Annotated in this window: 425 protein-coding genes, 2 tRNA genes, 3 rRNA genes and 4 pseudogenes (2 of these 434 running past the window's edge); 240 read left to right on the forward strand and 194 right to left on the reverse strand. The window is 70.1% G+C overall.

Features of this window, described 5'->3' with window-relative positions:
• From mfd to FHR33_RS30975, 16 genes are all read left to right on the forward strand, one after another.
• Positions 1-1,170: the end of a transcription-repair coupling factor gene (mfd, locus tag FHR33_RS30900; RefSeq protein WP_183655133.1), read on the forward strand. It extends 2,319 nt beyond the left edge of the window; the window shows 1,170 of its 3,489 coding nt (coding positions 2,320-3,489); its start codon lies beyond the left edge, outside the window; the stop codon is at positions 1,168-1,170.
• Between the two features lie 29 nt (positions 1,171-1,199).
• The gene (locus FHR33_RS30905) at positions 1,200-1,790 is read left to right on the forward strand and encodes a SurA N-terminal domain-containing protein (RefSeq protein ID WP_183655136.1); all 591 of its coding nucleotides are present in this window, start codon (positions 1,200-1,202) and stop codon (positions 1,788-1,790) included.
• Position 1,791: 1 nt separating this feature from the next.
• The gene (locus FHR33_RS30910; protein ID WP_183655139.1) at positions 1,792-2,706 is read left to right on the forward strand and encodes a nucleoside triphosphate pyrophosphohydrolase; all 915 of its coding nucleotides are present in this window, start codon (positions 1,792-1,794) and stop codon (positions 2,704-2,706) included.
• Between the two features lie 118 nt (positions 2,707-2,824).
• The gene (gene eno / locus FHR33_RS30915; RefSeq protein ID WP_183655142.1) at positions 2,825-4,102 is read left to right on the forward strand and encodes a phosphopyruvate hydratase; all 1,278 of its coding nucleotides are present in this window, start codon (positions 2,825-2,827) and stop codon (positions 4,100-4,102) included.
• Between the two features lie 144 nt (positions 4,103-4,246).
• Entirely contained in the window at positions 4,247-4,684 is a 438-nt protein-coding gene (locus FHR33_RS30920) for an FtsB family cell division protein (RefSeq protein ID WP_183655145.1), read from the forward strand.
• On the forward strand, positions 4,671-5,213 hold the full coding sequence (locus tag FHR33_RS30925) for a DUF501 domain-containing protein (RefSeq protein WP_183655148.1): 543 nt from the start codon (positions 4,671-4,673) through the stop codon (positions 5,211-5,213). The genes FHR33_RS30920 and FHR33_RS30925 overlap by 14 nt, the downstream gene beginning before the upstream one ends.
• Entirely contained in the window at positions 5,210-6,157 is a 948-nt protein-coding gene (locus FHR33_RS30930; protein WP_183655151.1) for a Ppx/GppA phosphatase family protein, read from the forward strand. The genes FHR33_RS30925 and FHR33_RS30930 overlap by 4 nt, the downstream gene beginning before the upstream one ends.
• Before the next feature lie 176 nt (positions 6,158-6,333).
• The gene (locus tag FHR33_RS30935; RefSeq protein WP_183655154.1) at positions 6,334-7,815 is read left to right on the forward strand and encodes a hypothetical protein; all 1,482 of its coding nucleotides are present in this window, start codon (positions 6,334-6,336) and stop codon (positions 7,813-7,815) included.
• An 88-nt stretch (positions 7,816-7,903) separates the two neighbouring features.
• Complete coding sequence (locus FHR33_RS30940) at positions 7,904-8,233, forward strand: PadR family transcriptional regulator (protein ID WP_183655157.1); 330 nt, start codon at positions 7,904-7,906, stop codon at positions 8,231-8,233.
• On the forward strand, positions 8,230-9,135 hold the full coding sequence (locus tag FHR33_RS30945) for a DUF1700 domain-containing protein (RefSeq protein ID WP_183655160.1): 906 nt from the start codon (positions 8,230-8,232) through the stop codon (positions 9,133-9,135). The genes FHR33_RS30940 and FHR33_RS30945 overlap by 4 nt, the downstream gene beginning before the upstream one ends.
• 74 nt (positions 9,136-9,209) lie before the next feature.
• Positions 9,210-10,250: a hypothetical protein gene (locus FHR33_RS30950; RefSeq protein ID WP_183655163.1), complete on the forward strand. Its 1,041-nt coding sequence runs from the start codon at positions 9,210-9,212 to the stop codon at positions 10,248-10,250.
• Positions 10,251-10,268: 18 nt separating this feature from the next.
• On the forward strand, positions 10,269-11,063 hold the full coding sequence (locus FHR33_RS30955; RefSeq protein WP_183655166.1) for a uracil-DNA glycosylase: 795 nt from the start codon (positions 10,269-10,271) through the stop codon (positions 11,061-11,063).
• A 116-nt stretch (positions 11,064-11,179) separates the two neighbouring features.
• On the forward strand, positions 11,180-12,508 hold the full coding sequence (locus tag FHR33_RS30960; RefSeq protein ID WP_183660397.1) for an NAD(P)/FAD-dependent oxidoreductase: 1,329 nt from the start codon (positions 11,180-11,182) through the stop codon (positions 12,506-12,508).
• Positions 12,509-12,557: 49 nt separating this feature from the next.
• Complete coding sequence (locus FHR33_RS52850; RefSeq protein ID WP_183655168.1) at positions 12,558-13,070, forward strand: ACT domain-containing protein; 513 nt, start codon at positions 12,558-12,560, stop codon at positions 13,068-13,070.
• The gene (gene def / locus FHR33_RS30970; RefSeq protein WP_221241320.1) at positions 13,067-13,582 is read left to right on the forward strand and encodes a peptide deformylase; all 516 of its coding nucleotides are present in this window, start codon (positions 13,067-13,069) and stop codon (positions 13,580-13,582) included. The genes FHR33_RS52850 and def overlap by 4 nt, the downstream gene beginning before the upstream one ends.
• 49 nt (positions 13,583-13,631) lie before the next feature.
• Positions 13,632-13,704 (forward strand) — tRNA-Leu (locus tag FHR33_RS30975).
• A gap of 202 nt (positions 13,705-13,906) precedes the next feature.
• Here the strand turns inward: FHR33_RS30975 and FHR33_RS30980 are convergent.
• Positions 13,907-14,581: a class I SAM-dependent methyltransferase gene (locus tag FHR33_RS30980; RefSeq protein WP_183655171.1), complete on the reverse strand. Its 675-nt coding sequence runs from the start codon at positions 14,579-14,581 to the stop codon at positions 13,907-13,909.
• 514 nt (positions 14,582-15,095) lie between these two features.
• On the opposite strand from FHR33_RS30980, the gene FHR33_RS30985 reads away from it, so the two are divergent.
• The 3 genes from FHR33_RS30985 (at position 15,096) to FHR33_RS30995 (ending at position 16,750) form a co-directional block, all read left to right on the forward strand.
• Positions 15,096-15,881, forward strand: coding sequence for a Bax inhibitor-1/YccA family protein (locus tag FHR33_RS30985; RefSeq protein ID WP_183655173.1), 786 nt, complete (start codon positions 15,096-15,098; stop codon positions 15,879-15,881).
• 161 nt (positions 15,882-16,042) lie between these two features.
• The gene (locus FHR33_RS30990; RefSeq protein ID WP_183655175.1) at positions 16,043-16,276 is read left to right on the forward strand and encodes a DUF4287 domain-containing protein; all 234 of its coding nucleotides are present in this window, start codon (positions 16,043-16,045) and stop codon (positions 16,274-16,276) included.
• 63 nt (positions 16,277-16,339) lie between these two features.
• Positions 16,340-16,750 (forward strand): PPOX class F420-dependent oxidoreductase, encoded by a 411-nt coding sequence (locus tag FHR33_RS30995; RefSeq protein ID WP_183655177.1) that lies wholly within the window; start codon positions 16,340-16,342, stop codon positions 16,748-16,750.
• Here FHR33_RS30995 and FHR33_RS31000 read toward each other — a convergent pair.
• The 4 genes from FHR33_RS31000 to FHR33_RS31015 form a co-directional block, all read right to left on the reverse strand.
• Positions 16,719-17,963 (reverse strand): beta propeller repeat protein, encoded by a 1,245-nt coding sequence (locus FHR33_RS31000; protein ID WP_183655180.1) that lies wholly within the window; start codon positions 17,961-17,963, stop codon positions 16,719-16,721. The two genes, FHR33_RS30995 and FHR33_RS31000, sit on opposite strands and share 32 nt — an antisense overlap.
• Before the next feature lie 312 nt (positions 17,964-18,275).
• Positions 18,276-19,493 carry an acetyl-CoA C-acetyltransferase gene (locus tag FHR33_RS31005; RefSeq protein WP_183655183.1) on the reverse strand — a complete coding sequence of 406 codons (1,218 nt, stop codon included), beginning with the start codon at positions 19,491-19,493 and terminating at the stop codon, positions 18,276-18,278.
• Positions 19,494-19,631: 138 nt separating this feature from the next.
• Positions 19,632-20,960, reverse strand: a complete 1,329-nt coding sequence (locus FHR33_RS31010) for an outer membrane protein assembly factor BamB family protein (protein ID WP_312895795.1) — start codon at positions 20,958-20,960, stop codon at positions 19,632-19,634.
• A gap of 36 nt (positions 20,961-20,996) precedes the next feature.
• Positions 20,997-21,977 (reverse strand): SGNH/GDSL hydrolase family protein, encoded by a 981-nt coding sequence (locus tag FHR33_RS31015; protein ID WP_183655186.1) that lies wholly within the window; start codon positions 21,975-21,977, stop codon positions 20,997-20,999.
• A gap of 128 nt (positions 21,978-22,105) precedes the next feature.
• Here FHR33_RS31015 and FHR33_RS31020 point away from each other — a divergent pair, with 128 nt between their 5' ends.
• A complete protein-coding gene (locus FHR33_RS31020; RefSeq protein WP_183655189.1) occupies positions 22,106-23,476 on the forward strand; it encodes a cystathionine beta-synthase in 1,371 nt (456 codons plus the stop codon).
• A 222-nt stretch (positions 23,477-23,698) separates the two neighbouring features.
• Here FHR33_RS31020 and FHR33_RS31025 read toward each other — a convergent pair whose 3' ends face one another.
• Together FHR33_RS31025 and FHR33_RS31030 are read right to left on the reverse strand one after the other, a co-directional pair.
• Positions 23,699-24,562, reverse strand: a complete 864-nt coding sequence (locus tag FHR33_RS31025) for an NAD(P)-dependent oxidoreductase (RefSeq protein WP_183655192.1) — start codon at positions 24,560-24,562, stop codon at positions 23,699-23,701.
• 163 nt (positions 24,563-24,725) lie between these two features.
• The gene (locus FHR33_RS31030; protein ID WP_183655195.1) at positions 24,726-25,868 is read right to left on the reverse strand and encodes a sensor histidine kinase; all 1,143 of its coding nucleotides are present in this window, start codon (positions 25,866-25,868) and stop codon (positions 24,726-24,728) included.
• Between the two features lie 138 nt (positions 25,869-26,006).
• Between FHR33_RS31030 and FHR33_RS31035 the strand changes: the two genes are divergently transcribed.
• From FHR33_RS31035 to FHR33_RS31045, 3 genes are all read left to right on the forward strand, one after another.
• Positions 26,007-26,201: a hypothetical protein gene (locus FHR33_RS31035; RefSeq protein WP_183655198.1), complete on the forward strand. Its 195-nt coding sequence runs from the start codon at positions 26,007-26,009 to the stop codon at positions 26,199-26,201.
• Positions 26,202-26,320: 119 nt separating this feature from the next.
• Entirely contained in the window at positions 26,321-27,460 is a 1,140-nt protein-coding gene (locus tag FHR33_RS31040; protein ID WP_183655201.1) for a cystathionine gamma-synthase, read from the forward strand.
• Positions 27,461-27,639: 179 nt separating this feature from the next.
• The gene (locus FHR33_RS31045) at positions 27,640-28,317 is read left to right on the forward strand and encodes a DUF2306 domain-containing protein (RefSeq protein WP_246452240.1); all 678 of its coding nucleotides are present in this window, start codon (positions 27,640-27,642) and stop codon (positions 28,315-28,317) included.
• Here the strand turns inward: FHR33_RS31045 and FHR33_RS31050 are convergent.
• From FHR33_RS31050 to FHR33_RS31060, 3 genes are all read right to left on the reverse strand, one after another.
• The gene (locus FHR33_RS31050) at positions 28,307-28,963 is read right to left on the reverse strand and encodes a response regulator (RefSeq protein ID WP_183655207.1); all 657 of its coding nucleotides are present in this window, start codon (positions 28,961-28,963) and stop codon (positions 28,307-28,309) included. The two genes, FHR33_RS31045 and FHR33_RS31050, sit on opposite strands and share 11 nt — an antisense overlap.
• Positions 28,960-30,099, reverse strand: a complete 1,140-nt coding sequence (locus FHR33_RS31055) for a sensor histidine kinase (RefSeq protein WP_183655210.1) — start codon at positions 30,097-30,099, stop codon at positions 28,960-28,962. The genes FHR33_RS31050 and FHR33_RS31055 overlap by 4 nt, the downstream gene beginning before the upstream one ends.
• Positions 30,100-30,170: 71 nt before the next feature.
• Positions 30,171-30,602, reverse strand: coding sequence for a DUF2269 family protein (locus FHR33_RS31060; protein ID WP_183655212.1), 432 nt, complete (start codon positions 30,600-30,602; stop codon positions 30,171-30,173).
• A 262-nt stretch (positions 30,603-30,864) separates the two neighbouring features.
• Here FHR33_RS31060 and FHR33_RS31065 point away from each other — a divergent pair, with 262 nt between their 5' ends.
• Positions 30,865-31,287 carry a DUF6292 family protein gene (locus FHR33_RS31065; RefSeq protein WP_183655215.1) on the forward strand — a complete coding sequence of 141 codons (423 nt, stop codon included), beginning with the start codon at positions 30,865-30,867 and terminating at the stop codon, positions 31,285-31,287.
• A 3-nt stretch (positions 31,288-31,290) separates the two neighbouring features.
• Here the strand turns inward: FHR33_RS31065 and FHR33_RS31070 are convergent, their stop codons facing one another.
• Entirely contained in the window at positions 31,291-31,545 is a 255-nt protein-coding gene (locus tag FHR33_RS31070; protein WP_183655218.1) for a hypothetical protein, read from the reverse strand.
• Positions 31,546-31,718: 173 nt separating this feature from the next.
• Here FHR33_RS31070 and FHR33_RS31075 point away from each other — a divergent pair, with 173 nt between their 5' ends.
• Genes FHR33_RS31075 through FHR33_RS31085 form a run of 3 tightly spaced genes read left to right on the forward strand, consistent with a single transcriptional unit; the run spans position 31,719 to position 33,408 of the window.
• Positions 31,719-32,492, forward strand: coding sequence for a GntR family transcriptional regulator (locus FHR33_RS31075; protein ID WP_183655220.1), 774 nt, complete (start codon positions 31,719-31,721; stop codon positions 32,490-32,492).
• Positions 32,493-32,999: a GNAT family N-acetyltransferase gene (locus FHR33_RS31080; RefSeq protein WP_183655222.1), complete on the forward strand. Its 507-nt coding sequence runs from the start codon at positions 32,493-32,495 to the stop codon at positions 32,997-32,999.
• A 19-nt stretch (positions 33,000-33,018) separates the two neighbouring features.
• Positions 33,019-33,408, forward strand: coding sequence for a DUF6292 family protein (locus FHR33_RS31085; RefSeq protein ID WP_183655225.1), 390 nt, complete (start codon positions 33,019-33,021; stop codon positions 33,406-33,408).
• Here the strand turns inward: FHR33_RS31085 and FHR33_RS31090 are convergent.
• Genes FHR33_RS31090 through FHR33_RS31100 form a run of 3 tightly spaced genes read right to left on the reverse strand, consistent with a single transcriptional unit; the run spans position 33,405 to position 37,753 of the window.
• Complete coding sequence (locus FHR33_RS31090) at positions 33,405-35,426, reverse strand: vWA domain-containing protein (RefSeq protein WP_183655228.1); 2,022 nt, start codon at positions 35,424-35,426, stop codon at positions 33,405-33,407. The two genes, FHR33_RS31085 and FHR33_RS31090, sit on opposite strands and share 4 nt — an antisense overlap.
• 27 nt (positions 35,427-35,453) lie before the next feature.
• The gene (locus FHR33_RS51995; RefSeq protein ID WP_183655231.1) at positions 35,454-36,305 is read right to left on the reverse strand and encodes a hypothetical protein; all 852 of its coding nucleotides are present in this window, start codon (positions 36,303-36,305) and stop codon (positions 35,454-35,456) included.
• Between the two features lie 56 nt (positions 36,306-36,361).
• Positions 36,362-37,753, reverse strand: coding sequence for a sigma 54-interacting transcriptional regulator (locus tag FHR33_RS31100; RefSeq protein ID WP_183655234.1), 1,392 nt, complete (start codon positions 37,751-37,753; stop codon positions 36,362-36,364).
• 153 nt (positions 37,754-37,906) lie between these two features.
• Between FHR33_RS31100 and FHR33_RS31105 the strand changes: the two genes are divergently transcribed.
• Together FHR33_RS31105 and FHR33_RS31110 are read left to right on the forward strand one after the other, a co-directional pair.
• Positions 37,907-39,067 (forward strand): FIST signal transduction protein, encoded by a 1,161-nt coding sequence (locus FHR33_RS31105; protein WP_183660400.1) that lies wholly within the window; start codon positions 37,907-37,909, stop codon positions 39,065-39,067.
• Positions 39,064-40,020 carry an ROK family protein gene (locus FHR33_RS31110; RefSeq protein ID WP_183655236.1) on the forward strand — a complete coding sequence of 319 codons (957 nt, stop codon included), beginning with the start codon at positions 39,064-39,066 and terminating at the stop codon, positions 40,018-40,020. The genes FHR33_RS31105 and FHR33_RS31110 overlap by 4 nt, the downstream gene beginning before the upstream one ends.
• A gap of 35 nt (positions 40,021-40,055) precedes the next feature.
• Here the strand turns inward: FHR33_RS31110 and FHR33_RS31115 are convergent, their stop codons facing one another.
• Genes FHR33_RS31115 through FHR33_RS31140 form a run of 6 tightly spaced genes read right to left on the reverse strand, consistent with a single transcriptional unit; the run spans position 40,056 to position 45,866 of the window.
• Positions 40,056-41,231, reverse strand: coding sequence for an ABC transporter permease (locus tag FHR33_RS31115; protein ID WP_183655239.1), 1,176 nt, complete (start codon positions 41,229-41,231; stop codon positions 40,056-40,058).
• Positions 41,231-41,914, reverse strand: coding sequence for an ABC transporter ATP-binding protein (locus FHR33_RS31120; RefSeq protein WP_183655242.1), 684 nt, complete (start codon positions 41,912-41,914; stop codon positions 41,231-41,233). The genes FHR33_RS31115 and FHR33_RS31120 overlap by 1 nt, the downstream gene beginning before the upstream one ends.
• Positions 41,907-43,682, reverse strand: a complete 1,776-nt coding sequence (locus tag FHR33_RS31125) for a peptidoglycan-binding protein (protein ID WP_312895796.1) — start codon at positions 43,680-43,682, stop codon at positions 41,907-41,909. The genes FHR33_RS31120 and FHR33_RS31125 overlap by 8 nt, the downstream gene beginning before the upstream one ends.
• Positions 43,683-43,737: 55 nt before the next feature.
• Positions 43,738-44,625, reverse strand: coding sequence for a hypothetical protein (locus FHR33_RS31130; protein ID WP_183655245.1), 888 nt, complete (start codon positions 44,623-44,625; stop codon positions 43,738-43,740).
• Positions 44,622-44,939, reverse strand: coding sequence for a PadR family transcriptional regulator (locus FHR33_RS31135; protein WP_246452242.1), 318 nt, complete (start codon positions 44,937-44,939; stop codon positions 44,622-44,624). Before FHR33_RS31135 ends, FHR33_RS31130 begins: the two co-directional genes overlap by 4 nt.
• A 54-nt stretch (positions 44,940-44,993) precedes the next feature.
• Positions 44,994-45,866, reverse strand: coding sequence for a hypothetical protein (locus tag FHR33_RS31140; protein WP_183655251.1), 873 nt, complete (start codon positions 45,864-45,866; stop codon positions 44,994-44,996).
• Positions 45,867-46,151: 285 nt separating this feature from the next.
• On the opposite strand from FHR33_RS31140, the gene ilvA reads away from it, so the two are divergent.
• Complete coding sequence (gene ilvA / locus FHR33_RS31145) at positions 46,152-47,366, forward strand: threonine ammonia-lyase (RefSeq protein WP_183655254.1); 1,215 nt, start codon at positions 46,152-46,154, stop codon at positions 47,364-47,366.
• Positions 47,367-47,470: 104 nt separating this feature from the next.
• On the opposite strand, the gene FHR33_RS31150 is transcribed toward ilvA, so the two are convergent.
• Both FHR33_RS31150 and hppD read right to left on the reverse strand, forming a co-directional pair.
• Positions 47,471-48,916, reverse strand: a complete 1,446-nt coding sequence (locus tag FHR33_RS31150) for a M1 family metallopeptidase (RefSeq protein WP_183655258.1) — start codon at positions 48,914-48,916, stop codon at positions 47,471-47,473.
• Between the two features lie 271 nt (positions 48,917-49,187).
• Positions 49,188-50,288 carry a 4-hydroxyphenylpyruvate dioxygenase gene (hppD, locus tag FHR33_RS31160; RefSeq protein ID WP_183655265.1) on the reverse strand — a complete coding sequence of 367 codons (1,101 nt, stop codon included), beginning with the start codon at positions 50,286-50,288 and terminating at the stop codon, positions 49,188-49,190.
• Positions 50,289-50,355: 67 nt separating this feature from the next.
• On the opposite strand from hppD, the gene FHR33_RS31165 reads away from it, so the two are divergent.
• Complete coding sequence (locus tag FHR33_RS31165) at positions 50,356-50,841, forward strand: Lrp/AsnC family transcriptional regulator (protein WP_183655268.1); 486 nt, start codon at positions 50,356-50,358, stop codon at positions 50,839-50,841.
• A gap of 100 nt (positions 50,842-50,941) precedes the next feature.
• On the forward strand, positions 50,942-53,110 hold the full coding sequence (locus FHR33_RS31170; protein ID WP_183655271.1) for a transglycosylase domain-containing protein: 2,169 nt from the start codon (positions 50,942-50,944) through the stop codon (positions 53,108-53,110).
• Here the strand turns inward: FHR33_RS31170 and FHR33_RS31175 are convergent.
• Entirely contained in the window at positions 53,090-55,090 is a 2,001-nt protein-coding gene (locus FHR33_RS31175) for a thioredoxin domain-containing protein (protein ID WP_183655274.1), read from the reverse strand. The two genes, FHR33_RS31170 and FHR33_RS31175, sit on opposite strands and share 21 nt — an antisense overlap.
• Before the next feature lie 94 nt (positions 55,091-55,184).
• Here FHR33_RS31175 and FHR33_RS31180 point away from each other — a divergent pair, with 94 nt between their 5' ends.
• Positions 55,185-56,330, forward strand: a complete 1,146-nt coding sequence (locus tag FHR33_RS31180; RefSeq protein WP_312895797.1) for a hypothetical protein — start codon at positions 55,185-55,187, stop codon at positions 56,328-56,330.
• Positions 56,331-56,432: 102 nt separating this feature from the next.
• Here the strand turns inward: FHR33_RS31180 and FHR33_RS31185 are convergent, their stop codons facing one another.
• From FHR33_RS31185 to mca, 3 genes are read right to left on the reverse strand one after another with little or no spacing between them, the layout of a single operon-like run.
• Positions 56,433-56,711, reverse strand: a complete 279-nt coding sequence (locus tag FHR33_RS31185) for a GNAT family N-acetyltransferase (RefSeq protein WP_183655280.1) — start codon at positions 56,709-56,711, stop codon at positions 56,433-56,435.
• Entirely contained in the window at positions 56,708-56,839 is a 132-nt protein-coding gene (locus FHR33_RS52000; protein WP_281388192.1) for a hypothetical protein, read from the reverse strand. Before FHR33_RS52000 ends, FHR33_RS31185 begins: the two co-directional genes overlap by 4 nt.
• Positions 56,840-56,872: 33 nt before the next feature.
• The gene (gene mca / locus FHR33_RS31190; protein WP_183655283.1) at positions 56,873-57,757 is read right to left on the reverse strand and encodes a mycothiol conjugate amidase Mca; all 885 of its coding nucleotides are present in this window, start codon (positions 57,755-57,757) and stop codon (positions 56,873-56,875) included.
• Positions 57,758-57,892: 135 nt separating this feature from the next.
• On the opposite strand from mca, the gene FHR33_RS31195 reads away from it, so the two are divergent.
• The 10 genes from FHR33_RS31195 (at position 57,893) to FHR33_RS31240 (ending at position 66,064) form a co-directional block, all read left to right on the forward strand.
• Positions 57,893-58,309: a DUF4307 domain-containing protein gene (locus FHR33_RS31195; RefSeq protein ID WP_183655286.1), complete on the forward strand. Its 417-nt coding sequence runs from the start codon at positions 57,893-57,895 to the stop codon at positions 58,307-58,309.
• A gap of 100 nt (positions 58,310-58,409) precedes the next feature.
• Complete coding sequence (gene greA / locus FHR33_RS31200; RefSeq protein WP_183655289.1) at positions 58,410-58,910, forward strand: transcription elongation factor GreA; 501 nt, start codon at positions 58,410-58,412, stop codon at positions 58,908-58,910.
• 11 nt (positions 58,911-58,921) lie between these two features.
• Positions 58,922-60,196: a C40 family peptidase gene (locus FHR33_RS31205; protein WP_183655292.1), complete on the forward strand. Its 1,275-nt coding sequence runs from the start codon at positions 58,922-58,924 to the stop codon at positions 60,194-60,196.
• 62 nt (positions 60,197-60,258) lie between these two features.
• Complete coding sequence (gene abmR / locus FHR33_RS31210; RefSeq protein ID WP_183655294.1) at positions 60,259-60,822, forward strand: ATP-binding transcription factor AbmR; 564 nt, start codon at positions 60,259-60,261, stop codon at positions 60,820-60,822.
• Positions 60,823-61,012: 190 nt separating this feature from the next.
• Positions 61,013-62,803: a phosphoenolpyruvate carboxykinase (GTP) gene (locus FHR33_RS31215; RefSeq protein ID WP_183655297.1), complete on the forward strand. Its 1,791-nt coding sequence runs from the start codon at positions 61,013-61,015 to the stop codon at positions 62,801-62,803.
• 174 nt (positions 62,804-62,977) lie between these two features.
• Entirely contained in the window at positions 62,978-63,952 is a 975-nt protein-coding gene (locus FHR33_RS31220) for a TIGR04222 domain-containing membrane protein (RefSeq protein WP_183655301.1), read from the forward strand.
• 3 nt (positions 63,953-63,955) lie between these two features.
• Entirely contained in the window at positions 63,956-64,789 is an 834-nt protein-coding gene (locus FHR33_RS31225) for an MbnB/TglH/ChrH family RiPP precursor modification enzyme (RefSeq protein WP_183655304.1), read from the forward strand.
• Complete coding sequence (locus tag FHR33_RS31230; protein WP_221241322.1) at positions 64,786-65,283, forward strand: SCO6045 C-terminal-like domain-containing protein; 498 nt, start codon at positions 64,786-64,788, stop codon at positions 65,281-65,283. Before FHR33_RS31225 ends, FHR33_RS31230 begins: the two co-directional genes overlap by 4 nt.
• A gap of 38 nt (positions 65,284-65,321) precedes the next feature.
• The gene (locus FHR33_RS31235) at positions 65,322-65,726 is read left to right on the forward strand and encodes a YbaB/EbfC family nucleoid-associated protein (RefSeq protein ID WP_183660403.1); all 405 of its coding nucleotides are present in this window, start codon (positions 65,322-65,324) and stop codon (positions 65,724-65,726) included.
• Positions 65,723-66,064 carry a hypothetical protein gene (locus FHR33_RS31240; RefSeq protein ID WP_183655307.1) on the forward strand — a complete coding sequence of 114 codons (342 nt, stop codon included), beginning with the start codon at positions 65,723-65,725 and terminating at the stop codon, positions 66,062-66,064. Before FHR33_RS31235 ends, FHR33_RS31240 begins: the two co-directional genes overlap by 4 nt.
• A 92-nt stretch (positions 66,065-66,156) precedes the next feature.
• On the opposite strand, the gene FHR33_RS31245 is transcribed toward FHR33_RS31240, so the two are convergent.
• Together FHR33_RS31245 and FHR33_RS31250 are read right to left on the reverse strand one after the other, a co-directional pair.
• Positions 66,157-66,720, reverse strand: coding sequence for a type VII secretion system-associated protein (locus FHR33_RS31245; protein ID WP_183655310.1), 564 nt, complete (start codon positions 66,718-66,720; stop codon positions 66,157-66,159).
• A complete protein-coding gene (locus FHR33_RS31250) occupies positions 66,717-67,817 on the reverse strand; it encodes a scabin-related ADP-ribosyltransferase (protein ID WP_183655313.1) in 1,101 nt (366 codons plus the stop codon). The genes FHR33_RS31245 and FHR33_RS31250 overlap by 4 nt, the downstream gene beginning before the upstream one ends.
• A gap of 134 nt (positions 67,818-67,951) precedes the next feature.
• Here FHR33_RS31250 and FHR33_RS31255 point away from each other — a divergent pair, with 134 nt between their 5' ends.
• From FHR33_RS31255 to phoH2, 4 genes are all read left to right on the forward strand, one after another.
• The gene (locus FHR33_RS31255) at positions 67,952-68,785 is read left to right on the forward strand and encodes an amidohydrolase family protein (protein ID WP_183655316.1); all 834 of its coding nucleotides are present in this window, start codon (positions 67,952-67,954) and stop codon (positions 68,783-68,785) included.
• 18 nt (positions 68,786-68,803) lie between these two features.
• Positions 68,804-69,361, forward strand: a complete 558-nt coding sequence (locus FHR33_RS31260; protein WP_183655318.1) for a hypothetical protein — start codon at positions 68,804-68,806, stop codon at positions 69,359-69,361.
• 60 nt (positions 69,362-69,421) lie between these two features.
• On the forward strand, positions 69,422-70,189 hold the full coding sequence (locus tag FHR33_RS31265; protein ID WP_183655321.1) for an isoprenyl transferase: 768 nt from the start codon (positions 69,422-69,424) through the stop codon (positions 70,187-70,189).
• A 234-nt stretch (positions 70,190-70,423) separates the two neighbouring features.
• A complete protein-coding gene (gene phoH2, locus FHR33_RS31270; protein ID WP_183655325.1) occupies positions 70,424-71,737 on the forward strand; it encodes an RNA 5'-3' helicase PhoH2 in 1,314 nt (437 codons plus the stop codon).
• 6 nt (positions 71,738-71,743) lie between these two features.
• Here phoH2 and FHR33_RS31275 read toward each other — a convergent pair whose 3' ends face one another.
• From FHR33_RS31275 to FHR33_RS31285, 3 genes are read right to left on the reverse strand one after another with little or no spacing between them, the layout of a single operon-like run.
• A complete protein-coding gene (locus tag FHR33_RS31275; RefSeq protein ID WP_183655328.1) occupies positions 71,744-72,277 on the reverse strand; it encodes a hypothetical protein in 534 nt (177 codons plus the stop codon).
• A complete protein-coding gene (locus FHR33_RS31280) occupies positions 72,274-73,695 on the reverse strand; it encodes an ATP-binding protein (protein ID WP_183655329.1) in 1,422 nt (473 codons plus the stop codon). The genes FHR33_RS31275 and FHR33_RS31280 overlap by 4 nt, the downstream gene beginning before the upstream one ends.
• Positions 73,692-74,366 carry a response regulator gene (locus FHR33_RS31285; protein WP_183655332.1) on the reverse strand — a complete coding sequence of 225 codons (675 nt, stop codon included), beginning with the start codon at positions 74,364-74,366 and terminating at the stop codon, positions 73,692-73,694. The genes FHR33_RS31280 and FHR33_RS31285 overlap by 4 nt, the downstream gene beginning before the upstream one ends.
• Positions 74,367-74,699: 333 nt before the next feature.
• Here FHR33_RS31285 and FHR33_RS31290 point away from each other — a divergent pair, with 333 nt between their 5' ends.
• A complete protein-coding gene (locus FHR33_RS31290; protein ID WP_312895798.1) occupies positions 74,700-75,341 on the forward strand; it encodes an aggregation-promoting factor C-terminal-like domain-containing protein in 642 nt (213 codons plus the stop codon).
• A 61-nt stretch (positions 75,342-75,402) separates the two neighbouring features.
• Positions 75,403-77,391, forward strand: a complete 1,989-nt coding sequence (locus tag FHR33_RS31295; RefSeq protein WP_183655335.1) for a glycosyltransferase family 2 protein — start codon at positions 75,403-75,405, stop codon at positions 77,389-77,391.
• Here FHR33_RS31295 and FHR33_RS31300 read toward each other — a convergent pair.
• The 9 genes from FHR33_RS31300 to FHR33_RS31340 all read right to left on the reverse strand — a co-directional run bounded on the left by FHR33_RS31300 (position 77,376) and on the right by FHR33_RS31340 (position 88,175).
• Positions 77,376-78,374 carry an alpha/beta fold hydrolase gene (locus tag FHR33_RS31300; protein WP_183655338.1) on the reverse strand — a complete coding sequence of 333 codons (999 nt, stop codon included), beginning with the start codon at positions 78,372-78,374 and terminating at the stop codon, positions 77,376-77,378. The genes FHR33_RS31295 and FHR33_RS31300 overlap by 16 nt on opposite strands.
• Entirely contained in the window at positions 78,371-79,642 is a 1,272-nt protein-coding gene (locus FHR33_RS31305) for an MFS transporter (RefSeq protein ID WP_183655341.1), read from the reverse strand. The genes FHR33_RS31300 and FHR33_RS31305 overlap by 4 nt, the downstream gene beginning before the upstream one ends.
• Positions 79,643-79,695: 53 nt before the next feature.
• Entirely contained in the window at positions 79,696-81,537 is a 1,842-nt protein-coding gene (locus FHR33_RS31310; protein ID WP_183655343.1) for a helix-turn-helix domain-containing protein, read from the reverse strand.
• Complete coding sequence (locus FHR33_RS31315; protein ID WP_183655346.1) at positions 81,522-82,274, reverse strand: 3-hydroxybutyrate dehydrogenase; 753 nt, start codon at positions 82,272-82,274, stop codon at positions 81,522-81,524. Before FHR33_RS31315 ends, FHR33_RS31310 begins: the two co-directional genes overlap by 16 nt.
• Positions 82,275-82,349: 75 nt before the next feature.
• Positions 82,350-82,736 (reverse strand): hypothetical protein, encoded by a 387-nt coding sequence (locus FHR33_RS31320; protein WP_183655349.1) that lies wholly within the window; start codon positions 82,734-82,736, stop codon positions 82,350-82,352.
• A 482-nt stretch (positions 82,737-83,218) separates the two neighbouring features.
• Positions 83,219-84,610 carry a class II fumarate hydratase gene (locus tag FHR33_RS31325; protein WP_183655352.1) on the reverse strand — a complete coding sequence of 464 codons (1,392 nt, stop codon included), beginning with the start codon at positions 84,608-84,610 and terminating at the stop codon, positions 83,219-83,221.
• 43 nt (positions 84,611-84,653) lie between these two features.
• Positions 84,654-86,369 carry a serine/threonine-protein kinase gene (locus tag FHR33_RS52005; protein ID WP_183655354.1) on the reverse strand — a complete coding sequence of 572 codons (1,716 nt, stop codon included), beginning with the start codon at positions 86,367-86,369 and terminating at the stop codon, positions 84,654-84,656.
• Between the two features lie 35 nt (positions 86,370-86,404).
• Positions 86,405-87,496, reverse strand: coding sequence for a serine/threonine-protein kinase (locus FHR33_RS31335; RefSeq protein ID WP_183655357.1), 1,092 nt, complete (start codon positions 87,494-87,496; stop codon positions 86,405-86,407).
• A gap of 70 nt (positions 87,497-87,566) precedes the next feature.
• A complete protein-coding gene (locus FHR33_RS31340) occupies positions 87,567-88,175 on the reverse strand; it encodes a superoxide dismutase (RefSeq protein ID WP_183660405.1) in 609 nt (202 codons plus the stop codon).
• A 615-nt stretch (positions 88,176-88,790) separates the two neighbouring features.
• Between FHR33_RS31340 and FHR33_RS31345 the strand changes: the two genes are divergently transcribed.
• A complete protein-coding gene (locus tag FHR33_RS31345; RefSeq protein WP_183655360.1) occupies positions 88,791-88,979 on the forward strand; it encodes a DUF5999 family protein in 189 nt (62 codons plus the stop codon).
• 581 nt (positions 88,980-89,560) lie between these two features.
• On the opposite strand, the gene FHR33_RS31350 is transcribed toward FHR33_RS31345, so the two are convergent.
• Together FHR33_RS31350 and FHR33_RS31355 are read right to left on the reverse strand one after the other, a co-directional pair.
• Positions 89,561-91,213, reverse strand: a complete 1,653-nt coding sequence (locus FHR33_RS31350; RefSeq protein WP_183655363.1) for a fumarate hydratase — start codon at positions 91,211-91,213, stop codon at positions 89,561-89,563.
• Between the two features lie 63 nt (positions 91,214-91,276).
• Positions 91,277-92,158, reverse strand: coding sequence for a DMT family transporter (locus tag FHR33_RS31355; protein WP_183655366.1), 882 nt, complete (start codon positions 92,156-92,158; stop codon positions 91,277-91,279).
• 67 nt (positions 92,159-92,225) lie between these two features.
• Here FHR33_RS31355 and pdxR point away from each other — a divergent pair, with 67 nt between their 5' ends.
• The 8 genes from pdxR to FHR33_RS31395 all read left to right on the forward strand — a co-directional run bounded on the left by pdxR (position 92,226) and on the right by FHR33_RS31395 (position 100,122).
• Positions 92,226-93,566 carry a MocR-like pyridoxine biosynthesis transcription factor PdxR gene (gene pdxR, locus FHR33_RS31360; protein WP_183655369.1) on the forward strand — a complete coding sequence of 447 codons (1,341 nt, stop codon included), beginning with the start codon at positions 92,226-92,228 and terminating at the stop codon, positions 93,564-93,566.
• 38 nt (positions 93,567-93,604) lie between these two features.
• Positions 93,605-94,543, forward strand: coding sequence for a Gfo/Idh/MocA family protein (locus FHR33_RS31365; RefSeq protein ID WP_183655372.1), 939 nt, complete (start codon positions 93,605-93,607; stop codon positions 94,541-94,543).
• Positions 94,540-95,391 carry a TIM barrel protein gene (locus tag FHR33_RS31370; protein ID WP_183655375.1) on the forward strand — a complete coding sequence of 284 codons (852 nt, stop codon included), beginning with the start codon at positions 94,540-94,542 and terminating at the stop codon, positions 95,389-95,391. The genes FHR33_RS31365 and FHR33_RS31370 overlap by 4 nt, the downstream gene beginning before the upstream one ends.
• The gene (iolC, locus tag FHR33_RS31375) at positions 95,388-96,314 is read left to right on the forward strand and encodes a 5-dehydro-2-deoxygluconokinase (protein ID WP_183655378.1); all 927 of its coding nucleotides are present in this window, start codon (positions 95,388-95,390) and stop codon (positions 96,312-96,314) included. The genes FHR33_RS31370 and iolC overlap by 4 nt, the downstream gene beginning before the upstream one ends.
• Positions 96,307-97,170 (forward strand): Cgl0159 family (beta/alpha)8-fold protein, encoded by an 864-nt coding sequence (locus FHR33_RS31380; RefSeq protein WP_183655381.1) that lies wholly within the window; start codon positions 96,307-96,309, stop codon positions 97,168-97,170. Before iolC ends, FHR33_RS31380 begins: the two co-directional genes overlap by 8 nt.
• Entirely contained in the window at positions 97,167-97,982 is an 816-nt protein-coding gene (iolB, locus tag FHR33_RS31385; RefSeq protein WP_183655384.1) for a 5-deoxy-glucuronate isomerase, read from the forward strand. The genes FHR33_RS31380 and iolB overlap by 4 nt, the downstream gene beginning before the upstream one ends.
• A complete protein-coding gene (gene iolD, locus FHR33_RS31390; RefSeq protein ID WP_183655387.1) occupies positions 97,982-99,799 on the forward strand; it encodes a 3D-(3,5/4)-trihydroxycyclohexane-1,2-dione acylhydrolase (decyclizing) in 1,818 nt (605 codons plus the stop codon). Before iolB ends, iolD begins: the two co-directional genes overlap by 1 nt.
• A 92-nt stretch (positions 99,800-99,891) precedes the next feature.
• Positions 99,892-100,122, forward strand: coding sequence for a hypothetical protein (locus FHR33_RS31395; RefSeq protein WP_183655389.1), 231 nt, complete (start codon positions 99,892-99,894; stop codon positions 100,120-100,122).
• 9 nt (positions 100,123-100,131) lie between these two features.
• Here the strand turns inward: FHR33_RS31395 and FHR33_RS49275 are convergent, their stop codons facing one another.
• The gene (locus FHR33_RS49275) at positions 100,132-100,662 is read right to left on the reverse strand and encodes an MFS transporter (RefSeq protein ID WP_221241325.1); all 531 of its coding nucleotides are present in this window, start codon (positions 100,660-100,662) and stop codon (positions 100,132-100,134) included.
• Between the two features lie 229 nt (positions 100,663-100,891).
• Between FHR33_RS49275 and FHR33_RS49280 the strand changes: the two genes are divergently transcribed.
• A complete protein-coding gene (locus FHR33_RS49280; RefSeq protein WP_221241326.1) occupies positions 100,892-101,323 on the forward strand; it encodes a hypothetical protein in 432 nt (143 codons plus the stop codon).
• 62 nt (positions 101,324-101,385) lie between these two features.
• Entirely contained in the window at positions 101,386-101,979 is a 594-nt protein-coding gene (locus tag FHR33_RS52855) for a TetR family transcriptional regulator C-terminal domain-containing protein (RefSeq protein WP_183655392.1), read from the forward strand.
• Positions 101,980-102,041: 62 nt separating this feature from the next.
• On the opposite strand, the gene FHR33_RS31410 is transcribed toward FHR33_RS52855, so the two are convergent.
• Positions 102,042-102,716 carry a DUF998 domain-containing protein gene (locus tag FHR33_RS31410; RefSeq protein ID WP_183655394.1) on the reverse strand — a complete coding sequence of 225 codons (675 nt, stop codon included), beginning with the start codon at positions 102,714-102,716 and terminating at the stop codon, positions 102,042-102,044.
• Positions 102,717-102,835: 119 nt separating this feature from the next.
• On the opposite strand from FHR33_RS31410, the gene FHR33_RS31415 reads away from it, so the two are divergent.
• On the forward strand, positions 102,836-103,663 hold the full coding sequence (locus FHR33_RS31415) for an aldo/keto reductase (RefSeq protein ID WP_183655397.1): 828 nt from the start codon (positions 102,836-102,838) through the stop codon (positions 103,661-103,663).
• A gap of 329 nt (positions 103,664-103,992) precedes the next feature.
• Here FHR33_RS31415 and FHR33_RS31420 read toward each other — a convergent pair whose 3' ends face one another.
• Positions 103,993-104,754, reverse strand: coding sequence for an ABC transporter permease (locus FHR33_RS31420; protein ID WP_183655400.1), 762 nt, complete (start codon positions 104,752-104,754; stop codon positions 103,993-103,995).
• Positions 104,751-105,656 carry an ABC transporter ATP-binding protein gene (locus tag FHR33_RS31425; protein ID WP_246452244.1) on the reverse strand — a complete coding sequence of 302 codons (906 nt, stop codon included), beginning with the start codon at positions 105,654-105,656 and terminating at the stop codon, positions 104,751-104,753. Before FHR33_RS31425 ends, FHR33_RS31420 begins: the two co-directional genes overlap by 4 nt.
• A 55-nt stretch (positions 105,657-105,711) precedes the next feature.
• On the opposite strand from FHR33_RS31425, the gene FHR33_RS31430 reads away from it, so the two are divergent.
• Entirely contained in the window at positions 105,712-106,347 is a 636-nt protein-coding gene (locus tag FHR33_RS31430) for a DUF1707 SHOCT-like domain-containing protein (protein ID WP_183655402.1), read from the forward strand.
• A gap of 67 nt (positions 106,348-106,414) precedes the next feature.
• On the opposite strand, the gene glpX is transcribed toward FHR33_RS31430, so the two are convergent.
• A complete protein-coding gene (glpX, locus tag FHR33_RS31435) occupies positions 106,415-107,446 on the reverse strand; it encodes a class II fructose-bisphosphatase (protein ID WP_183655405.1) in 1,032 nt (343 codons plus the stop codon).
• Positions 107,447-107,528: 82 nt separating this feature from the next.
• Between glpX and FHR33_RS31440 the strand changes: the two genes are divergently transcribed.
• Together FHR33_RS31440 and FHR33_RS31445 are read left to right on the forward strand one after the other, a co-directional pair.
• Positions 107,529-108,137, forward strand: coding sequence for a TetR/AcrR family transcriptional regulator (locus tag FHR33_RS31440; protein ID WP_183655408.1), 609 nt, complete (start codon positions 107,529-107,531; stop codon positions 108,135-108,137).
• An 11-nt stretch (positions 108,138-108,148) separates the two neighbouring features.
• Complete coding sequence (locus tag FHR33_RS31445; RefSeq protein WP_183655410.1) at positions 108,149-108,703, forward strand: DUF4245 domain-containing protein; 555 nt, start codon at positions 108,149-108,151, stop codon at positions 108,701-108,703.
• Between the two features lie 22 nt (positions 108,704-108,725).
• On the opposite strand, the gene FHR33_RS31450 is transcribed toward FHR33_RS31445, so the two are convergent.
• A complete protein-coding gene (locus FHR33_RS31450; protein WP_183655413.1) occupies positions 108,726-109,175 on the reverse strand; it encodes a DUF6463 family protein in 450 nt (149 codons plus the stop codon).
• Positions 109,176-109,502: 327 nt separating this feature from the next.
• On the opposite strand from FHR33_RS31450, the gene FHR33_RS31455 reads away from it, so the two are divergent.
• Positions 109,503-110,051, forward strand: a complete 549-nt coding sequence (locus tag FHR33_RS31455; RefSeq protein ID WP_312895799.1) for a TetR/AcrR family transcriptional regulator — start codon at positions 109,503-109,505, stop codon at positions 110,049-110,051.
• Between the two features lie 140 nt (positions 110,052-110,191).
• On the opposite strand, the gene FHR33_RS31460 is transcribed toward FHR33_RS31455, so the two are convergent.
• Entirely contained in the window at positions 110,192-110,779 is a 588-nt protein-coding gene (locus tag FHR33_RS31460; RefSeq protein ID WP_183655416.1) for a TetR/AcrR family transcriptional regulator, read from the reverse strand.
• Between the two features lie 84 nt (positions 110,780-110,863).
• On the opposite strand from FHR33_RS31460, the gene FHR33_RS31465 reads away from it, so the two are divergent.
• Entirely contained in the window at positions 110,864-111,274 is a 411-nt protein-coding gene (locus FHR33_RS31465; protein WP_183655419.1) for a nitroreductase family deazaflavin-dependent oxidoreductase, read from the forward strand.
• Here FHR33_RS31465 and FHR33_RS31470 read toward each other — a convergent pair.
• From FHR33_RS31470 to FHR33_RS31480, 3 genes are all read right to left on the reverse strand, one after another.
• On the reverse strand, positions 111,271-111,504 hold the full coding sequence (locus tag FHR33_RS31470; RefSeq protein ID WP_183655422.1) for an exodeoxyribonuclease VII small subunit: 234 nt from the start codon (positions 111,502-111,504) through the stop codon (positions 111,271-111,273). The two genes, FHR33_RS31465 and FHR33_RS31470, sit on opposite strands and share 4 nt — an antisense overlap.
• A gap of 863 nt (positions 111,505-112,367) precedes the next feature.
• Complete coding sequence (gene xseA / locus FHR33_RS31475; RefSeq protein ID WP_183655424.1) at positions 112,368-113,588, reverse strand: exodeoxyribonuclease VII large subunit; 1,221 nt, start codon at positions 113,586-113,588, stop codon at positions 112,368-112,370.
• A gap of 27 nt (positions 113,589-113,615) precedes the next feature.
• Positions 113,616-114,998, reverse strand: coding sequence for a hypothetical protein (locus tag FHR33_RS31480; RefSeq protein WP_183655426.1), 1,383 nt, complete (start codon positions 114,996-114,998; stop codon positions 113,616-113,618).
• Positions 114,999-115,099: 101 nt separating this feature from the next.
• On the opposite strand from FHR33_RS31480, the gene FHR33_RS31485 reads away from it, so the two are divergent.
• Positions 115,100-116,059: a 4-hydroxy-3-methylbut-2-enyl diphosphate reductase gene (locus FHR33_RS31485; protein ID WP_183655428.1), complete on the forward strand. Its 960-nt coding sequence runs from the start codon at positions 115,100-115,102 to the stop codon at positions 116,057-116,059.
• A 76-nt stretch (positions 116,060-116,135) separates the two neighbouring features.
• Here the strand turns inward: FHR33_RS31485 and FHR33_RS31490 are convergent, their stop codons facing one another.
• Both FHR33_RS31490 and FHR33_RS31495 read right to left on the reverse strand, forming a co-directional pair.
• Positions 116,136-116,660, reverse strand: coding sequence for a DUF6542 domain-containing protein (locus FHR33_RS31490; RefSeq protein WP_183655430.1), 525 nt, complete (start codon positions 116,658-116,660; stop codon positions 116,136-116,138).
• Positions 116,661-116,699: 39 nt separating this feature from the next.
• The gene (locus tag FHR33_RS31495) at positions 116,700-117,956 is read right to left on the reverse strand and encodes a DNA recombination protein RmuC (protein ID WP_183655432.1); all 1,257 of its coding nucleotides are present in this window, start codon (positions 117,954-117,956) and stop codon (positions 116,700-116,702) included.
• A gap of 96 nt (positions 117,957-118,052) precedes the next feature.
• On the opposite strand from FHR33_RS31495, the gene FHR33_RS31500 reads away from it, so the two are divergent.
• From FHR33_RS31500 to FHR33_RS31560, 13 genes are all read left to right on the forward strand, one after another.
• Positions 118,053-118,784 (forward strand): hypothetical protein, encoded by a 732-nt coding sequence (locus FHR33_RS31500; RefSeq protein WP_183655434.1) that lies wholly within the window; start codon positions 118,053-118,055, stop codon positions 118,782-118,784.
• An 11-nt stretch (positions 118,785-118,795) separates the two neighbouring features.
• Positions 118,796-119,872, forward strand: a complete 1,077-nt coding sequence (ychF, locus tag FHR33_RS31505) for a redox-regulated ATPase YchF (protein WP_183655436.1) — start codon at positions 118,796-118,798, stop codon at positions 119,870-119,872.
• Between the two features lie 153 nt (positions 119,873-120,025).
• Entirely contained in the window at positions 120,026-120,328 is a 303-nt protein-coding gene (locus FHR33_RS31510) for a hypothetical protein (protein ID WP_183655437.1), read from the forward strand.
• 588 nt (positions 120,329-120,916) lie between these two features.
• Positions 120,917-121,666, forward strand: coding sequence for a conjugal transfer protein (locus FHR33_RS31515; RefSeq protein ID WP_312895800.1), 750 nt, complete (start codon positions 120,917-120,919; stop codon positions 121,664-121,666).
• Positions 121,667-121,731: 65 nt separating this feature from the next.
• Entirely contained in the window at positions 121,732-121,989 is a 258-nt protein-coding gene (locus tag FHR33_RS31520) for a hypothetical protein (RefSeq protein WP_183655442.1), read from the forward strand.
• 101 nt (positions 121,990-122,090) lie between these two features.
• On the forward strand, positions 122,091-125,336 hold the full coding sequence (locus FHR33_RS31525; protein ID WP_183655444.1) for a TcpE family conjugal transfer membrane protein: 3,246 nt from the start codon (positions 122,091-122,093) through the stop codon (positions 125,334-125,336).
• A gap of 132 nt (positions 125,337-125,468) precedes the next feature.
• On the forward strand, positions 125,469-127,943 hold the full coding sequence (locus FHR33_RS31530; RefSeq protein WP_183655446.1) for an ATP-binding protein: 2,475 nt from the start codon (positions 125,469-125,471) through the stop codon (positions 127,941-127,943).
• Positions 127,940-130,210: a type IV secretion system protein gene (locus FHR33_RS31535; RefSeq protein ID WP_183655449.1), complete on the forward strand. Its 2,271-nt coding sequence runs from the start codon at positions 127,940-127,942 to the stop codon at positions 130,208-130,210. The genes FHR33_RS31530 and FHR33_RS31535 overlap by 4 nt, the downstream gene beginning before the upstream one ends.
• Positions 130,211-130,212: 2 nt before the next feature.
• A complete protein-coding gene (locus FHR33_RS31540; RefSeq protein ID WP_183655452.1) occupies positions 130,213-130,857 on the forward strand; it encodes a hypothetical protein in 645 nt (214 codons plus the stop codon).
• A complete protein-coding gene (locus tag FHR33_RS31545; RefSeq protein WP_312895801.1) occupies positions 130,854-131,945 on the forward strand; it encodes a C40 family peptidase in 1,092 nt (363 codons plus the stop codon). The genes FHR33_RS31540 and FHR33_RS31545 overlap by 4 nt, the downstream gene beginning before the upstream one ends.
• 31 nt (positions 131,946-131,976) lie before the next feature.
• The gene (locus tag FHR33_RS31550) at positions 131,977-132,366 is read left to right on the forward strand and encodes a (deoxy)nucleoside triphosphate pyrophosphohydrolase (RefSeq protein WP_183655455.1); all 390 of its coding nucleotides are present in this window, start codon (positions 131,977-131,979) and stop codon (positions 132,364-132,366) included.
• Positions 132,367-132,656: 290 nt separating this feature from the next.
• Entirely contained in the window at positions 132,657-135,380 is a 2,724-nt protein-coding gene (locus FHR33_RS31555) for a hypothetical protein (protein ID WP_183655457.1), read from the forward strand.
• Positions 135,381-135,478: 98 nt separating this feature from the next.
• Entirely contained in the window at positions 135,479-137,407 is a 1,929-nt protein-coding gene (locus tag FHR33_RS31560; RefSeq protein ID WP_183655460.1) for a hypothetical protein, read from the forward strand.
• A gap of 334 nt (positions 137,408-137,741) precedes the next feature.
• Here the strand turns inward: FHR33_RS31560 and FHR33_RS31565 are convergent, their stop codons facing one another.
• The 7 genes from FHR33_RS31565 to FHR33_RS31595 all read right to left on the reverse strand — a co-directional run bounded on the left by FHR33_RS31565 (position 137,742) and on the right by FHR33_RS31595 (position 145,371).
• Complete coding sequence (locus FHR33_RS31565; RefSeq protein WP_183655462.1) at positions 137,742-138,497, reverse strand: succinate dehydrogenase/fumarate reductase iron-sulfur subunit; 756 nt, start codon at positions 138,495-138,497, stop codon at positions 137,742-137,744.
• Positions 138,494-140,362, reverse strand: a complete 1,869-nt coding sequence (locus FHR33_RS31570; RefSeq protein ID WP_183655464.1) for a fumarate reductase/succinate dehydrogenase flavoprotein subunit — start codon at positions 140,360-140,362, stop codon at positions 138,494-138,496. Before FHR33_RS31570 ends, FHR33_RS31565 begins: the two co-directional genes overlap by 4 nt.
• A 12-nt stretch (positions 140,363-140,374) precedes the next feature.
• Positions 140,375-141,163, reverse strand: coding sequence for a succinate dehydrogenase subunit SdhC (sdhC, locus tag FHR33_RS31575; protein WP_183655466.1), 789 nt, complete (start codon positions 141,161-141,163; stop codon positions 140,375-140,377).
• 161 nt (positions 141,164-141,324) lie between these two features.
• Positions 141,325-141,774, reverse strand: coding sequence for a response regulator (locus FHR33_RS31580; protein WP_183655468.1), 450 nt, complete (start codon positions 141,772-141,774; stop codon positions 141,325-141,327).
• Positions 141,771-143,285, reverse strand: a complete 1,515-nt coding sequence (locus tag FHR33_RS31585; RefSeq protein WP_183655470.1) for a sensor histidine kinase — start codon at positions 143,283-143,285, stop codon at positions 141,771-141,773. Before FHR33_RS31585 ends, FHR33_RS31580 begins: the two co-directional genes overlap by 4 nt.
• A 3-nt stretch (positions 143,286-143,288) precedes the next feature.
• The gene (locus FHR33_RS31590) at positions 143,289-144,440 is read right to left on the reverse strand and encodes a SpoIIE family protein phosphatase (protein WP_312895802.1); all 1,152 of its coding nucleotides are present in this window, start codon (positions 144,438-144,440) and stop codon (positions 143,289-143,291) included.
• On the reverse strand, positions 144,388-145,371 hold the full coding sequence (locus tag FHR33_RS31595; RefSeq protein ID WP_183655474.1) for a LysR substrate-binding domain-containing protein: 984 nt from the start codon (positions 145,369-145,371) through the stop codon (positions 144,388-144,390). The genes FHR33_RS31590 and FHR33_RS31595 overlap by 53 nt, the downstream gene beginning before the upstream one ends.
• Positions 145,372-145,513: 142 nt before the next feature.
• Here FHR33_RS31595 and FHR33_RS31600 point away from each other — a divergent pair, with 142 nt between their 5' ends.
• Genes FHR33_RS31600 through FHR33_RS31610 form a run of 3 tightly spaced genes read left to right on the forward strand, consistent with a single transcriptional unit; the run spans position 145,514 to position 148,925 of the window.
• Positions 145,514-146,269, forward strand: a complete 756-nt coding sequence (locus tag FHR33_RS31600; protein WP_183655476.1) for a succinate dehydrogenase cytochrome b subunit — start codon at positions 145,514-145,516, stop codon at positions 146,267-146,269.
• Positions 146,266-148,188, forward strand: a complete 1,923-nt coding sequence (locus FHR33_RS31605; protein ID WP_183655479.1) for a fumarate reductase/succinate dehydrogenase flavoprotein subunit — start codon at positions 146,266-146,268, stop codon at positions 148,186-148,188. Before FHR33_RS31600 ends, FHR33_RS31605 begins: the two co-directional genes overlap by 4 nt.
• A complete protein-coding gene (locus FHR33_RS31610) occupies positions 148,185-148,925 on the forward strand; it encodes a succinate dehydrogenase/fumarate reductase iron-sulfur subunit (RefSeq protein WP_183655482.1) in 741 nt (246 codons plus the stop codon). The genes FHR33_RS31605 and FHR33_RS31610 overlap by 4 nt, the downstream gene beginning before the upstream one ends.
• A gap of 59 nt (positions 148,926-148,984) precedes the next feature.
• On the opposite strand, the gene FHR33_RS31615 is transcribed toward FHR33_RS31610, so the two are convergent.
• Entirely contained in the window at positions 148,985-150,394 is a 1,410-nt protein-coding gene (locus tag FHR33_RS31615) for an MFS transporter (RefSeq protein WP_221241327.1), read from the reverse strand.
• Positions 150,395-150,464: 70 nt separating this feature from the next.
• Between FHR33_RS31615 and FHR33_RS31620 the strand changes: the two genes are divergently transcribed.
• Positions 150,465-151,073: a TetR/AcrR family transcriptional regulator gene (locus tag FHR33_RS31620; RefSeq protein WP_183655484.1), complete on the forward strand. Its 609-nt coding sequence runs from the start codon at positions 150,465-150,467 to the stop codon at positions 151,071-151,073.
• A 7-nt stretch (positions 151,074-151,080) separates the two neighbouring features.
• On the opposite strand, the gene FHR33_RS31625 is transcribed toward FHR33_RS31620, so the two are convergent.
• Both FHR33_RS31625 and FHR33_RS31630 read right to left on the reverse strand, forming a co-directional pair.
• A complete protein-coding gene (locus tag FHR33_RS31625) occupies positions 151,081-153,231 on the reverse strand; it encodes a P-loop NTPase fold protein (RefSeq protein ID WP_183655486.1) in 2,151 nt (716 codons plus the stop codon).
• 73 nt (positions 153,232-153,304) lie between these two features.
• Entirely contained in the window at positions 153,305-153,754 is a 450-nt protein-coding gene (locus FHR33_RS31630; RefSeq protein WP_183655488.1) for a hypothetical protein, read from the reverse strand.
• Between the two features lie 100 nt (positions 153,755-153,854).
• Between FHR33_RS31630 and FHR33_RS31635 the strand changes: the two genes are divergently transcribed.
• Both FHR33_RS31635 and FHR33_RS31640 read left to right on the forward strand, forming a co-directional pair.
• Positions 153,855-155,543, forward strand: a complete 1,689-nt coding sequence (locus FHR33_RS31635) for an ABC transporter ATP-binding protein (protein ID WP_183655490.1) — start codon at positions 153,855-153,857, stop codon at positions 155,541-155,543.
• A 1-nt stretch (position 155,544) separates the two neighbouring features.
• Positions 155,545-157,302, forward strand: a complete 1,758-nt coding sequence (locus tag FHR33_RS31640) for an ABC transporter ATP-binding protein (protein WP_183655492.1) — start codon at positions 155,545-155,547, stop codon at positions 157,300-157,302.
• On the opposite strand, the gene FHR33_RS31645 is transcribed toward FHR33_RS31640, so the two are convergent.
• Positions 157,303-158,364, reverse strand: coding sequence for an alpha/beta hydrolase family protein (locus FHR33_RS31645; protein WP_183655494.1), 1,062 nt, complete (start codon positions 158,362-158,364; stop codon positions 157,303-157,305).
• Between the two features lie 110 nt (positions 158,365-158,474).
• On the opposite strand from FHR33_RS31645, the gene FHR33_RS31650 reads away from it, so the two are divergent.
• The 3 genes from FHR33_RS31650 (at position 158,475) to FHR33_RS31660 (ending at position 160,848) form a co-directional block, all read left to right on the forward strand.
• Positions 158,475-159,578 (forward strand): sensor histidine kinase, encoded by a 1,104-nt coding sequence (locus tag FHR33_RS31650; protein ID WP_183655497.1) that lies wholly within the window; start codon positions 158,475-158,477, stop codon positions 159,576-159,578.
• A complete protein-coding gene (locus FHR33_RS31655) occupies positions 159,575-160,222 on the forward strand; it encodes a response regulator (RefSeq protein WP_183655500.1) in 648 nt (215 codons plus the stop codon). The genes FHR33_RS31650 and FHR33_RS31655 overlap by 4 nt, the downstream gene beginning before the upstream one ends.
• 134 nt (positions 160,223-160,356) lie before the next feature.
• Complete coding sequence (locus tag FHR33_RS31660; RefSeq protein WP_183655503.1) at positions 160,357-160,848, forward strand: hypothetical protein; 492 nt, start codon at positions 160,357-160,359, stop codon at positions 160,846-160,848.
• Positions 160,849-160,872: 24 nt separating this feature from the next.
• On the opposite strand, the gene FHR33_RS31665 is transcribed toward FHR33_RS31660, so the two are convergent.
• The 3 genes from FHR33_RS31665 to FHR33_RS31675 all read right to left on the reverse strand — a co-directional run bounded on the left by FHR33_RS31665 (position 160,873) and on the right by FHR33_RS31675 (position 163,799).
• The gene (locus FHR33_RS31665; RefSeq protein WP_312895803.1) at positions 160,873-161,220 is read right to left on the reverse strand and encodes a type II toxin-antitoxin system PemK/MazF family toxin; all 348 of its coding nucleotides are present in this window, start codon (positions 161,218-161,220) and stop codon (positions 160,873-160,875) included.
• A complete protein-coding gene (locus tag FHR33_RS31670) occupies positions 161,207-161,437 on the reverse strand; it encodes a DUF8778 family protein (RefSeq protein ID WP_183655509.1) in 231 nt (76 codons plus the stop codon). The genes FHR33_RS31665 and FHR33_RS31670 overlap by 14 nt, the downstream gene beginning before the upstream one ends.
• A 295-nt stretch (positions 161,438-161,732) precedes the next feature.
• A complete protein-coding gene (locus FHR33_RS31675) occupies positions 161,733-163,799 on the reverse strand; it encodes a S9 family peptidase (protein ID WP_183655512.1) in 2,067 nt (688 codons plus the stop codon).
• Between the two features lie 104 nt (positions 163,800-163,903).
• Between FHR33_RS31675 and mshB the strand changes: the two genes are divergently transcribed.
• Positions 163,904-164,809 carry an N-acetyl-1-D-myo-inositol-2-amino-2-deoxy-alpha-D-glucopyranoside deacetylase gene (gene mshB, locus FHR33_RS31680; RefSeq protein ID WP_183655515.1) on the forward strand — a complete coding sequence of 302 codons (906 nt, stop codon included), beginning with the start codon at positions 163,904-163,906 and terminating at the stop codon, positions 164,807-164,809.
• Between the two features lie 11 nt (positions 164,810-164,820).
• The gene (locus FHR33_RS31685) at positions 164,821-165,249 is read left to right on the forward strand and encodes a DUF6113 family protein (RefSeq protein WP_183655518.1); all 429 of its coding nucleotides are present in this window, start codon (positions 164,821-164,823) and stop codon (positions 165,247-165,249) included.
• Between the two features lie 67 nt (positions 165,250-165,316).
• Here the strand turns inward: FHR33_RS31685 and FHR33_RS31690 are convergent, their stop codons facing one another.
• Positions 165,317-166,246 (reverse strand): hypothetical protein, encoded by a 930-nt coding sequence (locus tag FHR33_RS31690; protein ID WP_183655521.1) that lies wholly within the window; start codon positions 166,244-166,246, stop codon positions 165,317-165,319.
• 75 nt (positions 166,247-166,321) lie between these two features.
• On the opposite strand from FHR33_RS31690, the gene FHR33_RS31695 reads away from it, so the two are divergent.
• A complete protein-coding gene (locus FHR33_RS31695) occupies positions 166,322-166,771 on the forward strand; it encodes a hypothetical protein (RefSeq protein ID WP_183655524.1) in 450 nt (149 codons plus the stop codon).
• Between the two features lie 24 nt (positions 166,772-166,795).
• Positions 166,796-167,791 (forward strand): MBL fold metallo-hydrolase, encoded by a 996-nt coding sequence (locus FHR33_RS31700; RefSeq protein ID WP_183655526.1) that lies wholly within the window; start codon positions 166,796-166,798, stop codon positions 167,789-167,791.
• Here the strand turns inward: FHR33_RS31700 and FHR33_RS31705 are convergent.
• The 8 genes from FHR33_RS31705 to FHR33_RS53670 form a co-directional block, all read right to left on the reverse strand.
• Complete coding sequence (locus FHR33_RS31705) at positions 167,781-170,297, reverse strand: penicillin acylase family protein (protein WP_312895804.1); 2,517 nt, start codon at positions 170,295-170,297, stop codon at positions 167,781-167,783. The genes FHR33_RS31700 and FHR33_RS31705 overlap by 11 nt on opposite strands.
• Positions 170,298-170,416: 119 nt before the next feature.
• Positions 170,417-171,784, reverse strand: a complete 1,368-nt coding sequence (gene cysS, locus FHR33_RS31710) for a cysteine--tRNA ligase (protein ID WP_183655528.1) — start codon at positions 171,782-171,784, stop codon at positions 170,417-170,419.
• 39 nt (positions 171,785-171,823) lie between these two features.
• Positions 171,824-173,638 carry a sigma factor-like helix-turn-helix DNA-binding protein gene (locus FHR33_RS31715; protein WP_183655530.1) on the reverse strand — a complete coding sequence of 605 codons (1,815 nt, stop codon included), beginning with the start codon at positions 173,636-173,638 and terminating at the stop codon, positions 171,824-171,826.
• 51 nt (positions 173,639-173,689) lie between these two features.
• Complete coding sequence (locus tag FHR33_RS31720) at positions 173,690-175,495, reverse strand: UvrD-helicase domain-containing protein (protein WP_183655532.1); 1,806 nt, start codon at positions 175,493-175,495, stop codon at positions 173,690-173,692.
• Positions 175,496-175,499: 4 nt separating this feature from the next.
• Positions 175,500-177,965 carry a hypothetical protein gene (locus tag FHR33_RS31725; protein ID WP_183655534.1) on the reverse strand — a complete coding sequence of 822 codons (2,466 nt, stop codon included), beginning with the start codon at positions 177,963-177,965 and terminating at the stop codon, positions 175,500-175,502.
• A gap of 225 nt (positions 177,966-178,190) precedes the next feature.
• A complete protein-coding gene (locus FHR33_RS31730) occupies positions 178,191-178,946 on the reverse strand; it encodes a class I SAM-dependent methyltransferase (RefSeq protein WP_183655536.1) in 756 nt (251 codons plus the stop codon).
• 107 nt (positions 178,947-179,053) lie between these two features.
• Positions 179,054-180,100 carry an ABC transporter substrate-binding protein gene (locus FHR33_RS31735; RefSeq protein ID WP_183655538.1) on the reverse strand — a complete coding sequence of 349 codons (1,047 nt, stop codon included), beginning with the start codon at positions 180,098-180,100 and terminating at the stop codon, positions 179,054-179,056.
• Positions 180,101-180,117: 17 nt separating this feature from the next.
• Positions 180,118-180,366 carry a putative acetyltransferase gene (locus FHR33_RS53670; RefSeq protein ID WP_428834784.1) on the reverse strand — a complete coding sequence of 83 codons (249 nt, stop codon included), beginning with the start codon at positions 180,364-180,366 and terminating at the stop codon, positions 180,118-180,120.
• A gap of 57 nt (positions 180,367-180,423) precedes the next feature.
• Here FHR33_RS53670 and fdxA point away from each other — a divergent pair, with 57 nt between their 5' ends.
• The 3 genes from fdxA to FHR33_RS31750 are packed head-to-tail and all read left to right on the forward strand — an operon-like array spanning position 180,424 to position 182,462.
• Positions 180,424-180,750, forward strand: coding sequence for a ferredoxin (gene fdxA / locus FHR33_RS31740; protein ID WP_068901325.1), 327 nt, complete (start codon positions 180,424-180,426; stop codon positions 180,748-180,750).
• A 3-nt stretch (positions 180,751-180,753) separates the two neighbouring features.
• A complete protein-coding gene (gene dapC, locus FHR33_RS31745) occupies positions 180,754-181,824 on the forward strand; it encodes a succinyldiaminopimelate transaminase (protein ID WP_183655541.1) in 1,071 nt (356 codons plus the stop codon).
• Between the two features lie 11 nt (positions 181,825-181,835).
• A complete protein-coding gene (locus FHR33_RS31750; RefSeq protein ID WP_183655544.1) occupies positions 181,836-182,462 on the forward strand; it encodes a DUF4178 domain-containing protein in 627 nt (208 codons plus the stop codon).
• A gap of 86 nt (positions 182,463-182,548) precedes the next feature.
• Here the strand turns inward: FHR33_RS31750 and FHR33_RS31755 are convergent, their stop codons facing one another.
• Positions 182,549-183,346: a hypothetical protein gene (locus tag FHR33_RS31755; RefSeq protein ID WP_312895805.1), complete on the reverse strand. Its 798-nt coding sequence runs from the start codon at positions 183,344-183,346 to the stop codon at positions 182,549-182,551.
• Between the two features lie 37 nt (positions 183,347-183,383).
• Here FHR33_RS31755 and FHR33_RS31760 point away from each other — a divergent pair, with 37 nt between their 5' ends.
• From FHR33_RS31760 to FHR33_RS31775, 4 genes are all read left to right on the forward strand, one after another.
• Positions 183,384-184,217, forward strand: coding sequence for a 2,3,4,5-tetrahydropyridine-2,6-dicarboxylate N-succinyltransferase (locus FHR33_RS31760; protein WP_183655549.1), 834 nt, complete (start codon positions 183,384-183,386; stop codon positions 184,215-184,217).
• 220 nt (positions 184,218-184,437) lie between these two features.
• The gene (gene dapE / locus FHR33_RS31765) at positions 184,438-185,502 is read left to right on the forward strand and encodes a succinyl-diaminopimelate desuccinylase (RefSeq protein ID WP_183655552.1); all 1,065 of its coding nucleotides are present in this window, start codon (positions 184,438-184,440) and stop codon (positions 185,500-185,502) included.
• A gap of 423 nt (positions 185,503-185,925) precedes the next feature.
• Entirely contained in the window at positions 185,926-186,720 is a 795-nt protein-coding gene (locus tag FHR33_RS31770; RefSeq protein WP_183655555.1) for an LOG family protein, read from the forward strand.
• A gap of 11 nt (positions 186,721-186,731) precedes the next feature.
• Positions 186,732-187,316, forward strand: coding sequence for an LOG family protein (locus FHR33_RS31775; protein ID WP_183655558.1), 585 nt, complete (start codon positions 186,732-186,734; stop codon positions 187,314-187,316).
• 578 nt (positions 187,317-187,894) lie between these two features.
• Here the strand turns inward: FHR33_RS31775 and FHR33_RS31780 are convergent.
• Positions 187,895-188,176: a hypothetical protein gene (locus tag FHR33_RS31780; RefSeq protein WP_183655561.1), complete on the reverse strand. Its 282-nt coding sequence runs from the start codon at positions 188,174-188,176 to the stop codon at positions 187,895-187,897.
• 28 nt (positions 188,177-188,204) lie between these two features.
• On the opposite strand from FHR33_RS31780, the gene FHR33_RS31785 reads away from it, so the two are divergent.
• Positions 188,205-189,563: a hypothetical protein gene (locus tag FHR33_RS31785; protein ID WP_183655563.1), complete on the forward strand. Its 1,359-nt coding sequence runs from the start codon at positions 188,205-188,207 to the stop codon at positions 189,561-189,563.
• Positions 189,560-190,120, forward strand: a complete 561-nt coding sequence (locus tag FHR33_RS31790) for a DNA-3-methyladenine glycosylase I (RefSeq protein ID WP_183655566.1) — start codon at positions 189,560-189,562, stop codon at positions 190,118-190,120. The genes FHR33_RS31785 and FHR33_RS31790 overlap by 4 nt, the downstream gene beginning before the upstream one ends.
• Before the next feature lie 932 nt (positions 190,121-191,052).
• Here FHR33_RS31790 and FHR33_RS31795 read toward each other — a convergent pair.
• From FHR33_RS31795 to FHR33_RS31815, 6 genes and pseudogenes are all read right to left on the reverse strand, one after another.
• Positions 191,053-193,314: a DUF2264 domain-containing protein gene (locus tag FHR33_RS31795; RefSeq protein ID WP_246452245.1), complete on the reverse strand. Its 2,262-nt coding sequence runs from the start codon at positions 193,312-193,314 to the stop codon at positions 191,053-191,055.
• Between the two features lie 2 nt (positions 193,315-193,316).
• Positions 193,317-195,593: a polysaccharide lyase 8 family protein gene (locus FHR33_RS31800; protein WP_221241330.1), complete on the reverse strand. Its 2,277-nt coding sequence runs from the start codon at positions 195,591-195,593 to the stop codon at positions 193,317-193,319.
• A gap of 278 nt (positions 195,594-195,871) precedes the next feature.
• Positions 195,872-197,131 carry a M60 family metallopeptidase gene (locus tag FHR33_RS31805; protein WP_376773302.1) on the reverse strand — a complete coding sequence of 420 codons (1,260 nt, stop codon included), beginning with the start codon at positions 197,129-197,131 and terminating at the stop codon, positions 195,872-195,874.
• A pseudogene (locus FHR33_RS53430) lies at positions 197,130-197,183 on the reverse strand (twin-arginine translocation signal domain-containing protein); the annotation flags it as partial. The pseudogene FHR33_RS53430 and the gene FHR33_RS31805, both read right to left, overlap by 2 nt.
• Before the next feature lie 99 nt (positions 197,184-197,282).
• On the reverse strand, positions 197,283-198,329 hold the full coding sequence (locus tag FHR33_RS31810) for a LacI family DNA-binding transcriptional regulator (protein WP_183660411.1): 1,047 nt from the start codon (positions 198,327-198,329) through the stop codon (positions 197,283-197,285).
• Between the two features lie 34 nt (positions 198,330-198,363).
• Positions 198,364-199,374, reverse strand: a complete 1,011-nt coding sequence (locus tag FHR33_RS31815; protein ID WP_246453245.1) for a hydroxyacid dehydrogenase — start codon at positions 199,372-199,374, stop codon at positions 198,364-198,366.
• Positions 199,375-200,569: 1,195 nt separating this feature from the next.
• Here FHR33_RS31815 and FHR33_RS31820 point away from each other — a divergent pair.
• The 6 genes from FHR33_RS31820 to FHR33_RS31845 are packed head-to-tail and all read left to right on the forward strand — an operon-like array spanning position 200,570 to position 209,073.
• Positions 200,570-201,565: an ABC transporter permease gene (locus FHR33_RS31820; RefSeq protein WP_221241333.1), complete on the forward strand. Its 996-nt coding sequence runs from the start codon at positions 200,570-200,572 to the stop codon at positions 201,563-201,565.
• Positions 201,566-201,578: 13 nt separating this feature from the next.
• Positions 201,579-202,439, forward strand: coding sequence for a carbohydrate ABC transporter permease (locus FHR33_RS31825; protein WP_183655575.1), 861 nt, complete (start codon positions 201,579-201,581; stop codon positions 202,437-202,439).
• 38 nt (positions 202,440-202,477) lie between these two features.
• On the forward strand, positions 202,478-204,145 hold the full coding sequence (locus FHR33_RS31830) for a type 2 periplasmic-binding domain-containing protein (protein WP_183655578.1): 1,668 nt from the start codon (positions 202,478-202,480) through the stop codon (positions 204,143-204,145).
• A 44-nt stretch (positions 204,146-204,189) separates the two neighbouring features.
• Entirely contained in the window at positions 204,190-205,581 is a 1,392-nt protein-coding gene (locus tag FHR33_RS31835; RefSeq protein WP_183655580.1) for a M1 family metallopeptidase, read from the forward strand.
• Positions 205,578-207,791 carry a right-handed parallel beta-helix repeat-containing protein gene (locus tag FHR33_RS31840; RefSeq protein ID WP_183655583.1) on the forward strand — a complete coding sequence of 738 codons (2,214 nt, stop codon included), beginning with the start codon at positions 205,578-205,580 and terminating at the stop codon, positions 207,789-207,791. Before FHR33_RS31835 ends, FHR33_RS31840 begins: the two co-directional genes overlap by 4 nt.
• A gap of 55 nt (positions 207,792-207,846) precedes the next feature.
• Positions 207,847-209,073 carry an alpha-L-fucosidase gene (locus FHR33_RS31845; protein WP_183655585.1) on the forward strand — a complete coding sequence of 409 codons (1,227 nt, stop codon included), beginning with the start codon at positions 207,847-207,849 and terminating at the stop codon, positions 209,071-209,073.
• Here the strand turns inward: FHR33_RS31845 and FHR33_RS31850 are convergent.
• Both FHR33_RS31850 and FHR33_RS31855 read right to left on the reverse strand, forming a co-directional pair.
• Positions 209,070-209,846 (reverse strand): enoyl-CoA hydratase-related protein, encoded by a 777-nt coding sequence (locus FHR33_RS31850; protein WP_183655588.1) that lies wholly within the window; start codon positions 209,844-209,846, stop codon positions 209,070-209,072. The genes FHR33_RS31845 and FHR33_RS31850 overlap by 4 nt on opposite strands.
• Positions 209,843-210,619: a PaaX family transcriptional regulator gene (locus FHR33_RS31855; RefSeq protein ID WP_183655591.1), complete on the reverse strand. Its 777-nt coding sequence runs from the start codon at positions 210,617-210,619 to the stop codon at positions 209,843-209,845. The genes FHR33_RS31850 and FHR33_RS31855 overlap by 4 nt, the downstream gene beginning before the upstream one ends.
• A gap of 178 nt (positions 210,620-210,797) precedes the next feature.
• Here FHR33_RS31855 and FHR33_RS31860 point away from each other — a divergent pair, with 178 nt between their 5' ends.
• Together FHR33_RS31860 and FHR33_RS31865 are read left to right on the forward strand one after the other, a co-directional pair.
• Positions 210,798-210,965 (forward strand): DUF3117 domain-containing protein, encoded by a 168-nt coding sequence (locus tag FHR33_RS31860; protein WP_020545024.1) that lies wholly within the window; start codon positions 210,798-210,800, stop codon positions 210,963-210,965.
• Positions 210,966-211,063: 98 nt separating this feature from the next.
• Positions 211,064-212,443: a leucyl aminopeptidase family protein gene (locus tag FHR33_RS31865; protein ID WP_312895806.1), complete on the forward strand. Its 1,380-nt coding sequence runs from the start codon at positions 211,064-211,066 to the stop codon at positions 212,441-212,443.
• A 27-nt stretch (positions 212,444-212,470) separates the two neighbouring features.
• Here FHR33_RS31865 and FHR33_RS31870 read toward each other — a convergent pair whose 3' ends face one another.
• Positions 212,471-213,109: an O-methyltransferase gene (locus FHR33_RS31870; protein ID WP_183655595.1), complete on the reverse strand. Its 639-nt coding sequence runs from the start codon at positions 213,107-213,109 to the stop codon at positions 212,471-212,473.
• Between the two features lie 161 nt (positions 213,110-213,270).
• Here FHR33_RS31870 and sigE point away from each other — a divergent pair, with 161 nt between their 5' ends.
• The 5 genes from sigE to FHR33_RS31895 all read left to right on the forward strand — a co-directional run bounded on the left by sigE (position 213,271) and on the right by FHR33_RS31895 (position 217,382).
• On the forward strand, positions 213,271-213,912 hold the full coding sequence (gene sigE, locus FHR33_RS31875) for an RNA polymerase sigma factor SigE (RefSeq protein WP_183655597.1): 642 nt from the start codon (positions 213,271-213,273) through the stop codon (positions 213,910-213,912).
• 1 nt (position 213,913) lies between these two features.
• Complete coding sequence (locus FHR33_RS31880; RefSeq protein ID WP_183655599.1) at positions 213,914-214,435, forward strand: anti-sigma factor family protein; 522 nt, start codon at positions 213,914-213,916, stop codon at positions 214,433-214,435.
• On the forward strand, positions 214,432-215,391 hold the full coding sequence (locus FHR33_RS31885; RefSeq protein ID WP_183655600.1) for a sigma-E factor regulatory protein RseB domain-containing protein: 960 nt from the start codon (positions 214,432-214,434) through the stop codon (positions 215,389-215,391). The genes FHR33_RS31880 and FHR33_RS31885 overlap by 4 nt, the downstream gene beginning before the upstream one ends.
• 72 nt (positions 215,392-215,463) lie before the next feature.
• Positions 215,464-216,915, forward strand: a complete 1,452-nt coding sequence (locus FHR33_RS31890; RefSeq protein WP_183655601.1) for a S1C family serine protease — start codon at positions 215,464-215,466, stop codon at positions 216,913-216,915.
• Positions 216,916-217,022: 107 nt separating this feature from the next.
• On the forward strand, positions 217,023-217,382 hold the full coding sequence (locus tag FHR33_RS31895) for a sec-independent translocase (protein WP_183655602.1): 360 nt from the start codon (positions 217,023-217,025) through the stop codon (positions 217,380-217,382).
• A gap of 65 nt (positions 217,383-217,447) precedes the next feature.
• Here the strand turns inward: FHR33_RS31895 and FHR33_RS31900 are convergent, their stop codons facing one another.
• On the reverse strand, positions 217,448-218,587 hold the full coding sequence (locus tag FHR33_RS31900; protein WP_183655604.1) for an Mrp/NBP35 family ATP-binding protein: 1,140 nt from the start codon (positions 218,585-218,587) through the stop codon (positions 217,448-217,450).
• A gap of 61 nt (positions 218,588-218,648) precedes the next feature.
• Here FHR33_RS31900 and FHR33_RS31905 point away from each other — a divergent pair, with 61 nt between their 5' ends.
• Entirely contained in the window at positions 218,649-219,089 is a 441-nt protein-coding gene (locus FHR33_RS31905) for a MarR family winged helix-turn-helix transcriptional regulator (protein WP_246452246.1), read from the forward strand.
• Here the strand turns inward: FHR33_RS31905 and FHR33_RS31910 are convergent.
• Together FHR33_RS31910 and FHR33_RS31915 are read right to left on the reverse strand one after the other, a co-directional pair.
• Positions 219,061-219,528 carry a DUF1003 domain-containing protein gene (locus tag FHR33_RS31910; protein WP_183655608.1) on the reverse strand — a complete coding sequence of 156 codons (468 nt, stop codon included), beginning with the start codon at positions 219,526-219,528 and terminating at the stop codon, positions 219,061-219,063. The genes FHR33_RS31905 and FHR33_RS31910 overlap by 29 nt on opposite strands.
• On the reverse strand, positions 219,518-220,714 hold the full coding sequence (locus tag FHR33_RS31915) for a magnesium transporter MgtE N-terminal domain-containing protein (RefSeq protein ID WP_434094313.1): 1,197 nt from the start codon (positions 220,712-220,714) through the stop codon (positions 219,518-219,520). Before FHR33_RS31915 ends, FHR33_RS31910 begins: the two co-directional genes overlap by 11 nt.
• Positions 220,715-220,796: 82 nt before the next feature.
• Here FHR33_RS31915 and FHR33_RS31920 point away from each other — a divergent pair, with 82 nt between their 5' ends.
• Entirely contained in the window at positions 220,797-221,729 is a 933-nt protein-coding gene (locus tag FHR33_RS31920; protein WP_183655613.1) for an EamA family transporter, read from the forward strand.
• Positions 221,730-221,734: 5 nt separating this feature from the next.
• On the opposite strand, the gene FHR33_RS31925 is transcribed toward FHR33_RS31920, so the two are convergent.
• Entirely contained in the window at positions 221,735-223,393 is a 1,659-nt protein-coding gene (locus FHR33_RS31925) for a serine/threonine protein kinase (RefSeq protein WP_183655616.1), read from the reverse strand.
• Positions 223,394-223,403: 10 nt separating this feature from the next.
• On the reverse strand, positions 223,404-223,754 hold the full coding sequence (locus tag FHR33_RS31930) for a hypothetical protein (RefSeq protein WP_183655619.1): 351 nt from the start codon (positions 223,752-223,754) through the stop codon (positions 223,404-223,406).
• Between the two features lie 269 nt (positions 223,755-224,023).
• Here FHR33_RS31930 and FHR33_RS31935 point away from each other — a divergent pair, with 269 nt between their 5' ends.
• A complete protein-coding gene (locus tag FHR33_RS31935; RefSeq protein WP_183655622.1) occupies positions 224,024-224,962 on the forward strand; it encodes an HpcH/HpaI aldolase/citrate lyase family protein in 939 nt (312 codons plus the stop codon).
• Positions 224,963-224,992: 30 nt separating this feature from the next.
• Here the strand turns inward: FHR33_RS31935 and FHR33_RS31940 are convergent, their stop codons facing one another.
• Both FHR33_RS31940 and FHR33_RS31945 read right to left on the reverse strand, forming a co-directional pair.
• On the reverse strand, positions 224,993-225,532 hold the full coding sequence (locus FHR33_RS31940; protein WP_183655625.1) for a DUF6529 family protein: 540 nt from the start codon (positions 225,530-225,532) through the stop codon (positions 224,993-224,995).
• Positions 225,529-226,224, reverse strand: a complete 696-nt coding sequence (locus FHR33_RS31945; RefSeq protein ID WP_183655627.1) for a hypothetical protein — start codon at positions 226,222-226,224, stop codon at positions 225,529-225,531. The genes FHR33_RS31940 and FHR33_RS31945 overlap by 4 nt, the downstream gene beginning before the upstream one ends.
• A 98-nt stretch (positions 226,225-226,322) precedes the next feature.
• On the opposite strand from FHR33_RS31945, the gene FHR33_RS31950 reads away from it, so the two are divergent.
• Together FHR33_RS31950 and FHR33_RS31955 are read left to right on the forward strand one after the other, a co-directional pair.
• A complete protein-coding gene (locus tag FHR33_RS31950) occupies positions 226,323-227,405 on the forward strand; it encodes a CPBP family intramembrane glutamic endopeptidase (protein ID WP_183655629.1) in 1,083 nt (360 codons plus the stop codon).
• Positions 227,406-227,598: 193 nt separating this feature from the next.
• Positions 227,599-230,946 (forward strand): beta propeller repeat protein, encoded by a 3,348-nt coding sequence (locus FHR33_RS31955; RefSeq protein WP_183655632.1) that lies wholly within the window; start codon positions 227,599-227,601, stop codon positions 230,944-230,946.
• 9 nt (positions 230,947-230,955) lie between these two features.
• Here FHR33_RS31955 and FHR33_RS52860 read toward each other — a convergent pair whose 3' ends face one another.
• Complete coding sequence (locus FHR33_RS52860; protein WP_312895807.1) at positions 230,956-231,345, reverse strand: NUDIX domain-containing protein; 390 nt, start codon at positions 231,343-231,345, stop codon at positions 230,956-230,958.
• Positions 231,346-231,419: 74 nt separating this feature from the next.
• Between FHR33_RS52860 and FHR33_RS31965 the strand changes: the two genes are divergently transcribed.
• From FHR33_RS31965 to FHR33_RS31980, 4 genes are all read left to right on the forward strand, one after another.
• Entirely contained in the window at positions 231,420-232,049 is a 630-nt protein-coding gene (locus tag FHR33_RS31965) for a DUF6758 family protein (protein ID WP_183655635.1), read from the forward strand.
• A gap of 39 nt (positions 232,050-232,088) precedes the next feature.
• Positions 232,089-232,703, forward strand: coding sequence for a MarC family protein (locus FHR33_RS31970; RefSeq protein WP_183655638.1), 615 nt, complete (start codon positions 232,089-232,091; stop codon positions 232,701-232,703).
• Between the two features lie 402 nt (positions 232,704-233,105).
• Complete coding sequence (locus FHR33_RS31975; protein ID WP_183655641.1) at positions 233,106-233,813, forward strand: MBL fold metallo-hydrolase; 708 nt, start codon at positions 233,106-233,108, stop codon at positions 233,811-233,813.
• Positions 233,814-234,650, forward strand: coding sequence for a RecB family exonuclease (locus FHR33_RS31980; RefSeq protein WP_312895808.1), 837 nt, complete (start codon positions 233,814-233,816; stop codon positions 234,648-234,650).
• A 39-nt stretch (positions 234,651-234,689) separates the two neighbouring features.
• Here the strand turns inward: FHR33_RS31980 and FHR33_RS31985 are convergent, their stop codons facing one another.
• The 3 genes from FHR33_RS31985 to FHR33_RS31995 all read right to left on the reverse strand — a co-directional run bounded on the left by FHR33_RS31985 (position 234,690) and on the right by FHR33_RS31995 (position 238,732).
• The gene (locus FHR33_RS31985) at positions 234,690-235,607 is read right to left on the reverse strand and encodes an oxygenase MpaB family protein (RefSeq protein ID WP_183655644.1); all 918 of its coding nucleotides are present in this window, start codon (positions 235,605-235,607) and stop codon (positions 234,690-234,692) included.
• Positions 235,608-235,700: 93 nt separating this feature from the next.
• Positions 235,701-236,576, reverse strand: a complete 876-nt coding sequence (locus tag FHR33_RS31990) for an alpha/beta fold hydrolase (protein WP_183655646.1) — start codon at positions 236,574-236,576, stop codon at positions 235,701-235,703.
• Positions 236,577-236,674: 98 nt separating this feature from the next.
• Positions 236,675-238,732 carry a DEAD/DEAH box helicase gene (locus FHR33_RS31995; RefSeq protein ID WP_221241339.1) on the reverse strand — a complete coding sequence of 686 codons (2,058 nt, stop codon included), beginning with the start codon at positions 238,730-238,732 and terminating at the stop codon, positions 236,675-236,677.
• Between the two features lie 334 nt (positions 238,733-239,066).
• Here FHR33_RS31995 and FHR33_RS32000 point away from each other — a divergent pair, with 334 nt between their 5' ends.
• On the forward strand, positions 239,067-239,711 hold the full coding sequence (locus tag FHR33_RS32000) for a ferritin-like fold-containing protein (protein ID WP_183655648.1): 645 nt from the start codon (positions 239,067-239,069) through the stop codon (positions 239,709-239,711).
• A 269-nt stretch (positions 239,712-239,980) separates the two neighbouring features.
• Here FHR33_RS32000 and FHR33_RS32005 read toward each other — a convergent pair whose 3' ends face one another.
• The 5 genes from FHR33_RS32005 to ligD (FHR33_RS32025) form a co-directional block, all read right to left on the reverse strand.
• Positions 239,981-240,211, reverse strand: a complete 231-nt coding sequence (locus FHR33_RS32005) for a DUF3107 domain-containing protein (protein ID WP_183655650.1) — start codon at positions 240,209-240,211, stop codon at positions 239,981-239,983.
• A gap of 85 nt (positions 240,212-240,296) precedes the next feature.
• Entirely contained in the window at positions 240,297-240,917 is a 621-nt protein-coding gene (locus FHR33_RS32010; protein WP_183655652.1) for a TetR/AcrR family transcriptional regulator, read from the reverse strand.
• Between the two features lie 87 nt (positions 240,918-241,004).
• A complete protein-coding gene (locus FHR33_RS32015; RefSeq protein ID WP_246452247.1) occupies positions 241,005-241,193 on the reverse strand; it encodes a hypothetical protein in 189 nt (62 codons plus the stop codon).
• Positions 241,194-241,237: 44 nt separating this feature from the next.
• The gene (gene ligD, locus FHR33_RS32020) at positions 241,238-242,110 is read right to left on the reverse strand and encodes a non-homologous end-joining DNA ligase (protein WP_312895809.1); all 873 of its coding nucleotides are present in this window, start codon (positions 242,108-242,110) and stop codon (positions 241,238-241,240) included.
• The gene (ligD, locus tag FHR33_RS32025) at positions 242,107-243,024 is read right to left on the reverse strand and encodes a non-homologous end-joining DNA ligase (protein ID WP_246452248.1); all 918 of its coding nucleotides are present in this window, start codon (positions 243,022-243,024) and stop codon (positions 242,107-242,109) included. Before ligD (FHR33_RS32025) ends, ligD (FHR33_RS32020) begins: the two co-directional genes overlap by 4 nt.
• Before the next feature lie 61 nt (positions 243,025-243,085).
• Here ligD (FHR33_RS32025) and ku point away from each other — a divergent pair, with 61 nt between their 5' ends.
• On the forward strand, positions 243,086-243,913 hold the full coding sequence (ku, locus tag FHR33_RS32030; RefSeq protein WP_183655663.1) for a non-homologous end joining protein Ku: 828 nt from the start codon (positions 243,086-243,088) through the stop codon (positions 243,911-243,913).
• A gap of 130 nt (positions 243,914-244,043) precedes the next feature.
• Here the strand turns inward: ku and FHR33_RS32035 are convergent, their stop codons facing one another.
• Positions 244,044-244,367 (reverse strand): hypothetical protein, encoded by a 324-nt coding sequence (locus FHR33_RS32035; protein ID WP_183655666.1) that lies wholly within the window; start codon positions 244,365-244,367, stop codon positions 244,044-244,046.
• Between the two features lie 296 nt (positions 244,368-244,663).
• On the opposite strand from FHR33_RS32035, the gene FHR33_RS32040 reads away from it, so the two are divergent.
• The 9 genes from FHR33_RS32040 (at position 244,664) to FHR33_RS32080 (ending at position 254,735) form a co-directional block, all read left to right on the forward strand.
• The gene (locus FHR33_RS32040; protein ID WP_312895810.1) at positions 244,664-245,563 is read left to right on the forward strand and encodes an alpha/beta fold hydrolase; all 900 of its coding nucleotides are present in this window, start codon (positions 244,664-244,666) and stop codon (positions 245,561-245,563) included.
• 41 nt (positions 245,564-245,604) lie between these two features.
• On the forward strand, positions 245,605-246,786 hold the full coding sequence (gene moeZ, locus FHR33_RS32045; protein ID WP_183655672.1) for an adenylyltransferase/sulfurtransferase MoeZ: 1,182 nt from the start codon (positions 245,605-245,607) through the stop codon (positions 246,784-246,786).
• A gap of 227 nt (positions 246,787-247,013) precedes the next feature.
• A complete protein-coding gene (locus FHR33_RS32050) occupies positions 247,014-247,733 on the forward strand; it encodes a hypothetical protein (RefSeq protein ID WP_183655675.1) in 720 nt (239 codons plus the stop codon).
• The gene (locus FHR33_RS32055) at positions 247,727-248,929 is read left to right on the forward strand and encodes a S8 family serine peptidase (protein WP_183655678.1); all 1,203 of its coding nucleotides are present in this window, start codon (positions 247,727-247,729) and stop codon (positions 248,927-248,929) included. The genes FHR33_RS32050 and FHR33_RS32055 overlap by 7 nt, the downstream gene beginning before the upstream one ends.
• A 95-nt stretch (positions 248,930-249,024) precedes the next feature.
• Entirely contained in the window at positions 249,025-249,942 is a 918-nt protein-coding gene (locus tag FHR33_RS32060) for a hypothetical protein (RefSeq protein WP_312895811.1), read from the forward strand.
• Positions 249,918-251,102: a S8 family serine peptidase gene (locus FHR33_RS32065; RefSeq protein ID WP_221241341.1), complete on the forward strand. Its 1,185-nt coding sequence runs from the start codon at positions 249,918-249,920 to the stop codon at positions 251,100-251,102. Before FHR33_RS32060 ends, FHR33_RS32065 begins: the two co-directional genes overlap by 25 nt.
• 37 nt (positions 251,103-251,139) lie before the next feature.
• Positions 251,140-251,475, forward strand: coding sequence for a hypothetical protein (locus tag FHR33_RS32070; RefSeq protein WP_183655681.1), 336 nt, complete (start codon positions 251,140-251,142; stop codon positions 251,473-251,475).
• On the forward strand, positions 251,469-251,789 hold the full coding sequence (locus tag FHR33_RS32075) for an MGMT family protein (RefSeq protein WP_183655684.1): 321 nt from the start codon (positions 251,469-251,471) through the stop codon (positions 251,787-251,789). Before FHR33_RS32070 ends, FHR33_RS32075 begins: the two co-directional genes overlap by 7 nt.
• 93 nt (positions 251,790-251,882) lie before the next feature.
• Positions 251,883-254,735: a CDP-glycerol glycerophosphotransferase family protein gene (locus FHR33_RS32080; protein WP_246452249.1), complete on the forward strand. Its 2,853-nt coding sequence runs from the start codon at positions 251,883-251,885 to the stop codon at positions 254,733-254,735.
• A 224-nt stretch (positions 254,736-254,959) separates the two neighbouring features.
• On the opposite strand, the gene FHR33_RS32085 is transcribed toward FHR33_RS32080, so the two are convergent.
• Both FHR33_RS32085 and FHR33_RS32090 read right to left on the reverse strand, forming a co-directional pair.
• On the reverse strand, positions 254,960-255,439 hold the full coding sequence (locus FHR33_RS32085; RefSeq protein ID WP_183655686.1) for a hypothetical protein: 480 nt from the start codon (positions 255,437-255,439) through the stop codon (positions 254,960-254,962).
• A 241-nt stretch (positions 255,440-255,680) separates the two neighbouring features.
• Positions 255,681-256,625 (reverse strand): GNAT family N-acetyltransferase, encoded by a 945-nt coding sequence (locus FHR33_RS32090; RefSeq protein WP_183655688.1) that lies wholly within the window; start codon positions 256,623-256,625, stop codon positions 255,681-255,683.
• Between the two features lie 223 nt (positions 256,626-256,848).
• Here FHR33_RS32090 and FHR33_RS32095 point away from each other — a divergent pair, with 223 nt between their 5' ends.
• The 4 genes from FHR33_RS32095 to FHR33_RS32115 all read left to right on the forward strand — a co-directional run bounded on the left by FHR33_RS32095 (position 256,849) and on the right by FHR33_RS32115 (position 266,363).
• On the forward strand, positions 256,849-257,007 hold the full coding sequence (locus FHR33_RS32095) for a hypothetical protein (protein ID WP_183655690.1): 159 nt from the start codon (positions 256,849-256,851) through the stop codon (positions 257,005-257,007).
• Positions 257,008-257,072: 65 nt separating this feature from the next.
• Complete coding sequence (locus FHR33_RS32100; protein ID WP_183655692.1) at positions 257,073-258,683, forward strand: DUF885 domain-containing protein; 1,611 nt, start codon at positions 257,073-257,075, stop codon at positions 258,681-258,683.
• 409 nt (positions 258,684-259,092) lie between these two features.
• Complete coding sequence (locus tag FHR33_RS50755) at positions 259,093-263,094, forward strand: UvrD-helicase domain-containing protein (RefSeq protein WP_312895812.1); 4,002 nt, start codon at positions 259,093-259,095, stop codon at positions 263,092-263,094.
• Complete coding sequence (locus FHR33_RS32115) at positions 263,088-266,363, forward strand: ATP-dependent helicase (RefSeq protein ID WP_183655693.1); 3,276 nt, start codon at positions 263,088-263,090, stop codon at positions 266,361-266,363. The genes FHR33_RS50755 and FHR33_RS32115 overlap by 7 nt, the downstream gene beginning before the upstream one ends.
• On the opposite strand, the gene FHR33_RS32120 is transcribed toward FHR33_RS32115, so the two are convergent.
• From FHR33_RS32120 to FHR33_RS32135, 4 genes are read right to left on the reverse strand one after another with little or no spacing between them, the layout of a single operon-like run.
• Positions 266,326-267,381 carry a type III PLP-dependent enzyme domain-containing protein gene (locus FHR33_RS32120; RefSeq protein ID WP_183655695.1) on the reverse strand — a complete coding sequence of 352 codons (1,056 nt, stop codon included), beginning with the start codon at positions 267,379-267,381 and terminating at the stop codon, positions 266,326-266,328. The genes FHR33_RS32115 and FHR33_RS32120 overlap by 38 nt on opposite strands.
• A complete protein-coding gene (locus FHR33_RS32125) occupies positions 267,378-268,901 on the reverse strand; it encodes an IucA/IucC family protein (protein ID WP_183655697.1) in 1,524 nt (507 codons plus the stop codon). Before FHR33_RS32125 ends, FHR33_RS32120 begins: the two co-directional genes overlap by 4 nt.
• A 50-nt stretch (positions 268,902-268,951) precedes the next feature.
• Positions 268,952-270,481: an IucA/IucC family protein gene (locus tag FHR33_RS32130; RefSeq protein WP_312895813.1), complete on the reverse strand. Its 1,530-nt coding sequence runs from the start codon at positions 270,479-270,481 to the stop codon at positions 268,952-268,954.
• Complete coding sequence (locus FHR33_RS32135; RefSeq protein WP_183655700.1) at positions 270,466-271,575, reverse strand: ATP-grasp domain-containing protein; 1,110 nt, start codon at positions 271,573-271,575, stop codon at positions 270,466-270,468. Before FHR33_RS32135 ends, FHR33_RS32130 begins: the two co-directional genes overlap by 16 nt.
• 157 nt (positions 271,576-271,732) lie before the next feature.
• On the opposite strand from FHR33_RS32135, the gene FHR33_RS32140 reads away from it, so the two are divergent.
• The 6 genes from FHR33_RS32140 (at position 271,733) to FHR33_RS32165 (ending at position 277,418) form a co-directional block, all read left to right on the forward strand.
• Complete coding sequence (locus FHR33_RS32140; protein ID WP_183655702.1) at positions 271,733-272,005, forward strand: hypothetical protein; 273 nt, start codon at positions 271,733-271,735, stop codon at positions 272,003-272,005.
• A gap of 9 nt (positions 272,006-272,014) precedes the next feature.
• A complete protein-coding gene (locus FHR33_RS32145; RefSeq protein ID WP_183655704.1) occupies positions 272,015-273,370 on the forward strand; it encodes a sensor histidine kinase in 1,356 nt (451 codons plus the stop codon).
• Positions 273,367-274,029 carry a response regulator transcription factor gene (locus FHR33_RS32150; RefSeq protein WP_183655706.1) on the forward strand — a complete coding sequence of 221 codons (663 nt, stop codon included), beginning with the start codon at positions 273,367-273,369 and terminating at the stop codon, positions 274,027-274,029. Before FHR33_RS32145 ends, FHR33_RS32150 begins: the two co-directional genes overlap by 4 nt.
• A gap of 97 nt (positions 274,030-274,126) precedes the next feature.
• Complete coding sequence (locus FHR33_RS49285; protein WP_221241342.1) at positions 274,127-275,020, forward strand: class F sortase; 894 nt, start codon at positions 274,127-274,129, stop codon at positions 275,018-275,020.
• Positions 275,021-275,121: 101 nt separating this feature from the next.
• The gene (gene nudC / locus FHR33_RS32160; RefSeq protein ID WP_183655708.1) at positions 275,122-276,096 is read left to right on the forward strand and encodes an NAD(+) diphosphatase; all 975 of its coding nucleotides are present in this window, start codon (positions 275,122-275,124) and stop codon (positions 276,094-276,096) included.
• A 74-nt stretch (positions 276,097-276,170) separates the two neighbouring features.
• The gene (locus tag FHR33_RS32165; RefSeq protein ID WP_183655710.1) at positions 276,171-277,418 is read left to right on the forward strand and encodes a cryptochrome/photolyase family protein; all 1,248 of its coding nucleotides are present in this window, start codon (positions 276,171-276,173) and stop codon (positions 277,416-277,418) included.
• A gap of 56 nt (positions 277,419-277,474) precedes the next feature.
• Here FHR33_RS32165 and FHR33_RS32170 read toward each other — a convergent pair whose 3' ends face one another.
• Together FHR33_RS32170 and FHR33_RS32175 are read right to left on the reverse strand one after the other, a co-directional pair.
• The gene (locus FHR33_RS32170; RefSeq protein WP_183655713.1) at positions 277,475-277,717 is read right to left on the reverse strand and encodes a mycoredoxin; all 243 of its coding nucleotides are present in this window, start codon (positions 277,715-277,717) and stop codon (positions 277,475-277,477) included.
• A gap of 71 nt (positions 277,718-277,788) precedes the next feature.
• Complete coding sequence (locus FHR33_RS32175) at positions 277,789-278,553, reverse strand: alpha/beta hydrolase (protein WP_183655716.1); 765 nt, start codon at positions 278,551-278,553, stop codon at positions 277,789-277,791.
• A gap of 262 nt (positions 278,554-278,815) precedes the next feature.
• Here FHR33_RS32175 and FHR33_RS32180 point away from each other — a divergent pair, with 262 nt between their 5' ends.
• From FHR33_RS32180 to FHR33_RS32195, 4 genes and pseudogenes are all read left to right on the forward strand, one after another.
• Complete coding sequence (locus FHR33_RS32180; RefSeq protein ID WP_183655717.1) at positions 278,816-280,864, forward strand: ATP-dependent DNA helicase UvrD2; 2,049 nt, start codon at positions 278,816-278,818, stop codon at positions 280,862-280,864.
• 541 nt (positions 280,865-281,405) lie between these two features.
• Positions 281,406-282,309: pseudogene (locus FHR33_RS32185) on the forward strand (acyl-CoA thioesterase).
• Between the two features lie 107 nt (positions 282,310-282,416).
• A complete protein-coding gene (locus FHR33_RS32190) occupies positions 282,417-282,695 on the forward strand; it encodes a hypothetical protein (RefSeq protein ID WP_183655719.1) in 279 nt (92 codons plus the stop codon).
• A gap of 121 nt (positions 282,696-282,816) precedes the next feature.
• Positions 282,817-283,086 (forward strand): WhiB family transcriptional regulator, encoded by a 270-nt coding sequence (locus FHR33_RS32195; protein WP_183655721.1) that lies wholly within the window; start codon positions 282,817-282,819, stop codon positions 283,084-283,086.
• A 504-nt stretch (positions 283,087-283,590) separates the two neighbouring features.
• Here FHR33_RS32195 and FHR33_RS32200 read toward each other — a convergent pair.
• The 4 genes from FHR33_RS32200 to FHR33_RS32215 form a co-directional block, all read right to left on the reverse strand.
• Complete coding sequence (locus FHR33_RS32200) at positions 283,591-284,340, reverse strand: hypothetical protein (protein WP_183655723.1); 750 nt, start codon at positions 284,338-284,340, stop codon at positions 283,591-283,593.
• A gap of 559 nt (positions 284,341-284,899) precedes the next feature.
• Positions 284,900-285,769, reverse strand: a complete 870-nt coding sequence (locus tag FHR33_RS32205) for a GNAT family N-acetyltransferase (protein ID WP_312895814.1) — start codon at positions 285,767-285,769, stop codon at positions 284,900-284,902.
• A 152-nt stretch (positions 285,770-285,921) separates the two neighbouring features.
• The gene (locus FHR33_RS32210) at positions 285,922-286,308 is read right to left on the reverse strand and encodes a VOC family protein (protein WP_183655727.1); all 387 of its coding nucleotides are present in this window, start codon (positions 286,306-286,308) and stop codon (positions 285,922-285,924) included.
• Complete coding sequence (locus FHR33_RS32215; RefSeq protein WP_183655729.1) at positions 286,305-286,595, reverse strand: ArsR/SmtB family transcription factor; 291 nt, start codon at positions 286,593-286,595, stop codon at positions 286,305-286,307. The genes FHR33_RS32210 and FHR33_RS32215 overlap by 4 nt, the downstream gene beginning before the upstream one ends.
• A 241-nt stretch (positions 286,596-286,836) precedes the next feature.
• On the opposite strand from FHR33_RS32215, the gene FHR33_RS32220 reads away from it, so the two are divergent.
• Positions 286,837-287,742, forward strand: coding sequence for an LLM class flavin-dependent oxidoreductase (locus FHR33_RS32220; RefSeq protein ID WP_183655732.1), 906 nt, complete (start codon positions 286,837-286,839; stop codon positions 287,740-287,742).
• Between the two features lie 232 nt (positions 287,743-287,974).
• Here FHR33_RS32220 and FHR33_RS32225 read toward each other — a convergent pair whose 3' ends face one another.
• The gene (locus FHR33_RS32225; RefSeq protein ID WP_183655735.1) at positions 287,975-288,673 is read right to left on the reverse strand and encodes an MBL fold metallo-hydrolase; all 699 of its coding nucleotides are present in this window, start codon (positions 288,671-288,673) and stop codon (positions 287,975-287,977) included.
• A gap of 107 nt (positions 288,674-288,780) precedes the next feature.
• On the opposite strand from FHR33_RS32225, the gene FHR33_RS32230 reads away from it, so the two are divergent.
• On the forward strand, positions 288,781-289,725 hold the full coding sequence (locus FHR33_RS32230) for a LysR family transcriptional regulator (RefSeq protein WP_183655739.1): 945 nt from the start codon (positions 288,781-288,783) through the stop codon (positions 289,723-289,725).
• Between the two features lie 132 nt (positions 289,726-289,857).
• Here FHR33_RS32230 and FHR33_RS32235 read toward each other — a convergent pair whose 3' ends face one another.
• A complete protein-coding gene (locus tag FHR33_RS32235) occupies positions 289,858-291,186 on the reverse strand; it encodes an ABC1 kinase family protein (RefSeq protein ID WP_221241343.1) in 1,329 nt (442 codons plus the stop codon).
• Positions 291,187-291,270: 84 nt separating this feature from the next.
• Positions 291,271-292,656: a thiamine biosynthesis protein ThiF gene (locus FHR33_RS32240; RefSeq protein WP_183655742.1), complete on the reverse strand. Its 1,386-nt coding sequence runs from the start codon at positions 292,654-292,656 to the stop codon at positions 291,271-291,273.
• Between the two features lie 182 nt (positions 292,657-292,838).
• On the opposite strand from FHR33_RS32240, the pseudogene FHR33_RS52025 reads away from it, so the two are divergent.
• The 4 genes and pseudogenes from FHR33_RS52025 to FHR33_RS32255 all read left to right on the forward strand — a co-directional run.
• Positions 292,839-293,039: pseudogene (locus FHR33_RS52025) on the forward strand (enoyl-CoA hydratase/isomerase family protein); the annotation flags it as partial.
• Between the two features lie 67 nt (positions 293,040-293,106).
• Positions 293,107-293,544: an enoyl-CoA hydratase/isomerase family protein gene (locus tag FHR33_RS52030; RefSeq protein WP_312895815.1), complete on the forward strand. Its 438-nt coding sequence runs from the start codon at positions 293,107-293,109 to the stop codon at positions 293,542-293,544.
• 153 nt (positions 293,545-293,697) lie between these two features.
• Complete coding sequence (locus FHR33_RS32250) at positions 293,698-294,129, forward strand: M48 metallopeptidase family protein (RefSeq protein ID WP_312895816.1); 432 nt, start codon at positions 293,698-293,700, stop codon at positions 294,127-294,129.
• A complete protein-coding gene (locus tag FHR33_RS32255) occupies positions 294,126-294,710 on the forward strand; it encodes a glycosyltransferase family protein (RefSeq protein ID WP_183655748.1) in 585 nt (194 codons plus the stop codon). The genes FHR33_RS32250 and FHR33_RS32255 overlap by 4 nt, the downstream gene beginning before the upstream one ends.
• On the opposite strand, the gene FHR33_RS32260 is transcribed toward FHR33_RS32255, so the two are convergent.
• The 3 genes from FHR33_RS32260 to FHR33_RS32270 are packed head-to-tail and all read right to left on the reverse strand — an operon-like array spanning position 294,697 to position 297,498.
• Positions 294,697-295,671 carry an endonuclease/exonuclease/phosphatase family protein gene (locus FHR33_RS32260; protein WP_312895817.1) on the reverse strand — a complete coding sequence of 325 codons (975 nt, stop codon included), beginning with the start codon at positions 295,669-295,671 and terminating at the stop codon, positions 294,697-294,699. The two genes, FHR33_RS32255 and FHR33_RS32260, sit on opposite strands and share 14 nt — an antisense overlap.
• Positions 295,672-295,693: 22 nt before the next feature.
• Positions 295,694-296,254: an NUDIX hydrolase gene (locus FHR33_RS32265; RefSeq protein WP_183655751.1), complete on the reverse strand. Its 561-nt coding sequence runs from the start codon at positions 296,252-296,254 to the stop codon at positions 295,694-295,696.
• Positions 296,251-297,498 (reverse strand): zinc-dependent metalloprotease, encoded by a 1,248-nt coding sequence (locus tag FHR33_RS32270; RefSeq protein ID WP_312895818.1) that lies wholly within the window; start codon positions 297,496-297,498, stop codon positions 296,251-296,253. The genes FHR33_RS32265 and FHR33_RS32270 overlap by 4 nt, the downstream gene beginning before the upstream one ends.
• 79 nt (positions 297,499-297,577) lie before the next feature.
• Between FHR33_RS32270 and FHR33_RS32275 the strand changes: the two genes are divergently transcribed.
• The 5 genes from FHR33_RS32275 (at position 297,578) to FHR33_RS32295 (ending at position 303,329) form a co-directional block, all read left to right on the forward strand.
• Complete coding sequence (locus FHR33_RS32275) at positions 297,578-298,651, forward strand: NAD-dependent epimerase/dehydratase family protein (RefSeq protein WP_183660427.1); 1,074 nt, start codon at positions 297,578-297,580, stop codon at positions 298,649-298,651.
• Positions 298,648-299,073: a molybdenum cofactor biosynthesis protein MoaE gene (locus FHR33_RS32280; RefSeq protein WP_183655754.1), complete on the forward strand. Its 426-nt coding sequence runs from the start codon at positions 298,648-298,650 to the stop codon at positions 299,071-299,073. The genes FHR33_RS32275 and FHR33_RS32280 overlap by 4 nt, the downstream gene beginning before the upstream one ends.
• A gap of 9 nt (positions 299,074-299,082) precedes the next feature.
• On the forward strand, positions 299,083-300,129 hold the full coding sequence (locus FHR33_RS32285; RefSeq protein WP_183655758.1) for a YlbL family protein: 1,047 nt from the start codon (positions 299,083-299,085) through the stop codon (positions 300,127-300,129).
• A gap of 144 nt (positions 300,130-300,273) precedes the next feature.
• Entirely contained in the window at positions 300,274-303,207 is a 2,934-nt protein-coding gene (locus FHR33_RS32290) for a UPF0182 family membrane protein (protein ID WP_183655761.1), read from the forward strand.
• 45 nt (positions 303,208-303,252) lie between these two features.
• Positions 303,253-303,329: transfer RNA gene (locus FHR33_RS32295), tRNA-Met, on the forward strand.
• Between the two features lie 113 nt (positions 303,330-303,442).
• On the opposite strand, the gene FHR33_RS32300 is transcribed toward FHR33_RS32295, so the two are convergent.
• Positions 303,443-304,093 (reverse strand): class I SAM-dependent methyltransferase, encoded by a 651-nt coding sequence (locus FHR33_RS32300; RefSeq protein ID WP_183655765.1) that lies wholly within the window; start codon positions 304,091-304,093, stop codon positions 303,443-303,445.
• A gap of 488 nt (positions 304,094-304,581) precedes the next feature.
• Between FHR33_RS32300 and FHR33_RS32305 the strand changes: the two genes are divergently transcribed.
• From FHR33_RS32305 to FHR33_RS32315, 3 genes are read left to right on the forward strand one after another with little or no spacing between them, the layout of a single operon-like run.
• On the forward strand, positions 304,582-305,325 hold the full coding sequence (locus tag FHR33_RS32305; RefSeq protein ID WP_183655768.1) for a group II truncated hemoglobin: 744 nt from the start codon (positions 304,582-304,584) through the stop codon (positions 305,323-305,325).
• Positions 305,326-305,335: 10 nt separating this feature from the next.
• Complete coding sequence (locus tag FHR33_RS32310) at positions 305,336-307,801, forward strand: DUF4118 domain-containing protein (protein ID WP_183655771.1); 2,466 nt, start codon at positions 305,336-305,338, stop codon at positions 307,799-307,801.
• Entirely contained in the window at positions 307,798-308,466 is a 669-nt protein-coding gene (locus tag FHR33_RS32315; protein ID WP_183655774.1) for a response regulator, read from the forward strand. The genes FHR33_RS32310 and FHR33_RS32315 overlap by 4 nt, the downstream gene beginning before the upstream one ends.
• Here the strand turns inward: FHR33_RS32315 and FHR33_RS32320 are convergent.
• From FHR33_RS32320 to FHR33_RS32330, 3 genes are read right to left on the reverse strand one after another with little or no spacing between them, the layout of a single operon-like run.
• Positions 308,463-308,687, reverse strand: a complete 225-nt coding sequence (locus tag FHR33_RS32320; protein WP_183655776.1) for a hypothetical protein — start codon at positions 308,685-308,687, stop codon at positions 308,463-308,465. The two genes, FHR33_RS32315 and FHR33_RS32320, sit on opposite strands and share 4 nt — an antisense overlap.
• Positions 308,688-308,741: 54 nt before the next feature.
• Positions 308,742-308,933, reverse strand: coding sequence for a hypothetical protein (locus FHR33_RS32325; protein ID WP_183655779.1), 192 nt, complete (start codon positions 308,931-308,933; stop codon positions 308,742-308,744).
• A gap of 49 nt (positions 308,934-308,982) precedes the next feature.
• Entirely contained in the window at positions 308,983-309,381 is a 399-nt protein-coding gene (locus FHR33_RS32330; protein ID WP_183655782.1) for a hypothetical protein, read from the reverse strand.
• A gap of 526 nt (positions 309,382-309,907) precedes the next feature.
• On the opposite strand from FHR33_RS32330, the gene FHR33_RS32335 reads away from it, so the two are divergent.
• The 5 genes from FHR33_RS32335 (at position 309,908) to FHR33_RS32355 (ending at position 316,302) form a co-directional block, all read left to right on the forward strand.
• Positions 309,908-311,430: ribosomal RNA gene (locus FHR33_RS32335) — 16S ribosomal RNA — on the forward strand.
• 358 nt (positions 311,431-311,788) lie between these two features.
• A 23S ribosomal RNA gene (locus tag FHR33_RS32340) occupies positions 311,789-314,897 on the forward strand.
• Positions 314,898-314,970: 73 nt separating this feature from the next.
• A 5S ribosomal RNA gene (gene rrf, locus FHR33_RS32345) occupies positions 314,971-315,087 on the forward strand.
• The 16S, 23S and 5S rRNA genes sit together here, the layout of an rRNA operon.
• Before the next feature lie 88 nt (positions 315,088-315,175).
• The gene (locus tag FHR33_RS32350) at positions 315,176-315,418 is read left to right on the forward strand and encodes a hypothetical protein (protein WP_183655785.1); all 243 of its coding nucleotides are present in this window, start codon (positions 315,176-315,178) and stop codon (positions 315,416-315,418) included.
• 458 nt (positions 315,419-315,876) lie between these two features.
• Complete coding sequence (locus FHR33_RS32355; protein ID WP_221241344.1) at positions 315,877-316,302, forward strand: hypothetical protein; 426 nt, start codon at positions 315,877-315,879, stop codon at positions 316,300-316,302.
• Here the strand turns inward: FHR33_RS32355 and FHR33_RS32360 are convergent.
• Entirely contained in the window at positions 316,257-316,721 is a 465-nt protein-coding gene (locus FHR33_RS32360) for an Lrp/AsnC family transcriptional regulator (protein ID WP_183655791.1), read from the reverse strand. The genes FHR33_RS32355 and FHR33_RS32360 overlap by 46 nt on opposite strands.
• Before the next feature lie 127 nt (positions 316,722-316,848).
• Here FHR33_RS32360 and FHR33_RS32365 point away from each other — a divergent pair, with 127 nt between their 5' ends.
• Positions 316,849-317,742, forward strand: a complete 894-nt coding sequence (locus FHR33_RS32365; RefSeq protein ID WP_183655794.1) for a phenylalanine 4-monooxygenase — start codon at positions 316,849-316,851, stop codon at positions 317,740-317,742.
• Here FHR33_RS32365 and FHR33_RS32370 read toward each other — a convergent pair.
• The 5 genes from FHR33_RS32370 to pstS are packed head-to-tail and all read right to left on the reverse strand — an operon-like array spanning position 317,718 to position 322,179.
• The gene (locus FHR33_RS32370; protein ID WP_183655797.1) at positions 317,718-318,416 is read right to left on the reverse strand and encodes a response regulator transcription factor; all 699 of its coding nucleotides are present in this window, start codon (positions 318,414-318,416) and stop codon (positions 317,718-317,720) included. The genes FHR33_RS32365 and FHR33_RS32370 overlap by 25 nt on opposite strands.
• Positions 318,416-319,192: a phosphate ABC transporter ATP-binding protein PstB gene (gene pstB, locus FHR33_RS32375; RefSeq protein WP_183655800.1), complete on the reverse strand. Its 777-nt coding sequence runs from the start codon at positions 319,190-319,192 to the stop codon at positions 318,416-318,418. The genes FHR33_RS32370 and pstB overlap by 1 nt, the downstream gene beginning before the upstream one ends.
• A gap of 15 nt (positions 319,193-319,207) precedes the next feature.
• On the reverse strand, positions 319,208-320,083 hold the full coding sequence (pstA, locus tag FHR33_RS32380) for a phosphate ABC transporter permease PstA (protein WP_183655803.1): 876 nt from the start codon (positions 320,081-320,083) through the stop codon (positions 319,208-319,210).
• On the reverse strand, positions 320,080-321,060 hold the full coding sequence (gene pstC, locus FHR33_RS32385) for a phosphate ABC transporter permease subunit PstC (protein ID WP_183655806.1): 981 nt from the start codon (positions 321,058-321,060) through the stop codon (positions 320,080-320,082). The genes pstA and pstC overlap by 4 nt, the downstream gene beginning before the upstream one ends.
• 3 nt (positions 321,061-321,063) lie before the next feature.
• Positions 321,064-322,179: a phosphate ABC transporter substrate-binding protein PstS gene (pstS, locus tag FHR33_RS32390; RefSeq protein WP_183655809.1), complete on the reverse strand. Its 1,116-nt coding sequence runs from the start codon at positions 322,177-322,179 to the stop codon at positions 321,064-321,066.
• 121 nt (positions 322,180-322,300) lie between these two features.
• Here pstS and FHR33_RS32395 point away from each other — a divergent pair, with 121 nt between their 5' ends.
• Both FHR33_RS32395 and FHR33_RS32400 read left to right on the forward strand, forming a co-directional pair.
• Positions 322,301-322,765, forward strand: coding sequence for a low molecular weight protein-tyrosine-phosphatase (locus FHR33_RS32395; RefSeq protein WP_183655812.1), 465 nt, complete (start codon positions 322,301-322,303; stop codon positions 322,763-322,765).
• Positions 322,746-323,528: a fructosamine kinase family protein gene (locus tag FHR33_RS32400; protein WP_376773261.1), complete on the forward strand. Its 783-nt coding sequence runs from the start codon at positions 322,746-322,748 to the stop codon at positions 323,526-323,528. Before FHR33_RS32395 ends, FHR33_RS32400 begins: the two co-directional genes overlap by 20 nt.
• A gap of 16 nt (positions 323,529-323,544) precedes the next feature.
• On the opposite strand, the gene hisN is transcribed toward FHR33_RS32400, so the two are convergent.
• Complete coding sequence (gene hisN / locus FHR33_RS32405) at positions 323,545-324,327, reverse strand: histidinol-phosphatase (RefSeq protein ID WP_183655815.1); 783 nt, start codon at positions 324,325-324,327, stop codon at positions 323,545-323,547.
• Between the two features lie 84 nt (positions 324,328-324,411).
• On the opposite strand from hisN, the gene FHR33_RS32410 reads away from it, so the two are divergent.
• Positions 324,412-324,855: a DUF4442 domain-containing protein gene (locus FHR33_RS32410; protein ID WP_183655817.1), complete on the forward strand. Its 444-nt coding sequence runs from the start codon at positions 324,412-324,414 to the stop codon at positions 324,853-324,855.
• A gap of 1 nt (position 324,856) precedes the next feature.
• On the opposite strand, the gene rsgA is transcribed toward FHR33_RS32410, so the two are convergent.
• The 3 genes from rsgA to FHR33_RS32425 form a co-directional block, all read right to left on the reverse strand.
• The gene (gene rsgA, locus FHR33_RS32415) at positions 324,857-325,876 is read right to left on the reverse strand and encodes a ribosome small subunit-dependent GTPase A (RefSeq protein WP_183660429.1); all 1,020 of its coding nucleotides are present in this window, start codon (positions 325,874-325,876) and stop codon (positions 324,857-324,859) included.
• A gap of 52 nt (positions 325,877-325,928) precedes the next feature.
• On the reverse strand, positions 325,929-327,203 hold the full coding sequence (gene aroA, locus FHR33_RS32420) for a 3-phosphoshikimate 1-carboxyvinyltransferase (RefSeq protein ID WP_183655819.1): 1,275 nt from the start codon (positions 327,201-327,203) through the stop codon (positions 325,929-325,931).
• Between the two features lie 79 nt (positions 327,204-327,282).
• Complete coding sequence (locus FHR33_RS32425) at positions 327,283-328,311, reverse strand: NAD(P)-dependent alcohol dehydrogenase (protein WP_183655821.1); 1,029 nt, start codon at positions 328,309-328,311, stop codon at positions 327,283-327,285.
• A 51-nt stretch (positions 328,312-328,362) separates the two neighbouring features.
• Here FHR33_RS32425 and FHR33_RS32430 point away from each other — a divergent pair, with 51 nt between their 5' ends.
• Positions 328,363-329,109 carry an SOS response-associated peptidase gene (locus FHR33_RS32430; RefSeq protein WP_183655823.1) on the forward strand — a complete coding sequence of 249 codons (747 nt, stop codon included), beginning with the start codon at positions 328,363-328,365 and terminating at the stop codon, positions 329,107-329,109.
• 153 nt (positions 329,110-329,262) lie between these two features.
• The gene (locus FHR33_RS32435; protein ID WP_183655826.1) at positions 329,263-329,595 is read left to right on the forward strand and encodes a TraR/DksA family transcriptional regulator; all 333 of its coding nucleotides are present in this window, start codon (positions 329,263-329,265) and stop codon (positions 329,593-329,595) included.
• On the opposite strand, the gene FHR33_RS32440 is transcribed toward FHR33_RS32435, so the two are convergent.
• Positions 329,592-330,341, reverse strand: coding sequence for a class I SAM-dependent methyltransferase (locus FHR33_RS32440; protein WP_183655829.1), 750 nt, complete (start codon positions 330,339-330,341; stop codon positions 329,592-329,594). The two genes, FHR33_RS32435 and FHR33_RS32440, sit on opposite strands and share 4 nt — an antisense overlap.
• A gap of 264 nt (positions 330,342-330,605) precedes the next feature.
• Between FHR33_RS32440 and FHR33_RS32445 the strand changes: the two genes are divergently transcribed.
• The 7 genes from FHR33_RS32445 (at position 330,606) to FHR33_RS32475 (ending at position 336,822) form a co-directional block, all read left to right on the forward strand.
• Complete coding sequence (locus FHR33_RS32445) at positions 330,606-331,211, forward strand: sigma-70 family RNA polymerase sigma factor (RefSeq protein WP_183660430.1); 606 nt, start codon at positions 330,606-330,608, stop codon at positions 331,209-331,211.
• Entirely contained in the window at positions 331,208-331,474 is a 267-nt protein-coding gene (rsrA, locus tag FHR33_RS32450; protein ID WP_183655832.1) for a mycothiol system anti-sigma-R factor, read from the forward strand. The genes FHR33_RS32445 and rsrA overlap by 4 nt, the downstream gene beginning before the upstream one ends.
• Before the next feature lie 36 nt (positions 331,475-331,510).
• A complete protein-coding gene (locus FHR33_RS32455; protein WP_246452250.1) occupies positions 331,511-332,221 on the forward strand; it encodes an NAD-dependent epimerase/dehydratase family protein in 711 nt (236 codons plus the stop codon).
• 177 nt (positions 332,222-332,398) lie between these two features.
• Complete coding sequence (locus FHR33_RS32460; RefSeq protein WP_183655838.1) at positions 332,399-333,754, forward strand: HD-GYP domain-containing protein; 1,356 nt, start codon at positions 332,399-332,401, stop codon at positions 333,752-333,754.
• 67 nt (positions 333,755-333,821) lie between these two features.
• A complete protein-coding gene (locus FHR33_RS32465; RefSeq protein ID WP_183655840.1) occupies positions 333,822-335,087 on the forward strand; it encodes an HD-GYP domain-containing protein in 1,266 nt (421 codons plus the stop codon).
• Positions 335,088-335,209: 122 nt separating this feature from the next.
• Positions 335,210-336,571, forward strand: coding sequence for an acetyl-CoA carboxylase biotin carboxylase subunit (locus FHR33_RS32470; RefSeq protein WP_183655842.1), 1,362 nt, complete (start codon positions 335,210-335,212; stop codon positions 336,569-336,571).
• A 38-nt stretch (positions 336,572-336,609) separates the two neighbouring features.
• Positions 336,610-336,822 (forward strand): biotin/lipoyl-binding carrier protein, encoded by a 213-nt coding sequence (locus FHR33_RS32475; protein ID WP_183655844.1) that lies wholly within the window; start codon positions 336,610-336,612, stop codon positions 336,820-336,822.
• A gap of 9 nt (positions 336,823-336,831) precedes the next feature.
• On the opposite strand, the gene FHR33_RS32480 is transcribed toward FHR33_RS32475, so the two are convergent.
• A complete protein-coding gene (locus tag FHR33_RS32480) occupies positions 336,832-337,209 on the reverse strand; it encodes a thioesterase family protein (RefSeq protein WP_183655847.1) in 378 nt (125 codons plus the stop codon).
• Positions 337,210-337,439: 230 nt separating this feature from the next.
• Here FHR33_RS32480 and FHR33_RS32485 point away from each other — a divergent pair, with 230 nt between their 5' ends.
• A complete protein-coding gene (locus FHR33_RS32485; RefSeq protein ID WP_183655849.1) occupies positions 337,440-339,023 on the forward strand; it encodes a protein kinase domain-containing protein in 1,584 nt (527 codons plus the stop codon).
• A gap of 16 nt (positions 339,024-339,039) precedes the next feature.
• Here FHR33_RS32485 and FHR33_RS32490 read toward each other — a convergent pair whose 3' ends face one another.
• Entirely contained in the window at positions 339,040-340,686 is a 1,647-nt protein-coding gene (locus FHR33_RS32490; protein WP_183655852.1) for an acetolactate synthase, read from the reverse strand.
• 44 nt (positions 340,687-340,730) lie between these two features.
• Positions 340,731-341,504 (reverse strand): SAM-dependent methyltransferase, encoded by a 774-nt coding sequence (locus tag FHR33_RS32495; protein WP_183655856.1) that lies wholly within the window; start codon positions 341,502-341,504, stop codon positions 340,731-340,733.
• 74 nt (positions 341,505-341,578) lie between these two features.
• Between FHR33_RS32495 and FHR33_RS32500 the strand changes: the two genes are divergently transcribed.
• Positions 341,579-342,190: a hypothetical protein gene (locus tag FHR33_RS32500; protein WP_183655859.1), complete on the forward strand. Its 612-nt coding sequence runs from the start codon at positions 341,579-341,581 to the stop codon at positions 342,188-342,190.
• 4 nt (positions 342,191-342,194) lie between these two features.
• On the opposite strand, the gene FHR33_RS32505 is transcribed toward FHR33_RS32500, so the two are convergent.
• Positions 342,195-342,914, reverse strand: coding sequence for a GntR family transcriptional regulator (locus tag FHR33_RS32505; protein WP_183655862.1), 720 nt, complete (start codon positions 342,912-342,914; stop codon positions 342,195-342,197).
• 381 nt (positions 342,915-343,295) lie between these two features.
• Between FHR33_RS32505 and FHR33_RS32510 the strand changes: the two genes are divergently transcribed.
• Positions 343,296-344,807, forward strand: a complete 1,512-nt coding sequence (locus FHR33_RS32510; RefSeq protein ID WP_183655865.1) for a sensor histidine kinase — start codon at positions 343,296-343,298, stop codon at positions 344,805-344,807.
• A 79-nt stretch (positions 344,808-344,886) separates the two neighbouring features.
• Here the strand turns inward: FHR33_RS32510 and FHR33_RS32515 are convergent, their stop codons facing one another.
• Together FHR33_RS32515 and FHR33_RS32520 are read right to left on the reverse strand one after the other, a co-directional pair.
• Positions 344,887-345,141: a WhiB family transcriptional regulator gene (locus FHR33_RS32515; protein ID WP_183655868.1), complete on the reverse strand. Its 255-nt coding sequence runs from the start codon at positions 345,139-345,141 to the stop codon at positions 344,887-344,889.
• A 278-nt stretch (positions 345,142-345,419) separates the two neighbouring features.
• Positions 345,420-346,355 (reverse strand): diacylglycerol/lipid kinase family protein, encoded by a 936-nt coding sequence (locus FHR33_RS32520; protein ID WP_183655870.1) that lies wholly within the window; start codon positions 346,353-346,355, stop codon positions 345,420-345,422.
• A gap of 255 nt (positions 346,356-346,610) precedes the next feature.
• Between FHR33_RS32520 and FHR33_RS32525 the strand changes: the two genes are divergently transcribed.
• Positions 346,611-346,985: a hypothetical protein gene (locus FHR33_RS32525; RefSeq protein ID WP_183655872.1), complete on the forward strand. Its 375-nt coding sequence runs from the start codon at positions 346,611-346,613 to the stop codon at positions 346,983-346,985.
• Here the strand turns inward: FHR33_RS32525 and FHR33_RS32530 are convergent.
• The 3 genes from FHR33_RS32530 to sodN form a co-directional block, all read right to left on the reverse strand.
• On the reverse strand, positions 346,982-347,761 hold the full coding sequence (locus FHR33_RS32530) for an RNA polymerase sigma factor SigF (protein ID WP_183655874.1): 780 nt from the start codon (positions 347,759-347,761) through the stop codon (positions 346,982-346,984). The two genes, FHR33_RS32525 and FHR33_RS32530, sit on opposite strands and share 4 nt — an antisense overlap.
• A gap of 17 nt (positions 347,762-347,778) precedes the next feature.
• Positions 347,779-348,189 carry an ATP-binding protein gene (locus tag FHR33_RS32535; RefSeq protein ID WP_183655876.1) on the reverse strand — a complete coding sequence of 137 codons (411 nt, stop codon included), beginning with the start codon at positions 348,187-348,189 and terminating at the stop codon, positions 347,779-347,781.
• Positions 348,190-348,308: 119 nt separating this feature from the next.
• Positions 348,309-348,710: a superoxide dismutase, Ni gene (gene sodN / locus FHR33_RS32540; RefSeq protein ID WP_221241347.1), complete on the reverse strand. Its 402-nt coding sequence runs from the start codon at positions 348,708-348,710 to the stop codon at positions 348,309-348,311.
• A 75-nt stretch (positions 348,711-348,785) separates the two neighbouring features.
• Here sodN and FHR33_RS32545 point away from each other — a divergent pair, with 75 nt between their 5' ends.
• The gene (locus tag FHR33_RS32545) at positions 348,786-349,082 is read left to right on the forward strand and encodes a S24 family peptidase (protein ID WP_183655878.1); all 297 of its coding nucleotides are present in this window, start codon (positions 348,786-348,788) and stop codon (positions 349,080-349,082) included.
• Here the strand turns inward: FHR33_RS32545 and FHR33_RS32550 are convergent.
• A complete protein-coding gene (locus FHR33_RS32550; protein WP_183655883.1) occupies positions 349,052-349,468 on the reverse strand; it encodes a CGNR zinc finger domain-containing protein in 417 nt (138 codons plus the stop codon). The two genes, FHR33_RS32545 and FHR33_RS32550, sit on opposite strands and share 31 nt — an antisense overlap.
• Before the next feature lie 154 nt (positions 349,469-349,622).
• Here FHR33_RS32550 and FHR33_RS32555 point away from each other — a divergent pair, with 154 nt between their 5' ends.
• The 3 genes from FHR33_RS32555 to FHR33_RS32565 all read left to right on the forward strand — a co-directional run bounded on the left by FHR33_RS32555 (position 349,623) and on the right by FHR33_RS32565 (position 353,279).
• Complete coding sequence (locus FHR33_RS32555) at positions 349,623-350,813, forward strand: NAD(P)-dependent malic enzyme (protein ID WP_183655885.1); 1,191 nt, start codon at positions 349,623-349,625, stop codon at positions 350,811-350,813.
• 133 nt (positions 350,814-350,946) lie between these two features.
• A complete protein-coding gene (locus FHR33_RS32560) occupies positions 350,947-352,305 on the forward strand; it encodes an NsdA family TPR-like regulatory protein (RefSeq protein ID WP_183655888.1) in 1,359 nt (452 codons plus the stop codon).
• 194 nt (positions 352,306-352,499) lie between these two features.
• On the forward strand, positions 352,500-353,279 hold the full coding sequence (locus tag FHR33_RS32565; protein ID WP_183655891.1) for a hypothetical protein: 780 nt from the start codon (positions 352,500-352,502) through the stop codon (positions 353,277-353,279).
• 43 nt (positions 353,280-353,322) lie between these two features.
• Here FHR33_RS32565 and FHR33_RS32570 read toward each other — a convergent pair whose 3' ends face one another.
• The 4 genes from FHR33_RS32570 to FHR33_RS32585 all read right to left on the reverse strand — a co-directional run bounded on the left by FHR33_RS32570 (position 353,323) and on the right by FHR33_RS32585 (position 359,630).
• Positions 353,323-354,864 (reverse strand): trypsin-like serine peptidase, encoded by a 1,542-nt coding sequence (locus tag FHR33_RS32570; RefSeq protein WP_183655894.1) that lies wholly within the window; start codon positions 354,862-354,864, stop codon positions 353,323-353,325.
• Positions 354,865-355,063: 199 nt separating this feature from the next.
• Entirely contained in the window at positions 355,064-356,674 is a 1,611-nt protein-coding gene (locus FHR33_RS32575; protein ID WP_183655897.1) for a trypsin-like serine peptidase, read from the reverse strand.
• Between the two features lie 452 nt (positions 356,675-357,126).
• The gene (locus FHR33_RS32580; RefSeq protein WP_183655900.1) at positions 357,127-358,725 is read right to left on the reverse strand and encodes a trypsin-like serine peptidase; all 1,599 of its coding nucleotides are present in this window, start codon (positions 358,723-358,725) and stop codon (positions 357,127-357,129) included.
• 350 nt (positions 358,726-359,075) lie between these two features.
• Complete coding sequence (locus tag FHR33_RS32585; protein ID WP_183655902.1) at positions 359,076-359,630, reverse strand: TetR/AcrR family transcriptional regulator; 555 nt, start codon at positions 359,628-359,630, stop codon at positions 359,076-359,078.
• 84 nt (positions 359,631-359,714) lie between these two features.
• Here FHR33_RS32585 and FHR33_RS32590 point away from each other — a divergent pair, with 84 nt between their 5' ends.
• A complete protein-coding gene (locus FHR33_RS32590; protein ID WP_183655904.1) occupies positions 359,715-360,233 on the forward strand; it encodes a carboxymuconolactone decarboxylase family protein in 519 nt (172 codons plus the stop codon).
• A complete protein-coding gene (locus FHR33_RS32595; RefSeq protein WP_183655906.1) occupies positions 360,230-360,418 on the forward strand; it encodes a hypothetical protein in 189 nt (62 codons plus the stop codon). The genes FHR33_RS32590 and FHR33_RS32595 overlap by 4 nt, the downstream gene beginning before the upstream one ends.
• A gap of 48 nt (positions 360,419-360,466) precedes the next feature.
• Here FHR33_RS32595 and FHR33_RS32600 read toward each other — a convergent pair whose 3' ends face one another.
• The 4 genes from FHR33_RS32600 to FHR33_RS32615 all read right to left on the reverse strand — a co-directional run bounded on the left by FHR33_RS32600 (position 360,467) and on the right by FHR33_RS32615 (position 364,743).
• Positions 360,467-361,360, reverse strand: coding sequence for a hypothetical protein (locus FHR33_RS32600; protein ID WP_183655908.1), 894 nt, complete (start codon positions 361,358-361,360; stop codon positions 360,467-360,469).
• 96 nt (positions 361,361-361,456) lie between these two features.
• Positions 361,457-361,978, reverse strand: coding sequence for a hemerythrin domain-containing protein (locus FHR33_RS32605; RefSeq protein ID WP_312895819.1), 522 nt, complete (start codon positions 361,976-361,978; stop codon positions 361,457-361,459).
• Positions 361,979-362,211: 233 nt separating this feature from the next.
• Positions 362,212-363,369, reverse strand: coding sequence for a trypsin-like serine peptidase (locus FHR33_RS32610; RefSeq protein WP_183655912.1), 1,158 nt, complete (start codon positions 363,367-363,369; stop codon positions 362,212-362,214).
• A 306-nt stretch (positions 363,370-363,675) separates the two neighbouring features.
• A complete protein-coding gene (locus FHR33_RS32615; protein ID WP_183655915.1) occupies positions 363,676-364,743 on the reverse strand; it encodes a trypsin-like serine peptidase in 1,068 nt (355 codons plus the stop codon).
• Between the two features lie 317 nt (positions 364,744-365,060).
• Here FHR33_RS32615 and FHR33_RS32620 point away from each other — a divergent pair, with 317 nt between their 5' ends.
• Positions 365,061-365,348 (forward strand): SSI family serine proteinase inhibitor, encoded by a 288-nt coding sequence (locus FHR33_RS32620; protein WP_183655917.1) that lies wholly within the window; start codon positions 365,061-365,063, stop codon positions 365,346-365,348.
• 16 nt (positions 365,349-365,364) lie between these two features.
• Here the strand turns inward: FHR33_RS32620 and FHR33_RS32625 are convergent, their stop codons facing one another.
• The gene (locus FHR33_RS32625) at positions 365,365-366,867 is read right to left on the reverse strand and encodes an MFS transporter (RefSeq protein WP_183655920.1); all 1,503 of its coding nucleotides are present in this window, start codon (positions 366,865-366,867) and stop codon (positions 365,365-365,367) included.
• Between the two features lie 23 nt (positions 366,868-366,890).
• On the opposite strand from FHR33_RS32625, the gene FHR33_RS32630 reads away from it, so the two are divergent.
• Together FHR33_RS32630 and FHR33_RS32635 are read left to right on the forward strand one after the other, a co-directional pair.
• Positions 366,891-367,229, forward strand: a complete 339-nt coding sequence (locus FHR33_RS32630) for a YciI family protein (RefSeq protein ID WP_221242233.1) — start codon at positions 366,891-366,893, stop codon at positions 367,227-367,229.
• A complete protein-coding gene (locus tag FHR33_RS32635) occupies positions 367,226-368,389 on the forward strand; it encodes an RNA polymerase sigma factor (RefSeq protein WP_183655925.1) in 1,164 nt (387 codons plus the stop codon). The genes FHR33_RS32630 and FHR33_RS32635 overlap by 4 nt, the downstream gene beginning before the upstream one ends.
• A gap of 30 nt (positions 368,390-368,419) precedes the next feature.
• Here FHR33_RS32635 and FHR33_RS32640 read toward each other — a convergent pair whose 3' ends face one another.
• Entirely contained in the window at positions 368,420-369,538 is a 1,119-nt protein-coding gene (locus FHR33_RS32640) for a trypsin-like serine peptidase (protein ID WP_183655928.1), read from the reverse strand.
• Between the two features lie 275 nt (positions 369,539-369,813).
• On the opposite strand from FHR33_RS32640, the gene FHR33_RS32645 reads away from it, so the two are divergent.
• The 4 genes from FHR33_RS32645 to FHR33_RS32660 all read left to right on the forward strand — a co-directional run bounded on the left by FHR33_RS32645 (position 369,814) and on the right by FHR33_RS32660 (position 374,080).
• Positions 369,814-371,247, forward strand: coding sequence for a TLP1 C-terminal extension domain-containing protein (locus FHR33_RS32645; protein WP_183655931.1), 1,434 nt, complete (start codon positions 369,814-369,816; stop codon positions 371,245-371,247).
• Between the two features lie 77 nt (positions 371,248-371,324).
• Positions 371,325-372,197 (forward strand): hypothetical protein, encoded by an 873-nt coding sequence (locus tag FHR33_RS32650; protein ID WP_183655934.1) that lies wholly within the window; start codon positions 371,325-371,327, stop codon positions 372,195-372,197.
• A gap of 9 nt (positions 372,198-372,206) precedes the next feature.
• The gene (locus tag FHR33_RS32655; RefSeq protein ID WP_183655938.1) at positions 372,207-373,163 is read left to right on the forward strand and encodes a zinc-binding dehydrogenase; all 957 of its coding nucleotides are present in this window, start codon (positions 372,207-372,209) and stop codon (positions 373,161-373,163) included.
• 77 nt (positions 373,164-373,240) lie between these two features.
• On the forward strand, positions 373,241-374,080 hold the full coding sequence (locus FHR33_RS32660; RefSeq protein ID WP_183655941.1) for an oxygenase MpaB family protein: 840 nt from the start codon (positions 373,241-373,243) through the stop codon (positions 374,078-374,080).
• On the opposite strand, the gene FHR33_RS32665 is transcribed toward FHR33_RS32660, so the two are convergent.
• From FHR33_RS32665 to FHR33_RS32700, 8 genes are all read right to left on the reverse strand, one after another.
• Positions 374,069-374,788 carry a PadR family transcriptional regulator gene (locus FHR33_RS32665; RefSeq protein WP_183655944.1) on the reverse strand — a complete coding sequence of 240 codons (720 nt, stop codon included), beginning with the start codon at positions 374,786-374,788 and terminating at the stop codon, positions 374,069-374,071. The two genes, FHR33_RS32660 and FHR33_RS32665, sit on opposite strands and share 12 nt — an antisense overlap.
• Entirely contained in the window at positions 374,785-375,585 is an 801-nt protein-coding gene (locus tag FHR33_RS32670; RefSeq protein WP_183655947.1) for a DUF4097 family beta strand repeat-containing protein, read from the reverse strand. The genes FHR33_RS32665 and FHR33_RS32670 overlap by 4 nt, the downstream gene beginning before the upstream one ends.
• Before the next feature lie 80 nt (positions 375,586-375,665).
• Positions 375,666-375,845: a DUF6104 family protein gene (locus tag FHR33_RS32675; protein WP_183655950.1), complete on the reverse strand. Its 180-nt coding sequence runs from the start codon at positions 375,843-375,845 to the stop codon at positions 375,666-375,668.
• Positions 375,846-376,139: 294 nt separating this feature from the next.
• Positions 376,140-379,781 carry a multifunctional oxoglutarate decarboxylase/oxoglutarate dehydrogenase thiamine pyrophosphate-binding subunit/dihydrolipoyllysine-residue succinyltransferase subunit gene (locus FHR33_RS32680; RefSeq protein ID WP_183655953.1) on the reverse strand — a complete coding sequence of 1,214 codons (3,642 nt, stop codon included), beginning with the start codon at positions 379,779-379,781 and terminating at the stop codon, positions 376,140-376,142.
• Positions 379,782-379,985: 204 nt separating this feature from the next.
• Positions 379,986-380,630, reverse strand: a complete 645-nt coding sequence (locus FHR33_RS32685) for a B3/B4 domain-containing protein (RefSeq protein ID WP_183655955.1) — start codon at positions 380,628-380,630, stop codon at positions 379,986-379,988.
• Positions 380,631-380,693: 63 nt separating this feature from the next.
• A complete protein-coding gene (locus FHR33_RS32690; RefSeq protein WP_312895821.1) occupies positions 380,694-383,174 on the reverse strand; it encodes a glycoside hydrolase family 9 protein in 2,481 nt (826 codons plus the stop codon).
• Between the two features lie 106 nt (positions 383,175-383,280).
• On the reverse strand, positions 383,281-383,886 hold the full coding sequence (locus FHR33_RS32695; RefSeq protein ID WP_183655957.1) for a response regulator transcription factor: 606 nt from the start codon (positions 383,884-383,886) through the stop codon (positions 383,281-383,283).
• Positions 383,883-384,971: a sensor histidine kinase gene (locus tag FHR33_RS32700; protein WP_221241349.1), complete on the reverse strand. Its 1,089-nt coding sequence runs from the start codon at positions 384,969-384,971 to the stop codon at positions 383,883-383,885. The genes FHR33_RS32695 and FHR33_RS32700 overlap by 4 nt, the downstream gene beginning before the upstream one ends.
• A 70-nt stretch (positions 384,972-385,041) precedes the next feature.
• Between FHR33_RS32700 and FHR33_RS32705 the strand changes: the two genes are divergently transcribed.
• The 3 genes from FHR33_RS32705 to FHR33_RS32715 all read left to right on the forward strand — a co-directional run bounded on the left by FHR33_RS32705 (position 385,042) and on the right by FHR33_RS32715 (position 387,173).
• A complete protein-coding gene (locus FHR33_RS32705) occupies positions 385,042-386,100 on the forward strand; it encodes an MBL fold metallo-hydrolase (RefSeq protein WP_183655959.1) in 1,059 nt (352 codons plus the stop codon).
• Positions 386,101-386,163: 63 nt separating this feature from the next.
• Positions 386,164-386,676, forward strand: coding sequence for an NADPH-dependent FMN reductase (locus FHR33_RS32710; protein ID WP_183655961.1), 513 nt, complete (start codon positions 386,164-386,166; stop codon positions 386,674-386,676).
• Positions 386,673-387,173: a flavin reductase family protein gene (locus tag FHR33_RS32715; RefSeq protein WP_183655963.1), complete on the forward strand. Its 501-nt coding sequence runs from the start codon at positions 386,673-386,675 to the stop codon at positions 387,171-387,173. Before FHR33_RS32710 ends, FHR33_RS32715 begins: the two co-directional genes overlap by 4 nt.
• A gap of 16 nt (positions 387,174-387,189) precedes the next feature.
• Here the strand turns inward: FHR33_RS32715 and FHR33_RS32720 are convergent, their stop codons facing one another.
• Positions 387,190-388,248 (reverse strand): NAD(P)H-dependent amine dehydrogenase family protein, encoded by a 1,059-nt coding sequence (locus FHR33_RS32720; RefSeq protein ID WP_183655967.1) that lies wholly within the window; start codon positions 388,246-388,248, stop codon positions 387,190-387,192.
• Between the two features lie 182 nt (positions 388,249-388,430).
• Here FHR33_RS32720 and FHR33_RS32725 point away from each other — a divergent pair, with 182 nt between their 5' ends.
• The 7 genes from FHR33_RS32725 to FHR33_RS32755 all read left to right on the forward strand — a co-directional run bounded on the left by FHR33_RS32725 (position 388,431) and on the right by FHR33_RS32755 (position 396,279).
• Positions 388,431-389,303: an SDR family oxidoreductase gene (locus FHR33_RS32725; RefSeq protein ID WP_183655970.1), complete on the forward strand. Its 873-nt coding sequence runs from the start codon at positions 388,431-388,433 to the stop codon at positions 389,301-389,303.
• 165 nt (positions 389,304-389,468) lie between these two features.
• A complete protein-coding gene (locus FHR33_RS32730) occupies positions 389,469-390,626 on the forward strand; it encodes an ROK family transcriptional regulator (protein WP_183655972.1) in 1,158 nt (385 codons plus the stop codon).
• Positions 390,620-392,104 carry a sugar ABC transporter ATP-binding protein gene (locus tag FHR33_RS32735; protein WP_183655975.1) on the forward strand — a complete coding sequence of 495 codons (1,485 nt, stop codon included), beginning with the start codon at positions 390,620-390,622 and terminating at the stop codon, positions 392,102-392,104. Before FHR33_RS32730 ends, FHR33_RS32735 begins: the two co-directional genes overlap by 7 nt.
• Positions 392,104-393,075 carry an ABC transporter permease gene (locus FHR33_RS32740; RefSeq protein ID WP_183655978.1) on the forward strand — a complete coding sequence of 324 codons (972 nt, stop codon included), beginning with the start codon at positions 392,104-392,106 and terminating at the stop codon, positions 393,073-393,075. The genes FHR33_RS32735 and FHR33_RS32740 overlap by 1 nt, the downstream gene beginning before the upstream one ends.
• Entirely contained in the window at positions 393,072-394,136 is a 1,065-nt protein-coding gene (locus FHR33_RS32745; RefSeq protein ID WP_183655981.1) for a substrate-binding domain-containing protein, read from the forward strand. The genes FHR33_RS32740 and FHR33_RS32745 overlap by 4 nt, the downstream gene beginning before the upstream one ends.
• Positions 394,136-395,278 carry a Gfo/Idh/MocA family protein gene (locus tag FHR33_RS32750; protein WP_183655983.1) on the forward strand — a complete coding sequence of 381 codons (1,143 nt, stop codon included), beginning with the start codon at positions 394,136-394,138 and terminating at the stop codon, positions 395,276-395,278. Before FHR33_RS32745 ends, FHR33_RS32750 begins: the two co-directional genes overlap by 1 nt.
• Positions 395,275-396,279 (forward strand): sugar phosphate isomerase/epimerase family protein, encoded by a 1,005-nt coding sequence (locus FHR33_RS32755; RefSeq protein WP_183655985.1) that lies wholly within the window; start codon positions 395,275-395,277, stop codon positions 396,277-396,279. Before FHR33_RS32750 ends, FHR33_RS32755 begins: the two co-directional genes overlap by 4 nt.
• 177 nt (positions 396,280-396,456) lie before the next feature.
• Here FHR33_RS32755 and FHR33_RS32760 read toward each other — a convergent pair whose 3' ends face one another.
• The 4 genes from FHR33_RS32760 to FHR33_RS32775 all read right to left on the reverse strand — a co-directional run bounded on the left by FHR33_RS32760 (position 396,457) and on the right by FHR33_RS32775 (position 399,246).
• Positions 396,457-397,344, reverse strand: coding sequence for an alpha/beta hydrolase (locus FHR33_RS32760; protein ID WP_183655987.1), 888 nt, complete (start codon positions 397,342-397,344; stop codon positions 396,457-396,459).
• 25 nt (positions 397,345-397,369) lie between these two features.
• Positions 397,370-397,867, reverse strand: coding sequence for a nuclear transport factor 2 family protein (locus FHR33_RS32765; protein ID WP_183655990.1), 498 nt, complete (start codon positions 397,865-397,867; stop codon positions 397,370-397,372).
• Positions 397,864-398,316 (reverse strand): nuclear transport factor 2 family protein, encoded by a 453-nt coding sequence (locus FHR33_RS32770; RefSeq protein WP_221241350.1) that lies wholly within the window; start codon positions 398,314-398,316, stop codon positions 397,864-397,866. Before FHR33_RS32770 ends, FHR33_RS32765 begins: the two co-directional genes overlap by 4 nt.
• 249 nt (positions 398,317-398,565) lie before the next feature.
• The gene (locus FHR33_RS32775) at positions 398,566-399,246 is read right to left on the reverse strand and encodes a formylglycine-generating enzyme family protein (RefSeq protein ID WP_312895822.1); all 681 of its coding nucleotides are present in this window, start codon (positions 399,244-399,246) and stop codon (positions 398,566-398,568) included.
• 364 nt (positions 399,247-399,610) lie between these two features.
• On the opposite strand from FHR33_RS32775, the gene FHR33_RS32780 reads away from it, so the two are divergent.
• Complete coding sequence (locus FHR33_RS32780) at positions 399,611-400,537, forward strand: NADP-dependent oxidoreductase (protein WP_183655994.1); 927 nt, start codon at positions 399,611-399,613, stop codon at positions 400,535-400,537.
• 4 nt (positions 400,538-400,541) lie between these two features.
• Positions 400,542-401,480, forward strand: a complete 939-nt coding sequence (locus FHR33_RS32785) for an AraC family transcriptional regulator (RefSeq protein WP_183655996.1) — start codon at positions 400,542-400,544, stop codon at positions 401,478-401,480.
• Positions 401,481-401,548: 68 nt separating this feature from the next.
• Here FHR33_RS32785 and FHR33_RS32790 read toward each other — a convergent pair whose 3' ends face one another.
• The 3 genes from FHR33_RS32790 to FHR33_RS32800 are packed head-to-tail and all read right to left on the reverse strand — an operon-like array spanning position 401,549 to position 403,271.
• Positions 401,549-402,631, reverse strand: a complete 1,083-nt coding sequence (locus tag FHR33_RS32790) for a Zn-dependent alcohol dehydrogenase (protein WP_183655998.1) — start codon at positions 402,629-402,631, stop codon at positions 401,549-401,551.
• A gap of 5 nt (positions 402,632-402,636) precedes the next feature.
• A complete protein-coding gene (locus FHR33_RS32795) occupies positions 402,637-402,828 on the reverse strand; it encodes a ferredoxin (protein ID WP_183656000.1) in 192 nt (63 codons plus the stop codon).
• Complete coding sequence (locus FHR33_RS32800) at positions 402,825-403,271, reverse strand: pyridoxamine 5'-phosphate oxidase family protein (protein ID WP_183656001.1); 447 nt, start codon at positions 403,269-403,271, stop codon at positions 402,825-402,827. Before FHR33_RS32800 ends, FHR33_RS32795 begins: the two co-directional genes overlap by 4 nt.
• Positions 403,272-403,354: 83 nt before the next feature.
• On the opposite strand from FHR33_RS32800, the gene FHR33_RS32805 reads away from it, so the two are divergent.
• Complete coding sequence (locus FHR33_RS32805) at positions 403,355-403,972, forward strand: class I SAM-dependent methyltransferase (protein ID WP_183660435.1); 618 nt, start codon at positions 403,355-403,357, stop codon at positions 403,970-403,972.
• Here the strand turns inward: FHR33_RS32805 and FHR33_RS32810 are convergent.
• The 4 genes from FHR33_RS32810 to FHR33_RS32825 form a co-directional block, all read right to left on the reverse strand.
• Positions 403,969-404,931: a DUF1702 family protein gene (locus tag FHR33_RS32810; RefSeq protein WP_183656002.1), complete on the reverse strand. Its 963-nt coding sequence runs from the start codon at positions 404,929-404,931 to the stop codon at positions 403,969-403,971. The genes FHR33_RS32805 and FHR33_RS32810 overlap by 4 nt on opposite strands.
• Positions 404,932-405,129: 198 nt before the next feature.
• Positions 405,130-406,158 (reverse strand): prenyltransferase/squalene oxidase repeat-containing protein, encoded by a 1,029-nt coding sequence (locus FHR33_RS32815; protein ID WP_183656003.1) that lies wholly within the window; start codon positions 406,156-406,158, stop codon positions 405,130-405,132.
• Positions 406,155-406,862: a class I SAM-dependent methyltransferase gene (locus FHR33_RS32820; RefSeq protein ID WP_183656004.1), complete on the reverse strand. Its 708-nt coding sequence runs from the start codon at positions 406,860-406,862 to the stop codon at positions 406,155-406,157. Before FHR33_RS32820 ends, FHR33_RS32815 begins: the two co-directional genes overlap by 4 nt.
• The gene (locus FHR33_RS32825) at positions 406,856-408,100 is read right to left on the reverse strand and encodes a glycosyltransferase family 4 protein (RefSeq protein ID WP_183656006.1); all 1,245 of its coding nucleotides are present in this window, start codon (positions 408,098-408,100) and stop codon (positions 406,856-406,858) included. The genes FHR33_RS32820 and FHR33_RS32825 overlap by 7 nt, the downstream gene beginning before the upstream one ends.
• A gap of 232 nt (positions 408,101-408,332) precedes the next feature.
• On the opposite strand from FHR33_RS32825, the gene FHR33_RS32830 reads away from it, so the two are divergent.
• Both FHR33_RS32830 and FHR33_RS32835 read left to right on the forward strand, forming a co-directional pair.
• Entirely contained in the window at positions 408,333-409,337 is a 1,005-nt protein-coding gene (locus FHR33_RS32830; protein WP_183656008.1) for a GDP-mannose 4,6-dehydratase, read from the forward strand.
• 89 nt (positions 409,338-409,426) lie between these two features.
• On the forward strand, positions 409,427-410,215 hold the full coding sequence (locus FHR33_RS32835; RefSeq protein WP_183656010.1) for a type IV toxin-antitoxin system AbiEi family antitoxin: 789 nt from the start codon (positions 409,427-409,429) through the stop codon (positions 410,213-410,215).
• On the opposite strand, the gene FHR33_RS32840 is transcribed toward FHR33_RS32835, so the two are convergent.
• The 3 genes from FHR33_RS32840 to FHR33_RS32850 are packed head-to-tail and all read right to left on the reverse strand — an operon-like array spanning position 410,216 to position 411,733.
• Positions 410,216-410,626: a PTH2-like family protein gene (locus tag FHR33_RS32840; RefSeq protein ID WP_183656012.1), complete on the reverse strand. Its 411-nt coding sequence runs from the start codon at positions 410,624-410,626 to the stop codon at positions 410,216-410,218.
• A gap of 53 nt (positions 410,627-410,679) precedes the next feature.
• Entirely contained in the window at positions 410,680-410,997 is a 318-nt protein-coding gene (locus FHR33_RS32845) for a DMT family transporter (protein ID WP_183656015.1), read from the reverse strand.
• A gap of 4 nt (positions 410,998-411,001) precedes the next feature.
• Positions 411,002-411,733 (reverse strand): SDR family NAD(P)-dependent oxidoreductase, encoded by a 732-nt coding sequence (locus tag FHR33_RS32850; protein WP_183656018.1) that lies wholly within the window; start codon positions 411,731-411,733, stop codon positions 411,002-411,004.
• A gap of 85 nt (positions 411,734-411,818) precedes the next feature.
• Between FHR33_RS32850 and FHR33_RS32855 the strand changes: the two genes are divergently transcribed.
• Both FHR33_RS32855 and FHR33_RS32860 read left to right on the forward strand, forming a co-directional pair.
• Positions 411,819-412,394: a TetR/AcrR family transcriptional regulator gene (locus FHR33_RS32855; RefSeq protein WP_183656021.1), complete on the forward strand. Its 576-nt coding sequence runs from the start codon at positions 411,819-411,821 to the stop codon at positions 412,392-412,394.
• Between the two features lie 683 nt (positions 412,395-413,077).
• Complete coding sequence (locus tag FHR33_RS32860) at positions 413,078-413,941, forward strand: helix-turn-helix transcriptional regulator (protein ID WP_312895823.1); 864 nt, start codon at positions 413,078-413,080, stop codon at positions 413,939-413,941.
• Positions 413,942-414,078: 137 nt separating this feature from the next.
• Here the strand turns inward: FHR33_RS32860 and FHR33_RS32865 are convergent, their stop codons facing one another.
• Both FHR33_RS32865 and FHR33_RS52865 read right to left on the reverse strand, forming a co-directional pair.
• Positions 414,079-415,431 (reverse strand): erythromycin esterase family protein, encoded by a 1,353-nt coding sequence (locus FHR33_RS32865; protein ID WP_183656024.1) that lies wholly within the window; start codon positions 415,429-415,431, stop codon positions 414,079-414,081.
• Positions 415,432-416,021: 590 nt separating this feature from the next.
• A complete protein-coding gene (locus FHR33_RS52865) occupies positions 416,022-417,542 on the reverse strand; it encodes a cytochrome P450 (RefSeq protein ID WP_312895824.1) in 1,521 nt (506 codons plus the stop codon).
• A 414-nt stretch (positions 417,543-417,956) separates the two neighbouring features.
• On the opposite strand from FHR33_RS52865, the gene FHR33_RS32875 reads away from it, so the two are divergent.
• Genes FHR33_RS32875 through FHR33_RS32885 form a run of 3 tightly spaced genes read left to right on the forward strand, consistent with a single transcriptional unit; the run spans position 417,957 to position 419,744 of the window.
• Entirely contained in the window at positions 417,957-418,661 is a 705-nt protein-coding gene (locus FHR33_RS32875) for a CPBP family intramembrane glutamic endopeptidase (protein ID WP_183656027.1), read from the forward strand.
• 31 nt (positions 418,662-418,692) lie between these two features.
• Positions 418,693-419,031 carry a PadR family transcriptional regulator gene (locus FHR33_RS32880; protein WP_183656030.1) on the forward strand — a complete coding sequence of 113 codons (339 nt, stop codon included), beginning with the start codon at positions 418,693-418,695 and terminating at the stop codon, positions 419,029-419,031.
• Positions 419,028-419,744, forward strand: coding sequence for a DUF2812 domain-containing protein (locus tag FHR33_RS32885; RefSeq protein ID WP_183656033.1), 717 nt, complete (start codon positions 419,028-419,030; stop codon positions 419,742-419,744). Before FHR33_RS32880 ends, FHR33_RS32885 begins: the two co-directional genes overlap by 4 nt.
• A 216-nt stretch (positions 419,745-419,960) precedes the next feature.
• On the opposite strand, the gene FHR33_RS32890 is transcribed toward FHR33_RS32885, so the two are convergent.
• A complete protein-coding gene (locus FHR33_RS32890; RefSeq protein WP_312895825.1) occupies positions 419,961-423,188 on the reverse strand; it encodes a glycosyl hydrolase family 95 catalytic domain-containing protein in 3,228 nt (1,075 codons plus the stop codon).
• A 287-nt stretch (positions 423,189-423,475) separates the two neighbouring features.
• Here FHR33_RS32890 and FHR33_RS32895 point away from each other — a divergent pair, with 287 nt between their 5' ends.
• The 8 genes from FHR33_RS32895 to FHR33_RS32930 are packed head-to-tail and all read left to right on the forward strand — an operon-like array spanning position 423,476 to position 431,111.
• The gene (locus tag FHR33_RS32895; RefSeq protein ID WP_183656036.1) at positions 423,476-424,321 is read left to right on the forward strand and encodes a fumarylacetoacetate hydrolase family protein; all 846 of its coding nucleotides are present in this window, start codon (positions 423,476-423,478) and stop codon (positions 424,319-424,321) included.
• On the forward strand, positions 424,318-425,607 hold the full coding sequence (locus tag FHR33_RS32900) for an L-fuconate dehydratase (RefSeq protein ID WP_183656039.1): 1,290 nt from the start codon (positions 424,318-424,320) through the stop codon (positions 425,605-425,607). The genes FHR33_RS32895 and FHR33_RS32900 overlap by 4 nt, the downstream gene beginning before the upstream one ends.
• Entirely contained in the window at positions 425,604-426,341 is a 738-nt protein-coding gene (locus FHR33_RS32905; RefSeq protein ID WP_183656042.1) for an SDR family NAD(P)-dependent oxidoreductase, read from the forward strand. The genes FHR33_RS32900 and FHR33_RS32905 overlap by 4 nt, the downstream gene beginning before the upstream one ends.
• 29 nt (positions 426,342-426,370) lie before the next feature.
• Positions 426,371-427,411, forward strand: a complete 1,041-nt coding sequence (locus tag FHR33_RS32910; RefSeq protein WP_183656045.1) for a sugar ABC transporter substrate-binding protein — start codon at positions 426,371-426,373, stop codon at positions 427,409-427,411.
• On the forward strand, positions 427,411-428,883 hold the full coding sequence (locus tag FHR33_RS32915) for a sugar ABC transporter ATP-binding protein (protein WP_183656048.1): 1,473 nt from the start codon (positions 427,411-427,413) through the stop codon (positions 428,881-428,883). Before FHR33_RS32910 ends, FHR33_RS32915 begins: the two co-directional genes overlap by 1 nt.
• Positions 428,880-429,878, forward strand: coding sequence for an ABC transporter permease (locus FHR33_RS32920; protein WP_312895826.1), 999 nt, complete (start codon positions 428,880-428,882; stop codon positions 429,876-429,878). Before FHR33_RS32915 ends, FHR33_RS32920 begins: the two co-directional genes overlap by 4 nt.
• A gap of 1 nt (position 429,879) precedes the next feature.
• Entirely contained in the window at positions 429,880-430,185 is a 306-nt protein-coding gene (locus FHR33_RS32925; protein WP_183656050.1) for an L-rhamnose mutarotase, read from the forward strand.
• Positions 430,182-431,111, forward strand: a complete 930-nt coding sequence (locus FHR33_RS32930; RefSeq protein ID WP_183656052.1) for an aldo/keto reductase — start codon at positions 430,182-430,184, stop codon at positions 431,109-431,111. The genes FHR33_RS32925 and FHR33_RS32930 overlap by 4 nt, the downstream gene beginning before the upstream one ends.
• A 64-nt stretch (positions 431,112-431,175) precedes the next feature.
• Here FHR33_RS32930 and FHR33_RS32935 read toward each other — a convergent pair whose 3' ends face one another.
• The 7 genes and pseudogenes from FHR33_RS32935 to FHR33_RS32960 form a co-directional block, all read right to left on the reverse strand.
• Complete coding sequence (locus tag FHR33_RS32935) at positions 431,176-432,114, reverse strand: DNA polymerase ligase N-terminal domain-containing protein (protein ID WP_183656054.1); 939 nt, start codon at positions 432,112-432,114, stop codon at positions 431,176-431,178.
• Positions 432,115-432,124: 10 nt separating this feature from the next.
• Positions 432,125-432,565, reverse strand: a complete 441-nt coding sequence (locus tag FHR33_RS32940) for a GNAT family N-acetyltransferase (RefSeq protein ID WP_183656055.1) — start codon at positions 432,563-432,565, stop codon at positions 432,125-432,127.
• A 76-nt stretch (positions 432,566-432,641) separates the two neighbouring features.
• Positions 432,642-433,313: a FadR/GntR family transcriptional regulator gene (locus tag FHR33_RS32945; protein ID WP_183656057.1), complete on the reverse strand. Its 672-nt coding sequence runs from the start codon at positions 433,311-433,313 to the stop codon at positions 432,642-432,644.
• Between the two features lie 24 nt (positions 433,314-433,337).
• Positions 433,338-434,063 carry an MBL fold metallo-hydrolase gene (locus FHR33_RS32950; RefSeq protein ID WP_312895827.1) on the reverse strand — a complete coding sequence of 242 codons (726 nt, stop codon included), beginning with the start codon at positions 434,061-434,063 and terminating at the stop codon, positions 433,338-433,340.
• Between the two features lie 73 nt (positions 434,064-434,136).
• A pseudogene (locus tag FHR33_RS52870) lies at positions 434,137-434,391 on the reverse strand (hypothetical protein); the annotation flags it as partial.
• Positions 434,340-435,458, reverse strand: coding sequence for a steroid 3-ketoacyl-CoA thiolase (locus FHR33_RS32955; RefSeq protein WP_183656059.1), 1,119 nt, complete (start codon positions 435,456-435,458; stop codon positions 434,340-434,342). The pseudogene FHR33_RS52870 and the gene FHR33_RS32955, both read right to left, overlap by 52 nt.
• Before the next feature lie 44 nt (positions 435,459-435,502).
• Positions 435,503-436,450 (reverse strand): NADP-dependent oxidoreductase, encoded by a 948-nt coding sequence (locus tag FHR33_RS32960; RefSeq protein WP_183656060.1) that lies wholly within the window; start codon positions 436,448-436,450, stop codon positions 435,503-435,505.
• 72 nt (positions 436,451-436,522) lie between these two features.
• Here FHR33_RS32960 and FHR33_RS32965 point away from each other — a divergent pair, with 72 nt between their 5' ends.
• On the forward strand, positions 436,523-437,470 hold the full coding sequence (locus FHR33_RS32965) for a GlxA family transcriptional regulator (protein ID WP_183656063.1): 948 nt from the start codon (positions 436,523-436,525) through the stop codon (positions 437,468-437,470).
• A 44-nt stretch (positions 437,471-437,514) separates the two neighbouring features.
• Positions 437,515-438,141 carry a flavin reductase family protein gene (locus FHR33_RS32970; RefSeq protein ID WP_183656065.1) on the forward strand — a complete coding sequence of 209 codons (627 nt, stop codon included), beginning with the start codon at positions 437,515-437,517 and terminating at the stop codon, positions 438,139-438,141.
• Position 438,142: 1 nt separating this feature from the next.
• On the opposite strand, the gene FHR33_RS32975 is transcribed toward FHR33_RS32970, so the two are convergent.
• Positions 438,143-438,748 carry a TetR family transcriptional regulator gene (locus tag FHR33_RS32975; RefSeq protein ID WP_183656067.1) on the reverse strand — a complete coding sequence of 202 codons (606 nt, stop codon included), beginning with the start codon at positions 438,746-438,748 and terminating at the stop codon, positions 438,143-438,145.
• 169 nt (positions 438,749-438,917) lie between these two features.
• Here FHR33_RS32975 and FHR33_RS32980 point away from each other — a divergent pair, with 169 nt between their 5' ends.
• Genes FHR33_RS32980 through FHR33_RS33005 form a run of 6 tightly spaced genes read left to right on the forward strand, consistent with a single transcriptional unit; the run spans position 438,918 to position 445,084 of the window.
• Entirely contained in the window at positions 438,918-440,585 is a 1,668-nt protein-coding gene (locus tag FHR33_RS32980; RefSeq protein WP_183656069.1) for an AMP-binding protein, read from the forward strand.
• The gene (locus FHR33_RS32985; protein ID WP_183656071.1) at positions 440,586-441,434 is read left to right on the forward strand and encodes an acyl-CoA dehydrogenase family protein; all 849 of its coding nucleotides are present in this window, start codon (positions 440,586-440,588) and stop codon (positions 441,432-441,434) included.
• Complete coding sequence (locus FHR33_RS32990) at positions 441,434-442,588, forward strand: acyl-CoA dehydrogenase family protein (protein ID WP_183656073.1); 1,155 nt, start codon at positions 441,434-441,436, stop codon at positions 442,586-442,588. The genes FHR33_RS32985 and FHR33_RS32990 overlap by 1 nt, the downstream gene beginning before the upstream one ends.
• Entirely contained in the window at positions 442,585-443,493 is a 909-nt protein-coding gene (locus FHR33_RS32995) for a bifunctional MaoC family dehydratase N-terminal/OB-fold nucleic acid binding domain-containing protein (protein WP_183656074.1), read from the forward strand. Before FHR33_RS32990 ends, FHR33_RS32995 begins: the two co-directional genes overlap by 4 nt.
• Positions 443,493-443,924 carry a MaoC family dehydratase gene (locus FHR33_RS33000; protein WP_183656077.1) on the forward strand — a complete coding sequence of 144 codons (432 nt, stop codon included), beginning with the start codon at positions 443,493-443,495 and terminating at the stop codon, positions 443,922-443,924. The genes FHR33_RS32995 and FHR33_RS33000 overlap by 1 nt, the downstream gene beginning before the upstream one ends.
• A complete protein-coding gene (locus FHR33_RS33005) occupies positions 443,921-445,084 on the forward strand; it encodes a lipid-transfer protein (RefSeq protein ID WP_183656080.1) in 1,164 nt (387 codons plus the stop codon). Before FHR33_RS33000 ends, FHR33_RS33005 begins: the two co-directional genes overlap by 4 nt.
• A 69-nt stretch (positions 445,085-445,153) precedes the next feature.
• On the opposite strand, the gene FHR33_RS33010 is transcribed toward FHR33_RS33005, so the two are convergent.
• On the reverse strand, positions 445,154-446,704 hold the full coding sequence (locus FHR33_RS33010) for an RNA polymerase sigma factor (RefSeq protein ID WP_183656083.1): 1,551 nt from the start codon (positions 446,702-446,704) through the stop codon (positions 445,154-445,156).
• Positions 446,705-446,941: 237 nt separating this feature from the next.
• On the opposite strand from FHR33_RS33010, the gene FHR33_RS33015 reads away from it, so the two are divergent.
• The 5 genes from FHR33_RS33015 (at position 446,942) to FHR33_RS33030 (ending at position 451,133) form a co-directional block, all read left to right on the forward strand.
• Positions 446,942-447,988: an ABC transporter ATP-binding protein gene (locus FHR33_RS33015; protein ID WP_183656086.1), complete on the forward strand. Its 1,047-nt coding sequence runs from the start codon at positions 446,942-446,944 to the stop codon at positions 447,986-447,988.
• On the forward strand, positions 447,981-448,658 hold the full coding sequence (locus FHR33_RS50765; RefSeq protein ID WP_246452252.1) for an ABC transporter permease: 678 nt from the start codon (positions 447,981-447,983) through the stop codon (positions 448,656-448,658). Before FHR33_RS33015 ends, FHR33_RS50765 begins: the two co-directional genes overlap by 8 nt.
• Entirely contained in the window at positions 448,655-449,326 is a 672-nt protein-coding gene (locus tag FHR33_RS50770) for an ABC transporter permease (RefSeq protein WP_312895828.1), read from the forward strand. The genes FHR33_RS50765 and FHR33_RS50770 overlap by 4 nt, the downstream gene beginning before the upstream one ends.
• Positions 449,327-449,362: 36 nt before the next feature.
• A complete protein-coding gene (locus FHR33_RS33025; protein WP_183656089.1) occupies positions 449,363-450,295 on the forward strand; it encodes an ABC transporter substrate-binding protein in 933 nt (310 codons plus the stop codon).
• A 361-nt stretch (positions 450,296-450,656) separates the two neighbouring features.
• Complete coding sequence (locus FHR33_RS33030) at positions 450,657-451,133, forward strand: flavin reductase family protein (protein ID WP_312895829.1); 477 nt, start codon at positions 450,657-450,659, stop codon at positions 451,131-451,133.
• Between the two features lie 31 nt (positions 451,134-451,164).
• On the opposite strand, the gene FHR33_RS33035 is transcribed toward FHR33_RS33030, so the two are convergent.
• Entirely contained in the window at positions 451,165-451,818 is a 654-nt protein-coding gene (locus FHR33_RS33035) for a LysE family translocator (protein WP_183656094.1), read from the reverse strand.
• 157 nt (positions 451,819-451,975) lie between these two features.
• Here FHR33_RS33035 and FHR33_RS33040 point away from each other — a divergent pair, with 157 nt between their 5' ends.
• Positions 451,976-452,730, forward strand: the 5' portion of a protein-coding gene (locus FHR33_RS33040) for an aminotransferase-like domain-containing protein (protein WP_183656097.1). It continues 583 nt past the right edge of the window; only the first 755 of its 1,338 coding nucleotides appear in the window; its start codon is at positions 451,976-451,978; its stop codon lies off the right edge, out of view.

A 452,730-nucleotide genomic window follows, 5' to 3' on the forward strand; every position in this document is an offset into this window, starting at 1 on the left:
CTGACCGGCATCCGCGAGATGTCGACGATCCTCACCCCTCCCGAGGAGCGTCACCCGATCCTGACCTTCGTCGGGCCGTACGACGAGAAGCAGCTCACCGCGGCGATCAGGCGCGAGCTGATGCGCGACGGGCAGATCTTCTTCGTCCACAACAGGGTGGCCTCGATCAACAGGGTCGCCGCGCGGATCAGGGAGCTGGTGCCCGAGGCGCGCATCGCGGTCGCCCACGGCCAGATGAACGAGCACCAGCTCGAGAAGATCATGGTCGGCTTCTGGGAGCGCGAGTACGACGTGCTCGTCTGCACCACGATCGTCGAGTCGGGCCTCGACGTGCCCAACGCCAACACGCTGATCGTCGACAGGGCGGACAACTACGGCCTGTCCCAGCTCCACCAGCTGCGCGGCAGGGTCGGGCGCGGTCGCGAGCGCGGCTACGCCTACTTCCTCTACCCGCCGGAGAAGCCGCTCACCGAGACCGCGCACGAGCGCCTCGCCACCATCGCGCAGCACACCGAGATGGGCGCGGGCATGTACGTCGCGATGAAGGACCTCGAGATCCGCGGCGCGGGCAACGTGCTGGGCGCCGAACAGTCGGGCTTCATCGCGGGCGTCGGCTTCGACCTGTACGTCAGGCTCATGTCCGAGGCCGTGCAGGAGCAGAAGGCCAAGCTGTCGGGCGCGGAGGTCCAGGAGGAGCACCACGACGTCAAGGTCGAGCTGCCCATCAACGCGCACATCCCGCACGACTACGTCACCTCCGAGCGGCTGCGCCTCGAGGCGTACAAGCGCATCGCGGCCATCACCGCCGACGTCAACATCGACGAGGTGCGCGACGAGCTCACCGACAGGTACGGCAAGCCGCCCGTCGAGGTGGAGAACCTCCTGGAGGTCGCGCGCTTCCGCCTGAGGGCCCGGCAGGCGGGGCTGACCGACGTGACGCTCCAGGGACAGAACATCAAGTTCGGCCCCGTCGAGCTGAAGGAGTCGCAGCAGGTCAGGCTCGACCGCCTGTACAAGAAGGCCCTCTACAAGGCGGCGGCGCAGACGCTGCTGGTCCCGGTGCCGAAGACCAAGCCGCTGGGCGGGGTGCCACTGCGCGACCTCGAACTGCTGAAATGGTGCTCGGACCTGGTCGAGGTCATGTTCCTGGAACCGGCGAGGGTAAAGTAAGCCGCGTTTCGTCGCGAAGGGATGCAAGGGTGAAGTCGATTCGAATGGCCGTCGCGGTCGCCGCGCTCGGAGTTGCGGTGAGCGCCTGTTCCTCGCCCGTCCAGGCCGGATCCGCGGCCGTCGTCGGTAACGAGCGCATCTCGGCCAGCGATCTGAACACGAATGTCAAGCAGCTCGAGAGCGCTCTGGCCAAGGCGCAGATCCCGCAGTCGCAGCTGGGCCTGCCCGTCACGCAGTACGCGCTGCTGCAGATGGTCAACGTCGTGCAGTTCAGGCAGCTCGCCTCCAAGGCGGGCGCCAAGGTCACCGACGGTGAGATCGACCAGCTCATCGCCTCGCAGGGCGGCCTGGCCGCGCTCGAGAAGCAGACCCTGGCCCAGGGCGTGCCGCCCGCCTACACCCGCGAGTGGCTCGGCACCTCGATCGCCATCAACAAGATGATGCAGCAGTACGGCGGCGGCACCGACGAGGCCGCCAGGCAGCGCGGTCAGCAGAAGCTGATCGAGCAGGCCGCCGCGATCAAGGTGACCTACAGCCCTCGCTACGGCACCTTCGACCCCCAGAAGGGCTTCGTCGACGCGGGCCGTTTCGGCAAGCCGACCTCCGCCGCCCAGGGCTGAGATGCCGCTCGTCGTCGTCACCACCTCGCCCAGGGTCGCGCCAGGCGTCCTCAGCCACCAGGCCTGGCGGACGCTGTCCTCGGGCAGGGTGCTGACCGCCTCGGCCGACCACCCGCAGCTGCCCTACCTGGCCGAGGCGGGCATCGAGGTCGAGGTGGTCACCGCCACCGACCACGCCGCCCTGGTACGGCAGGCGGTCGACGACACCGTGGTCTGGCTGGCCACAGAGGACGAAGGCTTCATGCGGGCGGTCGGCCACGCGGCCCTCGCGCTCGACGACCCGCCGGTGATCGAGGTCGTCCCCGGCTCCTACGACCTGCCGGGCGCGCGCGTGCTCGACCTGGTCGCGGTGATGGACCGGCTCAGGACCGAGTGCCCATGGGATCGCAAGCAGACCCACGCCTCGCTGGTGCCGTACCTGATCGAGGAGGCCTACGAGGTCCAGCACGCGGTGGAGCAGGGCACCGGGCTGCGTGAGGAGCTCGGCGACGTGCTGCTCCAGGTGGCCTTCCACTCCAGGGTCGCCGACGACTTCGACATCGACGACGTGGCCGACGTGATCGTCGGCAAGCTGGTACGCAGGCATCCGCACGTGTTCGGCGACGTGAGCGTCGAGAGCGCCGACGAGGTCAACACCAACTGGGAGGCCATCAAGGCCACCGAGCGGGCGGGCAAGGACCTGTTCGACGGCGTGCCGATGGGCCAGCCCGCGTTGTCGCTGGTGGCCCAGCTCATCCGCAGGGCCGAGGCCGCGGGCGCGCCCGAGGGGCTGGCGCACGCGGTCGGCCAGGGCGTGGCGAGAGAGCTGTTCGACCTGGTACGGCGGGCGCAGGAGGCGGGGCTCGACCCGGAGGCCGAGCTGCGGGGCGCCGCGCTGGCCTACAGGGCGCGCGTGGAGGCCTGGGAATCGCGCTGACGGCGGCATCGCCGTCGTCGCGGCCGGCGCACGCCGGGGGAGCCTCGATGGCGTACCGGCTGGTAGGGCTCGATAGGCTCGTATGGCAAACCGCCCTTCGACTCTAGGAGCGCCTGACGTGGCTTCCATCGAGGCCGTTTCCGCCCGCGAGATCCTCGACTCCCGGGGCAACCCGACAGTCGAGGTCGAGGTCCTCCTCGACGACAACAGCACAGGCCGCGCAGCGGTCCCCAGCGGCGCCTCCACCGGCGCGTTCGAGGCCGTGGAGCTCCGCGACGGCGACGAGCGCTACGGCGGCAAGGGCGTCGAGAAGGCCGTGCTGGGCGTCACCGACGAGATCGCCGACGAGATCCTCGGCATCGACGCCGACGAGCAGCGGATCATCGACCAGATCATGATCGACCTGGACGGCACGCCCAACAAGGCCAAGCTCGGCGCCAACGCCATCCTCGGCGTCTCGCTGGCCGTGGCCAAGGCCGCCGCCGACAGCGCCGACCTGCCGCTCTTCCGCTACCTGGGCGGCCCCAACGCCCACGTGCTGCCGGTGCCGATGATGAACATCCTCAACGGCGGCGCCCACGCCGACACGAACGTGGACATCCAGGAGTTCATGATCGCGCCGATCGGGGCCGACACGTTCCGTGAGGCCGTGCGCATGGGCACCGAGGTCTACCACGCCCTGAAGGCGGTGCTGAAGGAGAAGGGCTACGCGACGGGCCTGGGCGACGAGGGCGGCTTCGCGCCCAACCTGCCCTCCAACCGCGACGCGCTCGACCTGATCCTCGTGGCCATCGAGAAGGCGGGCTACACGCCGGGCGAGGACGTCGCGCTGGCCCTCGACGTCGCCGCCTCCGAGTTCCACAACGACGGCGTCTACACCATCGACGGCAAGGGCCTGTCGGCCGACGAGCTGATCGCCTTCTACGCCGACCTGGTCGCCTCCTACCCGCTGGTCTCCATCGAGGACCCGCTTGACGAGAGCGACTGGGAGGGCTGGAACAAGATCACCAAGTCGCTGGGCGACAAGGTCCAGCTCGTCGGCGACGACCTGTTCGTCACCAACCCCGAGCGCCTGCAGCGCGGCATCGACGAGGGCACCGCCAACGCGCTGCTCGTCAAGGTCAACCAGATCGGCACGCTGACCGAGACGCTCGACGCGGTCGACCTGGCTCACCGCAACGGCTACCGCTGCATGATGAGCCACCGCTCGGGCGAGACCGAGGACACCACGATCGCCGACCTGGCCGTGGCGACCAACTGCGGTCAGATCAAGACCGGCGCGCCCGCGAGGTCCGACCGGGTCGCCAAGTACAACCAGCTGCTCCGCATCGAGGAAATGCTCGACGACGCCGCGCGTTACGCGGGTCGCGCGGCTTTCCCCCGCTTCCGGCGCTAGTTTCTTGTACGGCCCCGCGTCAGGTCGAGGGGGCCCTTCCCCGACACCTGACACGGGGCCGCCAGGACGGGTTCGCGAACCCGCACCGGGCCACGCGGGCACTCCTGCGGCACGGTGGGGCGCAGTGAGGCGGAGGGAGCATCCATGGCGAAACGACCGCAGTTGACGGGAAGGGCCGCGATCCTCGCGGTGGTCGTGTGCGCGATCGCCATGAGCCTCGCCTACCCTGTGCGCGAGTACGTCGCCCAGCGGCGGGCGATCTCCCAGCTCGAGGCCGACAAGGCCAAGGAGCAGGAGGAGCAGCGCAGGCTGACCGAGCGGCAGAAGCAGTTGCATGACCCCAACTACCAGAAGCGTGAGGCCAGGCGCAGGCTGCACTACTGCGGCGCGGGCGAGAAGTGCTACATGGTCGCCGACAAGGAGGCCAAGCGCGCCCAGACGAGCGCACGGCAGCAGCCGACCACCACGCCGCCCTGGTACGAGACGCTGTGGGAGTCGGTCGAGGCGGCCGACACCGGCAAGGGCGTCAAGGCCTCCACCGCGCCTGCCGCAGGAGAGAAGAAGGACGATGGAAAGCCATGACATCGCGGCGGTCGAGCAGCAGCTCGGCCGTCCGCCGCGGGGCCTGCGCGGGGTCGCGCACCGCTGCCCCTGCGGCAACCCCGACGTGGTCGAGACGGCGCCCAGGCTGCCCGACGGCACCCCGTTTCCCACGCTCTACTACCTGACCTGTCCCAAGGCCGCCTCCGCGATCGGCACGCTCGAGGGCTCTGGCCTGATGAAGGAGATGCAGGCCAGGCTCGCCGACGATCCAGAGCTGGCCGCCGCCTACCAGGCCGCCCACGACGACTACGTCGCCGACCGCGACAAGGCCGCCGTGGAGGAGGGCATGGAGCCGCTGCCGCGCGACATGCAGAGCACCGGCGGCATGCCGCTCAGGGTGAAGTGCCTGCACGCGCTGGTGGCGCACGAGCTGGCGGCGCCGGGCGCCAACCCGTTCGGCGCCGAGGCGCTCGAACGGCTGCCGAAGTGGTGGGCCGACGGGCCCTGCGTGCGCGTCTCCGACGAGCAGGGCGCGCCCGCCACGGGTACGGAGGAGGAGGCCGGATGACCCGCGTGGCGGCCGTCGACTGCGGCACCAACTCCGTCCGCCTGCTGGTCGCCGACGTCGACCGGGACAGGCCGGCCGACGTCGAGCGCCGCATGGAGATCGTCAGGCTCGGCCAGGACGTCGACAGGACGGGACGGCTGGCGCCCGAGGCGCTGGAGCGCACGTTCGCCGCGATGCGCGAGTACCGCAAGCTGATCGACCTGCACGGCGCGACGGCCACCAGGGTCGTGGCCACGAGCGCCACCCGCGACGCCGCCAACAGGCAGGAGTTCGTCGACGGGGTGCGCGAGATCTTCGGCGTGGAGCCCGAGGTCGTCTCAGGCGCCGAGGAGGCCGAGCTCTCCTTCACGGGGGCGACCAAGGGGCTGCTTCACCTGTCGGCCGAGACCGGGGTGCCCCAGGGGCCGTATCCGCCGTACCTGGTGGTCGACATCGGCGGCGGTTCCACCGAGTTCGTGGTCGGCTCGGAGTCGGTCGAGGGCGCGCTGTCGGTCGACATCGGCTGCGTCAGGCTGACCGAGCGCCACCTGCGCGACGCGGGCGACCCGCCGGAGGCCGCGGCCCTCGAGCGGGTGGTGGCCGACATCGAGGCGGCGCTCGACAGGGTGGAGGCGGAGGTTCCCGTACGCCGGGCGCGCACCCTGGTCGGTCTCGCGGGATCGGTCACGACGATCGCGGGCATCGCGCTCGATCTGCCCGCTTACGATCCGGAGCGGATTCATCACTCGATTCTTTCCGCGCAACAGGTTCATGATGTGACGCGCCGCCTTCTCGCCATGACCCATGGTGAGCGCGCGGCCGTCCCTGTGATGCATCCTGGCCGGGTCGACGTCATTGGCGCGGGGGCGCTGATTCTCGACCGCATCGTCAGGCGTTTCGCGTTTGCGCAGGTCGTCGTGAGCGAACACGACATTCTGGACGGAATCGCCTACTCCATCTCCTGAAATTTCCGCGATTTGGGACATTCGGCCCCTTTGGCGTGTGTTGAGAGTGCATTCTGTTCTGTGATTAGGTAAAGGGGCTTTACGGGGGCTTTGCCATATGGTCCGGCACAGGATGGTGCCGGCGTGGCGACCGTTCCCGAGCGCGTCTTTTCCCTCACGGAATGGAGCACTCTCACATGAAGTCCTCAGGACTGGCCCGCAGAGTGGCCGCCTTCGGCGCCACGTCCGCGGTGCTGGCCGCCATGGTCACGGGGTTGGCCGCCGCTCCGGCACAAGCGGCGACCACGGCCACGGCAGGCACGGCCTCGACGGCCGGCGCCAAGAGCACGGGCAAGCCCTCCATCGCGATCACGACGCCCAAGGCGTCCGTGCGCAACTACGAGGGTTCGTGTCCGGCCACGGTCAACTTCTCCGCGACGATCGGCGTCAAGCTCAAGGGCAAGACGACGGTCGCGTGGCGTTGGCTGCACGGCGACGGTTCCAAGAGCAAGGTCCAGACCAAGAAGGTCTCGGGCAACGGCGTGAAGAAGATCAACGTCCGTCAGTCCCTGACCTTCAAGGGCAACGTCAAGGGCTGGGAGGCCCTCGAGGTCCTCGGCCCGAAGCACGTGAAGTCGAAGAAGAGCTACTTCTCGGTCACGTGTGAAGACAAGGGCAACGACGACGGCGGCCTGCGCGAGGCCGACTACGACAAGGTGTCCGCCCGCGCGTGGGCGCACCCGGACGAGTACGTCGGTCCCTGCACCCCCGGTGACAAGATCGACTTCACCGGTGTGATCAGGGTCAACAGCCCGCGCTGGGTTCACTACCGTTGGATCCTCAACGGTGACGTCGTCGACGGCGGCAAGGTCAAGGTCTGGAACTCGCGGAAGGTCGGCTTCGGCTTCTCCCCGCGCTCCAGCCACCGTGGCTGGGCGGTCCTCGAGACCCTCGGCCGTGGCGCGACCGAGTCCAACCGCGTCGGCTACAAGGTGTGGTGCAAGGGTGACGGCGGCCACCACGAGACCAAGGTCTCGGTGTCCACTCCCACCACCGGCACCAACCACAACACCTGCGCCGTCGGCGCCAACGCCACCATCTCCTCGAACGGCCGCGGCCGCGTCGAGTACGTGTGGTCGGTGAACGGCAAGGTCGTCGACAGCGGCTCCACCTACTTCGGTGGTGCGGGCAGCAAGTCGGTCGAGCTGAACGAGCAGTCGCTGAGCGGTGACGCCGCCAAGGGCGGCACCGTGTCGATCGCGATCTCGGGTCCGAACAACCGTGACTCGGCCTCGCAGTCGTACGCGGCCTGCAACAAGCCGGAGCCCGGCGCGACCTCGGTGAAGGTCAGCGTCTCGGCTGTGCACGACCAGAGCACCTGCAAGGACGGCAAGGGCTCGACGATCAACGCCACCGCGACCATCACGGTCAACGGCGCGGCGAAGAACGTCGTCGTCCAGCTGTGGAGCGAGGTGGGCGGCTTCTCGAAGAACGTCACCCTCGACTTCGACAAGGCGGGCAGCCAGACCGTGTCCTACAGCCTCCCGGCTGCGGGCACCAACGGCATCCACGCCAAGGCGACCCTCGCGGGTGGCGCGTCGGACAGCAGCCTGGCCACCTACGGTGACCACTGCCCCGCGGCTCCCAAGGCCGAGAAGGAAGCCCCTGCGGGCGCCTGATCGGGTGAACTGAGACCGGGCGGCACCGTCATGGTGCCGCCCGGTTTTCTGTTGCCACTACTGTGCATTGCGCAGTAGTGTGCATCGCGTGGATAGCACCCAGCTTCTCAAGGGCGTGCTCGATCTCGCGGTCCTGGCCGTCCTCGACGAGCGCGACGGCTACGGCTACGACGTCGTCCGGCGCCTGAGGGAGGCGGGTCTCGAGGACGTGGGCGACGCGTCCGTCTACGGCACGCTGCGCCGCCTGTTCAAGGCGGGCGCGCTGACCTCCTACGTGGTGGCCTCGGACGAGGGGCCGCATCGCAAGTACTACGGCCTGAACGACGTCGGCCGCGACCAACTGGCCTCCTCGGCCGCGACCTGGACCGCCTTCGCCGCCACCATGGCCGACCTGCTCAAGGAGAGGCGCCCGTCATGACCGCCGAACAGTACGCGCAGGCCGTACGAGAGGCTCTGGCCGATCATCCGTACAGGGACGAGCTGTTGGAGGACCTCGACGACCACCTCGCAGAGGTGGCCGCGGAGTCCGAGGTGCCGCTGGAGGAGCGGCTGGGGCCGCCCGAGGCATACGCCGCCGAGCTGGGCGCGGCCTACGGCGACAAGCCGCAGGAGCGGCGCACGAGGTTCCGTCTGGGAGCGGCGCGAGCCTCTCTGGCGGGCCACCCGGCCTTCGGGCAGCTCGCCGCCTTCCTGCCCGAGCTCAGGCCGGGGTGGTGGGTACTGCGCGGATACGCCCTGGCCATGCTGCTGATCTCGGCGGCGGGCGAAGCGCAGCTGGTGCCCGACGCCCTGGGTGAGTTCGCGCTGGTCGCGGGGGTGATCTGGCTGTCGGTGGTCCTGGGCAGGATGCCGAGGGGTCGCTGGCTGCGGATCACCTCCGCGCTGGCCTCGGGCTTCGCGGTGCTCGCGCTGATGCTCGGTTTCCTCGGCGCGCAGTCGTTGAGCAGGAGCGCGGGCCCGTCCCCGCTCGCCTACCAGGAGCCCGTGACGGTCGACATGATGGCCTCCGTCGGCGAGATCTCCAACATCAGGCCCTACGCCAAGGACGGCACGCCGCTGAGCGACGTCTACCTCTACGACCAGGACGGCAGACCCGTCACCACGAACCCGGAGATGTTCGGCTACACCGTGGACCGCTCGTGCGGCGAGCCGGTGCTCAACCGGTACCCGCTGCCCCTGCGGCTCGAATCGTCCTCGCCCGAGTCCACGCAGGCCCCCGCGGCGTGCCCCACGGCTTCACCCACCGCCGCTCCCAGCGCCATCCCGGAAGTGGCGCCCACGGAGGCTCCCACCGCCACCTCCAGGCCGGAATCTGAGTAATCCGATACTCAAGCCCCTCGGCCGGCGCCGGTGTTCTCTGGAGGCTCGGAACCCGGCACGGGAAGGGGACAGCGATGCGCTGGGCACGGATGGTGGGGGCGCTCACGCTGGGGGCGGCGGTCCTGGTGGCGCCCACGGGGGCCGCGTCGGCGAGCGCGGCGCCCTCGGTGCAGGTCAGGAATGTCCAGGCCGACGCCGACGGGTGCGCGGTGAGGTTCGGCGCCAGGATCGTGGTGCGTCCGCAGGGCCGTACCGTGAGGGTGAGGTACCGGTGGATCACCGGCGACGGTGACAGGGGGCAGACCAGGACCCTGACCTTCCGCGGGCACGGCACGAAGTCGAAGACGGTCTTCGACGAGCAGGAGTTCGAGGACGACGCCAGCGGGTGGCAGGCGGTGCAGATCCTCAGCCCGCGCAGGTTCACCTCGGCGAGGGCGCGCTTCGACGTCGAGGGGTGCGCCGAGGAGGAGCCCGAGCCGGAGGCCTCGGTCTCCCTCACGGTGGACGACGCCGACTCGCGGGGCAGGTGCGACGGCTCCGACCACAGGGTGACCTTCGACGGGGCCGTCCGCGTCACCGACGGTCCCGCGACCGTGCGCTACCGATGGCGCCTGGACGGCAGGACCGTGGACGACGGCTCGGTACGGGTGCGCCGGAGCGAGCGCCTGCGCCACGTCCTCAGGCCGACGGCGTCGGGCAGCGGCACGATGACGCTCGAGATCTGGGGGCCCAACCGCGACGCCGACCGGGTCCGTTACAGGGTGACGTGCGCGTCGGCGGCTCCCGTGGCGGGGGTCGAGAGCGTGCGGGTCGAACCGGCCAGCCACAACGGGCCGTGCCCGCAGGGGGAGAACGGCTACTACTGGCTCACGGCCAGGGCGACGATCAAGGTGAGCGCTGCCACGACCGTGGCCTACCGATGGAACTGGTCCACCCCTGGCCACTTCGACGCGCCGGCCGAGACCTTCAGCGGCCCCGGGGAGCGGGAGGTGTCGCACAGGTTCGGTGTCACCGCCACGCCGGGCGCGGTGACGAACGCGAGGATGTGGGTGGAGATCTCCAGCCCGAACACCGCCAGGTCGGCCGAGGTTCCGTACTCCATCACCTGCACCTGATCGGGCACTATCGGTGCCATGAGCTACGTACCTCCCGGCACCGGCTGGCCTGACGACCCCGCGGCTCCCGACACCCCCGTGGCGCACTCGGCCGAGGGGGTGAGGGAGCTCGCGGCCGCCAGCCGCTCGCTCGGTGAGCTGACGGCCCGCGAGTCGGTCTGCAGGGCCTGCCCACGCCTGGTGGAGTGGCGCGAGGAGGTCGCGACGGTCAGGCGGCGGGCCTTCGCGGAGGAGACCTACTGGGGAAGGCCTGTCGCGGGCTGGGGCGAGGAGAGCCCCCGCCTGCTGATCGTGGGCCTGGCGCCCGCCGCGCACGGGGGCAACAGGACGGGACGCATCTTCACAGGAGACCGCAGCGGCGACTGGCTGTTCGCCTCGCTGTACCGCACGGGGTTCGCCGTCCAGGAGACCAGCGTCCACGCCGGCGACGGGCAGCGGCTGGTCGGCGCGCGGATGCTGGCCTCTGTGCGCTGCGCGCCACCGGCCAACAAGCCGCTGCCAGAGGAGAAGGCCGCCTGCTACCCGTGGCTCCAGCGAGAGATCGAACTGGTCGCCGACAGCGTGCGCGTGGTGGTGGCCCTGGGCGGCTACGCCTGGCAGGCCATGTGGCCCGCGCTGAAGGACGCGGGGTACGGCCTGCCGCGCAGCAGGCCGCCCTTCGGGCACGGCGTGGAGGTCCCCGTGGCGTACGGCGAGAGCCAGGTCACGCTGATCGGCTGCTACCACCCGAGCCAGCAGAACACGTTCACCGGGAGGGTCACCGCCCAGATGCTGGACGACATATTCCATAGAGCGGCAAATATCGCTAAATAGCCCGTAAAGCGCCCTTTGGGGCATTTTAGTGTGGGCAGACTCACTGGGAAGGGATTGGCCTTGCCGTAGGTCGTGGGCATATGCTTGTGAATAGTTTCACAAGCGTGACCACGAGGATGGGACCTCAGGTGAACAAGCACATCGTGATCGTCGGCGGCGGGTACGTCGGGATGTACACCGCCCTGCGTCTGCAGCGCAAGCTCGGCAAGGAGCTGCGCAACCGCAGCGTGCGCATCACCGTCATCGACCCCAACTCCTACATGACCTACCAGCCCTTCCTCCCCGAGGCAGCGGCCGGCAACCTGTCGCCCCGGCACGTCGTGGCGCCGCTGCGCAGGGTCCTCCCCAAGGCCACGATCCTCAACGGCATGGTGACCAAGGTCGACCACGCGAACAAGAAGGTCACCTTCGTCCCCGGCGAGGGCGAGCCGCGAGAGATCCCCTACGACCTGATCGTGATGGCGGCGGGCTCGATCTCGCGCACCCTGCCCATCCCCGGCCTGACCGACATCGGCATCGGCTTCAAGACCGTCGGCGAGGCCATCGCCCTGCGCAACAGGGTGCTGCACCAGCTCGACGTCGCCGAGTCCACCGACGACGTCGAGGTCCGCAGGCGGGCGCTCACCTTCGTGGTGGTCGGCGCCGGATTCGCGGGCGTCGAGGCTCTGGCCGAGCTGGAGGACATGGCCAAGGACTCCACCCGCTACTACCGCAACATCAAGCCCTCGGACGTGCGCTGGGTCCTGGTCGAGGCGACCAACAGGGTGCTGCCCGAGGTCGGCCCCGAGATGGGCAAGTGGACGCTGGAGCAGCTGCGCGAGCGCGGCATCGAGGTCAAGCTCGACACGCGTCTCGAGTCGGCCACCGGCGGCCACGTGGTGCTGTCCGACGGCACCGAGTTCGACGCCGAGACCCTCGTCTGGACGGCGGGCGTGAAGCCGAGCCCCGTGGTGACCGAAGGCGACCTCCCGCTCGACGAGCGCGGCCGGATCAAAACCACCACCCAGCTGACCGTCGCGGGCACGAAGGACGCCTTCGCGGCAGGCGACCTGGCCGGCGTCCCCGACGTCACCAACCCAGGTCAGTACTGCGCGCCCAACGCCCAGCACGCCGTACGGCAGGCGAAGGTCCTGGGCGACAACATCGTCCGCACGCTCCACGGGCAGCAACTGGTCGAATACCGGCACAAGTACGTCGGATCGGTCGCGGGACTCGGCCTTCACCAGGGCGTGGCGAACGTCTACGGGGTCAAGCTTCGCGGATTGGCTGCGTGGTTCATGCACCGCACATACCATCTGTCCCGGGTGCCGACGCTGAACCGGAAGGTCCGCGTCGTCGCGGACTGGACGCTGGCGCTGTTCTTCAAGCGGGAGACCGTGTCTCTCGGCGAGATGGAGCACCCGCGCGACGAGTTCAGGGCGGCGGTCGCGAGCAACCGCCGCTGACGCTTCGGGACCCTCCTTCCGCGCGCGAGGAGAAGGGGGAGATCCAGGGGTGGGGCTCTCTGCTGTGACCGTGCTCGGCACCGACCGGCCAGGCGTGATAGCCGAGGTGGCCGGTTCGCTGGCCGACTGCGGCGTCAACATCCAGGACTCGACCATGACGCTGCTCGGCGGGCACGTCGCGATGATGCTCCTCGTCGCGGGCGATCTGTCCGCCGAGCAGTTGCGTGAGCGGATGCAGGTCGGCGAGCTGGTCGTCACGGCGGCCGCCGTCGAGGGGCGCCGCGACCCCTGTGGGGCGGGCACCGGTCTCGGCTACGTGCTCACCCTGCACGGGCCGGACAGGCCCGGCATCATCTCGTCCGTCTCCCGCGTGCTCGCCTCGGTCGGCGGCAACATCACCGGGATGAGCACCACGCTGAGCGGCCGCCTCTACGTGCTCATCGCCGACGTCGACCTGCCCGCCTCCGTCGACGTGGCCGACCTCATGCGCCGGCTGGCCGTCGTCGGAGCAGGGCTCGGCTCGGAGATCACCTTCCGCCCCTGCGAATCGGACCTGCTGTGAGCGGGGTCCCTCGCGACGTGCTCGGCGCGCCGCACCCCGTGCTGTCCGCCTCCGCCGAACCGGTGGATCCGACCGATCCCTTCGTCGTCTCCGCCGCCGCCGACCTGCTGGCCACCCTGCGCGAGGCCGGCATGCTCACGGGACTGGCCGCCCCTCAGGTCGGGCTGAGCTGGCGGCTGATCGCCTTCGACGCGGGCCGCCACCCGCGCAGCCGGTCGAGCGCGGGCGCGCTCGCGCTGGTCAACCCCCGCCTGGCTGAGGCCTCTCACTGGCGCGTGGGCAGGGAGGGGTGCCTGTCGGTGCGCGGCCTGTTCGCCGAGGTGCCGCGAGCCGCCCAGATCACGGTGTGCGGCCAGCTGCCCGGCAGCGGCGAACCCGTCACCATCGAGGCCGACGCCTTCGAGGCCCGGTGCATCCAGCACCAACTGGACCATCTGGACGGTGTGCTCTTCCTGGACAGAGTGTCCGGAGCGCGGGCACTTCACCACAGATCTCACTCTTGTTACGCCTGATACAAAGTTGTGCTCCTCGTGAGCATGGTCCGTTTCGTATGATTGCGGCGCCCCCGTGGCCCAATGGCAGAGGCAAACCCCTTAAAAGGGTTGACGTGCGGGTTCGAATCCCGCCGGGGGCACCGCTAATTTATATCCAATTTACCCCCCTGACCTGGCGTTTCTTCTTGACGCTCGGTCAGGGGGCCGCAGGCGGGGCGCCGAAGGGCCTCCCGGCGGCGGCCGGTCGCGCCGAAGACGCTCGTCCGGCCAGGTGGACGCCCTTGACTGGACTCATTCACCGAGGTTTATGAGGGTTGTCCCGAATGGGGTTATGTGACCCGCTTAAAGGCCTCTGAACCCCCACACCATTGCGCCACGTTTTGTCAAGGTGATGGGCGTAGAAACTTGTCGGGAAGCGCTCTCCGCGCGCTCGCGCGGAACGAATCGCGTGACCAGATAGTCGCGCACCGCAGCCGCGTCGGGCAGCGTGATCAGCGGAGCGTCCCACCGCTCCACCTCCACCCTCTCGAACACCGCCGCCACCAGCTCCGGCGCCTCCTCGGCGTCGAACGTCGTGCGGGAGGGCCACCACACCTCCGCCAGCTCGGGGGAGTCGGCTCGGCTGGGCGTCGCGGCCACGAACATTCCGCCGGGCGCCAGCACCCGCCTCGCCTCACGGAGCGCCTCCAGCGGGTCGGGCAGGTGGTAGAGCATGTTCACCGCCACCGCGGCGCCAAAGGAGCCGTCGGCGAAGGGCAGCGCCGTGGCCTCGCCCATGAGCCGGGGCGCGGGATGCTCGCGGAGCAGGGTGAGGGCGGCGTCGACGCCCACGACCTGGGGCAGCTCGGCGCGGAGCGCGCCGTCCGCGCAGCCGATGTCGAGAACGTGCGGCACGTGCCTCAACCGCTCGGCCAGGAGGGCGTGGAGCGACGTGCCACCGGTCAGATGACGGGCGGTGAGCCCCGCGCCGACCCTGAACCTGCCGGGGTCGGTGTCGTAGTCGCGTGGAGTGCTCATCCAGCCATCCCCTCCGGTACGGCCCGCGCTCTTCCCGCGACCACAGGGAACACCTTCGCCATGGCCGGTGTCCACAGGATTGCCCGGGGCGCCTGGCCTCGACGAAGGCGGGGTCGGGGCGCCTGCCTTACGAACTGCCGGGAAGGGACGTGGAGGCCCGCGTGAGAGACGCTGTCAGGGGGCATCAGATCGATGAGCGGCACCACGGGCGCGCCCTCGGCGGCGAGAGAGGAGGCGACGGAGACCTTCCGCACGAGCGCCACACCGGCCGGCCCACCGACATCACGGTGGCGACCCGGCCACCGCATAGTGTGGGATCGTGAAGCACCGCAGGGTCCCTGACCTGCAGACTGTGCCTGCCGGCGAGCTCGGCGACCAGCCGGGAACCCGCATGGCATCTCGTTCGTTGAGATCGCTGCGGAAGTCTCGAATGTACATAGATCCCAGCGTGACTTGGCCTGTGTGACAGCCGGTCCAATACTCTGATCACATTGGTCGCAGCGTGGAGGCAGCGATGGAGAGTAAGAACCCCGTATTCAGCCGGTCGCCATACACCCATCAACAGCAAGGGTGGACCCCGAGCCCCGAGCATCTGCAGGGGATGTACGACAACCCGGCCTACGCGCCCGCGCCGCCGGCCGCCAAGACGATGACCATCGACGACGTCGTGGTCCGCGGGTTCATGACGCTCGGCACGCTTGTCGTCGCCGGCGCCGCCTCGTGGTACTTCGAGGTCGGCATGGGCGTCGCGGCCATCTCCGCCCTCATCGGCGTGGTCCTCGGCCTGATCGCCTCGTTCAAGCAGAGCACCAACCCTGCCCTGATCCTCGGCTACGCCCTGTTCTACGGCGTGTTCGTGGGCGCGCTGAGCCGGATGTACGAGTCGTTCTTCAACGGCATCGTGCTCCAGGCGGTGATCGGCACGGCTCTGGCCTTCGCGGCGGTGCTGACCGTCTACTCCCTGCGCATCGTCAGGGTGACACCCAAGTTCACCAAGTTCGTGATCGCGGCCGCGATCGGCGCGCTGGCGCTGGTCCTGGTCAACCTCGTGGCCGGGTTCTTCGTCGACGGCGGAATCGGCCTGCGGACCGACAGCCCGCTCGGCTGGATCTTCAGCGCCGCGATGATCCTGCTCGGCACCTTCTTCCTGCTCCTCGACTTCGACGACATCGAGCGCGGGGTGAAGGCGGGAGCTCCCGAGAAGTACTCGTGGCAGTGCGCGTTCGGGCTCACGCTGAGCCTGGTCTGGATCTACCTCGAGGTGCTGCGATTCATCAGCTATTTCTCGGGCGACGACTGATCGTCCAGGTCAAGACCCCGCTGGTGAACCGGCGGGGTCTTTTCTATGCGCCACGAGGGATCTACGCGCCGTGACAAAAGGCTGGCCGCCGGGGGGTTGCCATTCGCGGTGAGGTGTTGCAGTGTCAAGCAAAGGACCTTAATCCATCCGTGGAGGTGCCCATGTCCTTGAACCACTCACCGGAGACGCAGATCAAGCTCATCGCCAGAGTCCCGGCCATCACGGGACGCGAACTCCCAGAGTGGTTCCAAGCCATCGACAACGGCCCATCCTTCCTCAGATGTGATGAACGAGCGCACTGGCTAGCCGAGGAGCACGGGCTGACCCATGGCTACGCCGCCGCCATCGTCGTCGAGCACGAGCGGCACCGTCGTAACAGAATGGGGTTCATCTAAACCCCCCGAGATCCCCCCACGCGCCCGTGCCGATCATTCGGCTCGGGCGCGCATCATGGTGTGATGGATCTCGACAAGGCGCGTGGCTATCTGGCCCGCCACCACCACGCCGTCCTGCTCACCAGGCACGCCGACGGACGGCCGCAGATGTCGCCGGTGCTGGTCGGCGTCGACGACGAGGGTCACGCGATCATCAGCACGCGCGAGGGCGCGGCCAAGACCAGGAACGCCAGGAGAGACCCGCGGGTCGCCGTGTGCGCGTTCACCGACGGGTTCTTCGGCGAGTGGATCCAGGTCGAGGGTACGGCCGAGGTCGTCTCGCTTCCCGAGGCGATGGACCATCTCGTCGCCTACTACCGGGGCATCTCGGGCGAGCACCCCGACTGGGCGGAGTACCGCGACGCCATGGAGAGGGAGCGCAGGGTGGTGCTGAGGATCACGCTCAACCGCGCGGGCCCCGACCGTCACGCCTGAGGACGAAGTCCTGGCCCTGGTCGGTCCACTCGTCGATCGCGCCGACGGCCCACAGGTCCTTCGTGCCGGGGATGGCGGCGACCGCCTTGACGGTGCCCCGGTCCGAGGCGCTCTCGGCGGTCCACTTCCGCCCATCGAAGTGAAGCAGGACGGATTCGTGTCCTGCGACCCACACGTCGTCGGGCCCGAAGGCGGTGACGCCGGTGAGCGAGCCCTCCGTCAGCGGCACCGTCATCTGCCGCCAGAGGCGGCCGTCCCAGTGCAGGACCAGTGGCGTGGTGGGCTGGTCCTCGGCGCTCTCGTAGGCGTCGGGGCAGGACGACGGGTCACCCTCGTGGGCGTTTCCGCCGCCCTTGATGATCTCCCCGACCGCCCACACATCGGTGGGGGAGACCTGCGCGACCGCCCTCAGGCTGCCACCGGGGATGTCGGGCAGGCGCATCTCCTTCCAGGAGGAGCGCTTCTGCCTGCTGTGCAGGACCATCGGGGTCAGGCCCGCGCACGACTCCCGCGACTTGGCGCCCACGATCCAGGCGTGACCCGCTCGGAAGGCGATCGCGTTGAACGCGCCCGCCCTCCCGGGGAACTGGAACTCGAACTCGCCGTCCTCGCCGGACATGACGAACGAGCCCGACTCGTCCGAACCGATCAGCAACACCTGGCCGTTGTGGACGGAGACGTCGGAGAAGCGCTCGTCCTCGGAGATCCCGAAGGGGCGCCGTACGGCCCAGCGCCTGCCGTCCCAGTGGGAGACCTCGGACGCGCCCGCCAACCAGACGTCGTCGGGGCCGGTGGCGTCGAATCCCCCTGGGCCGGACAGTGGGGGAAGCGGGACCCTCGACCAGGTCCGCCCGTTCCAGCGCTGCATGACGGGCGCGCCCTCGTTGTCCTCCGCGCCGTCTTCGTAGCCGACCGCCCAGGCCGCGTCAGGCCCTGTCGCGACGACGTCCACCAGCCATGAGGCATCCCGCAGCGGAACGCTCCTGACCTGCTTCCATCGGGGCGACCGGACCACCCGCGTGCTCTTCTCGCCGCTCGTGGGCGAGGTGTCCGTCTGATGGGCGGGCGCGGCGGGCGTCGTGCCGGTGCCCAGGGCGGGGGTCGGGCTCGCTTTCGCTGCGGCGCCCCCGCCTCCTCCGTCTCGCTCGCCCGAGCAGGCCGTCGCGAGGCTCGCGCAGAGGACGAGGGCCACGGCTCGCTGTGCGATCTTCATCGCGGGCATTATGGCGAATTTCCCGGCACGGCATGCCGTATACCCGCGTTCCTCCGGGCCACCCGAAGGTTCGGTGCGGGAGTTGCCGTCTTTCCTCCCGTACGGCAAGCCGCCCCCGCGCCTCCGTGGGCGCGGGGTCCCGACCTGCGAAGGCGCCCTGGCCGGCGGGACTTCGGCGGGCCACCGTCACGGCGCACGCCAACCCGCACAGCGGGCCCCGTGAGGGCCCGGAACGGAGCGGGGCCCGTGAGGGCGTCCAGGTGGAGCCGGGGCCCCGGTCACGTGCCACAAGGCCCCGGTCGTGGGGCGTGGTTAGGAGAGGCGCTCCAGGACCATGGCCATGCCCTGGCCGCCGCCGACGCACATGGTCTCCAGCCCGAAGGTCTTGTCGTGGTGCTGGAGGCTGCTGATCAGCGTGGAGGTGATGCGGGCGCCGGTCATGCCGAACGGGTGGCCGACGGCGATGGCGCCGCCGTTGACGTTCAGGCGGTCGAGGTCGATACCGAGGTCCTGGTAGGACGGGATGACCTGGGCGGCGAACGCCTCGTTGATCTCCACGAGGTCGATGTCGGAGATCGACATCCCCGCCCTCGACAGCGCCTGCTTGGAGGCCTCGACGGGCCCGAGGCCCATGATCTCGGGTGACAGGCCGGTGACGCCGGTGGAGACGATGCGGGCCAGCGGCGTGATGCCGAGCTCGGCGGCCTTGGTGTCGCTCATGATGACCACCGCGGCGGCGCCGTCGTTCAGCGGGCAGCAGTTGCCCGCCGTGACCGTGCCGTCGGGGCGGAAGACCGGCTTGAGCTGCGAGACCGCCTCGTAGGAGGTGCCGGCGCGCGGCCCGTCGTCCTTGCTGACGACTGTGCCGTCGGGCAGCGTGACGGGGGTGATGTCCTTCTGCCAGAAGCCGTCGGCGAGCGCCTTCTCCGCGAGGTTCTGCGAGCGGACGCCGAACTCGTCCTGCTCCTGCCGCGAGACGCCCTTGATCTGGGCGAGGTTCTCGGCGGTCTGTCCCATCGCGATGTAGATGTCGGGGACCGCGCCGTCCTGACGCGGGTCACGCCAGGTCTGGCCGCCCTCGGCGAAGGTGTTGGTGCGGGCGCGGGCGCCGTCGAAGATCGGGTTCTGGGTGTCGGGCAGCGAGTCGGAGTTGCCCTTGCCGAAGCGGGAGACCGTCTCCACGCCCGCCGAGACGAAGACGTCGCCCTCGCCCGCCTTGATGGCGTGGAAGGCCATGCGGGTGGTCTGCAACGACGAGGAGCAGTACCGGGTGACCGTGGTGCCGGGCACGTTGTCGAGCCCCAGCATCACCGATACCACGCGGGCCATGTTGAAGCCCTGCTCGCCGCCCGGCAGGCCACAGCCGAGCATGAGGTCGTCGATGGTGTTCGGGTCGAGCTGGGGCACCTTGGCCAGCGCCGCCTGGATCATCTGGACGGTCAGGTCGTCGGGACGGATGTCCTTCAGCGACCCCTTGAAGGCTCGGCCGATCGGCGAGCGCGCGGTGGCGACGATGACTGCCTCGGGCATGGGGCTCTCCTGGGTTCGTGTCAGCACTCCATCGCGAGGTTACCCCTCGGTAGTGCCGTTGCCACGACCCGGGGGCCGGTAAAACAGAACTTTGTTTCAGATAGGTGAAAGCCGGGCGATCGGGTCGCCCGGCCGCGGTCATCCGTACATGCCGGGCGAGTTGGCGGCGCCGTCCCTGATGCCGTGGATGGCGCCCTTCTCGTCACGCCAGAGCCGCCAGCCGTCCTGGCTGCCGGTGAACCAGGACGGCGGCGCGCTCTCGCCCGCGATCCGCTTGCCGTTCGACAGGTCGAACTCGCAGATGGCGGCGACCGAGTAGAAGCCGGGAGCCTGCCCCTTCAACGGCAGGGGCTTGGGGTCGGTGACGCAGAAGGACCAGCCGCGCTGGTCCTTCACCGGCACTGAGTTGCCCGTGGTCAGGTCGAAGGCGGAGCCGGCGCCGTTGTGCTTGAGGAAGCCCAGCCGCTCCATGCGCTGGGGGAAGGCCAGCCACCAGCCCGAACCGGGCACCTGGCTGGCGGTGATCTGGCCCATGACCCTGCCGGTCTCGGAGTCGAGCCTGGCGAAGCCGCCGTACTGGCCCTGCTGGTCGACCGGGCGGACCACCGGCGCGAAGCCGGGGCTGCCACTGGGATAGACGCGGACCACGGACGGGCGCATCCAGTTGATGGTGCCGTCGGAGATCTTGAGCGAGAACAGCCCGAACGTGGAGACCTTCTTCGTGCGCGGGCTGGTGTACGGCGCGACGTAGCCGACGAGGTTCTCGCCCGTCGACCCGAACGCCCAGCCGCCCGACATGTCGATGCCGGAGCCCAGGGCCTGCTCGATGGGCTGCTGCCACTGGAGCTTGCCCGACTTGAGCTCGTAGGACTCGATCATCGGGTTGGCCGCCAGGCGCAGCAGCAGCACCCTGTTGGCGTCGGACCACTCCACCTCGGCGATGCCTGGGAGCTTCCACTTCTGCTTGCCTGTCGCGGGGTCGAGCACGACCACCCTGGCGGCCGACAGGGCGGTGTGCTCCGACAGGCACACGTAGGGCCCGCAGCGCTGGGGGCCGAAGGTCGAGTGGACGGGCCTGGCCCACTTCTGGCTGCCCGTGCGGGCGTCGCGGGCGACGAGGACGGCGTTCCACCTGCCCTTCTTGCCTGGGTCGAGCGAGACGATGACGTTGTCGACGATCGCGGGTGGCGGCACGCCCATGCCCGGCAGCCGCCCCGCCATCGTGGCGGGCTGGGCCCACAGCTTCTTGCCTGTGGTCAGGTCGAGGGCGACGGTCTCGAGTGTGCCGTCGGGCTTCATGGAGGTGGTCGTGGCCACGCCTGCGGCGGTGACCATGCGGCTGACCACGTTGACGTCGGTGTTGTGCCAGGTCGGGAAGGCTGTCGTGGCGGCGTCGCTGCCTGAGCAGGCGGCCAGGGAAAGGGTTCCGGCCAGGGCGAGGGCCGGTTTCGCGAGGGGCCGGAGCACGGTTATTCCACTCCAATGGGGGCGAGGAGTGGCGGCTCAGCCGGGGAGGGTGTCTTCTGGTCGCCGGCGGAAGAGCGTGACCCATCTACCGTGAGGGCCCGTCGCCCGCCCTGCGACCCTGGTCGCGGTGACCTCTGTGCCTGACTCCTCCGCAGCCGTCGCCGCCGCAAGGTAAATCGTTTGCAGACCTTCGCCACGCCTGGGATGTGGTTCAGGCCACAACCCCAACGCAGCGCATACAGAAGGTAGCACCGCGTAAGCGGCCTGGGCGTAACCTCGGTCAGATGGATGGAAACGATCCGGTCCGAACATTTCGCCCGGGTTTGTGGCAAATTCCGGCCCCAGAAGGTCGGCGAAGGCGACCGTCCTGCCCCCCGCCTCGACCACCGCGACCGTCTGCGCGGCGGCGAGCTGGCGGCTCCATCGCCTGGTCACCCACCGCAGCGGCTGGCCGATCGGGCGCACCGTGCCGAGATCGGGGCAGGTGCCCACGATGACCTCCGCGCCCACCTCGCGCAGGCGCCGCACCGCCTTGGCCAGATGCCGTACGGCGGTCGCGGGCGGCGTCTGCGTGGTCACGTCGTTGGCGCCGACGAAGATGACGGCCACGTCCGGACGCGCCTTGAGCGCTCGGTCCACCTGGTCGCCCAGCTCGACCGAGGCGGCCCCCGACTTGCCCACGACGGTCAGCCGTACGGGGCGCTCGGCCACGGAGGCCAGGCCGTGCGCCAGCCGTACGCCAGGGGTGTCCTCGGGGTTGCTCATGCCGAGGCCGACGGAGAGGGAGTCGCCGAGCATGACGAGGCTGACGGGCTCGCCGGGGAAGTCGCCGTACAGGCCGTCGGACGGCGGGCCCTCCATGCCGTGAGGACGGCCGATCACCCGCCTGGCGACCAGGCTTTCGGCGATCAGCAGGCCGTACGCCGTCGCGCCCAGAGCTGTCAGACCGCCCCCGCCCACCGCGGCCGCCGCGGCGATCCTGCGCGCCGTGCGCGCCACCCCCGGAGTCCAGATCACTCGGCGGCCCCCCTCGACCTGTCGCGACGGTAGCGTTATCAGGAAACCTAGCTGAGGCCCCACCACCCCCTGGGGGCCCTGGCCATCCACAAGCTGATCAAGCTTCTGCAAAGAAGGTGAACACCTCAGTGCGCGTTTACGATTCCCTGATCGAGCTCATGGGGAACACTCCGCTCGTCAGGCTGCACAAGGTCTCGGCGGGCCTTCCCGCACAGGTGCTCGCCAAGGTCGAGTACTTCAACCCGGGCGGCTCGGTGAAGGACCGCATCGCGGTACGGATGATCGAGGCGGCGGAGGCGTCGGGGGCGTTGCGGCCCGGCGGCACCATCGTCGAGCCGACCTCGGGCAACACCGGCGTCGGGCTGGCCATCGTGGCCCAGAGGAAGGGCTACAAGTGCGTCTTCGTCGTGCCCGACAAGGTCGCCCAGGACAAGATCTCTGTGCTCAGGGCCTACGGAGCCGAGGTCGTGGTGTGCCCCACCGCGGTCTCGCCCGACCACCCCGAGTCCTACTACTCGGTGTCCGACAGGCTGGCCCGCGAGATTCCCAACGCGTGGAAGCCGGACCAGTACTCCAACGTCCAGAACCCCGAGTCGCACTACCACTCGACGGGTCCTGAGCTGTGGGAGCAGACCGAGGGCCGCATCACGCACTTCGTGGCGGGCGTCGGCACCGGCGGCACCATCAGCGGCACGGGCCGCTACCTCAAGGAGGTCTCCGGCGGCCGGGTGAAGATCATCGGCGCCGACCCCGAGGGTTCGGTCTACTCCGGTGGCACGGGACGCCCGTACCTGGTCGAGGGCGTGGGGGAGGACATCTGGCCCGCGACCTACGACACGACGATCTGCGACGAGATCATCGCCGTCTCCGACAAGGACTCCTTCAACATGACCAGGCGCCTGGCCCGCGAGGAGGCGCTGCTGGTGGGCGGCTCCTGCGGCATGGCCGCGGTCGCCGCGCTGCAGGTGGCGGCCAAGGCCGGGCCTGACGACGTGGTCGTCGTGCTGCTGCCCGACGGCGGGCGCGGCTACCTGTCGAAGATCTTCAACGACGAGTGGATGGCCGACTACGGCTTCCTCACCACCCCCTCGGAGCGGGGGCTGGTGCGGGACGTGCTGTCGCGCAAGGGCGGCACCATGCCGTCCTTCGTCCACGCGCATCCGCACGAGTCGGTCGGCACGGCGATCTCCATCATGCGGGAGTACTCCGTCTCGCAGCTGCCTGTCATGAAGGAGGAGCCGCCGGTGATGGCGGCCGAGGTCGTCGGGTCCATCGTGGAGCGCGACCTGCTGGAGGCGCTGTACCGGGGCAAGCTCAGCTCCGACGACCCGATCGCCGAGCACATGTCGCAGCCGCTGCCGATGATCGGCGCGGGCGAGTCGGTGTCGCGGGCGGTGGAGGCGCTGGAGAAGGCGGACGCGGCGGTGGTGCTGGAGGACGGCAAGCCCGCCGGCCTCCTCACCCGCCAGGACCTCCTCGCCTTCCTTGCCAACCACTGACGCGTCGGGGGAGGCCCACTCCCGGAAGACCCCGTGACCGCCCACACGATCAGACCGTGTGGGCGATCACGGCCGGGTGTCCTGGGGACGGGCGTCTCGCCTCCACGGAGAGGCGGCGAACCTCGGCCTGCTCCCCGGCGTCCTGGGGGCTGTGTCGACGTCCCAGGGAGCTTCGAGGGACCTCGGGCCCCGCTCCGGCTGGGGCGGGCGCCGTACGGGTGGTCAGGGCTTCTTGATGGACTCGATGACGGTGCCCAGGCCCTCGGCTCCGCGCCCCTCCGCGTCGGCGCGCTCGAACAGGCGCTTCAGCGCGACGGGCAGCGTGGCGTCGATCCCCGCCTCCTCGAACGCGTGCACCACATGGCCCATCCCCACCGCCTGCATGTGCAGGCTGTTGGCCTCGCCGGGGTAGGACCGCTCCTCGAACTCGGCCGTGAGGTACTTCAGGAACCCCATCGGCCCCTCGCCCGCGATCCCGCCGAACGTCTCCTGCGCGAAGGGAAGCAGCTGGGAAGGCGCCACCCCCGCGCTCTGCGCCAGCGCGCTCGCGTACATGTACGCCGTCAGCCCGGACCAGAACATGAACAGCTGCGACTGGTAGAAGACCATCGCCAGTCCCGGGTCGGCGCCGACGTAGGTGACGTCGCTGATCGCCTTCAACGTCTCGGTGTGGCGGGTGACGACCTCGGCAGGCCCGCTGTAGAAGGTGTAGGCGCCGGGCCGGCCGATGCCGGGCGGCGGGACCATGATGCCTCCGGTGACGAGCACGCCGCCGCGCGCGGCCACCCAGTCCGAGGCCTCGCGCAGGACCGAGGGGGCGTCGGAGCTGAGGTTGACCAGCACCTTCCCCCGCAGGTCGACGTCGCCGAGGCTGTCGTACATCGCCTGGTAGTCCAGCTGGCTGATCACCAGGAGCTCTCCGGCCTCGGCGGGCGAGGACGCCTCGTGCGCGCCGAGCGCCACCAGCGCGCCCGCCTTGCCGGGTGTCCTGTTCCACACCGTCACCTGGTGGCCCGCCTTCAAGAACGTCTCGGCCATCGTCGAGCCCATGGCCCCGAGGCCGATCACAGTCACATGCGTTGTCATGCCCCCAGCTTCGGCGACCGTACTTCGGGAATCCTTATGGTCGGCTCAGGGTCATGCGTCGCGCGCTCGGCCCGGCCGACGCGGTGGTGCGCGACCCCTCCGGCTACCGGCCGGCCGGGGCGCTCCGGAGCTGGGTGAGCGGGAGTGCGACAGGCTCCCCGCCTCAGGTGAGGGGGAACTCGGCGAACACCTCCCACGCGCCTTCAGGGGTGGGCCCTGCCAGCAGCCTGCCGCCGAGCGCCTCGACCCTCTCGGCCATGCCGACCAGCCCGAAGCCCCCGCCTAGGCGTGAGAGGCGCGGGTCGGTGGCCGAGCCGTAGTTGCGCACGCGCAGCCGTACGGTGCGCTCGTGGAGCCGCAGATCGACCTCCACCCATCCGGTTCCGGGGGCGTGGCGGCGGACGTTGGTGAGCGACTCCTGCAGCACCCTGTGCAGGGTGGTCATGACCTCGGGCGGCAGCGCGCCGTCGGTGATGCCCTGACCGACCTCGAAGGAGACGCCCGGCCCGCCGGCGCTGAAGCGCTCGGTGAGCAGGCGCAGGTCGGCGAGGGAGGTGCCGGGGGTGCGGGCGGCCTCGTCCTCCGCGCGCAGCACGCTGACCAGGCGGCGCATCGAGGTGAGCGCCTCGACCCCCGCGTTGGCGATGGCGTCGAGGGCGGGGGTGACCGCCTCGGGCTTCATCTCGGCGACCGTCCTGGCGGCCTGGGCCTGAACCACGATGCCGGTGATGTGGTGGGCGACCAGGTCGTGCAGCTCCCTGGCCAGCTCCAGACGTTCGGACCGGCGGACGGTGTGGATGGCCTCGACGCGCCGCTCCTGCTGGAAGCGCAGGTAGCCGCCGACGCCCGCCGCGGTGGCCCAGCCGATGAACAGCATGAAGGAGAAGGCCAGGCCGCCGTTGTGATAGTCGCGCATGCCGCCCTCGGCCATCAGCACGCCCATCGCCACCAGGCTCAGCGTGGCCGCCCTCCGCACGGGCTCGACGTGCCGCAGGACGCCGATGGTGAGAATGAGCAGCGCGCCGCTCTCCGCCGACCCTGGGACCCCTACGACGTTGATCGCGCCGATGAGGAGGGAGACGCCGAGGGAGCAGGCCATCAGGACGGCGAACCCCTCGATCCTGTAGCGCCTGCGCAGCACCACCGCCACGATGCCGACGGCCCCGCACACGGGAACCAGGAACTGCAGCCCTCCCGCACCCACGGCGACGGCCAGATCGACCAGCAGCATCATGCTCAGCCAGCCGATCATGGCGATCTCGCTGAGCCGCCTGACCCAGTAGACGAAGCGTTTGTTGTCCCCCACGGCACCCGAGCCTAGGCCGGAAGTCGGAGCCCTCATATCCACCATTCGGCCGACCTCCTGAACCGGGGACCAGTCCTTCAGTCGATTCGGGGCCGGCGTCGCGGCGGGCATGCTTGAAGCGTCGAAGGGGATGAGGAAATGGTCGTTATCGGATTCGTGTTCCTGGGCATCGGGCTCGTCGTCGCCGTCCTGCTGGCGCTGGCCGACCCGGTGCTGCTCTCCCGCATCAACGGGGAGCCGGCCGAGGGCGCGAGCGGCCGTCACATCAACGCCGACGTCGTGCGGCTGCCGCGGCCCGCCGCCGAGGAGTTGAGCGAGAGCAGGGCGGCCTGACACCAGACCCGTCACGGGTGGGCGGTTGGGGGACAAGCCGCGCGTGACGACGAGAGGCCCGTGATCGGTTGGGGGACGGATCACGGGCTTCACGTTTTTCCTGGGCTAGCGTGGGGGGCATGAGCAATGGTTTTGAGACCCTGGCGATTCACGCAGGCCAGGAGCCCGACCCGGTGACCGGCGCGGTCGTGCCGCCGATCTACGCCACGTCCACCTACAAGCAGGACGGCGTGGGCGGTCTCCGGGGCGGATATGAGTACAGCCGGTCGGCCAACCCGACGCGGACCGCGCTGGAGGAGGCGCTGGCCGCGGTCGAGGGCGGCGTGAGGGGCATGGCGTTCGCCTCCGGCCTGGCGGCCGAGGACACCCTGCTGCGCACCGTCTGCAGGCCCAACGACCACGTGGTGATCCCGAACGACGCCTACGGGGGCACCTACCGGCTGTTCTCCAAGGTCCACGAGCGCTGGGGGCTGCACTACGACCCCGTGCCGCTGGGCGACCTCGACGCGGTGGCCGCGGCCATGACGCAGAAGACCAGGCTGATCTGGGTCGAGACGCCGACGAACCCGCTGCTCGGCATCGCCGACATCGCCGCGCTTGCCCAGCTGGCGCACGAGAACGACGCGCTGCTCGTGGTGGACAACACCTTCGCCTCGCCGTACCTGCAGCAGCCGCTGGCGCTGGGCGCCGACGTGGTCGTGCACTCGACCACGAAGTACGTCGGAGGGCACTCCGACGTGGTCGGCGGCGCGCTGATCGCCGCGGACAAGGGGCTGGGCGACGAGCTGGCCTACCACCAGAACGCGATGGGAGGCGTAGCAGGCCCGTTCGACGCGTGGCTGACGCTGCGCGGGCTGAAGACGCTCGGCGTGCGGATGGACCGCCACTGCGACAACGCCGAGCGCGTGGTCGACCTGCTGCTCGCCCACCCGCGCGTCACGCAGGTCCTCTACCCGGGCCTCGACGAGCACCCGGGGCACGAGGTGGCGGCCAAGCAGATGAAGCGCTTCGGCGGCATGGTCTCCTTCCGCGTCGACGGCGGCGAGCAGGAGGCCGTCGACATCTGCGACAGGACGAAGCTGTTCACGCTGGGCGAGTCGCTCGGCGGCGTGGAGTCGCTGATCGAGCACCCCGGCAGGATGACGCACGCCTCGGCGGCCGGCTCGCCGCTGGAGGTGCCCTCCGACCTGGTGCGGCTGTCGGTCGGCATCGAGACCGTCGACGACCTCCTCGCCGACCTGACCCAGGCGCTGGGCTAGGGCTTTCCCGCGAGGCGGATGGTGGCGGGCCTGCCCGGACGAGCGGGCAGGCCGCGCCGTCGCACGTGGCCTTCGGCGACGGCTCGCCGAAAGTACGCCTGATTCATGGATGATCGGCCGGTTCGGATCGGGCCGTTCTGCCGATGAGCCGTCACCCTCCCAGCGGTCACGATCGCCTCATGACCGACAAGAGCCTGACGGCACACCGTCCGCGTCCCCGAAACACCGCAGGCGGCAGGGGTGGCTGGCTGCTGCCCACCGTGCTGGTCGTGCTCAGCGTCGTTCCCCTGATCGCGGGAGGCGTCCGTCTGACCGAGCTCGCGGGCGGCGACGTCACGCCGGGGAACGCGCGATTCTTCGCCGCGCCCCTGCCCGTGGTGCTGCACATCTTCTGCGCCGCCGTGTACAGCGTGCTGGGCGCCTTCCAGTTCGCCCCCCGCTTCCGCCGCAGGAGGCCGGGCTGGCACCGCGTCGCCGGGCGGATTCTCGTCCCCTGCGGACTTGCCGCCGCGCTCTCGGGCCTGTGGATGACGCTGTTCTACGCCCGCCCTGTCGGTGACGGCGATCTCCTGGCCGCCTTCCGGCTCCTGTTCGGCACGGCCATGGTCGTGGCGATCTCGCTGGGTCTGGCCGCGATCCGGCGGCGCGACTTCGCCAGGCACCGCGCCTGGATGATCCGTGGATACGCGATCGGCATGGGCGCGGGCACGCAGGTACTGGTCCACCTGCCCTGGCTGTTGTTCTTCGGCCTGCCGGACGAGCTCGGCAGGGCGCTGCTCATGGGAGCGGGCTGGGCGATCAACCTCGTCGTGGTCGAATGGGTCATCCGCAGGCGGCCGGCGGCCTTCAGTTCCTGACGCGGTTGGTCTCGTAGGCCCATATGGCGATCTCGACGCGGTTGCGGGCGCCGAGTTTGGCCATGAGGCTGGCGATGTGGGACTTGACGGTGCTGAGAGAGATGTACAGCTCGTCGCCGATCTCACTGTTGGTCCGCCCGCGCGCCACGGTGGCGAGGATCTGCTCCTCGCGCTCGGTGAGCGCCTCGATGGGTTGCACGGGCGAGGCGGAGGATCCGGCGGCGGCGAAGGTCCTGAGCAGCCGCGCGGTGACGCTCGGCGCGATGAGGGCGTCGCCGTCGGCGGCGGCGTGGACGGCCTGGGAGAGCAGGGCGGTGCCCGCGTCCTTCAGCAGGAACCCTCTGGCGCCGGCCCTCAGGGCAGCGTAGACGTATTCGTCGAGGTCGAACGTGGTGATGACGACGACGGCCAGCGGGTCGTCGACGGCCGGCCCCGCGAGGGCGCGGGTCGCCTCGATGCCGTCGATGCCCGGCATGCGGATGTCGAACAGGCACACGTCGGGGCGCAGCCGCCGCGCGAGCTCGACGGCGTGCCGCCCGTCGGCGGCCTCGCCGATGACCTCGATGTCCGGCTGGGCGTTGAGAATCATGGCGAGCCCGGTGCGGACGATCTCCTGATCGTCGGCGACGATCACCCGGATGCTCATGTCGCCGCCCCCTTCCTCGGAAGCACGGCGGTCACGGTCCATCCTCGATCGGGGTTCGGGCCCGCTTCGCAGGTGCCGCCGTGCAGGTCGGCGCGTTCGGCCATGCCGATCAGCCCGTACCCCTGAGAGGGGGCGGCCGGCACGGGGCTGGGGTCGCCGTCGTCGCTCACGCGCAGGCGCACCGACGTGTCGTCGGCGGACACGCGGACCTCGATGCGGGTGGCGTGCCGAGCGTGTCGCAGGGCGTTGGTGACCGACTCCTGCGCGAGGCGGTAGATCGCGGTGCCGACCGACGGGCGGAGGTCGTCGACGTCGCCGTGGATCTCCACGTCGACGGAGGGGCCCGAGCGAGCTCGGCCGGCCAGTCGCTCGAGGTCGGCGATGCGCTGACCCGGCGCCAGGTCCGCCGGTTGGTCCTGGCGCAGGACCCGGACCAGGGCGCGCATCTCGGCGAGGGCGCGCGACGCCTCCGACTCGATCAGGACGAGCGCCTCGGTCGCGGCGCTCGGCCGCGTCGCCGAGGTGGCGATGCCCGCCTGCGCGCGGATCGCCATGGCAGAGACGTGATGAGCGACGGTGTCGTGCAGGTCGCGGGCCAACTGCTCACGTTCGAGCAGTTTGACGTGATCGAGCTCGCGTCTCCTCGCCCTGGCCCGGTACCGGAAGGCCAGCCCCAGCGCGACGGCCGAGAACAGGATGGCGAGCCCGCCGATCAGATCGCCGAGGCCCGGATGGTCGACGACCGCCGAGAGGAAGGCCCTGCCGAGGATGATCGCCAACCCGATCACGGCCTCCCGCCCCGCCCCCCAGCGAAACAGTGAGTACGGCAGGAGCAGCAGGAAGACCATGGTGTAGGTCTCGGGGGAGTGGCCGCCCGTCAGGAGCGGCGCCAGGCTCAGGGAGCCGAAGGCGATCGCGACCATCGGCAGCGGTCTGCTCCGGCGCCACAACAGGGTGGGCACCAGCGCCACGGTGAGCGTCACCGAGACGGTCCGCCACGGGAGGTCGGGCCGCAGCACCCCTTCGAGCACCGTGAGCGCCACGAGCAGCCCCACCAGGGCCCAGTCGCGCCGGCCTCGCCGCGGCGGACGGGCAGGGCGGGGCTCGTCCCACAGGGAACGAAGAAGGGGGAGCACCCCATCATCGTATGAGAGCCCCTGCCCCTCCGGATCGGCCCGAAGGACGAGAAACAGGGCCTCCTGGCGTCCTAGCCCTCGCCGGGGAAGATCATCAAGAACAGGATCACGAGGTAGATCAGGCCGATCACGCCGCTGATCATCGCGATGCGCGCGTTCTCGACCTTCGCGTCGTCGGCGGGGGTCTCGGTGGCGAAGACCCTGACGGCGGCGCGAAGGTCGCGTTCGACGAGGAAGAGCAGGACGAGCGCGACGACGAACAGGGTCATCGACGCCGACATGTACCAACGGCCCAGCACGCCGAGGCTCGCGCCGAGCCAGACGCCGAAGATCAGCACACCGAGCGAGCCGATCCCGTAGATTCTGGTCATCCGCTGCAGGGTCTGCAGGACTGCGGCGTTCTTGGCGCGGATCGCGCGCGGCGCGGCCATGATCACCGCGGTGAGCGGGCCGATGGCGAAGATCGCGAATGCGATGTGCAGCCAGAGCAACGTGCTATTCATGGGGCTGACATTAGTCGCCCGGTGATCGCACCGGTATTACTCAGGACCCGCCTTCTGGGGCTCCTCGCGCTCGTGAGGGCAGCTCATGCACAGCTCGAAAGCCGCGATGCCGACGGCCATCACGACGAGCAGCACAATCATGGCGAGCATGGCTTCCTCCTTCCCCGAATATCGTCCGTAATGACTAGACGCTCTGGCAATGGAATAAGTTCAGCGCCGGTATGGTTGGCATTCTGTTCTCCAGGCACAAGGGGGTGCCGTCGTGGCCGTGAGGCACGTCGAGCCGTACTCACAGGAATGGGTGCGCCAGCCGTTCTCCTACGTCCGTCAGGTCGTCGACCTGCTCGGCGACGAGGTTGCCGACTGGTGGGAGGGTCCTTGCGACCCTCGTGACGCCACCCTTCGCCTGCGTGACGGCAGTGCCCTGGTCTGGGACGAGGAGAGCGGCTGGCGCCTCGGAGCCTTCGTCTCCGGCGGCCACGGCCTGCACACCGAGCTGGCGGGGGTGCGTTACCTCGGCCACGGCCTCCTGCCCAGGCCGGAGCGGGTGCCGGGAGCGCTGGCCGACGCGCGCGCCGGGGTCGGCGCCAGCTCGGCATGGCGTCCCTGCTACCGCTCCCACCGCAACTGCCGCGACGGGTTCGACGTCGCGCTCAGCTACTACTGCGCGGTGCTCAACGCCTGAGCGTCAGGTCGCTCGTTCCTTCGTGTCGCAGGTCGGGCAGTCGAAGGGTGCGTGCTGGTCATTGGTCGCGTACCTGCATCCCGTGTGATCGACGGTGAACCCGAGGATGCGTCTGGTGCCCGCGTGGATCGGGCCTGGTGGCGCGCCGGTGGCCGAGCTCCTGCCGTCCTCGTGGTGGATCCCTATCACCACGACGACGAACACACCCGCCGCCCCGCTCGCGATGATCAGCGCCAGGATGATGGCTGCTTCCAACATGGAGGCCTCCCCTCGGTCTGGGGTGGATATCGGGGGTCGCGGTCCCGAGATGCGGCCTCCTTGCCGCGTCCGTTCTCGCAGGGAATCCTTCGTGTAGGATTCAGTTGGGTAAACCCAGTCATACCAATGATTGGTGTCATCCAAACCATCGGAACTCAAAGAGGAGCGATCCGGTGCCTCCGAAGTACCAGCAGCTGGCCGACCGCCTGCGCAAGGCCATCGAGGACGGACGGTGGGCCCCGGGCGACCAGATCCCCACCGAGATCGAGCTGCGCGACTCCTCGGGCTTCTCGGTCAACACCGTGCGCGAGGCCATCCGCCAGCTGGTGAACCAGGAGCTGCTGGAGAAGCGCCAGGGCGAGGGCACCTTCGTGCGCCGCAGGCCCGACACCTTCCCCGTGCTGCTGTCGGACGAGGAGGGCAGGCGCGCCGCCGACCTGCCGGGCGACGCCTACGTCTCCTCCGTCCTGCTGCGCGGGCGCCGTCCCGAGGTGGGCAGGCCGCACGTGGACGTCGTGGAGGCCCGCGCCGACGTGGCCCTCAGGCTCGACGTCAAGGTCGGCGCCAAGGTGGTCACCCGGGTCCAGCAGCGCTTCGTGGACGGCACGCCGTGGTCGCTGCAGACCTCCTACTACCCGATGGACATCGCCGACGGCACCGACCTCATCAGGCCGGGTGACATCGAGCGGGGCACGATCAGGCTGCTCGAGGACCTCGGGCACCCGCAGGTCGGCTACACCGACGAGCTGACCGCCCGCATGTCCTACCCCGACGAGAGCGCCTTCTTCGCCGTGACGGGGGCGGGGGTGTCGGTCCAGGTGCTGTGGCGCACCGCCTTCGACGCCGAGCGGCCGATCAGGCTCACCGTGACCGTCTATCCGGCCGACCGCAACCGCCTCGTCTACCACATCGGGTCCGTCCCGGCGAAGTATCGAGACCGGAGCTGAATGATCCACCTGCGCCAGGCCACGCCGGACGACTTCCCGGCGATCATCGGCCTGATCGAGAACGCCGCGGCCTGGCTCGCGGACAAGGACACCGACCAGTGGCAGCGGCCGTGGCCCGACAGGACGGCCAGGGACGCCAGGGTCATGGGCGGCATCGAGCAGCGCCTGACCTGGGTGGAGGAGCGCGACGGCCGTGTCGCGGCCACCGTCACCCTCACCACGGCGGTGCAGAGGGAGCTGTGGGCCGAGCACGAGCCCGACACCCCCGCCCTCTACCTGCACAGGCTCGTCGTCCACCGCGACCACGCGGGCCACGGCATGGGCGCCGAGATCATCGACTGGGCGGAGGCGCGCGGGCCCGGGCTGCTACGCATCGACGTATGGAAGACGAACGAGTCGCTGCACAAGTACTACCTGCGCCAGGGGTTCGACTTCGTGGGCATGTCGCGCCTGTCCGGGTATCCCTCGGCGGCCCTCTTCCACAGGAAGATGGTTACAGTGGGGTAAAGCCTCCCCCATCGAAGGGATGAGCATGCGGCCGTACACGCCCGAATGGCTCTCGATGCCTGTCGCCTACGTTGCCGAAGTAGCCCTCGCCGTCGATGCCGTCGAGTGGTGGGACGACCCGTTCGATCCCCGCGACGCCACCATCCTGCTGGTCTCAGGGGCCGCCCTGGTCTGGGACGAGGAGAGCGGCTGGCGCCACGGCCGGTTCCTGTCGGGGGAGAAGGGCGTGCGCACGGTGCTCGCCGACCCCCGCTACCTGGGCGGCGGCGTGCTGCCCGAGCCCGCTGACGTGCCCGTGCTGCAGGCCATGGGCGGCAGTCACGTCCGACCCCACTACCGATCCTTCCGCGACTACGGCGACGGCCTCGACGAGCGGCTGGCCACCTACACGATCCCGGCGATCGTCTAGCGGGCCCTGCGCAGCCGCAGGAAGTCGCTGACGACGTACTCACCGAGGCGGTCGGCGCTGGGGGAGAAGACCCTGCCTCCGTTGCGCCTGGCGACCTCGTCGACGAACTCCTTCAGCCGGTCGTCGGCGGCGAGCATGAACACGTTGATCGTCGCTCGCCGCCTGGTCATCTTGTCGACCTCGGAGAGCGTGAGCTCCAGCGTCTCGGGCGAGGGCGGCCACTCGAAGGCGGAGCGGCCGTTGCGCATCAGGTGCGCGGTCGGCTCGCCGTCGGTGACGACCAGCACGACAGGCTCGAAGTCGGGATGCCTGTCGAGGTGCCTGCCCGCGATGAGCAGGGCATGGTGCAGGTTCGTGCCCTGCACCATGTCCCAGTCGAGGCCGGCGAGCTCGTCGGGCTGCAGCACCCTCGCGTAGTTGGAGAAGCCGACGATCTGGACGGCGTCCTGCGGGAACTTCGAGGCGACCAGGGCCTGCAGGGCCAGCGCGGTCTGCTTGGCGGCGGCCCATGTGCCTCGCAGCGCCATCGAGTACGACAGGTCGACCAGCAGGCACACGGCGGCCGCGCTGCGCCGCTCGGTCTCGCTGACCTCGAAGTCGTCCACCGAGAGCCGCACCCTCGAATGCGGCCTCGCGTCGCGCCCACGGGCCAGGGTCCCCCGGGAGGACGGCGCGCTCCTGCCTTCATGCGCGCGGGGGGAGGCGTCACCACGGCGGATGCCGTTGACGAGGGTGCGGACGACGTCGATCGGTTGCTCGTCACCGAAACGCCACGGCCTGGACGAGCCGGTGAGCTCACCCGCCGAGCCCGCGTCGCGCTGGTCGTGGTCGCCCCTGCGCCCGGCGTCGAGAGAGGCGAAGACGCGGCGCAGCGCCGTCTCTCCGAGCCTGCGCACCGCCTTGGGCGTGAGTTCGAGCTTGCCGCGCCGCCTCAGCAGGTAGCCCTGCTCCTCCAGCTCCCGCTCGATCCGCTTGAGCGCGTCCAGGTCGTCGACGGCCGAGCGGCCGAGGGCACGCCGTACCGCGGCCTCGTCGACGTCGTCGAGGCGCGCGCCCGGGTAGTCCTGGCGGAGGGCGGCCTCCAGCTGGGTGAGGTCGGCCAGCTCCTCCAGGGCCGTCACGGCGTCGCCCATGCCCATGGGGTCCTCGCCCGTCAGCCGTTCGGGGGTGCCCCACGCCAGATCGGGACGGCGGGCGTAGAGCGAGTCGCCAAGGCGGCGCATCTGCTCCGACAGCCCCGCCTGGTCGAGCGTCTGGTTGATGAGGTTGTTGAGCTCCTCGCGCTGGCGCGGCGTGAGCGAGGCGAGCATCCGCTGGGTGGCGGCGGCCCTGCGGGCGAGGATGTCGACGAGTTCCTCGAGCGTGCGTGGCCGCTCAGGGAACATGTCTTCGTACTTCGACATGAAGGAGTCGAAATCGCTCTGGGTGTGGGCGCCCTGGGCGTCGCGCTCCAGCATGTCGTTCAGGTCCGACATCATCTGCCTGACCCGCTCCATCGCGGCGGGGTCGGGGTTGGCCAGCGCGTCGCGCATCCCCTTGAACTGCGCGTCGAGCACCTCCCGCCGCAGCAGGCCGCGCAGCTCCTCGAAGGTCTGCCTGGCCGCCGCCGAGCGCCACTCGTAGGAGCTCAGCTCCTGGATGGCGCTCGCGGTGTCGTCGGGCAGGTTGTCGAGCGTGGCCTCGCGCAGCCGCGCGTCGTCGGAGGGGTCGGGGAACAGCTCGCCGCGCTCCTGCCCGATCGCCTTGTCGAGCAGGGAGCGGGCCCTGTCGAGCGTGCCGTCGAGCCTGCCGCGCTCGCGCAGCTCGCGCCGGCGTCTCCTGACCTCCCTGAGCATGTCGTCGAGCCCGCGACGGTCCTCGGCGCCGGGCAGACCGCGCTTCAGCAGGTCGCGCAGCGCGTGGACGGGCGTCGACCCCGACAGGATGGCGTCGCCCATCTCGTCGAGCGCCGCCCGCACGTCGTACGGCGGAGCAAGCGGGTCAGGCCCGTCGTGGTACTCGCCATAGCGGTAGCCCATGCGCCCACGCTAACCCGGGATCGCCCCTTATGCGTCGCCGTAGACCTCCCACACCTCGATCAGCTCGCCGCTGAGCGGGTTGTAGTCGGCCTTGACCAGCACAGGGTGCTTCTGCGCCTTCAGCACTTTCGTGAAGTCGGCGGCCGTGCAGGGCTTCTGCCCGAGGCCGTCGCGGGAGGCGTTGACCGGCTTGCCGGTCAGCCAGCCGCTGGAGCACTTCGCGGTGACCCTGTAGAAGCCGATGGCGTGGGTGTAGCCCAGCTTGATCCCCTTGAAGGAGACCGTGGTGTCGTTGACCCGCTTGATCGTGCCGAACGCGCTCCTGGGGTTGCCCCAGTCGGTCAGGAACTCGCTGACCTTGACGGCCTTGGCGCCTGAGTACTCGACCTTGAAGGGCGCGGGCCCGCGCTGCAGCGTGAAGGCCAGGTCGGCAGGCGTGCACTTCGTCCTGCCCAGGCCCTTGGCGTCGAGCGCCACGCGGCCCTCGGTCTCCACCAGGTCGCAGGCGACCGTGACGCGGCTGTAGGCGGACTTGGTGTAGTCGAGCCTGACTTCCTTGGCGCCGGCGACGGCCTTGAGCTTGTAGCGCAGGACGCCGTGCTCCTTGACGAGCGTCGCCTTGGCGGGCGTGACGCGCAGGACGCCCTTGCCGTCGGACCAGGCGAAGCCGTACGCCACCTTGGCGGCGGCGGCGGCGGCCGCGCCTGCGGCGGGCAGGCCGGCAGGCACGGCGGCAGGCACAGTGGCGGGCGCCGTGGCCGGCACAGTGGCAGGGACGGTCCCCGGCGCGCCGGCAGGGACGGCGGCGGCCGAGGCGGCGCCGGTGGCGCTGAGGGCGGCACAAAGACAGGCGCTGGCGGTCAGTGCGAGCAGACGCATGATCTCCCCCGGGATTTAGGTGTCACCGAGTAGGACGCGGGAGATCGCGCGAATGTTTACGTCCGATAGGTGGCGACTCCGTCGACGTCGTCCTTCGACAGCCGGCGCATGAGATAGAGCCCTTCGAGCGCGAACTCCAGCGCGGCCGCCGCGTGGCCGGGTGACTCCTCGCCGGTGCCCATGCCGAGCTTGGACATCACCCTCGCCAGCCCCTCGACGGGGCCGATGCGGCGCAGCAGCTCACCGGCGGGGACCAGCTCGCCGGACTCCACCTGGGTGCCCGCCGCGAACTTGTCGAGCAGCGGCGTGAGGTCCATGCCGCCGAGCCTGCCGCGGAAGGTCTCCGCGGTGGCGCGGCGCAGCAGGTGGGCCAGGATCTCGGTCTCCCTGCCCTCCTCGCTGACCTCGAACTCCACCTTGCCGCGCAGGCTGGGCACGACCGTGGCCAGGTCGCAGACGCGGGTCACGGCCCGCTCCTCGCCGGTGATGGCGGCCCGCCGTACGGCCGAGGCCGCGGCGGTCTCGGAGGCGGCGATGGAGAAGCGCGCCGACACGCCCGAACGGGCGTCGACGGCGGTCGACTCGCGCACCAGGCGGGTGAAGCGGGCGATGACCTCGACCAGGTGCTCGGGCACGTCCGCGCCGATGCCCGGCGTCGACTCCTGGCGGATGAGCGTGAGCTCGTCCTCGATGGTCAGCGGGTAGTGGGTGCGGATCTCGGCGCCGAAGCGGTCCTTCAGCGGGGTGATGATGCGGCCGCGGTTGGTGTAGTCCTCGGGGTTCGCGCTGGCGATGAGCAGGATGTCGAGCGGCAGGCGCAGGTTGTAGCCGCGTACCTGGATGTCGCGCTCCTCCAGCACGTTGAGCAGCGAGACCTGGATGCGTTCGGCCAGGTCGGGCAGCTCGTTGACGGAGAAGACGCCGCGGTTGGTGCGCGGGACGAGGCCGTAGTGGACGGTCTCGGGGTCGCCGAGCGTGCGCCCCTCGGCGATCTTGATGGGGTCGACGTCGCCGATGAGGTCGCCGACGGAGGTGTCGGGCGTGGCGAGCTTCTCGCCGTAGCGCTCGTCGCGGTGCTTCCACGCCACGGGCAGGGACTCTCCCAGCTCGTCGGCCAGGCGCCTGCAACGGGCGCAGACCGGAGCGTAAGGATGGTCGTTGATCTCGCATCCCTCGACCACGGGGGTCCACTCGTCGAGCAGGCCGGTGACCGTACGGATGAGCCTGGTCTTGCCCTGGCCGCGTTCGCCCAGCAGGACCAGGTCGTGGCCGGCCAGCAGGGCGCGCTCGAGGTGGGGCAGGACGGTCTCGTCGAAGCCCACGATGCCGGGAAAGCGAGGCTCGCCCGCGCGGAGCCTGGCGAGCAGGTTCTCGCGGACCTCGGTCTTGACGCTGCGATGAGCGTGACCGCTCTCTCGCAGTTCACGGAGAATACGAGGCTGATGCACGGGTTCGAGACTACGTCGCCTTGGGGGAGTGCGGGAATGTCTTTCGGATTTGACTGATGCGTGACGATAAGGGCGCGTGCTTGTGCTCGCAGTGGGGAGAATCCGCCCGAGGGACACCACCGACGTGTAAGGGAGGCGAGACACGTGGCGCTGTTGACGAGCCGATTCGCTGACGGCCTCGCCGTGGGATCCGACCTCGGCGCGGCCGCTGAGACGGCCGTGCGGCAGGCGCTCGCAGGACTGAGCGGACCCGCCGACCTGGTCTGCTTCTTCATCTGCGGTGAGGACCCCGACGATGTGGCGAGGGCGGGACAGCGGGCCATGGCGGTCGCCTCGTCCGCGCACGTGATCGGCTGCAGCGCGACAGGCGTGATCGGCGACGGCCAGGGCGTGGAGCTGACGCCCTCGGTGAGCGCCTGGGCGGCGACGCTCGACGGCGGGCGGCTGACCACGTTCCAGCTGGAGACGCTGACCGCCGAGGACAAGTTCGTGGTCGTCGGGCTGCCCGAGCGCCAGGCCGACGACCAGGTGGCGATCCTGCTGGCCGATCCGTACACCTTCCCCACCGACGCCTTCGTCGAGCGCTCCTCCGAGGTGCTCGGCGACCTTCCGCTGATCGGCGGCCTGGCCAACGGGCTCGAGGGCAGGGGTTCGGTGCGGCTGTTCGCAGGGGGCGAGGTCTACACCGAGGGCGCCATCGGGGTGCTGCTGGGCGGCGGGGTCAAGGTCAGCACCGTGGTCAGCCAGGGCTGCAGGCCGATCGGGCCGACCATGGTGGTCACCAGCGCGGAGGAGAACCTGTTGCTGGAGCTGGCGGGTCAGCCCGCCCTGGCCAGGCTGGAGGACATCGTCAGCGACCTGGACGAGGACGACCGCGAGCTGGTCGCGGCGGGGCTGCAGATCGGCGTGGCGATGGACGAGTACGCCGAACACCACGAGCGGGGAGACTTCCTCATCCGCGGGGTCATCGGGATCGACCCCGAACGGGAGGCGGTGGCCATCGGCGACGTGGTCGACATCGGCAGGACCGTGCGCTTCCAGGTGCGCGACGCGGCGACCGCCGACGAGGACCTCTACGACCTGCTCGACGCGCATCGCGAGGAGCTCGGCAGGATCGACGGCGCCCTGCTGTTCGCCTGCAACGGCAGGGGCTCGGCGATGTTCGGCAGCGCCGACCACGACGCGGTCGCGCTGCGCGACACGCTCGGCTCGATCGGCATGGCGGGCTTCTTCGCGGCGGGCGAGGTGGGCCCCGTGGCAGGCCACAACCATGTGCACGGCTTCACCGCCTCGATCCTGGTCTTCTCCTCGTGATCCTCGCGATCGACATCGGCGGGACGAAGTTCGCCGCCGGGCTGGTCTCCGCCGCCGGTGAGGTGGTGGCGGCCGAGCGGGTGGCCACCCCGAGGGACGGCGGGGCCGAGACGCTGTGGGAGATGCTCGCCGACCTCGTCGAGCCCTTCTCCGCCGACGTCAAGGGCGTCGGCGTCGGCTGCGGAGGGCCGATGACCTGGCCCGCGGGCGAGGTGTCGCCGCTCAACATGCCGGGCTGGCGCGGGTTCCCGCTGCGCGCCAGGCTCGCCGAGCGCTTCCCCTCGGTGCCCGTGCGCCTGCACAATGACGCCGTCTGCCTCGCCGTCGCCGAGCACTGGCGGGGAGCGGGCAGGGGCAGCGCGAACATGCTGGGGATGGTCGTGTCCACAGGTGTGGGCGGCGGGCTCGTCCTCGGCGACCGGCTGATCGACGGCGGCACCGGCAACGCGGGGCACATCGGGCACGTCGTGGTCGACCCCGAGGGCCCGCCGTGCGGGTGCGGCGGCCGCGGCTGCCTGGAGGCGGTCGCCCGTGGCCCCGGGCTCACCGCCTGGGCGCTGGCGCAGGGCTGGAAGCCCGCCACGTACGGCGACGCGCACGACGCGGGGCCGTACAGGGAGGATCGCGAGGTGACGGCGCGGGAGCTCGCCCGCGACGCCGCGGCGGGCGACGAGGTGGCGATGGCCGCGATGCGCAGGGCGGGCACCGCCCTCGGCGTGGCGATCGCCTCCGCCACGGCGCTGTGCGACCTCGACCTCGTCACCGTCGGCGGCGGCCTGTCGCAGGCGGGCGAGCTGCTGTTCGGCCCGCTGGAGGAGGCGCTGCGCGGGCACGCGCGCCTCGACTTCGCGCGCAGGGTCAGGGTCTGCCCCGCCGAGCTCGGGCAGGACGCCGGCCTCGTCGGAGCGGCGGCTCTCGTCCTGGCGGAGGAACGCTACTGGAGCGCCGGGTAGTCCGGCCCACGCGGCCTGGCTCGGTGTGGCCGCGGCTACCGGAGTGCGTCGACCGGCTCCATCCTGGCGGCGCGCAGGGCGGGGTAGAGCCCGGCCAGCAGGCCGACCAAGGCCCCGGCGAGGGGCGCGATCAGGGCCAGCCGCAGGTCGAGCACGGGTGTCCACTGCTTGGCCGCCGAGACGGCGACGATGGCGAGGATGCCGAGGCTGGCGCCGATCACTCCGCCGGTCAGCCCGGTGAGCGTCGACTCCAGCAGGAACTGGGCGGCGATGTGCCGGCGCGCCGCTCCGAGGGAGCGGCGCAGGCCGATCTCGGCGACGCGCTCCATGACGGTGACGAGGGTGACGTTGGCGATGCCCACGGCGCCCACGACGAGCGACACCAGCCCCAGGATGAGGAACAGCGCGTTGACGTCGTTCTGCACGGCGTCACGCGCCCTGGTCGGGCTGGGAGGCGCGATGACCTGCAGCTCGGCCTCGTTGCCCGGGCTGAGCGCGGTCGGCGCCTGCCTGGCGATCAGGTCGGCGGCGCCCAGACTGGTGTTGATCAGCACTCTCGTGACGTCCTTGATCCCGAACCGCTTGCCGATCGTGGGCGGGACCATGACGGCGGTGCCGAGGTTCTTCTCACGCTGCATCGCGCCGAGCACGCCGATCACGGTGTAGGCGTGCTTGCCGATGAAGACGGCGGGCGCCCTGTCCGGCCGGGTGATGCCGAGCATCTTCGCCGCCTGCTCGCCGACCACCACGACCTTGTCCTGCCTGGCGAGATGGCCGGCGTCGAAGTAGCGGCCCTGGATCATGCTGCCCTTGACCGCGCCGGGCAGGCCGGTGCTGGTGGCCACGACGGTCAGCGTCTGGTCGGTGACCCGCGTGGGATCGATGATCTTGTTCGAGCGCACGCTCAGGTTGGCGCTCTTCTTGGTCTCCGCGACGGCGGCGGCCGAGGTGACGCCACGCAACCTGGTGACCTGGTCGACGGCGTCCCACTCGACGGCGGCCTTGGCGTTCTCCGCCACCTCGACGGTCACCGTCGTGGCGGTCAGCGCGTCGAACCTGCCGACGATCTGGTTGCCCGCGGTGGCGGCGACGCCGAGGGTGATGACGAGCGTGGTGATGCCGAGCACGGTGCCCAGCGTGGTGAGAGCGGTCCTGACGGGACGGGCCAGCATGCCGGCCATGGCCTCGTTCAGCAGGTCACGGAGGTCCACTACTCCTCCACCAGGACGCCGTCGGTGATCCTGACCCTGCGCTGGGCACGGTCGCTCACCTCGGTCTCGTGCGTGATGACCACGATCGTCAGCCCCTGCCCTCTCAGCTCGTCGAACAGGTCGAGGACGGCGCCGGTGTTGCGGCTGTCGAGGTTACCGGTGGGCTCGTCGCACAGGAGCAGGGAGGGGCCGCCCATCAGCGCCCTGGCGATCGCCGCGCGCTGCCGCTCGCCGCCCGACAGCCGGTCGGGCAGGAAGTCCACCCGATGGGACAGCCCGACGCGCTCCAGCGCCTCCAGCGCCCTGGCCCTGCGGTTCCTGCGCTCCCGAGCTCCTCTGCTCCGGTAGACCTCGGCGAGCATCACGTTCTCGGCGACGCTCCTGTGTGCGAGCAGGTGGAACGACTGGAAGACGAAGCCGATCCTGCTTCCGCGCAGCTTGGTGCGTTCGCCGTCGCGCAGGGTCGTGGTCTCGATGCCGTCGATGCGGTAGCTGCCCGAGGTGGGCGTGTCGAGCAGGCCGAGCACGTTGAGCAGGGTGGACTTGCCCGACCCCGAAGGGCCGACGATCGCGAGGTAGTCCTTCGGCAGCACCTCGAGGAAGACGTCGGACAGCGCGCGCACCGGAGGGTCGGCGGGGAACTCCCTGGTGAGGCCCTCGAGGGCGATGACGGGCTCAGGCACCGCTGACCACCACCCTGTCGCCCTCCTTGAGGTCGCCGGTGACCTCGACCTTGCCGTCGGCGGTCAGTCCCGTGCGCACCTCCACGTCCTTCGTCTTGTCGGGCGAGACCTCGACGCGCACCCTGGCCTTGCCGTCGGCCGAGGTGGTGACGGCGGCCACGGGCACCACCAGCACCTCGGTGTCGGTCGCGCCGACCGTCACCTTCGCGGTGACGGCCGTGCCCGCCAGTCCCTTGAGCCCCTTCTCCGACACCGGGCTGATCAGCACGGGCTCCGAGCTCATCCCCTCCTCGCCCTCCGCGGGCTTGGCCTCGTCGGTGGACAGCGCGGCCTTCTCGCCGAACGCGGTCAGGGTGGCCGGGTAGGTCTTGCCCGAGGAGGTCTCGATGACGGCGTCGAGCCCCTCCTTCAGCAGGTCGATCTCGGTGGACTCCACCGAGCCCGTGACGACGAAGGACGAGCTGGTGACGGTGGCGACCGCCTTGTCCACGTTCTCGCCGGCCTTGACCCCCGCCTTGTGCAGGCGGGCGGGCAGCTTGGGCAGGAAGACCAGCTCGCCAGGCGGGATCGTGGTGCCGAACGTCCTCTGGTACTCCGCCATCAGCGACCTGGCGGCGGCGAGATCCTTCCGGGCGTTGGCGACCTTCAGCTTGACCGGTGACAGCGAGCGGGCCTGCCGCAGCGCCTGCTCGGCGGTGGCCACGGCCTCCTTGGCGTCGCGCACCGTCTTGCTGAGCTCCGTGAGCCGCTTCCCCCTGGCCAGCCGCGCCTCCTCCTCGATCCGCCCGTAGGCCCTGCGCGCGGACTCCAGGTCGGCCCGCGCGTTGGACACGCGCAGCTCCAGCAGGGTCGTGTCGACGGAGGCCTTCGGTGAGGGCGCGGGCGCGGGCGTGGCGGCCGGCGAGGTCGTGGTCGTGGGAGAGCCGGTGTCAGGCGTGTCGTTCTCCTGCACCGCGGCGGCCAGATCGTTCTCGGCCTGCAGGACCCTCTCCTCCGCCGCGCGCACCGCGACGTCCGCGGCCTCGATCTTGGCGTCGTCCTCGGTGGTGTGGCTGCGCTCCTTCGCCTCGTCATAGGCGCGCTGGGCGGCCTTCAGGTCGGCCCTGGCGTTGCCGAGCTTCAGCTTCAGCGGCCGGACGTCGCCGCCCTGGTCGAGGGCCTTCTGTTCGGTGACCAGCGTCTCCTGGGCCGTCTGTACGGCCTTGCGCAACGAGTCGAGCTGCTGCCGCGACTCGAGGGTGGGCTGCTGGGCCTCGTAACCCTTCCTGGCGTAGAACTTCGTGACGGCCGCCACGGTCGCCGGGTCGAACACGCCGGTCACCCTCGCGCCGTGGCCGAGAGCGCGCAACGCCCTCTGCAGCTGCTTGACGTCCGCGCCCTTGGCGCCTGGCCCGATCGTGCGGTGCATGGGCACCTTGCCCGACATGGCGAAGACCGGCCTGCCGTTGACCTCCATCAGGACCCCGCCTTCCACGACCTTGCCGGGGCGGGGCGCACGGGTGGCGCGCTGGGTGGTGTCGGAGCCGCCGACCACGCCCGCCAGCGTGACGGGCAGCGGCGAGCCGTACTCCAGGGTGCCGCTGACCACGACCGTGCTGACCAGCTTGGTGCGCTCCACCGGGGCGGTGATCAGCGAGGCTTTCGGCGGCGTGCGCAGCGCCGCCTCGTCGGCGGGTGAGCGCAGCCGGGTGCTGACGCCCCAGCCGACGCCCGCGGTCGCGATCACGCAGGCCACGGTGCCGATCAGCACCTTGCGGGGGGACTTCACGACAGAACTCCTTGTTTTCGGGCATGGCGAAGAGAGCTCGTGGCGCTGACGAGGATCAGAGAAGGATGCGACGCCTGGCTCGGAACGGCACGGCGGCCGCCAGGGCGGTGAGGACGATCAGGAGTCCCCAGTGAGCGAGATCCTGCCGCTGGAGGAACTGGTGGTTCTCTGCGAGGACGGCGCTGGCGGGCAGCAGGTAGGCCCCCGCCGCGATCGCCCAGCGGGGATCGGCGGTGAGGTGGCCCGCGTAGGCCGCGACGCTCAGCAGCGCGACTTCGAGGAAGACCCTCGTCATCGCCATGGGCGAGCCCGCGACGATGTCGAGCCCCGCGGGGTCGGCGCCCGCCACCAGCGGTACGGCGGCCAGCCACCACCACGAACGGCTCTTCGGCCGCTCACCCCTGGTGGCCAGGATCACCAGGCCGAGGACGATCAGGAGGTTGGCGGTCAGCGGGGCCACGGGACCGCCGTTGCCGTACAGCGCCGGCCCCTGCCACAGCCCGTCCGGGAAGACGGGCAGCAGCGTCGCGTCCAGCCACGGCTGACCCATGGTGATCCCAGTGATCTTGAAGGCGACCAGCCCGGCGAAGGGCAGGGCCAGGCGCGGCAGGCCGCGCAGGACCAGCAGGAGGCTGACGGCCGACAGCCCCAGCCACAGCGGCACGCTCGTGGCGTAGGGGATGAGCACCGCGAGGTTGACCAGAGTCAGCGCCACGACGGCCAGGTGCAACCCGTCCACCCAGGCGGGCCCCTGTGCCGCCGTGATGATGCGGGTGCGCAGCCCGCCGACGACCAGCGCGACGGCCTCGCGGAGAGGTGGCAGCGCCTGGCCCGGCTTCGCGTTGTCCATCAGGACGTCGAGGAGCTCGTCCCCGTAGTCGGCCCGGTAGCCGCAGGGATAGGCCCTGAGCAGCCAGCGGTAGCGCCGCTCGAGAGAGGTCATCCGAACGTCGCCCCCAGGCTGCGGCGGCCCGTGACCACGGCTGCCGCCTGCTGCATGCGCCTGGCCTCCGCCTCGACCATGCCGCTGCCCTCGTCGGTGATCCTGAAGTAGCGCCGTTTGCGGCCGTTGACGACCTCCTCGCGCTCGACGGTGATGACGCCGTTGGCGGCCAGCCTGTCGAGCGCGCCGTAGAGCGTGCCTACGGCCAGGGTGATCCTTCCCTGCGAGAGGTCCACGACCTTCTTGATGATCGCGTGTCCGTGGAGCGGGCCGTCCAGGAGTGCGGCGAGGACAAAGTAGGTCTGCTCACTCAAACCGGATGATCCCTTAGACATAGCGCAAAACGTACTTCGTTCGGCGAAGTATCGTCAAGGTGTGCCCTCCATGCCGTACTCCAGGTCGATCCTCCTGCGGATCTCCTGTTCTTTGGGCAGGTAGGCGGCGTAGAAGTCCCTGCCGCACTCGAGGTCGTCGAGCGCGACCTTGATCTCCTTGGTGAGGTACGGCCTGGCCTGCTCGGCCGTCAGCGTCGGCTCGTAGTACGTGCCGGGTTCGAGCTTGCTGTCGTCGACGTCGTCGGTCTTGCCCAGCTGGACCACCTGGGCGCGGATCTCGGCCGAGCCCCGCTGGGCGATCGCGGTGGGGTTGGACTTGCCCACCCTGTAGCCCTTGCCCGTCAGGCAGTCGGCCATGGCCTTGGCCTTCTCGGCCAGCGCGGGATCGCTGTCGAGCTCGCGCGCCAGCGCCTGGGTCTTCGCCTTGTCGGCCTGCTCGAAGTGGTCCATCATCGACTTCACCTCCTTCCCTGTGATCTTCTTCATGATGGTCGCGTAGCAGGCTTCCGAGGCGCTCTGGTAGGACTTGCGCTGCTCCGCGGAGAGTGAGCTCTGAATCGCCCAGTTCGGGTTGATGTCTGGGTTGTCGGGCTTGACCATCGGGTTGTTCTCGTACTCCTTGGGATAGACGTAGAACGAGAAGTGCCCGAACCCGTACTTGGCGCGCTCGGCCCTCATGGACTCGTAGTCGCCGGAGAACGCCTTCTTCCGCTGGTCGCTGAGCTGGATCGGCGGGCTGACGTACGCGACGTACTTGAAGCCCTTCTGCTTCATGCAGGTGGCCATCTCGGCCTCCTTGCGCTGCTCGACTCCCTGAGCCTCGGGGCTGGGCGCCGCGGTCTGCGCGGCGGTGCCGCCGCAGCCGACCGCCAGGGCGAGGACGAGCAGCGCCGTCGCGCGCCTCACTGGCCGGGCTCCGTGTCGATCACGGCCAGGAGGGAGGGCCGCTTCGGGATGAACATGAGGGAGAGCTCCTTACCACGCTCGAGGTCGTCGAGCGCGCTTCCGGTCATGGGTGCATACTGCGATCCGGATCACGGTGTGCGGAGCGATCGCAAAGCGGGACTGATCGCTTGGCACGGAAAGGACCATACTTCGGCTGACGAAGTATGGTCAAGCGGGACATCCGTGACCGCCTGCCCTCGAGCTCGCCAGGATCGGGCGGGGGAGCGGTGGTGGGAGACTTGCCGCATGGTGTTCGCGCAGGTGACCCTCGACGACGTGGTGGCCGCACGTGAGCTGCTCGCGGGGGTGGTCGTGCCGACCCCTGTGCTGCGGTCGCGGATCCTGTCGGAGATCGTCGGCGGCCCCGTGCATCTCAAGTGCGAGAACCTCCAGCGGGCCGGCTCGTTCAAGGTCCGCGGCGCCTACGTCCGCATCGCCAAGCTGACCGACGACGACAGGCGGAGGGGCGTGGTGGCCGCCAGCGCGGGCAACCACGCGCAGGGCGTGGCGCTGGCCTCGGGCCTGGTCGGCACGAGGGCGACGGTCTACATGCCGGAGGCGGCGCCGCTGCCCAAGGTCGAGGCGACGCAGGCCTACGGGGCCGAGGTCGTGCTCGGCGGCGAGAGCGTCGACGTGGCGCTCGCGAGGGCGAAGGAGCACGCCGAGCGGACCGGCGCGGTGTTCATCCATCCGTTCGACCACCCCGACGTCATCGCCGGTCAGGGCACGATCGGGCTCGAGATCGTCGAGCAGCTCCCCGAAGCGGGCACGATCGTGCTCGGCATCGGAGGGGGAGGGCTGGCCGCAGGGGTGGCGCTGGCGGTCAAGTCGCTGCGCCCGGGCGTGCGCATCGTGGGGGTCCAGGCGGAGCAGGCCGCCGCCTACCCCGCCTCACTGGCCATGGGCGAGCCCGTCGTCGTGGACCCTTCGGGCACGATGGCCGACGGCATCGCGGTGGGCCGCCCCGGCGAGCTGCCCTTCGAGATGATCCACTACCTGGTCGACAGCGTGGTGACGGTGTCGGAGGAGGAGATCTCCAGGGCGCTCGTCCTGTGCGTCGAGCGCGCCAAGCTCGTGGTCGAGCCCGCGGGCGTGGTGGGCGTGGCGGCCCTGCTGGCCCATCCGCACGCCTTCGAGCCGCCCGTGGTGGCCGTGCTGTCGGGCGGCAACATCGACCCGCTGCTGCTGTCGAAGGTGCTCAGGCACGGCCTGGCCGCCGCGGGGCGCTACCTGACCGTGCGGATCAGGATGTCCGACCGTCCCGGCGCGCTCGCGCGGCTGCTCGGCACGCTCGGCGAGCTGCGCGCCAACGTGATCGACATCGCCCACGAGCGGGTCAACGCGCGCCTGCACGTCGACGAGGTCGAGGTCAAGCTGCAGGTCGAGACTCGCGGCCAGGCCCACTCCGACGAGGTGCTCGGCGCGCTGGGGAACGAGGGCTACAAGGTCTTCGTCGGCTGAAGGGCCGATCCAGGCCTCGGACGGTTCACCGGCCGATCAGCGGGCCGTACTCGTCCATCACTCTGGCCGGCATGCTGGACAAGAGACTCCGTTCAACGGAGCTCTTACAGGGCCGGCTTGCCCTTGTTGAAGAGCCAGGCGTCGAAGAGCTGGTCGAGCTGCTTGCCCGACGTCTTCTCCGCCAGCGCGACGAACTCGGGGGTGGTGACGTGTCCGTACTTGTGGTCCTGGGCCCACTCCTTGAGCAGCGTGAAGAAGGCGGTGTCGCCGACGGCCGTGCGCAGCGCGTGCAGCGTCATGGCGCCGCGGATGTAGACCGACTCGTTGAACAGGTCGTTCGGCTTCGCCTGGCCAGGCGGGTAGGCCCACATCGCGTTGCCGGCCGGCTTGGCATAGTAGGTGTCGAACAGGCTCTGCGCGCTCGCCCTGCCCCTGTGCTCCGACCACAGCCACTCGGCGTAGGTGGCGAAGCCCTCGTTGAGCCACAGGTCCTTCCATCGCTTGATGGACAGGCTGTCGCCGTACCACTGGTGGGCCAGTTCGTGGGCGATGATGCTCTCGTCGGGCTTGAAGCCCCCGTACATCGGCTTGGTCTGGTTCTCCAGCGCGTAGCCCGCGGCGAAGTCGTCGACCACGCCGCCGGTGGAGGAGAAGGGGTAGGGGCCGAAGACCGTGCTCCAGTGGTCGGTGATCTCGCCCGTGACGGTGTGGAGGTTGGCGAGCGTGCTGCGGTACTTCGGATCGACGGCGGCCAGGTTGGGAACGCCCTTCGCCGTCCTGCCCTCACGCAGCTCGAACTTGCCGAGCGTCATCGTCGCCAGGTAGGTCACCATCGGATGCCGCTCCGACCAGGTGAAGGTGGTCTTGCCCCCGCTGGTGACCGGCTTCTTTGTCAGCTCCCCGTTGGCCAGGGCGGTCAGGCCCTCGGGCACGGTCAGTTCGAAGTCGAAGCGGGCCTTGTCGGCCGGATGGTCGTTGGAGGGGAACCACGTCTTGGCGCCGTTGGGCTGACAGGTGACGTAGGCGCCGTCGGTGGTGGGGATGAACCCGTAGGTGCCCAGGTTGGAGGAGTCCTTGACCGGCTGGGGAACCCCCTCGTAGGTGACCGTGACGGTGAAGGGGCCGCCCTTGGCCAGGGGCGCGGCCGGCGTCACCGACAGCTCGTCGCCGCTGCGCGTGAACGTCGCCGGCTTGCCCGCGACGCTCACCTTCCCCACGTCGAAGCCCTTCAGGTCGAGGTTGAAGCGCCGCAGGGACTGTGTGGCCTTCGCCTCGATCGAGACGTTTCCCGTCAGGTGCTTGGTGGCGGGGTCGTAGCCCATCTTCAGCCGGTAGCGCGAGACGTCGTAGCCGCCGTTGCCGTCGAGAGGGAAGTCAGGGTCGCCGATGCCCCGCGCGCCCCACTCCTGGCCCGACCGCGTGGGCGCGGGAGTCTGGGCGGTGGCAGTGGGAGTCGCGTCTCCGTCGGCGTTGGCGGAAAGAAGCGCATCCACGTTGGAGGGGGCGCAGGCGACCGCGCCCAGGAGCAGTACGAGCAGAGCGGAACGCATGGGTAACAAGCCTACGCGAGCAATCGTCGCTGGTCAGGCATCTACAGCAAGCGTCTTGACCGCCTTGTCGCGCAGGGGCTGCTCGCGCCGGTCGAACAGGACCCAACCATCGCCAAGAGGCTCAAACGGCACAGGGCGGTCAGAACGGCGGCGACCAGAAGCCTGATCGCCGCCTGCCCGACCGTGGCCGGCCGGCCCCTGTCGGTGACCACCCGCATCCCGAACAGCTTCCTGCCCGGCCTCTGCCCCCGCGCAGGTGGGGGGCAGAGATCTACAGGTTGCCGCGGCGCTCCTGCTCGCGCTCGATCGCCTCGAACAGCGCCTTGAAGTTGCCCTTGCCGAATCCGAGCGAGCCGTGCCGCTCGATCAGCTCGAAGAAGACCGTCGGGCGGTCCTGCACCGGCTTGGTGAAGATCTGCAGCAGGTAGCCGTCCTCGTCGCGGTCGACGAGGATCTTGCGCTTCTTCAGCTCCTCGATCGGCGCCCTTACCTTGCCGATCCTGGCGCGCAGCTCGGGGTCGTCGTAGTAGGAGTCGGGGGTGTCGAGGAAGTCGACGCCCGCCGCCCTCATGTTGTCGACGGTGGTGAGGATGTCGTTGGTGGCCAGGGCGATGTGCTGCACGCCCGGACCGCCGTAGAACTCCAGGTACTCGTCGATCTGCGACTTCTTGCGGCTGATGGCCGGCTCGTTGAGCGGGAACTTCACCTTGCGCGTGCCGTCCGCCACGACCTTCGACATCAGCGCGGAGTACTCGGTGGCGATGTCGTCGCCGACGAACTCCGCCATGTTGGTGAAGCCCATCACGCGCTTGTAGAACTCCACCCACTCGTCCATCTTGCCGAGCTCGACGTTGCCCACGCAGTGGTCGACGGCCTGGAAGAAGCGCTTGGCGGGCGGCTGCGTGATCGGCTCGGCCGCGCGGTAGCCGGGCAGGTAGACGCCCGAGTAGTTGGAGCGGTCGACGAGGGTGTGCCTGGTCTCGCCGTAGGTGGCGATGGCCGCGATCACCACCTTGCCGTCCTCGTCCTCCATCGTGTACGGCGCGGCGAGCCCGCGGGCCCCCTGCGCGACGGCGTGCTCGTAGGCCGCCTCGACGTCGGGCACCTCGATGGCCAGGTCGATCACGCCGTCGCCGTGCTCGGCGACATGGCGGGCCATCTCCGTGCCGGGGCGCACCGACGAGCGGAGCTCGAACCGCGCGCCGCCCGAGGCCAGGACGTAGGCGACCTCGTCCCTGCTGCCGTTCTCTGGGCCGCGGTAGGCCACCAGCCTCATCCCGAAAGCGGTGGAGTAGTAGTGGGCCGCCTGCTTGGCGTTGCCCACGGCGAACACCACGGCATCCATGCCTTTGACCGGAAACACGTCGCTCATACAGGTAACTGTTGATTTGCATGGACGGTCTGCGCAACTGTCACTTGAAACAGTGGACAATCTGTCCATGACCATCGACGAACTGGACGCCAAACTGCTCAGTCTGCTCGCCACCGAGCCGCGCCTGGGCGTGCTGGAGTACTCCCGAAGGCTCGGCGTCGCCCGCGGCACGGTGCAGGCGAGACTCGACCGCATGATCGCCAGAGGGGTCATCGCCGGGTTCGGGCCCGACGTGTCGCCGACCGCACTGGGCTACGACGTGACCGCGTTCGTGACGATGGAGATCAGACAGGTCAGCGGGCACGATCCGGTCGCCGACCGCCTCGCGCACATCCCCGAGGTGCTGGAGGTCCACACCATCACCGGCGGCAGCGACCTGCTGTGCAGGGTCGTCGCGCGGAGCAACTCCGACCTGCAGCGCGTCATCGACCAGATCGTTGACGTCCAGGGTGTTCTGCGAACCTCGTCGGTCATCGTGCTGGACACACCCGTCCCATACCGAGTTCTGCCATTGGTCGCCGATGTCCCCCGGCGGAGCGCCCGAAAGCCCTAGCATCGTTACCGATCGTTTATTCTTGGCCTTCCGCCCAGCTGACGGGGGTTTGCTGAGCTTGCGATCGGGGGCGCTTGTGCGGATCGGTGGGGACAAGGGCATGCGGAAGCGACGGATCCTTCGCTACGTGGGCATCGCGTTCGGGGTCGGCCTCGTCGCGATGATCGGCCTGTTCGGGGTGGCCTGGGCGATGACCCCCATCCCCGACAGCACGCAGAAGGAGGCCACCGCCCAGGGCTCGGTGATCTACTACCGCGACGGCAAGAGCGTGCTGGCCAAGCAGGGCGTCAACCGCAGGAACGTCAAGCTGGAGCAGGTCCCCGAGCACGTGCGCGACGCGGTGATCGCCGCCGAGAACCGGTCCTTCTACACCGACAGCGGCGTGTCCTTCAAGGGAACGGCCCGCGCCGTCTGGTCCACCGTCACGGGCAAGCAGCTGCAGGGCGGCTCCACCATCACTCAGCAGATGGTCCGCAACTACTACAGCGGTCTCAGCCAGGAACGCTCGATCACCAGGAAGTTCAAGGAGATCCTGATCTCCATCAAGGTCGACCAGTCCAAGTCGAAGGACTGGGTGCTGGAGCAGTACCTCAACACCATCTACTTCGGCAGGGGCGCCAACGGCGTCCAGGCCGCGGCCCAGGCCTACTTCGGCAAGGACGTCGCCAAGCTCTCGGTGTCGGAGGGCGCCTACCTGGCCGCGGTCATCCAGCAGCCCAGCAGGTTCGCCGACCCCCAGGGCGCCGACCTCGACGCGGCCAGGACCAGGTGGAAGGCGATCGTCGACGCCATGACGCAGACCAAGGCGATCACCCCCGAGCAGGCGGCGGCCCAGGTCTTCCCCAAGCTGGCCGCGCCCAAGGCCGCCTTCAGCCTGAAGGGCCAGGCCCAGGTCATGGTCGACAGGGTCCGTGAGGAGCTCCACGCCCGCGGCTACACCGACGAGGACATCAACGGCGGCGGCCTGAAGATCGTCACGACCTTCGACAAGAACCTCATGGCGGCGGCCGAGCGCGCGGTGAAGGCCGTCGTGCCGTCCGGCACGTCCAAGAAGATCCGCACCGGCCTGGCCGCCGTCGACCCCGCGACGGGCGAGGTCGTCGCCTTCTACGGGGGGCCCAAGGACCAGTCGTGGGACAACGCCTTCTCCGCCAAGGTGCAGGCGGGCTCGACGTTCAAGCCGTACACGCTGGCCGCCGCGCTCGAGAACGGCCTCAGCCTGTCCACCACGGTCGACGGCAACTCGCCCATCACCGTGCCGGGCGCCTCCCAGCCCATCCCCAACGACAGCGGACGCTCCTACGGTCACATCAACCTGGTGAGCGCCACGCAGAACTCCGTCAACACCGCCTTCGTCGACCTGGGCCAGAAGGTCGGCCTGGACAAGGTGGCCAAGGTCGCCGAGGCGGCCGGCATCCCCGCCGGCCAGCTCGAACCGCACAAGGCGGCCGCCTCCTTCCCCCTGGGCGTGGCCTCGGTCAGCGCCGTGCAGAACGCCTCGGGCTTCGCCAGCCTCGCCAACGGCGGCGTCCACATGGAGACCCACGTCATCAAGTCGGTGACCGACTCCTACGGCAAGAGGTCCGTCGTCAAGCCCAAGTCGACGACCGTGGTCGGCAAGCAGGCCGCCGCCGACGCGATCTACGCCATGGAGCAGGTCGTCAAGTACGGCACCGGCACCGGCGCCCGCCTCTACGACAGGCCCGTCGCGGGCAAGACCGGCACCACCGACAGCTCGGGCGCCGTCTGGTTCAACGGTTTCACCCCGCAGCTGGCCACCGCGGTCAACATGTTCCGCGACGACAACAAGACCGTCGAGATCCCCGGGTACGGCGTGCAGTTCGGCGGCCAGTTCCCCGCGCGGATCTGGAAGGCGTTCATGACCGAGGCCATGGCGGGCAAGCCGGTCGAGCAGTTCCCCGAGCCCTCCCAGTACGGCGCGGACTCCTGGGACTACCGCGGCGAGGGTGACGACGTCGGCGACGGCTACGACCAGCGCGACAACGGCGACTGGAACGAGCGATGGAACGGCGACGGCAGCGACGACCAGCAGTTCACCTCGCCGCCTGCCTCGCCGCCCGACTCCTCGACGCCTGAGACCCCTGACACTCCTGTCATTCCCGAGGAGACCGACAGGGGCGACGCCAACAACGACGAACAGCAGTCCGACCAGCAGTCGAACCGGCCCGCACGACCCGACGGCCCCGATCCGAACCCCACGACGGGGCCGGGCGAGCTGGAAGACGCCTCAACGCCCGGCGACCGCTAGCTCCGCGCGCAGCTCGGCGGGCGTGGTCACCGGCAGACGGCAGGTGAAGCCTCTGCAGACGTAGGCGGCGGGAGCGCCGTCGACGAGCCCGCGCCCTTCCAGCAGCGGCACGGTCCCCGCGGCGCCGTCCCGGGCTCCCCGCGTGTCCGCCGTTCCCCACGCGTCCTCGGGTCCGAGGGCCACGACCAGGCCGGGGACGTCCGCCAGAAGCGCCGCCCTGTGCAGCTGGGCGGTGCGAGGGTCGTCGGGAGGCCCGACGACGGCCACCTCGACGGGCCCGGCCAGCGCCGCGCGCGCCACGGCCAGCCCCCATCCCGCGAACCTGGCGTGCCCTGTGGCCAGCACCGAGACCGTGCCCAGCGCCGCCTCAGCCGCCTGCCTGTGCCGCGAGGAGCCGGTGAGCGCGGCGTAGGACAGCAGGGCTCCCGCCGCGGCGAACTGCCCCGACGGCGTGGCGTTGTCCGCGGGGTCCTGCGGACGCTGGAAGAGCCGCTCGGCGTCGTCCGCGGTGTCGAAGAAGCCGCCGCGGCCGTCGGCGAAGCGGTCGAGCACCACGTCGAGCAGGCGGCCCGCCAACTCGAACCAGCGCGTCTCGCCTGTGACGCCGTAGAGCGTGATCAGGCCCTCCGCCAGGTTCGCGTAGTCCTCGAGCACCCCTGCGTTGTGCCCCGGCCGCCCGTCACGGGAGGTCCTGAGCAGCCTGCCGTCCGTGACGTGCGTGCCGGCCAGGAGAGCCGCGGCCGCGCTCGCCGCCTCGACCAGGTCGGGACGTTCGAAGACGGTTCCCGTCTCGGCGAGGGCGGCGATGACCAGGCCGTTCCACGAGGCGACCACCTTGTCGTCGCGGCCAGGCCGTACGCGTAGGTCCCTGGCGGCCATCAGCCTGGCCCGCACGCGCTCGTACCTGCCGGTGTCGTCGGGGTCCTCCAGCAGCTGCAGCACCGAGGCGCCGTGTTCGAAGGTGCCCTTCACCTCGAACAGCTCGACGGCCCACTGCGCGTCCTCGCCCAGCGCCTCGCGCAGTTGCGCGGGGGTCCAGACGTAGAACCTGCCCTCCTCGCCCTCGCTGTCGGCGTCGAGCGCCGAGGCGAACCCGCCCTCGGGGGTGCGCATCTCGCGCAGCAGCCAGTCGGCCGTCTCCAGCGCCACCCGGCGAGCCAGCGGGGCTCCCGTGGCCTTCCACCAGTGCGTGTAGACCCTGAGCAGCAGCGCGTTGTCGTAGAGCATCTTCTCGAAGTGCGGCACCACCCACTCCGCGTCGACGCTGTAGCGCGCGAAGCCGCCGCCGAGCTGGTCGTAGATCCCGCCCCTCGCCATCGCTTCGAGCGTCCTGTCGGACATGGCGCGCTCGCCGCTTCTCAGCAGGAACTCCAGCACCATCGACGGGGGGAACTTCGGCGCGCCGCCGAAGCCGCCGCGCGCCGGGTCGAAGGAGCGCTCCAGGTTCGCGACGGCCCGTTCGAGCGTCTCCTCGGTCGGCAGCGCGCCGCCGGGCAGGGCCGTGCCGCTGTTGAGCGCCTCGACGACCTTCGACCCCTGTTCGAGCACCTGCTCCCTGTCGCCCGTCCAGGCGTTGTGCACACCGACGAGCAGCCGCTGGAACTGCGGCCTCGGGAAGTAGGTGCCGCAGTAGAAGGGGTGACCCTCGGGGGTGGCGAAGACCGTCATCGGCCAGCCGCCGTGCTGCGTCATGGCCTGCGTGGCGCTCATGTAGACGGCGTCGACGTCGGGCCGCTCCTCGCGGTCCACCTTCACGTTGACGAAGTGCGCGTTCATGAGCCGCGCGGTCTCGTCGTCCTCGAAGCTCTCGTGCGCCATGACATGACACCAGTGGCAGGCCGAGTAGCCCACCGAGATCAGCAGCGGCACGTCGCGCCGCCTGGCCTCCTCGAACGCCTCCTCGCCCCATTCGAACCAGTCGACCGGGTTGGCGGCGTGCTGCTGGAGGTAGGGGCTGGTGGCGTGCTGCAGCCTGTTCATGTCTCCAGCCTCTCACGCGCGAGAGGGGGGCCGAAGGCCGCGCGGCGCGCTGCTTCTTCGACTCATGGGCACGTCGGGGCGTAGGTTACCGAACGTGGACCTTGACTTCGTGAGCGCTCACGCGGGGCGCCCCGCCACCGGACTGACCCGCAGGGACGTGGCGCGCGCGCTGCTGGCCGTACCCTCGGGTGTGGCCCTCGTGGCCATGCCCGACCTGCGCAGAGCCATGCTGGCCGTGGGCAACCCGCTGTCGGTCACCTTCTGGGAGAGCGCGAGGAGCACGCTCAGCGCGATCGAGTCGGGCAAGGCCACCGTCGGCGAGGTCCAGCGCTGGCTGGAGGCGACGGGCAGCGAGCCGATCCTGCTCACGCCCAGCTACTTCGTCTGGCCGGAGGAGGACGAGCGAGGCCCCGTCGCCGAGGAGATGCACGCCAGGTTCGTCACCTACCTGGAGGAGCGCATCGAGGCGGGCGAGATCGACCCCGACCTCCTGGCCAGGGGCGACACGGCGGCCCGCACCGCCTACGAGGAGCTGCAGGAGCGCTGGCTCAACACACCGCTGCCCGACGGCAGGGTGCCGAGCGTGGTGGTGAGCGACGAGCAGGACGAGGAGCTGTTCGCCGCATGGGACGAAGAGGAGGCCTACGCGCTCGCCGAGCTGCGGCGGATCCTGTCCGAGCTGCCCCAACGCCCTGAACTGCCCGAAGCCGACCTGCGACTGGCCGCCGCGAGGCTGCGCGAGATGCTCGCCTTCCCCGGCTACCCGGGCAACGTGCTGCGGGCCTGCGCGGGGTTCGAGGGCGGCCTCATCCCCGACGACGACCGTGAGCTGTGGCTGGCCGTCGTCGCGGGCATCGCGGGCCCCATCTCCGACCTCGACGACGACGGCGGCGAGGAGGACGAGGAGCTCGAGGAGGAGCTCAGCCACGAGGAGGCGGTCCTCGCCGCCCTGTGCGCCATCCACCACGCCGACTGGCTGGCAGCGGTGGCGGCGCTGGCCAGGCTCGGCCCCGGCGTGCTCGCCTCGCCCGAGCGCATCGCCAGGCTCATCGCCGAGTCCGAGGACATCACGGTCGACATGGACGACCCCGACGACCTCGACACCACCGAGACCCTCTTCACGCACGTGGCCGCGCTGTGGGCCTACCTCGGCATCGTCGACGAGGACGACGTGCTGACGCCGCTGGGCTGGTGGGGCCTGCCGCAGGCGCTGGAGCGGGCCTGGTCGCCCGACGACTGAACCACCACCGCGGCGCTCGCCCTGAGGGTTCTACGGGCCCGTCGACCTGGGCGTGCCGGCCACCGAGCCCTCACGCCCCGGTGAGGGGGGCGAGGTTCACGGTCACTCTTCCTCGAGCAGATCCTTGTACTCGGGGTGACGGCTGATGTACCTGGCCACGTAGGGACACAGCGGGCGCACCTTCAGCCCGGTGTCCCTGCTGGCGTCGAGGGCGTGGGCGACCAGCCGGCCTGCCAGCCCCTGCCCTTCGAACTCGGGCTTCACCTCGGTGTGGGTGAAGACGATCGTGGAGGGCAGCAGCTTGTACTCGGCGAACCCGGCGAGCTGTCCATCGACATGGATCTCGAACCGGCTCTCCGCCGAGTTGTCCAGAATTTTCACTTCTTGTCCAGGTCAGCCTCGTGGGGAACCTCGATCTTGGAGATCTGCTTGTTCATCGACTTGATGAGAAGGAACAGCGCGAATCCCATGAGGGCCACGACGGTGAAGCCCAGGATTCCAGGGCTCACGTCACCTATGGCGAAGTACGTCACGGCTCCAGCTTACTTGCAGGCACCCGCGGTCTCCTCGGCGTGTATGCCCGCGAACAGGTCGTCCTCGGGAAGCTCGGTGTCGACGAGCGACCTGGCCAGGTGGTAGTCCTCGGTCGGCCAGATCTCCTGCTGCAGATCCCTCGGGCACACGAACCAGAATCCGTCGGGGTCGACCTGCGTGGCGTGCGCCATCAGCGCCTCGTCGCGGGTGGCGAAGTAGTCGCCGCACGGCACCTTGGTGGTGACGGGCCACTTCTGCGGCCTGTCCTCCCACCTGGCGATCCAGTCGGCGTAGGGCGAGCCCATGCCGCGCTCGTTCATCGCCTCGTGCAGCGCCTCGAACCGCTCCTTGGTGAAGCCCATCTGGTAGTAGAGCTTCAGCGGCTGCCAGGGGTCGCCTGTGCCCGGGTAGCGGTCGGGGTCGCCCGCGGCCTCGAAGGCCTCGACCGAGACCCTGTTGGTCATGATGTGGTCGGGGTGCGGGTAGCCGCCGTCGTCGTCGTAGGTGAGGATGACGTGCGGCCTGAACTCGCGCACGGCCGCCACGAGCGGCGCCGAGGCGATCTCGAGCGGCTGCAGGGCGAAGCAGCCCTCGGGCAGTTCCTCCTCCTCGCTCTCCGGCAGCCCCGAGTCGACGAAGCCGAGGAAGCGCTGCTGGACACCCAGGATCTCGCGCGCGCGATCCATCTCCTTGCGCCGCACCTCGCCGATGTTCTCGACGATCTCGGGCCGGTCCATCTTCGGGTTGAGCACGGAGCCCCGTTCGCCGCCCGTGAGGGTGCAGACCAGGACCTCGACGCCCTCCGCGACATAACGGGCCATCGTCGCGGCGCCCTTGCTCGACTCGTCATCCGGGTGTGCATGGACGGCCATCAGCCTCAGCGGTGCGCTCACTGGCTCGCTGTCTCCTCAGTTCGGACCGGTTCACTCGCCACAAGAGGTTTACTTCTCTTGGGCGGTCGCGGGGGCGGACCCCCGACAGGCGACAATTGTCTCGGACAACACCGGGGAGTGCAGGGAGATTCCGTCATGGCCACCAGAGATGTCGAGAACGGGCCCGTTCTCGGCACACCGGACGACTTCAGCGACCGTCCCGAACGGCAGGGCAGGTTCGTCGTCCACGTCGTGATCGCGATCCTGGTGGCGATCGTGGCGGGCGGCTGGGGCTACGTGATGTGGACCGCCACAGGGCAGGCCACGGTTCCGCAGCAGGTCGTCGCCTTCGACGCGAGCAGACCCGACTCCGCGGGGATCACCTTCGAGATCTCCAGGCCCGCCGGCAAGAGCGTGGTGTGCAGGCTGCGGGCCACCGACGCCAACCATGTAGAAGTCGGCAGCAAGGAAGTAAAGATTCCCGCTGGTGAGGGGTATATCCGACTGAAGGAGCGCCTGGACACCAGTGCCCAGGCCTCGTCAGTCCACATCCAGGCCTGCTATCTCGTATAGTGAGACATTTGGGGAAGCGCTCAAGCGGTAAGGTTGTTAGTCTTTCGCAATTCGCCAACCCAAGTGAACTCAGGGCCCCCTAAGGAAGCAAGGAGAACCCGTGGCCGACTCTCGCGATGAGAACGTCACCTGGCTGACTCAGGAGGCGTATGACCGCCTCAAGGAGGAGTACGACTACCTCTCCGGCCCGGGTCGCGTTGACATCGCCAAGAAGATCGAGGCCGCTCGCGAGGAGGGCGACCTGAAGGAGAACGGCGGCTACCACGCGGCCAAGGATGAGCAGGGCAAGATGGAAGCCCGCATCTTCCACCTCCGTCAGCTCCTTGACAGCGCCAAGGTCGGCGAAGCCCCCAAGACCGAGGGCGTGGTCGGCCCCGGCATGACCGTCACGATCCGCTTCGAGGGTGACGACGACGAGGTCACCTTCCTGCTGGCCTCCCGTGAGGAGACCGGCGCGCCGATCGACGTCTACTCGCCCAAGTCCCCTCTCGGCGCCGCCATCAACGGCAAGAAGATCGGGGAGAAGGCGACCTACGCCATGCCCAACGGCCGTCAGAACACGGTCGAGATCCTCGAGGCCGTGCCGTACATCGGCAACTGACTCCCGAAGAGATGATCCGCCGGGCCCCTGGCCCGGCGGATTTTCCGCATGCGCCCGGCGGCATCAGGCAGGACCTCTCCTTCCTCGTGAACGGCGGCCGCAAGCGCGGGCGCAGGAGGGCGCTGCGCAGCAGGCTCGTCCCCTACATCTCCGTGACGCTGGCCCTGGTGATCGCCGCGGACCTGGCGTTACTCGGGGAGTTCTCCTCCTCGCCCGACGACCCGGGCGCCCACACGGGCGCCGACACGGGCACCGTGACGGCCAGGAAGCTCGCGCCGCAGGAGAACCTCGCGGCCAGGAGCGAGGTCGCGCCGCCCGTGCGGCCGCTCGACAAGCTCCACGAGCCGAGCATGTTCGTGGTGACGCGCAAGCCGCTGCGGCGCGCCACGATGGAGAAGGTCGTCAAGATCAAGGGCATCAGGGCGGTCGAGCTCGCCGACGCCGCCTCGGTCACCATCGACGGCAAGCGCGTGCAGACGCTCGGCGTCGATCCCTCCAGCTTCAGGTCCTACACCCCCAAGGTGACCGCCTCGTCCGACGGCCTGTGGGCCAACGTGGCCGGCGGCGACGTCGCGGTCTCGTTCGTGCTCGGCAACGACGGGGGGCTCACGCTCGGCCGTAGCGTTCCAGGGCCCGGCGGGCAGCTCAGGATCGGCGCCTACGCGACCATGGGGATGGGCGCGGTCGACGCGGTGCTCTCCAGGGACAAGGCCCGCTCGCTCGGCTTCCCGCAGAACAACGCGATCGTGGTGAGCGCCCCCAAGGTCGACACCGCCGCCCTGCGCAGGGCGCTGCTGCGGGTGCTGCCCAAGGGCTCGCAGGTCGCGGCGATCAATCCGGTGCTGGCCGCGCCGAAGAAGGTCACGCAGTGGAGCTCGGGCTCGTTCATGACGGCCCCCCAGCTGACCACGGCGCTCCACGCCGCGGCGGGCAAGCTGGGCAGGCCGTACGTGTGGGGCGCCGAGGGGCCCGACACCTTCGACTGCTCGGGGCTGGTGCAGTGGGCCTTCGCGCAGGCGGGGGTGCGCATGCCGCGCGTCACCCACCAGCAGTGGGTGACGGGGCCACAGGTGCCGCTGTCGCAGGTGCAGCCGGGCGACCTGGTCTTCTGGCGGAGCGATCCCACCAACCCCGGCTACATCTCCCACGTGGCGATCTACTGGGGCAACGGCAAGGTGCTCCAGGCGCCCCGCACGGGTGACGTGGTGAAGATCTCCCCGCTCAGCACGCGCAATCTGGCGGGCATCGTGCGGGTCAGCCCGGCCGTGGCCGCGCGCGTCCGCTAGCCGGATTCCCAACAGGACGATCGGGGCTGGCTCTTGTCTCGTTGATGTGTAATTCTCATTACATGGATACTGACGAAGCAGTCACCCAACTTCGCGGATGGTTCACGGGGCGCCTGCCCGAGGGCTGGTTCGAGGGCCCCCTCACCGTCGTCCTCGACCGCGAGGAGATCGCGGTCGTCGGGGTGCTCCCCGAGCCGGCCGGGCGCAGGAGTTCCGGCGAAGGCGAGGAGCGCGACCATGAACGCGCCGAGTCGGACGTCGAGCGCGCCGCCATGATCGAAGGCCTGATCGGGCGCTTCCGTGAGGAGACCAGGGAGCAGCGCATCGAGATCGCCTCCGAGGCCGAGCGGAAGTTCCGCAGGAAGGTCTCGTGGGGCGTCACGTGCGGCGGCGAGACGGTGATGTTCACCACACTGTCGGTGCCCGTCATGACCCGCCTGCGGCAGCCCGAGCGCCAGGTCCTCGACACTCTGGTGGCCGCGGGAGTGGCCCGCAGCCGCAGCGACGCTCTCGCCTGGTGCGTACGGCTGGTCGGCAAGCACACCGACACCTGGCTGGCCGAGCTGCGCGACGCTTTGCAGCACGTCGACAGGGTGCGGGCAGCGGGTCCCAGGGGAATGGACTGAACCAATCGCCGAATTGGTGTAGACCTTTCATTCTGGTCTGGACCAATTGCATTCTTTAAATCGCTTCTCGGTGGGTAGGGACCCCCTCCATCAAGGCCACAGCCTGCGCAAAGGTCTACTCCAATTCGCCTTTGTCGGCATTAGTCGTTAATGATGACGTGGCCCAGAAAAGAGTGGAGGAGCCGCCGCCGTGTCCCTTTCCGTGGAAGTACACACCCCGACGACCAACCAGAAATTGGTCGACTGGGTGAACGAGATCGCCGCCCTGACGCAACCCGCGCGGATCGAGTGGTGCGACGGCTCAGAGGCCGAATGGACGCGCCTGACGAACCTGCTCGTCGACCAGGGCACCTTCACCCGCCTGGCGAAGCGGCCCAACAGCTTCTACGCCAAGTCCGACCCGAGCGACGTCGCGAGGGTCGAGGACCGCACGTTCATCTGCTCCGAGCGCGAGGAGGACGCGGGCCCGACGAACAACTGGATCGCGCCCGCCGAGATGCGCCAGACCTTCGGCGAGCTGTTCAAGGGCTGCATGCGCGGACGCACGATGTACGTCGTGCCGTTCTGCATGGGTCCGCTGGGCGGGGAGATCTCCCAGCTCGGCGTCGAGATCACCGACTCGCCGTACGTCGCGGTGTCCATGCGGATCATGACGCGCATGGGCGAGGAGGCGCTGCGCCTCATCGAGCGACGCGGTGACTTCGTCAAGGCGGTCCACTCCGTCGGCGCGCCGCTGGCCGAGGGCCAGCAGGACGTGCCGTGGCCGTGCAGCTCCACCAAGTACATCAGCCACTTCCCCGAGACCCGTGAGATCTGGTCGTACGGCTCGGGCTACGGCGGCAACGCGCTGCTGGGCAAGAAGTGCTACGCGCTGCGCATCGCCAGCGTGATGGCGCGCGACGAGGGCTGGCTGGCCGAGCACATGCTCATCCTCAAGCTGACGCCGCCCGAGGGCGAGACGCGCTACGTCGCCGCCGCCTTCCCGAGCGCCTGCGGCAAGACCAACCTCGCCATGCTGCAGCCGACCATTCCCGGCTGGAAGGTCGAGACGATCGGCGACGACATCGCCTGGATGCGCTACGGCGCGGACGGCAGGCTCTACGCGATCAACCCGGAGGCCGGCTTCTTCGGCGTCGCGCCGGGCACCGGCGAGACCACCAACGCCAACGCGGTCAAGACGCTCTGGGGCAACAGCATCTTCACCAACGTCGCCCTCACCGACGACGGCGACGTGTGGTGGGAGGGCCTCACCGACGAGCCGCCCGCGCACCTCACCGACTGGAAGGGCCGTTCGTGGACGCCAGGCTCCGACGAGCCCGCCGCGCACCCGAACGCCCGCTTCACCACCCCTGCCTCCCAGGCGCCGACCATCGCGCCGGAATGGCAGGACCCCAAGGGCGTGCCCATCTCGGCCATCCTGTTCGGCGGGCGCCGCGCCACCGCGGTTCCGCTGGTCACGGAGTCGCTGAGCTGGCAGCACGGCGTCTTCCTCGGAGCCAACGTCGCCTCCGAGAAGACCGCCGCCGCCGAGGGCAAGGTCGGCGAGCTGCGCTACGACCCGTTCGCGATGCTGCCCTTCTGCGGCTACAACATGGGCGACTACTTCGGCCACTGGCTGGCGATGGGCAGGCGCGAAGGCGCCAAGCCGCCGCGCATCTACTACGTCAACTGGTTCCGCAAGGACGACGCGGGCCGCTTCATCTGGCCGGGCTTCGGCGAGAACAGCCGCGTCCTCAAGTGGATCGTCGAGCGACTGAACGGCGAGGCCGAGGCCGTGTCCACGCCGATCGGGCTGCTGCCGAAGACGCTCGACACCGACGGCCTCGACCTGCCGGAGGAGGACCTGCGCACGCTGCTCACCGTCGACCGCGAGGTCTGGCGTGAGGAGGCGGCGCTGATCCCCGCCCACTTCGAGAAGTTCGGCGACCACCTGCCCAAGGAGCTGTGGAGCGAGTACAACGCGCTGCTCGACCGGCTGTGACCTGACGGCCATGCCGGGCGCGCGTCTCCGGCATGGCCGGTCTTCCTGAGAAGGCGGACTTTCCGAGAAGGCGGACTTCTGAGAAGGTCCCCTGTGGGGGAAACTTTCACCCTGGCGCCGAGCGTCTACTTGGTACACGGGGCATCGTCCTCCTTCCCCTCAGGGAGGCAGTACATGGATCTCCTCCTCTTCGTCGTCTCGTTGGTCCTGATCGCCGCCGTCAGCGGCGCCGCCTCGGCCCTCAAGCGTGAGCACGGTAGGGTCCGCTCGGTCGCGGCCAACGCGTCCCCCGGCGACCTCGGCCACTACGAGCTGGCCTACCTCGCGGGAGGCCCCAGGCGGGTGGTGAACACCGCCATCGCGCTCATGGCCAAGGCGGGCGCGCTGCGGGTCTCGCGCGGCGGCACGCTCCACCACGTCGCGTCGGCCTCCTCCTCCGACCCGGTCGAGCGGGCCGTGCTCGACGTGGTCAGGGCCAGGCCGGGCGGAGTCTCGGCCGGTGTGGTCCGCCGCGACGTCGGGAACGGGCCGGTGATGGAGGACCTGCGCCATCACCTCACGCGCGTCGGCCTGCTCGTGCCCGACGGTTCGCTGGTGCCGGTCAGGTCGCGCCTGAACCGGCTCTCGGCGCTGGCCTACCTGTCGGGCGCCCTCGTACCGGTCGCGGCGGTCCTGATGCTCACGGGCGCGATGCCCGCGTGGCCGCTGGGAGTCGGCACGGTGATCGTCTCCACCCTCCTCTCGATCAGCGGGCTGTCGGCGGCCCGCAGGCACCGCCGCGCCCTCGCCAACGTCCTCAGCACGGCGGGCCAGGCCGAGCTGCTCAGGGCTCAGCAGGCGCACGTGCGGGGCGCCGCGATGCCGTACGCGCCCCAGATGGCCTTCGCGATGGCCGTCCCCGTCGCCCTGTACGGCCTGGGTGAGCTCGGCGACCCCACCATGCAGCAGGAACTGCAGAGCGACGAGGACGAGACCCACGCGACCTCCTCAGGCGGCTGCGCGGGAGGTGCCTGCGGCGGCGGCTCGGGGTCGGACAGCAGCTACGGCGGCGCCGACTTCGGCTCGTCCTCCTCCTGCTCGTCGGGCGGCGGAGGAGGCGGTTCCGGCTGCGGCGGCGGTGGGTGCGGCGGCGGCTGCGGCGGCGGGTGACCGGTGCGGCGGCCTTCGCCTGAGAGCGGGAAGCTGGGGGTGGGCCTCGGCTGGCGTCCCGAGATCGACCTGACCGTCGAACGCCTTCCCGACGTCGACTTCGTCGAGGTCGTCGCCGAGAACATCAGGCCAGGACGGCTGCCCGAGTCGCTGCGGGTGCTGCGCGGCAGGGGCGTGCCGGTGATCCCGCACGGCGTCGGCCTCGGTCTCGGCGACGCGGCCCCTCCCGACCCCGCACGCCTGGCGCACCTGGCCTCCTGCGCGCAGGAGCTGGACTCGCCGCTGGTCAGCGAGCACCTGGCGTTCGTCAGGGCGGGCGGGATGGAGGCGGGCCACCTGCTGCCCGTGCCGCGCACCAGGGAGATGCTCGAGGTGGTCGCGGACAACATCAGGCGCGCCCAGGACGCCCTTCCCGTCCCCCTGGCGCTGGAGAACGTGGCGGCGATCTTCGGCTGGCCCGAGGACGAGCTGACCGAGGCCCAGTTCCTCGCCGAGCTCGTCGACAGGACCGGAGTCCAGCTGCTCGTGGACGTCGCCAACCTCTACACCAACCAGGTGAACCTCGGCCTGTCGGCGGTCGGGGCGCTGGACGCGCTCCCGCTCGCCTCGCTGGCCTACGTGCACGTCGCGGGCGGTCACCTGCATGACGGCATCTGGCACGACACCCATCAGGAGAGCGTGCCTGAGGCGGTTCTCGAGCTGCTGTCGGAGCTGTGCGCCCGCGTCGAACCCCCGGGCGTCCTGCTGGAGTGGGACGACGCCTACCCGAGCGACGCGGCCCTGGCGGGAGAGCTCGGCAGGATCCGCGCCGCCATGACCACCGCCGGCCGCCCATGAGCCCTCCAGGAAGCCAGACGCCCGGAAGCCAGACGCCCGGAAGCCAGACGCCCGGAAGCCAGGCGCCAGAGAGCCAGGCCGGGGAGGGCCAGGCGGGAGGGGGCCAGGGAGGCGACGGGCAGATCAGGGAGCGGCTCGAGCAGGCGCAGGCGCGGGTCGTCGCCGCGCTGGTGAACGGCGCCGAGCCGCCCCCTGGCTTCGACCCGGTACGGCTGGCCGCCCAGGCCCGCAGCCTGCTCGCCAAGCGGCGCGCGATCGTGGCCAGACTCCGCCCCGACGCGGCGGCCGCGGCGGGTAAGGATCTGGCCACCGAGTTCGCCGCCTACGCCGCGGCCCGCTCGGCCCCTCCACCCGGCTACCGGGCCGACGCCGACGACTTCGCCGCCTGGCTGCGGGCCAGGGGCCGCCTGGCCGAGCCTTCCCCGCGGTCCTCCACCGAGCCCTCCTCCCGCGCCTGGCGGCGGCTGCTCCCTCGCCGGCTGCGCTCGCTCTGAGGTGGGGTGCGCCGGGGCGAGGTGAGATAAAGGTGACCATGCACGAGAACGGGCAGCGCATCGGCGAGATGCTGGCAGAGGTCGTCCAGGCGCTCGGCCGGACGGCGGAGCCGCGCGAGGACTCCACCCTCCGGGGCGACGGCGAGGCGGCGGACGGCCAGGTGCGAGTGGTGGCAGGGCAGGACGGGCGGCTGCGTGAGCTGCGCCTCGACCCCCGCGTCATGCGGATGGCGTCGGAGGACCTCGCACGCGAGATCCTCGTGGCGGTCAACGCGGCGCTGGACGACCTGCGGGCGGACATGCCGGGGCTGGAGGCGGCCGGGCCTGCGGATCCGCGCGGGCTCGCCGAGAGTCTGGGCGGCGTGCACGCCGACGTGATGCGGCAGCTGGACGAGTTCGCCGACGGGGTCGAGCTGGTCGTGCGGCGGCTGGAGGAGCGGTGAACGGGAGTTCCGGCGAGGGGTTGGACATCTCCCGCGCTGACCTGCGCGGCACCGGCGCGGGTCTGGGCGAGACGGGCACGACCTGGCTGGAGGCGGTGGGGGCGTTGCGCGCCCATCTCGAGGGCGAGGGCGACCCCTGGGGCGAGGATGTCGAGAGCATGGTCAAGGCGGGCTACCTCGCGGTCACCAGGAAGGCGCTGGAGGTGTTCGAGGCGCTGGGGGAGCGGCAGGTGACCTCGGGGGACGACGTGCGTGCCATGGAGGCGAACTACCGGCACGCGGAGCAGCGCAGCGGAGAGGACGCCGTACGGCTCGGGCGGGCCATCGAGCGGCTGTGACGCCCGGCTCCCGGTGGGAAGCCCCGTCAAGCCGGTCGGCCGGGGAAGCCGGCGGGTGCGGGTCGGCCAGGGAGAACCGGCTCTGGTGCCGGTCAGCGGCGAAGCTCGTCGGGAGCCAGGAGCACGCCCGCAGGCCCCTCGGGGTTGACGGCGACGCCGGTGTCCTGCGGCAGGAGCGCCACGAGATCACGACCGCGCAGCCGCTGCCAGCCCGTGGCGCCGTCCGGCGGGGCCTCCGGCAGGTGGGCCTGGGCCGTGTAGGCGAACGCCGCCCTGCCCTCGCCCGTGTCGAACACCGGCACCCCGCCGCCGGGGCCCGCGGCCACGATCACCTCCGCCTCCAGCAGCAGCGGGACGAGGTCGCGGCCGTCGTCGTAGCCGGTCGAGGCCAGTTGCGCGGCGCGGTCGAACGGGTCGGTCGGCTGGGGGTGGCCCAGCGCCACCGGCGAGGGGCGGTAGCCGGGGTTGTGGCGGAACTCGCCGGTGATCTCGCCGCGCTCGTCGACCTGCCAGGCGCCGACGACGCCGTACGGCGGGACCTCGCCGCCGGGGTCGAAGAACGGGTCGACCGCGTACAGCCAGGTGCCAGGGCTCTGCCTCGCCTGCCGCCGCAGAGCGTCGGTGAGGGGTGGCGGGCGCGGCGGGGTGGCGTTCACGGCGATCCTCCTGACGACAGCCCCGGATGGCCGGGGTAGGGGTCGTAGTGCGGGTTGGGGATGAAGTGCTCAGGCGTCCTGGGTGCTCCCCGCGGCCAGGCGCCGGAGATGTACCTCCGGTGCACGCCGCCGGGGAAGGCGATCTCGCGCTCGTGGGACAGGTGGGTGGCGCCCCGTACGGTCTCCTGGACGTCGATCCCGCCGGGGGCGTCCACCTCGTAGACGTGGCCGCGAGGGAACGCGTCGTCGATGTCCGTGCGCGTGCTGGTTCCGACGAAGGCGGACGGCCTGGACTTGAGCACGTAGTCGGACAGGTTGGTCATCGACGGGTCGCGCGGATGGAGGCCCTGCTCGAAGATCGTGTCAGGAGATCGGTCCGAGGCCCGGTAGAGAGGCTCGCGATCACGGCGCCAGATGGGGTACGGCGTGATGCTCTTGACGTCCACGCTCTTGTCGGCCGCGGCCTCGAGATAGTTGTCGGGGCCGCGCACGGGGGTCGGCGGGCGCTTGCCCGGCGGGATCGCAGCGGCCCCCACCTTGGCGGGCGGTTTGCGCAGCAGCGCGGAGGCGCGGTCGAACAGGCGCAGCGCGCTGCGTTCCAGCAGGTCGACCTGCTTACGGACGATCTCCCGCGAGGCCGTCCTGCCGCCGCCCACGACCGCGGGGACGCCGGCGAGCGAGGCGCCCGCCGTGGGTCCCGAGGCCGCGGCCAGCCGCGCCAGGTTCAGGGCGACCCGCAAGAGGACGAGGAGCAGCGCCACCTTCATGGCCAGCACGATCATGGCCGAGAGCTGCAGCGCGCCCCCGATGAGCAGCGCGGCGGCGATCGCGTCGCCGGAGCGGTCGGAGGTGTCCTGCCAGTCCCCGTCGAACGCCCTGACCCCCTCGCCGTCGTTGCGGGTGACGGTCCTGGCGGCGTGCGTGGCGGCGGTCGCGGAGACGCGCGCCGCCGTCACCGCGAAGGAGATCCACCGGGACCCGGCCTGGTGCAGCACGACCTCGTCGACCAGCGGCCACGAGAAGACGATGTTGGCCAGCGTGGCGAGCTCGGGCGGCGGCTGCAGCCCCATGACGTCCTCCTCGCTGCGGGTGTCCACACGTGATCACACATCCGAGGCGATCACTGTAGGGGGATTCGCGCAGGAACGGGATGCCTTTCCGCCGTGCGTCACGCGGGGGCGGCCGCCGGGACGGCTTGCCCCGTGCCGGGGAGAGATCCTAGGTTTGCGGCGTGATTGTCGACGCGCACCAGCACTTCTGGAACCTCGAGACCGGCGACTACTCCTGGCCCACGCCCGACCTTCCGGCGCTCTACAGGACGTTCGGCCCCGAGGACCTGGCTCCCGAACTGGCCGCCGCGGGCGTCGACAGGACCGTGGTGGTCCAGGCGGACGACTCCTTCTGGGAGACCGACGCGATGCTGGCCCACGCCGAGGCCCACGACTTCATCGCCGGTGTCGTCGGCTGGGTGCCGCTCGACCGTCCCGACGAGGCCGCTCACGCCCTCGACCGCTACCGCAGACATCCGAAGTTTGTGGGGGTGCGCCACCTCATCCACACCGAGCCTGATCCCGACTGGCTGGTCAGGGACTCCGTGCTGGAAGGGCTGGGACTGCTCGCGGAGGCGGGCGTGCCGTTCGACGTGGTGTCGCTCCTGCCCCGGCATCTGGAGCACGTGGTGACCATCGCCGAGCGCCATCCCTCGCTCCAGGTGGTCGTCGACCACCTGTCCAAGCCCAGGATCGCCGCGGGCGAGCTGGAGCCGTGGGCCGCGGGGCTGCGGGCCGCGGCCGAGCTGCCCAACGTCCACGCCAAGGTGTCGGGACTGGTCACCGAGGCCGACCATGAGCACTGGACGGTCGAGGACCTGCGTCCCTACGTCGAGCACGCGGTGGAGGTGTTCGGCCCCGACCGGCTGATGTTCGGCAGCGACTGGCCGGTGCTGCTGCTGGCGGCCGACTACCAGACCGTTTTCACGGTTTACAGCGCACTTCTCGGCGCCACGGATCGCGGCAAGGTGCTGGGTGGCAATGCTGCCCGTTTCTACGGGTTTAGCGAGATTTAGGACGGAAACGCTCAGTGCATGGGGGGACTACGTTGCGTCGACGGCTCGTATCTGACTGTCACGCCCATCGCCTGCACGGACAGTGCCGGCATGCCGTACGAGGTCACCCTGGCGCTCCATCGCGACGGCACGCCGTACGGCGTCGTGGGTGAGCGGTGCGGGTGGTTCCTGGCGCGCCTGGCGCGCGGGGTCGGGGCGGCCAGGTCGGGGCGGGGGCAGGCCCGGCTGTGGCCGGACCCCGACGACAGGTTCCCCGCGAACGAGCCCGACGGCGAGCTGTTCGCCTTCCGCTACCGCAACAGGTCCGATGTCGTCGGAGGGGGCGAGCTCCGCTGCCACCTGAGGACCATCCCTGTCTGGGTGCCCGGCCAGGACGGCAGGGGCGAGTGGCGGGTGACCAGACGGGCGTACATGGAGGCATGGGGGCCCTCCGGCATCGGGATGCGCGCGGTTCTCACCTCCGGAGAGTTGGCCGCCTTCGTGGAGTGCCTGGTAGAGGAGGCGGAAGGGGCTCTGAAGCCCGTGGAGCTCGGCCGTAATCCGATTGAGGGGGCGGGCAGCCTCCAAAGGCGGTGATAATTGCCTGTTAGGTCGTGAGACGACCACAAAGGCACAGCACCGCTGGGGAGGGACTCCGTGGGCCTGCGCGATCTGGTCTACCGGCTCTACGAGCGCCGCTTGGAGGCCAAGCTGTCAGCCGACAGCGACAACTTCCCCCGGCACGTCGGGGTCATCATCGACGGCAACCGCCGTTGGGCGCGCGCGATGGGCATGCGCGACGTCAGCAAGGGGCACCGCAAAGGCGCCGACAAGATTTCCGAGCTGCTCACGTGGTGCCGCGAGGCGGGCGTGGAGGTCGTCACCGTCTGGATGCTCTCCAGCGACAACCTCAACAGGCCGAAGGAGGAGCTCGAGCAACTTCTGAAGATCATCGAGGACGTCACGCAGGAACTCGTGGCCGAGGGCTGGCGCATCAGCCCGGTCGGCGCGCTCGACCTTCTCCCGGACAGGACGGCGAATGTCCTGAAAAACGCAAAAGAAGTCACATCACACCGTCCAGGGCTGATTGTGAACGTTGCGGTTGGGTATGGAGGAAGACGTGAGATTGCCGATGCGGTGCGCTCACTCCTTCAGGAGCACGCCAGCAAGGGGGCGAGCATCGAGGACCTGGTCGAGGTTCTCGATGTGGAGCACATCGCGGAGCATCTCTACACTCGCGGCCAGCCCGATCCCGACCTGCTCATCAGGACCTCCGGTGAGCAACGGCTGTCAGGATTCATGCTCTGGCAGAGCGCCCACTCCGAGTTCTACTTCTGCGAGGCCTACTGGCCTGACTTCCGCAGAGTCGACTTCCTGCGGGCGCTGCGCGACTACGCCGCGAGACACCGGCGTTACGGTTCCTGAGACGAGTTCACGAACAGCGCGTGAACACACGCTTGGCCTCTTCGGGGGCGGGTATTCAGGACCTAACGTTGGAAGTGGCCGGCCACGGGCCGGCCGCTCCGGAGAGGGCCCGCCTTTGCGCACAGATCTGCCGAGGGGGGCCGGACCCCGGCGCCCTTCGCGGGTGCGGGTCCGGTCCGAATTCCCGCCTCGTCTGCAGGGCGCCCGCCCCACCGGGCGCCCGGGGGAGAACGTGTGGCAGTGTCCTCGAGCAACAAGCCCAACACCAAGCGCACCTACGTGCTGGACACCTCGGTCCTGCTCGCCGACCCGGCGGCGATGACCCGCTTCGCCGAGCATGAGATCGTCCTTCCTATCGTCGTGATCACGGAGTTGGAGGCCAAGCGGCACCATCCCGAGCTCGGCTACTTCGCACGCAAGGCGCTGCGCTACCTCGACGACCTGCGCGTCAAGTACGGCAGGCTCGACGAGCCGATGCCCACGGGCGAGGGCACGATCAGGGTCGAGCTGAACCACAGCGACCCCTCGATCCTGCCCGTCGGGTTCAGGCTGGGCGACAACGACACCCGCATCCTCACCGTGGCGCGCACACTCGCCGCCGAGGGCAAGGACGTGGTGCTGGTATCCAAGGATCTGCCCATGCGGGTCAAGGCGGCCTCGATCGGCCTGTCGGCGGAGGAGTACCGCGCCGAACTGGTCGTGGAGTCGGGCTGGACCGGCATGGCGGAGATCCAGGTCACCACCGAGGACGTCGAGACGCTCTTCGACAAGGGGACCGCCGACCTGGAGGAGGCGCGAGAGCTGCCCACCCACACCGGCCTACGGCTGCTGTCGAGCAGGGGCTCGGCGCTCGGCAGGGTGCTGCCGGACAAGTCCGTACGGCTGGTCAGAGGCGACAGGGAGGCGTTCGGCCTGCACGGCCGCTCCGCCGAACAGCGCATCGCCCTCGACCTCCTCATGGACCCCGAGGTGGGCATCGTCTCCCTCGGCGGCAGGGCGGGCACCGGCAAGTCCGCGCTGGCGCTCTGCGCGGGCCTGGAGGCCGTCCTGGAGCGCCGCCAGCACCGCAAGGTGGTGGTCTTCCGCCCGCTCTACGCGGTCGGCGGCCAGGAGCTCGGCTACCTGCCCGGCAGTGAGGGCGAGAAGATGGGCCCGTGGGCCCAGGCCGTCTACGACACCCTGGGCGCGGTCACCACGCCCGAGGTGATCGAGGAGGTCCTCGACAGGGGCATGCTGGAGGTCCTGCCACTCACCCACATCCGCGGCCGCTCGCTGCACGACGCCTTCGTGATCGTGGACGAGGCGCAGTCGCTGGAGCGCGGGGTGCTGCTGACGGTGCTGAGCCGCATCGGGGCCAACTCCAGGGTCGTGCTCACCCACGACATCGCCCAGCGCGACAACCTCAGGGTCGGCAGGCACGACGGCGTGGTCGCGGTGGTGGAGAAGCTCAAGGGGCACCCGCTGTTCGCCCACGTCACGCTGACCAGGTCCGAGCGCTCGCCGATCGCCGCCCTGGTGACCGAGATGCTGGAGGACATCACGATGTAGCGGCCGCTAGGAGGGCGCGCCTGCGGGAGCCAGATCGTGGAACTCCTTGCAGGTGCGCCTGCCGCTCGTCGTCGAGGGCGCCACGGTCCTGGCGATGTTGACCTGCACCTTGGAGATGTCGGTGCGCAGCCGCGCGGTGCAGACGATCTGGGCCAGCGCCACGCGGCTCAGTTCCCGCTCGCCCTGCAGGGTGACGTAGAGGACGAGGCTCCTGGTCTCGGAGGGGTCCAGTCGCTGCTGCCTGCCGACGGGCTCGGCCTCGGCGTCCTGGTAGCGCATGCCGTACAGGTCGGTGTCCTGGCCCGACTCCACTGGGTGGTTGGCCAGGTCCATGAGCGTGCGCATGAGGTCTTCGGCGGTCTTGCCGGGGACCCTGACGCGCTGCTGCACCAGCCGTCCCTTCTTGATCAGGTAGACCTGGGAGAAGATGGGCTCGGTGCTGATCACGGGCGGCGAGCCGAGCGAGGAGACGGCTGTCGGGCTGATGCCGCAGCCGGTGAGCAACGCCAGGCAGGTCAGGAGAGGGAGCGCCCGTCTCATGCGTGCGGCAGCCAGACCGTGAACAGGGTGCCCGGCTGCTGGGGGCGGACCGAGATCGTGCCGCCGTGCAGCTGGGCGTTGGCCCGCGCGATCGAGAGCCCGAGCCCGCTGCCCTGGCTCCTGACCCGCCCCGTGCCCACCTTGAAGAAGCGGTCGAAGACGTGCGGCAGCGCCTCGGGCGGGATGCCCTCGCCGTGGTCTCGCACCTTCACCTCCAGTCCGTTGGGCGTGCTCCGGGCGGTGATCAGGACCGGCTGGCCGCCGTGCTTGAGCGCGTTGCCGACCAGATTGGCCACGATGACGTCGAACCTGCGCGGATCGAGGTTGGCGACCACGCCCGCGGGCGCCTGGACCCTGACGTCGTCGCTCCAGCCGCGCACCTCGAGGCTGTCGCAGATGGCGTCGGCCACGTCGACGGACTCCAGCGCCAGCGTCGCGGTGCCGGCGTCGAACCTGCTCACCTCGATCAGGTGCTCCACCAGCTCCCTGAGCCTGCCCACCTCCGACAGCACCAGCCGTACGGCCTTGGCGGGCTGCTCGGGCAGCCGCTCGGCCTCCTCGGCCAGCATGTCGGCCACGGCGGTCATCGCGGTCAGCGGGGTGCGCAGCTCGTGCGAGACGTCGGCGACGAACCTGCGCGACATCGCCTCCAGCGCGCGCAGCTCCGACACGCTGAGCTCCAGGGCGGCCGCGGCGTCGTTGAAGTGGGCGGTCAGCTCGGCCAGCTCGTCCTTGCCGCGCACGGGCAGGCGCGTGTCGAGCCTGCCTCTTCCGAGCGCCTGCGCCGCGGCGCTGAGCCTGCCCACAGGGAGCAGCACGTGCCTGGCCGACACCAGGGCGACCGTCAGGGCGATCAGCAGCGTGATGCCGCCCGCCTGGGCGAAGGCCTCCCTGAGGTTGGCCAGCGTGCGCTCCTCCTCGCTGAGCGAGACGAACTCGAAGACCAGCAGCCCGGTCGGGCGGGCGACGTCGTCGGTGCCCGCGCGGTAGACCTGCGTGCCGAGGACGAGCCACAGCGCGCCGTCGATCATCCTGCGCTGGCTCACCAGCTTGCTGCGGGCCTGTCCCCGCAGCTCACCCGTGACGTCGCCGCCGCCGAAGAGGCCCTCGTCGTCGCGGTAGTACTGGTCCTGGTACTCCAGCAGGGTGTGCCGGTCGGGCCCCGCGAGCGCGTTGGCGAGGTTGGTGAGCTCCTCGCTGCTCGGCGGCACCTCGCCTGGGCGCAGCTCGCCGACGGCGAAGTCGATGCGCTCGAGGTCCTTGGTGAGGTCGTCGACCGCGGTCTTCGTCGTCCTCTCGATCAGCGCGCCCTTGGCCAGCTCGAAGCCGATGCCCGCGACCAGCGCGGAGGCCGCCACGGCGACGACGGTGAAGGTGATGACCAGCCGGCCGCGCAGGCCGGTGAGGAAAGCGATCACGGTGGGCTGAACCGGTAGCCGAAGCCGCGCACGGTGTGGATGAACACCGGTTCGGCCGGCCGGGGTTCGATCTTGGCCCGCACCCGCTGCACGCAGGCGTCGACGAGGCGGGAGTCGGCCACGTGGGTGTGGTCCCAGACCACGCGCAGCAGATAGCGCCGGTTGAGCACCTGCCCGGGGTGGCGGACCAGCTCCAGCAGCAGCCGCAGCTCGGTGGGGGTGAGGTGGATCTCCTTGCCCGCCAGGCTCACCTTGAGCGCGCCCCTGTCGATGACCAGGTCGCCGAAGGAGATGCGGTCGGAGGTGGCCGACTCGGCCCTGCGCAGGATCGCTCTGATGCGCGCGTCGAGCACCCTGGGCTCGACCGGCTTGACGACGTAGTCGTCGGCGCCCGCCTCGAGTCCGACGACCACGTCGAGGTCGTCGCCCCTGGCGGTGAGCAGGATGACGGGGAGCTGGTCGAGCCTGCGGATGCGCCTGCACACCTCGACCCCGTCGATGCCCGGCAGCATGACGTCGAGGATGGCGATCTCGGGCCGGCGCGACCTCACGTGGTCGAGAGCCTCCTCGCCGGTCGCGTAGGAGGTGACGGAGTGCCCCTGGCGGGTCAGTGCCAGCTCGAGCGCCGTCCGCACGGAGGGGTCGTCTTCGACCAGGAGGATTCCTGCCACGGGCACATTATTCTTCCAACCTGGGAAAATCCGTTCCGTGTCATGAAACTGTGACATCTCGCGCACAAGACCACAAAGAACCTTAGACAGCCTGGGGGAGGTCCACCCTTCGGGGCGGGGGCACGAGGGGCGGACCCCCATCACGTGTGACGAAAATCACAAGATTTGAAAACGCCTGGTTGGTCAAGGGAACGCCAACTTAATGCCACGTTTCGGTTGCCAACCACCCCCCAGGACAGGGCAAGCTCATAGGTCGTGAGCCCAGGTCCGCAGTTGAGTGAGCGCCCCGCGCCCGAGGTGCCCCGTGGTCGGCGCCGGTCGGCCCGTTCCTCCGTGCTGACCCCGAAGCGCGTCCTGATCGCCGGCCTCGCCATCGTGGTCGTCTTCGGCGGCGGCGGCTTCGTGGCCTACACCGCCTACCAGAACGCGACGGCCCCGCCCAAGCCCGGCCTCACGATGGAGGAGATGAGCGGCCTGTTCGGCGGCGATCCCTTCGCCGAGGACCCCGGTGCCGACGTCATCAAGGCCGCGGCCGTCGACGCCATGCGCAAGGACCAGCTGGCCGACAGCCGCAAGAACAAGCCGAAGCTCAACCCCATCAAGGTCGTCGCCCAGGGCCCCGGCGGCGACGGCATCCCGGCCGCCAACTTCCCCCCTGGCAGCACCCCCTCGCCCGGCAGCAACAAGGCGCTGGCCAAGGGCATGCTCGGCGGGTTCGGCTTCGGCGACGACCAGTGGGGCTGCCTGGAGAAGCTCTGGCACAAGGAGAGCGGCTGGAACGAGCGGGCCATGAACCGCTACTCAGGCGCCTACGGCATCCCGCAGTCGCTGCCGGGCAGCAAGATGGCCAGCGCCGGCGCCGACTGGCAGACCAACGCGGCCACCCAGATCAAGTGGGGACTGGGTTACATCAAGGGCCGTTATGGCACGCCCTGTGGTGCGTGGAGCCATTCCATGGCAAGGGGCTGGTACTGACACCCTCTGCGATGGGCAAGTCCACTCGCGGTCGGGGGAATGGCGGCTCACGCTTGGCCGTGTGAAGGTCAGTGTGATCGTGAATGTTCACAATCCCGGCAACACCGCCGACGCCTGCATCCGTTCCGTCCTGGAACAGACGCTGCCACCGGACGACTATGAAGTGATCTTCGTGGACGACGGCTCCACGGACGGGATCGCTGAACGGCTCGACACGGTCGCCTCGGCCAGGCCCAACGTCCGGGTCCTGCACCTGCCTCATACCGGCTCGGTGATGCGCGGTCGCAACGTGGGCGTCGCCAGCGCCACGGGCGACTACGTCTACCTCCTCGACCAGCGCGACAGGCTCGAGCGCGGGGCCCTGAAGCTGATGTACGAGCGGGCCGTCGAGTGCGACTCCGACGTGCTGATCGGCAGGCTCGTGCGCGACGGCGGACGGCCGATCGCGGCCTTCGAGGTCAACAGGGCGCGCGCCGACGTGGTGCGCGACAAGCTGCTCACGCTGCTCACCCCGCACAAGCTCTGCAGGAAGGCCTTCCTCGAGGAGCACATGATCGGCTTCGCCGTCCCCGGTGGGAAGGTGGCCGAGCAGACCTTCTCGGTACGCGCCTACCTGGCCGCCAAGGTGGTCACGGTGCTGGCCGACGAGGTCTGCTGCCACCTGGGCGAGCCGGAGGAGAGACCTGACGACGAGCCCTTGGTGGTGGCCGCCGAACTGCGCGCGCTGCTCGACGTCATCGACGCGGGCACGGAGGCCGGCCGCCAGCGCGACAAGATGTACGCCCATTGGTTCCGCTCGACCGTGCTGCGGCTGTTCAGGAGCGCCAGGTTCACCAGGTCCTCGGTGGACAGAGGGCTGGTCTTCACCACCTTCAGGGCGCTGACGCTGGAGCGCTTCCCCGAGAGGCTCGACCGCTACCTGCCCGTCCATCTGCGTGCGATGGCCGTCCTGCTCAGGGCGGGCCGGCTGGACCAGCTCATCAGCTTCGGCGCCGACTCGCGCCGCAGCGCCCTCAGGACCGACCTGAGCGAGGTGAGCTGGGTGGGCGGTGTGCTGGAGCTCGGCCTGGCGGTGGAGATCTACACGCACGCGGGTGAGCCGGCCCGCTTCCGCGAGGACGGCGACAGGCTCCACTGGCGGCCTCCTGGCTCGGTCGACCACACCCTGCTGCCCGACGAGGTCACCGACGTCACGGACGCCGTCGCGCGCGCCCGCATCGACGTCTACCTCAGGCACCAGGACACAGGAGACGTCTACTTCGTCCCCGCGACCAGCGAGGCCGTGCGCATCCACGAGCGAGGCAGGGTGCGCGTCCAGGTCCACGGCAGGGCGCGCGTCGACGTCGCCACCGGGGCCGTCGGCGAGCCGCTGCCCTCGGGGCAGTGGGAGATCCACGTCAGGATGTACGGCGGAGCGCACCGGGCCTCCTCCAGGATCAGCAGGCCCGACGGCCCGCTCACCTGTCTGGGCGTGCTGGCCGAGCACCCGAGAAGGCGTCTGGTCGTGCCGTGCTGGAGCGACTCGGGCGAGCTGGGGCTGTGCGTCGAGCCCAGGAGCTTCTCGGAGTCGATCGCCCTCGTCTCGGCCGCCGCGACCGTCACCAAGCGCGAAGGACACGTCTTCGTGGTGGTGCCGGTGCCGTACGTGCCGCCGAGCGGAGGTCCCGCCCTGGAGCTGGTGCTGCGCGACACCTCACGCAGGGCGCGCGAGGTCAGTGTGCCCGCCCTGGTCGAGCCGGGACTGCCGGGCAAGACGGCAGGTCAGCTCGTCGCCAAGGTGCCCGTCAAGCGGTTCATGCCGGGCCCGGAGCATGTGGGGCCGGGCGCCTGGCTTACCTCGCTGCGCGCGGAGGACAGCGAGACCGGCCTGCGCTTCGCCCTGGAGATGCGCCGAGGCAGGGTCGAGGTCAGGCCGGCCACCGCGGTCGACCCCGAGTACAACCCGCTGGGCCACGACACGGCGCTGCGCAGGCTGGCCCGGCGCGTGCCAGGAGCCCGGTACGCCGTACGGCTGGTACGGGCGAGCACGCACCGCTACCTGCGCGACTGAAGGTGCTCGACCAGCAGCCTGCGGAACTCCTCGGGGCGCTCGAGATGCGGGCTGTGCCCGCACGCGGCCAGCACGACCTCGCGGTAGTCGCCGTAGCGCTCCAGCACCGCCCTGGTCTGGGTGACCATGGGCTGGGCGGGGGTGCCGGGCGAGCCGGGCACGACGCCGAGCAGTCCGAGCTGGGCCAGGTCGAACGGCGAGGCGTCGGAGACGATCACGTCGTCGGCGCCCCTGATCCACAAAATCGGCGGGCGGGGCTCGACGCTGTGCAGGTCGTCCAGGCGGAAGTGGGTCGGGGCGAGGGCGTTGAGCACGCCCCTGACGCCGGGCCTGACGCCGGGCCACGCCTCGGAGGTCACGGCGTCGCCGGGGTAGTTGTCCTCACCGACCCTGGTGGTCAGCATCGAGGCGACGTAGAAGTCCTCGTCGGCGACGGGCCCCGCGACGTACGAGGTGCGGAAGACGGTGCGTGGCGAGGTGGGCGCCTCGTCCGACATGTCACCCTTCGCCAGCCTGGCCACGAAGTCGGGGTTGGCGGCGCCCGCGCCCGCTCCGGTGCCGTCGGCGTGGGTGAGCAGGCCGTCGGGGCCCTCTGTGCCGCTGTAGCCGTACGGGGAGACGGGGTTGACCAGCGTGAGCGAGCGGACCATGGCGGGACGGTCGCGCAGGAGCTGCATCACGACGCCGCCGCCCATGCTCCAGCCGACCAGGTGGACGGGGCCGAGCTCCATGGCCTCGACGAGCTCGGCCAGGTCGTCGGAGAAGTCGCGAAGGCCACGGGTGGCGTCCACGGGAGCGGGATCGCTCTCGCCGAAGCCGCGCAGGTCGGCCGCGAGCGCGCGGTAGCCCTCCGGCATGGCGGCGAGCGTGTCGCGCCAGAACGCGGCGGAGGAGACGTTGCCGTGGACGAACAGCACGGGCTCGCCCTCGGCGCTCGGCCCCTCCAGCACGTTCTGCGTCAGTCGCGAGGTGGCGACCTTCATACCTTGATCTTCTCTGCGAGGTCGCGGCCCTGGGTCTCGCGGGCCGCGTAGACCGCCACCAGGGTCAGCACGGCGGCGACGGCCAGGTAGACCGCGATCGGGACCCAGCTGCCGAACTGCTGCAGGAGCCTGACGGCGATGACAGGCGCGAGCGCTCCGGCCACGATCGCCGACAGCTGGGCGCCGATCGACACGCCCGTGTAGCGCATCCGCGTGCCGAACAGCTCGGAGAAGAAGGCGGCCTGCGGGCCGTACATCATGCCGTGGAAGAGCAGGCCGACGGTGATGGCCAGGGTGATCGCCAGGAAGCCGCCGGTGTTGATCAGCGGGAAGAAGGCGAAGATCCACACCCCGATACCCGCTGCGCCCGCCAGGTAGACGGGGCGACGGCCGACCCGGTCGGACAGCGCGCCCCACAACGGGATCGTGATGAAGTGGATCGCCGAGGCGATGAGGACGGCGTTCAGGACGGTCGCCTTGTCCAGCTTCACGACGGTCGTGCCGTAGGTGATGACGAAGACGGTGATCAGGTAGAAGGAGATGTTCTCGGCCATGCGGGCGCCGATCGCGACCAGCACGTCGCGCCAGTGGTGCCTGATCACGCCCGCGATCGGCGTCTTGTCCTCCAGCGGGGGCGCCTGCTGGAAGACCGGCGACTCGCTGATGGAGAGCCTGATCCACAGGCCGACCATCACGAGCACGCCCGACAGCAGGAACGGCACGCGCCAGCCCCACGACAGGAACGCCTCGTCGGACTGGAAGGCGGCCAGCAGCGCCAGCACGCCGGTGGCCAGCAGGTTGCCGCCGGGGGCGCCGGCCTGCGGCCACGAGGCCCAGAAGCCGCGCCTGCCCGCGTCGCCGTGCTCGGAGACGATGAGCACCGCGCCGCCCCACTCGCCGCCCAGCGCGAAGCCCTGCACCAGGCGGAGCGCGGTCAGCAGCAGCGGAGCCGCGCCGCCGATGGCCGCGTGCGTGGGCAGGCAGCCGATGAGGAAGGTCGCCACGCCCATCATGAGCAGGCTGATGACCAGCAGCGTCTTGCGGCCGAGGCGGTCGCCGAAGTGGCCGAAGACCAGGCCGCCGAGCGGGCGGGCCACGAAGCCGACGGCGTAGGTGAGGAACGCGAGGAGCGTGCCGGTCAGCGGGTCGGAGTCGGGGAAGAACAGGACGTTGAAGACGAGCGCCGCCGCCGAGCCGTACAGGAAGAAGTCGTACCACTCGATGGTGGTGCCGATCAGGCTCGCGGCCACGATCTTTTTGATACTCATAGCTTCGCCTTTTCTGGGGGGTTTCGCCCACGGTAAAGAGTGACCGGCGTCACTTATATGGGCGTCGGCCCCACAGTCCCTGCCGTGGATATGTGGCGAAGACGGAGGGCGAGCTGGATCTCCAGCGCGCGCTCGGGCTCCTGCCAGCCGTCGCCGAGCAACCTGCCGACCCTGTCGAGGCGCTGCGTGACGGTGTTGACGTGGATGTGCATGACCTCGGCGGTGCGCGAGGGCGAGCCACCCTGGGCGAAGTAGGCGGCGAGCGTGCTCAGCAGCGCGGTGCCCCTGCGCTCGTCGTAGTCGATGACCGGGCCGAGCGCGGCCGAGACGAAGGCGCCGACGTCACGGCCCTCGCCGATCAGCAGGCCGACGAAGCCCAGCTCGGCCGCGCTGGCGCCGTCGCCCGCCCTGCCGAGGGCCATGAGCGACTCGGCGCAGCGCAGCGCCTCCCTGTGGGCTCTCGGGACGTGCGTGGGCTCGGTGATGGGTCCTGAGGCTCCGGCGGTCGCGGCCGAGCCCAGGGAGGCGCTCAGCTCGCTCGCGACCCGCTGGGCGGCGGCGCCGGGGTCGCTGCCCGGCACCAGGAGCACCACCTCCTGGCCGCGCGCGGCCGCCAGGCCTCTGGAGATCGCCGCATGGGAGGAGGCCCAGAACGCGGCCCGCTCGCGCTGGCCCTCGTGTCTGGCCACGACCAGCACGTGCGGCGCCGACAGGTCGACGCCCAGCCTGCGGGCGCGGTCGGTGAGACCGCGCGGGTCGTCCGCGGCGCGGGAGATGAGGTCGTCGAGCAGCTCGCCGCGCACCCTGCCCTCCGCCTCCGCGACGCTTCTGCGGAACAGCAGCAACAGCGCGCAGACCAGCGCCGCCCGCTCCAGGATGCGCTCGTCGGCGTCGTCGCTCCTCAGGACCAGCGTGCACAGCGGCGCGCTGGCGCTGATCATGAGGTTGCCCCTCCTGACCGTGCGGCCGGGCACCGCCTGCTCCAGGACGCCGTCCTCCACCTCGCCGACCAGCGGCCGTCCCGTCTCGTCGAGGACGGCGAGCGTGCCGCCGAGCACCTCGGTGACCACGGCCGCCACGTCCTCGATGCCGCCGCCGCGCAGCACCAGCCCCGTCATCCTGTCGTGGGCCAGCGCGGCCCGCTCCACGGCGTCGCTGTGCTCCCTGGCGATCCTGTGCGCGTGGGAGAGCTCGTCGAGGGCGTTGCGCGTCTCCTGCAGCAGCCTCGCGTTGTCGATCGCGACCGCCGCGTGGGCGGCGAGGCTGGCCAGCAGCGAGACCTCCTCCTGCGCGAACGGCCTGGCGCTGCGGTTGGCGGCCATGAGCACGCCGATCACCCTGCGGCCCAGGCGCAGGGGCACACCGAGGATGGCGACCAGGCCCTCCTCCTTGACCGCGTGGTCGATCTCGGCGGTGTGCCTGAAGCGGGCGTCGGCGAAGTAGTCGGCGGTGGAGTACGGCGTCGCCGTCTGCGCCACCAGGCCGCCGAGGCCCGCGCCCATCGCCAGTCTGAGCACGCGGAAGGCGGCCGAGATCGAGCCGTCGGTGACCCGCATGTAGGTGTCGCCCCTGTCGGGGTCGTGCAGCGTCATGTAGGCCGTGTCGGTGCCCAGCAGCTGCCTCGCCCTGTGGACGATGGCCTCGAGCACGGCGTCGAGGTCGCGCAGCCCCGCCAGGTCGCCCGCGGTGTCGTAGAGCGCGCTCAGCTCGGCCTCGCGCCTGGCCCTGCGCCGCAGCAGCGCGCGGACCTTGAGCGCCCTCAGCTTGGCCTCTTCGAGCTCCTCGAGCACCTGCGGACTGGCGCCCTCGGCCCTGGCCTTGAGTATCGGGCCCTCGAACTCGACCGCCGAGGCCTCTCTGGCCAGCAGGTCGAGGAAGGCTAGCGAGCCGTCCATCCACCGTCCACGGGAAGGGAGACGCCGGTGATGAAGGAGCCGTTGGGGCCGCACAGGTAGGCGACCAGCTCGGCCACCTCCTCTGGCTCGATCAGCCGCTTGAGCGCGGCGGGTTGGAGCATGACCTGCTCGACGACCTCGCTCTCGGGGATGCCGTGCGAGACGGCCTGAGCGGCGATCTGCCTCTCGACCAGCTCGGTGCGCACGTAGCCGGGGTTCACACACGTGGAGGTCACGCCCTTGGCGGCGCCTTCGAGCGCGATCACCTTCGACAGCCCCTCCAGGCCGTGCTTGGCCGTGACGTAGGCCGACTTGTACGGCGAGGCCCTGAGCCCGTGGACGGAGGAGATGTTGACCACGCGGCCCCAGCCCCTGGCGTACATCCCCGGCAGCAGGTGCCTGGCCAGCAGGAACGGCGCCTCCAGCATGACCTTGAGCATCGTGGCGAAGACCTCGGGAGGGAACTCCTCGATCGGCGCCACGTGCTGGAAGCCCGCGTTGTTCACCAGGATGTCGACGGGCTCGTGGGGCAGCTCGCCGAGGAAGCCTTCACGCGAGAGGTCGGCGGTGACCGCGACCCCTCCCGTCTCCTTCGCCACGCGCTCGGCGGCCTCGCCCGACCTGTCGACGACCAGCACCCTGGCGCCCGCCGAGGCCAGCCTGACGGCGCACGCCCTGCCGATCCCGCTTCCCGCCCCCGTCACCAGGGCGGTCCGCCCGGCCAGCTCCTCCGTCATGTCTCGGACCCTAGCCGCTTCTCCTCGCACGGCACATGGAGCCCGGCCACATACCTCTCCGGGCTCATGTGTGTCTCAGGACATCTTGATGAGGCCGCCCGCGAAGGCCTTCTGGCTCAGCGCGCCCAGCTTGACCACCGAGCTCGGATAGACGCTGCCGCAGCTGGTGTCCTGGGCGACCAGATCGGGCCTGATCACCGCGGAGTCGATGACGCCCTGGCCGTACCCCATGAGGAAGGAGCGCAGCTCGACGGGGGTGGGATCGACGCCCTCCTCCTCGATCGACCTGTCGATCTCCGCGACCTCCTTGGCGATCGCGTCGGACAGCGCGCGGTCCTGGGCCGCCTGGGCCAGGATGTCGCGGCCGAAGCGGGCGTAGATGTGTTCAAGGGGCGTGGCTGCCAGGTGCCGGGTCAGGTCCTTGGTCCTGGCGTTGCGCATGGCCTGGAACAGGCGAAGCATCAGGATCCTCATCTGGTACGTGACGCCCTGCCCGCCTCGGGGTGGCGGGGCGGCGTCACACCTCCTCTCGAAACTCCATGGGGATGTCTTCGACTCGCGAAACCTCATGGAGCCGGAGGCGGGCCGCGCTGCGCCGTCCTGTGCCGTCCTGTGCCGTCCGGGATGTCCACACCGTCTCCTTCGGGACCCCGCCTGAGCGTGGCCTGCCACACCGGCGCGCCGGTCGATCCACGGCCGATGAATACCCCGCCTGCCGACGGTGCCGACGTCTTCCGCGCGAACGCAATGCTGTTGTTGCCGGCCGAGGGAACCATTCGCACGCTATCGGTCACCCTTTCGTCAGACGGGATCGGCGGTTGCCGACGCCTTCCTCTGACGACCACTTTGCGCAATCGGATGACTACGTTGGCGAATCGTTATCGAACTTGGGGTAACCGATCCCGGCGAGACGGCGGGCGGGGATCGGTCACCCCGGGGAACGGCTACTGGGAGGGCCGTGTCATGGACAGGACGTCGAGGGCCGCGTCCAGCTCGCTCTCGGTGAGGGTGCCGTTGGCGACGTGACCGCGCTCGATCACCACCTGGCGGATGGTCTTGCGCTCGGCCAGTGCCTGCTTGGCGATCCTGGCGGCCTCCTCGTAGCCGACATGACGGTTGAGCGGCGTGACGATCGAGGGGGAGGACTCGGCGTACTCCCTCAGCCGCTCGGTGTTGGCGGTGATCCCCGAGACGCAGCGGTCGGCGAGCAGGCGGGAGACGTTGGCCAGCAGGCGGATCGACTCCAGGATGTTCCTGGCGATGACGGGGAGCATGACGTTCAGCTCGAAGGTGCCGGAGGCGCCCGCGAAGGTGATCGCGGCGTCGTTGCCGATGACCTGGGCCGCGACCATGGCCGTGGCCTCGGGGATCACCGGGTTGACCTTGCCCGGCATGATGGACGAGCCCGGCTGCAGGTCGGGCAGGTTGATCTCGCCGAGCCCGGCCCTGGGGCCCGAGCCCATCCACCGCAGGTCGTTGGCGATCTTGTTGAGGGAGACGGCGACGACCTTGAGCTGACCCGACAGCTCGACGATCGCGTCCTGCGCGCTCTGGGCCTCGAAGTGGTCCTCGGCCTCGACGAACCTGATGCCCGTCGCCTCGCTGAGCTTCTCGATGGCCTTCGCGGCGAAGCCGGGAGGGGTGTTGATGCCGGTGCCCACGGCGGTGCCGCCAAGCGGGAGCTCGACGACGTGGCGAAGGGCCGAGTTGACGCGGTTGACGCCGTGCTCGACCTGCGAGGCGTAGCCGCCGAACTCCTGGCCGAGCGTGACGGGGGTGGCGTCCATGAGGTGGGTCCTGCCGGACTTCACCGTCTGCGCGAACTCCGTCGCCTTGACCCTCAGCGCGATGGCCAGGTGCTGGAGCGAGGGCACCAGGTGGAAGACGACCTCGGTGGCGGCCGCGACATGGATGGAGGTGGGGAAGACGTCGTTGGACGACTGCGAGGCGTTGACGTGGTCGTTCGGGTGCACGGGACGGCCGAGCCGCTCCTGCGCGAGCGTGGCGACGACCTCGTTGACGTTCATGTTCGAGGAGGTGCCCGAGCCGGTCTGGAACACGTCGATGGGGAAGTGCTCGTCGTACTCGTTCTCCGCCACGTCGGCCGCCGCCTGGGCGATGGCCTCCGCCACGTCCTTGTCGAGCACGCCGAGCTCGGCGTTCACCTCGGCCGCGACCGCCTTGATCAGGCCGAGCGCGGCGATGTGGGCGGGCTCCAGGCGCCGTCCCGAGATGGGGAAGTTCTCCACGGCCCGCTGGGTCTGCGCGCGCCATCTGGCGTCCGCGGGGACGCGCACCTCGCCCATGGAGTCGTGCTCGATCCGAAACTCACTCATGTCCCAAGTCTGTGCGATCCGGATCGAGCGCGAGGCGTCGGGGTCAGCCCGAGACGGCGGAGATGACCAGAATCGCGATCACGGCAAGGGCGACGATGGCGACGCCGATGAGGATGAGGACTCCCGCGCGGTTGCCCTCCTTCTCCTGGGCGGACTGTCCCGCGATCGCGAACAGCTCGGTGCCGAGGCCTGGCTGCCTGTCGGGGTGGTCGCTCCCGTAGCCGCGCGGCGGAGCGGCGGGCCCGGGGGTGCCGGGTCCGCCGGGCGCGCGGTGCGCCACGGTGTCGCCCGGGGCTCCAGGACCGCCGTTGTACGGGGGCGCTCCCTGCGGGCCCGCGTACCCGGAACGCCCGGCTCCCGGCTGACCGCCCGGCCCGCCGTGCCCCGGTCCGCCGGGGCCCGGGTGGCCGGTGGGCCCGCCATGGCCTGCCTGGGGGCCAGGCTGGGGACCCGGCGGCGTGGGCGGCCCGGCCTGCCCGTGGGGGCCGCCAGGTCCGCCGGGACCAGGACGCTGGTCGGGGCCGGCCGGCCGCTGGTTGGAGCCGCTCGGGCGGGTGTCGGCGTTGGCGGGCCCCGCGAAGGCGCCTGGCCCGCCGGGGCCCGCGGGCGCTCCGAACGCGCCCGCGCCGCCCTGGGCGGGAGGGCCTGAGAAGGCTCCGGCGCCCGAAGGGGGGCCTGCGAAGGCGCCTGACCCCTGGGGGCGCCCCGGCCCGCCAGGCGCTCCAGGACCGTCAGGCCGGCCAGGGCCGGTCGTACCGGGGCCGCTCGCGGCGGCGGGCGGCGGGTAGACGGGCTTGCCGGGCAGGCCCGTGGAGGGGATCGACAGTCGCGAGGTGACGATGGCGCTCTGATCGTCCTGCTCGGAGGGCTTGGGGCGCTGCACAGTCATCGTCCTGTCGGGGTCGAAGTCCTCCATGACCTTGGGGATGTCGCTGGTGGGCGTGTCGGCCACCATCCGCAACATGGTCTCGGTCGTGGCCGCGGTGAGCCGCTGGCGGTGGTCCTTGTGGAGCATGCCCTCCAGCACCGGACGGAGCGGCCCGGCCTGCGTGGGAGCGTCGGCGTTCTCGGTCATGAGGGCGGCCAGTGTCTCGGCCACCGTCGCGCGCTCGTAGGCGGGCCTGCCCTCCACCGCGAAGTACAGCGTCGCGCCGAGCGACCAGATGTCGGACTCGGGGCCGGTGTACTCGCCGCGGGCCCGCTCGGGCGCGGTGTAGCCGGGGGAACCGATCACCATGCCGGTCTTGGTGAGCCTGGTGTCGCCCTCCGCCTTGGCGATGCCGAAGTCGGTCAGGACGACCCTGCCGTTCTCGGTGATCAGCACGTTGCCCGGCTTGACGTCGCGGTGCGTGACGCCCTGCGCGTGGGCGGCGCGCAGCGCGCCCAGCAGGTCGACGCCGATCTCGGCCACGAGACGGGGCGGCAGCGGGCCCTCCTCCTCGATCACCTGCTCCATGGAGCGGGCCTCGACGAGCTCCATGATGATCCACGGACTGTTGTCCTGGATGAGCACGTCGTGGATCGAGGCCACGGAGGGATGGCTGATCCGCGCGGCGGTGCGGCCCTCACGGACCATGCGCTCGCGCAGTTCGGCACGCTGCTCCTCGGTGAGCCCGGGATCCTGACGGATCTCCTTGATCGCGACCTCGCGACCGAGGGCGCGGTCGTGGGCCCGCCAAACGGTCCCCATGGTCCCCCGGCCGATCGGTGTGATCAGCTCATAGCGCTCCGCGAGCAGGCGCTTCTGCTGTTCCGGCATGAGAAGAAGATATCTATTCTCGCTTGGATAACGCTTTACCCACGCTTGCGAAGTTCGCGGGGCCAAAAGCGCCTAGGAAGGAACAACTTTATCACTTTGGCTACAAACCGGGCGTAACCGGACGGTGCAGGGCGCTGCTCCATGACCTTCCGATGCACTCCCTCACCCGGCTTGCGGTGGGTGCGCGGCATGGGAACGACGGGGGTCGGCGCGGTGGTCTCCGCCCTGTGCAGACCGCGATGCGTGGGCCGGCGCGCGGGACCCGGGCGCGCGATCCTGCCCCTGGTCGTCAGCGGCTCCTCGGCCGAACCTCCGGCCGCGACCCTGGCCAGCATCAGCGAGGCGCGCACCGAGTCGAGGCGGGTGGCGGGGTCGATCCGCAGCAGCGCGTCGAGCACGGGGGCCAGCGGTCCCGCCTTGACCATGGGGATCGGCTCACCGCTGGTGAGCGCGGCCAGCGCGGCCGCCGCCGTGCGCCTGCCGTGCAGGCCCCTGCCCTCGACGGCGGTGTAGAGGGTCGCGCCGAGCGACCACAGGTCGCCCGCGGGGCTGGCCTTCGAGCCGAGCACCCGCTCGGGGGCGATGTAGCCGGCCGAGCCGAGCACGATGCCCGCCTGCGTGATGGAGGCGTCGCCCTCCATGGCGGCCAGGCCGAAGTCGGTGAGGACGGCGCGGTCCTCGGTGACGAGCACGTTGCTGGGCTTGACGTCGCGATGCAGGATGCCCTTGGCGTGGACGGCGCGCAGCGCGCCCAGCACCTGTCTGCCGATCTCGGCGACCCTGCGCGGCGGCAGCGGGCCCTCGTCCTGGATGAGCTGCTCCAGCGACCTGGCCTGGAGCAGCTCCATCACGATCCAGGGCCGCTCGTCCTCGGTGACGACGTCGAAGACGGTGATCACCGAGGGGTGGGCGACCATCGCCGTGGCCCTGCCCTCGCGCTCGGTGCGGGCGCACAACTCGGCCCTGAGCTCCTCGTCGAGGACGGTCGGCAGCCGCACTTCCTTCACCGCAACGTGACGGTCCAGCAACTCGTCGTGCGCTCGCCAAACCGTGCCCATGCCGCCGCGGCCGACCGGCTCCATGAGCCGATAGCGCGCGGCAAGGAGGTAACCGGACGGCGCACGCATGGCAGGCAGCTTACCTATTTGCTGAAACCGACCAGTAGAGGCCGGGCCGATAAAAAGTTGCGAACTTCGGTCAACCAGCCTGACTCGTCACGTCAGCAAATCGCTTGGCGACATCGTCCCAGTTCACCAGGGTCCAAAGCCTTTCCACGTAGTCCGGGCGGACGTTGCGGTACTGCAGGTAGTAAGCATGTTCCCAGGCGTCGAACACCAGAAGCGGCGTGGTGTTCATGCCGACGTTGCCGTGGTGATCGTAAACCTGCTCCACCACCAGGCGCCCGCCCAGCGGCTCGTAGGCCAGCACGCCCCAGCCGGAGCCCTGCACACCGCTGGTGGCGGCGGTCAGCTGCTTCTGGAAGGCCTCGAAGGTGCCGAAGTGCTCGTCGATCGCGGCGCGCAGCGCGCCGTCGGGGCGGTCGCCGCCGTCAGGGGAGAGGTTCTCCCAGAAGATCGAGTGGAGCACGTGGCCCGAAAGGTGGAAGGCGAAGGTCTTCTCGAGCCCGACCAGGCCGCCGAACTGGCCCTTGTCGCGCGCCTCAGCCAGCTGCTCGAGGGTGTCGTTCGCGCCCTTGACGTAGGCGGCGTGGTGCTTGGCGTGATGCAGTTCGAGGATCTCCCCCGTGATCGCGGGCTCGAGCGCCGCGTAGTCATAGGGCATGTCGGGAAGGGTGTACGCACCCATGGTCCACCTCCTGTTGATCAACAGCGCTTCGACACTATTGCAAGTGATTCGCATGTGCATCAGACCTTGGTCCTAGGACCCCTTGTTATTGCAAAGCCTTCGCATCTGCATCATGATGGCGAGGCCAGTACGGTCCGCGGCGGGCGGAGGGCCATCTCCGCCCGCCACTCCCGTGCATGCGCCCGCGCGGCTGTGTCCGTTCGCCCCGCCGGCTCCGTCCACCTGGTGTAGGGCAAGCAGGGGCGAGGCCGCCGCGCTCACCGCTGAGCTCCTGTCCTTCTCGCATGCCCCGGCACGACTACGGCTGATCTCCGCTACGCGCCGCGTCAGCCGTTTGCAAGCCGTTCGTCAGGACCTCAAGGCATGCTGAAAACGTGAACCCCAGTGCCACAAAATGCATCGAAACTGTCGGCGCCGGTCGTCATGATGAAGGTAGAAGGTTCACAGGAACCAAGAGCGTCGCCAGTCTCGTTGGGATGGGAAAGAGATCCGCCGGCACGATCAGGCGGGGCCCAGCAGGCCGGCGCAGACCGCGAGCCGGACCTCCGGACACCGTCAGGGCGAACGTAGCCCTATCAACAGAACAAACCAGGAGCAGCATCTGAGAGGTGCAAGATGTGCAGTCATCGACCCGCTTGTCCCACCGCGAACGCCGCGGACCGTGAGGCCTCGCACGTGATCGCGTCCCACCCCGACCAGGGCTGGAGCCTGCTGTGCAACGGCGTGGTCCTGTTCGAGGACACCGGCCTGCTGCTGCCCGACGGTTCCGTCGTGGCCCCGCACAGAGGTCTGGTCGCGGCCTGAGGCGCCCGCGAACCCCGAGCCGCCGCTGGATCCACACTCTCCGGCTCGCCACCGGAGCGGCGAGGCCCCAGCGCAGCACAGACCCCACGCACCGACGCGACCCGCGTCGCCGGCAGTCCCGCAGGACCACGGCGGAGAGTCCGATCCACCCCCACGTACGGGCGCCTGACGCAGGAGTCGCCGACAGACCGGCAGGGTCCCACCCCCCTCGAAGGCCAGAGGCAGGGCCCGGGTCGTCAGCAGACCGGCAAGGCCCAGAGTCACCGTAGAAGGTGCGGTCGCCCGAGACCGACCACACCTCGGTGATCGGCCCTCCCGACACCCCTTGGACACCATCCACCCGCGTAGACGGCTGCCTTCACGCGGCCAGCTGCCGTCCCCAGCCCGGCGAGCCTGACCCTCGGCTCCCTCTGTGCGGCCGGGCGGTCCATGCGGCTGCCACGCGGAGATCGCGGCTCAGAGCGCCCTTCAGGGCGCGGGAGCCCCTGTTCCACGCCGCTCCCCACGGGTGGAGACAGTCGCCCCTCTGGGTGCGTTCGCCCTCCCGGCCGTTCGCACGGCCGGGCGAGACGGCGAGCACGTCAGCGGCGGCCGATGGACAGGACGGGGCCCGTGGTGTCGGCGAAGAAGTCTTCGCCCTTGTCGTCGACCACGATGAACGCGGGGAAGTCCTCCACCTCGATCTTCCACACCGCCTCCATCCCCAGCTCGGGATACTCCAGGACCTCCACCTTCTTGATGCAGTCCTGGGCGAGGCGCGCCGCGGGCCCGCCGATCGAGCCGAGGTAGAACCCGCCGTACTGCCGGCAGGCCTCCGTGACCTGCTTGGACCTGTTGCCCTTGGCGAGCATCACCATGGACCCGCCCTCGGCCTGGAAGCGCTCGACATAGGAGTCCATGCGCCCCGCCGTCGTCGGCCCGAACGAGCCAGAGGCGTACCCCGTCGGCGTCTTCGCCGGTCCGGCGTAGTAGACCGCGTGGTCCTTCAGGTAGGCGGGCATCTCGCCGCCGTTGTCGAGCAGCTCGGCGATCTTCGCGTGGGCGATGTCGCGGGCGACGACGAGCGGGCCGGTGAGCGAGAGGCGCGTCTTGACCGGGTACTTCGTCAACTCGGCGAGGATGTCGGCCATCGGGCGGTTGAGGTCGATCTGCACCACGTCGTCGGACAGGTGCTCGTCCGTGGTCTCCGGCAGGAAGCGCGCGGGGTCGGTCTCCAGCTTCTCCAGGAACACGCCCTCAGGCGTGATCTTGGCCAGCGCCTGCCTGTCGGCCGAGCAGGAGACCGCGATGGCCACGGGGCAGGAGGCGCCGTGCCTGGGCAGGCGGATGACGCGCACGTCGTGGCAGAAGTACTTGCCGCCGAACTGCGCCCCGATGCCGAGCTTCTGGGTCAGCTCGAAGACCTTCTGCTCAAGCTCCAGGTCGCGGAAGCCGTGCCCGGACGGCGAGCCCTCGGTCGGGATCGAGTCGAGGTAGCGGGCCGAGGCGTACTTGGCGGTCTTCAGCGCGTACTCGGCGCTGGTGCCGCCGATCACCACCGCCAGGTGGTACGGCGGGCACGCCGCGGTGCCCAGCGAGCGGATCTTCTCCTCGAGGAAGGCCAGCATGCGCTTCTCGTTGAGCACCGCCTTGGTCTCCTGGTAGAGGAACGACTTGTTGGCCGACCCTCCGCCCTTGGCCATGAACAGCAGCTTGTACTCGTCGGGGTGGCCGTGGGGGTCCTCGGCGTACAGCTCGATCTGGGCGGGCAGGTTGTTGCCGGTGTTCTTCTCCTCCCACATGGTGAGCGGAGCCATCTGCGAGTAGCGCAGGTTGAGCCTGGTGTAGGCGTCGTAGACGCCGCGCGAGATGTGCTCGGCGTCGGCGCCGTCGGTCAGCACGTGGCGTCCGCGCTTGCCCATGACGATGGCCGTGCCGGTGTCCTGGCACATGGGCAGCACGCCGCCCGCCGAGATCGAGGCGTTCTTGAGCAGGTCGAGCGCCACGAACCTGTCGTTGCCGCTCGACTCGGGGTCGTCGACGATCTTCCTGAGCTGCACCAGGTGGGAGGCGCGAAGGAAGTGCGAGATGTCGTGGACGGCGGTCTCGGTGAGCAGCCGCAACGCCTCCGGGTCGACCTCCAGGAAGCTGCGTCCCGCAGCTTCGACCCTCCGCACCCCCTCGCTGGTGATCAGCCGATACTCGGTGTCGTCGGCGCCAAGCGGAAGCAGGTCGGTGTAGTCGAACTCGGGCATGTCCCTCGATCCTTTCGGTCCCCTAGAGGGTACGACGTGCCGTGCCTCCGCAGGACCGCGCCGTCAGGAGCGGCCGGCGGCTGGTTGGGGAACGGCGATCGCGGCGCCGCGGTCGGCGGTGAGGCCGACGACGATGCCGAGGATGACCAGTCCTGCTCCGAGCAGGTCGGGCGCGGACGGCACCGCGATGCCCAGCGCCAGCCCCGTGACGATGGCGCCGACCGGGATCAGCCCCGCGAACAGGCCCGCCGTGCCGGGGCCGAGCTTGGGCAGCGAGGAGTACCAGAGGAAGAAGGCGATGACCGTCACGACCACGGTCAGGTAGACGAAGCCGAGGCCCTCGGCGACGGTGGGCACGCGCAGCATGGCCGTGCCCTCCATGAAGAATCCGACGACGGCCAGCACGGGCACGGCCAGCGCCGTGGAGTAGGCCGACACGCGCAGCGCGCCCAGCTTGGGCAGCAACGGGATCGCCAGCAGGGAGAAGCTGACCTCCCCGACCAGCCCGCCCAGCGACCACAGCAGCCCTGGCAGGTTGCCGCTGCCGAGCCCCGTGGCCAGCACCGCGCCCGCGACCACGATGCCGGCGCTGATCACCAGCCGGGGCGCGGGCCGTCCGCTGACCATGGCCAGCACGAGGGGGACCGTCCCGAGGATGGTGCCGGGCAGCGCGGGCCCCGACTCGCGGGTCGCCTCGATCACGCACACGTTGAAGATGACCAGGCCCAGGAGCGCGAGCGCGAGAAGCAGGAGCGTCTCGCGGGCCGTCAACCTGACGAAGCGCAGGCCCATCACGCGCGTGGCGGCCAGCAGGATGGCCGCCGCCGCGAGGTAGCGGACGGCCTGCCCGCCGTACACCGGATAGTTCTGGATCACTCCCGAGACCCCCGCGAGGGTGCCGACGAGGAACATGGCGGAGGCAGCTCCGATGACACCGTTTCTCATGTACGGCATGCTAGGAATGGAATGGTTCGCCCATACAGTCCAATGACGCGGCAAAAGTGAGGACCAATTGGCCGATCTCCATATCCCCATCGACAGGGGCAAGGGGGCGATCGCGGGGCAGGTGGCGACCGAGCTCAGGGAGGCCATCAGGCAGGGCAGGCTGGAGGCGGGGACGCGCCTGCCGGCCAGCCGCGAGCTGGCCAGGGATCTCAGCGTGTCCAGGGGCGTGGTCGTCGAAGCCTACGAGCAGCTGGTCGCCGAGGGCTTCCTCCTGGCCAGGGTCGGGGCGGGCACCGTGGTCGCCGCGACCGCCCGCAGGGAGCCCGCGCGGGTGCGGGAGCGGGCGCCCTACTACGGTCACCGTCCCACCTCGCCCGACCTCGGCGGCTTCCCCCGCGAGCGCTGGATGGCCGCGGTCAGGCACGTGCTGACCACGGTGCCGAGCGACGCCTTCGACTACGGCGACCCCGGGGGCGTGCCCGAGCTGCGCGAGGAGCTGGCGAGCTATCTCAAGCGGGTCCGCGCCGCCGACGTCAGCGCCGACAACCTGGTGATCGTCGGCGGCGTGGCCCAGGGGCTCAGCCTGATCCTGCACGTCCTGAGGAGCCCGAAGCTCGCGGTCGAGGACCCCACCAGTCACCGCCAGGTCCCGCTGCTCAGGCGCACGGGCGCCGAGCTGGTGCCGATCCCGGTGGACGAGGAGGGGCTGAGGGTCGAGCGCCTGCGCGGGGTCGGCGCGGTGCTCCTCACCCCCGCCCACCAGTACCCGACGGGCGTCGTGCTGTCGCCGGCGCGCAGGGCCGCGCTGATGGAGTGGGGCGGCGTGGTGCTGGAGGACGACTACGACGCCGAGTTCAGGTTCGACCGCGACCCCGTCGGCTGCCTGCAGGGCCTCGCGCCCGACAGGGTGATCCTGTCCGGCAGCGTCAGCAAGTCGCTGGCCCCCGGCCTCAGGCTCGGCTGGATCGCCGCCCCTCCCGACCTGGCCGAGGCCGTACGGCGGGCGCGCGGCGAGCTCGACCTCGGCTCGCCCGTCATCGAGCAGTACGCCCTGGCCCACCTCCTGCGCACCGGCGGGTACGACCGCAACCTGCGCAGGATGCGCAGGGAGTACAAGAAGCGCCGCGACGCCCTGGTGAGGGCGCTGGCCGAGCACCTGCCCGAGCTGGTCGTGCGCGGGATCGAGGCGGGCCTGCACATCTACCTCGACCTGCCGCAGGACTGGGACGAGAACGAGGTGGCCGCCGCCGCTCGGGCGGCGGGGCTGTCGGCCGAGGAAGTGGGCCAGATGCGCTTCACCGAGGGACCGCCCGCGATCGTCATGGGATTCGCCCGGGTGCCCGCCCATCACGCCGATGACGTGATCGCACGCATGAAGGTCAGTATGTCTGGACAAAGAAAGGGATAGAAGGTTAGAAAGGGATCCCCGACCCCCTTGGAGGCGTCATGCGTGTCGGTCTGCTCGGTCTGGGAAGGATCGGAGCGTTTCACGCCGAAACCCTGGCCGCGCACCCGCTGGTGGACGATCTGATCGTGTGGGACCCCGTGCGCAGCTCACCGCATGGCAGGCAGGGCGATCCCTTCGAGGCCGACGCCCTGGTCATCGCCACCCCCACCAGCACGCACGCCGACCTGTTGATGAAGGCCTGCCGCCTCGGGATCCCGGTCTTCTGCGAGAAGCCGGTCGCGCCGACGGTCGAAGAGACGATCAAGGTGCTGAAGGCGAGCGAGGGCAACCGCGTCCAGATCGGCTTCCAGCGCCGCTTCGACCCCGGCTACGGGGCCGCCGCGAAGGCCCTGCGCGCCGGCGAGCTCGGCGAGCTGCACCGCGTGCACCTGCTCAGCGCCGATCCGGCGCCGCCGCCCGCCGGGTACATCCCCCTGTCGGGCGGCATCTACCGCGACTGCCACATCCATGATTTCGACATTCTGCGCTGGGTAACCGGACGAGAGGTGGCGACCGTCTACGCCACGGGCGCCAACAGGGGCGCCGACTTCTTCAGGGAGGCGGGCGACGTGGACACCAGCGCGGCACTTCTGACCCTCGACGACGGCACGCTCGTGACCCTCCAGGGCTCCAGGTACAACGGCGCGGGCTACGACGTCAGGATGGAGCTGGCAGGCACCCTCCGCACCCAGGTCGTGGGCCTCGACCCGCGCACCCCGGTGACCAGCACGGAGGGCCTGCAGCCGCCAGGAGAACCGTGGCCGGACTTCGTCGCCAGATTCAGGGCCGCCTACGTGGCCGAGATCGACGGCTTCCTGCGCAGCGACACCAGCCCGTGCACGATCGAGGACGCGCTCGCCGCCCTCTACGTCGCCGAGGCCGCCGAGCGGTCGCGCCGCGAGGGCAGGCCCGTCGCCGTCGAGGAGGTCAGCCGATGAGGATCGCGGGCGCGCCGATCTCCTGGGGGGTGTGCGAGGTGCCCGGCTGGGGCCACCAGCTGGATCGCGAGCGGGTGCTGTCGGAGATGCGCTCGGTGGGCCTGACCGCCACCGAGCTCGGCCCCGACGGCTTCCTGCCGCACTCGCCGACGCGCAGGAAGGCCCTGCTCGAGGAGTACGGCCTGCGGGCCGTCGGCGGCTTCGTCCCGGTCGTGCTGCACGAACCCCGGCACGACCCGCTGCCCGGGGTACGGGCCCGCATGCGCGACTTCGCTGAGGGCGACGTCGACGTGCTGGTGCTGGCCGCCGACAGCGGCGCCGACGGCTACGACAGGAGGCCGCAGCTCGACGCAACAGGCTGGAAGACGCTGCTGGACAACCTGAGGAGGATCCTCGCCGCCGCCAAGGGCCGCGGCCCGGCGATCACCCTGCACCCGCACGTCGGGACCATGGTCGAGACGCGGGAGGAGGTCGAGCGCGTGCTGGACGGCTCGGCCGTCCCTCTCTGCCTGGACACGGGGCACCTGCTGATCGGCGGCACCGACCCGCTCGAACTGGTGCGCAGGGATCCCGGCAGGGTCGCGCACGTGCACCTGAAGGACGTCGACCAAGGACTGGCGGCGAAGGTCAGGGACGGCGGCCTCACCTACACCGAGGCGGTCCGCCAGGGCATCTACCGCCCGCTGGGCCAGGGAGACGTGGACGTGGCGGGGATCGTGACGACTCTCGGCCAGAGCGGCTACTCCGGCTGGTACGTCATGGAGCAGGACACGGTGCTCACCTCCGCCGAGGACGACGCCGTGGACGATGTCAGGCAGAGCGTCGCCTTCCTGGAAGGACTCGCATGATCGACGTCCTGACGATGGGGCGGGTCGGGGTGGACGTCTATCCCCTCCAGGTCGGGGTGTCGCTGCGCGAGGTCGAGACGTTCGGCAAGTACCTGGGCGGCAGCCCGACCAACGTCGCCGTGGCGGCGGCGAGGCTCGGCGAGCGCTCGGCGGTGATCACCAGGACGGGGGCCGACCCGTTCGGGGCGTTCGTCCACGACGCGCTGCGCTCCTACGGGGTGGACGACTCCTTCGTCACCTCTGTCGAGGGGCTGCCGACCCCTGTGACGTTCTGCGAGATCAGGCCGCCTGACGACTTCCCGCTGTACTTCTACCGCTTCCCCAAGGCGCCCGACCTGGTGATCCGTCCCGACGAGCTGCCGGTCTCCGAGATCAGGCGGGCCAGGCTGTTCTGGGCGACCGTCACGGGGCTGTCGGAGGAGCCGTCGCGCACCGCCCACTTCGCCGCGTGGCGGGCCAGGGAGCGAAGGCCGCACACGGTTCTCGACCTCGACTACCGGCCGATGTTCTGGGGCTCGGCGCAGGACGCCACGCACCAGGTCCGCAAGGCGCTCGGGCACGTCACCGTCGCCGTGGGCAACCTCGACGAGGTCGAGGTGGCCACCGGCACCCGCGAGCCGTACGAGGCGGGGAAGGCGCTGCTGGAGGCGGGGGTCGAGCTGGCGGTGGTGAAGCAGGGCGGCGAGGGGGTGCTGGGCATGACCGCAAAGGAGACGATCGCGGTGCCGCCCGTCGAGGTCGAGGTGGTCAACGGGCTCGGAGCGGGCGACGCCTTCGGCGGCGCGCTCTGTCACGGGCTGCTGGCCGGATGGCCGCTGGAGCGGACGCTGCGCTTCGCCAACACGGCGGGCGCGATCGTGGCGGGGCGGCTGGCCTGCGCGCCCGCGATGCCCACAGTCGAGGAGGTGCTCGCTCGTGGGTGACTACCGGCAGGTCCAGGAGATCAGAGCCAGGCACCCCGAGCGGATCGCCGAGGCGGCGGCCGCGCGCAGGCGCAGGCCGCTGCTGGCCGAGCGCGACCAGCTCATGATCATCGCGGCCGACCACCCGGCGCGCGGCGCGCTCGGCGTCGGCGGGCGCCCGCTGGCGATGGGCAGCAGGATCGAGCTGCTCGACCGGCTGACGACCGCGCTCGCCCGACCAGGCGTGGACGGCCTGCTCGCCACCCCCGACGTCGTCGAGGACCTGCTGCTTCTCGGCGCCCTCGACGACAAGGTGGTCATCGGCTCGATGAACCGCGGCGGCATCCAGGGTGCGGTCTTCGAGTTCGACGACAGATTCACCGCCTACGACACGGCCTCCATCGTGCGGATGCGGCTCGACGGGGGCAAGATGCTGTGCAGGATCGCCCTGGACGAGCCGGGCACCGCGGCCACGCTGTCCGCCTGCGCTCGGGCGGTCAGCGAGCTGGCAGGGGAGGGACTGGTCGCCATGGTCGAGCCGTTCTGGTCGCGGCGCTCCGGCCACGACCTGACGCCCGACGGCGTGATCAGGGCGATCAGCGTCGGTCAGGGGCTCGGCACCACCTCGGCCCATACCTGGCTGAAGATCCCCGTGGTCGAGGACATGGAGCGCGTCATGCGGGCGACCACGCTGCCCGCGCTGCTGCTCGGCGGAGACCCGGGCGACGCCCCCGACCTGGCCTACGCCGCGTGGCGCAAGGCGCTCAGGCTGCCGGGGGTGCGCGGGCTCGTGGTCGGCCGCGCGCTGCTCTACCCGCCCGACGACGACGTGGCCGCGGCCGTCGACACCGCAGTAGCGATGCTGGAGGTCTCATGACGCTCGTCCCGGCAGGCACCACCGCCCGTTCGCCGTGGGCACTGGAGATCACCCCGGAGAGCGCGGGGTGGACCTACTGCGGGCTGCGGACCCTGAACCTCTCGGGGGAGACCGTCACCTTCCACACCGGCTCGTCGGAGATGCTGGTGCTCCCGCTGTCCGGCTCGTGCCTCGTCGAGGCCGGCGGTGAACGGCTGTCGCTGCGCGGCCGTTCGTCGGTCTTCGCGGACGTCACCGACTTCTGCTACCTGCCGATCGACACCGAGGTGACCGTGACGGGTGAAGGCCGTTTCGCCCTGCCGTCCGCGCTGGCCACCCGCCGCTTCCCGGTCAGGTACGGCCCCGCGGAGAAGGTCCCCGTCGAGATCCGCGGGGCGGGCCAGGCCTCCAGGCAGGTCAACAACTTCTGCGCGCCCGACGCCTTCGACTGCGACAAGCTCGTCTCGGTCGAGGTGCTCACCCCCGGAGGGAACTGGTCCTCCTACCCTCCGCACAAGCACGACACCGCCTCCGCCCACGAGGCGGTGCTCGAGGAGATCTACTACTTCGAGGGCGGCCCCGGCTACCAGCGGGTCTACGGAGGGCACGAGGTGATGGCCGAGGTGTCGTCAGGTGACGTGGTGCTGGTGCCGCGCGGCTACCACGGACCCTCCATGGCGCCCCCCGGCTACGACCTCTACTACCTGAACGTGCTGGCGGGCCCCGCGCAGGAGCGGTCGATGGCCTTCTGCGACGATCCGAGGCACGCGTGGATCCGCGGGACCTGGGAGCAGCAACAGGTCGACGACAGGCTGCCCTTCGGGAGGGTCTGATGAGGCTCACGGTCGCCCAGGCGCTGGTGCGCTTCCTGTCCCAGCAGTACTCCTCGCGCGACGGTGCCGAACACCGGCTCGTCGAGGGCTGCTTCGGGATCTTCGGGCACGGGAACGTCGCGGGGATCGGGCAGGCGCTGGCCGCGCAGGGCGCGGGCACCTCGTCGGCGCTGCCGTACTATCTGGCCCGCAACGAGCAGGCCATGGTGCACACGGCGGTGGGTTTCGCCAAGATGCGCAACCGTCTGTCGACCTTCGCGTGCACGAGCTCGATCGGGCCGGGGGCGACGAACATGGTCACCGGCGCCGCCCTCGCCACGATCAACCGCATCCCGGTGCTGCTGCTGCCCGGAGACATCTTCGCCACGCGCGTGGCCAACCCCGTGCTGCAGGAGCTGGAGGATCCCCGCTCGCTCGACGTCAGCGTGAACGACGCCTTCAGGCCCGTCTCGCGCTACTTCGACAGGATCAACAGGCCCGAGCAGCTGCCGTCGGCGCTCATGCAGGCGATGCGGGTGCTCACCGACCCGGCCGAGACCGGCGCGGTGACGCTGGCCCTGCCCCAGGACGTGCAGGCGGAGTCCTTCGACTGGCCCTCCGAGCTCTTCGACCGCAGGGTGTGGCACGTCGCCAGGCCCGTCCCCGAGCCCGCCGCGCTCCGACGCGCGCTCGACCTGATCCGCGGCTCGGAGCGTCCGCTCATCGTGGCGGGCGGCGGCGTGATCTACAGCGAGGCGTGGGAGGCGCTGCGCGCCTTCGCCACCGAGTACGGCGTCCCCGTGGCCGAGACCCAGGCGGGCAAGGGCGCGCTGCCGTGGGACTCCCCGCTGTCCGTGGGCGCCGTCGGCCACACCGGCACGGCGGCCGCCAACGAGCTCGCCCGCTCGGCCGACCTGGTGATCGGCATCGGCACCAGGTACAGCGACTTCACCACGGCCTCAAGGACGCTGTTCGGCCAGGCGCGCTTCCTGAACATCAACGTGACCGCCTTCGACGCGGCCAAGAACGGCGCCGTCATGCTCGTCGCCGACGCCCGCGCCGCGCTGGAGGCGCTGCGCCCCGGGGGCTGGCGGGCGCCGGCCTCGTGGACCTCCCGTGCCGCCTCGCTGGCGCGGTCGTGGTGGTCGTTCCGCGCGGGGCCCTCGCTCACCCAGGAGGCGGTGCTGGAGGACCTGCGGGAGGTCATGCACCCGGCCGACGTGGTGGTGAACGCGGCGGGCTCCATGCCGGGAGATCTCCACAGGTTGTGGAGAGTCACCGACGCGAAGGGCTACCACGTCGAGTACGGCTACTCCTGCATGGGCTACGAGATCGCCGGTGGTCTCGGCGTCAAGCTGGCGGCCCCGGCGCGCGAGGTCTTCGTCCTGGTCGGCGACGGCTCGTACCTGATGCTGGCCCAGGAGATCGCCACCTCCGTCCAGGAGGGGGTGAAGCTGGTGATCGTCCTGGTGGACAACCACGGCTTCGCCTCCATCGGAAACCTGTCGGAGTCGGTGGGCGCCCAGCGCCTCGGCACCGCCTACCGGCTGAGAGGGGCCTCAGGAGAGCTGGACGGGGTCTACGTGCCCGTCGACCTGGCGGCGAACGCGGCGTCGCTGGGGGCCGACGTGCTGACCGCCGACGACAGGGAGTCGCTTCGCGCGGCGCTGGCGAAGGCGCGCGAGGCGGTCAGGACGACGGTGGTCTACGTGGAGACGGTGCCCGGCGGTTCGGCGCCCTCGTCGGGAGCCTGGTGGGACGTGCCCGTCGCCCAGGAACCCGGCGAGATCCACGACCGCTACCAGGAGGCCAAACGCGACCAGCGCCCCTACCTGTGACCTCCTCGCCCGCGTCCTGCCGTACGGCCATGGGCCCGCGGCGAGGCGCTGGCTAGGCTGAAGATCCACGCGGCTGGCGAGAAGAGGGTGCGATGACGTTCGACACGATGGTGGCAGTGGGGTTCGCTGCCGTTTTCATGATCTTCGTCATCGGGGCCGTCCTGGCGCTGATCGGCGGAGCCTCGTCCTCGGGGAGCGGAACACGTCGCCGGGGCTCCCTGTTCTCCGGCGAGGCGTCGTCCTCGGGCGACAGCCACGACAGGGACTCCTCCGACAGTGGCTTCTCCGACAGCGGTGGTGGCGGCAGCAGCGGCAGCGACTGACCGGCGGGCTCAGACCTTGGGCTGGGGTGCGCTCCGCGGTTCGAAGCCCCGGGCGAGCACGACGATCGCCGCCGAGAGCACCAGCGGCGCCGCGAACGCCACCCGCATGTCGGTCGCCTCGGCCAGCCCGCCCACCAGCGCCGCCCCCACGATGAAGCCGACGTAGTTGAACAGGTTGACCCGCGCGATGGCCACCCCCGTCCCCGCGGGGTCCAGCCGCCCCGCCGCCGAGAACGACTGCGGAGCGACCACCGCGAGCCCCATCCCGGTCAGCCCGAACGCCACGATCGCCAGCGGCTGCGAAGGAGCCAGCACGACGCCCGCGAATCCGAGCGTCGCGATCGCCCCTCCCGCGCGCACGATCGAGGCGGCGCCGTAGCGCCTGACCGCGAGGTCGCCGCCGAGCCGTACGACGAGGGTGGCCGCCTGGTAGGCGCCGTAGGCCAGCGGCGCCACGCTCCCGCCCGCCAGGAGGATGTTCTCCATGAAGACGCCGTGGAAGTTGGACACCGCCGCGTCGCCGACGTACAGGAAGCCCATCGCCAGGCAGAGCGGGATGATCGGCCCCCACGGGAGGTGCCCGGAGGCCGCCGCGACCGTGGTCTCGGCCTTCTCCTCCTCGACCGTGCAGAGGTACGGCGCGGGCCGCCAGCGAACCGGCGACCGCGAGCGCCATCGGGATCGCCATCATGACCGGCAGGGGGAGGCCGAGCCCGTAGGCCAGCGACACCCACAGCGCCCCTGCCAGGCTCGTCGCGCTCCACGCCGCGTGGAAGCCGTTGAGCACGGCCCTGCCGTACCTGCGCTCGACGGCGACGCCCTGCATGTTCATGCCCGCGTCGACGGCGCCCACCGCCAGCCCGAAGACGACCAGCGCGGCCACCAGCTGCGGCACGTCGGCGGCGAGACCCGCGGCCACCACCGCGACGGCGACGGCGGGCTGGGCGATGCGCAGCAGCCACCTGCTGCCCCTGCGCGCGGCGAGCGCTCCCGCGCCCACGCTGCCGACTCCGGCCAGCACCGGCACCACGAGCAGCAGGAGGGTGAGGTCGCCTTCGGTGAGGCCGTGCTTGTTCTGCAGGGCTGCGACCTGCGTGAGGAGAGTCGCGAAACTCAGGCCCTGCACGGCGAAGACCGCGAAGGTGGCCGTTCTGGCCTGACGGTTACGCACGTCGACCTCCCTGCTCGGGGGGAAACATGAGGCTGCGTCAGGTTAGTACCAGGTCGTCGTTCTCCGCTAGAGGCGGTTGTTAGGGTGTCCAGGTGCGACGAAGGGGATATGCGTCGGGAGAAGCGAGACGCGAGCGGATCCTCGCCATCGCCCTTCAGGAGTTCGCCGAGAACGGCTACAGGGGCGCCTCCCTCGCCAGGATCGCCGAGCGGGCCGAGCTGACCCAGCCCGGGCTGCTCCACCACTTCACCAGCAAGGAGCGCCTGCTCGTCGCCGTCCTCGAGTATCGCGACGAGGTCGACGCGCGCAGGTTCGACTTCGAGTCGATGACCGGCGTGACCGCGCTGCGCACGCTGGCCGACGTGGTCGACTACAACGCGCGCGTGCCCGGCCTGGTGCAGCTGTTCTCGGTGATCAGCGGCGAGGCGGTCACCGCCGATCATCCGGGTCACGCGTGGGCGCGCGCCCGCTACCGGCGGCTACGGCACGCGGTGGCGGGGGCGTTGCGGCGCGGCGCCGACGCGGGGGAGTTGCGCGCCGACCTCGACGCCGAGGCGCACGCCGACCGCCTGATCGCGATGATGGACGGCCTGCAGACGCAGTGGCTGATCGACCAGGACCAGGTCGACATGGCCGCCGTCTTCAGGGCCTACGTCGAGGACCTGATCGCTTCCCTCCGCCCGTAGCCCCTCACCGTTCGCGCTCTTCGCTCGTGGCCGCTCGGTGCCCGGCTCGCTGCTGTTGCTGCTCAGCGCTCGGCGGAGGCCTTCAGCGTGGTCGGACGGCCGGCGGTCAGCGGCTCGGGGGCGTCGGCGGTGATCCGGGAGGCTCCCCAGAGGCCGAGCGCCACCAGCGCGCCCACCTCGGTGATCGCCAGTCCCCGCTCGACGAGCCCGAGCGGCATGACCTGCCACCACGCCAGCCCCGAGCTCTCGCCGATCCACACCATCGTGGCGATGCCCGCCACCCACAGCAGCGAGGCCACCCCCAGGAGGAACGCGGCCAGCGCCGAGCGCGGATGCCGCCGCCACGTCCTGGCGATCAGCAGCGCGGCCAGCGGCAGGGACAGGAACGCGACGAAGCTGCCGACCCTGTGGATGCTGCCGCTCAGGCTGGGTCCCACCGACCAGTCGTGCTTGGGGAACCACGCCACCACCAGCAGACCGAGGCTCCAGCCCGCCAGCGCGATCGCGCCCACGATCCCGGCCAGCCGCCTGCGCAGCAGCGACACCCCGATCGACAGTGATCCCACCGCGAGGAGCGCGACGCCCAGCGCGAAGATCCAGCCCTGGTCGCCGAGCCCGTGCTCGCTGATCGTACGGCGCAGCGGGTTGATCTCGCCCAGGTAGGCGAGGTCCAGCGCGGCGATGACGCCTGCGCCCACCGCCACGGCGGCCAGTCCTGCTCGCGCGGGTCCGTGCATCGGGGCTCCCTTCCGTCTGCCGGTTCAACGGCCGATCAACGCCCGGGATTCCTTGTCCTTGAACTCTCATGAATCTCTGCTAGTTTCCATGAGAGTTCAAGGACTTCTGAGGAGACAGCATGAACATCGGCGGCGACCTTCCCGTACGGCGCATCGGCTTCGGAGCCATGCGACTGGCCGACTCCGACATCTGGCACGGCCCTGCCGACCGCGAGGGCGCCCTCGCGGTGCTTCGCCGCGCCGTCGAACTGGGCGTGAACTTCGTGGACACCTCCGACGCCTACTCCCTTGGCGCCAACGAGGAGCTGATCGCCGAGGCGTTGCACCCCTATGCCGACGATCTGGTGATCGCCACCAAGGCGGGCGTGGCCAGGCCGAGCCCTGCGGAGTGGGTGCCCCTCGGCCGTCCCGAGTACCTCAAGCAGCAGGCCGAGCTGAGCCTGCGCCGGTTGCGGCTGGACCGGATCGACCTGTTCTTCCTGCACAGGGTGGACCCCCAGGTGCCCCTCGCCGACCAGATCGGGGCGCTCGAGGAGCTGCGGAAGGAGGGCAAGATCCGGCACATCGGACTGTCGGAGGTGACCGTCGGCCAGCTGGAGGAGGCCTCCCGCCTCGCCCCCGTCGCCGCGGTGCAGAACCTGTACAACCTGGCCACTCGCGAGCACGAGGCCGTCGTGGACCGCGCGGAGAAGGAGGGCATCGCCTTCGTGCCGTTCTTCCCGATCGCCACGGGCGACCACGCGAGGGCCGAGGGGCCGCTGGCCGAGGTGGCCTCGGAGGTGGGCGCCACGCCCGCGCAGGTGGCGTTGGCGTGGCTGTTGCGCAGGTCGCCGACCATGGTGCCGATTCCTGGGACGACCTCGGTGGCGCACCTGGAGGAGAACGTCGGCGCACTGGCGGTCACGTTGACCGACGCCCAGTACGACCGCCTGTCCACCCTCACCTGACCGGCACCCCGACCCGTTCCGAGGGCGCGGGGATCTCGTGAGCTTCCCGATCCCCGCGCCCTCTCGGGGCCCCCACCGCCGCCTCTCCAAGGCGTCGGCCTTCGGCTGCCGCCGGGGCCGCCGATCTCCGCTCCGTATCCCCGAGACCGTCGGTGACCGGAGCCAGCCGGTTCGTGTCTTGGGGTCGTCGGTGTTCGGAGCCCGCCGGTTCGTGTCTCCGAGGTCTTCGGCGTTCGGGTTTCCGGTCGCGTGGGCTGCCGGGTTCGCGTCCCTGGGTCGTCGGTGTTCGGTTCCCGGTCGCCGGCTCCCTCGTCCTCCGACCCGGGGTGTCAGTCGATCAGCCTGGCGCGCATCTTCCACACCGCCAGCGCCCACATGAGCACCGCACAGGCGGACAGCACGCCCAGATGCCCCAGGTCGTCGAGGCCCAACCGGCCGAACACCGCCCCTCGCACCAGCTCGACGCAGTGGTAGAGCGGGTTGACCTGAGCGGCGGCCGCCACCCATGCGGGCAGCTGCGTCACGGGGAAGAACGTTCCCGCCACCATGAACATCGGGGTCAGCGCCCCTGTGATGACGTAGTCGAAGGTGTTGATGGACGGCACGATCGCCGACACCCACACCCCGAACAGCGCGAACACCAGCCCGGTCAGGAAGCCGATGAACGGCACGAGCAGCATGCCCCAGCTCGGCTCCAGCCCGAAGGCGACGCCGACCAGCATCGGCGCGCAGCCGTAGACCCCGGCCTTGACCGCCAGCCAGGAGGCCTCCGCGGTCACCAGCTCGCGGACGTCGACGGGCGCGGCCAGCATCGCGTCGTAGGTGTGCTGGAAGGTGCGGCGGATGAAGGTGTTGAACATGCCGCCGAACGCCCCGATGAACAGCACCGCCGTGGCGACGACACCGGTGGCGACGAAGTCCTTGTAGTCGTAGCCGTAGAGCGCGCCGACCACGGAGCCGAACCCGTAGCCGAAGGCCAGCAGGTAGATGGTCGGCTCGGTCATGGCGGCGAAGGAGGTGGAGGCCCAGTAGCGGCGGTAGAGGGCCAGCTCGCGCCGCCAGACGGCCCGCACGGGGGCGAACTCCATCATTCGACCGCCTCTCCGGTGAGCACGACGAAGACGTCCTCGAGAGTGGCGGGACGCCGTACGTTGGGTGGGCCCAGCGCCTCCTCCAGCGACCTGGGCAGCTGCTCGGACTTCAGCAGCGAGATCGACGGGCCGGTCCTGCGGGTGGGCACCCCCGCCTCGGCCGCCAGCGCGGCGATCTCGGCCTGACGCTCCTGCGAGGCGTAGTGCTCGGCGACCTCGGCGCCCGCGTGCTCCTTGACCAGCTCTTCGGGCGAACCCCTCGCCACGATGCGGCCGTGGGACATCAGCGCGCAGTCGTCGGCCAGCCGCTCGGCCTCCTCGATGTAGTGGGTGGACATCAGCGTCGTGACGCCCTCTTCGCGCAGCCGTACGATCAGCGACCACAGCTCCTGGCGCACCTGCGGATCGAGACCCACGGTCGGCTCGTCGAGCAGCACCAGGCGGGGCTGGTGGACCAGGCCCCTGGCGATGAGCAGCCGCCTGCGCATGCCGCCCGACAGGTTGACCGTGCGGGTGGCGGCCCTGTCGGTGAGCTGCGCCAGCGCCAGCGCCCTGTCGACGGCGGCCCTGCGCTCCTGACGGGGGACGCGGTAGAGGTGGGCGAACACCTCGAGGTTCTCCCTGGCGGTGAGTTCCTCGTCGAGGTTGTCGAGCTGGGGGACCACCCCCATCAGCGCCCTCGCCTGCTTGGACTGCTGGGGCAGGCGCAGCCCCATGACCCTGATCTCGCCCTCGTCGGCCAGCGACTGGGCGGTGAGCAGGCGCATCGTCGTGGACTTGCCGGCTCCGTTGGGACCGAGCAGGCCGAGGCAGATGCCCTCGGGCACCTCGAGGTCGAGCCCGTCGACCGCTGTGACGTCGGGATAACGCTTGGTCACGCCGTGCAACACGATCGCGTCCATAGAGGCCACGATAGGCATCGCCACCGACAGAATCTCAAGCGGTTATCGTCAAGGTGTGAACGAGCGTTGGCTTCCCCGCATCCAGGAGGTCGGTGAGCGGCTGGCCGAGGAGTTCGCCTTGGCGCGGCGGCCTGCGACCGACGGTCCCCAGCCACACGAACTGCGCGCCTCCGATGCCGACAGGGATCGGGTGGCCGAGGTGCTCAACGAGGCGGCCGCCGACGGGCGGCTGGCCATGGACGAGTTCGAGGAGCGGCTCACGGCGCTCTACAGCGCCCGCACGCTGGGGGAGCTGGCCCGGCTGACCGCCGACCTGCTGCCCGCCGACGAGCAGCCCTTCAGGCTGGACGGCAGGCCCGTGTCGGCGATCTTCAGGAAGGAGCAGCGCGAGGGGCGCTGGGTGGTGCCCGCCGAGCTGCCCGTGACGGCGATGTTCGGCACGACCAAGCTCGACCTGCGTGACGCGATCATGCAGAACCGGCGCGTGGTGATCAACGCGACGCTCATGTTCGGTGGGCTGGAGATTCATGTCCCCGAGGGGGTGGAGGTCATCCGGGTGTCGAAGGACAAGACCGTGCGGCTGACCAGGCCTCAGGACGATCCCGACTGCCCGGTGATCGAGGTGCGGACCTCCAACTTCCTTGGCGAGGTCAAGGTCAAGGAGCCCCCGAAGCGCAAGCGCCGCCGCTGAACCCCGGCGCCCCGCGAGGGGCGGGTGGCTGGGGTTCGGGAGACCCCAGCCAGGCGGTGGGGGCGGCTCAGCCCGCGGTGTCGAAGTTGATCGCGCTGTACGCGCGCAGCTTGCCCAGCTGGTGCTCGCTCTCCACCTTGCGGATCGTTCCCGAGCGGCCGCGCATCACCAGCGAGTGCGTCACCGCCACCCCGCCGCGGAAGCGCACGCCGCTCATCAGCTCACCCTGCGTGATGCCCGTCGCGGCGAAGAACACGTCGTCGGAGGTCACCAGGTCGTTGGTGGTCAGCACCCTGTCGAGGTCGTGGCCGGCGTCGAGCGCCCTGCGCCGCTCGGCGTCGTCCTGCGGCCAGAGCTTGCCCTGGATGATGCCGCCGAGGCACTTGATCGCGCAGGCCGCGATGACGCCCTCGGGGGTGCCGCCGATGCCGAGCATGAGGTCGACGCCGGTGCCCGCGCGGGCGGCCATGATCGCTCCGGCCACGTCGCCGTCGGGGATGAACTTGATCCGCGCCCCGGTCTCCCTGACCTCCTTGACGATCTGGTCGTGCCTGGGCCTGTCGAGGATGACCACGGTGACGTCGGAGGGAGAGGCGCCCTTCGCCCGCGCCACCGCCTGGATGTTCGTGGCGACGGGCGCGTTGATGTCCACGACGCCCGCGGCCTCGGGCCCCGTGACCAGCTTCTCCATGTAGAAGACCGCCGAGGGGTCGTACATCGACCCCCTGGAGCTCACCGCGATCACCGAGATGGCGTCGGGCATGCCGAGCGCGGTCAGCCTGGTGCCGTCGATCGGGTCGACGGCCACGTCGCAGTCGGCGCCGCTGCCGTCGCCGACGCGCTCGCCGTTGAAGAGCATCGGCGCGTGGTCCTTCTCGCCCTCGCCGATCACCACCACGCCGTTCATCGACACCGTGCTGATGAGCTGGCGCATCGCGTTGACGGCGGCTCCGTCTGCGCCGTTCTTGTCGCCACGGCCGACCCAGCGGGCCGCCGCCATCGCGGCCGCCTCTGTGACCCTGACCAGCTCCAACGCCAAGTTACGATCGGGTGCGTGCTCGCCGGTGGCGAGGGCAGGAGGGACGGACGTCTCGGACATGGTGATGGGCCTCCTCGTGGGACAACTGACTCGATCGTAGTTGCCCCTCCATGCCCGGTCAGCGGAGGATAATGTGCCTGCCATGAGCAGCGATGTGGAACGCCTGGCGACAGGGCGGGGCGCCGCCACCCGCGCGGCCCTGCTCGACGCGGCTCGCGAGGTGTTCGTGGAGAAGGGCTTCGCCGAGTCGGGCGTCACCGACGTCGTCGCGAAGGCGAGGGCCAGCGTCGGCAGCCTCTACCACCACTTCTCCGGCAAGGCCGACCTCTACCTGGCGCTGTTCGAGGAGTTCCAGGCCCGGCAGTCGCAGCGAACCAAGCAGGCGGCGCGCGAGCTGCGCGCCTCGGGCGAGAACGACCCGATGCGCGTGTTCGTCGCCGCGGCCCGCGCCTACCTCGAGGGGTCGCTGGAGGAGCGCGAACTGGCCGCGCTGTTCCTGCGCGGCGACGGCCCTCCCGGATTCGAGGTCATCATGCGCGACAGGCTGCGCACCTGGGCCAAGCTCAACGCGACCCTGTTCGAGGGCGACGAGGCACTGGTCGTGGTCATCACGGGCGCGCTGGCCGCCGCCGTCTCCCAGGTCGTGCTGTCGGAGGACGGCAGCGCCGCGCGCCGTCTCGCCGACGACGTGCTGGCCATCATCAGCCGGATTCAGCCGGTCACTTCGGCGGGCGGCGCCTCCACCGGGTAACCTCGGCGTTCGTGCGACGGTTCACTCAAGGTTTCTACGGCTACGCGTTCGCCCTGCTGGTCTGCATGGGCCTCGCCGTGATCATTGTGGTGTCCGCGCCCACGGGCAGGGAGGGGCAACACGTCCCGCGCCTCGACTACACGATCACCGTGGCCAACTACAACAGGTCGGTGCCGCACGAGGTGCGGGCGCCCGCCAAGGATCCGGCCGACTGGATCCCCAACAGCAACAGGATCGCCAAGGGCGCCGACGGCTCGTCGGTCCTGTCGGTCGGCTACGCCACGGCTCCCGACGCCGAGGGCGAGCGCCACCACGCGATGATCGTCCAGGGGTCGGAGAAGCCCGCCCCCGCCTTCGCCAGCCGCATCGCCAACACCGACAAGGCCATCGGGACCGTGCAGATCGCGGGAGAGAGCTGGGAGAAGCGCTTCCGCGAGGACAAGAACCAGCGCACGCTGGTCCGCTTCCTTCCCGACGCCACGCTGATGGTCACGGGCACGGCCGACTGGCCCGAGCTGACCGCGCTGGCCACCACCCTGAAGCCGCAGCCCAAGCCCACGAGCTGATCGAGGAGGTCGGCGGCGCGCGTCACGCCAGGTCCATCTCCCGCTCGCGAGCTGCTCCTGACCGATCGTCCTTTCGCGCCGCCACGATGACGAGCGCCCCGGCGATGACCCCGGCGAAGTACGGACTCGGCACCAGAAGGACGCCGCCCAGCGCGCACCACGCCGCGAGGCCCCAGCCGATTCCGGCGGGCACGGCCACCCCGCGTCCGGCGAGGTGCCACGTCAGGCACCCCAGGAGAATCAGGGGTACGGCGAAGCTCCCGGGACCGGCCCAGAAGGTGACGCTGTTCCGGAAGGACTCCACCGTCTCGGCCCCGTCCGCGAGCATGAGCGGGACGGCTGCCCACACCCCCCGATCCACCCAGCCGGTGATGCTCTCCCAGGCGGTGAGCGCCAGCAAGGACAGGTGCCCCGCTCCCAGCACGAGCATGATCCCGCTCGCCCAGCGGAGCAGCCGCTTTCTGGACTTCATCGTGACTTCCCTTCTTCGTACGCCGCCTCCGCATGATTGCGGGGCGCCAAGCTCGTTCCCAGCGCCGGGTCAGGGCTGGGTGGACGAGATGAGCTATCGGAAAGGCCGCTTCGCGGGTCCACCGACGATCGGCGTCGTCGGGGGCGTCGTCGGGAAGTCGCGGGCCCGGCTCCCAGCGAAGTCACCGGTGAGTTCCTGGACGCGCCACGGCTGCTCGGCGTGAGTCGTGGCACCGTGGCCCCTCCGATCTATACGGTGTCGTACATTTCATGTGTACGGTAACGTACAAATGAATCGCCCAGCAATGGAGGTGGCCCGATTCCCGCTGTGGCCCGCACGACACGAGCTCGCTGGGTAGAGGCGGGCCTCGAAGCCCTCGCCCAGGGAGGACCCGACGCCGTCCGTGTCGAGACGCTCGCCGCCAGACTCGGCGTGACGAAGGGCGGGTTCTACGGATACTTCAACGGCCGTCCCGCGTTGCTCGCCGAGATGCTCGACGAGTGGGAACGCCGCTGCACCAGGGAGATCATCGCCCAGGTCGACGCTGAGGGCGGCGACGCCGTCGAGAGGATCAGGCGCGCCGGCCAGCTGAGCTTCTCAGAAGGCTTCCACCGGATCGATCTCGCGGTACGGGCCTGGGCCCGCCACGACCAGTCCGTCGCGGAGCGCCTGCGGCGTATCGACAACGAGCGCATGGAGTTCCTGCGCGCGATGTTCGGCACCTTCATCACCGACGCCGACGAGATCGAGGCACGTAGCACCCTGGCGTTCGCGCTCGCGATCGGCCGCCACTTCATCGTCGTGGACCACCCCGGGTACACCAGGCGCGAAGCCGTCCACCTCGCCGGAGAGCACCTCTTGCGCCCGCCGCGCTGAACGCCCGATTCGCGCCTCATCGCCGTCGGCCGGACGGGCCCTCGTGGTCGCCCGCCATGACCGGCTCGGCGGCTCCGTCGTGCGCCCCCGCCGAGCGTCGTTCTTGGGCTCGAAGCCGCGCGCGGCCGGCCACGTGAGGATCACAGCAGGCGCAGCAGGTCGTCCAGGCCCGACTTGATCTGCTCGGCGCTCATGCCGCGCTCGGCCTGCTGGTACCCGATCAGGCAGGCGCTCAGCGGCGCGAGCAGGGCGTCGGCGAGGAAGCGGGCGTCGGCCCCCGGCCTGGCCTCGGCCAGCAGCGTGGCCAGGTGCGTGTGGTGGACCATGTAGGGGCCGCTGAACCTCGCCTTGGACGAGCCCATCTCCAGCAGCACGAACAGTTCCTGCTGGGCCACCTTCCTGTCGACCAGCGCGTGGAGGAAGGCGCGGATCCGCTCGGCGGGCGGAGCGCCGGGGCCGATCGGCGGCGGCCCCGTCATGAACGCCTCCTGCAGCGCCCGCTCGCCCGCGTCGATGAGCGCGTAGATCAGCCCCGATCTGTCGCCGAAGCGCCGGTAGACGGTGCCGACGCCGACGTTCGCCTCGCGGGCCACCTCGTCGAGGGAGAGGTTCGCGGCGCCGTTGGCCTCGACCATCCTGGTCGCGACCTCGATGATCCTCTGGCGGTTGCGCGCGGCGTCCGCCCGCTCGGCAGGAGGCTGGCCCGCGATCGGCAGTTCACGCGTCATCGCTGCATCATAGTGCTTGTAAGCGGAGACATCTCCGGTTATCCTCCGATCCGGAGACATTTCCACTTAGAGGAGAGGCTGGCCATGCCGTCCGAGTTCAACGAGAAGGTCATCGAGGAGTTCCGCGCCAACGGCGGCAAGGTGGGCGGATACTTCGAGGGCTCCAAGCTGCTCCTGCTGACGACGACCGGCGCCAAGAGCGGCAACCGCGTCACGACGCCGGTGATGTACCTGCCCGACGGCGACCGCCTGGTGATCATCGCGTCGAACGCGGGCGCGGACAGCCACCCCGCCTGGTATCACAACCTGCTGGCCAACCCCGACGTGACGGTGGAGGTCGGCACCGAGTCCTTCGAGGCCAAGCCCGAGCACATCGAGGGCGAGGAGCGCGACCGCCTCTACGCGGCCATGGTCGCCGTCGCCCCCGGCTTCGCCGAGTACGAGGCCAAGACCAGCCGTCGCATCCCCGTGGTGGCGCTCACCAGGGTGGCCTAGAAGGGCGCGTCGTCGTCCTGCTGGCCGGGCTCGGCCCTGCGGGCCATGGCGGCGGCCAGCTTCACCCTGGCGCCCTGCAACCACTCCTCGCAGATCGCCGCGAGCTTCTCGCCCCGCTCCCACAGCTCGATGGACTGCTCCAGGGTGAGCCCGCCGGTCTCCAGCCTGCGCACCACCTCGGTCAGCTCCTCGCGGGCCTGCTCGTACGACGGCGTCTCATTCTTAGCCACCGCACCACCCTAGGGCGCGCACCCGACAGATTCGTCCGCACACCGCCGCTGACCGTCCCGAGCGCTCCACCCGCCATCTCGTACCGCCCACCGTCTGGCTCCCCCTCGTGCGCTCCACCGTCTGGTGGGCTCCCGCTGGTTGTGCGCCCACCCCGCCATCTCGGACGGTTCACCGTCTGGTGGGCTCCACCTCGTTGTGTGCCCACCGCGCCCGCCATCTCGTGCCGTCCCCGTCTCGTGCGGCGACGCCCACCATCTCGTACGGCAAGCCGCTCACGCGCCTCCCGATCACGGGGTGCCGTCCGCCGAAGGCGCGCCGCCCAGCAGGACTCCGGTGGCCCGCCGTCACGGCGCCCACCACCCCTCGAACACCTCGACGGGCTCTCGACGGGCTTCAGCCGCCTGCCAGGACCTCGTCCCCTTCGGACCCCGGCTCCGATGAACCCTGGCTCCCCTGAACCCTGGCCACTCGGACCCCGGCTCCCTCGAACCTCGGACCCGGGCTTCCTCGAACCTCGGACCCGGGCTTCCTCGAACCTCGGACCCCGGCCACATCGGACTCCGGCTTTTCGGACCCCTGGCCGCTTCGGACCCCTGGCCGCTTCGGACCCCTGGCCGCTTCGGGCCCCTGGCCGCTTCGGACGCTGGCTTCCTCGGACCTCGGCCCTCATGGACTCTGGCCACCTCGGGCTCCGGCGTCTTGGACCCCTGACCACCTCGGGCTCCGGCCGCGCGCACCCCGGCGACCTCGGCACCCCCGCGCTCTGGAACCTCGGAGGCGGGTACCCCGGATCGGCGCGTCAGCCTTCGACGGCTCGGGTTCGCAGGCTCGATATGGGTGTCGACGGCCGAGGATGGGTGGGTCAGGGCTCGGCAGGTTGGTCCGGGTCGACCGTCACGGGGAGTCTGCCGTCGGGGAGCCTGATCGTGAGCTGGTCGCCTGGCGAGACGTCCCGCGCCAGCCGTACGACCTCGCCCGACGGATGCTGCACGATCGCGTAGCCGCGCTCCAGCGTCGCCGCGGGAGACAGGGCGACCAGCCGGGCCCGCAGGTGGACGAGATCGTCCTCCGCGCGGTCGAGGGAGCCGCCCATGACCCTCCTGGTGCGCTCCCTCAAGGCGTCGACCTGCTCGGCCCGCCGTTCGAGCTCCCTGACGGGATCGGCCAGCGATGGACGGGAGCGGACCGAGGTGAGCCAGGCCAGCTCCCTGTCGAGCCACCCGCCCATCACCCGCCGCCCCCTGTCGCGCAGCTGCTTGACGAGCGTGAGCTGCTCGCCGACGTCGGGGACGACCTTCTTGGCCGCGTCGGTCGGTGTGGAGGCGCGGACGTCGGCCACCAGGTCGAGCAGCGGGCTGTCCTGCTCGTGCCCGATGGCGCTGACGACCGGGGTGCGGCAGGCCGAGACCGCGCGGACCAGCGACTCGTCGGAGAAGGGCAGCAGGTCCTCGAGCGAGCCGCCGCCGCGCGCGATGACGATGACGTCGACCTCGGTGTCGGCGTCGAGCTTGCGCAGCGACTCGGTGACCTCGCCGACCGCGTAGGGGCCCTGGACGGCCACCTGTTCCACCTTGAACCGGACGGCCGGCCACCGGCGACGGGAGTTCTCCAGGACGTCGCGCTCGGCGGCGGAGTCGCGCCCGCAGATCAGGCCGATCGTGCCGGGCAGGAAGGGCAGGCGGCGCTTGCGGTCGGCGCTGAACACGCCCTCCGCCGCGAGCACCTGCCGCAGCCGTTCGAGACGGGCCAGCAGCTCGCCCACCCCGACGGGGCGGATCTCCAACGCGGTGAAGGCGAACGAGCCCCTGTTGACCCAAAAGTCGGGCTTGACGTTGACCACGACACGCGCCCCGTCGGCGGGACGGGGCACGGCGGCCTCGTAGACCCCGCGCGGGCAGGTGACTCTGGCCGAGACGTTGGCGACAGGGTCGCGCAGGGTCATGAAGACCGTGCCGCCACGCGCCGTCAGCTCGGTGATCTGGCCTTCCACCCACACCGTGCCGAGCTTGCCGATCCAGCCCGCGACCATCTGCAGGACGGTGCGGACCGGTAGGGGCTGTTCCGGTGTGGTCTTCGCGCTCATGGAAGGAAGGCTAGAGGGCGCGACCGACTATTCGGCGGCGTCGAGCTTGGTGAGGCGGTTCTCGTACATCCGCACGACCTCCGCGCGGGCGCTGGTGGCCCTCTCGAAGGCGAGCATGTCCTGGATCTGCGCCGCGGACTTGCCGCGCATCCTGGCCCGCAGCGAGGCCACGGTGAGGTCGGCGTATCCGGGCAGCGGCTCGATCAGCTCGCGCTCCTTGGCCGCCGCGGCGGACTCGGCCTCCTCGGCGACCGCCGCAGTGGCCTTGGCCGCCTTGGCCAACCCCGCCTCGGCCTCGACCTTGGGCTCGGTCGCGGGCTCGGCCTCGAGCTTCGCCCTGGAACCGGCCTTGGACTCGGGCTCGGCGGTGGTGGAGGTCTGCTTGGCGGCCTTCGCGGGCTTGGCGGCCTTGGCCGCCGGCGCGGCCTCGGACTCGACCTCGGCCTTGGGCTCGGTCGTGGCCTCGGGCTGGGCGGTCGCGGGAGCCTGCTTGGCGGCCTTCGCGCTCTTCGCGGGCTTGGCGGCCTTGGTGGTCGCGGTGGCCTTGGCGGGCTTGGCGGCCTTGGCAGGCGCCTCGGCGACGGCTTCGGCCACCGCGTCGGCCACGGCCTCGGCGGGCGGCGCGGCCACGGTCTCCACGGCGACGGCGGGCTTGACCTCGCTCTCGACGGGGGCGTACGCGGGCTCGGCCGTGACGGCGGACGCGAGCTTGGCCTTGGAGTCGGTGGAAGCGGCAGTGGCCGGCTTCGTCTTGGGCTCGGCCGGAGCGGCGGAGGTCTTGGCCTTGGGCTCGGCCGGAGCCGCGGGCGCGGGGTTGGTCGTGGACTCCGCCGAAGTAGCCGAAGCCGAAGTCGAGGCTGAAGCCGCGGGCTTGGCCTTGCTCTCGGTCTGAACGACGGGCGAGGGCTCCGTCTCGGCCGAGGCCGAGGTGGTGGCCGACGACGAGGGCGAGGCGGGGGCCGCGGGGGCGGGCGCGGACGTTTCGGGCGTGGTGGTGCTGTCAGCCGGGGTGACGGGCTCGGGCTTGGCGGCCGAGCCGTTCGCGCTGCCGTCCCTGGAGGGCGTGAAGATGACAGGCTCGGGCTTCGCGGGCTGCTCGGCGGCCGGCTTGTCCTGGCGGGGCGCGAAGATGACAGGCTCCCTGCGAGCCGGCTTCTTCTCCTCCTCCACCTCGGCCGTGGCCGCCGTCTTCTCGGTGGCGGAGGAACGCTCGCTCTCCTCTTCCTCCTCGTTCCTGCCCGCCAGCCCCTTGACGGCGTTCTTCACCCGGTCGGCGAACAGAAGGGCCTGACCTGCGGCGCTGAGTGTCGTCTGGATGACGAAGAGCGGCACCTCCTTCGCCTTCTCCTTGAGCTCTTCACGATTGGTGACGGTTTTAGCGATGTTGCGGACAACGTCACTGAGAGACATGCCGGGCTCCCTGGGAGGTCAGTATTGGACGGCCAGTCTGGCAAACGCCCGTATCGGCGGGCACGGGCGGGCCGGGTGGCCTCTCCACGTAGCATAGGAACATGGAGCCAAAGACCCCCGCCCGACGTGTACTCGTAGCCAAACCGCGAGGCTACTGTGCTGGAGTGGATCGTGCAGTCGAGGCGGTCGAGAAGGCCCTCGAGCAGTACGGCGCGCCGATCTACGTGCGCAAGCAGATCGTGCACAACACCCACGTCGTCAGGACGCTGGAGGAGCGTGGCGCCATCTTCGTCGAGGAGACCGCCGAGGTTCCCGAGGGCGAGATCGTGGTGTTCTCCGCTCACGGCGTCTCCCCGATGGTCCACGCGGAGGCCGGTCAGCGGCAGCTGCGCACGATCGACGCCACCTGCCCGCTCGTCACCAAGGTGCACAACGAGGCCAAGCGCTTCGCCAATCAGGACTACGACATCCTGCTCATCGGTCACGAAGGGCACGAGGAGGTCGAGGGCACCGCGGGTGAGGCTCCCGACCACATCCAGCTCGTCGACGGCCTCGACTCGGTCGACAGGATCCAGGTGAAGGACCCGAGCAAGCTGGTGTGGCTCTCCCAGACGACGCTCTCGGTCGACGAGACCATCGAGACCGTCACCAAGCTCAAGGAACGCTTCCCCACGCTGCTCGACCCGCCGAGCGACGACATCTGCTACGCCACCCAGAACCGCCAGGTCGCGGTGAAGGAGATCGCGGCGCAGGCGCAGCTGGTCATCGTGGTCGGCTCGGAGAACTCCTCCAACTCCAAGCGTCTGGTCGAGGTCGCCAAGGGCTTCGGCGCCGCCTCCTACCTCGTCGACAACGCCTCCTTCGTCAAGGACGAGTGGCTCGAAGGCGTCACCACGGTCGGCGTCACCAGCGGCGCCTCGGTGCCCGAGGAGCTGGTCGACGGCGTGCTGGCCTACCTGGCCGGCCACGGCTTCGCCGACGTCGAGGAGGTCGAGTCGGTCAAGGAGAGCATGCGCTTCGCCCTGCCGCACGAGCTGCGCAAGGACCTTCGCGCGAACTAGCCTCCATCACCTCGAAAGCCCTCGTGCCCTAACCGGCCGAGGGCTTTCCCGCTCCTTAGGGCGGTCGGAGGAGCGGCTATTCGTCCGTGACGCGGGGCGTGCCGTACACCTTGGGCTCGAAGTAGCCCTCGGGCTCGGGGGCGAAGGCCTTCTCCTTGCTGGCGCGGGGGCGCGGCACGTCCGCTCCTGCCCGCAGCTCCTCGCGCAGCTCGCGGACGTTGGCGGGCAGCCCGCGCTTCCACGCGACGGCCAGCACCAGCGCCGAGCCGGCGAACAGCCAGGGCGCACCGGCCGACAGCGAGGTGAACAGGCCGAGCGCGAGCGCCTGCGCGAGCGAGGCGTTGCCGAGCGCGCGGCCCAGCTCGACGATCAGCGTGGCCACGAAGAAGATCATCGGTGGCGTGACCACCAGCGACAGCAGTTCGCGCGGGTTGACCAGCGTGACGCCGACCAGGCACGAGCCGATGAAGGCGAGCCCCACGAGGATCGGCATGTCGAGCAGCGCGGCCAGCACGTAGCCGGCCAAGGTGCCGATGAGGACGAGCGCGATGGCTCCGCGGGCTGTCAGCCTGACGGCCGAACGCCTGCCTTTGTCACTCATGAGCCCGCCCCCTTACCAGCGACCTGCCGCCATCGTGCGTCAGGACAGGTCGCCAGCCAACTTACCGTTCGCGTGAGATATCAGAGACGAGGTTTCCAGCAGTTCGGGGGAGGCGAGGGGCCGCGGCAGGTGCTCGAGCATGTCGGGGGGGTCGAGCTCACCGTCCACGACGCCCAGATCGTGCAGTTTGCGCGCCGTGACCAGCACCCTGCTCTCCAGGGAGCCGACCGTCTTGTTGTAGGACTCCACGGCCCTGGTGAGCGCCTTGCCGAGCGACTCGACGTTGCGCCCGAGCGACGACAGCCGCTCGTAGAGCTCCTTGCCCAGCTCGAAGACGGCGCGGGCGTTCTCGCTGAGCGCCGCCTGCTGCCAGGCGTAGTGCGCGGTGCGCAGCATGGTGATCAGCGTGGTGGGGGTGGCGATGTGCACGCGCTTGTGCAGCGCGTACTCGAGGAGCGAGGGGTCGCGCTCCAGCGCCGGTGCGAGGAAGGCCTCGCCGGGGATGAACAGCACCACGAACTCGGGCGAGGGGTTGAAGGACTGCCAGTAGGCCTTCGCGGCCAGGCGGTCGACGTGCTCGCGGACGTGCCTGGCGTGGGCGTCGAGCCTCACCGAGGCCAGCGACTCGTCGCCGGTCTCCGCGGCCTCCAGGTAGGCGGCGAGGGAGACCTTGGAGTCGACGACGATGTTCTTCCCGCCGGTCAGCCGTACGACCATGTCGGGACGGTGGGGGCCCTCGACGACCTGCTCGTCGAAGTCGCAGAAGCGCTGCATCCCGGCGATCTCGGCGACCCTGCGCAGCTGGAGCTCGCCCCACCGGCCTCTGGCCTCCGGCCGCTGCAGCGCCCGCACCAGCGCCGTGGTCTGGGAGCGCAGCTGGTCGTTGCTCTGCCTGACGTACTCCATCTGCTGCGTCAGCTCGGCGCGCGCGGCCCTGTGCCCCGACTCGGTGTCGCGCAGCTGGCTCTCGACCCGTGCCAGCAGGTCCTTCAACGGTTCGACCAGGTGCTCGACGGCCTGCCTGCGCTGGTCGAGGTCGCCGGTCGCCTCCGCCCTGCTGGCGGACATGCGGGTCTCAGCCAGCTCGAGGAAGCGGATGTTGTTGACGTCGAGGGCGCGCGTCGACAGCGACTGGAAGCGCTCGGCCAGCTGCTCCTCGACGTAGACGAGCTTGTCGGCGGCGGCCTTGGCGCGGGCGTCGGCCTCGGCCACGCGTACGGCGGCGCGGGTCCTGGCCAGGAGGAAGCCGACCGCGATTCCGAGTGCGAGGCCGATGAGGAGCGAGACGACATCCATTGTCCGCATCATTCCAGGGGGTCGTGGTCAAGGTCGTCCCGACACGCCTGCCGCATTCCGCTTGTGCGCGACGTCCACGTCACTCAGAGTACCCGTATGGTCACCGGTCGGAAGATGATGGTCGCGCTAGCCGCCACGGTCGTCGTCGCGGCGCTCGTCGTCGCCGCCGCGGGAGCGGTCATCGCCGCCCGCGGGCGCGACACGGGACAGAGCGCCACCGCCGGCTCGCCCACGCAGCGCACGCTGGTCTGGGCGCCGGGCGCGTGCGTGAGCAGGAACGGGTCGAGGTTCGACCTGACCGCGTGCAACGGCGGCCACGCCGAGGTGCTGGCCCTGGCCGCCGACCCGCCAGGCCTCGACGGCTGCCCCGCCGACACCGACGAGATCGTCCGCGTGGGCAAGGGCAGGACCGCCTGCCTGCAGTACTTCCTCGACCCGCACCCGGGCCGCCCCGGCGGTGGCGGCGGCGTCCCGCGCGCGGGCGACTGTCTCGGCCGCGACGGCCGCGAGGTGCCCTGCTCCACCAAGGGCTGGTACGGCAGAGCGGTGGCGATCGTCTCCCGCATGGACGCCTGCCCCTCGGGAACGCTCGACGCGCTGGCGATGGACGACAGCGTCGCCTGCCTGGGATCGGAGGGCCAGGTGCCGGTCGAGGGCGCGTGCGTGAGCGCGAAGGTGGCGCGGGTGTCGTGCGACTCCAGGCTGGCCTGGGCGAGGGTGACGGCCTTCGGGAAGTCGGGCGCCGACTGCCCTGAGGGCTCCGACCGTTACGTCACGGCACGAGGCGCATATCGGCCCGTGACCTGCCTGCACCTTCTGAGCAAGTAAACTCGGGCCACGTGAGCCTCAGTATCGGCATCGTCGGCCTGCCCAACGTCGGCAAGTCCACCCTCTTCAACGCGCTTACCAAGAGTGCCAACGCTCTCGCGGCCAACTACCCGTTCGCCACGATCGAGCCGAACGTGGGCATCGTGGGCGTGCCCGACGACCGTCTGGCGGTGCTGGCCAAGATCTTCGGCTCGGCCAAGATCCTGCCCGCGAAGGTCGAGTTCGTCGACATCGCGGGCTTGGTGAAGGGCGCCTCGGAAGGTCAGGGCAGGGGCAACCAGTTCCTGGCCAACATCCGCGACACCGACGCGATCTGCCAGGTGATCAGGGTCTTCAGCGACCCCGACGTCACGCACGTCGACGGTGAGATCTCGCCCAGGCGCGACATCGAGACGATCAACACCGAGTTGATCATGGCCGACCTGCAGACGGTCGAGAAGGCCATCCCTCGCCTGCAGAAGGAGGCGCGGACCAACAAGGACAAGAAGGCCGCGCTCGACGCCGCCGAGGCGGCACTGAGGGTGCTGGAGACCGGCAAGACCATCTTCGAGAGCGGCCTCGACCGGGGCGAGCTGCGCGAGCTGCACCTGCTGACGGCCAAGCCGTTCCTCTACGTCTTCAACCTCGACGCGGACGAGCTCGTCGACACCGCGCTCAGGCAGCAGCTGTCGGAGCTGGTGGCGCCAGCCGAGGCGGTCTTCCTCGACGCCAAGATCGAGTCCGAGCTGGTGGAGCTGTCCGACGAGGAGGCGCTGGAGCTGCTGCAGTCCGTCGGGCAGGAGGAGTCGGGTCTCTCGCAGCTGGCGCGGGTCGGGTTCGAGACGCTCGGACTGCAGACCTACCTGACGGCGGGTCCCAAGGAGACGCGCGCCTGGACGATCAGCAAGGGCGCGACGGCCCCCGAGGCGGCGGGCGTCATCCACACCGACTTCCAGCGCGGCTTCATCAAGGCGGAGGTCGTCTCCTTTGACGACCTGGTGGAGGTGGGCTCCATCGCCGGCGCCCGCTCGGCGGGCAAGGCCCGCATCGAGGGCAAGGACTACGTCATGCGCGACGGCGACGTCGTGGAGTTCCGCTTCAACGTGTGACCGGGTGGGCCCCGCTGAAAACCCCAGCCCGGCATGACCGGAACGGGTCCGGTACAACCGGGACAGTATGGGGCGTCAACCCCTTCCGGTTCTGGCGCGTCGAATCGTCACGGCGATTGCGCTGACTCGGGAGGACAGGTCATGATCCGTCGCATGCTCAGGAATCGGCGTCCCACCACGCCCTCGCTGGCGAGCATCAGTCTGGAAGAGGAGCTGACCCTGCTCAGGGTGGAGCTGATGTACGGCCTCCGCGTCAGCAGGGAGGCCTATCTCCGCAGGAAGATGGAGGAGCGCGAGGAGGTGGTGCGTAGGATGCACCACCGCGACGCCCAGGCCATGCTCGCCGACCTGCGCCGCCGGCTCGACAAGGTGAAGCCCCAGGGCGACGCGCCGAGGGTGATCGATCTGCGAACTCGGCGGCACCTGCGCTCGGTCGACGGGCCTGGCCCGGCCTGAACACCCCCGCTGACCAGGCCAGCTGTCTCCGGGAGGCGCGGCTTATACCAAATGCGCCGGTCGCGACAGTGCCTATGCTCTTTGGACAGCAATCTCTGGCCGTCGGGTAATGCGGCCATGCCGTCTGGCCTGGTCAAATGCCAATTCCACAGGAATGGGGCAGGAGTCAGCACTTCGCCCTGTCATGCACACTCGGTTTGCCCCTGCGCGGCGATGCCTGCAGCATGGGCGTGGCTTTCCTGGAACAATTGGCGGGACTCGATAGGGTGACTGCTTCACCACGGATGATGCGACACCGCGCCAGCCGGGGGGATCGGCGCGAGCGGAGGCGTGATGGCTCGTAGGTCAACCGTCCAGCACGATCCTCGGATCGCTGGCGACCCCGAGCTTTCGGCATACCCAGAGTTCGACCAGGCGCCCCCCGGCGCCAGACGCGGCGCCAAGCGCGGCGGGTGGTCGGGCGGCGGCGGACGCTGGCTCGTCTGGACCGGCCGCGCCATTCTCTGGGCGCTTATCGTAGTTATCGTGGTCAATGGGGTTCGTGCACCATTTGAGCGATTTACCGAGTCGGGCGCACCCGCGGCGAATGTGCCCACGGCGACAGGGCAGGCATTTCCCTCCGAGCGCGCCTCCGCGTTCGCGACCCAGTTCGCCAGCATCTACCTCAACATGAAGTCCGAGGAGCTCGACACGCGCAGCAGGCAGCTGGCACCGTACCTGCAGTCGGACGAGGACCCGCAGTTCGGCTGGGACGGCTACGGGCGCATGTTCGCCGCCAATCTCCAGCCGTTCGGCGTGGAGGTCGTCGACTCCAACAACGGGGTCGTCACGCTGGCCTTCCAGTCGGGCGCCCGCAGGTTCCTGCTGTCGGTGCCGGTCTACTACTCGGGCGGCAGGTTCGTGGTCTCGGGGCGTCCTGCGCTCCTGCCCGCGCCCGCCCCCGCCGACCTGCCGCAGGTGGCCCAGCCCGAGGGCGACGAGGCCGCCGAGGCCGAGCTCCGCCCGCAGCTACAGGGTTTCTTCAAGGCCTACGCCGACGGCAGCTCCGACCTGTCGCGCTACCTCGTGGCGGGCAAGAGCCTGCCCAGCTTCGGCGGAGCCTTCACCTTCGTCGAACTCAAGAGCGTCGTGGTGCCTGTGGGGGGTGCCACCAGAGAGATCCAGGCAGTCGTGGTGTGGGGCGTGCCGACCGGCGCGACCCCCTCGGCCACGCCCGGCGCCACCGACCCGAGCGCGGTCGGCGGCCGCCTCGAGCAGGCCTACCGCCTCACTGTCGAGAAGCAGGGCGACAAATGGTACGTCGAAGACATCCGCGGCGCCGGTCGGGCCGTTGGATAGACGCACGACCGCGCTGCTGATCGGTACCCCCCGGGAGGACCAGAGTGAAAACAATCATCCTGAACATGATCGAACTTGCGACGCCGTCGCCCGCCCCGACCGGCGTCAACACCGAGGGGCTCGCCGACTTCCTGCGCGCCTTCTTCGCCCCTCTCTTCCTCGTCGTCGTCTCCGTGGTCGCGCTGTTCTTCCTCTTCACGCGTGAGATCACGAGATTCGTACAGTTCCTGATTCTGGCCGTGGCGATCGGCGTGATCTTCTACGTTCCCAACATCATCGAGGTGACGGCCAAGGCGATCGCGGGGGCGCTCGGCATCAAATGAGCACCTCTCCCTGTCGGTAACGGGAGGGTTGAGACCGCTCTGGGGCGGTCATTGAACGAGAGGCAGCGGCGGCTGCGAGCGAGGGCGGAGAGGAGGACCGCGTGGACCTGCCTACCTATACGAACATCTGGCGCATCGAGAAGCGGCTGTACAAGCTGTACGACCTGCGGCTGCCCATGCCGCTCCCGATCGTCTGGATCGGCGTCTTCGTCGGCGTGCTCGCTCCTTGGTCGCTGTTGCTCTGGCTGGTGGGCATCTCCTTCGAGGCGCCGTGGCACGTGCTCTACCTGGTCCCGCCCGGCATCGTGACGTGGCTGTCGACCCGCCCCGTCATCGAGAGCAAGCGGCTCACCGAACTCCTGCAGTCGCAGCTGCGCTACATGGGCGAGCCGCGCTCCTGGTGTCGCCTCACGCCCTCGGGCGAGCCCGAGACCGTCGTCTTCTCCGGCAGGGTGTGGCGCGCCGCGCCCGCTCCCGTCCGCGTCAAGGCGCGCGCGGGGGCCCGCAGGCGCCAGGCCGTCCCCGTCGCCGACAAGGCCCGTGAGGTACGGCCCGCCGTCGCCGCCGCTGCCGCCGCCGCGGGGCGCGCTCCGGTCGCCGAGCCCGCCACCCTGCGCAAGGGCCTCGGTGGCGCGACGGGCCGCCGTCGCCGCGCCCTCGCGCCCGCTCTGACCCCCGAGACGGCTCAAGGGGCCGCGCTGCCGCAGACCGCCGCCTCCGAGCCCCTGACGCGACAGGACACGCCCTCCGAGGCCGCGGCGCAGCGCGGCACGCCGGTGGCACGGCAGGACACGGTCTCCGAGCCCGTGGTACGGCAGGGCGCGCGCTCAGGGACCGCCGCCCGGTGGGTGGAGCAGGATGTCGAGGCGCGTGAGGAGGCCCGTGAATCCTCCCGCGTGGCCGAGGCTCGTCTCGGGTCCGCCTCGGAGGTCGCTCTTCCCGGAGCCGTTTCCAGGGCCGAAGGGGCTCCTCGCGAGGCCGACGGGCCCCGTCCCGCGACCGCCTCCCGGTGGGGGTCGCGATCCGAGCCTTCAGAGGCTCCCACCCCTTCGCCCGCCAAGCCCATCGGCACGGAGGCGCTCCGGCGGCTGCGCAGGCTGGCCGCGACCGCGGACGCCCCCACCCCCTCCGACCCCACCCCCGCCCTCCCCGCCGACCGCAGACCTGTCACGCCAAGACACACCCCCGAGATCACCCCGGGCTCCGTCACTCCCGGTTCTGTCACCCCCGGCACAGTCACCCCCGACCCGGTCGGCCCTGAGCTCGTCGGGCCTGAGCTCGCCACCCCGAGCGCCCTCGGCCCCGAGGCGGTACCCGCCGAACCCGGCGGCTCGCGGCCCGTGCGCGCCGAGGCTGTCGACCCCGACCTCGTGCGCGCCGAGGCCGCAGGACCTCAGCCCGTTGACGGGGAGATCGCCGCGCCCGAAGACGCTCGTTCCGGGGATGCCCGTTCCGGGGCGGCCGGTCTCGAGGCGGCGGGTTCCGGGGATGCCCGTTCGGAGGCGTCCGCTCCGGAGGCGGTTCGTTCCGGGGATGCCCGTTCGGAGGCTGCCGGTCTCGAGGCGGCGGGTTCCGGGGACGTCCGTTCGGAGGCGTCCGCTCCCGAGGCGGTTCGTTCCGGGGACGCCCGTTCCGGGGCGGCCGGTCTCGAGGCGGCGAGTTCTGAGGGCGCGCGTTCTCGGGCGGCCGGGTTCGAGGTCGGGGCGTCCAAGGCGGTCGAGCCGGTGGCGGGCAAGGCAGGGGACATCGTGGACGTCGCCCAGGCCGAGGACCAGGCGCGCGATCAGCACCGCAAGGGACAGCCGCCGAGGACCGGCGCCGTCGTCCTGCCCGCCTCGCCGCGGGTGTGGCCGCCCACGCCTTCCGCCAAGCCGCCCACGCCTTCCGCCAAGCCGGCCTCGTCCTCCAAGCCCGTCACGCCCGTCTCCAAGCCCGTCACGCCCGTCTCCAAGCCCGTCACGCCCGTCTCGAAGCCGCGCGTCCTGCCCTCGATCGCCCAGGGCCTGCCGACGCCCGCCGAGAGTCAGGACGGCCCCGCCCAACCGGCGTCCCCGGCCACGCCGAGGCCCATCGCCTCGACGCCCAAGCCGCCCCCCATGACACCCCCTCGGGGCGCCCCGCTCAGGAGCGCGCCGCCGACGGACACGCCCCCCAGGGCCACCCCGTCCAGGGCCATCCCGTCCAGGCCCACGCCGCCCACGAGCACGCCGTCCAAGGCCACCCCGCCCGCGAGCGCGCCGTCCAAGGCCACCCCGCCCGCGAGCGCGCCGCCCGCCGGCACGCCATCCAGGACCGCGGCGGAGCTGCCCAAGGGGCAGCCGCCTCCGCTCTCCATCAGGGCCGTCCCCACCGCGGGCGCCCCGACCACTCCTGCCAACCCCGGCGCGGCCGTCCCCGGACCCCGCAACGAGGCCAGGGTGCGCAGGGTCGAGTCCGTGGTCGGACGCGACTCCTCAGGCGGCTGGCGCAGGCTCGCCCAGGTGGTCGTCGGCGGTGGCGGCAGCCGTACGGACGGGTCTGAGATCGACGAGGCGCGCACGCGCGCGGTCTTCGGCGGCAGCAGACGGGTCGTGGTGCTCGGGTGCACGGGCGGCGCGGGACAGAGCACCACCGCGCTGATGCTCGGCCACACCTTCGCCCACTACCGTGACGACCGGGTGCTCGCGGTCGACGCGAGCACCGGCGGCACCACACTGACCAGCCGCATCAAGGTCGACTCGCCCGAGACGCTGACGAGCCTGCTGTCGGGGCTCGACCAGATCAGCGGCTACCTGAGCATGCGGGCCTTCACCACCCGCACGGGCAGCGGGCTCGAGGTCGTCGCGGCCGACACCGACATCGGCGCCGAGCAGCGTCTGGCCGACCGCACGCTCTACTCCGACCACCGGCTCGGGCAGGCGATGCGGCTGCTCGACCATCACTACAAGCTGGCCGTCATCGATCCCGCCCCTGCTCTGGCCGCGCGGGTCCTGCCGTACGCCGACCAGTTGGTGCTGGTGGTGCCGGCGAGTGAGGACGCGGCAGAGGCGGTGGCGATGACGTACGAGTGGCTCGACGGGCACGGCTGCGCGGACCTGCGCAGGCGGGCGGTCATGGTGGTCAACGGGGTGAGCAGGCGCAGCATGAACGACGTCGAGCAGGCCGAGGCGGTGGCCAGGGGCAGGTGCAGGGCCATCGTCAGGGTGCCGTGGGAGGACGACCTGGCGCAGGGCGGCACCGAGCCCGTGGAGCCAGGACGGCTGCGACCGGCGGGACGGCGGGCCTACCTCGCCATGGCCGGAGTCGTGGTCGCGGGATTCGCATCAGCACAGAGCACCCGTCCCAGCGAGGAGGAAGTGGCCCAGTGACCCCCCGGGCACCCAGTGAGAAGCGCGCAAAGCGGACCGCCATCGCAGCGGGCAACGGGCATGACGGAGGTATGGCGGTCTGATGAGCACGCTTCTCGCCGGCCGGCGAAGCTCATGCGCAGAGGGGGCGGCATGAGCAGGTCGACTCGGGCGCACCAGCGCCTGGCGGTCCGCTATTTCGACGATCGCATCCTGCTGACCGAGAGCTCCGCGTGGGCGTACTTCAGGCTGCCGACGGTCAGCTACGAGTTCGTCACTCCTGAGGAGCGCGAGGCGCTCGCCACCAACATCACGATCGCGCTGGCGGCGATCCGCATGCCGGACGCCGAGGTGCACCTGCGGGTCGCGCACCGCACCTATCCCGCGGCCGAATGGGCGATGGCGCTCAACTCGACCTCGGACGAGGGCCCCGGCTGGCGCGACTACCTGGAGGAGATGTACCGGCACGTCTGGGCCAAGGACTTCTGGTCGAAGGAGGTCTACCTCGGCGTACGGCTGGGCCCCCGCGGCAGGCAGCTCGGCGCGGGCGTGCTGTCGCAGCTGTTCGGGTTCTACCAGCGCAGCGAGAAGGCGCTCGGCCTCGACGACGACCACGTGCCCGACAGCGAGATCTCCAAGTGGACCGATCAGGCCGAACGTCTGGGCAGGGCGCTGGCCTCCAGCGCCCTCTACGCCCGCCACGCCACGTCGGGTGAGGTCGCCTGGCTGTTCAGGCACGCGGCGACGGCCTCGCTCGGCGATCCGCCCGCCAGCGCGAGCCCGAAGCGCCGCTGGGGACAGGGCGAGATCGAGTCGCTGGTCGAGGGACAGATCCACAACGGCAGGTCGTTCCTGCGCATCGTGCAGCCGCAGGGTGACTCGTACGTGGCGCACCTGTCCTTCGCCCGCTTCCCCGACCTGATGCCCTTCCCCGACGGTGAGCCGTGGATGCACTTCGCCGACCAGCTCCCCTTCCCCGTGGAGGTCTCGAGCAGGATGCGGCTGATCCCGCCGGTGAAGGCGTCGAAGGACGTCGCGCGCAAGCTCGCGCACGCCCGCGACATGGACATCCACATCCGCGAGGCGGGCGCCGAGGCGCCGATCGCGCTGGCCGAGCAGATCGATGCGGCCCGCATGCTGGAGCACGGCATCACGAAGGAGCGGCTTCCCTTCGTGTACGGCTGGCACCGCCTCATCGTCAGCGCCCCGACCGAGGAGATCTGCCTCCAGCGCGTCGAGGCGGTCGTCGAGCACTACCGCGACATGGGCATCGACATCGTCAACTCCACGGGCGACCAGTTCTCGCTGTTCTGCGAGGCGCTGCCGGGTGAGAAGGTGACCGTCAACGCCTACGCTCAGCGCCAGCCGCTGCGCACGATCGCGGGTGGCATGGCGACCGCGACCGTCGACCTCGGCGACAGGATCGAGACGGAGGCGGGCTGGCACGGGCCGTACATCGGAGAGACCGTCGGCCGCGCCCGCAGCATCGTGCACTTCGACCCGCTGGTGGCCGCCTCGCGCAACAGGCCGACGGCCATCGCGATCACAGGGGAGCCCGGCGGCGGCAAGACCACGCTGGCGCTGCTGATGATCTACCAGATGGCTCTGCGGGGGGTGACGGTCGCGGTGATCGACCCCAAGGGCGACGCCGAGTCGCTGGTGCAGTTGCTGCAGAAGCGTGAGCGCAAGGCCAGGATCATCCCGCTGGGCTCGGCCTCGCCGGGGCTGCTCGACCCGTTCTCCTTCGGAGACGACATCGCGGCCAAGAAGACGATGGCGACCGAGACGCTGCGGCTGCTGCTGCCGCGCATGTCGGAGGAGCGCGAGTCGGCGATGATCCAGGCGGTCGCCGCGGTCTCCAACGCGCCCGATCCCTCTCTCGGCAAGGTCGTCGACTTCCTCGAGCACGCCGACGACGCGGCCTCGAAGAACCTCGGGGCCGTGCTGCGCTCGATGTCGGAGATGCATCTGGCCAGGCTCTGCTTCGACCCGTCCGGCGGCGAGCAGATCGACTCCGAGGGATGGACGACCGTCTTCACCCTCGGCGGCCTCACCCTGCCCGACGCGGCGACGGGCCGCGACGACTACTCCTACGAGCAGCGGCTGTCGGTGGCGCTGCTCTACCTCGTCTCACAGTTCGCCCGCAGGCTGATGAACGGCCTCGACCGGCGGGCGCCCAAGGCGATCTTCCTCGACGAGGCGTGGGCGATCACCTCCACGCCCGAGGGCGCCAAGCTGGTGCCCGAGGTCAGCCGCATGGGCCGCTCGCGCAACACCGCGCTCGTCCTGGTCTCGCAGAACGCAGGAGACCTCCTCAACGAGCAGGTGACCAACTGTCTCTCCTCGGTCTTCGCCTTCCGCTCCACCGAACGGGTGGAGGTCGACCACGTCATGGCTTTGCTCGGCGTGGAGGCCTCGGAGGAGCACAAGGCGGTTCTGCGATCTCTGGGCAACGGCGAATGCATTTTCCGCGATCTCGATGGCAGAGCGGGCCGCATAGGCGTAGACCTGATCTCCGACGAGCTGCTGCGGTGGCTCGACACGAACCCGACGCACGACAAACCCGGGGAGAACGTGCATGATCATATTCGCGGGGGAGTGACAGGAGCGCAGGAGGTACGTTCATGAAGGGCCGACTACGCCGGCGGCTGACGCTGGCGCTGGTGCTGCTCATCGGCGCACTGGCGCTCCCGCTCGCCCTGCCCTCGGGCACGGCGGCCGCCGCCGCTCCGTTCTGTGACCTTTCACCTGACCTCGCCCCGCAGCTCGTCGGCAGCGGTGTCGACGGCCTGCTGCAACCGCCGCCCCCCGAAGGGGCGGCGGCACCGCAGGCGACCACCAACTACGCCAGGTACGGCATGAGCGGCCAGTTCTGGCACACCGACGGGCTCGGGTGCAGCGACGTGGCCGCCGTGCTCGGCAACTCCTGGGCCAACATGATCTTCGACTGGGCGAAGGCCGTCGACCGGTTGACGATCACGACGTACCAGGCGGCGGCGACAGAGGGGCCGCTGCAGTCCATCAAGGACGTCGTCGACGACATCGTCGAGAACCTCGCCGACGCCATGTACTGGCCGTTCCTGCAGCCGATCATCATCCTGGCCGCCATCTGGCTGGCCTGGTACGGCCTGTTCAGGCGCAGGGCGTCGGTCACCACCGAGGCCGTCGTGTGGATGGTCCTCGCGGTCACCGTCGCGGTCTGGTTCTTCAGCCGTCCCGGGGACTTCACCGGGCTCGGCAAGATCGTCACGGACAAGACCACCGAGGTCGTCAACCAGGCCTTCTCCGGTCTGCCCGGCGCGGGCGGCACCTCCTGCCTGCCCACCAAGGGCTCGGCGGACGAGAAGGTCATGGAGGGCGGTTACGGCAGGACGGGCACCCCTGGCGTCGACCAGAACGCCGACGCGCTGTGGTCCACTCTGGTCTGCAAGCCGTGGCTGGTCGGGCAGTTCGGCACCTCCGACCCCAACGCGCCGGTGATCCGCGACTTCGGCGCCAAGCTGCTCGACATCCAGGCGATCGACAAACAGGAACAGACGGGCCAGACACCCAACAGCAACGCGCACCAGGCCGCCTACGAGGAGATCGCGACCCCGCTGCGCACCACCTCCATCTACTTCCTGTTCCAGGGCAAGGACTGGAGCGGCAGGCTCGGCATCGCCATCGGCGCGCTGCTGGCCGCGCTCATCGCGGGGCTGCTCATCTTCCTGGTGGCGGTCTCGCTGCTGGTGCTGAAGGTGGGTTTCCTGCTGTTGCTCATCATGGGGCCGGTGTTCCTGCTCATCGGCGTCCATCCGGGCAGCGGGCGGATCATCGCGATGCGCTGGGTGGAGATGCTGGTGGGCACCCTGCTCAGGCAGGCCGTCCTGGCGCTGGTGCTGGGCGTGCTCGTGTACGGCTACGCCCTGATCATCTCCACCGCGCTGCCATGGGGCATGCAGATCCTGTTCATGGCGCTGCTGACGATCGCGGTCTTCTTCTACCGGCGACCGTTCCAGCACCTGTTCGCCTCGATGAGCGGCCACACGCTCACCACCAGGATGCTCGGCGAGGCGGCGTCCTCGCCGATCCTGGAGCGGGCGGCCAACACGCTGCCGCCCGTCGCCGTGACCAAGGCGGGCCGCTGGGGCCTGCGCAAGGCCGAGCCGGTTCTGCAGGCGGCCGCCGCGGGCAGCACCGCGGGCGCCTCCGCCGCCGTGGGCGCCGCGGTCGCTCAGGGCAGAGTGAGGGGCGAGGAGGGGGCCGCCGCCGGTGGCGCCGCAGGCACCCGTGTGCCCGCGCCACTGGCCACCGACCCCGACGGCAAGGGCGGCGCCAGGCCGGCGCCCGCCCAACGCGCGGGCGCGGCCCCGCCGCTCAACCTCAGCACCGGCCGTACGGCGAGGCCGCCGCGTGCCGGTGCGGGCGCGGGCGGGTCGGCAGGGGGCGGTCCCGTCCGCTCCGGCGGCTCGGGAGGCTCGGCGGTGCCCGGCGGTTCCGGAGGCTCCGGCGGGGCGGGCGGCGCCGTCTCCGGCGGCTCACGCGGCTCCGGCTGGTTCGGCGGCAGGTCCGGTGGCGGCTGGGCCTCGAGAAGCGGCTCGGGCGGCTCCTCCGGCGGATCCACCCGCTCGGGCGGCTCGTCCGGCGGATCGACGCGCTCGGGTCGCGGGTCCCGGTCGTCGGGCGGGCTGTTCGGCGGCGGGTCGGGCTCCTCTTCAGGCTCGTCCTCTCGCGGCTCGTCCCCCTCACGTGGTTCCTCGGGCGGATCCTCCGGCGGCGGACGCCCTGCCGACGTGCCCCAGGCTCGCTCCTCGGAGCCGCCGCCGCTGTGGCTGCCCAGCCGCAAGAGCGAGGGCAGGAGTGAGGAGCCTCCCGTGCCGTTCTGGCTCAGGCCCAACGGCCCTGACAAGGACTGACGATGGCACAGCCCGCTGACAAGAGAGGTCTCGCCTTCGCCGCGCTCGTCCTGGTGCTGGCGGCGGTGGGCATCTTCGTGACGATGTGGCCCGACGCGGAGACCTCCCCGCCCGCCGTCGAGCAGGAGACGTCGGCGGGCCGTACGGGATCGGGGTCCTCCGCGGCGCCGGCGGTGGCCACGCCGCTGGCCACCGCCAGCAACGCGCCCTTCGACATCTACTCCTTCCTGCCGATGACCAAGCAGGAGCTGGCGGCGGCGGCCGACCTGGCCGTGCGCTTCACCGCCGCCTACGGCACCTTCCGCTACGACGAGGACCCCGCCGCCTACGCCGACAGATTGAAGGTGTTCACCACGGCCGGCCTGGCCACCGTGCTGACCCGCACGATCAGCTCGCCCGTCACCGTCGAGGCGAACAGGGCCGACGAGGTGGTCTCGCAGGCGACCGCGAAGGTCAAGGAGATCAGGCAGGTCGACAAGACCTCGATCGTCTTCGTCGTCATCGGCACCAGGGAGGTCTCCGCCAAGAGCGGGCCGACCAGGCGGGACGAGGAGTACGCGGTCACGATGCAGCAGATGGGTTCCGACTGGCGGGTCTTCGACCTGCAGCCCGCCGACGAGGGCCAGGATGGAGACAGCTCCGGGTGAACCTCTCCCCCCGCACGAAGATCGTCGGGGTGATCGGCCTCGCAGGGCTGGTGCTGGTGACGCTGATCATGTCCCCGATGTTGATGACCTCCTTCCCCTCCTTCATCAGCGGCGGCGGTTTGCCCGACTGCGAGGAGGTCACGCAGGAGAACGAGGCCGCCTCCGACGGCGCGACCTCCGACATCCCTCCCGACTACCTGGAGCTCTACCGGAAGTTCGGCAAGCAGATCGGTGTCCAGTGGACCGTCCTGGCCGCCGTGGGCAAGCGCGAGACCGACCACGGACGCTCCACGCTGCCCGGCGTCCAGAGCGGCACCAACTACGCGGGTGCCGCAGGACCCATGCAGTTCCTGGTCAGCACCTGGGGCGGGGCCAAGCGGATCAAGATCCCGTCGGAGTTCAACGGGTACGCCTCCGACGGTGACGGCGACGGATGGGGCGACATCTACAACCCCGCCGACGCCATCCTCGGCGCGGCCCGCATGCTCAAGCGCAACGGCGCGCCCGAGAACGTCAGGCGGTCGCTGTTCGTGTACAACCGGGCCTGGTGGTACGTCGACCAGGTCGAGGAGATCGCCCGCAAGTACGCCAAGGACGGGACCGTCAAGGTGCCGCCCCAGGCCGACGCCACCTGTGACGAACCGCTCGTGGAGGCGGCGCCCAGCGACGTGGTGGCGAGGATCCTCGCCTACGCCCTGGACCAGCGCGGCAAGCCGTACCTGTGGGGCGGCACGGGACCCGACGCCTTCGACTGCTCCGGGATCATCTACATGGCCTACCGGAGCGTGGGGCTGTCGATCCCGCGCACCACGTTCGGGCAGTGGCCGTTCGGGGTGAAGGTCCCCGACGGCGAGGAGCAGCCGGGCGACCTGGTGTTCTTCAACGCCGGGCCCGGCACGAGGCCCGACAGCCCCGGACATGTCGGGATGGTCGTCTCCAAGGGCAAGATGATCGAGGCCAGGTGCCGGCTGTGCGGGCCGATCAAGGTGACCAGCTACCGAGGGCGTGACGCCATCGTGGGGTTCACCAGGCCGCTGCAGAATGCCGACGTCATGGAGCAGCTCAAGAAACTCGACTCCGCACTCTAAGGTTGAGGGCTTCGAGGGGCGAGGAGACGCGATGGCGATTGTGGTGGTGGGGGCGGCGATCGTCGCCGACGGAAGGCTGCTGGCCGCCCAGCGGGCGGAGCCGCCGGAGCTGGCGGGCGGGTGGGAGTTCCCCGGCGGCAAGGTCGACGAGGGCGAGAGCGACGAGGCGGCGCTGGTCAGGGAGTGCCAGGAGGAGCTCGGCGTGCTCGTCGAGATCGGCGAGCGGGTGGGCGGGGAGTGGCCGCTCGGCGACGACTACGTCATGCGGGTGTGGCTCGCCTCGCTGGTGTCGGGCGTACCTGAGGCCAAGGAGCACCTGGAGCTGCGCTGGCTCGCGCTCGACGAGCTCTACGACGTGCCCTGGCTGGCGGCGGACCTGCCGGTGGTGCGCGCCGTGGAGTTTATGCTTCGCGAGGGTTAAGTCGTTGCGGAGAGTGACATAACCCTTACTGGGCGTGTTGTAGGTTCGCGCCTGTATAGGGGAATCGGGGAAGCGCAGTGAGTTGGTGGCATCGCGCCCGAATCATGTCGGCAGTGGGGTCGGGGGCGCTGATCCTGGCGACCGCGTCGACCTCGGCGGCCGCGGGTTTCGACGCCCCTTCCGCCGGGCGTCTCGGGGACATCGCCGGGAATGTCGGGGACATCGTCGGAGGGGCGAGCGGGTTCTCGCCGCCTGAGGGTCCGAGGAAGGCGCCGAAGGTGGGGCTCCGCGTGGAGCGCCTCGGCGACCCTGACCTGGGCCACTGGCTGCGCACGGGCGACGTGCTGCGCTTCAGGATCGCTGTCGAGGGGCAGGCCCGCGACGCCTTGCTCGCGGTGGCGGCCAAGCCGTCCAAGGCGCTGGCCACGGTCGAGTGCGCCCCCCAGCCCGCCGCCGCGCCGTCCCCGCAGCCTTCGCACGCTCCGCAGGGCTCGTCCGTCTCCCCACCTCCGCAGGCTCCGCCTACTTCCCAGGGCCCGCAGGCTCCGGGCGCTCCGCAGGCTTCGCATGTTCCGCAGGGTCTTGAGGGTCCGCAGCGCCCGGATGTTCCGCAGCGCCCGGATGTTCCGCAGGGTCCGGGCGTTCCGCAGGCTTCGCACGTCCCGCAGGCTTCGCATGTCCCGCAGGTTCCGCAGGGTCTTCAGGGTCCGCAGCGCCCGGATGTTCCGCAAAGTCCGGGCGCTCCGCAGGCTCTGCACGCTTCGCAAGCCCCCCAACTCGTGCAGGCTCCGCAGGGCAGGGGGGCGGCGGTCTGTGCCCTCGGGGACGTCGCGGGGGAGCGCACGGTCGACGTCAGGCTCGTCGTGCCGAGCGGGGCGCAGGAGGTCGTGCTGGCCGCCGTCGCCCAGGTACGCGAGGAGGCGGGCGCGGGCACCGAGACGCTCAGCAAGACCACCAGGGCGCGGGTCGCCATTCAGGCGCGCCCACGGACGTCCGACCCGATGACAGACATCGGAGGGTACGGCGGAGCGGGCATCGCCCCGCCCGTCCCACCGGCCCCGACCGGCGCCCGTATGGCGAGCTCGCTCGACGACCTCACGGCGGCCGACGACACGGCCACGGACGAAGAGATCATGACGAAGGGCCCTGACGGGGAGCTCGCGGTGGCCGCGCCGAGCGCGAAGGTGGTCGGCGCGGCGCAGGACTTCCAGCCTTCGGACGGCGAGGTGGGCGAGGCCTGGCTCGAGACGGTCGAGGCCCCCGTTGCCGGCGGCCCCTCGACCGAGGGCGTTCGCGTGGATGAGCCGCCTGCCGGGTCGCCCGTCTCCTACTTCGAGATGCACGTGTTCTCGATGCTGACGCCGCAGGGCGGTTCGGTCGCTGGCTCGCTGCTGGGCTCGCCTCCTGGACTGCTGCCAAGCGCGCCCGGAGAGGGACCGCCAGCCGTGGACGGGGCTTGGAGCACTGTGGGCAGCGACTCGCACGTGACTCATCCCGGCTCACCCATCACCGTCGCCGACTCGCTCGCCACTGGCCACAACCCACTTCCGGGCGCGCCCGCCACGACCGGGCACGGTCCTGGTTCGCCCACCACGAGCGGGCTTGTGGGTCCGGGTTCGCCCGCCACGACCGGGCATACGGGGCCTGGTTCGCCTGTGACGACCGGGCTTGTGGCGCCGGGTGCGCCCGCCACGACCGGGCACGGCCCGGGTTCGCCCGCTGCGACCGGGCAAGTGGGTCCAGGTTCACCTGCCGCGAGCGGGCATGTGGTGCCGGGTGGGCCTGTCACGAGCGGGCATGTGGGTCCAGGTGCGCCCGCAACCGGCGGGGACCCTCGTCCGGATCTGCTCGCCACCGGCGCGCATGCGCAGTCGCACACGCTCGTCCAGGGCGGGAACCCGCGTCCGGGTGTGCTGACGGGAGGCGGGAATTCGCTTCTGCACTCCCTCATCCCCGGCGTGGCCCCGAACGTCGTCCATGGCTTGGTCACCCAGGGCGCGAGCGTGCGGGACGCCGAGGGCGGGCCACGTTCCGCCGCCGCCCCTGGACCTGGGGCCGTCACCACAAGGCATGACGGCACGGCCACCCGACCGGGGACCGTCGCCACGGGCCTTCAGGGCGCCGCCGCTGGACCTGCGGCCACTGCCACCGAACCACGATCCACTGCCGCCGGGCCCGAAGCCGCCGCCACGGGCCTGGAAGGCGCCACCACCGCCACGGGACCCGCGGCGACCACCACCGGCCCCCAGACCACTGCCACCGGCCCCAGGGGCACCGTCACGGGCCTGGAGAGCGCCGCCACCGGACCCCGTGCCACCGCAACCGGCTCCAAAGCCGCCGCCACCGGGTCCAAGGCCACCTCCATCGGACCCAAGGCGACCGCGACCGGACCCAAAGCCGCGACCAGATCCAAAACCGCGACTGGATCCAAAGCCACCACCGGACCCAAAACCGCGACCGGATCCAAGGCCGCCACCGGGTCCAAAGGCACCACAGGGTCCAAGGCCGCCGCGACGGGGTCCCAGGCCGCCGCGACCGGATCCGCGACAGGGCCCAAGAGCACCGCGACCGGGTCCAAGACCACAGGCCAGGGCTTGTCTGGTGATGAGGCGAAGGCGCGGTTGGGGGAGGTGGGAGCCAGTCAGGCCAGTGCCTCGTCGCAGCTCGCTGATTCCGGTGCGCCCCAGCTCGGCGCCGCGTCGGCCGCACCCAAGAGCACCACCGCTGATTCTGGTGCGAACGGAGGATTGTGGAACGATCCTCAATTGCGATTGCCGCAGGTGGCGCCGCCTCAGCAGCCCAGCCCCAGTTCGTCTGCCATCGCCGTACCATTGCCTCGTGTGATCTCGAGCCCCCCGGTGAAAGCCCAAGCCGAAGACCGGTGGGACCTCACGTCCGGCGCCAATGGGCTTCCCGTCGTGGGAGGCGGCCTCGTGCTGCTGCTCGGCGGACTGTGGGTGGTGGCGAAAGCGGAGAGAACCCGTAGCGGGCGGAAAACTCAGCCGATGTTGTAAATCGGACTTTGCTGTTACATTTACCGCCCTAGTATTCTCATTGACCAAGGTTCGGGAATGCGCGGAGGGCAGCGGTGGCACCGAGGCGACTGACAGCCGTGTCCGCCCTTCTGCTCTCCTTGGGCATCAGCGGCGGCGTGGTTCTCGCGGCAGTTCCGCTCATCGGTCAGGTCGCCAGCGCGTCGGTGGTGGCCAGGGATCCGGACCCCGGCGACGTGGTCCCTCCGTGTGACGCGGGCGAGACCTGCGAACCCACCGAGGTCGTCACCACGGTCACGATCACCACCACGCTCCCCACCCCGACGCCGACCCCGACCGACCCGGTGACCACCGTGACGACCACGGTGACCCCGACGCAGGCGAAGAAGACGAGCAAGGCGCCCGAGCCGGAGAAGACCACTCCGGCGCCGACGACCCCGCCGGTGACGCAGGAACAGCCGGTGCAGCCGCCGCCCGTGGCTCCGACCGCCTCCTCTGTCCCGCCGCCCACCACCGCCGAGCTCGAGCCGACGTTCTCCTTCCCCGCGGCGCAGGATCCCAGCACCGCGCAGGACACGGGAACGGGCACGCCCAGCACGGAGCCCACCGACTCCGAGCAACTGGTGGTGCGCAACGCGGCGCCCGAGTACAACCAGGTCGACCTCAGCCGCAAGCTCGGCATCCCGGCGCTGGTGCTGGTGCTGCTGGCGCTGTTCGCGGTGCTCATCTTCGAGGGCAGGCTACGCAGGCTGGCCCACGCCGCCGCCGTCCGCAGGGCGGGGCCCCAGGCGCCCGGCAGGCACCGTGGCGACGGCGCCCCCGAGCCGTACGGTTACCCGGCGGGTCCGGGCTTCGCGGGCGCGGTTCCGGCCTACGCGCCGATCATCAGCTTCGTGCCTGTGCAGACCTACCCCGGAGGGCCCGCGCAGTACGCGCCGGTCTACCAGCAGCCCTTCCCGCAGGACCCGGCGATGTACGGCCAGCAGGGCCAGACGGCCGAGTACCCCGGCTACCCGCAGCACCCCGGACAGCCGCAGACCGCCTACACGCAGCCCGCATTCACCGAACCCGCCTACACGCAGCCTGACTACCCGCAGCCGGGATACGAGCAGCCCGACTACACGCACGCGGGACACCAGCAGGCGGGCCCGCAGGACGACTACGCGCAGCGGGAGCACCTCCAGCACGAGGAGCCCCGGGCCGAGCGGTTCGACGCCTTCCAGCCGCGGGAGTTCCATGTGGCGGGCGACGACCCTCTTCCCTCGGACCTGATGACGGGGCACGTGGGACGCGAAGACGACGTTCAGGCCTACCGTGACGGGTCGGCGGAGGCCGACACGGCGGGCTACCGCGGCGGGCTGGCGGAGGGCGGCGCGGCGGGCTTCCTGGCCGGGCCGGTTGACGGCGGCGCTGCGGATGACCAGGACGGACTGGTCGGCGGCGCGCCGGGCTACCGCGACGAAGTGGCTGACAGCGGCGCGGGTTCTTCGGGGCATCTGGCGGAGGGCCGGGAGTACCGGGACCTGTTCGAGCCGCTGGTGGCCCCGGACCAGCCGCCGCTGGGCGACATCCCGCCCGGAGGCGACGCTCCTTTCGACGAGCCGCACCCGGGGCATCCGGTGGCATCCGCCCCGTTGGGCGTGGAGCCGAGCGACGCCGAGCCATGGCAGTACGGCGCCCCCCAGTACGGCGAGGCCTCCCAGTACGGCGACGCCCCTACGTACGGTGAAGCCCCGCGCTACGGCGACGCCTCCCAGTACGGCGACGCCCCGCGCTACGGCGAAACCTCCCAGCACGGTGACGCTTCGCGCTACGGCGAGGCCTCCCAGCACAGCGACGCCCGGCACTACGGCGATGCGCACCAGCACGACGACGTCCCCACATCCGGCCAGGCGTCCCCGCACGGCGACGCCACGCCATACGGCGACGCCACGGCATCCAGTGATCCCTCGCGCTACGGCGATGCGCGGAGGGACGACGAGGTCTCGCAGGATGACCGGACGTCGATCGTGCCGATGAGGGAGGATCGCGACCACCGCGAGTTCTGATCGCGGTGAGCGTGTGACGGCTCGTCGCGGTGGCGGTCTGACGGCTCGCCGTTGCGGCGGGCAGCGAAGTCCTGCTGGGGAAGCGCACGGAGAGGGGCGCGAGCCGGCGACGGTGGGCGGCGCCAGGGATGCGACAGCCGTACGAACCGGGGCTCAGACACGGGCAGCGGCGTGGAGGCGGCGGTTCGGACCTGAGTGCAGGTGCGGCGTGGAGGCGGCGGTTCAGATCGGGGTGCAGGTGCGGTGCGGTGGCGAGGGTTCGGATCTGAGTGCAGGTGCGCGGCGGCTGGACGAGCTTCCCCGGGGCCGTGGGGGCACGGCCCCGGGAAGGGCGTCAGCTGCTCGGGCGGCGGAAGATCTTGCTGCCGAGCCAGACCAGCGGGTCGTACTTGCGGTCCACCACGCGCTCCTTCATCGGGATCAGCGCGTTGTCGGTGATCTTGATGTGCTCAGGGCAGACCTCGGTGCAGCACTTGGTGATGTTGCAGTACCCGAGCCCGTGGTCCTTCTGTGCCGACTCCTTGCGGTCGGCCACGTCGTACGGGTGCATGTCCAGCTCCGCGATCCGCATGAGGAACCTGGGCCCGGAGAAGGCCGGCTTGTTCTCCTCGTGGTCGCGGATGACGTGGCAGACGTTGTTGCACATGAAGCACTCGATGCACTTGCGGAACTCCTGCGAGCGCTCCACGTCGATCTGCTTCATCCGGTACTCGCCCGGCCTGACGTCCGCGGGTGGCGTGAAGGAGGGGACCTCACGGGCCTTCTGGTAGTTGAAGGACACGTCGCACACCAGGTCCTTGATGACGGGGAAGGTGCGCATCGGGGTGACCGTGATGGTCTCGTCCTCGGTGAAGGTGGACATCCGGGTCATGCAGCCCAGGCGCGGCTTGCCGTTGATCTCCATGGAGCACGAGCCGCACTTGCCCGCCTTGCAGTTCCACCGTACGGCCAGGTCGGGCGCCTGGGTGGCCTGGAGGCGGTGGATGATGTCGAGGACGACCTCGCCCTCGTTGACCTCGACGGTGAAGTCCTCGAGCTTGCCCTCGCCGCCCTCACCGCGCCAGACCTTGAACTTCGCCTTGTAACTCATGAGAGCTCCTCGTCGGTGAGGTACTTCTTCAGCTCGCTCACCTCGAACAGGGCGAGCAGGTCTTCGCGCATCCCCGGCTGGATCTTCTCCTCGACCGTGACGGCGGAGCCGTCCTCGGTCGCGGAGCAGACGAGCAGCTTGCGGCGCCACTCGGGGTTCATGCCGGGGAAGTCGTCGCGGGTGTGCCCGCCTCGGCTCTCCTCGCGCAGCAGCGCGGCCTTGGCCACGCACTCGGAGACGAGCAGCATGTTGCGCAGGTCGAGCGCCAGGTGCCAGCCGGGGTTGTAGATGCGTCCTCCGGCCGCGCCGACGAGGTGCACGCGCTCCTTCAGCTTCTCCACGACCTCGAGCGCCTCGGAGATCTCCGAGGCCTTGCGGATGATGCCGACCAGGTCGTTCATGGTCCGCTGGAGCTCGGCGTGGACCTCGTAGGGGTTCTCGCCGGAGCGCTCGAGCGGGGCGAGCGCCTCGGCCCTCGCGCTGTCGACGCTCTCCTGGGAGACGGCGGGCCTCGAGGGCAGGGAGTCGACGTAGGCGGAGGCGCCCGCGCCCGCTCGCCGTCCGAACACCAGCAGGTCGGAGAGCGAGTTGCCGCCCAGCCTGTTGGAGCCGTGCATGCCGCCCGAGACCTCGCCCGCCGCGAACAGGCCGGGGACGGCCGCCGCGCCGGTGTCGGCGTCGACCTCGACGCCGCCCATGATGTAATGGCAGGTCGGGCCCACCTGCATGGGCTCGGTGGTGATGTCGACGTCGGCCAGCTCCTTGAACTGGTGGTGCATCGACGGCAGCCGCTTGATGATCTCGGCGGCGGGGAGCCTGGTGGACACGTCGAGGAAGACGCCGCCCTGGGGCGAGCCGCGTCCCGCCTTCACCTCGGAGTTGATCGCTCTGGCGACCTCGTCACGCGGCAGCAGCTCCGGAGGGCGGCGGTTGTTGGCCTGGTCGGTGTACCAGCGGTCGCCCTCCTCCTCGGTGGTGGCGTACTTGTCCTTGAACACCTCGGGGATGTAGTTGAACATGAAGCGCTCGCCGAGCGAGTTGCGCAGCACGCCGCCGTCGCCGCGGACCGACTCGGTGACCAGGATGCCGCGCACGGACGGCGGCCACACCATGCCGGTCGGGTGGAACTGGATGAACTCCATGTTGATGAGCTTCGCCCCCGCCAGCAGGGCCAGGGCGTGCCCGTCTCCCGTGTACTCCCAGGAGTTGGAGGTCACCACGTACGACTTGCCGATGCCGCCGGTGGCCAGCACGACCGCGGGCGCGTCGAAGAGCACGAGGTTGCCGGTCTCGCGCCAGTACCCGAAGGCACCGGAGATGGCGTCGCCGTCCTTGAGCAGGCGGGTGACCGTGCACTCGGCGAAGACCTTGATGTAGGCCTCGTAGTCGCCGTGGGTCTCGTAGTCCTCCTGCTGGAGGGCGACCACCCGCTGCTGGAGGGTGCGGATCAGCTCCAGTCCCGTCCGGTCGCCGACGTGCGCCAGGCGGGGGTACTCGTGCCCGCCGAAGTTGCGCTGACTGATCTTGCCGTCCTTGGTGCGGTCGAACAACGCGCCCCACGCCTCAAGCTCCCACACCCGGTCGGGAGCCTCCTTGGCGTGCAGCTCGGCCATGCGCCAGTTGTTGAGGAACTTGCCGCCGCGCATGGTGTCGCGGAAGTGCACCATCCAGTTGTCGTCGGAGTTGACGTTGCCCATGGCCGCGGCCGCGCCGCCTTCGGCCATGACCGTGTGGGCCTTGCCGAACAGCGACTTGCACACGATGGCGGTGCGCTTGCCTTGCTGACGAGCCTCGATGGCGGCCCGAAGACCCGCGCCGCCTGCGCCGATGACGACGACGTCGTATTCGTGACGCTCGATTTCCACTTGTTGGGATCCTTACGCGTACGGGAAGTTGATGATGCCCTTGGCCACGAGACGGACGTAGAAGTCCGCGCCCATCACCGAGAACATCGACGCCCAGGCGAGCGGCTGGTGCTTGGCGTTGAGCTTGGAGATGAACGTCCAGGCCCTGTAGCGCACCGGATGCCGGGAGAAGTGGTTGAGCCGCCCGGCGGTGATGTGCCTGCAGGAGTGGCACGAGAGCGTGTAGGCCACGATCAGGGCCGCGTTGATCAGCAGGATCCAGGTGCCGACTCCGAGTGGCTTGTGGATCAGCGCGAGGATCGCGTCGTAGGTGAGGACGGCGCCGATGACGATCGCGCCGTAGAAGAAGTACCGGTGGATGTTCTGGATGATCAGCGGGAAGCGGGTCTCGCCCGTGTACTTGCCGTGCGGTTCCTGGACGGCGCAGGCGGGCGGGGACAGCCAGAACGAGCGGTAGTAGGACTTGCGGTAGTAGTAGCACGTCAACCGGAAGCCACCGGGCAGGCCGAGGATCAGCAGGCCGGCGGGCAAGGTGTACCAGTCCCCGATCGGGGCCCACCCGAACAGGCGCGCACCTTCGGGACACGTCGCCTCGGCCAGGCACGGCGAGGAGAACGGAGCGATGTAAGGCTCGATGTAGATGCTCGGGTCGAATACGGCCCACACGCCGTAGACGAGGAACGAGGCCAGCCCCAAAAAGGTCAGCAGCGGGGCGAGCCACCATCGGTCCGTGCGGAACGTGCGCACCTTCACCTGTGCGCGTTGTCTTCTGACCTGGGGTTCAGGGGTCGTCTGGGTCATCGCGGATCTCTCCACCTCCCGCGGAATGGCTGCTGCGAGGGTGGTGGAATCACTCGCCTCTCGCGCATTGGTGGGGGATACGTTACGACGGCGGCATCGGGTTTTGTGAGAAGGGTCACTCACTTTTTCGATGGCCGCATGTGATTCCTGTCACCCCACTGTCAGAAGCGCTGCCCCAAGGACGGGAGCTTAACCACGCCGACAAAGAAATCATCGATTTGGCGGACAACTCGGATGAACTGATGAAAATCCACCGGTTTCGCCACATATGCATTGGCGTGCAGGCTGTAGCTGCGGACGATGTCCTCCTCGGCCTCCGAGGTGGTCAGCACCACGATCGGGATGCTGCGCAGATCGGGGTCACCCTTGACATCGGCCAGCACCTCCCTGCCGTCCTTGCGCGGCAGGTTGAGATCGAGCAGCATCATGTCCGGCCTGGGAGCCGAGGCGTAGCCGCCCTGCCTGCGCAGGAAGGCCATGGCCTCCTCGCCGTCGTTGACCACGTGCAGGCGGGTGCGGACGTGGTTGAGCTCGAAGGCCTCTCGGGTCAGGAGCACGTCGCCCGGGTCGTCCTCCACGAGCAGCACGTCGAGGGGGCTCGCGTGGTTCATCCATGGCTCCTGCCTGGCAGAGTCCACCGCACGGTGGTGCCGTGGCCCTCCCGCTCCTGACTGTCCAACCAGATCCTGCCCCCGTGATACTCCACGATCTTCCTGCACAGGGCCAACCCGATGCCCGTGCCGGGATAGCGGTCGCGGGTGTGCAGCCGCTGGAAGATGAGGAAGACCTTGTCAGCGTACTTCTCCTCGATGCCGATGCCGTTGTCCAGGCAGGAGAACTCCCACATGTCGTCCCCCGTCTCGCGCGCCTCGATGCGGACGGTCGGCGGCTCGTCGGCCCTGAACTTGATCGCGTTGCTGATGAGGTTCTGGAAGAGCTGGGTGAGCTGGGTCCTGTTGCCGACGACCTCGGGCAGCGGGCCGTGGGAGACGTCCGCGCCCGACTCCTCCACCCGCACGGCGAGGTTGTGCAGCGCGTCGGCCAGCGGGAGCGCGCTGTCGAGCGGCACCTTCTCCGCGCCGACCCTGCCGACCCTGGAGAAGTCGAGCAGGTCGTTGATGAGCAGCTGCATCCGCTTGGCGCCGTCGACCGCGAAGGTGATGTACTGCTTGGCCTTGTCGTCGAGCTGGTCGCCGTAGCGCTGCTCCAGCATCTGGGTGAAGCTGGCGACCTTGCGCAGCGGCTCCTGCAGGTCGTGGCTGGCCACGTAGGCGAACTGCTCCAGCTCGCCGTTCGAGCGCCGGAGCTCCTGCGCCTGCTCTTCCGAGGCGCGCCACTGGGCCAGGATCCTGCGGCGCATCGCGTCGATGTGGCCCGACAGCTCCGACAGCTCAGCGGGACGGTCGACCTTGAGCGAGCGGTCGAAGTCGCCCTGGGCGACCGCGCGGACCTGCGAGGTCAGCTCGGCCACGGGGCGCAGCACCACGTGCCTGACGATCACGCCGAGCAGGATGAGCACCCCCACCAGGACGGCCGCCAGCAGGCCGAGCGCGAAGGTGAAGCTGCCGGCCCGCTGCTCCAGCTGCTGGGATCTGGAGGCGTGCAGCGACTCGAGATGGGTGCGCTGGATGTTGAGCGCCGCCCTGACCTCGCCGAACCTGACGCTGTTGACCTTCGCGTTCTCCCTCGTCAGGGCCGCGCCCTCGAGGACGGGCTCGGCGTACTGCGCGCGCCACGCGGCGCTCGCCCGCCTGATGGCCTCGAGCCTGTGGCCGGGCACGAGCCCGGCGACGCGGTCGACGGCGCGGTCCTCGTCGGCCCGCGCCTGCCGGTAGGCGGAGAGGTACTGGCGGTCCGAGGTCAGGCCGAAACTCCTGACCGCGCCCTCCTGCGCCGCCAGGGCCACCGACAGGTCGAGCGTGGCCAGCGCGGCGGGGTCCACGACGTCGATCACCTCGTGCCGCGCCTCGGAGAGTCGCGCGAGCGTGCCGGTGGTGAGCGTCGCCCCCGCCACCAGGACGAGCAGGCCGACGATCCCGGCGAACATGAACCAGCGGCCGATGGGCAGCCTGCCGTACCCGGTGGGCGGGTTGGGCGGAGGCAGCGGTCGAGGGCGGGCCATCGCTCACCCCTTCCTGGAGATCAGCACGGCGGCGAGGTCGTCGGAGAGGGCCTCCCTGTTGATCTCGGTCACCCTGTCGATGATCCGGTCGAGGTCGATGCCGCCGTGTTCGTCGATGATCCGCAGCAGCCCGTCGGTGCCCAGGAGGTCGGGCCCGCCGCCGACGGTCGCCTCGGTCAGCCCGTCGGTGTAGAGGAGCATCGACCACTCCTCGCCGAGCGGCACGTCGATGGCGCGCCAGGCGACGTCGGGGAAGATGCCGAGAGGCGGACCCGAAGGCCCGCCTCGCACCACGTCGAGCCGGCCCTCTCTGATCAGGACGGGTGGCGGGTGGCCGACCAGGTGCATGGTCGCGTGCCGCAGCGAGGGGTCGATGGTGGCGGTGCAGAGCGTGGTGAAGATCTCCGGTGACCTGCGCTCGTGCTTGAGCACAGTGTCGAGCGTCTGGAGCGCCTCGTCGCCGTGGATGCCCGCCAGCGTCAGCGTCCGCCAGGCGATGCGCAGCGCCACGCCGAGTGCCGCCTCGTCGGGGCCGTGCCCGCACACGTCGCCGATGACGGTGTGGATCGCGCCGTCGGAGCCCTGCACGGTGTCGTAGAAGTCGCCTGCCAGCAGGGAGCGCTGCCGTCCTGGGAGGTAGCGGCACTGATGGGCGACGGGGCCCTGCGGCAGCAGCGGCACGGGCAGCAGGCCGTACTCCAGGCGGGTGTTCTCCCTGCTGGTCAGCTCCGACTGGATGAGCCGCTGGTGGGCGAGGTCGGCGCGCTTGCGCTCGATGGCGTAGCGGATGGCCCTGGCCAGCAGGCGGGCGTCGACGTCCTGCTTGACGAGGAAGTCCTCGGCGCCCTCGGCCACCGCCGCGATGCCCACGTGCGCGTCGTTGAGCCCGGTCAGCACGAGCACGGCGACGTCGGGCGCCATGGCCAGTACCTCGCGCAGCGCCTCCATGCCGTCGGCGTCGGGCAGCGACAGGTCGACGAGCACGCACTGGATGTCGCGGTTGAAGCGCTGTCTGGCCTCGGCGATGCTGCGCGCCCAGGTGATCGTGGGTGGCTTCTCCACCTCCTGGAGCAGCTCCTCGACCAGGAAGGCGTCGCCCGCGTCATCCTCGATCAGCAGCAGGGGCGGCATCTCTGGCAGGCCGTGTGCTGTCACGTACACCTCTGATGAGCTCGACACCTTGGGGTAGTTCGCCCCCATGTTCCGCTTCCGCGAGGAAGAAGAGCAAGGTAGCGCGAAAGGCCTGCGCGGCCCTGGTCGGTTCGACGTCCTTCCTGTGGGCGAGGGCGATCGTCCGGCGCAGCCCGGGCGGCGCCAGCGGGATGCCGGTCAGCCCTGGACGCCCGTCCAGCACCATCGAGGGCACCACCGCCACGCCGAGGCCGGCCTCGACGAAGCGAAGCACGGCGTCCATCTCGCCGCCCTCGACCGCGAACCTGGGCTCGAACCCCGCCTGCCTGCAGGCGGCCAGCGTGGCCTCCCGCAGGTCGTAGCCCCGCCTGAACATCACCATCGGCCGCCCGCGCAGGTCTTCGATCCGAAGGTACTGCCTGCGGACCCGCGCGTGCGAAGGCGAGGCGACCACGAGGTTCTCCCGCAGGATCTCCTCGGTCACAAGCGCGGGGTCGTCGCTCTGCAGCGGCATGATGATGACCGAGAGGTCGAGCTGCCCCCTGGCGAGCGCCCTGACCAGATCACGGGAGCCGCCCTCCTCGACGAGCAGCTCGATACCGGGGTACTCACGATGAAAGCGGGCCAGCGCGTCGGCCAGCAGGCCCGCGCAGAGCGAGGGGGTGGCGCCGAGCCGTACCCTGCCTCTCCGGAGCCCCGCCAGCTCGGCGACCTCCTGGCGGGCGGTGTCGGCGTCGGCCAGCATCCTGCGCGCCAGCGGCAGCAGGGACTCGCCGGCGGGCGTCAGCGTGACGTTCCCCCTCGCGCGGGAGAACAGCGGCGCGCCCAGCTCCGTCTCCAGCGCCTTGATCTGCTTGCTCAGCGACGGCTGCGCGACACGCATCCGCTCGGCGGCCTGGGTGAAGTGCCTCGTCTCCGCCACCGCGACGAAGTAGGCGAGCTGCTGGAGCTGCACTTTCCACAGCGTACGGGGTGTGAGATTGATCGCACCGACGCGGGGCCAGGCCGTGTCCTGCCGGACAAATAGCCGTTGGCTATCGAAACCAGAACCATGATGACTTGGACGGATAACTGCAGCGTAATTAGCGTCGGAAGACGTGACAGCCACGATTGAGCGCGGGTCCGCCACCGCGCCGGTTACCTCTCCCGCGAAGGCTTCCCCGCCTTCAACGCCCAAGAAGACCGGCGGGTTCCTGGGCTCCTCCAACGGCAAGAAGGTCGTGATGGCCGTCACGGGCGCCATCATGGTCGGCTTCCTCGCGTTGCACATGCTGGGCAACCTCAAGATCTTCCTCGGCAACGACTCCTTCAACGAGTACGCGCACGCGCTCCGCACGCTGGGCGAGCCGCTGGTGCCGTACCGGACGGTGCTGACCGTCCTTGAGGCGATCCTGCTGATCAGCGTCGTGCTGCACATGTGGGCCGCGATCTCCCTGGCCCGTCGCGCGGGCAGGGCGCGGCCGGTGAAGTACGTCGCCAAGAAGTCGCAGGCGCAGGGCTACACCACGCACATCATGCGCTGGGGCGGCGTGACGATCGCGCTCTACCTCGTCTGGCACCTGCTCGACCTGACCTTCGGTGTGGTCAACCCCAAGGGCTTCGACTCCTCGCCGGCCGACCGGATGATCGCCGGGTTCCAGCCTGAGCGCTGGTGGGTCACCCTCATCTACGTCATCGCGCTGGTCATGGTCGGCCTGCACCTGCGTCACGGTCTGTGGAGCGGCTTCCAGACCCTCGGCTGGGCCAAGGACCGCCGGCGCACGCTCAAGCTCGCCGCCGGCGCCGTCTCCGCCGTGATCGTCCTGGGCTTCCTGGCCCCGCCCATCGCCATCATGATCGGATTCGGCAAGTGAAGTACACAGAGGGCGCGGAGATCCGCGATACGAAGGCTCCCGACGGTCCCATCGAGGAGCGCTGGGAGAAGCGGAAGTTCAGCGCCAAGCTGGTCAACCCGGCCAACAAGCGCAAGCTCCAGGTGATCGTGGTGGGCACCGGTCTGGCGGGCGGCTCGGCCGCCGCGACCCTGGGCGAGCTGGGCTACAACGTGAAGTCCTTCTGTTACCAGGACTCCCCGCGCCGCGCGCACTCCATCGCCGCGCAGGGCGGGATCAACGCCGCGAAGAACTACAGGGGCGACGGCGACTCGATCTACCGGCTGTTCTACGACACGGTGAAGGGCGGCGACTTCCGCGCCCGCGAGTCGAACGTCTACCGCCTGGCCCAGGTGTCGGTGAACATCATCGACCAGGCCGTCGCGCAGGGCGTCCCGTTCGCCCGTGAGTACGGCGGGCTGCTCGACACCCGCTCCTTCGGCGGCGCGCAGGTCTCCCGCACCTTCTACGCCAGGGGTCAGACGGGCCAGCAGCTACTGCTGGGCGCCTACCAGGCGCTGGAGCGGCAGGTCGCGGCGGGCACCGTGGAGATGTTCACCAGGCACGAGATGCTCGAGCTGATCGTCTCCGACGGCAGGGCACGCGGCATCATCGTGCGCGACATGGTCACCGGCGAGATCGAGCGGCACATGGCCGACGCGGTCGTGCTGGCCACCGGCGGCTACGGCAACGTCTTCTACCTGTCCACGAACGCCAAGGGCTGCAACACCACGGCGATCTGGCGGGCGCACGAGCAGGGCGCCTACTTCGCCAACCCCTGCTACACGCAGATCCACCCGACCTGCATCCCGGTGTCCGGCGAGTACCAGTCGAAGCTGACGCTGATGTCGGAGTCGCTGCGCAACGACGGCAGGGTCTGGGTCCCGGTGGCGGCGGGCGACACGCGCGCCCCCGGCGACATCCCCGAGGCCGAGCGCGACTACTACCTGGAGCGGATCTACCCCGCCTTCGGCAACCTGGTCCCTCGTGACATCGCCTCCCGCGCCGCCAAGAACGTCTGCGACGAGGGACGCGGCGTCGGCCCCGGCGGGCTGGGCGTCTACCTCGACTTCCGCGACGCGATCAACCGGCTCGGCCGCGACGCGGTGGAGAAGAAGTACGGCAACCTCTTCGAGATGTACGAGCGCATCACCGGCGAGGACCCCTACACCCAGCCGATGCGCATCTACCCCGCCGTGCACTACACGATGGGCGGCCTGTGGGTGGACTACGACCTGCAGTCCACGATCCCGGGGCTGTTCGTGATCGGCGAGGCCAACTTCTCCGACCACGGCGCCAACCGCCTGGGCGCCTCCGCGCTGATGCAGGGCCTGGCCGACGGCTACTTCGTCCTGCCGACCACCATCGGCGACTACCTGGCCAACGGCCCGTACGGCGAGGTCGACGAGGAGGTCGTCGCCGAGGCCGAGATCAAGGTCCGCACGAAGATCGACAAGCTCCTGTCGGTCAACGGCACCCGCACCCCCGACTCCTTCCACAGGGAGCTCGGCAGGATCATGTGGGAGTACTGCGGCATGGAGCGCACCGAGGAGTCGCTGCGCAAGGCCCTGGAGCTGATCCCCTCGCTGCGCGAGGAGTTCTGGCGCGACGTCAAGGTCTCCGGCACCGCGGAGGAGCTGAACCAGGTGCTGGAGAAGGCGGGACGCGTCGCCGACTTCTTCGACCTGGCCGAGCTCATGTGCCTGGACGCGCTGGTGCGCACCGAGTCGTGCGGCGGCCACTTCCGCGCCGAGTCGCAGGACGCCGACGGCGAGGCGCTGCGCGACGACGAGCACTTCGCCCACGTGTCGGCGTGGGAGCACACCCCCGAGGGGCCCGTGCTGCACAAGGAACCGCTCGAGTACGAGTACGTCAAGATGAGCCAGCGGAGCTACAAGTGAACCTCACCCTTAAGGCCTGGCGTCAGAGCGGTCCCAAGGACTCCGGCAGGATGGTGACCTACCAGGCCAAGGACGTCTCGCCCGACATGTCCTTCCTGGAGATGCTCGACGTCGTCAACGAGCAGCTGATCCTGGCGGGCGACGACCCGATCGCCTTCGACCACGACTGCCGCGAGGGCATCTGCGGCATGTGCGGCATGGTCATCAACGGTGTCGCGCACGGCGAGCAGCGCGCCACCACGACGTGCCAGCTGCACATGCGTCACTTCGAGGACGGCGCCACCGTCACCATCGAGCCGTGGAGGGCCGCGCCCTTCCCGGTGGTGAAGGACCTGGTCGTGGACAGGTCGGCCTTCGACCGCATCATCCAGGCGGGCGGGTTCGTCTCTGTCCCCGCCGGTTCGGCGCCCGACGCCCACAGCCTGCCCGTGCGCAAGGAGGACGCCGACGACGCCTTTGACGCGGCCACCTGCATCGGCTGCGGCGCCTGCGTCGCGGCCTGCCCGAACGGCTCGGCCTCGCTGTTCACCGCGGCGAAGATCACCCACCTCTCCCTGCTGCCGCAGGGCCAGCCCGAGCGGATCGCCAGGGCCAAGTCGATGGTGGACCAGATGGACGCCGAGGGCTTCGGCGGATGCACCAACACCGGCGAGTGCACGGCCGTCTGCCCGAAGGGCATCCCGCTGGACACGATCGCCAGGATGAACAGCGACTACCTCAAGGCCAACGCCAAGTAGGTCCTCGCGCGACTGCGGGCCGTACCTCCCTTCCGGAGGCACGGCCCGCTTCGCTGTCGTCACCTGCGCTTCAGGAAGGCGGCGGCCAGGACGGCGCCCACCAGCACGAGGGCGGAGTTGACGAGGATCGCGACCGAGACCCCCGAGAGCACTCCCTCGGCGCCGGTGTCGCCGAGCGCGGTCATCCTGGCGGTGGCGACGGCGCTCATGATCGGGATGCCCATCGTGATGCCGACCTGCTGGGTCATGGTCGCCAGGCCGGTGGCCAGGCCCTGCTCCTCGTCGGGCAGCCCCGAGGTGGCGGTGACCATGAAGCCGACGATCACCAGCATGTTGCCGACGCCGCCGACGAAGGTCGCGGCCAGCAGCAGCCAGATCGAGGAGCCCGAGGTCCCGAGGCCGATCAGGGCGAGGGTGGCGACCGCCTGGACGAGGCCGCCGGCGATGATGGTGGCCCTGGTGCCGAGGCGGCCGACCGCGCGTCCGCCGAGGGTGCCGCCGAGGACGGTGCCGAGGCCCAGGACCCCGAAGGCGAGCCCGGTGGCCAGCGGCGAGTAGCCGAGGACCTCCTGCAGGTAGAGGGTGAGCAGGAAGACCAGCGAGGTCTCGGTCACGAAGGCGATGAGCCCTGCCGTGTTGCCCCAGATGACGCTGCGCCGCTTCATGATGCGCACAGGGACGAGGGGAGCGTCGGCCCGCTGCTCGACGAACCAGAAGCCGACGAGGAGCACCAGGCCGGCGATGAGGGCCGCGAGCGTGGTGGGCGTGGTCCAGCCCGTCTCGCCGGCCTGGGTGAGGCCGTAGACGAGCGCGAGGAGCCCGCCGGTGACGGTGATCGCGCCGGGGACGTCCAGCTTCGGCCGTACGGCAGGCCGCGAGTCGGTGATCGCCGAGGGGGCCAGCGCCAGGACGAGCGCGGCGACGGGCACGTTGACGAAGAAGGCCCAGCGCCAGGAGAGCAGGTCGGTGAGCAGCCCGCCGAGGATGGCGCCCGCGGTGAATCCGGCCGACATCAGCGCGCCGTTGAGGCCGAGCGCCCGCTCCCTGAGCGGCCCCTCCTTGAAGGCGGTGGTGAGCAACGCCAGGCCCGCAGGGGTGACGGCGGCGGTCGCCAGCCCCTGCAGCACCCTGGCGATCAGCAGGATCTCGGGCGAGGTGGCGAGGCCGCCCATGAGGGAGGAGAGTCCGAGTACGGCCATGCCGCCGAGGAAGAGCCGCTTGCGTCCGACCAGGTCGGCGACGCGGCCGAACAGCAGGGTGAACCCGGCGGCCGCCAGCGCGAAGGAGGTGGCGATCCACTGCAGGTGCGTGAGGGAGAAACCGAGCCCCTCCCCGACGACGGGCAGCGCGACGTTCAGGATCGAGAAGTCAACGGCGATCATGAACTGGGCGCCGAGGAGGAGGGTGAGCACGAGCTTCTGCCGCCCGGTCATGGCGATCTGCGGCTCGGCGTGGGTGAGCGTGGACATGGGGAGCCCTTCTTCTAACGGGTCTCTAGTACCGTTAAGCTGAGAGCAACTTAGCACGAGAGGATCGGTAATGGAACTGGAGTCCCGTTATGGCACTGTCAGGCCGGGTGGACGCACCGCCCGCGTGCGCGCCGCCGTCCTCCAGGCGGCCGGCGACGCGCTGGTCGAGCACGGCCTCGACGGCCTCGACCTCGCCGACGTCGCCCGCAGGGCGGAGGTCGGCAAGACGACCGTCTACCGGCGCTGGTCCACGACCACAGGATTGATCGCCGACCTCCTCGTCGACATGGCCGAGCAGTCCACGCCCCGCACGGACTCGGGCTCCCTGGACGAGGACCTCAGGGCGAACGCCAGGCTCGTGGTCAAGACCCTGACCGATCCCCGGCAGGGCGCGCTGTTCAAGGCGATGATCGCCGCCGCGACCTGTGACGAGCGCACCGCCGCCGCCCTGCACCGCTTCTACGCGACCAGGATCGAGGAGTGGGCTGGATGCGTGGAGGCCGCCGTGGAGCGGGGTGAGGTGCCTGAGGGCACCGACCCTCATGAGGTCATCCGCGCGGTCTCGGCCCCGCTGTACTACCGCCTGCTGGCCAGCGGCGACCCTCTCGACGAGAGCGTGGCCGACCTCGCCGCCACGGCCGCCGCGACGGCGGCCAGAGCCGGGGTCTACAGGATCTGATCGGCCTTCAGGCGAGGGACGGCACGGCGGGCAGCCCCCACGCCCGCCTGATCTGCTCCAGGCTCGACCTGGCCAGCACGTCCGCGACGCCGGTCTCGCGCTGCGCGCGGGCCAGGGCGGCGAAGGAGCCGGGGAAGCCCGGCTCGGCGGCCCTGGTGATCGACTCCTGGTCGAGGCCGTCCACGAAGATCTGCTCCACGGTGTCGAGGAAGCAGGCCCTGTTGACGAGGGTCGCACCGAGCCGACCGGCGCCGGGAGTGGCGGCGGACTGCGTGGCGAGGTGCCCGGCGAGCCGGCTCAGCCCGCCGTGGGCGGCCACCAGGTCGGCGTGGAAGAACTGCAGAAGCTCCTGCGGCGCGTCGCCCGTGGCGGGTGCGCTGCCGGCGGTTCGGGCCAGTTCGCGCCTGACGAGGGCGGCGGTGACCTCCGTCAGGGAGCGGGGCCGCTCGGGCGTGACGAGCGCGGTGGCGGCCCTCGCCGTACGGAGCAGGTCGCGAGGGATCGCGCCCGACAGGCAGTAGAACAGGGCCGCGAAGGGCGCGGGCATGCCCACCGCCCTGTTGTCGAGCAGTCGCAGGGCGGTGCGGTAGTCGAGCGGGCTGACGCGGACGACCTCGTCGATGGCGCTGTCGAAGGCGTCGCGGCGGTCCAGCGGCGTGAGTTCGGCATCCCTGAGCGCCTCGTCGGACACCGACAGCACGAACAGGCAGTGCGGCACGTCGAAGACGACCTTGAGCTCGTTGAGGAAGTCGCGCGCCGCGGTGGAGGGGGCGATCCTGTCGAGCTCGTCGACGCCGATCACCAGGCGACGGCCCTGGTCGGCCCGGTTGACCTCGTTCGCCACCGTGGTGAGAAAGTCCTTGAGCCTGCGCACGATCTCCGGGTAGGTCATCGGCTGGCGGGCGAGGCTGGTGCCGTGTTTGGCCGACAGCCCCCATCCTCCCCACCCCACGCCGACGTTGGCCTCACGGGCGCGGGTGTGCTGGTAGCGAATCCGCCCCAGCAGCCTCCTCGCCTCCTCCGCCGAGGTGAGACCGGCCTCAATCACACGCTCGCACAGCGTCTCGAGCAGCAGGAGCATGAACTCCCTGCGATCGTAGGCGACGGGCGCCGTCACCTCGACGCTCAGCACGGTGGCGGGATCGTCGGGTCTGCAGAACCTGGCCAGCACCTCGCTCTTGCCCGCGCCACGGGGGCCTGCCAGCGCGATGCTTCCACCGTCCATCGCCTGGCTGGTCACGAGCAGCCGGACGTCGGCTTCGGTGTCCACGTGGAAGTCCAGCCCTCGCGACTTTCTCAGCCCCGTGTCCCTGCCGATGGTGAGCGTCGTGGCGTAGCGGCGGGCCGTCCTGATGCTGATCTCGCCGCGGACGAAGCCGAGCGTGCTCTCGTAGAGCGCCTCGTGCCAGGCGGTCAGCAATCCGTCGAGGCGCTCTCCTTCGCCCTCGCGCATGCCGGGAAGCATCTCGCTCGACCAGCCGAGGAACGTCCCCCCGAAGATCGCGAGAGCGCCCAGTGTCACCCAGACGCCCCAGGTGGTGGCCTCGTCGGCGCCCGGAGGTCTGCCGTGCGTGAACTGCCAGACCACGTGCTCGGCGGAGACGCCGAGCATCGCTGCCGTGAGCACCGCCGCGACCCCGGCCGGGACGAGCAGTGTCCTCGTGAGCCGGCGGTCCTCGGCCGCAGGATCTCCGGCGCGCACGCCCTCCGACAGGAGAGCAGAGGCCCACCAGGTGACGAAGGCGGCGATGGCGGCGATGGCGGCAATGCCCACCAACATGCCGAGAGCGGTGCCCGCGACCGTGACAGGGGAGACTGGCCTGCGCTCGGCGAAGGCCGCCTCGAGCTCGGTGGACCAGCCCGTTATCGCGGCCGAGGCCAGCGTGACCACGATCGAGGAGGCGGTACCGATCGCCGTCAGCCGCCCGACCAGGCGCCGTCCGCGATCGTCCTCGCGCTGCCTGGCCACGGCCCTGACGTACTCCTCCTCGGCGGCCCTGGCCTGGCCCAGGATCCGGTCGCGCTGCTCGGCCGCGGCTTCGCGCAGCTCCTTGGCCGCGGGGGCGCCGTTCGCCGCCAGAGCGGTGGTGATCTCGGGATCGTCAAGGGCGCGGGTCAGGAGCTCCGCGAACACCTCGTTCCGCCGGTCGCTGATCAATCTGCCGCGCCTTCCCTTCGGGGGCAGGCCCGCGCGGGGCCTCTGGGGTATATCAGCGCCCAGAGGCCGGGTGCTACGGGAGGTTCAGCTCGTAGACCTTGACGGCCATCGGGCCCGCGGGGTCGTAGACGACCCTGACGGCCAGGCGGCCCTTGCCCAGCAGCGACCACAGGTCGCCGGGGGTGCACCTGACCGCGCCGAACCCCTTCTTGGTGTACTTGTCGTGCGGGTAGCCGGCCGCCCGCCTGCCGCACTTCTTGTTGATCTGGCGGAAGTCGAGGCCCTCGGTGTAGTCGATCCTGACAGGCTTGCCGGTCCGCTTGCCCAGGTGCCAGCCGGGCAGACCGCTCTCGCCGATCTCGCCCAGCGTCGCCTTGGAGGGGGTGAGGATCATGGCGGAGTCGCCCGACTTCTTGGCCCAGCCGTACACGGTCCTGAGGCCGGTGTCGGAGTGGGCGGCGGGGGCGAAGGCGGCGGTCGCCAGGACGCCGGCGGCCGCGACTCCGATGAGTTTTGTGGTCATAGATCGGGATCGTCCCACGGGATGACCCGTGCCGGCGGCGGCTCCGGGCGGGGAAAATGGTTTGCCTGGTCAGCACGGACTTTGTCAATCTTGACGAGCTATGCGCTCCCTACCCCAGGCCGACCCTGGCACCCCTGACATCCGCACGCCCACGCGCTACCTCCTCTGGACCGCGCGCCGCCAGGCGGGCGCCCTTGCGGTGGGCATCAGCTTCGCCATCCTGTGGTGGTTCGCGCAGGCGCTCATGCCGTTCGTGCTGGGCAAGGGCATCGACGCGGTCACCGGCAAGCACACCGACGATCTGATGACCTGGTCGGCGGTGCTGTTCGGGCTGGGCCTCGTGCAGGCCTACGCCGGCATCATGCGGCACAGGATGGCGGTCTACAACTGGCTGGCCGCCGCCTACAGGACGGTCCAGGTGACCACCAGGCAGGCCACCAGGCTGGGCGCGACGCTGCCGAAGCGGCTGTCCACCGGTGAGGTGGTGAGCGTCGGCAACTCCGACATCGCCCACATCGGCAACTCGATGGACATCCTGCTGCGCGGCGTCGGCTCCGTCGTGGCGATCGTCACGGTGACCGTGATCCTGATCTCCACCTCGCTGGAGCTGGGGCTGATGGTGCTGGTCGGCGTGCCGCTGATGGCGATCGCCGTCGGCCCGCTGCTCAGGCCGCTGCACAAGCGTCAGCAGGCCCACCGCGAGCTGCAGGGCGAGCTGTCCACCAGGGCGGCCGACATCGTCGCGGGACTGCGGGTGCTGCGCGGCATCGGCGGCGAGGAGGTCTTCGCCGACCGCTACCGCGAGGAGTCCCAGCGGGTACGGCACGCGGGCGTGCGTGTCGCGGGCGTCGAGTCGATGCTGGAGGGCGCGCAGATCCTGTTGCCCGGGGTGCTCATCGCGATCGTCACGGGCATCGGCGCCTCCTTCGCCGTCGGCGGCCAGATCACCACAGGTCAGCTCGTCGCCTTCTACGGCTACGCCGTCTTCCTGATCGGCCCGATGCGCACGCTCACCGAGGCCGCCGACAAGCTGACCAAGGGCCACGTCGCCGCCAGGCGCGTGGTCAGGATCCTCTCGATCGAGCCCGAGGTCTCGGGCGGCGAGGAGAGCTCGCACGGCGGCCTCCTGCACGACGCCGCGAGCGGGGTGACGGTCAGGCCCGGCACGCTGACCGCGCTCGCGGGCGGCACCCCAGAGGACGCGATCGCGATCGCCGACCGCCTGGGGCGCTACAGCGAGGGCGAGGTCTCCTTCGGCGGCACCGACCTGGCCACGCTGCCGCTGGCCGAGGTCCGCTCCAGGGTCCTGGTCGCCGACAACAACGCCAGGCTGTTCGCGGGAAGGCTGCGCGACGAGCTCGACGTCAGGGGCGAGGCCTCGGCCGAGGCCGTACGGCAGGCGCTGCACGCCGCCTGCGCCGAGGACATCGTCGAGGCGCTGCCCGACGGCCTCGACGCCCACGTGGCCGAGGCGGGCAGGGAGTTCTCCGGCGGTCAGCAGCAGCGGCTGCGCCTGGCCAGGGCGCTGGTCGCCGACCCCGAGGTGCTCATCCTGGTCGAGCCGACCAGCGCGGTCGACGCGCACAGCGAGGCGCGCATCGCCGAGCGGCTCGCCAAGGCGCGCGCGGGCAGGACGACGCTGGTCTGCACGACCAGCCCGCTGGTGCTCGACCGCACCGACCATGTGATCTACGTGGAGGACGGCAGGGTGCGCGCCGAAGGCGCCCACCGCGACCTGCTGGCCACCGAACCCGCCTACGCGGCGACCGTGACGAGAGGGGAGGACTGAGATGGCTCGGGAGATTCTCCCCGTCGCCGACCAGACGCAGGTTCGCGCCTACGCCAGGCGGCTGACGTTGAAGTACCCGCGTGAGCTGACCGTCGCCCTCGCTCTGCACGGCCTCGCCGCCGTGGCGGGGCTCGCGGTGCCGTGGCAGCTCGGCGGCCTGGTCCAGCGCGTGCAGGACGGCACCGACATCAACGTCACGCTGGTGGCCGTCGGCATCGGAACGTTCCTGGTGCTGCAGTCGGTGCTCATCCGCTTCGCGGTGCTGGCCTCCTCCAGGCTGGGTGAGAAGGTCCTCGCCGAGCTGCGCGAGGAGTTCGTCGACAGGGTGCTCGCGCTGCCGCTGTCCACGGTGGAGCGGGCGGGCTCGGGCGACCTGATCACGCGGACCTCGCGCGACGTCGACTCGCTGTCGAGGACCGTGCGGCACGCGGTGCCGGAGACGCTGATCGCGCTGGTCACAGGGGTGATCACCGTGGGCGCGCTGCTGCTGGTCAGCCCGCTGCTGATGCTGCCCATGCTGCTGGCCGTCCCGATCATCTGGTTCTCCACCCGGTGGTACCTCGCCCGGGCGCGCGACGGCTACCTGCGGGAGAACGCCGCCTACGCGGACATGACCGAGGGGCTGGCCGAGACGGTCGAGGGCGCCCGCACGATCGAGGCGCTCGGCCTGCAGGAGCGCAGGCACGCCCGCACCGACGGCGACATCTCCAGGTCGTGGGCGGCCGAGCGGTACACCCTCGGCCTGCGCACGGTGTGGTTCCCCATGGTCGAGCTCGGCTACGTGATCCCCGTGGTCTCCGCGCTGCTGGTCGGCGGGCTGTTCTACGCCAACGGCTGGGTGTCGATCTGGCAGGTCACCGCCGCCTTGATCTACGCCCAGCAGCTCATCGACCCGCTCGACAGGTTCCTCATGTGGATCGACGAGCTGCAGGTCGGCGGGGCGGCGATGGCGCGCCTGCTGGGCGTGGCCAACGTCCCCGACGACCGTACGGCGGGCACGTCGGTGCCGGCGGGCGAGAACCTGGCCGCCTCCGACGTGCGCTACGCCTACCGCGAGGGCCACGACGTCCTGCACGGAGTCTCGCTGTCGCTGCGCCCCGGCGAGCGGCTGGCGATGGTCGGGCCGTCGGGCGCGGGCAAGTCGACGCTCGGCAGGCTGCTGGCGGGCATCCACGGGCCACGCACCGGCGCCGTCACGGTCGGCGGGGTGTCGCTGGTCGATCTGCCCCTGGACGACCTGCGCGGCCACGTCGCGCTGGTCACCCAGGAGCACCACGTCTTCCGCGGCACGCTGCGCGACAACCTGCTGATCGCGAGGCCCTCCGCCACCTCCGAGCAGGTCCTCGACGCGCTCAGGGCGGTGGACGCGCTGGACTGGGTGGAGTCGCTGCCCGACGGGCTCGACACCACGGTCGGTTCGGGCGGCACGGCGATCTCGCCGGCGCACGCCCAGCAGGTCGCGCTGGCCAGGCTCGTCCTGGCCGACCCGCACACGCTGGTGCTCGACGAGGCCACCTCGCTGATCGACCCCAGGGCCGCGCGCAACCTCGAACGGTCGCTCGCGGCCGTCCTCGACGGGCGCACGGTGATCGCGATCGCGCACCGCCTCTACACGGCGCACGACGCCGACAGGGTGGCGGTCGTGGAGGACGGGCGGATCAGCGAGCTGGGCTCGCACGACGAGCTGGTGGCCGAGGGCGGCTCCTACGCCGCCCTGTGGGCCAGCTGGCACGGCAGCCCCGCGCCGACCGCCCGCTGATCACTTCCAGAACCGCACCTCGGGGTAGGCCTTGGACGGGCCGTCCAGCAGCGGCTCGTCCCTGCCCCGCAGGTGCGTGTCGAGGAAGGCGGCCAGGTAAGCGCGGGTGATCCGCAGCGCCCGCGCTCCGTCGAGTTCGGGCGCGGGCAGGCCCAGCTGCGGCCTCAGCACGGCGTAGTCGACGAACGAGGAGTGGTCGGCGCCGGCCACGGTGATCCAGCGCTTCCACCCCGTCATGTTCGCCCACGACTTCGGCCACGTGGTGTCGCCCCCGTCGGGGACGTGCTTGGGGCTGCCGACCATGAGGAACGGCTTGTCCAGCTTCGGCACGACGGGCTGGAACGTGCCGTCCAGGTTCGCGGCCGCCTTGACGCGCGGGTCGGCCAGCATGGCGTGCGCGGCGCTGTTGCCGCCCATCGAGTGGCCGACCACCGCGATCCTGGAGCGGTCGACCAGCTCCCGCCTCAGCAGCTGGTCGAGGACGAACCGCAGGTCGGCGACCCTTCCCTGGGCGACCTTCTCGCCGTCCTGGCCTCGGACGCAGGCCAGACAGGTGGTGGTCCTGCCGTCGGGGAAGGTGGTGGCGACCGACTCGTAGGTGTGCTCCACCGCCGCCACGAGGTAGCCCCTGCTGGCCAGGTCCTCGGCCAGCGAGGTCAGCGTGGCCCTGGGGAAGCTGAACCCCGGCGACATCAGCACCAGGGGCAGCCGTGCCCGCGAGGGCGGGGCGGTCACCCTGGCGTGCACCCGGGTCGCGGTGAGCGACTCGGGCGGCACGTCGAAGTCCTTGAGGACGGCGGCCGACTCCTCCTTCGTCAGGTAGGTCACGCGCTTTGCTCCTGATCTGGCGGCCGGGTACCAGAGGGAGACCATGAGCTCCCTGGCGGCCGCCTCCTGGTTCCAGGGGTCGCGCCGCTCGGTGTCGACCAGGTGGAGGGAGGTCGTGCCGACCTTCTTCGTCCCCGTCGGTTCGGGAAGAGAGGGCTTGGCGCTCTCGGCGTGGGCGGGGGAGGCGAGCAGGCTGAGCGACAGGGCCGCCGCGACGACATAGGGGGTCTTCATGCGGATCACTCTGGGCCGGCCGAGGCAGGTCGGCCCAGCGCCGAACGTCGGTCGGAAATTACGACTTTCGTCGTAATTCGCCCGGTTCGCCGGGCCCTACGCTCGGGGGCATGGTGCTTGGTGTCCTGGTGTTCGGGCTCTCCCTGGCCACGCTCAGCGGCCAGATGGGGGTGGCGACGGACCTGCCGTTCCCGCTGCTCGTGCTGATCGCGGCGGTGGCGGGGGTGGCCGCGTGGTTCGCGCCGCGCGCCTGGTGGCCGCTGGCCGCCGTGGGCGCGCTCGCCCACGTCGGATTCGCGATGTGGCCGCCGCTGCTCGTCGCCTCCTACTACGCGGGCACCACGCTGCGCGAGCGGCGCGACATCGCGGCGTACGCGGGCATGGGCGCGGTGACCGTCGCCCTCTCGGCCGGGGTCGGCGCGCTGATCGGCGGTCAGAGAGAGCATCTGACCGGCACGCTCGGCAACGCCACGCTCATAGGGGCGGCGGGGATCGGGCTGCCGCTGGTGTTCGGGCTGTGGGTGCGGGCCAGACGCGACGTGCTGGCCGCCGCGCAGGAGCGCGCCGAGCGCCTCGAACGCGAGCAGGTCATGCGCGCCGACCAGGCACGCGCCCAGGAGCGCGCCCGCATCGCCCGCGAGATGCACGACGTCGTGGCCCACCGGGTGTCGCTCATGGTCATGCACGCGGGCGCGCTGGAGGTCGGCACCTCCGACTCCCGTACGGCGCAGGCCGCGGCGCTGATCGGCGACATCGGCAGGGAGGCCCTCACCAACCTGCGCGACGTGCTGGGCGTCCTGCGCTCGCCCTCGCTGCCCGCCCCCCGCGCTCCTCAGCCCACGCTGGCCGACCTTGACGGGCTCCTGGACCAGTCACGCGCCCTGGGCATCGCGCTCACCCGGCATGACGAGGGCGAGGCCCGCTCCCTTGGCCCGACCGTCGAGCGCACCGCCTACCGGGTGGTGCAGGAGGCGCTCACCAACGTCCACAAGCACGCGGGCGAGACCAGCGCCGACGTCTCCATCCGCTTCCTGCCCTCCTCGCTGGAGGTGGTGGTCGCCAACCACCCTCCCGTACGGCAGGCCGCCCCCCTGCCCGAGTCGGGCTGGGGACTCGTGGGTCTGCGCGAACGCGTCGAACTGGTAGGAGGCACCCTCCACACCGGCCACCGTGAGGACGGCGGCTTCGAACTGCGTGCCAGGATTCCCGCGTGATCCGCGTACTGATCGTCGACGACGAGGCGCTCGTCCGTTCCGGCCTGCGGCTGATCCTCGAGGCGGCGGGGGACATCGTGGTCGTCGGCGAGGCCCGCGACGGCGCCGAGGCGATCTCGGCGGCAGGCAGGCTCCGCCCCCAGGTGGTGCTCATGGACGTCCGGATGCCGGGCGTCGACGGGCTGGCCGCGGCCGCCCGGATCCTCAGCGCCCCCGACGCACCGAAGCTGATCATGCTGACCACCTTCGACCTGGACGAGTACGTGCACGAGGCGCTGCGCCTCGGGGCCGTCGGGTTCCTGCTGAAGGACACGCCGCCGCGCGAGCTGGCCGCGGCCGTCAGGACGGTCGCGGGCGGGCAGGCCATGCTGTCGCCCACGGTCACCAAGCGGCTGATCTCGGCCTTCGTGGACAGGGCGCCTTCGCGGGCGGAGGCGGCCCGCAGGCAGTTGGCCTCGCTCACGGGCCGGGAAGAGGAGGTGATCAGGGCGCTGGCCAGGGGACTGTCGAACGCGGAGGTCGGCAGGGAGCTCCGTCTGACGGAGGCGACGGTGAAGGCGCACGTCAGCCGGGTGCTGGCCAAACTCGGCCTGACCAACAGGGTGCAGGCCGCCATCGTGGTCCACGACGCCGATCTCCACTGATTCGAGCGGATCTGGGCCATGCCCTGACCATGCTCGAGGACGTGGGCTTGATCTGCAGGGAAGCCGATGCCTTCCACGGTAAGCGGTCCGCCTATCGCATCACCGAGCCGATCGTCAGCTTCTGCCATGCGATCATGAGGCCTGAGTGGACCGACCTGGAACGGCCCGGATCGGCAGCGCAGGTTTGGAAGCGATCTCAGGCGACCTTCTGCAGCCAGGTGCTCGGCCCGCACTTCGAGCACCTGGCTCGGCTATGGACCCGGTGGCACGCCGACGTCTCGACCCTCGGAGGCCGACGGACCAGAGTAGTCTCCGGCGTGCTGCCCGACCCTGCCAACAGGACCAGTCACGAGATCGACGTTGTGGCCTTCTCCCGCATGGACGACGGCAGGGAGAAGATCCTCGCCATTGGCGAGGCGGAGAGCGGGGACGTGATCGGGCGCGCGCACCTGGATCGGTTGGAGCGGACTCGCGCGTTGCTCATGGCCAGAGACGAGCGTGCCACGCCTGAGACGCGGCTGTTGCTGTTCAGCGTGGCGGGGTTCATGCCACACCTGGAAGAGATGGCGCGAGCGCGCGAAGACGTCCAGTTGGTGGACCTGGAGCGCCTCTACGGCGGGTCCTGAAGGCTTGGCGCCCGAAGCATCCAGTCACAGGGCGAGGTGCATGCGCAGAGCCTGGTCCAGGCGGTGCAGGGCCTTGGGCGATACCCGGCCTGCCCGTCCTTGGACGCGCTCGAGGGCGACTGATCTCACCTGCTCGGCCTGGGCCTTCGAGTCGGCGTCGAGCCCGCACTCCGCGGCGGGAAGAAGGACCTGGAAGGGGAGGACTCGCTGGATGTTCGTGGTGACGGGCACCACCGTGATCACGCCTCTCGCGCTCTGCTCAGCAGCCCTGTTGGCGGCGTTGTTGCTGACGATGACGGCTGGTCTGGTCTTGTCGGCTTCGGATCCCTTGATCGGTTCGAGATCGACCCAGTAGATGTCACCGCGACGCACTGCCGACTCCATCTCCAACGGTGGAGTCCCAAAGTTCTGAGTCCTCGCTCTGGTCCCACTCGCTGAACGCGATGGCGTAGGACTCTTCGAGCTTGGCGGCTCTCAGGAGGGCGATCGCCGCGTGAAGCGCTGCCGAGCGGGACTTCTCGCCAGTCTCTTCGGCATATTCGTCGAGAAACGCAACGTCCTCTTCGGGGAGGCTCACACTCAACTTCATACTTTTGAGGGTACCCACGTTGCTACCACCGGTGTGGAGTGGTGGTAGGAAGGTCTTCCTTCGGTGTCGCCTGAAGGGTGAGAGGCGATCGTCAGAGCGATTCGCCTGGGTATGACGGTCGGACGCGCGGAGCGCCCGAGCGGAGCGAAGCTGGGTGGGGTCCGGGTGTCTCGCTGCCCGGGTGGGTCCGAGAAGGGCGTCCGGGCGAAGCGAGGGCCTCAAGGGGTCGGAGTGGGAGCACGCCCGAACCCCACGCGCGGAGCGCGCCATGGTGAGGCCCTCGCTTCCGCGCGACCTACAGGCCGAGGGACTTCTTGAGGAAGTCGACCTGGAGGAGCAGCAGGTTCTCGGCGACGACCTCCTGCGGCGTCATGTGGGTCACCCCCGACAGCGGCAGGACGGTGTGCGGGCGCCCGGCCGACAGCAGGGCCGACGACAGGCGGAGCGTGTGCGCGGCGACCACGTTGTCGTCGGCGAGACCGTGGATCAGCAGGAGCGGGCGCTCCAGCTTGGCCGCGTCGGCGAACAGCGAGGACTGGTCGTAGACCTCTGGCTGGGCGTGCGGGTCGCCGAGGTAGCGCTCGGTGTAGCACGTGTCGTACAGGCGCCAGTCGGTCACCGGCGCGCCCGCGATCGCCGCGTGAAAGACGTCGGGCCTGCGCAGGACGGCGAGCGCGGCCAGGTAGCCGCCGAACGACCAGCCGCGGATGGCGACCTTGGACAGGTCGAGGTCGTCGGGGTACTGCTGGGCGACCCCCTGCAGGGCGTCCACCTGGTCGTCGAGCACAGGGGTGGCCAGGTCGTTCAGCACCGCCCGCTCGAAGGCGGGACCGCGTCCAGGGGTGCCGCGGCCGTCGGCGACGACGACGGCGAAGCCCTGCTCGGCGAACCACTGGCTGGTGAGGTACATGCCCTGGCTGGCCAGGACGCGCTGGGCGTGCGGCCCGCCGTACGGGTCGAGAAGGACGGGCAGCCTGCGCGAGCCGGGCTCGTGCCACGAGGGGAAGACGACGGCGGTCGACAGGTCGCGGGTGCCCGAGCGGCCGAGGTGGACGCGCAGGTCGAGGCCCGGCCGCTCGGCCAGTGAGGGGATCGGGATCGTCATGCCGCTGGGCAGGACCACGGTGGCGGAGACGCCTTCGCGCTCGAGCGACTGCTCGGTCAGCACCCCGACGCCCCCTGCCAGGCGCCCCGAATAGACGCCCGACGCGGTGGAGACGGGCATGAGGGAGTGGCCGTCCCACGTCCAGAGCTGGATCTCGGTGGGGTCGCCGCTGGCCCTGAACAGCACGGTGTCGCGGTCGATGTCGAGCACGTCGCGCACCTGGAGGGTGGGCGGGGTGACGACGCGGTCGCCGACGAACAGGCGGCGTCCGCCCTCGTCGTCGGCGACCCAGACCAGTGAGCCGTCGTCGAGGTGGCCGGGCACGCCGGTCACGATCTCGACCCAGGCCTCGTCGGTGTCCTCGCGGACGAGCGTGGAGCGGCCGGTCGCGGGGTCGACGGTGAACAGGCGGCGCGTCCGCTGGTCGCGCGACATGGTCACGATCGACAGCGCGTGGGAGTCCCACGAGGCGGTGGTGAGGTACTCGTGCTCGAACGGCACCGCGACGCGCGAGCCGTCCAGCCCCAGGACGAACAGCTCGGTGCCGGCGTTGGGCGTGCCCGCGGCCGGATACCTCTGAGGGGCGGCAGGGCGGTCGGGGTTGGCGGGGTCGGCGATGTACCAGGTCTGGACGGGCGCCTCGTCGGCCCGCTCGACCAGGAGGGCGTCGCCGGCGGGCGACCACCAGTAGCCGCGGTGGCGGTCCATCTCCTCGGCGGCGATGAACTCGGCCAGGCCGTAGGTGACGGTGTCGCTCTCGGGGGTGGCCAGGGCCCGGTCGTCGCCCGTGGCGAGGTCCTGGACCCGGAGCGAGCCGCTCGTGACATAGGCGACATGCCGCCCGTCAGGCGACAGGCGCGGGTCGATGACCGCGCCCGGCGTCTCCAGCCTGCGGGTCGCGCCCTTGGCCACCTCGGTGACGTAGAGGCCGCCGGACAGGGCGAAGGCCGCCAGGGTGGCCGCGGAGTCGGTGGTGTAGGCGACGACGCCGCCCGCCTGCTCGCGGCTGCGCTCACGGCGGGCGCGCTCCTCCGGCGGCAGGTTCTCCTCGTCGGCGTCGAGGGCGCGGGGGTCGACGACCAGGCGTTCGACATGGGTGGCGGTGTCGAGCTCCCACAGGCAGGTGACCGGGTCGGTGCCTGACCTGGTGCGCAGGAACAGGACGCGGGCTCCGTCGGGGGAGATCGTGAAGCCCCTGGGCACACCCAGGGTGAACCGGCGGGTCCTTGCGTGCAGGCGCGGGAAGCTCTCACTCATAACCCCCCATCTTGCCAGGTGAGACACCTCCGTCGTGCGCCCCGAAACTCCTCGGAGGACGGCAGGGTGGGGGTCGTGACGGGGTGTGGCATACGCTCGGGGGCATGAGTGATCGACGCCTTCTGCTCGTGCACGCCCACCCCGACGACGAGACGATCGGGACCGGCGCGACGATGGCCAAGTACGCCGCGGAAGGGGCCCACGTCACGCTCGTGACCTGCACGCTCGGCGAGGAGGGCGAGGTCATCCCGCCCGAGCTGGCGCACCTGGCCGCCGACAGGGACGACAGCCTCGGCGAGCACCGCGTCGGGGAGCTGGACGCGGCCTGCAAGGCGATGGGGGTCGAGGACCACCGCTTCCTCGGCGGCCCGGGCAGGTGGCGCGACAGCGGGATGATGGGCGTCGCCTCCAACCACCGGCCGAACGCCTTCTGGCAGGCCGACGTGGACGAGGCCGCCGCCCTCCTGGTGAAGGTCGTCAGGGAGGTGCGCCCCCAGGTCATGGTCACCTACGACGACAACGGCTTCTACGGCCATCCCGACCACATCCAGGCGCACAGGGTGGCGTTGAGGGCCTTCGAGCTGGCCGCTGATCCCGAGCACGGCGAGGGCGAGCCGTGGCGGGTGGCCAAGTTCTACTACACCGCCGTCCCCAGGTCCGTCATGCGCAGGACGGCGGAGGAGCTCGCCGAGGCGGAGGTCGCCTTCGTCCCCGAGAACGTCGAGGACGTGCCGTTCGGCGCCGTGGACGACGAGATCACGACCGAGGTGGACGCCAGGCCGTACCTGGGCAACAAGCTCGACGCGATGCGCGCGCACGCCACGCAGATCATGGTCGACGCGCCGTGGTTCGCGCTGTCCAACAACATCGGGCAGGAGGCGTTCGGGGTGGAGCACTTCATTCTGCGCAGCGGGTCGCGCGGCGAGACAGGGCCGAGCGTCCCGCGTGAGGCCGGGGGTCTCGGCGAGCCTTACACCCTTGAGAAGGACCTGTTCGCGGGCATCCACTAACCTCCTCCGTTATGGAGCAAAGGAGCCACGCCGAGTCCGCTCTGGCCGGGGCCGCGTACGGCATGCTGGTCGTGCTGGGGGTCGTCCTCGGCGTGGTGGGCGGGTTCACCCACGCCTGGTACATCGGCGCCTCCTTCCCCGCGGCGGCCATCGGCTGGGTCCCGGTGCTGTTCGGCCTCTGCTTCCTCGCGGGCAGGATGATGCGCTCCAAGCTCGGCGCCTCGGCGGTGGCGATCGGCTGGCTGCTGGTCTCGATGGTGTTCTCGCTGAAGCGGGCGGCGGGCGATCTGGTGATCGCCGGCGACATCGCCGGATTCGTCTACCTGTACGGCGGGCTGGTGGCGGTGGTGGTCGCCGTCCTGCTGTCGCCCTCCTCGGGCGGCTCGTGGCTGATGAGGGGCTCGTACGGCCCGCCGCCCCCGACGCCTGACGGCTCGTAGAGTCCGCCCCCGACGCCTGACGGCGCCGCCCGAGGGCGGCGCCGTCGTCGTTCACGTCATCCCCTGTTCACGGGGTCGGCGGGGGCGGTGAGGTGGGGCTGGGCACCTGGCCGGCGTCCAGGCCGTTCGGATCCTGATCGGGATCCGGGTCGGGGTCGGGGTCGGGGTCGGGCGCCGTCGTGCACGGCAGGGAGGTGGGAGCCAGCTCGGCGGGCGGGGTGGTGACCGGGGCGGTCGTGCCGGGCGTCGTCGAGACGGCGGCGGGGGTGGTCCCCGACGGCGTCGGAGACGTCGGTGTGGCCGCGGGCGGTGTGGGAGTGCCGGGGCCGCTCGGTGCGAGGTCGGCCGGCGGTGAGGGGGTGCCGGCAGGGGCCGGCGTGCACGTGACCGTGACCGTGACGGGAGGCGGCGCGGGGGCCGTGATCGTCGAGACCGACACCGAAGGCGCGGGGGTCTGGGTGATCGTGACCGTCGCGTTGACCGTGGTGGTGGTCGCGACCGTGACCGTCGCCGAGGGAGCGGCCGACGCCGTGACCGTCGTGGTGGCCGAGGGGGTGGCCGTGGCGGTGATCGTGCGGGTGGGCCAGGGGAGGACCTTCAGCGAGACGCTCGGCTTGCCGCTCGTCCTGTACGACCCCTTGCCGAGCTTCGTCGACGTCTTGCCCGCTCCCGTCGTGACAGGCAGCGAGGCGGAGGCCGTCCTGCAGGACTTGCCCTTGCACACCTTCTGCTTCACAGTGAAGCGAGCCGCCCCGCCGTACGTGACTGCGACGTCCAGGTACGAGACGCCCTTCTTCTTCACCACCTTGGCCGTCGCCTTGTACTTGGCGGTGCTCGAGGTGGGTGTGGGCGTGGGGGAGGGGCTGGTGGAGACGGGTAACTCGAGCCTGTCGGCCGTGGGGGTGTCGGTCGCGGACGAGGTCTGCGTGACGGCGAAGCCGCCTACGGTGGCGAGCGCCATGGTGCAGAGGAGCGCGGCCAGAATGATGAATCTCATGATCCTGCTCTTGTGGGAGATTTCAGGACGGGGATCATTATTCCGATTTGTCAAGTTCGGTCAAGGGTGAGACGCATGGAGAGGCGCCATCGGATCCGTAGGATCGCGAACTTCGTCAACCTGTCCACTCCGCTCGGCCTGCTGATCTCCGTCGTGGGCGGGGCGCGCAGAACGAACGGCCCTGACGGCCTCATTCTGGCCTACGGTTACCGCTACGCCTTCCCCGTGGCGGGCGCCTTCACCGTCGGGAACGTCGTCGTGACCAAGCATCCCGACGGCTACCTCACCGGCAGGCTCCTCGACCACGAGAGCCGCCACGCGACTCAGTGGGCCTGGTGCGTCGGCCTGCCGATGCTGCCGCTGTACCTGGTCTCGCTCGCCCTGTCGATGCTCATCTGCGGCAACCAGGCGGCCTACAACCCCTTCGAACGGCTCGCCGGGCTCGAAGACGGCGGGTATCCACGCAAATCGCCATGGTGGCGGAGGAATAGAACGCTCCCTGAGGGGATCATCAAGGGTGAGTGATCCGTTACGTAGGGGAGCGTGCCTATGTCTCAGACCATCCAGCGGAGCGCCCCCGCCAGGCCGGCGTCCTTCAGGGACCGGCTGACCGCGCCGCTTCCCGCCTTCCGTGAGCTGGTGAGCGTCGCCTGGCATGGCGGGCTGCGCACCAACATCGGCGACATCGACCAGATTCCGGTGCTCAGGGGCGGCCTGCCCCAGCTCACGGGCACTGTGGTCACCTGGGTGGGCCACGCCACCTACGTGCTGCAGGTCGAGGGGCTGACCATCCTCACCGACCCCGTGTGGTCCCGCAAGATCCCCGGTGTACGGCAGCGCCTCACCCCGCCAGGCGTGGCCTGGAGCGACCTGCCGAGGATCGACGCGGTGGTGATCAGCCACAACCACTACGACCACCTCGACGCCCCCACGATCAGGCGGCTGCCCAGGACCACGCCCATCTTCGCGCCGGCCAACCTCGGCCGCTGGTTCACCAGGCGGGGCTTTCGCCATGTCACCGAGCTGGACTGGTGGGAGGGCGCGACGCTGGGCGGGGTGAGTTTCGACTTCGTGCCGGCGCACCACTGGAGCCGCCGCACGATCTGGGACACGTGCAGGTCCCTGTGGGGCGGGTGGGTGATCAACAAGTCGATCTACTTCGCCGGTGACACCGCCTACGGGCCGCGCCTGGCCGAGATCGGCGATCGCTTCCCCGGCCTCGACCTGGCCCTGATGCCGGTCGGCGCCTACGAGCCCCGCTGGTTCACCAAGGGCAACCACGTCAACCCCGCGGAAGCCGTACAGGCGTGCCTGGACGTGGGCGCGCGGCGGATGGCGACCATGCACTGGGGCACGTTCGTGCTGTCGGGCGAGCCGCTGCTCGAGCCGGTGCTGCTGGCGCGCGCGGAGTGGGAGGCGCGCGGCCTGCCGCGCGCCGACCTGTGGGACCTCGCGGTGGGCGAGTCACGCCTGCTCACGGCCGCAGGGACAGGGGCAGTGGCGAGGCAGCAGCGTGAGAGCCGCAGCATGGAGGTCACGGGGTGAGCGTCAGGGTGTTCACCGCCGCCTTTCTGATGGAGTCGGGCTTGGAGTTCATCGGTGTCGTCTCCCCGTTCGCCCAGAGGGGCGCCTGGTCCCAGTAGTTGTCGTGGAAGGCGTGGCCCGAGGCGCCGGTGAGGTTGATCCAGCGGGACCTGTCGAGGTCGGCGAGGTCGATGACCATGCGCATGGAGGGGACGGCGGTGATGGCGTAGTCGTCCTGGATGTTCCAGCCCGTGGCGTTGACGGCGTCCTTGTTGCCCGGCGAGCCGAAGGGCCCGCGGTTGAACAGCGCCTCGATCGGGCCGATGCCCGAGGTGCCGAACGTCTGGTTGGTCAGCGTGAGCTGGTGCAGGTCGCCCCATCGCCAGGCCTTGACGTCCTCGCCCAGCAGCCCCGCCAGCTCGTGGTGGGCGTCGGCCATGGCGGTGCGCAGGATGTCGTCGCGGGTCTCGGTGAAGCCCTTGGTGGTGACGTCGTCCCAGAAGGGGTCGACGGGGGCCGCGAGCAGGCTTCGCACGACCTCGTACCAGCGGTCGCCGCCCGTGGGCCTGGCGCCCTCGGGCAGGTCGTCGTTGAAGGCGGCGATGAGCAGGTGCCGCCAGACCGCGTTGAAGTAGGCGGCGGGGGCCGAGTCGAGGCCCTGGGAGCCGTCCCAGCCGCGCAGCAGCCCCTGCGCCTGGGCGCTGGGCCCGGCGAGCTCGACCTCGAGCAGGGCGGGGACCAGGAACTCGGCCAGGCCGTTGTGGGAGTCCTGCTGGATGCGGCTCATGGTCTCGGCGTCGATCTTGCCGGACTTGATGGCCTGCTGGACGCGTTCGACAATGCGCTTGGCGCGGTAGCCGTACGACCAGTCCTTGGTGAGCAGGGGCCGGTAGCGGCCCGGGTCGATGACCGCGTTGTTGGCCGTCACCACGAAGCCGTCGGCGGGGTCGGCGACGCTGGGCAGCTGGTCGTAGGGGATGGGCGCGGTCTTCCACTCGTACTCGCCCGTCCAGCCGGGCACCGGCCAGGTGCCGTCGCCCTTGGCGCGCACCGGGATGCGCCCCGGGGCCTGGTAGCCGATGTGGCCCTGGGTGTCGGCGAACACCAGGTTCTGGGCGGGCACGTCGAACAGCGAGGCGGCGGCGCGGAACTCGTGCCAGTCGCCCGCCGCGTTGAGCTCGAAGATGGCCTCGGCCGCGGTGCCGGGGGAGAGCGCGGTCCACTGCAGGGCGACGGCGTTCGCCCCTCCCGAGGGCTTGACGCTCCCCATCACCTCGTTGATCAGCGGTCCGTGCCGGGTCTTGCGCACCGTGAGGGTGACCGGCGCGCCGCCGGCGACCTTGATCTGGACGTTCCTGGTCTCCAGCCTGGCCCACTGCCCCCTGTAGAGGTAGGTGTCGCCCTTGACCTGCTCGAGGAAGAGGTCCGCGACGTCGGGGCCGAGGTTGGTGAATCCCCACGCGATCTTGTCGTTGTGTCCGATGATCACGCCGGGGACGCCGGAGAAGGTGAACCCTGTCACGTCATAGCCGCACTTGTCGGACTTGGTGCGGCAGTGCAGTCCCGCCTGGTACCACACCGACGGCATCTGCGCCGACAGGTGCGGGTCGTTGGCGAGCAGGGGTTTGCCCGTCGTGGTGTGCTCTCCCGAGACCACCCACGAGTTCGACCCGATGCCGTCGTGCTCCTCGGTGCCCATGAGATCGGGGACCCTGCTCAGCGCCTCGGCCGCCTTGGTGAGGGTGGCGGCGGCGTCCTCGCCCAGCCTCGGCTGCGCCTTCTGGTCGAAGCGCTGGTCGCTGACGGTCCCCTCGGTCACGATCGAGGGGTTCCTGTCGAACGGGTAGCCGGGATAGAGCTGGTCCACGCGCTCCCTCGGCAGCCTGGTGGCCGCCAGCGCCCTGGAGATCTCGTCGGAGAGGTTGGAGCGCAGGTCCCACGCCATGGCCTTGAGCCAGGTCACCGAGTCGAGCGGGGTCCACGGCTCGGGCACGTAGCCGGAGTTCTGCAGCTTGAGCACCGAGTACTCCAGGCTCCTGGCCGAGGCGTTCGGGTGCTCGGCGAGCCAGGCGTTGACGCCCTTGGCGTAGGCGTCGAGATAGCGCCTGGTGCGGTCGGTGAGCGTCGCCAGCTCCTGCTGGGCCACCTCGCGCCAGCCCATCGTGCGGATGACCTTGTCCTCGGTCAGCGTCGCCTTGCCGAACAGCTCCGACAGACGGCCCGAGGTGACGTGCCGGCGGAAGTCCATCTCCCAGAAGCGGTCCTGGGCGTGGACGTAACCCTGCGCCATGAACAGGTCTTCGGAGGTGTCGGCGTAGATCTGCGGAATGCCCCACCTGTCGCGGTGGACCTCCACCTTCGAGGACAGCCCCGCGAGCTTGATCACTCCGTCCAGCTGGGGGAAGGACTGCCGCGCGATCCACACGCCGACGGCCGCGAGGACCAGTGCCAGGGCCAGGAGCACGGTCACGACCCGTGCCAGCCAACGCAGCGGCCACGGCAACCACGCATAGGGCCTGATCCTCACGAAAACCTCCCTCTGACCTGCTTCGCACCAAGTGTCGCAGCCCTGCATCGCTGTCTGGACAGCCATTACTCGCGGTAACCGTCAGAACACGATCATGGAAGGCGGAGGGATGTCGCGCGTCAGGTCCAGGTCTGGCCGTCGGGGGTGTCGGCGACCTTCACGCCGAGCGCGGCCAGGTCGTCGCGAAGCCGGTCGGCCGCTGCCCAGTCGCATTCCTGCCTGGCGCGGGCGCGCTGCTCCAGGAGCTCGGCGGCGCCCGCCGGCAGGACGCGCACCCTGCCGATCTCCGAGGAGAGGTCGAGACCCAGCACGTGGTCGAGGTGGAGGAAGGACTCGAACTTCGACCCCGGCGCCACCGACTCGTCGCGTTCGAGCTCCCTCAGCACCCTGAGGGCCGCCGGGGTGTCGATGTCGTCGTCGAAGGCGGCCTCGGCCTGCCGTACGGCCGTCTGGTCGAGAGGCGCGGACGGCGACTCCGCCCACTCGGCGACCCTGGCCCGCCACCGGCGCAGCGTGCGGTCGGCCGCCCGCAGGGTGTCCCAGGTCAGGTTCATCTGATGGCGGTAGCGGTGCTCCATGAAGGCCAGCCGTACGGCCAGCGGATCGAGCCCCTCGTCGGCCACGTCGGCGAGGAGCACGACGTTGCCCGTCGACTTGGCCATCTTGCGCCCGTCGAACAGCAGGTGCTCCCCGTGCACCCAGCGCCGCACGACCTCGTGTCCCGCGGCGCTGTCGGACTGGGCGCGCTCGTCCTCGTGGTGGGGGAAGCGCAGGTCGATGCCGCCGGTGTGGATGTCGATGTGCTCGCCGAGGTAGCGCAGCGACATGGCCGAGCACTCGACGTGCCAGCCGGGGAAGCCGCGCCCTCCCCACGGGGTGTCCCATGCCAGCTCGCGGTGCGAATGCTTCCACAGCGCCCAGTCGGCGTGGAAGCGCTTGCGCGGGTCGACGCCCTCCACCCGGTGCCCGGGCTTGAGCGCGTCGAGCCTGTTGCCTGAGATCTCCCCGTAGGAGGGGAAGGACTCGGCGGCGAAGAAGACCGAGCCGTCGGGGACGGTGTAGGCGTGGCCCTTCTCGATCAGCTTGGCGATCAGCTCGATCATGAGGTCGATCGCCTCGGTGGCGCGAGGGGTGTGCTCGGGCGGGCGCAGGTTCAGCGCGGCGGTGTCGCGGCGGAAGGCGTCCTCGTAGAACCTGGCGATGTCGAGGGTGGACCTGCCCTCCTCGCGCGCCTGAACGACGATCTTGTCCTCGCCGATCTCGGCGTCGTCGACCAGGTGGCCGACGTCGGTGATGTTCTGGCAGACGACCATGCGGACGCGCTGACGTTCGAGGATCCTCCTGATGAGGTCGGACAACAGGTACGAGCGCAGGTTCCCGACGTGCGCGTACCGGTAGACGGTCGGACCGCAGGTGTACATCCGCAGGGCTCGCGCCTGGGGGATGTCCTCGACCTGCCTGGTGCGCGTGTCGTAGATCCTCAACATGAACCGAGCCTAATCCGGCGCCCTGCCGCCGGAAAGCGACTACTCGCCCAGGAAGGCCAGGATGTCGCGGTCACCGCGCTCCCGCAGGCGGGTCAGCACCTCCTCGCGCGTGGCGGTCTCGGGCAGCCCCACCCTGGCCCCGATCAGGCGCAGGCCCTCGGCCTCGGAGTCGACGGGAGCCGTGTACCCGATCAGGTGCAGCGCCCTGTTGAGGGGCCGCAGCGCGGGCTGGGCCGCGGGCAGGAAGCGCGTCAGCAGCTCGCCCCCGTCGGACACCGTGAGGAACACGTGGTCGCCCTCGGAGGCGTTGAACTCCGCCAGCACGTTCCTGATCGAGCCCATGGTCGGCTGGTTGTGCCAGGAGATCACCACGTCGCCCGAAGGTGCGGAGGCGGTCAGCGAGCCGCCGGGCGCCATCCCGAGATGCGCGGCGAAGCCCGTCGGGAGTGGGGAGCCCGAGCCACGCAGGTGCTCGGCGTTGACGTCCACCCTGTGCCACCAGCGCCCGTCACGTGACTTGAAGGAGCGCCGCGTCTCCGAGACGTCCTTGCGCGGCTGGTAGCCGGGCTGGTCGGGGGCCGCCACCCTGATCCAGCCACGCTGCGACCGCTCGAAGCCAGGGCCGCCCGAGTAGGCCCGCACCGAGCTCTCGCTCACGTCGTAGCGGGAGGTCAGGTTGGTGACGATGGTGTTGACCGAGGCCTCGCCGCCGGCTCGCTCGATCTCCCTGGCGATCATCTCCCTGATGCCCAGGTACTCCTCGCCGCCCCAGCGCGCCAGGCCGTACTTGTTCCTGTCGACCCTGCGGAAGCGCGCGTCGGCCGTGAGCTGGTTGCGGATGCCGACCAGGCTGTAGTCCTCGCCGATCCGCTCCTGGATCTCCTCGGGGGTGAGCGGCGCTCCCGCGACGGACAGCACCGCCTCGGCCTTCTCGTTGACGCTTCGCGGCCAGAGCATGACATGCCCGTCGAAGACCCGCAGCTGCGGCACCGCGGTCAGCCACCGCTCGGCCACGTCCTCGCGGACGCCGAGCTGCGCGGTCATGGCGACGGCCTCGGCGACGGGCCTCGGCCCCTCGGTGAACAGCTGCCTGGTCTTCTCCCTCAGCTCGTCGGCGCCGCCGGCGATCAGCCACCCGTCCGCCTGTTCGTAGCCGGTCAGCAGGGACCGCACGAACCGCCACACGGGGATGCCGAGCGACACCAGCTCCGTACGGTGCCACGGCACCGCCTCCGCCAACTCCTCGGCGGGTACGGCGGAGCCGAGCCGCCCGCGCAGCCACGTCACGTGCGCCAGCAGCGGCCCCGCGGACACCGAGGCGAGCCAGGCCTCCACGTGGTCGCGCAGGTCGCGCTCGATCTGCCTGATCCGCTCCCTCGTCACGGAGAAGCGCTGCGCCAGCTCGTCGAGCGTGGCCCGCTGTTCGGCGTAGACGCGATCACGCGCGATCGTCCGCTGGCGCTCGTCGAGCGCGACGAACACCTCGTCGACCAGCTGGGGCAGCGGGACGGCCCTGACCTCGGCGACAGGCTCGAGCAGCCGCTCGAAGACGCCGCTGAACAGCTTGTGGACCACGTCGCGGCCGAGCCCCTCGGGCGTCCGCTCGCTCTCCGCGGGGTCGGAGAACCTCAGCAAGGGCAGGATGTCGCCGAGCTGCAGATGTCCCCAGAAGGCGACGGCGAGGTCGGCGAGGCGTCCTGCGACGGCCTGGGCACCGATGACGGCGCACGCGCGGTCCAGCGGGATCGACTGCCACCAGGCTTCGGGCAGCTGAGGATCGTCCGCGAGCGGTGCGATCTGGACGGGAGACGTCCAGCGCAGGGGTGGCGCGAGGTCGCTCAGGCTGAGATTCATTGGGGTCCAACCGGCAAAGGGAAAGATATCCGCAGTTCAGAGACTATGTGATTAGGACGACAGAAAAGGGCTACCTCTTCCGGAATGGGAAACGTAGAGCACGGACCTGGCCCGCGTACAGGCAACGTAGAGCAGCCCGCGCTCACGTTGTAGCACCCGCGCCCTGTCACCGGGGTCAGAGGGTAGCGGCTCGGGCACCACACCCTCGGCTATCCCGACGAGTGCGACGTTCTCGAACTCCAGGCCCTTCAGCCCGTGCAGGGTGGTCACCCGCACCTCCTGCCTGGCGCGGCGCAACGCCTCCTTGGCCGCCTTGACCAGGCGGGTCGTACGCGCGGCCACGGCGATCTCCGTGGTGGGCACGCCCTCCTCCCGCCACGACTCGATGGTGTTCACCAGTCCGGCCAGCTCGGCCTCGGGCGTGTCGTAGGCCCTGACCGTCGGCCGCTCGCCGTGGCGCGTGCTGCGGAAGCCGCGCAGCTCCTGCACCCCCTTGACCAGGCCGAGCGTCGGGCCGCCGCCGCGCAGCCGCACTCCGAAGGAGAGCAGCTCGTGCGGCAGCCTGTAGGAGATGCTCAGGCCGTGCTGGACGGCATGGATGCCGACCGCGCCCAGGGCGATGCGGTGGTCGGTGATGCGCTGGTGCGGGTCACCGACCACGAACAGGTCGTCGGGCGCGCGCGGCACCGCCGCGCGCAGCAGCCGCCACTGCGCGGGGCTGACGTCCTGCGCCTCGTCCACCACGATGTGCCTGTACGGCTTGCGCCCGGGCTCACCGAAGCTCAGCACGTCGTCGAGCAGGTCACCCGTGGCCCTGGTGAGCAGCCGCAGCGCCTCGTCGGTCAGCTCGGTCAGCGAGCGGGCACCCGCGCCGACGAGAGTGGGCTGCCGCCCCTCCACGTCGGCCACGATCCTGATCGCCAGCCTGTCGACGTTGCAGACGTCGATGCGCTTGCGGACGGCCTGGTCCTCGATGAGGAGGTCGAGCTTCGCCGACAGCTCGGTGGCCAGGCTCTGCGAGAAGGTCACCAGCAGGACGGGCCCGTTGCCGTGCCCGGCCAGGTGGGCGGCCCTGTGCAGGGCGATGAGGGTCTTGCCGGTGCCGGCGCCGCCCGTGACGAGCACCGGGTGCTCGTAGTGGTCGGCGCGCGCCAGCCGGTGCTGCGGAGGGTGCAGGAAGACGCACCAGTCCGGCGCGGTGACGATGCGGTCCAGCTCGTCGTCCGTGGTGGCGAACACCGCCCTGTCGGGGCTTCGGAGCAGCGCCGCGTACAGGTCGGAGGTGTCGATCGGCTCGGGAGGGTCCCACGAGGTGCGGCGGGAGTCGAGCTCCTTCCACGCCTCGGGCAGCGAGCCGCCCCTGGCCATCACCGAGAGCGGGAGGTACTGCGTGGGCGGCAGCAGCGCCTCGAGCGCCTCGACGTCGGCCTCGTTGCCGATCAGCCTGATCAGTGGCAGCAGCGCGAGGTCGATGCCGAGGCTCAGCAGGTCGGTGTCGCTGACCGGCTCGAACAGCCTCGCCTGGCCCGCCGAACGGCGCAGGGCGTGCTCGACCCTGCCCAGCGCCTCGGCGTCCCACTGCTCGACCACCCCGATGACCGGGTTGACACTGAAGGCGTGCCGCCTGGCGTAGGCCTCGGCCTCGGCGTCGGGCAACAGGGTGAGCAGCCACGAGACCTCGCCCTGCCGTACGACGACGGCCAGGTGGCCCTCGGCCATCCGCAGTGTCCCCACCCCCTCCGGGGCGGGGACGTGCGACAGAAGGGCGGGCAGCGCGGCCATGACCTCCCCGCGCGCAGGCGGGGCCAGAGCGCTGAGTTCCCTGGGGAAGTCAGGGGCGATCGCGAGCCGCGGCACGGGCTCAGTCCAACAGTTCGAACAGGTCGCGGTCTCCGCGTTCACGGAGCCTGGTCTTCAAGTCCTCGAGACTGACGTTGCCCGACATGCCAATCCTTATGGCGATGATTCTGGCGGCGTGTTCGATGGCGCTGCTCAGGCCGGTGTAGTCGGCCAGGCGCAGCGCCTTGGAGATCTTACTGGCGCCGGGCGTGGCGACCGGCAGGTGTTTGGCCCGCAGCACGCCTTCCTTGGACAGCGTGATGAACAGGTGGCCGCCCTCCCTCGCGCCGACGTCGGCGAGCAGCCTGCCCATCTGGCTGATGGAGGGCCTGCCGTGCCAGCTCATCATCAGCTCTCCTGCCGCGCTCCTGACCGTCCAGCTCGAGCCGGGGGTCAGGCCGAGGTAGGCGGCGAACCCGCTGGGCAGCGCGCACTCCCCGGTGGCCAGCTGCTCGGCGGTCATGTCGATCCGCAGCCACCAGCGGCCGTCGGGCTGGCGGAAGCAGCGCTTGGTGAGCGAGACGTCCTTGAAGCCCTGGTACGGCTTGCCGTTGCCGTTGGCGTCGCCGGGCTCCGGCGCGGGCGGCTGCAGCGGAGCGTGGAAGGACGGCTGGTTCGCGGGCGCCTGGAAGGGCGGCTCCTGACCAGGAGGGGGCGCCTGGAAAAGCGGCTCGTGGCCAAGAGGAGGCGCCGCGAAGGGCGGCTCGTGGCCCGCAGGGGGCGCCGCGAAGGGCGGCTCGTGGCTCAGAGGGGGCGCCTGGAAGGGCGGCTCGTGGCCCGGAGGGGGTGCCTGGAAGAGCGGCTGCGGCGGGGGCGGTGGAGCCGAAGGGGGTGGTCCCGGCGGGGTCGGCGCTGACGGCGGTGGCGCGAGGTCGGGGACGCGGACCAGCGCCGCCATCGTGGCGTGCACGAACTGCCAGGCGGGCACGTCGAGGGCGCGGATCTCCTTGCCGTGCCAGGCGGCGGCGCCGATCAGCAGCTCCTTCGGCGGGTCCCCGCCCAGCCGCGCGCGCAGCTCCTCCAGGTGGGCCCGGTAGGGCGCCGTCTCCTCCGCCGCCAGCCAGCGCTGCAACCGCTGGCGCAGCGCGGCCTCGACGGAGACGATCTCCTCCTTGGACACGGCGAACAGCTTGGCCAGCTGCTCGACGGCCGAGGGGGTGTCGGTGAAGACACGGTTCTGCGCCACGGCCCAGGTCTTGTCGTCGAGCCCGGCGAAGGAGGCCTCGATGAGCGCGTGCAGGTCAGGCTCGTCCGACGCGGCCTGCGCCGCCACCGGCTCCTGGGCGACGTCCGCCGCGAAGGACGGCGCGGGGGCCTCGAGTTCGCTCTCGCGCTCGTCCTCGTAGGCTGCCGCCTCCGCCGCGTGGCCTGCCGCCACCGCGTACTGCTCCTGGTGGTGCTCGTCCGCGTGCTGGTGCTCGTCCACCGGCTCGTGGCGGTGTTCGTCCGCCCGCTCGGGCTCGGCCCCGTGCTCGTGGCGGTGCTCGTCCGCCTGCGCGGGTTCGGCCTCGGGCTCGGGCTCGGCCGTGGGCGTGGGTTCGGCCGCGTGCGCTGCCGCTTCCTCGCGCTCCTCCGCGTCGGGTTCTGTGTGGAGGTCGCCCCGCTGTTCGAAGATGCCGGGCTCCTCGCGCTCCTCGGCCTCCCTGTGCGCGGGCGGGAGGGACTGGAAGGCGTCCCACCCCTGCGACACCGGGGCCCGCTCCTCGTCGACCGGCTCCCGCTCGACAACGGGCTCGTACTCGTCGACCGGCTCCCGCTCGACAACGGGTCCGTACTCGACGGGCGCGCTCTCGGCGGGCGTCTCGAACAGGCCGCGATAGGGGGCCTCGTGCTCGACGGGGTGTGCCGCCGCCACCGACTCGTGGCCTGCGACCGGCTCGGGCGTCGCGACCGGCTCGGGCTCTCCCAACGGCTCGGGCTCGGCGACCGGTTCCGGCTCCTCGATCGGCTCGGGCTCCGCGGCGGGTCCCGGTACCGCGATCGGTGCGGGCTCCGCCACAGGCTCGGGCTCCGCCACCGGTTCGGGATCCGCGACAGGCTCGGGATCCGCGACAGGCTCCGGATCCGCGATCGGTGCGGGCTCAGGGGCGTCGGCCGCGTGCGGCTCGACGACGGGCTCCGCCACGAGGACGTCCGCCTGCTCGGCCACCGCGTCGGCCGTGGGCGGCGTCTCGGCGCGACGCTCCTCGACGGGAGCGCCGGGCGTCAGCCGTACGAAAACGGCCGCGAAGAGGGTGTTGAGCACCGGACGGGCCCGCACGAACGGCTGGTCCATCAGCTCGCGGCTGCTCAGCGCCAGCAGCCCTGGCCACGACCCCGCCCTGTCGAGGGCGATCGCGACGTGCGGCTCGTCCGCCTCGTCGGGGTCCAGCACGTGCAACGCGGGCAGCACGTCGCCCACGGCAGCCGCCGGCCAGTGCTCCAGCGCGATCTCCGTCAGCAGCTCGCCCAGGGACTCAGGCCCGATGGCGGCCAGCACCCGTGGCACGGGCAGGCTCCGCCACCAGGCCTCCGGCAAATGCGGCTGACCGTGGAGCAGTGTGATCGCGGCCGCGTCGCTCCACCTCAAGGGTGGTACGAGGTCGCTCAGGCAGAAGTTCATCCTGTTCCGTTCACCAGCCCCTCACGCCGCGGTCGCGGCGCAGCCATACTCTTGCCGCCACGGAACAGACCATAGCCGCGCAAAACAGCCCTGTGCATCATGGAGTACGCATCAGCGCCGGACGGCGGCGAAGCGTAGCCGCACGTAGTCAGCCATCCACCCGGTCTCCCTGCGGAGCGCGGGGGCGGCGAGCTCGTTGACCCGTCGCAGAAGGGCGTCCGCCAGGTCGGCGGGCAGCCCTTCGAGCAGGGATCCCGCGTACATGCGCACCCAGTCGGCCGCCCCTCCTGGGCACTCGTCGAGAGGCGTGGGCCTGTCGAAGTTCTCCAGCAGCCTGACGACGAAGCCCTCCTCCTCCAGGAGCCTGGAGTGCTCGGCGGGAGTCGGGAAGTACCAGGGCAGTTCGGGCTCGCGCAGGCCGTACTCGCGCCATGCGGTGGAGAGCGCGGCGGTCAGCTCCGCGCAGTTGCCCGCCCCGCCCATCTCGGCCACGAAGCGGCCGCCGGGCCGCAGGGCCTCGCGGACGTTGGCGATCACGGTGCGGGGGTCGCGGCTCATCCAGTGGAGCGCGGCGTTGGAGAAGACGGCGTCATAGGCCTGGACGACGCTGAAGTCGTGGCCGTCGCCGATGATGAAGTCGATGCCGGGGTACTGGGCGAGCGCCTTCTCGATCATCGCGGTCGAGCCGTCGATGCCGAGGACGCGCGCCCCCCTGGCGGCGATCTCGGCGGTCAGCACGCCGGTGCCGCAGCCGAGGTCGAGCACGTGCTCGCCCGGCTGCGGATCCAGCAGGTCGACAAGGGGAGCGCCCTGCGGCGAGACATAGCCGAAGCTGCTGTCATAGGCGCGAGCGTTCCACCGCGTCATGCTCGGTGTGTCGTATCGCAAGACCGATCAGCTCCCCCCGTAGTGGGACAACAACTCTAGGGGCTGAATGTCTCTACGACATATCAGTCACACCGGGCACACTTGTCTCACCCGGCCCAATGCTTGTTGACGTACGTCTTCGCGGTGTCGGTCTGCGGGATCGTGAGCAGCACCGGAGGCCCGGGAGGCGCAGGCAGGCGAGCCGCGGTCTCGGTGTCGAGCGTGCCCTTCATGAGCATCGCCTCGCCGCGCGCGGGCCTGGCGTAACCCTTGAGGTAGAGGTTCTGGCCCTCGTCGGAGAAGACGAACTCCTGCCACAGCCTGGCCGCCGCCGGGTGCGGGGCGTCCTTGTTGATCGCCTGCACGTAGTACGCGCCCAGCGGCGAGTCCTTGGGGATCGTCACCTTCCACGACGTGCCGGGCTCGGCGGCGCGCTCGGCGTTGAGGTGGTCCCAGTCGACGACGACGTTGGCCGCGGGGGGCTCGGCGAGCTTGCCCTCCTTCTTGAGCTTGGTGAACAGCTCGACGCCGCGCTGCACCTGGGGCACGCCGTTCTGCAGGGAGGCGGCCATGATGCCGCTGAACGCGGCGGCGGTCTGGCGCGGGTCTCCTGGCAGGGCCACGGTGTAGCCGGGCTTCAGCAGGTCGGCGAAGGAGGCCGGGGCCTTGACCTTGGCCGAGTCGTAGCCGAGCGACATGTAGCCGCCGTAGCCCGCGTACCAGGCGCCGTTCCTGTCCTTCACGTGGTCGGGCAGGTCGTGCCAGCCCTGGACCTTGTAGGGGGCGAAGCGCGGCGCGTTGGCCACGGCCACCTCGAGGCTGAGGTCGAAGACGTCAGGCTTGAGCTGGGCGGCGGCCTCCATCTGACGCCGGCTGCTGGCACCGGGTTCGAGCTGGTTGACCTTGATGTCGTACTTGTCGGCGAAGGTGTCGATGATCTCGCCGTAGTTGACCCAGTCGCGGGGCAGGGCGATGACGTTGAGCTCGCCCTCCTTCTTCGCGGCCTCCGCGAGCCTGTCCATGCTCGTGAAACCGGCTTGCATGGAGGCGGCCTTCGCGTTGACGGGAGCGAGCGGCTTTTCCTCCGTGGTCGAAGCGGCGCATCCCGCGCTGACGAGAACGGCGGCGATGGCGGCACAGGTGCGTACGGTCACGCTACAGATACTCGCGGTTACGTTCGCCCAGGTCGAGGAGGCACGACTTTCGCGGCCACCAAATGCTCCTCGGAGATCTCCACGAGGCTGCCGTCGCGTTTGCGCACCGTGAGGGTGCCGCCGTCCCACGATTCGAGCACGCCTACCGCGTCGCTGAAGCCGCCTGGCACTCTTCTACGAGTGGTGACGCGTGCCCCTATGTCCGAGGTTGTGATGGCGATCTCAAGGCGAGCGGCCACGAGTTTGCCACCCTCCGTTTCCGACACTTGGCTGACCCGGCAATACTAGGGCGTAGAAAACCGCGGTCTATGAAGGAGCTCGACGTGACGTACGTCATCGCGCAGCCTTGCGTGGACGTCCTTGACAAGGCGTGCATCGAGGAGTGCCCCGTCGATTGCATCTACGAGGGCGAGCGCATGCTTTACATCCACCCCGACGAGTGCGTGGACTGCGGTGCGTGCGAGCCCGTATGCCCTGTAGAGGCGATCTTCTACGAGGACGACCTTCCCGAGCAGTGGAAGGACTTCTACAAGGCCAACGTGGACTTCTTCGAGGACCTGGGCTCGCCCGGTGGCGCCTCGAAGGTCGGCAAGATCGAGAAGGACCACCCGGTCGTCGCCGCTCTGCCGCCGCAGGCCGAGGAGCACTGACAGGTGCACAATCTGCCGGACTTTCCATGGGACCGGCTGGTGCCGTACAAGGAGCGCGCCCAGGCGCATCCTGACGGCATCGTCGACCTGTCGGTCGGCACCCCCGTCGATCCCGTGCCGCGGATCGTGCAGGAGGCGCTGGCCGGGGCTGCCGACAGCCCCGGCTATCCGCTGACGTACGGCACCGCCGAACTGCGCGCCTCGGCGGCTGGCTGGCTGCGCCGCAGGCACGGCGTCACCGTCGACGAGCGGGCGGTGCTGCCGCTGATCGGGTCGAAGGAGTTCGTGGCCTGGCTGCCGACGCTGCTCGGCGCCAAGCAGGTGGTCTTCCCCGAGCTGGCCTATCCCACCTACGACGTCGGCGCGCGCATGGCCGGAGCCGAGACGGTGGCCGCTGACGGGCTGCTCACGCTCGGCCCCGCGCGGGTCGACCTCGTCTGGGTCAACTCGCCCTCCAACCCCACGGGCAAGGTGCTCCCCGCCGAGCACCTGCGCAAGGTCGTCTCCTGGGCGCGCGAGCGCGGCGCGATCGTGGCCTCCGACGAGTGCTACATCGAGCTCGGCTGGGAGGAAGAGCCGATCTCGATCCTGCACCCCGACGTCTGCGGCGGCTCCCACGAGGGGCTGCTCGCGGTGCACTCGCTGTCCAAGCGCTCGAACCTGGCCGGATACAGGGCGGGGTTCGTCGCGGGTGACCCCGCGCTGGTCGCGAGGCTGCTCGAGATCCGCAAGCACGCCGGAATGATCATGCCTCAGCCGGTGCAGACGGCGATGACCGTCGCCCTCGGCGACGACGCCCACGCCGACGCGCAGCGCGAGCTCTACGCGGCGCGGCGCGAGGTGCTGCGTCCCGCGCTGGAGAAGGCGGGCTGGCGCATCGACCACTCGACGGCGGGCCTGTACCTGTGGGCCTCCGACGGCGGCGACTGCTGGGATCAGGTACGACGCCTTTCCGAAATCGGGATTTTGGTCGCACCCGGCGAGTTCTACGGATCCGCAGGTCGTAGCCATATTCGGATCGCTGTGACGGCCACCGACGAACGCATCGGTGCGGCGGTGCGCCGCCTCCAGTAGGATCCCGCGGCATGACCTCCATGGTCGTCATCGGACTCAGCATCGCCACGGTCGTGCTCCTGCTGGGCGGCATCTACGCGACCATGCGCAAGGGCCGTCCGCCCACGGCCTCGGTCTCCACGCTTCCCTCGCACGGCGGCGCGATCGGCTCCGACTACGACGACCCCCGCACCATCCAGGTGGGGGACAACATCGAGACCCACGGCAGGCGCGCCGGTGTCACCGGCGCGCTGCACATGTCGTGGCAGGGGCGCCAGTGGATCGAGTACATGCTCGACGACGGCTCGCGCCGTCCCGTGTGGCTCTCTGTGGAGGTACGGCAGGGCCTGGTCTCCACCGACCCTCCGCACCTCGAGGTCCTGCTCTGGACCATCGTGCCGACGCAGGGCATGATCCCGGCCAAGAGCATGCTGATCATGGAGGGCGTGGAGTTCTTCCCGATCGAGCGCGGCACGGCCGCGTTCAGATCGGAGGGCGAGACGGGACGACCCGAACGCGGGCTGCTCGACTTCGCCGACTACCGGGCCGCCGACGGCAGGCTGCTCTCCTTCGAGCGGGTGCAGGGCGAGCGCTGGACGGCCAGCTACGCCCAGCCGCTGCCGCCGGGCTCGATCACGATCGTCAGCCGCGCCGCCTGACCCCGCCCGCGCCGTCGCCCTGTGGTAGCTCGACGCGCGCCTGGCCCTCTCCGTCGCCCTGTGACAACTCGCCGCGGGGCGTCTCGCTATGACAGCTCGACGCGGGTGGAGCCGGCCTTGCCGCCGTTCTTCCAGCCCTCCGCCGACCAGGTGATGCCGTCGAACGCCACGCGGCGCAGGCCGTACTGCTGGGCGTGCGCGACCGACCACGTCGCGATCAGCCACCCCCGCCTGATGCTCGGCACGCTGACGGCGCCGAGCGCGCGCGTCAGGTCGCGCTGCGCCTCCTCCGCGCGCGCCGCGGCGGGCGTCTCCTTCAGCGGAAAGGTGCAGTGGACGGCGCGCGGCACCCTGCCCGTGAACGCCGCCGAGAGGATGCGCGCGTTGTTCTCGTGCGGGCCGTACGCGTATCCGGCGGCCGACCGCTGGACGGCCTGCGCCGCCTCGGCGACCGGCAGCTTCTGGTAGTTCTTCACCTTCACCAGCGCGGCGAAGAACCGGTTGGCCGAGTAGACCGGATCCATGATCTGCTTCTTCTTGCCCCAGCCCTGCGAAGGCCGCTGCTGGAACACCCCGAGCGAGTCGCGGTCGCCGTAGGAGACGTTGTACATCTTCGACTCCTGGATGGCGGTGGCGTAGGCGATCACGATGGCCTGTTCGGGCAGCCTCCTGCGCTCTCCCACCGCGGCGATCGTGGCGGCGATCCTCGCCTGCTCGATGTCGAGATCGAGCTCGCCCTTCGGGGTCTTCACCACGCAGCCCTCGGCGTCCACGAGTGGGTCGGCTTTGCTGAGCAACACATAGACGCCCACGGCGATGGCGACCGCGAGCGTGAGAACGATGATCCCGATAGTCAGGACCGCTCGGGAGAAGCTTCGCCGCACCCTGAAAAACCTACCCGGACAGATAGGCTCCGTGGCCATGAGCCAGAGCTATTTGAGCCCGCTGCCTGCGGCGGTCGACGAGTTGTGGTCCAACCGTGCGCAATTGTCCCCCTCCGACTCGGAGGCCAGGGGAATCGTGGTGGCGGCGATCGACCAGCTCGACACCGGCAAGGCGCGGGTGGCCGCCGTCGCGGAGAGCGGCGAGGTCGTGGTCGACGAGCGGGCCAAACGGGCCATCCTGCTCAGCTTCAAAGTGCTCGGCATGGCCAGGTCGCAGGTGGGCGACTTCCAGCACCACGACAGGCTGCCGCTGAAGACGACGTTCGACGGGGTCAGGGTCGTGCCGGGCGCCATCGCCAGGTGGGGTTCCTACCTGGCGCCGGGGGTGGTGCTCATGCCGTCCTTCACCAACATCGGCGCCTTCGTCGACGGCGGGACGATGGTGGACACCTGGGCGACCGTCGGCTCGTGCGCGCAGATCGGCAGGAACGTCCACCTGTCGGGCGGGGTGGGCATCGGCGGCGTCCTCGAGCCACCCAACGCGGTGCCCGTCGTGGTGGAGGACGACGCGCTGATCGGCAGCAGGGCGATGCTGGTCGAGGGAGCGAGGGTCGGACGCGGCGCGGTGGTGGGCGCGGGGACGATCCTGTCGGCTTCCATGCCGGTGATCGACGTGCAGACGGGGGAGGAACTCGGCCGCGGCCGCATCCCCGACTGGTGCGTCGCGGTCGGCGGCACCCGCCCCAAGGAGTTCCCCGGCGGGACGTTCGGGCTGCCGTGCGTGCTGGTGCTGAAGCGACTGGAACCCGGCCAACGGCATGACAAGGCGGCACTGAACGAGGTCCTGCGCGAACACGGCCTCCACGCCTGACCGTCCGCCGGGGGCGTTGAGCGCCGCGGTCACGATTGTTCCGCTCGTCCTCCACGCCTGACCCTCGAACGCCGTGGCCACGGTTGTTTCGCTCGTCCTCTTCCGGTGGAGCCGGGGACCCGGCATCGCCTGACCACCTCCGTCCCAGGCCACGGCTCGTCACGGATGTCTTCGACTCCCGCCCTGAAGGCCGGCCGTACCGGCCGGTTAGGGTTCTCTCATGCTGGACTTGACGCAGGACGTGGGCGCGCTGACCGCCGCCATCGTGGACATCGAATCGGTCAGCGGTGACGAGAAGTTCCTGGCCGACACGGTGGAGCAGGCGCTCAGGGCGCTTCCGCACCTCACCGTCGACCGTTCGGGTGAGACCGTCGTCGCGCGGACCTTCCTCGGCCGGCCCGAGCGGGTGGTGATCGCCGGTCACCTCGACACCGTCCCCGTGGCGGGCAACCTGCCCAGCAGGATCGAGGGCGACCTCCTCTACGGCTGCGGCACGTCCGACATGAAGGCCGGCGTCGCCGTCGCGCTCAAGCTGGCGGCGCTCGTCCCCGAACCCAACCGCGACGTCACCTACGTCTTCTACGACTGCGAGGAGATCGAGGCCGAGCGCAACGGCCTGACCAGGGTGAGCCGTGACCATCCGGACTGGCTGGCCGCCGACTTCGCCGTACTCATGGAGCCCACGGACGGCGTGATCGAGGGCGGCTGCCAGGGCACGCTGCGCGCGGACATCATCACCAGGGGCAAGCGCGCCCACAGCGCCAGGTCATGGCTCGGCGTCAACGCCATCCACGCCGTCGGGGAGGTGCTGGCCAGGCTCAACGCCTACGAGGCCAGGCGGCCCGTGGTCGACGGCCTGGAGTATCACGAGGGGCTCAACGCGGTGGCGGTGCGCGGCGGGGTCGCGGGAAACGTGATCCCGGACGAGGCCGGGGTCATGGTCAACTACCGCTTCGCTCCTGACCTGTCGCTCGAACAGGCCGAGCAGCACGTCCGAGAGGTGTTCGACGGGTTCGAGGTCGTCATCACCGACGGCGCGCCCGCCGCGCGTCCGGGCCTGACGCATCCGGTGGCCGCGGCCTTCGTCGCCGCGGTGGGCGGCATCCCCCGTGCCAAGCTCGGCTGGACCGACGTGGCCCGCTTCTCGGCGTTGGATATTCCCGCGGTGAACTACGGCCCAGGCGACCCGAACCTGGCGCACCAGCAGGGCGAGTACGCGTCACTGACGAAGATCGCGGAGAGCGAGCTCGGCATGCTGAACTGGCTCACCACACCCACGATCTGACCAGGCCAACCGACCGGCAGGCCCCGCCTTGTCCCACTCTCCGTCCCCCGCCCCGGCCTCCAGTCGCATGATCCGACCAGGGCAACCGGAGGCATGGATTGCCGAGCTGTCTTCACCACCAGGGAATCGGCGTGCTTCGCCTCTCGGCGCGTCAGAAGAGGGCTCGGCTCAACGTCGAGTCTGTGGTTCTCTGGTGGGGTGGTCGCGAGGCCCCGCGCTCATCGGCGAAGTGAGCTCGCCGGGCGTCTGGCGACCGCGCACGAAGGGCCTCCAACACGAAAGTGGCTTTCCTCGCCGGCCATTTGGCGGGGAAAGCCACTTTCAGTCCCGAGCAGCACCCTCGGCAGTTAGACGCAGGACCTTCGAAATCTGGTTCCCTCCTTTTTTCAAGATTTTTTAGCGATGCGCGCTAGCGTGCTCCGTATGAAACGGACACGTCCCGAACGTCGTCAGGGCCAAGCGGTCGTCCGCGGCCGCCTGGTTCCTGAATCCACCCACGACCAGCGCCTTCTCGACCGGCAGGGCCCCGCCGACTGGGTCCACATGGACCCGTGGCGGGTGTTGCGCATCCAGGCCGAGTTCGTCGAGGGATTCGGCCAGCTGGCCGAGCTGCCTCCGGCAGTCACCGTGTTCGGCTCCGCCCGTACCACCGACGACTCACCGGACTACCAGATGGGCGTCGCGTTGGGACGCCGCCTGGCCGAGGCCGGATACGCCGTGATCACCGGCGGCGGGCCCGGCGCGATGGAAGCAGGCAACAAGGGCGCGGCCGAGGCAGGCGGCATCTCCGTCGGACTCGGCATCGAGCTGCCCTTCGAGCAGCGCATGAACGACTACGTGGATCTCGGCATCGAGTTCCGCTACTTCTTCGTCCGCAAGACGATGTTCGTGAAGTACTCCTGCGGGTTCATCACCCTGCCCGGCGGTTTCGGCACGCTGGACGAGCTGTTCGAGGCGCTGACCCTGGTCCAGACGCAGAAGGTCACCTCCTTCCCCGTGGTCCTGATGGGCACGGAGTACTGGGGCGGCCTCATCGACTGGATCAAGAACACGCTGCTGGCCTCGGGGAAGATCTCGGCGCAGGACCTGGATCTGATCCACCTCACCGACGACGTCGAGGAGGCGGTCAACATCATCATCGAGTCCGAGCGGCTGCGCTCCGGCATCAGCAAGGAGGAGAAGGAGGTGGTGGAGAGCCACCGGGTAGAGCCTCAATAGACTCCTGCTTCGTGAACATCTGCGTTTTCTGTGCATCCAGTCAGAAGATCGACCCCAAGTACGTGCACCTCGCCACCGAGGTCGGTACCGAGATCGCGCGCAGGGGTCACACCCTGGTGAGCGGAGGGGCGACGGTCTCCTGCATGGGCGCGGTGACCAGGGCGGCCAGAGCCGCCGGCGGCCGCACCGTCGGCGTCATCCCCCAGGTGCTCGTCGACATCGAGGTCGCCGACACCGAGTCGGACGAGCTGGTCGTCACCGCCGACATGCGCGAACGCAAGGGCGTCATGGACGCCCGCTCCGACGCGTTCCTGGTGCTCCCCGGGGGCATCGGGACGCTCGAGGAGCTCTTCGAGATCTGGACCGCCAGAGTCCTCGCCATCCACACCAAGCCGCTGGTGATCCTCGACCCTTGGGGTCTGTACGCGCCGCTGCGGTCGCTCGTCGAGCACATGTACGAGGAGGGGTTCACGCGGGCGAACGTCTTCGACGCCATCACCTGGACCAGTTCGGTGGAGGAGGCGCTCGAGGTGCTGGAGTCCCCGGCACAGCCCATGGAGCCGAGTGTGGAGGAACTGGGCGAGTCGACCCCCTGAGCCGCTCCGCGAGCGCCGTCCGCCGCGGCGGGGACCTGTGCCGGTGAAGCCGCGCACGGAGACAGACCTCACCTGGGTGACGGCAACCCGCGCTACGGGGTCAGAAGGAGCGCGTGCGCGGCCGGGGTTCAGGGGTCAGGGGTGCCCGCCTGGACTCCTGGGCTCAGGAGTGTGCGCAGTCGGAATCCTGGAGTCTGGGGTACGGCGTGCGGGGCCGGGTTCTTGGGCCAGGAGGAGAGGGTGCGGGCTTGGGGTCCTGGGCTCAGGAGTGTGCGCAGTCGGAATCCTGGAGTCTGGGGTACGGCGTGCGCGGTCGGGGGTCCTGGGGTCAGGAGGAGGGCGGGCGCGCCTGAAGTCCTGGGGTCAGCAGGGTGCGCGGTCGGGGTATTGGGGTCGGGAGGAGAGGGTGCGCGGCTGGAGTCCTGGGGTGGGGATGAGGGTGTGCGCGGCTGGAGTCCTAGTGGTCACAACGAGGATGCGCAGCCAGGGTGTAGAGGGGCAGGGGAGGGTGCGGAGTCGGCGGCTGAGTTCGAACGGGCGTCAGGGGGAGAGCCTCGCCGGCGGCCGGGCGTTAGGAGTCAGGCCAGGCCGCGGCGGGTGAGGGCTGGGGGACGGGTACCAGACAGGCAATCTGTCATCTCCAGGGCGAGTCTGACCTGATCGGTATGTTCCGTCACGAACACGCCCGCCCCCGCACGCCGGTACACGGCGGCTGCGGCGAGGGCGGCGTCGAGCGGCGCGGGCAGCCTGACCAGCACCGTGGCCCCGTCCGCGGCTCGCTCCCGCACCTCGCGGAGGGTGTCGGCGGGGATCCACGCGGGTTGTTCACGCTCGCCTGGCGTGAGCACTACAGGCCTCATGTCTCGATCGTACGAGTACGATTCCAGTGTGCTGGTCGTACTCGCCATCGCCGCGCTGGCGATACTCGCCTGCGTGGTCGTGGTCTCCCTTGGCAGGGGCGGTGAGCTGACCGAGTTCCCGCCTGACGTTCCACCCCTCGACCTGCCCGAGGCCGGGCAGCTGACGGCGGTTGACTTCATGGCGCTGCAGCTGCCGGTGAACCTCGTGGGCTACCACACGCAGAGCGTCGACGAGACGTTGCGTCGTGCCGCCAACGCGATCAGCGCCCGCGACACCCGCATCGCGGTGCTGGAACAGCGGGTGTCGGAGCTGCTGGCCAGCAGGTTGCAGGCGCGGCAGGAGGCGTACGCGGGTTCGAGCGTCACTCCCCGCACCGAGCACCATCCCGACGCGCCGTCCCTGGCTCTTCCCGAGGACGGCTCGCCTGCGGGCGGCTCGCAACCGTATGCGCGCGTGGGTCACCAGCCCACAGGAGACGACACCGAGGCCGGCCAGCAGCAGAACGCCCCCGAGGATTTCGACGGCTCCGCCGACGAGACCCGCGATCCCGGCCAGAACGGTCAATCTCGAACCGACACCTCCTCTGCCCTGACATCCGACGAGTCCTCGGCGTCTTTCGAGTCGTCGATGGACGCTGATCGTGCGGCTTCAGCCGAGGCCGAGGCCGTCCGATGGCGAGAGGGAACGACTGACAACGGGACGGTTGCTCCGACTTGGGGGAGAACCGCTCCTTCTGAGGAGGACAGCCACACCGACTCCTACGGCGTCGTCAATTCGCATGTCGCAGCCGAGCACCCGGAGGCTCATGCCCACGGTGCCGGAGCGCATGCCCACGACCCGGACGTGGACAGCGAGGCCCACCCTGACGGTTGGGCTCCCGCCCACGACGCTGGTGACGGCAGTGACGAGGCTCGGGCCCGCGACGCGGCTCGTGCCCACGACACGGTTGTCGACGGTGAGCTTCGGACCGATCACGTTGGCGTCGAAGGCGAGGATCGCAGCGTGCGCGCGGTGGGAGAGAGCCGGCCCCACGACGCCGGTGATGAGGGCGGCGGGGCTCGGGTTGGCGACGCGGCTCGTGCCCACGGTGCGGGTGTCGAGGGTGAGGATCGGGCCTACGACGCTGGGGATGAGGGCGGCGGGGCTCGGGTTGGCGACGCGGCTCGTGCCCACGGTGCGGGTGTCGAGGGTGAGGACCGGGCCCACGATATGGGTGTCGAGGGTGAGGATCGGGCCCACGATATGGGTGTCGAGGGTGAGGATCGGGTTCACGACGTTGGTGGCGAGGGCGGCGTGGCCAGGGTGCGTGAGGTCGGTGCTGAGGGTTCCAACGGTGCGGGTGAGCTGCCGGCCTCCATCGGCCACAGCAGGGACGGCCGCGCGTGAACGAGGTGATCCGTTGCGAGTGGACGGGTATGAGTGCTCCGCTCTACATCGCCTACCACGATGAGGAGTGGGGCCGTCCTGTTCACGGGGATGACAAGGTGTTCGAGCGCGTGAGCCTGGAGGCGTTCCAGTCGGGGCTGTCCTGGCTGACGATCCTGCGCAAGCGCGAGAACTTCCGCAAGGCGTTCGATGGCTTCTCCATCGCGAAGGTCGCGGCCTACACCGAGCAGGACGTCGACAGACTCCTCGCTGACCAGGGCATTGTCCGTAACCGAGCCAAGATCGACGCTACGATCGCCAACGCCCGCGCCGCCCTGGAGGTGCCAGGCGGGCTCTCCGAGCTGGTCTGGCGGCATGCGGATCCCGACTCTCCCGTACCGAAGTCGATGGCGGACGTTCCGGCGATCACACCTGGTTCCAAGGCGCTCGCCAAGGAGCTGAAGGGGTACGGCTTCCGCTTCGTCGGGCCGACGACGGCCTATGCGCTCATGCAGGCCATCGGCCTGGTGAACGACCACATCGCGGACTGCGTCACTCGCAACCTCACCGTCCACTGACCACACGCCCTCGGCTACAGCCACGTTCCTCCGGGCTCTGCTTACCTGCCCTGGCGTGCGGCCTCCGCCCCTCCTTTCGCCCGCAGACCGTCCCTCCTGGCCCGTGGGCGTTTGCTCCTGTCTTGGTTCGTGGCCGTCTTCCTTGAGCCTGTAGCCGTTTGTCCCTGCACCGGGTTCGTGGGCCGTCTGCCTTGATCTTTAGCCCTTTGTCTCCGCCTTGAGTTTGTGGGTCGTGCATCAGCCCTGTGGCTGTTGTCTCCGCCTTGGGCTTGTGGGCCCTCTGTCTTCGCCTGTGGTCGTTGTCTCCGCCTTGAGTTTGTGGGTCGTGCATCAGCCCTGTGGCTGTTGTCTCCGCCTTGGGCTTGTGGGCCCTCTGTCTTCGCCTGTGGTCGTTGTCTCCGCCTTGAGTTTGTGGGTCCTGCATCAGCCCTGTGGCTGTTGTCTCCGCCTTGGTTCGTGGGCCCTGCATCAGCCCTGTGGCTGTTGTCTCCGCCTTGGGCTTGTGGGCCCTCTGTCTTCGCCTATGGCCGTTGTCACCGCCTTGGGCTCGTGCGCCCTACATCTCGGCCTGTGGCCATTTGTCCCGCCGCACTCGTGGGCCGTTTGCCTTGATCTGTGGCTGTTTGTCCTTGGCTTGGTTCGCGAGCTGTCCGCCTTGATTTGTGGCCGTTCGCGTTGGTCGGCGGCTGTTGACGGACGCTCCTGGATGGGTGCCGTCTGCTGCATGGTGCCGTTTTCCGGCTGTACGGGTCGGCGACGAGAGGTCCGACCGGCCTCTCTTCGGGGCGGAGTTTTGAGCCGACGCACCACAGAACGCCGGACTCGCCCGTCAACGTGCCCTGAGTCGCAGGCACGTTTGGGCTGTCATCGGGCGTACGGAGCCCGGCTGCCTCTGCCTCCGGCCCATTCCAGCGGGGCCGGCCGATCGCGGGCTACGTGGGGAGTGGTTGGGTGTGGTGGTCGCCGTCGGGGAAGGCGATCGTGACGGACTCCCTGGAGACCTCGACGGTGATGGCGTCGCGAAGGGCTGACGGGTGGACGGCGTCGCCCGACAGGACGACGAGCGTGACGTGGACACCGGGGGTGTCGGCGTGGAGGCAGGGCACCGCCGAGTGGGGTCCGAAGGCGTTCGACTCCACGTCTTGGGAGACGCTCGCGCGTTGCCAGCCGTACAGGCCGATGAGGGCTGAGGTCAGGCCGTCCGTGCGGCGGGCCAGCGCCCAGCCGGGTCCGGTGACCGCGGAGGGCGGGGTGACGTCGGAGACGGCGTAGCCGCCCTCTCGCACCGTCACCCCGAGCACCTCGTTGACCGTCTCGCCTGATGGCGGCGTCGTCAGGGGGAGGGCGGAGGAGGGGGTGCCGTGGAAGCCAGGCGCGTTCGGTGAGTGGGGGCCCGCCGAAGGGGAGGAGATGGCAGCTTCGTCAGAGGGCGGGCTCGTTCGGGTCGACGATGAGGAGCCGCGGAACTCCGGCGATGGCGAGGAAGCACGCGGTTCGGCGTCCGACGGCTGCCAGGGGTGGGACGCGGCGTCCGACGGCTGCGCGGCATGTGGTTCGGCGTCCGACGGTTGCGGGGAGGCGTGTGGTTCGGCGTCCGTTGGCTGCGACAAGACGTGGAGCCCAGTGGCGGATGGCTGGGGCACGGCGGGGGGCTCGGCGTCCGGTGGTTGCGTGGTCGTGAGGGGGTGGGGGGCCGAGTGTGGTGCGGGGGCGGGGGCGGGGGTGATCTGGTGGATGCGGAGCTCCCAGGGGCCGCGGACGAGTGAGATCGTCGTGATGCGGGTGCCTTCGGGAGTCTCCGTGTATGAGGCGGCGGTTCTGCCCGCGCACTCCAGCGGGTGGATCGTGCCTCGGGAGGAAGGGACGCCTTCGGGGGAGACGAGGGCCAGGTGGTTGTCGACGTTCCTGATCCAGGCGTGTTCGGCGGACTCGGGGGCCGTACGGGTGGAGTAGGCGAGCTTGGCGTAGTGCGGGTCGTCGGGCGGAGCGCCGTGGTCGCTGCCGTGGTTGACCAGCCGGACGATGCCGTCGTGGCGAGTGCCGTGGAGGAGCAGCCCTGTGGTGGGGAGGGCGACGGTGAGATCGTTCTCGTCGATGGGGAGCATCTGCTCGCCGGCCGTCCACACCGGGTGCTCGGGTGGGAGCAACAGGCCGAGCAGGCCCTTCGACGCCCAGTACGGCGAGGCGGGCCCCGAATACGCCTGCGTGGTCGGCAGGAAGGTGTCGTACCAGCCGAGGGAGAGCAGCCCCCGCCGGTTGGGGACGCCGCGCTCGGCGAAGTGGCGGGCGACGGACGAGGCGAGCTTCCTGGTCTGCCCGGGGGTGAGCGGGGTGGCGTCGGCGAGCGCGCCCATCCAGACGGGAGCGAGCGAGGCGAAGCGGTAGCAGAGCGAGCGGCCCTGATGGATGGGAGCGCCGTCGGAGCCGAAGAAGTGCTGGTAGGTCGTGAGGAACTCGCTCAGGCGGCCGCGGTAGAGCGTGGCGCGCTCCTCATCGCCCGACATGCGGGTCCACAGCAGGGGATACAGGTGGAGGGCCCAGCCGCCGTAGTAGTCGAAGTTGCGGGTGCCGCCGTCGGTGTACCAGCCGTCGCCGACGTACCACTGCTCGATCCGCTCCAGACCCCTGTCGATCTCGTGCTGTGCGTACGGCCCGCCGACCGACTTCACGAACTCCTCGCTCACGGTCTGGAACAGCATCCAGTTGTTGTCCCACGTGCGCTTGCCGATGAAGCCGCTCAGCCAGGTGACCACCCGCTCCCGCACCTCGGAGGGAAGCTGATCCCACAGCCACGGCCTCGACTCGTGCAGGCCGACCGCGATCGAGGCCGCCTCGACCATCTGCTGTGAGCAGTCGGTCAGCTGGGGCCAGGCCTCGCCGCTGGACGGATCGGTGCCGTTGGCCAGGCCGGTGGCGTAACGCTCGATCAGCTCGGGGCGGACCTGGCCGCGCGCGCCCGCGATGCGGAACGCGGCGGCGAGGAACGTGCGGGCGAACCCCTCCAGACCGTCGAGTGCCACCCCTGACCAGCTCGCTCGCCCCGGTAGCCGGTACTGGGCGAACCCGAGCGACGCGTACGGCACGACGGAGTCGAGCAGATGGTCGGTCAGCGTCTCCCAGTGGGCGCGCGTCCAGCCGGTGCGCGGCGAGAGCAGCCGATCGGTGGGCGGCAGGGACAGGTATGGAGGGGGCATGCCTAGCCTTCTCGGTGGCGGCCGACGGTGAGCTCGGCCGTGTGGGTGTGGCCGCGCGATCCGGCCAGTTTGACGGTGATCGTGGGGTTCTTGCCAGGTCGCACGGTGACGGTGTCGTCGGTGCTCACCACGCCGTGAGCGGGATGGTCGAGGGTGAGGACGACGCTGTCGACCGTGCGGCTCGGGTCGGAGACGGCCACGGAGACGCGGTCGCCCGCCCGCCGTACGAGCACGGCGCAGGGAGCGCTCGCGCTGACCCCGCCGACGCTGCCCGCCGCCCAGAAGGTGGCGGCGAACAGCCGGTGTCCCTGGCCGCCCAGCCCCGCGTGGACGGCCTGGACCTCGGCGGTGTTGGCGAGCACCTCGACACCCGAGTAGGCCGCGGTCTGCTCGGCGGTGGCGTTGGGGAGCAGCAGGTAGGCGTAGGTGGCGCCTGAGGGGTTGGCGCCATGGTCGAACCAGAGCGTGACGTACTCCCGCGAAACCGGCTCGCCCGAGCCGCTGGTGCTGGCGCCGTCGTTGATCGCCTTCCAGCTGTCGGTGCGCACCTCACGCAGCGTGCGCAGGGGCGCGCCACCGGGGAAGATGTAGCCGCCGACGCCTTCGAGGTGAGCCCACGAGGAGGTGGACGAGCTCTCGGCGCTCTGCTGGAGGACGCCGTCGACGGTCAACGCGCCGGTGGTGCCGCGATTCTCGACGACGGTCTCGATCGTGCGGGCGTCGGTGCTGGTGATGCCCGCGCCCAGGCAGACGACGGCGTCGTCGAGGCAGATCCAGCTCTTCCTGGCCGTGAGCGTGCTGCCCATGGCCATGAGCTCGAGCGACGCCACGCCGTACCCGCCGAGAACGGCCCCGCCCGCCCACGCGTTCTTCGGGCGGAAGGTGCCGGTGCCGCTCACGGAGACCGCGGGATCGCGGTGCCGCGTGTCGACCGTGGTGCCAGGCAGCCGGTAGGAGTTGACGGTCGGCCAGTAGTCGGCGCTGTAGTGGTCGAGGTCGGTGTAGAGGTAGGTGACACCGTCGCCCTGGTACCAGGCGCGGTAGTTCTCCCCGTTGCCGCACTCGTATCCCGCGATGCGCTTGGAGTCGAGGCTCAGGGCGAAGGACCAGTGCGTACGGCGGTGCACGACGCGGTCCATGTCGGCGAACACGTGATGGCCCACCGGCCTCGCCGCGGCTGCGAGGCGGGGGTCGTCGAGCACGGCCCTCGCCCTGGCGGTCGCCGCGATGCCCGCCCCTTCGAAGAACCTGCCCCTGCTCACCCAGCCCTTGGCCAGCTCCTTGAAGCGGGTCGCGTAGGGCTCGGGCGCGCCGGTGGCGAGTTGGAGCACCGCATCGACCGTCTCACGCCCCGCGTCGTGGTCGCGGGAGCCGCCGCGCGACACCGCCCTGCCTCTGACGCTGTCCATCATGAGGCCGTCGTGGATCCACGGCGCGAACGTGCGCTCCACCGCGTCGAGGATCACCGACCTCTTGGGGTCGGTGACCTCCCAGCTCGACCCGCCGAGCAGGCCCAGCATGGCGCTGACCGACTGGAGCAGGACGACGCCGTAGGAGCCGGTGTAGGCGACGGTGTCGTGCTGGATGAAGGAGCCGTCGGCGTAGAAGCCGTCGCGGGAGGTGACGTAGCCGAAGAGGGTGTTGCGACCGCCGTCGCGCAGGTCGGACAGGCCGTCGCGGGCCAGCGCCACCTTGGCCGCGTCGTCGCCGACGATGCCGCGCAGGGCGACGATCAGCGCCTTGTCGGCCCTGTTGGCTCCGGTCTCGGCGAAGTTCGTGAGGTTGGTCCTGCGGTCGGGGTTGGGGCAGAACCTGTCGACCGCTCTGATCCACGCTGTGCGCTGCTCGGTGCTGATGAGGTCGTACATCAGCAGGCAGGTGTCCATGAGGGCCCTCGGAGCGCCGATCTCCCAGTGCCACCAGTTGCCCACCTCGCGTTTGGTCTCGTTGTAGGCGCGGGCGTAGAGGAAGTCGAGGGCGGCGAGGATCTCGCCCGCGAGGCCGTCGTCGCCGTGGAGGGCCGAGCCCGGGGTGGCCCAGGCGGTGGCGAGCGTGCGCAGCCGCTGGTGGCTGCTCGCGATGTCGCCCGAGACGCCCTTGAGAGGGAGGTCCGGCCAGAGGAAGGTGCGGTTGGACGCCAGGTCGAGGGCCCCGCGCAGGGTTGACGCGGCGGCGTCGAGCTTGGCGAGGGGAGCGGCGAACGTGGGGTCGGCGGGGTCGAAGGAGCCGCCGGAGAGGAGAGCGGTGGCCTTGGCTCGGAGGGTGGCGAACTCGGTCACGCCCGCAGTCTGGCCGATCGGGGCGAGGGCGGGTGACGGGCCGGTCGCGCCTGTGGAAAAGCCGGCACCGGTCGCGGAGCCTGTGGATGACGCGGCCGCCTCCTGGGGGAGAAAGAACGCAGCCAGACCACCCGCGAGCCCGAGGAACCCCCGCCGGCTGGTGGCGGAGGCGAGGACGCGAGGCTCGGCAGCCTGGGAGAAGGGCGGGGAGGTGATCCCTGGCGTTCGCGGCAGGCGCGCAGGGGGGCGCGGAGTCGGTGTGGTCATGGGGACGGCTCCTACTCGGCCAGCGTGCTCGGGTCGACGCCGGGCGTGGGGAGGCCGAGGGCGGCCACCTTGGCCAGGTACTCCGCCGTCACCGGCGCGCCCCATCGCGTCCAGAACCCGCTCAGATCCCGTCCAGCCGTCCGTGAGGTGTAGAGGGCCAGGTACCCCCACCTCTTGTCCGTCTCCGTCCAGTCGGAGGCGGGCCGTTCCGCGCGGACCAGCCGGTGCAGCCGGGGCCAGAAGTCATCCCCGAACGCCAGCTCCAGCTGCCTGAACGGCACCAGCTTCTCGAAGGCGCCGAACCCCTTCACGTACCCCGCGCTGGGCAGCTTCGGCAGCGCGCTCTGGTACGGCGTCAGCCCCGTCTTGGCGTCGGGCTTGGTCAGGTTCGAGGGCTGACCGAGGGTCCGCTGTGCCGCCAGCGAGTAGATGTTGACCGTGACCTCCGTGAGGTCGGTGGGCTTGTAGGCCATCTGCTGGTGCTGGTGTCCGAGCTCGTGGTAGACGCCCCAGCCCCTGGTCCGCAGCCCCTCCACGGTGATGAGCCTGTCGAGGTAGGTGCGCGGGTAGGCGGTCCAGCCGTGCGTGGCGTACGCGCCCGCGCCCGTGGGCATGCGCGGAGCCTCCACCAGGTGGAACGGCAGCGGGCTCCGCTCGCTCTCGGTGAGCCCCGAGATCGCCGCGTGCGAGGAGATGATCGTCTCGAGCACGGTGAGCAGCCCGCCGTGGTCCTGCTCGCGCCAGGCGAGCATGCCGTCCCTGGTCACTGTGACGATCCCGTACGGCGACAGCAGCTCGACCTGCGGCGCGGCGGTCAGGGTGTCGAGCTGGGACTGGAAGTCGGACTCGGTGGTCTCGCCCATCACGAAGGTCGGCACGGGCACGGCGCCGCCGAGGAACTTGACCTTGGCCTTCTGGCCCTCGCCGATGAGCGACAGATAGACCATGCCGCCGCCGGGGTCGGTGACGGTGTTGACGCCTGAGGTCAGGGGGTAGGCGCGCGGGTTCTTGTAGATGACGTCGGCGTGGGTGTCGGGGGCGCCGACGTGAAGGGTGGGCAGCAGGCCGTCCTGCGCGTCGACCTGGACGGTCAGCGAGGTCGCGGCGGGCAGGTGGAGCCCCGTGGGGTGGAAGTTGGTGGTGCCGAGCGCCTGCTGGAGCCGCAGCCGCTCGCTCTCGGCGCTCGGCCTGGCCCTGAGGACAAAGGTCCGCCTGGCGCTGGGGACGGAGGCGCCCGCGAGGGCGGGGGCCCGCCCCGAGGAGGACGGCACCGGCGGTGGCCGCGCCCAGGAAGCCACGGCGGGAAAGGGGGGTGTGAGTCATGACGGCAGCATGAAAGCGCTTTCTATCGCGCGTCAAGGGTCTGGGAATCTTTCTATGTCTTTCTATGCTGCTCAGCGCTGGTGCTTCAGTAAGCGCTTGCTATCGTGGAGGCGCGACAGACCCGCGCACGACGATGCTCGTGCCGACCCGCGTGGTGGTCTGCACGGGGGCGAGGTAGTCGCTCTCGCCCGCCACACCCAGCGCCAGCCGTACGGCCTGCCGTCCCATCTCCTCCAGCGGGATGCGCACGGTGGTCAGCTGGGGACGCAGCTCCTGCGCCACCGGCACGTCGTCGTAGCCGACGACGGAGATCTCCTCGGGCACGGAGACGCCCGCCAGCTCCAGCGCCTGCATGACACCGGCGGCGACGGTGTCGTTGGCCGCGAAGATCGCGGTGAAGTCGAGCCCTTCGGCCAGCAGCGCCCTGACCTTGTCGTAGCCGAACCTGCGGTTGAACGAGCCGGTGTGCACCAGCTCCTTCGCCTGCGCGAGCCCTCGCATCTCCAGCGCCCGCCGGTGCCCCGCCAGGCGGGCGATGGTCGTGGACAGCGAGGGAGGACCGCCGAGGAACAGGATCCTGCGATGCCCCTGCGTGATCAGGTAGTCGGTGATCGCGAAGGCGCCGCCCTCGTTGTCGTACTCGACGACCTTGGTCGGCACGTCGTCGCCCAGCGAGGGACGCCCGCACAGCACCAGCGTGGACCCGGCCGTGTGCAGCGCGCGGGCCCTGCGTCCCACCTCGGCGGCGTAGGCGCGGTCCTCGTGCGCCCCGCCGACCAGGATCACGGCGTCGGCGCGCTGCTCGTGCAGCAGGTCGATGAGAGCGAGCTCCTTCTCGTGGCTGCCCTGCGTGCAGCACACCATGCACAGCCTGCCGTGCACGGTCGCCTCGCGCTCCACACCCCTCGCGATGTAGGCGTAGAACGGGTCGACCACGTCGTTGATGATGATGCCGACGGTCCTGTTGGTGGAGCCCGCCAGCGCCCTGGCGTGGGCGTTGGCGACGTAGCCCAGCTCGGCGATGGCCGCCTCGACGCGCTCTCTCGTGGACGTCGCGACAGGGTAGTTGCGGTTGATCACCCTCGAGACTGTGGCGCTGGAGACGCCGGCCCGCTTGGCGACGTCGGCGATGGTCGCCGAGCTCATCTCGGTCACCGGCTCCTCCTTACCCGTGTGAAGATCATGCCATCCGATCGAGCGCGTCGAGCTGGATCTCGTGCAGCAGCGGCAGCCCCGCGCAGTACCTGGCCACCTCCTCGACCGTCGAGTCGGCCAGCCTGCCCAGCTCGTTGCCCTGCGCCCCCGCCAGGTGCGGGGTGAGGAAGACGTTGGGCAGCCCGAACAGCGGATGCCCCGACGGCAGCGGCTCGGGGTCGCTGACATCAAGTATCGCGTCCAGCCGCCCGCTCGTGACCTCTTCCAGCAGCGCCTCGGTGTCGATGAGCGTGCCCCTGGCGGTGTTGATCACCACCGCGCCGTCCATGAGCTTGGCCAGCCGGGAGCGGTCCAGCAGCCGGTAGGTCTCCGGCGTGCTGGGCGCGTGGAGGCTCACCACGTGCGAGCGGCGCACCAGCGTGTCGAGGTCCACCAGCACCCCGCCGAGCCTGGCGACCAGCGCCGGATCGGCATAGGGGTCGTAGACCAGGACCTCGGCCTCGAGCCCGCGCAGCAGCTCGACCACCCTGCGGCCGATCCGCGAGAATCCGACCACGCCGACCGTGATGCGGCGCGCTCCCAGCCACGAGATGCCGCTGAAGTCGCGCTTGGTGCCGTGCTCCCTGTACCTGTGCGCCATCGTGAAGGCGCGCTTGGCGCCGAAGACGATCGCCGCGTAGGTGAACTCGGCCACCGGTACGGCGTTGGCGTCGGCCGCGCTCGAGACACGGACCCCGCCTTCCAACACCACGGGGTCGAGGAAGGTCTTGACGGTGCCGGCCGCGTGGGCGATGAAGCGCAGCTTGGGCGCCCGTTCCAGCAGCTCGGCGCCGAGCGGCGGACATCCCCACCCCGTGACCAGCACCTCCGCCTCGGCGAGCACCGGAAGGGCCGAGCCGGACGACAGGTCGTGCAGGACGTCGCCGTGAAGGTCGGCCAGCTCGGCGAGCCGGTCGAGGGCGCCCTTGGCGAAGACCTCCTCACGCACGCCCGGCGCCATCGCCAGGACGGTGCGCGGTCTGAGCCGCGCCTCCATGACCGTCACATCACTCTCCCCGAGTCCTAACCGAACCAACCGGACCACCCCCCAACCGCCCGACCCTGAGGATCGAGCCCTCACCACACCCCGAACCCCGGCGACCCGAAACCCGCCGGATGCCGATGAACCCGAACCCGTCCCGGCGACCCGAAACCCGCCGGATGCCGGTGAACCCGAGACCCCGTCGGACCCCGGCGAACCCGAGGACCCCGGAAACCCGAGACCCCTCAGGCCCCGAGCTCCCACGACCACTCGCGAGCCGAAACCCCGAACTCCGCAGACCCGCAAGCCCGAGACCCGCAAACCCGAGACCCGCAAACCCGAGACCCGCAAACCCGAGACCCGCAAACCCGAGACCCGCAGAGCCCGAGTCCTGCGGACCGGAGAGCCGCAGGGTTCGAGTTCGCCGAACCCGAGGACCCACGAATCCCGCGACCTCTGAGGGCCGGGCCTCGCAGACTCCAGGACCCGCGAGACCCAGGCCCCTGGGGTCCGAGACTCGCGGATCCGGAATCCGCAGGGTCCGAGTTCGTCGGTCCCGAGGACCTGCGAGGCCCGAGACCCTGGAGGCCAAGAACCCGCGGACCTGAGATCCGCAAGACCCGAGCTCGCCGGACCCGAGGACCCACGAGACTCAGAGACTCTTCCGGACCGACAGCCCGCGAGGCCCGCAGGTCCGAAGAGCCCAGGTCCGAGAACCCGCCGGTCCGAGAACCCGAAGAACCCCGGAGACCCGGACGCCTGAGCACCCGAGAAGGCCGAGGATCTCGGGGAGCACCCGGAACCCAAGAGACTCGAGCCCAGCAGGTCCGAGATCCCGAGCACCCGCAGCCGCGAGGCGCCTCGACATCCGCAAACCCACACACTCCAGGCCCGCGACCCGCAGCCTGCGAATCCGCAGCCCCAAGCCTCGAGGTCCGTGGCTCCGAGGTCCGTGGCTCCGAGGTCCGTAGCCCTGACACCCGCAGCCCCGGGATTCGCAGCTCGGAGATCTCGAGGATCCGAGACCCATGAGCCACGAACTTCGCAGGCAACCCGACCACCTAGATAGTAAGCGCGTTCTACAGAGATCGTGCGCCGCACGCTAGGCCCTCACCTGAACAAACGTCAAGCTCCGAAAACCCACCCCACCCAACCCCTTGACGAGATGAGAAAGCGCTTACTACGGTCACGCCAACTGGAAGGACCAAGCATGACGACACCCCTACAAGCCGTCGGGACGGGTACGGCCAGCCGTGCCAAGCCCGAAACCCCCTTGGCCGCGCCCAGGCGGCTCCCGCTGTGGAAACGGCTCTGGCGGGACCGGGTGATGCTCATGCTCACCCTGCCCGGCCTGGTGTACTTCCTGGTCTTCCACTACGTCCCGCTCTTCGGCTACGTAGCCGCCTTCCAGGACTACCAGCCCTACATCGGCTTCCTGGACAGCCAGTGGGTCGGTCTGCAGAACTTCGCGACCATGCTGGGCGACCCCCGGTTCTGGGATGCGGTGGGCAACACGCTGCGCATCACGCTCACCCAGCTGGTGCTCTTCTTCCCCGCCCCGATCGCGCTGGCCCTGCTGCTCAACAGCGTGATCAGCGAGAAGGTCCGCAGGTTCGTGCAGAGCGTGGTCTACCTGCCGCACTTCATCGGCTGGGTGATCATCGTCTCGGTCTTCCAGCAGGTCATCGGGGGTGCGGGCGTGCTGCCCGGCTTCCTGGAGAGCATCGGGCTGCCGCGCTACGACATGATGACCGATCCCGACGCCTTCCCCCTGCTGGTCACCCTGCAGGTCATCTGGAAGGACTGCGGCTGGGGAACGATCATCTTCCTCGCCGCGCTGCTGTCGATCAACCCCGAGCTCTACGAGGCCGCGGCGATGGACGGCGCCGGCCGCTGGCGCAGGCTCTGGCACGTCACGCTGCCCGGCATCACACCGATCATCATCCTGCTGCTCATCCTCAACCTCGGCAGCATCCTGTCGGTCGGGTTCGAGCAGATCCTGCTCCAGCGCGACGCGGTGGGGCCCGAGTCGGGCGAGGTGCTCGACACCTTCGTCTACTTCAACGGCGTCCAGGACGGCCAGTGGGGCCCCGCGGCGGCGGTGGGCCTGGTGAAGGCGGTCGTCGGCGCCGTCCTGGTGCTGGGCGCGAACAAGGTGGCGCACCTGCTGGGCCACGAGGGGGTGTACCGCAATGCGAGCAAGTGAGCGTCCCGCCTGGATGGAACGACCCTCCAAGCTAGGGGTCGGCCTCAAGGCGGTGATCATCACCGCGATCACGCTGCTGGTGATCTATCCGTTCGTGGGCGTCATCGGCACCAGCTTCTCCTCGGAGTCCGAGATCGCCAGGAGCGGCGGGTTCGTCCTGCTGCCCACCGCGCCCCAGCTCGACGCCTACCGGGCCGTCTTCGACGGCGGCACGGTCACCCGCGCCCTGCTCATCAGCGTGCTGGTCACCGGCGTCGGCACGCTGGCGAGCGTCACCGTCACGATCTGCATGGCGTACGGCCTGAGCCGCCGCGAGGTCACGGGCTCGAAGTGGATCCTGATGATCGCGCTGTTCACCATGCTCTTCAACCCCGGCATCATCGCCAACTTCCTGCTGGTCAACCAGCTGGGCCTGCTCAACAGCTTCGGCGCGCTCGTCCTGCCGAGCCTGGTCAGCGCGTTCAATCTGGTCGTGCTGCGCTCGTTCTTCATGAACCTGCCTGGTGAGCTGCTGGAGAGCGCCCGCATGGACGGCGCGGGCGACCTGCGCATCCTGGCGCGCATCGTGCTCCCGCTGTCCAAGGCGGTGATCGCGGTGGTGTCGCTGTTCTACGCGGTCGCGTACTGGAACAACTTCTTCAACGCCCTGCTCTACATCGACGACTCGGACCGGCACCCGCTGCCCAACATCCTGCGCACCTTCATCCTGCAGGGCCGGACGCTGGAGAGCGCCGTGGGCACCGAGGCCCCCGCGCCCGTGCAGGCGATCCAGATGGCCGTGCTCGTCGTCGCGATCGTCCCGATCCTTCTCGTCTATCCCTTCCTGCAGCGCTACTTCACCAAGGGCGTGCTCACCGGCGCCATCAAGGGCTAGCCGGGCCCGCCCGCCCCACGACTCCCCGAAGGAAGACCATGAACCTGTCCAGGCGCGGACTCCTCCGCCTCGGCGCGACCGCCACGGCGGGCGCGGCGCTCTCCCCGCTGCTGGCCGCCTGCGGCGGCGGTTCGGGCGGCGCCCCGGCCACCAAGGCGCAGGGGCTGACCGTCAAGCTGCCGACCTACGTGCCGCTGGCGGCAGCGGCCAAGCCCGACCTGCCCGGCACGGCGGCGGGCGTGCCCGAGGGCTACTTCACCTATCCGAAGGAGCTGTTCAGGTCGGTGGCCAAGCCGCCGATGTCGGGCGGCAAGGTGACCATGGCGTCCAAGACCTTCCTGCCGCCGCCCCCGCCGCGCGAGCAGAACGCAGCGTGGCAGGAGATCGAGAAGCGGCTCGGCGGCACGGCGGACCTGCTGATCGTGCCCGAGGCCGACTGGCCGACCAAGTTCAACACCATGGTCGCCGGCGGCAACCTGCCCGACGTGTTCCCCTACGTGCAGACGCAGGGCGTCAACAACCTGCCCGCCTTCGTGGCCAGCCAGTGCGCCGACCTCACGCCGTTCCTGAGCGGTGACGCGGTCAAGGAGTACCCGAACCTGGCGGCCGTTCCTGAGGTCTTCTGGAAACAGGGCATCGTCGCGGGCAAGCTCTACGGCATCCCGATCCCGCGCAACATGGCCGGAGGGCTCGGCTTCTACCGGGCCGACCTGTTCGCCGCAGCGGGCGTCAGCGACCTGGCCGAGATCGGCGACACCGACAGGCTCGCCGAGGCGCTCAAGGCGGTCACCAACCCCAAGGAGAAGCGCTGGGGCCTGGTCACCGCGAGCGGCGGCCTGTTCGGCATGTCGATCTTCGCGCAGCTGTTCGGCGTGCCCCTGGAATGGCGGCTGGAGCCGGGAGGCAAGCTGGTGGCCGCCATCGAGACCGAGGAGTACAGGGCCGCGGTCGAGTACACCCGCAAGCTGCGCGAGGCGGGCGTCATCTACCCGGGCTCGGAGGGCTTCGACTCGCTCAAGCGCAAGAACGAGTTCAACGCAGGACGCGCCGCGATGACCTACGACGGCATGCCGGCCTTCCTCGGCGCGGCAGGCTACCTGCAGACCCAGAAGAAGATCGACCCGAAGGCCGACCCCCGTCCGATGCTGCCCGTCGGCGACAGGACGGCGGCCTACCTCAACAACATCGCCTTCGCCACCAACTTCGTGAAGAAGGCCGACGAGGCGAAGGTCAAGGAGGTGCTGAGGGTCGTCGACTTCTTCGCCGCGCCCTTCGGCAGCGAGGAGTACACCCTCATCCAGTACGGCGTCGCCGACACCGACTACACGCGCGACGACAAGGGCAACCCCATCCTCACCGAGCAGGGCGCCAAGGACACCTCCGTCCCGTGGAAGTACGTCGGGGCGCCCACCCAGCCGGTCTTCGACGCCACCTCGAGCGAAGCGGTCAAGCTCGTCCACGACGCGTTCACCAAGCTGATCGCCGTCGGCGTCCAGGACCCCACCACCGGACTGTTCTCGCCGACCGACGAGAACAAGTACGAGTCGCTCTACACGATGCGCACCGACAGGGTCACCTCGATCATCGCGGGACGCGCGCCGGTGTCCGACCTCGACCAGCTCGTCAAGGACTGGAGGGCACAGGGCGGAGACAAGATCCGCGCCGAGTTCGAGAGCGTGATCCAGAAGAACGGCGGCGTCGGCTGAGCCGGCTGTCCCTTCCCCCCTCAGCGCTACCACGGAGACCCCCCATGAAGCGAACCATCGCGACACTGGCCGCCGCCACGCTGGCGGCCGGAGCCCTCACCCTCCCCGCGCACGCCGACCGCTTCGAACCCGCCCCCGGCGCTCCAGGCCTGAACGACCCGCTCTTCCCCGACCTCGGCAACGGCGGATACGACGTCCGCCACTACGACGTCTCCTTCGACTTCACCCCCGTCACCTACGACTTCGCCGCCACGGTGACGATCAAGGCCACGGCCGTCCAGGACCTGTCGTCCTTCAATCTCGACACCGACGGTCACCTCATCGACGAGGTCACCGTCGACGGCCGCCCCGCCGCCTGGGCGCTCAGCCCCGGGCGCACGGGACAGGAGCTGACCGTCACCCCCGCCGAGCCGTTGAGGAACCACCGGCCCTTCACCGCCGAGGTGAGGCTGCACGGCAACGGCAAGGCTCCGCGCGGCGGCCTCACCGGCTGGCGGTTCGGCCCCGACGGCGGGTTCGCCGCCGCCGTCCAGGCCAGCAGGGCCGACACCTTCTTCCCCGTCAACGACCATCCCTCCGACAAGGCCACCTGGACCTTCCACATGAAGGTCCCCGAGGGCTACGTCGCCACCGCCAACGGCGAGCTGACCGCCAAGGACGGCGACGTGTGGCGCTTCGAGGAGCGCGAGCCCATGGCGTCGGAGCTGCTCGGCCTGGCCGTGGTCAAGGGCACCTACCTGTACGGCACAGGCCCCCATGCCCTGCCCCTTCGCCACGTCGTCCCTCAGGGTCAGGAGGAGAAGTACGGCCCGATCGCCGCCGAGACCGCCGGCCAGATCGAGTGGGCGGAGGCCAGGTTCGGCCGCTTCCCCTTCTCCACCTACGGCGTGCACATCTACCCCGGATACACCGACGCGCTGGAGAACCAGACCCTCTCCCTGTTCGGCACCGGCTGGTTCACCAGGCCCACCTACTCCAACACGATGATCCACGAGCTGATCCACCAGTGGTTCGGCGACTCGGTCACCCCCGCCACCTGGCAGGACGCCTGGCTGAACGAGGGCCCCGCGGTCTACTACGCGGCCGTGTGGGCCGAGGAGAAGGGCGGGGAGAAGCTCGCCGACAAGATGCGGACGGTCTACGGCAAGCTCGACGCCGTCCGCGCGAAGGACGGCCCGCCCGGCAGGCCCAAGGGCCTCGGCGGCTACAACATCTACGACGGCGGCGCCCTCGTCCTCTACGCCCTCCAGAAGGAGATCGGCGAGCGCGACTTCGACCGCGTCATGCGCCGCTGGGTCCAGCGCAACAAGGACGGCAACGCCTCCACCGAGGACTTCATCGCCCACGCGGTGAAGACCACCCACCGTCCTGGCCTGGACGCGTTCCTTCGCGGCTGGCTCTACGGCGAGACGAACCCCCCACTGGAGATCTCATGAAGCGCCTGCTCGTCCTGACCGCCCTGCTCTCGCTGCCCTTAACCGGCACCGCTCAGGCGGCCGCTCCCGCCACGAAGATCTACCACGCGGCCCCCGGCGCCACGGGCCACGCCTGCAACGAGAACAACCCCTGCTCCCTCGAGACGGCCAGGGACAAGGTACGCGAGGCCGTCGCGGGCGGCATGAACCGCGACATCGAGGTCCGCCTGGCAGGGGGCGTCTACCGGATGGCTGAGCCGCTCGTCCTCGACGGGCGCGACTCGGGGCCTGGCGGGCACACCGTCACCTGGACCGCCGCCCCCGGCGCCGCACCCGTGCTGTCGGGCGGCGTGCCGATCACCGGATGGCGGCAGGAGGGCGGCCTCTGGGTGGCCCCGGCCCCTGAGGGCGTCGTCCCCAGGCAACTGTTCGTCGGCGGGGTGCGGGCGGTCCGCGCTCGCGGCGAGGCCTGCCCCTCCAGCGTCTGCGACGCGACCAGGACCGGCATGACGGGCGCCGTGAAGAGCGGGATCGCCGCGTGGAAGGCGCCCTCCGACGCCGAGGCGGTGATCAGGATCCGCTGGCGCAACTACCACTGCGCCATCGACAGGGTCGAGGGCGACCTGATCACCTTCGCCCAGCCGTGCTGGGCCAACTCCGCCAGCGGCACCAACCGCACAGGCCCCGCGTGGGACACCACGACCGTCGACTCCGGCCGCTACACCAAGGTCTCCTACTTCGAGAACGCCAGGGAGCTGCTCGACCAGCCGGGCGAGTTCGTCTACGACCGCGGCAGCCGTACGGTCACCTACCTGCCCAGGCAGGGCGAGGATCTCAGCGACGTGATCACCCCCGCCCACGAGACGCTGCTGCGGATCGAGGGCGCGAGCGGCGTGAAGATCTCGGGTCTGCGCTTCGAGCACGCGGCCTACCTGCAGCCGAACACCGCCGAGGGCTACGCGGGCATGCAGGCGGGCCTCACGCTGACCGGCGCCACAGGGCCCGTGGACCACGCCGGCCGCTACTACACCAAGCCCGCCGCCGCGGTCGTGGTGCGGGGCGGGCGGCGGGTCACGGTGGACAACAGCTCCTTCGCCCGCCTCGGCGGCGCGGGGATCATCATGGAGAAGGGCACCAAGGACTCCGCGGTCAGCGGCTCCACCTTCACCGACCTGTCCTCCGGCGCGGTCTACGTGGGCGACACCGAGCCCAACCCGCCCGCCGAGCTGCAGGGCGAGCGCAACACGGTGGCGCGCAACACCATCACTCACATCGGCGTGGAGTACACCGACGCGGTGGGCGTGTGGGCGGGCTACGAGAGCGAGCTGTCCATCGACCACAACACCCTCGAGAAGCTGCCCTACTCCGGCATCTCGGTCGGCTGGGGATGGAACCAGCCGGAGGCGCAGCGGCCCGCGATGCGCGACAACAGGATCACCGGCAACCGGATCGTCGACGCGATGATGGTCGCCTTCGACATGCACGACGGCGGCGCCATCTACACCCAGGGGCCGCAGCCGGGCACGGTGATCTCGGGCAACTACGTCAACCGCTCCGCCTACGGCAACACCGAGCGCGACGGCAACGGCGTCTACCTCGACGAGCAGAGCAGCCACATCCGCGTCGAGGGCAACGTCCTGACCCGCATGGGCTACAAGTGGGTCTCCAACTGGGCCGGATACGGCATCGAGAACCTCGCCACGGGCAACTGGACGGACACCACCGCCCCCGCCCTGTCGGGGCGCGGCTCGCAGATGACGGGCAACTTCACCGCTCTGGAAGTGCTGCCCGAGGCCGCGCTCCAGGTGGCGGCCGCCGCGGGCGCGGCCCCCGGCGGCACGGTCGAGCAGCTCCTGCCCGACCTGGCCAGGGGTAGGGCCGCCACCCAGTCCTCCACCGACGGTACGGCCGGCGCCGCCAACGCGGTCGACGGCTCCACCTCGACCGACACCAGGACCCTCAGCCAGCCGGGCTCCTGGTGGCAGGTCGATCTCGGCGAGGTCAGGCGGATCGGCTCGGTCGAGATCTGGAACGACGCCTCGATGACCACCGCGGACGTCGAGGTGATCGTCGCCACCAGGGCCGACCTGTCCGACGCGAAGCGCGTGCCCCTCACGGGCAGGGTGCTTCGTCCCACCCTGGTGGAGATCGCCGCAGACGCCAGGTACGTGCGCGTCCAGCGCACGGGCACTGGCAGGATCGGGCTCGCCGGAGTCTCGGTCCACCCTTAGGAACGCACCTCGAGGGGGCACGGCCAGGCCGTGCCCCCTCCCGCTTGGAGAGCAGATGAGCTGGTTCACCGACGCGCGGTTCGGCCTCTTCGTCCACTGGGGCATCTATGCCGCCGCCGCCCGCCACGAGTGGGTGAAGTCCTACGAGAGGATGGACGACGAGCACTACCAGCGTTACTTCGACCACTTCGACCCCGACCTGTACGACCCGGAGGTCTGGGCGGACGATGCGTGGAACGCGGGCATGCGCTACCTGGTCGTCACGACCAAGCACCATGACGGGTTCTGCCTGTGGGACTCCGCGCTCACCGGCTACAAGGCCACCGCGACGCCGTACGGCAAGGACCTGTTGCGGCCGATGCTCGACGCCTTCAGGGCCAGGGGCATGCGCATCGGGCTGTATCACTCGCTCATCGACTGGCACCACCCCGACTTCCCGATCGACCTCTACCACCCGCAGAGAGACCTCGGGGAGGACGGCGCCCGAGACGTCGGGAAGTACGCCGACTACCTGCACGGGCAGGTCCGTGAGCTGCTGACCGGCTACGGGCCCGTCGACATGATGTGGTTCGACTTCTCCTACCCCGGCCGCGGCATGGGGGCGAAGGGCCGCGACGAGTGGCGCTCGGAGCAGCTGGAGGCGATGGTCCGCGAGCTCCAGCCCGGCATAATGATCAACAACCGGCTCGATCTGGGCAGCGGCGACTTCATGACGCCCGAGCAGGTCATGCCGCCGGGCGGGGTGCCCGGCCACGTGCCGTGGGAGGCGTGCCAGACGCTCAACGGCAGCTGGGGCTACGACCGCGACAACCTCGACTGGAAGTCGCCGCAACTGCTGCTGAGCATGCTGGTCGACACCGTCTCCAAGGGCGGCAACATGCTGCTGAACGTCGGGCCCAACGCGCGCGGCGAGTTCGAGCCGCGCGCGGTCGAGCGGCTGCGCGAGATCGGCAGGTGGACCAGGCTGCACGGCAGGGCGATCTACGGCGCGGGCGCGTCGGGGTTCACCCCTCCCCAGGACTGCCGCTACACCCAGCGCGGCGACCGGCTCTACCTGCACCTGCTGAACTGGCCGATGAAGCACGTCCACCTGGCGGGGCTGGCGGGCAGGGTGAAGTACGCCCAGTTCCTGCACGACGCCTCGGAGGTGCGCTTCCTCGAGGTCGACCCGCACGAGCCCGGTCACGCCTACCTCAGGGGCGTGCCCGAGGACACGCTCATCCTGCAGCTGCCCGTGACCAGGCCCGACGTCGCGGTCCCCGTGGTCGAGCTGTTCCTCTAGCGGCCGGTGAAGGTGGGGCGCTGCTTGGCCAGGAAGGCCCGGGTGGCGCCCAGGTGGTCGTCCGTGGCGGCCAGCGCGTCCTGAAGGTCGGCCTCCAGCTCCAGCGACTCCTCCAGGGAGTGGGAGGCGGCGTGGTGCAGCGCCCTCCTGGTGGCCGCGTAGGCCTTCGTGGGGCCTGCCGCGAGCCGTACGGCCAGCTCGTGGGCGGACTTCAGCAGCTCGTCCTCGGGCACCACCCTGGAGACCACGCCGAGCTCCAGCGCGCGGGCCGCGTCCAGCGGCTCGCCCAGCAGGAGGAGCTCGGCCGCGCGGCCCTGGCCGACCAGGCGCTGCAGGGTCCAGGAGGCGCCGGAGTCCGGCGCAAGCCCGAGGGCGGAGAAGGCCATCGCGAACTTGGCCCGCTCGGAGGCGATACGCAGGTCGCAGGCGTAGGCGAGGGAGGCGCCCGCGCCGGCGGCCACGCCGTTCACCGCCGCCACGACCGGCTTCTCCATGCCGGTGATCAGCGCGATCAGCGGGTTGTAGTGCTCGCGCACCGTTCCCGCCAGGCCCCGGCCCTGCTCCAGGTTGTCCGCGTGCTCGCGCAGGTCCTGGCCCGCGCAGAAGGCGCGGCCCGAGCCGGTGATCAGCACGGCCCTGACGGTGTCGGAGTCGGCCGCCTCGCGCAGGGCGCCGATCAGGGCGCTCTTCAGCTCCACGGTCAGGGAGTTCATCGCCTCAGGCCGGTCCAGCGTGACGGTGGCGACGGCCTCGGTGACGTCGTAACGGATCACAACAGCTCCTTGTCGACGAAGGCGGCGGCGGACGGCATCAGGCGGGCGGCCTCCTGCTCGAAGAAGGCCCGTGCCTTCTCTCCAGGCCACCCCGGAGGCAGCAGCTCGGGGGGCAGCCCCGGGTCGCGGAACAGGAAGTTGCGCCAGCCGTGCAGCAGTCTGCTCCTGATGGCGAAGACCTGGGCGTCAGGCGCGCCGTCCGGCAGCCCGCCGACCAGCTCCTGCGCGTCGGTCAGCCACTGCTCGTAGGCCCGGCCTATCGCCTCGAGGTCCCATGCCCGCGCCACCAGCTCGCGTGGGTCGCCGTCGAGGACGGCTTCGAACCTGTCGGCGCGGATGCCCTCGTGGGCCAGCAGTGGATCGAGTTCGGGGGAGGGGCGCGGGCCCACCCAGGTGGTCTCTGACAGCTGCGCGTAGCCGAGGAAGGCCAGATCGGCGCGTAGCCGCTCCCTCCTGGCCCGCTCCCTGACCGGCTCGAGAACGATCAGATGCCAGCGCCCGTGCCACTTGATCGTTCCAGCTCGGTAAATTCTCAGCGCGGCCTCGTCCAAGCGTCTGACGCACTTGGGCGTGACGACATAGCCGGGCCCCTGGGGCAGTCTGGCCCGGTCCAGCCAGCCTTGCCTGACCATCCGCGAAACCGCTGTGCGCACGGCCGGAGCCGCGATTTCCAGGGGCGCGAGCAGTCTCACCAGGGCGGCGACAGAGGCCTTTCCCCCGCGGGAGCGCAGATGGTCCCCGTAGAGGTCGAACAGCGCCGCGCGTGCGTTCACGAGCACCAGTTTGGCCGTCTTCGCGACCCTGGACAACGGATGCTGGGAGGAGATCGTTACCCATTTGGCACTCCGATGCGGGAGAATAGGACATCACAGAAGACGTGAATGCGTCGGCCACCCACCGGGGCGGTCGTTGATCGCAACCGCGGAGTCCATGGCAGGAAGGGATACACGCATGGCGGCGATGAAGCCGCGGACCGGTGATGGTCCGCTGGAGGTCACCAAGGAAGGGCGCGGCATTGTCATGCGGGTCCCGCTCGAGGGTGGCGGCCGGCTCGTCGTGGAGATTTCGGCCGACGAGGCGAAGGCGCTCGGCGAAGCGCTGAAGAACGTTGTCGGCTGACGCCGGCTCAACTACCTGATCGAACGGCCCTGGCGTCCTCCCCGCCGGGGCCGATCACGTTTGGAGATTCTCCCGTGCCCATCCAGACGACAGCGTCTGTGCTCCCCGAGGCACCCTCGGACTCCGCACTGCTCGCGGTGCCGTACGACTCGGGTCTGAACCCGCGGGTCGAGCTGCCGGTACCGGCGGCGGCCCTGATGGCGCACCACGCGGCCAAGGGGGAGGCAGGCGAGATCGTCGAGGTGCCCGTCTCTCGCGGCGACTCGGTGGGCGGGCTGCTGCTCTACGGCGTGGGCGACGGCTCCCCCCGCGCCCTGCGCAAGGCGGCCTCCGCGCTCACCCGTAGGGCCAAGGGCAGGCCCGAGCTGACGGTCGTGGTCCCCGACGGCGACATCGCCGTCTTCGCCGAGGCCGCGCTCCTCGCGGCCTACACCTTCAAGATCGGCGCACCTCAGGGCAAGCCGCCCGTCGCCGCCCTCACCTTCGTCGGCGCCGACGAGTCGGCCGTACGGCGCGGCGAGAGCGTCGCGCAGGCCGTCGCCGTGGCCCGCGACCTGGCCAACACCCCGGCCTCGACCAAGACCCCCTCATGGCTGGCCGACCAGGCCGCGGCCGACGGGCTCGAGGTGAAGGTGTGGGACGAGGAGGCGCTCAGGGCCGAAGGGTTCGGCGGCATCCTCGCCGTCGGCCAGGGCTCGGTCCACCCGCCCCGCCTCATCCAGCTCTCCTACATCCCCGACTCCTACGACGAGCACGTGGTGCTGGTCGGCAAGGGCATCACGTTCGACTCCGGCGGCCTGTCGCTCAAGCCGACCGACAACATGAAGACCCAGAAGACCGACATGGCGGGCGGCGCCGTCGTGATCGCGGTCATGGGCGCGCTGGCCGCGCTCGGCTCTCCCGTGCGCGTGACGGGGCTGGTGGCCGCGGCCGAGAACATGCCCTCGGGCACGGCCCAGCGGCCCGGTGACGTCATCACCCACTACAGCGGCACCACGGTCGAGGTGACCAACACCGACGCCGAGGGGCGGCTGGTCCTCGCCGACGCCCTGGCCTACGCCGACGCCGTGCTCGAGCCCGACACGATGATCGACATCGCCACCCTCACCGGGGCGATCAGCGTCGCGCTGGGCCGCAACATCGGCGCCGTCTACGCCACCGACGACGAGCTGGCGCGGGCGCTGGTCTCGTCGGGGGAGGCCACCGACGACAGACTGTGGCGGATGCCGCTGATCGACGACTACCGTCCCGCGCTCGACTCGCCGATCGCCGACATGCAGAACGCCGATCTCGGCGGGCGCTTCGGAGCGGGGTCGATCACGGCGGCGCTGTTCCTGCGGGAGTTCACCGGCAAGCGGCCCTGGGCCCACCTCGACATCGCGGGGGTCGGCAGGAGCACCGTGGACGAGGGCACCCTGTCCAAGGGCGCCACGGGCTTCGGCGTCCGCGTGCTGCTCGACTGGCTCACCCGCCGCTGAGCCGGCCGCCTGGGGCCCTGCGGGGCCTCAGGCGGAGATCTTGACGGCGGCCAGCAGTCCGTCGCCCAGCGGCATCATGAGCGGCCTCAGGCGGTCGTCGGCCTGCACGAGCTTGCCCAGTTCCCGCACCGCGACCGTGTCGGGGTCGCGCTGGGAGGGGTCGGCCACCCTGTTGTGCCACAGCGCGTTGTCGAAGGCCACGATCCCGCCCACCCGCAGCAGCCGCACCGACTCGGCCAGGTAGTCGGCGTACTCCTGCTTGGCCGCGTCGGCGAAGACCAGGTCGTAGCCGCCGTCGGACAGCCTGGGGAGCACGTCGAGCGCGCGCCCGGTGATCAGGCGGATCCGCCCGCCGGAGAAACCGGCGTCGGCGAACGTCTGTCGCGCCAGGCGCTGGTGCTCGGGCTCGACGTCGACGCTGGTCAGCGTGCCGTCGGCGCGCATGCCGCGCAGCAGCCACAGCCCCGACACGCCGCACCCCGTGCCGATCTCCACGACGGCGCGCGCGTTGAGCGCCGTGGCGAGGAAGCACAATGCGGCACCGCCTCCGGGAAGGATGGGCGGCGCGCCCATCTCCTGGCCGCGCTGCCGCGCCGCGTGCAGAATCTCATCCTCGTGATGGAACTGCTCCGCATAGGCCAGAGTGGCCTCTACCGGGCTGGTCATCGGCCTCTCCTCCCCACTTCCGTGCAATTGGTCACCGATCGCAGCCTAGGGGAGACACGCCGGGACGGGAACTCTGGTCGCGCCCAACGCGTTGCAGGTTTAAACGGGCTTTGCCGGTCCTGAAGGCAGGCAGTGCGCACGAAGGGACGAAACCAGGCACTATGGCGGTAGCGACGGTGGTCCCAAGGAGAGGAGTGCTGGTGGAAGGTAGCGACCACCAGGCTGATCCTCGCGTGTCAGATGTGTCTGAATGGACCCCTCCCACCTGGGAGGAAGTGGTGCGGACACACTCCGCACGCGTGTATCGGCTGGCCTACAGGCTGACCGGCAACGTTCACGACGCGGAGGACCTCACTCAGGAGGTCTTCGTCCGGGTCTTCCGGTCCCTGTCGAGCTACACACCCGGCACCTTCGAGGGCTGGCTGCACAGGATCACGACGAACCTGTTCCTCGACACGGCGCGCAGGAAGCAGCGCATCCGCTTCGAGGGTCTGGCCGACGACGCCGCCGAGCGGCTGAGCGGCAGGGAGCCCTCTCCGGCCCAGGCGTGGGACGACGCGCACCTCGAGCCTGACATCCAGGCCGCGCTCGACGCGCTCGCGCCCGAGTTCAGGGCCGCGGTGGTGCTGTGTGACATCGAGGGCCTGTCGTATGAGGAGATCGCGGCCACACTCGGCGTGAAGCTGGGCACAGTCCGCAGCCGGATTCATCGTGGCCGGGCACAGTTGCGAGAGGCGCTCGACCATCGCGCGCCGCGCAGCCCTGAACTCCCCCCGACCGTGTCCCGTGGGGAGGAAGTCTGATATGTCCCATCTTGGAGAGCGCCTTTCGGCGCTGGTCGACGGTGAGCTGCGCCACGCCGAGCGTGAGCGCGCCCTTGCCCATCTGGCCTTCTGCGCCGAGTGCAGGCGGGAGGTGGAGGCGACGCGGGCGCTGAAGTCGCGCCTGCGCTCGCTCGACGGGCCCTCGATGCCCGCCGACCTCACCATGTCGCTGCTGCGGATGGGTGAGCCAGGTGACCCAGTGCCGCCTCGGGAGCGGCCCTTTCCGACCTTCGGCGGCGTCCCGCTTCCAGGTCCGCGCAGCATCGCCCCGCCGGACAACCGGCCTCGGGGTTTCCTGGGCGGCTCGGCGGGGCCCGGACGGTCCCGCAGGCGTCCGGCCTATGTGGCCGTAGGCGTCGTGTCGGCCGCGGTCGCGCTCGGCTCGCTGTTCGTCGTCGCGGGCCAGGACCCGGGTCCGTCGGTCGCGCCTCCCGTCGAGGTGTTCAAGCAGGTCCACAAGACCACGGTGCCCTACAGCAACCCGCCCTCCGCCACTCCGTGAGCCGGCTGCTGGCCGTCCTCGCGCTGGCGCTGGTGATGGCGCTGGGCCTGCAGGGCACGGCGGTCGCCGTGCCCGACGACTCGGAGAACGAGGACACAGGCCTGCCGCTGTTGAGGCAGTCGGCGACGGCGGCGAGGGCCCAGCCGTACTCAGGCACGATGTTCACCACCTCGGGCGCGGTGCTGGCCGTGCGCAACGCGCCCGGCACGGGCATGACCATCGACTCCCGTGCGGCCGACCCCGGCGCTCCCGCAGGGGGCATGCTCGCCCCCTCTGACGGCATGCTGCGCGCCCTCGGCGCCAACTACCGGGTGGTCGAGTCGGGCGGCGGCAGCGTCTGCGGCAGGGCGGCACGCCTGGTCGAGGCGCTGCGGCACGACGGGAAGGTGGCCGCCCGCTACTGGATCGACTCCGCGAGCGGGATCCCGTTGCGCAGAGAGGTCCTCGACGGCCAGGGCAGGATCGTCAGGGGCGAGGCCTTCGTCGAGGTGACGATCGCCACCTCCCGCCCGCTCGCGCACGTCTCCTCCGGCGGCAGGCTCAGCTCCGAGGCCGTCGCCGCGCTCAGATCACGCGGGTGGACGTTCCCCGCCATCCTGCCGGGCGGCCTCGAGTTGGCCAACGCCGCCGAGAGCGGCGGCTACCTGAAGCTGGGATACTCGGATGGTGTGTCCGTTGTGTCGGTGTTCGTCCAGCGCGGCAACCTGGACGAGGAGCGACTGGCGGGCTGGCGTAGCCAGCGTCGCGACGGGCATACGATCTGGATCCGGGATTCTGCCGGGCTGGAAATGATCTGGGCTAGTGGGGGTCATGTCTACACCGTCTTCGCCGACGCGCCCGCGGACGTGGCAGCGGCCGCGGTCCTCGGGCTGCCGCACGAGGCGGATCCGGGCTTCTGGGATCGGTTCGCCCGGGGCGCCGACCGTGTGCTTTCCTGGGTCAACCCGTTCGCTTGACGCTCGCTTTACGTCTCTCGTACATCGCGCGGGTGAAGATTGCGGTGTCCGATCTAGGAGTGGTGAGAGTAGATGACCGACGAGACGCGCCCGACGGACGGACGCACGCCGTCGGACCTCTCCGAGCCCCAGGGGAGGCCGGAATTCCTGCCTGCCAACGACGGGTGGGAGAGCGCTCGGACCGAGCAGCTCGGATGGAACGCCTCCGAGCAGCGGCCCCAGCCGTACGGCTCGGGCTGGGGCGACCCCTCGGGACGGCCCACCGGTGACACCGCGATCCACAGCGGGCCCGACTACGGGCCTCCCTCCGCGCCGCCGCCTCCGCCTCCCGGCGCGGCGGTCGGCATGGGACCGGGCTGGGGGCCTCCCCCTCCGCCCGCCGAGGGGTCGCCGAGCCACGGTCGCAGGGGGCCGAACACGGGCGTGCTCGTCGCGCTGGGCGTGGTGATCGCGCTGCTGGCCTCCGTGATGGGCAGCGTGGGCACCTATCTGCTCACCAGGCCGAGCGCCTCGTCCACCGACCCCTCCTACTCCCTCGGTCCCGCCCCCACGGGCGACACCAGCAGGCCGCCGGAGTCGGTCGCGGGAGTGGCCTCACGGGTGCTGCCCGGCGTGGTCTCCCTCGAGGTCGAGGGCGCGAGCGACGCGGGCACGGGCTCGGGCTTCCTGATCAAGGGCGGCTACGTGGTCACCAACAACCACGTGGTCGCGCTGGCCGCCCAGGGTGGCGACATCAAGATCGTGTTCAACAACCGCAAGTCCACCACCGCCCGCATCGTCGGCCGCGATCCCGGCTCCGACCTGGCCGTGGTCAAGCCCGAGGAGACCTTCGGCACGCCGGAGATCACGCTCGGCAACTCCGACCAGGTCGTGGTCGGCGACCCGGTGATCGCGATCGGCTCGCCGCTCGGCCTGACGGGCACCGTCACGACCGGCATCGTGAGCTCGCTCAACAGGCCGGTCGTCGCGGGCGAGGACAACGATCCCGACCCCGCCTACATCAGCGCGATCCAGACCGACGCGGCCATCAACCCTGGCAACTCGGGTGGCCCGCTGGTCAACGCCAAGGGTGAGGTCGTCGGCGTCAACTCCGCGATCGCCACGCTCAGCAGGGCGATCTCCAGCCAGAGCGGAAGCATCGGCCTCGGCTTCGCCATCCCGATCAACCAGGCCAGGCGGGTCGCCGAGGAGATCATCACCACCGGCGCGGCCAAGCGGGTCAAGATCGGCATCGTCCTCGACTCGCGCTACCGAGGCGAGGGCGTGCGCATCGCCACGGAGCCCACGCAGGGCCGCCAGCCCGTCGACTCCGACGGTCCCGCGGGCAAGGCGGGCCTCAAGCCGGGCGACATCATCCTGGAGCTCAACGGCCTGCGCATCCAGGACAGCACCGAGCTCATCTCGCTCATCCGGAGCAAGTCGCCGGGCACGAAGATAGCGATCAAGTACAAGCGGGGGACCGAGGAGCGGATGGCCTCGCTGACGGTCACCGCCGAGGCGGAGCCCACTCCCAGGCCTTCGTGATCCGACGGGCTCGTCCGGGCTGGGTGTCTCATCGCCCGGGCGAGCCCTTAGTCTGGAACTGGCCGGGGTTGTCCCCGGAACCGGTTGCACAGTGGTAGGAGCTTGCGGTGTTCGGACTCGGTTGGATGGAGGTCGGGGCGCTCGTCGTCATCGCGCTGCTGGTCTTCGGGCCGGACAGGCTGCCGCAGGCGGCCGCCCAGGCGGGTAGGACGCTGCGCAACCTCCGTCGCATGGCCACCAACGCCAGGGACGATCTGCGCTCGGGGCTCGGCCCCGAGTTCTCGGACTTCGACCCCGCGGACCTCAACCCGAAGAACTTCGTCCGCAAGCACCTGCTCGACGACGTCGAGGACTCCTGGAACGCCACGCCCACGTCGGCCACCCTGGAGCCGGTCGCCTCGGTGCCCGAGCCGGTCTCCGAGCTGGGTTTCGGCGAGATCCCTCCGTACGACCCCGAAGCGACCTGACCCCGACATGACGGTGGCCACCGTCGCCGCCGAGCGGCGAACGGTGACCACGGTGGCTCAGCCCGTCACTTGGGAGTGGGCGACAGTCCGAGTGAACGGCCCTTCAGGCTCGACGAGCGCTTGGACAGCGACCCGGCGATGCGGCGCAGCTCGGCGGCGGCGGGAGCGTCGGGGTCGGTGAGCACGAGGGGCTTGCCCTCGTCGCCGCCCTCGCGCAGGCGCGTGTCGAGCGGCACCTGGCCCAGCAGCGGAACCCTCGTACCGAGGGTGCGGGTCAGCGCGTCGGCGACCGTCTGACCGCCGCCCTCGCCGAAAACGTTGATCTTCTCGTCGCAGTGGGGGCAGGGCAGCCACGCCATGTTCTCGATGACGCCGGCGATCTGCTGGTGGGTCTGCGCGGCGATGGAGCCCGCGCGCTCGGCCACCTCGGCCGCGGCCATCTGCGGGGTGGTGACGACCAGCAGCTCGGCGGAGGGCAGGCGCTGCGCCACCGAGATGGCGATGTCGCCGGTGCCCGGCGGCAGGTCGAGCAGGAGGACGTCGAGGTCGCCCCAGTAGACGTCGGCGAGGAACTGGTGCAGGGCGCGGTCGAGCATCGGCCCCCGCCACACCACGGCCGAGTTACCCTCGGGCTTGAACATGCCGACCGAGATGACCTTGATGTCATGCGCCACCGGCGGCATGATCATGTCCTCGACCTTGGTGGGACGCTCGGCGGCGCCCAGCATGCGCGGGATGCTGTGCCCGTAGATGTCGGCGTCGACGATGCCGACCTTCAGGCCCTGCGAGGCCATGGAGGCGGCCAGGTTGACGGTGACCGACGACTTGCCGACGCCGCCCTTGCCGCTGGCCACCGCGAAGACGCGGGTCAGCGACCCCGGCAGGTTGAAGGGGATCTCCTTCTCTGGGGCGCGGTTGCCGCGCAGCTTCGTCTGCAGGTTCTTGCGCTGCTCCTGGCTCATCACGTCGAGGTCGACGCGCACACCAGTGACGCCGTCGAGCGCGGAGACGGCGGCGGTGACGTCACGGGTGATCGTGTCTTTCAACGGACACCCCGCCACCGTCAGGTAGATGCCGACGACGATCTCGCCCGAGGGAGAGATGTCGATGCTCTTGACCATGTCAAGGTCGGTGATCGGCCGGCGGATCTCGGGGTCGTTGACCGTTGCGAGTGCGGCTGTCACCTGTTCCGGGGAAGGTGCCATGGGTCCATGGTATGAACCCAGACCGCCTATGCCGAACGCCGGGGCCTCTAGGATTCTTCGCATGGTGGGGATCTCGCCTGAGGAGTCGGCGGTCTGGCGGATGATGCAGCGGGCTCAGGTGCGCATCACCCGCCGTCTGGAGGCCGAACTGCTGGCCGCCCACGACCTCGCGCTGGCCTCGTACGACGTCCTGCAGCAGCTGAGCGAGGCGCACGGGCGGTTGCGGATGAACGACCTCGCCGACCGGGTGCTGCTCTCGCGCAGCGGCCTGACCAGGCTCGTCGACCGCCTGCAGCGCGACGGCCTGGTGCAGCGCGAGGCCTGCGCCGACGACGCACGCGGCCTGTACGCGGTGCTGACCGGCGCCGGTGAGGCCAGGCTGGTCGAGGCCACCCCCACCTATCTGCGCGGCATCCGCGCGCAGTTCCTCGACGTGCTGGAGCCCGAGGAGCTCGAGCAGTGCACGGCGATGCTCACGAAGCTTCTGGTCGCTCCTCGTTGAACCGCTGCAGCTCCGAGCGCAGGAAGTCGCGGGTGGCCAGCTCGCCCATGGACAGGCGCAGGCCCGCGATCTCGCGGGTGAGGTACTCGATGTCGGCCTGGTTGCGCTCGCTGGTCAGCCTGTCCTGCTCGTACGTCACGCGGTCGCGGTCGTCCTGGCGGTTCTGCGCCAGCAGGATCAGCGGTGCGGCATAGGAGGCCTGCAGCGAGAGCATGAGCGTGAGGAAGATGAACGGATAGGGGTCGAAGCGCAGGTGGGCGGGCGAGAGCACGTTCCAGCTGATCCAGATCGCCACGAAGCACGTCATGTAGACCAGGAACCGCGCGGTGCCGAGGAAGCGGGCGATCTCCTCCGACAGCCGCCCGAACGCCTCGGGGTCGTAGTGGGGACGGAAGCTGCGCCTCAGCTCGCGCGGCTGGTCGAGCCGGTCAGCCGCCATCGCGCCACCCCTCGGGGAGCAGGTGGTCCAGGACGTCGTCGACGGTGACCGCCCCGACCAGCTGGCCGAGCTCGTCGACCACGGGCGCCGCCACGAGGTTGTAGGTCGCCAGGTAGGCGGTGACCTCGGGCAGCGGCAGGTCGGGCCTGATCGGGTCGAGCGAGGCGTCGATCACCGCTCCCAGCAGCGTGGAGGGCGGATCGCGCAGCAGCCGCTGGAAGTGGGTCACGCCGAGGTAGGTGCCGGTGGGCGTCTCGTTGGGCGCGCGGGTGACGTAGACCTGGGCGGCCACGGCGGGCGGCAGGTCCTTCTGCCTGATCTGCGCGAGCGCCTCGGCGATCGTGGCGCTGGGCGGCAGGATCACGGGCTCGGTGGTCATCATGCCGCCCGCGGTCTTCTCGTCGTAGGTCAGCAGGCGCTTGACGGGCGCGGCCTCTCTCGGCTCCATCAGCGCCAGCAGCCGCGCCGACTGCTCGTCGGGAAGGTCCTGGAGCAGGTCGGCGGCGTCGTCGGGGCCCATCTCCTCCAGCACGTCGGCGGCTCTCTCAGGGGCGAGCGTGCCCAGGATGCCCATCTGGTCGCTCAGCGGCAGCTCCTCGAGCACGTCGGCGAGGCGGACGTCGTCGAGGGCCGCGGCGACTTCGATCTTGCGCTTGTCGGGCAGCGCGTGCAGGGCGCTGGCCAGGTCGGCCGCCCGCATCGACTCGAAGGCGGCGATGAGGCCGGCCGCCCCCTGGTCCTGCTGGAGGGTGTCGAGGCCCGACACCTCTCGCCAGTCGACGATCCTCGGGTCCCGCCGCCTCTTCTTGACGACGGCCACCTTGGTGATCTGCCAGATGGCGGGCCGCACCTCCTCGATGGCCAGGTCGTAGACGATCATGGGTTCGCCGTCGACCTCGACGGTCAGGTCGAGCATCTGGCCGAGGACGAGGGTCTCCGTGGCGCGCTGCTCGAACCTGCGCATGTTCAGCCGCCCGGTGAAGACGACCGCGCCCGCCTCGATGCCCCGCACCCGGGTGATGGGCAGGAAGACCCTGCGACGGGGCTGGATCTCCACGACCATGCCGTGGACGCGCGGCGGCTGGCCCGGGCGCACCCCCGCCACGATGTCCCTGATGCGGCCGATCTGGTCGCCCGCGGGATCGAAGACCGCGGTCCCCGCCAGACGGGCAACGAAGATCCTCACATTGGCAGCGTAACCGGGCATCGGGCGTTGCCTCCGCTGCGACTGGCATGTAAGTATCAAACCCCTATAATGGTGGTGACATATGAGGTACACAGGATTGGCGATCGCCTTCGTCTCCGCGTGGTGTTTCGCGTTCTCGGGGCCGATGGCGAAGTTTCTCGGCGAGGCCGGACTGGCCCCGCTGGAGTCGGTGTGGGCCCGGATGGCGGGCGCGGGGTTGCTGCTGCTGGCCGTACTGGTGGTGGTGAAGCCGCGCGCGTTGCGCATCCCGCGCTCGCGTCTGCCGTTCTTCGGGGCCTACGCGGTGATGGCGGTGGCGGGCGTGCAGGCGCTCTACTTCGTGGCCATCACCAGGCTGCCGGTGGGCATCGCCCTGCTGCTCGAGTTCATGGCGCCGGTGATGGTGGTCCTGTGGGTCCGTTTCGTCCGCAAGGTACGGCTGCCGCGGGCCGCGTTCGTCGGGGCTGTGGTCGCCGTCGCGGGGCTCGCCATCGTCGTGGAGGCCTGGCAGGGCCTGCGGATCGACCTGCTCGGCCTGCTCCTCGGCCTGGCGGCGGGCGCCTGCTGCGCGGGATACTTCCTGATGAGCGACAGCTTCGGCGACGACGTCGACCCGCTCGGCCTGATCGCGTGGGGCATGATCGGCGCGGCCGTCGTGCTCCTGCCGTTCTCGCAGCCGTGGAACATCCCGTGGGAGGCGTTCACGACAGAGGCCACGCTGGGCGGGCACACGCTGCCGGTGCTCGGCGCGTACCTGTGGATGGTCGTCGTGGCGACCGTCGTCGCCTACATCCTGGGCGTCAACGCGGTGCGCAGGCTGTCGGCCGCGGTGGGCGCCACGGTGGCCTCGCTGGAGGTCATCGGCGGCGCCGTGGTGGCATGGGCCCTGCTCGGTGAGGCGCTCGGCCTCTTCCAGATCATCGGCGGGCTGATCGTGATCAGCGGGGCGCTGCTCGCGCAGACCGCGACCGCCAAACCCGTGGCCGAGCCCGAGCGTGAGCTCAGCAGGATCTGAGCGGCTCAGCCGCCCTTGAGCTCCGTCGGCTCGGGGTCGGGCTCGGGCGAGACGGTTTCCTCGGTGGCCGTGTCCGTCGGCGTGGCCGTGGGCATCGGCTCCTCGGTGGGCTCGGCGCTCGGGTCGCCAGGGCCGGGGGTGGGCTCTTCGGAGGGTGTGGGGGTGGGCTCCTCCTCCTGCGGGCCTGAGGAGACGTAGAGCGTCACCACACTTCCCTTGGCGAGCCTGCCCGGGCCTGGGGAGGTGGAGATCACGTAGTCGGCCTCGAACGACTCGTCGGCGCGGTGCTTCACCTTGGCCTGCAGCCCGAGGCTCTTCAGCTGGGCGATCGCCTCGTCGACGTGCTGACCCTCCAGCACGGGCAGGCTCACGCCCGTCTTCGGCCTGGCCCTGACGGACTCACCGGTGACGGGCGGATCGGACTCTCCCATATAGGCGGGGATGTTCCCGACGTTCTGCCCCTGGTCGTAGGGGGCCCCTGCGAGCTGCGGGAGCATGACGGCGGCCGTCACCGAGGCGGCTAGCGCCATCGCGGCCACGAGCAGCAGGGCGGGGCGCAGCCGTCCGCGCCTCGGCGGCTTGGCCGCCACAGCGGGGCGCAACCGCCCGCGCCTCGCCGGCTTGGCCGGCCACTGTTCGGGCAGGATCGTGTCCGCGGGCGGGACCGGGTCCTCGGGCAGGATCGGGTCTGCGGGCATGATGCTGGTGGGCCTCATGGGAGCCGCAGGCGGGATGGCCGGATCGGTGGGCGCGACGTCCTGCTCGGCGGTGTCGCTGTCAGGCCGTTCGAGGTCATCGACGTGATCGGCGGGGAAGGCCTGCGGCTCAGGCGACGTTCCGGGCGCGTGCGCCACGGGGGCGTGCCCCACGAGGCGCAGCAGGGCCTCGGCGGCGGTCGGGCGGGCGGAGGGGTCCTTGGCCAGGCAGGCCGCCACCAGCGAGCCGAGCGGCTCGCTGAGCTCGGGCAGGTCGGGCTCCTTGGTCAGGATCCTGTGGAAGATCGCGGGAACGCTGTCGCCGCCGAACGCGGGACGGCCCGTGGCCGCGAACACCATGGTCACCGCCCAGGCGAACAGGTCGGACGGCGGCCCCACCGTCTCACCCGAGATCTGCTCGGGCGACATGTAGGCGGGCGTGCCGATCAGCCCGCTCGCGCTGGCCGTCGTGGCGTCGAGCGCCTTGGCGATGCCGAAGTCGATGACCCTCGCCCCGTCGAGGCCCAGCAGCACGTTGCTCGGCTTGAAGTCGCGGTGCACGACCCCCGCGCGGTGGATGGCGGCCAGCGCCGCCATGGTGCCCACTCCCAGCCGCTCCAGCGCCCCCGAGAGGCGCGGGCCGCTCTCCCTGACGAGCTGGTCGAGGGAGACGCCTTCGACGTACTCACTGACGATGTACGGCCTGTCCCCGTCGGTCGAGGCGTCCAGCACGCGCGCGGTCGAGAACTCGGCCACCCTCCTGGCCGCCGCGACCTCCTTCAGGAAACGGTCGCGCGCGGCGGGGTCGCCGGAGAACCTGGCATGCAGCATCTTGACCGCCACGAGCTCGCCCGAGGCGGACCTGCCGAGGTAGACGACCCCTTGACCACCTTCTCCCAGGCGGCCGAGCAGCTCGTAGTCGCCCATGCGGGCGGCCTCGTGAGCAAGGAGCGGCTGAACATTCTGCACCCGATGCACCCTACGGGGTAAGGCGCACCACAGCGGACGAAACGGACCAACGGTCGGTCAGGCGCGCGGCGTCCCTGGCGTTCAGCCGCTCCTTCGCCAGCGCGGCCACCGCGTCGGCGGCGGCGGCCTGGTCGACGACCTCCACCCGCGCGTCGAAGGCCACCAGCTCGGCCCCGTTGTCCTTGCTCCTCAGCGTCACCCGCACGCTGTCGCGCCCGACCAGACCAGGAAGGTCCTGCTCCTCGCCGCCGGTCACGAGGTAGATCGCCCCTTCGTGCCAGACGTGCCACGCGAGCCTGGGGCGGTCCAGATGCAGCCACAGGATGCCCGACTTCTTCGCGCCCTCCTCGATCACGCTCACCCTCGTCTCCTCCCTGCTCGCGCCGCCGGCCTCCAGCATGCCGCACCGCGGCGCCGGGTCCCGACTATCGTGCGGGTGTGCTCTACGCCCTGTACACCAGGCATCTGCGCCCCCTTCTGCGCAGGGGACCGCTTCCTCGCCACGTCGCGCTGGTGAAGGACGGCAACAGGCGCCGTCCGGCGCCGACGGGGGCGCCCCTGAGGGGGGAATGGCGGCGACAGAAGAGAGCGCGCTGTCGCGGCGCGGGGCCCGCGCGCTAGCTTTTGGGCATGCGCTCACGCCGTTCGTGCCTCGCGGTCCCCGGATCCAACCCGCGCTTCCTGGAGAAGGCCCAGACGCTGCCCGCCGACGAGGTCTTCCTCGACCTCGAGGACTCCGTCGCGCCGCTGGCCAAGGAGGAGGCGCGCAAGAACATCGTCTCCGCCCTGCGCGAGGGCGACTGGAGCGGCAAGGTGCGCGTCGTCAGGGTCAACGACCTGACCACGCAGTGGACCTACCGCGACGTGATCGAGGTGGTCGAGGGCGCGGGCGAGTTCCTCGACTGCGTGATGCTGCCGAAGGTGCAGGATCCCACCCAGGTGATCTGGCTCGACACGCTGCTCACCCAGATCGAGCGGACCATGGGCTTCGAGGCGGGGCGCATCGGCATCGAGGCGCAGATCGAGAACGCGCGGGGGCTGGTGAACGCCGACGCCATCGCGGGATCGTCGCCGCGCCTCGAGACGCTGGTGTTCGGCCCCGCCGACTTCATGGCCTCGATCAACATGCGCACTCTCGTGGTGGGGGAGCAGCCGCCCGGCTACACCGAGGGCGACGCCTACCACTACATCCTCATGCGGCTGCTCATGGCGGCGCGCACCCACGACCTTCAGGTGATCGACGGGCCGTACCTGCAGATCAAGGACGTCGAGGGGTACAGGAGGGTGGCCCGCAGGGCGGCGGCGCTGGGTTTCGACGGGAAGTGGGTGCTGCATCCCTCCCAGGTCGAGGCGGCCAACGAGGTGTTCTCGCCGTCCCAGGACGACTTCGACCACGCCGAGCTGATCCTCGAGGCGTACGAGTACTACACGACCGTCGAACGGCGGGGCGCGGTGATGCTGGGCGACGAGATGATCGACGAGGCGTCGCGGAAGATGGCGCTGGTGGTGTCGGCCAAGGGGCGCGCCGCCGGGATGACGCGCACGACGACCTTCACCCCCGGCGCCTGAGTCCGCCGGGGACGGCGGTCCGGAGCCGGCTCACAACCGCACGCCTATCGTGGTGAAGAACCACAGCGACGAGGTCAGCCAGAGCCCGACCAGCGCGGCGAAGAGGCCGCCGCCCAGGAGGGGAAGCGTCCAGCCCGGCAGTCCCTTGCGGGGCAGCGCGAGCATCTTCGCCGTGAACACACCGTAGAAGAAGCAGCCGAGCAGCGAGTGCACCAGCACTCGTGGCACGTCGTACTGCAGTCCCAGCGCGTAGAGGCAGTGGAAGGCGACAGGGATGGTGAGCACGAACGCCACCCTGCCCGACCACCTGTGCACCCACGCGGGGATGCTGACGCCGATCTTGCCCCACATCGACAGCGCCGAGACGACCTGGACGAAGGCCAGCACGAAGGCGCCGGTCGTCAGCCAGGACTTCATCGGCAACGCCCCGCTGAACCCTCCTGGGCCCACCGCGAACCCGGTGGGTGTGTGGACCCTGCCGTACACGCCGAGCGCGACCATGACGAGGGCGCCTGCCAGCAGCGGCGTCAGCAGGCCGGTGGCGGAGCGCCTGTCGGTGGCGATGGTCATGACATCTCCTCGATGAATGCGTCGACGTCCTTGGGCGCGACGGTGTCGCCGTCGATGGTGACCGGCGAGCCAGGGGTGATCGTCGGAACCGGTACCGGCTCGCCGTCCTTCACCATGGCGCCGACCTGGATGAAGCCGTTGCCGTCCGGGCGGGGCAGGACGATCCAGCCGGCCCGGTAGCGGGCGCCGCGCACGAGCGCGGTGGCGCGGTAGAGGCCTGAGGGCTTCTTGACGGTGGGCGCGGTGAAGTCCCAGCGCTTCCCGCCGAGCGCCAGCTCGCCGGTGGCCTTGCCGCCGCCGAGAGTGGCCGAGAGCGTGGCGCCGCCGAAGCCCTTCAGCGTCACCTCGCCGTCGCCCGCCTTGCCGGCGAACCAGGCCTCGGTCTTTCCGTCGCAGAAGTACCCGACGGCCTTGCCGTCCCTTATGGAGACGGCGACGAGGCCGCCGTTGCCGCGCACCCTGCCCGCGTAGTCGGCCTTCGCGGCCGCTTTCGCGGTCTTGGCGGGGGCGGGCGTCACGGAGGTGGTGGCCTCGGCGACCGGCGGTGAGGTGGCGTCGGTGGACGCGGTGGCCGCGTCGGCGGAGGAGGTGGCGGTGACGGCCTGGGGCGCCGACGTGACGCTGGCCACGCCCAGTCCCGCGGCCAGCGCGGCGCCCGCCGCAAGGGTGAAGAACGGCCCGAGCCTTGACATGACTGCTCCCGGAGTTCGGATGGTCTCAGCCCGAGCATCCGCTCTTTCCGGGCGGCTGTCTGTGAACTAATGCGCATCCGGGCGGCCAGAATGAGGGGATGCACGACAACCAGCCGCCCACCCCGAACGGCCCGCCGCCCCTGGGCCGGCAACCGGCGTACGGCCCGCCGCCTCAGGCCGCACCACCGTACGGCGCGCCGTCGCCGGGTCAGCAGCCGCCGTACCAGCCGGGTCCCTACGCGCAGGGCCCGTACGGCGCGCCGGCTCCCCGTCCCTCGTGGTTCGTGCAGGCCCCGCCCGGCGCCCGCTACGACCACCTGGCGAGGAACCCGCTGAACGCCTGGTGGCGGCAGGTCGTCGGCACGCTGCTCGTGGCGCTGGCCTTCTTCGGCATGGCGGTGTTCGTCGTGGTGGCGGGCGCGATCGTCGCGGCGATCGCGGACATTCCCGCGCCGATGACGCAGGAGCAGCTGTTCGGCGATCCGGTGTTCAGCCTGACGGTGACGCTGCTGTCGATCGCGGCCGTGCTCCCGCTGGTCTACGGCACGGTCGCGGTGATCCAGCGCAGGAGGCCGGGCACGCTCTCCTCGGTCATGGGCAGGCTGCGGTGGCGGTGGCTGATGGAGTGCGTCGGCATCGGCGTCGTGGCGCTGGTGCTCGGCCAGGCGGCGCTGTGGGCGGCCTATGTGGCGACCGGCGAGAACACCTCCGAACTGCTCGGCTGGAAGGGGTGGAGCGGTTTCCTGCCCGCGCTGGTGGTGATCGTGCTGCTGGTGCCCTTCCAGGCGGCGGCCGAGGAGTACATCTTCCGCGGCTGGCTCCTGCAGGCCTTCGGCGCCTACATCCGCTCGCCGTGGCCGGGCATCGTGCTGGGTTCGGCCGGCTTCGCCGCGCTGCACGCCTACACCGACTGGGGCATCCTCGACGTCTTCAGCTTCGGGGTGCTGATGGGGTGGCTCGCGGTGCGCACGGGCGGACTGGAGGCGCCGATCGCCATGCACGTGGTGAACAACACGCTGGCCTTCGCCATCAGCGCGGCCGCGGGCGACCTGGACGACGCGTTGCGGCAGGGCGCGGTGCCGTGGCAGTCGCTGGCGGGGACCGTGGTGCAGCTGTCGGTGTTCGCCCTCGGAGTGCTGTGGCTGGCGAGAAAGCGGGCGATCGCCACCGTTTCCGGATAAACCACATAGCGGTTCCGTGAATCTCGCTAGAGAGGTCTCGCCATCGCGGCTGGAGCGTGCTGGGCTGGATTCTGTGGAGGTGTGGGCAGGTGATCATTTCAGTGGGACGGGGTAGGAGTACCCGCGTGCGTTTCCTGAAATAGCCGTACAAAACTGGAACGGTCCGGACATTTCCGACTAGGAGGTGCGACGCGTGGCCTCGGGCCCCAGCGAACCGCGCTCACCACGGCGACCGCCGGACGACGATCCGCGCACTCCCGATGCCGGCACGCCCGGCGAGCCGGGCAGGCGGGAGGGACACTCTGCGGGTGAGGCGAGGCCCTCCGGAGGATCGGGCGCGCCTGAGGAGCCCAGGATCCGGCACGCCCCTCCAGGCCCGAGGGACGACCACGCGCGCGGGCTGCCCGTGGCCTCCCCGTGGGGGATGCCGCCGTTCGCCTCGCCCACGCCGGAGGACGAGCCGGGCGAAGGCGAGGCGGCGGCCTGGCCCAAGGGGCGCAGGCCGTACAGCTCGCCGACCGCGTCACCCGAGGCGGCGCGGGAGGCGGGGCAGGAGCCCGAGCAGCGACGGCGGCCGCGCAGGACCGTCGACAGGCCCGACAAGCTGGTCGCGACCGGCCCGCCCCGACCCCAGCCGCCCCGCGCCGAACCCGCCGTCGACCGATCCCCACCACCCCGCGCCGAACCCGTGGGAGAAGGGCCTCACCCGCCCGGCGCCGAGCCCGTGGGAGAGCGGTCACCGTCGCCTGGCGCCGAGCCCGTGGGCGACCGGTTACCGCCGCCTCGGGTCGAACCCGTGGGTGAGCGCGGCGCCGACGTCGAGGGCGCGCCCAGGAGCGGCGAGCCGGTGGCCGAGGGCCAGGAGCCGGTCGCCGAGCGGGACAGGCCGACCGCGCCGCACCCGCGTCCGCCCGGCATCAGGACCGGTGTGCCGCAGAGCCGCGCCCAGCCGTACCGCAGGCCCGAGCCGGCCCCCGAGCCGCCGGTGGAACGGCCGGAGTCGGTCGGCGACGTGCCGGAGGGAGAGGTGCGAGAGCGGGTGGGGGGTCCGCCGATCCCCGTGCGTCCCGAGATCGAGGCCGAGCCCGAGCGGATTCCCGACGAGCGGCACGACCCCCACGAGCAGGAGGGGGAGGAGCCCGTCCGCAGGGTGGGCAGGCCGCCCGGTGGCCGTCCCACGCGACCCGACCTGCTCGTGGCCTCGGGCCCGCCAGGTCCAGCCGGCTCGGCCGGCAGGCACCACCGCGGCCCCGCTCCCTCGGCTATCCGCAGGTCCAGCCCGGTCAGGCGGCGCAGCCGCCTCGGCCCCGTGGTCATCGTCCTCACCCTGGCGCTCACCGTCACGGCGGGCGTGGTCGCCTACCAGTGGTGGAACTCCGCCAGCACGGGCCTGCGCCTGGCCGCCGGCGACGGGCGCTCGGGCGACGAACTGTTCGTCGTGCCCGCCGCGGGCGACGGCTCCAACCAGAAGCTCAACGACCTGGCCGCCGTCGGCGCGAGCGTCGTGGCGGTCGGCAGCGACACCACCAGCCCGCTGCCGCGCCCGCTGTTCCTCTTCTCGCCCGACAGCGGCGCGACCTGGCAGCTGGCCAACGTCACGGGCTCCACGACCACCACCGTCCAGCGGGTCGTCGGGGCCAACGGCAGGTGGCTCGCCTTCGGCCAGGACGGCGTGGGCGACGAGCGCGGCCTGTGGACCAGCACGGACGGTTTCACCTGGGCCGCGGTCGAGCCGAGCGGGCTCCAGGTGTTCAGGAAGGGCGACCTGATCCACGACATCGCCAGGACCACCTCGGGCTTCGTCGCGGTCGGCCGCACCGTCCTGCAGGACGGCACGCCTGGCCCCGTCGCCTGGCACTCGCCCGACGGCCGCGCGTGGACCAGGGTCGACAGCAAGGACATCGGCACCCCCGACAAGGTGCGCGAGTTCAGGACCGTGGTGGCGAGGGAGGACCAGGTCGTGGTCCTCGCCCAGCCCGCCCAGGGCGGCGGCTCCGTCGTCATGCGCTCGACCGACGGCGGACGCACCTGGGTCCGCACCGCCACCCAGCTTCCTGACATCGCTCCCAGGCAGGGCACGCTGGCCGTCCTGCCGACGAGGTTCGTCCTCATCCCCACCAAGCAGCGCGACCCCGCCGGCGACGTGCACGTCTACTGCTCGCCCACCGGCGCCGAATGGGCCAAGTGCGGCACCATCGGCGGCCTCGGCGCGCAGAGCACCGGCGTCAACGCGGTCGTCACCCACACCGCGGGTCTCGCCGCGGTCAGCCAGTCGGGCCTCGACCGCTACACCGTCTACACCAGCACGGACGCCCGCACCTGGAGCAAGCGCGCCGACCTCGGCAGCATGCCTGGCGCGACCGTCCGAGGGCTGACCATGTCCGACTCCGGCACCCTGGTCGCCGGCGGCGACCAGGCGGCGGCCGACGTCGACAACCAGCTCGTCCTGATGACGGCGAAGGACGGCCAGCCGCCCGCCCAGGTCCGCCTCGCCGACATCAAGGGGCTGACCAGGGTCGCCCGCGAGACGGCCAGGGTCGCCGCCGCCGAAGGCCGCTTCGTCGCCGCGGGCTCGGCCTCGGGCGACGCGGGCCTCTGGACCAGCACGGACGCCGTCACCTGGAAGTCGATCACCCTGGCCGCGCCCCGCCAGCAGGAGCTCGCCGACCTCGCCCACGGGCGCAAGGGGTGGCTGGCCGTGGGCACCACCATGCCCGACGCCTCCTCCACCGAGCCGCTGCTCGTCGGCTCCTCCGACGGCCGCGACTGGAAGAGGATCGAGGGGCCCGCGCGGGCCGAGAGCCAGCCGTACCTCGCCATGCAGGCGGTGGCCGCGGGCGAGAAGGGGTACCTGATCGCAGGCGAGGACAGAGCCGCCTCCGGTACGGTCACCGCCGCGCTCTGGTACACCACCGACCTGCGCAAATTCACCCGCGTGGAGAAGCTGCCGCGCGGCGGCGCGGGCGTGCGCATCCACGATGTGGCCGCGGGCGGGCGCGCCTACGTCGCGGTCGGCGGCTCGGGCAACGCCGAGCGGGAGAGCGGCGTCGTCTGGACCTCCGCCGACGGCCTCACCTGGAAGGCGGGAGAGCGCCTCATGCCGCCCTCCGCCACCTCGGCGGGCCTGCGCCAGGTCGCCTGGTACGGCGAGCGCATCGTCGCGATCGGCACCGCCCAGGTGCCGGGGGCGCGGCGGGCCTTCGCCGCGGTGTCCGACGACGACGGGGCCTCCTGGCAGTACTCGTGGCTGCCGGCCGAGCAGGCCGCGGCGGTGCACGACCTGGCCTCGGCCGCGCAGGGACTTGTGGCGGTGGGCTGGCACGGGAGCCCAGGAACCGGCGACAGCGCCGCATGGACCTCCGAGGACGGCCTGAGCTGGAACCGCCAGGACCTGACCAAGGACAGGCTCGGGGGAGAGGGCCTGCAATGGCTGGGGGCGGTGACCGTGACGGGAGCCGACGTGGTGGCGCTGGGGCGCTCCACGACCTACAACTCCGACCACCTCATCCTGTGGACCTCCACGCTGTCGTCCGACCGTTGACGCGGCGGTTCACAGGACGTCCCACGAGGTGAGCGCGTCGAGCAGGCCGTCGGTCAGCCGGAGGAGGGCCAGCTCCGCGGGGGCGCACCAGCGCGCGGCGGCGGCGTCGTCGCCGGGCGTGAGCGTTCCCGCGTCCACGGTGGCCAGGTAGTCGCGGATGACGTAGACGGCTCCTGCCGGCCCCGGCCGCTCGACCGCGCCCACCAGCGGGCCGACGGTCACCACCAGACCCGTCTCCTCCATCACCTCCCGCCTCAGGGCAACGGCGTCGCTCTCACCCGCCTCCACCCTGCCGCCCGGAATCGACCAGAGCCCCTCGCCGGGCGGATGCCCCCGCCTGATGAGCAACAGCCGCCCCGCGCCGTCCAGGATGATCGCGCCCACACAATTTACGTGCACATGGCCAAGATTACGGCCGGATAACGGCCAGTGCCCTTGACGGATGGGGCCCTCGCGACGCACCGTGAGTAGCTGTGAGAGCGGCTCCAACCTGTCCACGGTGTTTCGGCCCGCTTCATGCACCGAGTGCGTGGTCCAGCGCGTGGCGCTGTGACGCGCATGGCGATGTCCTGCCCTTCCAGCCGCTGCCGCCGTCCTCCGCGGGTTACACCTCGGTACGGCAGAGCACGGTCGTCCCCGTCTGGCTGCCGTGGCCGTTGCCATCAGGCTGGCTCGTGACGGGCTTCGGCGAGGCGGGAGACGATCGCACCGGCGCACGAGCGAGCCTGGTCGCGCTGGCCGGCCCTTCGGTCACGCTCGGACCCACCGATCTGGTGATCATCGCAGAGGAACCAGGCGTCGGCCTGGGCGCGTCCTTCGCGGGCCTCGACGGTCCCGACCCCGGCGGCGGCTTCGACGAGGGTCCCCCGAACGCCAAGATCGACGTCCTCGGCCACCCGACCGCCCTGTGGTGCGTCGCAGGTCCCGCCGATCGCGCGATCTACGCGGGCGAGGCGCTGGGCAACTGGATCTGGGCGATCTGCTGGCCCGCGGAGGCGGGCTGCCTGATCGCCCTGACCGAACTCAGCCTGCGCGACCTGCGCGACAACGACCAGGACCTCGACCTGCCCTACGGCGCGTTCTCTCCCAGACTCACGGGTTAACATCGTGGTCGGTCCCCCCACCCGAAGCTGGGGGGACAGGTGTTCGACGTCAGGTTCTTCGTCGAGGCTTTCGTCACGATGTTCGTCATCATGGACCCGCCTGGCGTCATCCCGCTGTTCCTGGCCTACACCGGCGGACGCACCCCGGCCGAACGCAGGCGCATCGCCTGGCAGGCGGCGGTCACGGCGTTCTGCCTGATCGTGGTCTTCGCCGTCTTCGGCCAGGCGATCCTGCGCTACCTGCACGTCGAGGTGGCCGCCATGCAGATCGCCGGCGGCCTCCTGCTGCTCCTCGTCGCGCTCGAACTCCTGCGCGGCACCACCGAGCCCCAGGCGGGCAGCGTCAAGTCGAACGTGAACGTGGCGCTGGTGCCCCTCGGCACCCCGCTGCTGGCAGGACCGGGCGCCATCGTCGCCACCATCGTCTTCGCCCAGCAGGCCGAGACGGTGAACGGCGGCATCCTCGCGCTGGGCCTGGCCATCGCCTCGGTGCACGTGGTGCTGTGGCTGTTCATGCGCTTCTCGGTGAGCATCATCAGGGTCATCAAGGAGAATGGCGTCGAGCTCGTCACCCGCATCGCGGGCCTCCTGCTGGCGGCTCTCGCCGTCCAGCTCATCATCACCGCCATCCGCGCCCTGGTCGCCGAAGCCTGACCCACCCAGAAGACCTCGGCCCCGTCAGACGGACGCACCCGACCGCGCCGCACCCCAGAAACCTCGGCCTCCGTCAGACGGACGCAACCGACCGCGCCGCGCCCCAGAAACCTCGGCCTCCGTCAGACGGACGCAACCGACCGCGCCGCGCCCCAGAAACCTCGGCCCTGTCAGACGGACGCAACCGATCACCCCGCGCCCCAGAAACCTCGGCCCCGTCAGACGGACGTGCCGGCCCGCCCGTGCGGCCTCGGCTGCCGTCGGACGGGCCCCGCCGCGCGTCCGCGGATCCCCCCGGAAGAGGCCGGCCGCCGGTGGACGGGAGGGGCGCCGGTGACGTTCTGGAGAAAGAGGCGTGGAAGCAGAGGGAATACGCCCCCCTGTTGGCGATAGGGTGGCGGCGTGGTAGCGCGTATCGAGCGAGTCGTGACCGAGGGCACCGTCGACATCGACGGCACCGAGCACAAGGTCGAGAACAACACCTGGATCGTGGGAGACGACGACGAGGTCATCGTCATCGACCCGGCGCGTGACGCCGAGAAGATCCTTGAGCAGGTCGGCGAGCGGGAGGTGCTCGCCGTCATCTGCACGCACGGCCTGCCCGACCACGTCGGCGCGGCCATCGAGGTGGCCAGCAGGGACGAGTCGGTGGTCGCCCTGCACCCCAAGGACAAGCCGATCTGGCGCGAGACGTGGTCGGAGACCTGGCCCGACATCGAGATGGAGGACGAGGGCGTCTTCGGCGTCGCCGACGTCCGCCTCGAGGTCCTCGAGACCCCCGGCATCACGATGGGCGGCGTCAGCCTCTACTCCGAGGAGCTGGAGGCGGTCTTCACCGGCAAGTCGCTGCAGGCCGACGGTCCCGGCAAGCTCGGCGGTGAGTACCCCGCCCTCGCCGACCAGCTGACCTCCATCGGCGGCAGGCTGTTCACGCTGCCAGGCGCCACGAGGGTGCTGCCCAACCAGGGCGAGGAGACCACGGTCGGCGACCTCGAGCCGCACTTCGACGACTGGGTGTCGGGCTCGCTGACCCGCGAGGCGCCCCCCGAGTCGCCGCTGACCGACGGCACGGGCGCCGCCGGCATCCGGCTCAACCTGGGCGACCAGTAGGTGCTGGAGCAGTTCCCGCTCGAGGGCATGCCGCGACGGCTCTATTCGTGCACGCCGTCGCGGCTCAACTCATGGCTCGACTGCCGAAGGCGCTACCGCTTCTCCTACCTCGACAGGCCGCAGCCGCAGAAGGGGCCCGCCTGGGCCCACAACAGCATGGGCGCGAGCGTGCACAACGCGCTGGCGGCCTGGTGGCGCGAGCCGTACAACCGCAGGACCCCCGCGATGGCGAGCATCCTGCTCACCAACGGGTGGATCTCCGAGGGGTTCAGGGACGCCGAGCAGTCCACGCGCTGGCGTGACCACGCCCGCGGCCTGGTGTCCGGCTACGTCGAGACCCTCGACCCCGCCGACGAGCCCGTCGGCGTCGAGCGCACGGTGGCCACGCGCACCAAGACCATCGCGGTGTCGGGGCGCATCGACCGTCTCGACCGGCGTGGGGACGAGCTGGTCGTGGTCGACTACAAGACAGGCCGCCGCCCGCTGACCCAGGACGACGCCCGCGGCTCCCTGGCGCTGGCCATCTACGCGATCGCCGCCTCACGGGTGCTGCGCACGCCCTGCCACACCGTCGAGCTGCACCACCTGCCGACCGGCGAGGTCGTCGAGTGGGAGCACACCGACGAGTCGCTCGCCCGCCATCTGAGCAGGGCCGAGGAGGTCGCGCTCGAGGCGGGCGAGGCCGACGAGCGTTACCGGGCGGGCGACACCGAGGCGCCCTTCCCGCCGAGCCCCGGCCCGCTCTGCTCGTGGTGCGACTTCAGGCGGCACTGCCCCGAGGGCCGTACGGCCGCGCCCGACAAGCTCCCTTGGGACGCTCTCTCCGACCCGAGCTGACCCGTGTGCGGCTCGGGGACGGGCCGTACGCTCCACGCGTCAGGCGGCGCGGCGCCCCTCGACGGCCGACGGCCACCGCCTCGGGTCGGTCAGCCCCTTGAGCCCCTTGCTCAGGTCGTAGCCCGCCGCAGCCAGGCGCCTCCTGGAAGCGGCCAGCATGTCCCTGGTGGGCTGGGCGAAGGCCAGGTCGTGCACGGGCTCGGGCAGCGCGTTGCAGCCCAGCCTGAAGGCTCTCAGGGCCGCGGTGACCGTCGAGCGCGGCACGTCGGGCAGCGTGCCGTACAGGTCTCTGGCCCAGTCGGGCAGCGAGTAGTAGCACAGCGCGCCGAAGGGGAAGTAGGCCGGTTTGCCGGGGGAGAGCCTGCGCAGCTCGGGTGGGAGCCTCGGCCACAGCAGGAAGCGCACGGTGGCCGCCGACTCGTCGATGACCCTGAGCCTGGGCCGCATGTGCGCGAAGTAGGCGTCCATCTCGGCCCGCGAGCCTGGCACGTCGTCGAGGTGCAGGCCGACGTAGGTCGCGCTCCTGCGCTGCTCGCGCAGGTACCGGTCGGCCTGCCTGTCGCTCAGGCCGAGCCCGCCGCGCCTGGCCACCTCCAGGTAGGACGACACCTCGGCGCAGTGCACCCAGAGCAGCAGTTCGGGATCGTCCACGCGGTGCGTCCTGCCGCCGTCGGTGACGCGCAGGCCGCGGTGGATGCCGCGGACCCTGCGTCCGATCTCGTCGGCCTCCTGCGGGCTGCCGAACGTGACCCTGCCCACGAAGTCCGCGGTACGGCGCAGCCGCCCGAACGGGTCGTCCTGGAAGGTGGAGTTCTGCCAGACGCCCAGCATCGCCAACGGGTGCAGCGCCTGCAGCATGAGACCCCGCACGCCGCCCACCCACATGGCGCGGTCGAGGTGGACCAGCCAGGTGACGGTCTGGGGCGGCTGGACGACGATCTCTTCGACGCTCGCCATGATGATCTCCCACTCGAGCCGCTCGAGCTACTCCGGTCTGGGGGGCCGGAGGCCGACAGTAAGTGAATCATTACATGGCATTGGACCGATTGTCTAAAAGGTGGGCTTCCTGGTCTCCGCCGCGTTCCAGAACCTGGTCAGCGCGGCGGCCGTCGTCTCGGGCGCCTCGACGGCCGGCGAGTGGACCGCGCCGGGGACCACCACGGCCTCGGCGCCCAGGCGCTCGGCCATCTCCGCCTGCACCTCGGGGGGCCAGCCGTCGTCGTGCTCGCCGTACAGCACCAGGGTGGGCACCTCGATCTGCCTGAGCTCGTCGGTGCGGTCGGGCTGGTCGAGCACCTGCTCGGCCATCGTCGCCAGGCCCGTGGGGTTGTTGGCGAACAGCCGCTTGCGCAGGAAGGACACGATCTCGTCGGGCACGCCGCCCGACAGCGCCTCGGGCTCGTAGCGGGTGATCCACACGTGTTCGAGGCCGAACTCGGGCAGCTCGAGCATGATGGCCCTGCCCGCCTGCTCGCGACGGCCCACGATGCCCGAGGGGCCCGAGCTCATCAGCGTGAAGGAGGCGAACTTGGTGCGGCCGTCGATGACCGCCTCGCGCGCGACGAGCCCGCCGAAGGAGTGCCCGACCAGGTGGACGGGGCCACCCTCGCCGATGGCCATCGCGATCACGTCGACGTCGTTGCCCAGCGCGGGGCAGGTGTAGGCGGTCGGGTCGTCAGGTCCCTGCGTCTCGTACTGGCCGCGCATGTCGATGGCGGTGACCCTGCGGTTGGCCGCGGCCAGGGTCTGCATGATGGCGAGGAAGTCTTCCTTGCTGCCGGTGAGGCCCGGGACCAGCAGGGCGGGCAGTCGCTCGATGACGCCGCTGAGCGGACTGGCCTCGAGGGCCGCGAAAGAGCCCTGGGGCGTCTCGATCTGAACCTCGACGACGCCAGGTGGCAGGGACAGGAATCGCGGCGTACTCACGTAAGGCAACAATACCCAGAGGTCAGGGTGGGAACACCCGCACGCGGAACGAGCAAGGCGCGGGCCCCGAGAACGGGACCCGCGCCTCACCTGCGGACTCAGCGGCGGCGGTTGCCGCCGCCGTTGCCGCCGTAGCCGTTGCTCTGGCCACCGCCGTGGCCGCCGCTGCCGCCGCCGGTGCGCGGACGGCGGCGCTGCTGCTGCCGCTCGGTCGCCGCCGAAGGGGCGATCTCGTCGTCGTCGGTCGCGAGGTCGGGTGACTGGAAGATCACCGTGAACGCGTTCGGCGGGACGATCCGCTCAGGCTCCCTGCGGACAGGGGGCGGCGGAGGGCTGGACAGGAAGCCAGGCTCCTCGGCGGGCGCCTCGGCGCGGTGGTTGTTCCTGGTGATGGTCTGCTCGTCGCTCACGGAGGAGAGCGCCCCTTCCAGTGCCTCGGAGGACGCGCCCCTACGGGTGCGGGTCCGCCTGGACGGCTGCTCGGCGGCCGCCTCGATCTCCTCGGGGGAGATCATGGCGGGTGTGTCGTCGGTCCTGCGGGAGCGCCTGCGCATGGGCTCCTCCTCCGGCGCGATGGTCGATGTGGTGTCCTCTGCGGGCTCGGTCGCCACGTCCTGCCTCGCGACCACCCGGCGCGTGGTGGTCCTGCGCGAGGTGGAGCGGTCGGAGGCGGGCTTCCGCGAGGTGGCCTCGTCCGAAACCGGCGGCGTGGAGGCGAGCTCCGTCACAAGGGGCTCGGACGAGATGGGCTCCGTCGAGACGGGCCCCGTCGTCACAGCCTCTACCGCGAGGGGAGCGTCCGAAACCGGCTCCACCGAAACCGACTCCACCGCAGCCGGCTCGGCCGCGACCGGGTCGTTCGCGACGGGCTCCGCCACGAGCTCGTCCTCGGCGCGGCCGCCGCGGGTGCGACGGCGCTGGCGCGGGGCGCGGGCGGGACGCGGCTCGCGCTCGCGCTCCTCCTTGTCCTTGCGGCCACGCGAACGCGACCTGCCGGTCTCTCCGAGGTCCTCGATCTCCTCGGCGTCCAGGCCCGCCCTGGAACGGGCCGCGCGCGGCAGCACGCCCTTGGTGCCCGCGGGGATGCTCAGCTCGGCGTAGACGTGCGGGGAGGTGGAGTAGGTCTCCTCCGGCTCCGCGAAGTCGAGCCCGAGCATGTTGTTGATCATCTTCCAGCGGGTCAGCTCCTCCCACTCGACGAAGGTGACCGAGATGCCCGTCTTGCCGGCCCGGCCCGTACGGCCGACGCGGTGGACATAGGTCTTGTCGTCGGTGGGAGCGTCGTAGTTGACCACGTGGGTGACGTCGTCGATGTCGATGCCGCGAGCCGCGACGTCGGTGGCGACGAGCACGTCGATCTTGCCGTTGCGGAAGGCGCGCAGCGCCTGCTCGCGCTGGCCCTGGCCCAGGTCGCCGTGGACGGCCGCGACCGCGAAGCCGCGGGTGTCGAGCTGCTCGGCGACCATGTCGCAGGCCCGCTTGGTCTCGCAGAAGACCATCGTGAGCCCGCGGCCGTCGGCCTGCAGCAGGCGACCGAGGATCTCGATCTTGTCCATCCTGTGCACGCGCCAGACGAGCTGACGCACCTGCGGGGTGGTCTCGCCCTCGCCGTTGTCCATCTCGGCGCGCACGTGGGTGGGGCGGTTGAGGTACTTGCGCGACAGCGAGACGATCTCGCCTGGCATGGTCGCGGAGAACAGCATCGTCTGCCGCTCATCGGGGATGAGCTTGAAGATGCGCTCGATGTCGGGCAGGAAGCCGAGGTCCATCATGCGGTCGGCCTCGTCGAGGACGAGCATGGTGACCTGCGAGAGGTCGAGGTGCTTCTGCTTGACCAGGTCGAGCAGGCGCCCTGGCGTGCCGACGATGACGTCGACGCCCGCCTTGAGAGCCTGGACCTGCGGCTCGTAGGCGCGACCGCCGTAGACGGTCAGGACCCTCGAGCCGAGCTTGCCCGCGGCGGTGACGAGGTCCTCGGAGACCTGCACTGCCAGCTCGCGGGTGGGCACGACGACGAGGCCGCGTGGCTTCTTGCGGTTCTTGCGCGGCTTGCCGATGCTCTGCAGCATCGCGATGCCGAACGCGTAGGTCTTGCCCGTTCCCGTGCGGGCCTGACCGATGAGGTCCTGGCCCGAGAGGGCGAGCGGGAGCGCCATCTCCTGAATCGGGAACGGCGTGGTGATGCCCTCGGTCTCGAGGGCATCGGCGATCTCTGGTGTGACTCCGAGGTCTCGGAAAGTCGTCAGCGTGGCCTGCCTCAGTCTCAAATGAAGGCGGGCCTGCCGGGACCATCGGGCGGAATCATCCCGTGCCTGGGTCCTCGCGGTAGAGCCAGCCCTCGCGCGTCATCAGCGACCGCAGGCCCGGAGTGGGGGTTAGCGGGAGCGAATCTCCCGGATTAACACTGTGCGGTCGCACTTTCACAGAGCAGTGTACTCGATACCACAACGCGGACCGAGTTTCATTATGTTCCCGAAGTACGCTGCCACCATGACAGAATCCCCTGGCGTCGTCGACCTGCTCGGCGTTCTGGCCTATGCCGAGCTCAGCGCGTTCCTCAGGCTGGCGGAGGACGCCGCGCACCTGGCCCCCACGCTGACCGACAGAGCCGTGCTCGGCGAGCTGGCGGTGGCGGAGTACGCGCACTTCGAACTCCTGCGCGACAGGCTGCTCTCGCTCGGCGCCGACCCCGACAAGGCGATGTCGCCGTTCGTCGAGGCGCTCGACGAGTGGCATCTGAAGACTACGCCAGGCGACTGGCTGGAGGCTCTGGTCAAGGCGTACGTCGGCACGGGGATCGCGCTCGACTTCTACAGGGAGGCCGCCAGGCGCCTCGACCCCGCCATCGCCGACCTGGTCGACGAGGTGCTGATGGACGAGGGGCGCTCCGCCTTCGCGGTGGAGCGGGTGCGCGCGGCCGTCGAGGCCGACCCCACGCTCACGGGCCGGTTGGCGCTGTGGGCCAGGCGGCTGGTGGGTGAGGCGCTCAGCCAGGGGCAGCGGGTGGCCGCCGTCCGCCCCGAGCTGGCCCAGTTGCTCGTGGAGGCGGTGCATGACGACCAGGCCGAGATCTCCCGCCTGTTCGCGAGACTGACGGAGGAGCACGGCAAACGCATGGCCGCCTTGGGCATCTGACGGCGCGGGAGGCGAATCGGTTGTAGCGTGCCAGACATGAGGGCCTCGCGCCGCAACGGCAGTTCCTTGAGCAGATGTGGGCCGAACCGCTGGACACCGCGTGCCGCGCTGCGAAGGGGCAGCACGGGTTGTCCGACCATCGAAGCGAGCAGAGCCGAGAGCCCCGGCGAGCGCCGCCCTCTCGGCTGCTCGCTCGGCCGGCGGCGGGCCTGCGGCTGACCCGCGCTCCAGGGGGTACGGCAGGCGGCCGCACCCCCGGCGAGCGAGAGCTACATGGTGCCGCCGAAACCGACGGGCCTCGACTCGTCCTCACCCATCTCGATGAAGCCCAGCGAGGCGACCGGCACGATGACGCGCCTGCCCTTGACGTCGGTGATGGCGAAGACACCCCGGTCGGCGGCCAGCGCGTTTCTGATCTCCTCCTCGACCTGATCGGCCGAGAGGTCGGTCTCCACAACGAGCTCGCGGTGCACGGAGCGCACACCGATCTTGATTTCCATCGTGCTCCCTTTCGACGGGCCAGCTCTTCCCATCGTCGCCGCTCATGGGCAAAAGGAGGACATTGATCGCGCCCAGCGAACGCGGTTATGCCGTACGCGGAAAACCGCTGATGCCGCGCCAGGCCAGCCTGGCCATGAGCTGCTCGGCGGCGTCCTTCGGGATGGAGCCGTGCTGGGTGATCCAGTAGCGGGCGCTGACCTCGGCCATGCCGACCAGCCCGACGCCCAGCAGGTGCGCCTCCTCGCTGGAGCAGCCGGTGTCCTCCTGGATGACCTGGCTGACCATCTCGGCGCACTCGCGCAGCGACCGCTCGACGCGCTGCCGCACAGGGGCGACGTTGCGCAGGTCGGATTCGAAGACGAGCCTGAACGCCTCGCCCTGGCTGGAGACGAAGTCGAAGAAGGCGCGGAAGGTGGCCTGCACCCTGAGCTTGTTCTCGTGGGTGGAGGCCAGCGCGTCGCGCACCCTGCTGACCATGTCGTCGACGTGCAGGTCGAGCAGGGCCAGGTAGAGCTCGAGCTTGCCGGGGAAGTGCTGGTAGAGCACCGGCTTGCTGACGCCCGCACGGTCGGCGATCTCGTCCATGGCTGCGGCGTGGTAGCCGTTCTCGACGAACACTTCCTGCGCGGCGCTGAGGAGCTGACGCCTGCGGGCGAGCCTGGGCAGCCGGGTGCCCCGGGGCTTGGCGTCCGGGGTCGCGGTCATGATCGCTCCTTCACAGCGCCGAAGACAGGTCACGCTGCCTGGTCAACAGCAGCTCTTGCGGGCTCATCCTACGCGTGGGTAACCAGGTCAGCGGTAGTCATCGTCATCATCGTCGCCCACGGTGCGGTCCTGCTCGAAAGCGTCGGCCGGATCAACATCGATAGGGAGCTCGCGCCGCACGCCGCCCTCCTCACGCAGCAGGCGCTGCTGCTCGGCCGCGTCGGCCTCGGGCGCCTCGATCGAGAGCTCCTCTGGCTCGAACACGATGTCCTCCATCTCCGACATTCCTGTCCCCCTCCCTTGGTCGAACGTGTTCCACCTTACGCCTGAGCGAACAGGTCTCCATGGTCATCCACCCTGGCCAGCACGTCGGCCGCGGTGAAGACCAGCTCGTCGGGGCTCTCGCACGCCTCGACCTCCTCCCAGAGCAGCGGCGTCGACACCGTGGGGCGGGGCCTGGCGCGCAGGGAGTAGGGGGCGACGGTGGTCTTGGCCGGGTTGTTCTGGCTCCAGTCGATGAACACCTTGCCGGGTCTGAGCTTCTTGGTCATCACGCTGACGATCTGGCGCGGATGCTCCTTCTCCAGCCGCTGCGCGAGCGAGCGGGCGTAGTTGGAGGGCTCGACCCTGTCGTCCCACGGCGCGTAGAGCTGCATGCCCTTGTTGCCGCTGGTCTTCGGCGTGGCGGTCAGGCCGTCCTCGGCCAGCACCTCGCGGATGTGCACGGCCACCCTGCAGCAGTCGACGATCGTGGCGGGCGCGCCCGGGTCGAGGTCGAGCACGAGCAGATCGGGCGGCAACGCCTCGCCGTCCTTGGAGACCCGCCACTGCGGCACGTGGAGCTCCAGCGCGGCGAGGTTGGCGTAGTAGGCCAGGGTGGCCAGGTCCTCGACGATCGCGAACTCGATGGTCTCGCGGTTCTTGGTGCTGCCCGGCACGGGAAGCGTCACGCGGCGCACCCACGAGGGCGTGTGCTGAGGGGCGTTCTTCTCGAAGAAGAACGCGCCGTCGACGCCGTTGGGGTAGCGCTTGACGGTCAGCGGCCTGCCCTGGAGGTGGGGGAGCAGCACGGGGGCGACGCGGCTGTAGTAGTCGATGACCTCCGCCTTGGTGAACCCGTACTCCGGGTAGAGAACCTTGTCCAGGTTGCTGAGCGTCAGCTCGCGTCCGTCCACCTTGACGGGAACCTTCACAGCGTCACCTCTGCCGGTACCTTGTCCGCCCTGAGGCCGCGCCATACCGGGTGCCGCAGCCTGCGGTCGTGTGTCCACATGGTGTAGGCCACCTCCCCGACCAGCTCGGGTCTAACCCACCTGTTGCGGCCCCCCACCTCGTTGGTGAAGGGGCTGCGCGGGATCGTGAGCGGCTCGAGCACGCCGAGCAGGTGGGTGAGCGCCGCGTCGGTGAACCCGGTGCCGATGTGCCCGACGTAGACGAACCCCTCCTCGGTGAACACCCCCGCCAGCAGGGAGCCGATCCCTCCCGCGCGGCGTCCCTTGCCAGGCTTCCACCCGCCGATCACCACCTCGCGGGTGTCGTGGTGCTTCACCTTGATCCACCAGGGCGTGCGCACCCCCGGCCGGTACGGCGAGTCGAGCCGCTTGGCGATCACCCCCTCCAGCCCCTGGTCGAGCGTGGCGGCCAGCAGGTCGGTGTCGCAGGGGAAGACCGGGGGCGCGCCGATGTCGAGGTCGTCCAGCAGCGCCCTCCTGTCCCTGTACGGCAGGTCGAACAGGGAGATCCCGCCGAGGTGCAGCAGGTCGAAGGGTAAGAAGGTGATCGGGAAGCGGCGCATCATGGCGGGGGAGGGGTCGGGCAGGTGCATCCGCCGCTGCAGCCCCTGGAAGCTGGGCCGTCCGCCGGGCCCGAGCACCACGAGCTCGCCGTCGACGATCGCGCGGTCGAGGCCGAAGCCCGCAGCGCTCTCGCAGACCTCGGGATAGCGCCTGGTGTAGTCGGCGCCGTGCCTGCCGTTGACCCTGCAGGCGCCGCCTTCGAGGTGGACGAGCGCTCTGATGCCGTCCCACTTCACCTCCAGCCCGTACTCCTCGCGATCTGCCGGTAACTCCCCAGGTACGGCCAGCATCGGTTCGACCGGATATGGCATCGGATCGCCCATGCCGGGTATGTGCCCATGAGGTGAGCCGCTATTTCTCTTTGGAGTGCCCATGCGCAGCATCTGGAAGGGTGCGATCTCCTTCGGGCTGGTAACGATCCCGGTGAAGCTCTATTCGGCCACCGAGCAGAAGGACGTCACTTTCCACCAGGTGCACCGCGAGGACGGCGGGCGGATCCGCTACAAGCGGGTGTGCACCATCGACGGCGAGGAAGTGCCGTACTCCGACATCGCCAAGGGATACGAACTGGCCACGGGCGAGATCGTGGTGCTCACCGACGAGGACTTCGAGGACCTGCCGCTGACCACCTCGCGCAGGATCGACGTGCTGCAGTTCACGCCGGCCGACCAGATCGACCCCATCTACTTCAACAAGACCTACTACCTGGAGCCCGACGCGCAGGGCGCCAAGCCGTACGTGCTGCTGCGCGACGCGCTGGAGAGCTCGGGTCAGGTCGCGGTGGTCAAGGTGGCGCTGCGGCAGCGAGAGTCGCTGGCCACGCTGCGCGTCCGTGACGGGATCTTCGTCCTGGAGACGATGCTCTGGCCCGACGAGATCCGCGCCCCCGAGTTCGACTTCCTCGAAGAGGACATCGAGGTGAGGACGCAGGAGCTGAAGATGGCCGAGTCGCTGATCACCACGATGGTCGCCGACTTCGATCCCACCGAGTACCACGACGCCTACCGCGAGGCCCTGCAGCAGGTGATCGAGGCGAAGGTGGCCGGCAAGGAGGTCATCGCGGCCCCCGCCGGTGAGGAGGAGGCGGGTCCCGCCGTCGATCTCATGGCCGCCCTCCGGGCGAGCGTCGAAGCCGCCAAGAAGGAGCGCGGCACCTCGGCCAAGAAGGAGCCGAAGAAGAAGGCGCGCAAAACGGCCTGAGGAAAAGCCGGAGACAGGGAAAAGCGGGGGCCGGCTCGGCTTCTTCGCCGGTCCGGCCCCCGCCCTCGGGTAATCGCGGGTATTTCTCCTCGCCCGTCAATCACCCGGTCGATCGCTCACTGTGGGCGGCTCACCAGCCGTGGTGGCCGTGGTGCCTGCCGTGCAGGAAGCTGTCAGCGTGGCGGATCTTGGCGCAGCCGTTCACCCTGCGGAACCTCACGTGCCCGGTGTGGTGGTTGATCCGAATCTTGGTGCGGTTCAGGCGGTGCTCCCACGGCGCGCAGCGGTGGTGGCCCCACCCCCAGTGCCCCCCGCCGTTCGCGAAGGTGCTGGTGCCGGCGGCGACGGTGGTGCCGGCGGCGGCGGCCGAGGTCATGGCGCCGACGCCGACGACGCCACCGGTGAGTGCGGTGCTGAGTGCCATCGCAGCCGCGAGCTTCTTGATGTTAGGCATTGTCTTTTCCCCCTGAGGCATTTGGTGTGCCTTCTTCGATACTCGCCGTTTCGGACGAAATATCTCGGTTGGCCGCAAAGCCATCCTGGTTGTGATGATTTCCTGGCCATTGGTGACACAAACGACGAATGCCCGGTTTTACCGGATGCCTATACCTTCATTACTTTGATTCAATAGTTATCCGCGAAGTATGTAGTAGTTAGCGGCATATGTCCGAAATAAGAGAAGGAGGGGTTAGAGGGCGGATCCATGCCGAGCAGCGCGTTATCGTCAAGGAAACGGAAGGGGGACGAACGGTGACCGAACCCATCGAGCACTGGCCAGGACGCATGATCGGCGACGTGCACGTGCGCTCGACACCTGAAGGAACGGCGGCCGAGCAGGCGGTCTTCGTGCACGGGCTGGCAGGGTCGGCGACCAACTGGACCGACCTCATGGGCGAGCTGCGCGACCTGGTCACGGGCCATGCCATCGACCTGCCTGGCGCGGGCTACTCCCCGGCCCCGGAGGACGGCGACTACTCCCTGTCCGCGCACGCCCGCGCGGTCATCGCGCTGATGGAGCACACGGGCCCCGCCCACCTGTTCGGTAACTCGCTGGGCGGCGCCGTCGCCGTCTCCGTCGCGGCCACCCGGCCCGACCTGGTGCGCTCGCTCACGCTCATCTCGCCCGCACTGCCCGACCTCCTCCCCAGGTACGGCCCCGCCCGCGTCGCCGCCGCCGCCACGCCCAGGCTGGGGGAGTGGGTGGCCGACCGGCTGCGCTTCCTGCCTCCCGAACAGCGCATCAACGCCTCGTTCGCCATGTGCTACGCCGACGCCTCCCTCGTCCACCCCTCCAGGCTCCGCGAAGCGGTCGAGGAGCTGCGCAGGCGGGACGGCCTGCCGTACGCGGGGAGGGCGCTGATCGGCTCGGCACGGGGGATCGTGGCGGAGTACCTCAGGCTGGGCGAGCAGAACCTGTGGCGCCAGGCGGCCAGGGTCACCGTGCCCACGCTGGTCATCCACGGCCGCAGGGACCGCCTCGTCAGGCCCGCCACCGCGCGCCGCGCCCTGCGGACCTTCCCGCAGGTCAGGCTGGTTCTGCTGCGAAATGCCGGACACGTCGCCCAGATGGAGGTGCCGGCCGCCGTGGCCGCCGAGGCCCGCCGTCTGATCCTTGAGACGCGATTGGGGAATGCCCCACTGCCCGGCTAGGTTTCAAGTGAGATAGGACCCCTAATCGGGAGCGTAGAACTGTGTCGTTGCCACCTCTGGTCGAGCCGGCCGCCGAGCTGACCGTCGATGAAGTGCGCCGCTACTCGCGTCACCTGATCATTCCCGACGTGGGCATGGCCGGGCAGAAGCGGCTGAAGAACGCCAAGGTGCTGTGCGTGGGCGCGGGCGGCCTGGGTTCGCCCGCGCTGATGTACCTCGCGGCGGCGGGCGTGGGCACGCTGGGCATCATCGACTTCGACGTCGTCGACGAGTCCAACCTCCAGCGCCAGATCATCCACGGCCAGTCGGACGTGGGCAGGCCCAAGGCCGAGAGCGCCGCGGCGACCGTCAGGGAGATCAACCCGCTGGTCGACGTCGTCATCCACAACACGGCGCTGACGACAGAGAACGTGATGGAGATCTTCTCCGGCTACGACCTCATCGTCGACGGCACCGACAACTTCGCCACGCGGTACATGGTCAACGACGCGGCCGTGCTGCTCGGCAAGCCGTACGTCTGGGGCTCCATCTACCGCTTCGACGGCCAGGCGAGCGTCTTCTGGGCCGAGCACGGCCCCTGCTACCGCTGCCTCTACCCCGAGCCCCCGCCTCCCGGCATGGTGCCTTCGTGCGCCGAGGGCGGCGTCCTGGGCGTCCTGTGCGCCTCGATCGGCTCCATCCAGGTCAACGAGGCCATCAAGCTGCTCACCGGCATCGGTGACCCGCTCGTCGGCCGTCTGATGATCTACGACGCCCTCGAGATGAAGTACCGCGACGTCAAGGTCCGCAAGGACCCCGAGTGCGTGCTGTGCGGCAAGAACCCGACGGTCACCGAGTTGCTCGAGGACTACGAGGCGTTCTGCGGCACGATCTCCGACGAGGCCGCCGAGGCAGCCTCCGGCTCGACGATCACGGCCCAGGAGCTCAAGGCGATGCAGGACGGCGGCGAGGACATCTTCCTCATCGACGTCCGCGAGCAGAACGAGTACGAGATCGTCTCGATCCCGGGCGCGACGCTGATCCCCAAGGGCGAGTTCCTGAACGGCTCGGCCCTGGAGAAGCTGCCCCAGGACAAGCGCATCGTGCTGCACTGCAAGTCGGGCGCCCGCTCCGCCGAGGCGCTGGCGATCGTGAAGAACGCCGGCTTCTCCGACGCCGTCCACGTGGGCGGAGGCGTGCTCAGCTGGGTCAAGACCGTCGACCCCAGCCTGCCCAGCTACTGACGACGTCCGAGGCCACACCCGACAGGGGCACCGCGGCGCGGTGCCCCTGTTCGGTGTGGCCTCGACATGCTGCCCGTCGACGGCCGGAAACCCTTTCTCGGCAGGGGCCGTGGCCACCGGGCGACCAGTGCGCACTTCAGGAAGCGCGACCTCACCAGGCAAAGCTTCACGCCCCACTCCTGTCGGATGGGGGGCTGTCACTCGGCCTCCCGCATTAGGGTCGAGTGGTGAGCAAAAGACGCGCATGGCCCGCCGTGGTCGTGACGTCCGCGTTGGCGCTGATCTGCGCGATCACCGCGGGCATCGCGGCCAGTGCGGCGGGCGCAGAGCTCACTCGGGGCCCGACGCAGGCGGAGCTGGAGCGGGCGGCGAAGCGGGAGGTCGCCGACCGCTGGCGCAGCTGGCCCGCCGGACGGATCTTCCCCGCCACCCTGGCCTACTACGCGGAGCAGGGTGGCGAGGAGCGGGCGCGCCGGGTGGGCATCTCCACGACGACCGACTGTGCGGGCGCGGTGGACAGGAAGGCCGAGACCGCACTGCGCAGGGCGGGGTGCAGGGCCGTGCTCAGGGCCACCTACCTCGACGCGCTGCAGGGCGTGGTCGTGACCGTGGGCGTGGTCGCGCTGCCTGACGAGTTGCGGGCCGTACGGGCCAAGAAGGTCTTCTCCGCCTCGGGCAAGCCCGTGCCCGGCATCCGCCCGATGGCCTTCGCCGGCACGGTCGCCGACCGGTTCACCGCGGCGGGCCGCCAGGCGGGGTCGGTACGGCAGGCGGGGCCCTACCTCGTGCTGACGACCGCCGGACAGGTGGACGGACGCCCCGCGCGAGCGGTCGGCGAGCAGCGGCCCGCGGTGTTCTCCTTCGCCGCCGACCTCGGCGAGCACGTTCTGACCGAGCTGAGCACCCCGCGCATGCCCGAATGCGGCGCCAAGGGGTGGCAGTGCTGAGGCGGGCGGCTCTCGCGACGGCGGTGGTGCTGCTGGTGACGCCGCCCGCGCACGCCGACGAGGTGCGTGCCAGCCAACAGCAGGTGATCAAGACCCTCCGGCTTCCGCAGGCGTGGAAGACGACCATGGGCGAGGGCGTGACGGTCGCCGTCCTCGACTCGGGGGTCGACCCAGGCCACCGTGACCTGGTGGGCTCGGTGAGCGTCGGCACCGACTACACCCAGGGCGCCAACCCCGCGGGCGTGGCGCCGTTGCGGCTGCACGGCACCTACATGGCCTCCCTCATCGCCGGCCACGGCCACGGACCGGGGAACAACGACGGCGTCATCGGGGTCGCGCCCCGTGCCAGGATCCTGTCCGTCAGGGTGATCCTCGAGGAGGAGGAGCCCGGGTTCGGCCAGTTCAACACCGCCAAGCGCTACGAGGACGTGGTGGCCAAGGGCCTCAGGTACGCCGTCGACCAGGGCGCCCAGGTGGTCAACATGTCGATCTCCAAGGAGCTGGCCACCCAGGAGGAGCGTGAGGCCGTCCGCTACGCGATCTCCAAGGGGGTCGTGCTGGTGGCCGCCGCGGGAAACGACGGCGCCCGCAAACCCGCGGCCAGCGGCTTCGCGCCCTACTCCTATCCCGCCGCCTTCCCCGGGGTGGTCTCGGTGGCCGCCACCGACGGCGGGCTGCGCCGCGCCTCCTTCTCCAACTGGAATCCGTCGGTGCTGCTGGCCGCGCCGGGCGTCGACATCCTGGGAGCGGGCCCCGGCGACGAGTACTGGGTCGGCAGGGGCACCTCGCAGGCCAGCGCGCTGGTGTCGGGGGTCGCCGCACTCATCAAGGCCAAGTACCCCCGCATGTCGCCCGCGATGGTGTCCCAGGCCCTCACCAGGGGCGCCTCCCAACGGCCCTCGGGCGGGTACGACACGGGCACCGGGTTCGGCGTCGTCAACGCGGAGGGAGCGCTCGCCGAGGCGGCGAAACTGTCCAGGCACACGCTCACCGCCAAGGGGGATGACAGCCACGACCCCGCCCGTTCGCTCGGCGTGGCGGCGGGACCCGTGCAGGTCATCCACCGTGACCACCGGCGCGTGGCGGTCTACGGCTCCATCGCCGCCGCCGCGGCCGTCGCCGCGCTCACCGCCGTGCTGGTTCTCACCGCCCTGGTCAGGCGGGCACGCAGGGCGGACAATCCCCAGGACGCATGATCCGCGCCCTTAGGGGGACGAATTACGTAGGAGAAACGCGCGAAACGGGACATCAGTGTCCCGGAACGCGTCGCCGACCGAGTGAGTGAGGAGCGGTGGGGGACACGTCAGGGCGGGCTCGCAGGCGGCCGGTGTCCGGGCTGCCCCGAACCGGGCAGGTGGCGAAGGGCGGATCCCCGCTCGGCGCCCCGGTGACCCGGCGCTCTCGCGTGCGCTCCTGGCCGGCGGCCTCGGGCCGAACCAATCTCCAGGCGGCCAGGGAGCGCGCCGAGCGGGCGGCACTTGAGCGGGGCGTCCGGTTTCGCACCGTCTTCCTCACCATTCTCGGCGCGATCGTGACGCTGTCCGCGGTCGTGGTGCTCCTCGGCACGGTCGGTCTCATCGCCGAGACCAGGTCCAGGCCCCTCACGGTCGCCGAGCAGACCCGCTACAAGCAGGAGGAGATCGCCAGGCGGTGGCAGGCGTGGCCGACCACGGGAGTCTTCCCCGAGGAGGTCGCCTACCAGGGGCTCGACGAGGCCCAGCAGTACGCCAGGAGGGTCGGCATCGCCCCTGAGAGCACGTGCGCGGCGGCGGCCGACAACGCGGTGGGGCAGGTCCTCGAGGAGCACGGCTGCCTGACGATGCTGCGCGCCACCTACATCGACCAGAGCGCGATGTTCATGTTCACCGTGGGTGTGGCGGTGCTCAAGGACGAGGAGTCCAGGGTGGCGGCCACCGAGGCCCTGTCGGTCGACGACAGGGTGGGGGTGCTGCCCGTCGCCTTCCCCGGCACCGTGACCGAGCGCTTCGGCCTCGACCAGCGTCAGCGCAACGGCTGGGTGGGCGCGGGGCCCTACATCGTCTTCTCCGCCGCGGGCTACACCGACGGCCGCACCCGCGCCGCCGTGCCGGCCGAGGAGATCCTGCACAGCGAGCTGTGGCCGGCCGCCAGGTCCGTCGGCGGCCAGATCGCCTTCTTCCTCGCGGAGCCGCCCAAGGTGCCGCGTTGCACCCAGGGGAACGCGTGCTGACCGCCGTCCGGTCGCTGCTGGCGGCCGCCGTGCTGCTGTACGGCACAGCCGCGCCGCCCGATCGCGAGCAGCAGCAGTGGGTGCTGACCGCGATAAACGCCGAGCAGGCCTGGACGGTCAGCAAGGGCGAGGGCGTCACGGTCGCGGTGGTCGACAGCGCCGTGGCGCAGCAGGCCCCTGGGCTCAAGGGCAGGGTGACGGTCGCTCCTGACATGACCACCTCGAACATCGACAGGGAGAGCGTCGCCCCCGGCGACCACGGCACCGCGATGGCCGGGCTCATCGCCGCCTCGGGGGAGAAGGGCGGCTTCGTCGGCGTCGCCCCGCGCTCCCGCATCCTGTCGGTGCCGATCACCGTGGACGAGCCGCTGGGCGGCGGCGCCGTCCCGCCTGAGCAGGACGCGGAGTCGATGAGGGACAGTCCGCTGGCCAGGGCGATCCGCTACGCCACCGACCGCGGCGCCAAGGTCGTCAGCATGTCGATCGGCACGTACGGCGTGCGCAAATCCGAACGCGAGGCCGTCACCTACGCCCTCGGCAGGGGTGTGGTGCTCGTCGCCGCCGTCGGCAACGACGGCCAGGGGCGCTACGCCACCTCCAACGGCACCTCCTACTGGAGCTTCCCCGCCGGCTACCCGGGCGTGATCGGGGTGTCGGCGATCGACAGGCAGGGCAAGCGGGCCGCCTTCAGCAGCGACAACCTCTCTGTCATGATCGCCGCGCCCGGCGTCGACGTGCCCGTCGTGAACGCGGACGGCGAGCTCGGCACCAGCAAGGGCACCAGCGCCGCGGCCGCGCTGGTCTCAGGGGTCGCCGCCCTGATCAAGTCGCGCTATCCGAACCTGCCTCCCGAGCAGGTGGCCCAGGCGATCGCGGGCAGCGCCCGCGCGCGTCCCTCCACCGGCTACGACGAGAAGGTCGGGTTCGGCGTGGTGGACGCGGCCGCCGCTCTCGCCAGGGCGGGCGAGCTGGTTGGTCAGCAGCGCGGCGTCGCCGTCCCCGACGGCCAGCACTTCGGCGCGGGGGAGAAGGCGCCGCTGCCCTCGCCCCCTGGGCCGAGCCCGTGGCGGATGTGGCTGTTCGGCGGTGGCGTGCTGCTGGGGTTGGTGGCGTTCGGCGGCGCCGTCACGCTGCTGAGCCAGCGAACCCGCCGAAACTGATCACGATCGTGGCTTTTGTCGGCTATGGTCCCGCCTCATGAGTTACGAGCTGCACGTGGAGCGTGAGTCTCCGCTCGCCTTCGCCGAGCTCGCGAAAGCGATGGCGCCCGCCGGGTTCTCGCTGCGCGACCAGGGAGAGATCCTCGTCGGCGACGAGCCCCGTCCCGTCGCGCACTGGCGCGAGCGCGTGGTCGGCCGCCCTTCGTCCGACTGGGACGTGGCCCAGCTCGTCCGGCTCGCCGCGGTGCTCGGCGGCCGTCTGCTCGGCGAGGACGGCGAGCACTACTACCTGCGCGACGGCGTCATCGAGGTCGACGGGGACCCGATCGGCAAGATCGACCAGATTCTCGTGGAGGGCCCCGCCGCATGGTGAGCCCCTACGGTGAGCGGGTGCTCGACGTCGTCGAGCGGATCCCGCCCGGCCAGGTCATGGCCTACGGAGACATCGCCGAGTACCTCGGGGAGGGCGGGCCCCGGCAGGTGGGCACGGTCATGTCCACCTGGGGCGGAGGCGTGCCGTGGTGGCGCGTCGTGCACGCCGACGGAACGGCGGCGGCGGGGCTGCTCGACAGGGCGCTGGCGCACTGGCGCGAGGAGGACACACCGCTGCGTGGCGAGAAAGTCGACATGCGACGGGCCCGATGGTTGCCTTCAGGGGACTTTCAGGAACCAACTGACCTGGCATGACACGCTTTTTGCGGATTTGTGGCATGTGACGCGCATTACCATAGCGAAGGACCGTGCCCACCTGTTCCCGGGTCCGAAAGGCGGTGCCCCTTCATGGCCACCCCGACCGGCGACGTCGTCGCCGAGCGCCTGAGGGTTGTCCAGGACCTCTGTGACCGGGGGGAGCCGCTGGATGTGATCATGCGGACCGTCCGGTCAGCGGGGCTGCCCCCCGACGAGCGGCGCGCGTTCGACGCCGACGTGCTGAGCGGCTCGCTCGGCCAGCGTTTCGACCAGGCCGCCAAGCGCGGCGCCGCCCGCAGGCGCGAACTGGTCACCCTGTTCAGGCCCTACCTGGCAGAGGTCGACCAGGGCGTCAAGCGCGACCTGCCCGTCGCGCGCAGGCTCGCCTACCACCTGGTCGAGCACCGCTCCGACGACGAGCTGATCGACGGTGACGCGCTCACCAAGGTCATCGCGGCCGCGGCCGAGCCGTCCAAGCGCATCCGCAAGGGCCTGCGCTGGTATGCCGACCTGCCCTTCGCCGACGAACTCCCGCACGACCTCTACCGGCTGCGCCGCTCCGACCTGGTGCCCGTCACGCAGATCGACGACATCGTCTGGGAGAACGGCAGGCTCCGTGTCGACGGCTACGCCTACCTGGCGGGCCTGTCGGTGCGCAGCCGACGCTTCAACAGGGCGACCGTCGTGCTGCGCGGCCCCCGCTGGCTGCCGCCGGTGCGGATGCGCACCCGCCGCACGCTCGCGCCCGAGGCCACTCACGCCGCGCGTGAGCCGGGCTGCAACTACGACTGGTCGGGCTTCACCGCCACCCTGAGCCCGTGGCCGCTGCGCTGGCGCTCCTCGCTGCGCGCCGCGGTCTCGGCGGTGCGGCGCAAGATGCGCCACAGGCCCGCCGTCCAGGACACCACCACCTGGCGCGCGGAGATCGTCTTCTGGTCCCGCGGCGCCAGGGCCACCGGACTGCTGCGCGGGGCCTCCCTCGGCAGGACCGAGCGGCCCGCGGGTCTGCGGGTCAAGCCGCGCTGGTGGGTGCGTCCCGTCTGGACCTCCGACCGGGCGCTCCAGGTCGTGCTCCAGCCGAACAGGGCCGAGCTGACAGGGGTGAAGCTCGACGGCGAGCGGCTCGAGCTGACCGTCTTCCTGGCCGGCCGCACCTGCACCAAGGGCCATGCCAGGCTCGGCGGCCACCGCATGCACGCCGACTTCCAGCCCGTCGAGGGCGGCACCAACGTGCTGGTGACGCTGGCCGTGCCCGCCCTGCTTCAGGAGAAGGACGGGCGGCGGCTGTGGGTCGAGCCCAAGGGCGACCCCGCGGCCTCCGTCATGCTCGGCGACGCGCTGGAGGAGACCAGGGCGCAGGTCGGCGACCGCGAGATCACGGTGCTCGGCGACAGGCGTGACCGCGTCGTCGTCTCCGCGCACAGGATCAGGCCGGTGATCACCTCCGTCTCGTGGGACGGACCCGTGCTCGAACTGCGCGGCGAGTACCCCGACGCCGAAGGCGCGCGGCGGATGTCGCTCAGGCACCGCTCGGGGCTGATGTACCACGCGGACATGGCACGCTCCGGCGACGCCTTCACCGTACGGCTGAAGCCGTCCGAGATGGAGCGGTTCGGGGAGCTCGTCCCCATGCCGTCGGGCACCTGGAACCTGTCGGTGCGTCACCCCACGGGCGAGATCGTGCCCGTGCGGGTCTCGCACGCGGCGCTGCCCTCGCTCGACGAGAGCCGCCACTCCTTCGCGGGACGTGGCTACCGGTTCGTGTCCACCCGCTTCGACGTGCCCGTGCTCATGGCGGAGGAGTCGCGTCCCGCCGACGAGAAGGGCGTCGCGGGCACCCACGTGCTGCGTCGCGTCTTCTACCCGGCCCAGCGCGGCGAGCCGCTGAACGACGCGACCGTCTACGTGGTCAACGACGGCCGCCACTACGCCGACAGCGTCCGCGCGATCTACGAGGAGCGGCTGCGGCGCGGAGACGACCGCGAGCACATCTGGATCGTCAAGGACGGCGCGTTCGTGCCGCCGGGACCCGCCACCGTGGTCCGCGCGGGCAGCCGCGAGCACCACGCGGCACTGGCACGTTCCCGGCACATCGTGACCAACTCCTTCCTGCCCGCCTGGTTCAGGGCGCGCGAGGACCAGGTCGTCGTCCAGGCCTGGCACGGCACGCCCGCCAAGCGCATCGGCAACGACCTGCCGCACATGTCCCGCGACCCCCGCCCGCCTGTCTGGTACCGCCAGGCGGCGGAGGTGCGGGGCTGGGACGTGCTGCTGTCCCAGTCCCCGTGGGCGACCCCCGTGCTGCGCGAGGCGTTCGGGTACAAGGGCGAGGTGCTGGAGAGCGGGCTGCCGCGCAACGACGTGCTCAGCTCACCCGACAGGGAGGAGCTGGCGGCTGCGGTACGGCGGCGGCTGGGGCTGATCGAGGGCAAGAAGGTCGTGCTCTACGCGCCGACATGGCGCGACTACGACAGGAAGAACAGCACCATCAAGCTGGACCTGTCGCTGGCCAGGGCCGAGCTCGGCGCCGATCACGAACTGCTGGTACGGGCGCACCCGATGCAGGCGATGCCGCTCGTGCCGGGGGAGGTGGCGCACGACGTCACCACCTACCCCGACATGTCCGACCTCCTGCTGGTGGCGGACGTGCTGGTCACGGACTACTCGTCGTCGATGTTCGACTTCGTGGCGACGGGAAGGCCGATCGTCTTCTTCACCTACGACCTGGAGAAGTACTCGTCGAGGCGGGGGCTGTACCTGGACCTGGCCTCGCAGGCTCCCGGGCCGCTGCTGTCGAAGTCGGGCGAGGTCGTGGAGGCCCTGCGGTCGATCGACACGGTGGCGGCCGCGCACGCCGACCGCTACGAGGCGTTCAAAGCCACGTACGCGCCTCGCGACGACGGCAAGGCGACGGCCAGGGTCGTCGACCACGTCTTCTCGTAGGGCTCGCCCGAGGGGCTCAAGGGCCTGACCGCGCAACCCCACCCCGCTGTCGCATGGAGGACTCGGGGTGGGAGGCGGTCTCCCCGTCGACGAGCGGGCTCAACCGCCCGCCGCGCGATCACGCGCCCGGCTCACCGATCGTGATCCACCTGGCCTGCCCCCACCGCCTTCGCCAATCCGACTGCTCATCCAGCCGCGCCACCCAGGGCATGGCAGGTCGTGGGTCAGTGACCCGTCGACAGGTCTCCGACGGCATCGGCGTAGTAGACCGATCCGCCCAGGTGGAACGCGATCTGCCGGAAGGTCCAGCCCTCGCCGGGGGAGCGGTCCAGTTCGTCGGAGGTGAGCGCGTTCAGCCGGGCGGACCAGATCCGGGCGAGACGGAGGAGCCGGCTCGAAGCCTCCTCCAGGTCCTGCTCGGTGAAGGGCGCCAGATCCGCGGGGGTGGTGATCGCCGACGCGTGCCAGCGATCAGGGACGGTCTCGTGTCCCGCCAGCCGTGCCTCCAGCTCGGCGAGGTGGTCGACGAGGTGGTCGGCCACCCTGCGGATCGCCTTGTGCGGGGTGTAGATCCGCTGATCGGTCTGGAACGGCCGGCCGTCCCACGCCGTCCATGTGGCAGCCAGGCCCAGGACGTGGTCGACCATCGCCGTCACGACCAGCGCGGGGGAGCGGTCGTCGGTGATCGGAATTTCATTCGTCATTGTCCGTCTCCATCTCGGTGCGCTCTGCGGGAAGGTCGCGTCCGGGCCTCACGGCCCATCTGGCCGACCCGCGGCTCAACCTAGACGCGGGACGTGTCGGCGATCGCCGAAGCATGGCGTCCCTGTCGAGGCGGCCGAAGCCCGGCCGCCTCGACAGGCCGTCGCACCGATCAAGCGGGCATGGGGAGGCGCCATCCACGCAAGCACACCCGAAGGTGCGATCACGCGGTCCTGATCAGCCTCACACCATCAGAATGCGCCGGCCCGTGACCCGGTAGCCGATCCGTTCGAACGTCGCCGCCATCGGATGGTTGCCGACGTCGGTGTTGTCGAAAATCAGCGGCTCGCCCTCCGCCGCGAAGATGTGCACCGCCTCCGCCAGCAGGTCGTACGCGTACCCGTGGCCCCTGTGCCGGTGGTCGACGCCGATGTAGCCGATCGTCGCGAAGCGGTCGGCGCGTGTGGGCATCACCAGGCCGACCAGCTCGCCGGCAGCGTCGTGGGCCAGCCGCCATCTGGCGCGCCCGCCGGGCATGTCGCCGATCATGGCCACGAGGTCGGCCGCCACCGCCTCGGCCGGCTTGCGGCGGAGCTCGGCCTGGTCCTCCGCGTCCAGGCTGCCGGTGACGACCTGGGCGACCAGGTCCACCAGGACCTGTTCGTCCGTGACAGGGGTGAAGGTGAGCCTCGTCGAGCGGGGCGGCAGGCCGTACTCGGGGATCCACTGCAGGTTGAGCCGCTCGACGTGAAAGGTGAGCCCCGCCCGCTCCGCGGCCTGGATGCGGGCGTCGGCCTCGGCGCGGGCGTCGGGACGGGTACGCCAGTCGGCGGGCACCAGGAGGTGGTACTGGGGCCGAGGGCCCATCGGCGAGTGGTAGTCCGCGGTGACGAGCGCGGAGTAGGCGGCTTCGAGCACGGCGGTGCCGTTCTCGACGGTGTCGAAGTCGAGGTAGTCGAGGCTCCAGGGGTGCTGCTCTCTCTGCGGGGCGCGGAAGGCGGCCCTGGCGACGACCTTCTCGCCCTGCTGGGCGATCCAGACCCAGGCGGGACGGTACTCGCCGTCGGCGGCCAGTTCCATGAAGGCCCGCGGACGCTGTCCGACACCGGACGTCGGCAGGGTGGTGATGCTGTCGAAAAGGGCGAACTCGCTCTCGTCGGCGAGGGCGCGGATGACCAGCTCGGTCAAGGGATTCTCCTGTGGAAGGAGCGCTCCCGTCAGGCGGACACCTGGGTTGTGTGGGAGCGCGAAAGCGTAACGGGGAACATGCGGCTCCTCACCTCCTTCGTGCGTGATCAACGGACGTACGGTATCGGGCGGTGCGAGGCGGGGCAAGGGACGCCCCCAGGGAATGCCGGGCGGAACGGGATGGTTGTGGCATCTAGTTAAATATTCAACTAAAGGACTCGTCATGGATCTGGGACACATCCTCATGCTGGTCATGGGCGTGCTGGTCGTCGGTGGGATGGGGGTCGCGCTGGTGGCGCTGGTGCACTCAGGCGTCAGGACCGGTGAGTGGCCCGTGCAGAACAGGCGGCGCGTCGTCTGGCGGGGGTTCGTGGTCAGGTAAGCCTTGAGTCCCGCGACGTCGTAATGGAAATGACCTGGAAGAGGTCGCTCTGTACCTTTGCCGGAATGACACCGATTTTCCGGCTGTGCGATGAGCACATCACCAGGTCCGCCGAGCTCGACCCCGTGGACGCCGTCTACATGGGCATCTCGGGAGACTTCGGCGTTTCCACCGACTACAGCCCCGACGGCCACGCCGCCAGGCACGAGCTGCTGAAGTCCACGCTCGCCGCACTCGACACCCTTGAGCCCAAGAACGACGCCGACCGCAGGGCCGCGAGCCACCTGCGCGAGCGCCTCGAGGCCGACGCCGCCTGGTACGAGACGGGCGAGCAGTACGCCGACCTGAGCAGCCCGTTCGGACTGCTGTCCACCGTCAGGGACAGCATCGACCTGCTGCCCACCGGCGGAGAGGAGCACTGGCGCAAGGTGGCCGCGCACCTCGCCGCGGTGCCCGGGATGCTGGCGAGCTGGCGGAGCTCGCTGGAGGAGGGCGTCAGGCGCGGCGTTCTGGCCGCCCGGCGGCAGGCGGTGGAGGGCGCGGGCGCGGCCGACAAGTACGCCGGCACCCACGACGCCCTCGTCGCCTCCTACGGTGACGGGCCCCTCGCAGGCGAGCTCGCCAAGGCCGCCGCCCTCGCCCACCAGGGCTACGCGGACGCGGCTCGCTACCTGCGTGAGGAGTACGCGCCCAGGGCCGCCGAGCGCGACGGCGTGGGCGCCGAGCGCTACGCGGTGGCCGCCAGGCGGAACCTCGGCGCGGACCTCGACCTGGTCGACGCCTATGAGTGGGGCTGGGCCGAGCTGGCGCGGATCGAGGAGGAGATGCGGCAGGAGGCTCACGCGATCCTGCCCGGCGCGAGCGTCGACGAGGTGATCGCCCACCTCAACGCGACCCAGTACGTGGTCGGCGCCGACGCCTTCCTCGCCTGGCTCAAGGACAAGCACGACGGGGCCATCGCCGCGTTGCACGGCACCCACTTCGACATCGCCGAGCCGCTGCGCACGATCGACGTGACGCTGGCGCCGGGCTCGACGTCCGGCTCGGCCTACTACACCGCGCCGAGCGAGGACCTGTCGCGTCCTGGGCGCACCTGGTGGCCCGTCGGCGGCAGGGAGAAGTTCGCCACGTGGAGCGAGCTGTCCACCGTCTTCCACGAGGGCGTGCCCGGCCACCACCTGCAGCTCGGCGCGGTCACCGTCGCGGGCGACAGCCTGTCGAGGTATGCGAAGTTCTCCTGGGTGAGCGGGCACGGCGAGGGCTGGGCGCTGTACGCCGAGCGGCTGGCCGACGAGCTGGGCTGGCACACCGAGCCTGGCACCCGTCTCGGCATGCTGACCGACTCCGCGCTGCGCGCCGCCCGCGTGGTGATCGACATCGGTGTCCACCTGGACCTGCCGCTGCCCGACGGCTCCCGCTGGAGCTTCGAGAAGGCGTGCGAGGTGCTGAGGGAGCGCGGGCGCGCGGTGGAGCACACCGTGCACCCCGAGATCGTCAGGTACTTCGGCTGGCCGGCACAGGCGATCTCCTACAAGCTCGGCGAGCGCGCCTGGCTGGAGGCCCGCGCCGAGGCCGCGAGCAAGCCGGGCTTCGACCTCAAGCAGTGGCACACCGCCGCGCTCGACCTCGGCCCGATCGGACTGTCCGGCCTCCGCTCGGCGCTCTCCTCCCTCTAGATCCGCTCCGGCAAGGCGGACTCGGCCCCACCGTGGGCACCGGCTGAGCCCCGTCCGAGCACGCCACTCCAGCAGGACTCCGGTTCCCGCCGCCACGCCGTCACGCCTTCACGTGAAGCGGGCGACGTGACGGCGGCGGCCGAAGTCCTGCTGGAGCTCGCGTGATGGACGGACGGCCACCGGTGACCACGGTGGCCGTGACCAGCGCTTGCCGTAACGGATGTGCATGAATTGTCCCGCGTGTCGCGGGACGGATCGGGAGATTTCCGCCGGTACCGTGGGCGGATCGCGTGAGGAGACCGGTCAACTCGGCACGATCTACCCCTGTGGTCTGGTGGAATCTAGAGCTGTGAGTGGTCAGACCTGGCGGTTGGTGCGACGTGGGGGCGGGGGAGCCGCTGCGGCCCCTGTGCTCGACCGTGACCAGCGTGCCGTGCTCGAACACCAGGGCGGTCCGCTCCTCGTCCTCGCCGGCCCCGGCACCGGCAAGACCACCACGATCGTCGAGGCCGTGGTCGATCGCATCGAGCGGCGCGGCGTCGACCCCGAGCGGGTCCTCATCCTCACCTTCAGCCGCAAGGCCGCCGAAGACCTCCGCCAGCGGGTGACGGCCAGGATGCGCCGCACCACCCGCACGCCGCTCGCGCTCACCTTCCACAGCTACGCCTACGCGCTGCTGCGCCGCGAGGCCGTCATGGAGGGCAGGCAGCCGCCGCGCCTGCTCACCGGACCCGAGCAGCTCCTCGAGATCCGCCGCCTCCTGCACGGCGAGCTGGAGGAGGGCGCCCCGTTCTGGCCCGAGTCGCTGCGCGAGGCGCTCAAGACGCGCGGCTTCGCCGAGGAACTGCGCGACTTCCTGGCCCGCGCGGGCGAGCGAGGGCTGGAGGCCGAGCGGCTGGTCGAGCTCGGCAGGCAGTACGGCAGGGCCGACTGGGTCGCCGCCGGACGCTTCTCCCAGCGCTACCAGGAACGCTTCGACCTCGACCCCGAGCTGTCGCTCGACTACGCCGAGCTGATCAGGGCGGCCGCCGCGCTGCTGGCCGACCCCTCGGTACGGCACCGCGAACGCTCGGCGTACGACGTGGTCTTCGTCGACGAGTACCAGGACACCGACCCGGCCCAGGAGCACCTGCTCAGGCACCTGGCCGGCGACGGCCGCGACCTCATCGCGGTCGGCGACCCCGACCAGTCGATCTACGGCTTCCGCGGGGCCGACGTCCACGGCATCCTCCGCTTCCCCGAGCGCTTCCGCGACCGCGCGGGCCGTCCCGCGCCCGTCGTGGCGCTGCGCGTCTCCCGCCGCAGCGGCGAGGACCTCCTCGCGGCCTCCCGCCGCGTGGCCGCCCGCCTGCCCGCCGCGCCCGCCCCCCAGCCGCCCACGGCCCCTCCAGACCCCTGGACCATCCCCACCGGCCCCACCCCACCCCCGAACACCCCGACCGCCTCCCCCGGACCCTCCGCTTCGGAGGCTCCGGCCGCCTCCCTCGGGTCTTCCGCTTCGGGGGCTCCGGCGGCCCCCCTCAGATCCTCGGCTTCAGGGGCTCCGGCGGCCCCCCTCGGGTTCTCGGCTTCGGAGGCGTCTGGGGTCCCTCACGGGTACGGGGTTTCCGACGTCGACCGAGGTGCCGCGCCCTCCGTCGGCGCCTCTCGGAGGTCCTCCGAGTCCACGGGCGTCCTCACCGACGCGCGGGGCGCCTCCGCGGCCTCCACCGTCGACGGCTCCGAGGGACAGGGGGAACGGCCCGCGCAGCGGACCTGGGAGCGTCCCGACAGGTTGAAGGCGCGCGGGCACAGGGACCTCGTTCCCGCTCCCGGCACCGACCAGGGAGAGGTGCGGGTCCTGCTGGCCGACAGCGTCAGCCAGGAGGCGGCCGTGGTGGCCGACACCCTGCGCAGGGCGCACCTCATCGAGGGCCTGCCATGGCACCGGATGGCGGTCCTGGTGCGGTCGGCCGAGCGGCAGGTGCCGTTGCTGCGGCGGGCTCTGGTGAGCGCGGGCGTCCCGACGATGGTGGCCGGTGACGAGGTGCCGCTGGCGCAGGAGCCCGGCGTCCGTCCTCTGCTCACCACTCTGCGCGTCGCCCTGACCCCGGCGGCGCTCGACGAGGCGGTGGCGGAGGAGCTGCTGACCGGCCCGTTCGGCGGCACCGACATGCTCGGGGTCCGCCGTCTCAGGCGCGCCCTCAAGATCGCGGAAAACGAGGCCACCCAGAACCCCGGCCCCCGCCCCGCGGATGTCGAGGACGAGGGGAGTCCCTCGGCAGTCGAGGGAGAGGGGGGTCCGTCGGGAGTCGAGGGCCAGGAGACACTCTCGGGCCCTGAGGGCGAGAAGCCTTCGGAAGTCGAGGACGAGGAGACATCCTCGGGTCCTGAGGGCGAGGGGAGGCCTTCGGAAGTCGAGGACGAGGAGACATCCTCGGGTCCTGGGGGCGCGGAGAGTCCCTCGGAAGTCGAGGACGAGGAGGCTCCCTCGGGCCCTGAGGGCGCCAACGCTCTTTCGGATCTCGCGGGCGAGGAGACTTCCAGGACCGGCGGGGCTTCCAGGACCGAGGCGTCGGCCTTCGCCAATGCACCGGACGAGACGACACCCTCCGCGGGCGGCGTGGCGACGGCCTCCGCGGGTGAGGCGATCTCTCCAGGCGGCGAGACGAACCGTGAGGCGGTCCGGCACGAGGAGGAGGGCGGTCGCGGATATCGGGCGGAGTTGCCGCGTTCCTCGGGAGAGTTGCTGATCGCCGCGCTCAGGGACGCCAGGGAACTGGTCAGGATCGAGCCGCACATCGCCGTCCCGGCCGAACGCGTGGCCAAGCTCATCGCCACCGCCCGCGAAGCCGTCCAGGCCGGTGGCACCGCCGAGGACGTCATCTGGGCGGTGTGGCAGGCCAGCGGCCTGGCCGAGCGCTGGACCGACCTCAGCCTCGCGGGCGGCGCCAGGGGGGCGCAGGCCGACAGGGATCTCGACGCGGTCGTGGCGCTGTTCGACTACGCGGCCAGGTTCGTGGACAGGATGCCGAAGGCGGGTCCCGAGGTGTTCCTGGAGGATCTGTCCTCGCAGGAGATCCCCGGCGACACGCTGGCCGAGCGGGCCCCCGACGGCGACGCCGTGCGGGTGCTCACCGCCCACCGCGCCAAGGGCCTGGAGTGGGATCTGGTGATCGTCGCAGGGGTGCAGGAAGGCGTGTGGCCTGACATCAGGCTGAAGGGCTCCCTGCTGGGCATCGACGAGCTGGTCGAGCTGGCCGAGGGCGCGCCGCTCGACTTCACCGACGCGACCGCCGCCGCACTGGCCGCCAAGCAGCTGGCCGAGGAGCGCCGCCTGTTCTACGTGGCCGCCACCAGGGCCAGGAAGCGGCTCGTCGTCACCGCCGTGGGAGGGGAGGACGCCGACGAGCGTCCTTCGCGGTTCCTCTCGGAGCTGATGCCGGGCGCGGTGGAGGAGGCGACGGTCGACGACCACGCCAGGTGGCTGAACCTGTCGGCGCTGGTCGCCGATCTGCGCAGCGTGGTCACCGACGCCTCGCAGCCCGAGACCATGCGGAAGAAGGCGGCCGAGCACCTGGCCCGCCTGGCCCGGCAGGGCGTGAGGGGCGCGCACCCGAGCGAGTGGTACGCCCTCACGGAGCTCTCCGACGACCGTCCGCTGAGCTGGCCCGACGGCATCGTCCGCATCTCGCCCTCGTCGGTGGAGAGCTTCACCAAGTGCGGCCTGCGCTGGCTGCTGGAGACCGCGGTCGGCGCGGCGGGCACGAGCTCGGCGCAGGGGCTCGGCACGGTCGTCCACGCGTTGGCCGTCCTGGCCACCGAGGACCTGGCCAGCGAGGAGCTGCTCGGCAAGCGCCTCGACGACATCTGGACCGAGCTCGACTTCGGCGGCGTGTGGTTCAACCGCAAGCAGCGCAAAGTCGCCGAGCAGATGATCGCCAGGTTCATGAGGTGGCAGGAGGACAACGGCCGCACCCTGGTCGCCACCGAGGAGTCGTTCGTCGCGACCGTCTCGGAGGGGGTGCAGATCAAGGGCCGCGTCGACAGGGTGGAACGCGACGAGGACGGCAGGGCGTTCATCATCGACCTCAAGACCGGCACCTCCAAGCCCAGGCCCGACGAGCTCGACCGCCATCCGCAGCTGGGCGTCTACCAGCTCGCGGTGCTGCTCGACGCCTTCAAGCGGCACGGCCTCAGCGAGCCGGGAGGCGCCGCGCTGGTCCAGGTCGGCAAGGCGGCGGGCAAGGACGCCAAGGAGCAGGCCCAGCCGCCGCTCGACCAGGCCGACAACTGGGCCAGGGACATGGTCGACACCGTCGCCGTCGGCATGTCCGGGCCGTTCTTCCAGGCGAAGGTCAACGACGGCTGCCGCACCTGCGCGGCCAGGGCGAGCTGCCCTGTCAACGACAACGGGGGTCAGGTGTGCTGACCCCCGTCGAGCTGGCCGGCAAGCTCGGCATCAGGCCGCCCACCCCCGAGCAGGCCGTGGTCATCGAGGCCCCGCTGGAGCCCATGGTCGTCATGGCCGGCGCGGGCTCGGGCAAGAGCGAGACGATGGCGGGCAGGGTCGTGTGGCTGGTGGCCAACGGCCTGGCCAAGCCCGAACGCATCCTCGGCCTCACCTTCACCCGCAAGGCCGCAGCCGAGCTGTCCCACCGGGTGAGAGAGCGGCTGAACGGCCTGGCCGAGGCGGGGCTGGTCCCCTCGCAGCTCCTCGACAACGAGCCGACGGTCTCCACCTACCACGCCTACGCCGCCCGCCTGGTCACCGACCACGCCGTCCGCGAGGCGCTCGAGCCGACCATGCGCCTGGTCACCCCTGCCGTGGCCTGGCAGCTGGCGAGCAGGGTGGTGGCGATGTACGACGGGCCGATGGACAGGATCGAGCTGGGCCCTCCCTCGGTCACCGCCGCCGTCCTCGAGCTGGCGGGCGAGCTGTCGGAGCACCTGCGCTCGGCGCAGGACGTCAGGAGGCTGGGCGAGTGGCTGCGCGGCAAGGCGGCCGAGGCGGCCACGGTGCGCCAGCGCAAGCCGCTGGCCGTCCAGGACGCCCGCGAGCAGCTGCTCCCGCTGGTGGAGGCCTACGAGCGGCTCAAGCGCGCCCGCGAGGTCATCGACTACGGCGACCAGATGTCGCTGGCCGCCCGCATCGCGGCCAACCACCCTGACGTGGGCCGCATCGAGCGCTCCCGTTTCTCGGTGGTGCTGCTCGACGAGTACCAGGACACCAGCCACGCCCAGCTGGTGCTGCTGCGCAGCCTGTACGGCAACGGCCACCCCGTCACCGCCGTGGGCGACCCCTGCCAGTCGATCTACGGCTGGCGCGGCGCCTCGTCGGGCAACCTGCGGCGCTTCGTCACCGACTTCCGCACCGCGAAGGGCGACCGGGCCCCCGTCAGGCAGCTCAGCGTCAGCTTCCGCAACGGCGACCGCGTCCTCGACGTGGCCGCGCGCATCCAGCTCCCACTGCGCATGGAGGCCCGCGAGGTGCCCGTCCTCGTGCCTGGGCCCAACCGCGTCGACAGGGGCCGCATCACCTGCGCCTTCCACGAGACCGCCGAGGACGAGGCCAGGTGGGTCGCCGACCAGGTCAAGCGGGCCCTCGGCCAGGAGCTTGCTCCTGACGGCATGCCGTGGGGCGACGGCGAGCGCAAGAAGACGCTCGCCGTCCAGCCGCAGGACGTCGCGGTGCTCGCGCGCAAGCGGTCGCAGTTCCCCGCGCTGCGCAGAGCGCTCGAAGAGCGCGACATCCCGGTCGAGGTGGTGGGTCTGGGCGGCCTGCTGACCGTGCCGGAGGTCAGCGACCTCGTGGCCACGCTCAGGGTGCTCTACGACGCCGGCGCGGGCGACGCCCTCGCCAGGCTGCTGGCTGGGCCGCGCTGGCGGATCGGCCCCGCCGACCTGCGGCAGCTGGGGGAGTTCGCCAGGGAGCTCAACCGCGAGCTGCGCGAGGGCGCGGAGCGTTCCTCCGACCCGCTGGACCAGGCCGTCTCCGACCTGGCGGAGGAGCGTGGCAGCCTCGTGGACGCCCTGGACGAGCTGCCGGACAGGGAGGAGTGGCTCGACGCCTTCTCCCCGCTGGCCAGGACCAGGATGGTCGCGCTCGCCCAGGAGCTGCGCCACCTGCGCGCCCACACGCACCAGCCGCTGCCCGACCTGATCAGCGAGGCCGAGCGCCGCATGGGCCTCGACATCGAGGTGGCGGCCAGATCGGGCACGGCGGGCGCGGTGGCCGCCCGCGCCGACCTCGACGCCTTCCTCGACGCTGCCTCCCGCTTCGCCGGCGACTCGGAGGACCCGACGCTCGGCGCCTTCCTGGCCTACCTGGAGGCGGCCGAGAGCGAGGAGTTCGGCCTCGAGGCGGGCAGGGTCGGCGAGAGCAACAGCGTGAAACTGATGACCGTGCACGCCTCCAAGGGGCTGGAGTGGCCGATCGTCGTCGTGCCTGGGCTGTCGCAGCTGCTGAGCAGGAACGGCATCACCAAGGGCAGCATCTTCCCCGCCACGCCCGTCACCAACAGCCGATGGACCGACAACCCGCGCAAGCTGCCCTACGCGCTGCGCGGCGACGCCGCCGACCTGCCCCGCCTGACCGGGCTGACCAAGGACGAGCTGGCTGACTTCGACGAGCGCTGCCGCGAGCGCGACCTGACGGAGGAGCGCCGCCTGGCCTACGTCGCCGTGACCCGCGCCCACTACCACCTCATCGCCTCCGGCTACCGCTGGGGCACCGCCTCCAAGCCGCTCGACCCCTCGGACTTCCTGCTGGAGATCCGCGACACGTGCGGCACGGCCGTGGTGTGGGCCGCCGAGCCTGACGAGGGCGCCACCAACCCGCTGCTCGCCGAGCCGGCCGAGGCGCGGTGGCCCCTCACCCCCGGAGGCGTCCGCCAGCAGGGAATCGAGGACGGCGCCCGCCTGGTGGAGGCGGCCCTGACGGGGGCGGAGAGCGCGGGAGAGGACGAGCCGCTCAGCGAGAGCGACGAGGAGCGGCTGCGCGCATGGGAGCGCGACACGGATCTGCTGCTGCGCGAGCGCGCCACCGGCCGCGGCAGGTCGAGGACCACGGTCGAGCTGCCCACCAAGCTGACCGTCTCATCCCTGGTCACGCTGGCGACCGACCCGGGCGCGCTGGCCCGCAGGATCCGCAGGCCCGTCCCCACCCAGCCCGCGCCGCTCGCCAGACGCGGCACCTCCTTCCACAAGTGGCTGGAGTCGCGGTGGGGTCAGCAGCGGCTCATCGACGACTTCGAGCTGCCCGGCGCCTTCGACGAGCCCGAGGAGATCGACGCCCGCCTCGCCGAGCTCCAGGAGCGCTTCGACGAGAGCGAGTGGTCGGGGCGCGAGCCGCTCGACCTCGAGGTCCCGTTCGAGACGATGATCGCCGACCGGCTCGTGCGGGGCAGGATGGACGCCGTCTTCGAGCGCGAGGACGGCTCCTACGAGGTGGTCGACTGGAAGACGGGGCGCCCGCCCACCGGCAAGGCGGCCAGGGGCGCGGCCGTCCAGCTGGCCGCCTACCGGCTGGCCTGGTCGCACCTGGCGGGGGTGCCGCTGGAGCGGGTCGGCGCGGCCTTCCACTACGTGCGGTTCAACCAGACCGTCAGACCCGTCGACCTGCTCGACGAGGAGGGGCTGGTCGCGTTGATCGAGTCGATCCCTAGGTCAGGTAGTGGAAAGCGGGCTTCGGGTGCATGAGGAAGTCGTGGTGGGAGATGTTCCACGCGTAGGCGCCCGCCATGGCGAACACGACGGTGTCGCCCACCCTGATCGAGGTCCTGACCTCGCCGGCCAGCACGTCCTTGGGCGTGCAGAGCTGGCCCACGATCGTCACGGGGGTGTCCTCGACGCCGGGGCCCGACCCCGTCGGCAGCACGGTGAACGGTTGCGAGTGGCCCTTGGTGGCGGGCGTGCGCAGGTGGTGGGTGCCGCCGTGGACGATCGCGAAGGCCGCGCCGTGCACCCGCCGTACGTCGATCACCCTGGTCACGTAGAAGCCGCAGTAGACGGTCAGCGCGCGGCCAGGCTCGATGCGGACCACCTGGCCAGGACGGCGTAGCGCGTTCAGCCCCCTGCCGTAGGCACTCCAGTCGAAGCGGCGCTCAGGAGCGGTGTAGGAGACGGCCATGCCGCCGCCGACGTTGACCTCCTCGTCGTGCTGGGCGAGCAGCACGGAGGCGAGGTCGAGCAGCGCGGGCGCCTCCAGGCCGCTGGCCAGGTGGGCGTGCACGCCGCGCAGCCGTACCCGCTCGGTGAACAGCGGCAGGCACTCGGCCAGGCCGTGGGCGTCCATGCCGAAGGGGCCGCTCATGGTCAGGGCGGCGCCCGCGGTCTCCAGCGGGAGGTTCAGCCGCAGGAGCACGTCGGCCCGCGACCGCAGAGCGAGCAGGCGCCGCAGTTCGTAGGGGGACTCGACGTGCAGACGGTGGGCGGGCAGGCACAGCTCGGCGTCCGTCTTGCCCGGCCCTCCAACGGCCAGCCGCGCCCCCGGCAGGACCGCGCCGACGTGCGCGTGCTCGCCCGCCGACGACACCTCGAAGCCGTCCACATGGGCCGCGAGCACCCGCAGGAGCTCGGGGTCGGGGTTGGCCTTCACCGCGTAGTAGAGCTCGACGCCAGGCAGCGCCGCGCGTACGGCGGCGGCGTGCGCGTCCAGCGCCGCCAGGTCGTAGACGAAGGCGGGAGCCTCCAGACGGGAGGCGATCTCGGCGATCATGCGAACGGGTTGGCGATCGGCACGTAGCCCGCGCTCCTGTCGGCGCCGCGGGCCCATCGGACGCTCAGATTGGCCTTGGCCGGCAGCGGAGCGCCCGCCAGCAGGTCCGACAGCGGCAGCGGCCAGCCGGTCGCCGCGCCGTACTCCTCGAGGATCTCCCTGGCCACCGTCCAGAGCTCGCGCAGCGCGGCGTCCGACAGCGCGAGCGTGGCGGCGATCTCGGTGAGGTGGTTGACCATCAGGCAGTAGACCACCCTGGCCCAGCCGCGGGAGGCGTCGTAGGTGAGCGCCTCTGCGACCCTGGGGTGCAGCTCCGACAGGTCGTGGCCGACCAGCTTGGTGCCCTCGAGGTCGCGGAAGATCGCCTCGACGGGCCGCCCGGCCGAGTCGAGGCAGATGAGCACGTTCTGCAGGTGGGGTTCGAGGACGACGCCGTGGGTGAGGTAGGCGTCGAGCACCGGCAGCGCGACGGCCCGCACGTACGCGGCCCACCAGGAGACGGGGTCGGCGGGGGTGGCCGCGCAGGCCAGCGCCCCCGCCAGCACGGGCGTGAGACCCGGCGAGCACACCGACCACGGGCTGGCCCGCACGATCACGCCCAGCCCCTCGAGGAGCCTGGTGTCGAGCGCCGCCGAGCGGTAGCCGGGCTCGGGCAGCCAGCGGGTGCCGGGGAAGCTCGCGGAGACCGCCTCGAAGACCGGCGCCAGCCGTTCGGTCAGCGCGACCGCCCCGGCCAGCTCGTACCACGCGTTCTTGCGGACGCAGTTGGTGATGCGCACGTCCAGGCTGAACTTCAGGCAGCTGCCGCTCGAGGGGTCGTAGACCGTCCTGACCGACGAGGTCGGCCAGACGACGGGCCCCTCGCCCAGGTCGATCAGCCGGTCGTCGAGGTGGGGGCGCAGCAGGTCGAGCTGCCACGGGTGGGCGGGCAGCAGCGCGTACCCCTGCGGCGCGACGCCCGCCAGGTCGAGCGCCGAGGCGTCCCCCTCCTGTGCCAGCACGTCCTGCCGCACGCCGAGCAGCCGCAGCGGGAAGGAGGCGTGCGCCTCGGGCGCGTAACGCAGCCACTGCTCGCCGTCGCGCGCCTTGGGCGAGGGGTGGAAGGGGTGGCCGAGGACGAGCGCCTGCTCCGAGGCCAGCCACGGGTCGTTGGGCGGCGTGGCCGAGGCCCGCGCCCGCAGGATGGCCGCCAGCGCCTGCCTGCTGGCCGCCACCTGGCCGGCGAACTCCGGGTTGTGCCCGTCGAGCTCGGACTCTGCCAGTCGTACCAGCTCGTCGGCGGTCAGCGGCACCCACGCGCCGAACTCCAGGCGCTCGACCTGCCCCTCGAACCTCAGCGCCGCGCCGCCGCCCGTGCGCGCCCTGATGAGCGTGTCCGCCACCGTCAGCAGCAGGTACGGCGAGGCGGGCCACACGTGCCCGCGAGGCCCCGCAACCTCCCGCACACAGCAGCGCAGCAGGGCGGAAAGGGTGGCCTCCTCGGCGATCGCGGCGGGCGGATCGAGGACAAGGCTTCGCATCAAGCGCTCCTCAGGAGGGACTAATGGGAAAGGTGCCAAGTGGACTGCCACTACGGTCCTGACCCGGCACGACATTGGGGTGGCAGGCCAACGAGCAGGTTTCCCGTTAGGTAAGGGACCCTCAGGTAGTTGGGGCCGCTGGTGCCGTAGAACTTGTTGATGTCACGCGCGCCCGACCGCTCCTTGGCCACGAGCGTCCCCGCGGTGATCATCGACTTGCCGGTCAGCCTGGCGGCCTCCAGCGTGCGGGCGCGCAGCAGTCTGGCCATCGGGTCGTCGCCGTGCTCGTCCAGCGCCGCCTCCAGGCAGGAGCGCACCAGCGCGGCGGCGCGCTCGGCGGGCAGCGCGCCGAAGGCGATCGAGGCGGCGGCCAGGTGGAGGGTGATCGTGACGAACACGTCGGCCAGGGCGTGCGGGTCGTCGGTCAGCATCCGCTCGTCGGCGAAGGCGGGCGGCTCGATGCCCGCCGCGGCCAGCCTGGCGGGCGAGGCCAGCAGGCCGTCGTTGTCCTTGACCAGGAGCTTCAGCCGGTCGCGTCCGGTCAGGACGAGCGCGAGGTTCTGCTGGTGGGCCTCCAGCGCCACGCCGTACCTGACGAACAGCCGCACGTTCCAGCGCAGCAGCGTCCGCAGGTAGCGGGTGACCAGGCCCTCCACGTCGCCCAGCTCGGCCCGCACCTCGGGGACGCTCAGCGCCGCGACGGGGATGATCCGCCCCTCGGGCAGGCGGCGCAGCATCCAGCCGAGGTACTCGTCCCCGGCGTGCGCGTAGGTCTGCTCGTCGGCGAGCAGGATGTCGGGGTCGGCCAGCCTGCGCAGCAGCAGCTCGGCGGCGGCGCCGTCGGCGAGCGTCGCGGGTTTGATCGAGCGGCGGTTGCGGCGCCCGAGGGTGGTGGTGGGCAGCGGCAGCTTCAGCTGGGTGCGCGCGTCGAGCTGCACCGTCCGCATCGAGAGCGTCGGCCTGACCGTCAGCCGCGGCCCCTGCGCGACCTGGACCCCTTCGAGCTTGGGCAGCGTCAGCGGATGCACGGGGAAGAGCCCCTCGGGACCCCAGTGCGCGGCCGCCCCCTGGACCCGCTCGGCGGGGACACGGACCCACCGCAGGTCGAAGGAGGGCGCGAACTCGGGCGCGTAGGCGAGCAGCTCCTCGTCGGACAGTCCGGCGCGGGCCCTGGCCGTCGGATAGATCGGATGGTCGACGAGGGCGGCCAGCGACTCGTAGTCGGCCAGCTCGCGGCCCCTGATCAGCGGCCTGTGCTCGTCGAGCAGTTCGAGGGCGTGCAGCGCCTCGACGCACTCGTCGAAGAAGGCGGCCACGCCGTCGGAGTCCTCGGGGTCGGCGATCTCCTGCAGGGTGTTGAGCACCTGCTCCAGGCCGAGCAGCTCGCCCTCGGCCACCACGAAGTCCTGGAAGAGCTGGCCGGGCGCCAGCCGTACCCGCCTGCCGTCGGCCAGCAGCAGGGCCACACCCTCCTTGCTCCTGGTCACCCGCTTGGACAGGTCTCCGTAGTCCTCCCTCAGCAGCGCGTCGAGGACCCTCTTGGCGAGGTACGGCTCGCGCGGCCTCATGCGATCACCCACGGATGCCGCTCCTGGAAGGCGGTGACGGCCCGCCGGACGCCCTCGGCTGAGGGCCCGACGGCTCTGATCACGCCGAGATAGTCGCGGTTGGTGTGCGTCAGCTCCACCCTGTCACCCACCTTCCTGAGCGGCCTGTGCCACAACCCGTCGCCCTCGACCTGGGGCGGCGCCTCGGTGATCACGCCCGAGCGGTCGGCGACGACGCTCACCGCGCACCCGTGCCCCGACGTGGCGGGCGGCTCGGGCACGGGCTCGCCCATATGGACCCTGAGGATCCACTCGAACAGCGGCACTCCCAGGATGTCGGCGAGCAGGAAGTCGCAGTGATCGCCGATCGCCCGGTAGTTCACCTCGATGATCCTCGGCCCCTTGTCCGTGACCACGTACTCGGTGTGGCAGGCGCCGAACCCCACGCCCAGTGCCTGCAGCGCGCGCAGGACGTGCTCGTCCGCGCTCGGCGCCCAGTCGAGGCGCTCCTCCACGAAGTGCGGCAGCGGCCCGAGCGTGGTCGCGAAGCCGCCGAGCACGCGTGTCGTCTCGCCGTCGCCCAGGGTCTCCATGGTGCGCAGCGGGCCCTCCAGATACTCCTCCACGACCAGCGGCAGGTCGCGCATCCGCGCGACCGCCCGCTCCAGGTCGCGTTCGACCAGCGTCACGTTCTCGCTGGCCACCCCTTCGCGCGGCTTGACCACCACCGGGTACGGCACGTCGGCGGGCACGGGGTCGCCGGGGGCCAGCCGTACCGACCAGACGCGCTCGACGCCCGCCTCCGCCAGTCTCCTGCGGGTCAGGGACTTGTTCTTGGCCGCGAGGCAGGCCCGCCAGTCCTTGCCGGGCAGCCCGAAGTACTCCGCCGCCAGCGCGGTCTCGACCTGCAGGTGGTCGGAGTTGGAGAAGACGGCGTCGGGCCTGTGGTGGTGGGCGATCGTGTCGATGACCGCGCGCGGATCCCACACGTCGCACCCGATGGCGTCGGGGTGCTGCTCGGGCCGGTCGCTCAGGATGGTGACCTCACAGCCCAGCGCCCGGGCGGCGGGCAGGAAACCGTCGGTCACCGAGTCGGTCGGCTTGGCAGCGGTCAGGTAGAGCCGCAACGCGTGACACCCCCGGATCAGGTAAGGCTAACCTAACTCGGCAGATCCTAGCGTGGTAGAGATCATCATGCGGCACGGACAGCGTAATGACCCTGTATGAGAGTCTTCTCATCTTCCCCTCATCGTGGGCTCCCCGCCGACCGTCAGGCTGGCGGCCATGAGCCGTAAGACCTCGCTCGCCCTGGCCCTCGTCGCGCTCGCCCTCGCCGGGCTGGCCGCCCTCGTGGTCGGCGCCGTCAGCAACGCCGAGCCCGACCTGGGCGACGCGATCGTGGTCACCCCGCGCTCCACACCGACACCCTCGGCCGGCCGCACTCCCTCGCCCGCCTCGTCGCCGGTGATGACGCGGACAGAGCGCGCGGAACCCGTCAAACCGCCTCCTCCGAGTAGAGGCGGGGACGACGACAATGAAGACGATGACGACGACTGAGCAGGTGGGATGAGCGCACGAGCCCGCATCGTGGGCTGGATGCTGGTGGTGGTCGGCCTGGCCCTCGGGGTCTCCCTCTTCTCGGTCTGGACGGTGCTCCAGGCCAGGGTGGACGACAGGGTCCACGCCGAGCTCGACAACGAGGCCGACAAGCTGCGCCAGTACGTCAAGGGCCGCCCCGAGCGCGACGTCGCCGCCCTGCTCACCAGATACCTGGAGGTCAGCGTCCCCGACAGGTGGGAGACGTTCTTCACCATCGTCGACGGCCGCGCCGACCTGCGCACCGGCCTGGTCCGCCCGATCATCGACACCGACGACAAGCTGGTCGGACGGCTCGCCGCGGCCACCGAGCCGACCGTCGACTGGGCGGAGACCTCGGCGGGCACCGTCCGCTACGCCGTCATCCCCGTCCGCGTCGAGGGCGACCGTTCGCGCGGCCACTTCGTCGCCGCCATCTTCTACGACCGCCACCGTGAGGAGGTGGCCGACGCCGTCGGCGTGCTCGGCGCGGCCTCGCTGGCCGCCCTCGCGATCGCGGGCGCCGCCGGCTGGGTGGTCGCCGGCCGGGTGCTCGCCCCCGTCAGGCTGGTACGGCAGGCCGCCGAGCGCATCGGCGACTCCTCCGACCTCACCAGGCGGCTCGACGTGACGGGCAACGACGACGTGGCCGCCCTCGCCCGCACCTTCAACCACATGCTCGACCGCCTCGAACGGGCCTTCGCCGTCCAGCGGGAGTTCGTCGACGACGCGGGGCACGAGCTGCGCACCCCGATCACCGTCATCCGCGGCCACCTCGACCTCATGGGCGACGACCCCGACGACAGGGCGGAGACCCTCGCCCTGGTCACCGACGAGCTGGCCCGCATGAACAGGATCGTCGACGACCTGCTCACCCTGGCCAAGGCGGAGCAGCCCGGATTCCTCGCCCTCGGGGAGGTCGAGATCGCCGACCTGACCGTCAGCGTGATCGCCAAGGCCAGGGCGCTCGGCGAGCGCGCGTGGCGGGTGGAGGAGGTCGCCGACGCGCGCGTCGTCGCCGATCGGCAGCGGCTGACGCAGGCGCTCATGCAGCTGGCCGCCAACGCCGTACGGCACACGGGGGAAGGCGACCTGGTCGCCTCGGGCTCGGCGGTCGTGGACGGCGCGATCCGGCTCTGGGTGCGCGACGGAGGCCAGGGCGTGCGGTCTGAGGACAGGGAGCGGATCTTCCAGCGGTTCGTCCGCGCCGGCAGCCGCTCCCACGAGGGGGCCGGGCTCGGCCTCGCGATCGTCCGCTCCATCGCCGAGGCGCACGGCGGCCGCGCATGGGCCGAGGACGGCTCCCGTTTCGTGATCGAACTCCCCTTCCGAGAGGCGCCCGCATGAACCGCATCCTGATCGCCGAGGACGAGCGCCGCATCGCCGCGTTCCTGGAGAAGGGCCTGCGGGTCAACGGGTTCGTCACGACGGTGGTGGCCGACGGCGAGAGCGCCTACGATCACGCCCGCAGCGGCTCCTTCGACCTGATGGTGCTCGACATCGGGCTGCCGCTCAGCGACGGGTTCACCGTGCTGCGACGCCTCCGCGAGGCCAGGGTCTCGCTGCCCGTCATCATCCTGACCGCCCGCGACAGCGTCGCCGACACCGTGGCAGGGCTGGAGGGCGGCGCCGACGACTACATCCGCAAGCCCTTCGCCTTCGAGGAGCTGCTGGCCAGGGTGCGGCTGCGGCTGCGCGCCGACAGGGTGCCCGAGGTGACCGTGCTGAGGGCGGGACAGCTCTCCCTCGACCTGCGCAGCCGCAGAGCCTACGTCGCGGGGGAGCCCGTGGAGCTGTCGGCCAAGGAGTTCGCCCTCGCGGAGGTCTTCTTCCGCCACCCCGACCAGGTGCTGACCCGGCAGCAGCTGCTCAGCCACGTGTGGGGGTTCGACTTCGACCCCGGTTCCAACGTCGTCGACGTCTACGTCCGCTACCTCCGTCGCAAGATCGGCGCCGAGCACATCGAGACGCTGCGCGGCGCGGGGTACCGCCTGCGGGCGGGATGAGAGCGCTCTAACGGCCGGCTCATGGAGGGGCCACCGGGGGTTCGGAGGCTGGAGTCAGCCGCGCACGAGACGCGGAACAGGACACCAGGAGTTGGACATGGACCTCAGGCGGATCCTCCTCGCCATCGCTGTGACGTGCGGGCTCGGCGCCGGGGGAGCGGCACTGAACGCCGCTCCCGCCCACGCCGCTCCCGGCGCCGCTCCCACCACCGTCACGGCCGCCGACGACGACAGTGACGGCGACGGTGACGATGACGGCGACGGCGACAGGGACGACAGGGGTGAAAGCGGCTCTCGCGGGGACGACGACCGCGTCCCTCGGGGCGGCGTCGAGACCGGCGGGGGCGCCCTTCAGGACGACGACGATGACGACCACCCCAGCGGCGGGGTCGACACCGGAGCGGGCGGCCTCACGCGCGACGACGACGATGACACTCCGAGCGGCGGGGTGAGCACGGGCCAGGGCGGCACCGCCCGGGACGACGATGACGACACCCCGCGTGGCGGGGTCGAGACCGGGGCCGGGGGCACGTCGGCGCAGCGGAGCACGACGCAGGCCGCCGACCCTGTCAGGCTGCGCATCCCCTCCATCGGACTGACCACCAAGATCATCGGTCTCAGGCTGGACCGCTCGGGCAAGCTCATCGCCCCCAAGCGCTACGACCTCACCGGATGGAACGTCGCGGGACCCGAGCCCGGCGAGCGCGGCGCGGCCGTGATCGCCGGTCACGTCGACTCCCGCACCGGACCCGCCGTCTTCCACGGCCTGCGCGACCTGAAGCCCGGCGCGAGGATTCACGTCGACAGGAAGGACGGCAGCACGGTCACCTTCCAGGTGCGCAGGCTCGCCGGCTACCCCAAGTCCCGCATCCCCGACACGCAGGTGTACGGCTCGACCGGCCGCCCCGAGCTCCGGCTCATCACCTGCGCGGGCACCTTCGACCAGAAGCGGCGAAGCTATCGCGACAACCTCGTGATCTTCGCCTCCTGACCACAGGGCCCCCTGGTGATCACTCACCAGGGGGCCCTGTGTCTCGTTAGGGGTAAGGGAGCGTCATAGGATGACATCCTGTTTCGGGGAGGAAAGTGCGCGTGGAGACGACGGCGGAAGAGCAACTCCTGGGGCCCCTGCTCCTCGCGCGAGGAACGATCGACAGATCGGCCCTGCTGCGCGGCGACTCCGGATGGCTCGCCCGCGCATGGGCGAACCCCTCCAGCAGGGTCCTGCTCGTCCACCAGGGACGCACGCTGGTCAGGCGCACAGGCGAACAGGTCGACGCGGTCCTCTCCACCACGGCCGACGCCCCCGAGGGCGAGCGCTTCCTGCTCGGCGTCGAGGACGACGTCGCCTACTTCGCGGTCACCGCGCCCCTGCCCGGCTTCGCCGACGCCGACGTCAACGGCAGGGTCGTCGCGCCGCTCGGCCTGCGCGACACCCCCGAGGGCGAGCCGTTCCCCGCAGGACTGCGCGAAGTTGGAGCGCTCCTGGGAGACCGCGACGCGGGCCTGCTCGTCTACGCCGTCGCGCTGGAGGCCTGGCACACCACGCACGAGTACTGCCCTCGCTGCGGCAGCCGTACGAGGGTCGAAGCCGGTGGACACATCCGCGTCTGCCCCGAGGACAACAGCCAGCACTTCCCGAGGGTGGACCCCGCGGTGATCATGCTGGTGCGCGACGAGCGCGACCGCTGCCTGCTCGCCAGAGGCCCTCAGTGGCCCGAGGGGCGGCTGTCGATCCTGGCCGGGTTCGTGGAGCCGGGGGAGTCGCTGGAGCACGCCGTGATCCGCGAGGTGGCCGAGGAGGTGGGCGTGAACGTCATCAACCCCCGCTACCTCGGCAGCCAGCCGTGGCCCTTTCCGCGCAGCCTCATGCTCGGCTTCTTCGCCGAGGCCACCTCGACCGAGATCACCTGCGATCTCGCGGAGATCGCCGAGGCCCGCTGGTTCACCCGCGCCGAGCTGCTGGCCGCCCTCCGCAGCGGTGAGGTAAGGCTGCCGCCGCCCGTCTCCATCGCCCGCCGCCTGATCGAGACCTGGTACGGCGACCACCTCACCGGCGACTGGTAGACCCGCCGAACGGTTTCCCCATCGACCGCGCGTCGCCGCAAACGCAGGCGGCCCGACTCGCGAATATGCAGGTGATGGACACCGTCATCGTGCTCTTCACCAGGGACCTGCGCGTCCACGACCACCCGGCCCTCGCGGCCGCCTGCGCGCGGGCCCGCCAGGTGCTGCCGCTGTTCGTGCTCGACCCCGCGGTGCCCGCGGGGCGGCGCGGGCCCTTCCTGCTCGACTGCCTGGAGGACCTGCGCGCCTCTCTCCGGGCCCGCGGCGGCGACCTGCTGGTACGGCGGGGCGACGTGGTCGAGGAGACCATGCGCCTGGCCTCCGAGACCTCCGCGACGGCCGTCTACGCCAGCGCCGACGTCAGCTCACTGGCCAGGAGACGCCAGGAGCGCCTCGGGGCCGAGCGGATCGAGTTCCGCCGCTTCCCCGGCCTGACGGTCATCCCGCCCGACCTGCTGCGTCCCGCCGGAGGCGGCGACCACTACCGCGTGTTCACGCCCTACTGGCGAGCGTGGTCCTTCACGCCCCGCCGTCGGATGGAGGAGCCTCCACCCGTCGTCGCCACCCCGCGCGGCCTGGAGCCGGGCGTCATCCCGCCGCACGAGCCGTACGGCACGCGGGGTGGAGAGAGCGCGGCCAGGGAGCGGATGAGCGCCTGGATGCGGCTCTGCCTGGACGGCTACGCCGAAGGCCACGACGACCTGGCGGGCGACCGTACCTCCAGGCTCAGCCCCTACCTGCGGTTCGGCTGCCTGTCGCCGCTGGAGCTGGCGGGCTGCGGCAACGACGACTACGTCAGGCAGCTGTGCTGGCGCGACTTCTACTACCAGGTCGCCTTCGCCTTCCCCGAACTCAACCGGCGCGACTACCGGCCGAGGGAGATCGCCTGGCGCGAGGACGAGGATGCCGCGCAGGCCTGGCGCGAGGGCATGACGGGGCTGCCGATCGTCGACGCGGGCATGCGCCAGCTCATGGCCGAGGGCTGGATGCACAACAGGGCCCGGATGATCACGGCGTCCTACCTGGTCAAGCAGTTGCGCGTGGACTGGCGCGTGGGCGCCGCCCACTTCTTCGAGCGGCTGCTCGACGGCGACGTGGCCAACAACAGCGGCAACTGGCAGTGGATCGCCGGCACGGGCAACGACACCAAGCCCTACAGGTCGTTCAACCCGCTGCGGCAGGCGAGACGCTTCGACCCGGACGGCGAGTACGTCCGCCGGTACGTTCCCGAGCTGGCGGGGCTACCCGGCGGGCTCGTGCACGAGCCCTGGCGGCTGCCCACACCGGTACGGGGCTATCCCACGCCGCTTACCAGGCAGTGAGAAGGACCCCTCCGGAGGAAGGGGTCCCGAAGCCGTCGGCTCACACGCCCGTCGGCTCAGACGCCGGCGGCGAGGCGGGCCTTGACCTCACGCACGGAAGGGTTGGTCACCGCGGTGCCGTCGGGGAAGAGCACCGTGGGCACGGTCTGGTTGCCGTTGTTGACGCTCATCACGAACTCCGCGGCCGCGGGGTTCCGCTCGATGTCGACCTCGTCGTAGGAGATGCCCTCGCGAGTGAGCTGGCTCTTGAGCCGCTTGCAGGGGCCGCACCAGGTGGTGGAGTAGACAGTGAGCGCCATAGGGGAATCCTTCCGGGTTCAGAGGAGGGCCGGTTGGTGCAACAACCGGCCCCGCTCCGGTAATCCCGCCGTCAGGAGAGCTGCTCCTGGATCCAGCTCTGCACCCGATCGGCCACCCCGAGCTGGCGATACAGCGGCGCGCTGTGCGAGATGCCGGGTTCGGTGAAGACCGTCATCTTCACCCCGACCTGGCCCAGCATGTCCTTCAGCAGCAGGCTCTGCGTGACGGGCACGAACTCGTCGTCGGAGTGCACCGTCAGCATCGGCGCGTCCCTCTTGCTGGCGTGCCACGGCACTTCCATGCTCGCCCACACGCGCGAGCACTTGCCCTTGGGCTCGCACCCGCCGGCCAGCTTGATCGCGGCGTCGCGCAGCTTGACGCGGTTGGGGTCGGTGGAGGCCGCCCCGTCGGTGTAGGCGCGAAGCGGCGAGATCACGGGCGAGACGCCCACGACGCCCTTGAGCCCCGGCAGCGTGCCGTCGCCGTACGTGCCGACGGCGGCGGCGATGTGGCCGCCCGCCGAGAAGCCGACGACGACGTAGTTGGTGGGGTCGAAGTTCCAGCGGTCGGCGTGCCTGCGGGCGGTGGCGATGGCGTCGAAGGCGTCGGTGCGCTGCGCGGGCCAGGCCGCCTCGCCTGACAGGCGGTAGTTGAGGTTGAAGACCGTGTAGCCGAGCTCGACATAGCTGCGGGTGACCTCGGTCATGTACTTCTTGTCGCCGCTGGACCACCAGCCGCCGTGGATGAGGAAGACGGCGGGGTGCTTGCTGTAGTCGGGCGTCCACCAGACGTCCATGGCCTGGCTGCGACTGGGGCCGTAGGAGATGGTCTCCATCGCGGTGTTGCCCAGCGCGTCGCCGTAGGAGGGTGCCGGGTCCTTGGACGCGAGCGCCGTACCCGGAACTAACGAGACGGCAGCGAGAACACCCGCAATTACCGCAGCTCGCACGGGCCTTCCTTTCCCCCCATGTTTCGGTCGGGCCCCATTGTGGGGGAATGACCTACTTTTCGCATCTCGGCGATGATGAAACAGGTGTCGGCGGCATGTTGCCAGAATGGACCTGCCCCCCGCCACCTGCTGCGAGGATGTTGATGTGATGACTGGCGATGACGTTCTGGACGGGCTCGACCCGGAGCAGCGCGCGGTGGCCGAGGCCGTGCGCGGCCCGGTCTGCGTGCTGGCGGGCGCGGGCACGGGCAAGACCAGAGCGATCACCCATCGCATCGCCCACGCCGTCCGCACGGGCGTGGTCGACGCCCAGGGCGTGCTCGCCGTGACCTTCACCACACGCGCGGCGGGAGAGCTGCGGCAGCGGCTGCGCGCTCTCGGCACGCCCGGCGTGCAGGCGCGCACCTTCCACGCCGCCGCCCTGCGCCAGCTGACCTACTTCTGGCCCAAGGTGATCGGCGGGTCGGCGCCCTCGGTGATCGAGTCGAAGCTGCCGCTGCTGATCGAGGCGTGCCGGCTGATCAGGAAGAACCCTGACAGGTCCGAGCTGCGCGACATCGCCGCCGAGATCGAGTGGGCCAAGGTCACCCAGATCGGTCACGAGGACTACATCGCCGCCGCCGCCAAGGCCCACCGCGCGCCGCCCGTGCCCGCCGAGGAGGTCGCCCGCCTCTACGAGGCCTACGAGCAGCTGCGCCGCGAGCGTCACCTGGTCGACTTCGAGACGATCCTCGAGCTGACCGCCGCCGTGATGACCGAGCATCCCGACGTGGCCACGCAGATCCGCCAGCAGTACCGCTACTTCGTCGTGGACGAGTACCAGGACGTCAACCCGCTGCAGAAGCTGCTGCTCGACACCTGGCTCGGCGGGCGCGACGACCTGTGCGTGGTCGGCGACCCCAACCAGACGATCTACTCCTTCACCGGCGCCACGCCCCGCTATCTCACCGGCTTCTCCGTCGAGTACCCGAACGCCTCGGTGATCAAGCTGGTCCGCGACTACCGCTCCACCCCTCAGGTCGTCAGCCTGGCCAACCTCGTGATCGCCAAGGGCAGGAGCCCACACCGCCTCGAACTCCTCGCCCAGCGCCCCGAGGGCCCCGCGCCCGTCTTCGCCGAGTACGACGACGAGCCCGCCGAGGCCACGGGGGTCGCCCGTGCGATCAGGAAGTTGATGGACAAGGGCGTCGCCCCTCGTGAGATCGCCGTCCTGTTCAGGGTCAACGCCCAGTCCGAGGCCTACGAGGAGGCCCTCGCCAAGGCCGAGATCCCCTACCTGGTGCGCGGCGCCGACCGCTTCTTCGAGCGTCCGGAGGTACGGCGCGCGGTCGTCCTGCTGCGCGGCGCGGCCCGCTCCGCCTCGGGCGAACCGCTGGCGCAGGAGGTGCACAACGTCCTCGGCGGCATCGGCCTCACCCCCGTCCCTCCGGGCGGCGGCAAGGCCCGCGAGACGTGGGAGTCGCTCAAGGCGCTGGGTGACCTCGCCGAGGACATGGCGATCGAGGGAGCCGACCTGCCCGCGTTCGTGGCGGAGCTGGAGCGCCGCGCCAGCGAGCAGCACGCCCCTCCTGTCGAGGGCGTCACGCTCGCCTCGCTCCACGCCGCCAAGGGCCTGGAGTGGGACGCCGTCTTCCTCGTCGGACTCACCGACGGCATGATGCCGATCATCTACGCCGAGACGCCCGAGCAGATCGAGGAGGAGCGCCGCCTGCTCTACGTCGGCGTCACCCGCGCGAGGGAGCACCTGGGCCTCTCGTGGGCGCTGGCGCGCGCGGCCGGCGGACGCAAGGGCCGCCGCCCTTCCCGCTTCCTCGACGGACTCACGGGCCGCCCGGCCAGGTCGATCTCCTCACCCTCGGCACAGAGCGCGTCCTCGCGCAGGCCGGTCGCCACCCCCGTCCACTGCAGGGTGTGCGGCAAGACGCTGGCCGCGGCGGCGGAGCAGAAGCTGGGCCGCTGCTCCACCTGCCCCGCCGACTACGACGAGGCGCTGCTGGAGGCGCTGAAGGTCTGGAGGACCGCCACGGCGAAGGAGGCGAAGGTGCCGCCTTACGTGGTGTTCACGGACGTCACGCTGCAGGCGATCGCCGAGCGCGCGCCGCAGAGCGAGCAGGAGCTGCTGTCGATCGCGGGCATCGGCAAGGTCAAACTCGACCGCTACGGCTCCGCCGTCCTCGCCCTCTGCCGCGCCACCTGACGCCCTTCTCCGGTCTCCTCGCTGGCAGGTTGTCTCCTCCTTTGTCGGGCTTTGTCGGGCGAGCCTCCTCCCTTCCGGCAAACCTCCGCTTCTCGTCCGGCGGGCCTCTTTCCCTTCCGGCGAGCCTCCTCGTTCCCGTCGGGCGTACCTCCTCTCCTGTACGGCAAGCCGGTCTGGCGCCTCCGCAGTCACCGGGTTCCGCCCACCGAAGGCGCCCGCCCAGCAGGACTCCGGTCCCCGGCGTCACGCCCCCCGCACCACCGACAGCCCACTCCCGCGGCCCCGAGCACCCTTCACCTCTCCCCATCACCCCCATCCACCGCCCCCACCACCCCACCCAGCGGCTCGCCACCCCACTCCAGCGCCCGCCACCGGGCCAAGGACCCACCACCCGGGCCAACCCGACCCTGCATCCACTCGCCCTCGGTAACCCGCGTTCTCGGCTGTGCCGGCAACCCCCGTCACCACCATCCGCACGCCCCGAAGCGGAAGCGCCGCCCCGGTGCTGGTTCGGGCACGGGGCCCGTCACACTAGGTTTGGATGGCTTTCGCCGTAGAAGGAGACCCCACCGTGAACGAAGCGCTCAAGGAGCTGCTCGACCTGCTCGACCTGGAGCAGATCGAGCTCGACATCTTCCGCGGGCGCAGCCCCGAAGAGCGCATCCAACGGGTGTTCGGCGGTCAGGTCGCCGCCCAGGCGCTCGTCGCCGCGGGCCGTACCGTGCCAGAGGGACGTGACGTGCACTCCCTGCACGCCTACTTCATCCGCCCAGGAGACCCGACCATCCCGATCGTCTACAACGTCGAGCGGGTCAGGGACGGACGCTCCTTCACCACCCGCAGGGTGGTCGCCGTGCAGCACGGCAAGGCGATATTCACGATGTCGGCCTCCTTCCACATCTTCGAGGAGGGCGTCCACCACCAGGGCCGCGGTCATGCCGCAGGTGGCGGCCCCCGAGACGCTGCCGACCTTCCAGTCGCGGATGCTCGAGCTGGTGGGCGACGACTCCGACTGGAAGGACTGGCTCTCGCGCCCCCGCCCGGTCGACGCCCGTTACGTCTCCCCTCTGACGTGGGAGGCCTACAAGGACCCGTCGCTGCGCACGGCCGAGAACAACGTCTGGTTCCGCTACGACGCCGAGCTGCCCGACGACCGTCTCCTCCACGTCGTGCTGGCCGCCTACGCCTCCGACTACACCCTCGTGGACACCGTGCTCCTCGCCCACGGACTCGCGTGGGGCGCCTCGAACGTCACCGGTGCCTCGCTCGACCATGCCATGTGGTTCCACCGCCCCTTCAGGGCCGACGACTGGTTGCTCTATGCTCAGGAGTCGCCCTGGTCGGGGGGCGCGCGCGGTCTGGCCCGCGGGCAGATGTTCACCCCGTCGGGTGAGCTGGCGGTGTCCGTGGTTCAGGAGTGCATGATCCGCGTGGCGAAGTCATAAAACTGCAGGTAGAAAATATGTTGCCCCTTCCCGGCTTCCCGGTTTAGGGTCATGGTCAAGCAAGTCGGACGGTCCTGTCCGACGATCTCAGGATGGAGGTGAGCCCAGTGAGGAACCTGATGGAAATGTCGGCCACGCAGTGGCTCGCTTCCGCATGCCGTAACTCGGTCAGGCTCGTCGATGGGCCGGCCAAGGTTCGGCAGGAGAAGTCTGCCCGCAGCCTGCTCGCCGCGCGTACTCGCGTCGGCTTGCACGCAGGCTTCGGAGCAGCCGCTGCCCAGGGCGCCCCCGTCTATGTCGCGGGCGTCGACGTGCCGACCCAGCAGATCACCAAGGGTGGACTGCGCGGTCCGCAACCCTGGAGGGATGAACCGGTCATAACCTGACCGGCACAATCAGCCTCCAGGCCGCGGATCCGCAGACAGGATCCGCGGCCTTCTTGTTTGTCCGTGATCCCCCAGACACCCACGAGGTATCAAGAACAAGATCAACCAGAAGGAGAAGCAGATGGGGGCCAAGACGATCATGGACCTGATCGACGAAGCCGAAATCCCCTGTCGTACCGATCCCGACCTGTGGTTCGCCGAGTCGCCCGAGGACGTCGAGTTCGCCAAGACGCTCTGTGGTGGCTGCCCGATCCAGAAGGCCTGCCTGGCCCGCGCGCTCGAGCGCGAGGAGCCGTGGGGCGTCTGGGGTGGCGAACTGATCCTCAGGGGGACCGTCGTTCCCCGTAAGAGGCCTCGCGGGCGTCCCCGCAAGCACCCGGTCGCTGCCTGACCCTCACACCCACCGCACGGACAGAAAGACGAGTAAGCACATGAACTTCAGCACTGGTAGGAGCTTCGAAATGCCGTTTATGCACCAAGAACTGGTTAACGACCGAATACAAACCTTCCATCGGGAGGCGGAGGAGTACCGCCTGGTGTCCCGTCTGAGGCGCGTACAGCGCGCCCGGCGCGACGTCCAGCGCGCCAACGACCGGCTCCGCCGGGCGCTCCTCTCCCAGGGATAGGTCCTGAGATCCTGCCGCCGGCGGAGGATCTCACGGTCTGACCTTCGATAGAACGGCCGGGTGCACCACGCACCCGGCCGTTTCTCATGTCCTGGATGCGCGCTCGAGATCATTTCCCTTTGACCTGGGAGAGGAGGTCAGCAACCCAAGATCCCCCCGCGGACGCGGCGCTTGTCCCGCAACCGGTGGAGGTCGCCGCGCAGATCGGGTTGCCCGCCATCCTGGCGCACCGGCGTGGCCACGATGTGGAGATGATCGCCGGCCGTGGTTCACCTGCTGTTGCGGGGGAGGGTGGTGGCGGGGACCGGCACGGTGGACAGGCCAGGGGTGGGCCGGAAGGCGCGGGCCTGGGCGGCGGCGCGGCGGGCGGCGGCGCGGGAATCGGCCAGGCCCGCGGAGCGCCAGACCTCCCATTGGCTGTGGGAGGGCCCGCCGATGGCGTCGGAGGCTATCAGGCCGCTGATGCGGCTGATGTCGGAGGAGGCGACGAGGTCGAGGCCGACGCGCTGGAGGATGGCCACGGACATGCGGGCGCCGAGCACGCCCGCGCCGTCGGGGGCGCGGGTGGGCAGGGGGCAGTGGAAGACCTCGGTGGTGCCGTGGTCCGGGCGGCCGATGCTCTCGGCGGCGATCCAGCTGAGCTCCTGGGAGATCGCGGTGGCCTCGGCGCGCAGCCACCCCAGTTCCTCCAGATCGGCGGGCGAGATCCACACGCGACCGTAGATATCGGCGAAGTGCGGGCTGCGGGCCAGGCCGGCGAAGCCGGGATCGGACCAGATGGACAGGCAGTCGTTCCAGCCCAGGTCGACCGCGGCTCGGAAGTGCTCGATCCCGCCCGGCACGTCCCCGAGCCTGCCGTGGAGGTCGGCGAGCATCGCGTGGATCATCGCGAGCCCCCAGCGCGGCCCCCGCCGCCACGCCTCCGGCAGCAGCGCCGTCAACGCCTGCCGCCCCCGCGCCATGTCCCCGTAGACGATCGGCTTGCAGGCCGCGTACAACTCGTCGAACCCGACTTCCATCCCCGCCTCACATCCACCTGAGCACCACGATGACGGATCTTGAATAGCACATGCCCCGCCCGCCACGACAGCCGAGAAACCGGAGGCAAGCAGTGGGCTCCGGCACGGCAAGCGTCTCTCCGGGCCGTGATGCGATCTCGACGTTCACTCACCGGGCGCTTCCCGGCTGGATGCAGAGGTGGAACACGTGCTGTTCATCCGTCCGACGTCGCCGCCGTGAAGGCGCGCCAGGCCTGTCGGAACCTCGACGGGACGGAAGAGGTGAGCACCTCACTGTTCGTCATCGCCAAGGAGGACGGGCAGTGGCGCCTGACCGCCAGATCCACACGCACCTGGGCCTTCGCACCCGCACGACCGCGGACGCGACGAAGCGGCGGCGGGTGGCAGGCCGAGAACGTCGCGCACGCTGAACGGCGGGCCTGAGCGGGTCCGGGAGGAGCTGCTCAGGCACCCGCGCGAGGAGAGGATCGACCTGGAGGTACTGGCCGTTGATCGACGGCTGCCTCGCCGAGACCGGCCTCGCGATCACTCGCCACACCCCGACCCCACACCGCGAGCCTCAGGAAGCGTCGCGGTACAGGTCCCGCCTTTCGGGCAACCGCTCGAGGCCGGCCGACAGGTAGGTGGCGACGGCGCCGACGTTGGAGCTCGGCGTGCCCACGTCCACGCTGGACGAACCCAGCTCCTGGAGTGCGCGCGCCGCGGCGATCGTGATCGCTTTGCCGTAACCGTGACGGCGGTGTGCCCGGTGCACCCCCATCGGCTCGATCAGCCCGGGCTTGCCTTCACCCGCCGACCACACCGTCACCGCCGCCACGGCCTCGCCCTGCTCGTCGCGGGCGAGCAGGCACCGCGCGTTGACGTACGGCGCACCTGCCGCCATCGCGTGCCAGCGCTCCTCGCTGAACGTCGAGCCGTCGAACGACGCCCGCAGGGCCGCGGCCCACTCGTGCGCCTGTTCCGGCCCGATCACCTCGACGTGAACGCCGGGATCCGGCACAGGCGCGCCGAGGTCACGGCGAAGCAGTGTCCACGGCTCGCCACTCTCCCAGCCGTCCTTGAACAACAGGTCCTGGACCAGCGCACCCATCGGCGCCTCGACGGACACCTTGCCCTCGAGGAACACACCACGCTCAGGCGCCGACACGTCCTCGGCCACCTGCTGCGCCACCTCCTCGTCCCGGAACGCCTCCGGCGCGAACGCCAACCGCAGCAACTCCGCGCCATCCAGGAGCCCGACCGCCAGAACCTCGCCGGCCCGACTCCAGGTCCGCGTGGCCTGCGCCGTCCGCTCCGCGCCGAACTGCCAGAACCACCCCACGTCCCCCGGATGCAACTGCACGGGCGCTCCGTCGTACTGCCACTCGCTCAACGCCCGCACGACGTCGCCGAGCCCGTCGGCCTCCGGCCTGCCCATCTTGATCGCCACCCCCTGATCACACACCACCCCACCGACCCTCCGCACCCGGTTTTCCCGCCGGAAGTCGGTGTCGGCGTCGCCGTGATCACGCATGCGCTCTGCCGCTGACCTGCCCGGACGCGTTCGGTTGCGGGTGGTGACACGTGCCTGAACGGCACCCCCTACTTGTGGTGCACGATCTGGATCAGGTTTCCGCAGGTGTCGTCCAGGACCGCGGTGGTGACCGGGCCCATCTCCAGCGGCTCCTGGGTGAAGCGGACCCCGAGCCCGCGCAGCCGGTCGAACTCCGCGACCACGTCCTCCACGGCGAAGGAGGTGGCCGGGATGCCGTCCTCGACCAGCGCCTCCTTGTACGGCTTGACCGCGGGATGGCCGGAGGGCTCCAGCAGCAGTTCGGTCCCGTCGGGGTCTTCCGGTGAGACCACGGTGACCCAACGGTCCTCGCCCAGCGGGACATCGTTCTTCTTCACGAAGCCGAGCACCTCGGTGTAGAAGCGCAGGGCCTTGTCCTGGTCATCGACGAAGACGCTCGACAGGTGGATCTTCATGGTGCCTCCTGTGTGTCGCGCTTGAGCCATCGGGTGATGATGCGCTCAAGGGGTTCGGTGTTCAGATCGTGGAACTTGTAGCGGCCCTGGCGCCGCGAACGGACCAGGTCCGCGGATTCCAGCACAGCCAGATGCTGACTGATCGCCTGGCGGGACAGTCCAAGACCGTGCTTGGTCACCAGCCGCGCGCAAATCTCGAACAGGGTCTGGCCGTCCCGTTCCACCAGCTCATCGAGGATGCGCCGACGGGTGGGGTCGGCCAGGGCCTTGAAGACGTCCTCCGCCATGGCTCTCACTATAGGCAAGTGGTGACTTGCCTATCAAGAGGCAAGTGGTGACTTCCCTGTCGCGTCGAGCAGACCTCGCACGATCCGAACCGGCCTGGAGGAGGCTCTTCAGGCGCGGAGGCGTCGGAACGGGCGTGAGGGTGGAGGGGGCGTGACGCAAGAACACTCGTTGGCTCCAGGCGGCCGGACCGTCAAGGGCTTTCGTTGACATCAAGCTGACTTGAGGTTGCACAGTACGGCCATGAAGAGTTTCGAGATCGGCGTGGTCCTGCCCGGGATCGCCGTCCAGCGCAGGGACGGCATCGACCTGCGAGCCGCGGCCCTGCACGCGGAGAACGCCGGGCTGGACGGCGTCTGGCACGGCGACCACCTGGCCGTCGGCGGGCCGACGCTGGACGCGCCGATCGCGCTGGCCATCGCCGCCGCGGCCACCACCCGCATCAGGATCGGCACCAGTGTGTTCGTCCCCGCGATCCGTCCCGTCGTCTGGGCGGCCAAGCAGATCGCGACCCTGCAGTACGTATCCGGCGGCCGCCTCGTGCTCGGCGTGGGCTCGGGCGGCGGGCCCGCGCAGTGGGCCGCAGCGGGGGTGCCCTACGGCGAGCGGGGCCGCCGCACCGACACGGCCCTGGAGTTGCTTCCCCACCTGCTCGTGGGCGAGGCGACGCGGCTGCGAGACGAAGAGGGGGAGCCGGCTGTCGAACTGGCGCCTGCCGTGGCGGTGCCGCCGGTGTGGGTCGGCAACGCCTCCGGCGCGGCGATCCGGCGGGCGGCGCGGCTGGGCGACGGCTGGTTCCCCTCCCTGATCTCGCCCAGTGAGGTCGCCGAGGGCGGAAAGCATCTCGCCGACCTGGCCGCCCACCACGGACGGCCCGCTCCGGTCATCGCGATCGGCGGCGCCGCCGCTCTGGGGAACGGGCATGGGGTGCCGTCGAGGGCGCAGATCGCGGAAGGGATCAGCGGCTCGTACGGTCGCCCGCTGGAGGACGTCATCGAGATCCCCCTCACCGGCCAGCCGAAGCAGGTCGCCGAGAGGCTGGCCGTCTATCGCGAGGCCGGAGCCGAACACGCGATCATCGGCATCTCGGGCGGCGACTGGCGGTCCCAGGTCGACCTGCTGGCAGAGGCCCGAAGCCTGCTGCGCTGACCGTGTGGCCCGCTGCGACGTGCTCATCGACGGGGCTCGCACGCCTGCTGCGCTGACCGTGTGGCCCGCTGCGACGTGCTCATCGACGGGGCTCGCACGCCTGTCGCGTTGGCTGTGGGGCCCGGTTGCGGCGTGCTGACTGAGGGGGCTCGCACGCCTGTCGCGCTGACCGGTGGTCCCGGCCACGACGCGCTCACCGAGGGCTCGCACGGCTACGGGGGAGAGCCGGTGTTCAGGCCGGCAGGGTCGCCGCGACCGCCGTCAGAGCGGCGTGGGCGTCGACGATGGGTTCGCCGTGGCCGACGCAGGCGAGCCGCGCGTCCACCTCGGCGAGTCGGCGGAAGGAGCGGAGCATCTGCGCGCGGTCGAGGTTGAAGACCCCGGGCATGACCTGTCCGTCGATGTGCGCGACCGTGTCCCCGGTGAACAGCACGCCGGGTCGCGGCAGGTGAAGCGCGATGCTGCCGTCGGTGTGGCCGGGCGTGTGGATCACCCGCGCGCCGCCGCCGAAGTCGATCACATCTCCGTCCTCCAACTCCCGGTCCACCCGGCAGGGGGGCGCGGCGGGCAGGAGGTGGGCGCCGAGGTCACGGTGCAGAGCCCGCTCCTCGTCGGTGAAGTTCGGTGGAGGAGCGGGCGTGTCGCCGCGGATCACCGGTGTCTCCAGCCGGTGGGCCAGCACGGTGACGTCTCCCCACCGGCTGATCTCGGCGGCCCCGCCACTGTGGTCCTCATGGAAGTGCGTGAGCACGACGTGCCCGACGTCGCTCTTGCTGAAGCCCAGCTCCTCGATCGCAGCCGCGATGTCCTTGCCGGAGGTGGCGATGCCGGTGTCGACGAGGGTGAGCTTGCCTGCGTCGTTCCAGAGGTACGCCTGGCCGAACTCCAGCAGTAGCAGGTGCAGCTCCGGACGAATTGCCACGATCTTCATTCGGTTCCCCTTCGGTGAGAGACCAGCAAACCCGCAGTCGGCCGGTGGCGTCCAACAACGATCCACGTCAGATTGACAACCAGCGGTTTCCAATCGAGGCTCGGAGCGTGGAGGCGGACATCGAGGGCCTGCGCGCCTTCTTCGTCACCGCGGAGGAGCTGCACTTCGGGCGGGCCGGCGCGAGGCTGTTCATCAGCCAGCAGGCGCTGTCGAAGCGGATCCGCCGGCTGGAGGAGGCGTTGGGGGTGCCGCTGTTCGAGCGGACCACCCGCGCCGTGGAGCTGACGGAGGCGGGACGGCGGTTGCTGCCTCACGCACATGAGGCGGTGTCCGCGTTCGACCGGGCGGTGCAGGCGGTGCGCTCCGCGGACGAGCCGTTGCGGGTGGACGTCTACGACGAGCGGTTCACACCGCTGCGGATGGTGCGCCAGGTGAGCGAGCGCGACTCTCGCGTACAGATCGAGCTGAGCATGCGACAGGGGCTGTCCGTGGCGCTGCCGGCCCTGCGACGGCAGGAGATCGACGCCGCGTTCGGACGGGTACACGACACGCCGGCCCCATGGCCCACCGAGCTGGTGCACAGACTCGTGCATCTGGAGCAGCTGCACGCGTTCGTACCCGAAGATCATCACCTGGCGGACAGAAGCGTGCTGCGGCCGTCCGACCTGCGCGAGGCAGGCATCGCGATGCCCGACCCGGCGGGCGCGACGGAATGGCGAGGCTACCTGATGCGGCTGGCCGAGCGGTTCGGCGTGCCGTTGCGATTCAACGCTCCGGCCATCGGCCAGCGGCATCTCGTGGAGCAGTTCCTGGCGGAGAAGGCAGCGGTGGGGCTGGGCGAGATGAGCATCGACGCGACCGGGAGCGGCCTTGTCCGCATCCCGATCGTCGAGCCGACGCCGCTGCTGCCGTGGTCGCTCGTCTGGCACCGGCGCAATCCCCGGCCACTGCTGCGGGTGCTGCTGCGGCACCTGCGGTCACGCGCGCTTCCTGACCGGTCCGATCCTGCGGTATGGGTGCCCGAGATCGACCGGACCCCCCTGGTGCCCTGATCACCACGGCGTGGCGGAGACTGGTTCACTTCCACAGCCGGTGCGCGGTGTCAGACGATCGAGGTGCGAGCCCCAGAGCGAGCAGCGGGCCAGGCGCTGAACGAAACGGCACGAAGGCGAGGGGAGAGGCGATCAGCCGACGGGGGCAGGCTCGTCGTCGGAGAAGCCGGGGACCCAGCGGATCACCTCGTCGCGAAAGCGGGCCGTCGTGCCGAGCTGGCACAGCACCCCCACCCCCGCCGCATGCACCCGGTGGATCAGCACGTAGGACACCGGCAGGTTGAGCTGCCGCACCACGTTCGTCGGGCGCAGGTCGGTGGCGCTCGCCGCCTGCGCCTGCAGCCACTCGCGGCTGAAGGTGAACTCCTCGACCGCCGTCGGCTCCACATACGGTGCCAGGAAGCCCCGCAGCGCCTCGCCGTCGATCTCGATGTGCTCCTGGATGAAGCCCTCGTCGCGCAGGCCGTCCACCACGGCGTCCATGTCGCCCTGGTTGAAGATGCGAGTGAGCTGCCCGAACACCTTCGGGTAGCCCTCGGGCATCCGGTTGACCGCGCCGAAGTCGAGCACGCCGAGCCGTCCGTCGGGCAGCATGCGGAAGTTGCCCGGGTGGGGGTCGGCGTGGAGCATGGCCACGCGGGCGGGCGAGCAGAACAGGAAGCGCACGAACAGCAGCCCCGCGCTGTCGCGCTCCTCCTTGGTGCCGTCGGTGATGATGCGGGAGAGGGGCGTGCCGTCCATCCACTCGGTGACCAGCACCTGCTCGTTGGCGGCGATGACGTCGGGGACGAAGAAGTCGGGGTCGTCCTTGAACTCCATGGCGAAGGCGTGCTGCGCCTCGGCCTCGCGCAGGTAGTCGAGCTCCTCGGCGATGCGCTCGCGCAGCTCGGCCAGGACGGCCTTGATGTCGAGCCCTGGCAGCAGCGCGCCGAAGAGCTTGCCGAGGCGGGCCAGCTGGGCGAAGTCGCCGAGCAGCGCCTTGCCCGCGCCCGGGTACTGGATCTTGACGGCGACGGCCCTGCCGTCGTGCCAGACAGCCTTGTGGACCTGTCCGATGGAGGCGGCGGCGGTCGGCTGGTCGTCGAAGGAGTCGAAGTGGTCGCGCCAGTCGTCGCCCAGCTGCTCGGCCAGCACCCGATGGACCGTGGCGGCGGGCAGCGGGGGAGCGGAGTCCTGCAGTTTGGTGAGCGTCGCCCGGTAGGGGCCCACGATCTCGGGAGGCAGCGCCGCCTCGAAGATGGACAGCGCCTGGCCGAGCTTCATCGCCCCGCCCTTGAGCTCACCGAGCACCTTGAAGATCTGCTCGGCGGTGCGCTGCTGGACCTCCTGGGCGACCAGCTCGGCCGACTTGCCGCCGATGCGCTTGCCGATGCCCATGACAGTGCGGCCGGCGAACCCGAGTGGAAGGGTCGCCAGCTTGGCGGAGCGCGTGACGGCGCGGCGCGGAAGATCACTCACCATGACGCGCGGCGTCTCTGCTGAGACGCCGCTTCCCCCCTTCGTGGTCCGGACCTTACGGGGCCCTACGGGCTTTGCGTTGGCCCGTCAACTGCAAGAACCCGGCCTGACCATTGTTAGCGCACTGAACTCTTTGCGCCAGCAACGACATTGCGGATGCATGGTCCAGGATCGACGTTTCCAGTGCCAATCAGGCATAACGTCCATTGTGTCGTTGGTCACAGCGCTCTCCTGGCCGTCGATGTGAGCAAGCGCATGGCCGGTCGCTGCGGCGGCGACGAGCGTCGCCAGCGCCGAGCCGCAGGCGATCTCACCCACGGGAAATCCGCCGAGGTGGGCGGTGACGATCGGCCAGGCGGGGTCGCGATCTCGCCTGGCCAGGTCGAGGCAGTGCAGGCAGGCGGTCTCGCCGGGACGCACCAGGGGGCCGACGGAGCCGTGCCCCTCGAAGGCGGTGACCAGGAGGTGCGGAATCCGCATGGTGACCAGCTCGGAGACCAGGATCGCGTCGAGCGGGCCGACGGGGGCGAGGATGACGAGGTCGGGCCGCTGGGAGCCGTCACACAGGTGGGGCGCGCCGGCCACCGCCTCGACCGAAGGGCCGCCGTCGACGGCCGGCCACGCCTCCCGCCGCCTGGCGGAAGCCGCACCGGAGGCACGCCCGGAGGCACGCCCGGAGGCACGCCCGGAGGCACGTTCGGAAGCGCGGTCGGAGGCACGTTCGGAAGCGCGGTCGGAGGCACGTTCGGAGGCACGCCCGGAAGCACGGTCGGAGGCCGCGCCCGCGCCACGGCCGGACGCTCGGCCGGACGGGCGTGGGGCCGGGTCGCCGGAGACCTCGGAGCAACCGCCGGAACGGTCGCCGGAAGCGGAGAGCCCGGAGCCGCCCGCCGTGATCCTGCGGGCCACCGCGACCGCGCCCTCCTCCCGAGGCGCCCCCAGCTCCGCCCACCCCAGCCCTCCGGGAACCAGATCCTCCGCCCTCGCCGGAGCCGGATCGACCACCCGCACCTGGCCCACCCCGGACGCCGCCAGCAGCGCCACCACCTGGGCGCCCACCCGCCCGGCCCCGTAGACGCGCACCCGAGCCTCCCGCCTGCGGCGCATCGTCTCGAGGCCGCCCCCAGGAATGGTCGACGCCAGGTCGAGCGCGTCGAGTTCCGGCCGCAGCCGGTCGCGTTCGGCGAGCGACAGCCTGGCCAGCGTCGCGGGACGAACCGCCGCGTCGTCGAGCACGCCCCGGGCCGTGAGCGTGTCGAGCAACGACCTGGCGCCCTCCTCGGACAGCCCCGCCCCCGACGCCTCCCTCATGACCTGGGCGATCTCCCTGGTGCCGTCGAGGCGGTCGATCCACTGCCGCACGGACGGCGCGAGCTCGCTCACCAGGACCGCCCTGCGAGGGTGGACGCCGAACTGGAGCGTGCGCTCGTCACGGAGGATCCTGCGCAGCGCGGGTTTCACACGTGGCCTCATGGCGCGCCAGGTTTCCACGCGCGCGGCGATCGGGAGGGCTTTCGCTCGGGGCTGTGGATAACTCGGACGCGGCGGCGGGGGCGGCTGTGGATACTCTCTCGACCATGAACGAGCTCATGGTCGACAGGCAGGACGACGGCGTCGTCCTGCTCACCCTCAACCGCCCCGACCGCCGCAACTCCATGACCGACGGCATGACCGCCCAGTGGGCAGAAACGATCAGGGAGCTGGCGTCGGACCGGCAGGCGCGCTGCCTGGTCGTCACCGGCGCGGGCACGGCCTTCTCCTCGGGCGGCGACCTGTCCTGGCTGGCCGACAGGGGAGAGGAGGAGGTCCCCGCCCTGCGCGACCGCATGCTCGCCTTCTACCGCACCTGGCTGTCGATCACCGAGCTGGAGATCCCCACCATCGCCGCCGTCAACGGCCCCGCCGTCGGCGCGGGCCCTGTGCGTGGCGCTCGCCTGCGACCTCGTCTACGCCGCCGACGACGCGAAACTCCTGGCGCCCTTCACCTCGCTCGGACTGCACCCAGGGATGGCCGCCACCTATCTGCTGCCGAGCAGAGGCGGGATCAACCTCGCCAGGGAGTTGCTCCTCACCGGCAGAACGATCAGGGGAGAGGAAGCCGCGAGAGAAGGGCTCATCAACCGCTCGTACGCGCGAGAGGAGCTCCTGGAGAAAACTCTGGAGATCGCCGGAAGCGTCGCGGCGAACGCGCCCATCGCGACGCGGCTGACCAAAATCGCGCTCAAGAGTGCACACAATGACCTTGAAGAAGCGCTCAAATGGGAGTCGCTGGCCCAGCCGGTGACGATGACCTCGAAGGACATGCTTGAGGGCCTCACCGCGCATCGGGAAAGGCGAGTGCCCAAATTCACCGGCTCTTAATCATGCTGACCAGCGAAAACAGGGGCTCACCCCCTGTGGAATTCCGTCAGTGTCGGCTAACGTGCATATGTGCCCCCCGAGAGAGTCGAGGTTCGTCGAAGTTCTCGTCGCCGGCGTACGGTCTCCGCGTACCGCGACGGCGACAAGACGATCGTGCTCCTGCCCGCCTGGCTGAGCGGCGAGGACGCGGATGAATGGGTGAGCCGGATGCTCGACCGGCTGGCCGCCAAGGAACAACGCCGGCGCCCCACCGACGAAGGCCTGCTGGAACGGGCCAACGAACTGTCGGCGAAATACCTGTACGGCAAGGCTCAGCCGATCAGTGTCCGCTGGGTCGACAACCAGCAGCACAGATGGGGGTCATGCACCCCCGACAGCGGCACGATCAGAATCTCGACCCGCCTCAAGGGGCTCCCCGAGTGGGTCATCAACTACGTCATCATTCACGAGCTCGTGCACCTGCTGGTGCCCAGTCACGGCCCTGATTTCTGGGCTCTGGTCGAACAGTATCCCAAGGCGGAGCGGGCGCGCGGCTACCTTGAAGGATTCTCTGCCGCGGCCAGCAACCCTCCGGAGGAGTGTTGACCCGGGTTGTCGCGGTTCTGGTACGGCAAAGCATGGCGAATGCCGCGCCAGGAGATCCACGCGAGTTCCTCGAAGCCATAGTCGAGGACACCTATGAGATGGTCGCGGGCCTCGAACTCGTCACGCCCGTCCTCGCCACCAGCGTTCCCGATTTGGATCATCTCTTGTGGCCGGGCACGGACATTATCGCGATTAAAGAGCACACGCCGCTGAAGGACATCTTTGCCGCCATTAATGCCGACCAGGCCGCGATAGTGAGCGGCGACGCGCCCGACCTGCCGCCCCTGCTGATCGGAAAGCTCTTCCGCGAACTCGGCAGGGCCGAGCTGACGGTCTGTCCCTCGGAGGACGGCGGCGCCGTCGCCATGGCGGCGAAGCTGCCCTTCCCCGGCTGGGCCGACCCCGATCTCGACGCCCAGGACCCGGTGAAGGAGCTGCGGGCGCAGGCCCCTGGCCGCCGCATGGTGGCCACCACGCCGGGCTGGCACAGGGTGCGCACCTCCGCCGACCTCGACCGCCTCGACCCCGGCCTGGAGGGCTGGGAGAACACCAGGGCCGTGCTGGGCGCTACGGCACGGTGAGGCTGGCGAAGACCGCGCGGTGATCGGTGCCCGGCACGGTGTGCACGCTGACCTCGCGCACCCCCACCCGCGAGTCGACCAGCACGTGGTCGATCGTGATGATCGGCGGAATCCTCTTGTTGGCCGGCCACGTCGGGACCAGCCCCTGGCCGACCTCGTCCGCCGCGTCCTTGTAGCCGCGCCCGAGCAACTCGCGCATCGCCGCGTGGTCGAGGCTGGCGTTGAAGTCGCCCGCCAGCACACGCACGGGATCGGCCGAGGCCGAGGGCAGCGCGCGCAGCGCGGCGTTCCAGTCGTGGACAAGGGGGCCGAGCGGCGGATAGGGATGCACGTTCACGATCTGCACGGGTCTGCCGCCCGGCAGCGCGAGGAGCCCCACCGGCATGTGATGGCCGCGCTGCGGCACCACGTTGTCCAGCCGGGTCAGCGGATACCTGGCGTACAGGCCGCTGCCGCCCGCGCTGTACTCGTCCTCCAGCACCCTGTGGGGCATTAGGTCCTTCAGCCCCGCCGCGTCGAGGCGCCCGACGGCGTCGGGGGTGAGCTCCTGCGTCGACAGCACGTCAGGGTCGAACCGCCTGACCAGCTCCATGATCGCGCCGGTGTCCGCCCTGCCGAACAGCAGGTTGATGGTGAGCACCTTGAGCGGCCTGCCCGTGGCGGTGTCCGCCGTACCGAAGGCTCGGGGGAGCACGCTGAACCCCAGGGCGGCGCTCGTGACCAGGGCCACCGCGGCGGCAGGGCGGTTGCGCGCCGCCATGGCGACCACGAGCGAGACCAGGGAGCCGGCGGCGGCGTACGGCGTGGCCGTCATGAGCTGCGTGGTGAGCGACCCGCGCTCGAGCCCGCCGATCCTGGCCGCCGCCCACACGGCGAACGGGGAGACCGCCATCCAGGCGAGCGCCTTCACAGGGAACCTGCGGCGAGCGGGCGTCACGATGGTGCCACCGACAGTCTCCACATATCCCTCCTGCGAAGGGACTCTAGCCAAGCGAGCGTGAGCCCGAGGTGAGAACCTCGCGGCCCCTGCGGGCCAGCAGCCTGGTGGCCTCGTCCGACAGCTCAGGGATCTCCTCGACGGGGAACCAGCGCAGGTCGAGCGACTCGTCGCTCATGACGGCCTCCGCGCCGGCGGGCGCGACGGCCGCGTACTCCACGTCGAGATGCCAGCTGTGCGGGGGATGGCACCAGACCTTGTGCCTGTCGAGCGCGAGCGGCCCTGGCAGCAGCCTGAGGCCGGAGATCCCCGACTCCTCGGTGGCCTCGCGCAGGGCGACGTCGGCCAGCGAGCCGTCGGACCGCTCGCAGTGGCCGCCCATCGGCAGCCACATGCCCGCCTTCGGGTGCAGCGTCAGCAGCACCTGGGCGCCGTCGTGCGAGAGCACGGCGGTGGTGGCCGTGAGGTGACCGGGCGCGCACGAGCGCAGCATGGCGTCGGGATGGGTGCGCAGGTGCTGAAGGAACTCTTCACGCAGCGCCTCCTCCTCCGCGGTTGGCGCCGTCCATCCGGCCAGGACGGCGACCGCGTCGCGGTGAAGGGTCAATCCTCGCCGTCCTCGAGCTTGGAGATGTCCCACGCCGTGTCGCCCTTGACGAAGGTGTCGGGGGCGTCGAGGTCGTCGGCCGTCGGCATGAGGTCGGGGTGACCCCAGACCGCGTCGCGCCCGTCGATGCCGCGATCGGCCACGAGCGCCTGCCACAGCACGGCGGCCTCACGCAGCCGCCTGGGCCTCAGCTCCAGGCCGACCAGCGTGCCGAAGGTCGTCTCCGCGGGACCGCCGGTCGCCCGGCGGCGCCGTACGGTCTCGGCCAGAGCGCCCGCCGACGGCAGCTTGCCCTCGGCGGCGGCGTCGACCACGGTGCCGACCCAGCCCTCGACCAGCGCGAGCATGGTCTCGAGGCGAGCCAGGGCGGACTTCTGCCGCTCGGTCTCCTCGGGCTTGAGCAGGCCGCCGCCGCTCAGCGCCTCCTGGAGCGCCTCGGGATTGCTGATGTCGAGGCCACGGATCTGCTCCTCCAGGGCGGAGGTGTCGACCGTGATGCCCTTGGCGTACTCCTCGACCGCGCCGAGCAGGTGCCCGCGCAGCCATGGGACGTGCTGGAACAGCCGGTGGTGGGCCGCCTCGCGCAGCGCCAGGTAGAGCCTGATCTCGTCGGCGGGCAGCTCGAGGCCCTCGCTGAAGGAGGCCACGCCGCCGGGCAGGAGCGCCGCGGTGTCGGACAGCGGCAGGCCGATGTCGGTGGTGCCGACCACCTCGCGGGCGAGCGAGCCGAGGGCCTGGCCGATCTGCTGGCCGACCATCATCCCGCCCATCTGCTTCATCATGCCCATGAGCGGGCCGAGCTGGGCGGCCATCTGCTGCGCCTCGGGCGGCAGGCTGCCGCCGCCGAGAGCGCCGCCCATGGTCTCGACCATGCGCTCGGCGATCGGCTCGCACAGCTTGCGCCAGACGGGGACCGTGTTCTCGATCCACTCGGAACGGCTCCACGCCCGCGGGTTCGACACCCCACTGGGCAGCGCGGTCGCCTCGTTGAGCCAGAGGTCGGCGAGCTGGAGCGCGTCGACGATCTGGCGGCGTTCGCCCTCCATCACGCTGGGATCGCCCTCGGCGACCACCGCGTGGCGGGCGATGTTCTTGGCCATGTCCCAGTTGACAGGGCCTGAGCCCTGCGGCGCCGACAGCATGTCGGCGAACTGCCGCATCGCCTGAGCCATCTGCTCAGGATTGCCGAACATGGCGAACGGGTTGTCGTTGGGGTCGTTTTCGCGACCTGGCAGGTCAGTCACCGCTCTACCTCGTGCAGGATGGAGGAGTCCACATCCGCCACGTTAGTCGTCCTACGGCGGATCAGTGCAAAGTGAGGACCTGGTGCCTACCTCGAAACGCCCGCGCCAACCAGTCGTCGCCGTCACCGGCGCGTCCTCAGGCATCGGCCGCGAGCTCGTCGCGAAGCTCGCCACCAACGCGGATTTCCGCAGGGTGGTGGCCATCGACGAGCAGCGCGGCGACGTCCAGGACGTCACCTGGAGAGTGATCGACGTACGGGATCCGCTCTTGGCGAACCGCATCTCCGACATCGACGTCCTGGTCCATCTCGCCGGTGACTACGCGCTCGACTCCGACCCCGGCGAGCGGCGCGCCTACAACCTGCGCGCCGCGCAGACGGTCCTGACCGCCAGCGCCGCCGCGCGCGTGCGGCGTGTCGTGCTGGTCACCAGCGCCATGGTGTACGGCGCCGCGCCCGAGAACGACGTCCCGCTCCCGGAGGACTCCGCGGTCGCCGCCGAGCCCGACACCGGCGTGGTGGGCGACTACCTGGAGATCGAGGCGCTGGTCCGCAGGGCTGCCCGCAGCCACCCGGGGCTCGAGGTCACCGTCGTACGGCCCGCCGCGATCGTCGGCCCCGGCATCGACACGGTCATCACCAGGCACTTCGAGTCGCCGCGGCTGCTGACGGTGAAGGGCTGCACGCCGCGCTGGCAGTTCTGCCATGTCGACGACCTGCTCTCGGCGCTGGAGCTGGCGGCCAGGGGAGTGGTCACCGGCGTGGTGGCGGTCGGCTCCGAGGGCTGGCTCGAGCAGGAGCAGGTGGAGGAGCTGTCCGGGATACGCGGTTTCGAGCTGCCCGCCGGTCTCACGTTCGGTACGGCGCAGCGACTCCACAGGCTCGGCATCACCCCCGCCCCCGCGACGGACCTCCACTACGTCGTCTACCCGTGGGTGGTCGACTGCGCGAACCTGCGCGAGGCGGGATGGAAGCCCGCGTGGAGCAACGAGGCGGCCCTCGAGCAGCTGCTCGAGCTGCGCGAGAACAGGACGACCGTGGTCGGCAGGCGGCTGCCGGTCAAGGAGGCCACGCTCACCGCGGCCGGCGCGACGGTCGCCGTCATCGGCACCGCCGCGATCGTCAGGCAGGTACGCAAGAAGCGTAGGCTTTGACCGTGATTCGGTTGCTGGACATTCGCGACACGCCGCTCTCCGTCGAGGAGGTGCTCGCCGCGGTGGGCTCCCACGCGGCGGGCGGCACCACCCTGTTCGTCGGCACCGTCCGCGAGCAGGATCACGGCAAGGCCGTGACGAAGCTGTCCTACTCCGCCCACCCGAGCGCGATCGACGAGCTGCGGCGCGTGGCGGAGAAGGTCGCGGCCGACTTCCCCGTGACGGCGCTCGCCGCCGTTCACAGGGTCGGTGACCTGGAGCTCGGCGACATCGCGGTGATCGTCGCGGTCGCCTGCCCGCACAGGGGAGAGGCCTTCGAGGCCTCCCGCAGGCTGATCGACGATCTCAAGTCCCAGGTTCCGATCTGGAAACACCAGGTGTTCGCCGACGGGTCGACCGAGTGGGTCGGCGCCTGCGAATAAGCTCAGCACATGTCACGACGTGCACTCACCCTGTTGGTCGCGGGCTTCCTGGTGCTCGCGCTGGGCATCACAGGAGCGGTGATCAACGTGCCGTACGTCGTGCTGCGGCCCGGTCCCACCGAGAACACGATCGGCGAGGTCGACAAGAAGCCGGTCATCTCGATCGACGGGCGGAAGACCTACCCCACGAGTGGCATGCTCAGCCTGGTCACCGTCTCCTACCAGGGCGGCCCCGCCGCCAGGCCCGACCTGCTGACCGCCCTGCGCGGCTGGGTCGACCCGACCTCGGCGGTCGTGCCCGAAGACTCGATCTTCCCTCGCACCCAGACCGCCGAAGAGGTCGAGCAGGAGAACACCGCGGAGATGACCAACTCCCAGGACAACGCGACGGCCGCGGCCCTGACCGAGATGAAGATCCACTACACGATGGTGCCCACGGTCCTGTCGGTGGAGAAGTCCGCCCCCGCGTCGGGCAAGCTCAAGCCCGCTGACGAGATCCGCGCCGTCGACGGCAGCGCCGTCAGCACCGTCGAGGAGGTCTCGGCCGCCGTCAAGGCGCGCAAGCCGGGCGACGAGATCGCCTTCTCCGTCTCGAGGAACGGCCAGGAGGAGTCGGTCACCGTCAAGGCGGCCGCCTCCAAGCAGGGCACCGCGATGGTCGGCATCGTCATGCAGGCCAAGTACAAGTTCCCCTTCAAGGTCACCATCAACGTCGGCGACGTCGGCGGCCCGAGCGCGGGCATGATGTTCGCCCTCGGCATCATCGACAAGCTCACGCCCGGCCAGATCACCGGCGGCAAGGCGATCGCGGGCACCGGCACCATCACCCCCGAGGGCAAGGTCGGGGCGATCGGCGGCATCGCGCAGAAGATGGTCGGGGCCAGGGACGCCGGCGCCACCGTCTTCCTCACCCCCGCCGACAACTGCGCCGAGGCGATGAAGGCGGCCCCCGACGGTCTCCGCCTGGTGAAGGCCGACACGCTCCACGGAGCGGTCCAGGCGCTCGACGCGATCAGGACGGGCAAGGGAGAGGTGCCTGCCTGCACGGCCGGGTGAACTTTCCCCGCTCCCCATTCGTTAGCCGTACCGGCATCCTTCGTCAGCCGAGCCGGGCCGGTGTAGGTTGCCAACCACGGACCGTTTGCACATCACGACGAGGGGTTGGCCTTGGCATTCCGGACCCCAGGACCCGGTCGGGGGATGCGCCTGCCCCGCCGACCGCGACTGCTTCTTCCTGTCGCGATCGCCCTGGTGGCGATCGTCGCATTCTTCTTCTTGTTCTCGGGCATCTACACCGACTACCTCTGGTTCGACTCCGTCAGGGCCACCTCCGTCTTCTCCGGGGTGCTGCTCACTGAGATCGGGCTGTTCGTGGTCGGCGCGCTGCTCATGGCCGGCATCGTCGGCGGCAACATGCTGCTGGCCTTCAGGATGCGGCCGATGTTCGGGCCCGCGATGTTCGGCGGCGGCAGTGGCGCCGACCGCTACAGGCTGGCGCTCGATCCCCACCGCAAGCTGATCTTCATCATCGGCATGGCCGTGCTCGCGCTGTTCGCGGGCTCGTCGTTCGCCGGGCAGTGGAAGACCTGGCTGGCGTTCATCAACGGCACGCCGTTCAACAAGACGGACGAGCTGTTCAAGTGGGACATCTCATTCTTCATGTTCGACTACCCGTTCATCAGGATGGTGCTGAACTTCCTGTTCACCGCGGTGATCCTCGCGATCATCATGGCGGCGATCACGCACTACCTGTACGGCGGGTTCAGGCTGCAGTCGCCCGGCGTCCACGCCTCGCGCGCGGCGCGCGTGCACCTGTCGCTCCTGCTGGGCGTCTTCGTCCTGCTGAAGGCCGTCGCCTACTGGATCGACCGCTACGGCCTGGTCTTCTCCGACCGCGGCTTCGTCCACGGCGCCTCCTACACCGACGTCAGCGCCGTCCTGCCGGCCAAGACCATCCTCGCGATCATCGCGCTGATCTGCGCCGCGCTCTTCTTCGCCGGCGTCATCCGTCCGGGCGGCATGCTCCCGGGCGTCTCGTTCGGCCTGCTGGTCCTGTCGGCGATCCTGATCGGCGGCGTCTACCCCGCCCTGGTCGAGCAGTTCCAGGTCAAGCCGAACCAGCAGCAGCGTGAGGCCGCCTACATCGGGCGCAACATCGCCGCGACCAGAGACGCGTACGGCGTGGCCGACAGCGAGGTCATCGACTACACCGCGCAGTCCGACCCCAGCAAGGTCACCGCAGACGGCGACGTCTCGGTCTCGGGCGTGCGGCTGCTCGACCCCAACCTGGTCGCCAAGACCTACCAGCAGAAGCAGCGCATCCGAGGCTTCTACGACTTCCCCACCCAGCTCGACGTCGACCGCTACAAGGACAACGGGGCCCCGCTGCCTCGCGACCACGTCGTGGCCGTCCGCGAGCTGACGGGCCCGCCCTCGCAGCAGAACAACTGGATCAACAAGCACCTCGTCTACACGCACGGCTACGGCTTCGTGGCGGCGCCGGGCAACGAGGTCGACTCCGAGGGCCTGCCCAACTTCGACGCCAAGGACATGCCGGTCACCGGCGCCCTGGGCCAGAAGATCAAGGAGCCGCGCGTCTACTTCGGCGAGCAGATGGCCACCGAGTACGTCATCGCGGGAGCGCCGAACGCCAAGCCCGGCCAGGGCCAGGAGCTCGACTTCCCCGAGAGCGGCGGCACCGGCCAGGCCAACACCACCTACGCGGGACAGGGCGGCGTGCGCGTCGGCTCGTTCTTCAACAGGCTGGTGTACGCGGCCAAGTACGGCGAGATCAACATGCTGCTGTCGGGCGACATCAACGACAGCTCGAAGATCCTCTACGAGCGCGACCCGCGTGACCGCGTCGCCAAGGTGGCGCCGTTCCTGCAGCTCGACGCCAACCCGTACCCGGCGATCGTCGACGGGCGCATCACCTGGATCGTCGACGGCTACACGATGTCCAACGACTACCCGTACTCACAGAGCAAGTCGCTGCTGTCGATGACCGAGGACACCGCTACCGTCCGCGGCGTCGCCCCGCAGCAGCCGCGCGACCAGATCAACTACATCCGCAACGCGGTCAAGGCCACGGTCGACGCCTACGACGGCACGGTCACGCTCTACGCCTGGGACCCCAGCGACCCGCTGCTGCAGACCTGGCAGAAGGCCTTCCCCGGCGTCATCCAGCCGAAGTCCAAGATGAGCCAGGACCTCAAGGACCACATCCGCTACCCCGAGGACCTGTTCAAGGTGCAGCGCGACATCCTGTCGCAGTACCACATCGAGAACCCCAACGCCTTCTACAGCGGCCAGGACTTCTGGAACGTCCCCTTCGACCCCTCCCAGGGCGACAAGGACGTCAAGCAGCCGCCGTACTACCTGACCACCACGATGCCGAAGCAGCAGCCGTCGTTCTCGCTGACGACGACGTTCGTGCCGCGCCAGGGCCCCAACCTGGCGGCGTTCATGGCGGTCGACGCGACCGACGGCCCGGGGTACGGCAAGCTGCGCATCCTGCGCATGCCGTCCAACACCTCGATCCCCGGTCCCGGACAGGCGCAGAACAACTTCCAGAACAAGTTCTCGGGCGAGCTCAACCTGCTCGGCCTGGGCAACGCCACGGTCCGCTACGGCAACCTGCTGACGTTGCCCTTCGCCGACGGCCTGGTCTACATCGAGCCCGTCTACGTCCAGACCGCCGCGGCCGCGGGTCAGGAGCCCTTCCCGATCCTGAGGAGGGTCCTGGTCGCCTACGGCAGCACGGTCGGCTCGGGCGACACGCTGAAGGACGCGCTGTCCAAGGTGTTCAGCGGCAAGGCCGCCGAGCAGCCGACGACAGGCCAGCCGCAGACGGGCGAACAGCCCGCCGCCACCGGCGCCACGGCCAAGCTGATCAGCGACGCCCAGAAGGCCTACGACGACGCCAACAAGGCGCTGTCGACCTCGCCGCCCGACTGGGTGAAGTACGGCGAGGCGCAGAAGCGCCTGCAGGACGCGCTCAACGCCCTGGGCCGCACCTCTGCCGTCCAGCCCTCGGCGACCCCGACGGCTCCGGCCACCACGCCGCCCGCCACCCCGTCACCGACGCCTTCGGGCACCGTTTCACCCACGCCATCCGCTACGCCGTCTTCTTGATTTGCACGACTCCCGCGTCACCTATAGTCTTTAGACACACACCGACGCGGGGTGGAGCAGTTCGGTAGCTCGCTGGGCTCATAACCCAGAGGTCGCAGGTTCAAATCCTGCCCCCGCTACCAATGAAAAGACCCTCAGGGATTATCCCTGAGGGTCTTTTTCTTGTGCCCTGGGCCTGTCGCCCCTGGTCCGAAGGGCGGGCCGTGGACCAGGGGCCACCGGGCGGCCCGTCGGGTTAGGCCGTACGGCGCGCCAGGAGGTGGGCATGGGGGAAGCCCCGCAGGCGGTCCTCGCCCGGAGCGCAGATCAGCCTGGCCACCTCGGTGAGCCCGGCCTTGAGCAGCAGCTCGGCCACGCGATCGGGCGAGTACCGGTAGGCGAGGGAGACCTTGTGGTCGAACGCCTCCGCCAGTTCGGAGGGATGGTCGTAGCCCTGGAAAGCGACCAGGAGGAGGCCACCGGGCGCCAGCACACGGTGGAACTCGGCGAGCGTGAGGGGGAGGCGCTCCGGCGGGGTGTGGATGATGGAGTAGTTGGCCAGAACCCCCGCCAGGGAGGCGTCCTCCACGTCCAGGGCCTCCATCCGTCCCACCTCGAAGCGGAGGCCGGGATGGGCGTCGCGGGCGATCGCGATCATCTCGGGTGACAGATCGACGCCGAAGGCCGTGACGCCGAGCGAGCCCAGGTGCGCGGTGACGTGGCCAGGGCCGCATCCTACGTCCGCCACCAGCCCGTCACCCGCGCCCCTGACGAGCTCGGCGAAGACGGAGATCATCGCGTGGTCGAGCGGGTTGGAGAGGAAGGTCTGGCTGACGAGCTCGACGTAGAGGGCGGCGGAGGCGTCGTAGGCGGCGCGCGTGGCGACGAGGAAGTCCGGCTCTGTCATGGCTGGACATCGTAGGGCCTCTATGACCGGGTGGGCACAGCTCAGGTTCGGCGACGGTGACCAGGCCCCCGCGGCGCGGATTCCGCGGAACGCGGTCGGGGGACGCATCAGCACCGACCAGCTATGCGAGCGCCTCGACCGCTCGCGCGGCATCCGCTACGGGCGATCCTGGGGAGCGAACGTCACGTTGCGCGCGTAGCGCCTGAACCCGATCGACTCGTAGGTCGCCCGCGCCGACGGATAGTCGTCGTCCCCTCGTCGAGCTGCAGATGCGCGTCAGGGGGCGGGCCTCTCGGCGGCGGCCCATGGATCAGGCGCGGCCGTCCCTGTCGTGCTTCAGTGCCAGCCGTACCGCGAAATAGACGATCAGGAACTGGAGCAGGGCGCTGATGAGCCACGAAAGAAGTGGATCCACAGCCCGAGTGTGACGGGTTATGTGCCGTTATTCCATGGTTGCCGAAAAGCCGGTCTGATGATTACATCATTACATGATCGTGGAGTACATCCGCTACCGCGTCCCCGACGCGGACGGCTTCGAGGACGCCTACAGGCGGGCGGTGGTGCCCCTGGGCAACTCGCCCGAGTGCCTGACCTACGAGCTGTCCCGCTGCGTGGACGAGCCCGAGTGCTACGTCCTGCGCATCGAATGGACCTCGGCAGAGGGTCATCTGGAGGGTTTCAGGAAGAGCGCACACTTCCAGGAGTTCTTCGCCGAGATCAAGCCCTTCGTCTCCCACATCGAGGAGATGCGCCACTACGAGCAGGTCATCACCAAGACCGAGCCGACGCTGTTCGAGTGGGCGGGCGGCGCCGAGGCGCTCGAGCGGCTGACCGCGACCTTCTACGACCTGGTGAAGAAGGACGACCTCGTCGGGCCGCTGTTCGCGGGCATGGACCCGGGCCATCCCCGCTATGTGGCGATGTGGCTCGGCGAGGTCTTCGGCGGCCCCGCCGCCTACACCCGCGAGCGCGGCGGCCACACGCACATGGTCTCCAAGCACCTCGGCAAGGGCATCACCGAGCAGCAGCGCCGCCGATGGGTGAGCCTGCTCATGGACGCCGCCGACGAGGTCGGCCTGCCCTCCGACGCGGAGTTCAGAGCGGCGTTCGCCGGCTACGTCGAGTGGGGCACCAGGCTGGCCCTCTACTTCTCAGGCCCGAACGCCAGGGCGCCGAAGGAGGAGCCCGTGCCCAGGTGGGGCTGGGGGGTGGCGCCGCCGTACAAGCCATAGTCTTGGTGGCATGGGCAGGGGGAGGTTGCGGGTCTATCTGGGCGCGGCCCCCGGAGTAGGAAAGACCTACGCCATGCTGGGCGAAGGTCGCAGGGCACTGCAGCGGGGCAGAGACGTCGTGGTGGGGTTCGTGGAGACCCACGGCCGTCCGCGCACCGCCGAGCAGCTCGAAGGGCTGGAAGTCCTCCCCCGTCGCACGCTGCTCCACAGGGGCGTCGCCTTCACCGAGCTGGACGTCGAGGCGGTCGTCGCGAGGAAGCCCAAGATCGCGCTGATCGACGAGCTGGCCCACACCAACGTCCCCGGCTCGGCTAACGACAAGCGCTGGCAGGACGTCGAGGAGATCCTCGACGCGGGCATCGACGTGATCTCCACCGTGAACGTCCAGCACCTCGAGTCGCTCAACGACGTCGTCGAACGGATCACGGGCCTGCCCCAGCGCGAGACCGTCCCCGACGACGTCGTACGGCGGGCCGACCAGATCGAGCTGGTCGACATGTCGCCAGAGGCGCTGCGCCGCCGCCTGGCCCACGGCAACGTCTACGCCCCCGAGAGCGTCGACGCCGCGCTGTCCAACTACTTCCGCGTCGGCAACCTGACCGCCCTGCGCGAGCTGGCCCTGCTGTGGCTGGCGGGCAAGGTCGACGAGCAGCTCGACCGCTACCGCTCCGACCACGGCATCGCCGGCACCTGGGAGGCGCGCGAGCGGGTGGTCGTGGCGCTGACCGGCGGCCCCGAGGGCGACACGCTCGTACGGCGAGCCGCCCGCATCGCCGGCAGGACCAAGGGCGCCGACCTGCTGGCCGTCCACGTGACCAGGGCGGACGGCCTGGCGAGCAGCGCAGATCCAGCCAGCCTCGCCAGGCAGCGCACGCTCGTGGAGAGCCTCGGCGGCACCTACCACCAGGTCGTCGGCGAGGACATCCCGCGCGCCCTGCTCGACTTCGCCCGCGGCGTCAACGCTACCCAGCTCGTCATCGGCGCCTCACGCAGGGGCAGGCTCGCGCAGATCTTCGCCCGCGGCGTGGGGGTCACCACCATGGCGCAGTCCGACTCGATCGACGTGCACATGGTCACCCACGAGGCGATCCGCAAGGGCCTCACCAGGCCCGCGTCCCCCAGGGCCGCCCTCACGCGAGGGCGCAGGATCGCGGGCTGGGCGATGGCGCTGCTGGCGATGCCCCTGCTGACCGTGGCGCTGCTGCCGTTCAGACGAGACCTGACGCTGCCCAGCGAGATCCTGCTGTTCCTCCTGCTGGTCGTCGCGGTGGCGCTGGTCGGCGGGATGTGGCCGGCGCTCACCGCGGCCGTCTTCGGGTTCGCGCTGCTCAACTGGTTCTTCACCGCGCCCGTGCACACGCTGACGATCTCCGCGCCGGAGAACCTGCTCGCCCTGGTCATCTTCGTGCTGGTCGCGGCCATGGTGAGCACCGTCGTCGACCTGGCGGCGCGCCGTACGAGGGAGGCGTCCAGGTCGAGCGCCGACGCGGAGGTGCTCTCCACACTGGCGGGCCAGGTGCTGAGAGGCGAGCCGCTGCTCGAAAGGTTGCGCGAGATCTACGGCCTGACCTCGGTCACGCTGCTGGAGCGCGCGGGGGAGGAGTGGCGGATCGTCGCGATGGCGGGCGGGCCGCCGTGCACCGAGCCAGGCGCCGGCGACACCGACGTGACGATCGACGAGGACCTGGTGCTGGCCGTACGGGGAAGGCTGCTGGACGCCGCCGACCGGCGGGTGCTCGAGGCGTTCGCCGCCGAGGCCGCGGTGGCGCTGCGCCAGCAGCGGTTGCGCGAGGAGGCCGCGCTGGCGCGGCCCCTGGCGGAGGCGGACAGGATGCGTACGGCGCTGCTCGCGGCGGTCAGCCATGACCTGCGCACGCCGCTGGCCTCGGCGATGGCGGCGGTCGAGAGCCTGCGCAGCAGCGAGATCGACTGGAGCCCCTCCGACAGGGAGGAGCTGCTCGCCACGGCGGGAGAGTCCCTGGTCAAGCTGCACAGGCTGGTGGAGAACCTGCTCGACATGAGCAGACTGCAGGCGGGCGTCCTCGGGCTCGCGCTGCAGCCCGTGGCACTGGAGGAGATCATTCCCCGGGTGCTCGACGACGCGGGATCCCACGCGAGGGCGGACTTCTCCGTCGAACTGCCCGAGGTGATGGCCGATCCCGTCCTGCTCGAAAGGGTGCTGGCCAACCTGGTGGGCAACGGCGTCAGGTACAGCCCCGTGCTGGTCACGGCCAGCGAGCACGCCGACCGCGTCGAGATCCGCGTCATCGACAGGGGGCCGGGGATCCCGCCCGAGGACCATCAGCGGGTCTTCCAGCCGTTCCAGCGGCTGGGCGACCGCGACAACCACGCGGGCGTCGGTCTGGGGCTGGCGCTGTCGCGCGGGCTGACCGAGGCGATGGGCGGCACCCTGGTGCCGGAGGAGACGCCAGGAGGAGGGCTCACCATGATCGTGTCCCTGAGGACCGCCGCATGACCCGCGTGCTGGTGGTCGACGACGAGCCGCAGATCCTGCGCGCGCTGCGGATCAACCTGGCCGCCAGGGAGTACGAGGTCGCGGTGGCCGAGGACGGCAACGCGGCCCTGCGCCAGGCCGCCGGCTGGCACCCCGACCTGGTCATCCTCGATCTCGGCCTGCCCGACCTCGACGGTGTCGAGGTCATCCACGGCCTGCGCGGCTGGACCAGCGTGCCCATCATCGTCCTGTCGGGCAGGGCGGGCAGCGCGGACAAGGTGGACGCCCTGGACGCCGGCGCCGACGACTACGTCACCAAGCCCTTCGGCATCGACGAACTCCTGGCGCGCATCCGCGCGGTCACCCGCAGGACCAACCAGCACGAGACCGAACCGGCCACCGTACGCATTGGCGACCACGTGGTGGACCTGGCGACCAAGACGATCTCCGGCGGGGTACGGCTGACGCCCACCGAGTGGCACTTCCTGGAGCTCCTGCTACGCAACCCCGGCAAGCTCATCAGCCAGCGGCAGGTGCTGACCGAGGTGTGGGGCAGCGCGTACCTGAAGGAGACGAACTACCTGCGGCAGTACATGGCCCAGCTCAGGCGCAAGCTCGAGCGCGACCCCGCGCGCCCGGATCACCTGCTCACCGAGCCAGGCATGGGCTACAGGTTCCAGCCCTAGGGCTCCTCGGTGCAGGACGTCGGTTCCGCCAGAGGATCGGGGTGGGCGTCGGTCTCCCGCTTGTCCTCTTCGTTCATCCAGTGAAAGATCCCCCGGGTGGCCTCGTCATCGATCTCGTCGATGTGGTGCCGCTCGGGATATCTGTCCCTGTACATGGCGATCCAGGATTCCTGCACGTCATCGCCCATATCCAGGGAAACTTCGTACGGTTGATCACTCATGGGACCCACAATACCCGCATGGGCGTTTCTGGGCTCAGTGACCGATTTTCGGCATCACGCGGTACGGCGGAGCATCGAGGAGGTCTTGTGGGCGGCCCACCCGGCGAGCAGGACACCGAAGGCCACCTGCGCCGCGCGCACCCAGTCGGGGGTGGGCTCGACGGCGAAGAGCACCACGCCCGTCCAGAGCAGGCTGAATCCTCCAACGAGGGCGACTGCCGCCCAGTTTCCTACCTTCTGCCACATCTGAGCAGTGTCGCAGGCGTCGATCCAAGGACGGGTATGCGCTCGGTCGTCATCTCGGCAGCGTGCGGCTGCTCCCGACGCACCTGCGCAGGCGCAGACCCGTCCGCTTGGGAGCCGTCGGCTGGTCGAGCGCCGCGAGCAACGCGGCGGCGGCGCGCGCGTCGGACAGGATGCGCTGGACGCTCTCGTCGTCTGCGGGCAGCTGACCGTGCTCGGCCAGCTCGTGCCGCAGGAAGACCAGAGGCTCCGGCACCCCCGCGGCCACGGCCGCGGCCGTCGCGCGGGCCGCGGTGAGCAGGCGAAGGTAGTAGGTGCGCAACGCGGCCTCGCGCATGCGGACCTGCTCCAGGTCGTCGAGCAGGTCGCTGGCGATCCGCAGCAGCTCGCCGGCGTGGTTGGTCTCGTCGGCGATGGCGGCGCGGATGTCGTCGAACTCCGAGCGGGGCATGACAGGCACCTCCACGGGCGCAGTGAGCTCGTGCCTACTTCGTACAGGCCGGCGATTGCGGATGACTTGCCAACTGGTTGCGAGAGGGGAAGGTTTGAAGCATCGGAGGGGAGGGAATGACCAACTGATCGCCTGAGTGGCCCCATGTGGTCCAGGAGTCCTGCTAGAGTTTCTGTCGCTGGCCCGCCCGCAGGGGCATGGGTCCGGCGAACCCCACTTCCCGATCCACTGTCCGGTTGGTTCGCACCTGTCCGGATCGCTGGTAAGTTTGAGGGGTTGTCCCGGAAGCGGGGCGTCGGAATTCCTGATGATTTCTCGGAAAGAGTCAATTTGACTCCGACCGGGGGAGCTGAAAGAATAAAGACATAACGAAGCGAGTGCCACCGGGCAGGTGACGGTGAATGCGTCCGTTTCTTGAGAACTCAACAGTGTGTTAAAAGCCAGTGCATGATGCACAACCCCGTCCATTGGACGGATTCCTTTGGTTGGAACATTCATGTTTCAGCCGGGAGAAATTCTCAAACATTGTTTGGAGAGTTTGATCCTGGCTCAGGACGAACGCTGGCGGCGTGCTTAACACATGCAAGTCGAGCGGAAAGGCCCTTCGGGGTACTCGAGCGGCGAACGGGTGAGTAACACGTGAGCAACCTGCCCCTGACTCTGGGATAAGCCCGGGAAACTGGGTCTAATACCGGATACGACCGCCCCCGGCATCGGGTGGTGGTGGAAAGTTTTTTCGGTTGGGGATGGGCTCGCGGCCTATCAGCTTGTTGGTGGGGTAGTGGCCTACCAAGGCGACGACGGGTAGCCGGCCCTGAGAGGGCGACCGGCCACACTGGGACTGAGACACGGCCCAGACTCCTACGGGAGGCAGCAGTGGGGAATATTGCGCAATGGGCGAAAGCCTGACGCAGCGACGCCGCGTGGGGGATGACGGCCTTCGGGTTGTAAACCTCTTTCAGCAGGGACGAAGTTGACGTGTACCTGCAGAAGAAGCGCCGGCTAACTACGTGCCAGCAGCCGCGGTAATACGTAGGGCGCAAGCGTTGTCCGGAATTATTGGGCGTAAAGAGCTCGTAGGTGGCTTGTCGCGTCTGCCGTGAAAGCTCGCAGCTTAACTGCGGGTCTGCGGTGGATACGGGCTGGCTAGAGGTAGGTAGGGGAGAACGGAATTCCTGGTGTAGCGGTGAAATGCGCAGATATCAGGAGGAACACCGGTGGCGAAGGCGGTTCTCTGGGCCTTACCTGACGCTGAGGAGCGAAAGCGTGGGGAGCGAACAGGATTAGATACCCTGGTAGTCCACGCTGTAAACGTTGGGCGCTAGGTGTGGGGATCTTCCACGATCTCCGTGCCGGAGCTAACGCATTAAGCGCCCCGCCTGGGGAGTACGGCCGCAAGGCTAAAACTCAAAGGAATTGACGGGGGCCCGCACAAGCGGCGGAGCATGTTGCTTAATTCGACGCAACGCGAAGAACCTTACCAAGGCTTGACATCGCCCGGAAAGCTGCAGAGATGTGGCCCTCTTCGGACTGGGTGACAGGTGGTGCATGGCTGTCGTCAGCTCGTGTCGTGAGATGTTGGGTTAAGTCCCGCAACGAGCGCAACCCTTGCTCCATGTTGCCAGCAGGCGCTTCGGCGTGCTGGGGACTCATGGGGGACTGCCGGGGTCAACTCGGAGGAAGGTGGGGATGACGTCAAGTCATCATGCCCCTTATGTCTTGGGCTGCAAACATGCTACAATGGCCGGTACAGAGGGTTGCGATACCGTGAGGTGGAGCGAATCCCTAAAAGCCGGTCTCAGTTCGGATTGGGGTCTGCAACTCGACCCCATGAAGTCGGAGTCGCTAGTAATCGCAGATCAGCAACGCTGCGGTGAATACGTTCCCGGGCCTTGTACACACCGCCCGTCACGTCACGAAAGTCGGCAACACCCGAAGCCCGTGGCCCAACCAGCTTGCTGGGGGGAGCGGTCGAAGGTGGGGCTGGCGATTGGGACGAAGTCGTAACAAGGTAGCCGTACCGGAAGGTGCGGCTGGATCACCTCCTTTCTAAGGAGCAGCGACCGGTCTTGATCGGTCTACGTCGAGGTCATCAGCGAACGTCTGATGCTCGGCAGCTCATTAGTGGAGCACTGGCTACTCGGTTCAGCGTGATCGCTGCCCGTCTGGTACCGCCCGGCTTGCCGGGAGTGGGAACGAGGGTGACAGGGGTTACGAGGTGCCGGACACACTGTTGGGTCCTGAGGAAACGGACCGGATCATGGGGCCACCCGCTGCGGGTTTCGCATGGTGGCCTGATCCTTCTGTTCCGCCTCATACAGGGCTAGCGAAGAACCGTCTTGGTGTGGTTTGGAGCTGGTTGCTGTTTGTTGTTTGAGATTTGCATAGTGGACGCGAGCATCTTTGTGGCCAAGTTTTTTAGGGCACACGGTGGATGCCTTGGCATCAGGAGCCGATGAAGGACGTGGGAGGCTGCGTTAAGCCTCGGGGAGTCGCCAACCAGACGTTGATCCGGGGATGTCCGAATGGGGAAACCTAGCACCAGTCATGTGGTGTTGCCTCCGCCTGAATGTATAGGGCGGTTGGTGGTAACGCGGGGAAGTGAAACATCTCAGTACCCGTAGGAAGAGAAAACAACAGTGATTCCGTGAGTAGTGGTGAGCGAAAGCGGATGAGGCTAAACCGTTTGCGTGTGATAGCCGGCAGGCGTTGCGCAAGCGGGGTCGTGGGACCCTCTGGTGGTTTCTGCCGAGACCACAAACAGTGAGAAACCTGTCTGATAGTTGAAGCCTCTGGGAAGGGGCGCCGTAGACCGTGAGAGCCGGGTAGGCGAAATCGGATGGGCTGTTTGAGGGGATCCCAAGTAGCACGGGGCCCGAGAAATCCTGTGTGAATCTGCCAGGACCACCTGGTAAGCCTAAATACTCCCTGATGACCGATAGTGCACTAGTACCGTGAGGGAAAGGTGAAAAGTGCCCCGGTGAGGGGTCGTGAAATAGTACCTGAAACCGTGTGCCTACAAGCCGTAGGAGCTTAGCTGGGCTTGCTCAGCTGTGATGTGACTGCGTGCCTTTTGAAGAATGAGCCTGCGAGTTATGGTGTGTGGCGAGGTTAACCCGTGTGGGGGAGCCGTAGCGAAAGCGAGTCTGAATAGGGCGTTTGAGTCGCATGCTGTAGACCCGAAGCGGAGTGATCTACGCATGGGCAGGTTGAAGCGAGGGTAAGACCTCGTGGAGGACCGAACCCACCAGGGTTGAAAACCTGGGGGATGACCTGTGTGTAGGGGTGAAAGGCCAATCAAACTCCGTGATAGCTGGTTCTCCCCGAAATGCATTTAGGTGCAGCGTCACGTGTTTCTTGCCGGAGGTAGAGCACTGGATGGCCGATGGGCCCGACAAGGTTACTGACGTCAGCCAAACTCCGAATGCCGGTAAGTGAGAGCGTGGCAGTGAGACTGCGGGGGATAAGCTCCGTAGTCGAGAGGGAAACAGCCCAGATCACCGACTAAGGCCCCTAAGCGTGTGCTAAGTGGGAAAGGATGTGGAGTCGCAGAGACAACCAGGAGGTTGGCTTAGAAGCAGCCACCCTTGAAAGAGTGCGTAATAGCTCACTGGTCAAGTGATTCCGCGCCGACAATGTAGCGGGGCTCAAGTACACCGCCGAAGTCGTGGCATTGATGAGAACGTGTTCTTGTTGATGGGTAGGGGAGCGTCGTGCAGCCGGCGAAGCAGCAGAGTGATCTAGTTGTGGAGGCTGTGCGAGTGAGAATGCAGGCATGAGTAGCGAATGCAGGGTGAGAAACCCTGCCGCCGAATGACCAAGGGTTCCTGGGCCAGGCTAATCCGCCCAGGGTAAGTCGGGACCTAAGGCGAGGCCGACAGGCGTAGTCGATGGACAACGGGTTGATATTCCCGTACCCGCTTTAACACGCCCATATCGAACCTCGTGATGCTAAGAGTCCTTAAGCCCCGCAGCGTCCTTCGGGACAAGTGGTGAGGCTGAACGCTCGATCCGATCGGGTAGTAGGTAAGCGATGGGGTGACGCAGGAAGGTAGTCCAACCCAGGCGATGGTTGTTCCTGGGGTAAGCATGTAGGGAGTGTCGTAGGCAAATCCGCGACGCATGTATCCTGAGATGTGATGCCGAGCCGATTGTGGCGAAGTGGATGATCCTATGCTGCCGAGAAAAGCCTCTAGCGAGTGTTGTGGCGGCCCGTACCCTAAACCGACTCAGGTGGTCAGGTAGAGAATACCGAGGCGATCGGGTGAACTGTGGTTAAGGAACTCGGCAAATTGCCCCCGTAACTTCGGGAGAAGGGGGACCTCTGCTGGTGACGAAACTAGCTTTCTGAGCTGGTGGGGGTCGCAGTGGCCAGGGGGAAGCGACTGTTTACTAAAAACACAGGTCCGTGCGAAGTCGTAAGACGATGTATACGGACTGACGCCTGCCCGGTGCCGGAACGTTAAGGGGACCGCTTAGCGCAGCAATGCGCGAAGGTGAGAACTTAAGCGCCGGTAAACGGCGGTGGTAACTATAACCATCCTAAGGTAGCGAAATTCCTTGTCGGGTAAGTTCCGACCTGCACGAATGGCGTAACGACTTCCCCGCTGTCTCAACCGCAGACCCGGCGAAATTGCACTACGAGTAAAGATGCTCGTTACGCGCAGCAGGACGGAAAGACCCCGGGACCTTCACTACAGCTTGACATTGGCGTTTGGAACGTCTTGTGTAGGATAGGTGGGAGACTGTGAAGCTCGGACGCTAGTTCGGGTGGAGTCATTGGTGAAATACCACTCTGGTCGTTTTGAACGTCTAACTCTGGTCCGTGATCCGGATCGGGGACAGTGTCTGGTGGGTAGTTTAACTGGGGCGGTTGCCTCCTAAAGAGTAACGGAGGCGCCCAAAGGTTCCCTCAGCCTGGTTGGCAATCAGGTGTTGAGTGTAAGTGCACAAGGGAGCTTGACTGTGAGACTGACGGGTCGAGCAGGAGCGAAAGCTGGGACTAGTGATCCGGCGGTGGCATGTGGAAGCGCCGTCGCTCAACGGCTAAAAGGTACCCCGGGGATAACAGGCTGATCTTCCCCAAGAGTCCATATCGACGGGATGGTTTGGCACCTCGATGTCGGCTCGTCGCATCCTGGGGCTGGAGTAGGTCCCAAGGGTTGGGCTGTTCGCCCATTAAAGCGGTACGCGAGCTGGGTTTAGAACGTCGCGAGACAGTTCGGTCCCTATCCGCTGCGCGCGCAGGAGACTTGAAAGGGGCTGTCCCTAGTACGAGAGGACCGGGACGGACGAACCTCTGGTGTGCCAGTTGTACCGCCAGGTGCACGGCTGGTTGGCTACGTTCGGAAGGGATAACCGCTGAAAGCATCTAAGCGGGAAGCTCGCCTTGAGATGAGGTCTCCCACCACGAGAGTGGGTAAGGCTCCCGGTAGACGACCGGGTTGATAGGCCGGAGGTGGAAGCACGGTAACGTGTGGAGCTGACCGGTACTAATAGGCCGAGGACTTGACCACAAAGCATCTTGCTCGCGTCCACTAGGCAATTCTGAAACAACAAGCACGTCTGTGTTTGACAGTTTCATAGGGTTGCGGCGGTTATAGCGCAGAGGAAACACCCGGTTACATTCCGAACCCGGAAGTTAAGCTCTGCAGCGCCGATGGTACTGCACTCGGGAGGGTGTGGGAGAGTAGGTCGCCGCCGCGCAATCTTTGTATGAAAGGGTCCCGCCTTATGGCGGGGCCCTTTCTGCATTTCGGGGGCATTCCTTTTATCAGGGTGGTACATTGGTACCATGGTAGCAGTCGACCGTACGCAGACCGGGCTTCGTGTGGAGCGCAATGTGCTCAAGGTTCTCAAGGGGCTGGCCGAGTACCTGGACATCTCGCTCGGTGACCTCGTCGAGGGCATCGCGCTGCACGCCTTCGAGGGCAAGGTCCCCTTCTCGCCGGAGACGCTCGTGAAGATCGAGCAGCTCAAGGCGGTCTACGGCCTGACCCTCACCGCCGCCGACGCCCACCGGCTGGTAGAGCGATGAACGGCCCCGAGAAACACCCTGGCGGTCAGGATCTCCACCTGAGGGCGGGTGGACAACACCTGCCCCACGCGCTCGGCGAACAGGCGGGTGACCGGCGCCCTCCTGCGGAGACGGCTGGCCTGAGTCTCCACGCGAACTCAGGCGAGGAGCGACTTCACTCGGATGGGCCGAACCTCCACCCGGCATCAGGCGAGCACGGGCCTCCGGGGCCGGATGGGCTGAGCCTCCATACGGTGGCGGGCGAGCCCGAACCGCATCCAGAGTCGAGTGGGCCGGGCCGTCATCCGGTATCGAGTGCGCACGGGTCTCCTCCAGCGTCGGATGAGTTGAGCCTGCACTCGGTTGCGGGCGAGCACGAACGCCGTCCAGGGTCGGATGCGCCGGACGGTCACGCGGTTTCGGGTGAGTACGGACCTTGTCCGGAGTCGGGTGGGCGGTATCGGTTGACGGGGTCCCTCGTGGTGCCGCTTCCGCCCGAGGAGGCGTTCGTGCTGTTCACCCCGCGGGGGGAGGAGCGATGGGTGGAAGGGTGGGAGCCGGTCTTCCGGTGTCCGGTGGACGACGACTCAGCGCCGGGCACGGTGTTCGAGACCGCCGCCCACGGGGAGTCCACTATCTGGGTGGTGGTCGACCGCCGGCCGGGCCGCCTCATCTCCTACGCGCGCATCACCCCCGGCAGCAGGGCCGGCACCGTCACCGTCACCCTCGAGCCGGTGGAGACGAGCGTGGCGGCATCAGAGGCGAGAGGGGCGAGTCTCGTACGGGTGACCTACGAGCTGACCGCGCTCAGCGACGAGGGCGAGCGCGAGGTGCGCCGCTTCGCGGGCGGGTACCAGGCCTACCTGTCCTCGTGGGAGGAGGCGATCAGGGGCTCGATCCGATAGGGGATCTGCGTCGACAGCGCGATCGTGGTGTCGGTGCGCTGGACCGCGGGAGAGGCGAGAATGCGCGCGATGACCTCCTGGAGGTGGTCGGTGCTCCTGGCCACCACCCTGCACAGCAGGTCGTGCTGTCCGCTCGTGCCGTGCACCTCGAGGATCTGCGGCACGTCGTGCAGCGCCTGGACCGCCTCGGCCAGCCGTCCCTGGGCGATCTGGAGCCAGACGAAGGCCAGGATGGGATGGCCGGTACCCGCGGCTGAGACCGTCGGGCCGAAGTCGACGATGACTCCGCGAGCCGTCAGCTTCTCCACCCTGGCCTGGACGGTGCCCCTGGCCACGCCCAGCAGTCTGGCCAGCTCGGTCAGCCCGATGCGAGGGTGGGCGCGCATGGTCACCAGGAGCCTGGCGTCGAGCTCGTCCATGGCCGCCTCCACAAGGTATGGGCGATTCGAGCAGTCGAAGCCCGATTCGATCAGGCGGTATTGCGCGAATCGACCAGTGAAACTGGTCACTCTTGCCAACGAAAGCTGTAATTGCTGTCATTCTTGCATGTTCGAGGAAGCGCAGTACTTCGCGCCGGTCTCCGCCCAGGACGACGGGTCCGTGGTGGTTGAGCTGGCGACGTCACATCCCGGCTTCGCCGACCAGGTCTACCGGGCCAGGCGAAACGCGATCGCGGCTCTGGCCGTCAACCACCGGCAGGGTGAGCCGATCCCGGCGGCCGAGTACACCGATCAGGAGCACCGCATCTGGTCGCTGATCTCGCACGAGCTGGCCATCAAGCACAGGAAGTACGCCACGGCGGAGTACCTGGAGGGCGCGTCCAGGCTGGGCCTGCCCACGGACAGGATCCCGCAGCTGCAGGAGGTGAGCGAGCTGCTGGAACCGCTCACCGGGTTCAGGTACCTTCCCGCGGCCGGGCTCGTCCCGCTGCGTGACTTCTACGGCGTGCTGGCCGACGGCTACTTCCACTCCACCCAGTACATCCGCCACCACTCGGTGCCCTTCTACACGCCCGAGCCCGACGTCGTCCACGAGGTGATCGGGCACGCCAACGCGCTGGCCAACGACCGTTTCGCGGCGCTGTACCGGCTGGCGGGAGCGGCGGCGCGGCGGGTGGAGAGCGACGAGGCGCTGGAGTTCGTCTCGAAGGTCTTCTGGTTCACGCTGGAGTTCGGCGTGATGGCCGAGAGCGGTGAGCTGCGCGCGTACGGGGCGGGCATCCTGTCGTCCTACGGCGAGATCGAGGAGTTCAGGGGCATGGACATCAGGCCCCTCGACCTGCGGGTCATGGGCGCCACGCAGTACGACATCACGAAATACCAGGACGTGCTGTTCCGTGCCGAGTCGATGCGGCACCTGGAGGACGTCGTGGGCGCCTTCTGGGAGACCTGCGACGACGAGAGCATCGCCGAGCTTCAGGCAGGCGTGATCAGCCGGTAGCCGACACCGCGCACGGTCTGGATCAGCTGGTCGTCCTCGTCGCCCAGGCGCGCCCTGAGCCGTTTGACGTGCACCGCGATCGTGTTGGTCGAGGTGCCGTCGGCGGAGTGCCAGACGTTCCGCATGATCTGCTCGCGGGTCACCGTACGGTCGGCGTTGCGCATCAGGTAGTGCAGCAGCTCGAACTCGCGCAGCGGCAGGTGGACGGCATGGCCCGCGACGCGCACCTGGTAGGCGTGGACGTCGAGCTCCACGCCTCCCACGCTCAGCACCTTGCGCGTCTCGCCGCCGTGGGAGGCCGCCTGGATGAAGGGCAGCAGCTCCAGCACCCGGTACGGCCTGGCCACGCACGCCGAAGCGCCCGCGGCCAGCGCCTGGACGGCCTGCTCGGCGTGCCCCTCACCGACGCCGAGAAGGACGGGTACCGAGCGTGCGAGCCGTACGGCGCGGACGAACTCGACCGCGCCGATGGTCGGCAGTGTGGCGCCCACGAGCACCACGTCAGGGTGCAGGGCGCCGGCCTGCAGGAGCGCCTGGGCGCCGTCGGTCACCCCGGTGACCTCGACGCCCTCTCGTTCGAGCGCCGCCGCCAGCTCCTGGATGACGTCCTCGTCCGGGTCGGCCACCAGCAGCGTGGGGGCTGTCGGGGCGTCCCCGTTCGCCGCGACGACCATCAGCCGAAACGCCCCGTGATGTAGTCCTCGGTGGCCTTCTGCGAGGGGTTGGTGAACATTCGTGAGGTGTCGTCCATCTCGACCACCTTGCCGGGCTGACCCTGGGCCGCGAGGTTGAAGAAGGCGGTGCGGTCGCTCACCCGGGCGGCCTGCTGCATGTTGTGGGTGACGATGACGATCGTGTACTCGTCCTTGAGCTTGGTCATCAGGTCCTCGATGGCCAGCGTGGAGATCGGGTCGAGCGCCGAGCAGGGCTCGTCCATGAGCAGCACCTGTGGCTTGACCGCGATCGCGCGGGCGATGCACAGACGCTGCTGCTGACCGCCGGACAGGCCCGCGCCCGGCTTGTTGAGGCGGTCCTTGATCTCGTTCCAGAGGTTGGCGCCCTTCAGCGACTCCTCGACGATGCCGTCGGTCTCCGACTTGGAGACGCGGCCGTTGAGCTTGAGCCCCGCGGCCACGTTCTCGTAGATGGACATGGTGGGGAACGGGTTGGGTCGCTGGAAGACCATGCCGATCGCGCGGCGCACCGAGACGGGCTCGATGTCGGAGCTGTAGAGGTCCTCGCCGTCGAGGAGCACCTTGCCCTCGACCCGCGCGCCGGGGATGACCTCGTGCATGCGGTTGAGCGTGCGGAGGAAGGTGGACTTGCCGCAGCCGGAAGGGCCGATGAACGCGGTGACCGAGCGGGGTTCGATGGTCATCGAGACGTCCTCGATGGCCTTGTGCGATCCGTAGTAAGCGTCGAGGCCCGAGACCTGGATCTGCTTGGACATGGTGGCGGATACCTCCTATCGGGCCCTGGAAGGCGAGCGCCACCAGGCGATGAGGCGCGCGACCAGGTTCAGCAGCATGACGATCAGGATGAGCGTGAGAGCTCCCGCCCACGCGCGGTCGATGGCGGTGTCGTTGGGACGGGCCGCCTGGTCGAACACGTAGAGGGGGAGTCCCATCTGCGGCCCGTTGAACGGATCGTTGTTGATGGAGTCGGTGAAGAAGACGGTCAGCAGCAGTGGCGCGGTCTCACCGGCGACGCGGGCGATGGCCAGCATGACGCCGGTGATGATGCCGGTGAGCGCGGTCGGCAGCACGACCTTGAGGATCGTGCGCCACTTGGGCACGCCCAGGGCGTAGGAGGCCTCACGCAGGTCGTTGGGGACCAGCCTGAGCATCTCCTCGGCCGAGCGCACCACCGTCGGCATCATCAGGATCGACAGCGCCAGTGCGCCCGCGAACCCGGAGAACGGGATGCCGAGGAAGAGGATCCAGAAGGCGAAGATGAACAGGCCCGCCACGATCGAAGGGACGCCGGTCATGACGTCCACGAAGAAGCTGATCGTACGGCTGAGCCGCCCGCCGGTGCCGTACTCCACCAGGTAGATGGCGGTGAGCACGCCGATGGGCACCGCGATGACCGAGGCCAGCAGGACCTGCTCAAGGGTGCCGATGATGGCGTGGTAGGCGCCGCCGCCCGCGTCCCTGGCCCCGATGCCGCGCATCGAGTGGGTCAGGAACTCCAGGTCGAAGCGGGCCAGGCCGTTCTGGATGACCAGCCACAGGACGGAGATGAGCGGGACCACGGCCAGCGCGAAGGCCAGGTAGACCAGGCCCTGGACGACCCTGTCCTTGATCCGTCGCCCGGTCGAGATGCGCTGAATCGCGCTCATGCGGCGGCCCTCGCGTACTCCTTGCGGCGGGCGATCACCATGCGGGCGCCCATGTTGACGAGCAGGGTGATGACGAACAGCACCAGACCTGAGGCGATCAGCGCCCCGCGCCCGATGGGGGTCGCCTCGCCGAAGCCGTTGGCGATGTTGGCCGCGATGCTGTTGGCGTGCGGGGTGAGGATCTGGAAGCTGAGGTCGAAGGTCGCGGGGAAGATGAGCGCGACCGCGATGGTCTCGCCCATCGCCCGGCCGAGGCCGAGCATCGCCGCGCTGATGACGCCGGGGCGGCCGAACGGCAGCACCGCCATCCTGATCATCTCCCAGCGGGTCGCGCCGAGCGCGAGAGCCGCCTCCTCGTTGATCTTCGGCGCCTGCAGGAAGACCTCTCGTGAGATCGCCGCGATGATCGGCAGGATCATGATCGCGAGCACGATGGCGCCGGCGAGCATGGTCTTGCCGCCGATGACGCCTTCACCGCCGAACAGCGGGAACCAGCCGAGGTGCTCGTTGAGCCATACCGAGGGCGTCTTCAGGAAGGGGACCAGGAAGACCAGGCCCCACAGGCCGTAGATGACGCTGGGCACGGCGGCGAGCAGGTCGACCAGGTACCCGAGGGGCCCCGCCAGGCGGCGGGGCGCGTAGTGGGAGATGAACAGCGCCACGCCCACCGCGATCGGGGTCGCGATGACGAGGGCGAGGGCCGAGCTGAGCACGGTCCCGAAGGCCAGGGCGGCGATGCCGAAGACCTGGCTGCCGTTGGGCTCCCAGATGAGTTCGGTGAAGAAGTTGCCCTTGTTCGCCTGCAACGCCGGGATCGCCTCGCTGATCAGGAAGACGGCGATGGCCGCCATGACTCCCAGCAGGACGACGCCGGCACCGGTGGAGGCGAAGCGGAAGGGACCCTCACCTGAGCTGCGCCGGGAGGCGGCCCGGCGCGTGGCCGGCCCGCCTCCTCGGGTGCGAACGGGGGTTGTCATGAGTTAGGAGATCGCCTCGACGGCCGAGCGGACCTTGGTGAGCAGCGCCGCGGGGAGCGGGGCGTAGCCGAGGTCCTTCAGCGAAGCCTGGCCCTCGTCGCTGGCGGTGTAGCCCAGGAAGGACTTCACCAGCGGGACCTGGTCGGCCGGCAGGCCCTTCTCGCAGGTGATCTCGTAGGTCACCAGGACGATCGGGTAGGCGCCCGCGGCCTTGGTGGCGTAGTCGATGCTCAGCTTGAGGTCGTTGCCGGTGCCCTTGATCTCGGCGGCCTCGACGGTCTTGGCGGCGCTGTCGGAGGTGAGCTCGACGAACTCGCCCGAACCGTTGGCGACCTTGGCCTTCTGCAGCTGGGAGTTCTCGGCGTAGGAGAGCTCCACGTAGCCGATGGCGCCCTCGGCGCCCTTCACCGAGGCGGCGACCTGGTCGGAGCCCTTGGCGCCCTGACCCTTGGCCTCGGCGGGCCACGCCTTGGCGGGCTCGTACGGCCACTCGGCCGTGGCCTTGAGGAACTTGGTGAAGTTGTCGCTGGTGCCGGACTCGTCCGAGCGGTGGAAGGCCTGGATCGGCGTCGACGGCAGCTTCGCGCTGGGGTTGTCGGCCTTGATGGCGGCGTCGTCCCACTTGGTGATCGTGCTGTTGAAGATGCCGGCGATCGTCTTGGGCGAAAGCTGCAGGCCGTCGACACCGGGGAGGTTGTAGACAACGGCGACAGGGCCGGTGACCATCGGCAGGTTGATGGCCTTGCCGGTCTTGCAACGCGCGTCGGCCTGGGCGGGCTCGCCCTTGTCGTCCTTCAGCGCCGAGTCGGAGCCGGCAAAGGAGACGGTGCCCTGGATGAACGCCTGGACACCAGCGCCGGAACCGCTCGGCTGGTAGTTCAGGTTGACGTTCGGGTTCTTCGCCTGGAAGTCCTTCTTCCACTGGTCGATCGCGTTGGCCTGAGCCGAGGACCCAGCCGCGTTGATCGTGCCGCTGAGGGCGTTGTCATTGCCCGAGGACGCGGCGGCGGTCGCGGACGTGGTGCCGGCAGGGGCACCGGTGTTGTTGTCGGTGCCGCACGCAGCGAGCGAGAGCGCGCCGACTACGGCGACGGCGGCGAGCCGGCCTGCATACTTCACGGTTGGGTTTCCTCCCACTTGGTCCTTAGTCGAGACCGACGTTAAGCAGCGAAGGTGACTCAACCCCCGAATCGGGGTGAACGTTCGGTGAACGGGCCAGGTCAGCATCATGATGGGATGCATGACCTTTCGCGTATCGCTGGTTTGCATGGGAAACATCTGCCGCTCCCCCATGGCGGAGGTGGTGCTGAGGCGGACTCTGGACGAGCACGGCCTGTCGGAGAAGGTGGCGCTCGACAGCGCGGGCACCGGCGGCTGGCACGTGGGTGACCCGATGGACGAGCGTGCCGCCGCGGTGCTGGCCGCGCACGGCTACGACGGTTCGCTTCACCGGGCTCGCCAGTTCGGTTTCGACAAGTACGACCTGGTCGTCGCCATGGACACGGAGAATCTCGGCGCCCTGCGGCGGGCCGTGCCCGCAGGAACCGACGTCCGGCTGTTCCGCTCGTTCGACCCAGAGGCGCCGGAGGGCGCGGAGGTGCCCGACCCCTACTACGGCGGCCGCGACGGCTTCGAGATCGTGCTCTCCCAGGTGAAGGCCGCCTCGGAGGGGCTGGCGAAGTACCTTGCCGATCGACTGGACTGAGGACCTCGGCGCCTCGCACGGATGGCGGCTGCGCAGGGGGATGCTCGACGGGCGGCCCGTGTTCGGCAAGCACGGCGCCGTTTCCCCGTTGTTCACCTCCGAGGCCGAGGGGCTGCGCTGGCTCGGCCCCATCGCGGCCACCGTGGTGTCCTCCCATGAGGACGGTCTGGTCCTGGAGTGGATCGACACCGAGCGGCCCACCCGCGCCGCCGCCGAGCGCTTCGGGCGCGAGCTCGCCAGGACGCACCTGCTGGGCGCCGACGCCTTCGGCGCTCCGTGGCCTGGCTTCATCGCCGATCTGCCCATGTCCAACGAGCCCGCCGCCGACTGGCCCTCGTTCTACGCCGCCCGCCGCGTCCTGCCTTTCGTACGGCAGGCGCGGCTGGCCGCCGCGGACGTCCGACTGATCGAGCGGGCCGTCGACCGCTTCCCTGACGTCTCAGGGCCGCAGGAGACGCCCTCGCGCATCCACGGCGACCTGTGGGGCGGCAACGTGCTCTGGTCGGGCGGCAGGGCGGTGCTCGTCGACCCCGCCGCGCACGGCGGTCACAGGGAGACCGACCTGGCGATGCTCGCGCTGTTCGGCGCGCCGTACCTGGACGTCGTCCTCGGGGCGTACGAGGAGGAGGCGCCGCTGGCAGACGGCTGGAGGGAGCGGGTGCCGCTGCACCAGTTGCATCCGCTGCTGGTGCACGTCTGCCTGTACGGCGAGGCCTACAGGGACGCGCTCATGGGCGCGGTCTCCCGGGTTCTGGCGCTCTGAGCGGCACCGGTGACGCTCACGCGTTGAGGCGCTTGAGCACCTCGTCGTGGAGCGTGCCGTTGGTGCACACCAGCCCGCCCGACTCCAGCCCCTTGGCGCCGTCGAGGCCCGTCCAGGTGCCGCCGGCCTCTTCGACGATCACCGTCAGCGCGGCGATGTCCCACGGGGACAGGTCGGGCTCCGCCGACAGGTCGACCGAGCCCTCGGCGACCATCATGTGCGACCAGAAGTCGCCGTAGGCCCTGGTGCGCCAGCAGGCGCGCCCCAGGTTGAGGAACGGCTCCAGCCGCCTGGCCTTCTCCCACTCCTCGATGTCGGAGTAGGAGAACGAGGCGTCCTCGAGCCTGCTCACCGAGGAGACCCGCATGCGGGTGGCCTTGGTCAGGCTCTTGCCCGTCCACGCGCCGCCTTCGCGCGCCGCCCACCAGCGGCGGCCGAGCGCGGGCGCCGACACCAGCCCGACCACGACCTCGGCGTGGTCCATGAGCGCGATCAGCGTCGCCCACACGGGCACGCCGCGCACGTAGTTCTTGGTGCCGTCGATCGGGTCGATGATCCACGACCTGGCGCCGTGGCCGCTCGTGCCGAACTCCTCGCCCACGACCGCGTCGCGGGGCCTGGCCCTGCGCAGCGTGCCCCTGATGGCCTCCTCCACCGCCCGGTCGGCGTCGCTGACCGGGGTGAGGTCGGGCTTGGTCTCGACCTTGAGGTCGACCGCCTTGAACCGGCGCAGGGTGAGGTCGTCGGCGGCGTCGGCCATGACATGCGCGAGACGCAGATCGTCGCTGTAACCCGTCACGAGGAGCCACGCTATCGCGTCGGACGCCACTTCCATCAGAGTGGCTTCATCCCCGTTCGGGTTACTCGCCAGTAGCATGGCGATATGTCATACGACGTCGGCGAACTCCTGCTGCAGACGGTGCCCTTCGCGCGCACTCTCGACATCACCTACGACAAGGTCGAGGACGGTGTGGCCATCTGCCGCCTGCCCGACCGCCAGGACCTGCACAACCACGTCGGGGGCCCGCACGCGGGGGCGCTGTTCGCGCTCGCGGAGTCGGCCTCGGGCGCGGCGACGCTGGCGACCTTCGGCGACCAGCTGTCGCGCGCCGTCCCGCTGCCCACGACCGCCACCATCCGCTACCGCAAGGTGGCCATGGGCGAGGTCGTGGCCGAGGCGCGCCTGCTCGCCTCGCGCGACGAGGTCGTGGCCAAGCTGGACGCGGGCGAGCGGCCGGAGTTCGACGTGGTCGTCGAGATCCGCAACGCGGAGGGGACGACCGTTTCGGAGATGACGGTCTCGTGGACCCTGCGCCCCAACCGCTGACTCACTCGGGCTCGGGGCTGCCTTCGCGGATGGACAACAGACGGCGCAGCGAGGCGAGGCGGGCGGGGTCGGCGTGGCCAGCGGCGACCCACGCGTCGAGCGCGCAGTCCTCGTCGAGGTGACTGCAGCCCTTGGGGCAGTCGACCGTGCCCTCGACCAGGTCGGGGAAGCTCGCCAGGACGGTCTCGACGGAGACGTGGGCCAGGCCGAAGCTGCGCACGCCGGGCGTGTCGATGATCCAGCCGCCCTCGGGCAGCTCGAGCGCGACCGCCGAGCTCGAGGTGTGGCGCCCCCTGCCGGTGACCGCGTTGACGTGCGAGACCGCCCTGTTGGCGTCGGGCACCAGCGCGTTGACCAGGGTGGACTTGCCGACACCCGAGTGCCCGACCAGCACGCTGATGCGTCCCGCGAGATGCTCGCGGAGCTCCTCCAGCTCGCCGCCCTTCTGCACCACCACGAACGGCACGCCGAGCGGCTCGTACAGCGCCACCAGCTCCGCGGGCGGGGCCAGGTCGGACTTGGTGAGGCAGAGCAGCGAGTCGATCTCGGCGTCGAAGGCGGCCACCAGGATGCGGTCGATCATGCGGGGCCGCGGCGGAGGGTCGGCCAGGGCGGTGACGATGACGAGCTGGTCGGCGTTGGCCACGATGGGACGCTCGATGCCGTCGGTGTCCTCGGTGTCGTCCGCGCTGCGGCGCAGCATCGAGGTGCGGGGCTCGACCCTGACGACTCTGGCCAGCGTGTCGGCCTGGCCTGTCACGTCGCCGACGATGGCCACCCTGTCGCCGACCACGATGCCCTTGCGGCCGAGCTCGCGCGCCTTCATGGCGGTGACCAGCTGGCGCTCGCGCTTCTTCTTGCGGCCTCCCGTCTCGACGAGGCAGGTGTAGCGGCCCCTGTCGACGGCGACCACGAAGCCCTCGACGGCGTCCTCGTGCGCAGGACGGATCCTGGTCCGAGGCCGTGAGCCCTTGCTCGGCCTGATCCTGACGTCGTCCTCGTCGTATTCCCGCTTTCTCAGCGGTCCGCTCCCTGCTCTCGGCGCGCGGCCCGGCTGCCGACCGGCCCGCGGGTCATGACTGCCCCAGCATTTCCGCCCACATGTGGGCGAACTCCGGAAGTGTCTTACCCGTCGTCGCGATGTCTTCCACCTCGACGCCGGGCACGGCGAGCCCGATGACGGCTCCCGCCGTGGCCATGCGGTGGTCGGCGTAGCTGTGGAAGGTGCCGCCGTGCAGCGGGACGGGCCTGACGATGAGGCCGTCGGCGGTCTCCTCGGCGTTGCCGCCCAGGCCGTTGATCTCGGTGACGAGCGCCGCCAGCCTGTCGGTCTCGTGGCCGCGCAGGTGGGCGATGCCGCGCAGCGTGCTCGGCGAGGAGGCCAGGGCGGCCAGCGCGGCGATGGTCGGGGTGAGCTCGCCCACCTCGTGGAGGTCGGCGTCGATGCCGGCGATCTGGCCGGTTCCCGTGACGGTGAGCCCGTGGGGGCCGAGGTCGACGGTGGCGCCCATGGCGCCGAGCAGGCCGCGCAGCTCGTCGCCCGGCTGCGTGGTCAGGGCGGGCCAGCCCGGGACGGTGACCGTGCCGCCGGTGATGAGCGCGGCCGACAGGAAGGGCGCGGCGTTGGACAGATCGGGCTCGACGACCAGGTCGCGCGCGCTGATCGGTCCTGGCTCGACCCGCCACACGTCGCGCGTGTCGTCGTCGACGGTGACGCCCGCCGCGCGCAGCATCTGGACGGTCATCTCGATGTGCGGCATCGAGGGCACGGGCGGGCCCTCGTGGCGGATCGTCACGCCCTTCTCGAACCGCGCGGCGGTGAGCAGCAGCCCCGAGATGAGCTGGGAGGAGGCGGAGGCGTCGATGGTGACCTCGCCGCCGACGGCCCTGCCGCGGACGGTGAAGGGCAGCGAGTCGTTGTCGACCTCGGCGCCGAGCGCGCGCAGGGCGGACAGGATCGGGCCCATGGGGCGCTTGCGGGCGTGGGCGTCGCCGTCGAAGTGCACCTCCCCTTCGGCCAGCGCCGCCATGGGGGGCACGAAGCGCATCACCGTGCCCGCGAGGCCGACGTCGATGCGGGCGCCGCCGCGGACGGGGCCAGGGGTGACCTGCCAGTCGACGCCCGAGGCGCTCTCGTTCGAGGGGGTCAGCTCGGTGCCGAGCGCTCGCATGGCCGCCGCCATGAGGTCGGCGTCGCGGCTGCGCAGGGCCTGCCGTACGGTGCCTGGGCCGTCGGCCAGCGCGGCCAGCAGCAGCGCCCTGTTGGTGACCGACTTGGAGCCGGGCAGGCGGACGGTCGCGGTGACCGGGGCGGAGGCCGTCGGGGCCGGCCAGAGCGGAGCGGACATGTGCTCAGCCTATCGGGAGCGGGCGCAACGGCCGCCTGGCTGCGAGGAGGGGGGAGCCTGGGGGGAGAACAGGACACGGTCAGGGGACCAGGACGGCGCGGCCCCTGACCTCACCGCGCTCCAGCCTGGCCAGGACGTCGTCGGCGGCGGCCAGCGGGTGCCGCTCCACCTGCACCTTGATGAGCCCGCGCTGGGCCAGCGAGAGCACCTCGTGCAGGTCTCTGCGCGTCCCGCCGTACGGCCTGCTGACCGTGGCGCCCCACGGCAGCCCCTGCGGCGGACCGGAGGCCGAGAAGTCGACGGACCCGCCGCCGAGCCCGAGCACCGTCAGGTGCCCGTAGGAGGAGACGACCCCCGCGCCGACGGACAGCGTGGGCGTCACGCCGACGAAGTCGAGCACCACGTCCGCGCCCCTGCCGTGCGTGAGCTCCAGGATCTCGGGAACCGCCTCGGGCCCCGACAGCACGGCGTGGTCGGCGCCGTGGCCGCGCGCCGCCGTGAGCTTCTCCTGGTCGAGGTCGACGGCGATGACCGTGCTCTCCGTGATCGCGCGCAGGATCTGCACCGCCAGATGGCCGAGCCCGCCGACGCCGATCACCACGGCCGTGGAGGTCGGGGTGAGCAGCTCGCGCGAGCGGTCGATGGCGTGGTACGGCGTGAGCCCCGCGTCCGCCAGCGGCGCCGAGTCGACGGGGTCGAGATCGCCGAGCGGCACCAGCGACCTGGCGGGGGCCAGCATGTACTCCGCCATCGCGCCCGGATAGCCGAGGCCGGGCCCCGGCACCAGGCCGCGGGGGAAGCGCTCGCAGGCGTTCTCCGCCCCTGTGGCGCACCGGCGGCACACGCCGCAGCCCCACACGATGTAGCAGATGGCGTGCTGTCCCGTCGCCCATCCGTTCACCTGGGGGCCGAGCGCGACGATCTGACCCGCGGGCTCGTGGCCGAGCGTCATGGGGAAGGGCAGCTGCTGGGCGTGAAGCAGGTGCAGATCGGAGTGGCACACGCCCGATCCGGTCACTTTCAGCAGAACCTGACCGGGACCCGGCTCGGGCACGTCGACGTCGCGAAGTTCGGTCTTGCCTGGGCTGACCAGCTGAAATGCCTTCATGTCCAGTCAACCTACTGGGCGGGGGAGCCGAACCCGTGGCAGGCTGGACGCATGTGCGGCAGATACGCCTCGGCGCGCAAGAAGCACGAGCTCCTGGAGGAGTTCGAGGTCGAGCAGGACGCCTCTCCCGATGAGGAACTGCAGCCCGACTACAACGTCGCCCCCACCAAGCAGGTCTACGCGGTGCTCAGCAGGGTGCCGAAGGAGGCCGAGCGAGCGGTGAGGCAGCTGAGGGTCATGCGATGGGGGCTGGTGCCCGTCTGGGCGAAGGACCCCTCCATCGGCTCCCGCATGATCAACGCCAGGCTGGAGACGGTCGCGGAGAAGCCCGCCTTCAAGAGGGCCTTCGCCTCGCGCAGGTGTCTGCTGCCCGCTGACGGCTACTTCGAGTGGATGCCGGTCGAGGGCGAGAAGAAGAAGAAGCAGCCCTTCTACATCCATCCCGAGGACGACGGCGTGCTGGCCATGGCCGGGCTCTACGAGTTCTGGAAGGACCCGACCAGGGCCGAAGACGACCCGCTCAAATGGCTCGTGACCTGCACGGTCATCACCACGCAGGCGGAGGACGACCTCGGGCACATCCACGACAGGATGCCCATGATGATCGAGCGTGAGCGCTGGGCGGAGTGGCTCGACCCCACGCTGACCGACACCGGGCAGGCGTCGCGGCTGCTGGTGCCCGCCGACGCGGGACGGCTGGTCGCCTACCCCGTCTCCACCGACGTCAACAGCGTGCGCAACAACGGCCCTCACCTGATCGAGCCGCAGGAACCGGAGGAAGAGGGCGCGCTTTTCTAAAAGTGTAAGAAGCGTTCGTAGTGGGCATCCGGTGAGGAAAGCGATGCCATCCGTTTACTCGGAGTCACCGCGTTGTTTACCCCCCACTGCGCCGGGCGGGACCTCCGGGGAGTCCCGCGGCCGGCCGCTCCCGCCTACCCGGAGGTGCGGACCGTGGACGACACGACCGCTCGTGAGCGACTGGAGAGCATGCTCGCCGAGCTCGACAGGTCCATCGGCGTGCTGCGCGGGGATCCGGTGGCCGTCAGGGACCGCTCAGCGGCCGACGCCGGATCCGACCTGACCGACACCGACCGCGCGCAGGCCATGCTGACCGTGGCCACCGCGCAGCGCGGCGCGGTGGTGGCCGCGCTCAGGCGCCTCGACGAGGGCTCCTACGGCGAGTGCGTCGACTGTGGCAAGCAGGTGCCCGAGGGCAGGCTGGAAGCGCGTCCCGAGGCCGCCAGATGTGTGCAGTGCCAGTCGAGGCAGGAGAGAAGGCGTTAGCGCGTCTCCTTCTTGACCGCGCTCGCCACGAGATGGATGCCGACGGTGTCGTCGTCGTTGGGATGGGCGTCGAGCTCGGTGCGCACCAGCCAGGTCAGCGCCCTGGTGTCGGTGGCGAGCACATGGTCGACGGTGGAGGGCGACAGCACGGTGCGCGGCCGTACCCACTCGACCTCCAGGCCCGCGCCGGTCAGCAGCTCGCGCAGCTGGCCGCTGCTGAAGCAGCGGGTGATGCTGCCATCGGGCCACGGCACGAGCATGACCTCGCCGGTCTGGCGCAGGTGCGCCCAGTAGTTCTGCTCGGCCAGTATCGCCATGCCGAGGACCAGGGAGTCGACGCAGACCAGGGCGCGCCCGCCCGGACGCAGCACGCGGACCACGTCCTCCATCGCCGACTCGGCCATCAGCTCGATCGACAGCGCGCGCTCCTCGGCCACCACCGCGTCCACGCACCCGTCGGGCAGGAACGCCAGATCGTCGGCGCGAACCTGGCGCACCCGGTCGGCATCGCGCAGCTGCGGCTGCCCCTCGACGGCGCGGCGGAAGTCGACCACCTCGATCACCTTGTGCCCGGCCTTGGCGGCCTGGGAGGACCAGCGGCCCCTGCCGCCGGAAAGATCGAGGACCACGGAGGGACGGCCGGGAAGCCAGCGGCTCAACTGCTCGGCGACGACCGCACGATAAAAGGTCCAGTACGGTCCGAGCGTCCCTGAGCCGTTCAGTTCCTCGGCCGGAATGGGCAGCACACGCGACTCCTGTGTTCCGGAAAAGGTACGTTGGTTTTTCCCCGTACCAGGTCGTTCGTCACCTTCTATCTTGCGGGAACAGACGCGCGCGCGGGTGTGTTGCAGACAAGCATGCTCGCAGTCGCCGAGGGCCGCGACCGCATCGCCGGTCGCAGCCTCGCCCTTCCCGAACCCCTCCCCGGTGGCCTGACGGTCACTGACGAGCGGGTATCCTCCCCTGAGTACGGTGTTCCGCCACAGCAGGCCACCGGCGATCTTAGGGGGGTGGGTCCGGTGCCCGCGACAGGCACGGAGACTCTGGAGCAGCGCAGCGAGCGGTTCGAGCGTGACGTCATGCCGTACCTCGAGCAGCTCTACTCCGCCGCGCTCCGGATGACCCGGAACCCGGCCGATGCCGAGGACCTCCTCCAGGAGACCTTCGCCAAGGCGTTCGCCTCCTTCCACCAGTTCCAGGAGGGCACGAACCTCAAGGCCTGGCTCTACCGGATCCTGACGAACACCTTCATCAACAGCTACCGCAAGAAGCAGCGGGAGCCGAAGCAGTCAGGCACCGAGGAGATCGAGGACTGGCAGCTGGCGCGCGCCGGGTCGCACACCTCGAGCGGGCTGAAGTCCGCCGAGATCGAGGCGCTCGAGCACCTGCCCGACGGCGACATCAAGGAAGCTCTCGCGGCGCTGCCCGAGGAGTTCAGGATCGCCGTCTACCTGGCTGACGTCGAAGGCTTTCCCTACAAGGAAATCGCCGACATCATGGGCACCCCGATCGGCACGGTGATGTCGAGACTCCACCGCGGCCGCAGGCAGTTGCGGACGCACCTCGAGGACTACGCCCGCGAGCGTGGCCTGGTCCCGGCGGAGGGATCCAAATGAGCTGTGGTGAGCCGCACGACACGGACTGTCGCGAGGTGCTCGACAAGGTCTACGCCTACCTCGACGGGGAGCTCGGCGAGGGTGAGTGCGTCGACATCCGGGTGCACCTTGACGAGTGCGGCCCCTGCCTGCAGGAGTACGACCTCGACAAGGCGGTGAAGGCGCTGGTCGCCAAGCACTGCGGATGCGACCCCGTACCCGACGACCTGCGCGCGAAGGTCCTCGACCGCATCGCCCGCGTACGGGCCGACCTGTCCGACTAGCCCGCCCTGCCGGCCCGCACGGCTAGCATGGCGCCCATGCGCGTGCTGGTGACCGGGGGAGCCAGCGTGGCCGACCCCGTGCGCGACGCCCGGGTCAACGTCGAGGGCACCGCCTCGGTGCTGACGGCCGCCCACAGCGCCGGCGCGCGCAAGGTGGTCTTCGCCTCCTCCGTCGCGGTGTACGGCAGGCCTGGCGTCATCCCCGTGCCGGGCGACGCGGCCACCGACCCCCGCTCGCCGTACGCGGCCTCCAAACTCAGCGGCGAGACCTACCTGGCCGCCTTCAGGGCGCTGCACGGCATCGACTACACCACGCTGGTGCTCTCCAACGTCTACGGCCCGCGCCAGTCGCCGGCCGGCGAGGCGGGCGCGGTGGCCGTCTTCACCGACGCGCTGCTGTCGGGCGCGCCGACCGTGCTGTACGGCGAGGGCGACCAGACCCGCGACTACGTCTACGTCGCCGACGTCGTGGACGGCTTCGTCAGGGCGTGCGGCGAGGCGGGCGGCGGGCGGCGGTTCAACCTCGGCACCGGCCTCCAGACCACCGACCGCGAGCTGCACACGCTCGTCGCCGAGGCGGCGGGGGTGCCCGACGACCCCGGATTCGCGCCCGCGCGGCTCGGCGACCTGCCGGCGATGGCCGTCGATCCGGCTCCCGCGAGGGAGGGTCTCGGCTGGCGGCCGCAGACCGAGCTGTCAACTGGCCTGAAGGCGACAGTGGAGTGGGTCCGGAGTCGCCGCAGGTAGTTGCTTGATTACGCTTTGCTTGCGATTCCCGCGTCGGCCCCCTGTTCCCGGACGTCTTCTGTAGCGTGAGCCCCATGCGCACGTTGAAAGCACTGGCCGTTCCGGTGATTCCCCTGGTCGAGGGCGTTGACGCCGCCCCTCCAGGCGTCTCCTGGACCTGAGGGTCGCGAGGGCGCCATGCGTGGACTGCCGTGGCCTGCGAAGGCCTACCTGGTCGTCGTCATCGGCGCGGCGGCCGCTCTGGTCGGCAACATCGTCGTCGTGCCAGGACAGCTCGCCGGCGTCGGCGAGTACGGCACCCTGCTCGTTCTCGCACTGCTGTTCCTGGTCTGCGAGTCGATGCCGACGCTGCTCAACGTGGAGCAGTTCGCCGTCTCCGTCAGCTTCTCGGCCGCGCTCGCCGCCGTGGTGCTGGTGGGGCCCGAGGGCGCCGCGATCGTCGGCCTGACCGCCGTCGTGAGCGTACGGCCAGGCCTGCCGCTGGTGAAAAGGCTCTTCAACGGGGCCCAGTTCGCGATCTGCGGTTACGCCTCGGGCAAGGTCTACGAGTTCTTCGGCGGCGTCACGGGCGTGCCGGAGGTCAACGACTTCGAGGCGCTCGTCGGCCCCTACGCGGTGGCGGCCGCGCTGTTCGTCCCGCTCAACATCGTCCTGACGCTGACCATGGTGCGCCTGGCGAGCACCGAGCGCGCCGAGCGGATGCCCGCCAGGGGCATGGCGCAGTTCCTGCTGTCCTACTTCGGCTACGCCACCTTCGGGCTGCTGGTGGCGGGGCTGTGGGCGACCGTGGCCTCGATCTCGGCCGTGCTGGTGCTGCTGCCGCTCTTCATCGCCCGCTGGGCCTTCGGGCAGTACCACGCGCAGCAGCGCTCCTACGACGCCACCATCGCCGCGCTCTGCCAGGCGGTCGAGACCAAGGACTACTACACCCGAGGCCACTGCACGAGGGTGTCGCTGGCCTCCACGATGATCGCCCAGGAGATCGGCATGGGCGCGGAGCGGCTGAGGGCCATCCGCTACGCGGGCATGCTGCACGACGTGGGCAAGCTCGGCGTGCCCACGAAGGTGCTGCAGAAGGACGGGCCGCTCACCGAGGAGGAGTTCGCGGCGATCCAGCTGCACCCGATGCGGGGGCTGGAGATCGTGCGCGGCATCGACTTCCTCGACGAGGCCTTCGCGGGCATCATGCACCACCACGAGCGCCACGACGGCAGGGGCTATCCGATGGGGCTGGCGGGCGACGAGATCCCCGAGTTCGCGCGGGTCATCGCGGTCGCCGACGCCTTCGACTCGATGACCTCCGACCGCTCCTACAGGGGGGCGCGCCCCGTCGAGGTGGCGGTGGCCGAGCTGCACAAGGGGGCCGGCTCCCAGTTCGACCCCGAGATGGTGGCGGCCTTCGTGCGCGCGCTGGAGCGCGAGCCGTGGCAGCCGCCGCGCAAGGCCTCGCCGCCGCCTTGCGACGAGACCGAGACCACGACCAAGGACCACGACGACCCGACGATGCCGATCGAAGTGGTGGGCGGCTCATGACGACCCCGATCGGCAGGCCGGTGCCCGAGGTGGCGCCGAGCACCCCCCGCGCCGAGGGCGTGCGGCGGTGAACCGGGTCTTCCAGGGGCTCGACTCGGGGCAGCTGCTGCTGATCGCCGCGGCGGGGCTGGTGGCCGTCGCCGGCGTGGCCCACACCGCCGCCGTCGGCCTGGTCAGGCCCGACATCGCGGTGGGCTTCGGCGCGCTCATCGCGATCGGGGAGCTCGCGCGGCTCACGATGCCGGGCAACAGGGAGGTCGCGCCCATCGGCGCGGCCGCCGCGCTCGGCTACACGCTGCTGCTCGACCTCAGCGACGTCCAGCTTGAGCACACCGCGCTGCAGGTGGTCGCCGTGATCGCGGTCGGGATGATCGCGGGGGCGCTGCCGCATCTGGCCGTGGGCCGCCCGCCCAGGCTCGACGCGATGGCCAGGAGGCTGCTCACCGGCGCGCTGCTGGCCTTCGCCTTCAGGCCGCTGGCCGGCACTCTCTACACCCTGACCCAGGAGCCGACGAAGACCTGGTGGCCCGCGCTGGTCGTCATGGTGGCGCTGATCGCGATCGCCCTGCTGGCCGACGTGCTCATCGCGGCGATGCTGCGAGCCGAGCAGGTGCGCACCGCGTTCAAGGTCGCGGTGAGGGACGAGATCAGGATGGCGTTCCCGCTGGGCGCGGCCGTGGCCGCCTCCGGGGTGCTGCTCGCGCTCGCCTGCCACAGCATGGACCTGATGGCGCTGCTGGTGTTCGCCGCGCCGCTGCTGGTCACCCAGGTCGCCTTCCGCAAGTACGCGGGCATCCGCGCGACCTACCTGCAGACTGTGCGCGCCCTGTCGAGGGTGACCGAGGTCGGGGGATACGTCGAGCCTGGCCACTCGCGCAGGGTGAGCAGGCTGGCCGTCGCGATCGGCAGGGAGCTCGGCATGGCCGAGCCCGAGCTGCTGGAGCTCGAGTACGCGGCGCTGATGCACGACATCGGCCAGCTGTCGCTGCGCGATCCCATCCCCGGAGGGGCGACCGTCCTCACCGATCCCGAGCAGGCGCGGCGCATCGCCGAGCTGGGCGCGGCCGTGATCAGGCAGACGGGCGTGCTCGACAGGGTCGCCGAGCTGGTCAGGAGGCAGTGCGACTCCATCGCCGAGGACCCGCCGATGTCGAGCAGGATCATCAAGGCCGCCAACGCCTACGACGACCTCGTCGGCGGGTCCACCGACCGCGACAGGGCGGGGGCGGCTCTGGAGCGGCTGAGGCTCGGCATCGGCGGCGAGTACGACCCGGCGGTGATCGAGGCGATGGCCCGCGTCGTCGACAGGCTCGCCCCAGTGCATCGGCTCTAGGCGGGGGACGCTCCGCACGGCGTTTCCTCGCTCGCTTTTGTGGACTTCCTACAAGACGAACTGTCCGGATCGGTGGTTTCGAGGGAAAGGGTCGGACAGCCGGCGATCATAGGGTGGGCGTCGTGCTTAATGAGACGCTCGGAACCGTCCTGATCGCCAACCGAGGCGAGATCGCCAGGCGGATCATCCGCACGGTCCAGCGGCTGGGGCTGCGAGCCGTCGCGGTCCACTCCGAGGCCGACGCCGATCTGCCCTTCGTCACCGAGGCCGACGAGGCCGTACTGCTCGGCCCCGCCAACCCCGCGCAGAGCTACCTCGACGTCGACAAGGTGCTCGAGGCGGCGCGCGCGACCGGAGCGAAGGCCATCCACCCCGGCTACGGCTTCCTCGCGGAGAACGCCGCCTTCGCCAGGGCCGTCGTGAAGGCCGGTCTGATCTGGATCGGTCCCGCCCCCGAGGCGATCGAGCGGATGGGCGACAAGATCAACGCCCGCAACCTGATGGAGCGGGCGGGCGTGCCCGTCGCCGCGGGCACCCGCGAGCCCGTCACCGACCTGGAGCAGGCGCGGGCGCGGGCCGAGGAGATCGGCTACCCCGTCATGGTCAAGACCGCGGGCGGCGGCGGTGGCATCGGCATGAGCGTCGCCCACGACGCCGAAGGGCTGACCAAGGCGTTCGAGCAGGCCGCGAGGGCCGCCGCGCGCTTCGCCAGCGGCGACGTGCTCGACGGGCCCGCCGTCCTTCTCGAGCGCTACATCGAGCGCGCCCGCCACGTCGAGGTGCAGATCCTCGGCCTGCCCGACGGCACCGTCCTGGCGCTGGGCGAGCGCGACTGCTCGGTGCAGCGCCGCCACCAGAAGGTCGTGGAGGAGTCGCCGTCGCCCGGCGTCACGCCGGAGCTGCGCGAGCGCATGCTCGCCGCCGCCGTCAAGGCGGGCGAGGCGGTCGGCTATCTCGGCGCGGGCACGGTCGAGTGCCTCGTCGACGCCGACAAGCAGGACTTCGTCTTCCTGGAGATGAACACCCGCCTGCAGGTCGAGCACCCCGTCACCGAGCTGGTCACCGGGCTCGACCTGGTCGAGCTGCAGCTCAGGGTCGCCGCGGGGGAGAACCCCGAGGTGCGGCCCGAGGTGGAGGGCCACGCGATCGAGTTCCGCGTCTACGCGGAGGACCCCAAGCGCTTCTTCCCAGGGCCCGGAGCGATCACGGTGTGGGAGGAGCCCTCCGGTGACGGCGTCCGCGTCGATTCCGGCTACGCTGCGGGCACCACGGTCACGCCGTTCTACGACCCGCTGATGGCCAAGCTCTGCGTGTACGGCCAGAGCCGCGCCGAAGCGCTCGAGCTGGGCAGGAAGGCGGTGGACGCGTTCAAGGTCGAAGGGCCGAAGAACAACCTGCCGTTCTGCGCCGAGCTGCTCGGCAACGCCGAGTTCGTCAGCGGCGAGTACGACACGGGCCTGGTCGGCCGCATGCGCGCCACGTGACCGTGACACAGTTGAGGCATTGAAAGAGGGGAGTTCCCGTGGCTGAGGTGCACGCCGAGATGGTGGCGAACGTGTGGAAGGTCGTCGTCGCCGAGGGCGACACGGTCGAGGAGGGCGACACGCTCGTCATCCTGGAGTCCATGAAGATGGAGATCCCCGTCCTGGCCGAGGACGACGGTGTGGTGTCGCAGCTGAAGGTGGCCGAAGGCGACGTCGTGCAGGAAGGCGACCTGATCGCCGTCATCTCCTGAGCGTTCGCCTCAGGAGAGCCGGCCGAGGAACTTCTCCCGATCGACGACCACCCGCTCGATCGTGCCCTTGCCCACGAGCTTGGCACGATCGCGGGCGGTGAAGCTGAAGAACAGGCGCCTGCCGTCCACCGCGGTCAGCTCGGCGCTGATCTCGACGTGCGTGCCGACCGGGCTGGCGGCCAGGTGGTCGAGTTCGACGCGGGTGCCGACAGAGGTCTCGCCGGGCGCCAGGTGCTTCCTGACGGCCTGCGTGGTCACCATCTCCGCCAGCGCCAGCAGCCTGGGCGTCGCCAGCACGGGCACGTCGCCGCTGCCCACCTTGGCGGCGGTGTCCGACCGCTCGACCATGATGAGCATCGAGGATCGGAGTCCGGGCTCGAGCGTCATGACGCCAGGCTACTTGATCGGATCTCGCCCATCGGACGGACAGGAAAGGCCGCCAGGCACCAGGATAGGTTTGTACGGCTTGCGCCAATTTTGTGGTGAGAAAACTGGGACAAGCCTTACACTTCCAGAATTCCGTGACCTCTGCGTTACCTCGCCGCGATACAAATCCGCTTTGTTGGAGAACCCTGGGGTGGGAGAGGTTCCAGACGACAGGGGGTAACGGGGGAGACATGGTGGCCCAAGGGACGACGCTGGCGGGGCGATATCGCCTGGATACCCGCATCGGCGCCGGCGGCATGGGCGAGGTGTGGCGTGGCGAGGACATCGTCCTTGCCCGCACCGTCGCCGTCAAGGTGCTGCTTCCGGGCCGCACGGACGACCCCGGATTCGTCGCCCGCTTCCAGGGCGAGGCCCGAGCGATGGCGACGGTCAACCATCCGGGCGTCGTCGACGTCTACGACTACGGTGTGCATCAGGTGGCGGGCGCGGGGGCAACCGTCTACCTGGTGATGAAGTTCGTCGACGGCGAGGCGCTCGACAGGCTGCTGCAACGCCTCGGGCGCATCGCGCCCGAACCGGCCATGGAGCTGATCGCCCAGGCGGCCGCCGCGTTGCAGGCCGTCCACGACCAGGGGATCGTGCATCGCGACGTGAAGCCGGGCAACCTGCTCGTGCAGCGCGACGGCACGCTGGTCATCACCGACTTCGGCATCGCCCGCCAGGACGTGGCCAACAGGCTCACCGACGCGGGCATGGTGCTCGGCACCGCGGCCTACTGCGCGCCCGAGCAGGCGGAGGGCGCCCCCGTGACGCCCGCCGTCGACATCTACGCCCTCGGCGTGGTGGCCTACGAGTGCCTGGTGGGCGTGCGCCCCTTCGACGGCGACAGCCCTGTCACCATCGCGCTCAAGCACATCCGCGAGGCTCCGCCGCCGCTGCCCGCCGAGATCCCGCCCTCGGTCAGGGCGGTCGTCGAGCGGGCGCTGTCCAAGGACCCCCTGCGCCGCTTCCCGAGCGCCTCGGCGATGGCGGCCGCGGCCAGGCAGGCCGTGCAGTCCGCGCAGGCGGGCTCGCCTCCCTCGCTCACCGACCTGGCGCCCGTCACGGGGGCCACGATGGCGCCCTCACCTTCGACAGGGGTCGTGCAGCCGCCCGAGAACACCACGGTCACCACGCCGGGGTCGCGCCGTGGCACGCGCAGGGCGGCCAAGACGACCGGCGGCAGGGGCGTGCTGGTGGCGGGCATCGCGGCGGTGGCCGTGCTCGGCGTGGGCGCCGGCGCGGTGGCGCTGACCGGCATGAACGCCCCGTCCGGTCCGATGGAGACGGCGACGGCGGCACCGGTGGGCGGCGATGTCAGCACGAAGCCCTCCTCCACCAGGACGACGCGGAAGCAGAGGCCCCCCGAGCCCACAGAGGACCCTTCTCCCACCGAGAAGGAGACCGTCGAGCCGACCACCAGGCCGACGACGGCGAAGCCCTCGATCACTCCGTCGACCTCGCCCACGCCGACGCACGTGAAGCAGCCGCTCGTGCCCAACGTGATGGACATGTTCATCGAGGAAGCGACCAAGAAGGTCCAGGCGTCCGGCTACCAGATCAGGGTCAAGTCCGAGATGGTGATGGAGCCTGACAGCTGCAAGAAGGTGTCGGGTCAGGTGCCCGCCCCTGGCAAGCCGCTGGCGAAGGGCAAGACGGTGACCGTCGCGGTGGTGAGCGACATCTGCCCGCCGGGCAAGTCGCCGAGCCCGTCGCCCTCGACCAGCCCGACGCCGAGCACCTCGCCCTCGCCGACGATCACCGCCAAGCCGTAGGGACAGCCTTCCCCTGCTACACCCCTGTGGTGTTGCGGGGGTAGGCGACCTGCGGGTCCGTCGCGATGTTCACCATGTACGGCACGCCCGAGTCGAACGCCCTCTTCAGCGCGGGGCCGATCTCCGACGGCTTGGTGACCAGCTCACCGCCGCCGCCGAGCGCGGTCACGACCTGGTCGTAGCGCGTTCCTGGCCGCAGCTCCGCGGCCACGTCGTAGCCGTACAGCATCTGCATGGGGTGCTTCTCCAGCCCCCACATGCCGTTGTTGCCGCACACCATGACCACCGGCAGGTTGTGGCGTACGAGCGTGTCGACGTCCATCAGCGAGAAGCCCGCGGCCCCGTCGCCCAGCAGCAGCACCACCTGTGAGGACGGCCTGGCCAGCCGGGCGGCGATGGAGTAGCCGAGGCCGGTGCCGAGGCAGCCGTAGGGCCCGGGGTCGAGCCAGTTGCCCGGCTGGCGCGGCTCGACGTACTTGCCCGCGTAGGAGACGAAGTCGCCGCCGTCGCCGATCACGACCGCGTCGTCGGCGAGCACCTTGCCCAGCTCGCCGTAGACGCGCATGGGGTGGATGGGATCGCTGTCGGCACTCAACAGGTCGGCGTCGCCTGAAACGGCCGCAGCGGCCGCCTCAGAGAGCGTGGAGAGCCACGAGGCGTAGCGCGACGGCTTCACGCCCGCGTCGCCGCAGGCGGTGGCGAGGCTCCAGAAGACCAGTGACAGGTCGCCCGCGGCGGAGGCGGCCGGCTGCATGTGGGTGGCCAGCTGGGACGGCGCGTCGGCGAGATGGACGACGCGCGCCAGCGGTGCGCCCTCCTTGCCGCCGAACCAGCCGTAGCCGAGGCGGAAGTCGAGCGGGGTGCCGACGACGATCACCAGGTCGGCCTGGCCGAAGGCGAGGCCGCGGGCGCGGGTGACGAGCAGTTCGTGGCCGGCGGGCAGGATGCCGCGGCCCTGGCCGTTGGGGATGACCGGCAGGCGCCACGCCTCGACGAAGTCGCGGGCGGCCTCCTCCGCGCGGTCCATCCAGACGTCGGAGCCGAGAACGACCACGGGTCGCTCGGCCTCGGCCAGCAGCCCGGCGACGCGGGCCAGGGAGTCGGGGTCGGGCTCGTACGGCGAGGGCGTCTGCGTCTCGGCCTGGTGCATCTGCGCGGGCGCGAAGAGGTGGTCCATGAAGAAGTCCACGAAGACCGGGCCCCTGTGCGGCGCGACGGCCGTGCGGAAGGCCATCTCGACGTCCTGGCCGATCGAGTCGGCGCCCGAGGAGGTGAAGGCGAGCTTGGTGATCGGCTCGAGCAGGGGCGGATGGTCCATCTCCTGCAGCGCGCCGCTGCCCCAGCGCGACTGCGGCGCACGGCCGCCCATGACGACGACGGGCGAGCCGTTGAAGTGCGCCGTGGCGACGCCGCTGACGCCGTTGGTGATGCCGGGGCCCGCGGTGAGCACGGCCAGGCCGGGCTTCCTGGTCAGCCTGGCCGTCGCCTCGGCGGCGAAGACGGCGCTCTGCTCGTGCCTGACATCGAGGATGCGCATGCCCTCGTGGACCGCGCCGTCGTAGAGGGGGAAGACGTGCCCGCCCGAGAGGGTGAACATGGTCTCGATGCCATAGGCCTTGGCGACGGCGACAGCGGCGTCACCGGCGTGCTTCGCGGAGTCCATGGCCCGGAACCTACCAGCCGCTCAGCGTTCCAAACAGGGAGGCGTCACGGCTTGCGTCCGACCGCTCCGTAGCCGTCCACCTCCGGAGGGGTGATGCCCTCGGGCCGCCACCGCGTCACCGAGACCAGCCCGGGCTCGACGAGTTCCAGGCCCTCGAAGAAGCGGGCGATCTGCTCGGGGCTGCGCTGGATGTAGGGCAGCGCACCGCTCTCGTTGTACTGCCGGTGCGCCTGCCTGTTGGCCTCGCTGTGCACGTTCGTGCCGTCGTTGAGCGCCAGGTAGCTGCCCGAGGGCAGCGCGTCGAGCAGCCTGCGGACGATCGACAGCGCGCTCTCGTCGTCGGCCACGTGGCCCATGATGCCGCTCAGGTTGAGCGCGACAGGCCGCGAGAAGTCGAGCGTCTTGGCGGCCGCGGTGAGGATCACCTCCGGCTCGCGGACGTCGGCGTCGATGTAGTCGGTGGCGCCCTCGGGCGCGCCCACCAGCAGCGCGCGGGCGTGGGTCAGCACGAGAGGGTCGTTGTCGACGTAGACGACGCGTGACTCCGGCGCGATCCGCTGGGCGATCTCGTGGGTGTTGTCGGCGGTGGGCAGCCCGGTGCCGATGTCGAGGAACTGCCTCACGCCGGCCTCGGCGGCCAGCCAGGCGATCGTCCTGCGCAGGAAGGCCCTGGAGGCGCGCGCGCCCATGGCCATCCCTGGGAAGATCTTCAGGAACTCCTCGCCCGCGATCCTGTCGACCTCGTAGTTGTCCTTGCCGCCGAGCCAGTAGTTCCAGATCCTGGCGGAATGCGGCACGCTGGTGTCGATGTCGCTCATGCGGACAACCTAGCGATCTAGTGACGGTGACGGTACGCCGCCAACTTCCTGAAGGATCGTCGCGTCTACTAGGCATGGGGATGATGACAACGGGGGCGGCGCTGATGACCGCCGCGGCCACGCTGCTCGGCGGCGCCACGACCAGCCTGCCGAAGGGCTTCCTGCTGTGGGAGGGCCGATCGAGCGGCTGGGACATCTGGGAGGTGTCGGACAGGGCCTCGACTCCGCTCATGCTCGACGCCTGCCACGACAGCTACTGGTCCAAGCGCGGGGGCGTCGAGAAGGGCCGCGTGGCGGCCAGGACCGTCTACCGGCAGCAGGAGATCGAGATCGGCGGCGAGCAGGTCGCCATCTACCAGGACGAGTCGGGCGCTCGCGCGGCGATGGACGCCATGCGGGCCGAGCTGAAGCGCTGCGCCTCGCGCGGCGACGGCATCGAGCGCATCAGCTACTACAGCAAGCCGCTCGCCCTGGGCGACGAGGCCGTGCGGGCGGGGGCCCGCTACTGGGAGGGCGGCCTGCGGCAGGTGGCGGTGCGCAGGGGTGCGGCGATCATGGTCTACACCGAGACCGCGTGGCCGACCCCTTCGCTGCCGATGGGCGAGTTCAAGACACTGCTCAAGGACGCCAGGGAGATGTCCAGGAAGGTGTGCTGGCTGCCCGAGGCCCAGTGCCAGAACACCTGATCCGCTAGGGGCGGCGCAGCCTGGTGACGAACTTGTACCTGTCGCCCCTGTAGAGGGACTGCGCCCACTCGACCGGGTTGCCGTCGGCGTCGAAGGCGTGCCGGGTGAGCAGGAGCATCGGCAGGCCGACGTCGACGCCGAGCATCTGGGCGTCGTACGGCGTCGCCAGCACGGTCTCGATGACCTCCTCGGCGTCCGTCAGCCGCACGCTGTAGGCGTTGTGCAGCGTCTCGTAGAGGGAGGAGTGCACCTCGAGCTCGCGCCGCAGCCTGGGGAAGCGCCTGGCCGACAGATGCGTGGTGTCGATCGAGACGGGCTCGCCGTTGGCCAGCCTGAGCCGGTGGATGCGCAGCACCCTGCCGCCCGGGTTGATCGCCAGCCGTCGCGCCAGCGCCTCGTCGGCCGTGATGTAGCTGATGTCGAGGATCTTGGTGTCCGGCTCCAGGCCCGCGGTGCGCAGGTCGCCGATGTAGGAGGTGAGCTGCAGCACCTGGGCGACCTTCGGCTGGGCGACGAAGGTGCCCTTCCCCTGGATGCGTACCAGCCTGCCCTCGACCACCAGCTCCGTCAGCGCCTGGCGGACGGTGGTACGCGACGTCTCGAAGCGCACGGCCAGCGCGCGCTCGGGCGGCAGCGAACTGCCGGGCGTCAGGCTCTTGGTGAGCTCCAGCAGGCTCCGTTTGACGTCGTAGTACTTGGGTACGCGAGGGGGTTCTTCTGTCACGCTCTCACCTTCACTCCAGCCACGGCGGTGAGGGCGTGTCTGATCACCGCGAGATCATCGGAACTCAGATTGGCCCGAGCGGTCAACCGCAGGCAAGTGCGGTGCGCGGGTATGCGGGCGTGCCGGTCGAGCCCGCAGGGCGTGCTCGTCCCATCGCGCGCGTATCCGGGCAGCTCGGGCTGATTGTGAAGGATATCCATCGCCGCACGTGCGACGGCAACCGAGGCCGCTGTGAGGGCCGTGGCGACCACCTCCTGGGCGCGGGGACCGCCGTGCGGTGTGACGGTTCTCACAATGTGAGATGCCCCAAAACCCGCCCTGTCGTACCTTCGCGCGTGCTGCGAGTTGGTTGTTAGGGCGGAAAGCACGCATGATGCACTCGTGCCGACTCTCAGCGACCTGGTCGTCCGCCACACCGCGCTCGACGCGGCGGACCTCGACTGGCTGCACTCGCTCGTCTCCGACTGGCAGCTGCTGGCCGACCTGTCGTTCGCCGACCTCATCCTCTGGGCGCCGCTGCTGGAGCGCAGGGGCCCGAAGGTTCTCGACGAACCGGGCGCGGGCGGGGACCAGGGCTGGATCGCGATCGCGCAGATGCGTCCCACCACCGGCCCGACCGTCTATCACGACGACATCGTCGGCACCGTCGCGGCCAAGGGGGAGCGGCACCTCATCGACACCGCGTGGCACGAGCGGCGCATCTGCCGCGAGGGCGACCCCGACTGGTCGACAGGGGTGCCGGTCCGCGAGGAGACCATCCCGGTACGGCGGGCGCTGCCCAACGGCGAAGGCCGCTTCCTGGGCGTCATCCAGCGTTCGACCAACCTGTCGTCGGCCCGCACACCCTCCCGCCTGGAGCTCACCTACCTGCAGAGCGCCTCCGACCTGGCCCAGATGGTGGCGGAGGGGCGCTTCCCCTTCTCGGGCGAGGAGCCGATCCTGGTCCGCTCGCCCCGGGTCGGCGACGGCCTGCTCAGACTCGACCGCGCCGGCAGGGTGACCTACGCCTCGCCGAACGCGCTGTCGGCCTACCGGCGACTCGGCCTGCACGCCGACCTGGTGGGCGCCGAGCTCGGCAGGCTGACCGCCGCTCTCTGCTACTCGGACGAACCGATCAACGAAGACCTCATGATCGTGGCGAGCGGGCGGGCGGCCAAGGAGACCGAGGTCGAGTCGGGCGGCACGATCGTGCAGCTCAGGGCGATCCCGCTGATCGTCGGCGGCGGGCGCATCGGCGCGCTGGTGCTCATCCGCGACGTCACCGAGCTGCGCAGGCGCGAGCGCGAGCTGATGACCAAGGACGCCACGATCCGCGAGATCCACCACCGCGTCAAGAACAACCTGCAGACCGTCGCGGCCCTGCTGCGCCTGCAGGCGCGCCGCCTTCAGGTCCCCGAGGGACGCGAGGCGCTCGAAGAGGCCGTACGGCGGGTCGGCTCGATCGCCATCGTGCACGAGACGCTGTCGATGGCGCCGGAGGAGTTCGCCGACTTCGACGAGATCGCCGACAGGGTCATCGCGATGGCGGGGGAGGTGTCGGCCCCCGAGGCGGCGGTGACGCCGCGAAGGGTCGGCACGTTCGGGGTGCTTCCCTCGATCGTCGCGACCCCGCTGGCGATGGCGCTGACCGAGCTGCTGCAGAACGCCCTGCAACACGGCAGGCCCCGGCGGCTGCAGGTCGTCGTCGAGGCCAGAGGCGACAGGCTGAACGTCGTGGTGTGGGACGACGGGCGCGGACTGCCCGCCGACTTCGATCTCGACAGCACCACCAGTCTCGGCCTGCAGATCGTGCGCACACTCGTGGAGGGAGAGCTGTCGGGCAAGCTGGCCATCGAGCCGCGTCACGGGGGCGGGACCGAGGTCACGCTGTCGATCCCGCTGCCCACCTCGTGACCGCGGCGGTGCGGTGACCCCGCGGGGTCACCCGCCTGGCGGGAACGGCTCCCTCGCCAGGCGTCGTCAGGTGGTGCGGTCAGGCGGTGGCGCGGGCGCGGGCACGAGCGTTGCGGCGCTTGAGGGCGCGGCGCTCGTCCTCGCTGAGACCGCCCCAGACGCCGGCGTCCTGGCCGGACTCCAGGGCCCACTTCAGGCACGAGTCGACGGCCGAACAGGAACGGCAGACCTGCTTGGCCTCTTCGATCTGCATGAGCGCGGGGCCCGTGTTGCCGATCGGGAAGAACAGCTCAGGGTCCACGTCACGGCAGGCAGCTCGGTGGCGCCAGTCCATGCGTCCACTCCTTCGTAGATGGAGCCGCTGTGCCCGGCTCCGTGCGGGTCTACTTTGTGAAGAGTTTCACTAACTAGCGCGAGCAGGTACCCGTGATCCTGTTTGGATCCGGGGGGAGTGCCCGCGCCCGTCCGTAGGGCCTCGGGGTAGTTAAAGGTCCTACGTTCCGACGTCAGTGATGAGACTTCCAGCCACGCTGAGTACACGCAAGAGGTTTGGCGCTAAGTTTTGGCGGATATGGATGTCGGATGCATCACACAATGACCGAATGTAACCGTCTAGACCAGAACTTGTAACGCGTCCGGGACAGATCGGAACGTTACGGACTCGCGTTCGCCCAGGTAGTCACCGTCGAGCTGAAAGGCGACGGGACGCTCTGCCGAGAGGGTGAACTCGGCCTCGTCGTGGAGCTGCACGAGGTGCCTGCCCCGTGGAAGGGTGTCACGCTCCGTGAGGATCTGCCGGATGATCGAGGTCATCGAGGGCAGCCCCATGCGCTGGAGCCCGAGCAGGTCGAGCCCGGTCTCGAAGCTCGCCCACGGGGTCGGCTCGACCGGGCGCGAGCCCACGTAGGTCCACGGCGAGGTGTTGGAGATGATCGCCATGAAGACGCCCTCCGCCGCGGGGATGCCTGGACCCTTCACGGTCATCGCGGCGTGGCGTTTGTCGGTGGCCAGATAGTGGCGCACAGCGGTGTTCACGTAGCGTGCGGGGGTCGCCTTGCGGCCCGCGCCGCGCAGGCCCTCCACCGCGCGGATGACCTCGGCGTCGTAGCCCATGCCCGCGCAGAAGGTGAAGTAGCGGCTCTCACCCTCCCAGAGGGCCTGGCCCAGGCCGACGGACCTGCGGCGATCCTCGCGCAGGGCCTCCAGGGTCGCGCCCGTGGCCTCGATGGGGTCGTTGGGCAGACCCAGGGCGCGGGCGAAGACGTTCGCGCTGCCGCCGGGGATCACGATGAGCGCGGGGCGTTCGGCCCTGCCGCCGGCGTTGAGCAGGCCGTTGACGGTCTCGTTCACGGTGCCGTCGCCGCCGAGAACCGCGACGGTGTCGTAGCCCTTGGCATGGGCGGTGCGGGCCAGCGCCGCAGCGTGCCCCCTGTAGCGCGTCTCCTCGACGGTCAGGTCGACGGCGGCACCCAGCGCGCGGATGAGCACGTCACGCGTGCGGCGATTCGTCGTCGTCGCCTTGGGGTTGACCAGGAGCATCGCGCGCATACGGCCAGCGTAGCCAATGATCCATGTCCGGCTTGTCCGTATAGCGGCCTAGAGAGGCGCGTGTCGCATTTTCGGGTCTTGGTCCGTCTTGGCCGCCCGGTGGAGAGGGCGAGGGCAGGGGCCGGGATGATGGGGGCGCCCTGACGTGACGGCGACCGGCCGGAGTCCTGCTGGAGTAGCGTGGAGGACGGTCGGTCACCGGTGAGCGACGGTGGCCTTGAGCCCGCTTATGCCGTACAAGAGGAATGAAGAAGCATGCGCCCTTGGAGCTTGGTGGCCGCCGCTGCGATCGTGGCGGCAGAGGGACTGGTGGCGCTCGGGCTCGGGGTCTACGCCCTGGTCGGCACGCTGGCCGGTGAGGCCACGGAGACCACCGCCGCGCTCGCCGAGGCCGCGTTCGGGCTGCTCGTCGGGGCGGGGTTGATCTGGGTCGCCGTGGGCGGCCTGCTCAGGGCCGAACGGTGGGGCAGGGCGCCCGGCGTGCTGACCCAGATCTTCCTGATCCCCGTGTCGATCACGGTGATGCAGTCGGGCTGGCCCGCGATCGGCGTGCCACTGCTGGCGGCCGCGATCGCGGGCCTCGGCACGCTGCTGGCGCCGCCGACCACCAAGGCGTTGTACGGCGACTAGTCCTCGGCCGTCAGCCCCTCGCGCAGCTGCGCGAGCGTACGGGCCAGCAGGCGCGAGACGTGCATCTGCGAGATGCCGAGCTCGGTGGCGATCTGCGACTGCGTCATGTTGCCGAAGAAGCGCAGCAGCAGGATGCGCTTCTCGCGCGGAGGCAGCCGTTCGAGCAGCGGCTTGAGCGACTCGCGGTACTCCACCCCCTCGAGCGACTCGTCGACGATGCCCAGCGAGTCGGACACGGCGGGCGCGTCGTCGTCGCCCGAGTCGGGGGCGTCGAGGGAGACCGTGGAGTAGGCGTTGGCCGACTCCAGACCCTCGAGCACCTCTTCCTCGGTCATCTTCAGGAACGCAGCCAGCTCGGCCACGGTCGGCGCGCGCCCCTCACGCTGCGACAGCTCGCTGATCGCCTTGGTCAGCGACAGCTTGAGCTCCTGCAGCCTGCGCGGCACGCGCACGGCCCAGCCCTTGTCACGGAAGTGCCGCTTGATCTCGCCGACGATGGTCGGCGTCGCGTAGGTGGAGAACTCCACCCCGCGCGCCAGGTCGAACCTGTCGATCGACTTGATCAGGCCGATGGTGGCGACCTGGGTCAGGTCGTCGAGCCATTCGCCCCTGTTGCGGAAGCGCCGGGCCAGGTATTCCACCAGGGGAAGATGAAGCTCGACCAGTTCGTCCCTGATGCGCTGCCTGCGCGGCTCTTCCGGGCCCAGCTCGGCCAGCTCGGCGAAGAGCATGCGGGCGCGCACCCTGTCGGGCACGGCGTGGTCGCTGGCGGCCATGGCTCCAGTCCTTTCCGTCACGCCGGCCTCGCCGCGCCTCGGCGCTTACGCAGGACGATCGCCATGCGGTCGGGGGAGTCGGTCACCGCGTCCACGTCGTCGGCCAAGGCCGTCAGCACCATCCACGCGAAGTCATCGCGTTTGGGCGCGGAGCTGCCCACGGTCGCGACCTCCACCCTGACCTGCATCTCCTGCCCTGTCAGCTCGAACTCGGCCGTCAGGTCGGTGCCGGGCACGGCTTCGTTGAGCAGCATGGCGCAGGCCTCGTCGACGGCGATGCGCAGGTCCTCGATCTCGTCGAGCGTGAAGTCAAGCCGTGCGGCCAGGCCGGCAGTAGCCGTACGGAGCACGGACAGATACGCGCTCGCGGCGGGCAGTCGGACGCTCACCACATCACGAATCACGCGCGCCTCGGTGTCCTCGGTCACGTTCCTCCTCGCGTATAGGACGCTCTCTGCAACTTACCGCCACCGGGACCCGATTGGCGGATTCAGACGCGCCAACCAACGAAAAAGGCCCCGCGACCGCGGGGCCCTTCCTTGACGGTTCAGGCCGCCTTCGTCTCCCAGAAGATCTTGGAGATCTCGTCGATCTTACCGAGCAGCTCGTCGGCCTTATTCACGTCGACCGTGCCCTTGCCGCCGGCCGCGCCCGCGAGCTTGGTGGCCTCCCAGAACAGCTGGTGCAGCTGCGGGTAGGTCTCCAGGTGCGGGGGCTTGAAGTAGTCGGTCCAGAGCACCCACAGGTGGTGCTTGACCAGCTCGGCGCGCTCCTCCTTGATGGTGAGGGCGCGGGAGCGGAAGACCGGGTCCTCGTTGCCTGCGTACTTCTCCATGATCGCCTTGACCGACTCGGCCTCGATCCGCGCCTGGGCGGGGTCGTAGACACCGCAGGGCAGGTCGCAGTGCGCGGAAGCGACGTGCTTGGGTCGTAGCAGTCGTGCGAGCATCAGAAAGTCCTTCCTTGATGCTGTATCAGCTTGGTCCGGTTACCGACCTTACTCGCGTAGGGAGATCATGAGCCCATGAGGGTCCGTGTCGAAGGTGACTCCATGCGTCCCGCACTCCTGCCGGGGGACTGGCTCCTGGTACGGCGTGGCGCAAGGGTTCAGCCGGGCGACCTCGTCGTGGCCAGGCTGCCCGGCGACCCGGCCCAGCTGATCGTCAAGAGGGCCCGGTGGCACGGCGCCGAGGGCTGGTGGCTGGAGAGCGACAACCAGCGCGCCGCAGGACGCAGGGACAGCTGGGACTTCGGGCCCGTCGCCGACATCGTCGGCACGGTCGTGCTGCGCTACTGGCCGCTCCTGCGCCGGGCCCGGTAGGCGGCCACGTTCGCCCTGCTGGCGCAGCGCTCGGAGCAGTAGCGGCGCGAGCGGTTGGACGAGGTGTCGACGAACACCCGCGAGCATCGCGCAGCCTGGCAGACGCCCAGCCTGTCCACGCCGAGCTCGGTCACCACCGCGGCCAGGCCCATCACCACGCCGCCCTCCGCCAGGTGCAGGTGCCAGCGCTGCCCGTCGTGCCCCGAGATCTGCGGACTGACCGGATGGCGCGCGAGCAGGTCGTTGAGCAGTTCGACGGCCTCCCGCTCCCTGCCGGCCGCGGCGTGCGCGAAGACGGTCGTCAGCTCGGCGCGCAGGTCGCCCTCGTCCGGCAGCTCGCCGTTGACCAGCAGGACGGCCAACTCCGCGTATGAGGTCAGATCCAACCTGTTAACACTCCTTACACATGGCCGCGTCTCAGTATGTGGCAGAATCAAAAAACGGGTGACCCCCGTACCCCCTCACGAAGACGCCCTGCGTACGACACCTCTCGTGCCGCGTCTGGTTCGTGTCCGTTTCCGATGAACTACTGGGGTCGCTGTGGCTGTCACGCCCGCTTCTGCATCTCTCGAATCCCTCGACCTGGATCCGGCCTTCGCCCTCCACCGCGGTGGCAAGCTCGAAGTCCGCTCCACCATCCCCGTCCGCAACGCCGACGACCTCTCCCTCGCCTACACGCCGGGGGTCGCCAAGGTCTGCTCGGCCATCGCCGAATCCCCCGAGCTGGCCAGGGACTACACCTGGGTCTCCAACGTGGTGGCCGTCGTCTCCGACGGCACCGCCGTCCTCGGCCTCGGCGACATCGGCCCCGCGGCGGCCATGCCCGTGATGGAGGGCAAGGCGCTGCTGTTCAAGGAGTTCGCCGGCGTCGACGCGGTGCCCCTCTGCATCGACTGCACCGACGTCGACGCGATCGTCGAGACGGTCGCCAGGCTCGCGCCGTCCTTCGGCGGCATCAACCTCGAGGACATCAGCGCGCCGCGCTGCTTCGAGGTCGAGGACAGGCTGCGCGCCCTCCTCGACATCCCCGTCTTCCACGACGACCAGCACGGCACGGCGATCGTCGTCCTCGCCGCGCTCAAGAACGCCGCGAGGCTCACGGGACGGCCGCTGTCCGCGCTTCGGGCGGTCGTCGCGGGGGCGGGCGCCTCAGGCGTCGCCGTCACCCGCATGCTGCTGAACGCGGGCATCGGCGACATCGCGGTGTCCGACTCCAAGGGCATGATCTATTCGGGGCGCTCAGGGCTCAACCCCTACAAGGAGGCCCTGGCGGCCGACACCAACAGGGCGGGCTTCACCGGCTCGACCGCCGCCGCGCTCGAGGGCGCCGACGTGTTCGTCGGGCTGTCGGGCTCGACGGTGCCCGAGGAGGCGATCGCCTCGATGGCGCCCGACTCGATCGTGTTCGCGCTGTCCAACCCCGACCCCGAGGTGCACCCGGCCGTGGCCGCCCGTTACGCGCGGGTCGTGGCCACGGGACGCTCCGACTTCCCCAACCAGATCAACAACGTGCTCGCCTTCCCCGGCGTCTTCAGAGGGGCGCTCGACGTCCGCGCCACGACCATCACCGAGAACATGAAGGTGGCCGCGGCCTCGGCGCTGGCCGACGTGGTCGGTGAGGCGCTGAGCGAGGACTACGTCATCCCCAGCCCGTTCGATCCCCGTGTCGCTCCCGCCGTCATCGCCGCGGTGTCGGAGCAGGCGCGGATGGACGGCGTCGCCAGGCTCTAGCCACCACCGTTGTGGCGCTCTCTCAGCGGCGAAGTTTGTCCTTCCTTTGTGGAACGGCACCGCGCGGGTTACCTTGCGTGCTACAACTGGGACGCTCTGTAATGACGTGCGACTCTCCGCTGAGGGGGAGCCCATGGAACGTGAGGTCAACCGGCCGCTTCAGGCCCTCATCGCCGAGGCGGGCTTCTCCCACAAGGGGCTGGCCCGCAGGCTGAATGATCTGGGTGCCGCTCGCGGCACTCCGGGCCTGAAGTACGACCACAGTTCCGTGCTGCGCTGGATCGGTGGTCAGCGGCCCAGGGACCCGGTTCCCTGCCTACTCACGGAGATCTTCGCGCTCCGTCTCGGCCGCAGGGTTTCGCCGGAGGATCTCGGCATGCCGGCCATCACTACTCCCCTCCACCTCGGGCAGGAGTTCACTCACACGTGGCGGGAGGGAGTCGCGACAGTGACTGCACTGTGGCGGGCGGACGTGGAGCGACGCAGGTTTCTGCTCGACTCCACCTTCGCGATAGGGGCAGGGTCGGTAGGGGCCATCCGCTGGCTGACGTTCCCCGAGGAGAGTGAGCCGACCGGGAAGGGCGGGCGCAGGGTCGGCTTGGCCGACATCGCCGCCATCCACGAGGTCACCCGCTCCTTCGGGGAGCTCGACAACAGGTTCGGCGGCGGCCGCGTGCGCTCCGCCGTCGTCAAGTACCTCGACACCGCGGTCACACCGCTGCTCAGAGACGGCTCGTACGGCGATGCCACCGGCAGGCGCCTGGCCTCAGCCGCCGCCGAGCTCACCAGGCTGGCCGGCTGGATGGCCTACGACCTCGAGCAGCACGGTCTGGCCCAGCGCTACCTCATCCAGGCCCTGCGCCTGGCCCGCGGCGGCGGCGACGACGGCCTGGGCGGCGAGATCCTGGCAGGGATGAGCCACCAGGCCCTCTACATGGGCCAGCCGGCCCACGCCCTCGACCTGGCGCGCGCGGCCCAGCAGTCGGCCCGCAGGTCGGGCATCGACACCCTCATGGCCTCCTGCCACGTCCTGGAGGCCCACGCCCACGCGGGTCTCGGCGACACGACCTCCTGCGCGAGCTCGCTCAACGCCGCCGAACGCGCCTTCGAGCGCAGGAGCGAGGGCAACGAGCCGAGCTGGTTGTCCTACTTCGACGAGGCGTACCTGTCGGCGAAGTTCGCCCACTGCTTCAGAGACCTGGGCGAGGGCGAGCGGACCGTCCGGCAGGCCCGCAGATCGCTGGAGATGGACGGACGCTACGTGCGCGGGCGGATGTTCAACCTCTCGCTGCTGGCGGCCGGGCTGCTGCAGTGCGGGGAGCTGGAGGAGGCCTGCAGCACGGCCACGGAGGCGCTGGCGTTGGCGGGCGAGCTGCAGTCGGTCCGCACCCGCTCGTACGCCTCGGACCTACGCCGCAGACTGGAGCCCTACCGCTCGGAGCCCTCGGTGATGGAGCTGAACGAACGCGCCAAGGACCTACTGCCGGTCTGATCGAACGCACGCCCGAGACGGGCCTGTGATGCCTGCTGGTCCCAGAGCGCATTCGGGTCCTCTGGCGGTGGGCTGGCGTCCAGCTCGGCCCGCCTTCCGGTCACCGGTCACCGGCTGTCGGCGCGAGTTGTCATCAGCGGCAATTCGTACGTACGGCCAGCACTCGCTGGATGTTCGACGTAACGTAGCGTGACATGTCGATCGTGCTCGATCTGATGCTGGCTCGTCCGGTGGCGGTCGTGAAAGCTTGCGTGGACGATGCGCAGGCGGCTGGCTCAGCGGAAGTCATCCTGAGGCGACCCGAGGGCGCGGTGATCTCCGTGGGGTCGCAGGTCGTTCTTCTCGCGCTGCAGATGAGCGAGGCACCTTCTCGACGCGAGTCGTGGGCTCGACAGGTCGCCGAGCTCTGGTTGGACTACCGGTGCGCGGTGAACCTCGTGGTGCTCTGCCCGGATGATCGGGTCGCGGCATGGGCGGCGGAACGCATCATCACCGGATTCCACGGCTATGAGCTGCGACCTCGGGTGTTCGCCCCAGGCGGTCTCTCGTCCTTGTCGGCTTCCGAGTATCCCGAGTTGGCCATCGTCCTTGCCATGCTGCCCGGCTTGGGCGGCCAGGCCGCAGAATCCTGGTGGATGCCACCGAGGCGTATGGCCGACAGCTTCACCGACTTCTACCAGGCAGCCTCGGGCGAGGCGCAACGGACGTTGGTGGAAGCGCTCGACGCCGCTGTCGGAGCCGAATACGCCGATCTCTTGACGTACCTCCGGGACTGGGTCCGGGGCTTCAACGAGGGACGAGCGGAATCGGTTCTGCGCGTGCTGGAGATCCGGGGAATGACGGTTCCCGACGACGTGGCTGCCCGCGTGCGAGCCTGCATGGACACCGAGCAGCTGCGGGATTGGTTGATCCGGGCGATTGCGGCCGACTCCGTCGATGAGCTTCTCCCCGAGGCCGCACCCGGATCGAGATGACAGCGGCCCGGCTCGTGAAGAGCCGGGCCGCTGTCGCGCGTTTCTACTGCAGAATCTCGCCCTTGGGGCCGACGACGGCCTTGGTCTCCGCGTACTGCGCCTTGTTGTAGACGTCGGCGGTCTCACCGTCGAAGTACGCCGAGCTGATCATGTCCACGCGGTCGTTGCCGTCCTGGTCGTGGAAGAGGCTGGTCACGCCGTTGACGTAGCCGAGGCGCTTGCTGTTGTTGTACTTCAGCAGCCAGGGGCCGCCGTCCGAGCCGCCGGTCAGCGAGCACTTCAGGGCCTGGTGGGTCTCCACCCTGAACGAGTTGACCTGGTAGGTCTTCGTGCCCGTCTTGCCGTAGCAGTACTTGGGGGTGACCCCGGTGTACGGCTTGTCGCCGTCGGGGTGCGGGTCGGCGGGGTAGCCGAAGACGAAGACGGGCTGCCCGGTCGGCTGGTTCCACGCGATGCCCTGCCCGCCCACGGCGTCCCCGAGCTTCCCCGCGTCCTTGGCCATGCCGATGATGTAGTGGTCGCGGAAGTACCGGACGGTCTTGCCCGACTTCACCCACTGCTTGATGTAGTAGTGGCTCTCGTACCAGGCGATCTCGGCGCCGTTGCTGACCTCGGCGTGGAGCTTGCCGGGGAACTTGCCGTCGGCCTTGAGCTTGGTCAGCTCCTGGTACTTCTCCTTGCTGATGGGCGTCGGGCCGACCTTCTCGTACTGCTCGCCGTTGACGTTGGCCGTGGTGCTGGGGGCGGCGTCGCCGTACTCCTTCTCGGTCACCTCGACCTTGGTGAGGGTCTTCTCGCCCTTGTAGTCGTGGCCGACCTTCTCGGGGGTGACGTCGAAGTCCTTCGACCAGTACGGCCCCGCGGCGCCGTACTTCTCGAAGCCGGTCTTGTACTCGTCTTCCTTGATCTCCTCGTGCTCGACCCACTTGTCGCCGGCCCAGTCGGTGAACTCCCCCTTGGGGACCTCGCGACTGCCGGTGAGGGAGAACCCGTTGTGGACCGCGACGAAGGCGAAGTCCCCGTCGTAGTCGTCGTAGGTGTCGAGATCGTAGGCGGTGAAGGCGTACGCGCCGGAGAAGACGCCGAAGGGCGCCTTGCCCTGGTAGTAGCCGGGGACGAAGACCCACTTGGCGAAGACGTCACGCCCGTGCTCGTAGACGCAGTGTCCGGCGGTGGCCACGAGGTTGCGGTGCCTCGACTGGATCGAGGTGGCCGAGCACCAGCGGTACTCGCCCTTGCGGTCGACGAAGAAGACCTTGCCGAGGGTCCTGGGCAGGTTGACGTTCTTCACCTTGCCGCCGGTCTTGGCGGCCCCGGTGGGGGCGACGATGCCGGGCTTGCCGTCATCGGGCTGGTCGGCGCTGACCTTGACCAGCTTGGTGACGTCCTTGGAGTCCCAGTGGTACTGCGTGGCCTTCCTGAGCGCGGCGCCGTTGGCGTTCAGCCAGAACTTGGCGGTGCTGTAGGCGTCAGCGGGCTTGGGGGCCAGCGGGTCGGTGACCCAACTGGGAGCGGCGGCGGCGGGTGCGGCCAGCGCGGCGGCGGTCAGACCGGCAGCGGCAAGGGGGATGAGCAGGCGCTTCAACGGGGGGCTCCACAAATCAGCAAAAGGGGTGTTAAGACCCTACCGACCCTCGTGTCTCTCCCGTAAGGGATCTTTCCTGAGGGTTTGCTCCAGGCATCGCGCTGTGTCCCCGGAAAAGGCCGAAGGGCCCGGCAGATGCCGAGCCCTTCGGATGAAGCAGATGAGTTGGGGTTTGGACCCCCAGCTCAACGTTGACGTGTTACGGCTTGGGGAACGGGAACATCGGGCCCGAAGCCGTGTTCGCAGCCGCCTTGTAAACGGTGTTGGTCTCACCGTCGAAGTACGGGCTGGAGATGTAGTCAACGCGGTCGTTGCTGTCCTGGTCGTTGAAGGTGCTGGTGACACCGTTCACGTAGCCGAGACGCTTGGCGTTGCTGTACTTCAGCAGCCACGGGCCACCGTCAGCACCGGGGGTCATGGCGCACTTCAGCGCCACGTGCTCCTCGATCTTCTTGGCGGCCGAGCCGACCAGCTTGGCGCTGGTCTTGCCGTAGCAGTTCTTCACCGTGACACCGGTGTACGGCTTGGAGCCGTCGGGGTGCTCGGCGTAGGGGTAGCCGAAGGTACGGACGTACTTGCCGGTGGGCTGGTTGTACGCGAAGCCCTGGCCACCGACGACGTCGCCGAGGCGGCCGTTGTCGACGAACTTGACGTCCACGACGTAGTAGGTCTCCACCCAGTAGCGGGTCTGGGCGGTCGCCTTGACCCACTTCTTGATGTAGAACTGCTGCTTGAACCAAGCCGTGGCGTTGCCGTTCTTGTCCTTGGTGACGGTCAGCTCACCCAGGAACTTGCCGTCAGCCTTGGCGGCGGACAGCTGGTCGTACTCTTCCTTGCTGATCGACAGCGGCTGGCCAGTCATGCCAAGGAACTTGGCGTTGTTGTCCAGGCCGTCGGGGGCAGCGGTGTACTGACCCTTGGTGACCTCGACGCCGACCAGCTTGACGCCGTTGTGGCCGTCCGCGTCCATGTACTTCGCGGCGTCGGCACCGGAGTTGACGTCGGCTGGCTTGGCGACGGTCTCGACCTTGGGGTCGACAGCCTTCGACTTGAACGGGCCGTTCTCGCCGTACTTGTCAACGCCCGCGGTGTACTCCGCAGCCGTGATGTCCTTCTCGTCCACCCACTTCGGGCCGACGTGCTTGTCGAACTCGCCCTTGGTGACCTGAGCAGCCTTGCCGGCGCCGCCGCCAATGCCGTTGTAGACGGTCACGAACGCGTAGTCGCGGTCGAAGTCCTCGTAGATCGAGAAGTCGTAGTGCGTGAAGGCCTGCTTGCCGACGTAGATGCCGTAAGGAGCCTTGCCCTGGTAGTAAGCCGGGACGAAGACCCAACGAGAAACAACCTCGTTGTTGGCAGCCAGGTCGTACACGCAGTGACCGGCGGTGGCGACCAGGTTCTTGTAGTTGCTCTGGATCGACGAACCGGTGCACCACTGCAGCTTGCCGTCGCGGGTCTCGAAGAAGACCTTGCCGATGGTCTTCGGCACGTTCACGTTGTGAACCTTGGCCGCGACCTTCTTCTCCTCGCCAATCGGGGCGACGACGCCCGGCTTGGTGTCGGCGACGTACCCGCCCTTCTGGACGAGCTTCTTAACTTCCTTGTAGTCCCAGTGGTAGGCCGTGGCCGACTTCAGGGCGGCGTTGTCGGACTTCGTCCAGAAGTCGATGATGTCCGCGACCTGCTGAGCGCTCTTGGCGAGGTACTCGTCAGTCGGAGCCGGGGTGGCCGAGGCGGTGCCAGCGAGGCCGGCAGCCAGCAGACCGGTGGCCAGAACGGCACCACCAGCGGGGAGGAGGATGCGCTTCAAGGTAACTCCTTGCGCTGTCGTGGGGCGCCTCTTGCGCCCCAGTCGTCAGTAAAGGGATAGCCAGGAACATACAGTGCCGATCTTGGAAACAGGAAGCCGCTTTGGCGGGAAAAGGCCGCACAAGTCGGGCGTGATCGTTCTGTGATGTTTGAGTGGCTGAAGCGCAGGTACGGTGCGGGTGGGTGCCTTGGTGATGTTTCCGCAGATCACCATAAAGATGTTGTTAGTGTGGCGAATGAGGTTGGAGTGCTGGCGTCACGCGGCGTGAGTTGCTGATGTGACACAGATCACATTGCCCAGATGGCACCGTTTCGGGCTCCGGTGCGTCGAAGGGGCCAGCAAATTTCGATCAGACCGCTCGAAACGCAGAAGGGGCCCGACGATGTCGGGCCCCTTCTGGTGTTGCAACCGAGCGGAGAGTCACCTCTCAGCACGGGTCGTGCAGCTCGGCCTTAGCCGACGATCTTGCCGGACCACACGTTCGCAGCGGCCTTGTAGACGGTGTTGGTCTCACCGTCGAAGTACGGGCTGGAGATGTAGTCGACGCGGTCGTTGCCGTCCTGGTCGTTGAAGGTGCTGGTGACACCGTTCACGTAGCCGAGACGCTTGGCGTTGCTGTACTTGAGCAGCCAGGGGCCACCGTCGGCGCCCTCGGTCATGGAGCACTTCAGCGCGATGTGCTCCTCGATCTTCTTGGCGGCAGAACCGACGGTCTTGGCCGTGGTCTTGCCGTAGCACCACTTGGGGGTGATGCCGGTGAAGTTCTTGTGACCGTCGGGGTGCGCCGCGGCCGGGTAACCGAACACGCGGACGTACTTGCCGGTGGGCTGGTTGTAGGCGAAGCCCTGACCGCCGACGGCGTCGCCGAGACGACCGGCGTCAGCCGCCTTCACGTCCTGCACGTAGTAGGTCTCGACCCAGTAGCGGAACTGCTCGCTGGTCTTGATCCACTTCTTGATGAAGAACTGCTGCTTGTACCAAGCAGTAGGCTGCTTGTTCTTGTCGAGGTCGACGGTCAGCTCGCCCAGGAACTTGCCGTCGGCCTTGGCCTTGTTCAGCTCCGCGTACTCTTCGGCGCTGATCGGCTTCTTCTCGCTGAGGCGGGTGAACTTGTCGTTGTTGTCCCAGCCGTCGCCAGCCGCCGTGTAGACCGACTTGAGGACCTCGACACCGGTGAGTTGGACGCCCGCGGTCGGGCCCTTGCCCAGGACGTAGTCCTCGATGTTCTTGCTGGACACGTCTGCGGGCTTGGCGACGGTCTCGACCTTGGGGTCGACGGCCTTCGACTGGAACGGGCCGTTGATGCCGTACTTCTCGACACCCGCGACGTACTCGTCCCTGGTGATGGTCTTCTCGTCGACCCACTTGGGGCCGGCGTGCTTCTCGAACTCGCTCTTGGTGACCTGGCTGGCCTTCGAGGCGTCGATCTTGATGCCGTTGTAGACCGTGACGAACGCGTAGTCGCGGTCGAAGTCCTCGTAGACGTCGAAGTCGTAGTGCGTGAAGGCCTGCTTGCCGACGTAGATGCCGAACGGCGCCTTGCCCTGGTAGTAACCCGGGACGAAGACCCACTTCGACATCGTGTCAGCGTTGCCGGCCGTGTCGTACACGCAGTGACCGGCCGTCGAGACCAGGTTGCGGTAGCGCGACTGGATCGAGGTGGCCGAGCACCACTTGCGCTCGCCCTTGGAGTTGACGAAGAAGACCTTGCCGATGGTCTTCGGCATGTTGACGTTCTGCGACTTGGTCGCGGTCTTCTTCTCTTCGCCGATCGGGGCGACGACGCCCGGCTTGGTGTCGGCGCTGTAGCCGCCCGTGCTCTTGAGCTTGGCGACGTCCTTGCTGTCCCAGATGTTCGACTCGGTGGCGGCCCTGAGAGCGGCACCGTTCGACTCGGCCCAGTACTGGGCGATGGACTGGGCGACCGCGGCGTTCTTCGCCATCGGGTCGCTCGCGACGTCACTGGTCGCCTGGGCGGTACCAGCGAGACCGGCAGCCAGCAGACCGGTGGCCAGGACGGCGCCGCTGGCGGGAATGAGGATGCGCTTCAAGGGAACTGCTCCTTGCTCTGTCGTGAGACGCAACATGCGTCCCATGCGTCAGTAAAGGGATAGCAAGGACCATAACCCGGTGATCTTCGCAGGTGAAAGCCGTTGTGGGCCCTTCGTCGGGAGCCCCAACCTGCGTGACCTTTCCGTTATCTGTCAGACATGATCGCGCCCGGTATCCGGTAAGCCACGTTCCCGCAGGGCCCCAAGGGGTTGTGGCGAATGGGACAAAAGTGCTGTGAGTGAGGCAGCACTCTCTGTGATGTGTTGTATGTGACGCAGATCACAGGAACTTGGTGGCACCGAAATCGGTCTCGCCCCGTCTAATATCTCTCGATCTTGCCAGGAAACGTTCAGGAAAGCCCTGATTTCGCGTCCTGGAAGGTGCTCAGGAGAGCTTCGGCGACGGCTCGGGCGTGGTGCGCGGGCGCCGTCGAGCGCTCCCGTACGGCGGTGACGATGGCCCCGTCCATCAACAGCACGAAGGAGCCGGCCAGTTCGGCGCGGTCGTCCAGCAGGTCGGCGACATAGTCCGTGACGCGTTCCTTGTGCTCGGCGGCGGCTCGGTGGGCGGCGCTGGCCGGGTCGGCGGTCTCGACCATGGTGTTGATGAAGGCACAGCCGCGGAAGTCGGCGCGGGCGAAGCGCTCGGCCAGGGCGTCGAAGACGTTGAGGGGCTGCCCGCCGAGCGCGTCCACCCTCTCGGTCAGCCATGCGCGCCACGCCTCGTCGCGTCGCCGCAGTACCGCGACGACCAGGTCGTCCTTGCTGGGGAAGTGGCGGTAGAAGGAGGCGCGGCCGACGCCGGAGACGCTCAGGATGCGTTCGACGCCGACGGCGCGGATGCCTTCGGCGTAGAAGAGGTCGTCGGCGGTGGTCAGCAGGCGCTCGCGGGCGTTCGTGGGCATGGCGTCAGGTTATGCGGGTCTTGCCAGGAATGGAACCGATCGGTACCGTCCTAACGGAACCGATCAGTACCGTTTGGAGATGACATGCCACGCCTGCCGCAACTCACCGAGGATCCTGACGGCCTGCTGGAGGAGACCCGCCGCCAGCTCGGACGGGTGCCGAACCTGTATGCCACCCTCGCCAACAGCTCCGCCGCCCTGTCGGGCTACCTGGCCATGCGCGACCGGCTGTCCAAGGGGGTGTTGAGCGCCAGGCTCAGGGAGCAAATCGCGCTGCTGGTGGCGCAGGAGAACGGCTGCACGTACTGCGTAAGCGCCCACACCCTGCGCGGCAGCCGCATGGGGCTGACGGACGAGGAACTTCTCGGCACCCGCGCCGCCCATGACGCCGACCCTCACGCCGGCGCCGTCCTGGCGCTCACTCGGGCCATCGTCCGTACGGCGGGCCGCATCGACTCCGCGGACCTGACCGCCGCCAGGGCGGCAGGGGTGACGGACGCGGAGCTCGCCGAGATCGTCGCGCACATCGGGCTCAACACGCTGTCCAACTACTTCAACCACGTGGCCGAGCCCGAGCTCGACTTCCCGGAGGTGAGCGCGTGAACCGCGAGTGGAGGACAGGCTCCGTCGAGCTGATGGACGGCTACGGCCTCGAGGGCGATCTCAGCGACGTGCTGTTCGCGATCGAGGGCGGCTTCGTGAACATCAGGGTGCCGGGCGTCGACCACACCCAGATCGTCTCGGCCCCCGCGGTGCGCGCCATCACCTGCCGCTCGTCTCCGACCTGATGCCGTGAGGACGAACCAGCCTCGAGTAGCCGAGGGTGCGGAACGACATCACTCGCTGTCGAACAGCTCTTCAACGCTGTCAGCTGTGATCGACTTCGGGAACCACGCACTCAGCTGGTCGGCGTCGGAGCAGTCGAGGATGCGCCTCTCCGCCTCGGGTGAGACGTCGATGCCTCGGGTGCGGAAGGCGAGGATGATGTCCTCGGCCCTGGTTGTGGCGACACCCCGGGCGACACCTTGGGCCTCGCCTTGGGCGACCCATTGGCGGACGTAGTCGCTCTTGTACTCGTCGGTGCCGAGTGCCATGAGTCCCTCCACGAACTTCCGCGCGGCTACCTTGGGTAGCAGTGCCAGTACGACATCAGCATATGTCTTGCCCAGACCGTCGGCCATGAGCGGCGCCGCCTTGTAGAAGACGTCCATGGCCTCCTGCCCCGCAGGTCCTGGGTCGCGCCCATGCGCGACGACGGACAGCGCGGCGAGCTCAGGCTCGGCGATGGCCTGCGCGACGTCCGTGATTCGCGGCAGATGGTCAGGGCCCATGACCAGAGGGGCGAGTCTCCATCCTGGGTGCCCCATGTCGATGGGGGTGGCGCATTCGCTGGCCGTCTTGCTGCTCAGGCACATCACCAGCAGCGCGGTGTCGCACTGCAGGCGGGCGCGAAGGGTGGCCAGGTAGACCGGCCAGCTCCATCGCTTGTCCTCGTCGGGCCGCAGCTGCACCTCCACGATCACGCCGAGGACCGGTTTGCTCTCGGCCCTGTGCACGATCACCGCGTCGGCTCGATACTCGGCGGGCTTGCAGTCGGCGAGGCTCTCCGACTCCAGGCGCACCTCGTCGTGGGTGGCCAGAACCACGCCCCGCTCGCGGATCAGGGTCGCCGCGAGCGTGGGCCGCTTTCGGAAGAGATCGATGACGGTCCCGTGAACTATTGACGGCACGCGACGACCTTACCGACAGTTGTCGTTTGATGACGGTCGGTTGGTGATCTGGGTGGACATGACTGTGGGCCGCCCCTGAGGACGGCCCACAGTCATTCAGGCAGGGCGCTGGCCGGACATCTTCAGGAAGTCCGGTTTCGACCGCTCCCACTCCGGATCGTTCAGTGAGTTGAGCGCCTCGACGATCTGTCTCTCCTCAAAGGAGAAGTGCGACTCCACGATGGCGGACAGGCCGTCGAGCTCCCGGCGCACTCGCTCCGCCTCGTTCTCGTCGAGGTCGGCGTCGAGGTCGCCGACCAGGGCCTCGATCCTGCGCAGGATGCCCGCCACCAGGTGGTGATCCTCCTGCAGCTTCTCCAGCGTGGGCCGCAGGGCGGGGAACTCCTCGGCCAGCGTGGGGAAGGCGTTCTGGTCCTCGCCCGTGTGGTGCCGTTCGAGCGCCGAGCAGAAGGTCAGGCAGTGGGCCCGCAGTTCGCGTGGGCGCCGGCCCTCCCCGTCGAGGAAGGCGTCGACGTTGTCGCGAAGCCGGGACAGCTCCTCGCGGAGCCAGTGGTGTACTTCGATGAGCTGGGTGCCGAACGCGGCGAGGCGTCCGGTCGGTTCGATGCGTGGTTGCACAGGTTTCCCGTGTTTTCGACGCCTCCGCGCCCACGACGGTCTCTTTGCCGGGTGCACTGCGACGCTGACGCGGGATCTCATCACCATCCGGGCGATACGTCAAGCGCCCCGAGCCCGCATGGGCGATTCGTCAAGCGCCCCGAGCCCGAAAACGAAGAGGCCACAGCGGGGGTGGACCCCACTGTGGCCTTGGCCGAGCCCCGAAGCGCGTGAGCGCCTATCGGGCGAAGGGCCTACTTGTAGAGCTCGCCGTCCTTGCCGACGATCTTGCCCGACCAGCGGTTCTTGGCGGCGTTGTACACGGCGGCCGTCTCGCTGTCGAAGTACGGGCTGGAGATGTAGTCGACGCGGTCGTTGCCGTCCTGGTCGTTGAAGGTGCTGGTGACACCGTTCACGTAGCCGAGACGCTTGGCGTTGCTGTACTGCAGCAGCCAGGGGCCGCCGTCGTAACCGGGGGTCACCGGGCACTTCAGCGCCACGTGCTCCTCGATCTTCTTCGCGGCCGAGCCGACCGTCTTGGCCGAGGTCCTGCCGTAGCAGTTCTTCGGGGTGACGCCGGTGTACGGCTTGCTGCCGTCCGGGTGCGGCGCGTACGGGTAGCCGAAGGTGCGCACGTACTTGCCGGTGGGCTGGTTGTAGGCGAAGCCCTGACCGCCGACGTTGTCGCCCAGGCGGCCCGCGTCCTCGGACAGCAGGATGTACTTGCCGCCCCACTTCGGGCCGACGAAGCGGTTGTAGTCGCGGCTGTCGACCTGCTTCACGCCGGTGAAGCGGATGCCGTTGTAGACGGTGACGAACGCGTAGTCGCGGTCGTAGTCCTCGTAGACGTCGAAGTCGTAGTGCGTGAAGGCCTGCTTGCCGACGTAGATGCCGAACGGCGCCTTGCCCTGGTAGTAGCCGGGGACGAAGACCCACTTGGACATGGTGTCGGCGTTGCCGTCGGTGTCGTACACGCAGTGGCCCGCGGTGGCGACCAGGTTCTTGTAGTTGGCCTGGATCGAGGTGGCCGTGCACCAGCGGGGCTGGCCGCTGGCGTCGAGGAAGAAGACCTTGCCGACGGTCCTGGGGATGTTGATGTTCTGGCCGGTGCCGGAGCTCACGGCGTTGCCGGTGGGAGCGACCATGCCGGGGCTGCCGTCGGGGGTGTAACCACCCTTGCTGACGAGCTTCTTGACCTCGCTCGAGTCCCAGTGGTAGGCGCTGGCCTGGCGAAGGGCGGCGCCGTTCGACTTCCACCAGAAGGTCGCGATGGAGGCGGCCTCGCCGGAGTTCCTGGCCATGGGGTCGGAGGCGATGTCGCTGGCGGCCTGGGCGGAGCCGGCGGAGAGGCCAGCGGCCAGGAGACCGGTGGCCAGGATCGCGCCACCAGCCGGGAGGAAGATGCGCTTCAAGGTATAACTCCTGGATTCCTTTGCGCTGACCGTGACGCCTCTTGCGCCCCAAGAGTCAGCAAACGGACAGGCAGGAACCTACAGGCAGGGGTTTGGTCCTGTGAATTTCCCGACGATCAGGTCAAGGGACAAGTCGGGCGTAGCGCTCGCACTGTGACCTGTCCGAGATCAGCGGACGGCGGATGGTCTGTGCTGATCAGCATGCCTATGACGCGGGAGTGATCAAATGGTTGCCAGTGTTTCATGTGACTTGAGTCACATTTCGCTGATTCCATGATCGCACCGTGGCCGGGAGGGCGCGGGGAGTCAGGTGGTGGCGTCGTTGGCGGCCTGATCGTAGACCTCGAACGTCGTCGGCGTGAAGTACGGCGAGGACACCGCATCGTACTTCGCCGCCGCGTCGAGGTTCCACGTGAGGCTGTTGATCCCGTTGAGGAAGCCCAGCCCCGTCGAGGCCCGGTAGCCGAGCATCCACGGGCCGCCGCTCGCGCCGGCGCTGAAGTCGCATCCCGACAGCAGCACGCCGTACTGCAGGTTGCGGGTGGGGTTGACGGTCCGCTTGGTCTTGCCCTCGCACGACTTGAGCGTGCGGCCGTTGAAGGGCTGCGACCCGTCGGGCTGGACGCCGGCCGGGTAGCCGAAGGCGGCGACCTGGTTGCCCGTCTTCTTGCCTACGGTGAGGCCCTGGCCGCCGACGTTGTCCTCCAGGCGGCCGACGTCCTTCATGACCGCCTTACCGTCCTCGGTCACCCAGCGGAAGCCGTGGTGGACCGAGACGAAGGCGTAGTCGTAGTCGTAGTCGCCGATGGCCGCCCAGTCCTCGTGCATGTGCAGGGTGGAGCCGACGTAGATGCCGTGCGGCGCGTCGCCGTCCTTGCCGGGGCTGGGGACGAAGATCCAGTTGGCGCTCTTGCCGAGACGGGGGTCCCACGCGCAGTGGCCGGCGGTGGCGACCAGGCTGCGGTTCTTGGCGGCCACGGCGCTGGCCGAGCACCAGTACTCCTTGCCGCCGAGTTGGAAGAAGACCTTGCCGATGGTCTTGGCGGCGCCGCCCTTGGCCGGGGCGGTCGGCTGGATGTCACGCGCGGTCGCCCGCCTGGACACGCCGTTGGTCAGCACCGAGCCGGCGGAGGAGGAGGGCGAGGAGGACGGGGTCGAGGACTTGGTGCCGGGGGTGGCGGGGGAGTAGCTGTCGGCGTCCTTCAGCCGTTCGGGCTTCCAGTACTCCGCGACCTTGCGCATCTCGGCGTCGGACTTGGCCAGCGGCTCGGCGTAGACGTAGTCGGGAGGGGCGGCGACGGCGTGGGAGGTCCCGGTGAACATGGGCAGCATCAGCAGAACGCCGCTGCTGGCGGCGATCGCGAGTTGCCTCATGCGGGGGATCATGAATTGCCTTCCTTGCGCCGTAACGGGTGATTTTTCCAGATCGTCGGCGTAATTGCAGCCTGGATAGGGGATCGTTATCTGATCAAGAAACCCAATAGGTACTGTATATCCAGCGTGTCGATCGTTGTCGCAGCTCAGAACGCCAAGAGAGTCTTTTGATCATGAAGAGACTCGCATGTCTAGCCGTGCTGTGCGGTACGGCTTTCGCTGCCACTCCGGCCCTTGCGGCCACCGCTTCTTCGCCCGAGTCCGTGTCCGCCTCCGGGGCCGAGGCCGCACCGCCGAATGACCCCAGACTGCGGCGGATGCTGCTCCTCGTCGCCGACAAGCGTTTCACGGTCCTCATCTGCGACCCCGGCCAGGTCCACCGCTCCACGCACCCGAAGGCGAGGCAGGCCTGCGACGCCCTCGCAGCGGTCGACGGCGTGCCCAGCAGGCTCAAGCAGGCCGGCACGATCATGTGCACCATGGAGAGCGACCCCGTGCCCGTCTCCGCGATCGGCATGTGGGACGGAAGGCTGTCCATGCACATGCGCACCTACGGCAACCGCTGCGAGCTGGGCGTCTCGACCGGCCCTGTCTTCGACTTCTGAGCGGGAAGGACCGCGCTCAGGCCACCTGCTCGGGGGTCTTCTCCCGCAGGGGATCGATTTGCCTGAGCAGGACCGCGGTCAGGACGGCGACGCCGAGCAGCAGGACGGCGCTGATCCCCGCCACCGTGTGCATCCCGGTGGTGAACGCCGCGCGGGCGGGCTCGAGCCGTACGGGATCGAGCCCGGTCGCGACAGCCACGGCCAGGCTCTCCCGGACGGCCTCGCCCGCGTCGGCCGGCAGCGCCGCGCGGTAGACAGCCGTGCCGATGCTGCCCAGGACGGCGATGCCGAGCGCGAAGCCGAACTCACCGCTGGTCTCGTTCAGCGCGGCGGCCGAGCCCGCCCTGCTCGGCGGGGCCGAGCCGACGACCAGGTCGGTGCCGAGCACGACCATCGGCCCCGCGCCCAGGTTGATGAGGGCGAAGCCGGCCGCCACCGCCACCAGTCCCTCGGCCTGCGAGATGAGCAGCAGGCCCGCGATCGAGACCATCATGCCGCCGGCGATGGCATAGGCGGGGCGGACCCTGCGCGCCACGAACGGTGAGAGGAGGAAGGCCACGCCCGAGGCGGCCACGGCGGGCAGCATCCACAGCCCCGCGACGAACGGCGACAGCCCGCCGACGAGCTGGAAGTACTGCGTGATGAACATCATGAGAGCGCCCATGAGCAGCGTGCCCGACATCATCGCGCCGAGCGAGGCGGTGAAGGCGCGGCTGGCGAACAGGCGCAGGTCGAGCAGCGGGTCGGGCAGCAGGCGCTGACGGCGGACGAAGGCGGAACCGAAGGCCAGCCCCATGCCGATCGCGAGGAGGGGCGCCGCGCGCAGTCCGTCCTTGGCCAGCTCCTTGAGCCCGTAGATGACCGGCAGGATCGCGGCGAGCGAGAGCGCGACGCTGGCCAGGTCGAGCCGTCCCGCGGCGGTGTCGCGGTATTCGGGCAGCAGGGCGGGGCCGAGCGCGAGCAGCAGCGCCATGACGGGCACGCCGAGCAGGAAGACCGCTCCCCACCAGAAGTGCTCCAGCAGCAGGCCGCCGACCAGCGGGCCGACCACCGCGCCCGACATGAAGCAGACCAGCCAGACGCTGATCGCCGTCGCGCGCTGCCTGGGATCGGTGAACATGTTACTGATCAGCGCCAGCGTGGAGGGCGCGATCGTCGCCCCTGCCACGCCCAGCAGGGCGCGGGCCGCGATGAGCATCGCGGGGCTGGTGGAGAAGGCGGCCAGGACGGAGGCGAGGCCGAAGGCCGTGGCGCCGATGAGCAGCAGGCGCCTGCGGCCGATCCTGTCGCCGAGCGTGCCCATCGTGATGAGGAAGCCCGCGAGCATGAACCCGTAGATGTCCATGATCCACAGCTGCTCGGTGCTGCCGGCGCCGAGCTCCGCGCTCAGATGGGGCAGCGCCAGCAGCAGGACGAAGACGTCGATCGAGATGAGAAGGGTGGGCAGGGCCAGTACGGCGAGGCCGATCCATTTCGTGTTCACGCTCCTGGGTCGGAGCCGGCTGACACGCCTCGACATGTAGCGTCGAATCCGTGAAATACATGTTGATGATCTACACGAACGCCGCCGCGTCGCAGGCCATCTCCAAGGACTTCGACCGGGTCGTCGCGCAGGTGGACGAGCTCATCGCCGAGCTCACCGCGAACGGTGAGTGGGTCGGCGGCGAGGCTCTGGCCGACCCCTCGGCGTCGCGGACGATCAGGGTGATCAACGGCGTCCCCGCGGTGACGGACGGCCCCTTCCTGGAGTCGAAGGAGTACCTGGCGGGCTACTGCATCATCGACTGCGCGACGCCGGAGCGGGCGGCCGAGATCGCCGAGCGCTGGCCTGACGCCTGTTACGGCGGCGCGCTCGAACTGCGCCCGGTCGTCGGGGAATGAGCGAGGAGCTGCTGAGGGAGCTCGCTCCCCGGGTGCTCGGTGTGCTCGTCAGGCGCTACGGGCACTTCGACGCTTGCGAGGACGCGGTGCAGGAGGCGCTGCTCGCCGCCGCGACGCAGTGGCCGAAGGAGGGGGTGCCGGACAACCCGAAGGGCTGGCTGGTCACGGTCGCCTCGCGCCGGATGATCGACGAGATCCGCAGCGAGGAGGCGCGGCGCCGCAGGGAGGCGGAGCAGGCGCTGGAGGATCCGCCCGCCGTCCCCGACCAGGACGACACGCTGACGCTGCTGTTCCTGTGCTGCCACCCCTCGCTGACGCCCGCCTCCCAGATCGCGCTGACGCTGCGCGCGGTCGGCGGACTGACCACCGCGGAGATCGCGGGAGCGTTCCTGGTGCCCGAGCCGACGATGGCGCAGCGCATCAGCAGGGCCAAGGCGACGATCAAGAAGGCGGGCGCCACCTTCGAGCTGACGCCCAACAGGCTCGACGTGGTCCTGCACGTGCTCTACCTGATGTTCAACGAGGGCTACACCGCCACCTCGGGCCCCGACCTGCAGCGCGCCGATCTGACCAGCGAGGCGATCAGGCTGACCAGGACGGTGCGCAGGCTGCTGCCCGACGACGGGGAGGTCGCGGGGCTGCTGGCGCTCATGCTGCTGACCGACGCCCGCCGTACGGCGCGCACGGGGCCGGGCGGCTCGCTGGTCCCGCTGGCCGAGCAGGACAGGAGCCTGTGGGACAAGGACCTCATCGCCGAAGGCGTGGAGCTGGTGACGGGGGCGCTGTCGGCGGGGCCGCTGGGGGCCTACCAGCTCCAGGCGGCGATCGCGGCGGTGCACTCGGAGGAGGGCGAGACCGACTGGCCGCAGATCCTGGCCCTCTACGAGCTGCTGGCGCGCATCGCGCCAGGACCCATGGTGACGCTGAACCAGGCGGTGGCCGTGGCGATGGTGCGCGGGCCGCTGGAGGGCCTGGCGCTGCTCGGCACGCTCGAGGCCGAGCTGGCCGACCACCATCGGCTGCATGCCGTACGGGCTCATCTGCTGGAGATGGCGGGCAGGCACGAGGAGGCCGGCGCGGCCTACCTCAGGGCGGCCGAGCTGACCAGCAGCCTGCCCGAGCGGCGCTACCTGGAGGAAAGGGGAAGACCCCGGTCCTAGTGGACCGGGGTCTCGGGTCGGGCCGTCGGATCAGGAGGGCTGGTTGCCGCTCCAGCGGTTGGCGGCCACCTTGTAGACCTTGTAGGTGTCGCCGTTGAAGTACGGCGAGGAGATGCGGTCGTAGCGGTCGTTGCCGTCGGTGTCCCAGGCGACGCTGTTGACGCCGATCAGGTAGCCGGTGCGGCTGGAGTTCTTGTAGTTGTAGAGGAACGGTCCACCGCTGGCGCCCGCGGTGAAGGCGCACCTGAATCCGATGTGCTCCTCGATGCGGAACTTCGGCGCGGGCGGCATGGCGGCCGTCGTGCCGTAGCACCACTTCATGGTCTTGCCGGTGTACGGCTTGTCGCCGTCAGGGTGATCGCCGGCCGGGTAGCCGAAGGAGAAGACGGTGGCCTTGGTGCTGCGGTTCCAGGTGAAGCCCTGGCCGCCGACGTTGTCGCCGAGTCTGCCGACGTTCTTCTTCTTGGCGTGCCAGTTGCCCTTGTCGTCCTTCTCCCACACCGGCTTGGTGCCGTTGTAGACGTTGACGAAGGCGTAGTCGTAGTCGTAGTCCTCCTTGACCACGAAGTCGTCGTGGGCGTTGAAGGTCTTGGCGGCGTACATGCCGTAGGGGGCCTTGCCGTCCCACTTGTTGTTGCCGTCCCAGTACGACGGGATGAAGACCCAGTTGTCGTAGAAGACGTTGTGCTTGACGTCGTAGACGCAGTGGGCGGACGTGGCGACCACGTTGCGGTACTTGCCCTGGACCGAGGTGCCTGAGCAGTACTTCCAGCTCTTCTTGTCGTTCTGGTTGGCGCCGGGCAGCGTGAAGAAGATGCGGCCGACCGTGTTGGGCAGGTTGACCTGCTTGGTCTTGATGGCCTTGGCCTTCTCCGCGCCGATCGGCGGGACCGATCCGGGCGGGCCGTCGGGGGCCGAGGCGCTGCCCTTGGCTCCCTTGACGTCCATGGCCAGGTCGTCGTTGATGTCGGTGGCCGCGCGGATCTTGTCCGGCGTCCAGAACGCGATGGCGTTGGCTGCTGAGGTCCGCGCGTTCTTCGAGACGACATCGCCAGGGGCCGCGGCCTGGGCCGCGGTGGCGCTGATCAGACCCGCGGCCATTCCGAAGGCCGCGACGCCGACCGTGAGGCGCCTTGCTCGGGAAAACATAGTGCTCCTTCCGGTTCTCGGCGGCCCAGAGCGGGGAACTGTGCCCCGGTGGGCCAGGAAAACGTTGAGGACGCTACTGAATAGCCCGAGTCGGAAACCAGGAAACGACGCGAAAAAGTCTGGCCCGGTTCCATTCCGTTATTGAAATAACCATTGCGCATGTATTCAAGAAAGGTATTCGCGCAGGTCGGGGCGGGAATCAAATAACCACCGCAACACCATTAACAGCGGTCTCTCCCTTTACATACCGAACATTGCTCTGGTTATATCGCGTCATGGATCCACGCACCCCCTGCCTCGTCGGAGCCGCTCAGCTCACCGTCCGCGACCAGCCGGGCCCCGAGCCGCTGTCCCTCTGGGAGACGGTGGCGAGGCAGGCGCTGGCAGAGGCGCGGCTGTCCGCCGCGCGGCTCGACTCCGTCCAGATCGTCTACACCGACTCCTGGCAGTACGACGACCCGATCGGACGGCTGGCGGAGAGACTGGGCGCCGCCCCTCGCCACCGGACCTACTCCAGAGTCGGGGGCACAGCCCCGCAGCAGCTCATCGGGGCGGCGGCGGGCAGGATCGCGGCGGGGCAGATGGAGTCGGCGCTGGTCGTGGGTGCCGAGGCGCTGGCGACCAGGCGGGCCTTGCGGAGGGCGGGCGAGCGCGTCGCGTGGAGCCATCCCGCCGACCCCAAGCCGCCCTACGGCTGGGAGCGGGAGCCCGACCCCGCCGCGCTGGCGCACGAACTCTTCCTGCCCGTGCACACCTACGCGATCATGGAGACCGCCCTGCGGCTCGGGATCGCCGAGGAGCGGGCCTCCAGGGGGGAGCTGTTCGCCCCCTTCACCGAGGTCGCGGCGGTCAACCCCCACGCCTGGCACCGGACGGCGCACACCCCGTCGGAGCTGGTGACGCCGGGGCCGGGCAACCGCTTCGTCGGCTGGCCGTACACCAAGAAGACGGTGGCGGTCATGGAGGTGGACCAGGCGGCGGCGCTGGCGCTGGTCTCCAGCGGGCTCGCCGACCGGCTCGGCATCCCCCTCGACCGGCGGATCTACCTGCGCGGCTGGGCCTACGCCGAGGACACGTGGGAGGTGGCGGCCAGGCCCTCGCTCGGCTCCTCCGCGGCCCTCGACGTGGCGGCCTCCACCGCGTTCGAGCGGGCGGGCCTCGGTCTCGACGACATGGCGGCCATGGACATCTACAGCTGTTTCGCCGTCGCCGTCAGGATGGCCTGCGACGCGCTGGGGCTGGACCCGCTGGACCGGCGCGGGCTCACCGTCACGGGCGGCCTGCCGTACGCGGGCGGGCCGGCCAGCGGGTACGTGCTGCACTCGACGGCGACGATGGCGGGGCTGCTGAGGGACGGCGGGCACGGGCTGGTCAGCGGGGTGGGCATGCACCTGACCAAGCACACCTGCGCGGTGTGGTCGAGCGAGCCAGGCGGCACGCTCGGCGACGGCCGGTCCGTCCACACCGCCGAGCCCGTGCCGATCGTCTCCTCCTGCGCGGGGCGGGCCACGGTGGCCGGCTACACCGTCGCGCACGAGCGTGACGGCTCGCCCTCCAAGGGCCTGCTCGTGCTGGACCTGCCCGAAGGCGGGCGCACCCACGCGTGGGTGCTGAGGCCGGAGCTGATGGCCGACGCGATGGAGAGGCAGCTGGTCGGGGAGCGGGTGACGCTCACCACCGACGGCAAGGTCAACGTCGCGGTCTGGTGACGCACGGTTGTGAACTTGTGACCTGCGAGAGCCGCGCGGGTCTTGCATGGGGAAGGGCCCGGCAACTGAATTGAGGTGTGCACGACGTCATAGAGGCAGGCACCCCCCACCGCAGGCGCTGGATCGGCATCGCGGTCCTCGTCGGCGTGCTCGCCGTCCCCGCCGCGGGCCTGCTGATCAGCAGGAACCCCGACGAACCGCCGGGGCCCGCGCGGCCGGACATGGCGTTGTCCGGCACCCCGCGCCCCTCGACCTACCAGTACGAGAACACGCCCAACCTGCTGCGCGCCGAGCCCAGGAGGGAGGGCGAGGAGGAGGCCATCGACGTGGTCTTCCCCGACGGCACGGAGGCCGAGGTGCGCTATCCCGCGCGGCTGCAACTGGGCAGGAAGGGCTCCAGGCCCACGCAGGGAGCCTGGAGCGAGGCCCCGGCTCTGAGGTTCCGCAAGCTCTACGCGCCGCTGGGCGGCCGGCCGCCGAACGGCAGGCGGATCAGGGGCCTGACCTCCAACGTGTCGCTGTGGACCTTCCCGAGCGGGCAGTCGCTGATCTACGAGTTCGGCGACTGGCGCATCGCGCTGCTCGACAGGCCCGACCCGCTCACCTTCGAGCAGCGCATGGAGTGGGCGCGTGCGCTCAGGGGCAGGGTGACGCCCGGCGGCTACCTGGTGCTGTCGGCGAGCAAGCCCGTGCACCTGTCCGGGCCCGGCGACCGGCTGGGCGGCGAACCGGCGGGGCCTGGCCTGCTGTTCGGCGGCGGGCTCAGTCAGATGGTCTCGCTGGTGCTGACGAAGAACTGCCCACGCAACGGCGGCATTCCCCCCGAGGTCCGGCAGAACGGGAGAGGGGCCGACGGCACGTGCAAGGGCGACGTCTTCGTCTCCGCCGCAGGAGAGGCGCCCTTCGTGAAGTCGGCGCTGAAGGGGATCAAGGTCAAGCTCAGGCAGTAAGGTGCGGCCATGTTCGCCGTAACCGCTACACAGACCGATCCCGACAACCCGCTCGCAGGGCTGACGCTGGGTGAGCACCCGGAGCCCGAGGCGCCCGACGGCTGGACCACGGTGTCCGTGAAGGCGGCCGCGCTCAACCACCACGACCTCTGGACGCTCAAGGGCGTCGGCATCCGCCCGGACCGGCTGCCCATCGTGCTCGGCTGCGACGCGGCAGGCGTCGACGAGGAGGGCAACGAGGTCATCGTCCACTCCGTGATCGGCGCCGGCGCCGACGAGACGCTCGACCCGAAGCGGTCGCTGTTGTCGGAGGTGCACGACGGCACCTTCGCCGAGCGGGTCGCGGTGCCGCGCCGCAACCTGGTGCCCAAGCCCGCCGCGCTGACGTTCGAGGAGGCGGCGTGCCTGCCCACGGCGTGGCTGACCGCCTACCGGATGCTGTTCGACAAGGCGGGTCTCGAGCCCGGCTCGACCGTCCTGGTGCAGGGGGCGGGCGGCGGCGTCGCGACGGCGGTGATAGCGCTCGGCAGGGCGGCGGGGTTCAGGGTGTGGGCCACCTCGAGGTCGCAGGACAAGCGCGACAGGGCGCTCGAACTCGGCGCCGACCAGGTCTTCGAGCCGGGGGCCAGGCTGCCGGAGCGGGTCGACGCGGTGATGGAGACGGTCGGTCAGGCCACGTGGGACCACTCGCTGAAGTCGCTGCGCCCCGGAGGGCGGATCGTCGTGTCGGGCGCGACCAGCGGCGCGGTGCCCCCCGCCGACCTGAACAGGGTCTTCTTCCTGCAACTCTCGATCGTCGGCTCGACGATGGGCACCCGCGACCAGCTCGGGCGCCTGGCGGTCTTCCTCGAGCAGACCGGGGTCAGGCCGCTCATCGACAGGACGATGCCCATGACGCAGGCGCGAGACGGGTTCGCCGCCATGCACGAGGGCGAGCTGTTCGGCAAGGTGGTCTTCACCCGCTGAATAAGTGTTAGGTTACTTCCCGCCTCCCCGGGTGATACAAAGAGAAGGAAGATGTATCACTCGGGAGGTCATGACCCATGGAAGCGTTCCATCCGGGCACGATTCACTGGGACACCGCAGGCGAGTACCGCAACCTGCTCGTGGCCGGCAGCGCGCTGGTCCTGCAGACGATGCATCCCGCCGTCGGCGCGGCCGTCGCCGAGCACTCCACCTACAAGCAGGACCCGTGGGGGCGGCTCAACCGCACGCTCACCTCCGTCCAGAAGTGGGTGTACGGCGGGGCCGAGGGCATCGAGGAGGGGCGCCGCCTGCGCGAGATCCACGCCCCGATCAGCGGCACCGACGAACAGGGCCGCTCGTACCACGCGCTGAACGGCGAGGCCTACGCGTGGGTGCACCTGACCCTGTTCGAGCGCTACATCACCCTGCACCGCTACTTCGGCACGCCCTACTCCGCCGAGCAGGAGCGCGCGCTCTACGCCGAGTCGCAGCAGCTGGGGCGGATCCTGCGGGTGCCCGAGCGGGAGGTGCCGCCCACGATCGAGCAGTTCTGGCCCTACTTCGACGAGATGATCACCGAGCGGCTCGAGCCCCATCCGACCGCGCTCGAGGTGCTGGCCACCATGCGCGGCACCCCCGCTCCTCCCATGGTGCCCAGGGTGCTGCGCAGGCTGTGGGCCCCTGTGGGGATGGGGTCGGGGGAGTTCAACCACTTCGTCACCGTCGGAACGCTGCCGCCGGCCGTGCGGGAGGTGCTGGGTCTGTCGTGGTCGGCGCGGGACGAGCGGCGGCTGCGCAGGCTCGGGCGGGCGGTGGCCGCGCTCACCCCGCACCTGCCCGAGCGGGCGCGCTACCTGCCGGTCGCCTACCGGGCCAGGCGGGCGGCGCGCCGGCGGCGGGAGCTGTCACCCGCGTAGTGAGTCGCGGATCCTGGCGGTCGCCTCGTCGAGCGCGGCGCGGCACTGCTCGAGCGTCTCGCGGGTGAGGCGGCTGTCGGAGGCCTGCTCGCGGACCGTGGCGACGAAGTCGGCCAGCAGCTCCCCCAGCTCGGCGTCGAGCTCGGCGCGGTTGTCGGTGGCCCCGCCCAGATCGCTCCAGACCTCGCTCCAGACGCTGCGCCACTGCCTGCTCAGGCGCTCGCCCTCGTCCTGCCAGTGCGCGGCGTGGTCCATCCACTGCCGCTTCTGCTGGTCCTTCAGCCGCCTGAGATCGGCGGCCTGCTGCTCGCGGCTGTTGCGCTTGACGTCCCTGGCCATCGCCGTCAGCTCCTCGCGCAGCGACTTGACCGTCTCGCGGACGTCCTCCTTGACCTCGCGGGCGATGTCGCGGACGGAGTCGGTGATCTCCTGCTCCAGGTCGGCCAGCTCGTCGAGGCGGGAGTTGAGCTCGTCGCGGCCCTTGTCGGTGATCGAGAAGACCTTCTTGCCGTCGACGACCTCATGCGTGACCAGGCCCTCCTCCTCCAGGCGGGCCAGTCGCGGGTAGATCGTGCCGGGCGAGGGGGAGTAGACGCCCAGGAAGCGGTCCTGGAGCAGCCTGATCACCTCGTAGCCGTGGCGCGGGCTCTCCTCCAGGAGCTTGAGCAGATACAGCCGGAGCCTGCCGTGGCCGAAGACCGGGCTCATTCCTTCTCCCCCTTGAGCAGCGTGACGTCGGCCGAGACGGTGTTGGCCGTGAGAGAGGCCATTCCACCACCCAGCCGCCCCGACAGCGACTTGACCGCTGGACGGTCGCGTGGGCGCAGCTCGTCGAAGGCCGAGTCGAGGCGGCCCGAGGTCGAGCGGATCGTGACGTCGCTCTCCGCGTCGTGCGGCAGGCGGACCAGGATGTCGCCGGAGACGCTGGACAGCGTGACGTGCCCGGTGGGGCGCAGTGCCAGGTCGGCGGTGATCCTGCCGGAGATCGTGCCGGCTCTCAGCCGCCTCGGGACGCCTCCGGCGACGGCCAGGTCGCCCGACACGCTCTTGAACGCCAGGTCGCCCTCCATCGCGCGGCTCTCGACGTCGCCGGAGACGGTCTCGGCGTTGACGTCGCCGCTCACGCCGTCCAGGACGATCTCGCCGGAGACGCTGCGGACGTTGGTGCGCCGCTCGAAGCCCGCGACCACGGCCGAGGCGGAGACGACGCCGACGCTGAGGCGGCAGTCCTTGGGGACGGTGATCGTCAGGGTGCTGGAGCGCTTGCCCGACCGCTTGAGCCAGCCGAGCAGGCCGTCCCAGGTGAGGTCCTTGTAGGCGATCGTGAGCGTGCCGTCGTCGTCATGGGTGACGATGAGCGGGGTGGAGTCGATCTCGGTGACCTCAAGAGTCGGAGGCCCCTCGCTGGCCAGGACGGCCAGCCTGCCCGCGACGATGCGCACGTTGAGCGCGCTCACGGCGTCGAACGTGAGCTGCTGGGGCCGCTCGATCGTCCACTGCGACATGGTTCCGTCCTTCGTTCCCGACGCGTCCGACACAAGACACGATATGTCGCGTTGTCTGAAATCTCAAGATGTATCGTGTCTCACTCCTCGTCGTCGGAGTCGTGACGGGCCAGCCAGGTCGCCAGCCGCTCGATCGGGATCTCGAACTCGGGGTTGAGGTCCACGAACTCGCGCAGCCGCTCACCGAGCCACAGGAGGCTGACCTCCTCCTCCCCGCGCCGCTCGACGAGCTCCTCGATCCCCCTGTCGGTGAAGTACATCTCTCTCCTGTTCCTCGCGCCGATGCCGCTGCGTCACTCTAGTGCGCCGCACGTCGTGAACCTCGGGCGGGCGAGCCGGCGGGTACAGGCGTGCGGGATGTCCGCAGCGGAAGATTCTTCGTTCCGCGGCCCCTGAGAGCGCCGCCGAGCCGACCGGCGCTCGTGTCAGGCGTCCGCTGTCGAGCCTACGCCCGCCCCCTCCGGTGGAGATCACCGGACGGCCGGTCAAGCCCGATGAGGGCAGGGAACGCCGAACGCCCCGGCCCGCAGAGGACCGGGGCGTTCGTGGCTGTGTCAGCCGAACAGCGCGTGCTGGATCTCCTCCAGCTCCCTGTCGTGAGCGGCGTGCGAGCCGGTCGCGGGAGAGCTGTTGGGTGTGCGGGAGACCCTGCGCAGGCGGCGGCCGCCGAACATGTCGGGGTTCTCCGCCAGCTTCAGCGTGAGGTACGGCCACGGGCCCATGTTGACCGGCTCGTCCTGCGCCCAGACCAGCTCCGCCGTGGAGCCGTAGCGGGCGAGCTCGGCGTTGAGCTCGTCCTCGGGGAACGGGTAGAGCCGCTCGAGACGGATGACCGCGGTGTTCTCCGCCGCCGGAGACTTCTCGCGGGCCGCGACCAGGTCGTAGTAGACCTTGCCCGAGCACAGCACGACCTTGGTGACCTTGCCGGGGTCGACCGTGGTGTCGCCGATGACCGGCTGGAAGGTGCCCGAGGTGAACTCGGCCGCCTTCGACGTGGCCTTCTTGTGCCGAAGCAGCGACTTCGGCGTGAAGACCACCAGCGGCTTGTGCCTGCCCGACTGAACCTGCCAGCGCAGCAGGTGGAAGTAGTTGGCAGGGGTCGTCGGCTGGACGACGGTCATGTTGTCGAGCGCGCAGACCTGCAGGAAGCGCTCGATACGGGCCGAGGAGTGGTCGGGGCCCTGACCCTCGTAGCCGTGCGGCAGCAGCAGCACGACGCCGGACTTCTGGCCCCACTTCTGCTCACCGGACGAGATGAACTCGTCGATGATCGTCTGTGCGCCGTTGACGAAGTCGCCGAACTGGGCCTCCCACGCCACCAGCGCGTCGGGCCTGACCACGCTGTAGCCGTACTCGAAGCCCAGCGCCGCGTACTCGCTCAGCAGCGAGTCGTAGACGTAGAACTTCGTGGTGCCCTGGTTGAAGGCCTTGAGCGGGGTGTGGTCCTCACCGGTGAGCCTGTCGACCAGCACCGCGTGGCGCTGGACGAAGGTGCCTCGGCGGGAGTCCTGACCGACGAGGCGGACAGGGTGACCGTCGATCAGCAGCGAGCCGAAGGCGATGGTCTCGCCCATGCCCCAGTCGATGGCGTCCTGCTCGACCATCTGGCCGCGGCGCTGGATGATCGGCGCCAGCCGCGGGTGGGCGGTGAAGCCGTCGGGCAGGTTGAGCTGGGTGTCGACGACGCGCTTGAGCGTCTCGTCGGTGATCGCCGTCGGCGTGTCGGCGTGCGACCACTTGACCACCTCGGTGGCGGGCACCTGCAGCTCGCCGGAGTCGGCGGGGCGCTTGGCCGCCTCGCGGACCTCGGTGAAGGCCTGCTCCAGCTTGGCCTGGTAGTCGCGCAGCGCCGACTCGGCCTCCTCGACCGTGATGTCGCCGCGGCCGATCAGGGCCTCGGTGTAGAGCTTCCTGGTCGAACGCTTGGCGTCGATGATGTCGTACATCAGCGGCTGCGTGTAGGCCGGGTTGTCGCCCTCGTTGTGGCCGCGACGGCGGTAGCAGACCATGTCGATGACGACGTCCTTGCGGAAGGTCTGGCGGTACTCGTAGGCCAGCCTGCCGACGCGGACGACGGCCTCGGGGTCGTCGCCGTTGACGTGGAAGATCGGCGCCTGGATCATCCGCGCCACGTCGGTCGCGTAGACCGAGCTCCTGGAGGAGGCGGGCGAGGTGGTGAAGCCGACCTGGTTGTTGACCACGATGTGCACGGTTCCGCCGGTGCGGTAGCCGCGCAGCTGCGACAGGTTGAGCGTTTCGGCCACCACGCCCTGGCCCGCGAAGGCCGCGTCGCCGTGGACGAGCACGGGCAGGACCGAGAAGCCCTCCTCGCCGCGCTCCAGTAGGTCCTGCTTGGCGCGCACGACGCCTTCGAGGACCGGGTCGACCGCCTCGAGGTGCGAGGGGTTGGCGACCACGGAGGAGACGATGGTCTTGCCCGTCGGCGCGGTGAAGGTGCCGGTGGCGCCCAGGTGGTACTTCACGTCACCGGAGCCGTGCGCCGTGCGCGGGTCGATGTTGCCCTCGAACTCGCCGAAGATCTGGCCGTAGGACTTGCCCACGATGTTGGCCAGCACGTTGAGCCTGCCGCGGTGGGCCATGCCGATGACGACCTCGTCGAGGCCCTCGCCGGCTGCCTCGCTGATGACCGAGTCGAGCAGCGGGATGAGGGACTCGCCGCCCTCCAGGGAGAACCTCTTCTGGCCGACGAACTTCGTCTGCAGGAAGGTCTCGAACGCCTCCGCCGTGTTGAGGCGCGCGAGGACGTGCAGCTGCTCCTCGCGGTCGGGCTTGGCGTGCGCCTTCTCCACCCGCTCCTGGATCCAGGCCCGCTCCTCGGGGTTCTGGATGTGCATGTACTCGATGCCGACCGTGCGGCAGTAGGAGTCGCGCAGCACGCCCAGGATCTCGCGCAGCTTCATCAGGGGGCGGCCGCCGAAACCGCCGGTGGCGAACTCGCGCTCCAGGTCCCACAGTGTGAGGCCGTGCGACTGGATGTCGAGGTCGGGGTGCTTGCGCTGCTTGTACTCCAGCGGGTCGGTCTCGGCCATGAGGTGGCCGCGGACGCGGTAGGCGTGGATCAGCTCGATCACGCGAGCGGACTTGGCCACGTCGTCGTCGTGGGAGGCCGAGACGTCCTGCGTCCAGCGAACCGGCTCGTAGGGGATCCTCAGCGCCTCGAAGATCTCGTCGTAGAAGCCGTCCTCGCCCAGCAGCAGCCGGTGGATCGTGCGCAGGAAGTCGCCCGACTGGGCGCCCTGGATGATCCGGTGGTCATAGGTGCTGGTGAGCGTCATGACCTTGGAGACGGCCAGGCGCGAGAGCGTGTCGGGCGAGGCGCCCTGGTACTCGGCCGGGTACTCCATCGCGCCGACGCCGATGATCGTGCCCTGTCCGGGCATGAGACGCGGCACGGAGTGGACCGTGCCGATCGTGCCCGGGTTGGTCAGCGAGATCGTGGTGCCGGAGAAGTCGTCGACGCCGAGCTTGCCGGAGCGGGCCTTGCGGACGATGTCCTCGTAGGCCATCCAGAACTGCCGGAAGTCCATGCCTTCGGCGGCCTTGATGGAGGGCACGAGCAGCTGGCGCTCGCCGCTGCTCTTCTGCACGTCGATCGCCAGGCCGAAGCCGATGTGCTCGGGCTTGACCAGCGTCGGCTTGCCCTCGACCTCGGTGTAGGAGTAGTTCATCTCCGGCATGGCCTTCAGCGCCTTGACGATCGCGTAGCCGATCAGGTGCGTGAAGGAGACCTTGCCGCCACGACCGCGCGCGAGGTGATTGTTGATCACGATGCGGTTGTCGATGAGCAGCTTGGCGGGGATGGCCCTGACGCTGGTGGCGGTGGGCACGGTGAGCGAGGAATCCATGTTGGCCGCCGTGCGCGCTGCGGCGCCGCGCAGCTTGACCTCTTCGGCGCCTGCGGGCACGGGGGTGGAGACCTTGGGCTTCTCGGTTGCGGTGGTAGTCACGGCGGCCTTCGGAGCGGTGGGGGCGGGCGCGGTCGCTGTGCCGTTCGCCGCCTCCCTGGCCGGGGTTCGGCCCGGTCCATAGTCAGGGTTGTAGTCAGCGAAGAAGTTCCACCAGGCCTTGTCCACAGACTCGGGATCCTGGAGGTATTTCTGGTACAGCTCGTCGACAAGCCATTCGTTCTGACCGAAGCTTGCCAGCGGGTTTGTCCGCGACGACTCAGACGACACGGCGGAAATCGCCCTCTTCCGCAGATCGGCGTTGATGATAGAGAACCTGTCCAAGGCTACTCGCCCAGACCGGCAACGTGCGCCTCCGAGGCGAGGCCACTCCGTCTGATCCTCTCAGGACTGTCCAAAGTGGTCACGCCTCCCTAGTCAATCCTGGGGGTGCAGTCATTGTTACCATTCGGTATCAACACTTCGGCGGGGGTTTTACGTCCCGCTAACAATGAGTCTCGTCGCGATGCGCACTCCAGGAGTGATCTCCGACAGCAGTTCGGCCAGCTCCTCACCGGCCACCTTGAGCTCGTCGAGCGAGAACGGCTCGAGGCGCTCCAGGAGGAACAGCGCGTCCGTGGTCTCCTCCGTGATCCTGGTGCGCGCCACCTGACGCCAGTTCCACCTGCGGCAGGTGACGCCGAGGTCGTCGCGCCAGACGACCTCGCCGGGCTCGGGCACGCCGAGCGCCTCCTCCGACGGCTCGTCGCCCACGGTCCGCACCAGGCGCGCGGGGCCCTGGTAGCGGGTGAGGTCCTCGCCGCCGATGGGCAGCACGTGCTTCACGCTGATGGCGTTGTAGCCGTCGACGACCTGGTTGATCTCGGGAAGCGGCAGCCTGCGCGAGAGCGCGTCCACCGAGGGCCTGGTGCGCGACGGCTTCGCGCCGAACGCCCGGTAGGCCTCCCTCCACGACTCGAGCTTCTCGTGGTCGTTCGGCACCGGCCTCGCCTCGGCCAGCCAGCCGCGTGACCTGTCGTCGGTGGGGCCGTTGCGCAGCCCGTGCGCGGTGATGGCGAGGACGGCGAAGTCGGGCCGCAGCGCGATGACCGCAGGGTCAACGGTGATGTCGTCGAGCATGTGACCAGCGTAGGACCAACGCGCGGGCCCTGGAGGAGGCAGGGCCCGCGCCGCTTCGTGGCCTCAGGCGCAACGGGCGCCGTCGAGCAGGAACACCTCGGGGGAGGCGCCCTTCGCCCTGTCGCTCAGGAACCCGAAGACCACCGACCTGCCCGGTCTGACGGCCGGGCCGCGGGCCGTCACCACGGGACCTGACTGCGAGAACTCCGCTCCCCAGTCACGTGCCACGCGCCGGCCGTCGGGGAACCACCAGCGCAGGCTCCAGCCCTCGATGGTCTTCTTTCCCGTGTTGGTCAGCCTGATCTGCCCTGCGGGCCCGTGCGCGGCGTACGACACCGTGCACGAGGCCCGCTTCCCTCTGTCGGCGAGGAACGAGGCGATCCAGGCCAGCGGGGAGTTCCAGTTGATGGTCAGCTCGTTGGTCGACCACGACTCGATGTCGTCGATGTAGCAGAACTGCGGCGCGCACCCCTTCAGCAGCCGCTGGGCGACGGGGTCCTGGATGGCGGAGTTGGGGCCCCCGGCCAGCGTCCCCCGGGGCGGGTTCGGCAGCGAGGCGTCGAGCTGGCGGGCGTACCAGCGGCTGTGCTGGTTCTTGGCGGCGACCTCGCCGTAGCCGGTGACGTACGACTGGTTGAGCGCGTTGCGGCCGAGGACGTAGTCCATGCCCTCGCGCACACCCGCTCTGTACTTCTCCTTTCCGCTGAGGTCGTGGGCGACGGCCATGACGACCATGTTGTTGAGGATCAGATTGTTGGAGCCCCAGTCGTAGTCGGGCGGCCCGTACGGCACGCCGTACGGGTGCGACCTGAGCGTGGCGAGGTAGGTGTCGGCCCCCTTGAGCACCGACGCGCGCACCCTGGCGCGGTCGGGCAGCGCGTTCGGCACCGCCGCCAGCTGCAGGCGGCCGAGCTGGGCGGTGTGGCCCCAGTCGAAGCCGCGCTCGAGCCAGACATCGCCCCTGTGATGCGGCGAGGCCATGACGAAGTCGGCGAACGGCTTGTCTCCCGTCGTGATGAACAGCTCGGCGGCGGCCCAGTAGAACTCGTCCGAGACGTCCTTGTCGTCGTACGGTCCGCCGCCGACGTTGTCGGCGGGATCGGCAAGGACGGAGGGGTTGGCCACGGCCGCCGCCCACGCCTTGCGCGCGGCGGTCATGGCGCGGGCGGCGAAGGCCGCGTCGTAGGGGGCGAAGATCCGTGCGGCCTGCGCGGCGGTGGCGGCCAGGTTGAGCGTGGCGGCCGTGGACGGCGGGTGCAGGGTGCGCTGCTGCGGGTCGAGATGGGGCAGCAGGGGCAGGCCGGTCCAGGCGACGTCGTGGATCTTGTGATGCGCCATCCCCGCCTGCTGCCTGCCGTCGGGCACCTGCATGGACAGCAGGAACTCCAGCTCCCACCTGGCCTCGTCGAGGATGTCGGGCACCCCGTTCCCGCTCTCCGGGATGGTGAGCTGGCCGTCGGCGAAGGCGGTCTTGTCCCTTTCGTAGGCCGACATGAGCTGGTGGACCGAGATGCCGCCGTTGACGACGTACTTGCCGTGGTCGCCGGCGTCGTACCAGCCGCCGCGCACGTCGAGGGTGTAGGCGTCGCCGTAGGGGACCTCGGTGTCGCCCTTGTTGGGCGCGACGTCCAGGTGGCCCGCCGGTCTGCCGTAGCCGGGCCGCAGGTCGTCGCGGATCTCGATGCCGCTGCGCTGGGTGTAGTAGAACTTCAGCGCGTCCACGCGGAGCTCGTCGTAGAGGTCGTCGCCGATGTCGAAGGGGCGGCTGGTCTCGCCGTCGGCGGTCAGGGTGTAGCCCTGGCCGGGCCTGGCGTAGGAGCCGAAGTCGATGGAGTGGACGTTCTGGGCCGAGCTGGCGTCGAGGCCGCGCGGCCTGCTGGAGCCCTCGGCCACCGTGTCGCCCCCTGCGTTCCTGAGCTGCCAGGCGAAGGGCGTGGTCAGGTCGGTGACCACGGTGGCGTTCTTCGGGCCCTTGGTGAGGTATCCGACCATGTTGACGCGAACCCTGGGCCCTGTGTCGGGCTGGTGGACGTCGGGGTCGGCGCCGCCCTTGAGTGACACGTCGTCCATGCAGAACCTCCATGGGTCGGCGCTGCCCCCGAGCTGGAAGGCCACCTGGGCGTTCGGCAGGCTCACGGGCGCGGTGAAGACGTGGTGGTGGGCCCCTGGCTCGGGTCCGAGCGCGGGGGAGGCCGACAGGTACTGCGTCCAGGGGTCGACGGGGAGCTGGATCAACGCCCTCGCGACCCTGGCGGGTCCGGCTGAGGCGGAGTACCTGTAGGCGTAGGTCTCGCCCGCGACGAGCGGCACGCCGTCGAGGCCGATGATCACATCCCAGGGGTTGGCGGTACCGCCGGGGATGTCGGCGCACAGCCGCCCTTCGGACACCGCGATGCTGGTGTTGGCCGTGCTCCACCACGGGGTGGTCCCGGTCTCGAAGGTGCCGTTGACGATCTGCTCGGGGCCCTCGTCGGCGTGCGCCGTGGCGGGGGCGAGCGCGACCGCGGTGAGCAGGGATAAGGCCGCAGCCCAATGTCGCATCATCGCATTCCTCGGGAGGGACGGGTGGGAGCGCTCCCAGCCTGTCGCCAGCCCGCCGGGCCGTCAACGGGCCATGAAACTTTCACGCGCCTTCGCCTGGAGGTCTTTCCTACAGCCAGCCGTGCTCGCGGGCCAGCCTGAACGCCTCGCCCCTGCTCGAGACGCCGAGCTTGGCGACCGCTGCCGCAAGGTAGTTGCGGACGGTCCCGCCCGACAGGTGGGTACGGCGGGCGATCACCGCCACCGGCGTGTCGGACTCGGCCAGCCGCAGCACCTCGAGCTCGCGCGGCGTCAGCGGGCACTCGGGCGCGGTCAGCGCGTCGGCGGCCAGCGCGGGATCGACGTAGCGCCCACCCGCGTGGACGCGCCTGATCACCTCGGCCAGCGCGCCGCCGGGGGAGCCCTTGGGCAGGAAGCCCTTCGCCCCCGCGTCGAGGGCCCGCTTGAGCAGCGGCGGCTTGCCGTACCCGGTGAGGATGACCACCTTGCACGAAGGGAGCGTGGCGGCCAGCGCGGCGCTGACCTCCAGCCCGTCGAGGGCGGGCATCTCCAGGTCGACCACGGCCACGTCCGGCCTGTGGGCCAGCGCGGCGTCGACGGCCGCTCTGCCGTCGGCGGCCTGGGCGACGACCTCGAGGTCGGGCTCCAGGCCGAGCAGCGCGGCCAGCGCCGTCCTGATGAGCTCCTCGTCGTCGGCGAGCAGCACCTTGATCACAGCGTCACCTCCAGGTGGAACACGTCGCCCTCGACCGAGGTGCGCAGCGCGCCGCCGACCTCGGCCAGGCGTTCACGCAGGCCGTGCAGGCCCGAGCTGTGGCGGTCGGGGGCGGCCTGCCCTGCGCCGTCGTTGGTCACGGTCATCCTGGTGCCGCTGATCGCGATCTCGCACCAGCCGGCCGTACTGTGCCTGAGGATGTTGGTGGTGGCCTCCCGCAGCACCGTGGCGAGCTGGACGGCGACCTCGCGCGGCAGCTCGCGGTCGGGGCCCGTGACCGTGCAGCGCACGCCCGAGGAGCGCAGCACCTGCGCGACGGCGGTGAGCTGGGCGGCCAGGTCGACCTCGCGATAGCCGTGGACGGCCGCGCGCAGGTTCGTGAGCGCGTCGGCGGCCACGCGGCGCAGGTCGGCGGCCTCCTGTGCGGCCTTGTCCGGCGCGAGGGAGACCAGCCGTTCGGCCAGCTCGGCCTTGAGCGCGATCACCGAGAGATCGTGGCCCAGGACGTCGTGCACGTCACGCGCGAAGCGCAGCCGCTCCTCCACAGCCGCCAGCCTGGCCTGGGCGGCGCGGCCCTCCTGCGCCTCGATCAGCAGGTTCCACAGCCAGACCTGCAGGCCGCTGATCGTGAGCGTGGACAGCCCGAGGATCACCGTGATCGCGACATACGGGCGGACCTGGTCGCCCGCCCACAGCGCGACGCCCGCCGAGGCGGCGGTGGCCGCCGCCATGACGGCGAGCGCGGGCCACCGCCGTGTGGTCAGCATCGGCGCGGTCGCGAAGACCGAGCCGCCGATCCACGCCCAGGTCTGCCAGTCGGGTACGGCCAGCGGCCCCGCCAGCGGGATCGAGGCCATGGTCGCGGCCGCGAAGACGCGGCGCCGGACACCGGGGTCCACCGAAGGGGTGACCGCCGCGTACAGCACGCCCGCCAGGGCGGCGGCGAACAGGACGATGCCGAGCGCGCCCAGGACGACCGGCAGGGGATCGGGCTCGCGCAGCAGGCCGACGCCGGGCATGACGAGGCTCGTCAGCACGGTCATGCCCAAGGTCGCCAGGGTCGCGAGCCTGGCCCAGCGCAGCACGCGCGCAATTCTAGGCGGGCGCGCTCCGGCCGGTGAGGCCGACAGAATATCGTTCTGGAACAATGGCGAAATGTCGAAGTTTGTGGTGACGGCGGCGAACGAGGCCCAGCGGGCCGCCTGGCTCGGTGGAACGCTCCCCGAGGTCGAGAAGGTCAGGCCGGGCCTGTGGTCCATCCCGGTGCCCATTCCGATCAACCCCCTGCGTTACGTCCTCGTCTACGCCCTCGAACTGCCTGACGGGGTGGCGATCGTCGACGCGGGGTGGAACACCGACGAGGCCTACGACGCGCTCGTGACGGGCCTGGCCGTCGCGGGTTACTCGATCACCGACGTCAGGGCCGTGCTGGTCACCCACATCCACCCCGACCACTACGGCCTCGCGGGGCGGGTCAGGGAGGTCTCGGGCGCGTGGATCGCCCTCCATCCCGCCGACGCCCGCCTGCTGCGCGACCGGTACGACGACGACTACGTCGAGACGCTGGTGGAGCAGGAGAAGGCGCTCCTTGTCAGGTCGGGCGTGCCGCAGACCGTGCTCGACACCCTGGCGGGCGCGTCGATGATGATCAGGCACATGGTGACCATGGCCAGGCCCGACCGCCTGGTCGAGGACGGCGACCGCCTGGACCTGCGGGGCTGGGACCTGCGCGCGGTGTGGACGCCGGGGCACTCGCCAGGGCACCTGTGCTTCCTCTCGGAGTCGCGCAGGGTGCTGTTCTCGGGCGACCACGTGCTCGCCAAGATCACTCCGATGGTGGCCGTGCACCCGCAGTCCACGCCCAACCCGCTGGCCGACTATCTCGAGGCGCTGGTCGCGGTGCGCAAGTTCGAGGTGGACGAGGTGCTGCCCGCGCACGAGTACCGCTTCAAGGAGCTGGCCGAGCGCGTCGACTACGTGATCGGCCACCACGAGGACAGGCTCGAGGAGATCGCCGAAGTGATCGGCGCGGACGACGGCATCACCTGCTGGGACATCGCCACCAGGCTCACCTGGTCGCGGCCGTGGGAGTCGATCCAGCCGTTCATGCGGCGCGCGGCAAACAACGAGACCCTCGCCCACCTGGCCTGGCTGGAGGCCAAGGGGCGGGTGCGCAGGACCCCTGGAGAGGCGGATCTTTGGTATTCCATGTAAAGCTAGTAGGAAAAATTGACTTTAAGTGGGGGGCTGCGTAGCGTCGGTGACGAGAGGAGAGCGATGAACATCGTCACCGTCGTCGGAAACCCGAGAACCGGATCCAGAACTCTCGCAGCGGCGGTCGCGGCCACCGAGGCCGTCGCCGCGAGACTCGGCCAAGACTGTCAGAGAGACGTCGTCGACCTATCCGCCCTCGGGCCCGTCCTCCTCGACACGAGAGCCCACGCGGGCCTGGAAGTGGCGCTGGAGCTGGTGCGGGGGGCCCACCTGGCGGTCATCGCCAGCCCCACCTACAAGGCCACCTACACCGGCCTGCTCAAGGCCTTCCTCGACAGGCTCCCGCCCGGGGCGCTCGCGGGCAGGACGGCGCTGCCCGTGCTGGTCATGGGCGACCCCAGGCACGCCCTCGCCGTGGAGGTCCACTTCAGGCCGCTTCTGCTGGAACTCGGCGCGTCCGTGCCGACCCCGGGGCTCGCGCTGCTGGAGTCCGACCTTCCTGGTGGGCCGGCCCTGGCGGCGTGGGCTGACCTCGTCGTCCCGCAGATCCCTCTGGGCGAGGAGGCCCTGCGATGACGATCACGGACGAGACAGGAGTGGACGGCGAGCGCTTCCGCAGCGCGCTGGCCAGACACGCGGCGGGCGTCGTGGTCGTCACCGCCAACTCGCGGGGCGTCCCCGTGGGGCTCACCGCGACCTCGTTCTCCTCGGTCAGCCTCGCCCCTCCGCTGGTGTCCTTCTACGTCGCCCAGTCGTCGGCCACCTGGCCGTGGCTGCGGCTGGCCGGCACGTTCGCCGTCAACGTGCTGGCAGGCGACCAGCACGACGTGGCGGGGCGCTTCGCCCGCAAGGACGTCGACCGCTTCGCCGAGCCCACCCGCTGGCGTCCGGGGCCCGCGGGGACGCCGCTGCTGGAGGACGTCGCCGCCCACCTGATCTGCGCGCCGCACTCCACGATGGCGATCGGCGACCACATCCTCGTGGTCGGCCTGGTGACCTCCGCCTCCACCACCCGCGCGGCCCCTCTGCTCTACCATCACGGCCGCTACGGCCGTTTCCAGCCCCATCCGTGAGGGCTCGGCGCCGGGGTCAGTGGCGGGTGACGGTGTGACGGCCGGTGGCGACGGGCAGGTCGAGCATGGTGCGGATGCCGGGAGGGGCCGCGCACAGGGCCGGGACGTTGTTGACCGCGCGGGCGGCCGCCGCGGCCAGCCCGTGCGAGACCTCGTCCACGGTCACGGTCATCTGCGGCACGCCCTCGATGTGGATGGCGAAGCCGGGATCGGGCCAGCGTCGCACCCTGGTGGAGTCGGCCTTGTAGACGCACTCGACGGTCATGAAGGGGCGTCCGCGCACCAGTCCTGAGAAGACCCAGCGCGAGGCGCAGACCGTGCCCTCGCGCACCAGCCCGGCCGAGATCTCGAACTCCTCCGTCGCCAGTTCGAACTCGTCGCTCTCCTCCACCTCGTCGAGACGCACGTCGAGGGCGTCGGCCACCAGCTGCACGCTCTCGGCGAAGAGCGAACGCTGGAAGGCCCTGTACGGCCTGATCGCCGCGGTGTAGTCCTTGGCCGAGCGCGTGAAGCCGACCAGGTCGACCACGATCTGCCTGGAGGGATGACCGCGGAAGTCGGACGACTCGCGCACGTAGATGTGGTCGACCCTGCTCGACAGCCCGGTCAGCGCCAGGGGCAGGAAGTCGCTCATGAAGCCGGGGTTGATGCCGGTGCCGTGGAGGGAGCTGCCACCCTTCTTGCAGGCCTGTTCGAGCCGCTCGACGACGCCGGGGCCGTAGGAGCGCGGGTAGACGAAGCCCGTCGTGGTGATCACGTTCTTGCCCGAGGCGAGCAGCGCGCAGATCGTCTCGACGTCGGAGGTCTGGTCGCGCCCGAAGTAGGAGGCGGGCAGCGGCATGTGCAGCACGCAATCGGCGTCGAGCGCCATGATCCGCTCGACGTCGTCGGTGCAGCAGACGCCCGCGGGCGGCATGCCGACCAGCTCGCCCGCGTCCATGCCCACCTTGTCGGGGTCGTAGACCAGGACGCCCGCGAGCTCGAACTCCGCTCTACTGAGCACGCTGCGCAACGCGTAGCGGCCGACGGCGCCAGTGGCCCACTGGACCACGCGGAGGGGCGGCTGTGTGGGCATGCAGAGCCTCCAGCCCGGATGGTGGGCGGGGCCGTTACAGGGAGGGGTGTCGTCGTTGACCGCCGCCCTAGCGGGGTCAAGAACTCTAGCAGAAATCCGTCCGACTGATCACTGTCCGCAACAGCATCATCGGGATATTGTGCCCTTACTAGAATGTTGTTCTCCTAGCGTGGAGGGTTCGCATGCTCCGGTTCGACGGAAAGGTCGCCATCATCACGGGCGCCGGGCACGGTCTCGGTCGCTCGCACGCGCATCTCCTGGCCGAGCGCGGCGCCCAGGTCGTGGTCAACGACCTCGGCGGGGCGCTGGACGGCACGGGCGCGTCGACGGGCCCCGCGGCCGAGGTCGTCGAGCTGATCACCAAGAACGGCGGCCAGGCGGTCGCGAACACCGACAACGTCGCCACCCCCGAGGGCGCCAAGGCCATCGTGCGCTCCGCCGTCGACACGTTCGGCAAGGTCGACATCGTCGTCAACAACGCGGGCATCCTGCGCGACAAGTCGTTCGGGAAGATGACGGTCGAGGAGTTCGACACGGTGCTCGCGGTGCACGTACGCGGGTCCTACCTGGTCAGCCAGGCCGCCTACCCCTATCTCAAGGAGCAGGGCTACGGCAGGATCGTCAACACCTCCTCGCCCGCCGGCCTGTTCGGCAACTTCGGCCAGGCGAACTACTCCACGGCCAAGATGGGCCTGGTCGGGCTGACCAAGACCCTGGCCATCGAGGGCGCGCGCAGCGGGATCAAGGCCAACGCCATCGCGCCCATCGCCTGGACTCGCATGACCGAGGCGCTGCTTCCCGCCGAGTTCGAGGCGAAGTTCACCGCCGAGCGCGTCAGCGCGCTGGTGGCCTTCCTGACGCACGAGTCGTGCGAGGTCACGGGCGAGGTGTTCAGCGTCGGCGGCGGGAAGGTGGCGAGGGTGTTCGTGGCAGAGGGCCCCGGCTGGAAGACCGACGACCTGTCACCCGAGACGATCGCCGCCAACTGGGACTCGATCATGGCCGAGCAGCCCTACGTGCTGTCGGCCGCCGACTCGATGAAGGCCATGCTCTGACGGAGCCCCGCGAGGCCGCCTCCGCGTGGGCGGCCTCCGGCGTGCTCGTTGTGCCGGTCAGGACCGCACTTTGTTCGATGATCGTCCGAAGGGGCTCACGTATCAGTCCAATTACGTAACGATGATCTCTTGATTTCGGCATAAGTACGCTCTTATGGTCGCGGCATGACGGGTGACGTCCCCGGCTCGCCGGGCGATGTTCTGACGCTGATCGGCAGCGGGTCGGCCACCACACGGTCCGACCTCGCGAGGATCACTGGCCTGGCCAGGTCCACGATCTCCCAGCGGGTCGACGCGCTCATCGAGCGCGGGCTCGTCGAGGAGACCCAGGGCGGCGACTCCACGGGCGGCCGACCGGCGCGGCAGCTGCGCCTGCACGCCGAGGACCACGCGGTGGCGGGCGTCGACCTGGGCGCGACCCACTGCAGGATCGCGCTCATGGACCTCACGGGGCGCCTCCTGGCAGCGGCCGAGGACCCGATGCGCATCTCCGAGGGGCCCGAAACCGTCCTCGACCACGTGGAGCGGCGCATCCACGCGCTGCTCGAAGACGCGGGCCGTCCGCCGACCGCGCTGAGGGCGATGGGGCTCGGCGTGCCGGGGCCCGTGGAGTTCGCCACCGGCAGGCCGAACAATCCGCCGATCATGCCGGGCTGGAACGGCTACCCCATCCCCGACCGCTTCACCACCATGATCCTGGTCGACAACGACGTCAACGTGATGGCGCTGGGGGAGCACAGGAACGCCTTCCCCGAGGTGGCGCACCTGCTGTTCGTCAAGGTGGGCACCGGCATCGGCTGCGGGATCGTCGCCGGCGGCGCGCTGCACAGGGGTGCGCAGGGCTCGGCGGGCGACATCGGGCACATCAGGGTGAGCGGCCACGACCAGGCCTTCTGCCACTGCGGCAACACCGCGTGCCTGGAGGCGGTGGCCGGAGGAGAGGCCCTCGCGCGCAGGCTCACCGACCTGGGCTTCTCCGCCGAGACCGGCTCCGACGTGGTCACCCTCGTCCAGAACGGCAACACCCAGGCGCTCCGCCTGGTCAGGGAGGCGGGCCGGCTCATCGGCGAGGTGCTCGCAGGGCTGGTCAACTTCTTCAACCCCGAGGTCATCGTGATCGGCGGGGTGCTGGCCAGGGTGCACGAGCATCTCCTGGCGGGCGTCCGCGAGACCGTCTACCGGCGCTCGCTCCCGCTGGCCACCCACGACCTGGTCATCGTGCCCAGCCGTACAGGGGTCAACGCCGCCGCGCTGGGCGCGGGGACGCTGGCCATCGAGCACTACCTCGCTCCCGACAACATCAATCGGATCGTCACATGCTGATCATGAGTGGCATCGTCAAGCAGTTCCCCGGCGTACGGGCGTTGGACGGGGTGGACCTCGACGTGCGCGCGGGCGAGGTGCACTGCCTGCTCGGCCAGAACGGCGCGGGCAAGTCCACGCTCATCAAGGTGCTCGCCGGCGTCCACCAGCCCGACGAGGGGACCATCGAACTCAACGGCGAGGCCATCAGGCCGAGCAGTCCCGTCGACGCCATCAGGCTCGGCGTGGCCACCATGTACCAGGAGCTCGACCTCGTCGACGGGCTCAGCGTGGCCGAGAACATCCTGCTCGGGCACGAGCCGACCCGCCTCGGCTTCACCCGCCGCAGGGCGCTGAGGAGCACCGCCACCGAGATCCTCACCAGGCTCGGGCACGGGGAGATCAAGCCGTCCACCGAGGTCGGCAGGCTCTCACCGGCCGCCAAGCAGGTGGTCTCGATGGCCAGGGCCCTCTCCCACGAGGCCCGCGTGATCGTTATGGACGAGCCGTCCGCGGCGCTGGCCCACGACGAGGTGGCCAACCTGTTCCGCATCATCAGGGAGCTCACCTCCCAGGACGTGGCCGTCGTCTACATCTCCCACCGCCTCGAGGAGATCAGGGAGATCGGCGACAGGGTCACCGTCCTCAAGGACGGCAGGACGGTCGCGGTCGGCCTGCCCGCCCGCGACACCCCCACCTCGCAGGTCGTCTCGCTCATGACCGGCCGCAACGTGGAGTACGTCTTCCCTCCCCGCTCGGGCGTCGCGCCGGGGGCGGAGGTCCTGCGCGTGGAGAACCTCACCGCCCCCGGCGTCTTCACCGACATCTCCTTCGCGGTGCGGGCGGGGGAGATCGTCGGGCTGGCCGGTCTGGTCGGCTCGGGCAGGTCCGAGATCCTCGAAGCGGTGTACGGCGCGCGCCGCGCCTCAGGCCGGGTCCTGCTGGAAGGCGCGTCCGTGTCGAGGTCCACCACCAAGGCGGTACGGCACGGCATGGGCCTGGCTCCCGAGGAGCGCAAGGCCCAGGCGCTGCTGCTGGACCAGAGCGTGACGGCCAACATCACGCTGGGCAGCCTCAGCCGCTACGCCAGGTTCGGCTGGCTCGACAGGGCCCGCGAGGACGTCGAGGCCAGGCAGCTCGTCGAGACCCTCGACATCAGGCCGCCCGACCCGCAGCGGCCGATCAAGACCCTCTCTGGCGGCAATCAGCAGAAGGCGGTGCTGGCCAGATGGCTGCTGAACGGGCGCAAGCTGCTCCTGCTCGACGAACCCACCCGAGGGGTGGACGTCGGCGCGAGGGCCGAGCTCTACGCGGTCATCAGGAAGCTGGCCGACGACGGGATCGGGGTGCTGCTGGTCTCCAGCGAGGTGCCCGAGGTGCTCGGCCTGGCCGACAGGGTGCTGGTGATCCGCGAGGGCCGCGTCATCCACGAGGGCGCCGCCACAGACCTGGACGAGCACGCCGTCCTGGACATGATCATGGAAGGTAGTGCGGCCTGATGAACGGGGTCCTTTCGCTGACAGGGCGGCGCTTCGGCGAGGCCAGGCATCTCGGGCTGGTGATCGCTCTGGTGCTGCTGGCCGTCGTCGGGCTGGTGACCGTACCTGAGAACTTCGCCACCGCCTCGAACCTGGTCAGCATCCTGTCGCTGGCCGCCACCATCGGCGTGATCACGGTCGGCATGACCTTCGTGATCATCGGTGGTGGCATCGACCTGTCCGTCGGCGCGATCATGGCGCTGGCCTCGGTGTGGGCGACCACGCTCGCCACCCAGGCGTTCGGCCCCTTCATCATGGCGGTCTGCGCGATCCTCGTCGGCACCGGCGCGGGCCTGGTCAACGGCCTGCTGATCGCCTACGGGCGGATGGTGCCGTTCATCGCCACGCTCGCCATGCTGGTCGCCGCGCGCGGCCTCGCGCAACGGATGTCGGACCGCAAGACCCAGCTCATCCAGCAGGGCAACGAGGCGATCGTCGCCCTGTCGACCACCAGGGTGCTCGGCATACCGCTGCTGGTCTACATCTTCGCGCTGGTGGTCGCGGTCGGCTGGATCGTGCTCAACCGCACGACCTTCGGCCGCCGCACCTACGCGGTCGGCGGCAACCCTGAGGCGGCGAGGCTCGCCGGGATCGACGTGCGCAGGCACACGATGCTGCTGTACGCCCTGTCCGGCTTCTGCTGCGGGGTCGCCGCCATCCTGATCATGGCGAGGACCACCACGGGCTCCTCCACCCATGGAGACCTCTACGAGCTGGACGCGATCGCCGCGGTCATCATCGGCGGCACCCTGCTCACAGGGGGAAGGGGCACGATCATCGGCTCCATCCTCGGCCTGCTCATCTTCACGCTGATCACCAACCTGTTCATTCTCAACGGGCTCAACACCAGCGACCAGCTGGTCGCCAAGGGCCTGATCATCGTCGTCGCCGTCCTTCTCCAGCGGCGGAATCTCAAGGAGAGAGCAACATGAGCGAGAACGTCGCGCGCAGAGGGTTCCTTGCCGGCGGAGTGGGCGGAGCCGTCCTGCTGGCCACCGCCGCCTGCACCAGCAACCAGCCCGCAGCCGAGCCTTCAGCGCAGGGTTCGGCCCCCGCGCCCGCCCCTGCCGCCAGCGGCAACGACCAGCCGGGCGAGAAGGTCGTCATCGGCTTCTCCGCGCCCGCCGCCGACCACGGCTGGATCGCGGCCATCGCCAAGAACGCCGAGGCCGCCGCGAAGCAGTACTCCGACGTGGAGTTCAAGCCCGTCGAGCCGACCAACGACATCAACGCGCAGATCTCGGCCGTCGAGTCGCTGATCGCGGCGAAGGTGAACGCGCTGGTCATCCTGCCCAACGACGGCCAGCAGCTGAACCAGATCGCGCTGCAGGCCACCGCCGCGGGCATCCCCGTGGTCAACCTCGACAGGGTCTTCCCCGACAAGCTCGCCTACAGGACCTGGATCGGCGGCGACAACTACGGCATGGGCGTGGCCGCGGGCCACTACGTCGGCAAGAAGCTCAAGGACAAGGGCGTGGCCAACCCGGTGATCGTCGAGATCCAGGGCATCGCGACGCTGCCGCTGACCCAGGACCGCAGCAAGGGCTTCGCCGACGCGCTCAAGACCTACGGCTTCAGCGTCACGGCCAAGCAGGACGCGCAGTTCACCGTCGAGACGGGCAACAAGGTCGCGGCCAACCTGCTGCAGGCGCACAAGAAGATCGACGCCATGTGGAACCACGACGACGACCAGGGCGTGGGCGTGCTCGCCGCGATCAACGAGGCGGGCCGCAAGGAGTTCTTCATGGTCGGCGGCGCCGGCTCGGCCAACGCCATGCGTGAGATCCAGTCGGGCGGCTCGGTGCTGGAGGCGACCGTCACCTACAGCCCGACGATGGCCTCCTCGGCCATCAAGCTGGCACGGTTGATCGCCCAGGGAAAGGGCATGAGCGACCTCGTGGAGAACCAGGTTCCGCAGTCGATCACGCTCGCTTCGGAGACCATCACGAAGGAGAACGTGCAGACCTATCTACCTCTGGGGTTCGAATCCTGATGACACAGACGACCATCGGCGTCGGCCTGGTGGGCTACGCGTTCATGGGACGCGTCCACTCTCAGGCCTGGCGCAACGTGGCGGCCTTCTTCGACCTTCCGGTGACGCCGGTGATGGCGGCGCTGTCCGGCAGGTCGCTCTCGGCCGCCACCGACGCGGCGGCCAGGATGGGGTGGGCCGCGGTCGAGACCGACTGGAAGGAGCTGGTCAACCGCGACGACGTGCAGATCGTGGACATCTGCACGCCGGGCGACTCCCACGCCGAGATCGCGATCGCGGCGCTCCAGGCGGGCAAGCACGTCATCTGCGAGAAGCCGCTGGCCAACACCGTGGCCGAGGCCGAGGCGATGGTCGCGGCGGCAGCCGCCTCGCAGGGCAGGTCGATGGTCGCCTTCAACTACCGGCGCGTGCCCGCCGTCGCGCTGGCGCAGCGCATGGTGGCGGCAGGCGAGCTCGGGCAGATCAGGCACGTCAGGGCGCAGTACCTGCAGGACTGGATCGTCGATCCCGACTTCCCCCTGGTGTGGCGGCTGCAGAAGGACAAGGCGGGCTCGGGGGCGCTCGGCGACATCGGGGCGCACATCATCGACACCGCCCAGTTCGTCACGGGGCAGACGATCGTGGGCGTCTCGGCGCTGACCGAGACCTTCGTCAAGGAACGGCCGCTGGCGTCGGCCTCCTCGGGGCTCGGCGGCAGCCGTACCTCGGAGAAGGGGGCGGTCACCGTCGACGACGCGGCGCTGTTCATCGGGCGGATGTCGGCGGGGGCGCTGGCCTCCTTCGAGGCCACCAGGTTCGCCACCGGGCGCAAGAACGCGCTGCGCCTGGAGATCAACGGCTCGCTCGGCAGCCTGGCCTTCGACTTCGAGGCCATGAACGAGCTGTGGGTGTCGTCGGGCGACTCGGGCTTTCGGCGGGTGCTCGTCACCGAGCCCGACCATCCCTACGTGGGTGCGTGGTGGCCGCCGGGGCACGGCCTCGGGTACGAGCACACCTTCACGCACGAGATCAAGGACTTCCTGGAGGCCGTCGGAACGGGGAGCGACCCTTCGCCCTCGTTCGCCGACGGCCTCAGGGTGCAGCGGGTGCTGGCGGCCGTCGAGGAGAGCGCCGCCTCCGGCAGTTACAAGGAGATCGCATGAGACCCATCACGCTGTTCACCGGGCAGTGGGCCGACCTGCCCTTCGACGAGGTGTGCAGGCTGGCGGCCGAATGGGGCTACGACGGCCTCGAGATCGCCTGCTGGGGCGACCACTTCGACGTCGAGCAGGCGGTCTCCGACCCCTCCTACGTCCAGGGCAAGAGGGCGCAGCTGGACAAGCACGGTCTCAAGGTGTGGGCCATCTCCAACCACCTCGTCGGGCAGGCCGTCTGCGACCACCCCATCGACGCCAGGCACCAGGCGATCCTGCCCGCGCGCGTCTGGGGCTCGGGCGACCCCGAGTCGGTACGGCAGGCGGCGGCCGAGGAGCTGAAGAACACCGCCCGCGCCGCTGCCCTGCTGGGCGTCGACACCGTCGTCGGGTTCACGGGATCGTCCATCTGGCACACGGTGGCGATGTTCCCGCCGGTGCCCGCGTCGATGATCGAGGCCGGTTACCAGGACTTCGCCGACCGCTGGAACCCCATCCTCGACGTCTTCGACGAGGTGGGGGTCCGCTTCGCGCACGAGGTCCACCCCTCGGAGATCGCCTACGACTACGTGACCACCCAGAAGACGCTGGAGGCGATCGGGCACCGTCCGGCCTTCGGTCTCAACTGGGACCCCTCGCACATGGTGTGGCAGGACCTCGACCCCGTCGGGTTCATCCTCGACTTCGCCGACCGGATCTACCACGTCGACTGCAAGGACACCCGCGTGCGCGTCGGCGACGGCCGCCGCGGCCGCCTGTCGTCCCACCTGGCGTGGGCCGACATGCGACGCGGCTGGGACTTCGTCTCGACGGGGCGCGGCGACGTGCCGTGGGAGGAGTGCTTCAGGGCGCTCAACTCGATCGGCTACACGGGCCCCATCTCGATCGAGTGGGAGGACGCGGGCATGGACAGGCTCGACGGCGCTCCCGAGGCGCTCGACTACATCCGGAGGATGAACGCCATCACGCCGCCCACCGCCGCCTTCGACGCCGCCTTCTCCTCGGAGTAGCCGGAGCGGTCACGGCCGCCTCGTCCTGAACGGGAGAGGCGGCCGGGCTCGTCCTGCACATCACCCGCGAGGCGCTCCACCATGGCGCGGAGATCGCCCTTTTCCGCGAGATTCGGGCGCGGCGCCGGAGCTGACCCCGAGCCGCCGGATGGCTCGGCGCCGTGCGGGTGCCGCAGCTCAGCGCAGAGTGGCGGCGAAGTGGGAGGCCGTCGTGTCGGCCGCCAGCGTCACCTGGGGTTCCTGGTCGTAGAAGTCGAACTGCGTGCCCTGTGTCCAGAGGATGCTCTTGGCGCCCGCCAGACCCCCGTGGAAGCGGCGCGCCCCCTCAGGGATGGCCGCGTCCTCGCTGTGGACGATCAGCGTGGGCTGGGTGATGCGCGGGGCGAGGACGATGGAGTCGTAGGTCAGCCAGTCCCGCCAGGCCATGACCGCGAACCTGTTGGGCCAGGCCGGGATCCCGCCGCGCTCGGGGTTGAGATAGAAGTCGATGTCGTACGGCATCGCCGCCCGAGGGTCGGTCGTGCTGACCACGGGGACGTAGTCGACCTCGCCCGTCGCCTCGAACGCCGCGCGCGCCTCCTCTCCCGCCTTGATCTTCTGGGCGACGGCCTCGGCGCCGCCGTACGCGCTCTCGCAGATGGCGGCGTCGTGCAGCCACGGGGCCACCAGCGCGAGCGACTTCACCCGGGGGTCGTCGGCGGCGTTGGCCGACATGTACATCGCCGCCGCGCAGATCCCGAGCGCGCCGAGACGGCCGCCGTCGACGGCCGGATGGCCCTCGAGGAAGGTCAGGGCGTCGTGGATGTCGCGCACTTTCCTGGCGGGCGACTCGACGTCGCGCGGCTGCCCCTCGGACTCGCCGAAGCCGGTGAAGTCGAACGAGAGCGTCGCGTAGCCACGCTCGGCGAGCCTTTCGGCGTAGCGGTCGGCCATGAGCTCCTTGACGCTGGTCCAGGTGCCTGCCACGACGACGCCGGGCGCGGGAGCGGCACCGCCGGGAAGGAACAGGTTGCCGGTCAGCGTCCCTTCCTGGCCGGAGAAGGTGACCTTTTCACGATGTGTCATTGCAGTCCTTCGATGACTGGCCGATTCAGGCGTACTGGAGGGTGGCCCTGGTGATCAGGCCACCGGAGATGTCGAAGCTGTAGGAGGCGCGGAAGCCGCCCGTGCCGCCGGGGGCGAAGGTGACCAGCATGGTGGTGCCGCCCCGTCTCGGCGTGTTGCCGAGCACGGTGAGGCGGCCGCCGATGACCTCGGTGTCGGCCCAGTGGCGGATGGCGTCGTGACCGCGGATCTCCCGGCCGACGTCGACGATGACGGCGTCCGGCGTGAAGGAGGCGACGAGGGCGTCGAGGTCCTCCGCGGCGACCGCGTCGACGTAGCGCCGGGCGGCGGGATCCAGGTCGGCCGGCGCCTGCGCGGTCGTGGCGGCCTGGGGTTGGGCGGTGGTCGCGGCCTGGGCCTGCGCGGTGGTGGTGACCAGGGTCTGCGCGGCGGGTCCCTGCCGGTCGACGGCCGCCATGGACACGCCACCCGCGATCACCAGGACGGCGGCGCCGCCCAGGAGAAGGGCCGTTCGGCGTCTCATTGCGAACCGGCCAGGTTCATGAGGTCCCTGTTTCCTTCGGCCCAGGTCGCGGTCATCACCACTCCGGAGATCCGCCAGCCGTCCTGGGTGCGGACGAGGTCGAAGCGGTAGGTGCCGCCCAGTGTCCACAGCGGCGAGCCGAACGGGTTGGCCAGCCGGTGCGTGGCCTGGAAGGAGGCGGTGCACACCGCGGTGCCCTCGCCGAAGGAGACCAGGTGGTTGCCGAGCAGGTGCTGCGTGGCGTCGAAGGCCCCGAGCAGCTGCGACCAGGCGCCCACGATCTGGTCAGGAGTGAGCGTCACGGCTTCGCCGCCGTTGAGGCTGGTGTAGTCGAGCGTCACCTTCTCGGCGAAGACCGAGGCCAGGCTCTGCCACTCACGCTGGTCGGCGTGCCATGCCATCCGCGTGCACGTGTCGATGATCTCAAACCGGTCGTCAAGGGTCCCCACGGACAACTCCTTCGATCGTGCCTTCGGAACTGAAGGATGTCGGAGGGGCAGACCGTAATGAAGCGAACAACATGCAGCGATCGTGCATGAAGCTGCACGGCGGCGTATGGAGCAGACCTCGCGTGAGCGCGCCGCTGGATCTGAGCCTAAGCCGCCACGTGGCCGTCGGACGCCCTCCACCCGGCGTGGCGGGAGGCGCAGGGGCTCATCGATGCTTCGAGTCACATGCTCCGTGTCACATGCTGCGTGTCACATGGTTCGAGCGAGCCGGAAGCCGAGGTCGTCGATGGCGAACGTGGGGTGACTGCGGCGGCGTACGGAGGCTCCGCAGCCCCGCGCGGGCTCGGCCCAGCTCCCACCCCTGAAGATGCGGTAGGAGCCGTAGACCTCCTCGTCGTAGAGGTCCCAGCACCACTCCCAGACGTTGCCCAGCATGTCGAACAGCCCCCACGGGTTGGGCGCCTTGCCGCCGACGTCGTGGACGCGGCCATCCGAGTTGTCGGCGAACCAGGCGATGTCGTCGATCTCCCCGTACCGGTAGCCGGTGGTGTCCGCCTTGCAGGCGTACTGCCACTCCGCCTCGGTCGGCAGGCGGTAGCCGTTGGAGGACCAGTCGCAGGTCACCTCCCCGCTGCGCGCGTCGACGGCGTAGACCTCGTCCAGCCCGGACAGCACCGAGAGCCGGTTGCACGCGTCGATCGCGTCGAGCCAGCTGACGTTCGTCACGGGGGAGCCGGCGCTCGTGGAGGGGGTGGGGTCCGCCCCTGTCACGGCGCGGTGGAGGCTCGCCGTCACGGGATATCTGCCGAGCAGGAAGGGCGCGATCTCGACCCGCCAGCGGGTGCCGCGTCGGTCGTCCCGAAGGTCCACGGCTCCACCGGGGACGTGGACCATCTGGGGGAGCGCCGGGTCGTCGGTCGGTGGGTGCACGTGGCGCGCCTCTCGGTCCGGGGCGGCCGCGAGGTCGGTCGCGCGCCCTGATGCGGGTGCTGTGTTCAGGGGTGCGGCGCCGGTCCGAACTCGTCCGCCGGGCTTCGCCTGGATGACCGGAGACCGTGGACGCCGCGGTCTCAGGCTAGGGGTGCCGGCTCGGCGACCGGTTGCCGGGCCGCGAGGAGACGGCGGCAGGCCGGACGGGCGGGCGGGAAGGGCGGCGGGGACGTACGAACGGTCGCGGCTGAGAGCGTCCGGTTGGAAGACGATCGGACATGTTTCCAAGACTGCAGGCCATTACGCCGCTCATCGGACCTCCCTAACGTTGGGGGCGTCAACCTGAACGACAAGGAGAGCTCTCATGCGTGCTGTAGTCCAGAAGTCCTTTGGCGGCCCCGAGGTCCTGGAGACCGTCGACATCGCCCCGCCTGAGCCCCTCGGCGGTGAGGTGCTCATCAGAGTCATGGCGAGTGGTGTGAACCCCGTGGACGTCGCCGTCAGGTCGGGGGCCTATCCGCTGCTGGGCGAGCCCCCTTTCGGGGTGGGGTGGGACATCTCCGGCGTCGTGGAGGAGGCCGGTCCAGGCGCCCGGTTCAAGGTGGGCGACGAGGTCTTCGGCATGCCGTTCTTCCCCCGTGCCGCGACAGGGTACGCCGAGTACGTCGCCGCACCCTCGAGGCAGGTCGCTCGTAAGCCCGCCTCGATCGGCCACGTGGAGGCCGCCGCTGTGCCGCTGGCCGCGCTGACGGCCTGGCAGGGGCTGGTGGACGCGGCTCGGGTGAAGGCCGGCGACCGGGTGCTGATCCACCGCGCCGCCGGTGGCGTCGGGCACTTCGCGGTGCAGATCGCCAAGGCACGCGGGGCGCACGTGATCGCGTTGGCGAGCGAGGCGCGGCATGAGTTCGTGCGGAGCCTCGGGGCGGACGAGGTGATCGACTACCGGGTCACCGACTACGCGGACGTGGTGCGTGATCTGGACGTCGTCCTCGACTCGAACGCCCATGGCTCACGTTCGCTGAGCGTGCTGCGAAGGGGCGGCACGCTCGTGACCATCATGGAGCACTGGAACCGGGAGCTGGAGGCCGAGGCCGAGGCGGCGGGCCGGCACTTCGCGGGGGTGTCGGTCGAGCCTGACTACGCGTCGCTGGAGGCGATCGCCGAGCTGATCGACGCCGGACGGATCCGGCCTCACGTCCAGGAGACGTTCCCGCTCGAAGAGGCGGGCAAGGCTCACGAACTGGTCGGTTCCGGGCAGGTTCAGGGCAAGGTCGTCCTGATCGTAGGGTGAGTGCGTGGACATCCTGACCGAGGCTCTGAGCTCGATGCGGACCGGGCGGCCGACGTCCGTCCGCACCGACGGCCGCGCCCCCTGGGGCCTCCGGCTTCCGCCCGTCGCCGGGGCCGGCTTCCACGTGGTGCTGTACGGCACGTGCTGGCTGGTGCCCCTGGAGGACGCCGGTGACCAGGTGGAGCCGATCGCGCTGAGCCCGGGGGACGTGGTCTTCCTGCGCGACGGTCGTGGCCACATCCTCGCCGACCATCCGTCCACACCGGCCGAGGTGGAAAGACCCGAGCAGTTCCAGCCAGGCTCGCCGATCGGCACGGTGAGGGTGGGTGGCGACGGCGCGCTGACCAGCCTGTTGTGCGGCAACTACCACCTGGACCAGGGGCGGCCGCATCCGCTGGTAAGGCAGCTGCCCGAGGTGATCCATCTGCGGACGCGGCACGGTCACCACCCCGAGTTGAGCGCCGCCGTCCAACTGCTCGGCGCGGAGCTGGAGAACCCACGGATCGGGTCGGACGGCATCGTCCCCACGCTGATCGACTCGCTGCTGCTCTACGTCCTGCGGGCCTGGCTGGAGGTCCAGCCCCCGGCGGCGGCGAAGGGCTGGGCCGCCGCGCTCGGTGACTCTGCTGTCGCACCGGCGCTGGCGGCCATCCATGACAACCCGTCGGCCCCGTGGACCGTCGAGTCGCTGGCCGAGCGGGCAGGGCTCTCACGCGCGGCCTTCGCCCGGCGGTTCACGGCGCTGGTCGGGGAGCCGCCCATGGCCTATCTGACCCGCTGGCGCATGACGACCGCGGCCCGGCTGCTGCGTGAGTCCGACACCCCGCTGGCCGCGGTCGCCGCGCAGGCGGGATACGGCTCGGAGTTCGCCTTCGCGAAGGCCTTCAAGCGCGAGTACAGCATGGCCCCCGGCGGCTACCGCCGCCAGACCCGGACGGCCTGACGACGGAACGGGCCACCGGCGGCCTGCCGTCTTCCCGCGCGTAGCGCCCCCGACGGGGGACGACGCCGTCAGTCGATGAGGACGATCTGGCGGAGGGCCTCGCCGCTGCGCAGGGCGGCGACCGCCTCGTTCAGGTCGGTCAGCTTGATGCGGGCGCTGATCATGGAGTCGAGGTCGAGCTGCCCCGCCTTGTACAGCTCGGCGAAGTACGGGAAGTCGTGCCGCACGTCCGCCTCGCCGTACAGCGAGGAGAGCAGGTTCTTGCCCTCGAACAGCAGGCTGAACGCGGAGATCTGCACCATGTCGTCCATGGCGCCCGCGCCGACCACGATCACGTCGCCGCCCTGGCGGGTGAGCTGCCAGGCGGACTGGATGGTGGCGGACTTGCCGACCACCTCGAAGCCGTAGTCGAAGCCCGCGCCGCCGGTGAGTTCCTGCAGGGCTCCCGGCAGGTCGTCGGGGGTGACGGCGTGGGTGGCGCCGACCTTGAGCGCGAGCTCGTGCTTGGCGGCGAGCGGGTCGACGGCGAGGATGGTGCGGGCGCCTGAGATGCGCGCGCCCTGGATGACCGACAGACCGACGCCGCCGCAGCCGATGACGGCGACGGTGCTGCCGGGCCTGACGCGGGCGGTGTTGATGGCCGCGCCGACGCCGGTGGTGATGCCGCAGCCGATCAGGGCGGCCGCCTCCCACGGGAGGGAGGGGTCGACCTTGATGGCGCCCTGCCACGGCACGACGATCTCCTCGGCCCAGGTGCCGCACCCGGCCATGCCGTACGCCATGGTGTCGCCGATCCTGAAGTTGCCGGTCGTGAAGGACTCGACGATGTACTTCATGCACAGGTACGGCTGGCCGCCCACGCACAGCGCGCACTCCTGGCAGGAGGGCCGCCAGTTGATGATGACGTGGTCGCCGGGCTGGACCGAGGTGACGTGGTCGCCCACCTCGACGACCTCGCCCGCTCCCTCGTGACCCAGGACCAGCGGCACCGGCTGGGGCACCACGCCGCTCATCGCCGACAGGTCGGAGTGGCAGACGCCGGTCGCCCTGATCTTCACGCGCACCTGCGTCGGGCCGACCGGAGCCAGCGTGACGTCGTCGCGGATGTCGAGCTTGTCGTCTCCTACGGTGTGGAGCAGCGCAGCGCGCATGGGGGTTACTCCTCGAGAGAGAGGGCGGCTTTCGGACATGACCGCACCGCGTGGCGGACGCGGTCCACCATCTCGGGCGGCGGCTCGGGCAGCAGGACGTGCAGCTGGTCCTCGTCGTCCACTTCGAACACCTCGGGGGCGAGTCCCATGCACACCGCGTTGGCCTCGCACACCAGATAGTCAACCTTGATCTTCATGACAGCCTCCTGTGGTCCCATGACACCACTTTGGTGGGCTCCACGACGAAGGCGACTCGCTTTCTCCCCGTGTGCTCCACGTACTCGCGAAGCAGCTCGTCGGGCACTCCGGGGGTCATCCTCCTGGCGATCTCCATGCCGATGTCGAGCGTCCTCTCGACCTGCTCGGCCACGCCGTACAGCAGGATGCCGCGCAGTTCGGCGTAGTCGTCGCCGGTCTCGATCAGGCAGCTGACGCGGGGGTCGCGCTCGAGGTTGCGTGTCTTCTGGGCCTTGCCGTAGGTCCAGAAGGCGACTCTGCCCTCGCTGTCGAGCGCGTAGAACATGGTGACCAGGTGCGGCGTGCCGTCCGGGTTGATGGTCGCGAGCTGCAGCTTGCGCGACTCCCTGAGGAGGGCGCTGACGTCGTCGTCGGACATCGTGATGCTGGCGCGCTGATTCACGTGCCAAGTAGAACAGGTTCCAGAATACGGTTCAAGAGGAATGTTCGGTTTGAACGCCCTCCAGTAGGGTGCTCCTCATGGAGATGCCGCCCGAACTGCTGCAGGCCGCCGAGCGGGCCAAGGGCTTCATGCCCCGGGACGAGGGGCGGGCGCTCTACGAGGCGGCCCTCCAGTACGGCAGGCAGGGCCCCATCTGCGAGATCGGCACCTACTGCGGCAAGTCGGCCATCTACCTCGGCGCCGCCGCCAGGCAGATCGGCTCGGTCGTGGTGACGGTCGACCACCACAGGGGCTCGGAGGAGATCCAGCCGGGCTGGGAGCACCACGACCCGACGCTGGTCGACCCGCGCTTCGGCAAGATGGACTCCCTTCCCGCCTTCCGCGAGACGATCGCCGCCGCGGGGCTCGAGGACGAGGTCGTCGCGATCGTCGGCAGGTCCGAGCAGGTGGCGCGGCTGTGGAACACGCCGCTCGGCATGCTGTTCATCGACGGCGGCCACTCCGAGGAGCCGGTGACCCGCGACTACGAGGGCTGGGCCCCGCACGTCGCCCCCGGCGGCGCGCTGGTCTTCCACGACATCTATCCCGACCCCGCCGACGGCGGCCAGGCGCCCTACCGCGTCTATCTGCGCGCGCTGGAGTCTGGGGCCTTCAAGGAGGTCTCGGTGACGGGCTCCCTCAGGGTCCTGACGCGCCTCTAGCGGCGGCGGGTCAGCGCGCGGCGAGTGTGGGCGTGCCAGGCCTGGAAGTCCTCATGGGTGTGGGGATCGTGGCCGAGCGCGATCAGCGCCGTGTCCGTCCACGACGCCGCCTGCTCGGGCTCGGCCCCCGTCAGCAGCTGGACGGCGTGCGCCGCCTGCTCGGGCACGTGTCCCTCCTGCAGCCGCGTGGCGATCGCGAAGGCCGCGCCCTGCGACACATGGGCCCGGAAGCCGTCGGCCGAGGCGTGCGCCGCCAGCCCGCACAGCTCGTCAGGGTCCGCGCCGCCCACGTAGGTGGCCGCGAACGCCACCCCGCTCCACAGGTCGGCTCTGCGCCCCGCGGGGAACTCCGCGACGCGGGCCGCGACGTCCTCGGGGCAGGCGCAGTCGTGGAACCACAGCAGGCGGCCCAGCCCCTGGTCGAAGATGGCCCGATGCGCCCTGGTCAGCAGGTCGGGCATGGACCGCTCGCCCACCATGCGGTCGGCGTGGGTGAGCGAGCGCTGGAAGCCGAACCCGTCGACCGCCAGCCACCGCAGCAGCGGATGGCAGGCGCCGAACCCCCAGAGCGGTCGCAGGCGCAGCCTGGCGTAGGCGCGGCCGATGCCGAGGTGCGCGGCGTGCTGATGGCGTACGGCGAGGCCGGCCAGCAGCTCGTGCGTCCGTCTGCCCCTGCTCATGGTCAGCAGGTCGAGCGTGGCGCACGCCGTGGCCGCGCCCTCGTAGGCGAACCCGCGCTGCTCGGCGGGCAGATCGTCGATCTTGCCCGTCTCGTGGGACAGGACGGCGTTGTAGCCGAAGATGTGGGAGCGCTCGGCGCGCTCCAGCGTGGCGCGGGCCTGTCCTGCTCTGAGCCTGAAGCGCCGCCTGCCCAGGTCGGCCTCGGCCGGATCCTTGCTCAGGAGGCGGCGCAGACCCTGCGCGGGGGGATTGATCGGCTCGATCCTGAGCTGGTTCAAGAACGGCAATGTGCCCGTGTCGCCCACTCTTCCCCCGAAGACGCATCGTACGGCCAGCCACGAACCTAGTGACGGCCTTGCGGCGCTCCTCGACGGCGCTCCGCTTTTCGTGGCAAAGAACCGGCAAAACGACTTGCTTCGAGGGTGATGTGACGCGATCAGCCGGAGTCGCGCGGGAGTGGCGTGCTTGGACGGACCTCAGCCACGCGGGCGCGGTGGCGTCAGGCCCGCCTGCCGTACGGGGGAGGGGATGTCACGGAAGAGGGCCGCGCCAGGGGTGAGCCCCAGCAGGGCGTCGGCGGCGAGCACCACGGCGGCGGCCGTGTAGCCCGACCGCTCGTGCGGGAAGTGCTTGCGGTTGGCGAACTGCCAGCCCGTCCAGTACGAGCCGTCCTCGTGGCGCAGGTGCTGCATGTCGGCGAACAGCCGCTCGGCGCGCCTGCGGTCGCCCAGGGCGTCGAGGGCCAGGACCAGCTCGCAGGTCTCCGCGCCCGTCACCCACGGCTGGTCGGAGACGCAGCGGATGCCGAGGCCCTCCACCACGAAGGTGTCCCACTCCTTGTCCAGCAGTTCGAGCCCCTGGTCGCCGCGGACGGCGCCGCCGAGGACCGGGTAGTACCAGTCCATCGAGAAGCGGCTCTTGTCGGCGAACGCGTCGGGGAGGTTCTGCAGCGCGTTGGCCAGGCGGTCGGCGGCCAGTTCCCAGTGCGGCTGCGGGTCGTCGAGGCGGTCGGCGAGCAGGACGCCGCTGCGCAGCGCATGGTGGATGGAGGAGCAGCCGGTCAGCAGGGCGTATCCCGCGGCGCGGCCGTGGGCGTCGCGCTCCCAGACGATCTCGCCGCGCGGGGTCTGGAGGTCGACGACGTAGTCGAGGGCCCTCTTGACCATGGGCCAGCGCTCGCGCGCCGTGTCGAGCTCACCGGTGATCAGGAGGTCGTGCCACACGCCGACGGCGACGTACGCGGCGTGGTTGGACTCGCCGCCCAGCTCGGTGGGCTCGCCTCTGACCAGCTTCATCGGCCAGGAGCCGTCCTCGCGCTGGTGGCGCTCCAGCCAGGCGTAGCCGCGCTCGACGTTGCCGGTGAGGCCCGCCACCGACATGGCCATCAGGCACTCGACGTGGTTCCACGCGTCGACGTGACCTTCGGGCCACGGCACGCCGCCGTCGTCCTCCTGGATGTCGGCGATGCTCTGCGCCGTCTGGAGGACCTGGCCGCTGGAGATCACGCGGGTTTCCTGAGGTAGACCACCACGCTCTTGCCGATGAGCTGGTTCAGCACCGCCTCGGCGACCCTGGTCGTCCTGGGGCGCTTCATGATGTCCCAGACAAGGAGCTGGTGGTAGGCCTTGACCAGCGGGTGCTCGTCGTTGTCGACACCCACGGCGCACTTGATCCACCAGTACGGGGCGTGCAGGCCGTGCGCGAAGTGGTGCGGCCCGACCTTGAAGCCGGTGGCCTTCAGCTTGGCCTTGAGCTCGGCCAGCGTGTAGATGCGGATGTGCCCGCCGGGAGCGGTGTGGTAGTCCTCGCTCAGCGCCCACGAGATGCGCTCGGGCAGGAAGGCGGGCACGGTGACCGCGGCCAGCCCACCGGGCTTGAGCACCCGCAGGATCTCCCGCATGGCGGTGGTGTCCTCGTGGATGTGCTCCAGCACCTCGGCGGCGATGACCCGGTCGAAGCTGTTGTCCTCGAACGGCATGTCCAGCGCGGTGCCCTGCACCGTCTCGCCGGTGCCCGCGGCCTCGCCGGTCTCCTCCATCGCCGCGAACATCGACTTGACGCCGTCGAGCTCGGACTGGTCCATGTCGAAGGCGACCACGTCCGCGCCCCTGCGCAGCGCCTCGAAGGCGTGGCGGCCTCCGCCGCACCCGAGGTCGAGCACACGAATGCCCGGCCCGACAGGCAGCCGGGCGAAGTCGACGGTCAGCACGTGCCGAACTCCTCAATGGCCTCTCGGTAGGCCTCAACGGTCTTCTTGGCGACGACGTTCCAGGTGTAGCGCTCCATCACGCGGTCGTAGCCCGCCCTGCCGACCCGCTCGCGCTCCTCGGGGTCGTCGTGCAGGCGGCGCAGCACCGCGGCCAGTTCCTCGGCGTCGCCCGGGGTCACCTGCACCGCGGCGTCCCCGACCACCTCGGGCAGCGCGCCCGTACGGCTGGCGACCAGCGGGGTGGCGCAGGCCATGTGCTCGACGGCGGGCAGCGAGAAGCCCTCGTAGAGGCTCGGGACCACGGAGATCTCCGACGTGGCGATCAACTCGCCGAGCTCGTCGTCGGAGATGCCGTGCACGAACCTGACCCTGTCGTGCAGGGAGAGCTCCTGGACCAGCTGCTCGGTCGGGCCGCCGGGGGTGGGCTTGCTGACGACGGTGAGGTTCACGTCGCGCTCGGTGGCCAGCTTGGCGACCGCCCTCAGCAGCGTGGAGACGCCCTTCATGGGGGAGTCCGCGCTCGCCACCGCGACGATCGAGCCCTTCCTGCGGGGCTTGTCGGGACGCGGGTGGAAGTAGCGGGTGTCCACGCCCAGCGGGATCAGGCGCATGTTGGCCTGGGGCACGTTGAAGTCGCGGTGGATGTCGGCCAGGCTCGACTCGCTCACCGTGAGGATCGGGCTCAGCCTCGGGGCGACCTTGGCCTGCATCTTCACGAAGCCGTACCACCTGCGCATGGTGAGCTTCTTGACGCCCTTGGCCGCCTCCAGCTCGATGCGCCTGTCGACGCTGATCGGGTGGTGGATCGTGCCGACCACGGGCAGCAGCTTCTGGATGCCGAGCAGTCCGTAGCCGAGGGTCTGGTTGTCCTGGACGACGTCGAAGTCCTTGCGGCGCCTCTTCATCTCACGGTAGGCGCGCAGCGTGAAGGTCAGCGGCTCGGGGAAGCCCGCCGTCCACATCGTGCCGACCTCGAGCAGGTCGATCCAGTCGCGGTACTCGTGGAGCTTCGGCGTGCGGAAGGGGTCCTCGTCGCGGTAGAGATCGAGGCTCGGGACCTTGTTGAGGATCACGCCCTCGTCGAGCTCGGGGTACGGCTGGCCGGAGAAGACCTCGACGTGGTGGCCGAGGGCGACCAGTTCCCTGCTCAGGTGGCGGAGGTAGACGCCTTGACCTCCGCAGGTGGGCTTACTCCGGTAGGACAGCAGTGCGATCCGCAGAGAGTCGCCCACTGGCACCCCTTTCTCCGCCCGGTACCGTGAAAGATGACCTTAGTCTGCGCACCTTACCATTGGGTAGGTATGGGGATCCTCTTGTGGAATTGTTCCTCGTATGGCTTTCACAGGGCGCGAACTGGGAAGTTAGCCGTACCGAACGTCATTCGGTGGAACGCGTTCTATGGGGGCTGATGCTTCATTGACGGGCGTAGCTGTACATTCCCGTCCCAAGGACTATTGATGGAGGGCCTCGTTGGCCAGGCGCGCACTGATCACCGGCATCACCGGGCAGGACGGTTCCTATCTGGCCGAGCACCTGCTCGCTTCGGGGTACGAGGTGTGGGGGCTGGCAAGGGGGCAGGCCAACCCGCGGGTGTCGAGGATGCGCAAGCTGCTGGCTGACGTCCAGGTCGTCAGAGGTGATCTGCTCGACCAGGGGTCGCTGATCTCCGCCGTGGAGAAGGTCCAGCCCGACGAGGTCTACAACCTGGGGGCGATCTCCTTCGTTCCGATGTCGTGGGAGCAGGCCGAGCTGACGGCCGAGGTCACGGGCATGGGCGTGCTGCGCATGCTCGAGGCGATCAGGGTGTGCTCCTCGCGCGGCGCCTCCATCCGCTTCTACCAGGCCTCCTCCTCGGAGATGTTCGGTCAGGTCAGCGAGACGCCGCAGAACGAGCGCACGTCCTTCCACCCCCGCTCGCCCTACGGCGTGGCCAAGGCCTACGGTCACTTCCTCACCCAGAACTACCGCGAGTCCTACGGGATGTTCGCGGTGTCGGGGATCCTGTTCAACCACGAGTCGCCCAGGCGCGGAGCCGAGTTCGTGACGCGCAAGGTGTCGCTCGGCGTGGCGAGGATCAAGCTCGGGCTCGCCTCGGAGCTGAAGCTGGGCAACCTGGAGGCGCGCCGCGACTGGGGCTTCGCCGGTGACTACGTGCGGGCCATGCACCTCATGCTCCAGGCCGACACGCCCGAGGACTACGTGATCGGCACGGGACGCACGCACTCGGTCAGGGAGCTGGTCGAGGCGGCCTTCGTGGCGGCGGGGCTCGACTGGGAGCAGTACGTCGTCGGCGACCAGAGCCTGCACAGGCCCGCCGAGGTGGACCTGCTGTGCGCCGACCCCAAGAAGGCGCGTACCCAGCTCGGTTGGGAGCCCACGGTGGCCTTCGAGGAGCTCGTGGCGATGATGGTGGAGTCGGACCTGCGGCTGCTCACCGACGGTGGAGACCCCGACCAGGACTCCTCCTGGCCCTGAGGTCCAGCCGTTCTGTGGACAGCGCTCGCGCGTCCACAGAACCCCGTTCGGACGGCCGCGGCCGCGCGCCTCCTGGCCAGGCTGGCCTGGTGCACGCCTCCCTCCTCGACAGGGCCCGCCTGTTCACCGCCGCGGTCCCCGGCGCCATCGCCTGTCTGCGCACGGCCGCTCATGTCTGGGGCCTCAACGCCCTGAGCGAGAGCGAGGACGGGTGGCCCGTCGAGCTCGCCGTCCCGCATCCTGTGGAGGTTCCCGGCTGCGCCGTCCACGTCACCGCGCTGCCGTCGGCCGACGTGACCCGCCACAGGTCCGTCCGCGTGACCACGCCCGAACGCACCGCCTTCGACTGCGCGCGGCGGCTGCCCCGTCCCGAGGGTGTCGCCATCGTCGACCAGTTCCTGCGCCGCGGCGTCGACCACGATCGCCTCCTGCGCAGGGCCACGGGCTCGCGCGGACTCCGGGAGACGCTCGCGATGGCCGACAGGGGCGCCGCCTCCCCTCGGGAGAGCTGGCTCAGGGTCATCCTCGTCGAGGGCGGGCTGCCGCGCCCCGCCACCCAGATCCGCGTCGACCTGCCCGGCGGCAGGCTCGCCTACCTCGATCTCGGCTGGCCCGCGTTCCTGCTCGCCGTCGAGTACGACGGCCACGAGCACCACACCTCGGCCGCCGACCGCCGCCGCGATCTCGGCCGCCGCGCCGCCCTGCGCGCCGCGGGATGGCGCGTCATCCCCGTGCGCCGCGACGTGATCCCGGGGCGCGGCGCCGACGTCGTCGAGCAGGTGGCCAACGCCCTGATCGAGTGCGGATGGCAGCCCACGTCGGGCCAGGTCACCCGCATCCTCGGCAGGCTGCGCGCCGCCCGCCGCCGCAGGTGGTGATCACGGATGGAGCGGCAACCCCTTCGTCGTCCTGTCGACCGCGTTGCGCGGGCCGTAGAGGGCCAGCCCGACCAGTCGCAGGTCCTCCTCCGCCACGGCCCGCACCGCGGCCCTGTTGTCGTCGTCGTTGCCCGTCTTGAACAGCTCCTCGGTGTAGACGGCCACCCGCAGCCCGCGGGCCACGGCCCGCTCCCTCACTCCGGCCAGCCCTTCGCCGTCGGTGGCGTAGACGAGCACCGGCTGCCTGAACATCGGCAGGTACTCGTTCCCCGAGCCGTCCTCGTACGGCCGGCCGACCGTCTCGGGCTCCCCGCCCGCGACGGCGGAGGCCAGGAAGGCGGTGACGTTCAGCTTCTGCCAGGTGGCGAGGTCCTCACGGACCACGATGCCTATCTTCGTATCGAACCGCATGCCGTCCACCCTGCCCGCCCCTCCGCTCTCCGTCTTGAACGCTGGTGCGGGGTTCAGCCGTCGAGCAGCCTCAGCCCGACGACCCCGAGCACGATGAGGGCCAGGCAGGCCAGCCTGGCCGGGGCCGCGCTCTCCCCGAGGGCGACGATGCCCGCCACGGCGACCCCGACGGCGCCGAGGCCCACCCAGACGGCGTACGCCGTGCCCATCGGCAGCGATCTGAGCGCGAAGGTGAGCAGCACGAGGCTCAGCGCCGCCGCCGACACCCCGAGGAGGGCGGGCCATGGCCTGGTGAATCCGTCCGAACGCTCGAGCGCGGTGGCCCAGACGAGTTCCAGTCCTGCGGCGACGACGAGCAGCAGCCATGCCATGACGTCAGGCCGTGGTGCCCGCGTCGACGGTGACGGCGGCGCCGGTGATGTGCCTGCCGCCCTCACCGGCCAGATGGGCGACGGTGGCCGCGATGTCCTCGGGGCTGCAGTAGGTGTCGAGGGCGGTGTAGCGCCGCTCCTCCTCCGCGTCCTGGCTGTCGGCAGGGTTCATCTCGGTGTCGGTCGAGCCGGGATGCACCAGGTTGGCGGTGATGCCCCTCGGGCCGAGATCCCTGGCCAGCCCCTTGGTCAGCCCGATCAGCGCGGACTTGCTCATCGAGTAGAGGGTCCAGCCGGGATACGGCACCCGCTCGGCGAGGCTGCTGCCGATGCAGATGATCCTGCCGCCCCTGCCCATGTGCGCGGCGGCCGCCTGGGCCAGCACGAACGAGGCGCGCGCGTGGATCGCCAGCGTGCTGTCGACCTCCTCGAGCGTCACGTCCTCGAGCGGCCCGTACGGCGCGACGCCCGCGTTGCTGACCACCACGTCGATCCGGCCGAACTCGGCGACCGTCCTTTCGACCGCCGCGACGACCTGGCTCGCGTCGGACGCCTCCGCCGCCACGGCCAGCCCGCGAACACCCGCGGCCTCGATCTCCTTGACGACCGTCGCGGCACGGTCGGCCGCACGCGCATAGGTGATCACCACATCGGCGCCCTCGGCGGCCAGCCTGAGGGCGATGGCGGCCCCGATGCCGCGGCTTCCTCCGGTGACCAGCGCGACTCTGCGTGTCATGACGTCCTCCGTATACGGAATAGGTTCCGCTTGCACGATAAACCGGAACGTGTTCCGCTTGCAAGGCTTTCAGTAGGCTGTCTCCGTGGAGGCCGTGACCAACCCGCGACGCGAACGCGTCGACGCCGCGCGCAACCGGGCGAAGATCCTGGCCGCAGCGGCCGAGATCGTCTCCGTCCACGGCGTGGAGGGACTGGCGATGGCCGAGGTCGCCGCCGCTGCGGGGGTGGGCGTCGGCACGCTGTACCGCAGGTTCGGCGACCGCTCGGGGCTGGCGTACGCGCTGATCGACGAGAGGGAGCGCGAGTTCCAGTCGGCTTTCATCCAGGGCCCGCCACCGCTCGGCCCGGGAGCCGACCCGGCGAGCAGGATCCGCGCCTTCCTGCACGCGCTGACGGACCGCACGGTCGAGCAGCTCGACCTGCTGCTGATGGCTGAGACGGCGAGCCCTTTCGCCCGGTTCGGCGGCGCGTACGACGGCTACCACGCGCACCTGTCGATGCTCATCGGCCAGGCGGATCCGACGGCCGACGCCTATGTCCTGGCCGATCAGCTGCTGGCGCCGTTGGCGGCTTCCCTTCTGGCACACCGCCTGCGCACCTGCGGGGTGACCGTCGACCGCGTCAAATCCGCCCTCGACCAACTCCTCCCGCTCCGCTGACACCTCTCCCGGCGTGCGGGTTCGGCTGCCTGGCCTGGCTCTCTTTCGGCGTTTGCGTCCTTGCTCGGCCTCCTTCCGGCCCGCCGGTTCGACCACCTGGTCTGGTTCTCTTCCGGCGTGCGCGTTCGGCTGCCTGGCTCGGCTCTCTTTCAGCGCGCCGGTCGATCGCCCGGCCTGGCGCGCGCTCCAGGCGCCCCCTCGCTACGGCAAGCACCCGACAGGCCACCCCGGTCACCGGGGACCGCCCGTCCTCCACGCCCCTCCAGCGCGGCCCCTGATCCACCGAGACGTCAGCTCCTTCAACGTCTCCTTCGCACCCCGCCTGGCCGCTTCCGGGCGCCTTCGTCCGGCGTGCCCCGCCTGACTTCCCGCCCGGCACGTCCGCGTCGCGTAGGAGGCCTCGGGGGTTCGCGGGCGTCCTGACTCTGCCACCCCTCGCTCCCGCCCCCGGCGTCATCCCGGGTAGTTCTCTGCCTCCGCCGTCCTCTCGGGCGGTTCCCCTGCCTTTGGCGTGCTCCCGGGTGGTTCCCGCGCTCGCCTTGGCGTCGGAGTGTCGGCCGTTATCCGTGTCCGAGGTCGGCTGTCACTACACACTGCGGCTGGGCCGCTTCCCGAGGACGCCTCGGTGGCTGCACTGCCCGCGCGAAGCGCTGGTGGGTTGCTGGGATGGTGAGAATGGGAGGGTGACGCATGACTGGTCCCGCTACTGGCGCTCTCCCGACAGGCCGTTGGAAGCCATGCACGCCCACTTCGTGCGCCACGTCTACCACCGCCACAGCCACGACACCTACAGCTTCGGCGTCACCGAGGACGGCGCCCAGGCCTTCAAGTGCAGGGGCTCGGCACACACCAGCGCCGCGGGCATGGTCATGGCGTTCAACCCCGACGACCCGCACGACGGACACGCCGCCGACCAGCTCGGGTTCACCTACCGGATCCTCCACATCGGCACGGAGCTGGTGGCCGACGCGTTGGAGGACACCACGGGCCGCCGTACCGGGCTTCCCCTCTTCGCCGAGCCCGTCCTGGACGATCCGCTGCTCGCCCGGTCACTGCACGCCCTCCATCTCGCCCTGCTCGGCGGCGCCTCGGCCCTGCGCCGCGACGAGCTGCTCAGGGCGACGCTCGCGGCGATGGCACGCAGGGGCAGCAGGTCTTTCGGCACCGTGGACGCCCGCCGTCCGGCTGCCGGCGGCACCGCGCTGATCGCCGAACGGGTAAGGAGCCGCCTGAACGACTCCCACCTCGACGACCTCACCGCCACCGACCTGGCGGAGTCGGCGGGATGCAGCCGTTTCACCGTCTACAGGGCCTTCCACGCGGTGTACGGGATGGCCCCGAGCGACTACCAACGCCAGCTCAGACTCCGTACGGCCCGCCGCCTGATCGCCGAGGGCCTCCCGTTGGGGGAGGTCGCGGCGCAGGCGGGTTTCGCCGACCAGAGCCACCTGACCCGCTGGTTCACGCGAACGTACGGCGTCACTCCCGGCGCCTACCGAGAAGCCGCCCATCCGGAACCCTTTCGCGAGGTCACCGGAGGCGGATGATGCCGCAGGCGAGCCCCAGCCGACCCTGGTGGAGGCCGGCTTCGTGGCCGTCCTCCACCAGGGCAGGGGAGGTCGATGGCGCCCCGCGACGCCGAGGGCCGGGTGGGCACCAGGGCGGCTCACGCTGGAGCCAGCCGTCACGGCTTCGGCTGGTCGGCCTCCCGGACGTCGTGGAGGTGGATGAGGACGTCGAAGGAGCGGGCGATCGCGAGGTTGGCGGGCGGGAAGGGGTACTGCGTGCCGATATTGCGCGTGGGGCGGGTGACGTCCAGCCAGGTGCGCGCCGCGGCCGGAGCGTCGCGGATGTCGAGGTAGTAGTCCCGGTAACGGACCTTGTCGAGGGTGTGCTCGTTCATGCCGGGCTCGGCCGCGCCCACGGTGAACTTCTTCCAGTCGCCGCTGAGAGCGGCGTCCTTCGACAGGAAGGAGCCCTGGTTGAAGGTGAAGCCGATGGGGAGGTACTTCCTGCCCAGTGTGTCGCGCAGGTACGCCCCTTGCGTCTTGGGGTACAGCGTGGGCTCACCGGCGGCGTACCCGACGTGGTCGTTCTGCGCCGACAGCAGCATCTTGTCGCCGGTGCGCCGCTGCCACCAGGCGGTGTTCTCGGCCATCACCTGGTCGCGGTAGCGCTGCGCGACGGGCAGCGCGGCCTTGTCGGTGAGGTCGAAGGCGAGGAACGTGGCCGTCTGGGCGATGGATCGGGCGTTCTGGACCGCGAGCTCGAACTCGCTTTCGTCCGGGCCCTTCCGGCTGCTGACCAGATCCAGGGCCTGCCGTGCCTTGGCGGCGAGCCGCTGCCGTTCCGCGAGGGGCTTGCCCAGGTAGGCGAACACGTCGTCGATCGGGCGCAGACCCGCGTAGAGCCGCGTGAGGTGCGGCAGCGACTCCGGGTGGGTCCGCTGCACGTAGCTGGTCACCCGGTTGAAGAAGTCGTCGCTCAGCTTGGGGGCGCCGATGTCGTCGCCCATGAAATGGACCGTGCGGCCAGGGTGGCGGCGGTTGTGCTCCCGCATCCACTCGATGAGGCTCACGAACTCCTCCCGGTCCCACGGCGATCCGGCCAGCGCCGCTTTCGCGATCTTGCGTGCGTCGCCCTTGCCGGTCTGGAGGTACTCGTCGATCTCGAGCCCCGCAGACCAGCTCAGCTCCAGGGCGAAGGTGGTGAAGCCCTTCTCCTCGACGAGGTAGCGGAAGACCCGCTCCTTCATGGTGAAGAACTCGTGCGAGCCGTGGGTGGCCTCACCAAGGCCGACCACCTTGGCGTCGCCGATCATCGCGCCCAGAGCTCGCAGGTCGGCCGTGTTCCTCCCGGGCTCGGTCGAGCGCAGCTGGTGCGCCGCCTGCTCCAGTGCGCGGACCGGGTTCTGCCTCCCGCCGACCGTGTCGGACAGGGCCGCCTGAGCCGCCACGGGGGCGAGGACCGCTCCCATCGCGATCACAGCCGTCGCCACCAGTCCCCGACGGCTGATGTGCTTCCGGTCCCTAGCCATGCTGATTACCTCTTCACTTTGCCTATTGCCATTCGGGAAGGACTCAGACCTCGCGGTCAGCTCCATGCATCGACGACAGTACGGCGACGCGACCGCGCCTCCCATGGCACTGACCAGCATCTTTGGGGTGAGGTGCGCCGGTGCGTCACGGTAGGGCGGGCCCTACCACCGGCCGCTACGAGCCGGCGAGCCTCATGGGCGGCGACGAGGTCCACATCGGTTTCCGCGCCGGCCTTCGTTCGGCGCGTTCGGCCAGATCCTCCCGTGACCCGACGACGAATGCCCGGTCGGATCCGAGCCGCGAGTGGGTGATCACGATCTGTGCGCGGGCTGCCTCCTCCTCCTCCTCCTGGGCGGGCGGCTGTCGGATCTCATCGGCCGCAGGCGGAGTCACGATCGGGCCGGCCGTCCGTCTCCAGCAGGCCCGTTCGGAGACGATGCCGGCCAGGGCGGCCCGATCGGGCACGCGAAGCCGGCCGCGACGGTAAACACTTCATTTGGGGGTGCGGCGGAAGCGGCGGCGCTATTTGCTCCCCCAGGTCGTCGGGAACAGGACCAGCGGACACCTCGGCAGAGGCCGCCGACGAAGGTCACCGACCACCAGCCGACACCGATTTCATCAAGAAACGATCAGTCAGCCCGCCCGGGGTGCCCCCTCGCTTGGTCCCCTGAGCGGTCCATCGGTTGCTGGACCATCGGAAGCCTTCGATTGGTGCTCCCTGGGGTGGTGCGGGTGGCGCCTCTGTCTCCGCTCCCTTGGGTGGTGCGTCTGGCTCTGATCTCTCGGGCGGGTGTATCGGTTCTGGTCTCGCGGGCGGCCCCTCGAACGCTGGTCGTAGGCGGCGTTCGCGTTGCGAGGACGGGGGATGCTGCCTGGAGCTGGGCCCCGGCCGAACCCGAGGGAGGGGTCGGCCGGAGGGAGGGTTCAGCCGAGGGTGACGGGGAGGGTCTTGATGCCGTTGATGAAGTTCGAGCGCAACCGGCGGGGCCTCGCCGGTCTGCCGCATCCGCGGGAACCTCCTGGCCAGCTGCTCGAAGAGTACGCGCAGCTCGAGCTTGGCCAGATGGTTGCCCAGGCAGAAGTGCGCGCCTCCGCCTCCGAACCCGATGTGCGGGTTGGGAGACCGTCCGATGTCGAAGACCTCCGGATCGGAGAAGACCGACGCGTCCCTGTTGGCAGAGGAGTAGAAGACCACGACCTTGTCGTCGGCCTTGACCTGCTGTCCGCCCAGGGTGAGGTCGGCTGTCGCCGTACGGCGGAAGAGGTTCACCGGCGAGACCCAGCGGACGATCTCGTCGGCGGCCGTGGCGGCGAGGGAGGGGTCGGCGACCAGCCTGTCCCACTGGTCCGGATGCTCGAAGAGGGTGAGCATGCCGCCGGAGGCGGCGTTACGGGTGGTCTCGTTGCCCGCGACCACGAGGAGCAGCACGAAGAGCTCGAACTCGTTCTCCGTCAGGCTCTCGCCGTTCTCGTCGGACTGGAGGAGCTTGGTGACGATGTCGTCGCGCGGGGCGGCGCGACGCTGGGCGGCCAGTTCGGAGGCGTAGGCGTAGACCTCCATGGCCGCGGCGCCGCCCTCCTCCGGTGAGGCGGCGTAGTCGGGGTCCTGGGCGCCGATCATGCGGTTGGACCAGGCGAAGATCTTGTCGCGGTCGGCGACGGGCGCGCCGAGCAGCTCACAGATCACGTAGAGCGGGAGGGGCGCGGCGAGGTCGGTGACGAAGTCTCCTTCGCCTGAGCACTGGTCGAGCAGGTCGTCGCAGATGTCGCGGATGTGCTGCTCCAGCGCGCGGATGGTGCGCGGGGTGAAACCGCGGTTGACCAGGGAGCGCCTTCTGGTGTGCTCGGGCGGGTCCTGGTTGAGCATCATCATCCGCTGCAGCTCCCGCTGCTCCTCCGGCATCTCGTTGAACAGGGCGAGCCTGCGCGCGGAGGAGAACAGGTCGGAGTGGCGGGAGACGTGGACGACGTCCTCGTGGCGGGTGACGGCCCAGAATCCCGGCTCGCCCTCGTGCCAGTAGACGGGAGCGTGCTCTCTCAGCCAGCGCATCTGCTCGTGCGGGGGGCCGAAGGTCGCGTAGTGGTCCTGATCGACGAGGTCGATGTTCACGAGCCGTCACCTCGGGCTTGGTCAAGCGCTTGGTAGGTGCCAGGGTATGAAACCAGCGCGAGGAGGGCAAGCCCTGCGCCGTGGTGGGGGGCGCCCTCGCTGGTGGTGATGATCCGCGGCAAGCGTGCTCCTCGTGGGGACGGGTTCTCCTGGGTGGCCCGGCGTGGCGACCGGTTCCGGCGTCGGCTCTCGCGGGGCCTACCCCGACCCTCGTACGGCACGCCGCGCTCGTGGGCGGCCGGGTCGAAAACCTCGATCATGCGCGACTCCTGACTCGCTCAAGCGCTGGCGGTCCCTGCCTTTGTATGCGAGTCCTGTACGACCGTCAAGTAGCGCGGCGCTTCTAGCTAGGTTGCATTCCTAACTAGCTTGTTCTACCGTCTAGCTCGTACCGGAACTCAGGAGGTTCTCCCCATGTCGCTCGTCCTGTTCGTCGTCCTTGTGGTCCACCTCGCGGTGGTGAGCCCGCTGCTCGGCCGCCGGACCTATGCCGCTCTCCAGGCCGACCGGAGCCGCTACACGCGGACCTTCCTCGCCTGGATCGCCGAGCTGTGGGGCATGGCCGCGGTCGCGCTGCTGATCGTCGGCCTGTCACCCGACCTCGACCTCGTCGACCTGGGCCTGACGGTACCCACCGACCTGTCCACGTTCCTCGGCATGATCACCGGCCTGGTCATCGCCTCCGTGGTGGTCGCCCTCGTCATGCGGAAGTCGGGCGCGGCGATGCCGGGTCAGGCGGCGTTCGAGGCGCTCGTCCCCAGGACCGGCGGCGAGAGGTGGATGGCGGTCGCCATGTCCGTCAGCGCGGGCGTCTGCGAGGAGATCGTCTTCAGGGGGCTGCTGATCGCGATGTTCACCTCGATGGGCGCCCCCAGGCCCGTGGCCGCCGGCCTCGCGCTGGCGCTGTTCGTGGCGGGCCACCTCTACCAGGGGTGGAGGGGCATGATCATGGTCACGCTCGCCGGCTTCTCGCTCACCATGGTCTACTTCTCCAGCGGCTCGCTGGTGCTGCCCATCGTGATCCACGTCCTGGTCGACATCCGCTCCCTGCTGATGGCCAGGCCCGCCGGGCGCCCGCAGCCTCCGGTGCGCGAGGTCGTAGGTGGGGGAGCGGCGTAGGTAGCATCGCTACTATGGAAAGAGGTACGGCATGAGCGCCGACCGCCGGGCGAGCTGGCTCAAGGGCGTGCTCGACCTGCTCGTCCTGGCCAGCCTCACCGAGGGTGAGAACTACGGCTACGAGATCGCCAAGAGCCTGGCCGAGTCAGGCCTCGGCCAGATCAAGGGCGGCACGCTCTACCCGGTGCTCAACCGCCTGGAAGAGGCGGGGCTGGTCGCGGCCGAGTTCAGGGTCACCGAGCGGGGGCCGGGCAGGCGCTACTACCGGCTGACCGAGCAGGGCAGAAGCACCCTGGCCGAACAGGGCGACCTGTGGGTCGCCTTCGACAGGTCGGTGCGGTCGGTGCTGGCCAAGGGAGGCATCCAGTGAGCACCTACTTCGACGAGCTGGCCGTACGGCTGCGCGAGCGCGGCGTGCCTGAGGAGACGGTGACGGCCACCGTCGCCGACCTCACCGCGTACCTGGCGGAGAGCGGGGGCGACCCCGAGGAGGAGTTCGGCCCCGCCGCCGACTTCGCGCAGCAGCTCGGTGCCGCGCCTGCGAGTGAGAGTGCCGCCGAGTCGAGCACCTGGCGCTGGACGGCCGACATCTTCGTGGACGAGCGCCACCTGAACGAGTTCGGCGACCAGGGCTGGGAGGTCGACAGGGTCGACGCGACAGGCAGGTTCGTCAGCCACCGCGACGAGGACAACCCCCAGCGCTGGGAGTACCGTCGCGAGGTAATCGCCAGGAAGGGCAGGAAGGCCCTCGTCGAGGAGCTCGCCCCCGACGGCTGGGAGCCGTGCGGCACCTGGTTCTTCTACGAGTACTTCAAGCGGCCGAAGGCGGCGAGCCTCGGGCCGGAGGCGCAGCTGGGAGCCCCTCCCCGCGCGCCGGGGAAGGGCGTCTTCCTCAGCAGGCGGTTCTTCCTGCTGGTCGGGTTCGCGGCGGTGTGCCTGGTGGCCTCGCTGATGCTGATGATCAATGTGTCCGGCGGAGGCGCCGGGTTCGTGGTCGGTCTGCTCGCGGGGGCGGCCGGCGGCGCGCTGGTCGCTCTCGGATCGCTCTGGTTCCAGGCCCGAAGGCGCGACAGGTCCGGATGAGGGCGACGGGTCCCGATTCGCGTGACGGGCCCGGATGAAGGTGACAGATCCGGATGCGCGTACGGGTCCCGGACGAACGCGTCGCGTCCCGATGCGCGCGGCGCGGCGCCTGAGCGTGTGCGGGCAGCGCGCCCATCATGGCGAGCGCGAGGCGCCCGCCGTCCCGCCGAGCACGGCCCGGCGGGACGGGTGGAACGAGTCGTCCACGGGGTCTTTTCAGAAGGCGAGCCGCTGCCAGGTGGGGACTTCGGCTGGGGTCAGCGCACGGGCGAAGATCGCGACGCGGTCCACGGCGCCGCTGAGACGCTGGCCGCCGCCCTGGTCGGCCGCGAAGCGCAGCGGCCTGGTGGCGCAGCCGGTGATCCCGTCGGCAGGAACCTTCGCGCCGCCGATGCGCGCCCCGTCGGCGTAGACGGTGACCGTGCCGTCGCGGTCCATGGTGACGACCAGGTCGACGTAGCGGCCGGTGGGCACCCTGGCGTCGGTGGTGACGTTGAGGCCCGCGCCGATGAAGCGGACCCTGTTGTCGGGTGTCAGGTCGATCAGCACCCCGTCGTTGCCGGGGTCGCCCGAGGGCTGGGAGTCGAACAGGCGGCGGTAGCCGCTGCCCGCGACCTTGACCTCGGCCGCGAAGGAGGCCTCCTTCAGAAAGCCGAGGGTGGTGGGCGCGGTGGTCAGGTAGGTGGCGCCGTCGAGCACCAGACCGCCGTCGCCGTCGTAGGCCGCCGTGCCCGTGACGGTCGCGTCCCTGCCGTTGCCCGAGCCGTCGGCGACGGTCGTGCCGGCGGAGGGGTCCCATGCGACCAGCGGTTTGCCGGCCGACGGGACCGCGCAGGGGGCGACGGCGAGCGAGGCGGAGGCGCGGCCCGACCATGCGTCGCCCTTCACGGTCGCGGTGATCCGGGCGCTGCGCGAGCCGTCGGCGGGACCCGAGGTGACGGTGAAGGCCGCGCTGCTCGTCCTGCCCTGCGTCGTGGCGGGCAGGTGGACCGAGCCCGGCGTGGCCGTCCAGCCCTGGGGCAGCTGAAGCGTCACGTCGCCCGCGGGGACCGCGCGGCCGCCCGTGGCGGTGACGGTGACCTTGACGGGGAACGACTGTCCCGCGCCCGTCTCGGCGGGCGCCTCCAGGGCGACGCGGACCTCTCCCTTGGCGCGGTAGGTCTTCCCCGCCTCGGCGGTGAAGGTGACCGTGTCGCCGTTTCTGGTCAGAGGGACGGCCCGGCCGGCAGGGTCGAGAAGCCTGAACCGTCCGGCGAAGATCTGGTTGCGCACGGTCAGCGGCCCCGCCGACCCCGCGTGCAGCGCGATCTCGCTGGTCGCACCGTTCTTCCAGGTGGCGTCCACGGTCACGTCACCACGAGCGCGCAGTCCCTGGACGGAGCCCGTGGCCCATGCCGACGGCAGCGCGGGCAGCACGTCGACCACGCCCGACTGCGACTGCAGCAGCATCTCGGACATGCCGGAGGTGGCGCCGAAGTTGCCGTCGATCTGGAAGGGCGGGTGGGTGTCCCAGAGGTTGTCCAGGGTGCTGCCCTTGAGCTGCTCGCCCAGCATCTTGTGCGCGTGGTCGCCGTCGAGCAGTCGCGCCCAGAAGTTGATCTTCCAGGCCTTGGACCAGCCGGTGCCGCCGTCGCCGCGCGCGGTCAGCGAGACCTCGGCCGCCTTCGCCTCCTTGGATCCAGGGGCGATCTGGCGGCCGGGGTGCAGGGCGAACAGGTGGGAGACGTGCCTGTGGGTGTTGGTCGGGTCGTCCCAGTCGGACTTCCACTCCTGGAGCTGGCCCCAGCGGCCGATGCGCAGGCCGGGGTCGAGCCGCTCCATCGCCTGCCGTACCTCGGGCTCGTCGGTGCCGAGGGCGGCGGCGGCCTCCAGCACGTTGCCGAACAGGTCGCGGACGATCTGCTGCGACATGGACGCGCCGGCCGAGAAGTCGCCGTGCTCGGGGGAGTAGCTGGGGGAGACGACGAGCTTGCCGTCCCTTGGGTCGGTGTGCAGGTTGTCCACCCAGAACAGCGCGGCCTCGCGCATGACCGGGTAGACCGAGCGCAGGTAGTCGAGGTCCTTGCCGAACAGGTAGTGGTCGTACATCTGCTGGGTGGTCCAGGCCGCGGCCTCGGGGAACCAGAAGGCGGTCGACCAGTCGTGCACGCCGGTGAAGCCGAACGGGTTGGTCTCGTTGTGGACCACCCAGCCGCGTGAGCCGAACATCTCCTTGGCGGTCCGCTGCCCCGGGGCGACCAGCGCCTTGATGTAGTCGTCGTAGGACGTGGTGGTCTCCGCCAGGTTGGTCTGCTCGGCCAGCCAGTAGTTCATCTGCAGGTTGATGTTGACGTGGTAGTCGGCCGACCACGGCGGATTGGTGGAGTTGTTCCACACGCCCTGCAGGTTGGCGGGCAGCGAGCCGTCACGCGAGGAGGCGATGAGCAGGTAGCGGCCGTAGGCGAAGAACATCGCCTCCAGCGCCCTGTCGTCGGCGGAGGAGCCGCCCGTGTAGCCGGCGCGCAGCCTGTCGGTCGGTACGGAGGGCGCCTTCTGCCCGATGTCGAGCTTCACGCGGTCGAAGAGATCGGTGTAGTCCTCGAGGTGCGCCCGCCTGAGCCCGTCGTAGCCCTTCGCGACGGCGGCGTCGACCGTGGCGGTGACCTTCGCGTGCGGGTCCTCGCCCCGGTAGGTGGGGTAGGAGCCGGCGTAGTCCGTGCCCGCCGACAGCACGAACACGGCGCTGTCGGCGCCCGTGACGGTGATCCGGTCGGCTCCGTCGGTACGGCTGCCGCCGGTCGTGATGACCTGGACCTGCGACTCGAACACCATGCCGTTGTCGGCCAGCGCGCCGCGAACGGTCAGCCTGCCGTCCTTGACGGAGACCGTCTTGTCGTCGCGAGGCGACGAGGTCCGCAGCGTGAAGGAGACCTTGCCAGCCTCCGACGCGCTGAGCCTGCCGACGATCACGTTGCCGGGATGGCTGGCGAAGTACTCGCGGGCGTAGGTGACGCCGCCCGAGGTGTAACCGACCCTGGCGACGGCCTCGCGCAGGCTCAGCTCCCTCCGATAGCCGGTGGCGGCCGTGTGGCCGGTGTCCAGCCAGAGGTCGCCGAAGGTCTGGTAGGCGCCGAAACCGCTCTTGGGCTGGCCGAGCTTCCTGGCCACCGCGTCGGGCGACATCCTGCCGTCGCGGTCGATCTGCGCCTGGACCTCGGCGATCGCGCCCGGCCTCGGGCTGGTCCAGTTGCCGAAGTCGTAGCCGCCCTTGGAGCCGGGGCCGCCGGTCCACAGGGTCTTCTCGTTGAACTGCAGCTGCTCGCCTGCCACGCCGCCGAACACCGTCGCGCCGAGCGCGCCGTTGCCGATGGGCAGCGACTGCCTCTCCCAGTTGGTGGCCGGTTGGTCGTACCAGAGGGTCAGGTCGTCGGGTGGGCCGGCGGCGGCGGCCTGGGCGGCTGGCACGGGGAAGGCTCCGATCAGGAGGGCGGAGAGCAGAACTAAGGCGCGGGGTACGGCCAACGAATCCTCCGGTGAATCGGGGGTGTCCGCCAACTAGGTAGCACCTGAAACGCGGTGGTAACAAGGGTTCAGCTCCGATGTTTGGCGTGGGTGATCGTTCACATACGACAAAGAACACCATCTGGCCAGGTCACGGATCGGATGTATCTGCAGAGGACTACTTGACAGCGACTCGACGGCGCACGAGCATCAGGAAGCAAGACATCCGATGTATAGCCGAGGGATGCGGTGTGAAGCTGCTGCGAGTAGGACATGTCGGTCAGGAACGCCCGGCGGTGATGGACGCCGCAGGAAACCTGTACGACATCGGAGAGCCCGAGATCGACGGGGCTTTCCTCGCTTCAGGGGGAGTGGCGCGCGTCCGCGACGCGCTGGAGCGCGGCGACCTGCCCGCGATCGACGCCGAGGGCCTGCGGGTCGGCCCGCCGATCGCCAGGCCCGGCAAGATCGTGTGCATTGGCCTCAACTACAGCGACCACGCGGCGGAGACGGGTGCGACCCCGCCCACCGAGCCCGTCGTCTTCATGAAGGCGCCCAACACGGTGATCGGGCCCGACGACGAGGTCCTGATCCCGCGTGACAGCGTGAAGACCGACTGGGAGGTCGAGCTCGCCGTGGTCATCGGCGAGACCTGCCGCTACCTGGAGTCGAGGGAGGAGGCGCTGACGAAGATCGCCGGTTACGCGATCTCCAACGACGTCTCGGAGCGGGAGTTCCAGCTCGAGCGCGGCGGCCAGTGGGACAAGGGCAAGTCGTGCGAGACCTTCAACCCGCTGGGCCCCTGGCTGGTCACCGCCGACGAGGTCGGCGATCCGCAGGACCTCGGCATGCGGCTGTGGGTCAACGGGGAGCTCCGCCAGGACGGCAACAGCAAGAACATGATCTTCGACGTGGCCGAGGTCGTCCGCTACCTCAGCAGGTTCATGGTCCTGGAGCCCGGTGACGTCATCAACACGGGCACGCCCGCGGGCGTGGCGCTGGGCCTGCCGGGACAGCCGTACCTGAAGAGCGGCGACGTGATCGAGCTGGAGATCGACGGCCTCGGGCGCCAGCGCCAGACGGTGGGTCAGGCATGAGCGACTACCGCATCGTGGCGGTGGAGACCCACGACATCCGCTTCCCCACCTCGCTGGAGCTCGACGGCTCCGACGCGATGAACCCGGACCCCGACTACTCCGCCGCCTACGTCGTGCTCAGGACCGACGACGGCTTCGAGGGGCACGGCTTCGCCTTCACGATCGGGCGCGGCAACGACGTGCAGACCGCCGCGATCAAGGCGCTGGAGCCGTACGTGATCGGCAGGGACGCCGAGGACCTCGGCGCGCTGTACAAGGAGATGGTCTGGGACTCCCAGCTGCGCTGGCTCGGCCCCGAGAAGGGCGTCATGCACATGGCGGTCTCCGCCGTGGTCAACGCCCTCTGGGACCTCAAGGCCAAGCGCGAAGGCAAGCCGCTGTGGCTGCTGCTGGGCGAGATGTCCCCCGAGGAGATCGTCGAGCTGGTCGACTTCAGCTACCTGAGCGACGCGCTGACCCGTGACGAGGCGCTGGCCATCCTGCGCAAGGGCGCCGTCGGCAAGGCCGAGCGCATCGCCAGGCTGAAGGAGAGCGGCTACCCCGCCTACACCACCTCGCCCGGCTGGCTCGGCTACGACGACGACAAGCTGCGCCGCCTGTGCAAGGAGGCGCTCGACGACGGCTTCACCCAGATCAAGCTGAAGGTCGGCGCCGACCTCGAGGACGACGTCCGTCGCTTCAAGGTCGCCCGAGAGGTCTGCGGCCCCGACTTCCCCATCGCGATCGACGCCAACCAGCGCTGGGACGTCGGCGCCGCCATCCGCTGGATCCACGCGCTGTCGGAGTTCGGCCCCCACTGGGTGGAGGAGCCGACCAGCCCCGACGACGTGCTCGGGCACGCCACGATCGCCAGGGCCATCGCCCCGATCAAGGTGGCCACCGGCGAGCACGTGCAGAACCGCATGATCTTCAAGCAGATGCTCCAGGCGGGCTCGCTGTCGTACCTGCAGCTCGACTCCGCCAGGGTCGGCGGCGTCAACGAGAACATCGCGATCCTGCTGCTGGCCGCCAGGTTCGGCGTGCCCGTCTGCCCGCACGCGGGCGGCGTCGGCCTCTGCGAGCTGGTCCAGCACCTGTCCATGTTCGACTTCGTCGCGGTCGCGGGAACGATGGAGGGCAGGGTCATCGAGTACGTGGACCATCTCCACGAGCACTTCGTCGACCCCGTGGTGATCGAGCAGGGCCGCTACGCCGCCCCGAGCAGGCCGGGCTTCAGCGCGGAGATGCGTCCCGAGTCGATCGCCGCCCATTCCTTCCCCGACGGAGAGGTCTGGAGGAACTCATGACCGTCATCAGAGCTCTGGTCACCGGCGGCGGGTCCGGCATCGGGCTGGCCACCGCGGAGGCGTTCGCCGCGCGCGGCTGGAAGGTCGCCTGCCTGGACGTCAACCCGCCCGGCGAGCCGTTCGTCGGCGTCAAGGCCGACGTCACGGACGACGACCAGGTCCGTGCGGCCGTCGCCGAGGCCGTCGACCGCATCGGCGGGCTCGACGTCCTGGTGAACAACGCCGGCATCGGCGCCCAGGGCACGATCGAGGCCAACCCCGACGAGGAGTGGCGCCGGGTCTACGACGTCAACGTCCTCGGCCTGGTGAGGGTGTCGAGGGCGGCGCTGCCGTACCTCAGGCAGTCGGAGCACGCCTCGATCGTGAACACCTGCTCCATCGCGGCCACCGCGGGACTGCCCAACAGGGCCCTGTACAGCGCCACCAAGGGCGCGGTCCTGTCGCTGACGCTGGCGATGGCGGCCGACCACGTCCGCGAGGGCATCAGGGTCAACTGCGTCAACCCCGGTACCGCCGACACCCCATGGGTCGGCAGGCTCCTCGACGCGGCCGACGACCCCGAGGCCGAGCGGGCGGCGCTCAACGCCCGCCAGCCGATGGGCCGCCTGGTCTCGGCGCAGGAGGTGGCAGCGGCCATCAGCTATCTGGCGGGGCCCGAGGCCAGCGCCACCACCGGCACGTCACTCGCCGTCGACGGCGGCATGCAGGGTCTGCGCCTGCGTCCGAGCAACTAGGAATCCACCCCCCATAAAGAGGCGAAATCATGAAGTTCGGCCCCGTGGTCGCGAGCGCGGCCCTTCTGGCTCTCATCACCGCGTGCGGCTCCACAGAGAGCGGCAGCAGCCCGAGCGCCGCCGCGAGCGGCGCGACCGGCGGAAAGATCGGTATCGACCACCCGCGGGCCGACTCCGACTTCTGGAACTCCTACATCAAGTACATCCCGCAGATGGCGACCGAGCTCAAGGTCGACCTGATGAACTCGACCAACTCACAGAACGACGTCGCCAAGCTGGTGGCCAACACGCAGGCGCTGGTCAGCCAGGGCGCCAAGGTCATGGTCATGGCCCCGCAGGACACCGGCGCGATCGCCTCCACGCTCCAGCAGCTGGAGAACAAGAAGATCCCGGTCGTGACCGTGGACACCAGGCCCGACAAGGGCAAGGTCTACATGGTCGTGCGCGCCGACAACCGCGCCTACGGCACCAAGGCCTGCGAGTTCCTCGGCGAGAAGCTGGGCGGCAAGGGCAAGGTCGTCGAGCTGATGGGCGCGCTGTCGTCGGTCAACGGCCGTGACAGGGCCGAGGCCTTCCGCGAGTGCATGAAGACCAAGTTCCCCGGGATCACCGTCTTCGAGGAGCCGACCGAGTGGGACGGCGGCAAGGCCGCCTCGATGCTGCAGACCCGTCTGGAGCAGAACCCCGACGTCAAGGGCATCTACATGCACGCGGGCGGGGTCCACCTGGCCCCGACGCTGCAGGTGCTGAAGGCCAAGAACATGCTCGTCGCCCCCGAGGACGCCAAGCATGTCTTCGTGGTGTCCAACGACGGCATCCCGCAGGAGTTCGAGGCGATCCGCAAGGGCGAGATCGACGCCACGGTCTCCCAGCCGGCCGACCTGTACGCCAAGTACGCGCTCTACTACGCCAAGGCCGCCGCGGAGGGCAAGACCTTCAAGCCGGGCCCGACCGACCACGACTCCACGATCATCCAGCTGCCGAACGGTCTCGAGGACCAGCTTCCCGCCCCGCTGGTGACCAAGGAGAACGTGGACGACCCGAATCTCTGGGGTAACCAGGTCAAGTAATGAAAAATCACGTTGAAGCCCGGAACATCGTGAAGCGCTTCGGCCCAACCGTGGCGCTCAACGGAGCCGGCATCTCCATCAAAGAGGGCGACACCCACGCCCTCGTCGGCAGGAACGGCGCGGGCAAGTCCACGCTCGTGTCGATCCTGACCGGGCTCCAGCGTCCCGACGAGGGCGAGGTGCTGTTCTCGGGAGAGGCGGCGCCCCCTCTCGCCGACAGGGACGCCTGGCGCCGGCGGGTCGCCTGCGTCTACCAGAAGTCGACGATCATCCCCGAGCTGTCCGTCGCGGAGAACCTCTTCCTCAACAGGCAGACCGCCGGCGGCCCGATCAAGTGGAAGGCGCTGCGCGCCCGCGCCCGCGAGGTGCTGGAGACCTACCAGGTCGACATCGACGCCGACGTGCTCGCCGGCGACCTCGGCGTCGAGCAGCGCCAGCTCGTCGAGATCGCCCGCGCCCTCTCCTTCGGCGCGACGTTCATCATCCTCGACGAGCCCACCGCCCAGCTCGACGGCCCCGCCATCGAGCGGCTCTTCGAGCGGATGCGCGCGCTGCGCGAGCAGGGCGTCACGATGATGTTCATCTCGCACCACCTCGACGAGGTCTACGAGATCTGCCAGAGCGTGTCGGTCTTCCGCGACGCCAGGCACATCAGGACCGCCGAGGTCGACGACCTGCCGCACGACGAGCTGGTCTCCGCCATGACAGGCGAGGCCACCGCCACCTACACCTACCGATCGCGTACGGCAGGCACCGGCGTCGTGCTCGCCGCGAAGGGCCTGTCGTTGACCGGCCGCTACGAGGCGGTCGACCTCACCGTGCGCTCCGGCGAGATCGTCGGCCTGGCGGGCTCGGGCAGCAGCGGCAAGGTCGGGCTGGCCGAGACGCTGGTGGGCCTGCGCAGGCCCGACAAGGGGGTGGTGAGCGTGAACGGCACCCCGATCAAGGACGTGCCGTCCGCGCTGAAGGCGGGGCTCGGCTTCGTGCCGCAGGACCGTCACCACGAGGGCTTCGTCCCTCTGCTGTCGATCGCGGAGAACGCCACGATCCCGATCGCGCACAAGCTCGGCAGGTTCGGCTTCGTGTCCCCCGCGAGCAGGCGCGCGCGGGCCGTAGAGATGATCAAGGATCTCGACATCAAGACCGAGGGGCCTGACCAGCCCGTCGGCGACCTGTCGGGAGGCAACGCGCAGAAGGTCGTGCTGGCCAGAGCGCTGGCCGACGACCCCAAGGCGCTGGTGGTGATCAACCCGACCGCCGGAGTGGACGTCAAGGCCAAGCAGTCGCTGCTCGGCGCCGTCGAGGACGCCGTCGAGAGGGGAGCGGGAGCCGTCCTGGTCTCCGACGAACTGGACGACCTGCGCGTCTGCGACAGGGTGCTGGTGATGTTCCACGGCAGGGTCGTGAAGGACGTGCCGCGTGGCTGGAGTGACCACGAGCTCGTGGCCGTGATGGAAGGTATCGAACAGTGACCACATCGACCACCCCGTCCGCGCCCACCGCGGTGAGCGCGGCGGGGCCCAGGCTGAGGCTGACCAGGTTCAGGGACCTGACGCTGGTGCCGGTGATCGTCCTGCTGCTGGTCGTGGGCGCCTTCGTCGATCCGGTGTTCCTCACCCCCGGCAACCTGACCAACGTGCTGCAGCAGCAGTCGGCGCTCGCGCTGGTCGTGCTGGCCGAGGCGCTGATCCTGATCGCCGGCAAGTTCGACCTGTCGCTGGAGTCGACGGTCGGCATGGCGCCGGCGATCACGGTGCTGCTGATCCCCGCCGCCTCGGGCGGCATGGGCCTGCTGGCGATCCCGATCTGCCTGCTCATCGGCGCGGCGATCGGGGCGTTCAACGGCTTCCTGATCCTGAAGTTCCAGCTGTCGGCGTTCGTCGTGACGCTGGCCATGCTGATCGTCGTGCACGGCCTGCACCTGGGCCTGACCGGCGGCAAGAGCCTGTTCGAGCTGCCCGAGTCCCTGCTCTACCTGGGCAGCGCCACCTGGCTCGGCCTGCCGGCCGCGATCTGGATCGCGGGCGTGCTGTTCGCGGTCGGCATCGTGACGCTCGGCTACTTCCGCGTGGGGCGCTCGCTGTACGCCATCGGCGGCAACGCCGACGCCGCCCGGGCGGCGGGCATCCGCGTCGAGCGCGTGGTGTGGACGGTGTTCATCATCGGCGGCGCCCTCGCCGCGCTCGCGGGCATCCTGGAGACCGGACGCCTGGGCGGCATCAGCGCCAACCAGGGCGTGGGCTGGATCTTCATGGTGTTCGCCGCGGCGGTCATCGGCGGCGTCAGCATGGACGGCGGCAAGGGCACGATCTTCGGCGCCCTCACCGGCGTGCTGGTGATCGGCCTGGTGGAGAACATCCTCACGCTGAAGGGTGTGCCGGGCGAGTGGAAGCAGCTCGTCTACGGCGTGATCATCCTGGTGGCTCTCATGATCAGCCGGGTGGCCGGCGGGAAGGCGCAGGACTGAGATGCAGCGGCTGGCGCTCCGCACCAGGCTTAAGGCGGGCTGCGAGGAGATCTACGACAGGGAGCACGCCACCGTTCCCGCCGAGCTCGAGCGGGCCATGCGCGAGAACGGCGTCCACTCCTGGCGGATCTGGAGGGACGGTCTCGACCTGTTCCACTTCGTGGAGGTCGACGACTACGCGGCCCTGCAGGCGGCGATGAAGGACCACCCCGCCGACAAGGCGTGGCAGGCCCGGATGAACCGCCTGCTCGACGGCGACTTCGACAAGGACTCCGGCGGGCTCGCGCTGGTCTGGGAGATGGCATGAGCCTCGCACTGCCCGCCTTCGGCTTCGGCGGCGCGCCCATCGGCAACCTGTTCAGCCCCGTGAGCGATCAGGAGGCTTTCGACGCCGTCGAGGCCGCGTGGCAGGCCGGGGTGCGCCTGTTCGACACCGCTCCCCACTATGGCCTGGGCCTGTCCGAGCGCCGCCTCGGCTCGGCCCTGGCCGGACGGTCGGGTTACGTGTTGTCGACCAAGGTCGGCAGGGTGCTGGAGCGGGGTGAGCCCGCGCCCGACACCGAGGGGTTCGCCGTCACCACCGACCTGCACAGGAAGTGGGACTTCTCCGCCTCGGGAGTGCGCCGCTCCCTCGACGACTCGCTCGTACGGCTCGGCCTGCCCTCGGTCGACCTCGCCCTCGTCCACGACCCCGACGACCACGCCGAGCAGGCCCTCGCCGAGGCCTATCCGGCGCTGGCCGCCCTGCGCGAGGAGGGAGTGGTGCGGGCGATCGGGCTCGGGATGAACCAGTGGCAGCTGCCGCTGAGGTTCGTCAGGGAGACCGACATCGACGTCGTCATGCTGGCGGGACGCTACACGCTGCTCGACCAGTCGGGCCTGCCCCTGCTGGAGGAGTGCGCCGCCCGAGGGGTGCGGGTGATCGCGGCCGGGGTCTTCAACAGCGGCATGCTGGCGACCGACGAGCCAGGCGGCACCTTCGACTACGCCCCCGCCTCCGCGAGCCTGGTGGACCGGGCGAGGAAGATCGCCGCGGTGTGCGCGCGGTACGGCGTGAGCCTGCCCCAGGCGGCGATCGCGTTCCCCCTTCGGCACCCCGCCGTGTCGTCGATCGTGCTGGGGTCCCGCAACGCCGGCGAGGTGAGGCGCAACGCCGACCTCGCGGCGCGGCCGGTGCCCGAGGAGGTGTGGACGGAGCTGACGTCGGAGGGCCTGGTCCGGCCTCCAGGGTGAACGGGCACGCGGCTCGGGAGGAGGGGCGACCCCTCCGGCCTCGCGCCGCGCTGCCGGGCGCAGGTCAGGAGGAGGGCACGAAGACCCAGGATCTCGACTCGCCCTCCTCGTAGGGGGAGTCGATCAGCTTGCCCACCACTCCTGGCAGGCCCTGGTCGCGGGCGGCCTGCCGTACCGGCTGGGGCTGACCCCGCCACGCGGGCGCGGTCTGCCAGCGGGGGCCGGCGATCTCCAGCGCCTCCAGCGCCGCCCTCCTGCGCAGGTACGGCTCGGCGACCAGCGACCTGCCCTCGTCGTAGAGCAGGTCGTAGGCGATGAAGATCTCGGCGCCCGCCATGGTGACGATCTCGCCGTCGAGCACCGCGGTCCTGCTGCCGAACCGCTCGGCCAGCGGTCTGAGCAGCGGCAGGGTGGTGCGGCCTCCCTCGATCGGGACCAGCGTCCTGCGCCCGCCCCACGCGAACTCGAAGGAGTAGCCGTCGGCGTTCTTGGGGAGCCTGGTCCTGGTGACGGGCGTCATCGGGGCGAGCTCGGGCAGCGGGTCCCTGAGGCGGGGATCCATGCGATGGATCATCCAGTTCTTGCCGCGCGTCTGGAAGAGCACGAACCTGCCCTGCGCCCGCTCGCCGTGCAGGACCACCTTCACCTCGCGGTCCGACCACTTCTCCGTCTCGTAGGTGCCGCGGTCCCAGATCGTCATCGCGCCGCCGCCGTACTCGCCGCGCGGGATCTCGCCCTCGAACGTCGCGTACTCCATCGGGTGGTCCTCGGTGTGCACCGCCAGGTGGTTGATCGCGGGATCCTCGGGCAGCCCCTTGGGGATGGCCCACGAGGCGAGCACGCCGTCGCGCTCGAGGCGCAGGTCCCAGTGCAGCGACCTGGCGTGGTGCTCCTGGATCACGAACGTGTCGTCGCCCCTGGGCTCGGGCGGCTGGTCGGGGACCGGCTCAGGGGTCCTGGAAGGGTCTCTCTTGCCTCGGTAGCTCTCCAGCTTGTCGGCCACACCCGGGGTCCTACCCGTTAATCTCGTACCTTGTTGTCCACAGTCCTGGGATCACCTCGACGTCCTCGACCTTGGTGAAGCCCAGCTTCTCGTAGAGCGTCCTCGCGGGGCCGTTGTCGCGGCCGGTGGAGACGATCACATGCCTGCCAGCCGCCCTGCCGAGCAGCTCGGCCACCAGCGCCCTGCCGATTCCCCTGCGATGGGCTCGGGGGTGCACGACCAGGCGGTCGATGTCGATCTCCTCCGGCGTCTCCGCCCAGGCCACGGCGCCCACGCACGTGCCGTCGTCGTCGAAGACGCCCCTCCAGCGCAGGGGTTCGGCGAGCAACTCGTCGAGCGACTCGTGCAGGGGCGGGATGCGGTCGTCGCCGATGAGCTCCGCCTCCACGGCGTAGGCGGCGCGCTGCAGGTCAAGCAGCGCCTGGTCGGGGTCGAGGTCACGGATCAGCACGACATCAACCTGCCACAACGGGGACAGACGCGCAGTCCGATATCTGCCGGTCCGCTGGTTCTCGCCCGACGAGCGCTCAGAGAGCCTTCCTCAGCCAGGCCTCGACGCCCGCCACATGGACGATGGCCCACGAGCGGGCCACCTCGGGCTGCCGCGAGGCGATCGCCTCGTAGATCGCCGTGTGCTGCTCCTGGGTCTTCTCCATCGCGCCCTCCTGGGTCAGCCCGCGCCAGATGCGCGCACGGGTCGTCGGGCCCGACAGGCTCTCGATGAACGAGCACAGGACGGCGTTGCCCGCTCCCTGGGCGATGCGCTGGTGGAAGGTGAGGTCGTTGGCCACCAGCTCCTCGATCGTCGGCTCGGAGGGCAGGGAGTCGAGGACCGCCTTCAGCTCGGCGACGTCGTCGTCGCTCATCGCGGTCGCGGCCATCGCCGTGGCGGCGGGTTCGAGTATGCGGCGCACCTCGAAGAACTGGATCACGGTGTCGTCGCGGTGCAGGTCGAGCACGAAGGACATCGTGTCGAGCAGGAGCCTGGGCTCGAGGCTGGTGACGTAGGTGCCGTCGCCCTGCCGTACGTCGAGGACGTTGATGAGGGCCAGCGCCCGCACGGCCTCGCGCAGCGAGTTGCGCGAAAGGCCGAGGCGTTCGGCCAGGTCGGCCTCCTTGGGCAGCCTGTCGCCCGGGGAGAGCTCGCCCGAGAGGATCATCTGCTTGATCTTGTCGATGGCCGCGTCCGTGACCGCCACGTAATCCCCCTAGACATCGGATGTCTAGGAGTCTACGGCCACGAAGCGCACGGGATCGACCTCAGGAAGCCGCCGGATCAGGCCACGAGTCTCCAGGGCGCGCAGATGGGCCGCGGCCTCGCCCGCCGCCATGCCCCTGAGCATGGGGGAGAGGTCCTCCCACGACCGGTTCCACCTCATCAGGGCCGCGGCCTCCCAGATGGTGAGGGGCTCGGCGAGCACGGCGGCCAGCCGTATGAGCTTGTCCTCGTGGTGGGCGCGGATCTCGGCGGCGCGGGCGGCGGTGTCGTCGAAGACCCGTTCGTGGGCGGGCAGCGCCTCGGTGCGGCCCAGGGCGGCGACCTTGTCCAGGGAGGTGAGGAAGTCGTCGAGCGGGTCGATGTCATCCCTGTCATACGGATAAATCCCGATATGGGGTGTGATGTCAGGGAGCACGTGGTCGCCGGTGAACAGTCGGGCGGCGTCCTCGAGGAACAGGCACACGTGGCCAGGGGTGTGGCCGGGTGTGTGGATCGCGCGCAGCGTGCGCCCCGGAAGGTCGATCAGATCGCCGTCGCGCAGCTCCAGGTCGGGCTGGGCGGGCGGCTCAGGCCGCGCGCCGTCCTCCAGGGTCAGGGCGGGGGCGCCCGCGCGGCGCAGCATCTCGGACTGGAAGTCGCGGTGCGCCCGCTCGCCGAAGCCGCGCATGAGCTTGACCAGCCGCGCGTCCTCCTCGTGCATCGCGATCCACGCGCCGGACTCCTCGCGCACCCGCCCCGCCAGGGCCCGCGTGGTCGGGGTGGAAGTGGGTGACGACCACGCCTCTGACGGCGGAGACGTCCATGCCCAGCTCGGACAGGCCAGCGCTCAGCGCCTGCCAGGCGTCGGGGTGGTTCCACCCGGCGTCGACGAGCAGCGGCCCCCCTGGCGAGTCGATGGCGTAGACCAGCGTGTAGCCGAGCGGACTGCCGGGGATCGGGACGGGTACGCTGCGCACCCCGCCGCCCAGATCGCGCGGGCGCTGACCGGCGTACGGCACGCGCGAGGTCACAGCGTGCGCTCCAGGATGGTGGCGGTGGCCAGGGCGCCGCCCGCGCACATCGTCACCAGCGCGGTCGACAGGTCCGCCCGCTCCAGTTCGTGCAGCGCCGTCGTGACGAGGCGGGCTCCCGTGGCCCCGACGGGGTGCCCGAGCGCGATCGCGCCCCCGTTGACGTTCACCCTGTCCATGTCGGGCTCGTGCGCCGAGGCCCACGACAGCACGACCGCGGCGAAGGCCTCGTTCACCTCGAACCTGTCGAGATCGCTCATCGTCATGCCCGCCCGCCGCAGGACCGCGGCCGTGGCGTCCACGGGGCCGTCCAGGTGGTAGTAGGGCTCCGAGCCCACCAGCGTCTGCGCGAGGATGCGGGCCCTCGGCCGCAGGCCGTGCCGCCTGGCCGCCGACTCGCTCATCAGCAGCACCGCGGCCGCGCCGTCGGAGATCTGCGACGAGGTTCCCGCGGTGTGCAACCCGTTCTCGCCGAGCACCGGCCTGAGCGCCGACAGGCTCTCCTCCGTGGTCTCGCGCAGGCCCTGGTCCCTGGAGACCTCGCCTACGGGCACGATCTCCCTGGCGAACCTGCCGTCGGCCCACGCCTTGGCGGCCAGCCGCTGCGACCTGGCGCCGAACCAGTCGAGCCGCTGCCTGGTCAGCCCGCGCCGCCCGGCGATCCGCTCCGCGGCGGTGAACTGGTCGGGCAGGTCGATCGACCAGTCGTCGGGCCGGGGCTTGGCCGGTAACACGTTGCTGCCGAGGGGCGCCCTGCTCATCACCTCGACCCCGCAGGCGACGCCCACCTCGATCACCCCCGCCTGGATCATCGCCGCCACCAGGTGCACGGCCTGCTGCGACGACCCGCACTGCGCGTCGATCGTGGTGACCCCCGCCCGGTACGGCAGGCCCGCGTACAGCCACGCGTGCCGTCCGACGTGGCCGCCCTGCTCGCCCGCCTGTGTCACGCATCCGGCGAACACCTGCTCCACCAGGTGGGGGTCGATCCCCGACCGGGAGATCAGCCCGTTCAGCGCTGCGGCGAGCACCTGCTGCGGCTTCAGCCCCGACAGCCAGCCGCCACGCTTGCCGATCGGGGTCCTGACGGCCTCGACGATCACCGGTGTGGTCACAGCAGCCTCCAGAATGATGCTCTGGAGGCAAACAGTAACGCGTTCTACTTTGCCGTGGAAGGCCCGACTTCCAGGACGATCTTGCCGGTCGTCCTGTTCGTCTCGCCGAGCTCATGCGCCTTGGCCGCCTCCTCCAGGGGCAGCACCGCCGCGATCTCCGCTCTCAACCTGTCCGCCGTGACCAGCGCGGCGATGGCCTTCATGGCGGCGTGGTCGGGCTCGACCAGCATGCTGCGCGCCCGCACCCGCAGGCCGAGCGCCTTGGCGGCGAGCTCCTCGTCCACGCGCGACAGGACGATCGAGACGAGAGAGCCGCCCGGCCGCAGCGTCTCCAGCGAGCGGGGGCCGTAGTCGCCGCCGATCGTGTCGAGCACCACGTCGACGTCTCTCAGCGCGGCGAAGTCCTCGGTCCGGTAGTCGATCAGCTCGTCGGCGCCCAGCGAGCGCAGGAAGTCGTGCTTGGCGGCGCTGGCCGTACCGATGACATGGGCGCCGCGCGCCTTGGCGATCTGGACGGCGAGGTGGCCGACGCCGCCCGCGGCGGCGTGCACGAGCACCCGCTGGCCCGACCGCACGCCCGCGGTGTCGACCAGCGCCTGCCACGCCGTCAGCGCGGCCAGCGGCAGCGCGCCCGCCTGGACGTGGTCGACGCCGGCGGGCTTGGGGACGAAGGTCCTGGACGGCGCGGTGACGTACTCGGCGAAGGCGCCGTGCCCGAACGGATAGCGCAGCATCCCGAAGACCTCGTCGCCCGGGTCGTAGAGGCTGACGCCTGAGCCGACCTCCTCGACGACGCCGGAGACGTCCCAGCCCAGCACGAACGGAGGCTTGCCGAGCAGGCCGCCGTGGGCGCGGTGCTTCCAGTCGGTCGGATTGAGCCCCGCCGCGTGCACGCGCACCAGCACCTCGGTCGGCCCCGGCTCGGGGCGCGGCAGCTCGATCTCCTTGAGGACCTCGGGTCCGCCCAGAACGTCTTGACTGATTGCTCTCATGCCTTCCACCCTGTCGCCTGCCAGGGGGCGAGGCCAAGTGGCCCATTGGCCACAATGTGTAAGGATTGGGCCATGCATCGTGTGGTCGTCCTGGCGCTCGACGGCGTCATCCCGTTCGAACTCAGCCTCGCCTCGCGCATCTTCGGCACGGCGAGAGGGCGCTACGAGGTGATCACCTGCTCGCTCGACGGCGGGCCCGTGCGGACGGACGCCGACTTCTCGATCGCGGTCGAGCACGACGCGGGCGTCCTGGCCACGGCCGACACCGTGATCCTGCCCGCCGCCGAGTGGTTCGGCGAGGTCAGGGGGCCCGCCGACCTGCCGCCCGCGTTGATCGAGGCGCTCTCGACGGTACGGCGGGGCACCCGGATGGTCTCCATCTGCCTGGCCGCCTCCGTGCTGGCGGCTGTGGGGTTGCTCGACGGCCGTCCCGCGACCACGCACTGGGCGCACGCCGAGCACTTCGAGCGGCACTTCCCCGCGGTCAGGGTCGCTCCCGAGGTGCTGTTCGTCGACGACGGCGACGTGCTCACCTCGGCGGGCGCCGCGGCGGGCGTCGACCTGATCCTGCACCTCATCAGGCGCGACCACGGCAGCGAGGTCGCCAACCAGGTCGCCAGGCGGTGCGTCGTGCCGCCGTGGCGCGACGGCGGTCAGGCCCAGTACATCGAGCGCCCGATGCCCGAGCCCTCCTCGACGGGCACCGCCGCGACCAGGACGTGGGCGCTGACCCGGCTGCACGAGCCGCTCCTGCTGGACGACCTGGCCGACCACGCGCGGATGAGCAGGCGCACCTTCACCAGGCGCTTCAGGGAGGAGGTCGGCATGAGCCCCGGCCAGTGGCTCATCGGCCAGCGCGTCGAGCTGGCCAGGCGGTTGCTGGAGTCGAGCGACCTGCCGGTGGACCAGGTCGCCGAACGCGTGGGCTTCGGCACCGCAGCCTCCCTGCGTCAGCACCTGCACGCCGTGGTGGGCGTCTCGCCGCACGCCTACCGCCGCACCTTCGCGGGCCGTTCGTGATTCTTCGGCGCCCGCCGAAGTGATCCGCTCATACGGTCGAGCCCATGAACATCACCGACGTGGCGACGGACCACGTGACGATCACGCCGAGCATCCTCTACTTCGGGACACCGGTCGTGTTGCTCTCCACCGAGAACGAGGACGGCTCGGCCAACCTCGCTCCGATGTCCTCCGCGTGGGCGCTCGGGCAGGTGGTCGTCCTGGGCCTGGGCGCCGAGGGCCAGACGGGACACAACCTGGCGGTCAGGCCCGACCTGGTGATCAACCTGCCGGAGCCGGGGCAGTGGGCGGCGGTGGAGCGGCTCGCCCCGCTGACGGGACGCAACCCCGTTCCAGAGCACAAGCAGGGCGCCTTCCGCTTCGAGCCGGGCAAGTTCGCGGCGGCGGGCCTGCGGGCCGAACCCTCCGATCTGGTGAGGCCGCCCAGGGTGGCCGGATGTCCGATCCAGCTGGAGAGCCGCGCCGTGCGGGTGCGGCCCAACGTGTCGGGCGACTTCCTCATCGTGGAGGCCAGGGTGCTCAGGGTCCACGCCGATCCGCGCCTCGTCGTGCCTGGCACCCAGCACATCGACCCGGCCCTGTGGAGCCCGCTGATCTACAACTTCCGCCACTACTTCGGCCTCGGCGCGGAGCTCGGCCACAGCTTCCGCTCACAGACGCCTCGACGCTGAGTCAGAGGTCGGACAGCAGCCGCGTCGCGGCGATCTCGATGCGCCGCTGGATCTGCTCATGGGTGCGCCGCCCGCGCAGCATCTCCAGCAGCTCCTGCACCCACACGCTGGACAGCAGTCCGGTGAGCACCAGGTCGTCCTCGGCGGCGTCGGGTCCGCCCGCCACCCGCAGCAGCAGCCCCGCCATCCGGTCGCCGAACGGCGTCTCGACCTCGGCCAGGATCAACGACCTGATCAGCGCGTCGGCCAGTTCGGGCTCGCGCATGAGGCCGCGGGTGGCACGCATGAGGACGTCGACCGCGCGCCCCGACGCCGTCGTGGCGCTCGGGGGGCGCCGCTCGATGCTGCTCTCCAGCAGGTCGATCTCCTCGCCGACCACCGCGACGACCAGGTCCATCTTGGAGGGGAAGTAGCGGTAGAGCGTGCCGAGGGCGACGCCCGCCCGCTCGGCGACCGTGCGCATCTGCATCGCCTCGACACCGCCTCGCGAGGCGAGCGCGGCGGCGGCCTGGACGATGCGCTTGCGGCGCTGGCGCTGGCTCCTGGTGCGCGCGCCGGTGTCGGGCTGGGGGTCATGCGCGGGAATCGTCGCATGCGGAGGGCGCATGAGAACACGTTATCCGATGTCCCGTCGGCCCCGCTTGTTACTTACCGGTCACGGACCGGGCCTGATGGGCCCAGCGTTCACGGAGTCATGACGCAGCCAGGCACTGGACAGATACTAGAATCTGTTCTAGTTTGCGGAACGGTTGACCGAGCGCTTGCTGGGAGGCCGGATGACCGAGGACACGCTTGCCGCCCTGCTCGAACGACGAGCCGACGACGACCGTCCAGGGCTGCTGTTCGAGGACCTCTCCTGGACGTGGCGCGAGGTCGTCGGCCGCTGCCGTTCCCATGCCAGGCGCCTGGCAGGGGCCCGGCATGTGGGCGTCCTGTGCGACAACCTCCCTGACCTGGTCTTCCTCATCGGCGCGGCGGCGCTCGGCGGTCCTGTGGTGGTCGCGCTCAACCCGACCAGATCGGCGGCCGAACTGCGGAGGGACGCCGCCGCCACCGACGTGGACCTGCTGCTGTGGGAGGCCCCCTACGAGCACCTCGCACGGGCCCTGCCCCTTCCCTCCCTCCGCCTGACCGAGCTCACCGAGACAGCCGGGCTCCCCGAGACAGCTGGGCTCCCCGAGCAGGCCGGGTTCGCCGGAAAGGCCGGGTTCGCGGAGACGGCCGGGTTCCCCCAGACGGCCGGGGGTGACGGCGGCGGCGCTCGGGCGGCCGCGGCCGAGGAGCTGGTGATGCTGATCTTCACCTCGGGCACCTCGGGAGCGCCGAGGGCCGTGCGGATCACCCAGCGGAAGATCGCCGTTCCCGGCGCCAACCTCGCCGCGATGCTGACGCCCGCCGACGTCGTCTACTGCTCGATGCCGCTCTTCCACTCCGGCGCCGTCATGGCCGCCCTCGCCCCCGCCGTGGCCTCGGGCGCGACGCTGGCGCTGCGCAGACGCTTCTCGGCCTCCGGCCTGCTGCGGGACGTGCGCCGCCACGGCTGCACCTACCTGCACTACGTCGGAAAGGCGCTGTCCTACGTGCTGGCCACGCCCCCGCGCCCCGACGACGCCGACAACCCGCTGAGGATCGCTTTCGGGAACGAGGGCAGCGCGACCGCCATCAGACGCTTCGGTGAGCGGTTCGGCTGCCACGTGATCGACGCGTTCGGCTCCACGGAGACGGCCCTGTCGGTCACGCCGGACCCGTCCGGGCCCAGCGGCGCCCTCGGCAGGCTCCCCGAGGGGATCGAGATCAGGAACCCGGCGACGGGCGAGCGCTGCGCGCCCGCGATCATCGTCGACGGCAGGCCGTCCAACTCCGACGAGGCGATCGGCGAGCTGGTGAACGTCAGGGGCGTCGGCCTGTTCGAGGGCTACTACAACGACCCCGCGGCCGATGCCGAGCGGGTCAGGCAGGGCGCCTACTGGTCGGGCGACCTGGCCTACGCCGACCCGCAGGGGTTCGTGTTCTTCGCGGGCAGGGGCACCGAGCGCCTGCGCGTGGACGGCGAGAACCTGGCGGTCGCACCGATCGAGTCGGCGTTGAGGGAGTTCCCCGGGGTGGTCGAGGCGGCGGTCTACCCGGTGCCCGACGCGGCGGCGGGCGACCAGGTGATGGCGGCGCTCGTCATGGACCGCCCGTTCGACCCCGGGGCCTTCGCCGCGTTCACCGAGTCGCTCGGCGCCAAGGCCGTACCCCGATACATCCGGATCTGCGGGGAGCTGCCGCAGACCGCCTCCCACAAGGTAGTCAAACGCGTCCTGGCCGGACAGGCCTGGCGCACCTCCGACCCCGTCTGGTTCCGCCCCGGCTCGGCGTTCACCAGGCTGACAGGCGAGGACATCGACGTGATCGAGGAAGAGTTCGCCCGGCACGGCCGCACGCACCTACTGGAGAGCTGAGTGGATTTCACCCTGGACGAGACCCAACAGGACCTGCGTACCCTCACCGCCGACCTGCTGGCGAAGAACCCCGAGTGGCCGGCCATGGAGCAGGCGGGTCTGGCGGGCATCTGCACGCCGGAGGAGGGGCTCGGCGCGGTGGAGATGGCCGTGGTGCTGCGCGAGGTGGGCGCCGTCGCCGCCGCCGTGCCCGCGCTGCCGGTCCTCGCCGCCTCCCTCGCCCTCGCCCGGTACGGCAGGCAGGTCGACGGCCTGCCCACCGTCGCGGTCAAGGGCATGAGCGCCCCCTACGCGCAACAGGCCACGCACGTCCTCTACGCCACGGACGAGGGCGTGTTCCTGACCGACGACTTCGAGGTGACCCCCGAGTTCACCTCCACGGGCGAGCCCTCGGGGACGATCCGCGACAGGGGTGGCGAGCGCCTCGCGGGGCCCGGCGACGACCCACGGCTGATCGTCACCGTCGCCATCGCCGCCCAGGCCAGCGGTGTCCTGGCCGGAGCGCTCAGGCTGACCACCGACTACATCAGGACCCGCAGGCAGTTCGGCCGCCCTCTGGCCGAGTTCCAGGCCGTCACCATGCAGATCGCCGACGTCTACATCGCCTCGCGCGCCCTCGACGTCGCGATGTGGTCGGCCGCGTGGGGCATGGACCGCGACGACGTGGCCATCGCAGGGTTCCACGTGTGCGAGGCGTTCAAGGCGCTGTTCACCTGCCAGCACCTGCACGGCGGGCTCGGCCTCGACGTGACCTATCCCCTGCACCGCTACTTCGCCCAGGCCAAGCACCTGACCCATCTCCTCGGCGGCGCCGACGCCCAGCTCGACCTGATCGGAGCGCACCTCTGATGCTGATCGACCTGACCCCCGAACAGCGCGCGCTCCGCGACGAGCTGCGCGAGTACTTCCGCGCCTGCCTCACCCCCGAGGACCGCAGGAAGATCGCCGAGGATCCCTTCGGCGACGCCTACATGGAGCACTGCCGCAGGCTCGGCCGTGACGGCAAGCTGGGGCTCGGCTGGCCCAAGGAGTACGGCGGAGGCGGCTACGGCCCGCTGGAGCAGCAGATCTTCGCCAACGAGATCGCGCGCGCGGGCGTGCCGTACCCGATCATCACGCTGCAGACCGTCGGCCCCACACTGATGCAGTACGGCACGCGCAAGCAGAAGGACTTCTTCCTGCCCCGCATCCTGGCGGGCGAGTGCCACTTCGCCATCGGCTACAGCGAGCCCGAGGCCGGCACCGACCTGGCCTCGCTGCGCACGACGGCGGTCAAGGACGGCGACCACTACATCGTCAACGGCCAGAAGATCTTCACCAGCGGCGCGCACTACTCCCAGTACATCTGGCTGGCCGCCCGCACCAACCCCGAGGCCAAGAAGCACAAGGGCATCACGATGATGATCGTGGACTGCGCCGACCCCGGCTTCTCGTGGACGCCGATCGTCACCATGGACGGCCGCCACCACACCAACGCCACCTACTACCAGGACGTCAGGGTCCCCGAGGACATGGTGGTCGGCGAGGTGGACAAGGGCTGGGACCTCATCGTCAACCAGCTCAACCACGAACGCGTCACGCTCGGCCCCGCGGGCAACCTCGCCCAGACCTACGACCGGTTCCTGTCGTGGGCGCGCGGCAAGGGGCTGCTCGCCGAGCCCGACGTGCGCAGAGCGCTGGCCAGGGTCTACACCTACTACCGCACGAACGAGCTGCTGAACTGGCAGGTCGCGGCCAGCATGGACCTCGGCTGGCTGGGCGCGCCCGACGCCTCCGCCACCAAGGTCTACGGCTCCGAGCGGATGCAGGAGATCGGCAGGCTCGTCTGCGACGTCCTGGCCAGGTACGGCGACCCCGCCGATCCAGAGACGGCCGAGCTGATGGAGCGCGTGGACCACGGCGTCAAGGGCGCGGTCGTGCTCACCTTCGGCGGTGGGGTCAACGAGGTGCAGCGCGAGCTCATCGCCATGCTGGGCCTGTCGCTGCCGAGGCCGCCGCGATGAGCGCCCACGATCGCGAAGAGACGGGCGCGCACGAGGAGCTCATGGAGCTCGCCGCCAAGCAGGCCGCCCTCGGCGAGGTGCGGGGGGCTCCCGCCGCCGACCCCGTGAACGAGCCCATGATCAGGCACTGGCTCGCCGCCATGGGCGACGCCAACCCCGCCTACCTGGCCAACGGCGTCGCGCCGCCCGCGATGGCGCAGGTGTGGACGATGCAGGGGCTCGGGCCCCGCCAGCCGTCCCCCGTGGACGAGGTCATGACCGCGCTCAACGAGGCGGGCTTCACCGGCGTCGTCGCCACCAACTGCGACCACACCTACCATCGGCCGCTGCGCGTGGGGGAGCGGGTCACCGCCGCCACCCGCTTCTCCGACCTGAAGGGCCCGAAGAGCACGGCCCTCGGTGAGGGCTACTTCGCCACCTGGACCGTCACCTGGTACTCGGAGGACGACCCGGTCGCCGAGATGCTCTTCAGAGTCCTGAAATTCCGGCCCAAGGAGCGGAAGAAGCCGTATCCGCTGAAACCGGCGATAAATCAGGACACCGCCTTCTTCTGGGAGGGTGTGAAACAGGGCGAGCTGCGTATCCAGCGCTGTGGCGACTGCGGCGAGCTACGGCACCCGCCGGGCCCGCTCTGCCCTACCTGCCGATCGGCCAACCGCGACCACGTGGTCGCCAGCGGACTCGGCACGCTCTACAGCTTCGTGGTGCACCATCACCCGCCCGTTCCGGGGAGAGAGACGCCTTTTGTGGTGGCTGTGGTGGAACTGCCGGAAGGGGTGCGGATTGTGGGCAACATCGTGGACTGTCCCGTCGAGGACGTGGGTATCGGTATGGAGTTGCGCGTGACGTACAGCTCGATGGACGACGAACTGACCCTTCCCCTGTGGGCACCGCGGGAGCCGTGATGCGTACGCTGACCGAAGGACAGGTCGAGATCGGTTCGGTTCTCCCCGAGCTCTCGATTGATCTCACTCCTACGCTGATCGTCTCCACGGCGCTGGCGACCATGGACTTCACCCCTGTCCACCACGACGTCGAGGGCGCCAGAGCCCAGGGCTCCAAGGACATCTTCCTCAACATCCTCACCACGATGGGGCTGGTCGAGCGGTACGTCACCGACTGGATCGGGCCCGAGGCCGTGATCAAGCGGATCAACGTCAAGCTCGGGGTCCCCGCCTACGCGGGCGACCGGCTGACCTTCACCGGCGCGGTCGTGGACTGCGAGGAGGGGGAGTACACCGTGGAGGTGCGCGGCAAGGTCAGCCTCGGCGACCACGCCACCGCCACCGTGGCCTTCCGCCTGCCCGCCCCCGGCGACGGCACGGCGGCGCCATGAGGTCCGAGGCCGCGATCGCCGGGATCGGCGCCACGGAGTTCAGCAAGGAGTCGGGACGCTCTGAGCTGCGGCTGGCCGCGGAGGCGGTGCTCGCCGCCCTCGACGACGCGGGCCTGACCCCCTCCGACGTGGACGGCATGGTCACCTACACCCAGGACACCAACCAGGAGATCGCCGTCGCCCGCGAGGTGGGCATCGGCGACCTCACCTTCTTCTCCCGCGTCCACTACGGCGGGGGCGCCGCCTGCGGCACGGTGATGCACGCGGCCATGGCGGTCGCCACAGGGGCCGCGCGGACCGTGGTCTGCTACCGGGCCTTCAACGAGCGCTCGGGACGCAGGTTCGGCCAGCCCGACGCGAGGGTGGGCGGCGAGCCTTCCTCCCAGGGGCTCGAGATGAGCTGGCACGTGCCGTACGGGCTGATGACCCCCGCGGCCTGGGTGGCGATGTTCGCCCGCAGGTACATGCACGTCTCGGGGGCCACCTCCGAGGACTTCGGCAGGGTCGCGGTGGCGATGCGCAGGCACGCCGCCACCAACCCCGCCGCGTGGTTCCACGGCAGGCCGATCACGCTGGAGGAGCACCAGGCGTCACGCTGGATCGCGGAGCCGCTGCACCTGCTCGACTGCTGCCAGGAGAGCGACGGCGGGGTGGCGCTGGTGGTCACCACGGCCGAGCGCGCGCGTGACCTGCGCAGATCCCCCGCGGTGATCGCCGCGGCGGCCCAGGGCTCGGGCACGGGACAGATGATGATGACCAGCTACTACCGCGACGACATGGCGGGCCTGCCCGAGATGTCAGTGGTCGGGACGAGGCTGTGGGAGATGTCGGGACTGTCGCCCGCCGACATCCAGACCGCCATCCTGTACGACCACTTCACGCCCTTCGTCCTCAACCAGCTGGAGGAGCTCGGCTTCTGCGGCAGGGGAGAGGCGAAGGACTACGTCAAGGACGGCGGCATCGAGCTCGGCGGCAGGCTGCCGGTCAACCCGCACGGCGGCCAGCTCGGCGAGGCCTACATCCACGGGATGAACGGCATCGCCGAGGCCGTCCGGCAGATCAGGGGCACCTCGGTCAACCAGGTGGGCGGTGTCGAGAACGTACTGGTCACCGCGGGGACAGGGGTGCCGACCAGCGGCCTGGTCCTGACGCGGGGCTGAGGAGGCCCTGCGGCTCGCGGGCCGCAGGCCTGCCTCCTTCTCCCTACCCCGGCACCCGGATGCCTTCGCCTACCTCGGGACCCAGAAGAAGACCAGCATCGCGATCGCCACGCAGATGAGGAAGCCTGCCACCTCCCACGCCCAGTCGTGGTGACGGTTGCGCCGCTTGCCCTTCCTCTTCGCCGCGGCCTTGCCCTTGGCGGCCTTGCCCGTGGCCGCCTTCTTGGCCGGGCGCTTCTGAGCAGGGCTCTTCTGTGGCGCGCTCTTCGGAGACGTGCTCTTCGGAGACGCGCTCTTCTGCGGGGCGGGTCTCTTCGGCTGCTCGGGCGGGGCGGGCCGCACCGGCTCAGGGGCGAGCGGCGCCGACGCCGCCTCCGTGGACGCCCCGGCCTCCCGCACCTGCGCCTCGGCCTTCGGCTCCTCCCGCACCGGCGTTCCGGCAGGCTCGGGAGGCAGCACGTAGACCGGCTCCCTGGGGGGACGGCGCGGCGCGAACAGGGAGGGCTCGGGGCGGGGCTCGCCCTTGTGCACGAGCAGGTCGGCCAGCGCCCTCCGGTCCCGTGCCCGCATCGGCACGTCCGTGGAGTCGGCGGCCGTGTCGGGGGTGTGGTCAGGGGGCGCCGCGGTCCAGTGGTCGTCGAGGATGTCACCGGCGGGCGGATCGGCGGGCCGCTCCTGGACGGCGGGCTTGCTGAAGGCGTCCCACGCCGAGGGAGCGTCGAGCACGTCGCCGGGCGTCGGAGCCGAGAGCACGGGCCCGCGCGCGGCCGACGAGCGCGGCAGGGGTCTGTCGCGCATGAGGGGATGGCGGGGGGAGCGGCCCTCGCGCAGCTTCGGCATCGGCGCGGTCGCCGCCTCGTGCGGTGAGACGCGCGAAGGGTCGGGAGGGGTCAGCAGCTCGGTCGGGAAGATGCCCGTGCTGGTCGCGGGGTCGCTGACGCCCAGCGGTTGCGGCCAGGACGGCGCGGTCGGCCACAGCGGCCTCACGAACAGCGAGGTCGTGCGCGCGGCCGGAGCGGGGGCGGCGGGACGCGGGCCGAGCAGGCGGATCCTGATCGCGGCCGGCGGAGGGCGCCACGGCAGGCGGCCGAGCACATCGCGCAGGGGCGCGACGCCCAGCGCGCCGTACACCTCGGCCACCGGCTGGGACAGCCGCGGCCCCGCGGTGCCCAGCGCCGACAGCAGCGACTGGCGGAAACGGAGCGCGGCGTTCTGGATCAGCTCGACGGCGGTGTCGTTGGCCACGTCGAGCACCCAGGCCAGCTCGGCGTCGGTGAGCCCGATGACGACGGACAGCACGAGCACCTCGCGCTGGTGCGGGCGCAGCTCGCGCAGGACGCGCTCGACCAGGGCGGTGGCGGGGTCGACCAGAGGGTCGATGACGGGAGGCGCGTAGACGATGTCGCGGCGGAAGATCTCCCGCCGCGCGAGCGCGTACAGCGCGGCACGCGGCGGCTCCACGGAGAGCGCGCTGGACAGCACGGCGTCCAGCGCGTCGGAGGCGGAGCCCGTGTCGCCGAGCTGGTCCGCGCAGTAGGCGAACAGCCCGGCGGCGTGACGGTCGTAGAGCTCGGCGATCAGATCCTCGCGAGAGCGCTGATCGGTGAGCGGAAGGGTCACGGGGCCGGATTCCTCTGTCAGAAAGATCGGACGCGGGGGATGAGGGGGCGGCGTCGGAGTGTTGCAGGCAATCATGCCGGTTGTGGTCTTGGAATGCACCACTGGATGCTCATTTGGTAGCCCCGTGAACCGTTTCACCTGGGGGCCAACGGGACAGACGGGGATCGGTCGCCGTAGTCTGTCTCGCAGAGATCATGGGGCGGGCCGCGGCCCCGCCGCTCGAGCGAGAGGTCGCGCATGATCACATTCGACTCCGTCACGAAGCGCTATCCGGATGGCTTCGTGGCCGTGGACGACCTGTCTCTCGAGGCGGAGACGGGACAGATCACCGTGCTGGTGGGGCCGTCGGGATGCGGCAAGACCACCACGCTCAGGATGATCAACAGGATGATCGACGCCACGGAGGGCCAGATCCTGCTGGACGGCTCCGACGTCAGGCAGATCGACCCGCCGACTCTGCGCAGGGGCATCGGGTACGTCATCCAGCAGGCGGGTCTCTTCCCCCATCGCAAGATCGTCGACAACGTGGCGACCGTGCCGTACCTGCTGGGCTGGGAGAAGAAGAAGGCCCGCGACCGCGCCATGGAGCTGCTGGAGCGGGTCGGGCTCGACCCCAAGATGGCCCAGCGCTACCCCTTCCAGCTTTCGGGCGGGCAGCAGCAGCGCGTCGGCGTGGCCCGCGCGCTGGCCGCCGACCCGCCCGTCCTGCTGATGGACGAGCCGTTCAGCGCCGTCGACCCGATCGTGCGCACCTCGCTGCAGGAGGAGCTGCTCAGGCTGCAGGCCGAGCTGAACAAGACGATCGTCTTCGTCACCCACGACATCGACGAGGCGATCAAGCTCGGCGACAAGGTCGCGGTGCTGCGGGTCGGGGGCAAGCTGGCCCAGTTCGCCGCCCCCAAGACGCTGCTGTCGGAGCCGGCCGACGACTTCGTGCGGGAGTTCCTCGGCAGGGACCGCGGCATCAGGCGGCTGTCGTTCGTCTCCAGTTCGTACCTGAAGCTCCGCACGGACCTGACCGTCACCTCGTCCTCCGCCGCCGGCCCCTCGGACGACGCGTGGCTGATGGTCGTGTCCGAGGACGGCAAGCCGGTCGGGTGGCTCGATCGCGACGAGCCCTTCGGCACCTACGTCCACGGCAAGGACTCCCTGCGCGCGGCGCTCGACGCGGCCCTGTTGTCCTCCTCGGGGCAGGCCGTGGCGCTCGACGAGTCGGGCAGGGTCGTCGGCGTCGCCACCAGGAAGGCCCTCGACGAGGCTCTCTCGGAGGCCGCCGATGGATGACGAGCAGCCGCTGTTCAGATGGAGCTGGGTCGAGAGCAACTGGAACTCCGACTCGCCCAACAGCATCGTCAACCTGCTCGAGGCGCACGTCGTGATGTCGCTCGTCCCGGTCGTGCTCGGGCTGCTCGTCTCGCTGCCGCTGGGGCTGGCCTGCGTGCGGTGGCGCTTCCTCTACCAGCCGACCTCCGCGGTCATGAACGTGATCTACGCGCTGCCGTCGCTGCCGCTGTTCATGCTGCTGATCCCCCAGACCGGCCTCACCAGGATGACCGTGATCATCCCGCTGACCTTCTACGCCCTCGCGGTGCTGGTGCCCGCCGTCGTCGACGGCATGGGCTCGGTGCCCGACCACGTGAGGCAGTCGGCGGTGGCCATGGGCTTCACGCCGCTGCGCCGCCTGGTCCAGGTGGAGCTGCCGATCGCGGTGCCCGTCGTGCTGGCAGGGCTGCGCGTCGTCACCGTCTCCAGCATCAGCCTGGTCAGCGTCGGCGCGCTCATCGGGCAGGGCGGCCTCGGCAACCTGTTCACCGACGCCTTCCAACGCGACTTCTACACCCCCGCCATCGCGGGCATCGTGCTCATCGTGCTGCTGGCGCTGGTCGGCGACGGGATCGTGCTGGCCGCCCAGCGCCTGCTCACGCCCTGGATGCGAGCGAGGAGGGCGTCGTGAACTGGTTGATCGACTTCTTCGGGAACCCGGACAACTGGTCGGGCCCCGGCGCCATCCCCGTCAGGCTCCTCGAACACCTCGGCTTCTCGGCCGCCGCGCTGGTGCTGGCCGCGCTCATCGGGATCCCGCTCGGCCTGCTCATCGGGCACACCGGCAAGGGCTCGGTGATCGTGGTGGTCAGCGCCAACCTGGCCAGGGCGCTGCCGACACTCGGCCTGCTGGTGCTCATCGTGCTGCTGCTCGGCACCGCCTCGATCTGGCCCGTACTGATCCCCCTGGTGGCGCTGGCCGTGCCGCCGATCCTGGTCAACACCTTCGAGGGCATCAGAGGGGTCGATCCCGAGCTGCGCGACGCGGCCTATGGCATGGGACTGCGCGGCCCGCAGGTGCTGTTCAAGGTGCTCGTGCCGGTCGCGCTGCCCCTCGTCATGCTCGGCCTCAGGCTGGCGGCGGTGCAGGTCGTGGCGACCGCGGCGGTGGCCGCCTACGTCGGGCTCGGCGGGCTCGGACGTTACATCATCGACGGTTTGGCGACACAGGACTACGAGAGCGTGGTCGGCGGCTCGGTGCTGATCGTGGGCTTCGCGCTCGCCGTACAGGGTCTGTTCACCCTCGCGCAGAAGGTGATGGTCTCCCCGGGGGTGAGCCAGCGACTGAGGGTCCGCTAATCTCTCCATTACCCCCCGTTTAGAAGGGAAATAAGCATGAGACGCATATTCGGCACCGCGGCGGTCCTGTTCTCGGCGATGCTCACCCTGTCGGCCTGTGGTGGCGGCGGCAGCGGCAGCAACCCGCTGGACACCACCTCCGCGAGCGCGGCTCCCACGGGGTCCGCGTCGGCGCCGGGCGGGGGCACGGCCGTCGTCGGTTCGTTCAACTTCCCCGAGAGCGTGCTGCTGGGCTCCATCTACGCCCAGGCGCTCAAGGCCAAGGGCGTGACGGTCGAGGAGAAGCCGAACATCGGCAGCCGCGAGGTCATCTACAACCAGGTCAAGAGCGGCGGGCTGACCATCCTGCCCGAGTACAACGGCGCGCTGCTGTTCTTCGTCGACCCCAAGTCGACCGCCGCCTCGAAGGAGGAGGTCAACAGCGAGCTTGCCAGCAAGCTGCCGGCCGAGCTCGAGATCCTCGAGTCCTCTCCCGCGCAGGACAACGACTCTCTGACGGTCACCAAGGAGACCGCTGAGAAGTACAAGCTGACGACCATCGAGGACCTGGCCAAGGTCTCGAAGCAGATGGCGGTCGGCGGTCCTCCCGAGTTCAAGAAGCGCCGTGAGCAGCAGTTCAAGGACGTCTACGGCCTTGAGTTCAAGGAGTGGAAGCCGACGGGCGACACCACCGCGGACGCGATCAAGGACGGCACGGTCCAGGCGGGCAACGTCTTCACGACCGACCCGAAGATCATCATCAACAACATGGTCTCGCTGCAGGACCCCAAGAACGTCTTCAGCGCCCAGAACGTCACGCCGCTGGTGAACAAGGCGGCCACGACGGAGACGATCAAGACCACTCTGAACGCCGTGTCGGCCAAGCTGACGACCGAGAACCTCACGCAGATGATGCAGAAGATCTCCGTCGACAAGGACGACCCCGCCACGGTCGCCAAGGACTGGCTGACCACCAACGGCCTGCTGTAACGGAAACACGCGATGTCCGAGCCAAAGGCAAGGTCCTCGCCCGCGGCTCGGGCAGCGCTCTTTTCAGGGGCCATGCCCCTGAAACCCCGGTGAGGGGCCTTCCGGCCCCTCACACTCCCCGGTCGTCACGCGCGCCCTTCGACGCGTTCCAGCGCCGGCGCACTCCCAGGCTCTGAAGTCCTGGTGCGCGCGCGATCTCGGCGTGTAGCGGCGGTAAGGGGAGTCGCACCACGAGCGTCTTCTCGATCACGCAAACGGTCTGAAGCGAGGGGGACGACACCCCGGGCGGGTCGGGTGCGAAGGTCGTCCTGTCGTTTCGGCGGGGTGGGGTGTACGTCCCGTCATGTGCCAGAGTGATCGAGTGAGTGAGTTCACCGAGGCGATGGCACAGCTGGCGGCGGGCGTGGCCGTGATCACGGTGAAGGACGGCCGTGACGACGTGGGCGTGACGGTGTCCGCGCTGATGTCCGTCTCCGTCGATCCGCCGCTCATCCTGGCCAGTCTGTCCAGCCGCGGCTATCTCGCCGAGGTGTTGCTCAGGCAGGACCGCTGGGCCGCCTCGCTGCTCTCCTCGGGGCAGGCGGCGATCGCCAGCAGGTTCGCGGTCGCCGGCCGTCCGAGCGCCCGTCACCTGGTCTCCGGCGCGCCGCACCACCGGGGCCCGCACACCGACGCGCTGATCATCGAGGGTGGGGTGGCGGCGCTGGAGGTGGAGACGACGCAGGTCGTGCCCGCGGGAGACCATGCTCTGTTCGTGGCGGGGGTGCTCGCCGTCGACTACGTGGACTCCGCGCCCCTCCCCCTGGTACGGCTGCGCGGACGCTACCGGCCGGTGTAGGGCGGCGCCGTCAGAGGTGCGTGGACGTGCGCTACGTCAGAGGTGTGGTCACGTTCCCCGAGGTGCCGAGGGCGAGCATGACGGCCAGGACTCCGAGCAGGCTTCCCATGGTGATCCGCTGGGTCCGCAGCCAGGAGGGACGGCGGGCGAGAAACCCCGCGAGGGCTCCGGCGGCCAGCACGATCGACAGGTTCACCGAGACGGCCACCATGATCTGGAAGCCGCCGAGGATGATGCCTTGGAGCAGCACATCACCCTTGGTGAGGTCGACGAACTGCGGAATGATCGCGACGTACAGGATGGCGATCTTCGGGTTGAGCAGGTTCGTCAGCAGCCCCATGGTGAAGAGCCTGCGCGGGGAGTCGGCGGGCACGTCCTGAACGGTGAAGACCGATACGCCGCCGGGTTTGATGGTCTTCCAGGCGAGCCACAGCAGATAGCACGCCCCGGCGATCCTGATGACGGTGAGCAGTTCGGGCACGGCGGCGAACAGCACCGCCAGCCCCAGGTTCGCGCCCACGAGGTAGACCAGGAAGCCGGCCGCGACCCCGCCCAGGGAGATGATTCCGGCCCGGCGTCCCTGGCTGATGCTTCTCGACACCAGGTACATCATGTTCGGGCCCGGCGACAGCACCATGCCCAGCGCAATCGACACCACGCCGAGCAGTGCGCTCTGTTCGATCATCGCCACCGTCCACCTTCTGCGTTCGAGCCATGGGATCGCCGCAGGCCACTGATTGCGCCGATATGGCGAAGCTATCCCTCAGTCCATTCTCAGTGCAATATAAGAAATTGAACTCGGAGCAATTCTGTGCTTGACTCCCCTCGGAGAGGAGACGGCCATGGACGACTTCCGGCGGGTGGCTGACGAGGTGGCGGCGGACATCGCGGCTGGGCGGCTACGGCCCGGCGATCGCCTGCCGCCGCAGCGGGAGTTCGCGCGGCAGCGCGCCATCGCCACCTCCACCGCCGCCCGCGTCTACAAGGAACTGGTGCTGCGTGGCCTGACGGTCGGCGAGGTCGGACGCGGCACCTTCGTCAGGGCCGCTGCTCCACGCCCGCAGCCCGCTCTCGCCGAGCCGGCCGACAGCAGGGTCGATCTGGAGCTCACCTACGCCTTCGTGCCCGAGCAGGCGAGCCTTCTGGCCGAGAGCATGGGCGCTCTGCTGCGTCCCGACGTGCTGGAGGCGTCCATGCGCCCGGTGGGCGCGGCGGGGACGCTCCCTGCGCGCAGCGGCGTCGCCGATCTGCTCGCCCGCGAGGACTGGCGGCCGGACCAGGAGCGGGTGCTGTTCGCTGGCAACGGTCGTCAGGCGATCGCCGCGGCCATGACCGCGCTGGCCTCCCCCGGCGCCAGGATCGGCGTGGAGGAGCTCACCTATCCCGTCGTCAAGGCGATCGCGAGCCGCCTTGGGGTCACTCTCGTGCCGCTGGCCGTCGACGCGGCAGGACTGGTTCCCGAGGCCGTCGAGGCCGCCATGCGCAAGACCCCGCTCGACGCCGTCTACCTTCAGCCGACGCTGCACAACCCGCTGTCGCTGACCATGCCGGTGGAGCGCAGGATCGAGCTGGCAGGCCTGCTGAGGCGGCTGGGCCT

This window comes from Nonomuraea dietziae (assembly GCF_014195505.1).
Taxonomy (GTDB): Bacteria; Actinomycetota; Actinomycetes; order Streptosporangiales; family Streptosporangiaceae; genus Nonomuraea; species Nonomuraea roseola.

Bases quoted from the DNA above. Each gene is read 5' to 3' on its own strand.
- FHR33_RS30910 (WP_183655139.1), top strand. From the start codon at position 1,792: ATGCCGCTCGTCGTCGTCACCACCTCGCCCAGGGTCGCGCCAGGCGTC.
- FHR33_RS30920 (WP_183655145.1), top strand. From the start codon at position 4,247: ATGGCGAAACGACCGCAGTTGACGGGAAGGGCCGCGATCCTCGCGGTG.
- FHR33_RS30925 (WP_183655148.1), top strand. From the start codon at position 4,671: ATGGAAAGCCATGACATCGCGGCGGTCGAGCAGCAGCTCGGCCGTCCG.
- FHR33_RS30930 (WP_183655151.1), top strand. From the start codon at position 5,210: ATGACCCGCGTGGCGGCCGTCGACTGCGGCACCAACTCCGTCCGCCTG.
- FHR33_RS30935 (WP_183655154.1), top strand. From the start codon at position 6,334: ATGAAGTCCTCAGGACTGGCCCGCAGAGTGGCCGCCTTCGGCGCCACG.
- FHR33_RS30945 (WP_183655160.1), top strand. From the start codon at position 8,230: ATGACCGCCGAACAGTACGCGCAGGCCGTACGAGAGGCTCTGGCCGAT.
- FHR33_RS30950 (WP_183655163.1), top strand. From the start codon at position 9,210: ATGCGCTGGGCACGGATGGTGGGGGCGCTCACGCTGGGGGCGGCGGTC.
- FHR33_RS30955 (WP_183655166.1), top strand. From the start codon at position 10,269: ATGAGCTACGTACCTCCCGGCACCGGCTGGCCTGACGACCCCGCGGCT.
- FHR33_RS30960 (WP_183660397.1), top strand. From the start codon at position 11,180: ATGGGACCTCAGGTGAACAAGCACATCGTGATCGTCGGCGGCGGGTAC.
- FHR33_RS30980 (WP_183655171.1), bottom strand. From the start codon at position 14,581: ATGAGCACTCCACGCGACTACGACACCGACCCCGGCAGGTTCAGGGTC.
- FHR33_RS30985 (WP_183655173.1), top strand. From the start codon at position 15,096: ATGGAGAGTAAGAACCCCGTATTCAGCCGGTCGCCATACACCCATCAA.
- FHR33_RS30990 (WP_183655175.1), top strand. From the start codon at position 16,043: ATGTCCTTGAACCACTCACCGGAGACGCAGATCAAGCTCATCGCCAGA.
- FHR33_RS30995 (WP_183655177.1), top strand. From the start codon at position 16,340: ATGGATCTCGACAAGGCGCGTGGCTATCTGGCCCGCCACCACCACGCC.
- FHR33_RS31000 (WP_183655180.1), bottom strand. From the start codon at position 17,963: ATGAAGATCGCACAGCGAGCCGTGGCCCTCGTCCTCTGCGCGAGCCTC.
- FHR33_RS31005 (WP_183655183.1), bottom strand. From the start codon at position 19,493: ATGCCCGAGGCAGTCATCGTCGCCACCGCGCGCTCGCCGATCGGCCGA.
- FHR33_RS31025 (WP_183655192.1), bottom strand. From the start codon at position 24,562: ATGACAACGCATGTGACTGTGATCGGCCTCGGGGCCATGGGCTCGACG.
- FHR33_RS31035 (WP_183655198.1), top strand. From the start codon at position 26,007: ATGGTCGTTATCGGATTCGTGTTCCTGGGCATCGGGCTCGTCGTCGCC.
- FHR33_RS31040 (WP_183655201.1), top strand. From the start codon at position 26,321: ATGAGCAATGGTTTTGAGACCCTGGCGATTCACGCAGGCCAGGAGCCC.
- FHR33_RS31045 (WP_246452240.1), top strand. From the start codon at position 27,640: ATGACCGACAAGAGCCTGACGGCACACCGTCCGCGTCCCCGAAACACC.
- FHR33_RS31050 (WP_183655207.1), bottom strand. From the start codon at position 28,963: ATGAGCATCCGGGTGATCGTCGCCGACGATCAGGAGATCGTCCGCACC.
- FHR33_RS31060 (WP_183655212.1), bottom strand. From the start codon at position 30,602: ATGAATAGCACGTTGCTCTGGCTGCACATCGCATTCGCGATCTTCGCC.
- FHR33_RS31070 (WP_183655218.1), bottom strand. From the start codon at position 31,545: ATGTTGGAAGCAGCCATCATCCTGGCGCTGATCATCGCGAGCGGGGCG.
- FHR33_RS31080 (WP_183655222.1), top strand. From the start codon at position 32,493: ATGATCCACCTGCGCCAGGCCACGCCGGACGACTTCCCGGCGATCATC.
- FHR33_RS31085 (WP_183655225.1), top strand. From the start codon at position 33,019: ATGAGCATGCGGCCGTACACGCCCGAATGGCTCTCGATGCCTGTCGCC.
- FHR33_RS31090 (WP_183655228.1), bottom strand. From the start codon at position 35,426: ATGGGCTACCGCTATGGCGAGTACCACGACGGGCCTGACCCGCTTGCT.
- FHR33_RS51995 (WP_183655231.1), bottom strand. From the start codon at position 36,305: ATGCGTCTGCTCGCACTGACCGCCAGCGCCTGTCTTTGTGCCGCCCTC.
- FHR33_RS31130 (WP_183655245.1), bottom strand. From the start codon at position 44,625: ATGACCTCTCTCGAGCGGCGCTACCGCTGGCTGCTCAGGGCCTATCCC.
- ilvA (WP_183655254.1), top strand. From the start codon at position 46,152: ATGGTGTTCGCGCAGGTGACCCTCGACGACGTGGTGGCCGCACGTGAG.
- FHR33_RS31150 (WP_183655258.1), bottom strand. From the start codon at position 48,916: ATGCGTTCCGCTCTGCTCGTACTGCTCCTGGGCGCGGTCGCCTGCGCC.
- hppD (WP_183655265.1), bottom strand. From the start codon at position 50,288: ATGAGCGACGTGTTTCCGGTCAAAGGCATGGATGCCGTGGTGTTCGCC.
- FHR33_RS31165 (WP_183655268.1), top strand. From the start codon at position 50,356: ATGACCATCGACGAACTGGACGCCAAACTGCTCAGTCTGCTCGCCACC.
- FHR33_RS31170 (WP_183655271.1), top strand. From the start codon at position 50,942: ATGCGGAAGCGACGGATCCTTCGCTACGTGGGCATCGCGTTCGGGGTC.
- FHR33_RS31175 (WP_183655274.1), bottom strand. From the start codon at position 55,090: ATGAACAGGCTGCAGCACGCCACCAGCCCCTACCTCCAGCAGCACGCC.
- FHR33_RS31195 (WP_183655286.1), top strand. From the start codon at position 57,893: ATGGCCACCAGAGATGTCGAGAACGGGCCCGTTCTCGGCACACCGGAC.
- FHR33_RS31205 (WP_183655292.1), top strand. From the start codon at position 58,922: ATGATCCGCCGGGCCCCTGGCCCGGCGGATTTTCCGCATGCGCCCGGC.
- abmR (WP_183655294.1), top strand. From the start codon at position 60,259: ATGGATACTGACGAAGCAGTCACCCAACTTCGCGGATGGTTCACGGGG.
- FHR33_RS31220 (WP_183655301.1), top strand. From the start codon at position 62,978: ATGGATCTCCTCCTCTTCGTCGTCTCGTTGGTCCTGATCGCCGCCGTC.
- FHR33_RS31230 (WP_221241322.1), top strand. From the start codon at position 64,786: ATGAGCCCTCCAGGAAGCCAGACGCCCGGAAGCCAGACGCCCGGAAGC.
- FHR33_RS31235 (WP_183660403.1), top strand. From the start codon at position 65,322: ATGCACGAGAACGGGCAGCGCATCGGCGAGATGCTGGCAGAGGTCGTC.
- FHR33_RS31260 (WP_183655318.1), top strand. From the start codon at position 68,804: ATGGGGGGACTACGTTGCGTCGACGGCTCGTATCTGACTGTCACGCCC.
- FHR33_RS31275 (WP_183655328.1), bottom strand. From the start codon at position 72,277: ATGAGACGGGCGCTCCCTCTCCTGACCTGCCTGGCGTTGCTCACCGGC.
- FHR33_RS31300 (WP_183655338.1), bottom strand. From the start codon at position 78,374: ATGAAGGTCGCCACCTCGCGACTGACGCAGAACGTGCTGGAGGGGCCG.
- FHR33_RS31305 (WP_183655341.1), bottom strand. From the start codon at position 79,642: ATGAGTATCAAAAAGATCGTGGCCGCGAGCCTGATCGGCACCACCATC.
- FHR33_RS31310 (WP_183655343.1), bottom strand. From the start codon at position 81,537: ATGGACGGCTCGCTAGCCTTCCTCGACCTGCTGGCCAGAGAGGCCTCG.
- FHR33_RS31315 (WP_183655346.1), bottom strand. From the start codon at position 82,274: ATGACGGAGGAGCTGGCCGGGCGGACCGCCCTGGTGACGGGGGCGGGA.
- FHR33_RS31320 (WP_183655349.1), bottom strand. From the start codon at position 82,736: ATGCTTCGCCTGTTCCAGGCCATGCGCAACGCCAGGACCAAGGACCTG.
- FHR33_RS31325 (WP_183655352.1), bottom strand. From the start codon at position 84,610: ATGAGTGAGTTTCGGATCGAGCACGACTCCATGGGCGAGGTGCGCGTC.
- FHR33_RS52005 (WP_183655354.1), bottom strand. From the start codon at position 86,369: ATGCCGGAACAGCAGAAGCGCCTGCTCGCGGAGCGCTATGAGCTGATC.
- FHR33_RS31335 (WP_183655357.1), bottom strand. From the start codon at position 87,496: ATGCGTGCGCCGTCCGGTTACCTCCTTGCCGCGCGCTATCGGCTCATG.
- FHR33_RS31340 (WP_183660405.1), bottom strand. From the start codon at position 88,175: ATGGGTGCGTACACCCTTCCCGACATGCCCTATGACTACGCGGCGCTC.
- FHR33_RS31345 (WP_183655360.1), top strand. From the start codon at position 88,791: ATGTGCAGTCATCGACCCGCTTGTCCCACCGCGAACGCCGCGGACCGT.
- FHR33_RS31350 (WP_183655363.1), bottom strand. From the start codon at position 91,213: ATGCCCGAGTTCGACTACACCGACCTGCTTCCGCTTGGCGCCGACGAC.
- FHR33_RS31355 (WP_183655366.1), bottom strand. From the start codon at position 92,158: ATGAGAAACGGTGTCATCGGAGCTGCCTCCGCCATGTTCCTCGTCGGC.
- FHR33_RS31365 (WP_183655372.1), top strand. From the start codon at position 93,605: ATGCGTGTCGGTCTGCTCGGTCTGGGAAGGATCGGAGCGTTTCACGCC.
- FHR33_RS31370 (WP_183655375.1), top strand. From the start codon at position 94,540: ATGAGGATCGCGGGCGCGCCGATCTCCTGGGGGGTGTGCGAGGTGCCC.
- iolC (WP_183655378.1), top strand. From the start codon at position 95,388: ATGATCGACGTCCTGACGATGGGGCGGGTCGGGGTGGACGTCTATCCC.
- iolB (WP_183655384.1), top strand. From the start codon at position 97,167: ATGACGCTCGTCCCGGCAGGCACCACCGCCCGTTCGCCGTGGGCACTG.
- iolD (WP_183655387.1), top strand. From the start codon at position 97,982: ATGAGGCTCACGGTCGCCCAGGCGCTGGTGCGCTTCCTGTCCCAGCAG.
- FHR33_RS31395 (WP_183655389.1), top strand. From the start codon at position 99,892: ATGACGTTCGACACGATGGTGGCAGTGGGGTTCGCTGCCGTTTTCATG.
- FHR33_RS49275 (WP_221241325.1), bottom strand. From the start codon at position 100,662: ATGGGCTTCCTGTACGTCGGCGACGCGGCGGTGTCCAACTTCCACGGC.
- FHR33_RS31410 (WP_183655394.1), bottom strand. From the start codon at position 102,716: ATGCACGGACCCGCGCGAGCAGGACTGGCCGCCGTGGCGGTGGGCGCA.
- FHR33_RS31415 (WP_183655397.1), top strand. From the start codon at position 102,836: ATGAACATCGGCGGCGACCTTCCCGTACGGCGCATCGGCTTCGGAGCC.
- FHR33_RS31420 (WP_183655400.1), bottom strand. From the start codon at position 104,754: ATGATGGAGTTCGCCCCCGTGCGGGCCGTCTGGCGGCGCGAGCTGGCC.
- FHR33_RS31425 (WP_246452244.1), bottom strand. From the start codon at position 105,656: ATGGACGCGATCGTGTTGCACGGCGTGACCAAGCGTTATCCCGACGTC.
- glpX (WP_183655405.1), bottom strand. From the start codon at position 107,446: ATGTCCGAGACGTCCGTCCCTCCTGCCCTCGCCACCGGCGAGCACGCA.
- FHR33_RS31440 (WP_183655408.1), top strand. From the start codon at position 107,529: ATGAGCAGCGATGTGGAACGCCTGGCGACAGGGCGGGGCGCCGCCACC.
- FHR33_RS31450 (WP_183655413.1), bottom strand. From the start codon at position 109,175: ATGAAGTCCAGAAAGCGGCTGCTCCGCTGGGCGAGCGGGATCATGCTC.
- FHR33_RS31460 (WP_183655416.1), bottom strand. From the start codon at position 110,779: ATGACGCGTGAACTGCCGATCGCGGGCCAGCCTCCTGCCGAGCGGGCG.
- FHR33_RS31465 (WP_183655419.1), top strand. From the start codon at position 110,864: ATGCCGTCCGAGTTCAACGAGAAGGTCATCGAGGAGTTCCGCGCCAAC.
- xseA (WP_183655424.1), bottom strand. From the start codon at position 113,588: ATGAGCGCGAAGACCACACCGGAACAGCCCCTACCGGTCCGCACCGTC.
- FHR33_RS31480 (WP_183655426.1), bottom strand. From the start codon at position 114,998: ATGTCTCTCAGTGACGTTGTCCGCAACATCGCTAAAACCGTCACCAAT.
- FHR33_RS31485 (WP_183655428.1), top strand. From the start codon at position 115,100: ATGGAGCCAAAGACCCCCGCCCGACGTGTACTCGTAGCCAAACCGCGA.
- FHR33_RS31490 (WP_183655430.1), bottom strand. From the start codon at position 116,660: ATGAGTGACAAAGGCAGGCGTTCGGCCGTCAGGCTGACAGCCCGCGGA.
- FHR33_RS31495 (WP_183655432.1), bottom strand. From the start codon at position 117,956: ATGGATGTCGTCTCGCTCCTCATCGGCCTCGCACTCGGAATCGCGGTC.
- FHR33_RS31500 (WP_183655434.1), top strand. From the start codon at position 118,053: ATGGTCACCGGTCGGAAGATGATGGTCGCGCTAGCCGCCACGGTCGTC.
- FHR33_RS31510 (WP_183655437.1), top strand. From the start codon at position 120,026: ATGCTCAGGAATCGGCGTCCCACCACGCCCTCGCTGGCGAGCATCAGT.
- FHR33_RS31520 (WP_183655442.1), top strand. From the start codon at position 121,732: ATGATCGAACTTGCGACGCCGTCGCCCGCCCCGACCGGCGTCAACACC.
- FHR33_RS31530 (WP_183655446.1), top strand. From the start codon at position 125,469: ATGAGCAGGTCGACTCGGGCGCACCAGCGCCTGGCGGTCCGCTATTTC.
- FHR33_RS31535 (WP_183655449.1), top strand. From the start codon at position 127,940: ATGAAGGGCCGACTACGCCGGCGGCTGACGCTGGCGCTGGTGCTGCTC.
- FHR33_RS31540 (WP_183655452.1), top strand. From the start codon at position 130,213: ATGGCACAGCCCGCTGACAAGAGAGGTCTCGCCTTCGCCGCGCTCGTC.
- FHR33_RS31550 (WP_183655455.1), top strand. From the start codon at position 131,977: ATGGCGATTGTGGTGGTGGGGGCGGCGATCGTCGCCGACGGAAGGCTG.
- FHR33_RS31565 (WP_183655462.1), bottom strand. From the start codon at position 138,497: ATGAGTTACAAGGCGAAGTTCAAGGTCTGGCGCGGTGAGGGCGGCGAG.
- sdhC (WP_183655466.1), bottom strand. From the start codon at position 141,163: ATGACCCAGACGACCCCTGAACCCCAGGTCAGAAGACAACGCGCACAG.
- FHR33_RS31580 (WP_183655468.1), bottom strand. From the start codon at position 141,774: ATGAACCACGCGAGCCCCCTCGACGTGCTGCTCGTGGAGGACGACCCG.
- FHR33_RS31585 (WP_183655470.1), bottom strand. From the start codon at position 143,285: ATGGCCCGCCCTCGACCGCTGCCTCCGCCCAACCCGCCCACCGGGTAC.
- FHR33_RS31615 (WP_221241327.1), bottom strand. From the start codon at position 150,394: ATGTCCACGCTCACCCACGCCGAGCCGCAGATCGCCATGACCGGGCGG.
- FHR33_RS31620 (WP_183655484.1), top strand. From the start codon at position 150,465: ATGGAACTGGAGTCCCGTTATGGCACTGTCAGGCCGGGTGGACGCACC.
- FHR33_RS31630 (WP_183655488.1), bottom strand. From the start codon at position 153,754: ATGACCACAAAACTCATCGGAGTCGCGGCCGCCGGCGTCCTGGCGACC.
- FHR33_RS31635 (WP_183655490.1), top strand. From the start codon at position 153,855: ATGCGCTCCCTACCCCAGGCCGACCCTGGCACCCCTGACATCCGCACG.
- FHR33_RS31640 (WP_183655492.1), top strand. From the start codon at position 155,545: ATGGCTCGGGAGATTCTCCCCGTCGCCGACCAGACGCAGGTTCGCGCC.
- FHR33_RS31645 (WP_183655494.1), bottom strand. From the start codon at position 158,364: ATGAAGACCCCCTATGTCGTCGCGGCGGCCCTGTCGCTCAGCCTGCTC.
- FHR33_RS31650 (WP_183655497.1), top strand. From the start codon at position 158,475: ATGGTGCTTGGTGTCCTGGTGTTCGGGCTCTCCCTGGCCACGCTCAGC.
- FHR33_RS31660 (WP_183655503.1), top strand. From the start codon at position 160,357: ATGAGGCCTGAGTGGACCGACCTGGAACGGCCCGGATCGGCAGCGCAG.
- FHR33_RS31670 (WP_183655509.1), bottom strand. From the start codon at position 161,437: ATGAAGTTGAGTGTGAGCCTCCCCGAAGAGGACGTTGCGTTTCTCGAC.
- FHR33_RS31675 (WP_183655512.1), bottom strand. From the start codon at position 163,799: ATGAGTGAGAGCTTCCCGCGCCTGCACGCAAGGACCCGCCGGTTCACC.
- mshB (WP_183655515.1), top strand. From the start codon at position 163,904: ATGAGTGATCGACGCCTTCTGCTCGTGCACGCCCACCCCGACGACGAG.
- FHR33_RS31685 (WP_183655518.1), top strand. From the start codon at position 164,821: ATGGAGCAAAGGAGCCACGCCGAGTCCGCTCTGGCCGGGGCCGCGTAC.
- FHR33_RS31690 (WP_183655521.1), bottom strand. From the start codon at position 166,246: ATGAGATTCATCATTCTGGCCGCGCTCCTCTGCACCATGGCGCTCGCC.
- FHR33_RS31695 (WP_183655524.1), top strand. From the start codon at position 166,322: ATGGAGAGGCGCCATCGGATCCGTAGGATCGCGAACTTCGTCAACCTG.
- FHR33_RS31700 (WP_183655526.1), top strand. From the start codon at position 166,796: ATGTCTCAGACCATCCAGCGGAGCGCCCCCGCCAGGCCGGCGTCCTTC.
- cysS (WP_183655528.1), bottom strand. From the start codon at position 171,784: ATGTTGAGGATCTACGACACGCGCACCAGGCAGGTCGAGGACATCCCC.
- FHR33_RS31715 (WP_183655530.1), bottom strand. From the start codon at position 173,638: ATGAATCTCAGCCTGAGCGACCTCGCGCCACCCCTGCGCTGGACGTCT.
- FHR33_RS31730 (WP_183655536.1), bottom strand. From the start codon at position 178,946: ATGACGCGGTGGAACGCTCGCGCCTATGACAGCAGCTTCGGCTATGTC.
- FHR33_RS31750 (WP_183655544.1), top strand. From the start codon at position 181,836: ATGACCTCCATGGTCGTCATCGGACTCAGCATCGCCACGGTCGTGCTC.
- FHR33_RS31760 (WP_183655549.1), top strand. From the start codon at position 183,384: ATGAGCCAGAGCTATTTGAGCCCGCTGCCTGCGGCGGTCGACGAGTTG.
- dapE (WP_183655552.1), top strand. From the start codon at position 184,438: ATGCTGGACTTGACGCAGGACGTGGGCGCGCTGACCGCCGCCATCGTG.
- FHR33_RS31770 (WP_183655555.1), top strand. From the start codon at position 185,926: ATGAAACGGACACGTCCCGAACGTCGTCAGGGCCAAGCGGTCGTCCGC.
- FHR33_RS31780 (WP_183655561.1), bottom strand. From the start codon at position 188,176: ATGAGGCCTGTAGTGCTCACGCCAGGCGAGCGTGAACAACCCGCGTGG.
- FHR33_RS31795 (WP_246452245.1), bottom strand. From the start codon at position 193,314: ATGCCCCCTCCATACCTGTCCCTGCCGCCCACCGATCGGCTGCTCTCG.
- FHR33_RS31810 (WP_183660411.1), bottom strand. From the start codon at position 198,329: ATGAGCTCGGCGACCATCGCCGACGTCGCCAAGCGGGCCGGCGTCTCC.
- FHR33_RS31815 (WP_246453245.1), bottom strand. From the start codon at position 199,374: ATGGAGGCGCGGCTCAGACCGCGCACCGTCCTGGCGATGGCGCCGGGC.
- FHR33_RS31820 (WP_221241333.1), top strand. From the start codon at position 200,570: ATGACGACACCCCTACAAGCCGTCGGGACGGGTACGGCCAGCCGTGCC.
- FHR33_RS31825 (WP_183655575.1), top strand. From the start codon at position 201,579: ATGGAACGACCCTCCAAGCTAGGGGTCGGCCTCAAGGCGGTGATCATC.
- FHR33_RS31830 (WP_183655578.1), top strand. From the start codon at position 202,478: ATGAACCTGTCCAGGCGCGGACTCCTCCGCCTCGGCGCGACCGCCACG.
- FHR33_RS31835 (WP_183655580.1), top strand. From the start codon at position 204,190: ATGAAGCGAACCATCGCGACACTGGCCGCCGCCACGCTGGCGGCCGGA.
- FHR33_RS31840 (WP_183655583.1), top strand. From the start codon at position 205,578: ATGAAGCGCCTGCTCGTCCTGACCGCCCTGCTCTCGCTGCCCTTAACC.
- FHR33_RS31845 (WP_183655585.1), top strand. From the start codon at position 207,847: ATGAGCTGGTTCACCGACGCGCGGTTCGGCCTCTTCGTCCACTGGGGC.
- FHR33_RS31860 (WP_020545024.1), top strand. From the start codon at position 210,798: ATGGCGGCGATGAAGCCGCGGACCGGTGATGGTCCGCTGGAGGTCACC.
- FHR33_RS31870 (WP_183655595.1), bottom strand. From the start codon at position 213,109: ATGACCAGCCCGGTAGAGGCCACTCTGGCCTATGCGGAGCAGTTCCAT.
- sigE (WP_183655597.1), top strand. From the start codon at position 213,271: ATGGCGGTAGCGACGGTGGTCCCAAGGAGAGGAGTGCTGGTGGAAGGT.
- FHR33_RS31880 (WP_183655599.1), top strand. From the start codon at position 213,914: ATGTCCCATCTTGGAGAGCGCCTTTCGGCGCTGGTCGACGGTGAGCTG.
- FHR33_RS31890 (WP_183655601.1), top strand. From the start codon at position 215,464: ATGACCGACGAGACGCGCCCGACGGACGGACGCACGCCGTCGGACCTC.
- FHR33_RS31900 (WP_183655604.1), bottom strand. From the start codon at position 218,587: ATGGCACCTTCCCCGGAACAGGTGACAGCCGCACTCGCAACGGTCAAC.
- FHR33_RS31905 (WP_246452246.1), top strand. From the start codon at position 218,649: ATGGTGGGGATCTCGCCTGAGGAGTCGGCGGTCTGGCGGATGATGCAG.
- FHR33_RS31910 (WP_183655608.1), bottom strand. From the start codon at position 219,528: ATGGCGGCTGACCGGCTCGACCAGCCGCGCGAGCTGAGGCGCAGCTTC.
- FHR33_RS31920 (WP_183655613.1), top strand. From the start codon at position 220,797: ATGAGGTACACAGGATTGGCGATCGCCTTCGTCTCCGCGTGGTGTTTC.
- FHR33_RS31935 (WP_183655622.1), top strand. From the start codon at position 224,024: ATGCGCTCACGCCGTTCGTGCCTCGCGGTCCCCGGATCCAACCCGCGC.
- FHR33_RS31940 (WP_183655625.1), bottom strand. From the start codon at position 225,532: ATGACCATCGCCACCGACAGGCGCTCCGCCACCGGCCTGCTGACGCCG.
- FHR33_RS31945 (WP_183655627.1), bottom strand. From the start codon at position 226,224: ATGTCAAGGCTCGGGCCGTTCTTCACCCTTGCGGCGGGCGCCGCGCTG.
- FHR33_RS31950 (WP_183655629.1), top strand. From the start codon at position 226,323: ATGCACGACAACCAGCCGCCCACCCCGAACGGCCCGCCGCCCCTGGGC.
- FHR33_RS31985 (WP_183655644.1), bottom strand. From the start codon at position 235,607: ATGGCGAGCGTCGAAGAGATCGTCGTCCAGCCGCCCCAGACCGTCACC.
- FHR33_RS31995 (WP_221241339.1), bottom strand. From the start codon at position 238,732: ATGGCGCTCCCGCTCGCCCTCTCGGGCCAGGACCTCATCGGTCAGGCC.
- FHR33_RS32000 (WP_183655648.1), top strand. From the start codon at position 239,067: ATGACAGAATCCCCTGGCGTCGTCGACCTGCTCGGCGTTCTGGCCTAT.
- FHR33_RS32005 (WP_183655650.1), bottom strand. From the start codon at position 240,211: ATGGAAATCAAGATCGGTGTGCGCTCCGTGCACCGCGAGCTCGTTGTG.
- FHR33_RS32010 (WP_183655652.1), bottom strand. From the start codon at position 240,917: ATGACCGCGACCCCGGACGCCAAGCCCCGGGGCACCCGGCTGCCCAGG.
- FHR33_RS32015 (WP_246452247.1), bottom strand. From the start codon at position 241,193: ATGGAGGACATCGTGTTCGAGCCAGAGGAGCTCTCGATCGAGGCGCCC.
- ligD (WP_246452248.1), bottom strand. From the start codon at position 243,024: ATGCCATATCCGGTCGAACCGATGCTGGCCGTACCTGGGGAGTTACCG.
- ku (WP_183655663.1), top strand. From the start codon at position 243,086: ATGCGCAGCATCTGGAAGGGTGCGATCTCCTTCGGGCTGGTAACGATC.
- FHR33_RS32035 (WP_183655666.1), bottom strand. From the start codon at position 244,367: ATGCCTAACATCAAGAAGCTCGCGGCTGCGATGGCACTCAGCACCGCA.
- FHR33_RS32070 (WP_183655681.1), top strand. From the start codon at position 251,140: ATGAGTTACGAGCTGCACGTGGAGCGTGAGTCTCCGCTCGCCTTCGCC.
- FHR33_RS32075 (WP_183655684.1), top strand. From the start codon at position 251,469: ATGGTGAGCCCCTACGGTGAGCGGGTGCTCGACGTCGTCGAGCGGATC.
- FHR33_RS32080 (WP_246452249.1), top strand. From the start codon at position 251,883: ATGGCCACCCCGACCGGCGACGTCGTCGCCGAGCGCCTGAGGGTTGTC.
- FHR33_RS32085 (WP_183655686.1), bottom strand. From the start codon at position 255,439: ATGACGAATGAAATTCCGATCACCGACGACCGCTCCCCCGCGCTGGTC.
- FHR33_RS32095 (WP_183655690.1), top strand. From the start codon at position 256,849: ATGGATCTGGGACACATCCTCATGCTGGTCATGGGCGTGCTGGTCGTC.
- FHR33_RS32100 (WP_183655692.1), top strand. From the start codon at position 257,073: ATGACACCGATTTTCCGGCTGTGCGATGAGCACATCACCAGGTCCGCC.
- FHR33_RS32120 (WP_183655695.1), bottom strand. From the start codon at position 267,381: ATGATCGCCGAGATCGCCTCCCGTCTGGAGGCTCCCGCCTTCGTCTAC.
- FHR33_RS32125 (WP_183655697.1), bottom strand. From the start codon at position 268,901: ATGCGAAGCCTTGTCCTCGATCCGCCCGCCGCGATCGCCGAGGAGGCC.
- FHR33_RS32140 (WP_183655702.1), top strand. From the start codon at position 271,733: ATGAGCCGTAAGACCTCGCTCGCCCTGGCCCTCGTCGCGCTCGCCCTC.
- FHR33_RS32145 (WP_183655704.1), top strand. From the start codon at position 272,015: ATGAGCGCACGAGCCCGCATCGTGGGCTGGATGCTGGTGGTGGTCGGC.
- FHR33_RS32150 (WP_183655706.1), top strand. From the start codon at position 273,367: ATGAACCGCATCCTGATCGCCGAGGACGAGCGCCGCATCGCCGCGTTC.
- FHR33_RS49285 (WP_221241342.1), top strand. From the start codon at position 274,127: ATGGACCTCAGGCGGATCCTCCTCGCCATCGCTGTGACGTGCGGGCTC.
- FHR33_RS32165 (WP_183655710.1), top strand. From the start codon at position 276,171: ATGGACACCGTCATCGTGCTCTTCACCAGGGACCTGCGCGTCCACGAC.
- FHR33_RS32170 (WP_183655713.1), bottom strand. From the start codon at position 277,717: ATGGCGCTCACTGTCTACTCCACCACCTGGTGCGGCCCCTGCAAGCGG.
- FHR33_RS32175 (WP_183655716.1), bottom strand. From the start codon at position 278,553: ATGGAGACCATCTCCTACGGCCCCAGTCGCAGCCAGGCCATGGACGTC.
- FHR33_RS32180 (WP_183655717.1), top strand. From the start codon at position 278,816: ATGACTGGCGATGACGTTCTGGACGGGCTCGACCCGGAGCAGCGCGCG.
- FHR33_RS32195 (WP_183655721.1), top strand. From the start codon at position 282,817: ATGGGGGCCAAGACGATCATGGACCTGATCGACGAAGCCGAAATCCCC.
- FHR33_RS32200 (WP_183655723.1), bottom strand. From the start codon at position 284,340: ATGGAAGTCGGGTTCGACGAGTTGTACGCGGCCTGCAAGCCGATCGTC.
- FHR33_RS32210 (WP_183655727.1), bottom strand. From the start codon at position 286,308: ATGAAGATCCACCTGTCGAGCGTCTTCGTCGATGACCAGGACAAGGCC.
- FHR33_RS32215 (WP_183655729.1), bottom strand. From the start codon at position 286,595: ATGGCGGAGGACGTCTTCAAGGCCCTGGCCGACCCCACCCGTCGGCGC.
- FHR33_RS32220 (WP_183655732.1), top strand. From the start codon at position 286,837: ATGAAGAGTTTCGAGATCGGCGTGGTCCTGCCCGGGATCGCCGTCCAG.
- FHR33_RS32225 (WP_183655735.1), bottom strand. From the start codon at position 288,673: ATGAAGATCGTGGCAATTCGTCCGGAGCTGCACCTGCTACTGCTGGAG.
- FHR33_RS32235 (WP_221241343.1), bottom strand. From the start codon at position 291,186: ATGGTGAGTGATCTTCCGCGCCGCGCCGTCACGCGCTCCGCCAAGCTG.
- FHR33_RS32240 (WP_183655742.1), bottom strand. From the start codon at position 292,656: ATGAGGCCACGTGTGAAACCCGCGCTGCGCAGGATCCTCCGTGACGAG.
- FHR33_RS32285 (WP_183655758.1), top strand. From the start codon at position 299,083: ATGTCACGACGTGCACTCACCCTGTTGGTCGCGGGCTTCCTGGTGCTC.
- FHR33_RS32290 (WP_183655761.1), top strand. From the start codon at position 300,274: ATGCGCCTGCCCCGCCGACCGCGACTGCTTCTTCCTGTCGCGATCGCC.
- FHR33_RS32300 (WP_183655765.1), bottom strand. From the start codon at position 304,093: ATGACAGAGCCGGACTTCCTCGTCGCCACGCGCGCCGCCTACGACGCC.
- FHR33_RS32305 (WP_183655768.1), top strand. From the start codon at position 304,582: ATGATCGTGGAGTACATCCGCTACCGCGTCCCCGACGCGGACGGCTTC.
- FHR33_RS32310 (WP_183655771.1), top strand. From the start codon at position 305,336: ATGGGCAGGGGGAGGTTGCGGGTCTATCTGGGCGCGGCCCCCGGAGTA.
- FHR33_RS32315 (WP_183655774.1), top strand. From the start codon at position 307,798: ATGACCCGCGTGCTGGTGGTCGACGACGAGCCGCAGATCCTGCGCGCG.
- FHR33_RS32320 (WP_183655776.1), bottom strand. From the start codon at position 308,687: ATGAGTGATCAACCGTACGAAGTTTCCCTGGATATGGGCGATGACGTG.
- FHR33_RS32325 (WP_183655779.1), bottom strand. From the start codon at position 308,933: ATGTGGCAGAAGGTAGGAAACTGGGCGGCAGTCGCCCTCGTTGGAGGA.
- FHR33_RS32330 (WP_183655782.1), bottom strand. From the start codon at position 309,381: ATGCCCCGCTCGGAGTTCGACGACATCCGCGCCGCCATCGCCGACGAG.
- FHR33_RS32350 (WP_183655785.1), top strand. From the start codon at position 315,176: ATGGTAGCAGTCGACCGTACGCAGACCGGGCTTCGTGTGGAGCGCAAT.
- FHR33_RS32360 (WP_183655791.1), bottom strand. From the start codon at position 316,721: ATGGACGAGCTCGACGCCAGGCTCCTGGTGACCATGCGCGCCCACCCT.
- FHR33_RS32365 (WP_183655794.1), top strand. From the start codon at position 316,849: ATGTTCGAGGAAGCGCAGTACTTCGCGCCGGTCTCCGCCCAGGACGAC.
- FHR33_RS32370 (WP_183655797.1), bottom strand. From the start codon at position 318,416: ATGGTCGTCGCGGCGAACGGGGACGCCCCGACAGCCCCCACGCTGCTG.
- pstB (WP_183655800.1), bottom strand. From the start codon at position 319,192: ATGTCCAAGCAGATCCAGGTCTCGGGCCTCGACGCTTACTACGGATCG.
- pstA (WP_183655803.1), bottom strand. From the start codon at position 320,083: ATGAGCGCGATTCAGCGCATCTCGACCGGGCGACGGATCAAGGACAGG.
- pstC (WP_183655806.1), bottom strand. From the start codon at position 321,060: ATGACAACCCCCGTTCGCACCCGAGGAGGCGGGCCGGCCACGCGCCGG.
- FHR33_RS32395 (WP_183655812.1), top strand. From the start codon at position 322,301: ATGACCTTTCGCGTATCGCTGGTTTGCATGGGAAACATCTGCCGCTCC.
- FHR33_RS32410 (WP_183655817.1), top strand. From the start codon at position 324,412: ATGTCATACGACGTCGGCGAACTCCTGCTGCAGACGGTGCCCTTCGCG.
- aroA (WP_183655819.1), bottom strand. From the start codon at position 327,203: ATGTCCGCTCCGCTCTGGCCGGCCCCGACGGCCTCCGCCCCGGTCACC.
- FHR33_RS32425 (WP_183655821.1), bottom strand. From the start codon at position 328,311: ATGAAGGCATTTCAGCTGGTCAGCCCAGGCAAGACCGAACTTCGCGAC.
- FHR33_RS32430 (WP_183655823.1), top strand. From the start codon at position 328,363: ATGTGCGGCAGATACGCCTCGGCGCGCAAGAAGCACGAGCTCCTGGAG.
- rsrA (WP_183655832.1), top strand. From the start codon at position 331,208: ATGAGCTGTGGTGAGCCGCACGACACGGACTGTCGCGAGGTGCTCGAC.
- FHR33_RS32455 (WP_246452250.1), top strand. From the start codon at position 331,511: ATGCGCGTGCTGGTGACCGGGGGAGCCAGCGTGGCCGACCCCGTGCGC.
- FHR33_RS32460 (WP_183655838.1), top strand. From the start codon at position 332,399: ATGCGTGGACTGCCGTGGCCTGCGAAGGCCTACCTGGTCGTCGTCATC.
- FHR33_RS32480 (WP_183655847.1), bottom strand. From the start codon at position 337,209: ATGACGCTCGAGCCCGGACTCCGATCCTCGATGCTCATCATGGTCGAG.
- FHR33_RS32485 (WP_183655849.1), top strand. From the start codon at position 337,440: ATGGTGGCCCAAGGGACGACGCTGGCGGGGCGATATCGCCTGGATACC.
- FHR33_RS32490 (WP_183655852.1), bottom strand. From the start codon at position 340,686: ATGGACTCCGCGAAGCACGCCGGTGACGCCGCTGTCGCCGTCGCCAAG.
- FHR33_RS32495 (WP_183655856.1), bottom strand. From the start codon at position 341,504: ATGAGCGACATCGACACCAGCGTGCCGCATTCCGCCAGGATCTGGAAC.
- FHR33_RS32500 (WP_183655859.1), top strand. From the start codon at position 341,579: ATGGGGATGATGACAACGGGGGCGGCGCTGATGACCGCCGCGGCCACG.
- FHR33_RS32515 (WP_183655868.1), bottom strand. From the start codon at position 345,141: ATGGACTGGCGCCACCGAGCTGCCTGCCGTGACGTGGACCCTGAGCTG.
- FHR33_RS32520 (WP_183655870.1), bottom strand. From the start codon at position 346,355: ATGCGCGCGATGCTCCTGGTCAACCCCAAGGCGACGACGACGAATCGC.
- FHR33_RS32525 (WP_183655872.1), top strand. From the start codon at position 346,611: ATGCGCCCTTGGAGCTTGGTGGCCGCCGCTGCGATCGTGGCGGCAGAG.
- FHR33_RS32530 (WP_183655874.1), bottom strand. From the start codon at position 347,761: ATGGCCGCCAGCGACCACGCCGTGCCCGACAGGGTGCGCGCCCGCATG.
- sodN (WP_221241347.1), bottom strand. From the start codon at position 348,710: ATGCTCGCACGACTGCTACGACCCAAGCACGTCGCTTCCGCGCACTGC.
- FHR33_RS32545 (WP_183655878.1), top strand. From the start codon at position 348,786: ATGAGGGTCCGTGTCGAAGGTGACTCCATGCGTCCCGCACTCCTGCCG.
- FHR33_RS32560 (WP_183655888.1), top strand. From the start codon at position 350,947: ATGGAACGTGAGGTCAACCGGCCGCTTCAGGCCCTCATCGCCGAGGCG.
- FHR33_RS32565 (WP_183655891.1), top strand. From the start codon at position 352,500: ATGTCGATCGTGCTCGATCTGATGCTGGCTCGTCCGGTGGCGGTCGTG.
- FHR33_RS32585 (WP_183655902.1), bottom strand. From the start codon at position 359,630: ATGCCCACGAACGCCCGCGAGCGCCTGCTGACCACCGCCGACGACCTC.
- FHR33_RS32590 (WP_183655904.1), top strand. From the start codon at position 359,715: ATGCCACGCCTGCCGCAACTCACCGAGGATCCTGACGGCCTGCTGGAG.
- FHR33_RS32615 (WP_183655915.1), bottom strand. From the start codon at position 364,743: ATGAGGCAACTCGCGATCGCCGCCAGCAGCGGCGTTCTGCTGATGCTG.
- FHR33_RS32620 (WP_183655917.1), top strand. From the start codon at position 365,061: ATGCTGCTCCTCGTCGCCGACAAGCGTTTCACGGTCCTCATCTGCGAC.
- FHR33_RS32625 (WP_183655920.1), bottom strand. From the start codon at position 366,867: ATGTCGAGGCGTGTCAGCCGGCTCCGACCCAGGAGCGTGAACACGAAA.
- FHR33_RS32630 (WP_221242233.1), top strand. From the start codon at position 366,891: ATGTTGATGATCTACACGAACGCCGCCGCGTCGCAGGCCATCTCCAAG.
- FHR33_RS32635 (WP_183655925.1), top strand. From the start codon at position 367,226: ATGAGCGAGGAGCTGCTGAGGGAGCTCGCTCCCCGGGTGCTCGGTGTG.
- FHR33_RS32640 (WP_183655928.1), bottom strand. From the start codon at position 369,538: ATGTTTTCCCGAGCAAGGCGCCTCACGGTCGGCGTCGCGGCCTTCGGA.
- FHR33_RS32645 (WP_183655931.1), top strand. From the start codon at position 369,814: ATGGATCCACGCACCCCCTGCCTCGTCGGAGCCGCTCAGCTCACCGTC.
- FHR33_RS32655 (WP_183655938.1), top strand. From the start codon at position 372,207: ATGTTCGCCGTAACCGCTACACAGACCGATCCCGACAACCCGCTCGCA.
- FHR33_RS32660 (WP_183655941.1), top strand. From the start codon at position 373,241: ATGGAAGCGTTCCATCCGGGCACGATTCACTGGGACACCGCAGGCGAG.
- FHR33_RS32665 (WP_183655944.1), bottom strand. From the start codon at position 374,788: ATGAGCCCGGTCTTCGGCCACGGCAGGCTCCGGCTGTATCTGCTCAAG.
- FHR33_RS32670 (WP_183655947.1), bottom strand. From the start codon at position 375,585: ATGTCGCAGTGGACGATCGAGCGGCCCCAGCAGCTCACGTTCGACGCC.
- FHR33_RS32675 (WP_183655950.1), bottom strand. From the start codon at position 375,845: ATGTACTTCACCGACAGGGGGATCGAGGAGCTCGTCGAGCGGCGCGGG.
- FHR33_RS32685 (WP_183655955.1), bottom strand. From the start codon at position 380,630: ATGCTCGACGACATCACCGTTGACCCTGCGGTCATCGCGCTGCGGCCC.
- FHR33_RS32690 (WP_312895821.1), bottom strand. From the start codon at position 383,174: ATGATGCGACATTGGGCTGCGGCCTTATCCCTGCTCACCGCGGTCGCG.
- FHR33_RS32705 (WP_183655959.1), top strand. From the start codon at position 385,042: ATGTCGAAGTTTGTGGTGACGGCGGCGAACGAGGCCCAGCGGGCCGCC.
- FHR33_RS32710 (WP_183655961.1), top strand. From the start codon at position 386,164: ATGAACATCGTCACCGTCGTCGGAAACCCGAGAACCGGATCCAGAACT.
- FHR33_RS32715 (WP_183655963.1), top strand. From the start codon at position 386,673: ATGACGATCACGGACGAGACAGGAGTGGACGGCGAGCGCTTCCGCAGC.
- FHR33_RS32720 (WP_183655967.1), bottom strand. From the start codon at position 388,248: ATGCCCACACAGCCGCCCCTCCGCGTGGTCCAGTGGGCCACTGGCGCC.
- FHR33_RS32725 (WP_183655970.1), top strand. From the start codon at position 388,431: ATGCTCCGGTTCGACGGAAAGGTCGCCATCATCACGGGCGCCGGGCAC.
- FHR33_RS32730 (WP_183655972.1), top strand. From the start codon at position 389,469: ATGACGGGTGACGTCCCCGGCTCGCCGGGCGATGTTCTGACGCTGATC.
- FHR33_RS32735 (WP_183655975.1), top strand. From the start codon at position 390,620: ATGCTGATCATGAGTGGCATCGTCAAGCAGTTCCCCGGCGTACGGGCG.
- FHR33_RS32740 (WP_183655978.1), top strand. From the start codon at position 392,104: ATGAACGGGGTCCTTTCGCTGACAGGGCGGCGCTTCGGCGAGGCCAGG.
- FHR33_RS32745 (WP_183655981.1), top strand. From the start codon at position 393,072: ATGAGCGAGAACGTCGCGCGCAGAGGGTTCCTTGCCGGCGGAGTGGGC.
- FHR33_RS32750 (WP_183655983.1), top strand. From the start codon at position 394,136: ATGACACAGACGACCATCGGCGTCGGCCTGGTGGGCTACGCGTTCATG.
- FHR33_RS32755 (WP_183655985.1), top strand. From the start codon at position 395,275: ATGAGACCCATCACGCTGTTCACCGGGCAGTGGGCCGACCTGCCCTTC.
- FHR33_RS32760 (WP_183655987.1), bottom strand. From the start codon at position 397,344: ATGACACATCGTGAAAAGGTCACCTTCTCCGGCCAGGAAGGGACGCTG.
- FHR33_RS32765 (WP_183655990.1), bottom strand. From the start codon at position 397,867: ATGAGACGCCGAACGGCCCTTCTCCTGGGCGGCGCCGCCGTCCTGGTG.
- FHR33_RS32780 (WP_183655994.1), top strand. From the start codon at position 399,611: ATGCGTGCTGTAGTCCAGAAGTCCTTTGGCGGCCCCGAGGTCCTGGAG.
- FHR33_RS32790 (WP_183655998.1), bottom strand. From the start codon at position 402,631: ATGCGCGCTGCGCTGCTCCACACCGTAGGAGACGACAAGCTCGACATC.
- FHR33_RS32795 (WP_183656000.1), bottom strand. From the start codon at position 402,828: ATGAAGATCAAGGTTGACTATCTGGTGTGCGAGGCCAACGCGGTGTGC.
- FHR33_RS32805 (WP_183660435.1), top strand. From the start codon at position 403,355: ATGCCGCCCGAACTGCTGCAGGCCGCCGAGCGGGCCAAGGGCTTCATG.
- FHR33_RS32840 (WP_183656012.1), bottom strand. From the start codon at position 410,626: ATGCGGTTCGATACGAAGATAGGCATCGTGGTCCGTGAGGACCTCGCC.
- FHR33_RS32845 (WP_183656015.1), bottom strand. From the start codon at position 410,997: ATGGCATGGCTGCTGCTCGTCGTCGCCGCAGGACTGGAACTCGTCTGG.
- FHR33_RS32850 (WP_183656018.1), bottom strand. From the start codon at position 411,733: ATGACACGCAGAGTCGCGCTGGTCACCGGAGGAAGCCGCGGCATCGGG.
- FHR33_RS32865 (WP_183656024.1), bottom strand. From the start codon at position 415,431: ATGGCTAGGGACCGGAAGCACATCAGCCGTCGGGGACTGGTGGCGACG.
- FHR33_RS32875 (WP_183656027.1), top strand. From the start codon at position 417,957: ATGTCGCTCGTCCTGTTCGTCGTCCTTGTGGTCCACCTCGCGGTGGTG.
- FHR33_RS32880 (WP_183656030.1), top strand. From the start codon at position 418,693: ATGAGCGCCGACCGCCGGGCGAGCTGGCTCAAGGGCGTGCTCGACCTG.
- FHR33_RS32900 (WP_183656039.1), top strand. From the start codon at position 424,318: ATGAGCGACTACCGCATCGTGGCGGTGGAGACCCACGACATCCGCTTC.
- FHR33_RS32905 (WP_183656042.1), top strand. From the start codon at position 425,604: ATGACCGTCATCAGAGCTCTGGTCACCGGCGGCGGGTCCGGCATCGGG.
- FHR33_RS32910 (WP_183656045.1), top strand. From the start codon at position 426,371: ATGAAGTTCGGCCCCGTGGTCGCGAGCGCGGCCCTTCTGGCTCTCATC.
- FHR33_RS32915 (WP_183656048.1), top strand. From the start codon at position 427,411: ATGAAAAATCACGTTGAAGCCCGGAACATCGTGAAGCGCTTCGGCCCA.
- FHR33_RS32925 (WP_183656050.1), top strand. From the start codon at position 429,880: ATGCAGCGGCTGGCGCTCCGCACCAGGCTTAAGGCGGGCTGCGAGGAG.
- FHR33_RS32930 (WP_183656052.1), top strand. From the start codon at position 430,182: ATGAGCCTCGCACTGCCCGCCTTCGGCTTCGGCGGCGCGCCCATCGGC.
- FHR33_RS32960 (WP_183656060.1), bottom strand. From the start codon at position 436,450: ATGAGAGCAATCAGTCAAGACGTTCTGGGCGGACCCGAGGTCCTCAAG.
- FHR33_RS32965 (WP_183656063.1), top strand. From the start codon at position 436,523: ATGCATCGTGTGGTCGTCCTGGCGCTCGACGGCGTCATCCCGTTCGAA.
- FHR33_RS32970 (WP_183656065.1), top strand. From the start codon at position 437,515: ATGAACATCACCGACGTGGCGACGGACCACGTGACGATCACGCCGAGC.
- FHR33_RS32975 (WP_183656067.1), bottom strand. From the start codon at position 438,748: ATGCGCCCTCCGCATGCGACGATTCCCGCGCATGACCCCCAGCCCGAC.
- FHR33_RS32980 (WP_183656069.1), top strand. From the start codon at position 438,918: ATGACCGAGGACACGCTTGCCGCCCTGCTCGAACGACGAGCCGACGAC.
- FHR33_RS32990 (WP_183656073.1), top strand. From the start codon at position 441,434: ATGCTGATCGACCTGACCCCCGAACAGCGCGCGCTCCGCGACGAGCTG.
- FHR33_RS32995 (WP_183656074.1), top strand. From the start codon at position 442,585: ATGAGCGCCCACGATCGCGAAGAGACGGGCGCGCACGAGGAGCTCATG.
- FHR33_RS33000 (WP_183656077.1), top strand. From the start codon at position 443,493: ATGCGTACGCTGACCGAAGGACAGGTCGAGATCGGTTCGGTTCTCCCC.
- FHR33_RS33005 (WP_183656080.1), top strand. From the start codon at position 443,921: ATGAGGTCCGAGGCCGCGATCGCCGGGATCGGCGCCACGGAGTTCAGC.
- FHR33_RS33015 (WP_183656086.1), top strand. From the start codon at position 446,942: ATGATCACATTCGACTCCGTCACGAAGCGCTATCCGGATGGCTTCGTG.
- FHR33_RS50765 (WP_246452252.1), top strand. From the start codon at position 447,981: ATGGATGACGAGCAGCCGCTGTTCAGATGGAGCTGGGTCGAGAGCAAC.
- FHR33_RS33025 (WP_183656089.1), top strand. From the start codon at position 449,363: ATGAGACGCATATTCGGCACCGCGGCGGTCCTGTTCTCGGCGATGCTC.
- FHR33_RS33035 (WP_183656094.1), bottom strand. From the start codon at position 451,818: ATGATCGAACAGAGCGCACTGCTCGGCGTGGTGTCGATTGCGCTGGGC.